This window comes from Pseudomonas imrae, from assembly GCF_046352735.2.
In the GTDB taxonomy this organism is placed as follows: domain Bacteria; phylum Pseudomonadota; class Gammaproteobacteria; order Pseudomonadales; family Pseudomonadaceae; genus Aquipseudomonas; species Aquipseudomonas imrae.
The window spans coordinates 287418-748790 of record NZ_CP110853.2 but is presented as its reverse complement, the minus strand read 5'-3'; the positions used below and the strand labels follow the sequence as shown (position 1 = coordinate 748790).

The window sequence follows — 461373 nt, the reverse complement described above, 5'->3', positions numbered from 1 at the left end:
CCTTCTCCGTCCCTCCATCGCAATAACCAGAAGTACAGGAATATTAACCTGTTTTCCATCGACTACGCTTTTCAGCCTCGCCTTAGGGACCGACTAACCCTGCGTCGATTAACGTTGCGCAGGAAACCTTGGTCTTTCGGCGTGGGTGTTTTTCACACCCATTGTCGTTACTCATGTCAGCATTCGCACTTCTGATACCTCCAGCAAGCTTCTCAACTCACCTTCACAGGCTTACAGAACGCTCCTCTACCGCATCATCCTAAGATGATACCCGTAGCTTCGGTGTATGGTTTGAGCCCCGTTACATCTTCCGCGCAGGCCGACTCGACTAGTGAGCTATTACGCTTTCTTTAAAGGGTGGCTGCTTCTAAGCCAACCTCCTAGCTGTCTAAGCCTTCCCACATCGTTTCCCACTTAACCATAACTTTGGGACCTTAGCTGACGGTCTGGGTTGTTTCCCTTTTCACGACGGACGTTAGCACCCGCCGTGTGTCTCCCATGCTCGGCACTTGTAGGTATTCGGAGTTTGCATCGGTTTGGTAAGTCGGGATGACCCCCTAGCCGAAACAGTGCTCTACCCCCTACAGTGATACATGAGGCGCTACCTAAATAGCTTTCGAGGAGAACCAGCTATCTCCGAGCTTGATTAGCCTTTCACTCCGATCCACAGGTCATCCGCTAACTTTTCAACGGTAGTCGGTTCGGTCCTCCAGTTAGTGTTACCCAACCTTCAACCTGCCCATGGATAGATCGCCCGGTTTCGGGTCTATTCCCAGCGACTAGACGCCCTATTAAGACTCGCTTTCGCTACGCCTCCCCTATTCGGTTAAGCTCGCCACTGAAAATAAGTCGCTGACCCATTATACAAAAGGTACGCAGTCACCCAACAAAGTGGGCTCCCACTGCTTGTACGCATACGGTTTCAGGATCTATTTCACTCCCCTCTCCGGGGTTCTTTTCGCCTTTCCCTCACGGTACTAGTTCACTATCGGTCAGTCAGTAGTATTTAGCCTTGGAGGATGGTCCCCCCATATTCAGACAAAGTTTCTCGTGCTCCGTCCTACTCGATTTCATGACTAAGAGATTTTCGCGTACAGGGCTATCACCCACTATGGCCGCACTTTCCAGAGCGTTCCGCTAATCTCAAAACCACTTAAGGGCTAGTCCCCGTTCGCTCGCCACTACTAAGGGAATCTCGGTTGATTTCTTTTCCTCAGGGTACTTAGATGTTTCAGTTCCCCTGGTTCGCCTCTTGCACCTATGTATTCAGTACAAGATAACCATCTTATGATGGCTGGGTTCCCCCATTCAGACATCTCCGGATCAAAGTCTGTTTGCCGACTCCCCGAAGCTTTTCGCAGGCTACCACGTCTTTCATCGCCTCTGACTGCCAAGGCATCCACCGTATGCGCTTCTTCACTTGACCATATAACCCCAAGCAATCTGGTTATACTGTGAAGACAACATTCGCCGAAAATTCGCAATTACTCACAAATTTTACCTTAGCCTGATCCGTTACCAGTGAAAGTAACGTCCAGTCTATCTTTCTATCACATACCCAAATTTTTAAAGAACGAACTAGTCAAAGACTAGAAATCAACATTCACCATCATCACAATGGAATGCTCATTTCTAAGCTTTATACCGACAGAAGCAGTAGTGGTGGAGCCAAACGGGATCGAACCGTTGACCTCCTGCGTGCAAGGCAGGCGCTCTCCCAGCTGAGCTATGGCCCCGTATTTCTACAGGCGTTTCCCACACAAAATTGGTGGGTCTGGGCAGATTCGAACTGCCGACCTCACCCTTATCAGGGGTGCGCTCTAACCAACTGAGCTACAGACCCAATTTCGGGCTGCTTCTTTCGTCTTCTTCAATGAATCAAGCAATTCGTGTGGGAACTTATGGAGCAGCTGATGTCGTCGATTAAGGAGGTGATCCAGCCGCAGGTTCCCCTACGGCTACCTTGTTACGACTTCACCCCAGTCATGAATCACACCGTGGTAACCGTCCTCCCGAAGGTTAGACTAGCTACTTCTGGTGCAACCCACTCCCATGGTGTGACGGGCGGTGTGTACAAGGCCCGGGAACGTATTCACCGCGACATTCTGATTCGCGATTACTAGCGATTCCGACTTCACGCAGTCGAGTTGCAGACTGCGATCCGGACTACGATCGGTTTTATGGGATTAGCTCCACCTCGCGGCTTGGCAACCCTCTGTACCGACCATTGTAGCACGTGTGTAGCCCAGGCCGTAAGGGCCATGATGACTTGACGTCATCCCCACCTTCCTCCGGTTTGTCACCGGCAGTCTCCTTAGAGTGCCCACCATTACGTGCTGGTAACTAAGGACAAGGGTTGCGCTCGTTACGGGACTTAACCCAACATCTCACGACACGAGCTGACGACAGCCATGCAGCACCTGTCTCAATGTTCCCGAAGGCACCAATCTATCTCTAGAAAGTTCATTGGATGTCAAGGCCTGGTAAGGTTCTTCGCGTTGCTTCGAATTAAACCACATGCTCCACCGCTTGTGCGGGCCCCCGTCAATTCATTTGAGTTTTAACCTTGCGGCCGTACTCCCCAGGCGGTCAACTTAATGCGTTAGCTGCGCCACTAAGAGCTCAAGGCTCCCAACGGCTAGTTGACATCGTTTACGGCGTGGACTACCAGGGTATCTAATCCTGTTTGCTCCCCACGCTTTCGCACCTCAGTGTCAGTATCAGTCCAGGTGGTCGCCTTCGCCACTGGTGTTCCTTCCTATATCTACGCATTTCACCGCTACACAGGAAATTCCACCACCCTCTACCATACTCTAGTCAGTCAGTTTTGAATGCAGTTCCCAGGTTGAGCCCGGGGATTTCACATCCAACTTAACAAACCACCTACGCGCGCTTTACGCCCAGTAATTCCGATTAACGCTTGCACCCTCTGTATTACCGCGGCTGCTGGCACAGAGTTAGCCGGTGCTTATTCTGTCGGTAACGTCAAAATTGCAGAGTATTAATCTACAACCCTTCCTCCCAACTTAAAGTGCTTTACAATCCGAAGACCTTCTTCACACACGCGGCATGGCTGGATCAGGCTTTCGCCCATTGTCCAATATTCCCCACTGCTGCCTCCCGTAGGAGTCTGGACCGTGTCTCAGTTCCAGTGTGACTGATCATCCTCTCAGACCAGTTACGGATCGTCGCCTTGGTGAGCCATTACCCCACCAACTAGCTAATCCGACCTAGGCTCATCTGATAGCGCAAGGCCCGAAGGTCCCCTGCTTTCTCCCGTAGGACGTATGCGGTATTAGCGTCCGTTTCCGAACGTTATCCCCCACTACCAGGCAGATTCCTAGGCATTACTCACCCGTCCGCCGCTCTCAAGAGAAGCAAGCTTCTCTCTACCGCTCGACTTGCATGTGTTAGGCCTGCCGCCAGCGTTCAATCTGAGCCATGATCAAACTCTTCAGTTCAAACATCTTTGGGTTTTTAAGAAACCCTAAACTTGGCTCAGCAATCGTTGGTTACATCTTTGATTTCTCGCGGAGTAACTTGTGATGCTGATAATCTTGTTGACTATCAGTCTGACTCCACAAGCACCCACACGAATTGCTTGATTCAGTTGTTAAAGAGCGGTTGGTTAAGATCTTTCGTCTCAACCGAGGCGCGCATTCTACAGCAGCCTCTGTTGCTGTCAAGCGGTTATTTTAAGAAGTTTTCAAAGTTTCCTCTGCAACTTCAACCACTTGCGCTTCCGATCTCTCGTTAGCGGGAGGCGAATTCTACAGCGTTACACGCTGCTGTCAACACCTCTTTTTCTCCGCTTTCGACCGAGAAGATCGAGCCGTTAATAGAGCCAAACAACCTTGCTCTACCAACTCCTTCCAGACTTCGATGATCTGAAGCAGGTCGCTGTCGAATTCCGCATAACTCTTTGTTTACCAAGGAGTTTTCCGTTTCGACTGCGCCGGAAGTGGGGCGAATTATAGACTTCCAGAATCTGCCGTCAACCCCTATTTTCACAAAACTGTCATAACAGTCGAAAAAGCCCCGAAAAGCAAAGGCCGGCCCAAAAGGACCGGCCCTTCTACTTTCTACTTACAAGCTTGGAAAGGCGAATTGCGACGCTTCATGGCTGGCCCGTTGCGGCCAACGCTGGGTAATCGCCTTGCGACGGGTGTAGAAGCGCACCCCGTCCGGACCATAGGCATGCAGATCACCAAACAGCGAACGCTTCCAACCGCCAAAGCTGTGATAGGCCACCGGTACCGGCAATGGAACGTTGACGCCAACCATGCCCACTTCAATCTCGTCACAGAACAGACGCGCCGCTTCACCGTCACGGGTAAAGATGCAAGTGCCGTTGCCGTACTCGTGATCATTGATCAGTTGCATCGCAGCTTCCAGGCTACTCACACGAACCACACACAATACCGGTCCGAAAATTTCTTCTTTATAGATACGCATCTCGGGAGTCACACGGTCAAACAGGCTCCCCCCCAGGAAGAACCCATCTTCATGGCCGGCCACACTCAGGCCGCGACCATCAACCACCAACTCAGCACCGCTGGAAACACCGTCTTCTATATAGCCACTGACTTTATCCCGAGCCTGCCCCGTCACCAGCGGCCCCATGTCCAACCCACAGGTTGTCCCGGCACCAATCTTCAGCGCCTTGATCTGCGGTACCAATTTGGCAACCAGCGCATCGGCAACCTGATCGCCGACACACACCGCCACGGAGATGGCCATGCAACGCTCGCCGCACGAACCATAGGCAGCCCCCATCAAGGCACTGACCGCATTGTCCAGATCCGCATCCGGCATCAGCACGGCATGATTCTTCGCCCCACCCAATGCCTGGACGCGTTTGCCTCGCTTGGTGGCTTCGGAGTAGATGTACTCGGCAATCGGCGTCGAGCCTACAAAACTCAATGCCTTGACTTCCGGCGCCTCGATCAGCGCATCCACTGCACCTTTGTCGCCGTGCACTACGCTCAGCACGCCTTTAGGCAGACCCGCTTCCTGCAACAGCTGCGCGATCAGCAGTGTAGAACTTGGATCGCGTTCCGATGGCTTGAGAATGAAACAGTTGCCGCAGACAATCGCCAGCGGGTACATCCACAGCGGGACCATGGCTGGAAAGTTGAACGGCGTAATCCCGGCCACCACGCCCAACGGCTGGAAATCCGACCAGGCATCAATGTTCGGGCCGACGTTACGGCTGTATTCACCCTTGAGGATCTCCGGTGCCGAGCATGCGTACTCCACGTTCTCGATCCCGCGCTTGAGCTCACCGGCAGCATCTTCCAATGTCTTGCCGTGCTCTTCGCTGATCAATTGCGAGATACGTGCCTCATTCTGTTCGAGCAATTGCTTGAAACGAAACATGACCTGGGCACGCTTGGCCGGCGGTGTATTGCGCCAGGCCGGGAACGCGGCCTTGGCCGAGTCGATTGCGACCTGAATGGTTTCACGGCTGGCCAGAGGGACCTGGTGAATGACTTTGCCGGTAGACGGGTTGTAGACGTCGGCGCTACGACCGCTGTCGGTTACCAGTTCACCGTTGATCAAATGCTGGATGAGGCTCATGCAGGGCTCCTGAAAAGTTTTCCACAGGCGCGATACTCGCCGCGCCTGCTGTGTGTTCTATATAGAAGGAGAAATCAGTCGATCTTGTTCAACACTTCGCCGACCGCATCGAACAAACGGTCCAGGTCCTGCGGCTTACTGTTGAAGGTTGGTCCGAACTGCAGGGTGTCACCGCCAAAGCGCACGTAGAAACCGGCTTTCCACAGCGCCATCCCCGCCTCGAAAGGACGCACGATGGCGTCTCCATCACGCGGTGCGATCTGGATTGCACCGGCCAAGCCATAGTTGCGGATATCGATAATGTTCTTGCCGCCCTTCAGACCGTGCAGCGCATTCTCGAAGTGCGGTGCGACTTCAGCCACGCTCTGCACCAGGCTTTCCTTCTGCAGCAGATCCAATGCTGCCAGGCCAGCGGCGCAAGCCACCGGGTGTGCCGAGTAGGTATAACCGTGGGGGAACTCCACCGCATATTCAGGCGTGGCCTGGTTCATGAAGGTCTGATAGATCTCGCTGCTGGCAATCACCGCGCCCATAGGAATCGCACCATTGGTGACTTGCTTGGCGATGCACATCAAGTCCGGCGTCACACCGAAGCTATCGGCGCCAAACATCGAGCCGGTACGACCGAAGCCGGTGATCACTTCATCGAACACCAACAGAATGTTGTGTTGATCACAAATCTCGCGCAGACGCTTGAGGTAGCCCTGTGGCGGTACCAACACGCCCGCGGAACCGGCCAGCGGTTCGACAAACACCGCCGCGATATTGGAAGCGTCATGCAGTTCGATCAACTTGAGCAACTCATCGGCCAAGGCAATCCCGCCCTGCTCCGGCATCCCGCGGGAGAACGCATTGCTCGCCAGCAGAGTGTGCGGCAGGTGGTCGACATCCATCATCGCCTGGCCAAACATCTTGCGGTTACCGTTGACGCCACCCAGGCTCGTGCCGGCGATATTCACACCGTGGTAACCACGGGCGCGACCAATCATCTTGGTCTTGGTCGCCTGGCCTTTAAGACGCCAGTAGGCACGCACCATCTTCACTGCCGTATCGGCGCACTCGGAGCCGGAGTCAGTGAAAAACACATGATTGAGGTTGCCAGGCGTCAGGTCGGTGATTTTTTCCGCCAACTGAAATGACAACGGATGGCCGTACTGAAAACCTGGCGAATAATCCAGGGTGCCAAGCTGCTTGGCCACCGCCTCCTGGATTTCCTTGCGCGTATGCCCGGCGCCGCAGGTCCAGAGGCCCGACAACGAATCGTAAACCCGACGCCCCTTGTCATCGATCAACCAACTGCCTTCGGCGCCCACAATCAGACGCGGGTCACGCTGGAAGTTGCGGTTAGCGGTGTAGGGCATCCAATGGGCATCCAGCTTCAATTGGCTGGCCAGGGAGGACGGGGCGTTTTCAGGCATGTTCATCAGCAAAACCTCGCAGGACATACGGCAGCGTCGGGATTGAAAAGCGTTCTTGCAGCTAAATTGCCACGAGGATAAAGTCGGTGAAATCCAACTCTTCTAACCTTCAGTCAGGGCTTTACTAAACTATGAGCAGCCGTCGCCCCGATCCCCTGGCACAAGTCAGCGACTTCGATATCCGCCTGTTGCGTATCTTTCGCAGCGTGGTGGAATGCGGTGGCTTCTCGGCGGCGGAGGCGGTATTGGGTATCGGGCGTTCGGCCATCAGCCAGCAGATGAGCGACCTTGAACAACGCCTGGGCTTGCGTTTATGCCAGCGCGGGCGCGCCGGGTTTTCGCTGACGGAGGAAGGTCGCGAGGTTTATCAGTCCGTGCTGCAGCTGTTAAGTGCGCTGGAAAGTTTCCGCACTGAAGTCAATGGCCTGCATCAACACCTGCGCGGGGAGCTGATCATCGGCCTGACCGATAACCTCGTGACCCTTCCTCACATGCGCATTACACATGCCCTGGCACAACTGAAAGAGCGCGGCCCGGACGTGCAAATCCAGATACGCATGATTGCGCCCAATGAGGTCGAGCAAGGCGTGCTCGACGGTCGCTTGCACGTCGGCGTGGTTCCTCAAGCCAGCGCCCTCTCGGGCCTGGAATATCAACCGCTGTACAGCGAACGCTCGCTGCTCTATTGCGCCGTCGGCCACCCTTTGTTCTACGCCGACGACAGGCAATTGGATGAGGAGCGCATCAATAGCCAAGATGCCATCGCACCAACTTTTCGCTTGCCGGCCGAAATTCAGGCCCATTATCAAGCCCTCAATTGCACCGCCAGCGCGTCCGACCGCGAAGGCATGGCCTTCCTGATCCTGACCGGTCGCTACATTGGTTATCTGCCTGATCACTACGCCAGCCTTTGGGTGCAACAAGGCCGGCTACGTGCCCTGAAACCTGCAGCGCGCTTCTATGACCTGAGCCTCGCTTCGGTCACACGCAAGGGACGTCGCCCCCATCTGGTCCTGGAAAGCTTTCTCGAAAGCCTTGCTGCGACCCGATAATACGGGACGTATGAATGAACAGCTTTTTGCAAGACCTGCGGGCCAGGCCCTTCAGCCTTGACGCTTTTATCGTATCGGGACTTGTCTGAGACTTGTGGGTGGGTTATCTGTGCATCAGTCGCATTCATCGATCTGCACGGAAACCTCCATGAGCCTCGAAGTTCCTGCCCACAACAACCACGCCGAAAAACCTGCAAGCCGCATTCGGCAAAAGAACGAACAAGCGATCATCCAGGCCGCCGAAGACCAATTCGCCCGTCATGGCTACAAAGGCACCAGCATGAACACCATCGCGACAAGCGCTGGGCTGCCGAAGGCCAACCTGCACTATTACTTCACCAATAAGCTGGGGCTTTACGTTGCGGTACTCAGCAATATCCTCGAACTGTGGGACAGCGCGTTCAACACGCTGACCGCCGATGACGATCCGGCTGAAGCACTGACCCGTTATATCCGGGCCAAAATGGAGTTTTCCCGGCGCCAGCCGCAAGCTTCGCGGATTTTCGCCATGGAGATCATCAGTGGCGGCGAATGCCTGACGGAGTATTTCAGCCAGGATTACCGCGCTTGGTTCAGTGGCCGGGCGGCAGTGTTCCAGGCCTGGATCGATGCGGGCAAAATGGACCCCATCGACCCGGTCCACTTGATCTTCCTGCTCTGGGGCAGCACCCAGCACTATGCCGACTTTGCCACTCAGATCTGTCGTGTTACCGGCCGCACCAAGCTGACCAAAAACGATATGGAAGACGCCGGCACCAACCTTATCCACATCATTCTCAAAGGCTGTGGCATCAAGCCACCCTTCTAAACGAAGCCATCCATGTCTTTTACGCTTACCGGCTTGTGCGAGTTGCGCGAAGAGATTCGCAAAAGCCGCTTTATCACCCTCGCCGCCCCCATTACCTGCCCCCAGGACGCTCAGGCGTTTATCGAGCAGCACAGCGACCTGAACGCCACGCATAATTGCTGGGCATGGAAGCTGGGCGGGCAATACCGCAGCAACGATGACGGAGAGCCCGGTGGCACGGCCGGGCGTCCGATCCTGGCAGCCATCGAGGCCCAAGACTTCGATCAGGTGGTGGTTCTGGTGATCCGCTGGTACGGCGGCATTCAACTGGGCACCGGCGGCCTGGCCCGGGCCTACGGCGGTGGCGCCAATAAGTGCCTGCAGAACGCCGAGCGCATCGAGCTGATCAGCCGCGTGCCGCTGACCTGCGCGTGCGGTTTTGCTGAACTGCCCTTGGTAAAACTACGTGTTGCCGAACTGGGCGGCTTGATGGTTGAGGAAACCTTCACCGCCAACGGCGTGGAGCTTCAACTGGCGCTGGGTGAAGCCCAGATCGACACATTGCAAACGCACCTGGCAGATTTAAGCCGCGGGCGAATCCGTCTGGAACGTTGAAATTGCCCACATCTACTGTGCACCTGCCTGTGGATAACCTGAGCACATCCGCCTGTAACCCTTCTGTCATAAGGCATTCAAAGCGTTGGTCATTTTTTATCCAGCTTGAGCCCAGCTGGAATTGCAGCAAAGACTCAGGCACCGTTGTTCACCGAACCCATGAACCTGCACCGCGAAGGAAGCTACTCATGTCTACGCCAAAAACTGCACTGGTCATCGGCGCCTCCCGAGGCCTTGGCCTTGGCTTGGTCAAACAACTGCTGGCGGATGGCTGGCAAGTCACCGCCACTGTGCGTGATCCGCAGAAGGCCGATGCCTTGAAAGCCCTCGGCCCGGCATCCATCGAACAGCTGGACATGGACGATCAACAAGCCGTGATTGCCTTGAGCCAACGCCTGAAGGCGCAGACTTTCGACCTGCTGTTCGTCAACGCCGGCATCAAGGGCCCGGCCAACCAGACACCGGGCCATGCGACCCAGGCCGAAGTCGGCCAACTGTTTTTCACCAACGCCGTAGCGCCGATCAACCTGGCACAGCGCTTTGCCCCGCACATTCGCAAAGACAGTGGCGTACTGGCATTTATGAGTTCGGTGCTGGGCAGCGTGACCATGCCCGACGCGCCGGACCTTGCGCTGTACAAAGCCAGCAAGGCCGCGCTGAACTCCATGACCAACAGCTTTGTCACGCAATTGGGCGAGCAGAAGTTGACGGTGCTGTCGCTGCATCCGGGCTGGGTCAAAACCGATATGGGCGGCGAAGGTGCCGACCTGGACGTGCAGACCAGCGTACAAGGCTTGATCACCCAAGTGAATGCCTATGCAGGCAAGGGTGGCCATCACTTTGTAAATTACCGAGGCGAAACCATACCTTGGTAATTCTCCTACGGGTCTATCACCGATTACCGGTGATAGACCCGGCTTTGGACTACACGTAGACTGCCCATCTCGCCCTCACCGGCGACCCTGGATCAGCAGACAGGGCAACACTGAGCTGGCAAACCTGAACCCATCATTCAGAGGAGCCGGCCAATGCCTGCGACCCGTATCTGGTTAAAAAACCCTCTTGCGATTTTCACCGCCAACACCCTCGACGCCCGTGGTGGCCTGGTGCTGCAGGACGGTGTAATCGTCGAAGTCCTCGCCCTCGGGCAACAACCTGCCACAGCCTGTGGACAAGTCTTCGACGCCCGCGAGCACGTGGTGCTTCCCGGTCTGATCAACACCCACCACCACTTCTATCAAACCCTGACCCGCGCCTGGGCGCCCGTGGTCAACCAGCCGTTGTTCCCGTGGTTGAAAACCTTGTATCCGGTATGGGCTCGCCTGACGCCCGACAAACTCGCGCTTGCCAGCAAGGTGGCGTTGGCCGAGTTGCTGCTTTCGGGTTGCACCACGGCAGCGGATCATCACTATCTGTTTCCCGAGGGCCTGGAAAACGCCATCGACGTACAGGTCGAAAGTGTCCGCGAACTGGGCATGCGCGCCATGCTGACCCGCGGCTCCATGAGCCTGGGCGAAGCGGACGGCGGGCTTCCGCCGCAACAGACGGTGCAGCAGGGCGAAGTTATCCTGGAAGACAGTCAGCGCCTGATCGCCCAGTACCATGAGCGTGGCGATGGCGCGCAAATCCAGATTGCCCTGGCACCTTGCTCACCGTTTTCGGTGACACCACAAATCATGGCCGCCAGCGCCGAGTTGGCCAACAACCTCGACGTACGCCTGCACACGCACCTGGCGGAAACCCTCGACGAAGAAGACTTCTGCCTGCAACGGTTTGGCCTGCGCACCGTGGACTATCTGGACAGCGTCGGCTGGCTGGGGCCTCGCACCTGGCTGGCCCACGGCATTCATTTCAATCCTGAAGAAATTACTCGCCTGGGGGCGGCCGGTACCGGTATCTGTCATTGCCCAAGCTCCAATATGCGCCTGGCCTCGGGCATTTGTCCGACCCTGGACCTGATCGCCGCCGGTGCCCCCGTCGGGCTGGGAGTGGACGGTTCGGCCTCCAACGACGCTTCCAATATGATCCTGGAAACCCGCCAAGCCCTGTATATCCAACGCTTGCGCTACGGAGCCGAGAAAATCACACCTGAAGGGGTACTCGGCTGGGCCACCCAAGGCTCGGCAAAACTGCTCGGCCGCACTGACATTGGCGAATTGGCCGTAGGAAAACAGGCCGACCTGGCGCTGTTCAAACTTGATGAACTGCGTTTCTCCGGCAGCCACGACCCGCTATCGGCACTGCTGCTGTGCGGTGCCGACCGTGCGGATCGCGTGATGGTGGGGGGCAAGTGGCGGGTGATCGACGGACAGGTCGAAGGTCTGGACCTTAAAGGCCTGATTGCCGATCACAGCCAGGCGGCGCGGGAGCTGATCGCAGGCTAAGACTAGAGCCCCAGCAGCGACAGCATGATAAAGGTCGCAAACAACACAAAATGGGTCATCCCTTCGATGGCGTTGGTTTCGCCATCGTTGAGGTTGATCGCACAGACAATCAGCGTGATAAACACCATCACCGTCTGCACTGGCGTCATTGCCATCTGAAACGGTTGGCCGGTGTACAGCGCCATTGCTTCCATTACCGGCACGGTCAGGATCACCGTCGACAGCGATGCACCCAACGCGATGTTGACCACCGACTGCATGCGATTGGCCAAGGCTGCGCGCAACGCAGTCAAGATCTCCGGCGCTGCCGATATTGCCGCCACTAGGATTGCCGTAATCACCGGAGGCGCACCCGTTCCCTCAAGGCCGAGGTCCAGGGTCTTGGACATCACCTCGGCCAATGCGCCAATCACCACCACCCCAAAGACCAGCGTCGCGATGGAGAATGTCAGATTGACCGACGAGGCTTCTCCCTGCGGCAACTGCTTGCGACGTTTTTCCGGGTAGCTGTAACTGAAGAAGTAACTGTGAGGTCCGACCTGCATCCGCAGGAACAAGGTGTACAACACCACCATCGCACCGATGGTGAAGGCCGAGTAAATCTTCCAGTCCGCCTCGGGAATAAATTCCGGCACCACCATCGACACACCCATGGCGGTGAGAATCATCACGCTGTAGGTTCGCGCCGAATCATCGTTGTAGGACTGTTCGCCATGCTTGATGCCGCCCATCAGCGCGGCCAGGCCGAGGATACCGTTGATGTCCAGCATCATGATTTTCTAGACACTCATCATGATCGCCAGGATCACCACTTCCACCAGCACGGCGGCGAGGGTAAGGATCATGGTGCCATAGGGATCGCCGACTTTTTCTGCCAACACCTCCGCATGGTGGGCCACGCGCATCGACGCCATGACGATAAAGCCGATCAGCACCAGGCCACCCAACAGCGCCACCATCTGCCCGCTATGCAGCAACCAGTGTTCCAGCGGATAGGCCACGATGGCGGCAACCAGCGCCAGCAACATGAATTTTTCTTGCTTGAGTGATGTGAGCATTGCAGGCCTTTTAGCGCAGCGAATCAGTCGTAGTTGGGGTACAGACTGCGCTGCGTCGCTAACGTTTCGTTACACCTTAGTTCAATCGGTGATTACTGCAGGCATGAAGAATGCTTACCGCTCGGTCAGGTTTTGCCGATTATTTCGGCCTTGGCCTGTAGAATGGCGCCATTGCACCTGATGAGAATTTGAAAATGTACGATTGGCTCAACGCCCTGCCCAAGGCTGAACTGCACCTGCACCTGGAAGGCTCACTGGAGCCGGAGCTACTGTTTGCCCTGGCCGAACGCAACAAGATCGCGCTGCCGTGGAATGACGTTGAAGCCCTGCGCAAGGCCTATGCCTTCAACAATCTGCAGGAGTTTCTGGACCTCTACTACAAGGGGGCCGACGTATTGCGCACCTCCCAGGACTTCTACGACCTGACGTGGGCCTACCTGCTGCGCTGCAAGGCCCAGAACGTGATTCACACCGAACCCTTCTTCGACCCGCAAACCCACACCGACCGAGGCATTCCCTTCGAAGTCGTGCTCAACGGTATCGCGGCGGCACTCAAGGATGGCGAACAGCAACTGGGAATCAGCAGCGGTCTGATCCTCAGCTTCCTGCGCCACCTGAGCGAAGAAGAGGCCGAGAAAACCCTCGACCAGGCGCTGCCGTTCCGGGACGCGTTTGTGGCCGTCGGCCTGGACAGCTCGGAAATGGGCCACCCGCCAAGCAAGTTCCAGCGCGTGTTCGATCGTGCCCGTGGTGAAGGTTTCCTGACCGTGGCACACGCCGGTGAAGAAGGCCCACCAGAATACATCTGGGAAGCTATCGATCTGCTGAAGATCCAGCGTATCGACCATGGGGTGCGCGCCATCGAAGACGAACGCCTGATGCAGCGAATCATCGACGAGCAGATCCCGCTGACCGTATGCCCGCTGTCCAACACCAAACTCTGCGTGTTCGATGATATGTCCCAGCACAACATCCTCGACATGCTCGAACGCGGGGTAAAGGTGACGGTGAACTCGGATGACCCGGCGTATTTCGGTGGTTATGTCACCGAGAATTTCCATGCGTTGCATACTTCGCTGGGCATGACCCAGGACCAGGCCAAACGCCTGGCGCAGAACAGCCTGGATGCGCGATTGGTCAAGCCATAACCAACGACCGCTGACCTCGCACTCCAACATGGGAACCGGGAATGCCCGGTTCCCACAGGGGCGGCGCGTCGCCCTTCAGACCTCGCTCAACTCCTCCAGCGTCTTGCCCTTCGTCTCCATCCCGAACAGCCACACCACCACAGCCGCCACAGCAAAACACAGCGCTCCCAGGGCAAACACCCCACCCTGCCCGGTAATTGGAAAAATCAACCCTGTTACCAATGGCCCAAACAAAGACCCCACACGCCCCACCGCTGAAGCGAACCCAGAACCGGTCGCCCGCGCCGACGTCGGATACAGCTCCGGTGTATAGGTGTAAAGCACCGCCCACATGCCAAACAGAAAGAACTGCATCAGTAGCCCGGTGCCAATCAGCAGGCCGACATTGCCACCAAACACCGCACTCTGCCCATATAAAAACGCCATCACCCCACCGCCCAGCAGGGTCACGATGCACACGGGTTTACGTCCCCAGCGCTCCACCAACCACGCTGCCATCAGAAAGCCCGGAATCCCGCCCAGGGAAATGATCACCGTGTAATACACCGACTGGGTCACGGCAAAACCAGATTGCTGCAACAGGGCACTCAGCCAGGACGTGAGGCCGTAAAAACCGAGCAAGGCAAAGAACCACACGCTCCAGATCATCATTGTGCGCTGGCGATACTGCGTAGACCACAATTGCTGGAACGCCGAGAAAAACGTCCCCGGCACAATCTCCAGCCGCGGCAAGCGCAGCGGTTCCGGCAACGGGCCGCCGCCCAGGGAATCACGCACACGCTGTTCGATACCCAGCAATACCTTATCCGCCGCGTCCGCGTGCCCGGCCTGCTCCAACCAACGTGGCGACTCCGGAATAAAGAAGCGAATCGCCAAAACAAACACCGCCGGCACGGCCAACACCAGGAAAATGTCACGCCAGCCAATCACCGGCAGCAGGAAATACGACAATACGCCCGCCGCGACAAACCCGAGCGGCCAGAAGCCATCCATCAAAGCGATATAGCGTCCGCGGCGCTTGGCCGGTATCAGCTCCGAGAGCATCGACTGGGCAATCGGGAACTCCATGCCCATGCCGATCCCCAACAGGATGCGAAACAACGTCAGCATCTCCACCGTCTGCGCCGTGGAGCACAGGTAACTGGCGATGCCCCACAGAACGATACTCCACTGAAACACCGGCTTGCGCCCGAAGCGGTCAGCCAACATTCCCGATAACGATGCCCCCACCACCATGCCGAAAAAGCTCGAACTGACCAATAGCCCGGCCTGCGCCGTACTTAAACCAAACTCGGCTTTGATTGATCCCAGCAGGAACGTCATCATCGCCAGGTCCATGGAGTCGAAGAAAAACGCCAGGGCAATGATGATGAAAATAAGTCGGTGGTAACCACTGATGGGTAACCGTTCCAGTCGTTCTGCCGCGCTATAGCCCTGAATGCCCATGCCCTGCCCCTCGTGTGGAAAATTCCCTGATCGAGTGTGCGGCATCGCCAAGCGCAGCATTCGCTGGATGCGACCTGATTAAAACCCTGAGCGACGCTAGCCCGCCGAGGCCACAGGCAACGGCGCCAGCCGGGCTATTTCCTGCCGGCCTGTTTCGGTGATCTGCAATGCAGCAGACTCATTGATGACTTTCAACCAGCCCGACTGCATGAACAATTGCAGCAACCCTGCGCCCAATGCCCCGCCCAGATGGGGCTGCTGCTCGCTCCAGTCAAAGCAGTCACAGGTGATGGGCGCTTTGCAGTTCTGGGCCAGCGCCTGGGTAAAGATGCCAAGACGCGCCAGATGGCGCGCGCCCAAGGGAGTGACGTCGATCCGTTGCTCGTGGCGTTCGATCCATCTGGCGACCCGCATTCGTTGGTAGAGCGCGACGGCCAGTTCGCCAGCCAAGTGGCCCTGGCAAAGTCGCGCCTGGCGCATCGAGGCCGGCGCAGCCAATACCGCCACCGGCCTGGAAGGTAGGCTACGGGCCACGCTCGCCACCGTGGTGCTGGCAAGGGCTTCGACCGCGGCACTCACATCGGGGGCGGCCACCCGAAAGAACCGCTTACGCCCACGGGCTTCCACCTGCAGCAAGCCGCCCGCTGCCAACCGGGCCAAGTGGGCATTGGCCGAAGGCGTCGATAAACCGGCCAGTGCCGCCAGTTCTTCGGAAGGTTTGGCCGAGCCGTCCATCAATGCCCATATCATCGCAGTGCGCTTGGGGTCGGCCAGTAATGTGGCGATCTGGCTGATACAAAGTGCGTGTTCCATTATTCACTCCCTGTTGAATCATTCGTCTGCTGCTCGTGGCTCGAAAGTATAGGTGCGAAAACTCCGTATTCCGTAGGGCCCGACAGGCAAACCGTAGACAGAGGCTGAGTGAAATTTCCCCGTATCCCCGGGTTATTGCCGTGTGTCCCACCGATGCGCCAACTGCTCGGTTAATTTCGCACAGCGAGCTACCAGCATTTCACGCAGGAGATTGATCGGCTTGCTCAATTGCGCACGATGGGCACACAGCAGGTTCAGAGGCGTTCGCTCGCCCCGCAGTTCCGGCAGGATCACCTGCAAACGGCCCGCCAGCACATCCTCACTGACATCCAGCCAAGACTTGTAAGCGATGCCAACGCCGGCCACCGCCCAACGGCGAACCACATCGGCATCATCACTGAAGCGATCGCCCGTCACCGTCAGGCTGATTTGCCGTCGACCATCGTCAAAGCTCCAGTGGTCGTGGACCCGACTGCCCAGCATGTAAAGCAGGCAATTATGTTGAGCCAACTGTTCCAACTGTCGCGGCTCGCCATGCCGGGCCAGGTAGCTGGGGGCTGCACACAACACCCGATAATTGTGCGGCGCAACAGGCAGGGCAACCAGGTTGGAGTCCTCGGGTTCGCCGTAGCGCAAGGCGATATCCACCGGCTGACGGAACAGATCGGCGATGCGGTCGCCCAGCAGCAAGCGCACACTTAATCGAGGATGCTCGCGCTGAAACTCATCCAGCCATGGCAACAGCACATTGCGTCCAAAATCCGAAGGCGCCGACAATTGCAACACGCCGCTGACGTGATCCTGACTGCTGGCCAGCAACCGCCGTCCTTCATCCAGTTGACTCAGCGCCGCACGAGCATATTGCAAAAACCCTTCACCTTCGGCCGTCAGGCGCAGACTACGGGTAGACCGTGCCAGCAGGCGTGCGCCCAATTGCTGTTCGATGCGCTTGAGCGCGGCACTCGCAACCGCCGCCGACATGTCCATGCCCCGTGCCGCCGCCGACAGGCTGCCTAAATCCGCCGCACGCACAAACAACTGCAAATCATCAAAACGCAGCATGGGTAGCATTCCGGCCAATTATCAAAAAAATATTGAAAGAGACTGTTCTTTTATCGGGTTTTATCTTCATGGGAAATAGCCAATGATCTTCTTAACCCGTTCAACTCATTTTTGGACTCACCATGAAAGCCATCGCTTACTACGCTGCCCTACCGATCAACGACCCCAAATCCCTGCAAGACATCGAATTGCCACAGCCCATCGCAGGCCCCCGCGACCTGGTGGTGGAGGTCAAGGCCATTTCAGTCAACCCGGTGGATACCAAGGTCCGCCAGAATGTATCCCCGCAGAACGGCGAGGCCAAAGTACTGGGCTGGGATGTGGCCGGTGTGGTCAAGTCTGTCGGCAAGGACGTGACGCTGTTCAAGGCCGGCGACAAGGTGTTCTACGCCGGCTCACTGGTACGTCCGGGCGCCAACAGCGAACTGCACGCAGTGGATGAGCGGATTGTCGGCCATATGCCCAAGAGCCTGGGCTTTGCCGAAGCCGCCGCGCTGCCACTGACCGCCATCACCGCCTGGGAACTGTTGTTCGAACGCTTGCAGGTGCGCGAAGGCAAGACCAACGAAGGGCAAAGCCTGCTGATCGTCGGTGCCGCCGGCGGCGTGGGTTCGATCCTCACACAACTGGCCAGCCAACTCACCGCCCTGAACGTCATCGGTACCGCTTCACGCCCCGAGACCCAGGCCTGGGCCAGGGATCTTGGCGCCCATCTGGTGATTGATCACAACCAACCGCTGAGCGAAGAGTTGAAGCACGCAGGCGTCCCGCAGGTGACCCACGTCGCCAGCCTGACCCAGACCGATCAGCATTTGGACCAACTGGTGGAGGCCCTTGTGCCTCAAGGCAAATTGGCGCTGATCGATGATCCCAAGGCGCTGGATGTCAGCAAGCTCAAGCGCAAGAGCCTGTCGCTGCACTGGGAGTTCATGTACACCCGTTCAATGTTTGAAACCACCGACATGATCGAGCAACACAATCTGCTCAACCGCGTGGCCGAACTGATTGACGCCGGTACCTTGAAAACCACCCTGGGCGAACACTTCGGCGTGATCAATGCGCAAAACCTGCGCCGGGCGCATGAGCTGCTCGAAAGCGGCAAGGCCAAGGGCAAGATTGTGTTGGAAGGTTTCTAGATAAACAGCTCTGTAGGCGCTGTCCGTTAGCTATGTGAGTAACGGACCGCACCGTTAGTCAGACACTTGATCCTTGTCATATTTAAGAGCGCATTCAGGTTTATATTGGCCGCCTTTGCCACGCAATCTTTTACGTGAGGAAGTCAGCAATGAAGATCCTGATAAAAGCGCTAGCAAAATCCCAAGGCAGTAAATGGCAGGTTATCCTCGACCAGAATACCGTTACCTTCCGCAGCGAGGCCGAGGCTCGCGCCTTCGCCAGCACCCTGCAAGGCCGCATCCAGGCCCCCCACCAGTTCCCCGAAAGCCAGCAACGCGCTGCTGGCTGAACCTTTAGTGATCAGACCTGCGCTTGCAAGGCTCTATCGCGCTGCAAGCGCCGGGTCCACATGGCCACAGTCACCGCCAAAACCCCGCACAAGCTGATGACCATCGCCATCGGCATGGCCGTGCCATTGTGCAGCACCCCGACCAACGACGCCGCGCCAGCCGCGATGCCAAACTGAATGCAGCCCAGCAACGCCGAGGCACTGCCCGCCCGCGTGCCCTGCCCGTTCATGGCGCAGGCCGAAGTGTTGGGCATGATGCAGCCCAAACTGGCGATACAAAGAAACAGCGGCACCAACAACGGCCACAACGCCTCGGTGTGCAATGCCGTCACTGCCAGCAACGCCAGCGCTGCCGCCAGATACACCCACACCGTGCGGGTCAGCAAAAATGCCGGACCCCGCTTGGATAACAACCGTGCGTTTACCTGGGCAACAAGGATGAAGCCCGCCGCATTGGTGCCAAACAGCCAACCGTAGTGTTCGGCCGGTACGCCATAAAGCTTGATGAATACAAAAGGCGAGCCGGCGATGTAGGCGAACATCCCGCCAATCGCTACACCACCCGTCAAGGCGTAACCGAAAAATACCCGATCTCCCAACAGTCGACCGTACTGGCGCAACGCCCCGGACAAAGGTTGCCGAGGCTGATTGGCCGGCAAACTCTCTGGCAAGCCGACCGCCACCGCCACGCCAGCGCCAACACTGAACACCGTCAATGCCAGGAAAATCGATTGCCAGCCATACAGGTTAACCATGACCCCGCCCAGCATCGGCGCAAGTATTGGCGCAAGCCCCACCACTAGCATCAGTTGCGAGAAAACCTTGGCCGAGCCCACCGCATCACATTTATCGCTGACCACTGCGCGGGAGATCACCATGCCCGCACAGCCGCCCAAAGCCTGCACGAAGCGCGCGCCAATCAACCACTCCAGCGACGGCGCATAGGCACAGGCAAAGGACGCCAGGGTGAACAAGGTCACACCACTCAACAGTGGGCCGCGCCGTCCGAAGCGGTCCGCCAGCGGCCCATAAATCAATTGACCAAGCGCCAGCCCGACGAAATACACCGCCAAGGTCAACTGGATATGTTTTTCATCGGTGCCGAATGCCACGGCCATCGCCGGGAACCCCGGCAGGTAGAAGTCGATTGCCAGGGGCGCAAATGCGCTCAAGGCCCCCAGGATCAAAATAATGCGAAGTTTCATCAGGCACCCAGGAAAGTCGGCAGCTCAACAGTCTAGCTGCGCTTGGGCACCTTGAACATTACGTTAGCTCGCTAACTATTGAAACATCAGGCGAGTTTGGCTTCATAGCCCTCTTCAGTGATCAGATTGATTACTTCCTGCGGCGACAGGCGACTTTCCACGCCGACCTCCTTGGCTGCCAGGTCGACTCTCACACTGGCGGCCGGATCCTGGCTCTGTACCGCTTGTGTCACGGCTCGCACGCAATGGCCGCAGGTCATTCCTTCAACGTTGAATACTTGCATGACATGACTCCTTTAATAACGATGCAAGTAGTGTCGACCTTGCCCCAATGGCAAGGTCAAGCTCTCATAGCAGCAAGCCGGGCTGGTATTCGCAGGCGCTGTCGGCCAAGCTGCGAGCATCCACGATTGGAAACTCGGAGAATTCACCATGCGCTGGTCGATTTTTGGCCTTGCCGGCCTGATGAGTCTGCTCGCCACCGCCCCAATGGCCCGTGCCGCCGAAGACTATGCGGTGCTGATCATTTCCAGGGAGCGCCTGGAAGTCCCCACCAACTGCGAAATTGGCTTGTACGTAAATGACCAATTGGCCGGGCGACTGTTTCAGGAGCAGGCCACCTCGTTCAACTTCCCCGAAGGCCGGGTCTCGCTGCGTCTCAAGCTGTTGCCGGGCCAAGCGCCAGGATGCCTGCCCGGCATGCTGGCGCCCAAGGCGCAAGAGATCGATTTGAAACCCGGGGATGTGCGCAAGTTGCGCATTGCCCAAGGCACCGACGGGATGTACCTCAAGCCGACGAAGCTGGGTTACTGAAACATTGAACTGAGTCCTTGACCTTACCCCAAGGTCAAGGTTGATCCTAGGGGCAACGTCTCCGGGAGTACTGCCCATGAATATCGGTCAAGCAGCCCTTCAAAGCGGCTTGAGCGCCAAGATGATTCGCTACTACGAATCCATCAACCTGCTCAAACCGGCCCTTCGCAGCGACAGCGGTTATCGCCTGTACGGTGCCGACGACTTGCACACCCTGGCATTTATCAAGCGCTCGCGGGACCTGGGATTTTCACTGGAGGAAGTCGGGAAATTGCTGCAATTGTGGCAAGACCGACAGAGGGCCAGTGCCGACGTCAAGGCGCTGGCTCGCCAGCATGTTGATGAGCTGAATCAGAAGATCCGCGAATTGGGGCAACTGCGCGATACCCTGCAGGAGCTGGTAGAGGATTGTCAGGGCGATCACCGGCCAGACTGCCCGATTCTCAAGGAATTGGCATCTGGCGGGTGTTGCCGTTGATGAGTCTTGCCGGGCTAACTTATGCGTTCGCCCGGCAACCTGAGGCCGATCATTGCATCCAGGGTGGCGGCGGTTCTTCTGCCGTTTTGCCCGGTGGTGCATCGTCCGCCGCGCGTATGGCCTGGCGACGCTCTTCGTCCAACCGCGCCGCTTCGATCTCACGCATGACGCTGCCGACATCCGCCGACTCTTCCGGCTCGTCAAACTCACCGGTCAGGGCACTGCCCGGGTGCAGGGTGCCCGCTTCGTAAAGCGCCCACATTTCCTTGGCGTACTTGGTGGTCTTCAATTCCGGAGCGAAACGCCCGAAATAAGCAGCCATGTTGCCCACATCCCGCTCCAACATGGTGAAGGCGTGGTTGTTACCCGCTGCATCCACCGCTTGAGGCAAGTCGATGATGACCGGGCCGGTCGGAGTCAACAGCACGTTGAACTCGGAAAGGTCACCGTGCACCAGGCCGGTACACAACATCAGCACGATCTGGGAGATCAGGAAAGCGTGATACTCACGGGCCTGATCCGGCTCCAGGACCACGTCGTTGAGCCGGGGTGCCGCGTCGCCGTATTCATCAGCCACCAGTTCCATCAGCAACACGCCTTCAAGGAAGTCGTAAGGCTGGGGAACCCGCACACCTGCACCGGCCAGGCGAAACAGCGCTGCCACTTCGGCGTTCTGCCAGGCATCTTCGGTTTCTTTCTTGCCGAACTTGGAGCCCTTGGCCATGGCCCGGGCCTGCCGGCTATTGCGGACCTTGCGTCCTTCCTGGTATTCGGACGCCTGACGAAAACTTCGTTTATTCGCCTCCTTGTAGACCTTGGCGCAACGTAGCTCGTTGCCGCAGCGCACCACATAAACAGCTGCTTCTTTACCACTCATAAGTGGGCGCAGCACTTCGTCGACCAGACCGTCCTCGATCAGGGGTTCAATGCGTTTAGGAGTCTTCATCAGCTTTTATTGTGGGTCCTTTATTACCAAACACGCGTATGGCACTCGTTATACGGCAATCCTCTCGCCGCGGGGAGAGGATACCGACCTTTGACCAACCTGGAAGGCATCCAATATGCCAGATTTATCTGACAAGACTGCTTTTGCCAACAGTTGTCCTGCAAGAGCGGGGCAATAATAGCCGAGATCAGCGCTCAACAATCGCCGTCACACCCTGACCACCCGCGGCGCAGATCGAAATCAGCCCGCGCCCCCGCCCCGCAGCGTCCAGCAGCTTGGCCATATTGGCGATAATGCGCCCTCCGGTAGCCGCGAATGGATGCCCGGCCGCCAGGGAGCTGCCCTTGACGTTCAAACGACTGCGATCAATCGCGCCCAAGGGCGCATCCAGCCCCAGGCGAGTCTTGCAATAGTCGGCATCTTCCCACGCCTTGAGCGTACACAGCACCTGGGCGGCGAAAGCTTCGTGAATTTCGTAGTAATCGAAGTCTTGCAGTGTCAGGCCATTCCTCGCCAGCAAGCGCGGAACGGCATACACCGGTGCCATCAACAACCCTTCGGCGCCATTGACGAAGTCCACCGCGGCCGCTTCCCCATCCCGCAGATAAGCCAATATCGGCAGGCCCCGCTCCTTGGCCCATGCCTCGCTACCCAACAGCACCAGCGAAGCGCCATCGGTGAGCGGCGTGGAGTTGCCGGCGGTCAGGGTGCCCTTCTCGCCGCGTTCAAACACAGGTTTAAGGCTGGAGAGTTTTTCCAGGGTAAGGTCGGGACGCAGGTTGTTGTCGCGGGTCAAACCGAGAAACGGCGTGAGCAAGTCGTTGTGCCAACCCTCGGCGTAGGCTGCGGCCATTTTCTGGTGGCTCTCCAGGGCCAGCTGGTCCTGTTCGGCGCGAGGGATCTGCCAAGTCTGTGCCATCAGTTCGCAATGCTGGCCCATGGATAAACCGGTACGGGGTTCGCCATTGCGTGGCAGCTCGGGCTTGAGGTGATGGGGGCGAAGTTGTAACAAGACTTTTAGTTTGTCGGCCATGGATTTGCTGCGATTGGCTTGCAGCAAAATATTGCGCAGCCCCTCGTTCACCCCGATAGGTGCATCGGAGGTGGTGTCCACCCCGCCGGCAATCGCGCATTCAATTTGCCCCAGGGCAATCTTGTTGGCCACCAGCAGCGCCGCTTCCAGGCCCGTGCCGCATGCCTGTTGAACATCGTAGGCGGGGGTTTGCGGCGATAACCGCGAGCCCAGGACACATTCGCGGGTCAGGTTGAAATCCCGCGAATGCTTGAGTACCGCACCGGCGGCCACTTCCCCCAGACGCAGGCCATGCAGGTTGTAGCGTTCGATCAACCCTTCCAGGGCTGCGGTCAGCATCGCCTGGTTGCTGGCCGTAGCGTACGGACCATTGGAGCGGGCGAAGGGGATGCGATTACCGCCAATGATCGCGACACGGCGCAACTGAGTCATGGAAAGCTCCCTGAAAGTGGTAGGTGGAATCTTGAGCCTAGCCTAGGCTCAATCGAACGACTTTCATCTATTGATGGTCCACCCTTTGAACCCCAGCAGCCGGAGAGCGTTCCATGTCTGACCGTTATATAGACTTCGCCAACTCAAGCCTCGGCCATCGACTGGTTACCGCCATTGGCCTGCCGGCGCCAGGTCGACTGGAGCGCTGGCAAGCCGGCCGCCTGCGCCCGGTGGACGGCGCCCTGTTGCTGGGCGGCGGCCCATTGGCGGCCAAGGTATTGCCATTTGCCAACAAACTCACCGAAGCGATATTCAGCTACGGTGCCGCCCCCCTGGAGGCCACTGCGTGGATTCCCGGTCATGGTCCCAAACTCAAGGCCGTTGTGTTCGACGCCAGCCATCTTCAGCACACCGACCAACTCAAGCAACTGCGTGAATTCTTCCAGCCGCTGCTGAAAAATCTCGATCACAGCGCCCACGTGGTAATGCTCGGACGAGCGCCGGAATCCATCGGCGACCCGTTCGCCGCCAGCGCCCAGCGTGCCCTCGAAGGCTTCAGCCGTTCGCTGGCCAAAGAACTGCGCAACGGCGGCACCTTGCAGCTGCTGTATGTCGGTGACGGCGCCGAAGACCAGTTGGAAGGTGCGCTGCGATTTTTCCTTTCGCCCAAAAGCGCCTACATCTCGGGCCAGGTGATTCGCCTGAGCGCCTGCGCGACTCAAGTGCATGACTGGACGCGCCCCCTGGCCGGGCTCAAGGCGTTGGTGACCGGTGCCGCCCGTGGCATTGGCGCCTCGATTGCCGAAACCCTGGCCCGCGATGGCGCCGAGATCGTGTTGCTGGACGTGCCACCAGCCAAGGCCGACCTCGATGCATTGGCTGCGCGTCTGGGCGGGCGCAGCATCGCCCTGGATATCTGCGCCGAAGATGCTGCTGCGCAACTGATCGAGCAGTTGCCGGGCGGTATCGACATCGTGGTACACAACGCCGGTATCACCCGGGACAAGACCCTGGCCAACATGACCCCGGAATACTGGGACGCCGTATTGGCGGTCAATCTCAATGCGCCGCAGGTGCTGACCAAAGCCCTGCTCGATAGCGCTACGTTGCACGACAATGGACGCGTGGTGTTGCTGGCATCCATCAGCGGCATTGCCGGCAATCGTGGGCAAACCAACTATGCCGCGAGCAAGGCCGGCTTGATCGGCCTGGCCCAGGCCTGGGCACCGCTGTTGGCCGAACGCGGTATCAGCATCAACGCCGTGGCCCCTGGTTTTATCGAGACCCAAATGACCGCGCACATCCCCTTCGCCCTGCGCGAGGCCGGGCGCCGCATGAGTTCATTGGGCCAGGGCGGCCTGCCCCAGGATGTTGCCGAAGCCGTGGCCTGGCTCGGCCAGCCGGGTTCCGGCGCTGTCAGCGGCCAGGCGCTGCGCGTATGCGGACAAAGTCTGCTGGGGGCCTGAACATGCAATGGCACACGTTGCACCACAGTCCGTCGCTGCCGCCGTTGTATCTGCGCGCAGCCCTCAAGCGCAAAATCACCGGCACCACGCTGCCCGACTCCGGGCTGCGCTGTCCGGTAAACGTAAACCCCAGGGATGTAGCGGCCTATCGTGAAGTCTGCGGCTTTATCGACAGCCCGATGTTGCCGGCCACCTACCCGCACATCCTGGCGTTCGGCCTGCAATTGCAGTTACTGACGGCCAAGGCTTTTCCCTTTCCGCTGCTGGGCCTGGTGCATCTGAGCAACCGCATTCGCATTCTTCGCCCGCTGGGGGCCGTGGGTGAAGTGCAAGTCGGCGTCTACGCACAAAACCTGCAACCCCACGCCAAGGGCGCGACCTTTGACCTGATCACCACAATGGAGGATTCGCTGGGCGCGCTATGGGAAGGCGAGAGCCGCATGCTGTGTCGCGGGGTCAAGCTTGCGGGAGAGCAGGTGGATCAATCCCTGCCAACAATCGACTCGCTCAACGAACTGGCGCGCTGGCAGGCGCCCGCCGATATCGGCCGGCGTTATGCGCGCGTGTCCGGCGATTACAACCCGATTCATTTAAGTGCATTGACCGCCAGGCTGTTCGGTTTCCCCCAGGCCATCGCCCATGGGCTGTGGAGCAAGGCACGCACACTGGCAGCCCTCGACGGGCATTTGCCCAGCGCCAACATCGAGATCGAGGTCGACTTCAGGAAACCCGTGCGTTTGCCCAGCGAGGTGATCCTGGCATGCAGCCCGGCTGGCTCCAGTGGCGAATGGCGGTTGGAAGGGGCAGGCGATATCGAGCATATGGTGGGACGGTGGAGGCCACTCTAGAAACAGCTCGGGGCTAAACGGCTTTGACCTTGCGCACCGGAAAGAGATTGTTCAGCGTATCGATCAAACGCACCAGGTAGATCGGCTTGCGAAACAGGTCCAGTACCTGCAGCCGAAGCATGTCGCTGACGTCATCCATTTCGGCATGACCGGACATGACAATCACCGGCAAGTGCTGGCGCGAGGTGTGTTCGCGCAAGCGCTTGATCAGGGAGATTCCACTTTCCTCGGGCATGCACAGGTCGGTGATGACCAGGGCGATGTCGGGGTGAAGGGTCAGTTCTTGCAACGCGCAGGTGACGCTGGTGGCGGTGAAGCAGACAAATCCCTCATGTTCGAGGGACTCGGCCAATTCCCTAAGTGCGTCCTCTTCGTCGTCCACCAAAAGGATTTGCTGGCGTGGGGACGAAGAGGTCGGCATGCGGCTTACCTGAAATTAGTGGGTTATCCAGTGTGCTTTACGTTCATTCCGCAATGTCAGCTGCCAACGCTGATTCCCGTGACGATTCTACCGAAGAAGCTTGTGATCGCATTACCGAGCGTATTCCCGTAGGTAAGAAGAACCAGAGCAACGATCGATACGATAACGACATACTCAATCGCCGACGCCCCATCCTTGCGCCGAAAAAATTGCTGAGTCTGAATGCAAATTTTAAGTATCAACTCAAGGAACATAAGACTTCTCCCTATGCGCGACTGGCGCCGTATCACGACACGACGCAGTAATTGCGGTGTGCCATCACAGCATTGTCAACAAACCCCGTCTCAACAACTGTAAGAAATCATTAATCACAAAGTACTAGTCGCGGATTTTCTCTCAAAGGCCCGCATCTAGGAGGTTTCCTACATTTGCCAGATAAAAATTCCGATCAGTAATGGCATTTTGTCCTAACTGAACTACCTTCCAATAGCGAAATAGTTAGATGTTCATAGCTGCCTGGTTGCGTAAACCGCCTCGTTGGATACACGGGGCATGTGGTGCAACAGGATAGGGAGAGCCGTCATGAACAGCCGTGTAAGTATGATTCTAGCCGGGTTACTGCTGGTTGCTGCGTTGCTCGCAGGCTATTGGGGTCTGGTCCTGAGTCGACCACCTGAAACAACAGTCGCGCCATTCCAGGCGCCAGCTCCTGTGGAAAATACCGTCGCCGCCGTCGAAGACCAGACCCGCCAAACGGTGGTCGTCCTGGTCCACGATGTCCCCGCCAATATCCCACTCACCGCCGCCGACGTGAGCCTGGAAAAACTGCGCACGGCACCCGCCGGGAGTTATACCAACCTGGACCAGGTCGTCGGTCGCATTCCGTGGCGTGCCTTGCCTGCCGGCACCTGGCTGGACGACACCAGCTTCACCGCCGGCGGGCCGCTGGCACGCATGATCCGCCCAGGTGAGCGAGCCTTGGCCGTAGCTGTCGACGAGGTCATCGGCGCCGGTGGGCAGCTCAGTCCAGGAGACTACGTGGATGTGCTGCTGTTCCTGCGCCAAGAGGCCGGCAACGAGGTGCCTTCGGCACAGATCGTCATCCCCGCCATACGCCTGCTCAGTGTCGGCGATCAATTGGGCCTGACCAACGATGGCAAGGCCGCTGTGCCGCCGCCCGTCACCGCCGAAGAAAAAGCCCAGCAGGCGCAACGCCGCGCCGCGGCACGCACGGTGGTACTGGCGGTGCCGGAGCAACTGCTGAGCCGGTTGATGCTCGCGACCAGCGCCGGCGCCCTGCGCCTGGCTGTACGCAGCGCCGATGAGCAGTTGCTAAGCCGCTACTGGGCCGGCGAAGAAGATGTGCCTGCCAAACTGCAAAGCGCCAATCGCGAACTTTACCAATTTACCCAATTGGCCCTGGGTGGGGCGCCGAAAAAAGTAAGTCAGCCAGGATTCATTGCCAATCCCCAACGCTCCGGCATCGAAGTCATTCGCGGCAACCAAGCGACCCGACAAACACCCTGATTGAGCAAGGATCCGTTGTATGCGCCATCGTTTCGCACCCGTGTTCACTCATATGGCCTGGGCCCTGATGCTGTCCAGCCTGCCCGTCTGCCAGGCATTCGCCGCCTCGGACACTTGCCCTAACCTGGAACCGCTGCCTGCCGCGTTGTCGGTGGGCGAAGGTCTGCAGCACGCACTGCAATCGCCCGTGGCCATTACCCGGTTGGCCATCGGCGACCCGAAGATCGCCGACGTCCACCTCAACGGTGAGCGTGGTTTCTTGTTGACCGGCATCAGCCCCGGAACCACGAGCCTGATGGTCTGGACCCGCTGCGCCACCACGCCCCGCCAGAGCATGGTGTTCGTCAAGGGCAAGGCCACCTCGGCGTTGACCAGCATGGCCCTCTCACCGTCGGACGATCCCACCCTGCCCAGCCAGGTACAGACTGATATTCGCTTTGTCGAAGTCAGCCGAACCAAGCTCAAGGAGGCCAGCACTTCGATCTTTGGTGGTACGCGCAACTTTTTGTTCGGCAGCCCCGGCACCGGCGGCATGAGCCTGCCTCTGGACAACGGCAGCTTTAATATCGGCTTCGGCGGTGGGCGTTTCTCGGCGTTGATCAATGCGCTGGAGCGCAGCGGTTTTGCCTACACCCTGGCACGTCCAAGCCTGGTGGCCATGAGTGGTCAAACCGCGAGCTTTCTCGCCGGGGGTGAAGTCCCGGTGCCGGTCCCCAGCAGTGGCAGCGACACCATCGCCATCGAATACAAGGAGTTCGGTATTCGCCTGACTCTGACCCCCACGGTTATCGACCGTAACCGCATCTCGCTCAAGGTGGCACCGGAAGTCAGCGAGCTGGACTACACCAACGCTGTACGGATCGAAGGGATCGACGTGCCCGCCCTGACTGTGCGCCGCACCGATACCAGCGTGTCCCTGGCCGACGGTGAGAGTTTTGTCATCAGTGGCCTGATCAGCACCAATAACCGTTCGACCATCAGCAAGTTTCCAGGCCTGGGCGACATTCCGATCCTTGGCGCGTTCTTTCGCGAATCCAATATCAGCCGCGAGGAAAAAGAGCTGCTGATGATCGTCACGCCACACTTGGTCCAACCCTTGGCCGCCAATGCGCAACTGCCGTCGTTGCCGGGGGAAAAACTGCGCAATTACGACCCGAACTGGTATCGCCTGTACTTCCTGGAAAACGGCAATTTCGACAGGCGCACGGGGCTTTCGCAATGAGTGACAACCTGAGCCAGACCTTCCTGGCAATTACCCGCAACACCACCGATCTGGAATGGCTTCAGGGCGCACTTGCGCCCTTGGGCCAGGTGGTAAGCGCAGGCGGCGGCAGCCTGGACGAATTGCTGGCGCTGGTGGACGTGACCTTCGCCAGCCTGGTATTCATTGGCCTGGATCGCGAGCATGTAGTGGCCCAGAGCGCGTTGATCGAAGGTGCCCTCGAAGCCAAGCCCATGCTGGCCATCGTCGCCCTCGGCGATGGCATGGACAATCAATTGGTATTGAACGCGATGCGCGCCGGTGCGCGAGACTTCGTCGCCTATGGTTCGCGCTCCAGCGAGGTGGCGGGCCTGGTGCGGCGCCTGGGCAAGCGCTTGCCACCGGTCGCCCAGAACACCCACCTGGGCGGTCTCACCGTGCTGTATGGCACCCAAGGCAATGCCGACGGCGCCTTGCTGGCCAGCCATCTGGCATTGGTCGTGCAAAAAAGCGGGCAACACACTTTGTTGCTGGACCTGGGCTTGCCCCGTGGCGACAGCCTGGCGCTATTGGGGCTGGAAAGTTCGTTCTACTTTGGTGATGCATTGCGCCACTTGCGGCGCCTGGACACTACGCTGATCAACAGTGCGTTCACCGCGACTGCAGAAGGCCTGCGGATCCTTGCCTATTCCAGCGGCGACGATCCCCTGGAGACGACCAGCGCAGCCGAGCTTTTCATGTTGCTCAGCGCTTTGCGCCAACATTTCCAGCATATCGTGGTGAACCTGACCGGGCAGGCGGACAGCGACGCCCTGCGCACCTTCGTCAGCCACTGCGACAAACTGCTGTGGTGTACCGACCAAAATGTGCTGGATTGCCGGCGCAACCTGGTGGTATTGAACACCTGGCGGGAAAAAGGCATGAAGCTCGAGCACGCCCGGCTGCTGGTGGACCGTTACCTCAAAGGCGCGGCGCCGGATGTCGAGGCGCTGGAAAAGAGCTTCGGCCTGCAAGCCATCGCCGTATTGCCGTTCAGCCCCGAGGTACGCCTGAACGCAAAGAACCAGGGGCAAACCCTGTTCGCCCTTTCCCCCCGGGAGAATCTGACCCAAGCCCTGAGAACCCTGGGCGAGCGCCTGGCAAAGCGTTCCGAAGGCCAGGAAAAACCTTCCGCCCGCTGGTTTGAGCGGTTGATGGGGGCCAACAAATGAACAACGAAAGACTCTTCGGCAGCTCCACCCGAGGCGCTACGGACAACGCCAACCACGACGGCCTGAAACTGGTGCTGCATCGCTACATCATCGATGCCATCGAGGAGTCGGGTAAAAACCTGCTGGAAGGCTCTCGCCAGTCCCTGGCGCAATTTATCATCGACAAGGTGGCCGAATACATCACCCGCATGCACCTGGCGATTTCGCGCTATGAAATGGAGCGCCTGGCCGAAGAAATCGTCGACGAACTCACCGGTTTCGGCCCCTTGGAAGTGTTGCTGCGCGACCCCACCGTGACCGAGATCCTGGTCAATGGCCCGCACCGGGTGTTCATCGAACGGGACGGTCTGTTGCATCAAAGTGACCTGCGCTTTATCGATGCCCACCACGTAGAGCGGGTCATGCAGCGGATCCTCGCGCCACTGGGCCGACGCCTGGATGAATCGTCGCCGATGGTCGATGCGCGGCTGCCCGATGGCAGCCGGGTCAACGCGATCATTCCGCCGATTGCCTTGGATGGGCCATGCCTGTCGATTCGAAAGTTTCGCAAGGACATGCTCAAGAGTAGCGACCTGGTGGCGATGCAGACCATCGACCAGGGCATCTTCGATTTTTTCCAGGAGGCGGTGGGCAAGCGCTGCAATATCTTGATCAGCGGCGGCACCGGGACCGGGAAAACCACGTTGCTGAATATCCTCAGCCAGTTGATCAATCCCCATGAACGCCTGGTAACCATTGAAGACGTTGCCGAGCTGCAACTGGGCCACCCGCACGTGGTGCGCCTGGAGACACGCCCGCCCAATGCCGAAGGCCACGGTGAGGTCAAGGCCAGCGACCTGATCCGCAACGCCCTGCGGATGCGCCCGGACCGCATCATTCTCGGCGAGATTCGCGGCGTAGAAGTACTCGACGTGCTGACGGCCATGAATACCGGTCACGACGGCTCCATGAGTACCGTGCATGCCAACAACGCCCAGGATGCCCTGTTGCGCCTGGAAACCCTGGTCGGCCTGACCGGTCGCGTGGTGGCCGAGAAAACCCTGCGGCAGATGATCTGTGCGGCGCTGGATGTGGTGATCCAGCTGACCCGCCTACCCGATGGGCGACGCTGCGTCAGTGAAGTGGTGGAAGTGGTAGGGGTGCGCGATGACGTCTACGTCACCAATACCCTGTTCCGTCTCGACCGGCGCACGGGCTTCGGCTTCGTGCGCGAGGCGATCAACCCCGCAGGTGACAAGCTGCGTCGCGAACCGACGTTGTCTTCTCTTTAGGGACGTGACCATGACCGGCGCCCTCTTGCTGTTCAGCTGTGTGATTCTGATAGGCGTGTCGCTACGACTGTTCCTCAACGGCGTGCGTCAGGCCGAGACCGATCGGGTGCTGGAGCGACTCGCCGAAGGGCAACCCTTGCTGGCGGAGGAGCATGACCATTGGATGGGCCTTGAACGCATGTTTCAGCGCGCCGGGCTGGGAAAACCCACTGACAACCTTGGGTTGTGGCTGACTTTCTGGGCCCTGGCGGCTCTGGTCGGCCTCGTCGTCGGCAGTTGGCCGGGATTGCTGGCGATGATTGTATTGCCGCCTCTGGTCCTGCGCCTTTACATCGCCTGGCGCTATCAACGGCGTTTGCAAAGAATGATCGAGCAGTTGCCACAATTACTCGACCACACCGTGCGCAGCCTCAAGTCCGGTCGGACGTTGGCGGACGCGGTGCTGGGCGCCATCGACACCACTGAAGACCCGCTCAAAAGTGCAATGAGCCGGATCCAGCGCAACGTGCAGATGGGGATCAGCCTGCCGGACTCGGCCAATGACTTTGCCGAATTTTATGAGCGCGACGAGTTTCGCCTGTTCGCCCTGGGTTTAAAGGTCAACCACCGCTACGGTGGCAACGCCAGTGAGTTGCTGGAGAATCTGATCAAGATGATTCGCGAACGGGAACAGGGCGCCCGTCAGCTCAAGGCCATGACCGGTGAAACCCGCATCACCGGCTACGTACTGGCAGGCCTGCCGGTTGCCATGGTGGGCTACTTCATGGCGGCCAATCCCGGTTACTTGATGACCATGTGGAACGATGATTCGGGACGCATCCTGCTGTTCGTGGCCTTGGCCATGGAAGTCACGGGCAGCCTGTGCATGTGGCGCATGTTGCGGAGTATTTGAGATGGTCCTATTGGTCAGCGCTTTATTGTTGCTCGCCGCACTGGTGCTGATCGTCGGCCAATTGCTGGATCGACGCCAGCGCCAGCGCGTGGTTAACCAACGCCTGCAGGGGCACTTGGCCCGGGAAGATAAACTGGGGGCGTTCATGCACCAGTTGGGCAACAGTACGCTGGCCCAGCGCTCGGTCAAACTGGACAACGAAACACAGATACTGCTCAACCGCATCGGCTGGAGAAAAGCCAGCCAGCGCTCGATGTTTGCCGCCTTTCAGATCGGTGTGCCAATCCTGGCTTCCGGGGTGACCGTACTGGTTCAAGAGGCGCTGTTTCCCAAGGTCGAATCCCCCTGGCTGGCGCCGCTGGTAGCACTCGGTATCGGCTATCTGGTACCCAAGCGCATTCTGGTGGCCACCGCTGCCCATCGCCAGCAACGTATCGCCCGGGAAATTTCCACATTCATACCCTTACTGCGCATCCTGTTCGAATCCGGCATGGCCGTCGAACAATCACTACGGGTACTGAGCGTTGAAGCGCAACGCTTGTTGCCTGCCTTGACCCACGAACTGCACCTGATCCTGTCTCGTGTCGACTCCGGCCTGGAGCTGAGCGAGGAACTGGGCAAGACCGCGCGACTGTTGTCCGTGGATGAATTCACCGACACCTGCATCATTCTCCAACAACTGATCCAGCAAGGCGGCGGCGCGATGAAATCCTTGCTGGCGCTCAAACAGCTATTCGATGACCGACGCCTGACCCGCCTGCAGGAGTACATCTCGAAAATGTCCGCCAAGATGTCAGTGGTGATGATGATTTTCCTGTTTCCGGCGTTGATGATTGTCCTTGGGGGGCCGGCGTTCATCGCCATTTCCCGAGCCCTGAGTAATATGTGAGGAGCTGCAGATGAAAAGACTGATCGTCGGCCTGAGCCTGTTGATGCTCGGCGGTTGCGCCACGAACGGCCAGGCTCCGTGGTCATCACTGATGTCCCCCGCCAGTTGTGCCAAACCAGGTTCGGATCAGGAACTGGCACTGAACCTGGCCAATGACATGGCCAACGACGGCAAGCTGCACGCCAGCCTGGCCAATCTGCAAAGCCTGCCTGACACCCTGCCCCAGGTGCGCCAACGCAAAGCCAAGGTTTACCGTTTGCTCGGACGCCCCCAGGCCGAACCGCTGTACCGCAGCCTGCTGGGCACCTGTATGGCCGCCGAAGGCGAGCATGGGCTGGGGCAACTGGCGGTGGCCAAGGGTGACAACGCCCAGGCCCTGATTTATTTGCAACGGGCAGCGCAACTGGCGCCGACCGACGAAAAAATCCGTAATGACCTGGGCGTGGTGTACCTCAACCAACTGCGCCTGGAGGACGCACGCTTTGAATTCCTCACCGCCATGGAGCTCAAGTCCAGCGACACCCTGGCCGCTATCAACCTGGTGACCTTGCTGATCTACCAGGACAACTGGACGCAGGCAGTGCAGGTAGTCGGCCAGGTCAACCTGAGCCCCGAGCAGGTTACCGAGGCCCAGGCCAGGGCCGAGGCACTCAAGGGAATCCGCGCACCAGCAGGCACGGAAAAAGCTCAGGTTGCAGCGGTCACAGACACAGCAACCCCGACAATCAAGTAAGCGGTTCAAGGAGTCGATGATGAAACTTCACTACCTCGCCAGCCTGACGCTGCTGGCCCTGCCCCTGTCGACCCAGGCAATCGAACCCGGGCCCTCCTCGCCCTATCAAGGGCAAACCGAGCGCTGGCTGACATTACAGGCCAGCGGGCAGATGACTTCGCCAACGCCGCAAAAGGCCAGCGCCGCCGAACGCGAACAAGCCATGCGGCGCTTGCTGGAAAGCACCTACCCGATTCCGGAGTTCTTCAAGGCGCAGAGTGCTGGAGGCAAATCAGAAGGCGGCAAGTGATCCGCCCTATTGATCGCTCCCCCTTGCGGGAGCGATCAATGCACCAGTCAGTGCGCCGTTACCCGCTGGCGCAAAGCCGAGCTGTTGGGTGAAAGCGCGAGGGCCAGCTGGGTGCGGTTGTGCATATGGGTCAGGCGCAAGACCTGGGAGACGTAGAGCTTGACCGTGTTTTCGGTAATGCCCAATTCACAGGCGATCTGGTAGTTGGTCTGGCCCTTGCCCACCAGCCGGGCGACGTCCAGTTGCCGTGGTGACAAGGGGTTGAAGATCGCCGGGATCTCCACCCGCGCAGCTTCCTCGGCAGCCTCCTCGTCATCGGTCTGTGAGGGCGCGCTGCGGCGGACTTTATCGATATCCTGATACAAGTCATTGATGGATTCGGAAAGATATTGCAGCTTCTGGTTCAACTGCCCCAGATCCATGTTTTTTTTACGCTCGGCCAGCACCGCTTCCTGACGCTGCAAACCTTCAAGCAACTCGTCGAGGTTGATCGGTTTCTGGTAGTAATCCGAAACTCCCGCACGCAACGCCTTGATCACATCCTGCTTGTCTGCGCGCCCGGTCAGCATGATGGCTTCAAACACCCGCTGTTTGCCGGCGACCTTTTGCATCGCCTGGACCAGTTCAATCCCATCCATGCCCGGCATATACAGGTCACACAGCACCAGGCCTATCTGCCCATCGTCAGTGAAGCATTGCAGGGCCTGCTGGCTGGACTCACAAGGGACACAACTGTAACCACTGCCTTCGAGAAACTCGCAGAGCTCCTCTACGATCAATGGCTGGTCGTCAACCACGAGGACTTTTACCTGAGACTTAAGCTTATTCACGCGCTACTCCATGCCTGGCAAGCCAAAGATTGACCCATCCATTCCAAATAACTTTCCTACAAGCCTTCGTCATTAAACGTAGACGTACTTTCCGACTATGTACATAGCGATATAGGCAGGACCTGGCTAATGGATCCAAAACCATGCAAGGGAAAATCCAACCCACAGAAAAGGGGCGAAAGGCAGTTTTTTTGACGGATCGAACACAAGATAACCAAGGCGTTTTCTAACGTCATGATTCACATGCCGTAATAGCCAGGGCGAAGCCAACAGCCAGAGGATACTGGCCCCTCCTGCGCCAACCAGAGACCACAGCACGTAGGTCGAATTGGAGCCGAGCGCCAACGCCCCCAGCATCTTCACATCCCCCGCCCCCAGGCGGCCGAGAGCATAGCCTGGCAATGTGAGCAACAGCGCCAACCCCAAGGCCCATAAACCTTCGCCCCCGGATGCGCCCAACCATGTCGTGCCGCTCCACAACAGGTAGATCAGGGCCAGCAGGGCCGCACCCAACGTCAGGCGATTGGCAATCTGGCGCTGTCGAGCATCCTGCAACGCACATAACGCCAACCAGAAAAACACCACGAGGCCTTGAATCACGTAAAAACCGTCCCTTTTTCCGATTGATTCTATACTGACATCAGGTAGTAGCTGTCAGAGTAGACGCGGTCATGAAAACAAATCTCCCCAACAATCAAAAAGGCGCCGTGGCCATTGAGTTCGCGGCGGTGTTCGTGATTTTTTTCGCGGTGTTCTACGGGATGATCAGCTACAGCCTGCCCTTATTGCTGATGCAGTCGTTCAACCACGCCACGGCAGAAGCAGTACGGCGCAGCGTGGCGCTGGACCCGAACTCGCCCAACTACGCACAAAATGTCGCGCCGCTGGCCAAGCAGATCGTACGAGAACAGTTAGAGTGGATTCCCTCTACCTTCCAGTTTCTGCCCGCACACATCGACGCGACATTCACGGCTGGCGTGCTGAAGGTCGAGATCAAGTATCCGTCGAGCAATATCGCCGCCGTGATGCCATTTATTGTGCTGCCGGGCATCGGCAGCGTGCCAAAACTGCCGACAACGCTGCATGCTAAATCGAGCCTGCAGTTTTGACCTCGGGCGACAAACTCTTCGGGCGTCTGCTCGGTCGCAGCAGCGTCCAAGCTCTCAATCCACCCGCAAGAATTCCCGACGCTGGCTTGCACCTGCATTTGGATCATCAGGGCCATGTAGTGCAGGTCAGCAATGCCTTGCGCCAACAATTGGCCCAACACCCCACGGGCGATACCCGGCCACTCTTGCGTGACATGCTCCACGCCGGCAGCGCGCTGAGTATCGAAGGCATTCCCGCCGACTGGCAGCGGCACAGCCTGGACCTGGACTTTCACGGCGCCGACGGCAACGTCCTGCATTCCCGCGGCTGGGTCGAACCGGAGGGTGAAGGCTGGCTGCTGCGACTGCTGGATATCAGCGACCTGCTGACCGGCCGCGAATCGGCCCGGCAGCGTGAACAGAGCCATCAGCTTGCCTGCCAGATGAGCGAACAACTGCGGGTGTGCAGCTTGACCCGCCTGCCGCAGGTATTCAACGAACACCTGAACAGTCTGGCCCAGCGCTGGCGTATCCCGTGCGTTGCCTTGGCGCTACTCGATCAACAGGATCAGGGCTGGGTGGTCTACAGCCAATACAACGCCCACGACGCGCCCCAATTGTGGCAACCCGGCCAACGCCTGGGCACCAGCCTCGACAGCCTCAATGGCAATACACCGCTGGGCCTGAATGTGATTCAAGGCCTGCGCGAACATCCTCGCTTGCACGGGCTCTTCGCCGATGTCGATGGTTTTCTGGTGCCCTACCGCGACAGTCAGGGCGTCGCAGCCTGGCTGCTCTGCGGGCTGTACCAAGGTCAACCCGGCGTCAGTGATCGCGACTGGCTGAACCTCACGGCAGCCCTCGCTGCACCGTTGCTCGATCGCCTGCGCGAGCAACGCCACCATCAACAACTGGAGCGCCTGGAAGCCCTGCAAGGTTTGCTCGGCACGGGCTGGTGGGAGCTGCTGCCAGGCTGCGACGAAATCCACCTTGCCCCCCAACTCATGCGCAGCTTGAGCATGGAGGATGCACCGAACAAACAACTGCTGGGCGACTGGCTGGAGCTGATTCACCCCTCGGATCGCCAGGAGTTGAACAGCCGCTTTCAAGACTTGCAAAACCTGGGCAAACCCTTGTTGAGCAACGTGCGCCTGCAACGCCAAGACACTCACCAGAACCCGATCTGGTACCGCGTCCAGGGCCAAGTGCTGGGCGCGGGCGACAATCGTCGCTGGATCGGTTTTATGCTCGACGTCAGTGACGTCAAGAACCAGCAACTGCAAGCCGCCGCGGCCCATGCCCGCCTGGACAACCTGATTGCCAGTTCCCCGGCGGTGATCTATGTCCAGCGTTACGTCAACGGCGCATTGCATCCGACGTTTTTCAGCGACAGCCTGTTGCCTTTGCTGGGCTGGACCCTGGCCGAATGCATTCATGTCACCGCTGTGGAATGGATCCACCCGCAAGACCGCGACACCTATTTTGAACGCACTCGCACATTACTTCGCGAAGGCAGTGTGCGCAGCCGCTACCGGATGCGGGACAAACAGGGGCATTACCACTGGCTGCTGGACGAAGCCAAACTGCTGCGCGACGACCTCGGCTTGCCGGTGGAAGCGGTCGGCCTGTGGCTGGATGTCACCGAGGCGACTCTGGCGGCCCAGCACGTCAAGGAAAGCGAGGAGCGTTATCGAATTCTCGTGGAGGATTCACCAGCGATGATCTGCCGCTATCGCCCGGACCTGACGCTGACCTTCGGCAATACGCCATTGGCCAACTACCTGGAATGCACACCCGAGCAACTGGCGGGGGTCAACCTGGGCCAATGGTTATCGGATGAGCAACGCAGCGCCTTTGTAAAACGCATCAGCCAGTTGAGCCCGGAGTTTCCCGTCAGCACCGCCGAAATAAACTTGCAACTGCCGGGCCGCGAGCACGCCTGGTGGGTCTGGTCCGACCGTGGCGTATTCGACGAGCAAGGTCAGTTGCAGGAAATACAGGCCGTGGGCCGCGACAACACCGAAGTGCGCCGCTCCCAGCAACAACTGACACAAAGCGCAAAAATGGCCACCCTCGGCGAAATGGCCACCGGCCTGGCCCATGAGATCAATCAGCCGCTGAACGTGATGCGCATGGCCATCGCCAATGTGCTCAAACGCTTGAGCAATGGCGATGTGCAGGAGGACTACCTGACGGACAAACTCCAGCGCATCGACGCCCAGGTCCAGCGCGCGGCCCGGGTGGTGGACCACATGCGCGTGTTCGGCCGCCGTTCGGAAGTCGAGCAACAGCCCTTCGACCCCGCCCAGGCGGTGGAAGGTACCGTGTCACTGCTCGGCGAAGGCCTGCGCGGCAAAGGCGTGGACTTGCGCATCACTGCGGCGGACTTCAGCGTGCAGGTCAAGGGGCATGCCGACCAGTTGGAGCAGGTACTGATCAACCTGGTGGTCAACGCCCGTGACGCGCTATTGGGCAAGCGCGAAAAAAACCGCGACTTCCAGCCGTGGATCGCCCTGCATTGCGAGCATGACAGCCGTCACATGCGGATTTGGGTAGAAGACAACGCGGGCGGAATCGATGCCCGGTTGCTGGAGCGGATTTTCGAGCCGTTTTTTACCACCAAGCCGATTGGCGTGGGCACCGGGCTGGGGCTGTCGGTGAGCTATGGGATTGTGCAAAACATGGGCGGATGGTTGAGCGTCGCCAATGGGGAACAAGGGGCGAGGTTTTGTGTGGAGCTGCCGGTGGTGGGTGAAGGTTAGATCACCAAAACAGCAGTGCCACGGGGCTTGCAACTCAGGTTGGCGCCCACTTCAACCAGGTTCAGGTTGATTCCCAATGTATTTAATAGGCCGTCCACGATCGGGTCTAGAAGCGGGCTGAGCACATTGCCAATGACTTCACCCAAGGTGCCATTGATGCCGTTGAGCAATGTGCCCGTGGTATGCAGCAAGCCTCCCAGAAGGTTGAAACCCGTGGGCTTGTAAACCTGGAGCTCGACCCCCTGCAAAGTCTCCCTGAGAGAGTCCACCAGACTTGTCGTGGGAAAATCATGAAATAGGGGCGGTTGCTTTATTTCCGGCGGTTGATTGTAGGTATAAGGGCCGAGGGAACTTGTCGTCCCGCCTACGTCGCTCTTTATACTCAACCCCAGCCCGCCCCCATAAAAAGGTTTGCGACTGCCGGCATCACAAGTCGTTGGCCCGAGCCCCAGCAGAGGTTTAAAGCAGGTAATCGCGCCGATATCGACCACGGGAAGCGGAGGAATCGGGTCTAGAGGAGGGCTGGAGCCGAAGGAGTTATATAGATCCGGGCTGCGGCCTATTTTCACCGTGACAACCGAGGCGTTGGTTTGCGTAGTCAGCGTTTTGGTCGCCTCGCTGAGGCAGGTGTAGCCGGTTACATAGCTCTCGGCGCGGCTCAGTTCAAGGATCACATCGATACTGGGCACTGATGGAGTGGTCGATGAGGAGAGCAGTTTCAGATCCGTGCGCTCGCAATAACCCCCCAGTGCACACAGCAACGAGGTCACGGTCCCGGCCAGATTAAGGCTCAATAAGTTATTCAGTGTGTCGGTAAGCGGGGCCACCAACCCGTTCAAGGCAGCATCTACCACAGGTGAGCCCAGCACTGGCAAGCTCAACGTCAGGCCAAGCCTAAGCTGAGCCGTGCGCACATAGATCCGGCTCGCCTGTTCTTTATCCTTGGCAAAAGTGGGATCACCGATAGCCGACAGTTGTGGAGGCTCGATGACCTTGAGCTTCACACCCGCGTTGAGCAGCCCAGGAATGTTGACCGGAATCTCTGCCATCACGGCGTTGTTCTTGTTGGCCAGTTGAATGAACGCTTCAGCCAGTTGAAACACATTCAGATTGGTATTGAGCCCTGCGGACACCGCCCCTGTTTGCAACTGCAAAATACTGCCCAGGGTGACATCCAGATCACTGACCAGCGCGTTTATCTTTGCAAGCCCATCGACAGCTACCGTTGCCGTGCTGCCTCCGTTTTGGAGCACAGTGATTGCCGTTTCTATAAGTTTGTCGAGCTTGACGGTCTTGTTGAGCAGCTCATTGTAGCTACCTGCCTGTACGCCCACGGCCAATGCCAATTGGTCCAGGTAGCTCAGCAAATTGATATCGGTATCAACCAACCCCTGCCAACCGGCAACATCCAGATTCAGGTTCCCACCCAGCAGCTTGCCGAACACCAGGTTCAACACATCGGATTCGGTGGAGTCGACCTCAATCAACGTGGTCTTGATGGTCAATTGGGCCTGAGGGGGCAATACTTTCGAGGCGGCGACGGCTTTGGTTGTCAACTGGGTGGTTGTGCTGATACTGGTGCCGTTGAACAGTGACCAGACTCCGCCTGCGATACTGGTCAGGACCGGGCGTGAGGCCGTTACTTGAATGGCCTCCACCTGGGCCGGGTTTTCCGAAAAGACACGCAGATTGTTTGCGCCGGTCGACAACACACCACAACGCACCTCCAACGAATTGCCCTGAGGGACGCTAAAGCCATTACGCGACGCGTTCGCCGTGGCAAACTCAGTGGCCGTGTTGCTACCGACCGCCAGGCAGTCGCCCTTGCGGCTGATAGCTTCCAGGGCGGCTGTATCGGCAATCGCCTGCAACTTGCGCTTTTCCAGATATAAACGTCCGCTGTCTACCACCAGCAACATGCATACCAGTGCCAACGCCAGGTTACCGGCGAAGACCAGGCCAATCGCACCACGCTGCCCTGAATAGCCCGCCAAACGGCCAGAGCGAAGTCGGGGAGACATCGAGCACTCCTTTGCCGGCGAACTGCCGAGCGCTTACTCTCCTATGTTGAGCAGCAGTGTAGTCAAGGGTTGGTGTACGCGCTGGCATCTTGCCACTTTTGCGACTGGTGGAAGCCCGGTTGCCGTTGTTCAGCGCGGTGGATAGTTGGAAAGCACCTTGGTCACCGTCGTGCGGATGGCCGCGCTGCGGTCCTGCGGGCTAGGCGTGCTGCTCATCATCTGCTCGTCACTGCCGCGCCACACCAACTTGCCGTCCTTGCCGTCCAGCAAATCGATCTGCAGGGTAGCAACCTTGTAGGTGACGTTACGGATCTCGTTGTACATCGGCGCCCCCCAATAGCCATTCCATGGCCCGCCCCAAGCGCCGCCGTAGTTGGTGGTGACTTGTTGCTGGCGGTCTTCGACGATCAGATAGGCCTGCACGTTCAGGTCAGCCTTGGCCCCGGACGGCGCTGCACGCAGGCCTCGCTGGTCGAGTTGATCGGCCACCGCCTGGCGGATGCGTTGTTCGGTGAGGTCGCTCTTGATCCGCGGATCATCGGGGCGGTATTGCAGTGCAGGCTCTTTCCAGCTCCAACTGCGGTAGGCGCCAAAATCGCGGCTGGCATCAAAATCGTGGTTGACCTGGCTGGTCTGGCAACCGCCCAGCAGCACGGCAAAAACAATTAAAGCGATACGACTCAACATAATGGTTCTCCAAGGCATTATCCGCCTGAGATGAGAATAGTTGTCAGCTTGGAGGATACGCCGTCATTGCCTTTTGCACAGCCTGGCGCAACGCATCACCGCGCTCGCTCAAACTGCCCTGGCTACCGGTTTCGGCACTGGCACTCCACACCGGCTGGCCACTGCGGGCGTCGAACAGGTTGACCCGCACCACCACGACCTGCACTTCATAGGTGCGCACAATCGGCACCGAGTTGTACATGCCATACCCGTTGCCGTAACGGTTGTAACCGCCGTAGCCGTAACCATAGTCATCCCGGACCTGACGCAGGCGCTTCTCAAGGCGCACATCAGCGCTGACCAGCAGGTCCGGCGCCCGGTTGTCATGCAGCGGGCGCAAGCCACGCTGGTCCAGGGCGCCGCTGACCGCTTCGGCAATCTGCGCCGAATCGGCCCAGGCTGTGCCCGCCGGCAGTTGGCCGTTGCGCCAGGCCCAATTGCGATAGGCGCCGTAATCGCGCACCGGCGCCGGGTAGGCGCTGGCATCAAAGGTCTTGGCGGCCTGGGCAGGCGCCGGCGGCATGGGCCTTGAGGCCGCCACATAAGGGTTGTTGCTCTGACAGGCGCCAAGCCCCAGGCAGAGCAGGATAAATCCGACACGCCGCTTCATTTCAACCTCCGCAGACTGGACCGCTTAAACCGGACGGCAGATCCAGTGCAAATACCGTCCAAGCCCCGCAAAGCCTGGATGACGACGGTGAGCAAGCTCCATCTCCAACAAGTCCTGCAAACTGGCGCGAGCCTGGAATTCCGGCGGCATATAGTCGTGGAACACCCGCACGCCACTCTGGCTTTCGACCTGCCACAGCCCCTCTAGTTGCGTGGCCAACTCCCGTGGGTCAAGGGGCTGTTGCGGGGTCAGGCTCTGCTTTTCGCCGGCCATGTCATTCTTGCGCATCTTGCGGAAGTGGCCTTTGAGCAGGTTGCGATAAATCAACGCATCGCGGTTGTAGAAAGCCAGGGACAACCAGCCGCCGGGCACGGTCAACTGGTGCAACACCGGCAGGATCGCGTGGGGTTCGGCCAACCATTCCAGTACGGCATGGCACAACACCAGATCGTAAGGCTCGGTGAGTTGGCCCAACAAGTCTTGCCAGGGAGCCTGGATAAACGTGGCCTGTTGGCCGGCTTCGGCAAAGCGCTGACGGGCGCCTTCAAGCATCGGTTCGGCGGGTTCTGCCAAGGTCACCTGATGACCGCGTTCGGCCAGCCACAACGACATATGGCCCAGGCCAGCACCGATATCCAATACCCGTAACGGCCGGTCCGGCAAAGCTTCGATCAAATCGGCCTGCAACACCGCGAGGCGAATCGCGCCCTTGGCCCCACCATAGATCTTCTCGGCAAATCGCGTCGCAAGCTGGTCGAAATGACGATCACTCATGGGCAAACCGCCGCTCGCTGTCAGCCAGTTTGGCGCGTACCACTTGATCCATGTCCAGCCCCAGTTCGCTGCACAGCAGCAAGAGATACAGCACGATGTCACCCACCTCCTGGCCGGCATGGGCGAGTTTGTCCGCAGGTAACTGGCGGGACTGGTCTTCGGTCAGCCATTGAAAAATTTCGACCAGTTCGGCCATTTCGACGCTGGCGGCCATCGCCAGGTTTTTTGGACTGTGGAATTGTTTCCAGTTGTTGTTATCGCGGATGCGATGCAGGCGTTCGGTAAGGTGTTCGAGATTCATGGGGGGCTCCTGAAGCGCTATAGCTTCGGGCGGATAGGCGACGATAGCAAGTGAATCCGTGGCGGACCTCTGGACTGGATATGCCGCCAAGAATCCCCCAGCAATAACCACTCAATCCACCACGTTAAACTCAACTCTGGCCGTCTGCCCCGCCTCATCCAGCACACTCAGTTGATAGCGCCCCAACTGCTCGAAACCGGCACTGATGCTGTCCTGGTTGGCACTGTCCCCCAACGGAGCACCATTGAGGAACCACCAGCGCCGCCCGCTGCCCCCCAGCGCCGAGATCTTCAGACGCAACGCCTGCAAGCTCGTCGCAGGCAAGCGCAGTTGATCCCCCTCACGCACGCCCACGATCGACAGCGGCGATGACGCCGCCAACGTCGGTGGCGGACAAGCAGGATCAGGGGCCGGAATCCGCGCCTCGCGCCGCTCTATCCTGGGCAACCAGGGCTCCAGCGGTGCCGGCCACAAGGCGATGTCCCGAGACACCGCCCCGGGGCAGTTGGCTGCGACACGCATCCCCCTGGCGTTTACCCAGACTTTCTCCACCAGGCCCACGCTCAACGGCTGGTCCAGCGCCTGCAGGGTCGGAGGTGTGGTCTTGTCCAGCGTCCAGGCAAAACGCTGGCGGCGGCAATTGGAGTCACTACGGCTCATTGGCTGGCCCAACGGCCAGCAGATCGCGGCCACGCCGACATTCATCGGCACCGGTTTGACCGGCGCCGTGATCCCGCGCTGACTGTCGCGATTGGTCAGCACATCGTGAACCTGCAACATCAACGGCGCCGCCGACGCCAAGCCAAACTGGCCCGGCACCGGCGTGCCATCTGGACGGCCGATCCACACGCCAATCAGATAACGCGGCCCGACACCAATGGCCCAGGCATCACGAAAGCCATAACTGGTGCCGGTCTTCCAGGCCAGCACCGGGCGTTGCACCAACTCGGCCCGAGGATCGCGATCCGGCCGCGCCTGGCCACTGAGGATGCGCCGCACAATCCAGGCCGAGCCCGGCGACAGCAGTGGCCGCTCTTTGAGCTCATCCTGCGGCTGCATGCGAATCGTGGAGCTCTTGCCATCCCTGGCAAAGGCGCTGTAGCCACTGACCAAATCCTCCAGTCGGCTACCGGCGCCACCGAGGATCAGCGCCAGGTTCGGCTCCGCCAGTGTCGGCAGCGCGAGGGGCATGCCGCCGATGCGCATTTCGCCGGCAAACCGTTTTGGCCCGTAGGCTTCCAGCAATTGCACCGCCGGAAGATTCAATGAACTGGACAACGCGGTACTGGCCGGCACCGCCCCCGTGAACCCCATGGAAAAGTTGCCCGGTCGATAGTCGCCGTATCGCCGTGGCACGTCCTGCAGCAGCGACTCCGAATGGATCAGCCCGGCATCCAGCGCCATGCCATACAGGAACGGTTTCAACGTCGATCCTGGCGAACGCAGGGCGCTGATCATGTCGACGTGACCAAAGCGCCGGGCGTCGTTGATATCCACCGAGCCCAGATAAGCCCGCACCGCCATGCTTTGTTCTTCCACCACAAGGATCGCCGCCGAGGTGTGCTCCGGCAGGCGTGCGCGCCAGCCCAGCAGCAGGTCCTCGAGACGGCGTTGCAGGCTGGCATCGACGGTGGTGCGAATCAGCGGCGGGCTGTCCGGACGATTGAGGCGGCGAGCAAGCAATGGCGCAAGACTTGGCTCCTGGCGCGGCGCCAGCAACAGCGGCTCTTCAAGCGCTTCGTCGACAGCGGCTTGCGGCCATACCTGAAATTCGGCCAGGCGACGCAGCACCTTGTCCCGCGCCTCCTGGGCACGCTGCGGATGACGATCCGGGCGCAAACGGCTGGGTGCCTGGGGCAACACCGCGAGCATCGCGGCCTCGGCGTGGGTCAGTTGTTGCGGCGACTTGCCCAGGTACGCCCAACTGGCCGCCGCGACGCCCTGCAGCGTACCGCCGAACGGCGCACGATTGAGGTACAGGTTGAGGATCTGCGCCTTGGACAAATGCCACTCCAGCTGCGCCGTGCGCCAGAGTTGGCGCAACTTGCCATGGAGGGTTCGCGAGTGAGGATCCAGCAGGCGCGCCACTTGCATCGACAAGGTGCTGCCACCGGAGACCACCCGCGCGCCCGTCAGGTTCTGCCAGGTGGCGCGCATCAGAGACAGCGGATTGACGCCGGGATGCCGGTAGAACCAACGGTCTTCATAGGTCAGCAAGGCATCGAGGTAATACGGCGAGACCTCGCGGTTTTGTACCGGGTAACGCCATACACCATCGGCATCGGCGAAACGCCACAATGGCGTGCCGTCTTCGGCCAGCACCACACGGGCCAGGTCGTCCTTGGGCAGGGGCAAGGGCCAGAGGCGATCGGCCAGCCATAGCAAGGCTATCGCCAGCAACAGGCTCCCCAGGGTCCAGCGTGCAACTAATCGCAAATTCAACCGGGCAAACCTCTATGCTTCAAGGGAACTCGCCCGCGGGATTGACGACCAAAGGCTCAGGTCCGGCAGATACGCCCACCATTTCATCAGGACACTCATATGCAGGTAGAAAGCTTTTTTGACTGGCTGGGCCAGGCACTCGGTTCGGTCATTCGTTTTATCGTCGACGGGCTCAGTGGCTTGTTCGGGGCCCTGACAAATGCCGGCGGCAATTTCATCGATGGATTGTCCCGCACCTTGGGCATGGATACCTCGATCATCAGCATCATCACCCTGATCGTCGGCTTGATGTTGCTGTATTCGGCAGTCCGCGCCTTTATGCGGGCCTCGATCATCATGGGGATTATCTGGTTGTTGCTTGGGTTGTGGCTGCTCAGTTGGGTCGTGCATTAAACAAAGACCCTGTGGCGGGCTTGCTTATGTGGGAGCGGGCTTGCTCGCTCCCACACAATCCCGCGCCTACATAAAGATAAGGCCGATGTTGCGTTTAACGCCCCTTGATCACCATATCCTCCGGAGTCTGCCCCACTGCCTGCCAGTTCGGTCGGTACATCGACTCCACTTGTGGCGGCGGCACCCGGTAAGTTCCCGGGGTTACGGCACGAGCCAGGTACAGCAGGTGCGTGGTGCCATAACCGTCCAGGTTCAACGCCGCCACATAGCGGTCATCGCGAAACTCCTGATGCTTGATCGACGCGTTCTGCATTGACTCGCGCCACTCTTTGACCTGGCTGCTGGCGTTTTCCAGGCTGGCGGCGCTTTGCGCCAGGTTCTGGTTTTCCAGCTCCAGGCCTGCCGGCAACAGGTCCACCACCAACGCATCCGGCACCCGCTGCTTGTTGGCGCTGACAGCCAGATGCACCAGCACCAAATCCCCGCTGTTGAGGTTACGCAGGTTCAACGGCTGGCCATCCATCCCCAGGTATTCACGACGAATGCTCAGGTTTTCACCACCCGCGGCAGGCGGCTGCTGCGGGTAGCCGGAGATGCTCAGTTGCTGGTAAACCGGCTCGCTGCCTTGATTGCGCAAGGTCAGCGGTGAAGCGAGCAATGCACCTTCCAGCTTCAAGCCGGACTGGCCGTTGTTCAGCTCGCGGGTTTCGCCGCCACTGCTCAATTGCGCGGTCCAATTGGCTTCCGGCTTGCCCAGCAAGCCACGACCAGCAAGGAACAGCGAATTGCGCTCCTGGGTCGACAACCACTGGCTGGCCGCCATCTGGTCGGACAGCTCGAACAAGCGCTCTTCACGCGTGCCCTTGGCCAGATCATTTTCCTCCAGCAACGCCAGGATCATCGCCTGGTCGCGCAGCGGGCTGCCATAGTCGGCCAGCCAATCTTCGCCTTTGCGCTTGGCTGCCAGCCCGGCAATCAAGGCCTGATCGGCGCGTGGCTGATCGCCCATCTTCTGCAAGGCAATTGCCAACTGCACCAGCGGCAGACCGGAACGGGCCTCGGTACGCCGCTCGAACAAGCTGCGCAACGCCCCCAGCGGTGCCTGCTGGCTGCCAGCCAGCACCATGCCGGCGTAGGCCTGCACGGCGAAGCGGGTGTGGTCGGCATTCTCGCTGTAGTCAACTTCGATCAGGTTGCGCTCCTGCACATAACGCAGCAGGCGCTCGCTGGCTTTTTTCAGGGCTTGCGGCGGCACGGCGAAGCCCTGGTCACGGGCACGCAGCAGGAAGTCCGTGACATACGCCGTCAGCCAATATTCTTCCGCGCCATCGGCGCCCCACAAACCGAAGCTACCGTTATAGCGCTGCATACCCAGCAGGCGCTCGATACCCAGCTCGATCTTGCGCTTGCGCTCGGCATCCGGCTCGCCCTTGAGGCCCAGACGCGTCAGCACCTGGGCGTCAGCATAAAGCGAGGGGTACAGGCCGCTGGCGGTTTGCTCCAGACAACCATACGGATAGGCCTTGAGTGCGCGTATCTGCTCGCCGAGGTTCAACGGCGGACGGCTCGACAAACTCAACAGGGCCTCGCGGCCAGCCGGTTCGAACAGCGCCAGTTCGGCTTCCGGCAGGCTCCAGGTTTCATCCTTGAGTACCGCACGGTACTGCTTGAGCAGCGCCGGGTAGGCCGGGCGTACACCCAGCGTCCATTCACGGCTGAACGGCGGCAGATTCTCGCCCGGCAGATCCAGTCCGGTGACGCTGACCTTGACCTTGCCCTGGCCAAACCCACCCAGTGCGCGCACCGGGATGTGCAAGGTGGTGCGCTGGCCCTGGGCCAATTGCACGCTGTGAGATGGTTCGCCGAGCAAGGCCAGTTGACCTTCGGCAGTCAATTGCACGTCGAGTTTCTGGGGTTTGCCCGACAGGTTGGACAAGTCCAGCGCCAACCCGGTCTGATCGCCACCGGCCAGGAACCGCGGTGCCGACAGCTCGGCAACCAGCGGCGCAGCGATCACCGTCCTGGCTTCGGCCATGCCGTAGCGATCGTCGCTCCAGGCCTGGGCCATCAAGCGCAGCTCGCCGTTGAAATCAGGAATATTGACGCTGACTTCGCCCTCGCCTTGCTCGTTCAGCGCTACCGGCGCGCTCTGCAAGGCGACGATGGTGACACTGGTATCCGGGCGTTTGCCGCCCTTGGCCAGCGCCGCATCACCACCAAATGCCAGGCTGGCAAGGCGACCCTGGCCGGCTTCGATCAATTGGCCGTAAATGTCGAACTGGTCCACGCCGTAGGCCTTGCGGCCAAACAGGCTGGAGTACGGATCAGGTGTCGGGTATTCGGTGATATTGAGGATGCCAACGTCCACCGCCGCCACCAGCACATGTACCTGCTTGGGCACGCTGCCGTCGGCGTTTTTCGCGGCGACCTTCACCGTCAGCGGCTGCTTGGGACGCATCTTTTCCGGCGCGCTCAGGGTCAGGCCCAGTTTGCGCTGGGTGCGATCCAGCGGCAGATGCAGCAAGCCAACCGCACGCTTGGGGGTAACGTTGGCCTTGCGCTCACCCGGACGGATCACCAGGGCACTGACATATAGATCGTGCCGCGACCATTTCGGATCAAGCTTCACCGCAAAGCTCTTGCCTTCGGCCGGCACCTCGATCTCTTGCCACCACAATGGCCCTTCGCTGGACTCCACCAACAAATAACCGCTGCCGGCGGCCGGAGGAGTGACGGTAACATTGGCGGTGTCACCATCGGCATACGCAGGTTTGTCCAGTGCCAGCTTGACCTGGTCCGGACGCACTGCGCCGCCTTCGGTATTGTCCTGAGCCTGATAGCCCGCCCAGAAACGCACGCTGCTGATCAGACCTGTTTGCGGGTCTTCGACCTCGACGCGATAGGGGCCCCACTCCACCTGGAAGCTGACCTTGGCGGTATCGCCAGCCTTGATATTGACGGTCTGCTCGTCGAGGTTGAGAAATTTTTCGTTGTAGTGATAGCTCCAGCCATCGTTGTCCGAGTAGTTCCAGTAGTAATCGCGACGCTCACGAACCAGGCGCACTTTGACGTTCTCGGCTGCGAGCTTCTCGCCAGCCGGATTGGCCACCAGCACTTCAAACTCCGCCGGGCCATCGCCATTGGTTTGCGTGCCGTCGAACAGCCCGCGCAGGCCCGGCAATTGCTCGGCCGGCCATATCGGTTGTACCAGTCGCCGAGTAATCGGCCGGCCACCGGACTCTTGCAGGCTCGCCTGGACGATCAGTTGCAACGGCGATTTGGCTTCGGCCCATTTGCTTTCCAGGGTCAGCCGCTCTTCGCCCTTGGCGTCGAGCACGCTTTCATCGAGTTCAAAATCCTGGCTCAGCTCTTCCTCGGTGACGGAGCCGAACTGATAGCCCGGCAATGACTTGACCGCTTCACGCAACGGTCGCACATACACCTGGCCACTGACCCGATTACCGGCAGCCGGCGCGCCGTAGAGGTAGCGACCATTGACCTCAATGGTGGCGTTATCCGCAGGTTTGAGCGGGGTGTCGCTGCCCTTGAGCTCCAGGGCCAGACGCTCCGGCAAAAAGTCTTCGACGAGGAACTCGTAAAGCTGCGGCTTGCCGTCACCCAGGTCAAACACCAACTGCCAGCGCCCGGTCGGTGCTTCGCCGGCCAGTTGCAATTGATACTGATACAGGCCTGAGGCATCGGCATCCCACACAAATTTGCGGCTGACCTGTTCATCCGGGCGGCGCACCTCGACGCTTACCGGCTGCGGCTTGACAGCATTGCCATCGTTGTCGCGCAGCAAGGCATTGAGCAGCACGGTTTCACCGGGGCGATACAGGTCACGCGGGCCGAATACAAAAAACTGCAGCGGGTGAGCGGGCTGCCCACCGATATCAAACTCGGCCAGGTCCAGCGCTGCGCTGTCCAGGCGCAACAGGCTGGTTTGCTCGCCTTGCCTGGCCAGCAATACCTGGGCTTTTTTCGGCAGCGGCAACTCGGCATGCCCGCCTTTCTCGGTCTTGCCCTGGCCGAGTATGCGGCCTTCGGCGTCGAGGATTTCCAGGTCAACGCCGTCCAGGGCCTTGCCGCCTTCGAGCGCCTGGGTAAATACGTCCAGGCGATTGGCATAGCGGTGTACCGACAGGCCTATATCGCTGAGGGTGAACAGCGTGGCCGGTTGCGAGTAGTTGTAAGTGCCCGAGGCACGCATCACTGCCAGATAAACCCCAGGCTGCTGCAATTGCTTGAGGCCGGCGATGGGCAGCAACAGGGTTTCCCGGGTGTTGCGCGCCGGGTTCAGGTCAAAGCGCCCGCCATACACCAGGTCGGCCATGGGTAACAATTCGCGGGATTCGTAGCTTTGCAGGCTGGTACTGCGCCCCCACTGAGCGAGGAACGCCGGCAGGGACTCAGGCTTGACGCGGAAAAATTCGACGTCGATCTTGTCGACGTTCAGCGCGATCACCGGCAAACCTTCGGCCAAACGCGTCGGCAACAATGTGCCGCGACTGGCGAAGCCCACGGTGGCTTGCAGGTCGCGGGTTTCCAGGCGGCTGATGTATTCGGCGGCGAGCTTGGCGTCGTTGACGGCGCGCAGGCCGGCGTCCACTGTCAGCACCAACTTGCGTTGCGGCTCCAGGTGGCGCAGGCGCAACTCCATCAGGTTGTCGGAAAGCTCCCAGGCACCGTCGACCTTGCCGGACTTGCTGTCCACCAGGTGTAACTTGTCGGCGAACTTCTGCTCCGGATCCAACGGGATCGAAAAACTCACCGACAACGTACTGGCGCCATCCAGCTGGACTTCAGACACGTCCACCACACTTAACTCACGGCCGGCGTAACGCTGCTTGAGCGTCGCCACATCCACCGCGGGCTTGATCTGTTGCGCCGTGGTTACCGCCGCAGGTGCGGCAGGCGCAGCCGGTTTATCGGATGAATCACAGGCGCTCAGCAGAGCCAGGGCGCAGGCCAGGAACAATCCTTTGTCAAGCATGGGGCACTCGTTGTCAGGGGAGGCAAGGCATGAACTATATATCAGCTCAGGCAAAACCGTATTGCCAAGACGACGGTTGAACTGTCGACTGCGTGCCTGAGTCCGGGGCGGACTTGAGGGGTGGTTCTCAGCATCACCGCAGTTACAATACCGCTCCCCAAGGAGCCCCAATGACTGCCCTGCTCACCGACTGGCGCCACCGCCCCACCCATCGCCGTGTCTGGGCGCTTGCCGCGCCGATGATTCTGTCGAACATCTCCGTCCCCCTGGTGGCGTTGGTGGACAGCATGGTCATCGGCCACCTGCCCCACGCTCATCAGTTGGGTGCCGTGGCCGTGGGCGCCAGCCTGTATACCTTCCTCGCCTGGGCCATGGGTTTCCTGCGCATGGGCTCCACCGGGTTTGCCGCCCAGGCTGCCGGGCGCAATGATGGCGCGGCGCTGCGGCAAATCCTGCTGCAAGGCTTGTTACTGGCGCTGGGCCTGGCGATGCTGCTGGGTACGGTGGGCATCCCCTTCAGCCACCTCGCGCTGGAATGGATGCAACCTTCCCCTGAACTCAATCAACTGACCCGCGACTTCTTCCACACCCGCTTGTTCGGCCTGCCCGCCACGCTCGCCACGTATGCGCTGGTGGGCTGGTTCCTCGGTACACAAAACGCCCGTGCACCACTGGCGATTCTGTTGACCACCAACCTGATGAATATCGCCCTCAACCTGTGGTTTGTACTCGGGCTGGACTGGGGCGTAGTCGGCTCCGCTCGCGCCTCGGTCATCGCCGAATGGACCGGCGCCATCCTCGGCCTGGCCTTGACGCAAAAAGCCCTGCGCGCCTACCCCGGCCACATCGCCTGGGCGGCGCTCAAGGTCTGGCAAAGCTGGCGCGCGCTATTGGCGGTAAACCGCGATATTTTCATCCGCAGCCTGGCATTGCAGTCCGTGTTTTTCATGATCACCGTGCAAGGTGCGCGGCTGGGGGATGCCACGGTCGCGGCCAATGCGCTGCTACTCAACGGGCTGTTGCTCACGGCCCATGCCCTGGACGGTCTGGCCCACGCGGTAGAAGCCTTGTGCGGCCACGCCATCGGCGCCCATGACCGGCAATCCCTGCGGCGTTCACTGGTGGTGGCTGGCGGTTGGTCGCTGATTGCCAGTGTCGGGTTTGCGTTGCTGTTCACGCTGGCAGGTCATCTGTTTATCGCCATGCAGACGGATATTCCCAGCGTGCGCGCAACTGCCGATATCTACCTGCCGTACCTTGCGGTATTGCCGCTGATTGCGGTGTGGAGTTATTTGTTGGACGGCCTGTTTATCGGTGCAACGCGTGCGCGGGAAATGCGCAATGGAATGCTGTTGACGGTACTGATTGTGCTGCCGTTTGCATGGGTGTTGCAGGGGCTGGGTAACCACGGACTGTGGATAGCTTTCCTGCTGTTCATGGCGGTTCGCAGTCTGACGCTGTGGGCAATTGCTTGGCGACTGAATCGGCAGGGGCTTTGGTTAGGCGCAAGCTGAAGGAGCGCAGTCCAAAAATGTGGGAGCGGCGGTGCGACGATTCGACTTGCCCGCTCCCACACAAGCCCGATCTGTGCCTGCCTTATGAGGACAGGTAAGACGAACGGGTCAGCCCCAACCGCAACGCATCGAGGAACTGCGTCCGCTCACTGGCACTGATCTTGGCGCTGGCGCACTTGTCGCGGTAGTGCGTCATCAATTCCTCCGGCGACAAGTGCACGTAACGCAGCATGTCTTCGATGGTGTCGTGGGTCTCGATGCCGGCGCTGTACACCGAGCCATCTTCACGCTGGTAGATGTTCACCGAATCAGTGTCACCGAACAGGTTGTGCATGTCGCCCAGGATTTCCTGGTAAGCGCCCACCAGGAAAATCCCCAGCAGGTAATCCTCGCCATCCTTCAAGCCATGAACCGGCAGGCTGGTCTCGATGCTCTGTTCGTCGACGTATTGCTTGATCTTGCCGTCAGAGTCACAGGTCAGGTCTTGCAGCACGGCACGACGCAGCGGCTCTTCGTCAAGACGATGCAGCGGCAGGATCGGCAGTACCTGGCCGATGGCCCAGGTGTCCGGCAGGCTCTGGAATACCGAGAAGTTGCAGATGTACTTGTCGGCCAGCTTGTCATTGAGCTCGTCCAGCACCTGGCGGTGGGAGCGCTGGCGGGCTTTCAACGAGTTATGCAGGCGGCGGCACACGGCGAAATAGCACTGCTCAGCCAGGGCTTTTTCCGCCAGGGTCAGCTTGCCGTCGGCGTACTGGGTGGCCACATCGCTCATGTAGTGAGTGGCGCGCCAGTAGGTTTCGGTGACCATTTCGATGTCGGTCGGGCCCAGCAGGTCCACCAGCCATTGCACGGTTTCGGGCAGGGCTTCCTTGTTCTCGATCAGCGGTACGTCGTCGTTGTGTTTCTCGACGTCGGTGACTTGCACCACCAGCATGGCGTGGTGGGCGGTCAGGGAACGGCCGCTCTCGGAGAAGATATGCGGGTGCGGCAGGCTCTGCGCGTCGCAGAACTCCTTGAGCATGCCCACCACGACACCTGCGTAATCGTCCATGTCGTAGTTGATCGAGCTGGCGTTACGCGAGTGAGTACCATCGTAGTCCACGCCCAGGCCACCGCCGACGTCGATGTGATCCACCGGCAGGCCGAGGTTGCGCAGCTCGCCGTAGTAACGAATGGCTTCCTTGAAGCCGTGCTGGTAATCCGCCAGGTTGGCGATCTGCGAACCCATGTGGAAGTGCAGCAAGCGGATGCCCTGGTCCAGGCCAGCGCCGCGGAAACGCTCGACCACCGACAGCAGTTGCGCCGCCGACAGGCCGAATTTGGATTTTTCGCCACCGGTGTCGGCCCACTTGCTCGACGCCAGGGACGACAGGCGGACCCGCAAGCCAACCTGGGGCTTGACCTTGAGATTGGCCGCTTCTTCGATCACCAGCGCAACTTCAGACTCTTTCTCGATCACAATAAAGACGTTGTGACCCAGCTTCTGGCCCATCAGCGCCAGGCGGATGAACTCACGGTCTTTATAACCGTTGCACACAATGGTGCCGCCCTTCGGCGCCAGCGCCAGTACGGCCAGCAGCTCTGGCTTGGAGCCGGCTTCCAGGCCAATGGAAACGTTTTGCGTGGCGATGATGTTTTCGATCACCGCCTCCTGCTGGTTGACCTTGATCGGGTACAGCGCGGTGTATTTGCTCTGGTACTCCAGCCGCTCGATATTGGCATCGAATGCACCGGTCAATTGGCGCACGCGGTCTTGCAGGATGTCCGGGAAGCGCACCAGCAACGGCAGCGACAAGCCGCTCTTGCGCAACTGATCCACTTGCTCGTACAAATCGACAGGCGTGCTGTTCGGGCCGTTCGGACGGACTTCAACGCGACCGGCATCATTGATCGCGAAATATCCGGCCCCCCAATGGCGAATCCCGTAAACACTGCGGCTGTCCGCAACTGTCCATTGGCTGCCATCGTCTTTGCGTGTGCGTCGTACGGACATCGAAGTCCCCTATATAAAGTCGAAGAGCGCCACCCCAAGTCAGAGGCTGGCGCAGTCTAAAGTGTGAAAATGACGATTTGCCTGCAAGGGACGTAGACCTCACTTGCAGGACAGAGTTTAGACACAGGTCGGGAAGAGGCTTCAGCCGCCGGACTTCTTGGCCTTGTAACCGAGCTTGATCAGCTCGCCCAACAGCAACTCGACATGATCGCCCTGGATTTCGATGACCCCGTCCTTAACGGCGCCTCCGGTGCCACAGCGCTTTTTCAGCGTGGTGGCCAGCTCCTTGAGCGGCTCGGCAGCCAGGGGCACCCCGGTAATGGTAGTTACCGTCTTGCCGCCACGGCCTTTGCTTTCGCGACGTACGCGGGCAATGCCATCGCCTTCGGGAATCAGCGTCTGTTTGCAGGTGCAGGCGTCCACGGGCTGGCGACAGTCCGGGCAGTGTCGACCTGCGTCGGTGGAGAATACCAAGCCACCAAGGGCGGCGAAGGATGCGGCTTTTTTGGCCACCGGCAATCCTCTTGGGAGGACAAAGACTGATCAGGACCAGCAACCGGTCACTGACCGCGAAGCCCCACTCAGGCAGGGGCAGCGCTACCGAACCGCACCCATTAAGGGATATCGGCGCTTCGGCTTGAAAAGTCGCGCAGTGTAACCACAAAGAGCGCCCTTGCTAAGAGCCAAATGGCGCCAATTTATACAAGTTTAGCGACGTGAGGCCAGATAGCGGTGCAAGCCTTCCTGGGCATCCGGGCAATAGGGCTTGTGCCTGGCCTCCTCCAGGACCGTTTCGATGGGCAGAAAGCGCGCTTCCATCACCTCTTCCGGCTGCAAACGCAAGGGGCCGTCCCACACGGCGGAGAAGGAGCGGCACCACAGCCGGCTATCGCCTTCCTCGAAGTAGAAGTGGTCATGTTCGATCAACTCCACCCCGCCAACTCCCAACTCTTCCTCCAGCTCCCGGGCGGCAGACTCGGCATAGCTCTCACCCTCTGCCACCATGCCTCCAGCCGCCGTGTCCCAGAAACCGGGATACAAAGCTTTGCTCAAGGTGCGCCGATGTACACACAGTTCACCGGCAGAGTTGAACAGGAAGATAAAGGTACAGCGGCCGATCAGGCCGCGTCGGCGCAGCTCGGAGCGCACCAGGGAACCGAGCAGGTTGTCCTGCTCGTCGACCCAGGCGATCATTTCAGCATCGGAAGCCGAGCGATGCGCAGCTTCCTTGGCGGCCGCGTCCATTTTCAGCCCTGGTTAAGCAGTTGGCGCAAATCGATCACCGCCGCATTGGCCCGGGAAATGTAGTTGGCCATGACCAGCGAATGGTTGGCCAGCACGCCATAGCCGCTGCCGTTGAGGATCATCGGGCTCCACAGGGTTTCTTGCGATGCTTCCAGCTCACGAATGATTTGGCGCACGCTGACGGTGGCGTTCTTCTTGGCCAGCACATCGGCGAAATCAACTTCGATGGCGCGCAACAGATGAGACAAGGCCCACGCCTGGCCACGCGCTTCGTAGAACACGTTGTCGATTTGCATCCACGGTGTTTCCACCACTTCCTCGTCAACCTGCGGTACTTCGCCTGGCGCCAGGGTCTCGGTCTTCAAGGCGGTGTTGAGCTTGACCCGGCCAACACTGGCCGAAAGCCGTTGCGACAACGAACCCAGGCGCGTGGCGACATCCCCCAGCCAGTTGTTCAGGTTGTCGGCACGCGCATAAAACAGCGCGCCTTTCTGATTGGGATCGGACAGGCGCACTGAATAGCGGCTCAGGGAGTTGATGCCTTCCTGGTATTCCGATTCGCTGGACGGCAACACCCAGCTCTTGTTATCGAAGTTGAAACGCGGCTCGGCCTTGGCCAGGTCGGCGTCTTCCGCCGATTGCGACTGGGAGCGGGCGAAATCCTTGCGCAGGGCACGGGTCAGGTCACGCACCTGGACCAGCACGCCGTATTCCCAGCTTGGCATGTTGTCCATCCACAGGCCTGGCGGAAAACGGTCGTTGGAAATATAACCGCCTGGCTTGTTGAGCAAGGTTCCCACGACCGTCTTGAGGGTTTCGACGGTGGTGAAACCCAGCACCATTTGCTTGCCTTCTTTCTCCGCCGCCACTTGTGCGTTCTGCTGGACCGGGAACAAAGCAGGCTCGGCGCTCCAGTACCAACCCATCGCACCGGCGACCAACAGATACAAGACAACCAGGGTCAGCAGGGCCCGGCTCATCAGCAGATTGCGAAAATAACTGCGGGGGGCTGACTTGGGCGCAGGGCTTGGGCCCGGAGCGCTGCCTGCGCGGTTTTTCCAGTCCAGCATGGCGGATATCCTTCCAGTCACTTGAGTTCAATAGCTACGACCACAACCCTAACCCATCGTGCCCATGTGTGCGGGGCTTTTAATCGAGGCGGTGCAAAGGTGGCGCTCAACTATAAAGGATGGACGCTTTTGCGCCTATGCGACCGAACGGTCAGGAAATGAATCTTCAGGGTGCCGCATTAATTGACGTATGACATACGTGCAAATGTAAAGAGGTGCTAGCATAGAGCCATCAGTCGACCTCAGCATGCACCCTCACCTAGTAGTCAGGATATGACCGAGTCAGAAGACCCCAGCCGCGAGCGTCTCAAGCACCACTTTGCCCAGCGGGTAATTCATCAGGCCCGTCAAATTCTTGAGATCTGGCAGCGCTTGCAACGCAGCGAATGGTCAAGCACCGATTTGGCCGAGCTCAGCGAAGCCAACCTGCGTTTGTTGCGTTTTGCCGAACGCTTCGAACAGCCCGAGCACGGCCAACTGGCCCGGCACATCATCGATTCCCTGAAGGCGGTGGACGATAACCGCGGCCGCCTGAGCAGCCACTTGATCAGCGAACTCAATCGTTTGATGCAGCGTTTGTCGCGCACCGGTTTGCGCCAGGGCGACCAGCTCGACCAAACCCTCCTGCCACCGATGCGCAAGCCGATCTACGTGATGCTGGCCGATCACGACCGCGCCGAGCGCCTGGCCAAGCAGCTGGAGTTTTTTGGCCTGAGTGCGCAGTCCCTCGACAGCGTCGCAGCCTTCCGCTCATCCATGGCCGAGCGCCTGCCGGCCGCGATTGTGATGGACGTGGATTTCTGCGGCTGCGGCCTGGGCCTGGAGTTGGCCGCCGAAGCCCAGGCGGGCCTGGAGCAGAAACTGCCGCTGCTGTTTTTCAGCCTGCACGAAACCGACACCCCGACCCGCCTGGCCGCCGTGCGCGCCGGTGGCCAGGAGTTTTTGACCGGCACCCTGGAGGCCTCAAGCCTGCTGGAAAAAATCGAAGTCCTGACCTGCGTCGCGCAGTACGAACCTTACAAGGTGCTGATCATCGACGACTCCCGCGCCCAGGCGATGCACACCGAGCGCCTGCTCAACAGCGCCGGGATCATTACCCGTACGCTGATCGAACCGATCCAGGCGATGGCCGAACTGGCGGATTTCCAGCCCGACCTGATCATCCTCGACATGTACATGCCGGCCTGCACCGGCACCGAACTGGCCAAAGTGATTCGCCACAATGACCGCTATGTCAGCGTGCCGATCATTTACCTGTCGGCCGAAGATGACCTGGACAAACAACTGGACGCCATGAGCGAAGGCGGCGACGACTTCCTCACCAAGCCCATCAAGCCCCGGCACCTGATTACCACGGTACGCAATCGCGCAGCACGTGCCCGTCATCTCAAGGCGCGAATGGTGCGCGACAGCCTGACCGGGCTGTATAACCACACCCACATCCTGCAATTGCTGGAAGACTGTAGCTTCCGTGCACGTCGCGAGAACAAGCCGCTGAGTTTCGCAATGCTTGATATCGACCACTTCAAGCGGGTCAATGACAGCCACGGCCACCCCATGGGCGACCGTGTGATCAAAAGCCTGGCGCTGTTTCTCAAGCAGCGCCTGCGCAAGACCGATTTCATTGGCCGTTATGGCGGCGAAGAGTTCGCCATTGTCATGCCCGATACCGATCTGGATGCGGCCTGCAAAGTGCTGGACGAAATCCGCAGGCGCTTTGCCGAAATCCACTACCCGGCCCAGCCGCAGGATTTGTGGTGTACGTTCAGCGCCGGCGTCGTAGAACTACGCGACGGCTGCGACAGCCTGATGATGGCCGCCCAGGCCGACGAGGCGCTGTATCGCGCCAAGGATGCCGGCCGCAATCGGGTATTGGCTTCGGACCCGTCAAGGCAAAGTGCCATCTTTTCATCGAACTCCGCCCAATCCGTCATAACGCTGTAATGAAAACGCAATAACTTCAGGCACTTATCCTTCTGCCGTTGGTTGAAACCACGCATGCGCCTGAAGCTGCTGACGAATCTGAACACTCTCCTGCTGGTCGCCGTTTGCCTGGCCCTGGGCGCTACGCTCTGGTGGTCACAACGGGCGCTGGAGCGACCTTATCTATTGATGGAGCGCTATTTGGGGTTGTCCCAGACGTTCCAGAACCAGGTCGCGCGCAGCATTGACGACTACCTGGCCAGTGGCGATGCCCTGCGTTTGAGCCACGCCAGCCAGAGCCTGGAAGAACTGGCGCGGCAACTGGACTCGCTGCCACCGCAATTGGCGCAGGAGCTGCGCCCCAGCCTCGCCGACCTGGAAAACTTCAGCAAAACCGACCTGCTGGCCGCCGGCAAACTGGCCGGCGACCCGCAGGCACTGCTGCTGCAGGCCGAACGTGAACTGGGGGCCAATCTGGAACAACTGAGCCTGTACGCCACCGGCGTCAACTCACCGCAAGCGGCACGTTATCTGCCGCCGTTGCTGGCGGCTTCCCAGCATCTGGCCAAGCTTTCACTGGCCCGTGACAAATTGGTCAGCAGTGGGCGCAGCGAGTTGACCGTCGATGTCGAGCGCGAACTGACCAACATCCGCAGCCAGGCCGACCTCCTTGAACAATTGCCGCTGCTGGGCGTCACCGCCAGTAACGCGTCCAACAGCGACGATTTCTCGGCGCTGATGGGCCTGGAGAACAGCGAAAAAACCGTTGCAGTGGATACCGGCGTCGAGCTCAAACGCGAGCTCAACAGTTTGTTGAACCGCTACCCGGCCGAGCTTGCGCGCACCCGCGAACAAATCCAAACGCGCGCGGAACTGGCTGGCGCCACCCACCTGAAAATCGACACCGTGCAGCAAGCCATCGCCGCACTGGAGCCGCAGGTACGCGCCCAACACGGACAAATCCAGGGCGAAGTACGCTTGATGCAAGGCGTGATGATCGGTCTGATCCTATTGATCGCCTTACTGATCGACACCTTGCAACGGCGCCTGTCACGGGTCTTGACCAACCTGGCGCCCGCTCTGTCCACTTGGGCCGACGGCGATTTCAGCCAGAGTATCGCCCTGGGCAGGACCAACCGCGAACTGCATGACATTGAAGAGTCCCTCAATCGCCTGCGCGCTTATCTGGTGGACCTGGTCGGTACCATCCGCATGAATGCCGAGCAAGTGGCCGGTAGCAGTAGTGCCCTGGCCGAACTGAGCAGCGGCATGCATGAAGGTGCCGAACGACAGGCCGGTGACACTGCGCAAATCCGTGACTCCCTGGGCGAGCTGGAGGCCACTATCCAGCAAGTTGCTGGTGATGCCAGCCAGGCGGCGAGTGCCAGCCGCAGCGCCGGCGAGGCCGTTGAGCAAGGCCAGCGCGTTATTGGCCTGAGCCTGACCGGCTTGCATGCGCTGGTGGGCGAGGTGCAAGGCAATGCGCAGATGATTGAACAACTGGCCGAAGAGTCCGCCACCATCGGCAGCGTGCTGACGGTGATTCGATCGATTGCCGACCAGACCAACCTGCTGGCGCTGAACGCCGCCATCGAAGCGGCCCGCGCCGGTGAAGCCGGCCGTGGATTCGCGGTGGTCGCCGATGAAGTGCGCTCCCTGGCCCAGCGCACCGCAGGCGCCACCGCACAGATCCAGACCCTGATTGCCGGCCTGCAAACCGCCGCCCGGCAATCGGTGGAAGGCATGCGCGCCCAGGTCGAACATGCCGAAGCCACCGCCCAGCAAGCCCAGGCCGCAGATGGCGCACTGGATGAAATCGTCGGCGCGATACAGACCATTTCCGATACCGCCGTGCGGATTGCCGATGTGACCGCCCAGCAAAGCGGCGCGGTCAGTGAAATCCGTGATAACAGTGAGCGGATTCATCAATTGGGCGAGGATAATCTGCTGCGTATTGGCCAGGGCCGCAGCCAGGGCGAACACCTGTTGGTGCTGGGCGGGCAGCTCAACACCGCCGTGCAGGCCTTCCGCGTCTGACCCATCCCAAGTCATCTGAAAATCAACGTGTGGGAGGGGGCTTGCTCCCGATAGCGGTGTCTCAGCCAAGTAATTTGCAGCCGATACACTGCAATCGGGAGCAAGCCCCCTCCCACACGTTGATCTTCAATGGCTTCAAGACTGTGTTTCCAGTGACTGCTTCCAGTCTCGCGGTCACAAATTTTGCGCAATCCTCGCTAATCGTGCTGGCTATTGCAGAGAACTGGACAGTCACAAAGTCTTTGCGGCATAGTCGCCGGGTTCTGCCGCCCCCACATCAATAACAAGGAACAGCCGATGGCGACCTTACTGGTTCTGCACGGACCCAACCTGAACCTGCTCGGCACCCGCGAACCGGGCGTCTATGGGGCAGTGACCCTCGAACAGATCAACCTTGATCTGGAGCGACGGGCCCGTGAAGCCGGCCACCATTTGCTCTACCTGCAAAGCAATGCCGAGTATGAATTGATTGATCGCATTCACGCCGCCCGTAGCGAAGGCGTGGACTTCATCCTGATCAATCCCGCCGCTTTTACGCACACAAGCGTTGCATTACGTGACGCGCTGCTGGCGGTGAGCATCCCATTCATCGAAGTGCATTTATCCAACGTGTACAAACGCGAAGCTTTCCGCCATCACTCTTACTTCTCCGACGTAGCGGTAGGAGTGATCTGCGGCCTTGGCGCCAGCGGTTATCGACTGGCCCTGGAGGCCGCCCTGGAACAACTTGAAGAACAGGCTAAACGCCCCTGACCAACCCTTGGGAGTTGATGATTCATGGATATCCGTAAAGTTAAGAAATTGATCGAACTGCTGGAAGAGTCCGGTATCGACGAGCTGGAAATCAAGGAAGGCGAAGAGTCCGTACGGATCAGTCGCCACAGCAAGACCCCGGCCCAGCAGTTCTACGCGCCTCAGATGCAAGCACCGGCACCTGCCGCTGCCGCACCGGCCACCGCACCTGTTGCCGCGGCCCCTGCTGCGCCTGCCGCGCCAGTGCTGAACGGCTTCGTGGTCAAGTCGCCAATGGTCGGTACTTTCTACCGCACCCCGGCACCGACCTCGCCAGCGTTCGTTGAAGTGGGCCAGACCGTGAAAGTGGGCGACACCATTTGCATCGTTGAAGCGATGAAAATGATGAACCACATCACTGCTGAAAAAGCCGGCGTCATCGAATCCATCCTGGTAGAAAACGGTCAGCCGGTTGAGTACGACCAGCCGCTGTTCACCATCGTTTGAACCGCGGAGCGCCTTCGATGTTGAAACCTGCGAAGAAACTGCAAAAAGTCCTGATCGCCAACCGCGGCGAGATCGCGCTGCGTATCCTGCGCGCCTGTAAGGAAGAGGGCATCAAGACCGTCGCTGTTTACTCGACGGCCGATACCGAACTGATGCACGTGAAACTGGCGGACGAAAGCATCTGCATCGGCCCGCCACTGGCCGCGAACTCGTACCTGAAGGTCTCGAACATCATCGCTGCCGCTGAAGTGACCGGCGCTGATGGCATCCACCCTGGCTACGGCTTCCTTGCGGAAAACGCTGATTTCGCCGAACAGGTGGAAAAATCCGGGTTTGCCTTCATCGGCCCGAAAGCCGAAACCATTCGCCTGATGGGCGACAAGGTATCGGCCAAGGACGCCATGATCGCAGCCGGTGTGCCAACCGTTCCTGGCTCCGACGGCCCGCTGCCTGAAGACGAGGCAACCGCCCTGCGCATTGGCCGTGAAGTCGGCTACCCGGTGATCATCAAGGCCGCTGGTGGCGGTGGCGGTCGCGGCATGCGCGTGGTGCACAAGGAAGAAGACCTGATCGAAGCGGCCAAGCAGACCCGTTCCGAAGCGGGTGCCTGGTTCGGCAACCCGATGGTCTACCTGGAGAAGTACCTGACCAACCCACGTCACGTGGAAGTCCAGGTGCTGTCCGACGGCCAGGGCCAAGCCATCCACCTGGGCGACCGCGATTGCTCGCTGCAACGTCGTCACCAGAAGGTATTGGAAGAAGCGCCGGCACCGGGCCTGGATGAGACTGCACGCCAAGAAGTCCTGGCGCGTTGCGTCAAGGCCTGCATCGACATCAACTACCGTGGTGCCGGTACTTTCGAGTTCCTGTACGAGAACGGCCGTTTCTACTTCATCGAGATGAACACTCGCGTGCAGGTAGAGCACCCGGTTTCGGAGATGGTCACCGGTATCGACATCGTCAAGGAGATGCTGAGCATCGCCGCTGGCAACAAGCTGTCGTTTACCCAGGCTGACGTGAAGATGCACGGCCACTCCCTGGAGTGCCGGATCAACGCCGAAGACCCGAAAACCTTTATCCCGAGTCCAGGCCTGGTCAAGCATTTCCATGCGCCAGGCGGCAACGGCGTTCGCGTCGATTCGCACCTGTACAGCGGCTACAAGGTTCCGTCCAACTACGACTCGCTGATCGGCAAGCTGATCACCTGGGGTGCAACCCGCGACGAGGCCATGGCCCGTATGCGCAACGCCCTGGACGAAATCGTGGTCGACGGCATCAAGACCAACATCCCGTTGCACCGGGATCTGGTTCGCGATGAAGGCTTCTGCGAAGGTGGTGTGAACATCCACTACCTGGAACACAAACTGGCCAACCAGTAAGTGCGCCACCCAACAAAGCCGCCTTCGGGCGGCTTTGTTGCTTGTGGAGACACACAATCCAAATGCGCGAGCCCGCTCCCACATTTTGTCGCGCCTACATCCCCAGGACCGCATATCGTCGGCGCTGTCGTCTTCTGGCCTGCTCTCGCGTAAACTTGCGCCCTTTCGCAGCCCACGCCGCTGCACACTCATTTTTTCAAAGGTGCCCGCCATGCCTTGGCTGCAAGTCCGTCTCGCCATCAGCCCAGAACAAGCCGAAACCTACGAAGACGCTTTCCTCGAAGTGGGCGCTGTCTCGGTGACTTTCATGGACGCCGAAGACCAACCGATCTTCGAGCCGGAACTCAACACCACGCCATTGTGGTCCCACACTCACCTGCTGGCCCTGTTCGAAGACGGCACTGATGCCGCCAGCGTCCTCGCCCACCTGGAGCTACTCACCGGCGGCCCGTTGCCTGAGCATCACAGCGAAGTGATTGAAGACCAGGACTGGGAGCGCAGTTGGATGGACAACTTCCAGCCGATGCGTTTCGGCCAGCGCCTGTGGATTGTACCGAGCTGGCACGCCGCCCCCGAGCCGGACGCGGTAAACCTGCTGCTGGACCCGGGCCTGGCGTTTGGCACCGGCACCCACCCGACCACCGCGCTGTGCCTGGAATGGCTCGACGGCCAGGACTTGAAAGACTGTAACGTGCTGGACTTCGGCTGCGGCTCAGGGATCCTGGCCATCGCTGCCCTGTTGCTGGGCGCCAGGCAAGCCGTTGGCACCGATATCGATGTACAGGCCCTGGAAGCGTCCCGCGACAATGCCGGACGCAATAACATTGCCGAAGACAAGTTCCCGCTTTATCTGCCGGAACAATTACCGCATGTCCAGGCCGACGTGCTGGTCGCCAATATCCTTGCCGGCCCGCTGGTCGCCCTGGCGCCGCAACTATCCAGCCTGGTCAAGCCAGGTGGGCGCCTGGCGCTGTCGGGGATCCTCGCCGAACAGGGTGAAGAAGTGGCCGCGGCCTACGCTCAGGACTTCGACCTGGACCCGATCGCCAACCGTGATGGCTGGGTACGCATCAGCGGTCGCCGACGCTAGAATGAATGCTTGCATGAATCGGATGGCCGCATGACCGACAGTTTCGTCACCCAGTGCCCGCATTGCCAGACACGCTTTCGCGTCAACCATGCTCAATTGAGCGTGGCCCGCGGCGTGGTTCGTTGTGGCTCTTGCCTGCAAGTGTTCAGTGCTGCCCGGCAACTGCTGGAGCAGCACGCCCGTGCGTCCGAGCCGCAAGCGCTCCCGGCCGTAGAAACGCCACCGCGAGCCATCAGCCAAAAGCAATGGAGTGCCGAAGAGCTGGACCTCGACAACCTGGATCTGGACGAGGAACTGGCCAGGCTGGAACGCCGGGAAATCCAACACACTCAATCTTCAGGCGCCGACCGTCGACCGAACGACGAGGCCCTCAGCGCCAGCCGCGACACGGCCAAGGCAGAAGAGGAGCAGTGGGCCGCCAGCCTGTTCAGCGACCGACCTGACGAACGGGCCGAGTCATTTGACGCAGCAGGCGAAATACCTGAGCGAACCCCAGGAAAACCAACGCGCACCGAACCGTCAATGTCATTTTCCAGCATCGAGCCGGACGACGGGCCATCGTTGCATGCCCACCCCCTTGATGACGACCTCGATCCGCCAGTGCCGACCATCGGCGCCGAAGCAGCCCCCTCGCAGGACGAGCCGGAGGCGCAAACCCGCCGCAAACGCCCGCGCCCCACGACCAGCGCCCATGACGAAATGCTGCAAGGCCTGGAAGACGACCCGCTGCACCTCTACACCGGCAAGCGGCCTGCCGGCCTGGGACGCCGCTTGCTCTGGCTGACGCTGGTACTGCTGGCCGCGGCGGGCTTGGCCGGCCAATACATTGCGTATCAGTTCGACGAACTGGCGCGCCAGGACAAATACCGCCCCTGGTTCCAGGAGTTGTGCCCGAAACTGGGCTGTACGGTGCCTTCGCGGGTTGATGTCGCCCATATCAAGAGCAGCAACCTGGTAGTGCGCAGCCATCCGGAATTTGCCGGTGCCCTGGTGGTGGATGCGATCATTTACAATCGCGCGACCTTTTCCCAGCCGTTCCCGCTGCTGGAGCTGCGCTTCGCGGACCTCAATGGCCGGATGATCGCCAGTCGGCGCTTCAAACCCTCCGAATACCTCAGCGGAGAGTTGGCAGGACAGACCGAGATGCCATCCCAGACGCCGATCCACATCGCGCTGGATATCCTCGACCCAGGCAACAAAGCAGTCAACTACAGCCTGAGCTTCCACTCTCCCGAGTGAATCGGTGCAGGCTTGAGCGTTTGACGGCGGTTTTCTGACTACACTGGCGATGACCTAACCGGTGGCGATAAGAAAGCAGCTGTTCAGATTTTATCCAATTCAGCCTTTATCCAGTCATCGAGAGCGGGTATCATGCCAACCCTTTTTCGAACTCTAATGATCCGGCCCCACAACAGGGAAGTCCTATGTCGGCGGTACGCATCGGCCCATACACATTACAGAACGGCTTGATTCTCGCCCCGATGGCGGGCATCACCGACCAGCCCTTTCGTCAGTTGTGCAAACGTTTGGGTGCGGGGCTTGTAGTCTCGGAAATGGTCACCAGCGACATGAGTTTGTGGAACACCCGCAAGTCCAGGATGCGCATGATCCACGAAGGTGATCCCGAGCCCCGCTCGGTACAGATCGCCGGTGGGGACGCGCAGATGCTGGCGGACGCAGCCAGGGCCAACGTCGAGTTGGGGGCGCAGATTATTGATATCAACATGGGTTGCCCGGCAAAGAAGGTCTGCAACAAGGCCGCCGGTTCCGCGCTGTTGAAGGATGAGCAGTTGGTGAGCGAGATCCTGCATGCCGTTGTCGCTGCAGTCGATGTGCCGGTCACGCTGAAGATCCGCACCGGTTGGGACCGGGAGCACAAGAATGGCCTGACGGTGGCGAAGATCGCCGAACAGGCGGGTATTACAGCGCTGGCGGTACATGGCCGCACCCGCGCCGACCTTTATACCGGTGAAGCCGAGTACGACACCATTGCCGCGATCAAGCAGGCGGTGTCCATGCCCGTGTTTGCCAATGGCGATATCGACTCAGCCGAAAAAGCCCGACGCGTGCTGCATGCGACCGGTGTCGATGGCCTGTTGATTGGCCGGGCGGCCCAGGGGCGGCCGTGGATTTTTCGTGAGATCGAGCATTTTCTGCGTACCGGCGACACCCTGCCGGCACCGGAGCTGATCGAGGTGGAACGTATTCTGCTAGAGCATCTGGCCGCCCTGCATGCCTTCTATGGAGACGTGATGGGAGTGCGCATTGCGCGCAAGCATGTCGGCTGGTATCTCGCAACCTTGCCGGGCGCCAGGGAGTTTCGCGCCCACTTCAATCGTTTGGATGATACGGAAGCACAGTGCGCCTACGTTCGTGAGTTCTTCGCCGAACGTTACAAGAGCCAGGGGGTGGCCGCATGACGATGATGACCGAGACTTTAGTGAGTGGAACAGCACCCGTGAGCGACAACGTCAATTTGAAACAGCACCTCAACACGCCAAGCGAAGAAGGCCAGACCCTTCGCGGGAGTGTCGAGAAGGCGCTGCACAATTATTTCGCCCACCTTGAGGGCGCGTCCGTCACGGATGTGTACAACCTGGTGCTCTCCGAAGTCGAGGCCCCCTTGCTCGAAAGCGTGATGAACTACGTCAAGGGCAACCAGACCAAGGCCAGTGAGCTGCTCGGGCTCAACCGTGGCACGCTGCGCAAGAAACTCAAGCAGTACGATTTGCTGTAAGCATTCAATCAAACCAGAAAGGCGCCCGCGTAAAAACGGTCGCCTTTTTTGCTGACTCCTTTGCTTTTGATGGAAATTGAGATGACCGACCAGACTACCCGCCTGCCGATCCACCGCGCCTTGATCAGTGTTTCCGACAAGACCGGGATCCTCGAATTTGCCAGGGAGCTCGAAGCCCTGGGGGTGGAGATTCTTTCCACCGGCGGGACCTTCAAACTGCTGCAGGACAATGGCGTGGCCGCAGTAGAAGTCGCGGACTACACCGGTTTCGCAGAAATGATGGACGGTCGGGTCAAAACCCTGCACCCGAAAATCCATGGCGGGATCCTCGGCCGTCGCGGTATCGACGACGCCATCATGAACGAGCACGGCATCAAGCCGATCGACCTGGTGGCCGTTAACCTGTATCCGTTCGAAGCCACCATCAACAAACCAGGTTGCGACCTGCCAACCGCCATCGAAAACATCGATATCGGCGGCCCGACCATGGTCCGCTCGGCGGCCAAGAACCACAAAGACGTGGCCATCGTGGTCAACGCCAGCGACTACGCCCAGGTACTCGAAAACCTCAAAGCCGGCGGCCTGACCTACGCCCAGCGTTTCGACCTGATGCTCAAGGCCTTCGAACACACCGCCGCCTACGACGGCATGATCGCCAACTACATGGGCACCGTGAACCAGGCAGCTGAAACGCTCTGCACCGAAGGCCGCAGCCAGTTTCCGCGCACCTTCAACAGCCAGTTCGTCAAGGCCCAGGAAATGCGCTACGGCGAGAACCCGCACCAGAGCGCGGCATTCTACGTGGAAGCGACGCCTGCCGAAGTCGGTATCGCCACCGCGACCCAACTGCAAGGCAAGGAGCTGTCGTACAACAATGTGGCCGATACCGACGCCGCGCTGGAATGCGTGAAGAGCTTCGTCAAACCGGCCTGCGTAATCGTCAAGCACGCCAACCCGTGCGGCGTGGCCGTAAGCCCGGACGCCGAAGGCGGTATCCGCCAGGCCTACGAACTGGCCTATGCCACCGACACTGAATCGGCTTTCGGCGGCATCATCGCCTTCAACCGCGAACTGGACGCTGAAACGGCCAAGGCCATCGTCGAGCGTCAGTTCGTTGAAGTGATCATTGCGCCATCCGTCAGTGAAGAGGCCCGCGCCATCGTTGCCGCCAAGGCCAATGTACGCCTGCTGGCCTGTGGCGAATGGTCGGCTGACCGCGCCGCTGCCTGGGACTACAAGCGTGTCAATGGCGGCCTGCTGGTACAGAGCCGCGACATTGGCATGATCGGTAGCAGCGACCTGAAAGTCGTCACCCAGCGCGCTCCGACCGAGCAGGAAATCAACGACCTGATCTTCGCCTGGAAAGTGGCCAAGTACGTCAAGTCCAACGCCATCGTCTACGCCAAGAATCGCCAGACCATCGGTGTCGGCGCCGGCCAGATGAGCCGCGTGAACTCGGCGCGCATCGCCGCGATCAAGGCTGAGCATGCAGGCTTGCAGGTGGCGGGTTCAGTCATGGCTTCCGATGCGTTCTTCCCGTTCCGTGATGGCTTGGATAACGCCGCGAAAGCTGGCGTCACCGCCGTGATCCAACCGGGTGGCTCGATGCGTGATGCTGAAGTGATTGCGGCGGCTGATGAAGCCGGCATCGCCATGGTCTTCACCGGCATGCGCCATTTCCGCCACTAAAGTGGAGCGGCAAGGCTCAAGCTGCAAGCGGCAAGTAAAAGCAGGACGGTGTTGCTTTTACTACTGTTTGCAGCATCTCTAATTCACAGCTGGATGCTGCACTTTCGAGCGCTGAGAATCGCTTCTAACTTGCAGCTTGCAGCTTGTAACTTCCTCCGAAGGAGTCTGACTTGAACGTCCTTATCATTGGCAGCGGTGGCCGTGAACACGCCCTGGCCTGGAAAGTTGCCCAGGACCCACGCGTCCAGAAAGTATTCGTCGCCCCAGGCAACGCTGGTACCGCCATTGAAGCCAAATGCGAGAACGTCGCAATCGACGTCCTGGCCCTGGAACAACTGGCCGACTTCGCCGAGAAAAACGTTTCCCTGACTATCGTCGGCCCCGAAGTGCCGCTGGTGGCCGGCGTCGTGGACCTGTTCCGCAGCCGTGGCCTGGATTGCTTTGGCCCGACGGCCGGCGCCGCCCAGTTGGAAGGATCAAAAGCCTTCACCAAGGATTTCCTGGCTCGCCACAAGATCCCGACCGCCGACTATCAGAACTTCACCGAGATCGAGCCTGCATTGGCTTACCTGCGTGAAAAAGGCGCTCCGATCGTAATCAAGGCCGACGGCCTGGCTGCCGGCAAAGGCGTGATCGTCGCCATGACCCTGGGCGAAGCCGAAGACGCCGTGCGCGATATGCTCGCCGGCAACGCGTTCGGTGACGCAGGTTCTCGTGTGGTGATCGAAGAATTCCTCGACGGCGAAGAAGCCAGCTTCATTGTGATGGTCGACGGCAAGAACGTCTTGCCGATGGCCACCAGCCAAGACCACAAACGCGTTGGCGACGGTGACACCGGCCCGAACACCGGCGGCATGGGTGCCTACTCACCAGCTCCGGTGGTCACGGCGCAAGTCCATCAGCGCGTCATGGACCTGGTGATCTGGCCAACCGTGCGCGGCATGGCCGACGAAGGCAACGTCTACACCGGCTTCCTGTACGCAGGCCTGATGATCGACAAGGCCGGCAACCCGAAAGTCATCGAGTTCAACTGCCGCTTTGGCGATCCGGAAACCCAACCAGTGATGCTGCGCCTGCAATCAAGCCTGGTGCTGCTGGTAGAAGCTGCGCTGGCCCAGGCCCTGGACAAGGTTGAAGCACAATGGGATCCACGCCCGAGCGTCGGTATCGTACTGGCAGCCGGTGGTTACCCTGCCGACTACGCCAAGGGCGACGTAATCGAAGGCCTGGACGCGGCAGCCCTGCTTGAGGGCAAAGTGTTCCACGCTGGCACCGCGCTCAAGGATGGCAAGGTCGTCACTGCCGGTGGTCGCGTTTTGTGCGCAACGGCCATGGGCGCCAGTGTCGATGCCGCCCAGCAACAGGCTTACGCATTGGCCGCGAAGATTGACTGGCAAGGCTGTTTCTACCGCAAGGACATCGGCTACCGCGCCATTGCCCGCGAACGTGGCGAGAATCAGTAAGCACCTATCCGTTCGGTCAGGCAGGGGCCTTCGGCCCTTGCCCTACTGTTACTGTCCCGCGCATAGTTAACCCCGTGCATCAACCTACGAAGGGATTTCGCCGTGCGCTGGCTCAGGATCGCCATAGGTTTTACCGTCAGCCTGCTGACCCTGCTCTGCTTGCTTCCGGCCCAGGCCGCCTCGCAAGGCAGCGGTTGGGCGGTATTGCTTGATGAACAGGCCGATCTACAGCTGAGCGATATCCGCTCCCCTCGCTACATCAATCAATTCAGCCCCATCGAACTGGACCGGATCACGGCATCCGCGGCCAACGGTGCGTTGTGGTTACGCTTCAAGCTTCAACCCGGCAAGCACGAACAAGTGCTGCGGATCTTCGCCCCTGACCTGGCGCATTTGAACCTGTATGTGCTCGATGGCGACACCCTGCTGGAACAGTTGAACACCGGCACCCGCCAACCCCAGGCCGAACGCCCGCTGCCCAGCAGCGATTTCATGTTGCCCATGCCACAAAGCCAGAAGCCCCTGGATGTATATGTGCGCCTGGTGTCAGAGCATGAACTGCGCCCATATATCACCCTGGAGCCGGCCGTCCTCGCCGCCGCCAATCAGAGCCAGACACTGGTGTATGGGCTGCTGTTCGGCTGTCTGCTGATGTTGATCCTGCATAACATCGCACGTTACGCCTACCACCGTTCCCGCAGCAGCTTGTGGCTGGCAGCCTGTGAAGCGCTGTTGCTGCTTAGCCTGCTGCTGTTGCTCAACCTGCTCGGCCCGTGGCTGCCCAACTGGCATGCCATTCAGACACCAGGGGCTTACCTGGCCTTGCTGCTGACCGCACCGTGCGGGCTGATGTTTACCTATCGCTTCTTCGCCCCGCTGGGCCCACACCCGCTGAACAAGCTGCTGATGGCAGACGTCCTGCTGATTATCCTGTGCGGCTTGTTGCTGCTGTTCGTCAACACCCTGCCCTTGAATATCATCACCTACGCCTTGGTGGCGCTGGCCGGCTTGAGCATGCTGTTTGTCTCCGCCTATCACTGGCAGAAGGGCTATCGCCCGGCACGGCTGTTCATGCTCGCCATGGTGGTTTTCAACATCGGCATACTGATTATCTTGCCGGCCTTGCTGGGGTTGACCCTGGCCGCCCCCCACGATTTGATCCTCACCCTACTCGGCGTCATCTGCATCAGCGGCCTGTTGATGAGCCAGGCCCTGGGCGAGCGCCAGCGCAGCATCGTCGAGGACCGCTTCAGCCTCAGTCGCGACCTGGCCGCCAGCAATGCCGAAATCGCCGCCAAAGCCGAGTTCCTGGCGAAGATAAGCCATGAAATCCGCACCCCCATGAACGGCGTACTGGGCATGACCGAGCTGCTGCTGGGCACCCCTTTATCGGTCAAGCAACGTGACTACGTGCAAACCATCCACAGCGCCGGCAACGAGCTGCTGACCCTGATCAACGAAATCCTCGACATCTCCAAGCTCGAATCCGGGCAGATCGAGCTTGATGACGTGCAGTTCGACCTCAACGCCTTGATCGAGGACTGCCTGAGCATCTTCCGCGCCAAGGCCGAGCAGCAAAATGTAGAGCTGATCAGCTTTATCCAGCCGCAGGTACCACGCGTCATCAGCGGCGACCCGACGCGCCTGCGCCAGGCGTTGCTGAGCCTGCTGGAAAACGCCCTGCAAAAGACCGATGAAGGCGAAGTGCTGATCGTCGTGGCCCTGGATGAACGTAGCAGCAAACCGCGCCTGCGCATTGCCGTGCAGGACAGCGGCGTGCCGATGGAGGCCGCCGAACGCGATGCCTTGCTGCACAGCGAATTGCACAGCAAGAATTTCCTCTCCGCCACCCGCCTGAGCGGTCATCTGGGGTTGGTGATCGCTCGCCAGTTGATCCTGTTGATGAACGGTGAATTCGGTATCAAGAGCGGTAGCCAGCAAGGCAGCACCTTGTGGCTGACCCTGCCGCTGGATCCCGAACGCCTGGAGCATCCGACCAGCGACCTCGACGGCCCGTTGCGCGATGCGCGGGTGCTGGTGGTGGACGACAACGACACCTGCCGCAAAGTACTGGTGCAACAATGTACCGCCTGGGGCTTGAATGTCAGCGCCGTGCCGTCGGGCAAGGAAGCACTGGCCCTGCTGCGCACCAAGGCGCACCTGCGCGACTATTTCGATGTGGTCCTGCTGGACCAGAACATGCCCGGCATGACAGGCATGCAACTGGCGGCGAAGATCAAGGAAGACCCGAGCCTGAACCACGACATCCTGCTGATCATGCTCACCGGAATCAGCAATGCGCCAAGCAAGATCATTGCGCGCAACTGCGGGATCAAGCGCATCCTGGCCAAGCCGGTAGCGGGATATACCCTCAAGACCACCCTGGCCGACGAGTTGACCCAGCGCAGCAAGGGTATCGTGCTGCCACGCCAGCCGCTCTCAAGCGCACCTGTCAGCGTGACAGTACCCAGCGACTTCCGCATTCTGGTGGCCGAAGACAACAGCATCTCCACCAAAGTCATCCGCGGCATGCTCGGAAAACTCAACCTGCAGCCGGACACGGCCAGCAATGGTGAGGAAGCGTTGCAGGCAATGAAAGCCCAGCGTTACGACCTGGTACTGATGGATTGCGAGATGCCTGTTCTCGATGGTTTCTCGGCGACCCAACAATTACGGGTCTGGGAAGTCAGCAACCAGCGCGTGCGTACGCCAGTGGTGGCACTGACCGCGCATATCCTCTCGGAGCACAAGGAACGTGCACGCCACGCCGGGATGGACGGGCACATGGCCAAACCCGTGGAGTTGTCGCAACTGCGCGAGTTGGTGGAGTATTGGGTAGCTCGCCGTTGCAAGAACGAGCTTGCTCGCGAAGAACCCTGACGATAATGCGCAACGCCTGACTCATTGCACCACCCTCGGTTTTTTCGCGGGCAAGCCCGCTCCTACAGGAATCGGTACCGTTCAATTGCCCCAGTCCTGATAAACTCCTCCTCGCCTTCCTTCGCTGTGAGCTCCTGCCATGCTCCACGTGTTGTTCAGCGTTTATTTGAAGATGCTGGTGCTGTATAGCCCCTTCTTCGTCCTGTCCTGCTTCATCAGCCTGACCCGCGGCTATTCCAGCAAGGAGCGGCGGCGCCTGGCCTGGAAAGTGGCCTTGGCCACCCTGGTGTCGAGCGTTTTGCTCTATTTGTTCGGGCGTACGATTTTCAGCGTATTCGGCATCACCGTGGATGCCTTTCGCATCGGCGCAGGCAGTGTGCTGTTCATCTCTGCATTGGGCATGGCCCAGGGCAAGTCCGCGGTACAGACCGACAATGTGCAGCAGGATGTCACTATTGTCCCCCTGACCATCCCCCTGACAGTCGGCCCCGGCACCATTGGTGCATTGCTGGTGATGGGTGTCAGCCAACCCCACTGGGACGACAAGTTCATGGCTATTGTGAGTATTGCCTTGGCCAGCCTGACGGTGGGCGTGGTGCTGTACCTGTCCAACCGTATTGAACGCATTCTCGGTGACCAAGGCCTGCAGATTGTCAGCCGCTTGATGGGCTTGTTTGTATGCGCATTGGCGGCGCAGATCATCTTTACCGGGGTCAGGGGTTACCTGGTGCACTGAATGATCAGATCCGGTATTGCGCGATGGCCAGCGACACTTTATCTCCTGCGCTCTCACGCAACTGTTTGATTGTCGCTTCGTTGACAACGGCAGGGTTCAACACCAGGCAAGTCCGGCCGCTGAAGGCTTGCACCGATGAACTGTCCCATTCGATAAAGGGTATCCCGACTTTCTTGCTGACGCCGTGGACACTGTAGATCACCAGCACCATCAGCACCTCGCCGTCGACCTCTGAACAGGACGCCAGGCCGAAGTCCCCGCCCTCATGGGTAGTGGTGTTTCGCGTGAACAAATCAAAAGACTGCGGGTGCTGTTTCAAAGCCTCGAAAGCATCCGCCGCAAGCTTGGGTAGCGTCATCGCCAGTGATCCCGTCAGGGACGTCGAGGCGACCGTACTGCCAATGATGTTCAACGCAGCCATTTGCACACTCAGCCCTTTCTTCGAATTCGCGACTCGTTCGAAGCTGCTGCGAACAGGCAGCCAACCCAGGCTGGTCATGACCCTGATGAACTCGTCATACCAGGCTTGCGTGCCCCGCTCCAGTTTCAACACATCGCTCACATAACTGCTGGCCAACAAATAGCTTTTGCGGGTGTACTCCCTGTTGAGGCGGCTCATGCCGGCTACAAATGAAAAGACGCTGTTGTTGACTACCGCACCATTGAAATCTTCATCGGCTCCAGCTTCGGCAGACAAGGGTGAAGCGTGCTGCGCCGCCGCGGTGGACGGCAATTTGTAAGTCGCAATGAGCTTGTTCCTTTTGGCAACATTGATCCGTTTATGTTTTCGCTCCATTCCTGTTTCTCCAAAAAAACCCACACGGGTCTACTGGAAACACTAGCCGGCCCGTTCGTGCTTTTGAGGGTTAGGAAAAGGATGATTCCGGCACAAGAAAAAACCGGCCGGACAGCCAGCCTGCCTAAACACTGGGTATTGCACGGAGGCGGATAGCGGCACGCTTCCATTCTTCGGCAAGAGCAGAAAATTCCATGCCGATACGTCGTCCTAACCGCCAGGAAAGCGGAGCCGTCGTGCGCCAGGCGTTGCTCTTTTCAGACTTCAGCGACCCCCTTGCGAGGCCGCTGGCATGTCACGAAACGGGCTTTTCACCGTACCAACGCGGGGTGTACACCCAATCACCGCCACCGTTCCGGGGAAACACACAGGTGGTGGACGAGCCAATCAGCACCATGGTGCGCATATCCACCTGATCCGTGGTCAATTCGCCCAAGGTGGTGGTACGCAGCGTCTGGCCCGGACGCCCGATATCCCGCCCCAGCACCACTGGTGTTGCCTGGGTACGATGTTGCGCCACGATTTCCAGGGCACGCCCCAATTGCCATGGACGCGAACGGGAGATCGGATTGTAGAACGCCAGCGCAAGGTCGGCCTGGGACGCCAGGTCCAGGCGCTTCTCGATGATCGACCAGGGCTTGAGATTGTCAGACAGTGACATCACGCAGAAGTCATGTCCCAGTGGAGCCCCCGCCTGGGCGGCCGTAGCCAGGGACGCCGAGACGCCCGGCAGGATCTCCAGGTCGACTCGATGCCAGGCCGGATCACTGGACTCGTGCAATGCCTCCAGCACCGCAGCGGCCATCGCGAACACACCCGGATCACCGGAAGACACCACCACGACAGAACGTCCCTGGGCTGCCAGCTCAAAGGCATGTCGGGCACGCTGCATTTCTTCGCGGTTGTCGGTGCAATGCTGGACCTGATCAGCGCGAAAGGGTCCGGCCATGCGCACGTAGGTTTCGTAGCCCAGCACATCGTTGCAACGGGCCAGTTCGGCCTTGACCGCCGGCACCATCAGTTCGGCAGCGCCAGGACCCAGGCCGATGACGGCGAGGCGACCACGGCAGCGGCCGATCTGTGACAGTTGCACGGGCTCGGGCGATGAGTTGATCACGATGTCGGCAGCCTGTTCGCCCGCCAGCGCCGCAAAACGCAGAGGCACGCCCAACGCCTGCGCAGCGGCATGCAACTGCGGGTCGGCCATATCGGCGTCGTCTGCAAGCAGGCACGCCAGGCATTGCATGGCGATCCCATCCTGTTGCAAGGCATCCTTGACCCGTGCCGCCAATTGCGCGCCGGGGCGGCACGTCACCCACACGTTTTGCGGATAGATCAGCAACTCATTGGCCGCCGGAGCGCGCTCGGCGTTGCCTACATGAATCGTCAGGCGAGCCTGCTGATCCTGCGGCAGATTGGCCTGGTCCAGCCAGGGCGCCGCGCCTTCGATACGCACGCTTTCACCGGCCAGCAGGTCTGAGACAAAACGCTTGCCCAGCTCAAGGTCGGCCAACTGATAGCCACTGGGCGGGTTGAGCAGGCAGGTGCCGAAGCGCAGTTCACCGCTGGTGGTAACGGCGGCGGCAGTGCCCAGGGCTGCGGCAATCTCCCGCGCCATCACGTTCACCCCACCCAGCCCGCCGAGCAACGGCACCACCGCGCTGCCGTCTTCGGCGACGGCCAGCACTGCAGGTTCCGCCCCTTTTTCCAGCAGCAATGGCGCCAACGTGCGGATCACGATACCGGCGGCGCACAAGGCAATGATCGGCGAGCCCTGCTGATACAACTCGCGCAGGGTGGCGCCAAATTCGCTATAGCCCCGATCAGCACCGGCAACCCGACCGACCAGGCCGTGAATCAGTGCGTGGGGGTAGACCTGCTGAATCGTTCGGGCAGTGGCGAGGCTGCCCTGGCCCAGAATGACAATCGCGGGAGTCATCAACCTTGCCACCTTTCACCGGGAACGATGATCAACGAGAAATACGGCGAGGACATCGGTTCGACCTGCGCCAGCGGCACGATCTTCTGATTGGCCATGGTGGCGCGCTCGACATACAACGCGCGCCCCGCCAGCCCCAGTTCCTCCAACACCTGGCGCACCTTGGGAAAGTTGCGCCCCAGCTTCATGATCACCGCCGCATCGGCATCCGCCAGGCGGCGCTTGAGCTCCTCATGGGGCAGCACCCCGGACAGCACCGACAGGCTCTGATTGCGATACACCAGCGGAGCGCCCAGCACCGAGGCGCCACCAAGCATCGAGCACACCCCGGGGATGACCTGAGCGTCGTAGCGCTCGGCCAGACGGTCATGCAGGTACATATAGGAGCCGTAGAAGAACGGATCGCCCTCACAGATCACCGCCACGTCACGCCCGGCGTCCAGATGCGCCGCCACGTCGACACTGGCGCCGTCGTAGAAATCACTGATCACCTGTTCGTAAGACAACGGCGCTGGCAATGCTTCGGTGGTTACCGGGTAGACCAGCGGCATCAACGTCTGCTCGGACACCAAGTGCTCTTCGATAATGCCGAATGCGTTGCCCTTCTTGCCCTTGGCCACGAAATACGCCACTACCGGCGATTCGCGCAACAGGCGCAGCGCCTTGAGGGTGATCAACTCCGGGTCGCCGGGGCCTACGCCCAGGCCAATCAACCGTCCACGAGCCTGCATCATTCGATCTCCGTGGCCAGGGCGTTGACAGCTGCGGCCGCCATGGCGCTGCCGCCCAGGCGACCTTGCATGATCACAAACGGTACGCCACGGCTATCGGCAGCAAGCATCGCCTTGGATTCGGCGGCACCGACAAACCCCACCGGAAATCCAAGGATCAGCGCTGGCTTTGGTGCACCGGCATCAAGCATTTCGAGCAAATAGAACAGCGCCGTGGGCGCGTTGCCGATCACCACCACGCTACCTTCCAGATACGGGAGCCACAATTGCAGGGCGGCTGCGGAACGGGTATTGCCCAGCTCCTGGGCCAGCGCTGGCACGCTGTCGTCGCGCAAGGTGCAGATCACCGGGTTGTTGGCCGGCAGACGGGCACGTGTCACGCCTTCGGAGACCATCCGCGCATCGCACAGGATCGGCGCACCTGCAGCCAGAGCCTCACGGCCCGCCTTGCCGGCACCTTCGGAAAACTGCAGGCCGTCGATGGCCTCGACCATCCCGCAGGCATGAATCACCCGCACGGCGAGTTTTTCCAGGTCGGCCGGGATACGATCGAGCTTGGCCTCTGCGCGAATGATCGCAAAGGAGTTGCGATAGATCTCCTGACCGTCGCGGATGTAATCAATCATCGGTGTTGCTCCGTGGATGGGCACGTAACAGGGCGCCCACCGCTTCAATAGAAAGAGTACGCGCATGCAGGCGACCGAAACCCGGCTCGGCTGCATCGCGAAAATAGACGTCGTAGTAACCGGGGCTCACCGCCAGCAAGGTGACCGCAGCGGTGTGGGCCGCAGCGCAAGTGCGTGGGCAGCCGGACAGATGGACATCATGTCCCTCGCCCTCGCCCTGCAGCAGCGCGGCCAGGTGCCGGGCGTCGGCCTTGGTGTCGGCGTGGGCCTTGGCACAACCACTGGAACCGGTGCAGGCGATCATCCGTGTCAGCGCCTGGTCGGCAGAACAGAGAAAGCCCAAACGGGCCAGGCCCTCAGTGACGCGGACGGCGTCGTCCACCGTCAGGTTGGGCAGCAGCAGGCCTTGCCACGGGGTAAAGCGCAACGTGCCATCGCCATGGTCAACGGCCAATTGCGCGGCACCTTCAAGCATCGTCGAGCTCAAGCGGCCCAGGGGAGCGAGCGCGGCCACGTAGAGCTGATTTTCCTGGCGCTGGGGATAAGTTCCCAGGCGCAATGCTGCCGGATTATCGCGCCGGCAATAGGCGTCGACGGGCCGCAGCGGCAAGGTCAGCCGCGCAATAAAGTTATCCACAGGTGTTTCAGCCAGCAGGTCGCGCATGCGGTTCTGCTCGGGGCTGGCCAGGTCGAGAAACAACTCCAGCACCGCGACCACCAACTCATAGCCTTGATCCAGGGTTACCGCCGCCACGGGTTTGTCACGCCCGGGGCAACCCGCCAGACCGAACGCCAGCAGGGTTTCGCCGTTCGCCTCATAGGCTGACAGCCACAGGTCATGATGATGTTCGAGCATCGCCAACGCTTCTGCGCCATCCAGTTGCACGGCGAACTTGGCCGACAATTGATGCAAGCGCGAACGGGTTTGCAAGGTGGCGAGAATCTGGTCGGCGAGCGGGCGGGTGTCGAACAACAGGTCGCGATCGATACCGGCGCTGGGACTGAGCATCAGGTTGCGCACATCATCACCACCGGCGGTGGTCGGCCCCAGGCCTGCGGCCAGCAGCTGCGCGACCAGGCCGTCGTGCTCCGGGCCGATACCACGAATCTGCAGGTTGGCGCGATTAGTCGCCTCGATCACCCCGCCAGCGTGGCGGCGGGCCGCGTTTGCCACCGCCAGCGCCTGTTCCGCGCGGATTGCGCCGCCGGCCAGTTTGATCCGGCAAATCCCGCCGTCCAGCGCCTGGACAATACGCAGCAACCCCGGACAACCCGAGGGACGCAATGTATTGGACAGTGGCAGTGGTTTCACGGGGCTACCGGTTCACGGGTAAAGGCGCGGTATTATGCCTGCTTTGTCCGACGGCATGAAAAGCCTGCCCGTCGGATGTCGCTCAAGGAATCAATATGTCGCCCTGGCTCACGGTTGTAGGCATCGGTGAAGACGGCTTCAAGGGGCTGGGTAGAAATGCCCGGCACGCATTGTTGCGCGCTTCGCGGATCGTTGGCAGCCAGCGCCAGCTGGATTTGCTGCCGGCGTGCATTCGCGGCGAGCGCGAACTCTGGCCCAGCCCGTTTTCCCTGGAGCCGCTGCTGGCACGGCGTTTGGAACCGGTGTGCGTGCTGGCCAGCGGCGACCCGATGTTCTATGGAGTTGGCGCCAGCCTGGCGCGGCAAGTCGCGGCCGACGAGTTGCTGATCCTGCCGGCGCCTTCATCGGTGTCGCTGGCAGCAGCGCGCCTCGGCTGGCCGTTGCAGGACGTGGTGACGCTCTCTGTCGTGGCGCGTCCGTTGGCGGCCCTTAATGCCCATCTGGCCAGCGGCGTGCGGTTGCTGGTGCTGAGCAACGACGGCCAAAGCCCGGCCGCGATCGCTGCGCTGTTGCACGCAAGAGGTTTTGGCCCGAGTCGCGTGAGCGTGTTTGAACACTTGGGCGGCGCATCTGAGCGGCGTCTCGATGGTATTGCCGAAAACTGGCAAGACCCGCCCATTGCCGCCTTGAACCTGATGGCCATCGATTGCATCGCGCACCCCGACACGGTGCGCCTGTCACGCCTGGCCGGCCTTGCGGATTGCGCCTTCAAGCATGACGGTCAACTGACCAAGCGCGATGTACGCGCCATGACCCTCGCGCGTCTCGCCCCGACACCTGGCGAACTGCTGTGGGACGTCGGCGCCGGCAGCGGCTCGATCGGCATCGAGTGGATGCGCGCGCACCCCAGTTGCCGTGCCCTGGCGATTGAAGCAGACGAAGGACGCCAGCAGTTGATCGAACATAACCGCGACGCCCTCGGCGTACCCGGCCTGCAGTTGATTCGCGGTAGCGCGCCCCAGGCCCTCGAAGGGCTTGAAGCGCCTGATGCGATCTTTATCGGCGGCGGCGTGACCCGCGCCGGCGTGCTCGATACGTGCTGGCAACACCTGCGCCCGGGCGGGCGGCTGGTGGCCAATGCCGTAACCCTGCAAAGCGAGATGACCCTGATGGACTGGCGCACCCGCCACGGCGGCGAGTTGACCCGCATCCATGTCGCCCAGGCCCAGCCGCTGGGCGAGTTCGACACCTGGCGCCAGGCGCTGCCCATTACCCTGCTTGAAGTGACCAAGCCCCAATGAAACGCATCCTGTTACTGGGCGGCGTCACCGAGGCCCTGGCTATCGCCCGCACCCTGGGCCCGCAACACATCTACAGCCTGGCCGGCATCGGCCGCGTGCCCACGGACCTGACCTGTCAGGTCCGGGTTGGTGGCTACGGGGGGGCCGAGGGCCTGGCGCAGTTTATCCGTGACGAAGGCATCGACCTGGTGCTGGACGCCACTCACCCCTACGCCGCACAAATCAGCGCCAACGCCGCCCGTGCGGCGCAACTGTGCGCCATCCCCTGCTGGGCGCTGCGGCGCCCGGCGTGGCAGCCACAGGCCGGGGATGACTGGCACGAAGTCAGCGATTGGACTGGGTTGATGCAAGCGCTCCAGCCTTTCAAGCGCCCGCTGTTCACCCTGGGCCGCGAACCGCTGCAACACCTCGACGAAATCCCCGCCGGCCAGTTCTGGACCTTGCGCGCCCTGGACCTGTATCCGGGCAACGCCCGCTGTGAAGTGATCGGCGCCCGTGGGCCGTTTCTGATTGAGGAGGAACGCACCCTGTTCGAGCGCCGCCAGATTGACGTTCTGATCAGCAAGAACAGCGGCAGCAGCGCCACGGAGCCCAAGCTTGAAGTGGCACGCGAGCGAGGGGTACCGGTGCTGATTTTACGGCGGCCGGGCCTGGCGGAAGTGGATCGGGAGTTTTTGACGCAAGAAGAAATGTTCGTTGCCTTGGCAAGTTTCACTCAATAAGTCGGGATCGTTGCCCGCAGGAAAAGTAACCTATCTATTACCTTCAGGCCGACCGATGATTGAGGTAGAAAAGGTCTAAGCTAATAGCACTGCGACACCAAACCACACCGGCACTTTTTACTTATCCCACCCGATCAGGCTAAATACCCACCTAATCGTTTAACCCTACGGATAGTCCGCCATGGCCCGTCAACGCTTTGCATTTGCCTGGATTGCCTGCCTTGCAGTGCTGTTCAACGCGTTTGCCATGCCGCTGGCCGGGGCGATGCAGCAAGGCAACGACCCTGCGCAGCAATGGATGTGGGGCAGTTTCTGTTCATCCAATGGCAGTGCGCTGGCGGTGTCCCTGGCCAAACTGGATCTGCCAGAACCGCAACCGGACGAACATTCCAACATGCAGCATTGCTGGTGCTGTTCGGGCTCGGCGCCGTCGGTGGCGCTGCCGGGGCACGTGCCGCAACTGTATATCACGCGTTTTGACACGGTGCCGAGCCTGCCGCCGCCGTCGTTGCAATCCCCTACGCCGCGCCAGCAATGGCCAAGCCTTAATCCCCGTGCCTCTCCAACGGCTTGATCACTTCGCAATCGACCTGCGTCTGAATCGTTCTGGAGAACTGCCATGCTTAAATCTTCCCTGCTTCTGGCGGCCTTGCTGCTGCCGATTTTCAATGCCGCCAATGCCGACGACTACAAGGCCGGCGACCTGTTGGTCAGCGATCCCTGGTCACAGGAGTTGCCGCCCAATGCGCCGACGGTTGCTGCCTACTTTGTGATTCACAACCAGGGCGAGACACCAGACCGGCTGCTCAGCGTCGATACGCCAGTGGCAAAGAAAGCCGAACTGCATGAGCACGTGATGCAGGGCGACCTGATGAAAATGCAACAAGTGCCCAGCGTTGCCGTGCCGGCCAAGGGTAATCTGACGTTCGCGCCCATGGCCTACCACGTCATGCTGCTGGGCCTCAATGACCGCAGCCAGTTGCGCGATGGCCAGCAGTTCCCACTGACCCTGAACTTCGAAAAGGCAGGCCCTGTCGAGGTGAAGGTATCGGTACAGAAAGCGCCACCAACGGCCAGTCACGAGCATAAACACGCCCAGTAGCAATCCCGGGCCAGCCCTCTTGTGAGTGCTCCAGCCAACAGGTCAACCAGACGCCGCCGCACGCCCTTGAGGCTTGCCCGCGGCAGTTGGATCAGCCTGTTCGCCATGCTGATGATCTTTATCGGACCGCTGATTTCCCAAGCGATGCCGATGGACCATCACGCCGGCATGTCCATGCAAATGAACATGGACGAGGTCTGCCATGGCGCGCCCCAGCACCCTGCCGAACACCAAAAGGCCCCCGCCGCCGACCACGTACTGTGGGAAAAATGCGGCTATTGCAGCCTGCTGTTCAGTTGCCCGACCTTGCCTGGCAGCGTCTCGTTCATCACCCTTGGCACCCCGCCGCCGGCCACTGGCCTGATCCCTGCACCGCGCCTGGGCCATGCCCGGCAGAGTATCTTCCCCGGCGCCCGCAGCCGTGCTCCACCCGTCATCTCGTAGGCAACGGATCAAAACAACTTCGCACGGCCGACTTTAAACAGACAGCCGCAAGCTGCTGGCCGTGTTGTTTACGACTGATTGATGGAATTTTTCATGTCCAGGTTTCCTGCTGACACCCGTATGGGATCAACCCCTGTACTCGTCGTTCTGTGTGGCGCGCTGTTGGTGCCACACGCCGACGCCGACGAGCACGCCGAGCACAGCAATGAGCTGCGCCCGACGGTCATCACCGCCGTAGCCCCCAGTTCCCCGCTCACGGTTGTCACCAACCCCAAGGACCCGCGCCAACCGGTGCCGGCCAGTGACGGTGGCGACTACCTCAAGACCATTCCCGGCTTCGCCCTGGTGCGTAACGGCGGAACCAACGGCGACCCGGTGCTGCGCGGCATGTTCGGCTCGCGACTGAATATCCTCACCAATGGCAGCATGATGCTCGGCGCTTGCCCGGGCCGAATGGACGCGCCTACTTCCTATATCTCCCCGCAGACCTACGACAAACTGACCGTAATCAAAGGCCCCCAGACCGTACTCTGGGGCCCGGGAGCGTCGGCCGGCACCGTGCTGTTCGACCGCGAACCGGAGCAGTTCGGCGAGTTGGGCACACGGGTCAATGCCAGCATCCTGGCGGGCTCCAACGGGCGCTTCGACAAAGTGCTGGACGCCGCAGCCGGCGGCTCGTTGGGGTACATCCGGGTGATCGGCAACCAGGCTCACGCCGATGACTACAAGGATGGCAACAACGACACCGTCGGCTCGCGCTACGACAAATGGAACGGTGATATCGCCCTCGGCTGGACGCCCGACGCCGACACCCTGCTCGAACTCACAGCCGGGCGGGGCGATGGTCAAGCGCGCTACGCCGGGCGGGGCATGGATGGTTCGCAGTTCTTGCGCGAAAGCCTGGGCCTGCGCTTCGAAAAATCCAACATCGGCGAGGTCCTGGACAAGGTCGAGGCCCAGGTCTACTACAACTACGCCGATCACGTGATGGATAACTACAGCCTGCGCACGCCCTCGGGCACCGGGATGATGGCTGGCCCCATGGCCTCCAACGTCGACCGCCGCACCCTCGGTGCACGAATCAAGGCGACCTGGCGCTGGGCCGATCTGCAACTGATCGGCGGCATCGACGCGCAGGCCAATGAGCATCGCCAGCGCAACAGCGCGGGCGTGGACACCTACAAAAACCTGCCGCGCAACAAGGACGCCGACTTTCACAACTACGGCGTGTTTGGCGAGCTGACCTGGTACGCCGCCGACAATGATCGCCTGATCAGCGGCGCGCGCCTGGATCGTGCTTCGGCCAAGGATTTTCGCCAGAGCACCGGCTCGGGAATGATGGCCCGCCCCAATCCTACCGCCGGCAACACCCGCGCCGACACCTTGCCGTCCGGCTTCGTGCGCTATGAGCACGACCTGGCCGACAGCCCCACCACCCTCTACGCAGGGATCGGCCACGCACAACGCTTCCCGGACTACTGGGAACTGTTTTCGCCGAAAAATGGCCCTTCGGGATCTGTAAATGCCTTCGATTCGATAAAGCCGGAAAAAACCACCCAACTGGACTTCGGCCTGCAATACAAGACCGCCGGGTTGGAAGCCTGGGCCTCGGGTTATGTGGGCCAGGTACGCGACTATATTTTGTTCAACTACACCCCCGGCATGATGGGCATGACCTCCCATGCGCAGAACATTGACGCGCGGATCATGGGTGGTGAACTGGGCGCCGCCTACAAACTGACATCCAACTGGAAGGCCGACGCCACCCTGGCGTATGCCTGGGGCAAGAACAGTAGCGACGGCAAGGCCCTGCCACAGATGCCGCCACTGGATGCGCGATTCGGCCTGACCTACAGCGAAGACGAGTGGAGCACCGGCGCCTTGTGGCGTGTGGTCGCGGCACAAAACCGCATCGACCAGAACAAGGGCAACGTGGTCGGCAAGGACTTCGACAAGAGCGGCGGCTTTGGCGTGTTCTCCCTGAACGCGGCGTACCGCATCAACAAGAATTTCAAAGTCAGCACCGGTGTCGACAACTTGTTCGGCAAGGCTTACGCCGAGCATCTGAACCTGGCCGGCAACGCTGGCTTCGGCTACCCGGCTGATGACCCACAAGCGATCAACGAACCGGGGCGCACGCTCTGGACCAGAGTCGACATGAGCTTCTAAAAGCATCGGGAGCAAGCCCTCTCTCACATTTTGAGTTGTGAGCACACTCAAATGTGGAAGGAGGCTTGCTCCCGATGGCGGCCTGACTAACACAAAAAACTAAAGCCTTGCGGACCACCTAATGAGCACTCAAAAGATTTCCTTCTACAACCTGGCCTGGCGCTGGCATTTCTACGCCGGGCTGTTCGTAGCGCCCTTCATGGTGTTGCTGGCGCTGACTGGCATCATCTACCTGTTCAAGCCCCAGCTCGACCCATTGATGTACGGCGACCTGCTCGACGTGCAGCCGGCCGAGCAAACGCTGAGCGCCGACCAATTGCTGCAACGAGCCAAGTCCGCCTACCCACAGGGCACGATCAGCAAATATCTGCCACCGGTCGACGCCAGCAGCAGCGCACAATTTGTCATGCACAGCGCAGGCAACGAGGTGACGGTATTCGTCGACCCGTATCGCGGCACCGTGCTCGGAGAACAGGATGCGAAATATAACCTGCAAGCCATCGCCCGCGCGTTGCACGGCGAGCTGATGATCGGCACCGTTGGCGATCGCCTGGTGGAGTTGGCTGCCGGCTGGGGCGTGATGCTGGTGGTGTCGGGCCTGTACCTGTGGTGGCCACGCGGCAAGTCACCGGCCGGGGTGTTGTGGCCACGCCTGAACAGTCGCGGTCGGCTGTTCTGGCGGGACTTGCATGTGGTGGCTGGTTTCTGGGGCGCGGCCTTCCTGCTGGTGATGCTGCTCAGCGGCATGACTTGGACCGGATTCTGGGGCAAGCAATACGCAGACCTGTGGAACACCTTTCCGGCGGCGATGTGGAATAACGTGCCGCAGTCCGATCAGCAGGCGCGGGTGCTTAATACGGCAAGCCAGCAGACCGTACCCTGGGCGCTGGAAAACACACCCATGCCGATGTCCGGCGACCATGCCGGACACATGAACCACGGCGCCATGCACTCGGCTCCTGCCGCGCCGACCGTGCGCCTGCAACAGCTGGTGGAGCTGGCGACCGCCCGCAAGGTCGAACCCGGCTACAGCATCACCTTCCCTACCACCGCCGAAGGCGTGTTCACCATCGCGGTGTTCGCCAATGACCCGCGCAACGACGCCACCCTGCATGTGGATCAGTACACCGGCAAGGTTCTGGCCGACGTGCGCTGGGAGCACTACAACATGGTCGCGCGTGCCACCGAGACCGGCGTGATGCTGCATGAAGGCAAGATGTTCGGTTGGGTAAACCAGCTGATCGTGCTGCTGATCTGCCTGATGATCCTGCTCAGCGCCGTCAGTGGCGTGGTGATCTGGTGGAAGCGCAGGCCTCAAGGCGGGCTGGGCGTACCGCCGTTGCGTCATGATCTGCCGAAGTGGAAAACCGCGATGCTGGTCATGCTTGGCCTGGCCATCGTTTTCCCGTTGGTGGGCTTGTCGCTGGTGCTGGTGTGGGTGCTGGACCGCCTGGTGCTTTCACGGCTGTTTGGCCAACGTGAATCCGCCTCACTTTCCTCATGAGAGGGTCGAGATGCCCAACTTAGAGGCACTGTGTAGTCTTGCGCGGGCTTTCAACCTCAGTGCAATAAGTGTTAACTTATAACACTTCTTGCACTTCCTGCTCGTCGCCCCTGCGGCGAGTAACGCCTCGAATAAGCGATTGAACGTCCGATGAACAACTACCTTGCGTCTGGCCTGTGCCTGCTCGCGCTGCACAGCAGCGCCCAGGCGTTGACCTTGCCCGCCAGCCCCGTTACGGCTCCGGAGGTCGACACCTCTATCGACCTGAAGACCCCGACCACCGCCGGCTCGCGCCTGAATCTCACGGCCCTGCAAACCCCGGGCAGCGTCCAAAGCCAGACCGGCGCGCAGATCCGCGAGCGCGGCGACGCCAGCGTACAGGACGCTGTTTCCCGCGCCACCGGCATCAGTCGCACCGGCACCCCAGGCGATGGAGGCACCTCGCTGCAAGCGCGGGGGTTTACCGGCCAGGGTTCGGTAATGCAGTTGTACGACGGCAATCGCATGTACACCGGCATGGGCACCTCGACGTTTCCGGTCGACACCTGGGCGGTCGAGCGCGTGGACGTGCTGCGCGGTCCGGCCTCGGTGCTGTACGGCGAAGGCGCCACCGGCGCGGTCATCAACACCCTCGCGAAAAAACCTTTCGCAGGCGAGATCGAAAACCACATCCGCCTCGGCTACGGTTCCCATGATCGCCAGCAACAGGCCCTGGACAGCGGCGGTTCGCTGACCGATACCGTGAGTTATCGCCTCAACCTCAACCGCCTGCGCAGCAACGGCTTTATCGACCGCGGCGACTCGGCCAGCGATTTCGTCAGCGCCGCCCTGCGCTGGGAGGCAGCCGATAACCTGAGCTTCACCCTGGCCCACGATTATGGCGACCAGCGTCCGCAAAACTACTTCGGCACCCCGCTGATCAACGGCCAGTTGCACAAAGGCCTGCGGGACAAAAACTACAACGTCAGCAACGATACCCAACACTACAACGACCAGTGGACGCGCCTGACCAGCCAATGGCAGATCAACGACAACACAAGCGCCACCAACGAGCTGTACTACCTCAAGGCCCAGCGCCGCTGGCAGAACGCCGAGAACTACAACTTCAGCGCAGGGCAACTGACCCGCAGCGGTTTCTACGGCATCAAGCACAACCAGGAACAGGTCGGCGACCGCCAGACCTTTACCTTCCAGCACAGCCTGTTCGGCCTCGACAGCCAGACCGTGACCGGGGTGGAATACAACCGCATTCGCTTCCAGCTCAACAGCAACTCGCCATTTAACGATGTGCTCAAGGACGGCCAACCGCTCGACGTACATCATCCGGCACCCGCCCCTTTTGAAAGCAAAGACGTTCACCAGCCACAGTTCCAGACCACCAGCAAACAGTTCTCGGCCTTTGCCGAAAACCGTCTGCAACTGACCGAGCAACTGTCCCTGGTCACCGGCATCCGCCGCGACTATGTGCATGTAGACCGCGATGACCTGACCAAAGCAGGCCAAAGCGACAAGACCCTGACCGGCAACAACTGGAAAGCCGGCCTGGTGTTCGCCGTGACCCCGGACACCTCGCTCTACGGCCAGTACGCTACCAGCACCGACGGCGTCGGCGGCTTGATCTCCCTGAGCCCGAGCCAACAGCAGTTCGACCTGGCGAGCGCCAGGCAAACCGAGATCGGCATCAAGCAGACGTTCTGGGATCAGCGCGGCGAGTGGACGCTGGCGGCCTACCACATCGTCAAGAAGAAGCTGTTGATCGACGTGCCGGGCGCCGTGCAACTCAAGGAGCAGGTCGGCCAACAATCCTCCAACGGCCTGGAAGCCAGCCTTGACCTGCAACTGCCGAACGCCTGGCAACTGCAAGCCAACGCGGCGATTGTGCGGGCGCGGTACGATGATTTCTCGCAAGTGGTCAATAACCAGCAGGTGTCCCGCGACGGCAACCGCCCGGCCGATGTGCCACGGCGCACCGCCAATCTGTGGCTGAGCAAAGCCGTGAGCGATGACATCCGCGCCGGCGGCGGCGTGCGTTATGTCGATGCGCGTTACGCCGACACCGCCAACCAGAACGAATTACCCAGCTACACCGTGGTCGACGCCACCCTGTCGTGGAAAGCCATGCGCAACACGACATTGGGCCTGCAATTGAATAACCTGTTCGACCGAACCTACGCCGTCAGCCAATACAATGACGGCCAACAATGGATCCTGGGCGAGCCGCGCTCGTTGTTTGTCACCGCCGACTACACCTTTTGATGAGCCCTGCATGACCTCACTCAACCTCACCCGCCTCGCGTGGACCCCTTTGGGTCACGGTCATTGCCATCACCAGTTCCAACTGCGTGATGCCAGCCTGCACGTGGGGATGGGTGAGTTCGTGGGCTTGATCGGCCCCAACGGCAGCGGCAAGACCAGCCTGTTGCGCTGCGCCTATCGGTTCAGCAAACCGGAGCACGGTGAGGTATTGCTCGAACATCAGAACGTGTGGAAGCAGTCCTCACGCTGGTGCGCCCAGCGCATCGCCGTGGTTCTGCAGGAGTTTCCCGACGCCTTCGGCCTGCGGGTCGATGAAGTGGTTGCCATGGGACGCACGCCCCACAAGGGGTTGTTCGATGGCGACACCCGACAAGACCAACAACTGATTCGGCAGGCACTGGACTCGGTCGGCCTGCTGGGCTTTGAGGACCACGCCTTTGCCACCCTCTCGGGTGGTGAAAAGCAACGCGTGATCCTCGCCCGCGCCCTGGCGCAGCAACCGCAACTGCTGATCCTGGATGAGCCGACCAACCACCTTGATCCGCGTTACCAACTGGAACTCCTGAAACTGGTCAAGCGTTTGAAAATCGGCACCCTGGCCAGCATCCATGACCTGAATCTGGCCGCCGCCTTCTGTGATCGCCTGTATGTGATCAACCACGGGCGCATCGTCGCCAGCGGCACGCCCCACGAAGTGTTGACCGCTGATCTGCTGCGCGAGGTGTTTGGCGTCCAGGCATTGATCGACACCCATCCCCTGTCCGGCTACCCCCGAATCACCTGGATAACCCAACCATGACCTTGCGTACCCTGCTGTGCCTGTTCCTGTTGTGCGGTGCAACCCAGGCATTCGCCGAAGCCACGCATTACCCTTTGAAGATCCGCAGCTGCAATCGCGAGGTGACGTTCAATCAAGCGCCTGAACATGCAGTCAGCCACGACATCAACATGACCCAGATGATGCTCGCCCTGGGCCTCAAGTCGCGCATGGTCGGCTACAGCGGTGTAACGGGCTGGAAAGCGGTCACTGCGCACATGGCACAGATCCTCGACGGTTTGCCGGAGCTGGCCAGCAAGTACCCGTCGGTGGAGACCCTGCTCAACGCCAATGTCGATTTCTTCTTCGCCGGCTGGGACTACGGCATGCGTGTCGGCGGCGACCTGACGCCGCAAACCTTGCAGCCGCTGGGTATCAATGTCTACGAGTTGACCGAGTCGTGCGCCTTTGTGATGAAGCGCCCGGCAGCCACGCTGGAAGACACCTATAACGACCTGCGCAACCTGGGCAGGATTTTTGATGTGCAAGAGCGCGCCAATGCGCTGATCGCGCAGATGCAGGAACAGGTCGCCGAGGTTCGCAAAACCTTGCCCGCTGAAAAACCCCGGGTATTCCTCTACGACAGCGGCGAAGACCGCGCCATGACTTCCGGCCGCCTGGGGATGCCACAGGCGCTGATCGATGCCGCCGGCGGGCGCAATATTCTCGATGACGTGGACGCCAGCTGGACTCGCGTCAACTGGGAGACCGTGGTGGAGCGCAATCCGCAGGTGATCGTGATCGTCGACTACAGCGAAATCACCGCCGAGCAGAAACAACAGTTCCTGCTCGATAACCCGGCGCTGCAATCGGTGGACGCCATCAAGCATCAACGCTTTATCGTCATCCCCTATGTGCAAGCCACACCGGGCATCGATAACGTGCTGGCCGTCGAAACCCTGGCCAAGGGGTTCCACGGCCAATGATCAACCGTCGCTACGCCTTGTTGCTGGTTGCCCTTGGTGCCGTGTTGCTGGTTTCTTGCGTGGTCTCGCTGGGTTTCGGCTCGGCACGGGTGCCGGTGGATGTGGTGTGGCGGATTCTGTTGCACAAGACGCTGGGCATCGGCGAAGTGAACTGGCCCGTCGGCCAGGAACATATCGTCTGGCTGATCCGGGTCCCGCGGATGCTCCTCGGTGCATTGGTCGGTGCCGGCCTGGCGCTGATCGGCGCGGTGTTGCAGGCAGTGACCCGCAACCCGCTGGCCGATCCGCACCTGCTGGGCGTCACCTCCGGCGCCACCTTGGGTGCAGTGATCGTGGTACTGCATATCGGTGAAATCATCGGCCTGCTGACCTTGCCCATTGCCGCCTTTATCGGCGCCATGCTCAGCATGCTGGTAGTGCTGGCGGTGGCCAGTCGCAACGGTCGCCTGGAGAGTGATCGCCTGTTGCTGTGCGGCGTGGCGGTGTCCTTCGTGATGATGGCGGTGGCCAATCTGCTGCTGTTCATGGGTGATCACCGGGCAGCGTCGGCGGTGATGTTCTGGATGCTCGGCGGCCTGGGGCTGGCGCGCTGGGAACTGCTGGCGATTCCCACCGCCACGGTATTGCTCGGGCTCGCACTGCTGCTGGGCATGGCGCGGCCGCTGAATGCCCTGATGGCCGGCGAACAGACCGCTGTGACCCTGGGCCTGAACGCGCGCAATGTGCGCCTGAAAGTATTCCTGATCGCCTCGTTGATGACCGGCGTGCTGGTTTCCATCAGCGGCTCCATCGGCTTTGTCGGCTTGATGGTGCCGCACATTGCGCGGCGCCTGGTGGGCGCCGAGCATCGGCGTTTGCTGCCGGTGTGTGTGCTGCTCGGTAGCCTGTTCCTGGTGTGGGTCGATGTTGCCGCACGCACGCTGATCGCCCCCGAAGACCTGCCGATTGGCGTGGCCACCGCAGCCATCGGAGGGTTGTTCTTTATCGGCTTGATGCGCAAGCGCTGAGCCGCCCCGTTGTGGCGCACACAGTTGCACCCCTGGCCCTGACCTGCCATTTGATGGTGCATCGACAAGGCCCGATCACCAGCGAAACGACCATTTCATGCCATTTGCCGACTAGGCACAGCGCTTGCAATCACCTCCTCGACTTATCCCCCTCATAACAATGTTGAGTTCGCGGAGATTGCACCATGAAGCGTCGTAGCTTGATCAAGGCTTTCACTTTGTCGGCGTCCATTGCCGCCATGGGCCTGACCTGGACCGTCCAGGCCGCCGAGACCATCAAGGTCGGCATCCTGCACTCGCTGTCCGGGACCATGGCCATCTCCGAAACGTCCCTCAAGGACATGGCGCTGATGACCATCGACGAGATCAACGCCAAGGGCGGTGTGAACGGCAAGATGCTCGAAGCCGTGGTAGTCGATCCTGCTTCCAACTGGCCGCTGTTTGCCGAGAAAGGCCGGCAGTTGCTGACCCAGGACAAGGTTGCCGTAGTGTTCGGCTGCTGGACCTCGGTGTCGCGCAAATCGGTATTGCCGGTGTTCGAAGAACTCAACGGCCTGCTGTTCTACCCGGTGCAATACGAAGGCGAAGAGATGTCGCCCAACGTGTTCTACACCGGCGCCGCGCCGAACCAGCAGGCGATCCCGGCGGTGGAATACCTGATGAGCGAAGAAGGCGGCAACGCCAAGCGTTTCTTCCTGCTCGGCACCGACTATGTATACCCGCGCACCACCAACAAGATCCTGCGCTCGTTCCTGCATTCCAAAGGCGTGGCGGATAAAGATATCGAAGAGGTCTACACCCCGTTCGGCCACGCCGATTACCAGACCATCGTTGCCAACATCAAGAAGTTCTCCGCCGGTGGCAAGACGGCAGTGGTCTCCACCGTCAATGGCGACTCCAACGTGCCGTTCTACAAGGAGTTGGCCAACCAGGGCTTGAAGGCCACCGACGTACCGGTGGTGGCGTTCTCCGTGGGTGAAGAAGAACTGCGCGGCATCGACACCAAACCGCTGGTGGGCAACCTGGCGGCCTGGAACTACTTCCAGTCGGTGGAGAACCCGGTGAACCAGAAGTTCGTCGCGGACTGGAAAGCCTACGCCAGGAAACACAACCTGCCGGGCGCGGACAAAGCCGTGACCAACGACCCGATGGAAGCCACCTACGTGGGCATCCACATGTGGGCGCAGGCGGCAGAAAAGGCCAAGTCCACCGATGTCGACAAAGTGCGTGAAGCCCTCGGCGGCCAGACCTTCGCCGCGCCGTCGGGCTTTACCCTGACCATGGACAAGACCAACCACCACCTGCACAAGCCGGTGATGATTGGCGAGATCCAGGCCGATGGGCAGTTCTCGGTGGTATGGCAGACCGAGGAACCGATCCGCGCGCAGCCGTGGAGCCCGTACATTCCTGGCAATGACAAGAAGCCGGACCATGCGGTGAAGAGCAACTAAACCGCATCACCGACCACATGTGGGAGCGGGCTTGCTCGCTCCCACAGAAACCTAGTCCGCGCACGACCAGGACATTTGTTTATGACCACTGCCCTCCACCGTTTCATCCTGGCTTGCCTGCTGTTGCTGCCCCTGGCCGCATACGCAGGCGATGCAGAAGACTTTCTGGCGGCCAACCCGATGCAACAGGCCAAACTGTTGCAGGACTGGGCCGCACAGCCTGACCCAGCGCGCATCGAGCTGGTCAACGGCCTGCAGCAAGGCCAGATCAGCGTCAACGGTGAAACCAAAACCGTACGCCTGAACAACCGTTTGCGCGGCTTGATCAACAACGTTCAAGCCAGCCAGCAACTGCTCGCCGCCGATCCCGAGGTGCGCCTCGCAGGCGCTCAACAACTGCAAAAAAGCGCCACCTCGGCGCAGCTGCAATTTCTCGACCGACAACTGGCCAGCGAAGCCGACGAAGACGTCCATACCGCCCTGAGCCTGGCCCTGGCCAACCTGCAACTGGTCGATCCCGATCCCGCGGTGCGTTTGGCGGCCGTACGTTTACTCGGCGACACCGGCGACCCCTTGGCCCGCACCCGACTGCAGGCCTTGCTCGCACCGGGCGTAGAAACCGACACAGCCGTACATACTGCCGCCGAGACCAGCCTGGCCCAGGTCAAGCGCAAGCTGATGATCGGCGAACTGCTCGGCCAAGCCTTCAGCGGTATGTCCCTGGGTTCGATCCTGCTGCTGGCCGCCCTCGGGCTGGCGATCACCTTCGGCCTGCTCGGCGTGATCAATATGGCCCACGGCGAGATGCTGATGCTCGGTGCCTATTCCACCTATGTGGTGCAGTTGATGATGCAGCGCTACGTGCCCCAGGCCATTGAGTTCTACCCGTTGATCGCGCTGCCGGTGGCGTTTTGCGTCACCGCCGCCATCGGCATGGCGCTGGAGCGCAGCGTAATTCGTCACCTGTATGGCCGGCCGCTGGAAACCTTGCTCGCCACGTGGGGCATCAGCCTGATGCTGATCCAACTGGTACGCCTGGTGTTCGGCGCGCAGAACGTTGAAGTGTCCAACCCCCAGTGGCTGTCCGGCGGGATCCAGGTGCTGCCCAACCTGGTGCTGCCGTACAACCGCATCGTAATCATCGGCTTCGCCTTGTTCGTGGTAGTGCTGACCTGGCTGTTGCTGAACAAGACGCGCCTGGGCCTGAACGTGCGCGCAGTTACCCAGAACCGCAACATGGCGGCCTGCTGCGGCGTGCCCACCGGGCGCGTCGACATGCTCGCCTTTGGCCTTGGTTCCGGCATTGCAGGCCTGGGCGGCGTAGCGTTGAGCCAGGTCGGCAACGTTGGCCCGGACCTGGGCCAGAGCTACATCATCGACTCGTTCCTGGTGGTGGTACTCGGCGGTGTCGGCCAGTTGGCCGGCAGCGTGACTGCGGCCTTCGGCCTGGGGATCGCCAACAAGATCCTGGAACCTGCAATCGGTGCCGTGCTCGGCAAGATTCTGATCCTCGCGCTGATCATTCTGTTTATCCAGAAACGCCCGCAGGGACTCTTCGCACTGAAAGGACGGGTGATCGACTGATGAACCAGCCATTGATGCTCACGGCCACCCAAAAGGCCGGCCCCAAAGTCACAATCGCCGTGGGCGTGGCGGTCCTCGCCGTGCTGTTGGCATTGCCGCTTTTGTCACTGTTGCCGCCAGACCATGTCTTGCACATTTCGGCCTACACCCTGACGTTGGTGGGCAAGATCCTCTGCTACGCCATCGTCGCCCTGGCCCTGGACCTGGTCTGGGGCTACGCCGGGATGCTGTCGCTGGGCCACGGTCTGTTCTTCGCGCTCGGCGGCTATGCGATGGGCATGTACCTGATGCGCCAGGCGGCAGGCAGCGAGTTGCCGGCGTTCATGACCTTTTTGTCGTGGACCGAACTGCCGTGGTATTGGGCCGGCACCGATCACTTCCTCTGGGCGCTGTGCCTGGTGGTGCTGGCGCCGGGCCTGCTCGCCTTGGTGTTCGGTTTCTTCGCCTTTCGCTCGCGGATCAAGGGCGTGTATTTCTCGATCATGACCCAGGCCCTGACGTTTGCCGGAATGCTGCTGTTCTTTCGCAACGAGACCGGATTTGGTGGCAATAACGGCTTTACCAATTTCCGCAGCATCCTGGGCTTTGGCATTACCGAGCCAGGCACGCGCGCGGTGCTGTTCGTGGCCACCGTGCTGTTGCTGGTGACGAGCCTGTACATCGGCTGGCGCCTGGCCCGCAGTAAGTTCGGCCGGGTGCTGACCGCCTTGCGTGATGCCGAGAACCGCCTGATGTTCTGCGGCTACGACCCGCGCGGCTTCAAGCTGTTCGTGTGGGTACTGAGCGCGGTGCTGTGCGGTTTGGCGGGGGCGTTGTACGTCCCGCAGGTGGGCATCATCAACCCCAGCGAAATGTCGCCGACCAACTCCATCGAAGCCGCCGTCTGGGTGGCCCTGGGCGGGCGCGGTACGCTGATCGGCCCACTGCTTGGCGCCGGGGTGGTCAATGGCATGAAGAGCTGGTTCACCGTGGCGTTCCCGGAGTACTGGCTGTTTTTCCTCGGGGCGTTGTTCATCATCGTCACCTTATACCTGCCCAAGGGCGTGATCGGGCTGCTGAAGAAGTGAGGCATATGATGCTTGAACCCGTTTTCGATGCAGGCAGCGGCCGCGATGCTATCGGCATTGGCCAAGCGGCAGGCAAAGGCCTGAACACCCGTCACGGTACCCTCCTGACCCTGGAAGACATCAGCGTCAGCTTCGACGGCTTCAAAGCCCTGAACGACCTGAACCTGTACATCGGCGTTGGCGAACTGCGCTGCATCATCGGCCCCAACGGCGCGGGCAAGACCACGCTGATGGACGTGATCACCGGCAAGACCCGACCCAGCCACGGCACGGCCTGGTTCGGCGAAACCCTGGATCTCACCAGCATGAGCGAAGTCCAGATCGCCCAGGCCGGTATCGGCCGCAAGTTCCAGAAACCCACAGTATTCGAAGCCCTGAGCGTGTTCGAAAACCTGGAACTGGCGCAGAAGACCGACAAGTCGGTGTGGGCCAGCCTGCGGGCGCGCCTGAGCGGCGAGCAAAAGGACCGTATTGATGAAGTGCTCGACACCATCCGCCTGGCCGCCTCGGCACAGCGCCCGGCCGGGTTACTGTCCCACGGCCAGAAGCAGTTTCTGGAAATCGGCATGCTGCTGATGCAAGACCCGCAACTGTTGCTGCTGGACGAACCGGTGGCGGGCATGACCGACGCCGAAACCGAATTCACCGCCGAGCTGTTCAAGCGCCTGGCGGGCAAGCATTCGTTGATGGTGGTGGAACATGACATGGGCTTTGTCGGCTCGATCGCCGATCACGTGACGGTGTTGCACCAGGGCAGCGTACTGGCTGAAGGGTCGCTGGCGCAGGTGCAGGAAAACGAGCGCGTCATCGAGGTGTATCTCGGGCGCTGAAGCTGACACAGACTGCTTTATGTGGCGCTGGCTTGCCTGCTCCCACAGTTGATCCGGTTCCCACAGGGGAATTGAGGAGAGTTGAACATGCTGCAAGTCAACACGCTGCACCAGTACTACGGCGGTAGCCACATCCTGCGCGGTCTCTCGTTCGAGGTGAAGATCGGCGAAGTCACCTGCCTGCTCGGCCGTAACGGCGTGGGCAAGACGACCCTGCTCAAGTGCCTGATGGGCCTGCTGCCGGCCAAGGAAGGCGCGGTCAACTGGGAAGGCAAGGCCATCACCGGTTTCAAGCCGCACCAGCGCGTGCACGCCGGCATTGCCTACGTGCCCCAGGGCCGGGAGATTTTTGCGCGGCTGACGGTAGAGGAAAACCTGCTTATGGGCCTGTCGCGCTTTCCCGGCTCCGAAGCCAGGGAAGTGCCCGTCTTCATCTACGAACTGTTCCCGGTGCTGCTGCAGATGAAACATCGGCGCGGCGGCGACTTGTCCGGCGGCCAGCAACAACAGTTGGCGATCGGCCGCGCCCTGGCCAGCCGTCCACGCTTGTTGATCCTCGATGAACCTACCGAAGGCATCCAGCCGTCGGTGATAAAGGAGATCGGCGCGGTGATCAAGCAACTCGCAGCGCGGGGTGATATGGCGATTCTGCTGGTAGAACAGTTCTACGATTTTGCCGCCGAGTTGGCCGACCACTACCTGGTGATGTCCCGCGGTGAAATCGTCCAGCAGGGCCGTGGTGAACACATGGAAAGCGAAGGTGTACGCGGCCTCGTAACGATCTAATCTGTGGCGTCCTGGCGATAAGCACTGAACATGAACCTGCCCGTTTCCCCTGCCCTCTTCACCCCCAGCTGGCATGCCGAACTTGCGCTCGGCTATGCACGTTTCGGCGCCTCCACGCGCCCGGTGATGCGCCGTCACATCGGCCCGCTGCGCGTACAAAAGCACCTGTACGCTGAAGGTCCCCAGGTGTGCCAGCACATCATCGTGCATCCGCCCGGAGGAATCGCCGGCGGTGATCGCCTGGACATCCGCGCCCACGTGGCCGAAGGCGCATGGGCGCAATTGACCAGCCCCGGCGCAGCCAAGTGGTATCGCGCCAATGGCCCGGCATTCCAGCAGTTGGACCTCACGGTGCAAACCGGCGCGACGCTGGAGTGGCTGCCCCAGGAAACCATCGTGTTCAGCGCCGCCCAGGCCGAACTCACTACACGCATAGCGCTGCACGGCGATGCCCGGTTGTTCTACTGGGATGTGGTCGCCCTTGGTCGCCCGGCCAGCGGCGAACGTTTCGACCTCGGCCATTTTCAATCGCACCTGGATATTCGCCGCGACGGCCAGTTGCTCTGGCATGAACGCCAGCGCATTGTGGGTGCCGATGGCCTGCTCGACTCGCCCATCGGGCTGGACGGGCAGCCGGTGTTCGCCACGTTGTTGGTGACCGGCGACATCGCACCAGAACTACTCGAAACCTGCCGCGCCCTGCCCCACGCCGTGCGCGGCGACCTGACCCAGTTACCCGGCTTGCTGGTGGCCCGCTGCCTGGCCAGTGAAGCGCTGTTGGCACGGGGCTGGTTGATTGAACTATGGAAACTGCTACGCCCGGCGGTGCTGGGCCGGGACGCCGTTCCCCCCCGAATCTGGAGCACATGAAGATCAAAATGTGGGAGCGGGCTTGCTCGCTCCCACATGGGATCTGCGGTGTTTTTATGAATGATGTTTGAAGGACCTTGAACCATGGACCTGACCCCACGGGAAAAAGACAAACTGCTGATCTTCACCGCAGGCCTGGTGGCCGAGCGTCGCCTGGCGCGCGGTGTGAAGCTCAACTACCCGGAAACCATCGCCTTTATTTCCGCCGCGCTGATGGAAGGCGCCCGCGATGGCCGCACCGTGGCCGACCTGATGCACTACGGCACCACCCTGCTCAGTCGCGAGCAAGTGATGGAAGGCATCCCGGAAATGATCCCGGATATCCAGGTAGAAGCCACCTTCCCCGACGGCACCAAGCTGGTGACCGTCCACCAACCCATCGCCTGAGGCTCAGCCATGATCCGTGATGCGACCGAAAAGGACCTCCCCGCCATTCGCGATATCTACAACGACGCGGTGCGCAACACCACGGCGATCTGGAACGAGCAACCGGTGGACCTGGCGAACCGCCAGGCCTGGTTCAATGCACGCCAGGCCCAGGGCTATCCGATTCTGGTAGCCGTCGAGAATGAAGAGGTGACCGGCTATGCGTCGTTCGGCGACTGGCGGCCCTTTGAAGGTTTTCGCTACAGCGTCGAACACTCGGTGTACGTACGCAATGACCAACGCGGCAAAGGCCTTGGCCCGCAGCTGATGCAAGCGCTGATCGAACGCGCCCGCCGCTGCGGCAAATACGTGATGGTGGCCGCCATCGAAAGCGGCAACCAGGCCTCGATCCGCCTGCATGAGCGCCTTGGGTTTGTCACTACCGGGCAGATGCCGCAAGTGGGCATCAAGTTCGGCCGCTGGCTCGACCTGACCTTTATGCAACTGGCCCTGAACCCAGGCGCCGAACCGCCCAAGGAGTGAGAGCGATGAGCGCTACGCAACTGCGTCGAGTCAACACCGAGAGCTTTGCCCATTACCGCCAGGGCCTGATCGAGCTGTTGCTTGACGCCGTCAGCCACGGTGCCTCGGTCGGTTTCATGGCTGACTTCGATGAGGCCCAGGCCCAGGCTTATCTAAAGGACGTACACGCCAGCCTCGCAGACGCCAGCCTGCTGCTGTGGGTGGTGGTGCGCGATGAACAGTTGATCGCCAGCGTACAGTTGGCGCTGAGCCAGAAAACCAACGGTCTGAACCGCGCCGAAGTGCAGAAGCTGCTGGTCCACAGCAGCATGCGGCGCCACGGCCTGGGCCAGCAATTGATGAGCGCCCTGGAACTCGAAGCGCGCCAGCACCAGCGCGGCCTGCTGCACCTGGACACCGAAGCCGGCTCGCCTGCCGAAACCTTTTACCAATCGCTGGGCTACACCCGCGTCGGTGAACTGCCCGATTACTGCCAAAGCCCGGACGGACGCTACAGCCCGACCGCCATCTACTTCAAGACCCTGGGGCAACCTGCATGATTCCTGGTGAGTACCGCATCCAGCCTGGCGATATCGAACTCAACGTCGGCCGCCGCACCGTTACCCTGAGCGTGGCCAACAGCGGCGATCGGCCGATCCAGGTGGGTTCGCATTATCATTTTTTCGAGACCAATGATGCGCTGGCGTTCGACCGTAGGTTGGCCCGGGGCATGCGCCTGAATATTCCGGCGGGGACGGCGGTGCGCTTCGAACCGGGTCAGAGTCGTGAGGTCGAGTTGGTGGACTTGGGCGGCGGGCGGCGGGTGTTCGGGTTTGCCGGGCGGATCATGGGCGACCTTTAGGGCCTCATCGAGGGCAAGCCCCCGATAGCGGATTCACATTCAACACATACTTTTCAGGGCACACACATGAAAATCAGCCGCCAAGCCTATGTCGACATGTACGGCCCCACCGTCGGTGACAAGGTCCGCCTGGCCGACACCGAGCTGTTTGTCGAAGTGGAACAGGACTTCACCATCTACGGCGAAGAAGTCAAATTCGGTGGCGGCAAAGTGATCCGTGACGGCCAGGGCCAGAGCCAGTTACTGGCCCATGAAGTGGTCGACACGCTGATCACCAACGCCCTGATCATCGACCACTGGGGCATCGTCAAGGCCGATGTCGGCTTGAAGAACGGCCGTATCCACGCGATCGGCAAGGCCGGCAACCCGGATATCCAGCCGGGCGTGACCATGGCCATTGGCGCCAGCACCGAGGTGATCGCCGGGGAAGGCATGATCCTCACCGCCGGCGGTATCGACAGCCACGTGCATTTCATCTGCCCGCAGCAGATTGAAGAAGCGCTGACCAGCGGCGTCACCACGATGATCGGCGGCGGCACGGGGCCGGCCACCGGCACCAACGCCACCACCTGCACCTCAGGCCCGTGGCACCTGGCGCGCATGCTGCAAGCCAGCGATTCGTTCCCGATGAACATCGGTTTTACCGGCAAGGGCAACGCCAGTTTGCCGCAGCCGTTGATCGAGCAGGTCAAGGCCGGCGCCATCGGTTTGAAGCTGCACGAGGATTGGGGCACCACGCCTGCCAGCATCGATAACTGCCTGAGCGTTGCCGATCAATATGACGTGCAGGTGGCGATTCACAGCGACACCCTCAACGAATCCGGCTTCGTCGAAACCACCCTCGCCGCGCTCAAGGGCCGCACCATCCACACCTACCACACCGAAGGTGCCGGTGGCGGTCATGCGCCAGACATCATCAAGGCCTGTGGCTTGCCCAACGTGCTGCCCAGCTCCACCAACCCGACGCGGCCATTCACCCGCAACACCATCGACGAGCACCTGGACATGTTGATGGTCTGCCATCACCTGGACCCGAGCATCGCCGAAGACGTGGCCTTCGCCGAAAGCCGCATCCGCCGCGAGACCATCGCCGCCGAGGACATCCTGCACGACCTCGGCGCGTTCTCGATGATCAGCTCCGACAGCCAGGCCATGGGCCGCGTGGGTGAAGTGATCACGCGCACCTGGCAGACCGCCGACAAGATGAAAAAACAACGCGGCGCCCTGCCCGGCGACGGCCCCGGCAACGACAACTTGCGCATCAAGCGCTACATCGCCAAGTACACCATCAACCCGGCGATCACCCATGGCGTCAGCCATATCGTCGGTTCTGTCGAAGTGGGCAAGTGGGCCGACCTGGTACTGTGGCGTCCGGCATTTTTTGGGGTCAAACCGACCCTGATCCTCAAGGGTGGTGCGATTGCCTCAAGCTTGATGGGCGATGCCAATGCGTCAATCCCCACACCGCAACCGGTGCACTACCGCCCCATGTTCGCCAGCTTCGGCAGCTCACTGCATGCCACCAGCCTGACCTTCATCAGCCAGGCCGCGCAAGACGCCGGATTGCCCGAGGCCCTGGGGTTGAAAAAGCAGATCGCCGTGGTCAAGGGTTGCCGCAACGTGCAGAAAACCGACCTGATCCACAATGATTACCTGCCGGATATCGAGGTGGACCCACAGACCTACCAGGTCAAGGCCGACGGTGTGTTGCTCTGGTGCGAGCCGGCCGACACACTGCCGATGGCCCAGCGTTATTTTCTGTTCTAGGCCAATGCCGCCGCCCTCTCGGGCGGTGGTTTGTCTCCATCGCAAGCTGCCGCGTACCACGATGGAACGGCAGGCCTGGTGCGTTTGAGCGTCAGCCGGCGCTCTGCCGAAGATTTGGTCAGGCATTCGGGAATGGCTGCCTTGATCAAATCGTAGTGAGCGCCCTGCTCAATGCTGGGCAGGGCGGAGGGTGTTGAAAGCTGCGCAGTTGTCATGGATCGAACCTTGATAAGTATGAAGGTTCGATCCTATTTAGTGCGACGCGGGCGTAGTGGTAACTATGTCAGGTCCCTGGAGGAGCCGGGCTGGGCTGGATCACGTACAGCGGTGGATAGTTGCGCAACCTCTTGCCGGGACCACTCAAGAAGTTTGCGATTGCGCGCGATCTCAAGCTCAATTCCCAAGGCTTGTTGAGCCTGCGTATAGGCCTGGTCGAAGTCTGGATAAGCGTCTTCGAGCTGTTCCTGCTGTTGCAATTGGTCTTGTTCAAGAGCGGTAAACCGCTCGGGGGATTTCTGCTTGAGATAGTCCACCCAGTAATCACGAGTAATCAGGTCCTCATAGAATGCGTCGCTTGCTTCTGCGTCATTCACGGCCTGGATGGCACGAGCCAACGGCTCTCCAATAAGAGGCCTGGCAAACGACATGGCCCCCGGTTGCCCAGGCAAGTCCAGCGGCTCCCTGAGACTCACCCGATATTGCAGTCGCACCTCCGCAGGGTCGGCCTGATGCCCATGAATACTAATACTTTGGTCGGCCAGTTTTTCAGCCTCGCCCAGACGGAACAGCTGTCGGGACAATTTCAACAAGGCGGATCCTTTCAGGTCCAGACGGACCGGGTCGATGGTGCGCAAGGTGTTGTATTCAAAGACTTTGACCTCCAACCCGCTGAACGTCAGGATGCGGCCGTCGACGCAGGTGCCGTGGGTATCGGACATACGAAACAGCACCTGTCTCAGTTCGCTATCACTGCCGGCCGCATTCACCACCTCCCAGACCCTTCGGGTAAGGTCCGAGCGGGAAACCCTGAACTCCGCGGTGTCCTGCAAGCGCAACAGCAAATGAAAAAACGCCTCATGACCCGGTTCGTCCTGTAATCCCTCCCACAGCGCTCGGTTGCCAGACTGCACCTCAGGATCAAGGGTTGCCAGCCATGCCACCAGTTGTTCATCCCCGACCGGCTCGTCGGGAATCTCTTCATCGAATTGTTCGCTTTCGCCTCCACTCTCGGACTCTTCACTGTCGCCATGGGAGGAAACACCATCGATCAGGTTATCCAACTCCGCGTGTGTGTAACCTGCGACGGGCTCCAGATGCCTTTGATTGGCGTAGTCTCTGAGCCGCTCAAGATCCCCCAGCAACATTTCGCCGTTGTCGGACAGATCAGTATTCATCAACAATTGATCGTGGGTACCGTCCAATGCCTGCGAGGGAATCGAGGAGATGTCGTTGTTCGCCAGGTTAAGGCGAGTAACCGATTCGGCCTGCCAGATGCCCTCAGGCCATTGCGTCAGTCGATTGTTCCGCAGGTCCAGCGCTTGAAGGCTCCTGAAGCCATCAAGCCGCAAACGTTCCAGATTGTTACTCGCCAGATTCAGCTCTTGCAGATGTTCCAGGCCCGACAACGCGCCATGCAAAGCCTCGGCGTCTATCAAGCCGGTGTAAGACAGGTCGAGCCGCCGCAGATGGGCCATGTCGGCAATAGCCTCGGGCAATGCCTGGAAGAGCGGGTTCCCACTAAGGTCCAAGGTGTGAACGTTGGGAAAAGCGCGCAGGAATGCGTTGGAGCCCTGCTCGGAAAGCCGCACGCCTCTGAGCTGCAGGGTCCCTACATGAGCCAGGGAGACTGGTAGCTCAGGCAGATCCCCGAGTCGTGAGCCACCCAGATCAAGTTCGGCACTGGCTTCGCTGCCCGACTTCAGCACGCCGCCGCGCCAACACTCAATGATGGCCTGCGCCGCCGTTTGCCGACTGCGCGACGATATCAAGCCGCCGCCACCCGTGGTCTCACGAATGAACAACCAACCATTCAAACGACGCGTCAAGGCATCAAGGGTCTGGGTCCAGCCATTGATTCGTTCGTGCAATTGCAGATCAGTGAAGCCCTCTTCGTGCATTTTATCGACCCATTGGAGCGCCTGCGGCTCATTGAGCGCGGGGAACAAGCGACGCACGCGGCTCTGCAGGGATAGCAAGCCTTGCGCAGGCTCGGCTGGCGGTAACGGTAATAAGCGATGGACGTTCAGTGCATCGCCGGCCGTCGGCACAAAGGTGTCTGCCTGCGCCTCAAGGGCCAACCTGGTCAGCGAACCGGCAGGCAAGCCCCAGGCCTGTTCGAACTGCTGACGGAACTCGACCAGGCTGGCTTTAGCTTGCTCGCTCAAGCGCGCATCACTCAGGTAGGTGTTGATCAGCAGTTGCTCGTGGGCAGACGACAGCGCCAAGCTGGCGACTGGAGTTTCTCGCATATCAAGCCAGGCCAGACTCTGCAGATATTCCACGCCAAACGGCAATGCCTGCAGTTGTGTCCCACGTACGCTCAGAGAGTGCAGCCGGCTCAATGCGCCGACATTCAATGTGTTCAACGGGTTGTTGCTCAGGTTCAGATGTTCAAGCTCGGGCAGGTAACTCAAATTGAAAGACATCGCTGTCAGCCCGGTGTTGTTTATGATCAGTGTTTGAGTGCCGTGGAAGCCAAGGGCAAACCTCTGCAAATGCAGGTCCAGCATGCGCATGTCTGTCAGTTTCAGGGTTCTTACATGGTTGAAGGCCCCAGCAGGCACTTCGGGCAGCGAGCTCAGTTGCAAGCCTGACAAATCAAACGCTGAAGGCTGGGGAATATACGCAGGAAAACCAGGGGCAGGCTGTGGGGGGGTTATAAGGTCGCCGGAGAAAATGTGCTGGCGGGCCAAGTTGCTGCGCCAGTTCAGCTTCAAGGTGGAAACCACAGAGTTCATCGCTTCGCGGTCAGCCGTCTGCTGCGTCGTGCTGTCAAGCCACAATTGCAGCTGCCGGTCAAGTTCACCACCCTGTACGCTCAATGCTTCAATGGCATCGAGCCGGGCCTGAGGTTCTGGCCATAACATGGCAAGATTGCTGCGTAATGTAGGGGAGTCGATGTTCACCGCTGCCAGACGGAAAAGCTCACCCTGGGTGTAATCCCTCACCATTTCATCTGAATCGATCAAGTGGCTGGGCTGGCTGCGCACATAGTCATAAATGGGCTTGAAGGACTCGCGCGTTATTTTCGACCAATCCAGCGACAGGCCTCTCAATAGCTGGTCATGCCCGGGATAAAGGTTCGACGCCAGCGTGTCGATACCGGTCTCTCGCAGGTCCAGACGTTCAAGCAGTGGTAGCTCAAGCACACCGATGGGCCACTGCTTCATCTGAAGGTTGGTGACCTTCAGCTTTCGCAAACGGGTAAAGCCATGAACATCCAGGGCGGGGCTATCAGCTGCCGCGCCGGTACAATGAAGGCTAAGGTCTTCAAGACCGGACAGGGTCGTCAGGCTGGGGATCACCTGCAACGGTGCCTGCGTACGCAGGGTCAGCCGAGTCAAGTGTCGAAGGCTTCTCAATGCCTCGAAGACACGCTCCGTATCGCTTTGCGGCATCGTGACGTCAAGTGCCTCCAGCGAAGGACAAAGAGCCAGAAATGAGCCATCGTGATCTGGCACGCTCAGCGTCAGTTCGCGAACATGGGGAAAACTTGCCGTAAGGGCAGGCAAAGGGTCCGAGGCGTATATTGCCAACTGCCTGAAACCGGGGTGCTCGTCTGCCAGAGGCGCATTTCGCCACGACGCCTTGATCCTCTGCGCCGCCGCCCAACGCCCGAGACCGATGTCTTCCCTTGACATGCTCGCCAAGAGCTCGCCCATCGTCGGGGAGTGGGTGGTTACCCACGCATCCAGCGTTGATTCAAGGGTTTGCCACTCGCGCAACTGCGCTTGTAAGTAACCATAGATTTGGGCATCAGTGCGGCCTGCACGCTGCTGGTTCAGGAGATAACCGCTGGCTTGTTGATCGGTCAAGCCTGGGTAGACATCCTGAACACGCGTCACCAGGGACGCATCCATAGCAGCGCCGCGACCACTGGCGTAATACCCCACCCGTTTATCTCTCAACCTGGCAGGCGGCTTATTCATGCCTTTGCGTACAGTGTCCTGTTCAAGCACGAGCGCCATTTCATCGGGATGACCACTGGCGTATTCGATAATGGCCAGCCGCAACTCAATATGCTGCCACAAGTGGTTGAACCCCACTCCTCGGCGTACCTCATCGGGCAAGGCATGTATCAGGGAGGGGAAAAAATTGTCGCCCCATTTCGCAAGTCCGTTGAGCGCGTCGCCCCGCTCATCGAACGCCTGGTACATCGGCCCTTTTTTGACCAAATACTTGCGTACCGGTGCTGCCTCATTGCCAATACCGTCGAGCAGTAAGCCCGTGATGCTGGTGTCGCGGATTTCCAGGCGCACGTTATCCGACCAGCCAGGCATTTTCTGCAAAGCATGCAGCGCCAGACGCTTACTATCGACCGACCCCATGTTATCCATGTAGAGCCCAGCATACGCGTTGCTCAGGCGTCCTTGCCGGGCATACCAACGCGCATCTTCCAGCATCCTCAACGGCACGCGCGTGGTACGGCTTGCCAGGCGTTCCAGTTCCTCGCTATCGGCCTGGGCCAGCACAGCGCGTGCGCCAGCCTCGCTGAGCCCTGGAGTGACTTGTTGCAACCGCATGACGGCCCAGGCTTTGGGCTGCGTACCTTGGTAAAGACTGTCGAATACGTCCGATTGGCGAGTATTGAGGAAATCGGCAATTTGCTTATTGAGCACTTGAGCCCTGGTTGTGCCGGCCTGCACCGGCTCTGCACCGAGCAGATGGGTAATCTGCGGCTCGTCGAGCGCCTGCAGGATACGCGTGGACAATTCACCACTCATCACATCGGCCCGGCTGAGCTTGATGGATGCTCTGACCTCACCAGGTAGCACCTGATACTCGGAACCGTATCTGATCGAGGGTCCCGTAAGTTCAGGCCCCTCGAACACCTCCAGCACAAGGCCCTGTGGCCAGCGCGGTAACTGGGTCACTATCGGCAGAACGTACAAATAGCGGTCATTGAGCGGTCGCGCCTCTTGCACTTGCTCAATCACCTGGGCCACCCCCTCCTCCGCCTCGAACAAGCGCAGGGTGTTGGTCACTTCGGCAGGCGCAGGCAGATTATCCAAGTGCATCTTGCGCAACACATTGTCGCTGGCGCCGCTGATGTCGCCGATTCTCAGCAACTCCTCATCGGTAAAGGCTTCGGTCACATGTCCCATGCGCCGCAATAACTTCAATCGCTCCCACGTAAGTGGACGCTCCAGGGTATGGCGCCAGGCTCCTGCACCGTTGTGGGTCAAAATAGGCTGGTAAGCCTGCGTATCGCTCGGGTGCGCGATACGCCAGCACTGGAGGGATTCGTCATAGATCTGCTGGTAAACCTTACCGTCCTGGCGGAAATACGTTTTACCATCCAGTTCATACTGGCCCAGGGCATTGGGGCTGCTGGTATTCAGGCTGACGGTGTTTTCATAGCCGCCAAGGTCTGGTTTCCACAGGCGGGTCTGGCCATTGGGCAAGGTGACCTGCTCCAAGCTCTCGATCACCGGCTCAGCCTTGACCGCGGTCAGTTTGGCCAGCCCTCTGGCACCACCGGCCATCGCGGCCATAAACACCAGGTTCTGGGCCACATCAATCAAATGGGCCTTGGCGGCCTGACGGTCACCTTCACTCCACTCATGCGCGGCTTCACAGGTCTCTGTCAGCAGCTGAGCCACCATCGTACCGGTCATGAGTTCACCCAATACAGGTACAAACATCGAGACACCGGTCAACACCAGCATTCCTATATCCAGCAAGCGGGCGAGCTTTTCCGAACGAACCCGGGCATCGACATCCACCGTGGGCACTGCATGAGCCCGAGCGTCGGCGATGAGCTTGTCACGATGCTGGTCAGACAGGTAATCCCATAGATCATGGGTCCAGACACCAGGCCCCTTGCGCAACATGGCACCGGGCGCAAGGTAGGGGTCAGGGTTAGGCGCCAGAGGGGCCGGAGGGACAAACGGCAAGTCCTGGAGTTGATAGGTAGCCCCGAAGGGAGCAAGACCGAACAGCTTATTGGCCATTGGGGCATACGGCGCCAGCTTTTGCCCGACTGTCGCCGTCGGCGCATCCTCGGTGAACTGGGAGAAGTAATATGGGCGGTCGGCATAAGCCACGAACTGGCTGAAAAACTGCTGGTAAGCCGTCGGGCTGCCATCACTCGGCGAAGCAGCATCACGGGTGGTGAAGCGCTGCTTGAAAAGCCTGGTCATCTCAGCCTCGGTGTAGCGTTTGAGGGGATACTCCGGGTCATTGGGAATATAGAGAAGCCGCTCATCGGAGCGCCCATACAAGTCGCCGATCGAGAACATCACGCACCCGGTCATTTGACGTCCCATCAGAGCAAAATCACAGATTCCTACGCGCTTGCCATCCATCCATGGCTGAGAATCTCCATCGATGACAGACAGCACCAACGTGTAATCCCGGGGTTCGATGTCGTGTTTGAACAGGGCTATTTCGGCCGCCGCACGCATGGCCGCTTTCTGGGCGGTTTTGACGGTGTTTCGAAGTTGCTCGGCAGCAACAGGGTTGGGTTGCAAGTAGTTTTTCAGGTAAGCCTGATATTTTGCGCCGATGTCCAACGAGCGGCACAGCCTGGTGAACTGGGCCACGGTCAGTGCCGGGGTTATGGCCTGGAAAGTGTTGGTTGCGCCGTTTTTTTGCAAAAAACCAGAAGACGCGTGGAAAGCGTGGGTCTCGCATTCGGACTCTTCGAAATTATGCAGGGCGGCTTGTAGCAGCGGCAGCCGCAAGACTTCAAAGCTGCTGACTTCAATGGAAAAAATCCCGACTTCCAGCGGTTTTTTCAGAACCAGGTAGGTCTCGTCTACATTCAGCTCAAGCTTGAAATGCTCCTTCAACGCGCTGACCAACAATGGCCTGGCATAGGCGTCGATCTCCTGGAGCCCCGCCATTGCCTTGTCCAAGGCAATCTGCGCGGTGAAGCTGGCAACACAACTGGCTTGCAGTGCCTTTCGTTGTTCAGGTGAGGCGCGCAAATACCCGTCGGGAAGTAGCGTGCCGGCTGCTTTCAGTTCTGCACGCCGCTGTGGGGATGCATTGAGCAGCCAATCGGGAATGGCTTTTTCGAGGAACGGGGCGTGGATGCCCAGGGATGCTGAGGCTGCTGGAGGCTCTGCAGCAGCGACGGGGGCGTGGGTATCGGACATGGTTTCTTTCCTTGGAGATGAAGCGCTAGCACATCATGACCAAGGGGCGCTGCCGCGTTAGATAGTTGCTATCTGCCGGACCGGCGCCTGATAACAACCAATGCTCTCGCGACCGCATGCAATAACCGTTCATCGGCAGACTTTCGCCTCATCAGTGAAGGATTGCATGCGTGAGGCTAAGATGCGCCACATTCCCCTTGTCGCCCCTGTAAGGTAGCCCCGGCCATGCGCCTATCCGAGTTCATCACTGCAAACGCCCAGCGAGTCGTCGATGAATGGGAGCACTTCGCCGCAACCTTGACTCCGGCGGCCGCCACCTTGAACCGTACGCAACTGCGTGACCATGCCCATGCGATCCTGATCGCCGCCGCGCGGGACATGAACACCCGTCAGGAGGCCAGCGAACAAGCAGCCAAGGCCCGGGGCGACGGGCCTGAGAAAACCCCCAGCCTGGATCAGGCCGCTGCCAGTCATGGAGAGCTACGCCATACGGTGGGCTTTGACCCGGTGCAAATGACCGCTGAGTTCCGGCATTTGCGTGCCTGCGTGATTCGCCTGTGGGTCGAGAGCATGCAAACACCGCAGCTGACTCACTTCCAGGACATGATTCGCTTCAACGAGGCCATTGACGAAGCCCTGGCCGAGTCCACGGCAGCCTACGCCGAGCAGGTGGCGCGCTCACGGGATATTTTCCTCGCGATTCTCGGCCACGACCTGCGCGCACCGCTGCAGGCGGTGAACATGTCCACCGAGATACTGTTGCGCAAGGCTCAACTGGACAGCCAGGGCTTGAGCCTGCTGGGCAATATCAAGAACGGCGCCCGGCACATGGGGGCGATGGTCAACGACCTGCTGGAGTTCGTGCGCAGCCGCCTGGGCAGCAGCCTGCCCATCGACCCCAAGCCGATGGACCTTGCCGATGCGGCACAAGAGGCGATTGATGAAGCCTGTGCCGGTCGCCCGGACTGCAACCCTACCTTGAATATCCAGGGTGATACCCGAGGCGAATGGGACCGCGGGCGAATCGACCAGTTGCTGCAGAACCTGGTGGGCAACGCCCTGCAACATGGCACCCTTAGTCGGGCAGTCACCCTGACGCTCACGGGCACGGTCGACAGCGTGATACTGGTCACGCATAACTACGGCCCGCCGATTCCCGAAAACGCCTTGGGCACGGTGTTCGATCCTCTGGTGCGTAACACCAGCGAAGAACCGGGCACCTCCACCAGCCTCGGCCTGGGCTTGTTTATCGTCAAGGAAGTAGCACTAGCCCATCGGGGCAGCATCGAGGTGACGTCCAGCGAAGCTGACGGCACCACGTTCACCGTGGTGCTGCCGCGCAGGTTCCAATAGCCCCGAAGTCCGCGATCAGAAATGCTCGCGTGGGTTGAAGTGGGCTTTTTTCGCCAACTCTTGCCACAGCGCGATGGTCTCGTCGTCGGCCTGCCTGGGCATGACCGCCTTGAGCTGCACAAACAAGTTGCCGCGCTGCCCGGCCTTGTTCAGCAAGCCGTGGCCCTTGGCGCGCATGCGCTGGCCGTTCTGGCTGCCGGCCGGCACCTTGAGGTTGATCCTGCCGGTCAGGGTCGGCACCGCCACTTCCGTACCCAGCGCCAATTCCCATGGTGCCAGGGGCAGGTTGATGATCAGGTCTTCGCCATCCACTTCGAACTTGGGGTGCGGCGCAAACTTGATGATCAGGTATAGGTCGCCGTTGGCACCACCGCCAAGACCCGGCGCGCCCTGCCCCTTGAGGCGGATGCGCTCGCCATCGGCAACACCGGCCGGGATCTTCACGTTCAGGCTTTTGGTCGTGTTGCTGACATGCCGGCCCGAGGCGTCATATTGCGGCACCTGGAAACTGATCTGCTTGGACTCGGTAGACAGCGTCTCTTCCAGGAACACCGACAGTTGCATCTCTACGTCCTGGCCCTTGCGCCCGGTACTGCGGCGTTGGCGGCCACCGGAGGCATCACCACGACCGCCAAAGATCGAACTGAAGAAATCGGAGAAATCCTCGGTACCTGCACCGCCACCGTACCCGCCACGATTCTGCCAGCCCGGCGGGCCCTGGAACGGCTGACCATGCTGGCCGTACTTGCGCAGCTCGTCATATTCGGCGCGCTTGTCGGCGCTCTTGAGTGCCTCATAGGCTTCCGACGCGTCCTTGAACTTGGCCTCGGCGTCTTTTTCCTTGCTGACATCCGGGTGATATTTACGCGCAAGCTTGCGATAGGCAGCCTTGATCTCCTTGTCATCCGCTGTCGGTTCGACACCCAGAATCTTGTAGTAGTCTTTGAAATCCATCGGCGATTCACCATCCTTCATCGAGATCGCACAGCCCGAGGCACAACGTGCGCTGCCTTGCACCGGTTGAGTATTGGGCCTGGGGGTGCGTCAAAGTGTTATCGGCACTAGCCGTATGCACCAGATGTGGGGGCAAATCCTCCACTTTCAAGCAAGATTTAACGGATGGTCGGCCTACGCATCCGCCTTCGACTGGCATACACTGCGCGGCCGTTTTTCAACCGGAACCCGATAGACATGAAAAACCCATCCCCAGCCCGTGCCTGCGGTATCGACTTCGGCACGTCCAACTCCACTGTCGGCTGGATCCGTCCCGGCATGGAAACGCTTATCGCGCTGGAGGACGACAAGATCACGCTGCCGTCGGTGGTGTTCTTCAACTTCGAGGAGCGCCGCCCGGTCTATGGTCGCCTGGCACTGCACGAGTACCTGGAAAACTACGAAGGCCGGCTGATGCGCTCGCTCAAGAGCCTGCTGGGCTCCAAGCTGATCAAGCACGACACCAGCGTGCTGGGCACGGCCATGCCGTTCACCGACTTGCTGGCGCTGTTTATCGGCCAGCTCAAGAGCCGCGCCGAGGCCAATGCCGGTCGCGAGTTCGAAGAAGTGGTGCTGGGTCGCCCGGTATTTTTCGTCGACGATGACCCGATGGCTGACCAGGAAGCGGAAAATACGCTGGTGGACGTGGCGCGCAAGATCGGCTTCAAGGACATCTCGTTCCAGTACGAGCCGATTGCCGCAGCTTTCGACTACGAATCCACCATCGAGAAAGAAGAGTTGGTACTGATTGTCGACATCGGCGGCGGTACCTCTGACTTTTCCCTGGTGCGTCTGTCGCCGGATCGCCGCCACAACGACAACCGCCACGACGACATCCTCGCCACCGGCGGCGTGCACATCGGCGGCACCGACTTCGACAAGCAGCTCAGCCTGCAGGGCATGATGCCGCTGTTTGGCTATGGCAGCCGCATGAAAAGCGGCGCCTACATGCCTACCAGCCACCACATGAACCTCGCCACCTGGCACACCATCAACTCGGTGTACTCGCAAAAGTCCCAACTGGCCCTGGGCAGCATGCGCTATGACATCGAAGACACCGGTGGCATCGACCGCCTGTTCAAGCTGATCGAGCAGCGCGCCGGGCACTGGCTGGCGATGGAGGTCGAGGAGACCAAGATCCAGCTGACCCACGAAGACAGCCGCCATGTGCTGCTGGACCGGGTTGAACCGGGCTTGAGTGTGGAGTTGAGCCGGGTGCTATTCGAGTCGGCCATCGATAACTTGCTGGAGCGGGTGCGCAACAGCGTGACGCAACTGCTCAACGATGCTTCGGTGGACGTAGCCCAGGTGGACACGGTGTTTTTCACCGGTGGTTCCAGCGGTATCCCAGCGCTGCGCCACAGCGTTTCGGCGATGTTGCCGAATGCGCGGCATGTGGAAGGCAACATCTTCGGCAGCATCGGCAGCGGCCTGGCGATCGAGGCCAGCAAGCGCTACGGCTACTGAGTTTTATCTGACAGACCGAGGGGGCGCCCTTCGCGAGCAAGCCCGCTCCCACATTCGACCGTGTTTCTTCAGGATGTACGCGGTTAAATATGGGAGCGGGCTTGCTCGCGAAGGGCGCCGGTCCAGGCAACACCAACCTCTAAACCATCCCGCCGAGCTTCAGCTCGCTCTTCAGATACGCGTAATAAATCGGTCCCGCCACCACGCCCGGCAGACCGAATGCGGCTTCAAACACCAACATCGCCAGCAGCAATTCCCACGACTTGGCACTGATCTGCCCGCCCACAATGCGCGCGTTGAGGAAGTACTCGATCTTGTGAATCACGATCAGATAACCCAACGCCGCCACCGCCACCCAGATCGACAGCGACAAGGCCACGATAGTGATCAAGGTATTGGAGATCAGGTTGCCGATCACTGGCAACAGGCCCAGCAGGAAGGTCAGGACAATCAAGGTCTTGGTCAGTGGCAGGTGAATCCCGCACAGCGGCAACACTACGGCGAGGAACACCGCAGTGAACAGGGTGTTGAGGGCGGCGATCTTGATTTGTGCGAAGACGATGTTGCGAAAGGCCTGGACCAGCAGGTGCAGTCGATCGAACAGCACGGCCGCCAAGGGCTTGCGCTGGGTAAGATCAGGCACTCGCTGCAGGGCCATGATGGCGCCCAGGACCATGCCGATCAGCAAGGTCACAAACATGTGCGCCGCGTCCTTGCCCACCAGTTGCAACTCGCTCAAGTGCTTGCTCAGCCACTCGCCGATAGCCACGCGAAACTCGGCGGCGCTGGCCGGCAGGTAAGCATCGAGGAACGGCGGTAACTGGCCGCGCGCGCGATCCACCACGCCCATGAACTTATCCAGAGAGGCCCCGGGGTTTTCCACCTCATGCAGCAGGAAGCTGATGGCTCCGGCGAAAATCAGGGTCAATGCGCTGACAATCAACGTCCCCAACAAGGCTACCGCCAGCCAGCGCGCGCGCCGACCTTCGATCAACCGCTGCAATTGAGGGGTAAGCATGTTGACCAGTTCGAATACCAACAGGCCGGCCAGCAGGCTGGGTAACAGTTTTAACGGCAGTACCAGCAACAATCCGCCGAAAATGATGATGTAACTGGCCAGCAGCAACACATGACGCTGAGAAAACGTTGGCATACAGCCTCTAAACGGACAGCGTTAAAGGACGTGCAGATGCGGGCTTGCCGGCGAAGAACCTGAACGATAACGCATGCATCCTGATTAAGACGCAGTGTCCTCGCGCTCTTCGCGAGCAAGCTCACGCCTGCAAAAGGAGCGGTGTGCGAGTGTCGCAGCCTTCTGTAGTCCGGGGCTATTACTTCTTCAGGCAGGTGCTCATAAAGGTTTTACGCGCATCGCCGGTCAACGCCTGGGTCTTGGCCGAGGCGTTGCAGTCTTTCATTTTTTGCTGCTGCGGGGTCAGGGCCTTGGCATCGTTGGCTGCAGGGGCCGAGAGGCAGGTCTTCATGAACGCTTTGCGCTCGTCGCCCTTGAGGGTCTTGGTAGAGGCTTCGGCGTTGCAGGTAGTCATTTTGTTTTGCTGGGCAGTGGCCGCAAACCCTTGGGAACAGAGCAGCAGGCCGATCATCAACAACGGAACACGCAACATCTTCATGGAGTTTTCTCCCAGTTACCGCGTCGACAGGCGCGGCCTCCCGTGCAGTGTAGACAAAGCCTGTTACACCTTCACCTACTGCGTATATTCGCCCGTCGATACTGCTCGGGCGTACAACCGGCCTGACGCTGAAACATCACAATAAACGCCGACGCGGTGCTGTAACCCAGGTCAAACGCCACCTCCTGGACGCTGCGGGCACCTTCCAGGGCTTCGATGGCCGCCAGGAAGCGCAGGCGCTGGCGCCACTCGCCAAAGCTCATGCCCAGCTCACGGGTGAACTGCCGGGCCAGCGTGCGCTCGCTGACATGCACCTGTTGCGCCCACTGCACCAATGGGCGGTTATCACCCGGATCGGCCTGCATCGCCTCCAGCACGCTCAGCAACCCTGGGTGACTGGCATACGGCAGATAACAGTCATGCACCGTTGCCTGTCTGAGCTGGTCCACCAGTACCTGGGCCAGGCGCACATCGGCTGCCTCTTTGGGGATATTTACGTCACGCTCGGCGAAATCACTGAGGATGGCCTTGAGAATTTCGCTGATGGTCAAGGTGCAGGGCTGCTTGGGCAACTGCTCGCAAAGCTCGGGCGCCAGGTACACCGAGCGGTAGACAATCGCCTGGGCGTTGTAGGAACTGTGCTGGGTATTAGGTGGAATCCACACGGCGTATTGCGGCGGCGACATGAAACGACTGCCCGCCACTTCAAAGCGCATGACACCACGGGCCGAATAATCCAGCGATCCCCAGGCGTGTTGGTGCGCGCTGGCGTGAGTGTCGGCCTCGAATTCCGAATAGCGGAAATACACCGGGGCCGGCAGCGTGGCGAAATCAGGCAGATTGATGTACTTCTTGCGCATATTGTCTGGATACAACAGTTGGATGACCGGATCGAAGTATAGGCTTCGATCCAGACAAAGGATAATCAGCCCTCACTTACGCTTCCGGTTCCTTTCGATGCAATACGCTTATCCACTGCTGGCCATTTTTATCTGGGCAGGCAATACCGTGATCAACAAGCTCGCGGTGGGCGCGATCTTCCCCGCCGAGATCGGCTTTTATCGCTGGCTACTGGCGGCCATCTTTTTTACCCCTTTCATGCTCAAGCCGGTGATTGCCAACTGGCCGCTGATCCGCCCGAACCTGGGCCGGATTTTCATCCTGGGCGTGCTGGGCATGGCGATTTACCAAAGCCTGGCCTATTACGCCGCGACGCTGACCAGCGCAACCAACATGGGCATCATCTTGTCGTTGATGCCGCTGATGGCCCTGGCGGCTGCCATCATCAGCCTGGGCCAGCGCCTGACCTTTGGCGCACTGAGCGGTGCAGTCCTGTCGTTTGCCGGGGTGCTGGTGGTGGTGTCTTCCGGCAGCCTTGGCGCCCTGTTGCAACACGGGGTGAACCTGGGCGACGGCATGATGTTGGTCGCAACCCTGGCCTACGCGGTCTACAGCACCCTGCTGAAAAAGTGGCAACTGCGCCTGCCGCCGCTGGTGCTTCTGTATTTGCAGGTACTGGTTGCAGTGGTGGTGCTGTTCCCGTTGTTCCTGGCTTCGCCAAAGGTCGGCCTCGACGGCTCGAATATCGCGCTGGTGCTGTATGCCTGCGTCCTAGCGTCGATGCTCGCCCCCCTGGCCTGGATGCATTCGGTCAAGCACCTGGGACCGAGTCGGACCACCTTGTTTTTCAATCTGCTGCCGTTGATCACTGCGCTGATTGCGGCAGTGGTGCTCAAGGAGCAGTTGGCCCTATATCACCTGATCGGCGGGCTATTGACCTTAGGCGGAGTGATCCTGTCGGAACGCTGGACGACGCCGATCGGCACAAAAGCCAGCGTCGCCTGAGGCGGACAGACGCCGGTGGCCTGGAGTCTTGGCGTATGTTCGACAAGCTCGTCGCATGACTCCCTGACGACGCACGCCGTCAAAACGCAGGAGCCAACTCGCGCAACAGTCGCTCGGCCTCATCACTGGAGCGCCGGAACGCTTCGGGGACCGACTCCTCACCTTCGGCTGCAATTACCCGGATATCGTCAATGCCGATAAAACCCAGCGCCGTGCGCAGATGTGGGTCCGCATGGTTCATCGCCTCGAACTCGCCCCCCGGGCCAAAACCACTGCCGCCACGGCTGGTGACAATCAGCGCCTTTTTGCCCTGCAGCAAGCGCTGGTATTGGGCAATGCCCTGATTGTCCTGGGTGACATCGAAAGTCAGCCCCATGCGTACGATATGGTCAATCCAGGCCTTCAGGCCGCTTGGCAGACCGAAGTTGTACATCGGCGTGGAAATCACCAGCAAGTCATGGCCCATCAACTCGCCGACCAGTTCATCGCTCAACTGCAGGTCAGCCTGCATGGCCAGGGGCCGTGCCTGGGGTTCTGGGTAAAAGTTGGCGGCGACAAACGCTTCGCTGACATGAGGAATGGAGGCCCGGCCAACTTCCCGACGAGTCAACAACGCATCGGGGTTGGCGGTTTGCCAAACATCGAGAAAGACTTCTGCCAAACGCCGCGAATGAGAGCGTTCGCCACGTGGACTGGCATGGATAGCAAGCATTTTATTCATCTGTAGGACCTTCACGGGCTAGACTCAAGCAACCTGAATGGTCGGCTTTGTTTGACAAAACTAATGCCTTCGACGCCGCCCGACAAATGAGCAAAAGTTACTCTGGATGATATTAATTCATCTATGGAGCCCTGAATGTTTGCCTCACTACCCCTCACCGCCTTGCGTGCCTTTGAATCGGCGTCGCGCCTGCTCAGCTTCAAGGCGGCCGCCCAGGAGTTGTCGGTGACGCCGACGGCGATCTCCCACCAGATTCGCTCATTGGAAACCTGGCTGGGCGTGCCACTGTTCGAGCGCCTGCCGCGCCAGGTGCGCCTTACCGACTGCGGCGAGCGCCTGTTCCACAGCCTGCACGGGGCGTTACTGGATGTAGCCCACAGCATCGACACCCTGCGCCCGCAGCACAGCGCCGGCCATCTCACGGTTTCCACCACGCCAGCCTTTGCCGCCTTGTGGCTAGTGCCTCGGCTTGGACGCTTCTATGCCGCACACCCCGACATCAACCTGCGTCTTGATACCCAATGCGAGGTGGTCGATCTACAGCAGGACGCCAGCATTGACCTGGTGATTCGCTACAGCCTGGACGACTATCTGAACATGCACAGCCTGTGCCTGTTCGACGAGTGCTTTGCCGTCTACGGCTCCCCCGAACAGGTGGCCCTGGCGAGCACACAAGTGCCAACCCTGATCAGCGTGCGCTGGCACAACTCCAGGCTCTACGCCCTTGGATGGCAAGCCTGGTGCGAACACGCCGGCGAACAATGGCTGCTGCCATCACGGCCCATGCGCGAATACGACGAAGAACACTACGCACTGCAAGCGGCAATCGCCGGCCAAGGCTTGGTGCTGGCCAGCAATATCCTGGTTTCGGAAAGCGTAGCCAGTGGTTTGCTGGTGCCGTACAGGCCTCAAGTCAACGTCGACGGTGCCGGTTACAGTGCGCTGTGTGTGCCGGGCCGGGAGCGTCACCCTCCCGTCAGGGCATTTTTCCAGTGGTTGCAGGAAGAGGCACGCCTGTCCGGCCACGGTTGCAAAATCCGATAAAACTTTTTGTGTGCGCCAGGACTCACAACCTGAAGCGATCACGCCGAAAGAAGCGTGGGGCAAAACCGGATTAGCACCAGGAGATTGAGATGACCGAAGCAAATTTGACTGACGTTGCGACCCTGCGCACCCGCGCCCGCCAGAACGTCGAAAACGGTGCCGTGACCGAAGGCTACGAGGCTGACCGCGAAGAAATCATCCGCTTGCTCAACGCCTCCCTGGCCACTGAGCTGGTGTGCGTACTGCGCTACAAGCGCCACTATTTCATGGCCAGTGGCATCAAGGCGGCAGTTGCTGCCCAAGAATTCCTCGAGCATGCCACCCAGGAAGCCGAGCATGCCGACAAACTCGCAGAGCGTATCGTGCAGTTGGGCGGCGAACCGGAGTTCAACCCGGACCTGCTGTCGAAAAACTCCCACGCCCAATACGTGGCGGGTAACAACCTGAAGGAAATGGTCTACGAAGACCTGGTGGCCGAGCGGATTGCAGTCGACAGCTACCGCGAGATCATTCAGTACATCGGCGACAAAGACCCGACCACCCGACGGATCTTTGAAGAAATCCTCGCCCAGGAAGAAGAGCACGCTGACGACATGGCCGACATCCTCGAAAGCCTGTAATCAGCGGCGCAAAAAGGGGAGCAGCTTTAACGAAAATCAAATGTAGGAGCTGTCTAGCTTTAGCGAGGCTGCGATGGCGGTGGTTCAGGCAACCTGTACCGCCGCCATCGCAACCTCACCAGGGCTCGACAGCTCCCACAAGGGTTCTGCGTCACCAGGAAATCTGCACAGACAGCCAAGATCAAATGTGGGAGCTGCGCCTGTGGGATCTCCATTTTTTTGCGGTTGCGGGCGCTAGCCTTTGACGGTTTTCGGTGCCTTGCCTGCTTTCATTTGCTGCAACAGCGGCACGCATTGGTTGGGTACATCCCCACTCGGTGCCACCAGGGCCAGCAGCCCCGCGGCAGGCCCGACAATCACACCCAGGGCGACCATGCCCGCACCGCGCAACAGCAATGGCACCGCCTTGACCCCGGCGTTCGGCTTGATGAACGGCCCGTTGACGTACAACGGTGAGCGCAGCGAGAACAGACGAAAGCCCTTGGATTCAGGGGTAATCGTCAGGTCCAGTTGCTCACTGGCCATATTGGCCGTGCCATCGACGTAGATAATCGCGTTCTCGGTGTCGAAGACAAACAACCGGGTAGTCGCAAGGCCGGTCTTGATACCAAAGTCTGCCGCAGCACAGTTGATCTTCACTTCCTTGTCGCCAAACATTTTGCCGACCACATAGTTGCCCACGTTCAACCCGGCGATCTCCATCAGTCCACGGCTGATGGCGCCGTCATTGATCAACATTTTCAGATCACCATTGGCCGTGCCCAGCAACGCCGCCACCGAATTACCGCGCCCGGCGATATCGGCGTCGCCGTTGAGCTCACCGAAGCTGGTCTTCATCGGCTCAAAGGTGGGGAACAGCTGCTTGAGCTTGAAGTTGCGCGCGGTCAGCTTCGCCCTGCCTTCCAGCGGAGTGATGCGGCCATTGAGGCGAATCTGCGCATCGAGCTTGCCGCCCGCTACGCCAAAGCGCAGGGGTTCAAGGTTCAACTGGCCATCGTTGAGCACCAGGTGCGTGTAGAGATCGGTGAATGGCAGGTCCGCGCTGTGGACAATACGTTTGCCCGTGAACTCGACATCGGCGTCCATATCGCGCCAACGCTCTGTACGGAACTCTTCCACCGGTAGCACTTTGGTCGCCGGCTGCTTGCTCTCACCGCCACGCGCCTTTTGCTTGGCATTGGAGTCCGCGCCGATCAGCGGTGCAAGGTCGGCCAGCAACAGTTGATTGGAGACCAGCGCGCCACTGAGCTTTGGTCGAGGCTGACTGGCGACATAGCCCAGGCTGCCATGGATATCACTGTTGCCAATCTTGCCGTTGAAGTTCTCATAACGGAATGACGCTCCGCCCGGCTCATGGAGCTTGGCGATCAGGCGGCCATCGGTGGAATAGGCTGGCGAATCCGGCAGGGTGACGCCGGTCAACGGGTACAGGTTGCCCAGGCTGTTGCCGGAAAGCTTGAGGCGCAAATCCAGCGCGCCCAGGTTCAGCGGGTCGGTCAAGGTGCCAGCCACTGCAATGCGGGTGTCGGCGATCTTGACCTGGGCTTGCACCGGGAACGGCTTGGCAGCGTCTTGCAGGGCCAGCAACCCGCCGATTTTGCCGCTGCCCGCGAGCTTCTGCCCATGATACTGACCAGCGACCTTGAGGCCGAATGCATAGTCTTGGGGCGCAGAGCCTTTCTCCAAGGCTTTTTTCGCCTCGTTTTCGCCGACGATTTCGCTGAAGGGAATCGGCTTGCCCAACAGATCGATCACTATGTCGAGGCGAGTCTTGAGGGTTTGGTCATCAAGGCTCACGAGGCCCTTGTCGAAGCCGATGGCGCCGATATCCACCACCCAACTGGATGGCTCTGCGTTCGGGTCCTTCGGATCGAACTGGAAGGTCCAGTTGGCGCGACCATCGGCCAGACGCTGCAACTCGGCGCTAGGTTCGGTGAGGTCGATACGCGGGATCACTACACGCCGGGCCAGCAACGCCAAGGGCGAAACCCGCAGTTCGACACGCTTGAGCGTGACCATCTGCGGCTTTTTCGACCACTCGGGGTTGCCCAGGCTCAGGTCCTCGGCCACCACGTGAGGCCAGGGAATCCAGGCGCGCCAACCGCCTTCGTCAGGCTCGCGCTGCCAGACCACCGAGAGATTGCCATTGATGGCAAACGGGCGATGCAATTCTTCGGAGACTTTGGCATTGAGTGGCGGCTTGATCCGATTCCAATCGAAAAACACCAGCACCAGCACTATTACGGCGATGAGCAACACGAAGCCAGTGCAGCTCCAGGCGAAGATTTTACGGGTGCGCGTCATTGCACAAGACTCCTGATTACGACTGCGCGCGCCAATGGCCACGCCTCTGAGAACTAAAGCTTATAGGGCTACGACTGGCAAACGCTGCAGGGGTTTAACCGCAGCAGCGAATTAGCCGGAAAAAGCCGATTTCCTGACCGATCGGACCACTTCGCCCATCAATGGCGCACCGTTGTTACCCACGACTGTGACGAAAATACCCACACCAGTGCAAAAGCGCGGGCTTGAGAGGCTCGTGCTAGAGCCTTCAGGGTGAACAATCAATTCTGTTGATTATTACCATTGTGTTTATGAACTTTTATATCGAGTTATCGAGAGTAGCATTAGCACTGTACCCACTTTATCGCCCTCCCAAGGAGCAAACATCATGAAACGCCAATTCCTTCTCAGTGTTGCACTCTCGGTCCTGGCCACTAGCGCATTTGCCCTGCCGGCTTCTGATCAGGCCACTCCGCAAATCAAGTCTGACGCCACGCACACCAGCCAGACCGTCGCCGAAGGTGGTCGCGATCGCCTGGAACAGAAAGGCCTGGTTGAAGGCGGTGCTGATCGCCTGCTCGAACGCAACGCCTTAGCCGAAGGTGGTCGTGATCGCCTGGAACAGAAAGGCTTGGTTGAAGGCGGTGCTGATCGTCTGCTCGAACGCAACGCCGTAGCCGAAGGTGGCCGTGATCGCCTGGAGCAGAAAGGCCTGGTTGAAGGCGGTGCTGACCGTCTGCTGGAACGCAACGCCGTAGCCGAAGGTGGCTCCGACCGTCTGAATGAAATGCATCAAGCAGCGAGCTAAGCCTGTGCCGGCCTGGAAAAAAGCCCGATCCCCAGAGATCGGGCTTTGACTTTGTGTGATCCGCAACACCTTTGCCCCGCTACAAGTTCGACGCCAGCAAAGCTGATTTGCTAGAGTGCGTCGCTGTCCTTGTCCACAAAGCCCACCCGCCAATGCTGCCCCGCGCCGAACAGAAACAACAGACCCGCCTCGCCTTGATGGATGCAGCCCGCCATCTGATGGAGTGTGGTAGGGGGTTCGGCAGCCTGAGCCTGCGCGAAGTGGCCAAGACCGCGGGCATTGTACCGACTGGGTTCTATCGGCACTTTGCCGATATGGATCAACTGGGCCTGGTGCTGGTCAGTGAAGTTGGCCAGACCTTCCGCGCCACTATTCGCCTGGTGCGCCACAATGAGTTCGTGATGGGCGGCATCATTGATGCCTCAGTGCGGATCTTCCTTGATGTAGTGGCTGCCAACCGTTCGCAATTCCTGTTCCTGGCCCGCGAGCAATACGGTGGTTGCCTGGCAGTACGTCAAGCCATCGGCGCCTTGCGTGAAGGCATCACCGCGGACCTTGCTGCCGACCTGACCTTGATGCCCAAGCTTCAGCATCTGGACGCCAATGGCTTGCATGTCATGGCTGACCTGATCGTCAAGAGCGTATTCGCCACCCTGCCCGACATCATCGATCCGCCCGCCGAGGCATTGCCGGCTCATCTCACGCCCCAGGCCAAGATCACCCAGCAACTGCGGTTTATCTTTATTGGCCTCAAGCATTGGCAAGGCCTGGGCAGCACCGAGTAGCCACTCAACGCACCGCGTGAAAGCGCTTGGCCGTGGTGAAGTTTTTCTTCCAGTAATTGTTGGCCAGGGAGTCGATGCGAATGTTCTTGCCCGCCCGCGGCGAGTGAATGAATTTGCCTTCGCCGATATACAGGCCCACGTGATTGATCCGGCCACGCCCGTTACCCCTGAAGAACACCGCATCGCCCGGTTTCAGCGCATCACGCTTGACCGTCGCGGCGGTTGAGCGGTGCATCGCCGCGGTGGTACGCGGTATCAGGATATTGGCTTCGGTCTTGAACAGATACACCAGCAAACCGCTGCAATCAAAACCCTGCTCGACCGACGCCCCGCCCCAGCGATACGGAGTGCCGAGCAACTCGTGGGCACGGTCGATAACATTGTCGATGGTGGGCTGGGGAACCGACTGCAGCGACGAACTGAACGGTGCCAGTGAAGAGTGGCGCTGGCTGACGTTGGCCCAGGTGGATGAGGTGGTCACCGACAGACTGACAACAAATAAACAAAAAAATGACTTAAACATGATGGATATCGCAAGAGGTTAAATACGGAGCGAAATCCTAAAGAAACGGCATGTAACGAGATGAACGCCAAATCTTGAATACATGTAGGGAAAATCCTCGAATAACAAACAAGCAAAATACCGCCATACATTTCCCACAAGTCCTTGGCGGCATTTGGCGAAATCGCCCCATTCGGGTGCCGCCTCCCCGCCAAGCGCACCAACTTGACTCACGCACCCCGCCAAGGCACGCCCCACTTAGTGACATAGCGCGAGTGCCTACGGGTTTTTCCTACGTCATGCAGGATTGGCAAGCCCCTTGCTCTAGCTTGTTTATCGTTTATAGCTGGAAGCTCTCTGATGCTGGTGATCCACCGCCGAATCGCCCCTCAAACCCTCTGGGATGCGCAACTGCTGTTGAACTTCGAGGCCCGCAGCAAAAGCCGCCTGCGCTGTTTCAGTGCCGCCGGTGAAGACGTCGGCCTGTTTCTGGAGCGCGGCCAGCCACCGCTGCACGATGGTGAATTCCTGCAGGCTGAAGACGGACGTGTCGTACGCGTCTGTGCTCGCCCTGAACAACTGCTGCACGTCACTTGCAGCAATGCCTTCGAACTGACCCGCGCCGCCTATCACCTGGGCAACCGGCATGTCGCCCTGCAAGTAGGCGACGGCTGGCTGCGCCTGCTCGATGACTACGTGCTCAAGGCCATGCTGGAGCAACTGGGAGCCCACACCGAAACCATCGAGGCCCCTTTCCAGCCAGAGCACGGTGCCTATGGTGGCGGTCATCATCACTCGCGCCATGGCGACGAAGACTTCAACTACCCGCCCAAGCTGCACCAGTTCGGCGTACGCCTGTGAACCCGGCCTGGGCGCTGTTGCGCCTGGCCAGTCCACAATTGCCGATTGGCGGCTACAGCTATTCCCAGGGCCTGGAGCTGGCCGTGGAACATGCCCGCGTGCATGACCCGGCCAGCGCACACCGCTGGATCAGTGATCAACTGCTGCTCAATCTGGCGCGCTTCGAAGCGCCGCTCTTGCTCGCCCATTGCCAGGCCGCTGCCGATCAGGATTGGCCGCGACTGTGCCAACTTTGCGACGAACACCGCGCCAGCCGCGAGACTCGCGAGCTGTTTCAGGAGAGCCGGCAAATGGGCTATTCCCTGCACCAACTGCTCAACGGCTTGCCGGAACTGGATGCGCCGGCCCGCAGCTTTCTCCAACAGGTAAGCGAGCCCCACCTGGCCCTGGGCTGGGCCCTCGCCGCCCGCGCCTGGAATATCAGCCCCGACGATGCGCTGGCCGCCTGGCTCTGGAGCTGGCTGGAAAACCAGTTGGCGGTGCTGATGAAAACCCTGCCCCTGGGCCAACAAGCCGCCCAGCGCCTGACCAGTGAGTTGCTGCCGTTGCTGCAACAAGCCCAACAGCACGCGGGCCAATGCGTGCCTCATCACTATGGCAGCGCCGCGTTCGGCCTGTCCCTGGCCAGCATGGCCCATGAGCGCCAATACAGCCGTCTTTTTCGTTCCTAGGAGAACCGCATGAATACACAACCCTTGCGCGTCGGCATCGGCGGCCCGGTGGGCTCCGGCAAGACCGCCCTGACCCTGGCCTTGTGCCTGGCCCTGCGTGATCGCTACAACCTGGCAGTGGTCACCAACGACATCTATACCCGCGAAGACGCCGACTTTCTGGTGCGCAACCAGGCCCTCGCGCCCGAGCGGATCATCGGCGTGGAAACCGGCGGCTGCCCGCACACGGCGATTCGCGAGGACGCGTCCATCAACCTTGAGGCAGTCGATCAGTTGAACCGGCGCTTTCCCGGCCTGGATCTGATTCTGGTGGAGTCCGGTGGCGACAATCTTTCCGCCACCTTCAGCCCAGAGCTGTCGGACCTGACCATTTATGTGATCGATGTGTCGGCCGGCGACAAGCTGCCGCGCAAAGGTGGGCCGGGGATCTGCAAATCCGACTTGCTGGTGATCAACAAGATCGACCTCGCGCCGCTGGTTGGTGCCTCGCTGGAACTGATGAACAGCGACACCCAACGCATGCGCGGCGGCAAGCCTTTTGTCTTCAGCAACCAGAAAACCGGTGTCGGCCTGGATGACATCGTCGCCTTCATCGAACGCCAAGGCCTGCTGAGCGCAGCCTGATCAACCATCAAGGAGCTTGTCCATGAGCCTCAACAAACTGTTTGCCGCCCTCGCCTTGCTACTCACCCCCGCCATCGCCCTTGCCCATCCGGGCCATGGCGACAACGGCCTGATGGCCGGTATCGGTCATCCGCTCGGCGGTCTCGACCACTTGCTGGCGATGCTTGCCGTCGGCCTGTGGGCTGCCCAGCAACACGGCGCCGCACGCTGGGCCCTGCCCTGCACATTTGTCGGCACCATGCTGGTCGGAGGCCTGTTGGGCTTTGACGGTCTGGCATTGCCAGCGCTGGAAAGCGGGATTGCTGCGTCGGTGCTGGCCCTGGGCCTGGCAGTGGCGTTGGCGATTCGTCCACCGGTGGCCGTTGCGGTGGCCGCAACCGCACTGTTTGCCCTGTTCCACGGTGTGGCACATGGTCTTGAGCTGCCGCACATGTCCAGCCCCTGGACGTATGCCTTAGGCTTTGTCGGCGCCACCGCAGCCTTGCATGCGGCAGGTTATGCCGTGGTGCGTTTCCTGCCGGCTGCTGCGGCGCCATTGGTGCGTATCGCCGGCGCGGCCTCGGCGGCCACCGGAGCATGGTTGCTTGCAAGCTAAGAGCAGCGGCAAGCCGCAAGCCGCAAGCCGCAAGTTGGAGCACAACCGGTCTTGCTTGTCGCTTGCAGCTTGCAACTTGTGGCTGCCCCTCATCTGCTACCATGCGCGGCAAACACCTGCCGTGACGACGCCAGCCGATGCCCATCGCTCCAAGCTCTGCCAAGAAGCCTCAATTGAACGCTGTGCTCACGCACTTCAACGACCTGATCGTGCCGCTCTGGCAAGGTCCGGGTTGGAATGCCGAGTTGGCGTTACCCTATGAAGCACTGGACGCCAATCACCAGCCACTGGCGCCGCAACGTTACCGCGCCATGGCCTGCGCCCGGCAGCTGTACCTGTTTGCCAGCCTGATCGGCAAGCCCGGCCAGGCCTTCGCCGAAGCACGCGCGGCCGCGCTGTTTCGCTCGCTGCAACAGCATTTCCACGATGCCGAGCACGGTGGCTGGTTCTACAGCATCGACCCTCACGGCAAGCCGCTGGATAAACGCAAAGACCTCTATACCCACGCCTTCATCATCTTCGCCTGCGCCCATTACTGGGCCAAGGTCCGCGAGCCGCTGGTGGAATCAGTGTTGAATGCCGCCCTGGAGGTGGTCGCCAAGCGTTTTGCCACAGATGACGGTTTGTATGAAGCGGTGCTGGAGCGCGACTGGTCATCCCTCAAGTCAGGCCCGCTGCAAAACCCGTTGATGCACCTGGCCGAAGGTTTCCTTGCCACCCTGGCGGTGCGCGAAGACACCGCCGTGCAACAGGCGTTGCTAACACTGGCGACGGCCATGCAGCAACGCTTCATCGACCGCCAGCATGGCGTGATGATGGAGAAACCCGTGGGCGCTGTGGATAACTGGTTTGAACCTGGGCATCAATTCGAATGGTTCTTTTTGCTGGAATCGTCGCCAGTGCTGCGCGGTACGCCGCTGCATGCCTCATTGAGCCGCGCATTTGCCTATGCAGAGCAAATGGGTGTGGATAATGCCAGCGGCGCGGTCAACGGTATGTTGGCGCTGGACGGCACCGTGCGTGACGGCACCCAGCGGATCTGGGCCCAGGCCGAATACTTGCGGGCGCTGACCTTGCGACCGGACAGTGAAGCGGTGCTGCAACGCCAATTGCTGGTGCTGCAACAACGATTCCTGCATGCCAAAGGCTGGAACGAGTGCCTGGACGCCAGCGGCCAGGTCAGCCGCTGGGACATGCCTTCGACCACGCCGTATCACCTGGCGACGTGCTATCGGGGTTTGCTCGATTGTTTCGGCTGACCTCGCGATAGCCTCACCTCGGCCCAACTGCCTTCACGCAATCCACTTGCGATCCCCGGTAAAGCTGATGGTCAGCCACCGCGCGGCATCCGCCTTGCCCAGCCCTGTGGATATCTCTTCGCGCAGCCCGTCGAGACGCGCAACGTTATCCACCGGGTAATCGGCGGGCAATACCACATGAATCTCGATAAACCGCGCCCGTCCATGCTTCTGCACATAGGACACGTAATCGTCGAAGCCATGTTTGGCCTGGGCAGCGTCCATCACTTCGCGGACCTTTTCAGCCAACTGATCCGGGGCAATCCCCAACACATCACGCAAGGCCGGACGCAGGATCTTGAACGCCGGCGCCAGCATGCTCAGGGCCAGCAAGATCAGGATCAACGGATCGACATACACCGCCCACTCGCCATAGCCCTGGGACTTGAGCAGCAGCGCAGCCAGAAAGCTGATCAGCAAGCCAACCGAGAGCATCGCATCCACCAGCCAACTGATGTTGTCGAACTGGATCAGCGATGACTTGAGCGTACGGTTGCGGTAGCGCACATAGAAGAAATAGGCGAACTCGACGACGGTAAATACCGCCGCGTAGATAATCACCAGGCCCAGTTCAATCTCGCGGCCGCCATTGATGATGCCGAACACACCGTTGAGAAACGCATAGATCGCAATCAACAGCAGGAAACTGCCCTCGATCAACAACACCATCGGCTCCAGGTGCCAGTAACCGAACTGGAAACGCTCGTTGCTTTTCTTGGCAATCAGCTTGGCCGTGATCAGCATCAACACTTTGATAAAGGTTGCGATCAGCGAGAAAAAACCATCGAACAAAATGGATTGGGCGCCAGACACCACACCCGTGACAATCCCGGCGATCGCGACCGCGAACATCAGGATGGTCGATTGTTTGAGCAGCGACTGCTCACCTCGGTTACTCACATATCCTCCTGTCAAAACCTTGAAACCGCAAAGCGCGGCGGGGTTTTCAGGGGTGGAGTGTACCTTATGCCGCCTTTTGGCCGATTTGCCGCCATCGGGAGCAAGCCCCCGATGGCGGCGACGGGTCCTTAAGCCTTACTTGGCCCCACGCTCAATCGCAAAACCCGCCCACGTCTGGCTCACCGGCATCAGTTCCAGGCGGTTGATGTTCACGTGCGCCGGTGTGTTCATCACCCAGAGAATCGTGTCAGCGATGTCCTGCGGCTGGATCGGTTCGGCGCCCGCGTAAGTGGCGTCGTAACGCGCCTGGTCACCGCCGAAGCGCACCAGCGAGAATTCGCTCTCACACAGCCCCGGCTCGATGTTCGTCACGCGCACGCCTGTACCTTGCAGGTCGCAACGCAGGTTCAGCGAGAACTGTTTGACGAAGGCCTTGGAACCGCCATAAACGTGGCTGCCCGGGTACGGATAGTTGCCGGCGATAGAGCCCAGGTTGATGATCCCGGCACCACGGCCATGAGCGATCAGGCGCGGCAACAGCAGGCTGGTGGTGGTGAGCAGCCCCTTGATGTTGGTGTCGACCATGGTTTCCCAATCGTCGAGGTTGCACTTGGGCGCCGGATCGGTGCCCACCGCCAGGCCCGCATTGTTGATCAGCCCGCGCAACTTGCTGAATGAGGGTGGCAGGCTGGCAATGGCATCTTCCATGCCTTTGCGATCACGCACATCCACCACCAGGCCATGCACTTCGGTCTGCCTGGAAAGCTCTTCGACCAGGGCATTCAAGCGCTCGGCCCGCCGACCGGTGAGCACCAGCTTCCAGCCGGCTTCGGCAAAACGACGGGCACAGGCTTCGCCGAAACCTGAGGTTGCTCCAGTAATAAACAGCGTGTCGGACATGGTGTTCTCCTTGCAGGCATCGGAAAAATCAGCCAGCAGAATGCCCTTACACCGCCGTCGCGGCAACCGCTACGCACACCACTCCACGCCCGCCTGATCACTTTTTAACCTATCCACGTAAAGCCTTATGAACCGTGGCTTGTAGCCATGTGCGCGCAGGTTATCCACAGCTGCACCCACAGTCTCTGGGGGCAAGTAAAAAACCGCCAGGCCGCGGTGTACAAGGCTTTCAGGACTATTCAAAAAGTTTTTTGCTTGACCTTGGTCGGGCCATATGTAGGGTCACACAAGCGGACGAGTCGAGAAGCATGGCTCCAGACCAGCAAATCCGGCCTCTGCGAGGGTCTTTCCAGAGTTTAACCACAGACTTATCCACAGGCCATGAGGTCATGGATCGTTCATATACCTGTGTCTATGAACAGGTTGACAAACCCTCGCACAGGTCACGAAAAAAGCCTTGATCAAATAATAGCCACCCGACTGCAACCCCCGTATTCATTGGGCTGCAGCCAGATACTCCCACGTTACCCACAGCCGGTTCCACAGCCGATGGGGACAAGTCATTTGTGTGACAAAACAGGGATTTGCGGCGGCTATATGTCGCGCTTTGGCAGGTGTGTGAATTTGTTTTCCACAATTTGCCGAGGTAGGTGTAGACACCACAAATAATGTGGGAGCGGGCTTGCCCGCGATAGCGGTGGATCAGTCAATTAAGATGTCGACTGACGCACCGCTATCGCGAGCAAGCTCGCTCCCACATGGCTCCAGCGTGCAGCTTGGGATTGGTTTTCAGTGCCCGCCGAGATAAGCGTTGCGCACTTCCTCGTTCACCAGCAGCTCCTTGCCGCTGCCGGTCAGGCGAATCTCCCCGTTGACCATCACATACGCCCGGTCAGACAGGCGCAACGCATGGTTGGCATTCTGTTCCACCAGAAAGATGGTCATCCCGGTGGCGGCCAGTTCGCGCAACGTGGCAAAGATCTGTTTCACCACAATCGGCGCCAGTCCCAGGCTGGGTTCGTCCAGCAGCAACAACTTGGGCCGGCTCATCAGCGCACGAGCGATAGCGAGCATTTGCTGCTCACCGCCGGACATGGTCATGGCCCGCTGGTTACGCCGCTCCTTGAGCCTGGGAAAGAGCTCGAACATGCGCTGCATATCTTCGCTCGCGTGCTTGTCGCCAATGGGGATGGTGCCCATCAGCAGGTTTTCCTCGACGGTCATGTCGGGGAACACTCGCCGCCCTTCGGGGGATTGGGCGATGCCGTTGGAGGCGATGTAGTGGGATGACTTGTGGGTGATGTCGACGCCGTTATAGATGATCTGCCCGGACTCGGCACGTGGTTGGCCGAAGATCGACATCAGCAATGTGGATTTGCCCGCACCGTTGGAGCCGATCAGGCTGACCGTCTCGCCTTCGTCGATGTGCAGCGAGACCTTTTTCAAGGCCTGGATCGGGCCATAGAACACGTCCAGATCCATGACTTGGAGGATAGGCGTACTCATACCAGTTCCTCTTCATCAGCACCCAGGTACGCCGCGATCACTTTCGGATCGTTGCGAATGGCTTCCGGGCCGCCCTCGGCGATGACGTTGCCGTGGTCGAGCACCACGATGTGGTCGGAAATACTCATCACCATCCCCATGTCATGTTCGATCAGGACCACTGTCAGGTCGTGCTCATCACGCAGCAGGCGAATCATCGCGCTGAGAGCTTCGGTTTCCTGGGGGTTGAGGCCCGCGGCCGGTTCGTCGAGGCAGATGATCTGCGGCCGGGTACACATGGCGCGGGCAATTTCCAGGCGCCGCTGCTGGCCATAGGACAACTCGCCGGCCAGGCGGTTGGCACAGTCCACCAGGTCCACCACTTCCAACCAATAGAAGGCGTGGTCGAGGGCGTCACTTTCAGCCTTGCGGTAACCCTTGGTATTGAGGATGCCCGCCAGCATGTTGCGGTTGACCCACATATGCTGGGCCACTAGCAGGTTCTCCACCACCGACATTTCCTTGAACAGGCGAATGTTCTGGAACGTGCGCGCCAGGCCGGCACGGTTCACCAGATGGGTGCCGCCAAACATCTTGTAGAACACCCGGCTGAAAAAGCTTTTTGGCGACACGAAGTCGGTGGCCTCGAAGCGCTCGCCGAGCAATTGGATCACGTTGGTCTGCTTGCCGCGTACATTGAGCTCGATCTTGCCGCCACTGGCCTTGTAGAAGCCGGTCAGGCAGTTGAACACCGTGGTCTTGCCTGCGCCATTGGGGCCGATCAGGGCGAAGATCGAGTTGCGTTCGACCTTGAGGCTCACATCGCTCAAGGCCTTGATGCCACCGAAGTGCATCATCAGATGTTCCACGTTCAGGACAACTTCCTTGCTCATGGCGCTACCCCCTTGCGTGGTGTCACACCGCTACGGCTGATTCGAATCAACCCGCGAGGGCGCCAGATCATCATGACCACCATCAACACACCAAACAGCAACACTCGGTACTCGGAGAAGCTGCGCAGCAGTTCCGGCGCCACGGTCAAGACGAACGCCGCGATCACCACGCCGACGGTCGACCCCATGCCACCCAATACCACGATGGCGAGGATCAACGCCGACTCGAAGAAGGTGAACGACGATGGGTTGACGAACCCTTGGTAGCTGGCGAAGAACACCCCGGCCAGGCCCGCGGTGGAAGCACCGATGGTAAATGCCGAGAGTTTGACCAGCACGTGATTGAGGCCCATCGAACGGCAGGCGATTTCATCTTCGCGCAAGGCTTCCCACGCGCGGCCTACCGGCATGCGGGTCAGGCGATGCTTGATGTACAGCACCAGCAACACCACCAAAAACAGCACGATATAGATAAACAGGAACTTCACATTGGGGTTGTAGGCAATCCCGAAAAACTCATGGAACGGCACCCCGCCTTCCCTGGCTCGCCGGCCAAACTCAAGGCCAAGGAACGTTGGCGATGGAACCGGCATGCCGTTCGGACCACCGGTAAACGACAGCCAGTTATTGAGCACCAGGCGGATGATTTCACCGAAGCCCAGGGTCACGATCGCCAGGTAGTCACCGTGCATTCGCAACACCGGAAACCCGAGTATGCATCCAGCCAACGCAGCCGCGATGGCCGCCAGCGGCAACACCGTCCAGAACCCCAGCCCCAGGTATTGATAACCCAACGCCAGGCCGTAGGCGCCGATGGCATAAAACGCCACGTAACCCAGGTCGAGCAACCCGGCCAGGCCCACCACGATGTTCAGGCCCAGGCCCAGCAACACATAGATCAGGCCAAGGATCACCACGGTCAGCAGGTATTTGTTGGCAAAGAACGGGAACACGATGGCGATCACGATCAACGCCGGAATGATCCAGCGCAACCGCGATTTGTAGTCCGGCTCACGCACATGCACACCGGAACCGGAGCTTTCAAAACCCTGGAGAATCCGCAGGCCCTTGGGGGTTTGCAGGAACAGGCTCATGGCGAAGCGCCCGGCCATCACAATGGCCACCAGCAAGCCTACGCGGGCCGGCTCCAGGTTGAAGCTGTAGCCATCGAGCACCACGCCGACAATCGGGCCGAACACGATCAACGAGATCAGCCCGGCAAGGACCGCATCGACCACACTTTTCTTGATTTCGATAGGTTTGGCAGCAGACATGTTTACACCTTCGCCACGAGAGGACGACCAAGCAGGCCCTGGGGACGGAAAATCAGAATCACCACCAGCAGGGAGAAACTGAACACGTCTTTGTAGTCAGAGTTGATCAGCCCCGAGAACAGCGACTCGGAAATCCCCAGGATGATCCCGCCCAGCATCGCCCCAGGCAGGGAACCAATGCCGCCGAGTACCGCAGCAGTAAAGGCCTTGATGCCGATGATGAAACCGGCATAGAAGTCGAACGTGCCGTAGTTCAGGGTGATCAGCACTCCGGCCAGGGCCGCCATGGCCGCACCGATGACAAACACGTAGGAGATCACCCGGTCGGTATTGATCCCCAGGATCGAGGCCATCTTGCGGTCTTGCTGGGTAGCACGGCACATGCGGCCCAGCTTGGTGTACTTGATGATGTAGGTCAGCAGCGCCATACCGGCAAAGGCTGCGACCAGGATAAACACCTTGGTGTAGGTCAACTGCACGAACCCGGTGCCGATGTCGACGCGCCAGGCGCCGGCCAGCAGCGTCGGGATACCCTGTTGCTTGGCCCCCTGGGCAATCTGCGCGTAGTTCTGCAGGATCAGCGAGATGCCGATGGCACTGATCAGCGGTGCCAGCCGGGTGGAGTTGCGCAGCGGTTTGTAGGCGACACGTTCAATGACCCAACCGTAGACGCCAGTGACGACCACGGTGAATACCAGGGTGCCGAGAATGAGCAGCGGGAAGGATTCGAGGCCGAAATAAGCCAGCAGTGCCAGACTGATCGCCGCGAGGTAAGCGGAAATCATATAAACCTCGCCGTGGGCGAAGTTGATCATGCCAATGATGCCATAGACCATTGTGTAGCCGATGGCGATCAGGCCATAGACCGACCCGAGGGTCAGCCCGTTGACCAGTTGCTGCAGGAAAATACCATCCATAACGCAATCTCACGCGGTGAGAGCCTGCACGCCTGACGGCGCACGGCTCTTCTGGGAGGAAAAAACAGATATCAATCACAACACCATCCCCTGTGGGAGCGGGCTCGCTCGCGATGGCAGTGTGTCAGCCAATACATGCGTTGACTGATGTACCGCCATCGCGGGCAAGCCCGCTCCCACATTGGGGCTGTGGCGCTCAGCCTTATTTCTGTTTTTCCAACTGATGGTATTTGCCGTCCTTGTCCCACTGGTAAACCACGTAGTCGGAGACTTTCAGGTCACCCTTGGTGTCCCAGGCCTTCTCACCCATCACGGTTTTCACCGGGTTGGCTTTCAGCCATTTGGCAGCGTCTTCACCCTTGTTGGATTTAGCCCCATTGAAGCCCGCGGCCAGGGCCTGGATCGAGGCGTAGGCGTACAGGGTGTAGCCTTCCGGCTCGGTGCCGTTCTTGCGGAACTCCTCCACTACCGCCTTGCTGTCTGGCAACAGGCGCGGATCGGCGCCGAAGGTCATGTACACGCCGTCCACGTACTGCGGGCCGCCAGCAGTGGCCACAAGTTCGTCGGTGACCACACCGTCGTCGGACATGAACTTGACGTCCTTCAAGCCCGCTTCACGAATCTGGCGAACCAGGGGACCGGCTTCCGGGTGCAGGCCGCCGAAGTACACAACATCGGCGCCCTGGGCGCGGATCTTGGTGACCAGGGCGCTGAAGTCTTTTTCGCCACGGGTCAGGCCTTCTTCCAGCACCGGCTTGACGCCGCGCTTGGTCAACTGCGCCGCGGTGGCGTCGGCCAGGCCTTTGCCGTAGGTGTCCTTATCGTTGATGACTGCGACTTTCTTGCCCTTGAGCACGTCGACGATGTAGTCGCCGGCAACAATGCCCTGCTGGTCGTCACGCCCGCACATACGGAACATGGCGCTCAGGCCGCGCTCGGTGACTTGCGGGTTGGTGGAGCCCGGGGTGATCGCGATAATGCCGGCCTCGTCATACACCTCGGACGCCGGGATGGTGTTGGAGGAGCAGAAGTGCCCGACCACGCCGATCACTTTGTCCTGGTCAGCCAGGCGGTTGGCCACAGCCACGGCCTGCTTGGGCTCGCACGCATCGTCGCCGGCCACCAGCTTGATCTGTTCGCCGTTGATCCCGCCGGCCTTGTTGATCACATCCGCCGCCGCCTGGGCACCTTTCATGTACTGCTCACCGAATGCCGCGTTGGCGCCGGTCATCGGCCCCGCTACGCCAATCTTCACATCAGCTTGAACAAACGTAGAAACACCCAATGCAGCTGCCACTGCGAGGGCCAGAAAACCTTTCTTGTAAAACGTCTGGGACATGAGGTGGTGCTCCGAGTTTTTTGATTATGGGCACTGCAATATCACTTCAAACTTTCACGTAGAAGCTCAGAGCAAGGCGCGTGCCATTGCGTTTTTATTATTTAAAAAGACACGGTGTCATTGTTATTACAGGTGTTTCGCCGCCTTTTCGCAGGAGGTGCAACCGTCTACCCCATAAAGGCGCAACCTCAAGATGAAAAAAGTAGCACCCGTCCGATTAACTGATGTCAGGCGGCCATCAACCAACGACTCCGATTTATGTAACAACGCGCGTAACGGAATTGCACATTTACAGTGCGTCGTTGCTACGACTCGCACCAATACAGATGAGTAGCCTGCTAAGAAAATGCACGATTCCTGCAGCTATTTCGCTGATCAGATGACAATTCGCAGGCATTGGCCCGCGTGATACAACGAAAAACCCGCCTCGTACAAACAACTGCGAATGCCCGCGCCCGCTAATGGTTGCATCGGCGTAAACGGAATCGGCAAAGCCTGGAGGTCCTGGTGACACAGGTAATCGGCAAAGGCTTTACCCACCACGCTACCGGTGGTCACACCGCGCCCGTTATAGCCGGTGACGGCCACCAGGCCGGGCGCGGGTTCGAACAGCCGCATCAAATGGTCGGGAGTGAACGCAATACAGCCCGTCCAGGTGCATTCCCAGTCCACGGGTTTCAAATACGGAAAATAATGCTGCTGCACCCGGTCGGCCCAGGCCTTGAGGAACCAGGCCGGTTTCTGGTTGCCGTTGCCCAGGCTGCCGAGCAGCAGGCGGCCATCGGCATCGCGGCGGATACTGCTGAGTACCTGGCGCGTATCCCATGAGCCCTGCCCGCCCGGCAGAATCTGTAGCGCGGCATCATCGGCGAGCGGCGCCGAGGCCACCTGATAGTAATAACCGGGGAAAAAGTTGCGCCGCAGCGTTGTCCACTCGCCTTCGGTGTAGGCATTGGAGGCAATCACCACTTGTTCGGCACGCACTGCACCCTGGGCCGTTTGCACAGACCAGTGCGAACCCTGGCGCTCCAACTGCGTGACCGGGCAATGGTCGAACAACTGCCCGCCAAGACCCACCGCGGCACTCGCCAGGCCACTGGTATAGGCCATCGGGTTGAGTGTACCGGCGCGCCGATCCAGCAGGGCGGCGGCGATCTTTTTAGTGCCGGTGGCCTGCTCGCAGGCTGAACCGGTCAACAGCTCGACTGGTGCGCCACGGCGCTTCCATTGTTCTTCACGGCTGCGCAGATCGGCTTCGCCACGGGCGTTGTGCGCCATGTGCAAAGTGCCCTCGCGACGCAGTTGGCAATCAATGCGATATTTGTCGATCAGGCTGAACACCAGCGAGGGCGCCGCGCCAAGCATCCGGTTAAGCTGACTGCCTACCGCTTCGCCGAAACCGGCCTCGATTTCATCCGGCGGGATCCACATGCCGGCATTCACCAACCCGACGTTGCGCCCCGAACCGCCGTGGCCGGTGCGATGGGCCTCCAGCACGGCGACGCTTTTACCCTGCTCCAGCAAATGAATGGCCGCCGACAAACCGGTGATACCGGCGCCGATCACGCACACATCCGCCTTGATCTCGCCCCTGAGCGCGGCGTGATCCGGCCGGCCAGGGGTCAGTTGTTCCCACAAACACGCTTCGTGCAGTGCCATTGCCAGACTCCGATGAGACCTAACAAACAACCATTCCAGTGCAAATACAACTAACTGTGTGCGGGCTTGCTCGCTCCCACATTTTTGGCCAGGTATTCAGTCGAAAGTAATACCCTGCGCCAGCGGCAGCTCCAGCGAATAGTTCACTGTATTGGTCTGCCGGCGCATATAGCCGCGCCATGCATCAGACCCTGACTCACGGCCGCCACCGGTTTCTTTCTCGCCTCCAAACGCGCCGCCGATTTCGGCACCGCTCGGGCCGATGTTGACGTTGGCGATCCCGCAATCACTGCCCACTGCCGACATGAACTGCTCGGCTTCACGTACGTCGGTGGTAAAGATGCAGGACGACAGGCCCTGGGGCACCTCGTTGTTCAGGCGCAGGGCTTCGGCAAAATCGCGGTAGCCGATCACATACAGGATCGGCGCGAAGGTTTCGCTGCGCATCACATCGCTCTGCTCCGGCAGTTCCACAATCGCCGGTGATACGTAGTAGGCACCGGGGTATTTGTCCTGCAACTGACGCGTGCCGCCAAACACCTTGCCGCCTTCGCTCAAGGCTTGCTCCAGCGCGTCCTGCATATTGTCGAAGCTGTGTTTGTCGATCAGCGGGCCGACCAGGTTGCCTTCCAGCGGATGACCGATACGCACCTTCGAATATGCAGCCTTGAGACGGGCGACGATCTCTTCCTTGACTGACTCGTGGGCGATCAGGCGGCGCAAGGTAGTGCAGCGCTGGCCGGCAGTTCCGACGGCACTGAACAGAATGGCACGCACGGCCATGTCCAGGTCGGCGCTTGGCCCCAGGATCATCGCGTTGTTGCCACCCAGCTCAAGAATGCTGCGGGCAAAACGCGCGGCGACTTTTGGCGCCACTTCGCGCCCCATGCGGGTGCTGCCGGTGGCGCTGATCAGCGCCACACGCGGGTCATCCACCAGGGCGGCGCCGGCATCGCGACCGCCGATGATCACTTGGCTCAAGTACTGCGGCGCATCACTGAAGCTTTTCAACGCCCGCTCGAACAGCGCCTGGCAGGCCAGGGCGGTCAGCGGGGTCTTTTCGGAGGGCTTCCAGATGACCGAATTGCCACACACCAGCGCCAGCGCGGTGTTCCACGCCCACACGGCCACCGGGAAGTTGAACGCACTGATGACACCGACCACGCCCAGCGGGTGCCAGGTTTCACGCATGTGATGGCCCGGCCGTTCGGAAGCGATGGTCAAACCGTACAGCTGGCGCGACAGGCCTACGGCGAAGTCGCAGATGTCGATCATTTCCTGGACTTCACCCAGGCCTTCCTGGGTGATCTTGCCGGCTTCCCAGGAAACCAGTTCGCCCAGGTCCGCCTTGTACTCACGCAACAGGTCACCGAACTGACGCACCAGCTCGCCGCGACGAGGTGCCGGCACCTTGCGCCAGGCCTCGAATGCATGCTCGGCGCGACTGACCTGCTGCTCTACCTCGGCGGCACCTTCCCAGTGCACACTGGCAATCCGGCTGCCATCGATGGGCGAATGCACGGGTTGTTTACCCGACTGATACAGCGCCGGTTCTACGCCAAGACGCTCAAGCAATGCGGCAACCATGGGTCACTCCTTCAATCTGCAACAAATAATCGCGCCGCCAACCACCACGGCGATCCAGAACCTATTTGTAGCTGGCCCAAGACTTGCCAACAAACGACGATTAGGCGAGATATCATTCCGTTTATTCATGCTAAGAACAAAAAGAGGCGTGCCGTGCTGAATAAAAGACATTTGCCCTCGATCACCGCCCTGCAATGCTTTGAGGCCGTGACCCGCCACCTGAGTTTTACCCGGGCCGCCGAGGAGTTGAACCTCACCCAAAGTGCGGTCAGCAAACAGGTGGCGCAACTCGAAGAGCTGTTGCAACACCTGCTGTTTCGCCGGATACGTCGCCGCCTGCAGATGACGCCGGCGGGCGATCTGTATTTGGTGGAAGTACGCAAGATCCTCACGCAGGTGGAAATGTCGACGCATTACCTGCGCTCCTACGGTGGCGAGACCGAAGTCTTGCGGGTGTCCACGCCTTACACTTTCGGCGCACGCTGGCTGGTGCCCCGCCTCAAGGGTTGGCGATTGCGTCACCCACAGATTCATCTGGACTTGTGCAACGAACAAGCGCCGGACGAACTGCTGCAAGGCAAGGCCGACCTGGCGTTTTACTTCGGCGCCGGCGCACGGCCCGGCACCGAAAGCCTCAAGTTGTTCAACGAAGAACTGGTGCCGGTATGCGCCCCCGACAGCCTGCCGGCCATACCTTTGCGCGATCCCAGGCAGTTGAGCGACCTGGTGCTGCTACAAAACGCCTCGCGCCCCCAGGGCTGGCACGACTGGTTCGCCAGCCAGGGCTACCAGACTGAGCACAGTTACCACGGGCCGCGTTTTGACACCTTTTACATGTGCATCCGTGCCGCACAGGTGGGGTGTGGCGTGGCGCTGTTGCCGCGTTTTCTGGTGGAAGAAGAACTGGCGGATGGCAAGTTGGTGATTGCCTGGCCACACGCGATGCCGAGCCAGGATGCGTATTACCTGGCTTACCCCGAGCATTCCGCCGAGGTGCCCAAAGTGCGGGAATTCGTGCGGTGGATGATGGAGCAGGTGCAACCGGGTTGACTCACCCTGCGAACGCAGGCGCCCCCTGCATGGGCGTGCCGGTCGCCGGGTCGAGGACCATGGCCTTGGCCAATTGATGGATCAAAGCCTCGCTGGGCTTTTGCGGCAGGACACTGGCCAGGCGGGCAATCCAAAAGACTCGTTATCGCAGATGAATGTCAGAGCATTCGTCTTTTGCAGAAGGGCATTTCTCGATTTTTGTTTCTCACCTCAAGCACCGAGCATCGCCAGCGAGTGCTGAGCTTTCCTCCCTGGCCCGGTGGCCATAACAAAAAAACTACTGGCAAAACGGCTTGGGTTTATGCGCCACTAGCGCCAGATTTTAATCGCGCGTAAAGGCCGTCGCCCTTCGCCGTCCCGCCTGGAGATTGCCGCTATGAGCGAGAGTGCGTTTGCCGATCGTATCGTGCAGAACCTGCTCGACACCGACTTCTACAAGTTGACCATGATGCAGGCGGTGCTGCACAACTACCCCAACGTGGAAGTCGAATGGGAATTCCGTTGCCGTAACAGCGAAGACCTGCGGCCTTATCTGGCAGAGATTCGCTATCAGATCGAACGCCTCGCCGAGTTGAGCCTAAGCCCCGATCAATTGGGTTTCCTGGAGCACATCAGCTTCTTGAAGCCGGATTTCCTGCGCTTCCTCGGCCTGTTTCGCTTCAACCTGCGCTACGTGCAGACCGGCATCGAGAACGGCGAGTTGTTTATCCGCCTGCGCGGCCCGTGGTTGCATGTGATTTTATTTGAAGTGCCAATGCTGGCTATCGTCAGCGAAGTACGAAACCGCTATCGCTACCAGACCATCGTCCTTGAGCAGGCTCGCGAACAGCTTTACCGCAAGTTCGACTGGCTGAGCGCCAACGCCAGCGATGATGAGCTATCGGAGTTGCAAGTGGCGGACTTCGGCACCCGGCGGCGTTTTTCTTTTCGCGTGCAGGAGGAAGTGGTGAATGTACTCAAGCACGATTTCCCCGGGCGTTTTGTCGGCACCAGCAACGTACACCTGGCCCGCCAGATTGACATGAAGCCCCTGGGCACCATGGCTCACGAATGGATCATGGCGCACCAGCAACTGGGCCCACGGTTGATTGACAGCCAGATTGCCGCCCTCGACTGCTGGGTCCGCGAATACCGTGGCCTTTTGGGTATCGCCTTGACCGACTGCATCACCACCGACGCATTCCTCGGCGATTTCGATCTGTTTTTTGCCAAGCTGTTCGACGGCCTGCGCCACGACTCCGGCGACCCGATTCAGTGGGCCGAAAAGGCTATCGCCCACTATCACAAGCTGGGAATCGAGCCGATGAGCAAAACCCTGGTGTTTTCCGACAGCCTGACGCTGCCCAAGGCACTGGAAATTTTCCGGGCGCTGCGGGGTAGAATCAATGTCAGCTTTGGTATCGGCACCAACCTGACCTGCGATATTCCAGGTGTGGAACCGATGAGCATCGTGCTTAAAATGACCGCCTGCAATGGCCAGCCCGTGGCGAAGATTTCCGATGAAGCGGGCAAGACCCATTGCACGGATCCGAACTTCGTCGCCTATTTGCGTCACGTTTTCAAAGTACCTGCCATCTCCAGCGAGGAATGAATCATGCAAGCCGTACAGCGCCAGATTGCTGAACAGCTCAAGGTCCAAGCGCCGTTCCAGGACCAGGCCGCCCTTGAGGCGGAGGTTGCGCGGCGAATCAGCTTTATCCAGCAATGCCTGCGCAATTCAGGGCTCAAGACATTGGTGCTGGGCATCAGTGGCGGCGTGGACTCCCTTACGGCCGGCCTGTTGGCCCAGCGCGCAATGAAAGAACTGCGCGCGCAAACCGGCGACGACACGTACCGTTTCATTGCTGCGCGCCTGCCTTACGACACCCAGTTCGACGAGCATGACGCCCAGGCTTCAGTGGACTTTATCGTCCCCGATGAGTGCCATACGGTGAATATCGGCCCGTCGGTCAAGGCCCTGGCCAATGAAGTGGCTGCATTCGAAGGCAAGCACGCCGCCACCCGGGATTTCGTGTTGGGCAACACCAAGGCGCGCATGCGCATGGTGGCGCAGTACACCATCGCCGGTGCAACCGGCGGCCTGGTGATCGGTACCGACCATGCGGCGGAAGCGGTGATGGGCTTTTTCACCAAATTCGGTGATGGTGCGTGTGACCTGGCACCGCTGAGCGGGCTGGTGAAGCATCAGGTCCGGGCGATCGCGCGACACTTTGGCGCGCCGGAGTCGCTGGTGGAGAAGGTCCCGACGGCCGATCTGGAAGACCTGTCGCCCGGCAAGCCGGATGAAGCGTCCCATGGCGTGACCTATGCCGAGATCGATGCGTTCCTGCACGGCGAGCCGGTGCGCGAAGAGGCGTTCAGGATCATTTGCGATACCTACCGCAAGACGGAGCACAAGCGGGTCATGCCGTTCGCGCCGTGAGGTGAGACGGATAGCTTTGTGTTGATTGCCAAACCGCTTTCGCGAGCAAGCCCGCTCCCACATTCGACCGCATTCTCATGTTGGAACTCGGTCAAGTGTGGGAGCGGGCTTGCTCGCGATGAACGGTAACGCGCTCTTACTTGAGGGTCACAGTGCCTTTCATCATCGAGATGTGGCCTGGGAAGGAGCAGAAGAAGCTGTATTTTTCGGTAGCCGATAGTTTCGATACGTCGAAGGTGACGGAATCGGTTTCCTTGGCACCGATGAGTTTGGTGTGGGCGATGATGCGAGTGTCGCCTTCTTTCAGGTAGTCCTTGTCGACACCGGCGGCCATGCCATCGGTCGCGATCGCCTGCATATCCGCCTCTTTGCTCAGCACCCAGTTATGGCCCATGACATTCTTGGGCAGGTTGCCGGAGTGAGTCAGCTCAACGGTGAACGTCTTGCAGCTCTTGTCGATTTCAATGGCCTTGGTGTTGAAGGACATCTGATCAGTGGAGTCGACGGTGACCTTGCACTCTGCAGCAAACAATTGGCTGCTAGCCAGCGTCAGCAGGGAAACAGCAACGATTTTGGCAAACATGTGAATCTCCAAGGCAGGGTTTAGAAAACGCATAGGCGACAAGGGTGCCTGAGTCAGGTGGGTGTTCCCATGATCTGTGTCAACAGATTGTATACAACTTTAGGCTATCAGACTGATCGACAGAATCAACCATCCAAAGTGCCATCCCCCGTCTATGATCGGCTCATTCCATCCTTGCGAAGTCCCAACCATGCACCTCAATAGCCTGTTGCGCAGCATGCTTGCCGCTTACGCCTGTGGCGCGAGCGGTACTTACGAAACGGTCAATGTCGACTAACGTTTAATCCATGGGGCGAAGCCGTGAAAACCCGATTAACCCTTCGGGCGCGTTTAAAGGCAGAATACCCACCGCTCAACCTCACCTTCGACCCCAGAGGATCGCCCATGGCAAAACCCAATTACTCCTTCGCCAAACGTCAGAGAGACTTGGCCAAGGAACAGAAGAAAGAGGAAAAGCTGCAACGCAAAAAAGCGGCTGCAGATGAAGAAGCAGGTGCATTGAACCCGGATGCGGAAGGTGAAGTGGCAACTGACGACACCGAAACACCGAAAGACCCGGCTGAATAATTTCTGATGTGGCGAGCGGGCTTGTTGTGGCAAACCCGCTCGCTACAGGGCGTTCGGCACCCTTTAAGCATTTACTCCAGCGGCATCACCGTCACCCGCACTTCCGGATCGTGGTTTCCTCCCCCCAGAATCACCCCACGCAGCGGCGACACGTCGGAAAAGTCCCGGCCCCAGGCCAGGGTGATGTGTTCCAGCGCCGGCTGCACATTGTTAGTCGGATCAAAATCCACCCAACCCAACACCGGGCAAAACACCGACACCCAGGCATGCGACGCATCGGCGCCAATCAGCCGGGGTTGACCGGGCGGTGGCTGGGTCAGCAGATAACCGCTGATATAACGCGCCGCCAGGCCACGAGAGCGCAGGCATGCGAGCATCAGGTGGGCGAAGTCCTGGCATACGCCACGCCGGCGCTCCAACACTTGCACCAACGGCGTGGCGACCTGGGTAGCTTCGGCATCGAAGGTGAACTCGCTGAAAATCTTCTCCATCAGCGCCTGCACGCCCTGCAACAGCGGCCGCCCCGGTGTAAAACAACTTTCGGAAAACTCGACGAAGTTTTTTTTCAGATGCACGTAGGGCGATTCAAACCGATAACGGCATGCTTCGATCATCTGCGGTGACAACGCCTGACTACTGTAGGTCAGGCTGGCACGAGTCTGGTCCCAGGGCGGCGACCGGCCAAAATCCAGCACAGGTCGCGCCAGCACCTCCACAGTCAGCCCGGCATTGACCAGCAGTTCGTCATGGGGCCGCTCGAACGCCAGCCGGGTAATCGGGTTGCCGAACACATCCAACTCATCCCGACGCACCGTCGGCTCGGGGCTGATCTGCAGTTGCCGGGAGCTGCAACATTGCCAGGCACACTCTCGCGGCCACAAATGCGCCAACTGCTGGGCCAGGGACACCGGGCTGTCGTAATGGTAGTGAGTATCGTGAAAAACCTGATAGCGGGCACTCATCACACCGACACCGTTTGCTGGCTGACATCATCTACATGGGCAAAATGGCGCAAGGCCAGGCGATCCGAGACTTGCCCGCTCTCCTCGGCGACAGCCTGCAACAGATCCGCCAGCCCATCGAGAGCCGCCCGTACGCTGCTTTCACCGAACAGCGGGTTTTCCAGGCAACTGAGGTCAAAGCGCACCAAACGCTCGACCAACGGTGCGAGCCCGGTCTCCCGTGGGACGCCGAAATCATCATTGAGACGGCGCAAGGTGCGGCTCACCAGTTTCAACTGGAACAACACGGCGTGGGGGTTCTGTTCGTCCAGCAGCAACAAATCCAGTACCGGAATCAATTGCGGTACCGCGAGGTAGCGGGAGCGGTAGGTGATACTGCTGTTGCCCAACTCCAGCAACCATTCCAACCCGGCCTGATCAAATACCGTCGCGCCACCACGCAGGAAGGCCGCAAGGCTGCTGCTGAGAAACTGCAGCCGCTCGATACGTCGGCCCATCATCAAAAAACGCCAGCCTTCATCACGAGTCATATCATCCAGGGCGAAACCGGACAGTGCCGCCAGCGACATCACCAGGCGGTTGAGGAAGTCCAGCAGTTCGCCAAAACCCGGCGCTTCGCTTTCCAGCTCCATGGCTTCATGCTGAAGCTCCACCAGGGCCTGCCAGTTCTCCCGGGACAATTTGCCACGCACCTGGGACGCTGCCCATTGCAAACGCTGCAAATCGGCCCGCAGGCTCGACGGCCAGTCATCACCGAGCAACGCCGCCTGCAGGCGCTCAGGCAACTCGCCCTCTTCCGGCAGCAGGCGCAGGCTTTCACCCAGCGCCACTGCCGCTTGCAACGCTTGTGGGTCGTCACCGTCGACATAACGGGCGAGAACAATCCGCAGCCAGCGCGCGCTGTCGTCACAGCGTTCGCAATAACGGCCAAACCAGAACAGGTTTTCCACCACCCGCGACGGCAGGTAAGGGTCGCGCCGCACCAGGTCATGGCTACCAATTGTGCGCTGGGCGCGCCACTGTTCGCCGCCAGCAACGCGCTCGCCAAGCACCCAGGTATCTTTGCTCGCCCCACCGCGCTGCATCGCCACTACTTCGGCATCGGCCTCGGCTGCCACGCGAGTCAGGCCGCCAGGCAGCACACGGTAACCGTCGGCGCTGGCGACCGCATACATGCGCACACCAATGGCGCGGTGTTGCAGGTGGGCTTCGCCGGTATGCCAGACCGGTGCCTGGGACAACTGCGCCAGTTCCTGGGCGACGTAGGCATAGGGCCGCGCGCGCATGCGTTCGGCCAGGGCCTCACGCTGTGCATCGTTCAAGTCGCGACCAAACACAGGGTTGAAGCTTTGCGAGGGAAACGCGGGTTTGATCACCAGTTGTGGCAGTTTCTCCAGGGCTTGGGCAAGCACCGGCGCTTCGCCGCACCACCAGGTGGCGATGGACGGCAGAATCAGCTCTTCACCAAACAGGAATTCATTGATCTTCGGCAAAAAGCCCAGCAGGCCGGGGGACTCAAGCACGCCACTGCCCAAGGCGTTAGCCACCAGCACATTGCCCTGCCGCACGGCGTCCAGCAGGCCCGGCACGCCAAGCGCCGAATCGGTGCGCAGCTCCAGAGGGTCACAGAAGTCATCGTCCAGGCGACGCATGATCGCGTGTACCCGGCGCAGACCGCTGAGGGTCTTCAGGTACACCGTGGCATCGCGCACGGTGAGGTCGCCACCTTCTACCAACGGGTAGCCCAGTTGGCGGGCAAGGTATAGATGCTCGAAGTAGCTTTCGTTGAAACGACCCGGAGTCAACAGCACGATCAGCGGTGGCTGGTCGGCGCTGGGGGCCTGGCGCGCCAGGGTTTCGTGGAGTGTGCGGAAGAACCCGGTGAGGTGCTGAACCTGCAAGTCGCGGTACAGGTCCGGAAACGCGCGGGATACGATCGTGCGGTTTTCCAGGGCATAACCAGCGCCGGACGGGGCCTGGGTGCGATCCGCCGTGACCCACCAGCGGCCATCCGGTGTGCGGGCCAGGTCCACTGCGTACAGATGCAAAAACATACCATCAGGCGGCGCAATACCCTGGCAGGGCCACAGGAAATTGTTATGCCCGAACACCAGTTCTGCCGGCAGCAAGCCTTCGGCAATCAAGCGTTGCGGGCCATACAGGTCGGCCAGTACCGCATTGAGCAGGCGCGCACGCTGGGCGATGCCCGCCGAAAGGTGCTTCCATTCATCAGCGGCCAGTACGTGGGGCAGCAGGTCCAACTCCCACGGACGGTCAGCGCCCTTGGGATCGGCATAGACGTTGTAAGTCACGCCGTTTTCCTGGATTTGCCGGGTCAACAGCGCCTGGCGCTGGGCCAACTGCGCAGGCGTGCTGCGCTGCAGATAGTCGAGCAAGCGCTGCCAATGGGCACGGACCGCGCCGCTGTCGTCCAGCAGTTCGTGATAAGTGCCCGCGGTCTGCGGGTAACGGTCGAGCAAGTCGGACATGGAACGCTCGGCAGGGGCAAAGGGGCTCAGATTAACTCAAATTTACTGCAATCTAATGTGGAAGCTGGCTTGCCTGCGATGGCAGCGTCAGTCAGTACATGTGCTGATCGATACACCGTCATGGCAGGTAAGCCAGCTCCTACAGTTAAATTGGGTTTAGTCATTTTTATTGGGGTGGCGCCGTAGATCCAGAGTCATCGGAAACTCGTCATTGATTACCCCATTGGGTACCAGCAATCTTCCAGAGCCATGCCCCAAGCGGAAGAACCGCGCCATACGCCGGCTTTCAGCCTCGTTGGCATTCACCGGCAGGCTCTCATAATTGCGCCCGCCGGGATGGGCGACGTGATATTGGCAACCGCCCAACGAGCGCTGCATCCAGGTATCCAGCAAGTCAAATACCAGCGGCGCATGCACCGCAATGGTTGGCTGCAGGCAGTTGGCCGGCTGCCAGGCGCGATAGCGCACACCGGCGACAAATTCACCCACCCGGCCCGTCGCGTGCAGTGGCACCGGGATGCCGTTGCACGTCAGCCGGTAACGCTCGGGCGCCAAGCCGGTCAACTTCACCTGCAGGCGCTCCAGGGATGAGTCCACATAACGCACCGTGCCGCCCGCAGCGCCCTCCTCTCCCAATACATGCCAGGGCTCCAGGGCCTGGCGCAGCTCCAGCTCGACGCCGCCGACGGCATGATCGCCGATCCTCGGAAAGCGGAACTCCAGATGCGCGGCGAACCATTCGACCCGCAGCGGATAACCTGCGGCGTTCAGTTCGGCGATCACGTCAGCGAAGTCCTGCTCGATAAAGTGCGGCAGCAGGAAACGGTCGTGCAACTCGGTTCCCCAGCGCGCCAGTTTCGGCGGCGCATAGGGTTCACGCCAGAAGCGCGCCACCAGTGCCCGCAACAACAACTGCTGGGTCAGGCTCATTCGCGCGTGGGGCGGCATCTCAAAGGCACGCAGTTCCAGCAGGCCCAGGCGACCGGTGGCGCCGTCCGGCGAGTAGAGCTTGTCGATGCAGAATTCTGCGCGATGGGTGTTGCCGGTCACGTCAATCAACAGGTTGCGCAACAGCCGATCCACCAACCAGGGCGGGCACTCTTCGCCCGGCGCCGGCATTTGGGCAAACGCGATCTCCAACTCATACAGCGCGTCATTACGGGCTTCGTCGACCCGTGGCGCCTGGGAAGTGGGGCCGATGAACAGGCCGGAAAACAGGTAGGACAATGACGGGTGGTTATGCCAGTAGCTGATCAAACTGCGCAGCAGATCAGGACGGCGCAGAAACGGCGAATCCTTGGGCGTCGCGCCACCCAACACAAAGTGGTTGCCGCCGCCGGTTCCGGTGTGGCGACCGTCGATCATGAATTTTTCAGTAGTCAGGCGGGTTTGCCGGGCCTGCTCGTAAAGAAACTCGGTGCGCTCTACCAACTCGTCCCAGGTCGCGGACGGCTGCACGTTGACCTCGATCACACCGGGGTCAGGCGTCACCCGGAAGCTGCAAAGACGCGCATCGGCCGGCGGCTCGTAGCCCTCCAGCAACACCGGGCAACGCAGCTCCTCGGCGCAGGCTTCGATGGCGGCTACCAACTCCAGGTAATCTTCGACGCGCTCCAACGGCGGCATAAACAGATACAGGCGCCCTTCTCGTGCTTCGGCGCAAAGCGCGGTACGCGTCAGCCAATCGGCGGACTCGTCGACTTTCGGCACGCGGTCTTCGCTCGGCGCAGGTTCACCATGGCTTTGCAGTTGCGCGGTGGACGGCAACGGCGGCTGATCCTGGTTCGGGTCCGCGGGGTGGACAAAGGGATATTCCGCCGCAGTGACCCACGGTTGCGAGGCCAGCGGCAAGCGATAACCCAGCGGCGAGTCGCCCGGCACCAGCCGGCAGTGATTGTCCCGCAAGTACCAGCGCCCACTTTGCCAGCGGTCGTTGGCAGCCGTGCGCGCCAACGGCAACACCTGACCAATGACTTTATCCAGGCCCTGGCTGAACACCTTGCGCAGGCGTTCGCGCTCCAGTTCATCACTCAAGCGCGCGTCCTGGGCGCTGACATTGAGCGCCAGCGCGCCCTCGCGCCACAGATAGTAGAAGTTGTCCTCGAAAGCCGGGAACACAAAGCGCGTCGGTAGCTTCAAGCGCTCGGCCACGCAGGCAAGGAAACGCCCGGCCATTACGTCGTCGGCAGCGTAGTCCTGTTGCTCATCAGCGATCAGCGCGCTGTTGTGCCAGATCGGTACACCATCACGTCGCCAGTAACTGTTGAGGGACCAACGCGGCAGTTGTTCGCCGGGGTACCACTTGCCCTGGCCGAAATGCACCAGGCCCTTCGGCGCGTAGTGTTTGCGCATGCGCTGGAACAGCTCGGCGGACAGCCGCCGCTTGTCCGCCCCCAGGGCTGCGGTGTTCCACTCGGCGCCATCGGGGTCGTCGATCGAGACAAAGGTCGGTTCGCCGCCCATGGTCAAGCGCACATCATGCTTGAGCAGGTCGCCATCAATCTGCCGCCCCAGCGCCTGGATCGCCAGCCATTGCTCCTCGGTATAGGGCTTGGTGACGCGCGGCGCTTCCCAGATCCGCTCCACCGACATCTCGTGGACGAATTCACACTCGCATGGCTCGACCAAGCCGCTGATAGGTGCCGCAGAGGAAGGATCGGGACTACAGGCCAACGGAATATGTCCTTCACCGGCGAACAACCCAGAGGTGGCATCCAGGCCGATCCAGCCGGCACCGGGCAGATACACCTCACACCAGGCATGCAGATCGGTGAAATCCACTTCAGTGCCGCTAGGGCCGTCGAGTGCTTTGACGTCGGCGGTCAGTTGGATCAGGTAGCCAGAGACAAACCGCGCCGCCAGCCCCAGATTGCGCAACAGTTGCACCAGCAGCCAGGCCGAGTCACGGCAAGAACCGCAGGCGTGCTCCAGGGTGAATTCCGGGGTCTGTACGCCCGGCTCCATCCGGATCAGGTAACCGATGTCCGCGGCCAGGCGCTGATTGAGGCCAACCAGGAAATCCACTGCCGGCAATGGCGTGCGGTCAATACCGGCCAGGTAGGCGGCGAACGCTGGCGTCAATGGCAAGGTTTCCAGGTACGGCGCCAGCTCGCGCTGTTCATCGGCGGCGTAATTGAAGGGGATTGTTTCGGCGTAAGGCTCAAGGAAAAAGTCGAACGGGTTGAACACCGCCATCTCGGCGACCAGATCGACTTCGATACGCAGCTCGTCGGTCTTTTCCGGGAACACCAGCCGCGCCAGGTAATTGCCCTGCGGGTCCTGCTGCCAGTTGATGAAATGCTGCCGGGGCAGCACTTTCAGCGCATAGGACAGGATCCGCGTGCGGCTATGGGCCGCCGGGCGCAAACGCACAATCTGCGGACCGAGTTCGACCTCACGGTCGTAGCGGTAATGCGTAACGTGGTGCAACGCGACATGAATCGACACGGCGGCCTCCTGCGAGCCAGGGCATGCAGACTAAGCGCGCAAGACTTATGCCAGAGCCGCTACGGCTGTGCTTTATCGCCAACACCTGTGCCAGTCAGCACCAAAACAGCGCGACGACGAGCCTGGCGGTGCAAGGGTTGCACTTCTTTGTGGCGCCCGTATGAGGGCAGGCACCACCTGAGTCCTGCGGTTAACCCTTCAGCGCAAAGCAAAACGCCAGCCCGAAGGCTGGCGTTTTGTGGTTTCAGGCAGCGATCAGCGCGGCACTACCGGCTTGCGGGTTGGCTTCTTGCCTTTGCCCTTGGCCGCGTCGGTGCGTTCCTTGGCGGCCTGCTTGTTACGGGCCATCGCCGCAGCCTTGGCTTGCTCGCGCTTGTCCCACGGGTTGCTGCCGTCGCTGCCGCGAGGTGGCAGGCCAGTGTGCTGGGTGAGGATCTTGGTGGTGGTTTCCTTGGCGACCTTGTGGCTGCCGGCCGGCGTCGAATTCTTGCGACGAGCGCTCTGGTAGCTGTCGGTGGCAGGCTGGTGCAGCGGGATCAACTGGTCCTTGCCTGGCCCGATCAGGTCGGCACGGCCCATGCGAGTCAAGGCTTCACGCAGCATCGGCCAGCCTTTCGGGTCGTGGTAGCGCAAGAAAGCCTTGTGCAGACGGCGCTGCTCTTCGCTCTTGACGATCGTCACGCCGTCGCTCTTGTAGGTCACCTTACGCAACGGGTTCTTGCCGGAGTGATACATCGCAGTAGCGGTGGCCATCGGCGACGGGTAGAACGCCTGCACCTGGTCAGCGCGGAAGCCGTTGCCCTTGAGCCACAGCGCCAGGTTCATCATGTCTTCATCGGTGGTGCCCGGGTGGGCGGCGATGAAGTAAGGAATCAGGTACTGCTCCTTGCCCGCTTCCTTGGTGTACTTCTCGAACATGCGCTTGAACTTGTCATAGCTGCCGATGCCCGGTTTCATCATCTGGTTGAGCGGACCTTCCTCGGTGTGTTCCGGGGCGATCTTGAGGTAGCCACCGACGTGGTGGGTGACCAGCTCCTTCACGTATTCCGGCGACTCCACGGCGAGGTCGTAACGCAGGCCGGAGGCGATCAGGATTTTCTTCACACCCGGCAACGCACGTGCGCTGCGGTACAACTGGATCAGCGACGAGTGGTCGGTGTTCAGGTTCGGGCAGATACCAGGGAACACGCATGACGGCTTACGGCACGCGGATTCGATTTCCGGGCTCTTGCACGCAATGCGATACATGTTAGCGGTCGGGCCGCCGAGGTCGGAGATCACGCCAGTGAAGCCCGGGACCTTGTCGCGGATCTCTTCGATTTCGCGAATGATCGACTCTTCGGAACGGTTCTGGATGATGCGACCTTCGTGCTCGGTGATCGAGCAGAAGGTACAACCGCCAAAGCAGCCACGCATGATGTTCACCGAGAAGCGGATCATGTCGTAGGCCGGGATCTTTTCCTTGCCGTATACCGGGTGCGGAACACGTGCGTAAGGCATGCCGAACACGTAGTCCATTTCTTCGGTGGTCATTGGAATGGGCGGCGGGTTGAACCACACGTCCACTTCGCCGTGCTTCTGCACCAGGGCGCGGGCATTACCTGGGTTGGTTTCCAAGTGCAACACACGGTTGGCGTGAGCATAGAGCACCGCGTCGCCACGAACCTTTTCCACCGAAGGCAGGCGGATCACGGTCTTGTCGCGGGTCATGCGCGGGCTGGCCAGGATCTGTACGACCTTGGCTTCTTGCGGGTCATCCACCGGGCCTTTTTCCTGCTCGATGGCGCAGGCCTGGGTGTCCTGGGTGTTGACGTATGGGTTGATGATCTTGTCGACCTTGCCCGGACGGTCGATGCGGGTGGAGTCCACCTCGTACCAACCCGCCGGCGTGTCACGGCGAATGAACGCGGTGCCGCGCACATCGGTGATGTCTTCGATCTTGTGGCCCCACGACAGGCGCTGGGCAACTTCGACAATGGCGCGCTCGGCGTTGCCGTACAACAGGATATCGGCGGTGGCGTCGATCAGGATCGAGTTGCGCACGCGGTCCTGCCAGTAGTCGTAGTGGGCGATGCGGCGCAGGGAGGCTTCAATACCGCCAAGTACGATCGGCACGTTCTTGTAGGCTTCCTTGCACCGCTGGCTGTACACCAGGCTCGCACGGTCCGGGCGTTTGCCGGCCATACCGCCAGGGGTGTAGGCGTCGTCGGAGCGGATTTTCTTGTCGGCGGTGTAGCGGTTGATCATCGAGTCCATGTTGCCGGCCGCGACGCCGAAAAACAGGTTCGGCTCGCCGAGCTTCATGAAATCGTCTTTGGACTGCCAGTTCGGCTGGGCAATGATCCCTACGCGAAAGCCCTGGGACTCCAGCAGCCGGCCGATGATCGCCATGCCGAACGACGGATGGTCAACGTAGGCATCACCGGTGACGATGATGATGTCGCATGAATCCCAGCCAAGCTGATCCATCTCCTCCCTGCTCATCGGCAGGAATGGCGCTGGACCGAAACATTCGGCCCAGTACTTGGGATAGTCAAATAACGGCTTGGCTGTTTGCATGACGATGACCGGTGTTGAGATGAAAAATCGCGGGCGCGGAATATAGCACAAAATTTGACCAATTCCGACGGTAACGGTCGGAATTATGGCGAGCCCTGAATAGTGAAGGCTTTCGAAGGTGGCAGCGGGCTTGCTCGCGGAAGCGGTGTGTCAGCCAACACATCTACTGGCTAATCCGACGCCTTCGCGAGCAAGCCCGCTCCCACACTGCTTGTCGCTATTCGTCTTCGAAGTTGTAACTACCTGGCGCAAGGTTTTCGAAACGGGTGTATTTGCCGATGAACGCCAGGCGCGTGGTGCCGATAGGACCGTTACGCTGTTTGCCGATGATGATTTCGGCAATGCCTTTATGCTCGGTTTCCGGGTGATATACCTCGTCCCGGTACACGAACATGATGACGTCGGCGTCCTGCTCGATCGCTCCGGATTCGCGCAAGTCGGAGTTGATCGGGCGTTTGTTCGGACGCTGCTCCAGGGAGCGGTTGAGCTGGGACAGCGCCACCACCGGGCAGTTGAATTCCTTGGCCAGGGCTTTCAGCGAGCGGGAAATCTCGGAAATCTCGTTGGTCCGGTTATCGCCACCGGAGCCCGGGATCTGCATCAATTGCAGGTAGTCGATCATGATCAGGCCGACATCACCATGCTCACGCACCAGGCGTCGGGTGCGCGCACGCATTTCCGAGGGGCTGATACCGGCGGTGTCATCGATAAACAGCTTACGGTCGTTGAGCAGGTTCACCGCCGAGGTCAGGCGCGGCCAGTCGTCATCTTCCAGGCGGCCGGCACGGACTTTTGTCTGGTCGATACGCCCCAGGGACGAGAGCATCCGCATGATCAGCGATTCACCTGGCATCTCGAGGGAGTAAACCAATACAGCTTTTTCGCTGCGCAATACCGCGTTTTCCACCAGGTTCATCGCAAACGTGGTTTTACCCATGGATGGACGGCCGGCAACAATGATCAGGTCGGCCGGCTGCAAGCCACTGGTCATGCCATCGAGGTCGGTATAGCCAGTAGACAGGCCAGTGATGGCATTGTCGGTGTTAAACAGGGTATCGATACGGTCGATGGCCTTGGTCAACAGGTCATTGACGCTGACCGGGCCACCGGTTTTTGGCCGGGCTTCGGCGATCTGAAAGATCTGGCGCTCGGCTTCGTCAAGGATTTCTTCAGCCGTACGCCCTTCCGGGTTGAAGGCGCTGTCGGCGATTTCAGTGGCGATGCCGATCAGTTGGCGCAAGGTGGCCCGCGCGCGGACGATCTGCGCATAGGCCTTGATGTTGGCGACTGACGGGGTGTTTTTCGCCAACTCGCCCAGGTAACCGAGGCCACCCACCTGCGAAGTCTGACCTTCCTTGTCCAATTGCTCGGCAAGGGTCACTACGTCGATGGGGGAGTTCAGGTCGGCCAGCTTGGCGATGGCGCGGAAGATCAGGCGGTGGTCATGCCGATAGAAGTCACCGTCCGAGACTTGATCCAGCACGCGCTCCCAGGCGTTGTTGTCCAGCATCAAACCACCGAGCACGGCCTGTTCGGCCTCGATGGAGTGCGGCGGCACCTTCAGGGCAGCGGTTTGCAGATCGTATTGCTCGGGAGCTGAAATATCGTTCATGGCCACTTGGAATTAGGGGTGTGTAGAAAAACAAAAGGCACGACCTGTAAACAGGATCGTGCCCGATGTTAACTGGCTGACACGCGAGGTGCCAGTCAGTTAGGCGCTTCTTAAGCTGCTACCACGACAACGCGTACGGTGGCTTCAACTTCAGCGTGCAGGTGCACGGCTACGTCGAATTCGCCTACGTTGCGGATGGTGCCGTTCGGCAGACGAACTTCGCTCTTCTGCACTTCAACGCCAGAGGCGGTCAGTGCATCAGCGATGTCGTGAGTACCGATCGAGCCGAACAGCTTGCCTTCGTCACCGGCGGTGGCAGTGATAGTCACTTCCAGCTCAGCCAGTTGGGCAGCGCGAGTTTCGGCCGAAGCTTTTTTGTCTGCTGCGGCTTTTTCCAGCTCAGCACGACGCTCTTCAAACGCGGCCAGGTTGGCAGCGGTTGCAGCGGTGGCTTTGCCGTATGGCAGCAGGTAGTTACGACCGTAGCCGGCCTTAACGTTTACTTTGTCGCCCAGGTTGCCCAGGTTGGCGACTTTTTCCAGAAGGATCAGTTGCATGTGAAAATCCTCTAACTTTTAACCTTCACCGTTCGCGTTGTCGGCATCCTTGGACGCCAGACGACCGCGAAAATCAATCAGGCCGTCGACAATGGCCAAAACCACGAGTAACGGATAGATCAGTTGCATAAACAGCAACAGCGTCACGTACAACCCCACCAGCCAGAACTTGGCCAGGCGCTTTTGCGCCACCAGCCCGTGCATCAGGGCCAGCCCGGCAATCACCAGCGGTACGCTGCACAACGGCGTCAACATGGCCATTTGCGGACCGAAGTTCGGCCCTACAAGCATGCACGCCAGCAGCAACATCGCTGGTCCTGCGGGGATTCTGATACTGCGAAACTCGCGACCAAAACCACCCGGGTTATACAACAACGCCTGCCAGTAACGCCCAAGAATCAGGCTCAGCACACTGACGACTTGCAACAGTGCCGCTATCAGGCCGGTCAGGACCGGTGCAATCAGTGTGGCCATGCGCGCTCGCTCTTCTACCGACAATTGCTGGTAGAGATCCCCGAGGGCCAGTGGCAGGATTTTAACCAACTCCTGCGACAGCGCCTCGATTTGCGGGCGGAAAGCCGCGCCAAGCACCACTGAATACACCAACCCCAATGCCACGCTGACCAGCAGCGTGCGAGTCCAGGACTCACTTGCGCGCAAAACCAACGCAAGGCTCGATGACCCCAGCAGTACCAGAAGTACCCGCGGATCATCAAATTGCAACCACCAGATCAAGGCTGGCAACAACCCCAGGGCAAGGACACCAAGGGCGTCCTTCAAACCGCGCCGCAGGAGCACAAGGCAACCTGCGGCAGCACCCAACCAATACAACAACGGCAATGCTGCACATCCAGCCACTACCAGAGTGGCCTGCACACGACCGCGCATGATGAACTCAGCTAAGGCGCGCATGCATTCAATCCCTTACCACTTGTCGACTGCCCGGTCTCAGCGGCCGTGGCTGTCGGTGTAGGCCAGCAGGGCCAGGAAGCGGGCGCGCTTGATAGCGGTGGCCAGCTGACGCTGATAACGAGCTTTGGTACCGGTGATGCGGCTTGGAACAATTTTGCCGGTCTCGGATACGTAGGCTTTCAGAGTGTTGAGATCTTTGTAGTCGATCTCCTTCACTTCTTCAGCGGTGAAGCGGCAAAACTTACGACGACGGAAGAAACGTGCCATTTGATAGGCTCCTTAAAAGGTCCGTGGATTACTCGTCAGCGTTATCGCTGTTGTCGCTGTCATCACTGTCAGCGCTTTCAGCGCCTTCGTGCTCAGGACGGTCGCGACGCTCACGGCGCTCACTGCGGTTTTCTTCAGCCTTGAGCATCTCGGATTGGCCGGTAACGGCTTCTTCGCGACGGATGACCAGGTTACGGATCACTGCATCGTTGTAGCGGAAGTTGTCTTCCAGCTCGGCCAGGGCCTTGCCAGTGCACTCAACGTTCAGCATCACGTAGTGAGCCTTGTGAACATTGTTGATTGCGTAGGCCAGTTGACGACGGCCCCAATCTTCCAGACGGTGGATTTTGCCGCCGTCTTCTTCGATCAGCTTGGTGTAACGCTCAACCATGCCGCCGACTTGCTCGCTTTGATCCGGGTGGACCAAAAAGATGATTTCGTAATGACGCATGAATGCTCCTTACGGGTTGTAGCCTGCCGCTCAAAAACGGTCAGACAAGGAGTGAATGACACTTATGGATCTTGCCGCAGGGAGGCACATCTGTGCCCGCCAGGAAGGCAAGGGGCGCAATAGTAGAGGAGCCGGGGGGAAGCTGCAAGCGACAAGCTACAAGTGGCAAATCCACCTCGCGCCTAAACTTGCAGCTTGAAGCTTATGGCTTCCGAGGAGCGGCTGCTTTTTTGGCCTTGGCACCGCGCTGGCGCTGAGCCTCGAACAGGCACACGCCGGTCGCAACGGAGACGTTGAGGCTGCTGACGCTACCGGCCATCGGCAGATGCACCAGGTAATCGCAATGCTCGCGAGTGAGGCGACGCATGCCTTTGCCTTCGGCCCCCATGATCAGAATGGTCGGGCCGGTGAGGTCCTGGTCATAAATGCTGACCTCGGCCTCGCCCGCCGTGCCGACAACCCACAAGCCGCGCTGCTGGAGTTTCTCCAGGGTGCGCGCCAGGTTGGTCACGGCCACCAGCGGAATCACTTCCGCCGCACCACAGGCCACCTTGCGCACCACCGGCGTAAGGGTTGCCGATTTGTCTTTAGGCACGATGACTGCCAGCGCACCGGCAGCATCCGCCGAACGCAGGCAAGCACCCAGGTTGTGCGGATCGGTCACGCCGTCGAGCACCAACAACAGCGGAGCGCCTTCTGTACGGTCGAGCAACTCGTCGAGCATCGCCTCACCCCAGACCTGGCTTGGGCTGACATCAGCCACCACGCCCTGGTGTACGCCTTCGACCCACACGTCCATTTCGCGACGCTCGGCCTGGCCGATCGCCACGCGATTTTCATTCGCCAGCTCGACCAGCGCCTGGACGCGCGGTTCGCTGCGCCCCTCTGCCAACCACACCTGCTTGACGCGTTTCGGGTGGTGACGCAGCAATGCTTCTACGGCGTGGACGCCGTAGATTTTTTCCAGACTCATGACTTGGCCTTAGGTTTGCGCGACCCGCCACTTTTGGCTGGGGCCGAACCCGCCTTGGGCGGGCCTTTACGGTGTTTACTCGGTTTGCCCGATGGCTTGTCGGCGCCTTGGGACTTTCCCCCAGACGTCGCCTTACCACCGCCTTTGGCCTCGTTGAGCAACTGTTGCTTCAACTCGCGACTTTTGCGCAACTCGGCGTTTTTCGCCGCAGCATCGCCAGGACGGTACGCGTCGCTGGCTTTCTCTTTGCTCGACGAACGGCGCGCAGGCTTGGCTGCCGCAGGTTCGGCGGCGGAGGCTTTAGCCGGGGCGCCTTTTTTTGCCGGCGCCGAAGTCTCAGCACCACGCTTCTTGCGGCCAATCGGCGCTTCGAGGGTCTTTTCTGCCATTTCGAAGTCGATCTTGCGCTCGTCGAGATCGACGCGCATGACTCGCACTTCAACCGTGTCACCCAGGCGAAAGCTGCGACCGGTGCGCTCGCCCGCCAAGCGGTGATGCACAGGATCGAAGTGGTAATAGTCCCCCGGCAAGGCCGTGACGTGGACCAGCCCTTCAACGTAGATATCGGTCAATTCTACGAACAGCCCAAAGCCGGTCACCGCAGTGATCACACCCGGGAACGACTCACCCACACGGTCTTTCATGAACTCGCACTTGAGCCAGTTCACCACGTCACGGGTGGCTTCATCGGCGCGACGCTCGTTCATGGAGCACTGCTCGCCCAATTGCTCAAGGATCGCTTCGTCGTACGGATAGATCCGCGCCTTCGGAATGCTCATGGCGCCTGCACGCTTGACGTGCGGGGTATTCATCTTGGAATGGATCACGCTGCGGATCGCCCGGTGCGTGAGCAAGTCTGGGTAACGGCGAATCGGCGAGGTGAAGTGGGTGTACGCCTCGTAATTCAGGCCAAAGTGGCCCTGGTTGTCGGCGCTGTACACCGCCTGGCTCAGGGACCGCAGCATCACGGTCTGGATCAGGTGGAAGTCCGGACGATCCTTGATGCTGGCCAGCAAGGCCTGGTAATCCTTGGGCGATGGACCGTCCTTGCCTTTGTGCAGGGACAGGCCAAGCTCGCCGAGAAACGCGCGCAGTTTTTCCAGGCGCTCCGGCGGCGGACCGTCGTGGACCCGGTACAGCGCAGGAATTTCGTGCTTTTTCAGGAATTCAGCAGTGGCCACGTTGGCCGCCAGCATGCATTCCTCAATCAGTTTGTGGGCGTCGTTACGCGTCGTCGGGGTGATTTCGGCGATTTTGCGCTCGGAGCCAAAGATGATCCGGGTTTCCTGGGTTTCAAAATCGATCGCACCACGGATATGACGTGCGCCCAACAGCACCTTGTACAAGGCATACAACTGCTTCAGATGCGGCACAACATGACCGTACTCACCACGCAGCGCCTTGGCTTCGCTGGTTTTCGGCTGTTCCAGGATGGTACTGACCTTGTTGTAGGTCAGGCGCGCCTGGGAGTGGATCACCGCTTCGTAGAACTGGTAATCGGTCATTTCGCCGGTTTTCGAGATAGTCATCTCGCACACCATGGCCAAACGGTCGACTTTCGGGTTCAGGGAGCACAGGCCGTTGGACAACTGCTCAGGCAGCATCGGGATCACGCGCTCGGGGAAGTACACCGAGTTGCCACGCACCTGGGCTTCGTTGTCCAGGGCCGAACCGATCTTCACGTAACTGGAAACATCGGCGATCGCGACGTAGAGCTTCCAGCCTCCGGAGAACAGGCGCAGCTTGCCGGGCTTGGCTTCGCAGTAGACCGCATCGTCGAAGTCACGGGCATCTTCACCATCAATGGTGACAAACGGCAGATGACGCAGGTCGATGCGCTTCTCTTTGTCTTTCTCTTCGACTTCCGGCTTGAGCTTGGCGGCCTCTTTGAGCACCGCCTCCGGCCAGACGTGAGGAATATCGTAGGTGCGCAACGCAACATCGATTTCCATGCCCGGCGCCATGTAGTTGCCGACCACTTCGACGATATCGCCCTGTGGCTGGAAGCGCGGGGTTGGCCAGTGGGTGATTTTAACCTCGACGAACTGACCGACCTTGGCGGCGCCATTACGGCCCGGAGTCACCAGCACTTCCTGCTGGACCTTCGGGTTATCCGGAATAACAAAGCCGATGCCGCCTTCTTCGAAGTAACGGCCGACGATGGACTCGTGGGCACGGGACACCACTTCGACGATCACACCTTCACGACGGCCACGACGATCCAGGCCGGACACCCGGGCCAGGGCACGGTCGCCATCGAACACCAGGCGCATTTGTGCCGGGCTCATGAACAGGTCGTCACTGCCGTCATCGGGAATCAGGAAGCCGAAACCATCACGGTGACCCGCAATGCGACCAAGGATAAGGTCGAGTTTGTCCACCGGCGCGTAAGTGCCTCGGCGGGTATAGATCAACTGCGCGTCGCGCTCCATGGCTCGCAGGCGGCGGCGCAGGGCCTCGAGCTGGTCTTCGGTAGTCAGACCGAACTCTTCAACCAACTGCTCGCGGCTAGCAGGCGAACCCCGATCGGCGAGGTGCGCCAGGATCAGTTCGCGGCTAGGAATAGGGTTTTCATATTTTTCCGCTTCACGAGCGGCCTCGGGATCGAGGGACTGCCAATCGGCCATTAGAGAGTTTTCACCTTGTCTATATGCGGGTTAGTTTGGCATACGCGTATTGAAACGGGAAATTTCAGGTGTCAACAAGCTCGTAAAAGCACTTTAGCGCCACCAAAACCCAATTTGCGCGACCGCCCGCGAAATTTTCCAGGCTTTTTTAATGACGGGGGTTTACAGCACAAAAGTCACTCCGTATAGTGCGCGCCATCGACGACGGCAACGTTGTTGATACTGCCCAGGTGGTGAAATTGGTAGACACGCCAGCTTCAGGTGCTGGTGATCGCAAGGTCGTGGAAGTTCGAGTCTTCTCCTGGGCACCAATTTCAAACTCAAGGTTCAACCTCGAGTCTAACAAGAACCCGCGAAAGCGGGTTTTTGCGTTATAGGCCTTTGATTTTTAACGAAAAACCCGATTTATATTTTCGAATCAGGGGTTTACAGATCAAAAAGCCCGCCGTATAGTTCGCCCATCAACAGCGGCAACGTTGTTGATGCTGCCCAGGTGGTGAAATTGGTAGACACGCCAGCTTCAGGTGCTGGTGATCGCAAGGTCGTGGAAGTTCGAGTCTTCTCCTGGGCACCAAATTCAAACTCAAGGTTTTGACCTTGAGCATCACAAAAACCCGCGAAAGCGGGTTTTTGCGTTTCCGAGCCTGGAAAATTGCCAGCGATTCCAGCCCTCGGCCGCACTTGAGAAGGTTTATCGTTTATCCTGCCGCAACAAATCGGTAATGATTTGTTGCATTTCAAAGCGAGGAAAACTCCGGATGATGATCAGCAATATCCGTCTCAAGACATCTCTTCTTCTGCGTGGCCTGGCCATCGCCCTGCTCGGCCTGACCCTGCTATCGCCCGCCGCATATTCCGCCGACAAGGTCGAGCTGACCTTGTACAACGGCCAACACAAAGAAGTCGGCGACGAACTCGCCAAGGCCTTTGAGGCCAAGACCGGCATCCATGTCAATGTCCGCAAGGGCAGCAGCAATCAGTTGGCCAGCCAGGTTGTCGAGGAAGGCGACCGCTCCCCCGCCGATGTGATCTACACCGAAGAATCACCACCCCTGAACAAACTCGGCGAACAGGGCCTGCTAGCCACCATTGACGCCAGCACCTTGGAAGTACTGCCAAAGGAATACGTGGCCAGCAACGGCGCCTGGATGGGCGTAACCGCACGCACCCGCGTAGTAGCTTTCAACCCGAAACTGATTGCCGAGAAAGACCTGCCCTCGTCGGTGCTGGATTTCGCCGGCCCCGAGTGGCAAGGCAAGGTTGGCTTCGTCCCGACGAGCGGCGCGTTCCAGGAGCAGGCCGTGGCCATCATCAAGCTACACGGCCGCGAAGCCGCTGAAGAATGGCTCACCGGCCTGCGCGCCTTCGGCAAGGTCTACAGCAACAACATGGTTGCCCTCAAAGCCGTGGAAAATGGCGAAGTCGCGACCGTACTGGTGAATAACTACTACTGGTTTGCCCTGAAAAAGGAAAAGACCAACCTGGATTCCCAACTGCATTACTTCACCGACGGCGATGCTGGCGGCCTGATCACGGTATCGGCCGCTGCGGCACTGAAATCCAGCAAACACCCCGAGCAGGCCCAGCAACTGCTGGCATTCATGGCCAGCGAAGAGGGTCAGCGGGTAATCACCAACACCTCCGCCGAATATCCGCTGCGCAAAGGCATGGTATCCAATCGCGGCCTCAAGCCATTCAATGAGCTGCAACCACCGAAAGTCACCCCCGCCGACCTGGGCAACGCCGAAGAAGCCCTGGAGCTGGAACGTGAAGTTGGCCTGAACTGATGAACCCATCGCTCGCCTCCACCGCCTTGAGCGGGGGATTCAACCCCAGGCGCAAGCGTCCCTCGATCTGGTTGCTGCTACCAGTCCTGTTACTGGTAGGCATGAGCCTGCTGCCCCTGGTGTATGTGGGCCTCAAGGCCTGGCAGGCAGGCTGGGCCGAGGCCGTACACTTGTTGTGGCGACCATATGTATTTGGATTACTGCTCAACACTTTGGCATTGATGGTCGGCGTAACCCTCGCCTGCGGGGTGATCGGCCTGTCCCTGGCCTGGCTGCTGGAGCGCAGTAATCTGCCGGGAAGGCGCCTGTGGGGCGTGATCCTGTGCCTGCCCTTTGCCGTTCCGGCGTTCGTTAGCAGCTTTACCTGGGTTTCGCTGAGCGCCGGCTTCGAAGGGCTGGGCGGCGCCATCCTGGTGATGAGCTTGTCCAAATACCCACTGGTGTTTCTGCCGGTGGCGGCCACCCTGCGCAATCTGGACCCCTCCCTGGAAGAGTCGGCCCGCACCCTGGGGATGAATCGCTGGGGCGTATTCTGGCGCATCACCCTCCCCTTGCTGTGGCCTTCGCTGCTGGCCGGGGCGTTGCTGATTGCGCTGCATATGCTGGTTGAGTTCGGAGCCTTGTCAATCATCGGGCTGCAAACCTTTACCACCGCGATCTACCAACAGTTCGAACTGGAATTCAGCAACGCCAATGCGGCAATGCTTTCAGCGGTGCTGCTGGCGATGTGCCTGACCCTGCTGTGGCTAGAGCTGCGGGTTCGCGGCAAGGGCCGGCATGTACGCACCGGCCAAGGCGCAGCGCGACGGGCCGAGCAGGTACGCCTGGGCCGATGGACACCGCTGGCACAGGTGTACTGCCTGGCACTGGCGATCGTTGGTAGTGGCATTCCATTGGCAATGCTCGGCTATTGGCTGGCGGTGGGCTCGTCGGCCGCCTTTCCGATGGCTGAAATCGGCGAGGCGCTCCTGTCATCGCTGGCGCTGTCTCTGGGCGGCGCTGCATTGTGTCTGGCGCTGGCCGTACCAGTAGGCCTGCTAGTGGTGCGCTACAAGGGGCAGCTCGCATTGTGGGCAGAACGCCTGCCATACCTGTTGCACGCCCTGCCCGGCCTGGTGATTGCGCTGACGCTGGTGTATTTCGCCCTGCATTACGTGCCGGCCCTGTATCAGACGTCGGGGCTCCTGCTGATCGCTTATGCGCTCCTGTTTCTGCCACTGGCCCAGGCGCCGATCCGTACCGCGCTGAACAAGGCCGCACCACAACTGGAAGAGGCTGCGCGCACATTGGGCGCATCGTCGTTCAGTGCGTTTTGTCGGGTGACCTTGCCGATTATCTTTCCGGCGCTGGGGGCTGCCTTTGCGCTGGTGTTCCTGGATGCGATGAAAGAACTGACGGCGACCTTACTGCTCAGTCCAACCGGGCTTAACACCCTGGCGACCGCCGTGTGGGCGCATACCTCGAATGTGGAGTTCGCGGCAGCGGCACCCTATGCGGCCTTGTTGATTCTGGTATCGGGGTTACCGGTGTACTTGCTGACGACGCGGATGTATCTGAGCCGCTGAAATAGCTATCGCGGGCTTGCTCGCGAAAGCGCCAGATCAGACAACGCTAGGCCCTGAACTGCCCCAGGCTCGCCTTCAATTGCGCTGCCAAACCATCCAACACCTTACCGCTTGCCGTCGTTTCCACGACAGCCTGCGCCGCACGTTCGGCCTGGGCATGAATCACCTCTACCCGACCGCGCACAGCATGCGCTCCTTGCGCCTGATGCTCGGCCGCGCGGGTGGCCAGGCCAATCGCAGCATGCACCTGTTCCACCGAGGCCTGCACCGATTGCTGCAACCGCACGCTGTCACGCAGCACCAACAAACCTTCGTTGGCCTGGCGTCCGGCCTTGCTGATGGTTTCCACCGCCTCACGCGCACCTTGCTGCAACGCCACGATATGCGCCTGGATATCGCCGGTAGAACTCTGGGTCTTGCTGGCAAGCGCGCGCACCTCGTCCGCCACCACTGCGAAGCCGCGCCCGGTCTCACCGGCGCGAGCCGCCTCGATGGCCGCATTGAGTGCCAACAGGTTGGTCTGCTCGGCAATCCCGTGGATCACCGTCAACACTACCTCGATCTGCTCGCTCTGCTGCGCAAGTCGCTCAATAACCCTGGAACCGGCCTGCACCTGTCCCGCGAGCGCCTCGATCAAACCGCCCACCTCAGCCGAGGTGCGCGAGTTTTCATCCGTAGCCTGGCGAATCTCCACCACCTGCTGCAACGCCGCCTGCATGGCATGGCTTTCCGCCTGGGCCTCATCAGCCATTTGCGACAACGCCCGCAGACTCTCGGCCACTTCATCGCGCTGCAAGCCCGCCGCAGCGTCGGCACCGGCATTGCGCAGGGTCATCGCACCAATCTCCACACCGGTGCGCTGAGCTACATCCCCCGCTTCACGCACGATCGGCTGCAACTTATCTACAAAGCGATTGACCGCCGAGGCCATGGCACCGATTTCATCCCGGCTGTTGATTTGTACACGCTTGGTCAGGTCGCCTTCACCGGCTGCCAGATCATCCATCGCGGCAATCAGAAGTTTCAGGCGATTGACCACGCGTCGACCAAGCACCACGGCAACCAGCAACAACACTGCAAAACCGACTACCGCCAGCCCCATACCGATACGCCAGCGCAACGCCCCTGCAGCCTCTTGCACCGCCCCAGCGGTATTAGCCGCCATTTGTGTCGCCGTGGCCTGGGCCGACTGCAAACGCGCCCCCATGACGGCAGCGCTATCGGCCGCGGCGCCTTTGAGGCTATCGCCGACTAATTGGTCGCTGCTGGCGATCAACGCAGCGAAACGCTGGTCCAGGGCCGCCAGGTCAGCCTCCACCAATGCGGTAGACACTCCCATGAGGACCTTGCCGATTTCCACGCCATTGGGGCTGATGGACGCTTCCAGGTAATACACCGAAGGATCGCTTTTTGCCGCATTCAAGACTTTATCCAGGGCACGATCACCTTGCCCCTTCTCCAGCAGCGCCTTGTTGATCGGGTTTTCCCGGTTCAGGTAGCGCGTGAGATGCTGACCAGTGGCATCGTCATACACCACAAACAATACGTTGGGATTGCGCTGTGCACGTCGAGCGAACTCCGACAGGGCCGGAACATCACTGTCCCACATCGCTCGGGGCGCGACCGAGGCCAGCAATTGAGCCATGTCATTGGCAGAATCCTTCAGGTCTTTTTCCAGAGTCGCGCGCAGTTGCTGCTGCTCTTGCTTCAAGCGCGCAGAAAGACCTGCAGTCAGGCGGTCCCGTGTACTCGCCGAAAGGCTGTCCAGACTGGACGTTACTGCCTCACCTGCCCGGGCCAACTCCCCAGCCAACTTCTGGCTATCTGCCCCCAGACGGCTATCCAGATCTGCTTCCAGAGCGGTCACTGTGGTACGCGTCAGGGCGACGGCCACCAGCACTTGCACCAAAAGAGCGATACCGAGCGTAACGAACACCGGGCGCAACAGTCGACTTTGTAACAATGAGAGAACGGCAGACACTGGTTACCCCTCCACCTTGCGCGCCATTAAAATGATGGCACCGCGAAAGACAGAAACACAGCAAGGGTCGTGCCGTGTACAGGGCAGAAACAACAAAGGGCCCTCGAAGGGGCCCTTTGCTTTTTACATCAACGGTTTATTAAGCGAACGGGTGACGCAGAACGATGGTCTCGTTGCGGTCCGGCCCCGTCGAAATAATGTCGATCGGCGCGCCGATCAGCTCTTCAACTCGCTTGATGTAGGCACGGGCATTGGCTGGCAGCTCTTCCAGGGTTTTGGCACCCACGGTCGACTCGGTCCAGCCTGGCACTTCTTCGTACACAGGCTGCAGGCCCACGTAGCTATCAGCATCAGTCGGGGCAACATCCTTGCCTTCTGCATCTTTGTAGCCAACGCAGATGTTGATGGTTTCCAGACCATCGAGCACGTCCAGCTTGGTCAGGCAGATGCCCGAGATGCTATTCACGTCGATAGCGCGACGCAGGATAACAGCGTCAAACCAACCACAACGACGAGCACGGCCGGTCGTCGCGCCGAATTCGTGACCTTGCTTGGCCAGGTGCGCACCGACGTCGTCGAACAGCTCAGTCGGGAACGGACCCGAACCGACACGAGTGGTGTAGGCCTTGGTGATACCCAGGATGTAGTCCAGGAACATCGGGCCAACACCCGAACCGGTAGCAACGCCGCCAGCGGTAGTGTTGGAGCTGGTCACGTACGGGTAGGTGCCGTGATCGATGTCCAGCAACGAACCCTGGGCACCTTCGAACATGATGTCCTTGCCAGCGCGACGCAGGTCGTGCAGTTCGGCCGTCACGTCCAGCATCAGCGGCTTGAGCAGCTCAGCGTATTGCTTGCACTCGGCCAGGGTCTTTTCAAACTCGATGGCTGGCTCTTTGTAGTAACCCACCAGCATGAAGTTGTGGTATTCCACCAGCTCACGCAGCTTGTCTTCAAAGCGCGGCATGTTGAGCAGATCGCCCACACGCAGGCCACGACGTGCAACCTTGTCTTCGTAGGCCGGGCCGATGCCGCGACCGGTCGTACCGATCTTCAGCTCGCCACGGGCCTTTTCACGGGCCTGGTCCAGCGCGACGTGGAAGGACAGGATCAGCGGGCAGGACGGACTGATACGCAGGCGCTCGCGCACCGGTACGCCTTTCTCTTCCAGCTTGGTGATCTCGCGCAGCAGGGCGTCTGGAGCAACCACCACGCCGTTGCCGATCAGGCATTGCACGCCTTCGCGCAGTACGCCCGACGGAATCAGGTGCAAGACGGTTTTTTCGCCATCGATGACCAGCGTGTGGCCAGCGTTGTGGCCACCTTGGTAGCGCACTACGGCGGCAGCATGTTCGGTCAGCAGATCAACGATCTTGCCTTTGCCCTCATCACCCCATTGGGTGCCCAGGACTACGACATTCTTACCCATAACACTTGTCCTCATTCGCGCAAACTTGGTGCCGGCAGCGGCCGGCAGGAAAACTCAAGAAGCCAGTGGCGATACTTGCCAAAGCCCGTTTTGCAAAATCAATTGCCGGTCGCAGTCCGCTTCACGGGCGGCGGCCAATGGCTGCCCAGGCAGCGCCTGAACGACACGCTGACCCTCGCTGCGCAACTGGCATACCTGCTGCCAGAGTGCTGCGTCCGTACTGTCAGGCATCCAGATACCGCCAGACGGTAACTCGACCTCAGCACGCCCCAGGGTCACCAGGGTTTTCAAATCGGTAGAAAAGCCAGTCGCCGGACGGGCACGACCGAAGTCGGCGCCGATATCGTCATAACGACCGCCCTGGGCGATGGCTTGGCCAACACCCGGCACAAACACGGCGAACACCACACCGGTATGGTAGTGGTAGCCGCGCAACTCACCCAGGTCGAAATACAGCGGCAACTGTGGAAAGCGGGCCGACAGCTGTTCGGCAATTGCCAGCACGTCATTGAGTGCCGCCAACACCGGTGCAGGTGCATGCGCCAGGCGTTCACGAGCCGCAGCCAGGACTTCACGGCCACCACACAGGCCTACCAGAGCACGCAGCATTCCCGCCAGATCCGCAGGCACACCCTCGGTCAGGGCAATCACTTCATCGATAGCCTTGCGTTGCAAGGCATCGAACAATTGTTGCTCCACCTCACCGGACAAGCCGGCCGCACGGGCCAGGCCACGGTAGATACCAACGTGACCCAGGTCCATATGGACATCCGGCACATCGGCCAGTTGCAACATGGCCAGCATCAGGCTGATGACCTCCACATCGCTGCTCGGGCTCGCATCGCCGTACAACTCGGCGCCCAACTGGATCGGGCTCCGGGAAGACGACAAGGCACGTGGCTGAGCATGCAATACGCTGCCGGCGTAACACAGGCGGCTCGGCCCTTCACGGCGCAAAGTATGCGCATCGATGCGCGCCACTTGCGGCGTGATATCGGCACGAAAGCCCATTTGCCGGCCCGACTGCGGGTCGATGACCTTGAAAGTGCGCAGATCCAGGTCCTGGCCCGCGCCGGTCAGCAGGGATTCCAGGTACTCGATATGGGGGGTCACGACAAACTCGTAACCCCAGCTCTGGAACAGATCCAACACCTGGCGGCGCGCGATTTCAATACGCGCAGCCTCTGGTGGCAGTACTTCTTCGATGCCATCTGGCAGCAGCCAGCGGTCTACCGTTGCCATTACGCCAATCCCCTATGACCCGGCCAGCCCTTGGGCGAGCCTTGAGTGAAGCAGAAAACCCCCGGCTCCTGCATAAACCACGCGCAAGAGCGACGTGACGAACGGCCTGCAATCGGCCTCGTCGGGCACTTTCCTCGAAAAACCTGTCACGCCTGCCAAACACATCAACAATCAAACATGCAGACGCAAAAAAGCCGGGAATTTCCCGGCTGCCGCATCATACACCCGTTTTCCCAAAGGATCACCCCGCCGAGCATTTTAGCCGCCCGACGGAGTGGACTCAGGTAAAAACCGGGTTACTTGGACTTTTCCAGGTAGCGGAAGAAGTCGCTACTTGGGTCCAATACCATGACATCGGTTTTGTTCGCAAAGCTTTCACGGTAAGCACGCAGGCTACGGTAGAACGAGTAGAACTCCTGGTCCTGGCCGTAGGCCTTGGCGTAGATCGATGCCGCTTGAGCATCACCGTCACCACGCGCCTCTTCAGACTCGCGATAAGCTTCTGCCAACAGTACACGACGCTGACGGTCGGCATCCGCACGGATACCTTCAGCCAACTCGTTACCCTTGGCGCGGTGCTCGCGGGCTTCACGTTCACGCTCGGTGCTCATGCGCTCGAACACGCTGCGGTTCACTTCCTTCGGCAGATCAATAGCCTTGACCCGAACATCGATCACTTCGATGCCCAGCTCTTTTTCGGCCATTTTGTTCAGCGAAGCCGTGATATCCGACATCAACGCATCACGCTCGCCAGACACTACCTCGTGCAGGGTGCGCTTACCAAACTGGTCACGCAGGCCCGATTCCAGACGACGCGACAAACGCTCGTCGGCGATCTGCTTGAGGCCGGAGGTCGCAGTGTAGAAGCGCTCGGCATCCTTGACGCGCCACTTGGCGTAGGCGTCAACCATCACAGCTTTCTTTTCCAGGGTCAGGAAGCGCTGTGTCGGTGCATCCAGCGTCATCAGGCGGCCGTCGAACTTGCGCACCTTGTTGACGTAGGGGATCTTCACATGCAAGCCCGGCTGGACATCTGCCTGGACCACGCGGCCGAATTGCAGCAACACCGCGCGCTCGGTCTGAGACACGATGTAGAAGCAGTTCCAGGCAGCGATGACCACGACGACGCCCACAATCAGGGCGGTCAGCGATTTATTGCTCATCAACGACTCTCCCTGGAACGTGTTTGCTGTTGCTGCAGGTCGGCGGCCGCACGGGCGCTCGCTTCGTTGGCAGCGGCAGTCGAACTGGCGGAAGGAGAAGCACTGCTACCACTACGACCACTGTCGATCATCTTGTCCAGCGGCAGGTAAAGCAGGTTGCTCTGCCCATCCTTGTTGCCGGTCACGAGGACCTTGCTGGTGTTGCTGAAGACTTCCTGCATGGTGTCCAGGTACAGACGCTCACGCGTGACTTCCGGTGCCTTGCGGTACTCGGCCACCAGCTTGGTGAAGCGATCTGCCTCACCCTTGGCACGGGAGACCACTTCATCGCGGTAACCGTTGGCATCCTCAAGGATACGCTGGGCCTGACCACGAGCTTCCGGCACCACGCCATTAGCGTAGGTTTCAGCCTGGTTGCGCGAACGCTGCTCGTCTTCACGGGCACGGATCACGTCATCGAAGGCTTCCTGCACTTCACGCGGTGCCGCTGCGCTTTGTACGTTGACCTGGGTGACGGTGATACCGGTGCGATAGGTATCGAGGAACCGTTGCAGGCGCTCCTTGATTTCGCTGGCCATCAACTCACGACCTTCGGTCAGCACCTGGTCCATCGCGGTGGAACCCACTACGTGGCGCAGGGCGCTTTCGGTCGCATGTTGCAAGCTGATTTCCGGCTGGTCGACGTTCAGCACGAAGTCCTGCAGGTTGCTGATCTTGTACTGCACGGTCAGCGGCACTTCGACGATATTCTCGTCTTCGGTCAGCATCTGGCCTTGCTTGGTGTAGGCACGCTCACGCGTGACGTTTTCCATGTACTTCTGGTCGATCGGCGGGAAATAGATATTCAGGCCCGGGCCGACGGTCTCGTAGTACTTGCCGAAGCGCAGCACCACGGCCTGCTCCTGCTCGTCCACGACGTAAACCGCGCTGTACAGCCAGACAGCCGCAAGCGCGACGAGGGCGAGGCCAAGCAGGCCGTAACCACCACCCTTGCTCGTGCGACCACCATCATCACCACCACGTTTTTTTCCACCACCGAACAACCCATTCAGGCTTTCCTGCAGCTTTCGGAAGGCCTCGTCGAGATCCGGCGGCCCCTTGCGGTCGCCATTATTGCGGCGTTTACCACCCCAAGGATCCTGATTGTTCGAGTTGCCACCCGGCTCATTCCAAGCCATAGCGCTCTCCATCTGATAAAGCAAAGACGCACCCACGGCGCGCCGACCAATGCTACAGAATGCCTGCCACAGCGGCACAACCGCTTTCTCAGGCTTTTATTGCAAAGTGTGTTGTTCGAGGAACTCCGTCGGGACCACACCTTCACGGCTGACCAGCCGATTCAGCTCCGACCGAGGCAATCGAACCGCCAGCAAGCAGACACCTTCTTCGTCGTGCTCTTCTTTCTGTACCGCGCCCAGCTCGAAAAACTGAGCACGCAGTCGAGCAAAACGTTGCGGCAAGCGCAAGGTACCGACAAACAAATCACTGCCAAGCAATTCGGCAATGGCTTGCTCAAGCAACTCCAGGCCACTGCCATCTCGCGCCGACAGCCAGACCCTCTGGGGCTTGCCGTTTTCATCGCGCTGGATCTGTGGTTCCACACCCTCAAGTAAATCGAGTTTGTTATAGACCTCCAGGATCGGCAAGTCCTGGGCACCAATCTCGCCCAGTACCAGCATCACCTGTTCAATCTGCAACATCCGGTCAGGCTCGGCAGCATCGATCACATGCAACAACAGGTCTGAGTTGCTCGACTCTTCGAGCGTAGACCGAAATGCCTCGACCAGCTTGTGCGGCAAATGACGAATGAAACCCACGGTATCGGCCAGAACAATCGGCCCCAGGTCGTCCAAATCCAGGCGGCGCAAGGTCGGATCAAGGGTGGCGAACAGCTGGTCGGCCGCATACACGTCCGATTTCGTCACGTTGTTGAATAACGTGGATTTGCCGGCGTTGGTGTAGCCAACCAGGGAAACGGTAGGAATATCCGCACGCATACGGCCACGACGCGACTGCTCGCGCTGGCTGCGTACTTTTTCCAGGCGGCCCTTGATCTGGCGCAGGCGAACCCGCAGCAGGCGCCGGTCGGTTTCCAGCTGGGTTTCACCCGGACCACGCATGCCGATACCGCCACCCTGGCGCTCAAGGTGAGTCCAGCCACGCACCAGCCGTGTGCTCATGTGATCAAGCTGGGCCAGTTCTACCTGGAGCTTGCCTTCATGGGTACGGGCGCGCTGGGCGAAAATATCGAGAATCAGACCGGTGCGGTCGATCACGCGACACTCGAAGACACGCTCGAGGTTGCGCTCCTGACTGGGCGTGAGGGTGTGATTGAAGATCACCAGATCGGCTTCTTCGGCATGGACCAGATCGCGTAGTTCCTCGACCTTGCCGCTGCCTATCAGGAATTTGGCGGTTGGCCGATGACGCGGCACGTTAAAAAACGCGACGGTCTCGGCGCCGGCCGAATTTGCCAGCTCCTGAAACTCCTGCGGATCTTCGCGCGCCTCAGGGTCCTGTCCATCCAAGTGAACGAGGATCACTCGCTCACCACCACCGTGGCGCTCAAAGAACAAAGGAGACTCCTATCAGGCGTTACCTGGCTCAGCGTCGCCCTGTTCGGTTTCGGTTGCGCTAGGCAGACGAATTGGACGAACCGGCACTACTGTCGAGATAGCGTGTTTGTAAACCATTTGGCTGACGGTGTTTTTCAGCAGGATAACGAACTGGTCGAAAGACTCGATCGTACCTTGCAGTTTGATACCGTTGACCAGATAGATGGAAACCCCAACTTTCTCTTTACGTAAAGTATTCAAGTAAGGGTCTTGTAGCGAATGCCCTTTTGACATGTGCCGCACTCCTTTAAGGATCAATAATAATAAAGTCGGAAAAATAGATAGCTTGTGGCCGTCACACCCCCAAGGATAGACGGCAATTGCAAGGACTCAGCTCAATATGGAGACCGTTCCCAAGTATTTCAAGGCGCGTGACAGATTGTCGCAATCCAGACTGTCCAGCCAGTGCAAGTCAGTCCAACTGCGTAGCCATGTGAACTGGCGCTTTGCCAGCTGGCGCGTGGCAATGATGCCGCGCTCCTGCATTTCGGCTGACGTCAGCTTGCCATCCAGATGATCCCAGACTTGGCGATAGCCTACAGCACGTATCGAAGGCAACCCGGGATGCAGGTCACCTCTTGAACGCAGTGCTACGACCTCGTCTACGAACCCCTGTTCCAACATAATTGTGAATCTTTGTGCAATTCGCTCATGCAGAACCTGACGATTCGCCGGAGCGATGGCCAGATTGGCGACAGTATAGGGCAATTGTCCGTGACTGGAGGTGCCTGCATCAGTACTTTGCGCAGATTGTTTGAGTCTGTGTGCAGTCATGGTCTGCCCACTCACTCGCCAGACTTCCAGGGCCCGCGTCAGTCGCTGGGGGTCGTTGGGATGAATGCGCGCGGCGGACACCGGATCGACTGCAGCCAGTTGGTCATGCAGCGCCTGCCAACCAAGGCGCAACGCTTCGTCTTCCAGCTCGGCACGCACTAGGGGATCGGCCGGCGGCATATCTGCCAGGCCTTCCTGCAAGGCCTTGTAGTAGAGCATCGTGCCTCCCACTAACAGCGGGATATTGCCCCGCGCAGTGATTTCGGCCATGGCGGCAAGGGCATCGGTGCGAAAGTCCGCCGCCGAATAGCTCTGCGAAGGATCAATGATATCGATCAAACGATGTGGGTGCGCCGCCAGCAGTTCCTTCGAAGGCTTGGCGGTACCGATGTCCATGTCCCGGTAAACCAGTGCAGAGTCAACGCTGATCAACTCGCAAGGCAGGACCTTGGTCAGCTCGATGGCCAGGTCGGTCTTGCCGGCGGCGGTCGGGCCCATCAGGAAAATGGCGGGGGGCAGGACACTCATCAACGACCGCGCAAGAACAGTTTGTCCAGGTCATCCAGGCCCATCTGGGTCCAGGTCGGCCGGCCATGGTTGCATTGGCCACTACGCTCGGTATTTTCCATGTCGCGCAGCAAGCCGTTCATTTCCGGCAGGGCCAGGCGCCGGTTGGCGCGTATCGCGCCGTGACAGGCCATGGTGCCGAGCAGCTCGTTGATATGCGCCTGGATCCGGTCACTGGTGCCGTACTCCATCAGGTCGGCCAACACATCGGCCACCAGTCGGTTTGCTTCAGCCTGTTTAAGCAAGGCTGGGATCTGCCGGATAGCCAGGGTTTCCGGGCCAAGGCGTTGAAGTTCGAAACCCAGTTTCTGGAACACGGCGTGGTGCTCTTCGGCGCAATCAGCTTCACGCTGGCTGACAGCCAAGGATTCAGGCACCAGCAGCGGCTGGCCGCTCAAGCCTTCGCTGGCCATGGCAATCTTCAGACGCTCATACATGATCCGCTCATGAGCTGCGTGCATATCCACCAGCACCAGGCCTTGGGCGTTCTCCGCGAGGATATAAATGCCCTTGAGTTGCGCCAGCGCATAGCCCAGCGGCGGGACATCGCCCTGGCCTTCCGGCAAGGCGGCGCCGCTGGACCCTGCGCCCGGCAAGGGAGCAAAAAACTCCCGATAAGCCGCCTGGGCTTCAGCCACGGGCACAGCCGACTGCGGGCGCGGGGTGTATTGATACTGATAACCTGCGCCAGCACCCGAACCCGGCGCAGGATAGCTCGGCTGAGCCTGGGGCGATTGCAACAAGTTGGCTGCCAGGCTCATCTCACCTTGAGGGCCGAACTCGCCGGCCTCCGGCCCTGACGGGCGGACAATAGCGGTGGCAATCGGCGCCGACAGTTGATCGTCCGGCCTCACGTCGCCCAGAGCACGGTGCAGGGTGCCATACAGAAAATCGTGAACCATGCGCCCGTCGCGAAAGCGCACTTCGTGCTTGGTCGGGTGGACATTAACGTCCACCACCGATGGGTCGACTTCAAAGAACAGCACAAAGGTTGGGTGCCGGCCGTTGAACAGCACGTCTCGATACGCCTGGCGCACCGCATGGGCTACCAGCTTGTCGCGCACCGCTCGGCCATTGACGTAGAAATACTGCAAGTCCGCCTGACTGCGGGAAAACGTTGGCAAACCGACCCAACCCCAAAGGTGCAAGCCATTGCGCTCGACCTCGATGGGCAGCGCCTGTTCGAGGAACCCCGCGCCACAGACCGCCGCGACACGCCGGGCACGGGCTGCATCGTCATTGGCTTCGTGCAGGCCGAGGATGGTCTTGCCGTTGTGGCGCAAATGGAAGGCCACATCGAAACGAGCCAAGGCCAGGCGCTTGATGACTTCCTGCAGGTGATCGAATTCGGTTTTCTCGGCCTTGAGGAACTTGCGCCGCGCCGGGGTATTGAAAAACAGATCGCGCACTTCGACCGAGGTGCCCACCGGGTGCGCGGCTGGCTGCACCCGCGGAGCCATGTCGCGGCCTTCGGTTTCCACTTGCCAGGCCTGTTCCGCGCCTTGGGTGCGAGAGGTCAGGGTCAGACGCGCCACGGAGCTGATGGAAGCCAGGGCTTCACCGCGAAAACCCAGACTCATCACCCGTTCAAGGTCTTCCAGATCGCGAATCTTGCTAGTGGCGTGACGGGCCAGGGCCAGCGGCAGGTCATCGGAGGAAATGCCGCTACCGTCGTCACGCACCCGCAACAACTTGACACCACCTTGCTCGACATCGACGTCGATGCGCTTGGCGCCGGAATCAAGGCTGTTTTCCAACAATTCCTTGATCACCGAAGCCGGCCGTTCCACTACCTCGCCTGCGGCAATCTGGTTGGCCAGGCGCGGGCTGAGCAGTTCGATCCGCGAAGTGTTGCTCAACACTGACTCACTCATTACTGCGCCGCCAGTTCAGTGCTGGGGATGGTCAATACCTGGCCGACTTTCAGTTCGTCGCTCTTCAGGTCGTTGGCACTGCGCAAGCTCGCGGCAGAAACCTGGAAGCGCACGGCCAGCATTGCCAGGGTGTCGCCTGGCTGAACCCTGTGGTCACGAGGTCCCTGGGCGATTTTCCCGGAGTCTCGTAGCCAGGCGATATAGGTGCCGGGCGGAGGATTTTGCTGGAAGAACTGGCTCACGCCTGCGCTGATGGATCGCGCCAGGGCCTGCTGATGGCTGCGGGTCGCGAGCTTCGAGGCTTCGTTGGCATTGGAGATAAATCCGGTTTCCACCAGGATAGACGGGATGTCCGGCGACTTGAGCACCATGAACCCGGCTTGCTCCACCCGCCTCTTGTGCAGCGGCGTGACCCGGCCAATGTTGCTGAGAACCTTCTGGCCGACATTCAGGCTGGACGTCAGCGAAGCGGTCATCGACAGATCGAGCAACACGCCGGCGAGCATGCGATCCTTGTCATCGAGCGATACGTTGCCGGCGCCGCCGATCAAGTCGGAACGGTTTTCACTGTCCGCCAGCCAGCGTGCCGTTTCGGACGTAGCGCCGCGGTCAGACAAGGCAAACACCGAGGCACCGAAGGCCGCCTTTGAGGGCGCGGCGTCGGCGTGAATCGAGACGAACAGGTCGGCCCCCTTCTTGCGCGCGATTTCGGTACGCCCGCGCAACGGGATGAAGTAGTCGCCAGTACGCGTCAATTCGGCACGAAAGCCCTTCGTCGCGTTGATCTGGCGCTGCAATTCACGAGCAATGGCCAGCACCACGTCTTTCTCATGCTGGCCACGGGAACCCGAGGCACCCGGGTCTTCACCGCCGTGACCGGCATCGATCACCACGATAATGTTGCGCTTGCCGGCTGGTGCCGGAGGTGGTGGCGGCAGTTTGACCTGGGGCTGTGACGGGTTGACCGGCACCGCTGGCACGGTGGCGACGCTCGGCGTCGGTGCAGGCGCTGGTGCGGCGTCGGCCGGATTGTCGAACAGATCGACGACCAGCCGGTTGCCATACTGGGCATTCGGCGCCAGGGAGAAACTCTTGGGCGTGACGTTCTTTTTCAGGTCTATCACCACACGCAGATCCGTCGGCGTACGCTGGGCCGAGCGCATGGCGATAATCGGCGTGTTGGCGGTAGACACTTTCAGCGGCGAGGCCAGGGTCGCACCATTGATGTCGATCACCAGGCGATCAGGCGCCGTCAGGGTAAAGACACTGTGCTGGACCGGGCCGGACAGGTCGAAAACCAGTCGCGTGTTATCCGGCGCTCGCCACAGACGCACACTGCGTACCTGCGAAGCCGCCAGAGCATTGACGGTCATTGCCGCAAGCAACACCCCTACGACAGCAACCAACGCGCGAAAGCGCATACCTAACCCCACCAATTATTAGAATTCCAAAACCAAAGCACTGCACCACGACTCGCCGCGCGCGCTCTGGGGCAACAATTTCAACTGACGTCCATTGTTATCCGGGGTAATGGTAATGGTCAGGTCAGGCTTTGGCAAAAAGCCTGTGCCTTTATCTGGCCATTCGATCAGGCACAGGGCGTCCTCATCGAAATAATCACGGATGCCCATGTACTCCAGTTCCTCGGGATCCACCAGACGGTAAAGGTCAAAGTGGAAGGCGCGTACCTCACCAATTTCGTAGGGCTCGACCAAGGTAAACGTAGGGCTTTTTACCGCGCCCACGTGACCCAGGCCACGAATAATCCCTCGGGACAACGTGGTCTTGCCCGCCCCCAGATTGCCTTCAAGAAAGATCAAGCCTGCCCCGGCCGTGACCTGGGCGACACGATGACCGAATGCGACCATGGCCTCTTCATCAGGCAGAAACACTGTTACTTCAGACACGCAGACTGCTCCTCGAGCAATTGACGAATGGTGGGAATCAGATCACTGGCCGCCAGGCCGCGACCAAATGTACCCTGGCGATCACCTGCCGTCGCGTGCAACCACACCGCCAGGCAGCTCGCCTCGAATGCAGTCAGTCCCTGGGCCAGCATAGCTCCCACCAGGCCCGCCAACACATCACCCAGGCCGGCCGTCGCCATCGCCGGATGCCCCTGGTTACAGCAAGATACTCGACCATCCGGGCTGGCAATCAAGCTACCAGCGCCCTTGAGGATCGTTACCGCATTGAATTTCTGGCTCAACGCGCGCGCTACTTTAAGACGGTCAGCCTGAACCTCGGCTGTCGAGATGCCCATCAGGCGCGCCGCTTCACCGGGGTGCGGCGTGATCACACAGTTGGCCGGCAAGCTCACATCGCGTGCCGCCAGCAGATTCAGGGCATCGGCATCCCAGACTTGCGACTGCTGGGCATTGGCGGCAACCGAGAGCAGGCTTTTACCCCAGGACCCGGCACCAAGTCCCGGGCCAATGACGATCACCGAGGCTTTTTCCAGCAAAGCCATCAGTTGATTACCCGAATATATACCCCGCGCCATCACCTCCGGCAAACGTGCCAAAGCGGCCGGGACATGCTCACTGCGGGTGGCGACCGACACCATGCCCGCCCCGCTGCGCAGCGCACTTTCAGCACTGAGTAACGCCGCGCCGCCCAAACCATGGTCGCCGCCGATCACCAGCACATGGCCAAACTGGCCTTTGTGGGCCTCGGGGGAACGGGCAGCCAGTTGCGGCAATTGGCCGGGCAACAACTGCTGAACGTCGGTTATTTCGTGTTTTGTCTGCGCCATACGCCCTCAAGCTCCGATGTCTGGCAGAATTATACGCATCTAACCTGCGGTTTCTCTTGTCTCATGCCTGCTATCACCACCGATCTGCCCGCCCTCGCCCAATCGATCAAAGACTGGGGCCGCGAGCTGGGCTTTCAACAAGTCGGCATCAGCGGCCTGGACCTGGCCGAGCATCAACAGCATCTGCAACGCTGGCTCGACGCCGGGTACCACGGCGAGATGGACTACATGGGTGCCCATGGCAGCAAACGTTCCCATCCCGAAGAACTGGTACCTGGCACCGTGCGTGTGGTGTCCCTGCGCATGGATTACCTGCCCGGCGACACTCACATGGCGCAACTGCTGGCCCAACCCGAAAAAGCCTACATATCCCGTTACGCATTGGGCCGCGATTACCACAAGCTGATCCGCAAACGCGTACAACAACTGGCCGACCGCATTCAGGCACAAATCGGCCCGTTCGGCTTTCGCGCCTTTGTCGACAGCGCCCCAGTCCTGGAAAAAGCCATTGCCGAGCAGGCCGGTCTTGGCTGGATCGGCAAAAACACCCTGGTGCTCAACCGCAAGGCCGGCAGCTATTTTTTCCTCAGCGAGCTATTTGTCGATCTGCCTCTGCCTGTCGACCCACCCCACGTTACCGAACACTGCGGGCGCTGCACCGCTTGTCTGGATATCTGCCCGACCAACGCCTTCGTCGGCCCTTACGTACTGGACGCCAGGCGCTGTATTTCCTACCTGACCATCGAACTGAAAAGTGCTATTCCCGAGGACCTTCGTCCGTTGATCGGCAACCGTGTCTTTGGCTGCGATGACTGTCAGATCGTTTGCCCGTGGAATCGTTTCGCCCGGCCTTCGGGCGAAAGTGATTTCAAGCCGCGACACAACCTCGATAACGCCGGGCTGGCCGAGCTGTTTATGTGGGATGAAGAAAAATTCCTCAGCAGCACCGAAGGTTCACCGCTGCGCCGCGCCGGCTATGAACGCTGGCTGCGCAACCTGGCAGTCGGCCTGGGCAACGCGCCTTCAAGCATCCCGGTACTAGAAGCCCTGAAAGCGCGTCGGGACTACCCTTCCGAGCTGGTTCGCGAGCACGTGGAATGGGCGTTGAAACAGCACGCCGAGCGTCAATGTTCGTCGTTGTAGACAAACTTGGGCATTTCCCAGTGAAAGCGGATAGCCAGCAATCGCAGCAGAAAACCGCTGAACAGCGTGAGCAGGATCGCCTGCTCGCCGGGTAGTTGCAGATAAATGCACAGCATGTAGAACCAGGCGGCCAGGAACGACACGCTGGCGTAAAGTTCGCGGCGAAAGATCAGCGGAATGTCGTTGCAGAAAATGTCCCGCAAGATACCGCCGAACACCCCGGTGATCACCCCGCTGACCGAGGCCACCAGCATGCCATGCCCCATCTCCAGGGCCGTCATGCAGCCGATCAGGGTGAAAGCCACCAACCCCACGGCGTCCAATGCAAGAAACAGCGAGCGCAGATGACGCATCAGCGGCGCGATAAAGATCGTCACCAGCGCAGCAACCGACGTCAACACCAGGTATTCCGGGTGTTTGACCCAGGTCAGCGGGTAATGGCCAAGCAGCACATCGCGCACCGAACCACCACCAAGGGCCGTCACGCAGGCGATCAACACCACGCCAAACCAGTCCATCCCCCGGCGACCGGCGGACAACGCTCCGGTCATGGCTTCGGCGGTGATGGCAATGAGGTAGAGCATCAGCAGCATGATGGCGATCCTTGCAATGAGGCGCGCAGTCTAATCATTTGCTGATGGCACCAAAAGGGGGCGCTGGCGAAAGGCCGAGTCGCCTTCAATCGCCGGCAAGCCCACATGTGAACCGAGCCAGTAATGACAACTCGGTCGAATGTGTGCGGGCTTGCCCGCGATGGAGTCAGTGCAAGCACCGTAAAATCAGGCCTTGATGAAATGCTTGCGGTAATGCTGCAGCTCGGCGATCGATTCGCGGATATCGTCCAGGGCCAGGTGAGTGCTGCCCTTGTGGAAGCTGTCTTTGACTTCCGGCGCCCAGCGCGCGGCCAGCTCCTTGAGGGTCGATACATCCAGGTTGCGATAGTGGAAGTAACTTTCCAGCGCCTTCATGTGCGTATAAAGGAAGCGACGGTCTTGGCAAATGCTGTTGCCGCAGATCGGCGACTTGCCCCTGGGCACCCACTTTTCCAGGAAGGCGATCGTTTCAGCCTCGGCCTCAGCCATGCTGATGCGACTGTCGCGCACGCGCTGGGTCAGGCCCGAGTTGCCATGGGTGCGGGTATTCCACTCGTCCATGGTGGCGAGCACTGCGTCGCTATGGTGGATGGCAATCACCGGACCTTCGGCCAAGGTGTTGAGATTGCTGTCGGTGACGATGGTCGCCATCTCGATGATGACGTCGGTGTCAGGGTTCAGACCGGTCATCTCCAGATCGATCCAAATCAGGTTCTGTGGGTTTTGCATGTCGTGGTTCCTTGGCACCTTGGCGTAGCTGCGCAGTTTAGCAGGCACGGCGTGCTAGACTCGCGACCGTTTCATCTATCCTTTGCATTATCGACACGGAACACCAATGGCCAAACGCCAGCTCAACCGCCGCCAAAACTGGCGCATCGAAAAGATTCAAGGCGAGCGCGCCGCCCGCGCCGCCAAACGCGAGTCCTCCGCCGTGGAGGCGCTGGAAGGCGGCGACCTGGGCCCCGAGCAAACAGGCCTGGTGATCGCGCACTTTGGCGTGCAGGTCGAGGTTGAAGCCCTCGAAGGCGAACTGGCTGGGCAGGTTTTTCGCTGCCACTTGCGCGCCAACCTGCCGGCGTTGGTCACCGGCGACCAGGTGGTCTGGCGTGCCGGAAACCAGGGCATCGGCGTCATCGTTGCGCAATTGCCGCGCAACACCGAACTGCGTCGTCCGGACAGCCGCGGCCAGCTCAAGCCGGTAGCGGCCAACGTCGACATGATCGTCATCGTCTTCGCCCCCTTGCCCGAGCCTCACGCCAACCTGATCGACCGCTATCTGGTAGCTGCCGAACACGCAGGCATTCGTCCGCTGTTGTTGCTGAACAAATTCGACCTGATCGATGAGCAGAACGCTCCGGCGCTCAATGCATTGCTGGCGGTTTATCGGCAACTTGGCTATCCGGTGCTGGAGGTGTCGGCCCATCACGGCAACGGCATGGAACTGCTCCAGCAACAACTGGACGGGCACATCAGTGTGTTCGTCGGCCAGTCGGGTGTGGGTAAGTCATCGCTGGTCAACAGCCTGCTGCCGGAAGTCGAGACCCGCGTGGGTCCGCTGTCGGAGCTGTCCGGCCAGGGCACGCACACCACCACCACAGCACGGTTGTTTCACTTCCCTGGCGGCGGCGAACTGATCGACTCTCCGGGCATCCGTGAGTTTGGCCTGGGCCACGTCAGCCGCAGTGATGTCGAAGCGGGCTTCATCGAGTTCAATGACTTGATCGGCACCTGCCGCTTTCGCGATTGCAAACATGACCGCGAGCCGGGCTGCGCCTTGCTCATGGCCCTGGAAGACGGCCGCGTGCAGCAGCAACGCATGAACAGCTACCGCTCGATCATCGCCAGCCTGCCGGAAAGCAGCTATTAAACTGTGTGGGAGCGGGCTTGCTCGCGATAGCATCACCTCGGTGCATCAGTTGCACCGAGTTGTCTGTATCGCGAGCAAGCCCGCTCCCACACAAGATGCGTCAGCTACCGGCCGGGGCTTCTCCGGGAGCCTTCAACCCTCCGTCATCGAACAGATTGAGCTTCTGGCGCAGCTCATGGGCCGGTAACGGTTCTTGCTCCGGCGGCAGGGCATCTGGATCCACTGGGACTTCGCCCGGCGCACCATCACCTTGAGTCGGTACCGGCTGCACCGCACCCGGCTCGCCCTCAATCGCGCGTTGAGCTTTTTTGGTCAGCACGACGATATCGATACGCCGGTTGACCGGGTTGAATGGGTCTTGAGTGTCGAACAACTGCGAAGAGGCAAAGCCCACGACCCGCGCCACTTGCTCCTGCGGGTAGCTGCCGGCCACCAATACACGGCGGGCGGCGTTGGCGCGGTTGGCGGACAACTCCCAGTTACCGAAATCACCCAACCCCGAATACGGCTTGGCATCGGTATGGCCACTGACACTGATCTTGTTCGGCACCGCCTTGATGGTGTCGGCCATGGCCAGCAGGATATCCTCGAAGTACGGTTTCAACCGCGCACTGCCGGAGTCGAACATCGGCCGGTTGGCGGCATCCATGATCTGAATGCGCAAGCCATCAGGCGTAATCTGAAACCGGATCTGATCCTTGAAGTTCTGCAGTTGTGGGTTCTCGTCGACCTTGCTCTGCAACTCCTGCAGCAGCAACTCCAATCGCTCGTGCTCGACCTGCTCGGCCAGGCTTTCGACGGTTTCGCGCTCGATGGGAATATTTTGCTGAGGTGACTCGGTATTGATCTCGGGATTGATAGTGCGCTCGGGCGCCAGTTCCGGTGAGCCACCCAAGTCAATCACAAAGGGCGTACCACTTTCGGAAAACCCGATAGGATCCTTGAAGTAACCGGCAATGGCGATCTTTTGCTCCGGCGTCGCCGTGGACATCAGCCACAGCACCAGGAAGAACGCCATCATCGCCGTCGCAAAGTCGGCAAAGGCAATTTTCCAGGCGCCGCCGTGGTGCCCGGCAGCGAAGCGCTTGACGCGCTTGATGATGATCGGCTGGTTGTTTTCCATGACTCAGCGACCGCGAACCGCTTGTTCCAGCTCGGAAAAACTCGGCCGGTGTCGCGGATACAGAACTTTGCGTCCGAACTCCACGGCCAGGGACGGCGGCATGCCGGACGCCGAAGCCACCAGGGAAGCCTTGATCGCTTCGTAGATATTCAACTCTTCCTTGGCGTCATGAGCCAGGCAGGTCGCCAGCGGACCAAAAAAGCCGTAGGCGGCAAGAATACCGAAGAAGGTCCCCACCAGTGCTGCGCCAACGTGCATGCCGATGGCAGCCTGATCACCCTCGCCCAGGGAGGCCATGGTCACCACGATCCCCAGGACCGCGGCGACAATACCAAACCCGGGCATGCCGTCTGCGATACCGTTTACAGCATGGGACGGATGCTCAAGCTCTTCCTTCAAGCTGAACAGCTCCATGTCGAACAACCCTTCCAGCTCATGGGGCGCCATGTTGCCGGAGGACATGATGCGCAGGTAGTCACAGACGTAGGCCGTCATGCGCTCGTCCTTGAGCACGGCCGGGTACTTGGCGAAAATCGGGCTCGCCGCAGCGTCCTCGATATCACCTTCAATCGCCATCATGCCTTCACGGCGGCTCTTGTTGAGAATCTCATAGATCAGGCCCAGCACTTCCAGGTAGAAGGTGTGGGAAAAGCGCGAGCCGAACATACCCAGCGACTTCTTGACCACGTGCATGGTCATGTAGCCAGGGTTGGCCTGGAGGAATGCACCGAATGCCGCACCGCCAATGATCAGCACTTCGAAAGGTTGGATCAGCGCGGCAATTTTACCGTGCGACAGAACGTACCCGCCGAGCACGCTTGCGATGACGACGATGATGCCGATAATTTTAGCCATAGGGGATGAGTACTTGCGCCGTCGGGTTCATGGACATATTCGGAAGATCTGAAAACTCTTCTTCTACTTATCGGCAAAACTGCGCCAGACTATAGCCCGTTAAGGCGAAAAGCCAGTTCGGCCCACTCCGGGCGTGTTGACCGCAAGTGATGATCGCGCCCCAATCATGGCAAACGAAACGACAGTCCAAACTCCACCTCCTACAACCCTGGCCGGCTGGATAAAACGCCTGGACGACGTTCGGTTGCCTGTCCCGCAATCGAGCCACGACGCGGTAAGCAAGGCCATTGGAGATAGCCGTCGATCGTTGCGTGATATTGCAGAACTGATGCAGGACAGCCCGGCACTGGTGCTCTGTGTGATGCGCGCGGCCAACCACCACGCCAATGGCAGCCTGGCGGAACCTGCGGAAAACCTCGAAGTGGCGCTCAACCGCCTCGGCTTGAAACGCACCGCAGAACTGCTGGGCCATCTGCCCTCAGTCCCGCTCAATGAAATTCCCGTGGCGCTGCGCCAATTGCAGTTGGTCAGCCAGCATGCATCGCAGCAAGCCAGCGGCCTGTTTGCCAGCCGCCTGGCGCGCCTGTGGCAAGACATACACTGGGGTAGCCTGCTGTTTCTTTCACCGCTGTGGCCCATGGCGGTGGTCTACCCCAAGTTGCTCGAGGAATGGGAGCTTCGGGTGATCCACAAAGGCCAATCGGCGTGCAAAGTCGAACAACAACTATTTGGCGTGCGCTTGCTGGAACTGTGCCTGGGGTTGACCGAAGCCTGGCGCCTGCCGATCTGGGTTTCCCAGGGCTATCAATTGCTGCTCGGCGAACAACGCCTATTGGTCAAGGCACTGCGCATTGCCCGAGAAGAAGCGACACTGAGCCAACAACATAAACTGGATGACGACCCGCAACTGCGACGCTGGCTGAACCAGCCGGCCAACACCGTGCTGCTGGCCAACGGCATGGCGCTGGCGGCGCAGGAATCCTGGACATGCCCGCATACCCTGCGCTGGCAATACCTGACTGCACTGTACTTGCAACAGCCCCTGGGCGAGGTCCAGCAGCAGGTTCACCAACAGGCAGCGATCAGTGCCCGCCATACCTTGAACGCCGATCTATGGCATCCGGCGCTGGCGCTGATCTGGCCATGGCATGGACAACAGGCCCATCGCGGCCTGCTGCCGGCCCCGCCGCCAACCGCTGAAGCCCTGGCGGTATGGCGCAAACGCTGCAGCGAACTGCTGACCGAGCCCAGTCGCTTTGCCAACGCCATGCATTTGACCACCTGCGTCAAGGAAGCCCTGGCCGCCAGTGGCATGCGGCGGGTCATGTTGTTGATGGCTGACCGAAGCCTGAGCACCTTGCGAGTACATCAGGTTGACGGCCTGCCGAAGGAAGCCGCCCACCTGAGCCTGGAGGTAGCAGACAGCACGCTGTTGCAACGCCTGCTGGAGAAGTCCGCCCAAGTGCGCCTGACACCCGATAATCACGCCCAATTCGCCGCGCTGTTGCCGGCCTCGCTGCGCCGCCTGTTCGCCGGTGAGCATCTGTTGCTGCGCTCGCTGAGCTGCAATGGTCGCGTGGTCATGCTGATGATTGCCGACCAGGGCGGCGGGCCGTTCTCGGAAACCAGCGTACAAGCCTTCGGCAAAACCGCCCAATGTACCGAGAAAGCCCTGCACAGCTTTACCAACCGCACGGCTTGATGCTTGCGCTACAATCGCCCTCCTTTATCACCCATTTTGTGCCCAGGAGACCTCACATGCCTGACTTCTCTGGCTTGCCGCTGGTAATCGAGCCCAGCGACCTGCTCGGTCGTCTTGATGCCGAACAGTTGATCCTGGTGGACCTGACCAGCGCCGCCCGTTATGCCGAAGGGCATATCCCGGGCGCACACTTTGTCGATCCCAAGCGCACCCAACTGGGTCAGCCACCGGCTCCAGGCCTGTTGCCGGCCAAGGCCGACCTCGAGAAACTGTTCGGCGAGCTGGGCCACACGCCGGATGCCACCTACGTGGTATATGACGACGAAGGCGGTGGCTGGGCTGGCCGTTTTATCTGGATGCTCGACGTGATCGGCCACCAGAAATATCACTACCTCGACGGAGGCCTGCTGGCGTGGCTGGATGAACAACATCCGCTGTCGACCAACGTGCCGGCCAACGTCGGTGGCCCGGTCAGCCTGACCCTGCACGACGAGCCCACCGCCACCCGCGAATACCTGCAAAGCCGCCTCGGCGCGACTGACCTGGGGATTTGGGATGCACGTGGACCGCTGGAATATTCCGGGGAGAAAGTCCTCACCGCCAAAGGCGGGCACATTCCCGGCGCCGTGAACTTCGAATGGACCGCCGGCATGGACAAGGCACGCAACCTGCGCATCCGCCGCGACATGCCACAGATCCTCGAAGACCTGGGGCTGACCAAAGACAAAGAGATCATCACCCACTGCCAGACTCACCACCGTTCTGGCTTTACCTACCTGGTGGCCAAGGCGCTCGGTTATCCGCGAGTCAAAGGCTATGCCGGTTCCTGGGGCGAATGGGGCAACCACCCCGACACCCCCGTCGAGACTTAAGGTTTAAGGACACTTAATGAAAAAGCAGTTGTTTATCCTCAGCCAGTACTTGCTGCCACACCATTTGCTGTCGCGCCTGGCTGGCTGCATTGCCGAGTGCCGTGTGCGCTGGTTCAAGAATGCCTTCACTACGTGGTTCGCCAAGCGCTACCAAGTGGACATGACCCAGGCCTTGGTGGAAGACGTGACCGCCTACGAGCACTTCAACGCCTTCTTCACTCGCGCCCTGAAAGACGGCGCCCGCCCGCTGGACCCAACCCCAGGTGCAGTGCTGAGCCCGGCCGACGGTGCCGTCAGCCAACTCGGCCCGATCGAGCATGGCCGCGTGTTCCAGGCCAAGGGCCACAGTTACAGCGTGCTGGAGCTGCTCGGCGGCGATGCAGCCGTTGCCGCACCGTTCATGGGCGGCGACTTTGCGACTATTTACCTGTCGCCGAAGGACTATCATCGGGTTCACATGCCGCTGGCCGGCACCTTGCGGGAAATGGTCTACGTGCCGGGACGAATTTTCTCGGTCAACCAGACCACGGCGGAAAACGTCCCGGAACTGTTTGCCCGTAACGAGCGGGTTGTCTGCCTGTTCGACACCGAACGCGGGCCAATGGCCGTGGTGCTGGTCGGCGCGATGATTGTCGCGTCGATTGAAACCGTGTGGGCCGGACTTGTGACACCGCCCAAGCGCGAACTGAAAACCTTCCGTTACGACGAAGCCGCCCGTGCGCCGATTCACCTGGAAAAAGGTGCGGAACTGGGGCGCTTCAAGTTGGGTTCGACCGCCATCGTGCTATTTGGGCCGGATCAAGTGAAGTGGGCTGAAGAGCTGGTGGCGGGCTCGCCAGTACAGATGGGCCAAGGCATCGCACTGCCAAAAGCCTGACTCCCAGCAGATTTGAAGCTGGAACCCAATCAATGTGGGAGCTGGCTTGCCTGCGATAGCGGTGGTGAATTCAACATCGCTATCACAGGCAAGCCAGCTCCCACATTTTTGATCCCATTCCTACCGTCGGGTCGGGGGTTTATAGCTGACCGTCGCGGTCGCGCAGGCCCAGCAGATACAGCACTCCATCGAGCCCCAGGGTCGAAATCGCCTGTTTGGCCGATTGCTTGACCAGTGGCTTGGCACGGAATGCCACGCCCAAGCCGGCAATCGCCAGCATCGGCAGATCGTTGGCGCCGTCACCGACCGCAATGGTCTGCTCCAGACGCAACCCTTCCTTATGTGCCAGCTCGCGCAGCAAATCGGCTTTACGCTGGGCGTCGACAATCGGCTCGACCGCCACGCCTGTTACCTTGCCGTCCAGCACTTCCAGCTCGTTGGCAAATACGTAGTCAATGCCCAGCCTGGCCTGTAGCTGCTTGGCAAAGTAGGTAAAACCGCCCGACAAAATCGCAGTTTTGTAGCCCAGCCGCTTGAGTTCGGCAAACAAAGTCTCTGCGCCTTCGGTCAGGCGCAACGAGGCGCCGATGGAGTCCAGCACGCTGACATCCAGGCCCTTGAGCAGCGCCAGGCGCTCCTTGAAGCTGGCGCGAAAATCCAACTCGCCGGCCATTGCCCGCTCGGTGATCGCCGAAACCTGCTCGCCAACCCCCGCGGCCTTGGCCAGTTCGTCGATGACCTCGGCCTCGATCAGCGTCGAGTCCATATCAAACACCGCCAGGCGGCGGTTACGGCGAAACAGCGAATCTTCCTGGAAGGCGATATCGACATTCAGCTCTTGAGCGACACTGAGAAACTCAGCGCGCAAGGCCTGGGGATCGGCTGGCTCACCGCGCACGGAGAACTCGATACAACCCTTGCCCTGGTCGGCGGGCGTGTCCAATGGCATACGACCCGACAGACGGTCGATATGGTCGATATTCAGTCCGTATTGCGCAGTGATCGAACTGACACGCTGCAATTGTTCGGCCGTCACCTTGCGCGTCAGCAGCGTCACGATGTGACGTTTTTTGCCCTGGCCGCCGACCCAATGCTGGTAATCCTCTTCGGAGACCGGGGTGAAACGAACCTGCTGATCCAGCTTATACGCCGTAAACAGGATGTCCTTGAGTACGGACGAGGCCTGCTCGGTGCCCGGAATCTCGACCAGGATGCCGAACGACAAGGTGTCGTGAATCACGGCCTGGCCGATGTCGAGAATGTTTACACCACCCTGGGCCAGAACACCGGTAATGGCTGCGGTGAGACCCGGCCGGTCCTCACCTGTGATGTTAATCAGGACAATTTCGCGCAAAGCGCACCCCCGAGCTGGAAAAAAACCGCATTCTACGCACTTTCAGTGACCATCGGGCACAGCGAGCGCTTTGCCGGTCATGGGCCTGTCGCTATACTGCGCGTCAACTTCACGGACTAAAGAGCCGAGCTCAAGTGAACCGGCCCACGCCAGTAAAAACCGATAACTTCTTCCTGCTGATCTTCCGGGCACTGCGCCATCGCCGTGTACCGATTGCATTGCGCATCGCCAGCCATAACGTGATCCTGGTCGCCCTGGCCCTGGTGATCTACGCGTGCGTGATGGGTTTGCAGTTCAAACAGGCCATGCACGAGCAGGCTGACGCGCTGGGCGAGAGCTTGACCACCCAGACCGCCACGTCGGCGACCGAGCTGTTGGTGTCCAACGACATTCTCAGCCTCAACGTGCTGCTCAACAACCTGACCAAGAACCCGCTGGTGGCTCATGCTGCCATCTACAGCGTGGACAACCGGATCATGGCCGAAGCCGGGCAGCGCCCGAAGAACGGCCTGCTGGGCGAAGCCGAAGGTTTGTACCAGAGCAATATCACGTTCCAGGATGTAAAGGCAGGCCAACTGCGTATCAGCCTGGACATGCAACAGTTCCAGCAACCGATGACCATCAGCCTGCAAAGCATGGGCATCTTGAGCGCGATCCTGTTGGCCCTGGCCCTGGCCTTGAGCCTGCGCCTGGGGCGGCATATCTCCACGCCCTTGATGCAACTGCGGATCTGGCTGCGGGACATTGACGAACACACCCCGGCCACCGACCGCCAGGACGAAATCGGCGACCTCGCCCGCCAATTGCACGCAAGCTTTGCACCGGAGCCGGCGGCGCCTGAATTTGAACCCGAACCCGAGCTCGATGACACCGATTACGACGACGATGACAAGCCCGGGTTTGAAGTGCGCAACCTGCGCGACCCGGGCTTCGACGAGTCGGCAGCGGTGGCCGGCCTCAAGCCGGCTTCGCGCACCGCAATCAAGGCCGACGAAGACGATCTGGATGATGAAGATCCATTTGCCGACCTGCGCGACGACTCGGCACCCAGCCCGGTGGTTGCGCCAAAACCTGCGGCCGTACACAGCGGCCAGCCACAGCACAGCGCGGTATTGGCCGTGCAGCTGGGAGCCCAGGAACAATTGCGCCGCCTGCCACGGGCACGCCTGACCGAATTGCTGGAACGCTACCGCGACTGCCTGGACCAGGCCGCCTCGCTGTACCAAAGTGAACTGCACACCCTGAACGATGGCAGCACGTTGATGCTGTTCCATAGCGAAGACAGTGGCGAAGACTACCTGACCAATGCCATCTGCTGCGGTGAGCTGCTGCGGGCACTGGGCCATGCGTTGCAAATCGAAGTCGCCGACAGCGGCATCACCCTGCAACTGCAACTGGGCCTGACCTTGGGCGATGACCTGTATGGCATGAGCCAGATTGATCTGCTGCTGACCGAAAATGCCCAGGACGCCCTGGCATTGTCGCAACACAGCCGCAACCTGCTGCTGGTAGAGCGCAAGATCAGCGACGACACCTTGATCCGCCAACGCGCACGCATCCGCCCGATTGCCAGCCCTGAAGGTGCCTGCTGTGTGGAGCGATTGATGGAGCCTTATCCGTCAATGCTGGAGCGCCAGCTGGCGCGGATGCATGAGACACGGAACAAGCCCTAGGAACACTGCAGGCCCGCTCCCACAATTGACTTGCGCCAAGAGTTAGATTTCAACAAAAAGGCCCGCTTACTCAGCGGGCCTTTTTGTTGGTCAGCGTCTTCAGATCAGAACCTGAACACTTCCAGATCCGTACGAATGGGCGACGCCATCGGGATCTTCGGCTTTTGCGGTGCTGCAGGCTTGGCCGGCGCCGGGGCCGGCTTGCGGGGAACTTCGGCAATCGGTGACTGGTTGGCCAACGGCTTTAGCGCCACTGACAACTGTTCCGCCAGACGCTGCAACAACACACCCTGGGCCTGAACCTGGGAGGCCGTACTGCCGCCATGCTCTTCCTGTAAATGCACGATACGGTTGTCCCGCACCTGGCCACGACGATCGATCAGGCGCCACTGCGCATCAAGGATCGCCGGTTGCGTAGAGCCGGAGTCCAGGCGAGTGATGGTCAGCAACACCTGTACATCTGCTGCAAAGCTGCTCGGCGCCGGCGACAACACCACGCGCTGGCTATCCAGATGCCCTGCCACTTGACGCAACATCAACTGATTGATGTCCGAGGACAAGCTGCCGGCCCAACGGCCATCGGTCGAACCCTGCAGGCTGCCGTCGTTCTGACGCTGCAGCAGGGTCTCGCGCTGCAGGTAGTCAGCCACCACAACCGGGCCGAGCAATACAGCCATGCCGGCACTCTGCGCCGGCTGCGCTGGACTTCCGCTGTCCAGCTGATACAACGACACCGGTTGGTGCGTGCTGCAACCCGCCAACCCCAAAAGGCCAGCGAGCATCAAAAATAAAGGAAGGCGTGGAGCAGTCATCATCCCATCCAAGTAGCCGCCACAAGGCAAACCACAATGTAATACTTAAAAACAACCTATACGCGCTCAGCCACGCCGGCGCTGGAAAGGCCATATCATCCGTGAATATGCGCCATGACTCCAGCGCGAAAGCGTCGATCTACGGGTTAAATCGTAGATCGGGTGCTCTATATCGCCTTAAGCGGGCGTTTCCACCAGCAAAGCATCCACTCGCTGGAAGCCACGGGGCAATTTGTTCCCGCGCCGACCACGTTCACCCTTGTAGTGCTCAAGGTCGTCAGGACGCAGCGAGAGCGTGCGTTTGCCGGCCTGCAGCACCAGGGTCGAACCCTCTGGGATCACCGCGATGTCGGTTACATACTCTTCGCGACTGGCCACTCGCTCACCTGGAATACCAATGATCTTGTTGCCTTTACCTTTGCCCAACTGCGGCAGATCGCTGATCTTGAAGACCAGCAAGCGCCCCTCAGTGGTCACCGACGCTAGCCAGTTACCTTCACGATCCTCCACCGCACGCGGCAGGATCACCTTGGCGTCGTTCGGCAAACTCAGCAAGGCCTTGCCCGCCTTATTCTTGGCCTGCAAGTCCTCGCCCTTGACCACGAACCCGTAGCCGGCGTCGGAAGCAATGATGTACAGCGAGTCATCGTCCGGCAACAGCACACACTCGAAATTCGCACCAGGTGGCGGTGTCAGGCGCCCGGTCAACGGTTCACCCTGTCCTCGCGCGGATGGCAGGGTATGGGCCGGCACCGAATAACTGCGCCCGGTGGAATCGATAAACACTGCAAACTGGTTGGATCTCCCGGCAGCGGCGGTCTTGAATCCGTCGCCAGCCTTGTAAGACAACCCAGTGGCATCGATATCATGCCCTTTGGCCGAGCGAACCCAACCCTTTTCCGACAGAACGACGGTAATTTTCTCGTTGGGTAGCAGCTCGGTTTCTGTCAGCGCCTTGGCTTCAGCACGCTCGACAATCGGCGAGCGACGGTCGTCGCCATAGGTTTCGGCGTCTTTGATCAACTCACTGCGCACCAGCTTCTTGAGCTTGCTTTCGCTGCCCAGCAACGCTTGCAGCTTGGCTTGCTCCTTGAGCAGTGCATCCTGCTCGTCGCGCAGCTTCATCTCTTCCAGGCGCGCCAACTGACGCAAGCGAGTGTCGAGGATGTAATCGGCCTGAATCTCGCTCAGTTCGAAACGCGCGATCAATTCGGCTTTCGGGTGTTCGGCGGTACGGATGATATGTATGACTTCATCCAGGTTGAGGTAGGCGATCAGCAAACCGTCCAACAGGTGCAGGCGACGCTCCACCTTGTCCAGACGGAATTGAAGCCGGCGACGCACGGTCTGCACCCGGAATTCCAGCCACTCGACCAACAGCGCCCGCAAGTTCTTGAGCTGCGGCTTGCCATCCAGGCCGATGATATTGACGTTGACCCGGTAGCTGGATTCCAGATCGGTACTGGCAAACAGATGCTGCATCAGCACTTCATGATCGACCCGGCTATTGGTCGGAATAATCACGATGCGGCAGGGGTTCTCGTGGTCGGACTCATCACGCAGGTCGGCCACTTGCGGCAACTTCGAAGGCTTGGCCTGCATCAATGCGGCAATCTGCTCGAGCACCTTGGCCCCGGAGACCTGGTGCGGCAAGGCGGTGACGATGATGTCACCGTCTTCGACGTGGTACACGGCACGCATGCGTACCGAGCCCTTGCCGGTTTCGTACATTTTCAACAGGTCGGCGCGCGGCGTGATGATTTCCGCTTCGGTCGGATAGTCCGGCCCCTGAATGTGCTCGCACAGTTGCTCGACAGTAGCCTTCGGCTCGTCCAGCAAGCGCACGCACGCGGTGGCGACTTCCCGCAGGTTGTGCGGCGGCACGTCAGTGGCCATGCCAACCGCAATACCGGTGGTGCCATTGAGCAGGATGTTCGGCAAACGTGCTGGCAATACCAGGGGTTCTTCCAGGGTGCCGTCAAAGTTCGGCCCCCAGTTTGCAGTGCCCTGGCCCAGCTCACTGAGCAATACCTCTGAATAACGCGACAGCCGCGCCTCGGTATAACGCATGGCCGCAAAGGACTTGGGATCGTCCGGCGCACCCCAGTTGCCCTGGCCGTCTACCAAGGTGTAGCGGTAACTGAACGGCTGCGCCATCAGCACCATGGCTTCATAGCAGGCCGAGTCGCCATGGGGGTGAAACTTGCCGAGCACGTCACCGACGGTACGCGCCGACTTCTTGTGCTTGGAATCAGCGTCCAGGCCCAACTCACTCATGGCGTAGATAATGCGCCGCTGTACCGGCTTCAGGCCGTCGCCGATGTGCGGCAAGGCCCGGTCCATGATCACGTACATGGAGTAGTTGAGGTAGGCACTTTCGGTGAAGTCAGCCAGCGACCGGCGTTCTACGCCATCTAAGCTGTCTGCAAGGATGTCACTCATGCGGGCCTCATCATTGTCTGGTCTGGCGCAGCAGCAAAGTGCCGCCACGCTGGGTAAATTCAAGTTGTTTCAATGCGCTCATGCCCAACAACACTTGCTCGCCACCCAATCCTGGCGCTACCAAAGCACGGACGTCCTGCAGGACGATATCGCCCAACTGCAGGCGCGCAAGCTGCGTGCGATAGCCTTGGCTGCGGCCATTGGCAGTGCTCAGTGTCACCGGCAAACCGCGCTTGAGCCCCAGGCGTTCGGCCAGCTCGGTCGGCACCGCGACATCGGTGGCGCCGGTATCGAGCATGAAATCAACCGGCTGGCCGTTGATCTGGCCGCTGGCAACGAAATGCCCCTGGCCGTTGCCGACCAGCTTCACTTCGATATACCCCTCGTGTCGTTGCGAGGTGACCACAGCATTCGGGTTTTCCTGACGCGCTTCCCAATCGCCGAAGAATCGTGTGGCCAAAAACAGCCCGGCACCCCAGGCCACAAACATCAATATACGGCCGGCACGCCTGCCGGGCGGCTGATTGCTCATGGCTTGGCGCTCCAGCCATCGGCAGGGGCGGCAAAGCGATAGATCATCGGCCGTTTTTCACCATCGACGCGCGCGCCGAAGTTATTGTCGATGCCGATCCAGGCACCGTCCTTATCGATCAGCAAGGCTTCGGTCAAGCCGTAGCTCTGGGGATAGCGCCGACTCGGGGCCAGGGTTTGATCGGCAAACGACCAGCACAACTCGACCCTGGCCGTCACGCTGTCGCGCCGGCAGATCTGGAAGGCGTTGCGCTCAAGGGTAAACAGCTTGCCATCGAACAGGGCCAGGTCGGCAAAATCCCTTGAGACCGCCTTGGCCCCCGGAAACTGGGCCGGCTGCATTTCCTGGCCCGCCTCGCTGACCAGTACACAAGGCCCCTCGCAATCCCAAAGGCTTTGCGCCCGCTTGATGGAAATCAACCCGCGCCGCTCGCGCTCGGCCGCCAGCCAGATCTGATTACCCTCGGGGTTCACCGCCAGACCTTCAAACAAGGCATTGAAGTGCAGCAACATGCCGCTGGCCCGCGCCTCGCGTACCATGCTGGGGGCGATTTTCAGCCATTCGGGCTGGCCCTGCACCGGCACCTGCAGCACTGCCGCATGGGCTTCGCTGACGATGTAACGGTTACCGGCGGCATCACAGCTGATGCCCTCGAAGTCCAGATCGCCACCACGAATCACCGAAGCAGCCGTCGTGCGGGCACGCAGGCCCCAAGGCAGCCCGGACTCGGGCACCGGCGGCACTGTAATAGCGATGGCTTGTGCTTGCCAGGTCTGGCCTGCGGTATCGAGCCGGTAAATCTGCTCGTCATCGCGATCGGAAACCGTCCAAAGTTGCGTACCACACAAGGCAAGGCCCGACAGATTGCCGCCGCGCATGCCTTCGACCGGGTGTTCGGCTATCAACTTGAGCTCGGCAACCGGCCCGGCAACCGCCGCAGTGGCCGCCAACCCGCTCAACAACAGTATCGCCAGGGCGAAACCGCTGCGCATCAGCCCAGTACCTCAGCCAGGTTGCCTTTGGATTCCAGCCAGGACTTACGATCGCCTGCGCGCTTCTTCGCCAGCAACATGTCCATCATCTCTGACGTGGCGTCGAAGTCTTCCAGGGTCAATTGCACCAGGCGCCGAGTGTTCGGGTCCATGGTGGTTTCCCGCAATTGCGGCGGGTTCATCTCGCCCAGGCCCTTGAATCGGGTGACCTGAGGCTTGCCGCGCTTCTTCTCGGCCACCAGGCGATCGAGGATACCGTCACGCTCGGCTTCATCCAGGGCGTAATAGATCTCTTTGCCCAGGTCGATACGGTACAGCGGCGGCATCGCCACATAGACGTGCCCGGCGTCCACCAGCGGACGGAAGTGCTGCACGAACAGCGCGCAAAGCAGGGTCGCGATGTGCAGGCCGTCGGAGTCGGCGTCAGCCAGGATGCAGATCTTGCCGTAGCGCAGTTGGCTCATGTCCGCAGCGCCCGGATCGACGCCGATGGCCACGGCGATGTTATGCACTTCCTGGCTGGCCAGTACTTCGCTGCCATCGACTTCCCAGGTATTGAGGATCTTGCCGCGCAACGGCAGGATCGCCTGGAATTCTTTGTCCCGCGCTTGCTTGGCCGAACCACCGGCGGAATCACCTTCCACCAAAAACAGTTCGGAGCGCATCGGGTCCTGCCCGGCGCAGTCGGCCAGCTTGCCCGGCAGTGCAGGGCCCTGGGTGATCCGTTTGCGCTCGACCTTCTTGCTGGCCTTGAGGCGACGGCCAGCGTTGTTGATCGCCAGCTCTGCCAAGGCCAGGCCCAGCTCAGGGTGCTCGTTGAGCCACAGGCTGAAAGCGTCCTTGACCACCCCGGAGACAAACGCGGCGGCCTCACGGGAGGACAGGCGCTCCTTGGTCTGCCCGGAGAATTGCGGCTCCTGCATCTTCATCGACAGGACAAAGGCAATCCGCTCCCAGACATCTTCCGGCGCCAGCTTCACGCCACGCGGCAACAGGCTGCGGTATTCGCAGAATTCACGCATGGCATCCAGCAGGCCCTGGCGCAAACCGTTGACATGGGTACCGCCCTGGGCGGTCGGGATCAGGTTGACGTAGCTTTCCTGGACACTGTCGCCGCCTTCTGGCAACCACAGCAAGGCCCAGTCCACGGCTTCCTTGTTACCGGCCAGGCTGCCGCAGAACGGTTCGTTGGGCAGGCGTTCAAAATCGCTGACGGAATCTTCCAGATAGGAGCGCAAGCCGTCTTCGTAGTGCCACTCGACCTTTTCGCCGGTGCCTTTGTCTTCGAAGCTGACCAGCAAACCGGGGCACAACACGGCCTTGGCCTTGAGTACGTGCTTGAGGCGGCTGATGGAAAATTTTGGTGAATCGAAGTATTTCGGGTCCGGCGCGAAGTACACGCTGGTACCGGTGTTGCGCTTGCCAACGCTGCCGATCACTTCCAGGTCGGTCGCTTTGTAGCCATCGGCAAAGCTCATCTGGTATTCGTTGCCGTCACGCTTGACCTTGACCCGCACCAGGGTGGACAAGGCGTTGACCACCGAAATGCCCACACCGTGCAAACCGCCGGAAAACTGGTAGTTCTTGTTGGAGAACTTGCCGCCGGCGTGCAGCTTGGTAAGGATCAGCTCGACACCCGACACACCTTCTTCCGGGTGAATGTCCACCGGCATGCCGCGACCATCGTCGGACACTTCCAGGGAGTGGTCGGCGTGGAGAATGACTTGCACCGACTTGGCATGCCCGGCCAAGGCTTCATCGACGCTGTTGTCGATGACTTCCTGGGCAAGGTGATTCGGCCGGCTGGTGTCGGTGTACATGCCGGGGCGTTTGCGCACCGGGTCGAGGCCCGAGAGGACTTCGATGGCGTCGGCGTTATAAGAGCTAGCGCTGGGAGTGGCCATGGGGTCTCGTCGTGAGTCGTTCGATTAAAAAATGACCTGCGGTTTCCAGCCTGTCTTCTACAGCACTGTGAAATCGAAGGATTGATACTGATCTGCGCCTATGCCGGCAAAACTCAGCAACGCCGGCAATTGTCGGCCAAAACCCTGGTAACCATGGTCGCCACCGGCCTGGATGCGCAAGGCACAGGCCCGGTAATACTGTTCGGCGAGGCGATAATCCAGTGTTTCGTCACCGGTCTGCAACCATACCTGATACCGCTGGGCATCCTGGGGCGCCGCAACCTCAAGCTCCGCCAGGGCCGCGACGTGGTCATGGGTCAGCTCCCAGGTCTCATCGGTGTACAAATTCTTCTGGGTGCCCAGGTAACCGTCGAACATCCGATGCGGGCTGACGGCCGGGTTGACCAGCAAAGCCTTGAGGCTATGGCGTTCGGCAAGATGGGTTGCATAGTAGCCGCCGAGTGAGCTGCCGACCAGCAGTGGCCGGCCCAGTTCGCTGATGGCCTGTTCTAACTGGGCAATCGCCTGGCGCGGGTGATGATGCAGCGCCGGAACCTGCAACCGATCAGCCAGGCCCAGGCTACCCATCACACCGGCCAACAGGCTTGCCTTGGTGGAAGCCGGCGCACTGTTGAAACCGTGGATATACAAGATCGAAGCAGACATGCCGGGCTCTCCGTGCTTCAGCCAAAGAGGCGCAGTTTACAGGGAACTGGAGGTTGTGGGAGCAGGCAGTCATTTCTGGCCCTGCCATCGATGGCATACCCAGCAGGCGACATGCACTCCTACGTGGTACGTGCAGCACACCTGACCATCGCCAAGACCACCATCAAAAGACAGCCCTGGTCGACTATGAACAGACGGACCGCGCCGTCGGCTTTGTCATGGGCCACAACATGCTCGACGAGTACCGGGACACTGACAGGCACTCCGCTTTATACCGCCCTGAGGGCAGTAAACCGGAACCCAACAGAGACCCGCGCAAACCTCAGTAACCGTTGCTACCGTAATCCACCTGGAACGCGAAGCCTGCGACACGCTCCACTCCGGTATCCAGCCGCCCATCGGGGTAGAGCCGCAGCCAGCGATAGCCTGGCGCCTCCTCGCTGACCTTGAAATCGTCACTGCCGGGGGCGAACTGGATGCAGGTAGACGGTGATGCCAACAGGCGCACGCCATTGCGTTGCCGGTCGATTTCCTGATGAACATGCCCCCAGAGCACTGCCTTTACCTGGGGGAAGCGGTCCAGCACGGCAAACAGCGCCTCGGGGTTGCGCAGGCCAATGGGTTTCATCCAGGCGCAGTCGATGGATACCGGATGGTGATGAAAGCACACCAGATGATGACGAGCCGGTGCTTCGCTCAAGGATCGCGCCAGCAACTGCAATTGCGCATCTGCCAGATATCCAGGCACCGAGCCCGGCACGGCCGAATCCAGCAAGGTAACGCGCCAGTTGCCGACATCGACTGTCGATTCCAGCAACGCGCTGCCCATCGTGGCCTGGGCCATGACGCCTGGTTCATCGTGGTTTCCCGGAATCCAGCGTGCCGGCGCGGGGATTTTCGCCGTTTGGCTGCGGAACGCTTGATAAGACTCCAGCGTGCCATCCTGGGACAGATCCCCCGTCGCCAGCAGCAGATCAATCTGCGGCTGTTGGGCCTGCACAAGGTCAATCACCCGTTGCAGACTGTTGTGCGTATTCATGCCCAACAGCGTCGCATCAGGGTCGGCAAACAGATGGCTGTCGGACAGTTGCACCAGCAACGCCACAGCGTCAGGGTTCAAGGTGGATACGCTCGGCAAGGCGTTCTCCCAGGGCGTGATCACAGGAATAAACAATCGGTTCAATTATGCTGAGGCAGGACACAAAGGGGAATCCGGGCGCAGTTCAAATCTACCGAACGACTTCAAACTCATGGCCCAAGGCCAGGCAATGGCTCAGCCATTCGCCGAGGAACACATTGAGTTGTGCTTTCTCATCGGGCTGGTGCATGAACACATTCGGATAAGGATAGATGCTGCGAAAGCGCCGTGCATGTTCGGCGCTGATCACTTCGGCCATCCGCGCGTCGTGATAGACCTGGACTTCCAGTTGCGGTACCGGCAGCCATGGCAGGCTGTGCTCCTGGCGCACCCGCAAGGTGCTGGTGTAGGGGCAGGTCAGGATGACCTCCAGGGTCAGCACGCCGAGCATCTGGTCACCGTGGGTCACGGCAATACGCCGAGCCTCGGGCGTATGGCGCATGTCGGGCAACAGGCGCATCAGCCTTGCATAGTTGGCCTCGCAGGCCGCTTGCAGCCCGACCAGGTCGACCCGGTAACGTTCCCGTGCCTTTACTGCCATAACCCCCTCACTTCCGCGCGATTAAGCGCAAGCCACTGCAGGGCGATAATGCTGGCTGCGTTGGAAATTTTCCCGTCACGTACCGCTTGCAGGGCATCTTCAAAGGCCCAGACGGTGACGCGAATGTCTTCTGCTTCTTCTTCCAGCCCATGAATGCCGCCAGCACCGGCACTGTCACAACGCCCCAGGAACAAGTGGACGAATTCGGTGCTGCCCCCCGGCGACGGGAAATACTTGGTGATCGGCCATAACGCAGAGAAGGTCAGCCCAGCTTCCTCTTCGGCTTCACGGTGTGCAACCTCCTCCGGCTGCTCATCCTTATCGATCAGGCCGGCGACCATCTCTACCAGCCAGGGGTTATCCGTGCGCCCCATGGCACCGACGCGAAACTGTTCGATCAGCACCACTTCATCGCGCTGCGGATCGTAAGGCAAGACACATACGGCATCATGGCGCACGAAGACTTCACGGCTGATTTCCCGGCTCATGCCGCCGTCGAACTTCTCGTGACGCAGTTGCACGCGATCAAGCTTGTAAAAGCCCTGGTAGGCAGTGTCGCGCCGAACGATCTCGACCTGGCTTGGCGTCGACTTGGCAATGTCGGTCATATCCACCCTCGTGTCCTGCAAATTGATTCGAGGCGCCCCTCGACATCGCGCCATCCTACAGCGCTCTCACCCCTCGATGCAGCCCCTTTCCGGTTGCCGGGATAGACGGCTGGCGTCAAACTCACTGTAATCAGCTTAGTGGCGAACTGACTGCGATGCCGGTAGTCGAAGCCGCATAACTTTTGCTCTTCTCCGTTTTATGAAGGACGCACATGTCGCTCTTAAAAGTTGCCTCCGTGGCCTGTATCGCCTTGACGCTCGGCGCTTGCCAGAGCCTGTTCCAACCCAGCTACCACTCCCCGCTGCAAGCTACTCGTGACGCGTCGGAGCAAACCCAGCCGGGTTGCGCCGCAGCGGATTGCCCGCTGGTGAACATCGACACCGTGCACTTTGCCCAAGAGCCCAAGCTCGATGCATTGATCGAACAACGGCTGCTGGAAATGACCCGCACCACACCGGGCGCCCCGCTGCCAGCGACTCTCAGTGCCTACCGGGAAAAATTCCTGCGCGAGTCCGGCCCGCGCAACAGCATGTACTTGCAGGCCAAGGTACGCGAGCAGCATGACGGCTTGGTGATCATCGAATTGTCCAGCTACCTGGACCAAGGCGGCGCCCACGGCGAACCCGGTCGCGGCTTTATCAACTACTCGCGCCAGCAACAAAAGGCCTTGTCACTGGCCGACATGTTGTTGCCGGGCAAGGAAGAGGCCTTCTGGAAAGCTGGCCAGGTGGCGCACAACAGCTGGCTGATCAGCACCCGCCTGAGCCTGGAGCCGGACTACGTGAAAGCCTGGCCATTCCAGAAGACTCCAAATGTGGCCCTGACTTCGGGTGGTGTGGTCCTGAAGTACCCGACCACCACCATCGCCCCGTATGCGCTGGGCCATGTGGAACTGCAGATTCCCTATTCGCGACTTGAAGGCATCATCAAGCCTGAGCTGGTGCCCGCCAGCAGCTGAAGCGGCAAGCGGCAAGCCTCAAGTAAAAGCGCAATGCGCTTTTGCCTTCAACTTGCCGCTTACAGCTTGCACCTTGCAGCTAAACCTTCTTATACAGCTGGCTACCCTCCTGCTTGAACCGCTCAGCCTGCTCCGCCAATCCCTTGGCAACATCCACATCCACCGCCTCGATCCGCTGGTTGGCCGCATATTCACGGACTTCCTGGGTAATCTTCATCGAACAGAACTTCGGCCCGCACATCGAGCAGAAATGCGCGACCTTGGCCGAATCCTTAGGCAGCGTCTCATCGTGATAGGAGCGCGCGGTGTCCGGGTCCAGGCCGAGGTTGAACTGGTCTTCCCAGCGGAACTCGAAACGCGCCTTGCTCAACGCATTGTCACGGATCTGCGCCCCCGGATGCCCCTTGGCCAAGTCAGCCGCATGCGCGGCGATCTTGTAGGTGATGATCCCGGTCTTCACGTCATCCTTGTTCGGCAAACCCAGGTGTTCCTTGGGCGTGACGTAGCACAGCATGGCGCAACCGAACCAGCCGATCATCGCCGCGCCGATCCCTGAGGTGATGTGGTCGTAGCCCGGTGCGATGTCGGTCGTCAGCGGGCCGAGGGTGTAGAACGGCGCTTCGTCGCAGCACTCCAGCTGTTTGTCCATGTTCTCCTTGATCAACTGCATCGGCACGTGGCCGGGGCCTTCGATCATGGTTTGTACGTCATGCTTCCAGGCGATCCTGGTCAATTCGCCAAGGGTTTCCAGCTCACCGAATTGCGCGGCGTCGTTGGCATCGGCAATCGAGCCGGGGCGCAGGCCATCGCCCAGGGAGAAGCTGACGTCATAGGCCTTCATGATTTCGCAGATTTCGTCGAAATGCGTGTAGGTGAAGTTCTCTTTGTGGTGCGCCAGGCACCACTTGGCCATGATCGAACCACCACGGGACACGATGCCGGTCACCCGCTTGGCGGTCAGCGGTACGTAGCGCAGCAGAACGCCGGCGTGGATGGTGAAGTAATCGACACCCTGCTCGGCCTGTTCGATCAGCGTGTCGCGAAACAGCTCCCAGGTCAGGTCTTCGGCCGCGCCGCCGACTTTCTCCAATGCCTGGTAGATCGGCACGGTACCGATCGGCACCGGCGAGTTGCGGATGATCCACTCGCGGGTTTCATGAATATGCTTGCCGGTGGACAGGTCCATCACCGTGTCCGAGCCCCAGCGAATGCCCCAGGTCAGTTTCGCCACTTCTTCTTCGATGGACGAACCCAAGGCGCTGTTACCGATGTTGCCGTTGATCTTCACCAGGAAGTTACGGCCAATGATCATCGGTTCCAGTTCGGTGTGGTTGATGTTGGCCGGGATGATCGCGCGGCCACGGGCAATTTCCTCGCGCACGAACTCAGGGGTAATGATTTTCGGCACGCTGGCGCCAAAGCTGTGGCCAGCGTGCTGCTGGTCCAGCAAGCCGGCTGAACGGGCCTCTTCCAGCTTCATGTTTTCGCGGATGGCCACGTATTCCATCTCGGCGGTGATGATGCCTTTGCGTGCATAGTGCATTTGCGTGACGTTGGCCCCGGCCTTGGCGCGGCGCGGGTTCTTCACATGGGCGAAACGCAAGGCCGTCAGCTCTGCATCACTGAGGCGCTGTTGACCGAAGTGCGAGCTGAGGCCTGAAAGACGTTCGGTGTCGCCACGGGATTCGATCCAGGGCGAACGTACATCGGCCAGGCCCTGGCGCACATCGATGATGACGTTCGGGTCGGTGTAAGGGCCGGACGTGTCATACACCACCACCGGCGCATTGATCTCCCCGCCGAAATCCGTGGGCGTGACATCCAGGCCGATTTCGCGCATCGGCACGCGGATGTCCGGGCGCGTGCCCTGGACGTAGATTTTTTGCGAGCGGGTAAACGGTTGCACGGATTGCTCATCGACCTTGGCCGACTCGCTCAAATGCACGGTGTTTTTTAGTTTTGTACTCATCACGGGCTCTCCAGACACATCCAGGCAGTGGATTTTTGTCGGAGCGAACCTGTGACGGACGGACGCACTGTGGATAAGTGCTGTGCTTGGCGCACGAGGGCTGTTCGATTGTCGAACAACATCCCGGACGAAGCACAAGAGGACTCGCCGGGTGACGAGAAATCTTGTTCCCTACGCAGGCGCTAACCTGATCAGGTTCAACGGGATCCGGTATTTACCGATCTCAGCCTCATAGCAAGGCACCCCGACAAGAACGGCGCCAGTCTAGACCATGGAGCAGGCAAATTGCCAATGGCGGAGCATTCAGCTTGATGAATGGCATAAATGTACGATTGTTGTGCCGCGATACGGCCACTACACTCGGCTACTGCTTCAACGCCTTGACGCTGCGCAATGTGCGTCGTAGCCTTGAGCGCAAATTATAGCCGTAATATTACCTAGGGATCGCCTCATGCTGCGCAAACTCTCACTGGCCCTTGCCGTGTCTTGTGCGACCAATGGAATGGTCTGGGCAGCTGAAGCGCCCTTATCGACCAAGACCGACCTGGTCAGCGTCTATCAGGAAGCGGTGGATAACAACGCCGATCTGGCAGCCGCCCGCGCTCAATACGGCGCACAGAAAGAAGTGGTCCCCCAGGCCCGCGCCGGCTTGCTGCCCAACCTCTCGGCGGGTGCCGACATCAACAACGTGCGTACCCAGATCGACCAGCCGGCGGCCACTGCAAACCGCGATGCCCACACCTGGCGCGCGACCCTGAGCCAACCGCTGTTCCGCGCCGACCGCTGGTTCCAGTTGCAAGCCGCTGAAGCCGTCAACGAACAAGCCGCACTACAACTTTCGGCCACCGAACAAGAGCTGATCCTGCAGAGCGCCGAAAGCTATTTCGCCGTGCTGCGGGCACAGGACAACCTGGCGTCCACCAAAGCCGAAGAAGCAGCCTTCAAACGCCAATTGGATCAATCCAACGAGCGTTTCGATGTGGGCCTCTCGGACAAGACTGATGTGCTGCAATCACAGGCCAGCTACGACACCGCAAGAGCCAACCGGATTCTGGCCCAGCGCCAGGTCGACGACGCTTTTGAGGCCCTGATCACCTTGACCAACCGTCAGTACAATTCGATCCAGGGCATCGTCCATACCCTGCCGGTATTGCCTCCTGCACCGAATGACGCCAAGGCCTGGGTCGAAACGGCTGGCCGACAGAACCTGAACCTGCTGGCCAGCAATTACGCAGTCACTGCCGCCGAAGAAACCCTCAAGCAGCGCAAGGCCGGCCACGCGCCGACCCTGGATGCGGTGGCGCAGTACGAGAAAGGCGATAACGACGCCCTGGGTTTCAGCAATCCGAACGCCTTTGGCCAGCCTTATCGTGGCGATGTCGAGCAACGCACCATCGGCCTGCGCCTGAATATCCCGCTGTACAGCGGCGGGCTCACCAGCTCGCAAGTGCGCGAATCCTATTCGCGCCTGGGCCAGACCGAACAACAACGCGAAGGCCTGCGCCGCCAGGTAGTGGAAAACACCCGCAACCTGCACCGTGCGGTAAATACGGATGTGGAGCAGGTACAGGCACGCCGCCAGTCGATCATCTCCAACCAGAGTGCGGTGGAGGCTACCGAGATCGGCTATCAGGTGGGGACGCGCAATATCGTCGATGTGCTCGACTCCCAGCGTCAGCTCTACTCATCTGTACGCAACTACAACAACAGCCGCTACGACTACATCCTCGACAACCTGCGCTTGAAGCAGGCAGCAGGAACGTTGAATCCTGGAGACTTGCAGGACCTGTCGCGGTACCTCAAGGCCGACTACAACGCCGATAAGGACTTCCTGCCACCGGACCTGGCCAAGGCCGCAGCCGAACAGCTCAAGGCTCGCCCGAGTTATTAAGCCCACCGCGCCCACATTTGATTTGTATTGCTCAGTGGTTAAGTAGTTTGTCCAGGCCATCCAGCAAGCGCTTCAACGCGCCCTGGTTGGCCTGCATCACGTTGAGGCCCGCCTGCGCCATTCTCCGTGCATCCTGTGGCAACTCGAACAACTGACGCACGGCCTCAGCCAGGCCCTCGGCGTCGTCCACTTCTCGCAACGCCCCGGCTTCGCGCATCATCGCGGCGATTTCGAGGAAGTTGAACAGGTGCGGACCACTGATTACCGGCTTGGCCAGCGCCGCCGGCTCCAGCAAGTTATGCCCGCCATTGGGGACCAGGCTGCCTCCGACAAACGCACTATCGGCCAAGGCATACAGAAACAGCAACTCACCCATGGTGTCGCCCAACAGCACCGTAGTGCCGGCCGTGACTGGTTCAACGCTGGAACGACGCACCGTGGCAAAGCCTTGTTGCCGGCACAATTCAAATACGCTGTTGAAACGCTCTGGATGACGCGGTACCAGAATCAGCAGGGCGTCGGGGTAGCTGCCGAGCAACTGGCGGTGAGCGGCGAGTACCACTTCATCTTCGCCTTCGTGAGTACTGGCGGCGATCCAGACCGGGCGTTCGCAGGCTTGCCACTGTTGGCGCAAGGCGCCAGCGCACTCCAGTAGTTGCGGGTCGACGCTCAGGTCAAACTTGATAGAACCGGTTACCTCGACCGTTTCCGGACGGGCACCCAGGTTACGAAAACGTTCGGCTTCGGTTTCGGTCTGTACCGCAAACAGGCTCATTTCTGCGAGCATCGGCGCAGTCAGCCTGGCAAAACGTGCGTAGCCCTTGGCTGACCGCGCCGACAGCCGCGCATTAGCCAGTGCCACGGGAATCCCGCGCTTGGCGCATTGATGAATATGGTTGGGCCACAGCTCGGTTTCCATGATCACCGCCAACGTGGGCCGGACCTGATCCAGAAAACGTTTTGCCGCGCAAGGCAAGTCATACGGCAGGTAACAGTGCTGGATGCGCGGCTCGTCGGCAAACAACGCCTGGATCCGCTCGGAACCGGTGGGCGTCATGCAGGTGACGGTTATCGGCACCTGTGGATAACGTTGCAGCAGGCCACGAATCATCGGCGCGGCGGCGATGCTTTCGCCCACCGACACCGCATGCACCCAGATCCCGCCCGGTTGCATCGCCGGCAAGCCATAGGAAAAGCGCTCGCTAACGCGCCTGGCATACGCCGGCGCCTTGCGCGCCCGCAGCCAGAGACGTAAAGCCACCAACGGCAGCGCCAGGTAAAACAGACAGCTGTAGAGAGTTCTATTCATGGCGGCGGAGTTTATCGGCTTTTTCGGTCGATCGCCTGCAAGCACTCGGTAAAACGTTCAGCAAGAAAGCGCGCAGCCGGGCGCAATGGTTCGTCACGCCGCCAGACCAACTCCACCACCAATGCCGGCGGGGTCCATTCGCTTTTCAGTTCGACCATCTGCCCTTGATAGGTCGGGTACTGCACCACGTGCCGTGGCAACCACGCCCAACCCAGGCCCCGGGCCAGCCACTCGGCCAGCACGTAGAAACTGTCGGCGCGCCACACCTGCGGGCTGGCGGCCTCACTGCCGGGGTAGACGCTACTCTGGGTCGACATCAATAACTGGCGAAACTGCGCCAGACGCTGACAGTCGACGAATGCCTGCTTGGCCATTGGATGCCCGACACCGCACACCGTGACCATTTCCACGCTCCCCACCACGCGCCGCTCCAGCGCCTCGGGAATCTGGTCATGGTAGAACAACAGACCCAGGTCGGCCTTGCGCTCCACCAGCTTGCGCGCGACATCACCCTGGGCCGTACTGGACAGTTGCACCTCCAGATTCGGGAATTTCCCGGCCAACGCCTCCAAGCTGTCGAGCACTGGCTGATACAGCATCGCTTCGTCCTGAGCCAGGCGCAGGCACGCTTCTTCGCCGCGCATCAATGACGTGGCCCGCCCATTGAGGCGCTCGCACTGACGCAGCACCTCCCGGGCCTCTTCCAGCAGCACAGCGCCTGCTTCGGTCAGGCGGGGCTGACGCCCACTGCTACGCTCGAAAAGGCTGATGCCCAGATCCGCCTCCAACAACGCAATGCCATTGCTGACCGCCGATTGCGCCTTGCGCTGGTCCCGGGCTACCGCGGAAAACGAACGCTGCTCGGCGACGCTGACAAACAAGCGCATCTGATCCAGGTTCCACTGCACGCTCATGGCTCAACCCATCTTTAATTATGATAGGTAATGACTTTACCGCATCTGCAAAGCCACTAGAATGCCGAGCTCATCTGTACGACACACCGAGGATTTACCCATGAATGCCGCCTACTATTACCTGGCCATTGCCATCTGCTCGGAAGTGATCGCTACCGTTTCCATGAAGGCGATCAAGGGCTGGAGCACGCCCATTCCATTGCTGCTGGTCATTGTCGGCTATGGCGTGGCCTTCTGGATGCTGACCCTGGTAGTGCGCACCGTACCGGTGGGCGTGGCTTATGCGGTATGGGCCGGGATGGGTATCGTCATGGTCAGCATCGCCGCGCTGTTTATCTATGGGCAAAAGCTCGATGTACCAGCCATGCTGGGGATGGGATTGATTGTGCTCGGGGTGGTGGTGATTCAGGTGTTTTCGAAAACCGCCGGGCACTGATCACCACACGGTTGTTTTACTTGACGATCGGCGAACGAGCACGTATCGCGTCCGCCAAACGACTAAATGAATCGGGGTGGATCGGAAGACGTGCGTTGTACACACCCTCGATACTTCCCCCTTTGCGCCAGGATTCTGCTGTCATAGCATCAAGAAAACTCAATGCATGCGCAGCACTCAGTCCATTGGTTTTTCCCTCTGCCGCAGCGACTAATGCCGAGAATGCGTCATCACCGTGCGCCTTGATAGCATTGGCAAAATCTATGAACTCATGCGCCAAGAGCCGTCGATCAACTGCATGACCTATAGAGGGTTCCATCGCAAACTGCTTGGCATCGACGGCCTGAGCATGAGTTAGTTTATTTACACTCAGTTGTTTCAAAGAAGCAGAGGGCGAAAGTATTTCCGGACTTGCTCGTTTCAACACTATGTTTGCAAACGCATGAACTGAGGCATTAACCTTTTCGAGTACTTGCGAGTCTTTCTCGATGATCACTTTCCCAATGCTGTCTCTTCCACTTCCCATCGCAGAGTAGTCTGCGTGCACAAGGGTCTTGGGATACTTCTCCAGGGTCATCTTTACAGAACGTGCAGCACTGCTCAGTACATGTTTGTCATACAACCTTGGCTGATGATCCAGCAAGAAAGCCACGCCCTTCCTGAGAACTGCAGAATGACTATTGGAGGCCTGCAAAAGGTACAGACCAACTTTTGAGGTCGGAGCTTGAGGCTCAAAACACCCAGAAGTCTGTGCATGGTTTATTTTATCTGCTGTTGTTACACGCTCCATTTCCTTCTCCTGTTTTCTATATGGCGTATTCAGAATATCTACTTTGAGGTCTCCCTCCTGGCCAATAAAAAAAACAGATACCTCCTACACCAGCGATATAACTTACTCAACCGCAACACACCTTTTTTGCTTTCCAGGCAGTAGGACCGGACTTATCTCGTTACCGATTGAAGCCTGTATACTGCGTTCCTGTTCAAAACACTGAGGTCGCCCCATGCCATCCGTTATTTCCACCGACGTCCTGATTGTCGGCGCCGGGGTTGCCGGCCTCTGGCTCAATGCGCGCCTGCGCAGCCAGGGGTTTTCCACGATTGTGGTGGAAAATGCCACCCTCGGCGGCGGGCAAAGCGTGAAATCCCAGGGGATCATTCACGGCGGTGCGAAATATGCCTTGCACGGCGCGCTGACCGGCGCCTCCGAAGCCATAGCCGACATGCCACGCCGCTGGCGCGAAGCCCTGGCAGGTAATGGCGAGCTGGATCTGTCGGGCGTGCGCCTGCTGTCCCAGGCCCACTATCTTTGGTCGCCGGGCACCCTGGCCGGCAATCTCACCAGTTTCTTCGCCAGCAAGGCAGTGCGCGGCCGGGTCGACCAGGTCAAGGGCGATGAGTTACCTGAGGCCCTGCAGGATCGCCGCTTCAAGGGCAAAGTCTATCGCCTGGCCGAGCTGGTGGTCGACGTGCCAAGCGTGATCGCACGCCTGGCGCAACTGGCCGGCGACGGGCTGCTTGCCGGGCAACAGATAGAACCCTTGCTGGAAGGTGACGATCTGGTGGGCCTGAAGGTCGATGGTCGCCAGATCCGCGCCCAGCGCATCGTACTGAGCGCTGGCGGCGGTACCGCTGATGTGCTGACGACCCTGGGCCTGAGCCAGCCGGCCATGCAAAAGCGCCCGCTGCACATGATCATTGCCAAGGGTCCCGGCCTGAAACCCTTGTACGCTCACTGCCTGGGTGGCGGCACCAAACCGCGGATCACTGTTACCACTCACCCGGCCGCCGACGGCAATTGGGTCTGGTACATGGGAGGAGATATCGCCGAGGCCGAAGGCGTCGCCCGTATGCCGGACGAACAGATTGCCACCGCGAAAAAGGAAATCGCCCAGTTACTACCCTGGATCGACATGAGCCAGACCCAATGGGCCACCTTGCGCGTGGAACGTGCCGAACCCCTGCAATCGGGGCTGACCCGCCCGGACAATGCCTTTATCGCCGAGCACGGCCGGCTGCTGGTAGGTTGGCCGACCAAACTGGCATTGGCACCGGATTTTGCTGACCGGGTGATTGCCAGCCTGGAGCGTGACGGCATCAAGCCCGAGAGCACCGAGCCGCTACCGGAACTGCCGCGACCGACAATCGCCCAACCTGCATGGGACCAATTGCTGCCATGAGCCTGCCAACCCTGCATGACCTTCACCGCCCGCTGGGCAGCACCGGCCTGCTGGTTTCACCGCTGGGCCTGGGCACCGTCAAACTGGGACGCGACCAGGGCGTGAAATACCCCAGCGGCTTCCAGATACCGGATGACGACGAAGCGCGGATGTTGCTGCGCCAGGCGCGTCAGTTGGGCATCAACCTGATCGATACAGCTCCGGCCTATGGCCGCAGCGAAGAGCGCCTCGGGCCGCTGCTGCGCGGCCAGCGCAAGGACTGGGTAATCGTGAGCAAAGTCGGTGAGGAATTCGTCGACGGCGTGTCCCGGCATGATTTCAGCGCCGCTCATACCCGGATGTCGATTGAACGCAGCCTGAAACGGCTGGAAACGGACTTTATTGATCTGGTACTGGTGCATTCCGACGGCAATGACCTGCACATCCTCAATGACTGCGAGGTCTACCAGACCCTGGCAGAGCTCAAGCGCGAGGGCAAGATTCGCGGCTATGGCTTCTCCGGCAAGACTGTCGAGGGCGGAGTGAAGGCCCTGGAACAGGGCGATTGTGCGATGGTCACTTATAATCTGAACGAACAGGCAGAGAGAATCGTCATTGATTATGCCGCGACTCATGGCAAAGGCATCCTGGTGAAAAAAGCCTTGGCCAGCGGCCACGTTTGCCTGGACCCCGGAGTGGATCCAATTCACGCCAGTTTCATGCTGTTGTTTGCGCAAACCGGCGTCGCCAGTGCTATTGTCGGGACCATCAATCCGCTGCACCTGGCCCATAACGTGGCCACCGCTGCCAAGGTCATTCGCCAATCCTGATGCCGCCGACGCGGCCGACCCCGACGCAAGAAGGAGCCGACATGCCGCGAACGCTTATCAGAAAAAACCCCAGCAACTTCAAGACACTGCCGCTGTACGTCGAAGCCACCCCCGAGGGCCTGAGCTACCAAAGCGTGGGCATGCCGCTCAATTTCGTCCAGACCCTGCAACGACGCAAGCCGGTCGAGGTGGCGGACCCAGAGCGTTTCTCCCTGGAGCTGGCCAACCTGGGGGTGTCAGTGCGCCTTACCCTGCATTGGCAGAATCGCGACTATTGGGTGCTGGTGCGTCAGCGCCGGCAGGATCGCGGCGATGTGGTCCTCAAGCTGATTTCCGGGTACGTGCCGGCCCATGAGTTGAACCTGCCACTGCACACCGCTATCCAGGAAATCGCCGAGGAATGCCTGCTGGAAACCCCGGAAGGCTGGCTTGGCGGCCGCTTCAACGACACCTGGCTACCTGCGCCCTACTCCGCCGCCCTGCATTACCGCGAGGCCTTGCCGTTTCGCCTCTCGCCCCTGTCCGGCGCGGCGCGCCCGGTACGCTGCGCCAATATGCAGCTGATCGAACGCCCACAGGCCTACGTGCACCTGCCAACGGCATCGCTGCAGTTGATTTATGACCTGCGTCTTGAAGTGCCGAAAGAAGCCAAGTCCCTGAGCCTGTTTCATGTCGATGAACGCCTGGAAGGCGATCAACTGGTGGCGCGCCTGGACCGTCAGCGCCCGGACCTGTACCTGATGCCGCTCAAAGACGGCCAGCCTTGTGCCGAGCTGTATACGCTGAAGAAAGACCAACTGGTGGCGGCCAGCATGCGAGGACTTTACCTGGCCGAGAGTTTCGCCCAGCAGGAAGGCTGGCTAGTGCGTGATGAGCGGATCAGGTGGAAGGACTGGCTCAGGCAGCAGGGCTTGAGTACGCCGGAAAAAGAATCGAAGCTGAAACGACTGACCGGCAAGGCGCAGCAGATCTTGCGCAAGATGGTGCCGAAGAAGAAAGCAAAGCGTCAGTAAATGCAGCAACCCAATGTGGGAGCGAGCAAGCCCGCCCCCCACACAGGCATCAGCGGTTGCGGATTTTTTCCACAATGGCCGTGGTTGAGCTGTTTTCCACCAGCCCCAGCACTTTGACCGTGCCGCCATAGGCGCTGACGATGTCACCGCCGACGACCTGGTCGACCGAGTAATCTCCGCCCTTGACCAGCACGTCCGGCCTGACCTGGGCCAGCAGGTTTTCGGGGGTCGCTTCAGAGAAGCTGATTACCCAGTCCACTGCACCCAGACCTGCCAGCACCGCCATGCGCCGGTCGACACTGTTGATCGGGCGACCCGGCCCCTTCAAACGGCTGACCGAAGCATCATCGTTGACGGCAACGATCAAGCGATCGCCTTGGGCCCGTGCCTGCTCGAGATAGGTCACGTGACCTGCATGAAGGATATCGAAGCAGCCATTGGTGAAGACAATGCTCTCGTTATGCGCACGGGCATCATCAATTGCCAGCAGCAGCTGCTCAAGACTCAACACGCCACGTTCCGATCCCTCTTCGCGCTGGATCGCCCGGCGCAGTTCAGGCGCACTGATGGCGGCCGTACCCAGCTTGCCAACCACGATGCCCGCGGCCAGATTGGCCAGGGCCACAGCGTGGGGCAACTCCTCGCCAGCCGCAATGGCAGCCGCAAGAGTGGAAATCACCGTATCGCCGGCACCGGTGACGTCGAACACTTCACGCGCCCGAGCCGGCAAGTGCATGGCCGGATGATCAGGACGCAACAGGGTCATCCCGTGTTCGCCACGGGTCACCAGCAAAGCACCCAGATCAAGGTCTGCCATGAGGCTCGCGCCCTTGGTCACCAGGTCATGCTCATCGGTACAGCCGCCGACAATGGCTTCGAACTCACTGAGATTGGGTGTGATCAGGCTTGCGCCTCGATAAATCGAGAAGTCCTTGCCCTTGGGGTCGGCCAGCACCGGAATGCCACGGGCCCTGGCGGCCTGGATCAGCATTTGGTGATTCTTCAGTGCGCCTTTGCCGTAGTCGGACAGAACCAGCACCTTGATACCTTCCAGCAACTCATCGACCTGAGCGCCGAGGGCCAGGGCGTCCGTGGCAAAGGGTTCTTCAAAGTCGATACGCAGCAATTGCTGGTGACGACTCATGACCCGCAGCTTGACGATGGTCGGCTGATGGGCAATGCGCTGGAACACAGCACGCACCCCAGCACCCTGCAGGCTGTTGGACAGACTGTCGGCGGCTTCATCGTCACCGGTCACCCCGATCAGGGAGGCCGGGGCGCCGAGGGCGGCAATATTGAGCGCAACGTTGGCAGCGCCGCCTGGGCGGTCTTCGATTTGCTCGACCTTGACTACCGGTACCGGTGCCTCAGGGGAAATCCGTGAGGTACCGCCATGCCAGTAACGGTCGAGCATGACATCGCCGACCACCAAGACAGGGGCTTGATCGAATCGCGGCATGGACAACTTCATGGAGCAACCCACATACAAAATGAACAGGGGCGCGATATTAGCACAGGGTTGTCAAAGGCTTGTCGGGGTGTAGCAGAAGATGTTTCAGAGCGAACGACAGAGGTGGGACCGGGCAAGCCCGGCCCACCAGGAGGGTCAGGTGATATCTGCCGAGACCGGCGCATCCAGGCCCATGGCATGCAGGCGGGCGTAGTAGCCGTTCTGGGCCAGCAGTTCACCGTGGGTGCCGCGCTCGACAATCCGGCCATCGTCCATCACCAGGATCAGGTCGGCCTTTTCAATGGTCGATAGGCGGTGGGCAATTACCAGGGTCGTGCGCCCTTGCATGACCTTGTCCAGGGCGGCCTGGATATGGCGCTCGGACTCGGTGTCGAGAGCCGAAGTGGCCTCGTCCAGAATCAGCAACGGTGCATTCTTGAGCAAGGCCCGGGCAATCGCCAGGCGCTGGCGCTGACCACCGGAGAGCAGCACGCCGTTTTCGCCCACCGGAGTATCAAAGCCCTTGGGCAACTGTTCGATGAAGTCCTTGGCATAAGCGTCAGCCGCAGCTGCTTCGACCGCTTCACGCGGCGCACCGGCCAGGTCGCCGTAGGCAATGTTGTTGGTCACGGTGTCGCTGAACAGCGTCACGTGCTGAGTTACCTGGGCAATGTGCTTGCGCAGGTTCAGCAGGCGGTAGTCTTCAATCTCGACACCATCGAGCAGGATCTCGCCACTTTCATGGTGGTAGAACCGCGGGATCAGCCCCGCCAGGGTCGACTTGCCGCTGCCCGAGCGCCCGACCAGGGCCACCATCTGCCCAGGCTCGGCGACAAAGCTGATGTCCTTGAGGACATGGCGCTCGGTGCCCGGATACGTGAAGTTCAGGTTGCGTACTTCAAGACGGCCGCTGACTGCGTCACGCTCGATGGTGCCGCGATCGACTTCGACCTCTTCATCCAACTGCTCAAAAATGCTCTCGGCACCGGCCACGCCCTTCTGGATGGTCGAGCTGACTTCCGACAACTGGCGGATCGGCTTGGGCAACAGGCCTGCCAACGTGATGTAGGCCACCATGTCACCGGCAGAAGCGTCGCCGCGCAGATAAAGTACGAGGAACATCAGCACGGCCATGGCGCTGTAGATCACCAATTGCAGGGCCGGCGTATAGATTGCCCCGGTGCGGGTCATGCGCAATTGCTTGTTGGTGTTGCTCAGGCTGGCCTTGAGGAAGCGCTTCTGTTCGTAGACCTCGCCACCAAAGCTGCGCACCACGCGGTAGCCCTGGATGGTTTCCGAAGCTACGTGGGTGACATCGCCCATGGCTACCTGGATTTTCTTGCTCTGCTTGCGAAATTTCTTGCTCGCCGTGCTGACCATCACCGCAATCAGCGGCAGGATTGCAATCATCACCAACGTCAGGCGCCAGTTCATGTACAGCAGCGAGGCAAACAGGAAGATCACGGTCATGCCTTCGCGAATCACTACCTTGATTGCATCGGTCGCCGCCCCCGTGACCATGGTCACGTTGAAGGTAATGCGCGAGATCAGGTGCCCGGAGTTGTGATTGTCGAAATAACGGTTGGGCAAGGTCAGCAGGTTGTTGAACAACTGCACCCGCAGGTCGTGAACCAGACCCAGGGAAACCTTGGCCAGCAGGTAATTACCGAGGAAAGAGCCCAGTCCCTGCCAAGCTGCGATCAGAATGATCAGCAGCGGCACGGCCTGCAGCAGTTGCAGGTCACGCAGCACCGGCACGGTAGGAAACAATACCGCCTCAGGATTGGACAGGCCGTCGACAAAGTACTTGAGGATGTACCCCAGCATCGGCTGGGTCGAGGCAAAAATCAGAAAGCCGAGGATACTCAGTGCGAACAAGCCGGCATAAGGCTTAACGTAGCTGAGCAGACGGAAGTATATTTTCAAGCTCGAAGGGCTTGCGCTCGGACTGGAGTCGGTCATATCACGCGGCGGTTTTGAAAAAGGAGGCTGACTTTAGCACAGCTTCTCTGTTGTACTTGCACCCGGCATCCGCTGCGGCCCGTGTGGCCCCGACGAACGACACTACTTAGCCACTACTTTAAGATGGTCGGCTTTCTCTTATTCTGGAATGGCTTTTCTGTATGCACTCCAAGCGCCTCACCTATGGATCGAATCGAGTATTTGACTTCCTGTGCCTGTGGATTTTGCCTATCGGCTTGTTGCTCCTTTTGAGCGCCCTGTTCTTTGTCAGCAATCGTAATATCCTGCACAAGTTCTATTATGGGCTGTTCAGCGCCCCCACCCTGATCCTGCTGTGCCTGCGTCCGACCGAGCTCAAGCAGATTCTGCGTGAGCCCCTGGCAATCGCCTTCGCTGTTTTTTCCGCGTGGGCACTGATCAGCCTGCTCTGGAGCCCGGAACACCATCCGGACACCGACCTGTTCAAACGCCCATTGCACACATTCATGCTGTTTGCCGGATGCGGCTTGCTGTTGCATTACCGCAATGAGCTGTTCAAGCCGATTTTCTTCAGTGCAGCGGTGATCGCACTGGTCATCAGCACCATCAACCTGGTGGCGTTCGTGCAGGGCTTCAAGCCTGGCATGCGCATGATCGGTGGTCACGGCGCTTTGGATAACCCGCTGCTCAGCTCCCACCTGTTTGGCTTTTTCTGTGTCTACTGGCTGTACATATGTGCCACCAGCAAACGCTTGCAGGTGCTCTGGTTCGCCGCACCGGCCCTGGCAATCATGCTTGCCGCAGTGCTGGCCACCGGTTCCAGGACACCTCTGGTAGCACTGGTGCTGGCCATACTCTGGCTCAGTTTCACCGCGCGCAATCATCGCTCGGCCCTGATGATCGCAGGGCTGGTGTTGGGTGCCGTGGGCATCGCGCTGCTCTTCCCCGAACAAATCACCCAGCGCGGCTCGTCTTTCCGTTTCGAGTTATGGGGCATGTCACTGCAACGGATCGCCGACCACCCATGGATTGGCCACAGCTATGACTCCAAGCTGTACCTGACCCTCGAGGGTGGCAAACAACTGCGCGAACCTCACAGTTTCGCGCTTGGCGTGCTCTATTACGTCGGCATCATCGGCTTTATCCCATGGATCTTCATGCTCGGCTGGGCCCTGTATAAAAGCTTCACCCTGCGCGCCCAGCCGCTGTTCATCCTCGCATCGAGCCTGCTGGTCTACGGCATCGGCGCCGGCCTGACCGAGGGCGGCGGCATTCTTTCGCGGCCCAAGGAACACTGGTTCCTGCTATGGATTCCCCTGGCGCTGATCGCCGGCCTGAGCTTCGCCCTGCGCCGTCGCAGCCTGTTGCGCATGCCGGTGCAATCGATCAAGCCCCAGGCCTTTGAGCAGTTGTGCCGCAACGCCCATGTGATTGAAGCCGATGGCCTGGGGCCCAAGGTCCTGCGCCTGGAAGACGGCAGCTTCCTGAAGATTTTCCGCACACGGCGCTGGTATACCTCCGGCAGCTTCAACCCGTACTCCGAACGTTTCGCCAGCAATAGCGAGCGCTTGCGCACGCTGGGGGTCCCCTCCCCCGAGATCCTCAACCTCTATCGTCTGAAGGACGGCAGCAGCGCGGTCACTTACCAGCCTCTGCCCGGACTGACCTTGCGTCAGGCCCTGCAAAGCCTGGACAGCAGCCTGCGCGAAGCGCTGATCGAACGTTTCGGGCGCTTCATGGCACAGTTGCATGAGCGGGGCGTGTACTTCCGTTCCCTGCACCTGGGCAACGTGTTGTTGATGGACGATGGTGAGTTCGGCCTGATTGACCTGGCCGACATGCGCATCCTGCCGTCAGCCCTGAGCAATACCCTGCGCCAGCGCAACCTGCGGCACATGCAACGCTATCCGCAGGACCGCAATTGGTTGTTCGAATCCCACTTCGAACACCTGGCAAAGGGCTACGCGTCTGTAGCCAGCCCACGCGCCACAGCGAAGATCCGTGAGCAGGTGCTGACCTTCTCACGGCCGACGGCCTGATAAAAAAGGCGACTGTCACCACGTGACAGTCGCCTTTTTTAATACATCTTCAGCCTGTAGGCTCAGCTTCGCAGCGGCATCAGGTACAAGCGAAGCAACCCGCGCAAGGTCTTGCGCCCCCAGAACTTCAATGGAATCTGCTTGAGGATCTCCCGCGCCAGCGGTCGGTCACGATCGGCAGTCTTGAGAAACATCGAGTTCAGGAAGTTGTAGCGCACCGCGTCATAGGACGGATGATCACTGAACAGCCCATAACTCTTGAGGATGTTCTGGATCATGTAGCGATGGTTCTTGTACGTATTAGTTGCATGCTGGCGATAGCGGGCCATCACCACATTCAGCACGTCGATGGTGTAGCCGGCGTGGGTGATCTTCAGCTCGATCAGCAGGTCTTCGAGGGGAATCAGCGGGTCGAAACCACCGACCTCTTCCAGCGCCTCACGGCGAATCATCAGGGTCGGTGCCGGCGGAAACGGTTTGCGGTCGAGGAACAGATCATCGAAATCCAGACTGCGGAACGGAAGGTCGCGCCGCTGTTTCTTTTCCGGATAAGGCTGGCCATCACCATCGATCAGCTCGATGTTACCGGCGCAGATGCCGACCTTGGGCTTGCCTTCCATGTAGGCAACCTGGGTGGCAATGCGCTCTGGCAGCATGATGTCGTCAGAACCGAAGGGCGCGATCAAACTGCCTTTGGCCCGGGCGATAGCGCCGTTCAGGGTATTGGTCAGGCCCTGGTTCTGTTGCACCCGGAAATCAAAACCGTGCTCGGCCTGCAGACGCTGGATGCGCTCGACGCTGTCGTCTTTGGAGCCGTCATCGACCACCAGCAGCTCAATATTCGGATACGTCTGTTCAAGCACACTGAGGATGCTCTGCTCGATATACGCACCGTGGTTATAGGACGCGATAATCACCGTGACCAAAGGTTGTGGCTGGTTCATGCTCTACCTACTTCACGCAGACCGGTTTCGATCAGGTCCAGATACTTTTTCCGGAACTCGTCCAGGGTGTGGTTTTCTTCCAGATAGCGGAACACTTGCTCGCCCTTGGCCCGCAATTGCTCGTCACTCATCGCCAGGTAGGTGTCCAGGGCTGCTGCCAGTTGTTCGACATTGCCAGGATCATGGGACAGGCCACCCGCGCCCTCCACCAATGGCAACATGGCCGGGCCGTTGGACGCGATCACCGGCAAATGCCCACTCATGCCTTCCAGCAATGCCAGGCCCAGGCCTTCGAATAGCGATGGCATGGTCCAGATATCGAAGCCACGCACGTACTTCATGCCGTCTTCACGAAAACCCAGCAAATGCGCGCGACCAGTCAGGCCCAGGCGCTCGATATCGGCACGCAGATCGGCCTCGGCACGGCCGGAGCCGATGATGCCCACCTGAGCTTCGGGGTATTTGTCTTTGAGGGTCGCGAATGCTTGCAGTAGATGCGTATGGCCCTTGATCGGCACCAGGCGGCCCAGCGCCCCAATCATCCGCACATCCAGCGGCAGGCCCAGGGCCTCGCGCGCTTCATCACGTGGCAACTGCAAGGCTTCGGCCTGCGGGATGTCGATCGCGTTGGTGACATAGCTGGTGTTCTCACGGGTGAACCCGCAGTTGAGATCCACCAGGTAGTCCTTGACCGCCTCCGACACGCCGACAAAACGCCACGCAGGGCTGACCCAGCGCCGGGTCTGGCGTCGGCGATAGCCACGGGCGTACTCGCCAAAACCATGGGAGATTCCCACGCACAGCGGGATCTTCAACCAGCGGTTGAGGGACAGCATCATGTTCACCGACTTGAAGCGGTTACAGATGACCACATCGAATTTCTGCTCGCGGCAGTACTTGTAGATCTGCCACATCGCGCCAAAACGGATGCCTTTGAGGGACTTTTCCGGCAGCTCGAAATAGTGCGAATGCTCGGCCACGCTCAAGGGCTGGCCAGGCAGCGGGCGCCCGCTGAGGAACCCGGATGTCACCTCGAAACGTTCAACCGGCAACGCCTTGACGATCTGCTCGCCCAGGTCGGCGAAATCGTGTTTCTTGACGTTGTAGTCCGGCTGTAACTGCAAAACCTTGAAACGAGGCTTCATAATTCTCCATGCTGCAATCGGGCTGCGGGCACGCAGCCCGGCGAAAAAGGTTCGGCAAGCACCTCGGCACTTACCCTGGATAAGGTCTCAGTCCTGCTTCAGGACCCATAGCAATTCATGACGACGCACGGCCTTGCGGAAGAATTCATTTTCTCCATAAGGCGATGGACCGCGACCGGCCAGCAGTTGCTGCAGCAGGCGGCGCACCCGGCGCTTGAACGGCGCTCGTGGCTGCAGGTCATGCATCATGCCCAGGGCCATGGCCTTGTCCTGCTGCTGGCTCAAGGAAAGCTGCAAGCTGCAGGGCACCAGTTCAGGGCTCGCATCAAAACGTGGCGGCAGCGCCACGCCATTGCCTGAATCGCCCATGGGCCAGCGGTCGTTATCATGCAGGTGATTGGCGTAGCCGAGCAATGTGGTCGGCTGCCACTCCAGGTCCTGCAAAGCCTCGAGGAGCGCCGCGTGGGCGCAGATGTGATCCAGGTGCGGATCGAGCAGCGGCGTCGGCAAAACGACTACTTGCGGGCGTGCCTTGAGCAACAAGGCTCTTAGATCGGCAATCAGGTTGCTCCAGGTTGGCGCACCGTTGGCATCGCCCGGCAGCACCAGTGAATTGAACTGGCGGAACAGCCGCGTATCGTCCAGTTGCGCTTCGCGGGAGGCGATGGGCTGGTGCGGTGCGGCCTGCATCGCTGACAGTTGCATGCAAAAGTAGCCCAACTGCACGCACCGTGACTCGGGCACACCGGCCCAACGGGGCACGACCACACTGTCCCAGGCTCGCAGACGCCCCTTGAGACGTGCGGCCTCGCCCCTGGACAGACCCATCTGTTGATAGTGCTCGGCCTCGATCTCTCCGGCAGTCAGGGTAACCACCCAACTTTCAGCAGCCTGGCTGTACAGGCTGAAGGCAGCCAGCTCGGCATCGTCAGCGTGGGGCGCAATCACCATGACCCGCTGCTGACGGTAATCCGGCTGGCGGAACAACCACAACGTCGGCTGCCCTTTGATTCGGCAAAAACGCCCGCGCAGCAGCAGCTTGCCAGCGGCCAGCGCTTGGGCCGTCCCCGTCAGGTTGAGAAAGCGCCGGCCCGCCACACCCCGCTCGAAGACTTGCCAGTCCGGCGTCCCACAGCCCAGCACTTGCACCGCAGGATCGAGGAAACGCCCGAGCCACGAACTTTTGAGTTCAATGCCAAGAATCAATGTTTCATCGCCCGCCAACGTCAACGGCGTATCCAGCAATACTCGCCCCGCGTCCAGGCGTACGCCCGGCTGCTCGTTATCGGCGGGGAAGGCATATTGATAGTCGTCACCGGGAGAGTAAAACAGATGGTCGGCAAACCAGGCCTCGTGAGCGACCCACAGCACCACCGCCAGAATCAGCGGCAACCACCAGACCACCAGCACACCCGCCGCGACCAGCACCAGCAGCCCGATCAGCAGCGCAACGCGCTTGTTGCGCCGATGGCGCTTGAGCAACTGCTGCTTGCTGCTCACGTGCAGAACACCTGCACCGGGTTGCACCAGCGTTCCTTGTATTCGCGGTCGGCGCGACCGAAGGAGAAACGCAACGGCTTAGCGCTGGCTCGCGCCTGCTCCCAGGCGCTTTGGGTATTGAGAAAGCTCAGTACGCTGCCAGGGCTGAACGCTCGGGTTTCAGGGTCTACGCCACCGTTGACGTATTCGGCGCTGAACCACTGTGCAGCCTGCACCTGATACACCAGTTGCACGGCAATCGGGGCGTCATTGAGAAACAGCACCGAACCGAAAAGGAATTCCTTGAGCAGCTCCAACACTTCGGCCAGACGCTCGGCGCCCGCCGCCGCGAACCCCCAGCGACGCTGGAACAAGTCGCAATAGATCGCAGCCAGCTCGACACTGGTGAACTCACTCACCGCCCGCACCACGCCGCCCGCCTCTTCCAGCAGGCGTAATTCACGACGCTGGTTGTAGCGAAACTTCTTCGACAGTTCTTCAGGCGTACGGGCCATGGCCAATTGTTCGGCCTGGGGTTTGAGAGTGGCGACGCGCCCCTCATTCAAGGCTGAAAGGTAACGAGCGCGATGGCGCAACGGCACCTGCGCATCGGCCGCAATCGGCAAAATGATCTCGGCATTGCCGAGGTCAAACAGGCCTTTCTTGCCTTTGCGCTTGAGCACGTCCTTGGACAGGGCCAGGTCACGCCCCCATGTGGCAATTGCGCCTTTGAGCTCGCCATCCTGCTCCCAGCCCAGGTAGCGCACCGGAATCTGCGCCAGATGCGCCAGCCGCTCGACGATCTGCGGATGCGTCGCTACGCTGCCGCCAAAACGCTGCCAGGCCTGGGCGTAAACCTGGGGCTCGACCACCGTCCAGCCCCGTTCACGCCAGCCCTGAAAGTGATTCAGCATTTAAACCACGGCGTCATAAGGGTCCACGCCATCCTTGACTACGAGGATGTCTTCCATGATCAGGTACTGCAGGTCGGAACCGAAGAACATATTCAACGCGTCGGTAGGCGAGCAGATCATCGCTTCGCCACGACGGTTGAGCGAAGTGTTCAACGACACGCCATTGCCGGTCAGTACTTCCAGCTCTTTCATCATGTCGTAGTAGCGCGGGTTGTATTCGCGCTTGAGTACCTGGGCACGAGAGGTGCCATCTTCATGGACCACTTCCGGTACGCGGGTCTTCCATTCTTCTGCCACTTCAAACGTGAAGGTCATGAACGGCGCCGGGTGATCGACCTTGATCATCTGTGGGGCCACGGTGTCGAGCATCGACGGGCAGAAAGGCCTCCAGCGCTCGCGGAACTTGATCTGGTGGTTGATGCGGTCAGCCACGCCGGTAGCGCTCGGGCAACCGATGATCGAACGGCCGCCCAACGCACGCGGGCCAAACTCCATGCGGCCCTGGAACCATGCCACAGGGTTACCGTCGACCATGATCCTGGCGATGCGCTGGGGCATGTTCTCGATCTTGCGCCAGTTCGGCTTGCTCTCGTGCCTGGCGCAGGCGGCAATCACATCTTCGTTGCTGTAGGACGGGCCGAGATAGACGTGTTCCATCTTCTCTACCGGTACGCCTCGGGCGTGAGACACGTAGGCCGCGGCACCGACAGCCGTACCGGCATCGCCAGAGGCCGGCTGCACGAACAGCTCCTTGACGTCGTCACGGGCAATGATCTTCTGGTTCAGCTTGACGTTCAGCGCACAGCCGCCAGCGAAGGCCAGTTTGCCGGTGTCCTTGAGGATGTCGCCCAGGTAATGGTCGATCATCTGCAGGGCCAGCTTCTCGAACAGCGCTTGCATGCTGGCCGCGTAGTGGATGTACGGCTCGTCGGCGATATCGCCTTCGCGTTTCGGGCCCAGCCATTCGATCAGTTTTGGCGAGAAGTAGAAACCCTTGCCCTTCTCTTTATAGCGGCGCAGGCCGATGACGTTGGCGTAGTCGGTGTTGATCACCAACTCGCCGTTTTCAAACGAGGCCAGGCGCGAGAAATCGTACTTGCTGGCATCGCCATACGGTGCCATGCCCATGACCTTGAACTCGCCGTCGAGCATCTCGAAACCGAGGAACTCGGTGATCGCGCCATACAGTCCGCCGAGGGAATCCGGGTCGTAGAATTCCTTGATCTTGTGGATCTTGCCGTTTTCACCGTAGCCGAAAAAGGTGGTGGCGTACTCACCCTTGCCGTCGATCCCCAGGATCGCGGTTTTCTCCTGGAAGCCGGAGCAGTGATAGGCGCTGGAAGCGTGGGCCAGGTGGTGTTCAACCGGCTCGATCTTGATTTTCTTCGGGTCGAAGCCCAGTTGCTCCAGGCACCAGACGATCTTGTTGCGATAGCGCTTGTAGCGGCGGTTGCCCATCAGGATCGCGTCAAGGGCACGGTCCGGGGCGTACCAGTAACGCTTGGCATAGTGCCAGCGCGCTTCGCCGAACAAGCTGATCGGAGCGAACGGGATCGCCACCACATCAACGTCGGAAGGCTTGATACCGGCTTGTTCCAGGCAGAACTTCGCCGATTCATAAGGCATGCGGTTCTTTGCATGTTTGTCGCGTACGAAGCGCTCTTCTTCGGCGGCCGCGATCAGCTTGCCGTCGATATACAGGGCTGCGGAAGGATCATGGCTAAGGGCGCCGGACAGGCCAAGAATCGTCAATGCCACTGGGGTCTAGCCTCTTTTAGTCTGCATGCAGGCGCATCACGCCTGAAAAAAGTGTGCCTCTCGCCTGGGCGAGAAACAGCTAAAGGGCGGGATTATAGCGTAAAAGCGCCGGCAAGCCTCTAGCGGCAAGCAGCAAGTGAAGCTGGGTCGAAAGGACAATAGCGCCAGCCAGAGAAACCTTTGTAGGATTAATGGGGTAAGACCGGCAGCCGGTAACTTGTGGGAAGAGTGTTCGGCAAACCCTGGCTGAATCGTTAAACTCGCGCCTTTTTTCCGCGCCCGCGCTGCGCGCCATGGATATTGGTCTACTCATGAAAGACGTTGTACCCAACCGTTTCGCGCTGTTGATCCCAGGCTTGCTGGGCTTGTGCAGCGCCGTCCAGGCCGAAGATGCCACGCTGCTCCTCGAACCCAGCGTCGTCACCGGCTCGCGCAGCGCCAGCCCAAGTTTCGACCTGCCCTACTCGGTGGACAGCATCAGCCGCGAGCAAATCAGCGACGGCCAGTTGGGGATCAACGCGTCGGAGGCCCTGTCCCGCGTGCCGGGGCTGGTGGTGCAAAACCGCCAGAATTACGCCCAGGACTTGCAGATATCGTCCCGCGGCTTCGGTGCGCGCTCGGCGTTCGGGGTGCGCGGCATCAAGTTGATTGCCGACGGCATTCCCGCCAGCACCCCGGACGGCCAGGGCCAGGCGGCGACCTTCAACCTCGACACCGCCGATCGGATCGAAGTGCTGCGCGGTCCCGCCGCCACGCTGTATGGCAGTAATGCCGGCGGCGTGATCCAGATGTTCTCCCGCGAAGGCGAAGGCCCTCCACGCATTGGCGCCGAGACGCTGTTTGGCAGTGACGGCCTGAACAAAAACCACCTCAGCGCTGAAGGCGCGGTGGACGGCGCAGGGTTTGTCCTCGACGCCTCGCGCATGGATACCAATGGCTATCGCGACCACAGCAGTGCCCGCCGCGACCAGACGTTTGCCAAGCTCAACTTCACCCCCGATGACGACAGCAAGTTGGCGCTGATCTACAGCAGCCTGGAGCAGAACGGTACCCAGGACCCGCTTGGGCAAACCTGGGAAGCCTACAAGGCAGACCCGCGTTCGGTCAGCAGCAATGCGTTGACCTACAACACCCGCAAGAGCATTGATCACCAGCAGTTGGGAATGAACTACGAACGCTATTTCGGCGATGCCACATTGCAAGTCAACGCCTATACCGGGCGGCGAAGTGTGATCCAGTACCTGTCGATCCCAAAAGGCGTCGCCAGTAACGAACGCGGCGGCGGCGTGGTGCAATTCGACCGCAAGTTCTATGGCGGCGGCGTGCGCTGGATGCAACCGGTCGATAGCGTGCCCGGCGAACTGATGATCATCACCGGAGTGGATTTGGACCAGAGCGAAGACAGCCGCCACGGTTACCAGAACTACAACGGAAATACCCTGGGGGTAAAAGGCCAACTGCGCCGGGACGAAATCGATACGGCGCGCAGCCTGGATCCTTACATCCAGGCCAACTGGGCCATCGACCGCTGGACCCTGCAAGCCGGCCTGCGCCACAGCACCATGGAGCTGGATGTCGATGATCAGTTCTTGAGCAACGGCGACTCCAGCGGCAACAAGACCTATCAGAAGAACACCCCGTCGATGAGCGTGATGTACGCTTTCACCTCCGACCTGCACGGTTACGTCAGCGCCGGCAAAGGTTTCGAGACGCCGACACAAGCCGAACTGGCCTACACGCCCGGCAATGCGGAAGGTTTCAACTTTGGTCTGAAACCTTCGCAAAGCACCCAATATGAAGTAGGGCTCAAGGCGCGAGTGAACAGCAGCACGCGGGTCAACGCAGCCGTGTTCCAGATCACCACCGAGGACGAGCTGGTGGTGGCGCAATCCATCGGCGGGCGCACCAGCTATCAGAACGCTGGCCGCACCCTGCGCCGGGGTTTTGAGCTGGGCGTAGAAAGCCAATTAAGCGAACAGTGGAGCGCCAACCTCGCCTACACTCGGTTGCAGGCTACCTATGACAGTGATTTCAGCAACAACGGCAAGACCGTGGAGAAGGGCAACTATTTGCCTGGCGTGCCGCAAACCACGCTATTTGCCGAGTTGAACTGGAAGCCCCGGGATTGGGTGAGCACGGCCATCGAAGGCCTGTACCGCAGCAAGGTTTATGTCGAAGACACCAATCAGCAGCGCGCGGCGCCGGCTTACAGCGTATTCAACTGGCGTGCGCGGTTTGAACAGAAGGTTGAGCACTGGACCTTTCACCAGACCCTGCGCCTGGATAACCTGCTGGATCGCCAGTATGTCGGCTCGGTGATTGTCGGGGATGGTAACAGCCGCTACTACGAAGCTGCGCCGGGCAGGTCGTGGTATGCGGGGGCGGGGGCTCAATACCGGTTCTGATCTACCCTTGCCCCTACAGGCGCCCCGTTAAACGTCGTTGGCCGAAACCTCCTTGGGCAAGCGCTGATCAATTACCTGATACAACGCACTGCCCTGCGGCCAATTGCGCATAAATCGCGCACGATCCTTGGCATAAGCCGGTGCAAAGCTACTGCGCGAACCATGCTGACACATCGAGTCCAGATCAATCAGCGCCCAACGGTCGTGATGCCAGAACAGGTTGTGCCCCTTGAAATCCCCATGACTGATGCGCTCGCGAATCAGCTCGTCGAACAGATAATCCAGCGCACGCAGTTCAGCCTCGGGCGCCTCGCCGCTTTCAACATACGGCGCAAAGCGCTCGATGATATCCGGCCCGGGCAAGTATTCAGTGATCAGGTAGGCGCGGCCACGCAACCCGAAAAACCGCGTCTCCAGTAGCGCCAGTGGTTTGGGTGTCGCGATCCCCAGGAATGCCAGGCGATTGCCTTCGCGCCAGGAATGCCAGGCCCGGCTCGGTCGCCAGAAACGCTTGAGCCAATGGGCAAAACCCTTGATGTTGTAGCGTTTGATCACCAGTGGCCGACCGCCGACCTCGACCCTGGCGACGCTGGCCGCACCGCCGGTCTTGTACAGGTGGCCCTGATCGAGCAGCGCATCGGCCTGGGCCAGTACCGGCAGCATCGCCGGTTCCTCCTCGCGGCGGATCGCGCGCAGGGCAAAAGCGCCGCGCACCACGCTGAACAACGTGCACTCACGCCCGACCTTGCCCATGAAGTCTTTCATGCGCCAGGCGCTGACTTTGTGCACCTGTTTTTGCAGCGCTTCGAGCGGCAACGCATGCTCACCATTGCTCAACAGGTAGTACACCAACAGTTCTTCGGTGAATGGCTCGAGGCTCTTGGGCAACTGGGCGAAAAATACCCCCAAATTTTCCAATACATGATTACGCGACAACGGCTTGCCGGTCTGTTCGACGCGAATTCCGGCGCCATCGATCAAATACAACTTGCCGTCCTTGCGCAGCAAGTTGTCCAGGTGCAAATCCTCCTGCCACAAGCCCTTGGCGTGCATCTGCGCGATCGCACCCAAGGCTTCGGCCAATACTGCCTGCTGTGCGTCGGCCAGCGGCGGCAAACCTTCAACGGTATGCCAGGCGTCTGCCAGGCTTTGCGCACCTTCCAAAAACTCAAACAACAGCCAGCCGCCCTCGCCGTCCTTGAGCCCGTCGGCCAGCAGAAGTGGGGTGCTCAGGCCTTGCTCTGCCAGCAGCCGCACGCCAGACAATTCACGCTGAAAATGCCGCGCCGCCTTGCTGCCTACCAGTAACTTGGCCAACACCGGGCGCCCGCGCCAAATGGCCGCGCCCACGTAACGCTGGCCTGGCAATACCCGCAGCAGGCTGAGCAATTGCAACTGCCCGGGGCCAGCCGCGTCCGCCAGCTCAATGCTAAGCGGCAGGCTGGGGGTACGACCGGCATTCCTGAGCTCGGACAAACGCATCAACGCGTCTCCTTGTGATTGCGGCGGGCCGTCAGGCGCTGGACCCAGTTGTCGACCAGCGAGCTGTCTGCAGATTGGTCAAGATAAGCCGCCAACAAGCAGCGAACCTGATCCTGCGACCATTGCGGCGCGCGGCGCAACAGCGGCTCAAGGTCCTTGACCCGATCGCGCCAGCCAAACAGCAATGGCCGGGTTTTCTCCAGATCAATCAACTGCGCGGCATAACCGTCGCCGGTGGCCTGCAGGAAAATATGCTTGGGATAAAAGCAGCCATGCACTTGGCCGGCGCTATGCAGTTGCCGCGCCAATTGACCGCAGGCACGCAGGATTGCCTGGTGCTGGGCGCCACTCAGCGTGCTCCATTGCTCAAGCAACGAGTCCAGGTCGTTCCAGCCGTCCAACGCCCGGGTCAGCAGCATCGCGCGATGCTCACCGTCAACTTTGCGCTCACCGAAGAACGCCGCCTGCAGCGCCGGGACGCCCATCTTGCGATAACGGCTGATGTTGCGGAATTCGCGGGCAAAACTCGGCTCGCCCAACGGCCGGTACAGGGTGCGCGTCAGGTAGTTGCTCTGGCGCTTGAGGTAATAGCCGTGGCCTTCCAGCTCCAGGCGGAACACGCTGCTCCAGCCTCCACGACTGGTATTGGGCTCGTCTACCGCGTCCAACTGCTTGGCCCACAGCGCATCGAACGTTGCCAGGTCGTTGCGCTCCAGCAGGGCGCGATCCTCGGCCGCCAGGAAATCACTCATTCGCGCCCCTCGAAAAACTTCACCACGTGGCGAATTCGCTGTTTATCCGACGCACTCAAGTGTTTGCGCTGGCAATACTGCATGTAGAAACGCAAACGCTGGGTGGTCGACAGGTGATACTTGGCGACCTTGTCCAGGCACGCCAGATCCTTGGTAATCCGGTACTTGAGCCAGAACCCACGCCAGAAATCACCATTGGGACAGTCGATCAGGTACAAGGTTTGCTGGTCGTCGATCAGCAGGTTGCGCCACTTCAGGTCGTTGTGGGTGAAGCGGTTGTCGTGCATGGTCCGGGTGTACTCGGCGAGCTGGCGGCTGACCTTGTCGACCCACACTGGGTCCGACAATTGCGGATCTTTGCGCTCGGCCAGTGCCGACAGATCCTCAGTCCTGGGCAACTCACGCGTGATCATTGCACCGCGGTCATAGGCCAGCCCCTTGCGCTCCAGCCCCCAAGCGACCACTTCGGCCGTCGGGATACCCCATTTGGCAAAACGCTTGAGGTTCTGCCACTCGGACTTGACCCGGGGTCGCCCCAGATAGCGGCGCAAGCCCTTGCCCGCACCGACGTAGCGCTTGACGTAATAGTTGACCCCGCCACGTTCCACGCGGATGACCTCTGACAACGGATCTCGGGTCAGCCGCTCACCTTGCAGGGCGAACACCGCCTCCAGGCTACCAAAGTCATGCGCGAGAGCGGCGTAGGCGGGCTCCAGGTTCCAACCCGCCATCAGAGCGCATCCCCGTAACGTTGTTTACGCTCATAGAGCTTGGCCGCCTTGCGCTCCAGCAGGGCCAGCAGCGCCGCTTCTTCAACCAGAACCTGGCGCAGCGGCTGCTGGAAGTAGCCTTTGAGAAACCGTAACTTGTCGCGCCGAGTGAGGCCTATGTCCAGCGCAGAGAAATACAGCCCTGCCAGATCCTTGTTGCGCCAGCGCAACGGGATGTTCGCACGGACCTGGGCACGGTGCAGGTCAATCACAGAGAGCTTGAAATCGTCCGCTACCAACGGTTTGTCGGTGTGCAGCAGGAAGTGGCAGATGTAGCAGTCGCGATGATTGACCCCGGCGCGATGCATCATGCCGGTCATGCGCGCCACTTCGGCAATCAGCGCGCGCTTGATCACAGGGTTCGGTGGCTGCTTGACCCAGTCCATGCTCAAGTCTTCGAGGCTGACAGTCGGAGCCAGCTCCTGGGTGACGATAAACGAATGCTGGTCGGCCGGATTGCTGCCCTTCTCGCCGTACGCCACGGCGGTCATGGTGGGCACCCCTGCGGCCTGCAGGCGCTGGATCGCCAGCCACTCCTGGCCCGCGCCCAACACCGGCAACTTGGCGGTGATCAGGTTCTTGAGGATCTCGGCCCAGCCGATCCCACGATGGATTTTCACGAAAAAGCCGTGGCCGTCCACTTCCGTACGCAAGGTACGGCGGGCATCCAGTTCACGGTACACCTGGCCGTCCAGCTTCTCGACCTCGGCAAACGCATCGCGTCCGGCCCATAAGGTCTTGAACGGTTCGGCAAGAATCAACTTCATCGGTTTGGCTCCGCCAGAATCAGGTCCGCAGCGTACTGCGGCATGCTATAGAGGTCAGCCGTCTCAGCGAAGGCCAGACCATTGCGGCTCCAGGCCGCACGTGCTTGTGGATCGTCGAGCATATCCACCAAATACTGGTTGAGCTGGTCCTGCTCGAAAGGCTCGTCCAACACCCGGCCGCCTTGGGCCTGGTCGATGTAGAACGCATAGCCGCAGACCTTACTCACCAGTACCGGCAGGCCGGCGACCAGCGCTTCGATCAGCACCATGCCGGCCGCCTCGTTATACGCCGGGTGGATCAACAGATCCGCCCCCAGCAGGAAACGCGGAATATCGCTGCGCCCCTTGAAGAACTGCACCTGTTCGCCCAGCCCCAGCGCGGCACTCTGTAATTGGAATACTTTGGGGTCGTCCTGCCCGATTACAAACAGCCGGGTGCGCTTCTTCAGCGCCGATGGCAGTGCGGCCACGGCCTTGAGACTGCGATCGACGCCCTTGGTCTTGAAGCCCGAGCCGATTTGCACCAGCAGCAGATCGTCCTCTGCCAGGCCGAACTCGCGGCGAAATTCGGCGCGAATCCGAGCCGCATCGGGCGGCGCGCGACGGTCACGACTGATGCCGGGCGGCAGGAAGTGGAAGCGGCTGGCCGGCGTGCCGTAGTACTTGCTGAACAATGCCTGCTGACGCTCGGAAAGCACCATGATCTGGGTGTTGGCGTCCTTGTCGAATACCGCTCGCTCATACTCGGCAAAGTGCTTATAGCGACCGAACCAGCGATACATCGGGTTGCGCAGGGTTTGCGCCTTGTCTTCAAACACTCCGTCGGCGGCGAAATACACGTCCAGCCCGGGCATTTTGTTGAAGCCTACCACCCGGTCTACCGGACGCCTGGCCAGGTCAGCCTGGATCCAGGCGTAGAGTTTTTCGTTGCGCCGATGATTGAACAACGCCTTGACCGGCGCCACCAGCACTTCAAAACCGGGCGGCACATCGCCTTCCCAGATCAAGGTGTAGACACGAATCTTGTGGCCGCGCTGCTGGCATTCCAGGGCAATGCGCATGAAATCACGCTGCAGGCCGCCAAACGGGAAGTATTTGTACAGTACAAAGGCCAGTTGCATCAGTGCTGCTCCTCAGCCAGTAACAGCGTGCTCAGTCGACTTGCCACACGCTCGGGATTCACGCGAGTGAAACACAGTGGCCATTCACGCTTGAGATCAAACCGGCGCTGATCTTCGGCAGTCGGTTGATAAGTACATTTCTTCTGCAGGCAGGGCGCGCACGGAAAATCGCTGCCCAGATGAATCTGCGCCTTGCCATAGGCCCCCGTCAGGCCCGGATTGGTCGGGCCGAACAGGGAAATCGTCGGCACGTCCAACGCAGCCGCCAGGTGACCGAGACCGGTATCCACCGCGACACATGCCCTGGCACCCGCCAGCACCTGCGCCACTCCGGCCAGGTTCAGCCTGGGCAACACCTCAGCGTTGCTCAGGCCCTGGGCCAGGCGCTCGGCGCGTGCCTTCTCGGCTGGGTTGCCCCACGGCAATTTCACATCAATACCCAGGCTACCCATGCGTTCAGCCAGATCACGCCAGTAGACTTCGGGCCAATGCTTGGTGTCCCAGGTGGTGCCGTGCAGCAGCAATACAAAGGGCTTTTTCGGCGGCAAGCCCAGCAGTTTATCGACGCTCAAGCCGTAATCGCCCAGACCTTTGGGCAAGTCATAACCCAGGGCTAGCGCAAACAACTGGCGCAAGCGCTCTACCGCATGCTGCCCACGCGCCACGGCCAGGCGTCGGGAATAGAAACGCGCAGCAATCGGTTCGCGCGCCGACTGCTTGTCGAAACCCGCCACCGGCGCACGTACGTAGCGCGTCAGCCAGGCGCTTTTCAGCAGGCCCTGGGCGTCGATCACCAGATCGTATTTAGTCGATTGGATCTGTTGCTTGAAACGACGCCATTCGCCATTCCTGGTGGTTTGCCAGAGGTTCTTGCGCCAGCGGCGAATCGCCACCGGGATCACCTTGTCAACCGCCGGATGCCAGGTCGGGATTTCGGCAAAGCCTTCTTCCACCACCCAGTCGAAACGAATCCCCGGAATCGCCCGGGCCGCGTCCGTCAACGCTGGCAGGGCATGAATCACATCGCCCAGGGATGAGGTCTTGATTACCAGTACCCGCAACTCAGCGAACCTCGACCACAGAGCCCTGCAACCGCTGCAAGGCGTCTGTCACAGGCTGTGGCAACAACTGCCGCAGGCAGTTGTAATGGCCAAAGCGACAGGTGCGATCAAAGCATGGGCTGCAATCCAGGCCCAGGCGCACTACTTCAACCTTGTCGGCCAACGGCGGGGTGAAGCCGGGTGACGTCGAGCCGTACACCGCCACCAGCGGGCGATTCAGCGCCGCCGCAACGTGCATCAGGCCAGAGTCGTTGGATACCACCGAATCAGCGCAGGACAACAGGTCGATCGCCTCGGCCAGCGACGTGTCGCCACTGAGGTTGACGGCCTCTTCACGCAAACCGGGGATCAAACGCTGTCGAATGTCTTCACCCACTGAATGATCGTTTTTCGAACCGAACAGCCAGACTTGCCAGCCCTCGCGGATCTTCAACTCGGCGACCTTGGCGTAATGCTCCGACGGCCAGCGCTTGGACTCGCCGAACTCGGCGCCCGGGCATAGCGCCAATACCGGCCGATCGAGGGTCAAGCCGAACTTGGCCAGCGCTGCATCACGGGTGAGCGCGTCGATTTGCAGGCTTGGACGCGGGTACGGTGTCGGCAACTCGGCGCTCGGCGCGTAAGCCAGGGCCATGAAGCGTTCAATCATCAGTGGGTAACGCGCCTTGTCGAGCTTGCGCACGTCGTTGAGCAGGCCATAGCGAAACTCGCCGCGCCAGCCGGTACGTTTGGGGATGCCGGCAAAAAACGGCACCAGCGCCGATTTCATCGAGTTGGGTAGCAGGATCGCTTGGTCGTACTGGCCCGCCAGGGACTTGCCGATGCGTCGACGGGTCGCCAGTTCCAGGGCGCCATGGCCGAGCGGAAAGCTCAAGGCCTGGCGCACTTGGGGCATGCGCTCCAGGATCGGCCGGCTCCACTCGGGGGCGAGCACGTCGATCTGGCAGTCGGGATGACGTTGTTTCAGGCACTGAAACAGTGTCTGCGCCATCACCATGTCACCGACCCAACTGGGCCCAACGATCAGAATATTCATGTAGTTTCCACAAACGATGCGGGGAGGCTCATGCCTCCCCGCATCGATAATTACGGTGGATCGCGCCTTTTGTGGGAGCGGGCTTGCTCGCGATGGCATCACCCCGGTCTGGAGAGACCGCAGCACCTGCATCGCGAGCAAGCCCGCTGCTACATAAAGCCGATTTCCACATTAGATTGGCGTCGCTCAATTAATCGAACTTCAGCTTAACCCCAGCTCATGCCAGATTCGCTTCACTTGGCGCCGTTCGTCCGCGAACTGGTCACCGGTAACCACCCCAGCCTCGTTTTGCAAGGCCTGACGATGGGCCGCCGAGCGGTAGGCCTTATACACTTCACGCAACAGGTGGGCATCGGCGGCGGGCATCAGCCCGACCTGCTCCAGACCTTCCAGGATGCGGATATTGTCGGTGTAGCGCAGCAACGTCGGATGTTGTGCAGACCACGCCAAAGCCGCGTATTGCACCATAAATTCAATATCGACGATACCTCCGGCGTCCTGCTTGAGGTCGAACGAAGCGGTGGGCTCGAAGGCATTCGCCGCCGTACCGGCCGCTGTGGCCTTGGTCCCCAGGTTGTCACGCATCTTGGTGCGCATCTCGCTGACTTCCTGGCGCAGCTTCGCCAGGTCTTGCGCACGCCCCAGCACCCGCGCTCGTACTTCTTCAAATGCGCGGCCGACATCCTGGCTGCCCACCAGCACCCGCGCCCGTACGAGGGCCTGATGTTCCCAGGTCCAGGCCTCATTCTCCTGATAACGCGCAAACGCCCCCAGGGAACTGACCAAAAGCCCCGACGCGCCAGAGGGTCGCAGGCGCATGTCTACTTCATACAACTGCCCGGAGTTGGTCTGGGTGGTCAGCAGATGGATGATCCGCTGCCCCAGCCGGGTGAAAAATTGTGCCCCGTCAATGGGCTTGGCGCCGTCGGTTTCCGCGTGCGGATCACCGTCATGGATAAACACCAGGTCCAGATCCGAACCATGCCCCAATTCAATGCCGCCGACTTTCCCATAACCGACAATGATGAACCCGGGATCGCACAAGGTACCGTCCATGCGCAACGGCGAGCCATGGCGGGCCACAGTGTGGCGCCAGGCCAGGGCCAGCACTTGCTCGAGAATGGCTTCGGCAAGCCAGGTCAGGTAGTCACTGACCTTCATCAGCGGCAGGCTGCCGGCAATTTCCGAGGCAGCTACGCGCAAGCGATGAGCCAGCTTGAAGTGGCGCAGGGCTTCCATCTGCTGCTCAAGATCGTCTTCGGGAATCCGCGTCAGGCGCTCACGCAACTCGGCCGCCAGTTCCGGTGCAAGGGGCGGCTTGAATAGACGACCTTCGTTGAGCAACTCGTCCAGCAGCAGCGGAAAGCGGGTGATCTGTTCAGCAATCCATGGACTGGCAGCGCACAGGGTCAACAGTCGACGCAAGGCGTCGGGGTTTTCCGTCAACAGCACCAGATACGCGGAACGTCGGGCAACTGCCTCCACCAACGGCAGCACCCGCTCCAGCACCAGATCCGGGTTGGCGTGTTCGACCGCCTGGGCCAGCAAACGCGGGATAAAGGCATCCAGACGCTCACGACCAAGGCGCTGCATCGCCCGCAATTGCGGGCTGCCACGCAGGCTGGCCAAGGCTTTCAAGGCTTTGGGCGCATCAGCGAAACCACCGTCCTGCAGTTGCCGGCAAGCCGCTTCCTCGTCCTGGGATTCTTCCCATAACGGCAACCATTCACCACCCACCACCAACTCGCTTTCCTCACCCTCCTCTTCATCAGGATCGGCAATCACCTGGCGGAAGTGCCAGTCGACCCGCCCGCGCCAGTACATCAACTGTTCGTGGAACGCGGTCCAGCCCGTAAAGCCCATCATGAAGGCGATCCGCGCCTGATCCTCGGCACCGTCGGGGAGCATTTGGGTCTGGCGGTCGGCGATGGCCTGGATTGCGTGTTCCGTGTACCGCAAGAATTCGTAGCCACTGCGTAACTCGGTAACCACCGCCGGCGGCAGGTAGCCCTGGCCTTCCAGTGTCCCGAGCACTTTTAACAGCGGACGCTGCTGCAAACTGAGGTCGCGCCCGCCGTGGATCAGTTGAAACGCCTGGGCGATAAACTCGACCTCGCGAATGCCACCAGAACCGAGCTTGATGTTGTCGGCCATCCCCTTGCGGCGCACTTCCTGCTGGATCAACTGCTTCATGGTACGCAGCGCTTCAATCGCAGAAAAATCCAGGTAGCGCCGGTAGACAAAAGGTCGCAGCAGGTCGAGCAGTTGCGCGCCGGCCACTTGATCGCCGGCCACGACCCGGGCCTTGATCATGGCGTAGCGCTCCCAATCGCGCCCCTGATCCTGATAGTACTGCTCCAGTGCATTGAAGCTGAGCACCAGCGCCCCCGCCGAACCGTATGGCCGCAGGCGCATGTCGACACGGAACACGAAACCGTCGACGGTCATCGGATCCAGGGCCTTGATCAGCCGCTGGCCCAGGCGGATGAAAAATTCCTGGTTATCCAGGGCACGCTTGACGCCCACGGTCTCACCGCCTTCGGGATAGGCGAAGATCAAGTCGATATCAGACGACAGGTTCAGTTCCACCGCACCCAGCTTGCCCATGCCCAGGATGACCATGTGTTGCGGCTCGCCGCTGCGGCGCCCGGTGGGCGTGCCAAATTGCACACAATGGCGCTGGTACAGCCATTGATAGGCCTGATCGATACTGGCATCGGCCATGTCCGACAAATCACGGCAGGTCTGCACCAGGTCTGCCTGTCGGGTCAGGTCGCGCCAGATGATGCGTACCTGCTGACGGGTACGCTGGCGACGCAGATTGCGTCCCAGCTCATCTTCTGTGTCAGCCTGCTGCACTGCTGCGGCAATCTGCCCGCACAGCTCACCGGGCGCAAAACCTCGATCCAACTCACCACCGGCCACCAGCTCAAGCAACATCAAAGGGTCACGAAGGCTCTGTTCAATGACAAAGTCACTGGCCGCGCATACCCGGGCAAAGTCGGCCCAGCGTTGCGGCGTCCAGGTGGGCAGGCCGTGATCGTCAGCCAATTGCGCGACAGCATCGCGAAACGAATCCTCGGCCCGACTGGCAAAGGGTTGCAGAATGACCGGCAGTTCAACCAACATTGGAAGGGTCATGGTCTATCCTTAATCGGCGCGTAAATGGCCTGCGGTTGTGAACGCCAGAACCACGCACGGTGAAGGACTGTCGAACAAAAGTTAGAAATAGCTGAAAATAGATGAAATTTGGCAGGCGACATTAAACTTCTACCTTTTCTTGTTCGCAAAAGATCAACAATAACGATTATGCTCACCAGCCGGACCGGGCAACCACCTCGGTCTTGTGTAGTTTTACTACTCGTATATACATTCGAAAGGCTGAAATGGTCGACGATTTGTAGTAAAACTACAGGACGCCGGAGCAACCTCCGGTCATCCAAGAATTTATGTCGTCTGCCCACAAGGCCAGTCGCAAACTTCAGGCAACCGATTCTGGTAGCCTTTCCGCCCTGGAGCAAGCCATGCAAGACCTCGATCCCGTCGAAACCCAGGAATGGCTGGACGCCCTGGAATCGGTTCTCGACAAAGAAGGCGAAGACCGTGCTCACTACCTGATGACCCGTATGGGCGAACTCGCGACCCGCAGCGGCTCGCAACTGCCCTACGCCATCACCACGCCATACCGCAACACCATCCCAGTTACCCACGAAGCACGCATGCCTGGCGACCTGTTCATGGAACGCCGCATTCGCTCGCTGGTACGCTGGAACGCGATGGCAATGGTAATGCGCACGAACTTGAAAGATTCTGACCTGGGCGGTCACATCTCCAGCTTCGCTTCCAGCGCAACCCTGTATGACATCGGCTTCAACTACTTCTTCCAGGCACCGACCGATGAACACGGCGGCGACCTGATCTACTTCCAGGGCCACACCTCCCCAGGCGTTTACGCCCGTGCGTTCATGGAAGGCCGCATCTCTGAAGACCAGATGAACAACTTCCGCCAGGAAGTCGACGGTGGCGGCCTGTCGTCGTACCCGCACCCTTGGCTGATGCCTGACTTCTGGCAGTTCCCGACCGTATCCATGGGTCTGGGCCCGATCCAGGCGATCTACCAGGCACGTTTCATGAAGTACCTGGAAGCCCGTGGCTTCATCCCCGAAGGCAAGCAGAAGGTCTGGTGTTTCCTGGGCGACGGCGAGTGCGACGAGCCGGAATCCCTGGGCGCCATCTCCCTGGCCGGCCGCGAGAAGCTGGACAACCTGATCTTCGTCATCAACTGCAACCTGCAGCGCCTCGACGGCCCGGTTCGCGGCAACGGCAAGATCATCCAGGAACTCGAAGGCGTGTTCCGCGGTGCCCAGTGGAACGTAACCAAAGTCATCTGGGGCCGTTTCTGGGACCCACTGCTGGCCAAGGACGTCGACGGTATCCTGCAACGCCGCATGGACGAAGTCATCGACGGCGAGTACCAGAACTACAAGGCCAAAGACGGCGCGTTCGTGCGTGAACACTTCTTCAACACGCCTGAACTCAAGGCGATGGTTGCCGACCTGTCCGACGACGAGATCTGGAAACTCAACCGTGGCGGCCACGACCCGTACAAGGTCTACGCGGCGTACCACGAAGCGGTCAACCACAAAGAACAACCAACCGTCATCCTGGCCAAGACCATCAAGGGTTATGGCACCGGTGCCGGCGAAGCGAAAAACACTGCGCACAACACCAAGAAAGTCGATGTCGACAGCCTGAAGTTGTTCCGTGATCGCTTCGACATCCCGGTCAAGGATGAAGAGCTGGAAAACCTGCCATTCTTCAAGCCTGAGCCAAACAGCGCCGAAGCCCGCTACCTCAGCGAGCGTCGCACTGCACTGGGCGGCTTCGTGCCACAGCGCCGCGCCAAAAGCTTCAACATCCCGACGCCGCCACTCGATACCCTCAAGGCAATCCTGGACGGCTCCGGCGACCGTGAAATCTCCACCACCATGGCCTTCGTGCGGATCCTCGCGCAGTTGGTCAAGGACAAGGAAATCGGCCCGCGCATCGTCCCGATCATCCCGGACGAAGCCCGTACCTTCGGTATGGAAGGCATGTTCCGCCAGTTGGGCATCTACTCCTCCGTCGGCCAGCTCTACGAGCCAGTCGATAAAGACCAGGTGATGTTCTACAAGGAAGACAAGAAGGGCCAGATCCTCGAAGAAGGCATCAACGAAGCGGGCGCCATGAGCTCCTTCATCGCTGCCGGTACTTCGTACTCCAGCCACAACCAGCCGATGCTGCCGTTCTACATCTTCTACTCGATGTTCGGCTTCCAGCGTATCGGCGACCTGGCCTGGGCTGCCGGTGACAGCCGTACCCGTGGCTTCCTGATCGGCGGCACCGCCGGTCGTACCACGCTGAACGGCGAAGGCCTGCAACACGAAGACGGTCACAGCCACATCCTGGCTGCCACCATCCCGAACTGCCGCACCTTTGATCCAACCTACGGCTACGAGCTGGCGGTGATCATCCAGGACGGCATGAAGAAGATGACCGAAGAGCAACAGGACGTTTTCTACTACATCACCGTGATGAACGAGTCCTACCAGCAGCCAGCCATGCCGGCCGGCGTGGAAGAGGGCATCATCAAGGGCATGTACCTGCTCGAGGAAGACACCAAGGAAGCGGCGCACCACGTGCAACTGATGGGCTCCGGCACCATCCTGCGTGAAGTACGTGAGGCGGCGAAGATCCTGCGTGAAGAGTTCAACGTCGGCGCTGACGTGTGGAGCGTTACCAGCTTCAACGAACTGCGTCGCGATGGCCTGGCGGTAGAGCGCAACAACCGCCTGCACCCAGGTCAGAAGCCTGCACTGAGCTACGTCGAGGAGTGCCTGACTGGCCGTAAAGGTCCGGTCATCGCATCCACTGACTACATGAAACTGTTTGCTGAACAAATTCGCCAGTGGGTCCCGTCCAAGGAATTCAAAGTCCTGGGCACCGACGGTTTCGGCCGCAGTGACAGCCGCAAGAAGCTGCGTCACTTCTTCGAAGTCGACCGTCACTTTGTGGTGTTGGCAGCCCTGGAAGCCTTGGCTGACCGTGGTGAGATCGAACCCAAGGTGGTGGCTGACGCTATCGTCAAGTTCGGGATCAACCCGGAAAAACGCAACCCACTGGACTGCTGAGGAGATTTTTTGTGAGCGAACTCATTCGCGTACCTGACATCGGCAGCGGTGAAGGTGAAGTAATCGAACTGTTTGTGAAGGTCGGCGACAAAGTCGAAGCCGACCAGAGCATCCTGACCCTGGAGTCGGACAAGGCGAGCATGGAAATTCCTGCTCCCAAGGCCGGCGTGGTCAAGAGCCTGAAAGTGAAGCTGGGCGATCGCCTGAAAGAAGGCGACGAACTGCTGGAGCTGGAAATCGAAGGTGCCGCTGACGCGGCCCCTGCGCCAGCCGCTGCTGCTCCTGCGGCTGCCCCGGCTACCGCTGAAAAGCCTGCCGCTGCTGCCGAGGCCCCAGCGGCCCCGGCTACAGCTCCGGCCGCAGCCACTGTCCAGGACATTCACGTTCCGGACATCGGCTCGTCGGGCAAGGCCAAGATCATCGAGCTGCTGGTCAAGGTCGGCGACACCGTCGAAGCCGACCAGTCGCTGATCACCCTGGAGTCCGACAAGGCCTCCATGGAGATTCCATCGCCGGCTGCCGGCGTGGTTGAAAGCATCGCGGTCAAGCTCGAAGACGAAGTCGGCACTGGCGACTTTATCCTCAAGCTGAAAGTCCAAGGCGCTGCGCCTGCTGCTGCACCGGCTCCAGCCGCTGCTGCCCCGGCCGCCAAGGCTGAAGCCGCTCCTGCCGCCGCCCCTGCGCCTGCTGCCAAAGCCGAGGCCGCTCCGGCACCGGCTGCCGCACCTGCGCCAAGCGGTGCCAAGGTGCATGCCGGCCCTGCGGTGCGCCAATTGGCCCGTGAGTTTGGCGTTGAGCTGAACGCAGTATCGGCCAGCGGTCCTCACGGTCGCGTGCTCAAGGAAGACGTACAGGCTTACGTCAAATCCATGATGCAGAAAGCCAAGGAAGCTCCGGCTGCCGGCGCTGCCACCGGTGGTGCTGGCATTCCGCCGATCCCGGTCGTGGACTTCAGCCGCTTCGGCGAAACCGAAGAAGTGCCGATGACCCGCCTGATGCAAATCGGCGCGTCGAGCCTGCACCGCAGCTGGCTGAACATCCCGCACGTGACCCAGTTCGACCAGGCCGATATTACTGACCTGGAAGCATTCCGCGTTGCGCAGAAAGCCGTCGCCGAGAAAGCCGGTGTCAAGCTGACCGTTCTGCCACTGCTGCTCAAGGCGTGCGCGCACCTGCTCAAGGAGCTGCCGGACTTCAACAGTTCGCTGGCGCCAAGCGGCAAGGCGATCATTCGCAAGAAATACGTGCACATCGGCTTCGCCGTCGATACGCCGGACGGCCTGCTGGTGCCGGTGATCAAGAACGTTGATCAGAAGAGCCTGCTGCAGCTGGCGGCCGAGGCGGCTGCGCTGGCTGCCAAGGCCCGTGACAAGAAGCTGACCGCGGACGACATGCAAGGTGCCTGCTTCACCATCTCCAGCCTCGGGCACATTGGCGGCACTGGCTTCACGCCAATCGTCAACGCGCCGGAAGTGGCGATCCTTGGTGTTTCCAAGGCCACTATCCAGCCTGTGTGGGACGGTAAAGCGTTCCAACCCAAGCTGATGCTGCCGCTGTCATTGTCCTACGATCACCGTGTGATCAACGGCGCTGCTGCCGCGCGCTTCACCCAGCGTCTGAGCAGCCTGCTGAACGACATCCGCACTATCTTGCTGTAACACTTCGAGAGGCCTCCTTTTCACCGAGGAGGCCTGCTCGTAGCGATTTTCGAGCGCCACGCTCGTACCTCAACCCCGTCAATTTGGCGGGGCTTTTTTTTGCCTGTTTCTCAAGCGCCCATCCTGAATAGCCTGCTCCTGCAACCATCTGCCAAACCGATTGCAGAAAACCACTTCGCGGCCGATATAGCACCTATAGCACTTAGCCTTTATCCTCACTTGTCAGTCTGGGCTGCATGATGCAACCTTGCCGCAGACAGCAATAAAGAGGGCGAAAGCCCAGCGCAGTGCGCATTTTCCAAGCGAGTTCCCCATGAAAAGCCAACCCGATGTCGCCCGAACGGCGTCCGAGGTCGTGACGCAGCTACCGGTGCCTTCGCGCCTCGGTATGCTGCGTTTCGAGCGGCTGAATGAGGCAAGCTGGGCACTGCTGTATCTTGATCCCAACTGTGAGCGCCAGTTCGGCTTGCCTGCGGTAGAGCTGTGCTCACTGCTCGGCTCGCCGTATGCAAGTTTGATGGAGCCCCAGGCCCGCTACCAATTGCACGACACCATCCAACAGCAATTGAGCGCCAGCCCTCATTACCAAGTGCGCTATACCCTGCACACCCATGACGGCCCGCTTAACGTGCTGGAACTGGGGGAAGCCTACAGACAGCACAATCGCCACCTGTTGCGCGGCTATCTGATGGTGGTGGACGGCCTGTCGAGCAGCTCGGCGCAGATGCCTGCAATAGACCTCGAAGACCAGAACAGTCGCCTGCAAATTGCCCTGGAGCTGAACCAGCGCGCCCAGAAAGAGCAGTTGCAACACTTGGAGCGGGTGCGCGCCCAACAGGAACTGATCCTGCTCTTGGCCCGGCAACGCTACAGCAGCGGTAACTCCCTGCAGGAAGCCGCCGAACTGATCACCCGCAGCGCCTGCGACATCTACCAGATCGACTGCGCCAGCATCTGGAACCTGGAAGGCCAGCGCCTGATTCCCATCTCGGCCTACCAGCGCGCCAAGCAACGCCACCACCTGCCCCAGCCTATCGATGCCAGCGGCTTTCCCGATTACCTGGAAGCCCTGCACACCAGCCGGGCCATCGACGCCACCAACGCAATGCGTGATCCGCGCACCCGTGAGATGGTCGAAAGCCTGCGTCCCATGGATATTCACGCCATGCTCGACGCGAGCATCCGCATCGATGGCCAAGTGGTTGGCGTGCTGTGCCTGGAACAAAGTGCAGGCACCCGGGAATGGCTGTCGGATGAGATTGCCTTTGCCGGTGAGCTGGCGGACCAGTTTGCCCAGGTCATCAACAACCACAACCGCCGCGCCGCCACCAGCGCCCTGCACCTGTTCCAACGGGCAGTGGAGCAAAGTGCCAACGCCTTTCTACTGGTCAATTGCGACGGCGTGGTGGAATACGTCAACCCCAGCTTCACGGCCATCACCCAGTACAGCACCGAAGAGGTTCACGGCCACCGACTGGCGCAACTGCCAGCCCTGGAGAACCTCAGCGAGCTGCTGTTCGACGCACCGTCAAGCCTGGCCAAGAGCAACAGCTGGCAAGGTGAATTCAAGAGCCGGCGCAAAAACCTCGAACCTTACTGGGGCCAATTGTCGATATCCAAAGTGTATGGCGACAACCGCGAGCTCACGCATTACATCGGTATCTACGAAGACATCACCCAGACCAAGCTGGCCCAGCAGCGTATCGAACGTCTGGCCTACACCGACAACTTGACCAACCTGGGCAACCGCCCGGCATTTATCCGCAACCTCGACGAGCGCTTTGCCCGGGACAGCGATACCCCTATCAGCCTGCTGTTGGTGGATATCGACAATTTCAAACGGATCAATGACAGCCTTGGTCATCAGACCGGCGACAAACTGTTGATCAGCCTGGCGCGTCGCTTGCGCAACAGTCTCAGCGCCGGAGGCAGCCTGGCACGATTTGCCAGCAATGAATTCGCGGTATTGCTGGACGACACAGACCTTGAGGCCGGGCAGCAAATGGCCATCCAATTGCTGACGACCCTCGACAAGCCCATGTTCGTCGATAACCAGTTGATCAGCGTCACCGGCTCCGTGGGCCTGGCCTGCGCACCGCTGCACGGACGCGACCCCCAGACCCTGATGCGCAACGCCGGCCTGGCGCTGCACAAGGCCAAGGCCAACGGTAAACATCAGGTACAAATATTTACCGAGGCCCTGAATGCAGAGGCCAGCTACAAGCTGTTCGTCGAAAACAACCTGCGCCGCGCCCTCACCCAGAACGAGCTGGACGTGTTCTACCAGCCCAAGCTGTGCCTGCGCAGCGGACGCTTGCTGGGCATGGAAGCGCTGTTGCGCTGGAACCACCCGGAAAAGGGCATGATCCGCCCGGACCAGTTCATCAGCGTCGCAGAAGAAACTGGCCTGATCATCCCCATCGGCAAATGGGTCGCACGGCAGGCCTGTCGCATGAGCAAACAGTTGAGCGCCGCCGGCCTGGGCGATCTTCAGGTGGCGATCAATCTGTCGCCCAAGCAGTTTTCCGACCCTGATCTGGTCGCGTCCATCGGCACCATCCTAAGGGAAGAACAGTTGCCGGCCAGCCTGTTGGAACTGGAACTGACCGAGGGCCTGTTGCTGGAAGCCACCGAAGACACGCGGCTACAGCTGGACCAACTGAAAAGTCTCGGCCTGACCCTGGCCATGGATGATTTCGGCACCGGTTACTCATCCTTGAGTTACCTGAAGAAATTCCCCATCGACATCATCAAGATCGATCGAAGTTTTATCCATGAAATCCCGGACAACCAGGACGACATGGAAATCACCTCGGCAGTGATCGCCATGGCCCATAACCTCAAGCTCAAGGTCGTCGCCGAAGGCATCGAGACCGCCGCACAACTGGCGTTCCTGCGCCGCCATCGCTGTGACGTCGGCCAGGGTTACCTGTTCGACCGCCCGATCCCCGGCGCCGAACTGCTGAACAAGCTCAAACGCTATCCGCGCGGGCCAATCGCCTGACATAGCTGTAACACTCGGGCACACTGGCGGTCTGACTACTTACCTTACTCAATCTGACTGAGAGGACTGATCATGGTCTTGCGCTCGGAAATTCTGGTGAACAAAAACGTGCTTCCTACTCAAGAACAAGCTTTGCCTGGCCGCGAAACTCCGATGACGCTGCCCGAAACGCACTTCGTCAATGGCAACCCGCTGCTCGGCCCTTTCACCGACGACGTCGGCTTTGCGATCTTCGGCCTGGGCTGCTTTTGGGGCGCGGAACGCAAATTCTGGCAGCGCGACGGCGTGGTCAGCACCGTGGTCGGTTACGCCGGCGGCTACACGCCGAACCCGACCTATGAAGAAGTCTGCTCGGGCCTGACCGGCCATAGCGAAGTGGTGCTGGTGGTGTATGACCAGGCCAAAATCAAGTATGAAGACCTGCTGAAGATGTTTTGGGAACTGCACAACCCGACCCAAGGCATGCGCCAGGGCAACGACATCGGCAGCCAGTATCGCTCGGTGATCTATGCCACCACGCCTGAGCAATTGGCGGCGGCCAACGCCAGTGCCGAGGCTTATCAGCAAGAGCTGACCAAGGCCGGCCTGGGCGAGATCACCACGCAGATCGATGAAGCACCGACCGTTTACTTCGCCGAGGCGTATCACCAGCAGTACCTGGCGAAGAACCCGCAAGGCTACTGCGGTATCGGCGGCACTGGCGTGACCTGCCCGATCTAAAGGCCAGCGCAATTCAAAATGTGGGAGCGGGCTTGCTCGCCCCCACATTTGTTCTGTAACCGCTTGAGATCTGGTTATTCAGCAATCAGCCAATCCATCTGCCACCCGCCCTGGGTCTGGCCAAGTTGCTTGGACAGCCACGGCAGCAGCTCACGCAACTCCTCTTCCAGACCCCACGGCGGATTGGCAATCGCCAGGCCTGAGCCGTTCAGGCTATTGGGGGTGTCCAGCGGGTGCACCAGCAACTCCACGCGCAACAACTTCGGCGCCCCGGTGCCGGCCAGGTCCTGGTAGAAGCGGCGCAACATGCGCTGGTCCTTGACCGGGTACCAGATCGCCGCAACGGTCTGGCGCATACGACCCACGGCTTCCTTGAGCGACGCGGCGCAGCGCTGCATTTCGTCGAGTTTCTCGAAAGGTGGATCAATCAGCATCAAGGCACGCTTTTCCGGCACCGGCAGCAGCGCCCGTGGTACGTGCCAACCCTCGCCCAAGTGAACCTTGACCCTTCGGTCGCCCTTCATGTTGTCCTTGAGCAACACGCCGTCTTCCGGGTGTTTTTCATTGAGCAAAACACGGTCCTGCGGACGAGTCAGGCGCCGTGCCAGCTCTGGCGAGCCAGGGTAATAGCGCAACTGGCCATCGGGGTTCATCTCGTGCAGCACCCGCATGTAATCAGCGGTCAGCGCCGGCAGGTCGGCCTCGCCCCACAAACGGGCGATCCCCTCCAGGTATTCGCCGGTACGGTTGGCCTGGTCACCCTGCAGGTCATACAGGCCAATCCCGGCATGGGTGTCGAGGTAGGCGAACGGCTGTTCCTTACGCGACATCAGGGCGATGAGGCGGGTCAAGACCAGGTGTTTGAAGACATCGGCGTGGTTGCCGGCGTGAAAGGCGTGACGATAATTCATGGTTGCTCCTGCGCAGGAGGCGAAGTTTACCTTTTACACGGGTAAAGGTGCAGGGCTGGATGCCCGGCGGTGTTTATCCGGTAAACACCTCAGCGCCCTACATCCCAGCGTCTGAATCTTCTTCGAGTGGTCGCTAATCACACGCAAAAAAAAAGGCCCGCCATCCTTAGGACGCGGGCCTCTTTTTCAATTCGACAGGCGCTCAGCGCCCAGCGAATTACTTGTTGAGATTGTAGTCTTTTTCCGCTGCGTCAAAACGCTCGACCATACCGGCAGTCGGCGCGCCCAGCTTGCTCACGAAGTAGATCGCAAGGCTGGCGAACAGGAAGCCTGGAATAATCTCGTACAGGCCCAGCAGCTCGAACTGCTTCCATACGATCACGGTGATCGCGCCGACCAGGATACCGGCCAGTGCGCCGTTACGGGTCATGCCTTTCCACAGTACCGAGATCAGCACCACTGGACCGAAGGCCGCACCGAAACCAGCCCATGCATAACTCACCAGGCCCAGTACGCGGTTTTCCGGGTTCGCAGCCATGGCGATGGCGATCAACGCAACCACCAGCACCATGATCCGGCCGACCCATACCAACTCAAGCTGGGAAGCACCCTTGCGCAGGAAAGCCTTGTAGAAGTCTTCGGTCAGGGCGCTGGAGCACACCAGCAACTGGCAGCTCAAGGTACTCATCACTGCAGCCAGGATGGCCGACAACAACACACCGGCAACCCATGGATTGAAGAGGATCTTAGCCAGCTCGATGAACACCCGCTCTGGGTTTTCGGTCACGGGGCCTGCCACTTCCGGGTGCGCCGAGAAGTAGGCGATACCAAAGAAGCCGACGGCTACGGTACCGGCCAGGCACAGGATCATCCAGGCCATGGAAATGCGGCGAGCCTTGGCAATCGACTTCACCGAATCCGCCGCCATGAAACGCGCGAGGATATGCGGCTGGCCGAAGTAACCCAGACCCCAGCCCATCAGCGAGATAATGCCGATGAAAGTGGTGTTTTTCAGCATATCGAAACTGGTCGGGTCCTTTGCCTCAATGGCCAGGAACGTAGTGTCGACACCGCCGGTAGCCAGCAGCACGATGATTGGCGTCAGGATCAGCGCGAAGATCATCAGTGTGGCCTGTACAGTATCTGTCCAGCTTACCGCCAGGAAACCACCGATAAAGGTGTAGGCGATCGTAGCGGCAGCGCCGGCCCACAAGGCCGTCTCGTAGGACATGCCGAATGTGCTTTCAAACAGTCGGGCGCCGGCAACGATGCCGGAAGCGCAGTAAATGGTGAAGAACACCAGGATCACCACCGCCGAGATAATCCGCAACAAGCCGCTCTTATCCTCGAAACGGCTGGAGAAGTAATCCGGCAGCGTCAGGGCGTCGCCGTTGTGTTCGGTCTGCACTCGCAGGCGACCGGCAACGAACAGCCAGTTCAGGTACGCACCGACGATCAGGCCGATGGCGATCCAGCTCTCCGAGAGACCCGACATGTAGATGGCACCCGGCAGGCCCATCAACAACCAGCCGCTCATATCCGAGGCGCCAGCCGATAGTGCGGTGACGACGCTGCCGAGGCTGCGACCACCGAGAATGTAATCGGAAAGGTTATTGGTGGAGCGATAGGCCATGAGACCGATCAGCACCATTGCCGCGATGTAGATCACAAATGTGATCAGGGTTGGATTACTTACGCTCATTGAGTTACGCCCTGGCTTTGTTTTTATGTAGCGGCGGTCTGTCAGCCCGCCTACAAGAGAGTAGCTTGTAGACGAAGCCGCGTGCCGCGCATTTATGACTGACGTTTCCCCAGGAAAGCCATCAGCCGATGAACCCTACCTTGCAGGTGGTTGCACCTTAGGCGCGAATGCTATTCAACAAAGCAAATAAGGTGCAACCAGTTTCGAGAGAATTAGTTGCACCCAGGTGTGTTTTTCGGCAAACGGCCTGTTTTTGCTCCTTTTCGGAGCAAAAACCACCGAACTCAGAAGTAAATGCACCGATCGGCAGCCGTTTCTGTCGAGCGAAATAGTTTTCCTGACGAACTGCGCGCATTTCCAGAAGAAAATGGGTTGCACCCGGTTGCACCTCTTCCGACGCGAAGCTAATCTTGCCGCCAGCTGATGCCACGCAGTAGTGGCACCCATGAGGATAAAAATATGGCTACGACCACCCTTGGGGTCAAACTCGATGACCCGACCCGCGAACGCCTCAAGGCGGCCGCGACCTCCATTGATCGCACGCCGCACTGGCTGATCAAGCAGGCGATTTTCAATTACCTGGAGAAACTCGAGGGTGGCGCAACCTTGACCGAGCTCAATGGCTCGGGCAGCAAGGATGCCGATGACGCTGGCGAGGCGCAGGCCGACCACGCCCACCAGTGCTTCCTGGAATTCGCCGAAAGCATTCTGCCGCAATCGGTACTGCGAGCTTCGATCACCGCCGCTTACCGCCGTCCCGAGCCGGAAGTGGTGCCGATGCTGATCGAACAGGCACGCTTGCCGGCACAAATGGCCGAAGCCACCAACAAGCTGGCCGCCTCGATTGCCGAGAAACTGCGCAATCAGAAGAGCGCCGGCGGCCGTGCAGGTATTGTTCAAGGCCTGCTGCAGGAATTTTCCCTATCGTCCCAGGAAGGCGTGGCGCTGATGTGCCTGGCCGAAGCACTGCTGCGTATCCCGGACAAAGGCACCCGTGACGCATTGATCCGCGACAAGATCAGCACCGGCAACTGGCACCCGCACTTGGGCAACAGCCCGTCGCTGTTCGTCAACGCCGCCACCTGGGGCCTGTTGCTGACCGGCAAGCTGGTGTCGACCCATAACGAAGCCGGCCTGACCTCGTCCCTGAGCCGCATTATCGGCAAGAGCGGCGAACCGATGATCCGCAAGGGCGTCGACATGGCCATGCGCCTGATGGGTGAACAGTTCGTCACTGGCGAAACCATCGCCGAAGCCCTGGCCAACGCCAGCAAGTTTGAAGCCAAGGGTTTCCGTTACTCCTACGACATGCTCGGTGAGGCAGCCCTTACCGAACACGACGCCCAGAAATATCTCGCGTCCTACGAGCAAGCCATCCACTCCATCGGCAAGGCTTCCCACGGTCGCGGCATTTATGAAGGCCCGGGCATCTCCATCAAGCTCTCCGCCCTGCACCCGCGCTACAGCCGCGCCCAGTACGAGCGCGTGATGGACGAGCTGTATCCGCGCCTGCTGTCTCTGACCCTGTTGGCCAAGCAATACGACATCGGCCTGAATATCGATGCCGAAGAAGCCGACCGCCTGGAGCTGTCCCTGGACCTGCTGGAACGCCTGTGCTTCGAGCCGCAACTGACCGGCTGGAACGGCATCGGTTTCGTGATTCAGGCGTACCAGAAGCGCTGCCCGTATGTGATCGACTACGTGATCGACCTGGCACGCCGCAGCCGTCATCGCCTGATGATCCGCCTGGTAAAAGGCGCCTACTGGGACAGCGAAATCAAACGCGCCCAGGTCGAAGGCCTGGAAGGCTACCCGGTGTACACCCGCAAGGTGTACACCGACGTTTCCTACATTGCCTGCGCACGCAAGTTACTGTCGGTTCCGGAAGTTATCTACCCGCAGTTCGCTACGCACAACGCCCATACCCTGTCGGCCATTTATCACATTGCAGGCCAGAACTATTACCCAGGCCAGTACGAGTTCCAATGCCTGCACGGCATGGGTGAACCTTTGTATGAACAGGTCGTGGGCAAGGTTTCCGAAGGCAAGCTGAACCGTCCGTGCCGCGTGTACGCTCCGGTTGGCACCCACGAAACACTGTTGGCCTACCTGGTGCGTCGCCTGCTGGAAAACGGCGCCAACACCTCGTTCGTCAACCGCATCGCCGACCAATCCATCTCGATCCAGGAATTGGTGGCCGATCCAGTGGCCAGCATCGAGCAGATGGCCACGCTGGAAGGTGGCTTCGGCCTGCCACACCCGCGTATCCCGCTGCCGCGCGACCTGTATGGCAACGAACGCGCCAACTCGGCCGGCATCGACATGGCCAACGAACACCGCCTGGCGTCGCTGTCCTGCGCCCTGCTGGCAACAGCCCACAACAACTGGAAAGCCGCACCGATGCTCGGCTGCGAATCCAGCGATGAAGTGGCATCGCCAGTGCTGAACCCCTCGGACCACCGTGATGTGGTGGGCCACGTCCAGGAAGCGACCGTTGTCGATGTCGACAATGCGATCCAGTGCGCGCTCAACGCCGCACCGATCTGGCAGGCCACCCCGCCCGCCGAGCGCGCCGCGATCCTGGAACGTGCCGCCGACCTGATGGAAGGCGAGATCCAGCCGCTGATGGGCCTGTTGGCCCGCGAAGCCGGCAAGACCTTTGCCAACGCCATCGCAGAAGTGCGCGAAGCCGTGGATTTCCTGCGTTATTACGCAGTGCAGGCCCGTAACGACTTCACTAACGATGCCCACCGCCCTCTGGGGCCGGTCGTCTGCATCAGCCCGTGGAACTTCCCGCTGGCAATTTTCAGCGGCCAAGTGGCTGCAGCGTTGGCTGCGGGTAACCCGGTGCTGGCCAAGCCTGCCGAACAAACTCCACTGGTGGCCGCGCAAGCTGTGCGTCTGCTGCTCGAAGCCGGCATTCCGCAAGGCGTGCTGCAACTGCTGCCGGGCCAGGGCGAAAGCGTCGGTGCTCGCCTGGTGGGGGATGAGCGCGTCAAGGGCGTGATGTTCACCGGTTCCACCGAAGTCGCGCGCCTGCTGCAACGCAACATTGCAGGCCGCCTGGATGCACACGGTCGCCCGATCCCGCTGATCGCTGAAACCGGCGGCCAGAACGCAATGATCGTCGATTCGTCGGCGCTCACCGAACAAGTGGTGATCGACGTCGTTTCTTCGGCCTTCGACAGCGCCGGTCAACGTTGCTCGGCCCTGCGCGTACTGTGTCTGCAGGAAGATTCTGCTGATCGCGTCATCGAAATGCTCAAGGGTGCGATGGCTGAGTGCCGCCTCGGCAACCCGGAACGCTTGTCCGTAGATATCGGCCCGGTGATCGACGCCGAAGCCAAGGCAGGTATCGAGAAACACATCCAGGGCATGCGCGACAAAGGCCGCAGCGTGTACCAGGTGGCGATTGCCGACAGCGAAGAAATCAAGCGCGGCACCTTCGTGATGCCAACCCTGATCGAGCTGGAAAGCTTCGACGAGCTGCAACGCGAGATCTTCGGTCCGGTACTGCACGTCGTGCGCTACAAGCGCAAGGAAATCGACCAGTTGATCGGCCAGATCAACGCTTCCGGCTATGGCCTGACCCTGGGCGTACACACTCGTATCGACGAAACCATCGCCAAGGTGATCGACAACGTCAATGCCGGCAACGTCTACGTCAACCGCAACATCGTCGGGGCAGTGGTCGGCGTGCAGCCATTCGGCGGCGAAGGCTTGTCGGGCACTGGCCCGAAAGCCGGCGGCCCGCTGTACCTGTATCGCCTGCTGTCGACACGTCCTACCGATGCGATCGAGCAATCCTTCGTGCGTGGCGACGCCCTGGCTACGCCGGATGTGCGCCTGCGGGACGCGATGAGCCAGCCGCTGACCGCCCTGAAAACCTGGGCAGACAGCAACCAGTTCAGCGACCTGAGCGCCCTGTGCGTGCAGTTCGCCGCGCAATCGCAAAGCGGCATCACCCGCCAGCTGGCCGGCCCGACCGGTGAGCGCAACAGCTACGCCATTCTGCCTCGCGAGCATGTGCTGTGCCTGGCGGAGGTCGAAGGCGACCTGCTGACGCAACTGGCGGCGGTATTGGCTGTCGGTGGTTCGGCGGTATGGCCGGAAACCGAGCAGACCAAGGCTTTGTTCCCACGCCTGCCGAAGGAAATCCAGGCGAAGATCAAGCGTGTGGCCGACTGGAGCAAGGACGAGGTAGTGTTCGACGCCGTCCTGCACCACGGTGACTCCGACCAACTGCGTGCGGTGTGCCAGCAAGTAGCCCAGCGTGGCGGGGCGATTGTTGGGGTTCACGGTTTGTCTTCCGGCGAAACCGGCATTGCCCTGGAACGCTTGGTGATCGAGCGTGCATTGAGCGTGAACACCGCTGCAGCGGGCGGTAACGCCAGCCTGATGACGATCGGTTAACTGCAGCGACAAGCTGCAAGCTGCAAGTGGAAGCGGACCGCTCTTACTTACGGCTTGTAGCTTGCAGCTTGTGCCGCCCCATCACCCCCATCTATCTTCCTTTCCCATTTTTATTAGCCCTCCTAGACTGCGGCACACTCCTTTACAGGTAAGCCGCCATGTCCGAGACGCTGCTCAGTTCCCGCAATCTGGCTTTCGAGCTGTATGAAGTCCTCGATGCCGAAGGCCTGACCCAGCGCGAGCGGTTTGCCGAGCACAACCGCGAAACCTTCGATGCTGCCATCAGCACTGCCCGCAGCATTGCCGAGAAGTACTTCGCCCCGCACAACCGCAAGGGTGACGAGAACGAACCGCGCTTCGAGAATGGTCAGGCTGTTCTGATTCCCGAAGTGAAACCGGCCGTCGATGCCTTCCTGGAAGCTGGTTTCCTGAATGCCGCTCGCAGCTTCGAAGCCGGTGGCATGCAATTGCCGACCCTGCTGTCCCAAGCCTGTTTCGCACACTTCCAGGCAGCCAATGCCGCCTCGACGTCCTACCCGTTCCTGACGATGGGCGCCGCCAACCTGATCGAAAGCTTCGGCAGCGAAGAGCAAAAACTACGTTTCCTGCAACCGATGATCGAGGGCCGATTCTTCGGCACCATGGCCTTGACCGAACCCCATGCCGGCTCGTCGCTGTCGGATATTCGCACCCGCGCGGAACCCGCGGCCGACGGGACCTATCGTCTCAAGGGCAACAAGATTTTCATTTCCGGCGGCGATCATCCATTGTCGGAAAACATTGTGCATATGGTGCTGGCCAAGCTGCCGGACGCACCCGCCGGGGTGAAGGGTATTTCGCTGTTTATCGTGCCCAAATTCCTGGTCAACGACGATGGCAGCCTCGGCAAGCGCAACGATGTGCTGCTGGCCGGGCTATTCCACAAGATGGGCTGGCGCGGCACTACTTCAACCGCGCTGAATTTCGGCGATAACGGTGAATGCGTCGGCTACCTGGTGGGAAAACCCCATCAGGGCCTGGCCTGCATGTTCCAAATGATGAACGAAGCGCGGATTGGCGTCGGCATGGGTGCGGTGATGCTCGGCTATGCCGGTTACCTCTACTCCCTGGCATACGCCCGGGAACGCCCGCAAGGCCGTCTGCCGGACAGCAAAGACCCGAATACCGCGCCGGTGTCGATCATCCAGCACGCAGACATCAAGCGCATGCTACTGACGCAGAAAGCCTATGTAGAAGGCGCCTTCGACCTGGGCCTGTACGCCGCGCGACTGTTCGACGACACCACCACCCTCGACACCGAAACGGAACGCAAACAGGCCCACGAGCTTCTGGACCTGCTGACGCCGATCGTCAAATCCTGGCCCTCGCAGTTTTGCCTGAAAGCCAACGAGCTGGCGATCCAGATCCTCGGCGGCCACGGTTATACCCGCGAATACCCGGTGGAGCAGTACTACCGCGACAACCGTTTGAACCCGATCCATGAAGGCACCCATGGCATTCAGTCCCTGGATTTGCTGGGGCGCAAGCTCGCACAGAACGGCGGCGCGGGCCTCAAGCAACTGATTCGCCTGATCGCCGAGACCGGCGCGCAAGCACAGGAATATCCATCGCTCAGCGCGTTACGCGAACCATTGGAGCAGCTAGTGGCACGCTTGCAAAGCGTCACTCTCGGGCTCTTGAGCGACCTGGCACAAGGCAAGGTCAACAGCAGCCTGGCCAACTCGGCGCTGTACCTGAAAGTGTTTGGGCATACGGTGATCGGCTGGCGCTGGCTGGAGCAGGCCATTCGCGCCGAAGAAGGGCTGGCCAGGGGCAAAGCTGGCGATATCCCTTTCTATAAGGGCAAGCTCCAGGCCGCCCGGTACTTCCTGACCTGGGAAATACCGGGCTGCCATCATGAACTGATGATTCTCGAGACACGGGATGATACGTGCCTGGGGATGCAGGATGAGTGGTTCTAATCGGTTAAATCGCGTGAGCTAATGAACTAATGTTCTAAGCACCTGTGATTTCTAACAGTTACCAAAGAGATTTCTCACTGGGTAGGCTGCAGGTGATGACAGCGAGCTCGACGCTGACTTCCACACCACTGACCTACTGCTACCCAATTAGAGGAATCGTGATGAAAACGCCGAAAATTGTTCTCGTCGATAAGAATGGTGGCCCTTCCATCGCACAGGATATAACGCTAGATGAGTACCTAATCTATGCCAATCCCGGCGATCAGCTCGACATTTTGGGAGATATTGCGACGATCTTGTACAAGGTCTTCAGTTATGAAGCCAACAACCAATACTCGATCAAAATCGTGTACGAGAAAAAAGCCTGACGCGCGCGCTGACAACGCTGCGCACCAGAGTACTTTTGATTATGGGTGCCCAATCGCCTTGGCAATCACCTCGACCGTGGCGCTGACTTGCTCTTGGTAACGGTCGAGTTCCTGCTGGTGTCGCTGCTGCATTTCAATCTGTTCGGCGCATAGGTTCAGTGCCGCCAGCACCAGTAGTTTGTCGCCGATCAATGTCGGATACTTTTTCTTGGTGATGGCCAGAGACGCCTTGAGCATCGTCACGGCACTCATCAGGGTGTTGTCTTCCCCTTGCGGCGCCTTGATCGAGTAATCCTCACCGAGAATCGAAACGACCTTTATCCCCTCGGTGCCTTGATTCATGCGCTGACAGGACCTGCGCTCACGCGCTCAACCAACGCCTGAATACGCGCCGCAGTGGCGCCCTGCTTTTCTTCGTGCTCCATGAGGCTCAGTTGCAAGCTGTCGTTCTCATCCTTGGCAAGGGCCAGTTCCGACTTGAGGGACTCATTTGCGCCCAGCAATTGCTGATTCTGCTGTACCAGGTCATTGACCAGTTGTTCCAGTTGACTGAGGGATGTTTCTAACATTTTGATTTCTCTGGGGTTTTCAAAGGGCGGTGACGATAAAGAAAATTCACCTTGGAAGCCAGGGATATCCTGGCGCGCAGCCTTGATTTTAAGGGTCGGGCTACGCTCTTGAGCCTTAGTGACTGCATTTATGCAATCTGGTTCCTGAATCCCCAAAGATCTATGTGGTTCAGGCCCTGATTTCTGAATGGGCCCCGCCCGCAAGCCGGACACCCTTGCCAGCCACTACCCAAAAAACCTTTTTGACAGCACCGCAATTCAACAGGTTAGAATCGCTGGCACGCAGACTGCATGGTCAGCCTGCGCCTCGCCTTTCTTTCTGGAGTATTGCCTTTGAATGCAACGACCATCAACAGCCTGTTCTTGATCGGCGCGTTGCTGGTGGGTGCGAGCATTCTGGTGAGTTCCCTTTCGTCCCGCCTGGGCATCCCGATCCTGGTGATCATCCTGGCCGTGGGCATGCTCGCCGGCGTCGACGGCGGCGGCATTATCTTTGACAACTACCCCACCGCGTACCTTGTCGGCAACCTGGCCCTGGCGGTGATCCTGCTCGATGGCGGCTTGCGCACCCGGGTCTCGAGTTTCCGCGTGGCGCTGTGGCCGGCATTGTCGCTGGCGACGATCGGAGTGCTGATCACCACCGGCCTGACGGGCATGGCCGCCGCATGGCTGTTTGATCTCAACCTCATTCAAGGCCTGCTGATCGGCGCCATCGTCGGCTCTACGGACGCTGCGGCGGTGTTCTCACTGCTGGGCGGCAAGGGCCTCAACGAGCGGGTAAGTGCCAGCCTGGAAATCGAATCCGGCAGCAACGACCCAATGGCGGTGTTTCTCACCGTCACCCTGATCGACATGCTCGCCAGCGGCCAGACGGGCTTGCACTGGAACCTGCTGACCCACTTGATACGCGAATTCGGCATCGGAGGCATCATCGGCCTGGGCGGCGGCTGGCTGATGTTGCAGATGGTCAACCGCATCAACCTGGCTAACGGCCTGTATCCGATTCTGGTAATAGCCGGCGGCCTGTTCGTTTTCGCCCTGACCAACGCGCTGCACGGCAGCGGGTTCCTTGCGGTCTACCTGTGCGGCCTGGTAATCGGCAACCGCCCCGTGCGCAGCCGCCACGGCATCCTGCATATGCTCGACGGCATGGCCTGGCTCGCGCAGATCGGCATGTTCCTGGTGCTGGGGCTGCTGGTAACCCCCCATGATCTGCTGCCCATTGCGCTACCGGCCCTGGGCCTGGCGTTGTGGATGATCCTGTTTGCCCGGCCGCTGTCGGTCATGGTGGGCCTGCTGCCGTTCAAGGCGTTCCACGGACGGGAAAAAGCCTTTATCGCCTGGGTCGGCCTGCGTGGCGCGGTGCCGATCATTCTCGCGGTGTTCCCGCTGATGGCCGGGCTGCCCAATGCCCAACTGTATTTCAACCTGGCGTTCTTTATCGTGCTGGTGTCGCTGCTCGTTCAGGGCACCAGCCTGCCCTGGGTCGCCAAATGGCTGAAAGTAACGGTGCCACCAGAGCCTGCGCCAATCTCCCGGGCAGCCCTGGAAGTACACATCACCAGCGAGTGGGAACTCTTCGTTTATCGCCTGGGCGCAGAAAAATGGTGTATCGGCGCAGCTCTTCGCGAGCTGAAAATGCCCGAAGGCACACGGATCGCTGCACTGTTTCGTGGCCAGCAACTGCTCCATCCGTCGGGTAGTACCGTGCTGGAAGTCGGCGATCTGCTTTGTGTAATCGGCCATGAACACAACCTGGGCGCCCTGGGCAAACTGTTCAGCCAGGCACCTCAACGGGGCCTTGACCTGCGCTTTTTCGGCGACTTCGTTCTGGAAGGCGAAGCCCAACTGGGCGCAGTTTCGGCACTCTACGGGCTAAAGCTTGAAGGTATTGATCCAAACATGCCGCTGAGCCAGTTCATCACCCAGAAAGTCGGTGGTGCACCAATCGTGGGCGACCAGGTCGAGTGGAACAACACCATTTGGACTGTCGCTGTGATGGACGGGAACAAGATCGGCAAAGTCGGCGTCAGATTCCCCGAAGGAAGTCGCCCGGGGCCCGGGCTCTTCCTCTAGACTGCGCAGCGATGGCGCGCTTTTGGGCGTCACGCTCCCTATTTTTCATCTCGTTCGACCGGTCTCTATGACAATCCTGCGCACTTTTTTAGCCACTGCCCTACTGGGTTTGAGTCTCTGCGTCAGTCCGGCGTATGCCGCCGACCCGCCGAGTGTCGATTCCGTCCAACAGACTCTGGACAAGCTGCCTGACCGCAAACTGCCTGATGCGGACATGAAGGCGCTGCAAAGTATCCTGCAGCAAACACTGACCTTCCTGGGCAACAGGCAGGATTACGAGCAGCGCTTGAGCGACCTCAAGCGCCAGTTGCAAGACGCTCCACGCCTGACCACGGAAAACCAGCGTGAACTGGCCCGACTCAAGGCAACCAACGTCATTGCGGCCACCCAACGCTACGCCAGCTTGCCAGTGCCGCAACTTGAGCAACTGCTGGTGCAGCGCAGTACCCAGCAAGGCGACCTGCAAAAAGAGCTGGCCGATGCCAATAGCTTGAGCATCGCCGCCCAGACACGTCCCGAGCGCGCCCAGACCGAAATCAGCAGCAGCCAGACCCGCATTCAACAGATCAACAACATCCTCAAGGCGGGCAAGGACAATGGCAAGCCCCTCAACGGCGACCAGCGCAACCAACTGAATGCCGAATTGGCGGCTCTCAACGCCTTGATCCCCTTGCGTCGCCAGGAACTGGCGGGCAACAGCCAACTGCAAGACCTGGGCAATAGCCAACATGATCTGGCGGTGGAAAAAACCGCCCGGCTGGAGCAGGAAATCCAGGACCTGCAAACACTGATCAACCAGAAACGCCTGGCCCAATCCCAGGAGACGGTAACCCAGCAGTCCATCGAAGCGCAGAAAGCCGGTGGCAGCAGCCTGCTGGCCACGGAAAGCGCCGCCAACCTTAAACTCTCCGATTACCTGCTCAAAGGCACCGACCGACTCAACGAACTGACCCAGCAGAACCTGCAAACCAAGCAGATGCTGGATAACGTGACCCAAAGTGATGCCGCCCTGGACGAGCAGATCAACGTACTCCAGGGCAGCCTGTTGCTATCGAAGATTCTCTATAAGCAAAAGCAGGCCCTGCCCAAACTCAAGGTAGACCGTGACCTAGCGGACGACATCGCCAACATCCGGCTGTACCAGTTCGAGGTCAACCAGCAGCGGGAATTGATCAATCCACCCAGCCGCTACGTCGAGACGCTGTTGGCGGACCAGCCAGAGGATCAGGTCACCCCGCAACTGCGTCGCACCCTGTTGGAACTGGCAGTGACTCGCAGCGACCTGCTGGAGCGCCTGAGCCGGGAGTTGAGCTCGCTGCTCAATGAATCCATCACCTTGCAGTTGAACCAGAAACAGCTGCTCAGCACTGCCGCCAGCCTGCGGGCAACCCTTGACGAACAGATGTTCTGGATCCCCAGCAACAAGCCGTTGGACACCGAATGGCTAGAAACCATCCCATCACGCCTGACCAAGCAGATCGACACACTGCCCTGGGCTTCCAGTGTCAGCGAACTGTATGACGGCCTGACCCAGCGCCCGTTGCTGTTCCTGCCGTTGCTGCTGCTGATCGGCGCCTTGTTGTGGCGGCGCAGCAGCCTTTACGAGCGGCTGAGAAAAATCCACCTGGATATCGGCCATTTCAAACGTGACAGCCAGTGGCACACACCGACCGCCATCCTGGTAAATATCTTGCTGGCCATGCCCGTGGCGCTCGGCCTGGCGCTGTGCGGCTATGCCCTGCAAATTGACGCCCGTGGACAGAACGCCAACCTCGGCGCAGCCTTGTTGCAGATCGCGCAGGCGTGGCTGGTGTTCTATACCGCTTACCGGATCCTCGCGCCGGGCGGCGTGGCAGAGCTGCATTTCCGCTGGGAAAAACCCCAGGTCGAATTCCTCCAGGGCTGGATCCGCAAGCTCGGGCTGGTGGTATTGGCGCTGGTGGCCGTGGTGGCCATCGCCGAGCATCAACCGGCGGCGTTGGCCGATGACGTTTTGGGCATTGCCGTGGTACTGACCTGCTACGCCCTGATGGCCTGGCTACTCAGTCGCCTGCTGCTCAACAGCCCGACCCATGAAAAAGCCTCGCTATTTCGCAAGGCCGTGGGTGTGCTGTTTACCGCATTGCCCATCGCGTTGTTTATCGCTGTGTGCTTTGGCTATTACTACACCGCCCTCAAGCTCAGCGACCGCTTGATCAATACCCTGTACCTGCTGATGTTCTGGCTGGTGATCGAAGCCACTTTCGTCCGCGGCCTGGGTGTCGCCGCACGGCGCCTGGCCTACTCACGCGCCCTGGCAAAACGCCAGGCCGCCAAGGAAGCCGGCGATGGTGAGGTGGTGGTCGAAGAGCCGACCCTGGACATCGAACAGGTCAATGAACAGTCGATGCGCCTGATTCGCCTGGCCTTGCTCGGCGGATTCATCGCTGCGCTGTACTGGGTCTGGTCGGACCTGATCTCGGTATTCTCCTACCTCGACAACGTGACCCTCTACGAATACACCAGCGGCACCGCGCCCAATATCAGTATGGTGCCCATCAGCATGGGCGACTTGATCGGCGCACTGGTCATCATCGGCATTACTTTCGCCCTGGCGCGCAACCTCCCGGGCCTGCTGGAAGTGCTGGTGCTATCCAAGCTCGATCTGGCCCAAGGCAGCGCCTACGCCGCCACCACCCTGCTGTCTTACGTGATTGCCGGTATCGGTTTCGTCACCACGCTGTCGACCCTCGGCGTGAGCTGGGACAAGTTGCAATGGCTGGTGGCCGCGCTGTCGGTCGGCCTGGGCTTCGGCATGCAGGAGATCTTCGCCAACTTCATCTCCGGCATCATGATCCTGTTCGAACGTCCGGTACGCATTGGCGACACCATCACCATCGGCAATCTGTCGGGCACGGTGAGCAAGATCCGTATCCGTGCGACCACCATCACCGATTTCGACCGCAAGGACATCATCGTCCCGAACAAAACCTTCATCACCGGCCAACTGATCAACTGGTCGCTGACCGATACCGTCACCCGGGTCACCTTGAAACTCGGGGTGGACTACGGCTCCGACCTGGACCTGGTGAAAGAGTTACTGCTCAAGGCCGCCCGTGATAACCCACGGGTACTGAAAGAGCCGGAACCCTTGGTTTACTTCCTCAACTTCGGCGAAAGCACCCTGGACCACGAACTGCGCATGCACGTGCGGGACCTGGGTGACCGCAACCCGGTACTTGATGAGGTCAACCGTTTCATCAACCGCGAATTCAAGAAGCACCACATCAATATCTCGTTCCGGCAGATGGAGATCTACCTGAAAAACCTCAACGGCCAGGAGTACAAGCTGGTGCCGGCAGAGGAAGGCCAAAAGGCTATCCCGAATCCAACCAACGACCAGGACGTACCACAACCGCCGGCCGGCGATGTTGCCGACGCACCGCCGCCTCCGCCAAGCAAACTCGACTAACGCCGCTATCCCCAGCAGAATGCTCGGACATTCTGCTGGAGATGGCCGGTGAAAGCCCTCGACGAACTGACCTTCGACAATCGCTTCGCCCGACTGGGTGACGATTTCTCGACCCATGTGCTACCCGAGCCTATCGACGAACCGCGGCTGGTCGTCGCGAGCCAGGCAGCCATGGCCTTGCTCGATCTTGACCCTGGCGTCGCTGAAACACCGGTGTTCGCCGAACTGTTCGGCGGGCACAAACTGTGGGCCGAGGCCGAACCGCGGGCGATGATTTATTCCGGGCATCAGTTCGGCTCCTATAACCCGCAATTGGGGGATGGCCGCGGCCTGTTACTTGGCGAAGTGTATAACCGGGCCGGCGAACACTGGGATCTGCACCTCAAGGGCGCCGGGCAAACACCTTACTCGCGCATGGGTGATGGCCGTGCGGTACTGCGCTCTTCGATTCGTGAGTTTCTTGCCAGCGAAGCGTTGCACGCCCTGAACATTCCCAGCAGCCGCGCCTTGTGCGTGATCGGCTCCAGCACACCGGTGTGGCGCGAGAAACAGGAGCGGGCAGCCATGGTCTTGCGCCTGGCCCATAGCCATATCCGCTTCGGCCACTTCGAATACTTCTACTACACCAAGAAACCCGAACAGCAGAAACAACTGGCCGAGCATGTCTTGAAGCTGCACTTTGCAAAGTGCCAGGAACAACCTGAGCCGTACCTGGCGATGTTCCGCGAGATCGTCGAACGCAACGCCGAGCTGATCGCCAAATGGCAGGCCTACGGTTTCTGCCACGGGGTGATGAACACCGACAACATGTCGATCCTGGGCATCACCTTTGACTTTGGCCCGTTTGCCTTCCTCGATGACTTCGATGCGCAGTTCATCTGCAACCATTCCGATGATCAAGGGCGTTATTCATTCAGCAATCAGGTGCCGATCGGCCAATGGAACCTCAGCGCGCTGGCCCAGGCCTTGACGCCATTCATCAGCGTCCAAGCGCTGCGCGAAACCCTGGGCCTGTATCTGCCGCTGTATCAGGCGCATTACCTGGACCTGATGCGCCGCCGGCTGGGTTTCACCACCGCCGAAGAAGACGACCAGAAGTTGGTCGAGCGCTTGCTGCAATTGATGCAAGGCAGCAGCGTCGACTACACGCTGTTCTTCCGCCGCCTGGGGGACGAGCCCGCTACATTGGCCGTGGCACGATTGCGCGATGATTTCGTCGACCTCGCAGGCTTTGATGCCTGGGCGGACATGTACAAGGCCCGGCTCTTGCGGGAAGACAATGACAACGAAGCGCAGCGCCGTGAACGGATGCACGCAGTGAACCCGCTGTACATCCTGCGCAATTACCTGGCACAGAACGCCATCACTGCTGCGCAATCGGGCGACTACAGCGAAGTGCGACGTTTACATGAAGTGCTGAGCAGGCCGTTCGAGGAACAGGTGGGGATGGAACAATACGCGCAACGACCGCCGGACTGGGGCAAGCACCTGGAGATCAGCTGTTCGTCTTAATGTTTTTTCAGCGAGTTGAGTTCATTGGCTATTTCAACGGAGCCCGTCATGCCCGATCCACTTGTGATTCCCTGCCCGCATTGCAACGGCCTTAACCGCATTCCCGGCGAACGCCTGGGTGATATGCCCAAGTGCGGACGATGCAAACAACCGGTTTTACTGACCAAACCGTTTGAACTGAAACAGGGCGACTACGCCAGCCAGATCAAGGGCGACTTGCCATTGCTGGTGGATGTCTGGGCGCAATGGTGCGGGCCCTGCACCTCGTTTGCGCCGGTATTTGAGCAGGCAGCCGGGCAGTTAGTCGGCCAGTGCCGGCTGGCCAAACTGGACAGCGAGGCAAACCAGCAGCTTTCAGGGCAATTGGGGATTCGCTCGATTCCCAGTTTGATTCTGTTCAAGAACGGCCGGGAGGTGGCGCGTCAGAGCGGAGCGTTTCCCTTGCCGCAGTTGATGAACTGGTTGCGTAGCCAGGGGGTGTAGATCAAGTTTGGAACCAACACCGGCCAATGTGGGAGCGAGCAAGCCCGCTCTCACAAAAGGCCATCACGTGTTTTCCAGCAAGTTATGCAACTCCACAAACTGCTGCGTAAGCTTGTGTCGCGGGTCCAGGTGAATCAGCGGTTTGCTCTGCTGGTGAGACTCACGCATACGCACTGAGCTTGCAAGATACACCGGCAGCACCGGCAAACCTTCGGCAATCAACTCGTCAAGCATCTGTTGCGGCAGGCTCGCACGAGCCTGGAACTGGTTGACCACAATGCCTTCCACTTCCAGGCCTTCGTTATGGTCGTCCTTCAGTTCTTCGATTTCACGCAAAAGGCCATACAATGCCTGGCGCGAGAAACTGTCGCAGTCGAAGGGGATCAGCACGCGATCAGCAGCGATCAATGCCGAAACCGCATAAAAATTCAGGGCCGGCGGAGTATCCAGGTAAATCCGGTCATAATCCTCGGCCAAATCATCCAATAGCTTTCTCAGCTTGTTGATCTTGTGCTTGGCCTCGAGCTTGGGCTGCAAATCCGCCAGCTCTGCAGTAGCGGTTATGACGTGCAGGTTGTCGAATGGGGTTTCGTAGATATCCACCTGGTTTTTCTTCGCCCCGGAAGACAGGGTCTGCTTGAAGAAGTCGGCGATGCCCATGGGAATATCGTCACCGGTCAGCCCGGTGAGGTACTGGGTCGAGTTGGCTTGTGCATCGAGGTCTACCAACAGGGTTCGATAGCCTTCGCTGGCGCTGACCGCTGCCAGGTTGCAGGCGATGCTGGATTTACCAACGCCGCCTTTTTGATTGAACACCACGCGCCGCATGGAAAAACCTCCGTGTATCAATGAATGCCCGAGTGTAGAGGGCAAAAGCGCCCGCTCGCTACCTTGATCACTTAAGTACTACAGCATTGTCGGCTTTATCCCGCACCACAACTTCGCACCAACCCGACAAAGCAGGAAATACCTGACACCTGCACCCCCGCCCCGATGACGCACAATCAGCGTTTCCTTTTAGTTAATTTGTAATATCCCGTGAACATTTTTTTACCAAAATTTGCTAGAACCCAACTGCACCGCGATAATGTGCGCCACCTGGCCATTGCGCCACGTCCCGGTTTCGCGGGCCGATTGCTGCACAAGGAAGCCCGCAGGGGCGGGATATCTTCTCCGTGATCAACTTCAACATCGCTCAATGGCGCGCGTGGGCCCCTGGGCTCGACAGCGTGGACGGCTGGCGCGACTGGTGCCAGACGCCGGTATTGCTGGACCACAGCAATGCCGCACCCGATGTGTCGTTCCTGCCGGCCATGCAACGCCGACGCCTGAGCCGCCTGGCCCGAATGGCTTTCAGTGTCGGCTGGCCCTTGGCTGAAGGCCTGCACGATCTGCCGTTGGTATTTGTTTCGCGCCACGGCGAAACCCCGCGTACCCTCGACATTCTCAGTGACCTGGCTAAGAACCAGCCGCTGTCGCCTACCCAGTTCAGCCTGTCGGTGCATAACGCCGTGATTGGCTTGTGGTCGATCCTGCGTAACGAAACCAGCGAAATGACGGCCCTCGCCGCCGCCGGTGATGGCCTGGAGCACGGCGTACTGGAAGCCGTCGCCCTGCTCGACGAAGGTGCGCCGGCCGTACTGCTGATGATCACCGAAGAGCAACCGCCCGAGGCTTACACAAGGTGGATCGACGATGTGCCCTTCCCCTATGCCCTCGGCCTGTTGCTGACGCCAGGCGACGAATGGCAACTGGCGCTGCACACCGCGACTGTCCAACCCACCAAGACCCAGTGGCCCCACGCCCTGAACCTGCTGCGCACCCTGCTCAACGAACAGGGCGCCTGCCAACATGCCTGGAAGAACCGAGTATGGAACTGGCAACGCAACCACTGACTGACAAGCCCCGTGACGCCTACTACTGGCGTCTGTTCGCCACGGCGGCCAGCTTCTCCCTGTTCGGTATTGGCAGCCTGTGCCTGCGCCTGTTGGTGTTTCCGCTGCTCAGTTGCCTGCCGGGAGACGCCCGCCTGCATCGCCAGCGTGCCCGCCATACCATCAGCCGGTTGTTCTGGTGTTTTATCCGGATGATGCAGCGCGCAGGCATTCTCACCTACAGCGTCGAAGGCGCCGAAAAGCTCGGGCGCCCTGGCCAGATGATCATCGCCAACCATCCGTCGCTGATCGACGTAGTATTTCTGATTGGCCTGGTGCGCCAGACCAATTGCGTGGTCAAGCAAAGCCTGTGGCAAAACCCCTTCACCCGGGGTCCGGTGCGTGATGCCGGCTACATCAGCAATGACGGCAGCATCGACATGCTCGATGCCGCTGCCGGTGCCCTGCGCGATGGCCAGACCCTGATCATCTTTCCCGAGGGCACCCGCACCGTGCCGGGCCAGGCGCCGGTCTTTCATCGTGGCGCAGCGGCCATCGCCCTGCGGGGCGCAACCGTCATTACCCCGGTGGTACTCAAGGTCAGCCCGACCACCCTGACCAAGGCCGAGCCCTGGTACCGCATCCCGCACTGCCGCTTTCATTTCAGCTTGCAGGTAGGTGCCGATATAGACCCACGCTTGTTTGCCACACAAGGACAGCCTCCCCAGGCTTCCCGCAAGCTCAACGATTACCTGCATCACTATTTCATTAAGGAGCTCGCCGAAGATGAGCAACCCAAATAGCCTTGAGTACGACATAAAAACACTGATCATCGAGGCCCTGGGCCTGGAAGACATCAACGTGGACGACATCGGTAACGAGCAAACCCTGTTCGGCGAAGGCCTGGGCCTGGACTCGGTAGACGCCCTGGAATTGGGCCTGGCAATCCAGAAAAAGTACGGTATCAAGATCGATGCCGACGCCAAGGACACCCGCAATCACTTCACCAACGTGGCCAGCCTCGCGGCGTTCGTCACGGCCAGACAGGCAGCTTGAGACCTAACCATGCAAACTCGTGACGATATCTTCAACACCCTGCGCGATGCCTTGGTGGAACTGTTTGAATTGCCCCCTGAGCGCGTCACCCTCGACGCCAACCTGTACCAGGACCTGGAAATCGACAGCATTGATGCGGTGGATCTGATCGATCACATCAAGCGCCAGACTGGTAAAAAAATCGCTGCCGAAGAATTCAAGACCGTGCGCACAGTCAATGACGTAGTCGAGGCGGTCTACCGTCTGGTTCAACCGACCGCATGAGCCGGCTGATCGGCCTTGGTCTGTTGCTGGCAGGGCTGCTGTACCCTTTCGCCGTGTATTTTGGCACCGAGCATTTTGCGCCGTGGCAATTTGGCCTGCTGCTGGCCTGCCTTTGGTTGCTGAGGGCGCTGACCGGCGCCCGCAACCCAGGCGCTCGCTGGATGGCGGTGATCGCCATTGTGTTTTGCCTGCTGCTGGCATGGTTCGACAACCCGCAATTGTTGCGTTGGTACCCAAGCCTGGTCAGCGGTTTCATGTTGGCGCTGTTCGGCCTGAGCCTGATATACGGTCCGCCGATGGTCGAGCGCCTGGCGCGCATGAGCGACCCGCAACTGCCTGCGAACGCCATTGCGTATACCCGCAAGGTCACCGTGGCGTGGAGTGTGTTTTTCTTGTGTAACGGCCTGCTCGCCGCAGCACTCACCTTGTGGGCGCCATTGAGTTGGTGGACGTTGTACAACGGCCTGATCGCCTACGGGTTGATGGGGTTGCTGTTTGCCGTGGAATGGCTGATACGACAGAAGGTTCGAGGCCGCGTATGAATTGGGTGAATCTTGAGCATTTGCTGCTTGAGCCTGTAGCACAGCGTCCGGTCACCACCGAGCCTGCCATGCATCATGCACAATTGTGCGGCTACGCCCTGAGCCTGGCTGCCGGGCTGCAGGCGCGCGGTGTCCGGCGCCTGGCCGTACACCTGAGCGACGCCGGCCTGCTGGCCGTTGCCCTGCTGGGAGCCTGGCGTGCCGGCGCCAGCGTGTTGCTTCCGGCCGACCTGCAACCCCAGACGCGCCAACGCTGGGCGGGCGAAGTCGATGCCTGGCTGACCGAGGCAAGCGATCTCGACGCGCTGTACCAGCCACCGCTCTGCGCTGCCTCCCTGGATCTGCACAGTTGCCAACTGAGCCTGTGTACCTCCGGTTCCAGCGGAGAACCCAAACGCATCGACAAAACCCTGGGCCAACTGGCCAATGAGGTCCTGGCCCTGGAGACCTTATGGGGCGCGGACCTGGGCGACGCGTGCATCATCGGCAGCGTCGCCACCCAACACATCTACGGTTTGTTGTTCCGTGTGCTGTGGCCGCTGTGCGCCGGTCGCCCTTTCGTGCGCCAGCAACTGCCTTTCCCGGAAGATTTGCAGCGCATCAGCCGTCAGCACCCACACTTTGCCTGGGTCGCCAGCCCGGCATTGCTCAAGCGCATGGGCGATAACCTCGACTGGCCGGCCTTGAGTGCAGTCAAGCGGGTATTTTCCTCGGGCGGCGCGCTGCCAGACGACGCAGCCAACAGCCTGCAACAACGCCTGCAGCAATGGCCAACGGAAATCCTCGGCAGCTCGGAAACCGGCGGCATTGCCTGGCGCCAGGGCCAGGCGCTATGGCAGCCATTTGCCGGGGTGCAACTGAGCCAGGACGCTGATGGCGCCTTGCGCATTGCCTCGCCGTACCTGCCAGCAGGTCACATCGAGCAAACCGCCGATGCCGCGGCCCTGCACCCTGACGGCCGCTTTGAATTGCTGGGGCGCCTGGACCGGATCGTCAAGCTGGAAGAAAAACGCATCGCCCTGCCGATGTTGGAGCAAGCGTTGATGGATCACCCATGGGTCAAAGAAACCCGCCTGGGTGTGGTGACAGAAAACCGTGCCTCCCTCGGTGCACTGGTGGTACTCAGCAGCGACGGCCTGCACGCCTTGCGCAACCAGGGCCGTCGTTGCGTGACCCAGGCCTTGCGCCAGCATCTGAGCCAGCACTGCGAAGCCCTGGCGCTGCCCCGTCGCTGGCGCCTGTTGCGGCAATTGCCGTTCAACGCCCAAGGCAAGCTGCCCCAGGCTGACGTAGAAGCCTTGCTGCTGGCTCCCCGGCCGAAAGCCCCGGAAATCCTGGAACAGGTCGAAACCGACGGCGAGTGGACCTTGCAATTGGCGATTCCACCCGACCTGGCCTATTTCAGCGGTCACTTCCCCCAGACCCCGGTGCTGCCGGGAGTGGTGCAGGTGGAGTGGGCCCTGAGCCAGGGTCAACGATTGCTCGACCTGCCAGGTAAATTTGCAGGCATGGAGGTGCTCAAGTTCCAGCAACTGGTGCGCCCCACCGATCGGATCGAGTTGCATCTGCGCTTCGACCGAGAGCGCAGCAAGCTTTACTTTGCCTACCGCAATGACACCGCCGCCTGCTCCAGCGGACGGATTCTGCTGGAGGCCGAACATGCATAACGCCTGCGCCCTGATCCCGGTCTACAACCATGAGACGGCCGTCCCCGCGGTGGTCAGCCGCCTGCTGGACAGCGGCCTGCCCTGCCTGCTGGTGGACGACGGCAGCAGCCCGGCCTGTGCCGCCGTGCTGGAGCGACTGTCGAGTCTGCCCAATGTGTCGCTGCTGACCCTGCCCACCAACCAAGGCAAGGGGGCGGCCGTGATGGCGGGCTTTCGCCAAGCGGCACGACTGGGCTTTACCCACGCCTTGCAGGTGGACGCCGACGGCCAGCACGACCTGCGAGAAGTCACCTCCTTCCTCGACGCCTCGCGCACCCACCCCGATGCACTGATCTGCGGCTACCCCGAATACGACGATAGCGTGCCCAAGGGCCGTTTATATGCGCGTTACCTGACCCATGTCTGGGTATGGATCAACAGCCTGTCGCTGCAGATTCGCGATTCGATGTGCGGTTTTCGTATCTACCCGCTGGCGCCGGTGCTGGAGTTGATGGATTCGGCCAACATCGGCAAACGCATGGACTTCGACTCCGATATCCTGGTGCGCCTGTCGTGGCGCAACCAGCCGATGCGCTGGCTGCCGACCCGCGTACGTTACCCGACCGATGGCCTGTCGCACTTTCGCATGGTCCACGACAACCTGCTGATTTCTTCCATGCATACCCGGCTGTTCTTCGGCATGTTGGTACGTGCGCCGATGATCCTGTGGCGCCGGTGGCAGGCATGAACGACAACGCCAGGCACTGGGCCGACCGCCAAGAGCGCGGCAGTCTGTGGCTGATGCGGCTCACTGCATTTGCCGCCAAAGTCCTCGGGCGCCGGCTGTTGAGCCCGCTGCTGTATGGCATCGTCCTGTACTTTTTCGTGTTTGGTCGCGCCGCTCGCCACAGCGCCTGGCAATACCAGCAGCGGCTGGCAGACTGGAGCGCCCGTGACGACTTGCGCCCCAGCCATCGCCGGGTGTTCGGCCAGTTCATGGCCTTTGCCGACGCGCTGCTGGACAAGCTCGACGTGTGGAACGGCAAGCTGCGCCTGGAACAAATCGAGATCCTCGACCCGGCACAGCTACGCGGCCAACTGCGCAGCGAACGCGGGCAGATGCTGGTGGGCGCGCACCTGGGCAACCTGGAAGTGTGCCGCGCCCTCGCCGAACTGGGCGAGAAAGTCACCATGAATGTGCTGGTGCATACCAAGCACGCCGAACGTTTCAACCGCCTGCTGGGCGAGGCCGGGGCAACCAACCTGCGGCTGATCCAGGTCAGCGAGCTGGACCCGGCAGTAATGCTGTTGCTCAGCCAGCGCCTGGACGACGGCGAATGGCTGGCGATTGCCGGTGACCGCGTACCACTGCACGGCGGCCGCACTGTACGGGTGGATTTTCTCGGGCATGACGCGGCCTTCCCTCAAGGCCCGTGGCTGTTGGCCGGACTGCTCAAGTGCCCGGTCAACCTGCTGATGTGCCTCAAACACCAGGGCCGCTATCGCTTGATCATCGAACCCTTCGCGCAGTTGATCGAATGGAAGCGCAGCGACCGTCAGCAGGTGATCGCCACCTGGACCGCCCGCTATGCCGAACGCCTGGGCCATTTCTGCCTGGAAGCGCCCCTACAATGGTTCAATTTTTACCCTTTCTGGAAGACCGATGACGACGCATCTGCATGAGCCGGTAACCTTCGGCGAACTCCCTTTGCGCATCGAAGACGTGCTGGCCCTGGCCAACCGTCAGGCGCCGCCCCGGCTGCAGGCCGATACCGAGTATCGCCAACGTATCGCCAAGGGCGCGCAGTTCCTTGATTCGCTGCTGGACAAGGAAGGCGTGATCTACGGCGTGACCACCGGTTACGGCGACTCATGCGTGGTGGCGGTGCCGTTGGAGCATGTCGAAGCCTTGCCGCGTCACCTGTACACCTTCCACGGCTGTGGCCTGGGCAAGCTGCTGGATGCGCAAGCCACCCGCGCCGTGCTGGCCGCGCGCTTGCAGTCGCTGTGCCACGGTGTGTCCGGGGTACGCGTGCAATTGCTGGAACGCCTGCAGGCGTTTCTCGAATTCGATGTACTGCCGCTAATCCCGGAAGAAGGCTCGGTCGGCGCCAGCGGCGATCTGACGCCGCTGTCATACGTGGCCGCCACCTTGTCCGGTGAACGCGAAGTGATGTTCCGTGGCGAACGTCGCGCTGCTGCTGACGTACACCGGGAATTGGGCTGGGACCCCCTGGTGCTGCGCCCCAAGGAAGCCTTGGCGCTGATGAACGGCACCGCCGTGATGACCGGCCTGGCCTGCCTGGCTTTCGCCCGCGCCGATTATCTGCTGCAACTGGCCACCCGCATCACCGCGCTGAACGTGGTAGCGCTGCAAGGCAACCCGGAACACTTCGACGAACGCCTGTTCGCCGCCAAGCCGCACCCCGGCCAGATGCAAGTCGCCGCCTGGTTGCGCAAAGACCTGGCTATCGACGCGCCGACCGCACCTTTGCATCGCTTGCAGGATCGCTACTCCCTGCGCTGCGCGCCGCATGTGCTTGGCGTGCTGGCTGACAGCCTGAACTGGCTGCGCTCGTTTATCGAGATCGAACTCAACAGCGCCAACGACAACCCGATCATCGACGCCGAGGCCGAACGCGTGCTGCACGGCGGGCACTTCTACGGCGGTCATATCGCCTTCGCCATGGACAGTCTCAAGACCCTGGTGGCCAACGTTGCCGACCTGCTGGACCGGCAGCTCGCGCTGCTGGTAGACGTGCGCTACAACCACGGCTTGCCGAGCAACCTGTCAGGCGCGCCGGCTGATCGCGCCATGATCAACCACGGTTTCAAGGCCGTGCAGATCGGCACCAGCGCCTGGACTGCCGAAGCCTTGAAAAACACCATGCCTGCCAGCGTGTTCTCGCGCTCCACCGAGTGCCACAACCAAGACAAAGTGAGCATGGGCACCATCGCCGCCCGCGATGCGATCCGGGTGCTGGAGCTGACCGAACAGGTCGCCGCCGCCACCTTGCTCGCAGCCAACCAGGGCGTGTGGCTGCGCGCCCAGGCCGCCGACGCCCGCCCGCTGCCACCGGCCCTGGCCGCCATGCATGAGGCACTGGCCAAGGACTTTGCGCCCGTCATCGAAGACCGTGCCCTGGAAGGCGAATTGCGCCTGTGCCTGCAACGCATTGCCGAACAACACTGGAGGCTGCATGCGTAGCCAGGGCGTATTGCACAGCGACACAGAAATCCTGGTGCCGTTCTTCGATATCGACACCATGAACGTGGTCTGGCACGGCCACTACGTCAAATACCTGGAAGTCGCGCGTTGCGCGCTGCTGGACAAGATCGGCCACAACTACACGGCGATGCTGGAGTCCGGCTTTGCCTGGCCGGTAATCGACATGCAACTGCGCTATGTGCGCGGCGCCACCTTCGGTCAAACGATCAATGTGCGCGCCAGCCTGGTGGAGTGGGAGAACCGCTTGAAGGTCAATTACCTGATCAGCGACCTGGCCACCGGTGAACGCCTGACCCGCGCCAGCACCGTGCAAGTGGCAGTCGAGATCGCCAGCCGCGAGATGCAGTTGGCCTCCCCCAAGGTATTCGTCGATGCCGTAGAGAGGGCCCTGCCATGAAGCTCTTCGCGCTCGTCTGCGCCCTGTTGCTGTCTTGCCAGGTTCACGCCTTTGACTTGCAACAACTCAGCGATCAGTTGGCCAGGCCCAGCGTGATCCACGGCAGTTTCATCCAGGAAAAACACCTGCGCGCCCTGGAGCAACCGCTCACCAGCAAGGGCACGTTCGTGCTGGCCAAGGATCACGGCCTGCTGTGGCTGCTTGAAACGCCGTTGCAGCAGGACTATCGCATCACCGCCCAAGGCATTGCCCGGCGCGACGCCAGCGGCTGGCAACCGCTGCCGAACAAAAGCGCCGGCGCGCAGCAGAACCGTTTATTCCTCGCCGTACTGCAAGGCGACAGCAGCGGCTTGCAGCGGGACTTCGAGCTGCAACTGCAAGGCGTGGCCACGGCGTGGAAACTGACGCTGATTCCGCGCTCACTACTGCTCAAACAAGTCTTCACGCAAATCAATATCGACGGCGGCAAGCTGGTGCAAAAAATCGAGCTGCTGGAAACCCAGGGCGACAGCACCGTGTTGCGCCTGCAAGACAGCACGGCGGGTAAACCGTTGAGCGAGACGGAGCAACACGATTTTGCCCCGTGAACGCTGGTTGCCCCGCGCATTCCTGATCCTGCTGGTGGCTGTGCTGGCCCTGGCCGGCTGGCAATGGCGCAACGGCGCCCCGCTGTCGGCCAACCTGATGGAACTGGTGCCCGGCAGCACGTCCGACGCCCTGGAGCTTCAGGCCGAACAGCGTATGCAAGAACCGCTGAACCGCGAAATGCTGGTGCTGGTGGGCCACACCGAACGCCAACAGGCACTGGCCATGGCTCGGCAACTGGCCGAGCGCTGGCAGGCCAGTGGCCTGTTTGAAAAGATCACCTGGAATGTGCAGGCCGATCTGCCGGCGCTGCGTAAACAATTGCTGCAAGGGCGCCTGGCCATGCTCTCGACCAGGGACCGCGAGCAGTTGATCAAGCAGCCCGAGGCGTTTATTGCGCAACGGGTGCAGGCGCTGTTCGACCCCTTCACCGGCTTCAGCCTGGTGCCGAGCCAGGACGACTGGCTTGGCCTGACCGGACGCATTCAGGACAGCCAGCCACAGCATGGCGCGGTGCAATTGGACATTGGCAGCGGCGCGCTGATTGCCGATGCCGAAGGCAAAAACTGGGTGCTGCTGCGGGCGCGTACCACCGGTAATGCGTTCGATATGAGACTGCCGCTGCAAGTCGCCGAGCTACTGCAGTCGAGCCGCGAACAGGCCAGCGAGCAAGACGTGCAATTGCTCGCTGCCAGCGGCCTGCTATACGCCGCCAGCGGTCAACAGCAGGCCTCCCGCGAAATCACCTGGATCGGCGGCGGCGCAACGCTCGGTATTGTGTTGCTGCTGTTGCTGGCGTTTCGTCGCTGGCGGGCGCTGCTGGCTTTCATTCCGGTACTGGTGGGCATGTTGTTTGGTGCAGTGGCCTGCGTTGCGCTGTTTGGCCATATGCACGTGATGACCCTGGTGCTGGGCGCCAGCCTGATCGGCGTCGCCATCGACTACCCGTTGCACTACCTGTCCAAGAGCTGGAACCTGCAACCCTGGCGCAGTTGGCCGGCCTTGCGCCTGACGTTGCCGGGGTTGAGCCTGAGCCTGGCCACCAGTTGCATCGGCTACCTGGCCCTGGCCTGGACGCCGTTCCCGGCGCTGACCCAGATCGCGGTGTTTTCCGCCGCCGGCCTGGTGGGCGCGTACTTGTCGGCGGTGTGCCTGTTACCGGCGTTGCTCAGCGGCATGGAGCTGCGCCCGGCGCAATGGCCATTGCAAATTGCCGAGTTCCTGCTGGGCGTGCGCGAATCGCTGCTCAGGCGCCTGCCCAGCCAAGCATTGCTGGTACTGGCGCTGCTGTTCTGTGCCGGTGGCCTGTGGCAACTGAACAGCAAAAACGACATCCGCCAATGGGTCGGCGCACCAGCACAGTTGCTACAGGAGGCGCAAGCCATTGCAAGGATTACCGGCTATCAACCCACCAGCCAGTTTTTCCTGGTGCGAGCAGACAATCAACCGCAGTTACTGGAGCGCCAGGCCGCGCTGAGCCAGCGCCTGGATCAACTGGTCAACATGGACAAGCTGCAAGGCTACCTGGCACTCACGCAACTGGTCAGCCCACCTGCCGAGCAACAACAGGTGCGCCAAGCCCTGAACAAACTGCCACCACTCTGGCAGCCGTTGCTGGACCTCGGCGTTCCTGCCAGCGCCTTGCACACTGAACTGGCGCAGTTGCAGGCGTTGCCCACAGAAGATATAGACGCCGCATTGGTCGGCCCGTTGGCCGAGCCCTGGCGTGTGTTGTGGCTGGGCAATGTCGACGGCGGCGTGGCGGCGATGGTCAGCCTGCAGGGCCTGAACGACCCGGCACTGCTACGGGTCCAGGCCCTGGATTTGCCCGGTGTGCAGTTGGTGGATCGCCTCGGGGATTTGAACCGGGTATTTGCCGCCACCCAAATCAGTGCAGCCCAATTGAAATTAATCTCCTGTGTACTGATTGTATTGCTGCTGATCCTGCCATTCGGATTTGGCGGGGCCCTGCGCATTGTCGCGCTGCCTCTGCTGGCGGCCGTGTGCAGCCTGGCCAGCCTCGGTTGGCTGGGGCAGCCGTTGACGCTGTTCAGCCTGTTCGGCCTGTTACTGGTGACGGCTATCAGTGTCGACTACGCGATCCTGATGCGCGAGCAGATCGGCGGCGCCGCCGTCAGTCTGCTGGGTACACTGCTGGCGGCCATCACCACATGGCTATCCTTTGGTTTGCTGGCGGTTTCCAGTACACCGGCTGTGAGCAACTTCGGCCTCTCGGTGAGCCTGGGCCTAGCGTTCAGTTTCATGCTGGCGCCATGGGCGAGCCACCGGGAGCACCTCAACTGATGAATACGGACTTTCCTGACTTGAATTTGATGATCGCCAACCCGGCAAGGAGCCACAGTGCCCACAGTTGAAATCGAACGTCGCCAGGTGGTGGTGATTGGCGCCGGTCCCTCCGGCGCCATCGCGGCCGCGCTGCTCAAGCGCAACGGGCATGATGTGTTGATCATTGAACGCCAGCACTTCCCGCGTTTTTCCATCGGTGAAAGCCTGCTGTCCCATTGCATCGACTTCATCGAAGAAGCCGGCATGCTCGAGGCGGTCAACGCTGCCGGTTTTCAGTTGAAAACCGGTGCCGCGTTTGCCTGGGGCGATCGCTACAGTGCCTTTGAATTCGATGACACCTTCAGCAATGGCAAGCCCAGCACCTTCCAAGTGCAGCGCGCCGACTTCGACAAGTTGCTGGCCGATCAGGCAGCGTTGCAAGGGGTGGAAATCCGCTACGGCCAGACCTTGATCGGCGTTGATTTCGCAGCCGGCCATCGCTACCTGCATGTGCGCCAGGAGAATGGCCGCGAATACCACATCAAGACGAGCTTCGTCCTCGACGCCAGCGGTTACGGACGTGTGTTACCGCGCCTGCTGAATTTGGAAGCACCGTCGAATTTCCCGCTGCGCCAGGCGGTGTTCACTCACATCGAGGACCGTATCGAACATCCGGGCTTTGACCGCACCAAGATTCTCATCACCACTCACCCGACCCAACGCGACATCTGGTTCTGGACCATCCCGTTCAGCGATGGTCGCTGCTCGGTCGGTGTGGTGGCAGCCAAGACACATTTCGAGGGGCGCGATGCCGATCTGGACGCTTGCCTGCGTAGCTTTATCGACGAAACTCCGAGCCTGTCCACCGTACTGAAAGATGCCGTGTGGGACACCCCGGCACGGGCCATCGGCGGCTACTCGGCCAATGTCACTACCTTGCATGGCCCTGGTTTCGCACTGCTGGGCAACGCGGCGGAATTCCTCGACCCGGTATTTTCTTCCGGCGTGACCATCGCCATGCGTTCGGCGAGCATGGCCGCCGGCCTGCTGAACCGCCAGCTCAAGGGCGAAAGCGTCGACTGGCAAACCGAATTTGCCGAGCCGCTCAAGCGCGGCGTGGATACGTTCCGTTGCTATGTCGAAGGCTGGTATGCCGGAACCTTCCAGGATGTGATTTTCCACCCCGACAGCTCCCCGCACATTCGCCGGATGATCAGCTCGATCCTTGCCGGTTATGCCTGGGATCAGCGCAATCCGTTCGTCAGCGAACCCAAGCGCCGCCTGCGCATGCTTTCGCAGATCTGCGCGGAGGATCACGTATGAGCAGTCCTCCAGCTCACAAGGAGTACTTGAGCCAGACCTACGTCGAAGAAACCAGGTTCGGCTTCTGGTTCCTGCGCAGCCACACCTGGCAGCATCATGTGCTGCGCGTGGCGATCAACGATTTGCGCAAGCTGTTCAGCGAGCCTTTACCCCTGGCGCCGGTGGTGCTGGATGCCGGTTGTGGCCAAGGCAAATCGTTCCGCCTTCTGCAGCAAATGTTCGCCCCCCAACGCCTGATCGGCCTCGACGCTGACCCTCACAGCCTGGAGTTGAGCCGCGCTGAAGCTGCGCGCCAGAACATTACCATCGAACTGATCGGCAGCGACTGCGCTACCCTCGAGGTGGCCGACGCCAGTGTCGATATCCTGTTCTGCCACCAGACCTTTCATCATCTGGTGGAACAACAACGTGCGCTGGCCGAGTTCTATCGAGTGCTCAAGCCGGGCGGTTACCTGCTGTTTGCCGAGTCCACCGAAGCCTATATCGATACCTGGGTGATTCGCTGGTTGTTCCGGCATCCGATGCACGTGCAAAAAAGCGCCGAGGAGTACTTGGAGATGATTGCCGGACAGGGTTTCGAATTTGCTCCACAGAACGTCTCGTACCCGTATTTGTGGTGGAGCCGCTCGCAGGATTTCGGCTTGCTGGAACGTTGGGGGCTGCGCCGGCCCAAGCCGTTTGGCCAGCGTGAGGAAACCCTGGTCAATGTGGTCGCCCGCAAACCCCTTGCAGGCTTAGCACAGTGATCCGCACTCTGCTGATCGGCTGCGTCTTGTTGCTGAGCGCCTGCGCCAGTCAGTTACCGCTGCCCGTACGCACGCCAAGCCTGGATCTGCCCATGCAATTACATGTGCAGCGCGAACAGGACGGCCAACATCAGGACTGGCTGTTGGTGATCCAGCGTGAAGGCGCTGCTGTGCGCTGGTCGCTGATGGACCCGCTGGGGATCCCCCAGGCCCGGCAAAAACTGGTCGACGGCGACTGGCAGGCAGATGGCTTGCTGCCGCCCAACCCCCAGGCCCGGGAATTGTTTGCGGCGTTGCTGTTTGCCCTGACGCCAACTGATGAGGTCCCAGGCAATTACCCCGACGCCCGCGAGGTAGCTGATGTGCGGGTGCTCAAGCCTCATTGGCAAATCATCTATCAGGCGCCTCAGGTATTCACCGTATACCTGAGGGGTCAACCGTTGAATTACCATGTAACGCCGCTCGAGAACGCCCCATGACGGCCTACCTCAATGCCCTCGGAGTGATCTGCGCCCTGGGCCGTGACAAGCATGAAGTCAGCCGCAACCTGTTTGCCGGGGATTGCTCAGGGATGCATGCCGAAAGCGGCTGGGTGCCCGAACGCGTATTGCCGGTCGGCAGCGTATTGGGTGAGTTGGCACCAATCCCACCGCAGATGGTGCAGCAGAGCAGCCGCAACAACCAATTGCTGCTCGAAGCGGCTTTGCAGATCGACCGCCAAATCCAGCAGGCAATCCAGACCTTCGGCCCGTCGCGCATCGGCATCGTGCTCGGCACCAGCACGTCGGGTATCGATGAGGCGAGTCGCGGCATCGCCCATTATCTGCAGGAAAACCACTTCCCGGGTGACTACGACTATCAGCAACAGGAACTCGGCGCTCCGGCCAACTTCCTTGCCGACTGGCTGCAATTGAGTGGCCCGGCCTATGTGATCTCCACTGCCTGCACCTCCAGCGCCCGCGCGCTGATGAGTGCCCGGCGCTTGCTGGACATGGGAATCTGCGACGCGGTGCTGTGTGGCGGGGTCGATAGCCTGTGCAAGCTGACCCTCAATGGTTTTACCGCGCTGGAAGCCGTATCGGCACAGCGTTGCAACCCGTTTTCGGTGAACCGCAATGGCATCAATATCGGCGAAGCGGCCGTGCTGTTCCTGATGAGCAAGACGCCGGCACCTATCGCATTGCTGGGCAGTGGCGCCAGTTGCGACGCGCACCATATTTCCGCCCCCGAGCCCAGCGGCAAGGGTGCATGGCAGGCAATGAGCAAGGCGCTGGCCAGTGCGAAACTCGCACCTGCGCAGATCGGCTACTTGAACTTGCACGGCACCGCGACCCAACACAACGACGCCATGGAAAGCCAGGCGGTCGCCAGGCTGTTCCCCGACGGCGTGAGCTGTTCCTCCACCAAACCCATGACCGGCCACACCCTCGGCGCTGCCGGGGCGCTAGAGGCTGCGTTCTGCTGGTTGAGCCTGGACCAGGGCCTGATGCCACCACATATCTGGGATGGCCAGCCAGACCCGGCGCTACCGGCCCTGCAATGGGCAAAGACCGGCACTGCCCTGGAAAAACGCTGCCTGATGAGTAACTCGTTTGCCTTTGGCGGCAACAATGTCAGCCTGATTATCGGAGATGCCCCATGATCGATTGGCCACTCGCCGAGCTACTGCCTCACGCTGGCGACATGATCCTCATCGACCAGGTCCTGGCGTTCGACGAGGATCAGATCCAAACCCGCCTCACCGTCAAGCCCGGCGGTCTTTTCAACTGCCAAGACGGCAGCCTGCCGGCCTGGGTTGCGATCGAGCTGATGGCCCAGAGCGTCGCTGCCTACGCAGGCTGTCACGCGCGCCAGAAGGGCGAGCCGGTGGTGCTGGGCTTTTTACTGGGCACACGCAAGTTCGAGTGCAACGTCGAGCACTTCCCCCCGGGCGCCGAGCTGCACATCCATGGGCTGCGCTCCCTGGAAGACGATAACGGCATGGGTGTGTTCGAATGCCATCTCACTGGCGACGGCATCCAGGCCAGCGCGCGCCTGAACGTATTTCGACCGCCCCAGGCGGCCAATTATTTAGCTGAATCGAAGGACACGCGTCATGACTGAATCCGTACTGGTCACCGGCTCCAGCCGGGGCATCGGCCGCGCCATCGCCTTGCGCCTGGCCCAGGCCGGCCATGACATCGTGCTGCATTGCCGCACGGGCCGCACCGAAGCGGATGCCGTACAGGCGCAAATCCAGGCCATTGGACGCAAGGCTCGAGTGCTGCAGTTCGACGTCTCGGATCGCGACAGTTGCAAGACAACCCTGGAAGCGGACGTCGAAGAACATGGCGCCTACTACGGCGTCGTGCTGAATGCAGGGTTGACCCGTGACGGCGCATTCCCGGCGCTTTCGCAAGAGGACTGGGACGTGGTGATGCGCACCAACCTCGACGGTTTCTATAACGTGCTGCACCCAGTGATGATGCCGATGATCCGTCGTCGCGCCGCCGGGCGTATTGTGTGCATTACCTCTGTTTCCGGGCTGATCGGCAATCGCGGCCAGGTCAACTACAGCGCTTCCAAGGCCGGCCTGATCGGTGCGGCCAAAGCCCTGGCCATCGAGTTGGGCAAGCGCAAGATCACGGTCAACTGCGTGGCGCCCGGCCTGATTGACACCGCTATGCTCGATGAAAATGTGCCGGTGGAAGAATTGATGAAAATGATCCCTGCCCAACGCATGGGCACTCCGGAAGAAGTGGCCGGCGCAGTGAATTTCCTGATGTCTGCCGAGGCCGGCTACATCACCCGCCAGGTGTTGGCGGTCAACGGAGGCCTGTGTTGATGAAACGGGTGGTCGTCACCGGCATGGCCGGCGTCACGTCTCTTGGCAGTGACTGGGAGACCATCGCCGCCAACTTTCGCGCCCCGCGCAGCGGCATTCGACGCATGGATGAGTGGAATCGGTTCAGCGAGCTGAATACGCGACTGGCCGGGCCTATCGATGATTTCGTGGTGCCGGCCCACTGGACCCGCAAGCAACTGCGCAGCATGGGCCGGGTCTCGCGCCTGGCAGTCTGGGCGGCGGAACAGGCATTGCAGGACGCGGGGTTGTTGGGGGATGAATCGATCAAGGATGGGCGCATGGGCGTCGCATGCGGCTCTTCTACCGGCAGCACCGATGAGATCAAGGCGTTCGGCAACATGCTGCTCAACTCCGTGGCCGAGGGGCTGAACGCCAACTCCTATGTGCGGATGATGCCCCACACCACAGCGGCCAACATCAGCATCTTCTTTGGCCTCACCGGACGCCTGATTCCCACCTCCAGCGCCTGCACCAGCGGCAGCCAGGGCATCGGCTACGCCTACGAAGCCATCAAGTTCGGCCGCCTGCCCCTGATGCTCGCCGGCGGCGCGGAAGAACTGTGCCCCACAGAAGCCATGGTCTTCGATGCGCTCTACGCCACCAGCCTGAAAAACGACGCTCCGCAAACCAGTCCGCGTCCCTACGACAGCGGCCGCGATGGGCTGGTGATCGGCGAAGGCGGCGGCATGCTGGTACTTGAAGAACTGGACCACGCACTGGCGCGCGGTGCGCATATTCATGCCGAGATCGTTGGTTTCGGCAGCAACGCCGACGGCCAGCACACCACTCGCCCCGAACAGGCCACCATGCGCCGGGCAATGGAGCTGGCCCTGGAAGACGCCAGCCTGCAGCCGGCCGCCATCGGCTATGTGAACGGCCACGGCACCGCTACCGAACAAGGCGATATCGCCGAAACCCTGGCCACCAGCAGCCTGTTCGGCAGCCGCATGCCCATCAGTTCGCAGAAGAGCTTCCTGGGCCACACCCTCGGCGCTTGCGGTGCGCTGGAGTCCTGGTTCAGCATCGAAATGATGAACCGCGATCAGTACGTCCCGACCTTCAACCTCGACCAGGTGGACCCGCGCTGCGGTGAATTGGACTACCTGCAAGGCGAGTTTCGCCAGATGCACAATGACTACGTGATGAACAACAACTTTGCCTTTGGTGGGGTCAATACGTCGCTGATCTTTCGCCGCTGGCCCTGACTTTTCAATCGACTGGAGAAAACGGAATGTCTTCCCTGCTACGCGCCACCCTGATCACCCTGGCCCTGCTGACCACCGCCGGCTGCACCAGCAAGCCAGTGCTCAACACCCAGCACGAGCTGCCGGTCACGACCCAGGTCAGCGAAGAAAAAATCAAACAGGTGATCGTCGCCGCCCTGCAAAAACGCGGGTGGACAGTACAACGCCTGAGCCCGCAACTGGTGCAGGCCGAAATCACCGTGCGCAGCCAGTTCTACGCGGCAATCGACATCCGCTACACCCGCAACAGCTACGCCATCACCTACCGCGACAGCCGCGACCTGGGCTACAAGGACGGCAAGATTCATCGCAACTACAACCGCTGGGTGAGCATGCTGGACCGCGATATTTTGGCGGGGTTGCGTTCGGCAGGTATTCAATAACCCAGAAACGACAAAGGGCGCCTTTCGGCGCCCTCTTCACAGGCAGGCTGGCTTGTCATCGCCGCTACCACATCGATTTGTTCCGTCACAGAGAAGCCTTGCGCGTCAACAACTCCACAAACGCCATGGCCATCGGCGACTGTGCCCCCTTGCGCTGCACCAGCCACACTGCCGTCACTGCCTCCTGATCAAGCAACGTTCGGTAGACTACTCCGTCGATGCGGATACGCTGGTACGATGCCGGCAGCACCGACACCCCCAACCCAGCCGCCACCAGGCCGATGATGGTCATCGCCTCGCCCGCCTCCTGGGCAAAATGCGGACTGAAACCCGCGTCGCGCGCCAGGTTGAGCAACTGCGCATACAGACCGCTGCCATAGCTGCGCGGGAAAAACACAAACGGTTCCTGAGCCAATTGCGCCAGATGCAAGCCGCGTTCGCTGCCTTCCGCCAAGGGATGACCAGCGCTCAAGACGGCCACCAACGGTTCGCGCATCAACTCGACAACACTCAAGGAGTCCGGCAATGGTAGCGGCCGCATCAGCCCGACCTGGATTGACTCGTCCATCAAGGATTCGGCCACTTCAGTACTGCTCATTTCCTGCAGGTTCAAATGCACCGCCGGGAACGCCTGACGAAAAGCGAAAATCGCTTGTGGGATGCTGGAGTTGAACGGCGCGGAAGAGGTGAAACCGATCTTCAACTCACCCAGCTCTCCCAACTGCGCCCGACGGGCCACGTCCGCTGCTTTGTCGACCTGCGCCAATACCAGGCGCGCTTCATGCAGGAACAATCGTCCTGCCTCGCTGAGTTCGACCCGACGATTGGTACGCTCAAACAGACGCGCGCCCACCTGCAGCTCCAGCGCCTGGATCTGCTGGCTCAACGGCGGCTGCGAGATGCCCAGCACCTGGGCGGCGCGGCCAAAGTGCAACTCTTCGGCCACGGCGATGAAGTAGCGCAGGTGGCGCAATTCCATGGAAACCTCATTAGGTCGCAGAAGATATCAAACAGGTCGAACAATATATTGGAAAGAATCATTAGCCAGCTATATTCTTTTTGACATTGCCAGTCCTGGCTGCTTTTCCTCCCCGAGGTCCCGCGTGAAAGCTGCTGCCGCTCCACTCGCCCAAGAACGTCCGCCTACTGCCCTGGATGAGGCAGGGGCGCTGTTCGAGGATGCATACATCGAAAAAGGCACGCCGCTGTTCATGCGCACGGTACTGGCGCTGTTCGCCGGTGGCTTTGCCACGTTTGCCCTGCTCTATTGCGTACAGCCGATGATGCCGGCGCTGTCCCACGAATTTTCCATCAACGCTGCGCAGAGCAGTCTGATTCTTTCGGTGTCCACCGCGATGCTCGCCTTTGGCCTGCTGATTACCGGACCGGTTTCCGATCGTCTCGGACGCAAGCCGGTAATGGTGGCGGCGCTGTTCTGCGCGGCCGCGTGTACCATCGCCAGCGGCCTGATGCCGACATGGGAAGGCATTCTGTTGATGCGTGCGTTGTTAGGGCTATCGCTGAGTGGCCTGGCCGCCGTCGCAATGACCTACCTGAGCGAAGAGATCCATCCGCAGCACCTTGGCCTGGCCATGGGTCTGTATATCGCAGGCAACGCAATCGGCGGCATGAGCGGGCGCCTGATCATTGGCGTACTGATCGACTTCGTCAGTTGGCACATCGCAATGCTGATCATCGGCGCACTGGCGCTGATCGCAGCGACGGTATTCTGGAAAATCCTCCCCGAGTCGCGCAACTTCCGCGCCAGCAGCCTAAAGCCGCGCAGCCTGATGAATGGCTTTGTCATGCACTTCAAGGATGCGGGCCTGCCTTGGTTGTTTCTCGAAGCCTTCCTGCTGATGGGCGCGTTCGTGACACTGTTCAACTACATTGGCTATCGCCTGCTCGCCGCGCCCTATGAACTGAGCCAGGCCGCAGTAGGCCTGCTTTCTGTGGTTTACCTCTCGGGCATCTACAGCTCGGCGAAAGTCGGCTCCCTGGCCGACCGCCTGGGACGGCGCCGCATGTTGTGGGCCACGATCGTGCTGATGCTAGCCGGGATGGCCCTGACCCTGTTTACCTCGCTGGCCCTGGTGATTCTCGGCATGCTGTTGTTCACGTTCGGCTTCTTCGGTGCTCACTCGGTGGCCAGCAGTTGGATAGGACGCAGGGCGCGCCAAGCCAGGGGCCAGGCTTCGTCGCTGTACCTGTTCAGCTACTACGCAGGCTCCAGCATTGCCGGGACGGCGGGCGGGGTTTTCTGGCATTACGCGGGATGGAACGGAATTGGTGGGTTTATCGTGACGCTGCTGATCGTCGCGTTGCTGGTGGCGTTGAAGCTGGCGAAGTTGCCGCCGCTGGGGCAAGTCAAGGGCTGACGCGATCCAGCTTTATGTGGGAGCAAGCCCGCTCCCACATTTGTTTTGCGCTTTATTCGTGATACTGCGCCGACAGCTCATGCACCGCGCGCAGGAAGGCGCCGGCATGTTCTGGATCGACTTCCGGCGTGATGCCGTGGCCGAGGTTGAATACGTGCCCCGTACCCTTGCCGTAGCTGGCGAGGATGCGGCCGACCTCAGTACGGATCGCTTCCGGCTTGGCGTACAGCACGGTTGGATCCATGTTGCCTTGCAGGGCGACCTGGTTGCCGACGCGTCGACGGGCTTGGCCGATATCGCAGGTCCAGTCCAGGCCCAATGCATCGGCGCCGGCATCGGCGATGCTTTCCAGCCACAGGCCGCCACCCTTGGTGAACATGATCACCGGAACCTTGCGGCCTTCGTGTTCGCGGATCAAGCCGCTGACAATCTTGCGCATGTAGGCCAGGGAAAACTCCTGGTATGCCGCCGCCGACAGGTTGCCGCCCCAGGTGTCAAAGATCTGCACCGCCTGCGCGCCGGCCATGATCTGGCCGTTGAGGTAGGAAATGACCGACTGGGCCAGCTTGTCCAGCAACAGGTGCATGGCTTGCGGGTTGTCGTAGAGCATGGCCTTGGTCTTGCGGAAGTCTTTCGACGAGCCGCCTTCGACCATATAGGTGGCCAGCGTCCACGGGCTGCCGGAGAAGCCAATCAGCGGCACACGGCCATTGAGCTCGCGGCGGATGGTACTGACGGCATCCATCACATAGCCCAGGTCCTTGTGGGGATCGGGGATCGGCAAGGCTTCGATGTCTGCCAGGGTACTGACGACTTTCTTGAAACGCGGACCTTCGCCGGTTTCAAAGTACAAGCCTTGGCCCATGGCATCAGGGATGGTCAAAATATCGGAGAAGAGGATGGCAGCGTCCAGTTGTGGATAGCGATCCAGCGGCTGCATCGTGACTTCGCAAGCAAACTCCGGATTCATGCACAGGCTCATGAAATCACCGGCGTGAGCGCGGCTGGCACGGTATTCCGGCAGGTAGCGACCGGCTTGACGCATCATCCATACAGGCGTGACGTCTACGGGTTGCTTGAGCAGGGCACGAAGGAAACGGTCGTTCTTGAGGGCAGTCATGTCGGCATCCGCAAAAAAAGTGCGGGCATTTTCTCAGAGCCGGACGCAAAAGGCACGGTTGCAGGTCAGCCTTTTGTCTATCGGGTCAATTTGTCGCGGCCAGTGACCGCCACAAAATAACTGTGGGAGCGGGCTTGCTCGCGATAGCGGTGGATCAGTCGACATAGTTTAGTGACTGATACACCGCTATCGCGAGCAAGCCCGCTCACACATTCTGATCCCATTCCAACTCGGGATCAGGGTCAGACTTGCAGGTAGTCCAGGATCCCTTCGGCAGCATTACGGCCTTCGAAGATCGCCGTCACTACCAGGTCAGACCCGCGCACCATATCGCCACCGGCGAAGATCTTCGGGTTGCTGGTCTGGTGCTTGTACTGGCCTTGTTCCGGAGCCACCACGCGGCCCTGGCTGTCGGTCTGGATCTCGAACTGCTCGAACCATGGCGCCGGGCTTGGACGGAAGCCGAAAGCGATAACCACGGCGTCGGCCGGTATGATCTCTTCGGAACCCGGAATCGGCTCGGGACTGCGACGGCCACGGGCGTCCGGTTCGCCAAGACGGGTCTCGACCACCTTCACGCCTTCAACGCGATCCTCGCCAACGATGGCAATCGGTTGGCGGTTGTAGAGGAATTTCACACCCTCTTCCTTGGCGTTCTTCACCTCTTTGCGCGAACCGGGCATGTTGGCTTCGTCACGACGATAAGCGCAGGTCACCGACTTGGCGCCCTGGCGGATCGAAGTGCGGTTGCAGTCCATCGCGGTATCACCACCGCCGAGCACCACGACTTTCTTGCCTTTCATGTCGACGAAATCTTCCGGCGACTTTTCAAAGCCCAGGTTGCGGTTGACGTTGGCGATCAGGAAATCCAAAGCGTCGTACACACCCGGCAGGTCCTCACCGGCAAAACCGCCTTTCATGTAGGTGTAGGTGCCCATGCCCATGAACACGGCGTCGTATTCGGCGAGCAGTTGCTCCATGGTCACGTCTTTGCCGATCTCGGTGTTCAGGCGGAACTCGATGCCCATACCGGTAAAGACTTCGCGACGATGGCTCAGTACGGTTTTTTCCAGCTTGAACTCGGGGATGCCGAAGGTCAGCAGACCACCGATTTCCGGGTTCTTGTCGAACACCACTGGGGTCACACCACCACGCACCAGCACATCGGCGCAGCCCAGGCCCGCAGGCCCGGCACCGATGATTGCCACGCGCTTGCCGGTCGGCTTGACCTTGGACATGTCCGGGCGCCAGCCCATGGCGAACGCGGTATCGGTGATGTATTTCTCAACCGAACCAATGGTCACCGCACCAAAACCGTCGTTAAGGGTGCAGGCACCCTCGCACAGACGGTCCTGGGGACAAACCCTGCCGCAGACTTCCGGCAGAGTGTTGGTCTGGTGCGACAGCTCGGCAGCGGCGAGGATGTTGCCCTCGGCTACCAGTTTGAGCCAGTTGGGAATGAAGTTGTGCACCGGGCACTTCCATTCGCAATATGGGTTACCGCAACCCAGGCAGCGGTGGGCCTGGTCGGCCGAGTGCTGGGGTTTGAAGGGTTCGTAGATTTCCACGAACTCTTTCTTGCGTTGACGCAACAGTTTCTTCTTCGGATCTTTGCGCCCGACATCGATGAACTGGAAGTCGTTATTCAGACGTTCAGCCATGTTAAAACCTCATCAAACTCTTCAGGCGCATATCACTGCGGGTTGGCACGGATGCTGGAAAGCAGCGATTTCAGGTTGGCAGCCTTGGGCTTGACCAGCCAGAAACGACGCAGGTAATCATCGAGGTTTTCGGCGAGGTTACGACCCCATTCGCTGCCGGTTTCCTCGACGTACTCGTCCAGCACATGCTGCAAGTGGTTACGGTATGACTCCATCGCTTCGCCGCTGATCCGCTGGATCTCGACCAACTCGTGGTTGACCTTGTCGACGAAGGTGTTGTCCTGGTCCAGCACGTAGGCGAAACCGCCCGTCATACCCGAACCGAAGTTGTAGCCGGTCTTGCCCAGGACGGCGACAAAGCCGCCGGTCATGTATTCGCAGCAATGATCGCCAGTGCCTTCCACCACGGTGTGGGCGCCGGAGTTACGCACGGCGAAACGCTCACCGGCGGTACCGGCGGCGAACAGCTTGCCACCGGTGGCGCCATACAAGCAGGTATTGCCGATGATGGCACTGTCCTGGGTCTTGTAGACGCTGCCGTTAGGCGGAACGATCACCAGCTTGCCGCCGGTCATGCCCTTGCCCACGTAGTCGTTGGCGTCGCCTTCCAGGTACATGTGCAGGCCGCCGGCGTTCCACACGCCAAAGCTCTGGCCCGCAGTGCCCTTGAAACGGAAGGTGATTGGCGCCTTGGCCATGCCTTGGTTGCCGTGTTTGCGTGCAATTTCGCCGGAGATACGTGCGCCGATAGAACGGTCGCAGTTGCAGATATCCAGGGCGAACTCACCACCACTGGCGTCGTTGATCGAGGAGCCGGCCATTTCGACCATCTTCTCAGCCAACAGGCCTTTGTCGAACGGCGGGTTGCGGTCCACCTGGCAGAATTGTGGTTTGTCTGCCGGGATGTGGTCGCTGCCCAACAGTGGCGTCAGGTCCAGGTGGTGCTGCTTGGCGCTCTGGCCTTCGAGGATTTCCAGGAGGTCGGTGCGGCCGATCAGCTCTTCGAGGGAACGCACGCCCAGCTTGGCCAGCCACTCACGGGTCTCTTCGGCGACGTAGGTGAAGAAATTCACCACCATGTCGACGGTGCCGATGTAGTGATCCTTGCGCAGCTTTTCGTTCTGAGTGGCGACGCCGGTGGCGCAGTTGTTCAGGTGGCAGATGCGCAGGTATTTGCAGCCCAGGGCGATCATTGGCGCGGTACCGAAGCCGAAGCTCTCGGCGCCGAGGATTGCGGCCTTGATCACGTCGAGTCCGGTTTTCAGGCCGCCGTCGGTCTGCACCCGGACCTTGCCGCGCAGGTCGTTGCCGCGCAGGGTCTGGTGGGTTTCCGCCAGACCCAGTTCCCATGGCGCGCCTGCGTACTTGATCGAAGTCAGTGGCGATGCGCCGGTGCCACCGTCGTAGCCGGAAATGGTGATCAGGTCGGCATAGGCCTTGGCCACACCGGCGGCGATGGTGCCCACGCCCGCTTCTGCCACCAGTTTCACCGAGACCAGAGCCTGCGGGTTGACTTGTTTCAGATCGAAAATCAGCTGCGACAAATCTTCAATCGAGTAGATGTCGTGGTGCGGCGGCGGCGAGATCAGGGTTACGCCCGGCACTGCGTAGCGCAGCTTGGCGATCAAACCGTTGACCTTGCCACCGGGCAGTTGGCCGCCCTCGCCGGGCTTGGCGCCCTGGGCAACTTTGATCTGCAGCACTTCGGCGTTGACCAGGTATTCCGGGGTCACGCCAAAACGGCCAGTGGCGACCTGCTTGATTTTCGAGCTTTTGATGGTGCCGTAGCGCGCCGGGTCTTCGCCGCCTTCGCCGGAGTTGGAACGCGCACCCAGGCGATTCATGGCTTCGGCCAGGGCTTCGTGCGCCTCAGGCGACAAGGCACCGAGGGAAATACCGGCGGAATCGAAACGCTTGAGGATTGATTCCAGCGGCTCGATTTCGCTGATGGCCAGCGGCGTGTCCAGGGTTTTCACCTTGAACAGGTCGCGGATCATCGACACCGGGCGGTTATCCACCAGCGCGGTGTATTCCTTGAACTTGGCGTAATCGCCCTGCTGCACGGCGGCTTGCAAGGTGTTGACCACATCCGGGTTGTAGGCGTGGTATTCGCCACCGTGGACGAACTTGAGCAGGCCACCTTGCTGGATCGGCTTGCGCGCGCTCCAGGCTTCGGCAGCCAGGGCTTTCTGTTCGGCTTCGATGTCGACGAAACGCGCGCCCTTGATGCGGCTCGGCACGCCACGGAAGCTCATATTGCAGACTTCTTCCGAGAGACCGATGGCTTCGAACAACTGGGCACCGCGATAAGACGTGACCGTAGAGATGCCCATCTTCGACAGGATCTTCAGCAGGCCCTTGGTGATGCCCTTGCGGTAGTTCTTGAACACCTCATAGAGGTCGCCCAGCACTTCGCCGGTCCGGATCAGGTCGCCCAGCACTTCGTATGCCAGGAACGGATAGACCGCCGAAGCGCCAAAACCGATCAGCACGGCAAAGTGATGCGGGTCGCGGGCGGTCGCCGTTTCCACAAGGATGTTGGAGTCGCAGCGCAGGCCTTTTTCGGTCAGGCGGTGGTGTACCGCACCGGTGGCCAGGGAGGCATGGATCGGCAGCTTGCCGGGGGCGATATGGCGGTCGGTCAACACGATCTGCGTACGACCGGCGCGCACGGCTTCTTCGGCCTGGTCGGCGACGTTGCGCACAGCGGCTTCAAGGCCCAGGCTTTCGTCGTAGTTCAGGTCGATGATCTGGCGGTCGAAGCCTGGACGCTCCAGGGTCATCAACGAACGCCACTTGGCCGGGGAAATGACCGGCGAGCTGAGGATCACGCGCGAAGCGTGCTCTGGCGACTCCTGGAAGATATTGCGCTCGGCACCGAGACACACTTCCAGGGACATCACGATGGCTTCACGCAGCGGGTCAATCGGTGGGTTGGTCACCTGGGCGAACTGCTGGCGGAAGTAGTCGTACGGCGTGCGCACACGCTGGGACAGCACAGCCATTGGCGTGTCGTCACCCATGGAGCCGACGGCCTCGTAGCCTTGCTCGCCGAGTGGACGCAGCACCTGGTCACGCTCCTCGAACGTGACCTGGTACATCTTCATGTACTGCTTGAGCTGGTCCACGTCATAGAAAGCCGAGCCGTGGTCGTTGTCTTCCATGGTTGCCTGGATGCGCAGGGCGTTCTTGCGCAGCCATTGCTTGTAAGGGTGACGGGACTTCAAGCGGTTATCGATGGCGTCGGTGTCGAGGATCTGTCCGGTTTCGGTGTCAACCGCCAGGATCTGGCCCGGGCCGACGCGACCTTTGGCGATGACATCTTCAGGCTGGTAGTTCCACACGCCGACTTCCGAGGCCAGGGTGATGAAACCGTTGGTGGTGGTGACCCAACGCGCCGGGCGCAGACCGTTACGGTCCAGCAGGCACACCGCGTAGCGGCCATCGGTCATTACCACGCCCGCAGGGCCATCCCACGGCTCCATGTGCATCGAGTTGTACTCATAGAACGCCCGCAGATCGGGGTCCATGGTCTCGACGTTCTGCCACGCAGGCGGAATGATCATGCGCACGCCACGGAACAGGTCGATGCCGCCGGTGACCATCAGCTCCAGCATGTTGTCCATGCTGGAAGAGTCGGAACCCACGCGGTTGACCAGCGGGCCGAGCTCTTCCAGGTCCATCAGGTCGTTGGCAAACTTGGTGCGACGGGCCACGGCCCAGTTGCGGTTGCCGGTGATAGTGTTGATCTCGCCGTTGTGGGCAAGAAAGCGGAATGGCTGGGCCAGCGGCCATTTCGGCAGAGTGTTGGTGGAGAAGCGCTGGTGGAACACGCAGATTGCGGTTTGCAGGCGCTCATCGCTCAGGTCTGGATAGAAGGCGGTGAGATCCGCCGGCATCATCAGGCCTTTATAAATGATGGTCTTGTGGGAAAAGCTGCAGATGTAGTGGTCGGTATCGGCAGCGTTGGCCACCGACGAACGACGACGGGAGGTGAACAGCTTGATCGCCATGTCCTGGTCGCTCAGGCCGTCGCCTGCGATGAACACTTGCTCGATCTGCGGTAGACGCTCAAGGGCCAGGCGGCCGAGGACGCTGGTGTCGATCGGCACTTTGCGCCAGCCGACAAGTTGCAGGCCGGCAGCCAGGATCTCGCGGTTCATGTTCTCGCGAGCGGCTTGGGCTTTCACCGGGTCCTGATTGAAGAACACCATCCCCACGGCGTACTGCTTGGGTAAATCGGCACCGAAGGTTTCCTTGGCGATGGCGCGCAGGAACTGGTCGGGCTTTTGGATCAGCAAGCCGCAACCGTCACCGGTCTTGCCATCGGCGTTGATCCCACCGCGGTGGGTCATGCAGGTCAGGGCCTCGATGGCCGTTTGCAGAAGGGTATGACTGGGTTCGCCCTGCATATGGGCAATCAGGCCGAAACCACAGTTATCCTTGAATTCATCGGGTTGGTACAGACCTGCTTTCATAGACACTTTCTCACCAGGCTGCCTCTTGTTTCGAGGCAAATTTCTTTTTAATTCAACCGGTTACCTTCCACGCCGAACGTACGCCGGCTTAGCGGGGGCAAAAGGGAGGTCATTGTACACACCGACACAGACGCCCACAAATTTAGCGACGAAATGTCGCAAATCTATGTCGCATTTATGAAAGGTTTAAAGCTATACGCTGTGCTAGTCAAAACTTTTTTGGTTCCGACCGCTACGACTCAAAAGCGACGTGCGCAGACACCACAAAGCGCGCGGCCTTTAGGGCAGCACGCACTTGCGGTTTTTTTGAGGTGCCGGGAGGGCGGCCTGGGTAAGACCGCCGAATCTTCAGCGAGTTGCTGACAGTTCCTGTTGGACGCTGGCAACAGTGCGAGGCCAAGGTTTACCAGCCTGAACCTTCGCTGGCAAGGCCTTGATGGCGTTTACGGCTGCATCACGGCTGGCAAAGTTGCCGTAGGTGATCACATAGAGAGGCTTGCCGTTGAGGTCTTTCTTGAAATAACGGTACTCGCCGCCCTGCTCCTTGACGAAGTTCTGAGCGCTGGCTTCGGAGCTGGTGCCAAGGATCTGCAGCACATAGTTCTTGGCCGGCTGGCTACCGTACCAGCCGCTGCCGGCCGCAGTCTTGGCCTTGGCCACTGTCACCGGTTTTTCGGCAGGCTTGGCCACGGGCGCCGGCTTGGCAGCAGGGGCCGGAGCAGGTTTGGCTACCGGCGCCGGGGTCGGCTTGGCGGTCGCGACCTGAGTCGGCGCAGGTGTCGGATTGGCGGCAGGGGCCGGGCTTGCGACTTCGCCAGCCGGCGGGGCAACGGTGGTGACCGTCGGCGGAGTGGCGCTGGAGCCTTCCACCGGCACGCCGTCGTCACCTTCCGAGATGGTGCCCGCTTCTTCCGCGAGCGGGCCACGCATGACCGGCTGGCCGACCATCGGCAGATTGGTAGGCTGGCCAGAACCGGCAAACTCAACGGCTGGCGCGCCGTTGGCGGTGGGCTTGTCCAGTGGCAACTGCGCTTGCTCGGTAGATACACCCGGCGCTGTCGGTGCTTTGCTGCGGCCAGGAATCAGCCAGGCGGCTGCGACGGCAACTACCACAACAGCGGAAATTGCCAATACGTGTTTCTTCGGCATGGTGAACCCCATCTTTGGACGCTTCACCGCTGAGCGGCTGGCAATCATGGCTTCGATCATCGCATCCCGGGCCACCTGGTTGATGGTGCCAGGCCAACCGTCGGAGCTTTCGTGAATATCAGAGATCTGCTGAGCGGAGAAAAGTTCGATGCCCTGCCCGGCGCCTTCGAGACGCTGGGCCAGATATTCGCGGGTTTCCTCTTCCTCGTAGGGCTGCAATTCGATGACATGGAAGCGCTCTTCCTCGCCGCTCAATTGCTCCAGATCGGCAATCAGCGACGACTCACCGAACAGGAAGACATGGGGACGACCTTCAGGCGTACCGGCCGCGAGGGCCAGCAACGCCTCAAGCGCCGACTCGTCGAGCTGCTCGGCATCATCCACCAGCAAGTAGACTTCCTGGCCCGTCAGGCCCAATTGCACTACTTGCTTGAGGATCGCCGTCGGCTCGGCATTGGATACGTCCAGGGCCTGGGCCACCTGGCGCAAAACACCCGCCGCATCACCCGCACCGCGGGCGGATACGACCACACTCTGCACCGACTGCTTGTTGGTGCTGGCCACCAGTGCCTGACGCAACAAGGTCTTACCGCTGCCCAAGGGGCCGGTTACCACCAGCAACAACTGGCTGTAGCGCGCCAGGTGGTGCAGTTGCCCCAATACCGGCTTACGCTGCGCAGGGAAGAATTTGAAACCAGGCACCCGGGGAGCAAAAGGGTCGTGGTTCAACTGGAAATGGCCGAGGAACGCCTCGTCGGCATGCAAACTAGTCATCGGAATCTGGTTAACCTTTAAGCTGGGCCAGGGTGCGGTAATCCGCTCCCAGCGTGGCCTGTAGAATCTCTTTCGGATAATCGTCGGTCACCACCGCTTCGCCCATTCGGCGCAACAGCACCAGACGCAAACGACCGTCGATCACTTTTTTGTCTATCGCCATATGTTCGAGAAAATCGACCTCGGTCATCTCCTCCGGGGGAATGACTGGCAACCCGGCACGCTGGAACAAGCGAATACCGCGGTCACGCTCCTGGACACTGATCCAGCCCAGGCGTTGCGACATTTCCATGGCCATTACCGTACCGGCCGCCACAGCCTCTCCATGTAGCCACACACCATAGCCCATGTGGGTTTCGATCGCGTGGCCAAAGGTATGCCCCAGGTTCAAGGTCGCGCGCACACCGGACTCACGTTCGTCGGCGTTGACTACCAATGCCTTGGCCGCGCAGGAACGGGAAATCGCCTCGGTCAGCGCCGCCTGATCCAGGTTGCGCAACGCGTCGACGTGCTCTTCAAGCCAGGCAAGGAACGGCTCGTCACAGATCAAGCCGTACTTGATCACTTCGGCCAGGCCCGCCGACAGTTCGCGCGGCGCCAAGGTGTTGAGGGTCGCCGTGTCGATCAGCACCACATTGGGCTGATAGAACGCGCCAACCATGTTCTTGCCCATCGGATGATTGATCCCGGTCTTGCCGCCCACCGAGGAATCGACCTGGGACAACAGCGTCGTGGGTACCTGAATGAAATCCACGCCACGCTGATAACAGGCCGCCGCAAAGCCGGCCATATCACCGATGACACCGCCACCGAGGGCGATAACCGTGGTGCGGCGGTCGTGACGAGCAGCGAGCAGCCCGTCGAAGATCAACTGCAGGGTCTCCCAGTTCTTGAAGGCCTCTCCGTCCGGCAGAATCACCGAGATCACCGAATACGCCTCAAGACTGCGGCTCAGACGCTCAAGATAGAGCGGCGCCACCGTCTCATTGGAGATAATCGCCACTTGCCGCCCGGCAATATGCGGTACAAGCAACTCCGGCTGGTCCAACAAACCTTCGCCAATGTGGATCGGGTAGCTACGCTCGCCAAGATCGACCTTAAGTGTCTGCATGTGTCCCCGCGTTGAAGATGGAAGCAGGCTTCCCGCCCTGCATTAACATTGTCGACAACCTCGAGATCCGACGCTGCCTGATTGCTCTACGCCATAAACCGGACGGTGATGTCGCGTTGCCGAGAATAGCGCATTTCGGTCCTGGCTTTAACGGGGTGGCAGTTGCTGGAGACGCTCAAGAATATCCAGGACTACCATTCGTGGTGGCCGCTCATCGGTTTGCACCACCAGATCGGCGATTTCCCGATAAAGCGGATCGCGTAGCGTCAGCAAGTCCCTCAGGGTTTTCTCGGGATTGGCTGTGCGCAACAACGGGCGATTGCGATCGCGAGCGGTGCGACCCACTTGCTGCTCGACAGACGCATGCAAATACACCACCCGACCACCAGCATGCAGCGCCCGACGGTTCTCTTCGCGCATCACCGCGCCACCGCCGGTGGCCAGGACCACTCCATCGCAGCCGCACAGTTCGGCAATCATCGCTTGCTCGCGGTCGCGAAAGCCCAGTTCACCTTCTTTATCGAAGATCCACGGGATATTGGCACCCGTGCGCAATTCAATTTCCTTATCGGAGTCTTTGAATGGCAGGCGCAGCTCTTTGGCCAGCAAACGGCCGATGGTGCTTTTTCCAGCCCCCATCGGTCCAACAAGAATCAAATTTCGCACAGAATCAACGACTCACAGCAATCGCCTGGTTATTCATAATACGCGGAGTCAGGAATACCAGCAGCTCGGATTTTTTGTCCGAGACAACATCGCGCCTGAAAAGGCGGCCAAGATACGGCAGATCGCCCAGAAATGGCACTTTATCTACGACCTTGCTTTGGGTATTGGAGAAAACTCCGCCAATGACGATGGTCTCGCCATCCTTGACCAACACCTTGGCTTTCACCTCGTTTTTCTTGATCGGCGGTACGTCGTTGAGCTTGTTCAGGTAGTCGGGCTCATCCTTGGTGACCTTGACCTCCATGATTACCCGGTCGTCAGGAGTGATCTGCGGTGTCACTTCCAGGGACAACGAGGCTTCCTTGAAGGACACTGAGGTCGCACCACTGGAACTGGACTCCTGATAGGGAATCTCGGTGCCTTTAAGGATTCGGGCAGTTTCCTTGTCGGATGTGACCACTTTGGGCTGCGAGACAATTTCCCCGTTGCCGGTTTTTTCCATCGCCGTCAGTTCCAGGTCCAGCAACACATTGTCGGTGATAAATGCGATACCCAGGCCAGACGAACCATTGACCGCCCCAAGATCCACAAACGGCGAACTGGGCGGGCTCTCTGGCTGCTCGCCATCCCCCGCAGCGCCTTTATTGATGCCGCTACCGCGCCAATTGCCTTTGTTCTGAATCAGCCCACCCCAACGCACCCCCATACTCTTGTCGTAATCGACGTTGGCTTCGACGATCCGCGCTTCGATCATCACCTGGCGAACCGGGACATCCAGCTGCGCAACGATATGCCGCAACTCGTCCAGGCGTTCCTGGGTCTGGTAGACAATGATGTTATTGGTGCGGTCATCCACCGCCACCGAACCACGCTCCTCCCGCGCGCCCTCAAGATCGGTCACCGACTGGAACAACTTGGCCAATTGCGCCGCATTGGCGTAATTGACTTGCAGCAACTCGCGACGCAGCGGTGCCAGCTCAGTCATTTGCTTGCGCGACTCCAGCGCCAGCAATTCACGTGCAGCCAGCTCCTTCGCCGATGCCACCAGCAACACGTTGGCTCTCACCCGTTTGTCCAGCCCCTTGGCCTGCAGCACTAGGTCCAAGGCCTGATCCCAGGGGACATCCTTGAGGCGCAAGGTTATCGAACCGCCCACATCGTCAGCGGCCACCAGGTTGAGGCCGGCAACATCGGCAATCTGCTGCAAGACGGCACGGACTTCGATGTTCTGGAAGTTGAGGGATAATTTATCGCCGGTAAACGAACTGCGCCCCGCATTCATTGGCGCACCACCGGGCGGTGGAAGTTGAATCAGATCGACCCGATTGGGCACGGCCTTGGCCATCGGTGCTGCGAACGCTATCCATAGCGCCACACCGAAGGACGAAAAAGTCCTTTTCATTTTTTTGATTCCGTTATGAGTTCACGTTCAAGACCAACGTTCGCGAGCGCTCCAGCCACTCGCCCTGGCCATTGGAAAAGAGTTCGACGATATCGACTTGCCCCTCATGGATAGCAACCACTTGCCCATGATCCCGCCCCAGATAATCACCCACCTCCAGGCGATGAACACCCGCTGTCCCCCGCAACAAGGCAAAAACCTGTACCCCAAGAGCCAACGTACCAACCATCTGGAAGTCATCGATGGCAAAACCCTCGAGGAACTGCGGGGGACGATCGGGATTCGGTGCTGGTCCGGCCCGCCCGGATGGGCGCACGACGGGTTGGCTTGGCGCCTGGAAAGGATCACGCATCGAAGCCGGATCGAAGACAGAATGCCGGCTCCGGGTTGCCACCGCTGGCACCTCGACGGGCGGCACTGGTACCTGCTGACGAACCACCTGCAACTGCCCCTTCAGCGCTTGCAGATCAGAACCCTTGTCACAACCGGCCAGCAATACCAAGCCCACTACCAGACATGCCATATCGAAGCCGTTCATGGCAAAGGCTCCGGCTCGCTGTAGCGGTAGGTCTTGGCCAGCATTTTCAGGCGCAGCAACCCATTGCCTGGCGAAGCAACCGGGCGGATGACAAAGTCATGCAACGTCACGATACGCGGCAACTCGGCCACACCACTGACGAATGTCGCCAAGTCGTGGTAGGTCCCGACCAGCATGATCTGAATCGGCAGCTCGATGTAGAAGGGCTGGACATGCTCGTCCAGAAGCCTGAACTCTTCCAGCGTCAAACCGCTGGCCAGCCCCAGGCGTGTAATGTCTTCAAGCAGACTGGGTACTTCGGACGCAGTCGGCAAGCGATGCAACTGTTCGACAAAAGTGCTGCGCATCGCCTCAAGTTGGCGAATACGGGCTTCGAGATCGGCGGACTGAACAGCCTTTTCGGAAAATTGCTCGCGTAACGCTACCTCCCGCGCCTCCTGACGATGCAAGTGTTCCCGCGCGTCGCCTAGGTAAAAGGCATCCCCTATTGCCCATAACAGACCAGCGAGCACTGCTCCAAGCAATGCTTTACCAGGCCAGGGCCATTGGCCGGCACGGCGGCACAACATGGAAAAGTCCGTATTCACCAGCCTCTGTGGGCTGGATGAAGGACTCATTGTTCATCCTCGCCTGAGTCCCTCTGGCGAACTGTCAACTGAAAGGCATTGCCTGTTCCAGCCTCGTCTGCCCGCACATGCCGCAGGCCAGGGTTCTGCAATCCCGGGGAATCTTCCAGGCTGCGCATCAGGCGGGCAACGTCGTGACTGGAGGCCGCCGTTCCACTGACTTCGATCGAGGAGCCAGTGACGCTGACTTCACGCAACTGCACACCGTCGGGTACCGCACGGGCCAACTGGTCAAACAACCGTTCGCCCGACGAGCGATCATCCTGCAAGTCCTCGACAACCTTCATCCGCGCCATCAATTGCCGGCGTTGTTCGCTCAGCTCATCAATGGTCTTGATCCGCGAGTCGAGCACTGTGACTTGTTTGTTCAAGTGGTTGTTGCGAGCCACCTGGCGATCAATCGCCCGGTCGATGACACGGTCTGCCAGCCATATGGCAGCCAGTGCAGCAAGCGCGATAGCCAACAAAAACAACAGAAAGTACTTGCGCCGGCGCTCCGCCCGTTCTTCACGCCAGGGTAAAAGGTTGATTCTTGCCATCAATCGAAACTCCTGAGGGCCAAACCGCAGGCGACACGTAACCCCTGGGCATCGGCAGCCCATTGTGCACTATTGATCCCACGCCCCGGTGTGATACAGCCGACCACCTCATCGGTCATCCGCGCCAGGGCAAACGCCTCTATATCCACTATTCGCGTCGCCAGCCCAGCCAGGGCCAGTACAGCTTCACGTGCTTCTACCTGCTCCTTGAGGCAAGCGGCAAGCATCACATCGACATAACCAGGATCACGTCTCGACGGACCCTGAACCTGAAAGTCGATCGCCACCTCATCCAAAGGGTAAGGAATGTACTGATCGGCTTCATTTCGCAGTCGCTGCTCCATCTCGCCAGCCTTGAGCCCGGCCTCCATCTCGACAATCCGAGTAATCACCGACGGCCCGGCCACGGCGACCGCCGCATTCCTGATCGACGTCTGCGCTCCAGACAATGCCTTGGAAACAGCCTGCGCCACAACCTCCAGATCAACGATATTACGATCGACCACGACACGCCCCGTAAAAGACTGGGCTGCATAGGTGCGCACCGTATACCCATCGCCCCCACGAACCAGCTCCAGCACCTTTACCCCCACGTCACTGATGTCGACGCCCAGAACCGTTTCGGCCTTTCGCCTGAAAAATCCCCTTACCATAAAACTCCCTAAAGCTTTCCCTGTCTGAGGGGTAGTCGATGTCTGGATTCATGCATTCGGTCGGTTTGGTTGAGCGGCGCCCATGACGCCCCAAGTCGAAAAATGCTTTAATGCCCAGCGTTTTTTTCCGCTTTTTACCTGCAGGTCGGGTCGTTCCATTGCTTGTCGTGCATTGCCCCGACGTCTAACTCATTCTTTTCTCTGGAAATCCAAAAGCCTTGATTCGTCTGCTGAAGTTTTTCGGGTACTCCGTTGTCGCTATCGTCTGCGGGCTGCTGCTCGCTCTGAGCGGCGCCTATCTCTATCTTAGTCCGGGGTTGCCCTCGGTAGAGGCCCTGAGAAGTATCCAGTTGCAGATTCCTTTGCGGGTCTACAGCAGCGATGAAAAGTTGATCGCAGAGTTCGGCGAAATGCGCCGCACCCCGATCCGCTTCGCCGATATCCCACCCAATTTCATCAATGCACTGCTTTCGGCCGAAGACGATAACTTCGCCAATCACCATGGCGTAGACCCCAGCAGCCTGATTCGGGCAGCCACACAACTGGTAAAAAGCGGGCATATCCAGTCGGGCGGCAGCACGATCACCATGCAGGTGGCGAAGAACTTCTTCCTCACCAGCGAGCGCAGTTTCTCGCGCAAGGCCACGGAAATCCTCCTTGCGCTGCAGATCGAACGCCAACTGACCAAGGACGAGATCCTTGAGCTGTACGTCAACAAGATCTATCTGGGAAACCGTGCCTACGGCATCGAGGCGGCATCCCAGGTGTACTACGGCAAGTCGATCCGGGACGCCAGCCTGGCACAGATGGCAATGATCGCAGGCCTGCCCAAGGCCCCTTCGCGCTTTAACCCACTGGCCAACCCGGCCCGCAGCAAGGAGCGTCGCGACTGGATCCTGGGGCGCATGTACAAGCTGGGCAAGATTGACCAGAACGCCTATGAGACGGCGGTGGCCGAGCCGCTGAACGCCAGCTATCACGTGCCGACGCCGGAAGTGAGCGCGCCGTACATCGCTGAAATGGCCCGCGCCGAGATGGTCGGTCGCTATGGCAGCGCGGCCTACACCGAAGGTTTCCGCGTCACCACGACCATTCCGAGCAACTTGCAGGAAATCGCCAACCACTCAGTCCATGAAGGCCTGATTACCTACGATCAGCGTCATGGCTACCGCGGTCCCGAATCACGCCTGCCGGGCAAGACCCTGAGTGCCTGGACACTGGAGCTGGGCAAGCAGCGTTCGATCAGTGGCTTGGAGCCAGCCATCGTCACCCAGGTGAATAAAGACGGCATACAGGTGCTAACCCGCAGCGGCGAAGCAAACGTGGCCTGGGACACCATGAAATGGGCCCGCCCGTTCTTGAACACCAACAGTATGGGGCCGATGCCCAAGCAGGCCTCGGATGTGGCCGAGGTCGGCGACCTGATTCGCGTGCAACGCCAGAAGGACGACAGCCTGAAGTTCAGCCAGGTCCCAGTCGCCCAAGGCGCACTGGTTTCACTAGACCCGCAGAACGGCGCCATCCGCGCCCTGGTAGGTGGTTTCGCCTTCGAGCAAAGCAACTATAACCGCGCGATACAGGCCAAACGCCAGCCGGGATCGAGCTTCAAGCCATTCGTCTACAGCGCTGCCCTGGACAATGGCTACACGGCCGCCAGCCTGGTCAACGATGCGCCTATCGTGTTTGTCGATGAGTATCTGGACAAGGTCTGGCGACCGAAAAACGACACCAATACCTTCCTCGGCCCGATACGCGTCCGTGAGGCGCTGTACAAATCGCGCAACCTGGTATCGATTCGTCTGTTACAAGCGATGGGCATAGACCGCACTATCGACTACATCAGCAAGTTCGGCTTCAACAAGCAGGACCTGCCGCGCAACCTGTCCCTGGCCCTCGGCACGGCAACCCTGACACCGATGGAAATCGCCACCGGCTGGAGCGTGTTTGCCAATGGCGGCTACAAGGTCACACCCTACCTGATCGACAAGATCGAAAGCCGCAATGGCGAGACACTGTTCGTCGCCAACCCGCCCAGCGTACCCAACGCCGCCCCCGCCAGTGATGGCCTGGCTGCGCCGACCGGCGAAGGCATCAGCATCGAGCCTGCCCCCGTCGCGGCGCCCACAGACACTGCCCTGCCCACGCAGACGCCAGTAGTGGCAGAGCAGGTTGTCGATGGTCGTACCGTCTATATCCTCAACAGCATTCTGCAGGACGTGATCAAGCGCGGCACCGGGCGTCGCGCACTGGCTTTGGGCCGCACAGACCTGGCGGGCAAGACCGGCACCACCAACGAATCCAAGGATGCATGGTTCTCCGGTTACAACGCCGATTACATCACCACCGTCTGGACCGGTTACGACCAGCCGGAAAGCCTGGGTCGCAGGGAATACGGTGGAACCGTCGCCCTGCCGATCTGGATGAGCTACATGGGTGCAGCCCTCAAGGACAAGCCGAACCATACCCTGGCGGAACCGGAAGGCATCCTGAGCTTGCGGATTGACCCGATCAGTGGTCGCACAGCCGCACCAGGCACGCCGAATGCGTACTTTGAAATGTTCAAGAGCGAAGACACACCACCGTCGGTCAGTGAGCTGGGCAATGGCATTGCGCCGGGAAGCCCACTGCCGGCAGATGAGACGGCGCCAATCGATCTGTTCTGATAACCCGGATCCGTGGCCTGGCATAGATCCAATGTGGGAGCGGACTTGCTCGCGAATACGGTGAACATTGGCTGGCACACCGCCTTCGCGGCCCGCCCCCACATTTGGCTCTGCACCAGACGTCAGTAATCACAGGCAACAAAAAAGCCCCGACTCTTACGAGCCGGGGCTTTTTGTTGGTGCGCTACAACGACTTAGCCGTTGAACACATCATCCACGCTTTGCAGCGGGTAGTGCTTCGGATACGGCAGGGTCGCCACGCCGGTCTCGATCGCGGCCTTGGCCACAGCATCGGAGATCAGGGTGATCAGGCGCTTATCCATTGGTTTCGGGATGATGTACTCACGACCGAACTCCAGCTTGGCGCCGCCATAGGCATCGCACACGTCCTGAGGCACGGGCAACTTGGCCAGTTCACGCAAGGCGTTGGCTGCCGCCACTTTCATTTCTTCGTTGATGCGCTTGGCGCGAACGTCCAGGGCACCACGGAAGATGAAGGGGAAGCCCAGTACGTTGTTGACCTGGTTCGGGTAGTCCGAACGACCGGTGGCCATGATCACATCGCTACGGGTGGCGTGAGCCAGTTCCGGCGAGATTTCAGGGTCCGGGTTGGAGCAGGCGAACACGATCGGGTTCGGCGCCATGGACTTCAAGCCTTCAGCGCTCAGCAGGTTCGGGCCGGACAGGCCGACGAACACGTCAGCACCATCCAAGGCATCAGCCAGGCTGCGCTTGGAAGACGGATGGGCAAACATCGCCTTGTACTGGTTCAGGTCGGTACGCTCGGACTGGATCACGCCCTTGCTGTCGACCATGTAGATATTCTCCAGCTTGGCACCCATGCTGATGATCAACTTCATGCAGGAGATAGCTGCTGCGCCAGCGCCCAGGCAGACGATCTTCGCGTCGGCCAGGGTTTTGCCGGCGATTTCCAGGGCGTTGATCATGCCGGCCGCGGTGACGATCGCGGTGCCGTGCTGGTCATCGTGGAATACCGGGATGTCACACTGCTCGATCAGGGCCTTTTCGATCTCGAAGCACTCGGGTGCCTTGATGTCTTCCAGGTTGATGCCACCGAAGGTGATGGAAATGCGCTTTACGGTGTCGATGAAAGCTTGCGGGCTTTCGGAGTCGACTTCGATGTCGAATACGTCGATGCCGGCGAAGCGCTTGAACAGTACGCCCTTGCCCTCCATGACTGGCTTGGAAGCCAGTGGGCCCAAGTTACCCAGGCCGAGAATCGCGGTGCCATCAGAAATGACTGCAACCAGATTGCCTTTGCCGGTGTATTTGTAGGCCAGTTCAGGGTCGCGGGCGATTTCGCGAACGGGCTCGGCTACACCGGGGCTGTACGCCAGCGACAAGTCGCGCGCGGTAGCGGTGGCTTTGGTGAGCTCGACACTCAGCTTTCCTGGACGAGGATGGGCGTGATATTCGAGAGCGGCAGTTTTCAAATCAGACATATCGGCATTCCGCTTTTTACTGTTGGACGACGGACCGCCGAGGATACGCGTGTCGCAAAGTCCCTACAAGACTGGGCAGTCACAGGTGTCAAGGGCCCTGCCCTACGACTTTTGGCCAAGAGCCACGGCCCGCAAGGGCTCAACTGTTCACAATCAATCGAAAAAATGTCTACAATTTTTTCTCAGGGCACCGACTGCAACATGCCCGGATCGGTCAACGGAAGCAGCCAGCGCGCCTGACCACGTTTCAACCCGCCACGCCGGGAACGATCCAGCACCCAGCCCCGGGCCTCGATATGACGACCCTGCAGACGGGTGAGCATGGCGCTGTCGAACTGATCCACCAGATTGGGTGCAACTTTCAATACCAGGGAACCCTGCAGTTCGATCCAGATTCCGCCACGATTGCGTTCGACCTTGCTCACTTGGCCGCTGACCACGGCGAAGCCGGAACGCTTGATCTGCGTGACTTTTTGTATCGGCGACTGACGCCACAACCCCAATCGGGCCTGTCGGGCGCTGCGCTCGGCAGCCTGTTGGCAGGCAACCAGATCGACGTTAGGCGCGACCGCCACCAGAAAACCCAGGCCTTCAGCGAGTATCTGGGCCTCCAGATTTGCACCGTTGGCGTCATAAAGGTGCGCCAGGGTTCGCCCGTAACGGTCTTTGCTCTCACGACCAAGGACCATGCCCACCCGGCCGTCGCTGGCGTCAACCAGAGCCTGCAAGCGTTGGCGAGCGGCCACGGCGAAAGGTTCGTCGGAACGACCTTTCTTGCCGGTTTCCGGCGCATTGACGCCAATCATCCGCACACTGCGGCCGTCTTGGAGGCGCAGCGTATCGCCATCCACCACCCGCTGGACCTCAACCGTACTGACGGCGGTCAGCGCCGGGCAAAACACCTCGGCCTGGGCGGGCGCCAGCCAAATCGCGGACACAAAAAAGGCGCCCGCAAGGGACGCCTTTTTTACCAACGAAGAAAAGCCGTGCAGGCTTCCCACGCCGTTTACCTTACTCAGCTGCAGCAGGAGCTTTAGCTTTACCGAAGGCACCGAAACGATCAGCGAAGCGCTGTACACGGCCGCCAGTATCCAGAGTCTTCTGCTTACCGGTGTAGAACGGGTGGCACTCGTTGCATACGTCAGTACCCAGTGGCTTGCACAGGTTCGAACGGGTTTCGAACTTGTTACCGCAGCTGCAGGTTACTTCGATGGTTTCGTACGCTGGATGGATATCGGCTTTCATGGTGTATTCCTCGAGGCTAGCGTGCCGCCACTCAACACTATTGTCGAATACCGCACGTAATTAGGCCGCGGATTCTACCAGACCTTTTTAAACGCGCAAGCAGCGCAACCGCCCCTTTCATCAGAAAACAGGGCGTTATTGCGGGCACACAGTGCCTCCCAAGGTACTCTGGCCCGCCATCGGGAGCACGACACCTTCACCGCCGGTCTGCTAGGCTCGCGACCTTCTTCACCTCCAACCGATGAGAACCCCACGCGTGCCCGACGCCATTTTGCGCCTCGCCCTGCCTTCGCCCCTGCGCCGCCTGTTCGATTATCGGGCGCCTGCAGGCGTGCTGCGGTCGCAGTTGCAACCGGGGATGCGGGTGCGGGTGCCGTTTGGTCGGAGGGAGATGATCGGCATTCTGGTGGAAGTCGCCGATCACAGCGAAGTCCCCGCCGAGAAGCTCAAGCCGGCCTTGGCCATGCTCGATGCCACGCCACCCTTGCCGCCGTCACTGTTCAAGCTGTGCCTGTGGACCTCACAGTATTACCAGCACAGCCTGGGCGACACCCTGAGCTGGGCACTGCCGGTGCTGTTGCGCCAGGGGGAACTGGCCGAGACCCGCCAGGAACGCTTCTGGTCAATGACGCCCGGCGCACGCCTGGATGACCCGCGCATCGCTCGCGCGCCCCGCCAACGCGAGGCCCTGGCGACCCTGGCGCAACACCCCCACGGCGTGGCCCACCAGCTCTTGAGCAAGTTGATGCTGAGCAAGGACAGCCTCGACCTGTTACTGGCCAAGGATCTGGTGCAAGTGGAAGTGCGCCGACATGCCCCCAGCGAACGCCATCAGCACTGGCTGGCGCAGCCGGAACTGCCGCTCAATCCGGAGCAGCGCGCAGCCTTCGAGGCCATCAGCGCGGGCGCCGACAGTTTCCATGCGTTCCTGCTCGCCGGTGTTACCGGCAGCGGCAAGACTGAAGTCTATCTGCAACTGATCCGCGAAACCCTGGAAGCCGGCAAACAAGCATTGGTACTAATCCCAGAGATCAATCTCGGCCCGCAAACCCTGGCGCGCTTCGAGCAACGCTTCAACGCGCGGATCGCCCTGGTGCATTCGGCAGTCAACGACCGTGAGCGCCTGGAGTCGTGGCTGGCGGCACGGGATGGCGAGGCCGACATTATTATCGGCACCCGTTCGGCGCTGTTCACCCCGATGAAAAACCCGGGACTGATCATCATCGATGAAGAACACGACGGGTCCTATAAACAGCAGGAAGGCTTGCGCTATCACGCCCGCGACCTGGCACTGGTACGGGCACGCCAGGAAAACATCCCGATCGTGCTAGGCTCGGCAACACCCTCACTTGAGAGCCTGCACAACGCCTACACCGGGCGTTACGGCCTGTTGCGCCTCAACGAACGCGCCGGCGGCGCCAAACAACCACGCTTCCTGCGCCTGGACGTAAAAAGCCGCCCACTGGACAGCGGCATCAGCGGCCCGATGCAACAAGCCATCGGCCAAACGCTCGCCGCCGACCAGCAAGTGCTGGTGTTCCTCAACCGCCGTGGATTTGCGCCGACGTTGTTGTGCCACGATTGTGGCTGGATGTCCGAATGCAACCGCTGCGACGCGCGAATGACCGTGCATCAACGCTCTGGCGAGTTGCGCTGCCACCACTGCGGCCACGTCGAACGGGTGCCCCGCCATTGCCCGCAGTGCGGCAAGGTAGACCTGCGGCCCGTTGGCGCAGGCACCGAGCGCGCCGAAGAACGGCTGGGGATCCTGTTCCCCGACTACCCGGTCTTGCGGGTGGACCGCGACAGCACGTCGCGCAAGGACGCGATGAACCAGCTGTTCGCAACGATCCAGAAAGGTCAGCCGTGCATTCTGGTAGGTACGCAAATGCTTGCCAAAGGGCATCACTTCCCAAGGGTAACCCTGGTGTCGATCCTGGATGCCGACGGCGGGCTGTTTTCCGGGGACTTTCGCGCCAGCGAACGCATGGCACAGTTGATCGTCCAGGTCGCTGGCCGCGCCGGGCGCGCTGAAGAGCCCGGCAAAGTGATCATCCAGACTCACCTGGCGGACCACCCACTGTTGATCCAGTTGACCGAGCAAGGCTACTTCGCCTTCGCCGAACAGGCCCTGAGCGAACGCCGCTCTGCCGGCCTGCCGCCATTTTCGCACCTGGCCCTGTTGCGTGCCGAAGCCCACAAGCCGGGACAGGCCGAGGGGTTTCTGGATCAAGCGTGTAGTGAGGCTGAACGCTTGCTCGGTGAGTTGGGCCTGACCGGCATCGAGTTGCTCGGTCCGGTGCCCGCGCCGATGGAGCGCCGCGCCGGGCGTTATCGCGCCCAGCTACTCTTGCAAGCTACATCCCGCGCGCCGCTGCACCGGCTATTAAGTAGTTGGTTGCTTGCCCTGGAACAAATGCCCAGCGGCCGGCAAGTGCGATGGTCGCTGGATGTGGACCCGGTGGATTTGTACTGACCGTTAAATTGCCATCGCAGGCAAGCCAGCTCCCACATTTTGAAATGTAAACAGCCTTAAATGTGGGAGCGGGCGTGCCCGCGATGAGGCCCGCAGGTCCGCCAACCCGTCTGAATGGTTGGCAAGCCCGCCCTCGCCACGGATAATGCCCAGTTTTTCCACCTGCGCATCGCGCGCCGCCGCTTGCGGTCGAAAGAGAACACCATGAAAGACACCATTCGCCAGTTGATCCAACAAGCCCTCACCCAACTCGTCAACGAAGGTGTGTTGCCTGAAGGCCTGACGCCGGCGATCCAGGTGGAAAATACCCGCGACAAGACCCACGGCGACTTCGCCAGCAACATCGCCATGATGCTGGCCAAGCCTGCGGGCATGAAACCGCGCGACCTGGCGGAAAAAATCATTGCCGCCTTGCCTGCCGACCCGCAAGTCAGCAAAGCCGAAATCGCCGGCCCGGGCTTTATCAACATCTTCCAGAACACCCAGGCCCTGGCCTCGCGCCTGGACGCCGCCCTGGCCGATACCACCATCGGCGCACGCAAGGCCGGCAATGCCCAGCGCGTGGTCATCGACCTGTCGGCCCCCAACCTGGCCAAGGAAATGCACGTCGGCCACCTGCGCTCGACCATCATCGGTGACGGCGTGGCGCGGGTCCTGGAGTTTCTCGGCGACACCGTGATCCGCCAGAACCACGTGGGCGACTGGGGCACCCAGTTCGGCATGCTGATGGCCTACCTGCAGGAAAACCCGATCACCAGCAATGAGCTGTCGGACCTGGAGAATTTCTACCGCGCCGCCAAAAAACGCTTCGACGAATCCGAAGAGTTCGCCGAGCGCGCACGCGGCCTGGTGGTCAAGTTGCAGGCCGGCGACAAGGAATGCCTGGAGCTGTGGGGTCGCTTCCGCGATATTTCCCTGTCCCACTGCCAGGACATCTACGAGCTGCTGAACGTCAAGCTGACCATGGCTGACGTGATGGGCGAAAGTGCCTACAACGACGACCTGATCAACGTGGTCAACGACCTCAAGGCCAAGGGCCTGCTGGTCGAGAGCAATGGCGCCCAGTGCGTGTTTCTAGAAGAGTTCAAGACCGCCGACGGCGAACCGCTGCCGGTAATCATCGTCAAGGCCGATGGCGGCTACTTGTACGCCACTACCGACCTGGCGGCCGTGCGCTATCGCAGTGGCATACTGAAAGCCGACCGCGCCCTGTATTTCGTCGACCAGCGCCAGGCCCTGCACTTTCAGCAAGTGTTCGAAGTGGCGCGGCGCGCCGGCTTCGTCACCCACCCGATGCACATGGAGCACATGGGCTTCGGCACCATGAACGGCGCAGACGGCCGGCCGTTCAAGACCCGCGATGGCGGCACCGTAAAGCTGATCGACCTGCTGAACGAAGCTCAGGAGCGCGCCTACAACCTGGTGAAGGAAAAGAACCCCGAGCTGGCCGAGGCCGACTTGCGCAACATCGCCCGCGTGGTGGGTATTGGCGCGGTCAAGTACGCCGACCTGTCCAAGCACCGCACCAGCGACTACAGCTTCAACTTCGAACTGATGCTCAACTTCGAAGGCAACACCGCACCTTACCTGCTATACGCCTACACCCGTGTCGCTGGCGTGTTCCGCAAGCTGGGCAAGGACTTCAGCGAAGTTCAGGGCCAGATCGTTCTTCAAGCCCCTCAAGAGCAGGAACTGGCAGCCAAGCTGGCGCAGTTCGGTGAAGTGCTCAACAGTGTGGGCGAGAAAGGTACGCCACATATTCTCTGCACCTATCTGTACGAAGTCGCGGGACTGTTCTCCAGCTTCTACGAAAACTGCCCGATCCTGAGCGCTGCAGACGAAGCACAAAAGCAAAGTCGCCTGCGCCTCGCGGCCCTGGCTGGACGGACCCTCAAGCAAGGCCTGGAATTGTTAGGCCTGGAAACCCTGGAGCGCATGTAAGTTGGCAGCCAAGAAAAAACCTGCACCCAAGCGCGGCGCCAGCCGCTACCAGGCACCGGCGAAAAAAACAGTCCCGGGCTGGATGTGGCTGGTCATAGGCCTGACGGTCGGTGCGTTCATCGTGTTCCTGATGAAGCTGGAGCCTGGCCAGGGCGATGACGTCAAGCGGGTCAAACAGGAGCAGCAGAAGGCCAGCAAGATCGCCGAAGCGAACAAGACCCCGCCAAGCCCGACAGCGCCGACGAAGCCCAAGTACGACTTCTACACGCTGCTGCCGGAATCGGAAGTCATCGTGCCGCAGGATGCTGTGCCGGAAAAAACCCTGCCCACGCCGCAAGTGCCTGTAGTGCCGACGACACCAGTCACCCCGGCAGAAGCCGCGAAGATCGACACTGCGCGGGCCCAGGCCGCTCTGGCCGGGATCACTCCGCCGCCGGCACCGCCCGTCGCCACGACCAAGGCGGCTCCGGTGACCAAGTTCTTCCTGCAAGCGGGTTCATTCCCCAAACAGGCGGACGCGGACCGGGTACGGGCGCAGATCATCCTGCTGGGGCAGTCGGTGACGGTGGAGTCCGGGACAGTGAAGGAGGCGACCTGGTATCGCGTGCTGGTCGGTCCGTTCAGCAACCGCGAACAACTGACAGTGGCCCAGAAGCAATTGGCTGGCGCAGGCTTTAGCAATCTACTGTTACAACAACGCCAGAGCCGCTGACCCCCAGCCAAGGCGGGAAAAAAATTTGGGAGCGGGCTTGCCCGCTCCCACATTGGATTTTCATCGATCTCAAGACCCGCCACTCGCCTACACTGCCGTCCTACGCTTGAAATCATCGTCATTACCCCCATATCAGTTTCCATCAGGGCATTTTCGCCCCGCAGCGTGGAGACTCTCCCCTTGACCACCATCGTTTCAGTTCGTCGCCACGGCAAAGTCGTCATGGGCGGCGACGGCCAGGTTTCCCTTGGCAATACCGTGATGAAAGGCAACGCAAAGAAAGTGCGCCGCCTGTACCACGGCCAGGTCCTCGCCGGCTTTGCAGGTGCCACCGCTGACGCCTTCACCCTCTTCGAGCGCTTCGAAGGCCAGTTGGAGAAGCATCAGGGCCATCTGGTCCGCGCTGCCGTCGAACTCGCCAAAGAGTGGCGCACCGACCGCTCCCTCAGTCGTCTTGAAGCCATGCTCGCAGTCGCCAACAAAGACGCTTCATTGATCATTACCGGTAACGGCGATGTCGTCGAACCCGAACACGGCCTGATAGCCATGGGCTCCGGCGGCGGCTACGCTCAAGCTGCAGCCAGTGCATTGCTGAAGAAAACCGATCTGTCGGCGCGGGAAATCGTCGAGACAGCCCTGGGCATTGCCGGCGACATCTGCGTCTTCACCAACCATAACCTGACCATTGAGGAGCAGGACCTCGCGGAATAAGCCATCGGCTTTTCCTGCTTGAGGACCCACACATATATGTCCATGACTCCCCGTGAAATCGTCCACGAACTCGACCGCCATATCATCGGCCAGGACGATGCCAAGCGCGCCGTCGCCATCGCCCTGCGTAACCGCTGGCGCCGGATGCAATTGCCTGAAGAGCTACGCGTTGAAGTCACTCCCAAGAACATCCTGATGATCGGTCCTACGGGCGTCGGTAAAACCGAGATTGCCCGTCGCCTGGCCAAACTGGCCAATGCGCCGTTCATCAAGGTCGAAGCGACCAAGTTCACCGAGGTGGGCTATGTAGGCCGTGACGTCGAATCGATCATCCGTGACCTTGCCGACGCCGCGCTGAAACTGCTGCGCGAGCAGGAAATGACCAAGGTCAGCCATCGCGCCGAAGACGCCGCCGAAGAACGCATCCTTGATGCCCTGCTGCCACCGGCACGCATGGGCTTCAACGAAGACTCGGCACCGAGCCAGGACTCCAACACGCGCCAACTGTTCCGCAAGCGCCTGCGTGAAGGTCAGTTGGACGACAAGGAAATCGATATCGAAGTTGCCGAAGTTTCTGGCGTCGATATTTCCGCGCCGCCTGGCATGGAAGAAATGACCAGCCAACTGCAAAACCTGTTCGCCAATATGGGTAAGGGCAAGAAGAAAAGCCGCAAGCTCAAGGTCAAGGAAGCACTGAAGCTGGTACGTGACGAAGAAGCCGGACGCCTGGTCAATGAAGAAGAGCTCAAGGCCAAGGCGCTGGAAGCAGTCGAGCAGCACGGCATTGTGTTTATCGATGAGATCGACAAGGTCGCCAAGCGTGGTAATTCCGGCGGTGTCGACGTCTCCCGCGAAGGCGTGCAGCGCGATCTGCTGCCGCTGATCGAAGGCTGCACCGTCAACACCAAGCTGGGTATGGTCAAGACCGACCACATCCTGTTTATAGCCTCGGGCGCTTTCCACCTGAGCAAGCCAAGCGACCTGGTGCCAGAGCTGCAAGGCCGCCTGCCGATTCGTGTGGAACTCAAGGCGCTGACCCCGGGCGACTTCGAACGCATCCTCAGCGAGCCGCACGCCTCGCTGACCGAGCAATACCGCGAACTGCTGGGAACCGAAGGCCTGGGCATCGAGTTCCAGCCGGACGGTATCAAGCGCCTGGCGGAGATCGCCTGGCAGGTCAACGAAAAAACCGAGAACATCGGCGCCCGTCGCCTGCACACCTTGCTTGAACGCCTGCTGGAAGAAGTTTCCTTCAGCGCCGGCGACATGGCCGGCGCGCAGAACGGCGAAGCGATCAAGATCGACGCCGAATACGTCAACAGTCATCTGGGCGAACTGGCACAGAACGAAGACCTGTCTCGCTATATCCTGTAGGTCTTTACGCAGCACCGCTTTGCTTTAATGTGGGAGCGGGTTTGCTCGCGTTAGCGGTGTATCAGTCATATATGTATCGACTGGCACACCGCTAACGCGAGCAAACCCGCTCCCACTTTTTTGAGCCAGTTCCTTAAGGATCATCTCTGGGCGGTTACTCCAATGTCTAAGCTTCCTACCGCTATAAACCTGCACAAAACCTCCAACACCCTCGGCCTGACCTACGGGCCTGACGAGTCCTATAAGTTGTCCGCTGAATTCCTGCGCGTACACTCCCCTTCCGCCGAGGTCCAGGGCCACGGCAAACCGATCCTGCAATTCGGCAAACTCAATGTGCGCTTGAGCAAGATTGAGCCGGCGGGACAATACGCATTGAAGTTGACCTTCGACGACGGCCATGACAGCGGACTGTTCACCTGGGATTACCTCTATCAGCTCGCCGTGCGCCAAGACGATCTGTGGGCCGATTATCTGGCCGAACTCAAGGCTGCCGGGAAAACCCGCGACCCGAGCGAGTCGGTTGTAAGGCTGATGCTCTGACTCAAGCCTTGCTCTTGGTGGGCATTTTTCTGATTTCACCTGCTCGATGCCCTCGTAGAGCATCGATAAAAAAACGCCCGACCTTCAAAGGCCGGGCGTTTTTTATGCCCTGTAAAATCAGGACTGACTGGGCGTCGAGGTTGCTGGCGTTGCAGTTGGGGTTGCGGCCGATGTCGGCGCGGAGGCCGAGTTGGTCACGGGGGCAGGGGTTGCGGTCTTGGCGGTTGCAGTAGGTTTTGCAGCAGTTGGCTTCCTGGCAGCGGCAGGCTTCTTCGCCACGGCAGGTTTGGTGGTGGCAGGTTTTGCAGCAGGCTTGGCTACGGCCGGTTTTGCAGTGGCCGGCTTGGCAGCGGGTTTGGCTGCAACTGGCTTGGCTGCGGCGGTTTTCGCGACGGGCTTGGCTGCAGGTTTTGCTGCGGGCTTGGCTGCGGCTTTGGCGGCCACTGGTTTTTTCGCGACAGGCTTGGCAACAGGTTTTGCCGCTGCGGTTTTCGCCGCAGGCTTGGCTGCGGACTTGGTTGCAGGTTTTGCAGCCGGCTTAGCCGCAGCCTTGACCAAAGGCTTGGCCGCGGTTTTGGCCGCTGGTTTTGCAGCCGCCGCTTTCGCTGCAGGCTTGGCGGCTGGCTTGGCAGCGGCGACCTTGGCAGGAGCCGCCTTGGCACCGGTAAGCTTTTCGATTTGCTTGGTCAGGGTATCGACCTTGCTGTGCAGCGCTTTCACTTCAGTCCGGCTAGGTACGCCCAGGCGCGAAATGGCACTGTTGAGACGTTTGTCCAGAGCCCCTTCGAGTTCACCCCAGGTGCCAAGCACCTGTTTCTTCGCATCACTGATACGCGAACCGGCAGTTGCTTTGGCAGTTCCTGCTTGTTTACCCGACGCGCTCTTGGTCAACTTCTCGGCCTTTTCGCCGTCTTTAACCAAAGTCTCAAAGAGTTTGCTGCCGTCACTGTCGATCTTCGAGTACACGCCTAAACCAGCCAGCCAGATTTTGCGGGAATATTCTTCAACTTTCCCGACCCACGAGCTGCTTTCTTTCTGAGTAGTCTTTTTAACAGCCATCCCGATGTCTCCTAAGTGTTTACGCACGACACCTTCGAGCAATGCCGTCAGCTCTTCGAGCTTAGCAGAGAGTGTCTCCACGTCATGTTTAGACGCAATGCCGATTCGATTCAAGGCACTTGCAGCACATGTATCAAAAGCTTTTTCAACAGTATCGAGCTGAACTTCTACCAGACCTTTGACAGCGTGAGCACTACTCTTTACTTGGTCAATCTGACTGTTGGCAATGACAAGTTGTTCAATGAAAACTTTTTTACCTTTACTTTCAATAAGTTGATCGTTTTCAACCAACACTTTCAAGACGAGTACGGTCCGGTTAGCCCAGCGTTTTATCCAGGGCTTTCTCGATTTCGGACTTGATGGTACCGCTCATAGTCGACATCAACAGGCCCAAGTCCACATCAATGCGCAGCGAATCATCTGCAACCAATACCGTGCCTTTGACGCCCGAACGCTTGAGGTTCAACGTATCGCCGGACCATGACGGCTCCAGGCCGTATTGCTCCTGGAGTTTGTGCGCCAACTCGCCGGCCTTTGCCCGTGCCCCTTCTTTACCCAGGGAATGTGCACGTTCAACGGTTATACGGGCCATTGCAATGACTCCTCTTTATAGGGGCTTGGATACCTTCGATGCGGCAAAAGGTCTCGGTGACCGCCTATCTTACCTGCAGCCTTGCCAAGACAAAGCAGGCCTTGGGGATTATCATGTCCCGCATTCTCTTTTGGTGACAGCGATATGACTGATCAGCGCAAAGGCAGCGATGCCGAACCCACCACTCACTTCGGCTTCAAGAACGTCCCGCAAAGCCAGAAAGCGGAAAAAGTCGCTGAGGTGTTCCACTCCGTCGCCGCCAAGTATGACCTGATGAACGACGTGCTCTCCGGCGGCATGCATCGCCTGTGGAAGCGCTTTACCATCGAGTTGTCGGGTGTACGCACCGGCAACCGCGTACTGGATATCGCCGGCGGCACGGGCGACTTGGCGGCCAAGTTTTCGCATCTGGTAGGCCCGACCGGCCAAGTCGTGCTGGCCGACATCAACGGCTCGATGCTCAAGGTCGGGCGTGATCGGCTTCTGGACAAGGGCGTGGCAGGCAACATCGAGTTCGTGCAGGCCGACGCAGAAAAACTGCCGTTCCCGGACAACCATTTCGACTGCGTGACCATCGCTTTCGGCCTGCGCAACGTGACCAACAAGGAAGACGCGCTGCGCTCGATGCTGCGCGTACTCAAGCCCGGCGGTCGCCTGCTGGTGCTGGAGTTCTCCAAGCCGACCAACGCGCTGATGTCCAAGGTCTACGACACCTACTCGTTCGCCTTCATGCCCCTGATGGGCAAACTGATCACCAACGATGCCGAGAGCTATCGCTACCTGGCCGAGTCGATCCGCATGCACCCTGACCAGGAAACCCTGAAGTCGATGATGGTAGAGGCCGGCTTCGACCGCGTGACCTACCACAACATGACCTCCGGCATCGTTGCCCTGCATCGCGGTATCAAGCCCTGATGCTGCTCCAGGGCCTTCTCGCAAGCGTCGAGCACGGCATCAACCGTGTCCTGCGCCTGGACAGCACCGCCCTGGCGCGGCTGGCGCACTTGAACGGCAAGATCATTGCCGTCGACTGCACCAATCCTGCCTTGCAGCTGTACATCCTGCCTAGCGATGAAGGCCTGTTGCTGGCGACCCACTGGGCCGCCGATGCCGACTGCATCCTGCGCGCGCCGGCTGCAAGCCTGCTACGCCTGGCGCTGAGCCGGGACAAGACGGCCATCCTGCACGGCCCGGACGTCGCCCTGGAAGGCGACAGCGCAGTGCTGATGGATCTGGCTGCAGTGCTGCAAGACCTGGAACTGGACTGGGAGTACGAGCTTTCTCGCTGGCTCGGCCCGGTGGCCACGCAACTGATCAGCGGGCATCTGCGCAGTCGCTCGCGTTGGTACCAGCAGGGTTTCGCCAGCCTGAACCAGAACCTCGCCGAATACCTGAGCGAAGAATCGCGAACCCTCGTCGGACAGCGGGAAGCCGAAGCGCGCTTTCGTGAACTCGACCAGGCCAAACTCGACCTGGAACGGCTTGAGGCACGCTTAGAGCGCCTGAGCCGCTCCCTTGATCCAAGCGATAACGCATGAAGCTGCTCGCCGTCCGCCGTTTGTTTCGTATCCAGCGCGTTGTCATCCGCTACCGCCTCGATGATCTGCTGTTCTCCCTGCCCCTGCCCTGGTTCCTGCTGGCGGTGCGCTATGCCTTGCCGTGGCGCTGGTTTCCGCGCAAGGCCCTGGAGCTGAGCCGCGGCGCACGCCTGCGCCTGGCCTTGCAGGATCTGGGACCGATCTTCATCAAGTTTGGACAAATCCTGTCCACCCGCCGCGACTTGCTGCCCGAAGACATCGCCGATGAATTGATGCTGTTGCAGGACCGTGTACCGCCGTTCGACTCGCAGCAGTCCATGAAGCTGATCGAGGAACAGTTGGGCAAGAAGATCAGCGAAGTGTTCAAGCGCTTTGATATCGAACCACTGGCCTCGGCTTCGGTAGCCCAGGTTCACGCCGCGCAGCTCAAGACCGGCGAAGAAGTAGTGGTCAAGGTGATCCGCCCCGGGCTCAAGCCGATCATCGGCCAGGACCTGGCGTGGCTGTTCATCCTCGCGCGCGCCGCCGAACGTTTCTCTGCCGATGCGCGCCTGCTGCACCCGGTAGACGTGGTTGCCGACTACGAAAAAACCATTTACGACGAACTCGACCTGTTGCGCGAAGCAGCGAACGCCAGCCAGCTCAAACGCAACTTCGAAGGTTCCCCGCTGCTTTATGTGCCGCAAGTCTATTGGGACTGGTGCCGGCCAAAAGTGCTGGTGATGGAACGTATCTATGGCGTCCAGGTCACCGACCTCGCGACCCTGGCCGACCAACGCACTGACATGAAAATGCTCGCCGAACGCGGTGTCGAGATTTTCTTTACCCAAGTATTCCGTGACAGCTTCTTCCACGCCGACATGCACCCCGGCAACATCTTCGTCAGCACGGTGAACCCGTGGAGCCCGCAGTACATTGCCATCGACTGCGGCATCGTCGGCAGCCTCACGCCAGAGGACCAGGATTACCTGGCGCGCAACCTGTTTGCCTTCTTCAAGCGGGACTACCGCCGCGTGGCGCAGCTGCACATCGACTCAGGCTGGGTGCCGGCAGAAACCAAGCTCAATGAATTCGAGGCGGCGATCCGCACGGTCTGCGAACCGATCTTCGAAAAACCGTTAAAAGATATTTCATTCGGCCAGGTGCTGATGCGCCTGTTCCAGACCGCCCGGCGCTTCAACATGGAAGTCCAGCCGCAACTGGTGCTGTTGCAGAAAACCCTGCTCAACATCGAAGGCCTGGGCCGCCAGCTGTATCCGGATCTGGACCTGTGGAACACCGCCCAGCCGTTCCTCGAACGCTGGATGCGCGAACGGCTCAGTCCGAAAACCATGCTGGGCAACCTGCAAAGCCAGGTCGAGCAACTGCCGCACCTGGCCAGCATGACCCGTGATTTGCTCGAGCGCATGTCCCAGCCCCACGCCGAAGATCCGCCGCCGCCGTGGCACAAACGCAAGGACGACTGGTTCCTGCGCCTGCTGGGTGCAGCACATTTGGGTGGCGGTGCGGTGCTCGCGGTCGATGGACCGTTGCAGCAGTTGGGCCATTGGCCGGCAGGGATCATGGTCGCGGTCGGCCTGTATCTGGTCGTGCGCCGATAGGCTATCCGGTTATACACTGTGTTCATTGCCGATGCGGGTAACGTACGGCTGTCGGAGTCGAAAATGAAAGACTGGCTGGACGAGATCAAATGGGACAGTGACGGCCTGGTGCCGGCCATTGCCCAGGACCACAAGACCGGGCGCGTGTTAATGATGGCGTGGATGAATCGTGAGGCCTTGAGCCTGACCGCCGCCGAGCAGCGCGCCATCTATTGGTCACGTTCGCGTGGCAAACTGTGGCGCAAGGGTGAAGAGTCCGGGCACGTGCAACAACTGCATGAGATGCGCCTGGACTGCGACGCCGACGTGATTATCCTCATGGTCGAGCAGATCGGCGACATTGCCTGCCACACTGGCCGTCACAGCTGCTTCTACCGGGTATTCGAGAACGGCGAGTGGAAAACCGTCGAGCCCGTCCTCAAAGACCCGCATGCTATCTATTCGCCAGGACATTGAACATGAGCGACACACTCGACCGCCTGGCCCAAGTGCTGGAAGACCGTAAAGGCGCAGCCGCCGACAGCTCGTATGTCGCCAGCCTGTACCACAAGGGCCTGAACAAGATTCTCGAAAAGCTCGGCGAAGAATCCGTCGAGACCATCATTGCAGCCAAGGACGCGCAAATCAGCGGCGACTGCAGCGATGTGATCTACGAAACCGCCGATTTGTGGTTCCACAGCCTGGTCATGCTCGCCCAACTGGGGCAGCATCCGCAGGCCGTGCTTGATGAACTGGACCGTCGCTTCGGCTTGTCCGGGCATGCCGAAAAGGCCTCGCGCCCGTCCGCTTGAATAACTTTTTGACAGAGGAATTGCAGCATGGGCATTTTTGACTGGAAACACTGGGTCGTTATTCTCATCGTGGTTGTCCTGGTGTTCGGTACCAAGAAACTGAAAAACCTGGGTACCGATGTCGGCGAGTCCATCAAGGGCTTTCGCAAGGCCATGAACGACGACGAAAAGCCGACCGACAACGGCGCCAACCCGGTGCCTCCGGCGCAGCCTGTGCATCCGCAGGCCGCCCAGCCGATCACTGAACGTCGTACCTTCGACGTGCAGGCCGAGAAAGTCGAAGAGCCGACCCGCAAAGACTCGTGAGCACTGACTAATGTTTGGTATCAGCTTCACTGAACTGCTGCTCGTCGGCCTCGTTGCGCTGTTGGTGCTGGGCCCCGAACGCCTGCCTGGCGCGGCGCGTACGGCAGGCCTGTGGATCGGGCGCCTGAAACGCAGTTTCAACACCATCAAACAGGAAGTTGAACGGGAAATAGGCGCAGACGAGATTCGTCGGCAACTGCACAACGAACATATTCTGTCCCTGGAGCAGGAAGCGCGCAAAATCCTCTCGCCCCAGCAGCAAGTGCCTGCGCCGGTCGAACCGCTGGCCGAGCAGAGCATTGCGCCCGTGGCTGAAGTCGCGCCAGCTGCAACGCCCGCGCCTGTCACAGCGCCGACAGAACCCGCGCCGACGCCTGCTGCGTCGCCCGCTCCCCACGACCCTACATTGCCGCCGCGAGCCCCATGAGCGCTGATAAACCGGAAAACGACCAGCACATGCCGCTGGTCTCGCACCTCACCGAGTTGCGCACCCGCCTGCTGAGGTGTGTCGCGGCGATCTTCGTGATCTTTGCCGGGCTGTTTGCCTTTACCCAGCAGATCTACACCTTCGTCTCGACGCCGCTGCGCGAATACTTGCCGGTAGGCGCGACGATGATCGCCACCGACGTGTCCTCGCCGTTCCTCACCCCGCTGAAGCTGACGATGATGGTTTCGCTGTTCCTGGCGATCCCGGTGATCCTGCACCAGATCTGGGGCTTTATCGCGCCAGGCCTGTACAAGCATGAAAAACGCATCGCGGTGCCGCTGTTGGTGTCGAGCATCATGCTGTTCTACACCGGCATGGCCTTCGCCTATTTCCTGGTGTTCCCGCTGATCTTCAAATTCTTCGCCGCCGCAACTCCGGCCGGCGTGGAAATGATGACTGACATCACCAGCTACCTCGATTTTGTGATGACGCTGTTCTTCGCCTTTGGCGTAGCCTTCGAGATTCCGGTGGCCGTAGTACTGCTGGTGTGGATCGGCGTGGTCGACGTCAAATACCTACGCAAGATCCGTCCATACGTGATCATCGGCTGCTTTGTAGTCGGCATGGTCCTGACCCCACCGGACATCTTCTCGCAAACCTTGCTGGCCGTGCCGATGTGGATGCTGTTCGAGATCGGCATCCTGTTCGGCAGCCTGGTGAGCAAGCGGGGCGAACGCCCGGATGAACAGCCCGCCGACGACGACCAGCCGCCAGCGACGCAACCGTGAACCTGCTGTTGCTGGAGGACGCCGATTTTATCGCGGCTGACCGGGTGATCCTGCGTGATCGGCGCCTGGTCCACATGCAGGAAGTCCACCGTGCCGCAGTCGGCGATAGTCTGCGGGTCGGGAGGATTGGCGGGCAGATGGGCAATGCCGAACTGCTGCGCCTGGAACCTGGCGAAGCGGAACTGCAAATCACCCTCGACCAAGCGCCTCCGGCCAAGCTGCCGGTGACCCTGCTGCTGGCCCTGCCTCGCCCGAAAATGCTACGCCGGGTCTTGCAGACCGTGGCGTCCATGGGTGTGCCACGGGTGGTATTGATCAATAGTTACCGGGTGGAAAAGAGCTTCTGGCAGACACCGTTCCTGGAACCCGAAGCAATTCGTGAGCAACTGATCCTCGGCCTGGAACAGTCCAGGGATACCGTGCTGCCCGAGATCATCATCGAAAAACGCTTCAAACCCTTTGTCGAAGACCGTTTACCGGCCCTCACCTACGGCACTCTCGGGCTGATCGGTCATCCCGGCAACTACCCGCCATGCCCACGCGGCCTGGATGAATCCGTAACCCTGGCCATCGGCCCGGAGGGCGGCTGGATCCCCTACGAGGTCGACCTGCTGGCCAAGGCCGGCTTGCAACCGGTGCAATTGGGCGCGCGGATCCTGCGGGTTGAAACCGCCGTTACCGCATTGCTCGCCCGGCTGTTCTAGCGTCTACAGATTCTCAACCGCCTGCCGATAGCCTGTGAATAAGTCCAAGCCTTGTTCAGGGGAGTTCACTGCATGTACCGTTGGCCAGCTGAAAAATTAGGAAATGTGAGCGTCAACCGCAAACTGGGCATGGGGTTTGGCCTGGTATTGATTCTGACTCTCTTGATCACATTCACCGGCTGGACAGGCCTCAGTGGCGTGATCAGTCGTGGCGACAAGCTGGGGTTTATTTCCAGCCTCAATGAGCTGAGCAAAGACCTGCGCCTGGCACGCCTGGACTATGAAATGCGCCGCGGCGAACAAGGCCCGGGAGCGGTCAATGAGCTGCTGATCGCACTCGAAGGCGGGCTTGAAACCGCACGCGGATTGATCGAGCAACCAAAAGACGTGGCCATGGTCGACGACCAATTGGCCGCCGTCGCCGCGTACCGACAGGCGTTCAGCGCCATGATTGAGGCCGGCACCCAGCGCGAAGACGCCCGCAGCAAACTTGGGGCTACGGCTGACAACGCCGTGGCACGGGTGGCCGAGATCGAAAGCAGCCTGCTGCAGGGCTACAGCGTCGCTCAGTTCAACAGCGTGGTCGAGTTGAGCAAACTGATCCAGCAGGCTCGCTTCCAGGTTCGCGGCTACACCTACAGCGCCAAGGCCGAGGCCGAAAAACCGGCACTCGACGCCATCAACAACGCCTTGCAGAACCTCGACAGCCTGCGCAGCAACCTACCAGAGCAGTACGCCCCTAACCTGCAGGTAGCCAGCGACGCCCTGAAAGCCTATCAAGCGGCCGTCAGCCAGTTCCGCGACTCTCAGGTGGCCAACGCCGCAGCCCTCAAGTCTATGGCCGCACAAGGCGATATCCTGCTTGATCGCAGCAAGAAACTGACGGCCTCACAGACCGTAGTGCGCGACACCGATGCCGCACAAGCCAAGCAATTGCTGATGCTCGCAACGGTATTGGCACTGTTCTTCGGCGTGGCGGCGGCCTGGATCATTACCCGGCAAATCGTGGTCCCGCTGAACCAGACACTCAAGGTGGCCGAACGTGTCGCTGCAGGAGACCTGAGCCATGATCTGATCTCCCAGCGCCGTGACGAACTGGGCCAGTTGCAACGCGCCATGCAAAGCATGACCACAGGCCTGCGTGAATTGATCGGTGGTATCAGCGACGGTGTGACGCAAATCGCCAGCGCCGCCGAGCAACTGTCTGCCGTCACCGAACAGACCAGCGCCGGGGTCAACAACCAGAAGATTGAAACCGATCAAGTGGCCACCGCCATGAACGAAATGGCCGCCACTGTGCAGGAAGTAGCACGCAATGCCGAAGAAGCATCCGAAGCCGCCGTTGCTGCCGACCAACAAGCCCGCGAAGGCGACAAGGTGGTAGGTGAGGCCATCGCGCAGATCGAACGCCTGGCTGGCGAAGTCGTCAACTCCACCGAAGCCATGGGCCATCTCAAGCGTGAAAGCGACAAGATCGGCAGCGTGTTGGATGTGATCAAGTCCGTCGCCCAGCAAACCAACCTGCTGGCCCTCAACGCCGCTATCGAAGCCGCCCGGGCCGGAGAAGCCGGACGTGGTTTTGCGGTCGTTGCCGATGAAGTGCGCAGCCTGGCCCAACGTACGCAGCAATCCACCGAGGAAATCGAGGAACTGATTGTAGGCCTGCAAAGCGGCACCCAACACGTCGCGACCATTATGGATAACAGCCGTGACCTTACCGACAGCAGTGTCGAACTGACCCGCCGGGCCGGCAGCGCATTGGCAAACATCACGCGCACTGTCTCGGCGATCCAGGCAATGAATCAGCAGATCGCCACGGCGGCCGAACAACAGAGCGCCGTGGCCGAGGAAATCAACCGCAGCGTGCTGAACGTACGCGATGTCTCTGAACAGACCTCGGCGGCCAGCGAAGAAACCGCCGCATCCAGTGCAGAACTGGCGCGCCTGGGCATCTACCTGCAGACACTGGTGGGCCGCTTCCGCATCTGACCTGCCGTTCGCGGCGGCCAATCGAGGCCGTCGCGGCTCGCATCTTACGAAACTTCCCACGTTGTTATCAGCCCGCTACTACCCCGAATCGATCTAGCGTTTGCTGTGTTGCGCAGCGCTTCTTCAGATTTGGAGGTTCACCATGTTTAGTCGGCTGACTCGTCTGCTGGATAACACCAGCGTGCGCCTCAAGCTCGCCCTGGGCTTTGGCCAGGTGCTGGTCCTCAGTTTCATCATCGCCGTGACGGGCTGGCAAGCTCTCAACGGCACGCTGCAGCGTTCAACCAAACTGACGATATTGGGACAGCTGGCTGCTGACGCCGAAGCCACGCGTGCCGATCGGATTGTGTACCGAATCCTCGCGGACACCGCCAGCCTGGGCAAAGTGCGTACGTACATAGAAAAAATCGAACAACACTTGGTCAACCTCTCCAGCCGCATGAAAGACCCCGCCGACGCCAAGCGTCTTAAGGAAGCGAAACTGCGGGTGTCGGGTCTCAAGGCTGCACTCGTCGAGCTGCCGCCCCTGATCCAAGCACGTGAAAACGCCCGTATCCCCCTCAAGCAAATCGCCCTGCAGGCCGGAGACACTCTCGCCCAACTCGCCAGTGATCTGCCCGACCAGGAAGACCAGAAAGCCCTTGATGCCATCGAAGACCTACGCCAGGCGATGGCGTTTGCCGATGACGCGGCCCAGAACCCCGCGTGGGCCGCCGACTCGTTGCAAGCCTATGCCGAAGCAGTCAGCAAATCGCTCGACACGCTGCAGCTCGCACAAGCGGCCGTCATGGCCCTTGCGGTGGACTCGACCCTGCTCCAAACCGAATTGGCCAAATACCACGAGCAGTTGATAATGCTCAAGGAGGCCCAACTCAACATCGAGAACGTGCAGAACCGGTTCGAACAACAGCTGGATCAACTGCTGGAGCAAAACGAGCAGTTAAGTGAGGCCCAAACCTTCAAACTTGAGCGGGAGACCAGCCAGGCCCGCACCCTACTGGTCAGCGTCACTCTTGTCGCACTGCTGATCGCAGCCCTGACCGCCTTGTGGATCGCCCGACAGATCTGCACACCGTTGCGCCAAGTCCTGGCATCTGCCGAGCGCATCGCCGATGGCGACCTGAGCCACGTCCTTCTGGTGGAACGCCGCGATGAGATGGGCCAGCTGCAGCAAAGTATTGGGAAAATGACCCACAGCCTGCGCGGCTTGATTGGCGGCATCAGCGACAGTGCGCAGCAGATCGCCAGTGCCGCCGAGCAACTGTCCGCCGTAACCGAGCAGACCCGCGTCGGGGTCAACCAGCAGAAAGAGCAGACAGAACAAATCGCCACGGCAATGACGCAAATGCTTGCGACCTCCCAGGAGGTCGCACGACACGCCGAGCACGCATCCACCGCCGCGACCGAAGCTGAGCGTCATACAGGGCTGGGCGATCAAGTCGTGACACAAGCTATCACCCAGATCGAACATCTGGCGCAGGAAATGACGCGCTCCAGCCAGGCCATGCAAGGCCTGCAGCAAGAAAGCCAGAAAATCGGCAGCGTATTGGAGGTGATCAAGTCAGTATCGGAGCAAACCAACTTGCTCGCCCTCAACGCGGCCATTGAAGCCGCACGGGCCGGAGAAGCAGGACGGGGATTCGCGGTGGTCGCCGATGAAGTGCGCGGTCTGGCCCAGCGCACTCAACAGTCAGCCGAGGAAATCGAGGCCTTGATCGATGATCTGCGTAACGGCACACAAGAAGTGGCCGACATCATGGACAGCAGCAGCGCACTCACTGACAACAGCGTCGGCCTGACCCGCAATGTCGGTCAAGCCTTGGTAACCATCAGCCAATCCGTGGCGGTGATCCAGGAGATGAATCCGCAGATCGCCGCAGCCGCCGAGCAACAAAGCGCCGTTGCCGGGGAAATAAATCGCAGTATGGTGAAAGTACACGATGGCTCGGAACAGGCCGCCGCTGCCAGCGAGCAGACAGCGGCGGCGAGTGTCCAACTCGCCCGCCTGGGAGCAGACCTGCAGGTGTGGGTGGGCAAGTTCAAGCTATGAGATTGCGCGGGGCTTACAGTACCTGGCGCAGGAAGGCCTGGGCACGAGGGTCCCTGGGCGCATCGAAGAACTCGGCCGGTGCTGCGTCTTCCAGCAACTTGCCGTGGTCGAAGAACAGCACCCGATCCGCCACTTCCCGGGCAAAGCCCATTTCATGAGTTACACAGACCATGGTCATGCCCTCCAGGGCCAGGGTCTTCATGACGTCCAGCACCTCGCCGACCATTTCCGGGTCCAGCGCCGAGGTGGGTTCGTCAAACAGCATGACCTTGGGTTCCATCGCCAACGCCCGGGCAATTGCCACGCGCTGTTGTTGCCCACCGGAAAGCCGCGACGGAAACTCGTTGGCCTTCTGGGCAATGCCCACCTTCTCCAGTAACGCCAGGGCCTTGGCCTCGCGCTCTTTCTTGCCGCGTTTGCGCACGACCTTCTGCGCCAGGCACAAGTTCTCCAACACCGTCATGTGGGGGAAAAGGTTGAAGTGCTGGAACACCATGCCCACCTCGCGGCGATAAGCGTTCACATCGGTTTTCGGATCAGCCAGTTGCAAGCCGTCAATGCTCACCGAACCGGAGTCGAACTCCTCAAGGCCGTTGAGGCAGCGCAGGAAGGTGGACTTGCCAGAGCCAGACGGGCCAATCACCACCAGCACCTCACCCTTGGCCACCTGGGTGCTGACGTTATCCACCGCGCGGACCACTTGCCCACGGGTGTCGAAGACTTTTACCAGATCGCGGACTTCAATCACTTTGCGCGAGCCTCCGCTCAAGCCGGCTGGCCATTTTCGACAGCGGCAGGTTGATCAACAGGTAGAGGCCTGCCACACAGAACAGGATCTCAAAGGGCGAGAACGAGGTAGTGATGACTTCACGACCGCTCTTGAGCAGCTCGGTAATTGCGATCACCGACACCAGCGAAGTGTCCTTGACCAGGCTGATAAATTGCCCGGCCAATGGTGGCAGCACCCGCTTGAAGGCCTGCGGCAACACCACATGACGCATCGACTGGCCGGCACTCAAGCCCAGGGAGCGCGCTGCCTCACCCTGGCCGCGGGCAATCGATTGCACACCCGCACGCACGATTTCTGCCACATACGCACCGGTAAACAACGATAACGCTGCGATACCGGCAAACTCGCGAGACAGGTTCAGCACCGTGCCGATGAAAAAATAGAAGATGAAAATCTGTACCAGCAGCGGCGTACCGCGCACCAGTTCAACGTAGATCGTCGACAGGTCACGCAGGGTCGGGTTATTCGACAACCGACACAGGCCCGTCGCCAGGCCAATCATCAAGCCCAGGATGCCTGACACCAACGACAGCCACAGCGTGGTCCACAACCCCCACATCAACGGGCCGAGCGCCCAGTGCCGGGTCACGCCGACCACATCGCCTTCTGCAACGTCGTCACCGCGTGCCACTTGCAGGCTGTTCTCGGCGACAGTCAGGTGCTGCTCGTCGCCGGCATCGCTGCGCAGAGTCACTTGGGCAGAATCGCCGTTGCGCACCAGTTCAACGACTGTGGAAATATCCGCGGCTCGCTGGGGCTCTTCGGCTTGATAGGCAAAGTACTGCGGCACGCGGTTCCAGCGCCACTCGTAGGACATCAGCGAGGTGGCGTAGTACAACGCACCCGCGAGACCGACCAGCACCAGCAAGGTCAGCAGGTGCCAGGGCCATTGGGCTTTTTTATGTTTCATTGCGGGTTCCGGGATTGATGTCGCCTGTCAGGCCGCCCATCGCGGGCAAGCCCGCGATGGGCGCGACTCGGTATTCGGACAGCTTTATTCCATGTCCTTGAGCCACTCGGAGCTCTTGAACCACTTGTCATGGATGCGATCGTAGGTACCGTCGTGCTTGATCTGATGCAGAAAGTTGTTGATGAAGTTAACGCTATCGTAGTCGCCCTTCTTCAAGCCAAAAGCCAGAGGTTCATAGGTAAACGGGGCGTCGAGGTGCACCAGCTTGCCGTTGCCGACTTTCTTCTCTGCCACAACGTTGTAGGGCGCGTCATAGACAAACGCGTCGGCCTTGCCGTTGACCACGTCGAGCACACCTTCCTGCTCGTTGTCGTAGCCGTGGTATTTGGCCTTGGAGATCAACTTCTTGGCCTGCATCTCGCCAGTGGTGCCGAGCTTGGAGGTCAGTCGATACTTCTCGTCGTTGAGATCTTTGTAGGACTTGATGGTACCTTCCAGCTCCTTGCGAATCAGCAGGGTCTGGCCAACCACGATAAAGGGCTCGCTGAAATTCAGGCGCAGGTTGCGTTCCTGGGTCAAGGTCATGCCGCTGCCGATCATGTCGAACTTACCGGTCAGGAATGCCGGGATGATGCCGTCATAAGCCGTGGAAACCAGCTCCAGCTTGACCCCCATGGACTTGGTCATCGCCTTGAGCAGGTCGACCTCAAAGCCAATGATCTCACCGCGCTTGTTGGTCATCTCGAACGGCATGTAGGTCGGATCCATGCCGACCTTCAGCGTCCCGCGCTTGACCGCGTCCTCGATCGCACCCGCCTGGGCCGCACTGACGGCCAGCAACGACGTGACGCCGAGCAACAGCATCGAAAGATACTTTTTCATCACCAAGTCCCCTGAACTCATTTTATTGTGAGGTCAACCCCAGTAGGGCTGCACTATTCTTAGCGCAGCGATGCTAACCCACTCGTCCACCACTACAAAGGTCTAGCCGGGTTTTGTTGGCGGATATGACAGAAATAACCTGCCAAGCCCCACAGAAAATCACCGCTGGCCAATCCACTGCAGGAACCGGGCCGTTGCCTGTGTGCAAGCATCAATCGATTTGCGGCAGCCAATCCGTGTCCCTGAACCACTTGTCATGCAGGCGATCGTAGGTGCCATCCTGGGCTATCTGATTGAGGAAGTGATTGATCCAGTTGAGGCTGTCGTAGTCGCCTTTTTTCAAGCCAAACGCCAGGGGTTCGTAGGTAAAGGGTTGCTCCAGCGCCAGCAGTTCGCGGTTTTGCGGCTTGGCCATGGCGATCAGGTTGTAGGGAGCATCATGGATAAACGCATCGACCGCACCGATCACCAACTGCTGCACACCTTCCTCCGGTGTTGGAAAACTGCGCAACTGCGCCGTGCCCAAAAACCGCTGCACCGCAGCTTCTCCCGTAGTGCCGTCCGTTGCCGCAACCCGATAGCCGGCCTCGTTCAAATCCTCGACGCTGCTGACCTGGCCCGCGAGCCGGGGATGCAGAAGGACCGTCTGCCCGACAATGATGAACGAGTCGCTGAAGTTGAGCTTCAGGTTGCGTTCCTGGGTCACGGTCATCCCACTGCCGATCATGTCGAACCGATTGGCCAACAGTTCCGGGATCAGATCGGTATAGGCCACCTCGACCAACTGCAGTTCCACGTCCAGCGCCTTGCTCATTTCCCGCAGCAGATCGACCTCGAAGCCTACGATATGCCCACGTTTGTCGGTCATTTCAAAGGGGATGTAGTTGGGGTTGATGCCAACCTTCAGCACGCCGCGCCGTACGGCATCATCGATAGCGCCCGCCTGGACCAGGCCCGGGGGAAAAAACGTGACGATGCCAAACAAAAGAACCGACAAATACCTTGTGATCATGGAACACCCCTTTTTCATTAAACAGCCGCGCCCACGGCCCTGCGGTTAGCGCAAACCAGTAGCGGTCGAGTCAGATTTGGGGGGCGATCCTAACGCAGTCGCAGGCACGACAATACGCCTCGGACAAGGGTCTTTTGTTTCGAAATAACAAGGGTTTACACGAATATCGCAGAAACGAAAAGCGCTGTAGGAAGGACCATCCAAACGCCCCCGAGGCAAGCCTCGGGGGCGTGGGAATCAGGCTGACTGAACCTGGGACGACAGCGGTTTGAGCGGCAGTAACGGCGCATGCGGATCGGATTTGACCGACTCACGCCAGGCACCCAGCCACTCGGTGTGCCCTTCGCTCCAGACTTGCTCATGCAAGCGAGCCAGGGTGACCGGGTCGCTGAGCAAGGCCAGGCGCTCGCCGTTATCGAGACCGGCCGGGCCGACTTTCAACGCATGGCGGACACGTTCGGCACGCAGCCATTCGATCGGCTCCGCCTGATTATGACGAGAAGTCGCCAGGGCGCAGGCCAGTGCGTTCTGTTGCGGATCGACCACGGCCCGTATAAAACCGTCGTTCAGCGCGTGCCAGCGGTTTTCATGAGTGTATCGATCAGTCGACAGCAGCGCCTGGGGCGGGTTGTATTCCTCAGGGATCAGGAACAGGCTCTCGTCACGGGACTTGAGACCCAACTTGACCCGGCTGGAAATGACCGAGACCGGTATCGACAGCATCAGCGAACCGACGATCGGCACCAGCCACCACAGGAAGCTGGGGTTCAACCACACCACCAGCAGTGCCCAGAAGAAGCCGAGCAGGGTCTGCGGGCCATGGCGCTTGACCGCCTCGCTCCATGGGGTGGAGTCGTCGTCACGTTGCGGTGAATTCCAGGTCGCGGCCCAGCCCAGGAACGCGGCGAGCACAAAGCGGGTGTGGAAAATCATCCTTACCGGCGCCAGCAACATGGAGAACAGCATCTCCAGCAGCATCGACAAGGTGACCTTGAACTTGCCACCAAACTCTTTTGCACCTTTGGCCCAGATCAGGATGATGCTCAACAACTTGGGCAGGAACAGCAGCACGATAGTGGTGGAGAACAGCGCTACCGCCTTCTCGGGATGCCATTGCGGCCACAACGGATACAACTGCCGAGGTGCCATGAAGTACTGCGGCTCCATCAGCGTGTTGACTGCCAACAGGGCCGTCGACAGCACCAGGAAGAAGAACCACAACGGTGCCGACAAGTACGACATCACGCCAGTAAGAAACACCGCACGGTGTACAGGGTGCATGCCCTTGACCAGGAACAAGCGGAAGTTCATCAGGTTACCGTGGCACCAACGACGGTCACGCTTGAGCTCATCCAGCAGGTTGGGCGGCAATTCTTCATAGCTGCCCGGCAAATCGTAGGCAATCCACACGCCCCAGCCGGCACGGCGCATCAGCGCAGCTTCAACAAAGTCGTGGGAAAGGATTGCACCGGCAAACGCACCTTTGCCGGGCAACGGTGCCAGGGCGCAATGCTCGATAAACGGCTTCATACGGATGATAGCGTTGTGACCCCAATAATGGGATTCACCCAACTGCCAGAAGTGCAGGCCAGCGGTAAACAACGGGCCATAGACGCGGGTAGCGAACTGCTGCATGCGCGCATACAGCGTGTCCATGCCCGACGCACGTGGCGCAGTCTGGATGATCCCGGCGTCCGGCGTGGCTTCCATCAAGCGCACCAGGCTGGTCAGGCATTCGCCGCTCATCACGCTGTCGGCGTCGAGCACCACCATGTACTTGTAGTCACCGCCCCAGCGACGGCAAAAGTCATCAAGGTTGCCGCTTTTGCGTTTGACGCGACGGCGACGGCGGCGATAGAAAATTTTGCCAAAGCCACCGGCCTCGCGGCACACATCAAGCCAGGCCTGTTGTTCTGCAATGCAGATATCGGCGTCGTTGCTGTCACTGAGGACAAAGAAGTCGAAACGATCCAGGTCGCCAGTGGCGGCCACCGACTCGAAAGTCGCCCGCAGCCCGGCAAACACCCGGGGAACGTCTTCGTTGCAGATCGGCATTACCAGTGCAGTGCGGGCATCCTTGGGAATCGGCTCGTCACCGGCACTTTTACCGGAAATACGGTATTTGTCGTGCCCGGTGAGCAGCTCGAGAAAGCCCATCAATGCCGTCCAGAAACCTGCTGACACCCAGCAAAACAGAATCCCGAACATGATCAGAATGCTGGTCTGCAGGGCATACGGCAGTACCTGGGTAGCCGTTTGCAGCAGCGTCTGGTTGCGGATCTCTTCCATGTCGACGAAAGACCAGCCCTGGTAAGGCATGATGCCTTTCATGTACCAGCCGGCGACGATCGTCTGGCCGAGCATCAGCACCAACAGGATGTAGCGGCGAATCGAACCGACGGTGCGCCAGCGCGCAGCCGGCAGCACGCGCTCGTCTTTCGGCGGCGCGGGCGGGTTGGTGCGACCGGTCAGGCGACGCCAGCCACGCACCAGGATATTGGTGCGCCAAGGTTCTGGCACCACTTTGGTGCGACGGATCGGCGGCGTAGCCTTGAGGCAAACCCGACCGCTGGCGTCGAGCACCAGCATTTCGGCCTCTTCCAGTTCCTCAGCGCTGTTGAGTGTCAGCCGACGCCCAACCGATGCCTGGGCGGCATCAACCGGGGCGTCGAACGTCGAGGAAGAAAGCCGCTCATGCAATTCGGAGAAAGATCTGCAGCCCGCCAGTTCGGCGCGCTGCTCATCGGTCATCGGCAGATGCGCCAGATACTCGGCAAGCGTCTCGGGCTGTACTTGAGAGTTAATCATCGGCAGGCAACTGGTTGCTCCAGGTTTCGGTCAGGACTTGCTCGGTCTTGATCGGTTCCGGAGTGGCTGGGGCAGCTTCTGGCTGTTTGTCCTTGGCGTCTTTCTTGGCCTGCTTCTCATGCTGCTTGGCCGAGGCCTTGTCAGCCTTGGAAGTCGAAGCCTTCTCCGGCTCCGGCGCAACGATGTCCTGGACCAGCGCGGCACGCATTTCCGTCGGCTTGCCTGCGTCCTTGATCTTCAAGCGCAGGGTCAGGCGCCAGCCTTGGGTATGCGGGTTGTAGCGCACGCTGTTTTCGACGATCTCGCCGTTCTCGCCGACGCTGACCTGGCTGCGTACCGGCGCATCTTCCTTCAAGGCCTTCAGGGACGGGCCTTCGAAGTCCACCAGATAGGCCACGCTGCCGTCTGGCTGGCGAATCAGGTTCGATTGCTTCACATCACCGGTGGAACGCAGGGTCTGCTTGACCCAGGCGCTGTCAGGCGAATGGAACGGTGCATCATTGAGCGTCCAGTGCAGGCGGTAGCTGATGTCCAGCGGCTCGCCTGGCGCGGGCAATGTTGCCGGGCTCCAGAAGGCCACGATATTGTCGTTGGTCTCATCGGCGGTCGGAATCTCCACCAGGTCGACGGAACCCTTGCCCCAGTCGCCCCGAGGCTCGATCCAGGCGCTTGGACGCTTGTCATAGTTGTCGTCGAGGTCTTCGTACTGGCTGAAATTGCGACCGCGCTGCAACAGGCCGAACCCACGCGGGTTTTCCACCGAGAAGTTGCTCACCGACAGGTGCTTGGGGTTGTTCAGTGGGCGCCAGATCCACTCGCCGTTGCCGGCATGGATCGACAGGCCGCTGGAGTCGTGCAGTTCACGACGATAGTTGAGGACCTTGGACGGCTGGTTGGCGCCGAACAGGAACATGCTGGTCAACGGTGCCACGCCCAGCTTGCTGACGTTTTCGCGCAAAAACATCTGCGACTTGACGTCCACAACGGTGTCGGTGCCCGGGCGCAGGATCAGGCGATAGGCGCCTGTAGCCCGTGGCGAGTCCAGCAGTGCAAAGATCACCAGGTGCTTGTCACCCGGTTTTGGACGCTCGATCCAGAATTCGGTAAACCGCGGAAACTCTTCGCCAGACGGCAGCGCGGTGTCAATCGCCAGGCCACGGGCGGACAAGCCGTACACCTGGCCTTTGCCCACAACGCGGAAGTAACTGGCGCCGAGCATGGTCATGATTTCGTCTTGCTTGTCATCCTTGTTGATCGGATACAGCACGCGAAAGCCGGCATAACCCAACTGTTCGGTAACCTTGGGATCAAACTTCACGTCGCCAAAATCGAAACGAGTCGGGTCGTACTTGATTTCGTGGACGTCAGCGGCAGTGACTTCGTTGATCTTCACCGGTGTATCGAAGTGCATGCCCTGGTGATAGAAGGACAGCTTGAAAGGGGTTTTCTGCTCGGCCCACTCGGCTTTTTCGTTGCGGAAACGAATTTTCTGGTAGTCCGCGAATTTCATTTCGCGAAATTCGTTCGGCAGATTGCTGCGCGGGGCTTCGTACTTCTGCCCGGCCAGCTCTTTTGCCTTGGCCGACACGTCATCCAGACTGAATGCCCACAGTTGACCGGCACCGAACAGGCAAAACAGGGCAGAGCCCGTCACCAATGCGTTTCGTAACCGTTTGGCAGACAATTTTGGTGCATTACAGGGACTAACAATCACGAGCAACCCTCGCCGAAAACAGATCATGAAACCAACGGCCAGCTATCTATATGCCAGGTTGGCGAGCATTGTTCCGACTCCTGAGGGGCAAAATGATTCCCCGCAGGCCATCGGACAAGACTCTACCTAAGTCAAAAATGGACCAATTAACGCTGATCCCCGTAGCGCGCGATTATCTAGTAGCCCGTGAGATAACGCAGCAGGGGCAGCGAAGTATTTGTAGCGAAAACTTGCGTTTTGGGGCATTACAAGGCGTTTTTCATACATTCAGGTCTGTAAGAGGAAGGTGACAGGCCCGTCATTGACCAAATGGACCTGCATATCCGCACCAAAACGTCCCGACGCCACCGTGCCATGCAATTGTTGCGCTTGTAACAGCACGTGTTCAAAAAGTGCCTTTCCTAGCGCTGGAGGAGCCGCGGTAGAGAAACTTGGCCGCAGGCCGCTCTTGGTATCAGCTGCCAGGGTGAACTGCGAAACCAGCAGCAAACCACCGGCGATGTCCTTCAGCGACAGGTTCATCTTGCCCTCCTCGTCACTGAACACCCGATAGTTAAGCAGTCTGTGCAGAAGCTTATCGGCGCTTGCGGGCGTATCTGAAGGCTCGACAGCCACCAGCACCAGCAATCCCTGGTCTATCGCGCCGACCACCTCCCCCGCCACCTCGACCCGGGCGCCACGCACCCGCTGCAAAAGCGCCTTCATGCTTCTTCAGGAGGCAAATCAAGCAGGCTGCGCGCCATCTCGCTCGCCGCACGCACCAACGCATCGGTGATACCCGGCTCGGAAGCTGCATGGCCCGCCTCGCGGATTACCTGCAGTTCGCTGTTCGGCCAGGCCTGATGCAGCTCCCAGGCGTTGTCGAGCGGGCAGATCATATCGTAGCGACCATGAATGATGACGCCCGGCAGATGGGCGATCTTGTGCATGTCGCGGATCAGTTGATTGGGTTCAAGGAACGAATTATTGGTGAAGTAGTGACATTCAATACGCGCAATCGACAAAGCGCGTTGAGGTTCTGAGAATCGTTCGATCAGCTGCGGATTGGGGCACAGGCCCAACATGCGGCCTTCCCAGGTGGACCAGGCCTTGGCCGCATGCATTTGCGCAATCTGGTCGTTACCGGTCAGGCGCTTGTGGTAGGCGCTCAGCAGGTCATGGCGCTCATCCTGGGGAATGGGTGCGAGGTAGTCCTGCCAGTAATCTGGAAACAGGCGGCTGGCGCCAGCTTGGTAGAACCATTGGATGTCCTGGGGACGTGCCAGGAAAATGCCCCGCACAATCAGGCCATGCACGCGCTCGGGGTGGGTTTGCGCGTAGGCCAGGGCCAGGGTGGACCCCCATGAGCCGCCGAACAGTACCCACTTTTCGATCCCCAGGTGCTCACGAATCCGCTCAAGATCGGCCACCAGGTCCCATGTGGTGTTGTTCTCCAGGCTGGCCCTTGGCGTGGAACGACCGCAACCGCGCTGATCGAACGTGACAATGCGGTACAGGTTCGGATCGAAATAGCAGCGGCTATTGGCGTCGCAGCCCGCGCCAGGGCCACCATGAATGAACACGACCGGCAAGCCTTGCGGGGAACCACTTTCGTCGACATACAGCGTGTGGGTTTGATCGACGGCCAGATCGTGCCGGGCGTAGGGTTTGATCTGCGGGTACAAAGTCTGCATTGCGCGCTCCGTAAGGGGTCGGGTCCATCCCTGGGGGGGACGTCTGATTTTTTGCCGTCTGGCATCATAAACCCGAATTGTGCAATGAGCATGCCCTTGAGGACCTGGACCTGTGTCAGCGATCGCAGAACCAAATGTGGGAGCGGGCTTGCTCGCGATGGCGGTGTGTTAGTCAACAAATATGTCGACTGATACACCGCTATCGCGAGCAAGCCCGCTCCCACACTTTTGGACACGCGCCGGCTCAGGTATAGCGCTTCTGGCCCCAGGCCAGGAACCCTTCCAGCAGCTCCTTGAGTACCACCCGTGTCGGGTCGGCCAAATCCTGCCTGAAATCGAATGGCTCGAATTCGTCCATATACGTGCACTGCCCCAGCTCCAGTTGCACCGCATGGATATTCTGCGCCGGGTCGCCGTAGTGCCGGGTGATATGGCCCCCCTTGAAGCGCCCGTTCAGTACATGGGTGTATTTCGAGTGCCTGGCGCAAATGCCTTCAAGCTGGCTGGCCAGTTGCGGGTCACAGGCAGCGTTGTTGAACGTGCCAAGATTGAAATCCGGCAACTTGCCTTCGAACAAGTGTGGGATTACCGAACGGATCGAATGGGCATCAAACAGCAAGGCGTAGCCAAACTCAGCCTTGAGCCGCGCCAGTTCGCCTTGCAGGGCCTGGTGATAAGGCATCCAGATTTGTTCGAGGTAAGTCAATCGCTCGGCTTTCGACGGTTCCAACCCCTCACGAAACAACGGCACACCGTCAAACAGGGTGGCCGGGTACAGACCAGTGGTGGCGCTGGCGTACAGCGGCTTATCGTCGGACGGTCGGTTGAGGTCGATGACGAAGCGCGAGTACTCGGCGGCCAAGGTGCTGGCGCCCAGCTCCCGGGCAAAGTCGTACAGCTTGGGGATATGCCAGTCGGTGTCCGGCAGGCTCTGTGCCTGCGAGATCAGGCCAGCTTTCACCGCTGGCGTCAGGCGCAGGCCGGCATGGGGCATGCTGATCAGCAGCGGCACACGGCCTTGGGTGAAGTTCAGAACCTTTTCCACAACGATGCTCCTTATACAGTGACGTCGACGCCATGGCGTACGACGCGTTTATCCAGCTCACCGCCCAGCCAATAGGCCAGGTCGGCGGGACGATCGATCTGCCAGGCAACGAAGTCGGCGACCTTGCCGACTTCCAGCGAGCCGTGGGTGTCGCCCATGCCCAGTGCCGTGGCGGCGTGCTGCGTGGCGCCGGCCAGGGCTTCTTCCGGGGTCATGCGAAACAGGGTACAGGCCATGTTCAACATCAAGCGCACGGACAACGCCGGCGAGGTGCCGGGGTTGAGGTCGCTGGCGATCGCGATTTTCACCCCGTGCTTGCGCAACGCCTCCATGGGCGGCAACTGGGTCTCGCGCAGGAAGTAGAACGCGCCTGGCAGCAGCACGGCCACGGTGCCCGACGCGGCCATGGCGATGGCGTCTTCTTCTGTCATGAACTCCAGGTGATCGGCCGACAACGCCTGATAACGCGCAGCCAGGCTGGACCCATGCAGGGACGATAGCTGCTCGGCGTGCAGCTTCACCGGCAGGCCAAGTTGCCGCGCGACCACAAACACGCGCTCTACCTGCTCGGGAGAGAACGCCAGGTATTCACAGAAGGCATCCACCGCATTCACCAGTCCTTCGGCCGCCAGCGCAGGCAGCATCTGCTCGCAGATATGGGTGATGTAGTCATCGGCACGATCGGCGTATTCCGGCGGCAACGCGTGAGCAGCCAGGCACGTGCTGCGTACGCTGACCGGCAGTTCCTGCCCCAGGCGCCGGGCCACGCGCAACATCTTGCGTTCGTTGGCCAGGTCCAGGCCGTAACCGGACTTGATCTCTACCGTGGTCACACCGTCGCGCAACAAACTGCGCAGGCGTTTGTGGGCACTGGCAAACAACTCATCTTCCGTCGCCGCACGGGTAGCGCGTACGGTGCTGGCAATCCCGCCGCCCCTGGCCGCGATCTCTGCGTAACTCACGCCTTGCAGGCGCTGTTCGAACTCACCGCTGCGATTACCCCCGAACACCGTGTGGGTGTGGCAATCAATCAGCCCCGGAGTGACCCAGGCGCCCTGCAGGTCGTGAACCTGGGCGTAATCGCCAGCGGGCAGTTCGGTGCGCGGGCCGATCCATTCGATCAGCGGGCCGGCCGTGATCATCGCGGCGTCCTCGATGATCGAGTACCTGCCTTGGGCCATGGTTGCGATGTGGCAGTGTTGCCAAAGCGTTTTCATCAACGCCTCCATCCGTTATCGGTGAGAGAAAGCCGGGTCGTGGTGGACCGTGGCCGCTTGTCCGGCGGCAGGTTTGACCCACAGTAGGTAGGCCACGATCAGCAATACGATCCACACGGCGCCAACCATCAAGGCGGCCTGGGTGTCCGGGAAGTAACCCAGCACCCCGAAAATAAACAGCATGAACACAATCGCCGCAGCCGGTGCATAGGGCCAGAACGGTACCGGGAATTTAAGCTCGGCGACCTGTTCCTTGCTCATCGAGCGGCGCATGGCCACCTGAGTAAACAGGATCATCAGCCATACCCAGACGGTGGCGAAGGTGGCAATCGAAGCAATCACCAGGAACACGTTTTCCGGGATCAGGTAGTTCAACACCACGCCACCCAAAAGCGCTGCCCCCATGACCAGCACAGTCATCCACGGCACGCCGTGCCGCGACAGTTGCGCAAAACCCTTTGGCGCCTGCCCTTGCTGGGCCAGACCATACATCATTCGACCGGCGCCGAAGATGTCGCTGTTGATCGCCGAGACGGCCGCCGAAATCACCACAATGTTGAGGATGGTCGCCGCCGAGCCGATCCCAAGATTGCTGAAGATCTGCACGAACGGGCTGCCCTGGCTGCCGATCTGCGGCCATGGGTAGATGGCCATCAATACAAACAGCGTCAGCACGTAGAACAGCAGGATGCGCAGCGGTACGGCGTTGATCGCCTTGGGAATCACGCGTTGCGGGTCTTTGGCCTCGCCGGCGGTGATGCCGATGATCTCGATACCGCCAAAGGCAAACATCACTACCGCAAAGGATGCGATCAAGCCACCGATACCATTGGGCATGAAGCCCCCATGGGCCCATAGGTTACTCAGCCCGCTGGCCGGTGCGTCAGTTGCCGAATGCACGCCGAACAACATGATGCCGAAGCCGCCGAGAATCATCGCCACAATGGCGCCGACCTTGAGCAGCGAGAGCCAGAACTCCATTTCGCCAAATACTTTGACGTTGCACAGGTTCAGCCCGCCGATCAGCAGGACGATACCCAGCACCCAGACCCAGCGCGCGACCTCTGGAAACCAGAAGCCCATATAGATACCAAATGCGGTGACGTCCGCCAGGCAGACAATGATCATTTCAAATGCATAGGTCCAGCCCAGGATAAACCCGGCCATCGGCCCCAGGTAGGTGCTGGCGTATTGGCCGAAGGAGCCCGCGACCGGGTTGTGTACGGCCATTTCGCCGAGGGCGCGCATCACCATGAACACCGCGGCACCGCCGATCAGATAGGCAAGGAGCACTGCCGGGCCGGCCATCTGGATGGCGGAGGCGGAACCGTAGAACAACCCGGTGCCAATCGCGGATCCCAGGGCCATGAAGCGAATGTGACGGGCGGTCAGGCCGCGTTTTAAACCTTGTTCTTGCGGGTGCATTTCTCGTCCCTAATTATTGTTATCCAGAGAGAATCCAAACCTGTGGACGCCCCAATGCGGGAGCTGCCGAGCCTGGCGAGGCTGCTCCCACAAGGGTCGGTGTGGTGCTTAGAGGCTAGGCAGCAACTTGGCGGGCACCAGCTCATTCAGGCAGCGGCTGGCCAACAACTCGCTGGCGGCGTTGATGTCGGGTGCAAAGAAGCGGTCCTTGTCGTAGAACGCCACTTTGCCGCGCAGGATCCCACGGGCCTTTTCCAGCTTCGGCGAGGTTTTCAAGCCATCACGCAGGTCCAGGCCCTGGCATGCCGCCAGCCATTCCACGGCCAGAATCCCACGGGTGTTTTCGGCCATTTCCCACAGGCGTTTGCCCGCTGCCGGGGCCATGGAAACGTGGTCTTCCTGGTTCGCCGAGGTCGGCAGGCTGTCGACGCTATGGGGATGAGCCAATGCCTTGTTTTCACTGGCCAGGGCCGCTGCGGTCACTTGGGCGATCATAAACCCGGAGTTCACCCCGCCATTGCCCACCAAAAACGGCGGCAGTTGCGACATGTGCTTGTCCATCATCAACGAGATACGGCGCTCGCTCAGGGAGCCGATTTCGGCAATGGCCAGCGCCATATTGTCGGCGGCCATGGCCACCGGTTCGGCGTGGAAGTTGCCACCGGAAATCACGTCACCTTCAGCGGCGAACACCAGCGGGTTGTCCGATACCGCATTGGCTTCGATCACCAGCACTTCAGCGGCCTGACGGAACTGGGTCAGGCAAGCGCCCATGACTTGTGGCTGGCAGCGCAGGGAGTATGGGTCTTGCACCTTGTCGCAGTTCTGGTGGGACTGGGAAACCTGGCTGCTCTCGCCCAACAGATCGCGGTAGGCCGCAGCCGAGTCGATCTGGCCGCGCTGACCGCGGGCGGCATGAATGCGGGCGTCGAATGGCGAGCGCGAACCCAGTACAGCTTCCACCGTCAGGCCGCCACAGGCCAGGGCAGCCGCGAACAGGTCTTCACCTTCAAACAGGCCGCGCAGCGCGAAAGCCGTGGACACCTGGGTGCCATTGAGCAACGCCAGGCCTTCTTTTGCGGCGAGGGTCAGCGGCGTGAGACCGGCCACTTTCAGCGCTTCGGTAGCCTCCAGCCATTCGCCTTTGTAACGGGCCTTGCCTTCGCCCAGCAGGACCAGGGACATGTGGGCCAGAGGTGCGAGGTCGCCGGACGCACCGACCGAACCCTTCAATGGAATGTGCGGATAGACCTCCGCGTTGATCAGCGCGATCAACGCGTCGATCACCTGCCGGCGAATCCCCGAGAAACCCCGGCTCAGGCTGTTGACCTTGAGCACCATCACCAGTCGCACCAGCTCATCGCTGATCGGCACGCCGACGCCGGCTGCGTGGGACAGCACCAGTGAACGCTGGAGGTTTTCCAGGTCTTCGCTGGCGATGCGGGTCGAGGCCAGCAGGCCGAAACCGGTGTTGATGCCATAGGCGGTGCGGTTCTCGGCGAGAATCTGCTCCACGCAGGCGACGCTGGCTTCGATCTGCGCCGCGGCGCTGTCATCCAGGCTGAGGGTTACCGGCTGCTGGTAGATGGCTCGCAGTTGGGCAAGGCTCAATTGGCCTGGAATCAGATTTAGCGCAGTCACATTCATGCTCCTTTTTTGAATTAGGTTTCAGTGCAAATTCGGTAAGACGTGGTTCAGCAAATCAGTGTTCTTGAGCAGGGTTGCCGTGGTTTCGATATCCGGGGCCAGCCAGCGGTCCTGCTCATAGGCCGGCACATGCTTGCGCAGCAAGCGCCAGGCGATATCGGTTCCGACGCCAAAGCCCTGCTCCTGGAGAAATTCAAAGGCCTGGGCTGCCAGCAGGTACTCGATAGCCAGAATCCGGGTGACGTTTTCCAGCACCGCGTGCAGCTTCAGTGCGGCGTTGGTGCCCATGCTCAGGTGATCTTCCTGCAAGCCCGAGGTAACAAAGTTGTCGAGTACTGCCGGCTGTGCCAACTGACGGTTTTGCCCGCACAGGGAAGCGGCGACGTACTGCACGATCATCATTCCCGAGTTGACCCCGGGATTGCTCACCAGGAACGCCGGCAGGCCGCTGACATGCGGGTTGATCAGACGATCCAGGCGGCGCTCGGCAATAGAGCCGATTTCCGCCATGGCAATCGCCAGCATATCCGCCGCCAAGGCCACGGACTGCCCATGAGGATTGGCCTGGGACACCACGCGGTAGCTGTCCGGCGTGCCCAGCAGCAACGGGTTGTCAGTGGCGCCATTGAGTTCGGTTTCGATCTGCCGGGTAGCGTGCTCCAGTTGGTCGCGAGCGGCGCCGTGGACCTGGGGGATCGAACGGATGCTCAAGGCATCCTGGGTGCGAATGCCCTTGCTTGCGGCAATCACCTCACTGCCCTCTAGCAATGCCCGCAAGTTGCCACCCACCTGTTGCATGCCGGGGTGCGGCTTGAGGGCAATGATCTGTTGGTCGAACGCGTCGATCTGCCCGCGCTGCGCTTCAAAACTCATGGCCCCGATCACGTCGGCCCATTGCAATAAGTGGTGGGCATCGGCCAGCGCCAGGCAGCTCAAACCCGACATGCACGGCGTGCCATTGACCAGGCACAAGCCATCCTTGGCCCCCAGCACCACCGGTTGCAACCCTTCGGCGGCCAGCGCGTGAGCGGCGGTGACGATCTGGCCGCGATAGCTGACATTGCCGACGCCAAGCAACGTAATGCCGATATGCGCCATGTGCGTCAGGTAGCCGACAGAGCCCTGGGAAGGCACCTGCGGGGTGATGCCGTGGTTGAGCAGCGCCAGCAACGAATGCACCACTTGTGGATGCAGGCCGGATTTACCCTGGCTGTAGTTGACGATAGCGGCGCAGATGATCGCCCGCGTCTGTTCGTCACTGAGCGGCGCGCCGACGCCACAGGCGTGGCTGAGCAAGGTATTGCGCGACAATTGGCTCAGTTGCTCGCCCTTGAGCGAGACGTTGCACAAGGCTCCCAGGCCGGTGTTGACACCGTAAGCACGCTCGCCGCTGGCGACGATGCGTTGCACGATAGCCTGGGCATTATCAATACGCGCCCAGACTGGACCCGAAAGTTCGAGCTGCGCCCCGTGGCGCGCCACCGCGACCACGGCCTGCCAACGCAGCGGGGTGTCGGTGATGATGATTTTTGCTGCCTGGGACATCTTTATACCTTCTTCAATTCTTGTGCAGACTTGCCGGCCTCTTCGCGAGCAAGCCCGCTCCTACAGGGAAATGCATTGCAAGTTTGGGAGCGGGCTTGCCCGCGAAAGGGCCAGCCGCCGCACCACGGCTTCGGATCAGACCACCGCCGCCCGGCGCTGAACAAAACGGTCTACGTACTCATCCGCCGGTGAATGCAGAATCTCGCGCGGCGTGCCGACCTGAATCAATTTGCCGTCCTTGAGGATCGCAATGCGGTTGCCGATACGCACCGCCTCGTCGAGGTCGTGAGTGATGAAAACGATGGTCTTGTGCAAGGTCTGCTGCAGTTCCAGCAACTGGTCCTGCATCTCGGCGCGGATCAGCGGGTCGAGGGCGCTGAACGCCTCGTCCATCAAGATGATGTCGGTATCAGCCGCCAACGCGCGGGCCAGGCCCACACGCTGGCGCATGCCACCAGACAGCTGGTGCGGGTACTTGTTCTCGTAACCTTTGAGGCCCACGGTTTCGATCCAGTGCAGCGCGCGTTCGGCGCAGACCTGTTTGCTTTCGCCGCGAATTTTCAGACCGTAGGCAACGTTATCCAACACACTCTTGTGGGGCAGCAGGCCAAAGCTCTGGAACACCATGCTGATCTTGTGCCGACGGAATTGGCGCAGGGCTTCCATGTCCAGTTGCAGGATATCTTCACCGTCCACCAGGATCGCGCCGCTGGTGGGGTCGATCAAGCGGTTGAAGTGGCGCACCAAGGTCGACTTTCCGGAACCGGACAGACCCATGATCACGAAGATCTCGCCGGTGCCGATGCTCAGGGACAAATCATTCACACCCACTACGCAACCGGTCTCGGCCAACACCTGATCCTTGGTCTTGCCCTGGCCGATAAGCGCCAGCGCCTCCCTGGAACGGGAACCGAAAATCTTGAATACGTTTTTCACTTCGATTTTGCTGACAGTAGTCATTTGCTCGCCTCATGCCGTGGACGACCATAGGCCTGGGTAATGCGGTCGATGACCACTGCAAGAATCACAATCGCCAGGCCCGCTTCGAGGCCACGGCCGACGTTGAGGGTCTGGATCCCGACCAGCACGTCCTCCCCCAGGCCACGCGCACCGATCATCGAGGCGATCACTACCATCGACAGGGCCATCATGGTGGTCTGGTTGATCCCGGCCATGATGCTCGGCAGGGCCAGCGGCAGTTGCACGCCGAACAGTTGCTGCCAACGATTGGCACCGAACGCGTTGATCGCCTCCATGACTTCGCCGTCAACCTGGCGAATGCCCAGGTCAGTCAGGCGGATCAGCGGCGGCGCAGCGTAGATCACCGTGGCGAAAATCGCCGGCACCTTGCCCAGGCCGAACAACATCAGTACCGGGATCAGATAGACGAAGCTGGGCATGGTTTGCATGATGTCCAGCAGCGGCATCAACACCGAGCGCAGGCGATTGCTGCGGGCCGAGAGGATGCCCAACGGAATGCCGATCAGCACCGAGATCACGGTCGCCACGAGCATCAGCGCCAGGGTCTGCATCAGCTTGTCCCACAGCCCTACCGCACCCACCAGGAACAGCAGGCCGACGATCACCGCGGTGGTGACGACTTTGCGCGTGGCGTGCCAGGCAACGCCGCCGACAATCGCCAGCATCAGCCACCAGGGCGCCATGCGCAGCAAACCTTCAAGGTTGACAATGGCCCACAGCAGGGTGTCGGAGATGTGGCGGAACACATCCCCATAATTGGTCACCAATGCATCGACCCAACCGTTGACCCAGTCGGCGATGGAAAATGTAAAACTCTCAGGAAACATAGCGTGCTCTCGATCCAGTGGAGTGTGGCCGGGTCCCGGCCACCATTGAGGGTAGCCGGAGCACTGCCCTACAAGGCCGCGTCGATTTTCCTGGCCGCGTCTTCACTTACCCACGCGTGCCAGACTTCAGGGTGTTGCTTGAGGAAAATCTTCGCCAGTTTGGGCGACTCGATACGCTCCTTGCTCATGCGTGCCAGGTTCTGGTTCAACAGGTCGATCGGCAAGTTGACTTTCTCCAGCACAGCCACCAGTTCAGGGGCCTGGTCGTGGAAGGTCTTGGACAGGCCGACCTTGATGGTCACGCTTTTATCCACACCGGGTTTTTCTTCCAGCTTCACCAGGTCGACCTGGCCCATCAGCGGCGTCGGCGACCAGTAGTAGAAGAGGATCGGCTCGCCACGTTTGTAACTCGACAGCACCGCGGCATCCAACGCCGGACCTGTGCCAGGGCGGAAGTTGGTGTAGGAGCCTTCCAGGCCATAGCTCTTGAGCATTTCGCTGTTGTCCAGCTCGCAGGTCCAACCGGCCGGGCAGTTGTAGAAACGGCCTTTGGACGGTTCCTCCTGGTCCTTGAACACCGCCGAATACCTGGCCAGGTCCGCGATGGTTTTCAGGTCTGGAGCCTTGGCTTCAAGGCTGCGCTTGGCGTCGCCTTCGATCACGTAGCGCGGCACGTACCAGCCCTCGATCGCACCCACCACAGGAGCACCGACGCCGACCACCTTGCCGGCCTTCTCGGCCTTGTTCCAGACTGCGCTGCGACCTACCCATTCTTCGGCGAAGATCTGGATATCATTGCTGCCCAGGGCATTTTCCATGGTGATGGAGTTGCCCGGCAGGGTATCGGTCTTGCAGTCATAGCCTTTTTCCAGGACCACTTGCAGAACGTCGGTCAGCAACATGCCGCTTTCCCAGTTCAGGCCGGCAAACTTCACCGGTTTACCCGACTCGCACCAGCCGGCCGCCTGGGTGACGCTCGTGCCAGCCAGCAAACCTGCGGTGAGCAACGTGGCCAGCAGGGTCTTATGCATTTTCATTGTGTGACGCTCCCAATCATGAAATGGATTACGGCAGTCAAAAGGCATCCTGCCTCGTCCACGTCCCATCAGGCTTGTGCAATCAGCCCGTTCTTTTTAGGGGTAACTTGGGGTGTAGCGCCCTGCTCTACCGGCAGGATCAGTCGTTCAGGAATTGCGCCGTGCCATTTTTTCGCACACACGTAGTAGAGGGCTGCGGGCAGCACCAGGCCGATGATCCAGGAAATATCCACCCCACCCAGGGCGGCCACCAGCGGACCGGTGTAGAACTTGGTGGAGATGAACGGCAATTGCACCAGTACACCGAATACATAGACGCTGATACCGAGCAGATTCCAACGGCCATAGCGACCGTTCGGATCGGCCAGCGCCGGTACGTCATAGCGATCACGGGTGATGCAGTAGTAGTCCACCAGGTTGATCGCACTCCAGGGCGTAAAGAATGCCAGCAGAAACAAGATGAAGGACTTAAACGCACTGAGGAACGAGTGCTGGCCGAGCAACGCGATCAGGGTCGCAGCGCCGACGATGAGCAACACAAAAACCAGGCGCTGCAAGCGTGTGACCTCCAGGCGCCCACGGAAGCCGCTGACGATGGTCGCAATGCACATGAAGCTGCCGTAGGAGTTCAGCGTGGAGATGGTGACCTTGCCGAACGCAATGCTGAAGTACAGCAGCGCAGCAGTGGCACCCGCGCCGCCCAGACCCACGATGTAGGCCACTTCATTACCGGCAAATTGCCCGTTGGACATGGCGGCGGCAAACACACCGAGGATCATCGCCACCTGCGCGCCAATGACCGAACCTGCGCCAGCGGCCAGAAAGGTTTTCACCGAGGACGTGTTGCGCGGCAAGTAACGTGAGTAGTCCGCCACATACGGGCCGAAGGCGATTTGCCAGGATGCCGCGAGCGACACCGCCAGCAGAAAGCTGCTCCAACTGAAGTGGCGGATTTGCAGGAGTGCGCCAATGTCGGTCTGGCTCATCAAGCGACTGAACAGATAGACAAAGGCAATCACGCCGATGACGCTGGCGACACGGCCGATGAAATGGATCACCCGGTAACCAAGCACCGTGACCAGCACGATGACACTGGCGAAAATAAGGATGCCGACACTGTCGCTGACCCCAAACAACTGGCCCAGCGCCTGGCCGGAAAGCACGGTTCCGGTTGCGGTGAAGCCCAGGTACATCAAGCAGACCAGCACGATCGGGATGGCCGCGCCATAAACACCGAACTGCACCCGGCTGGAGATCATTTGCGGCAGGCCAAGCCTTGGCCCTTGTGCCGCATGCAAGGCCATGACGCCGCCGCCCAGCAGTTGACCGATCAGCAGACCGATCAACGACCAGAACACATCGCCACCCAGCACCACGGCCAAGGCCCCGGTGACAATTGCGGTGATCTGCAGGTTGGCCCCCATCCACAGGGTGAACTGGCTAAATAGACGACCGTGTCTTTCCGCTTCCGGGATGTAGTCGATCGAACGCCTTTCGATCAACGGGGTGGAGCTTGCACGTGCGTCTTTTGCAGCCATTTATGTTCAACCTCTGATGGATTGTTTTCTGCTTCACGGCAGATCAACGGTGGCAGCGAGCAAGCCCGCTCCCACATCAGTTATTTGATCATCGGAAGATTGAGGCCCTGCTCCTTGGCGCAATCAATGGCAATCTGGTAGCCCGCATCGGCGTGACGCATCACACCTGTGGCCGGGTCGTTGTGCAGCACACGTGCAATGCGTTCGGCTGCTTCGTCGGTACCATCGCAGACGATTACCATCCCCGAATGCTGGGAAAAACCCATGCCGACGCCACCACCGTGGTGCAACGAAACCCAGGTCGCGCCGCTGGCGGTATTGAGCAAGGCATTGAGCAATGGCCAGTCGGACACGGCGTCGGAACCGTCCTGCATGGATTCGGTTTCACGGTTAGGGCTGGACACCGAGCCGGAGTCCAGGTGGTCACGACCGATCACCACCGGTGCCGACAGTTCGCCGCTGCGCACCATTTCGTTGAACGCCAGGCCGAGCTTGGCGCGCTGGCCCAGGCCAACCCAGCAAATCCGCGCCGGCAGGCCCTGGAAGCTGATGCGCTCGCGGGCCATGTCCAGCCAATTGTGCAGGTGGGCGTCGTCAGGGATCAGTTCCTTGACCTTGGCGTCGGTCTTGTAGATATCTTGCGGGTCGCCCGAGAGTGCGGCCCAGCGGAACGGACCAATGCCACGGCAGAACAGCGGGCGGATGTAGGCCGGTACAAAGCCTGGGAAGTCGAATGCGTTTTCGACGCCTTCTTCCTGGGCCATCTGCCGGATGTTGTTGCCGTAGTCGAAGGTCGGGATACCTTGCTTCTGGAACTCAAGCATCGCTTTGACGTGCACAGCCATCGATTGCTTGGCGGCTTTTATCACGGCAGCCGGTTCGGTCTTGGCGCGGGCACGGTACTCGTCCCAGGTCCAACCGGCCGGCAGATAGCCGTTGAGCGGGTCGTGGGCGCTGGTCTGGTCGGTGACCATGTCCGGGCGCACGCCGCGCTTGACCAGTTCCGGCAGAATTTCAGCGGCGTTACCCAGCAGCGCGATGGAAATCGCCTTGCCTTGCTTGGTGTATTTTTCGATGCGCGCCAGTGCGTCGTCGAGGTCGCTGGCTTGCTCATCGACATAACGGCTGTTCAAGCGAAAATCGATACTGACTTGCTGGCATTCGATGTTCAGCGAGCAGGCACCGGCCAGGGTTGCGGCCAAAGGTTGAGCGCCGCCCATGCCGCCAAGACCTGCGGTCAGGACCCAACGACCTGTCAGGTCGCTGTTGTAATGCTGGCGGCCGGCTTCGACGAAGGTTTCGTAAGTGCCCTGGACGATGCCCTGGCTGCCGATGTAGATCCAGCTGCCGGCGGTCATCTGGCCGTACATGGCCAGGCCCTTGGCATCCAGTTCGTTGAAATGCTCCCAACTGGCCCAGTGCGGTACCAGGTTGGAGTTGGCGATCAGTACGCGTGGCGCGTTGCTGTGGGTCTTGAATACGCCTACCGGCTTGCCGGATTGCACCAGCAGGGTTTCGTCGTCGTTGAGGTTGGTGAGGCTTTCGACGATCTGGTCGTAGCACTCCCAATTGCGTGCGGCGCGACCAATGCCACCGTATACCACCAGCTCCTTGGGATTCTCGGCCACTTGCGGATCGAGGTTGTTCATCAACATGCGCAGCGGCGCTTCGGTCAGCCAGCTTTTGGCCGTGAGCTTGTTACCACGGGCGGCGCGGATTTCGACGTCACGGTATTTTGTAGGCTTGGCTTTGAAAGAATCAGTCACAACAAGAACTCCTCAGCGATCGATGCGCGAACATGATTGGTGCGAAGAGGACTCTTACGCACACATCTCTACTTGTACATACAAGCATATGCAATCAAGCGGCCAACTTGAGCAGTGCGTGGCCAAGATTTTCTTTGGAGGCGTTGGCAAGCCTTGGAAATCAAGGCGTCGAGGCTTTATGAAATTTCTTACAGAGATGATTTACACAGCTGGAGGATTGTTACAACGGCAGGGCATTGCGCCATGATGGGGCATTCGGTAACAACTCGGTGCGGGGCTGGAAACAGATTCTGCGGCCTATGCATAACGAATGTGGGAGCTGGCTTGCCTGCGATAGCGATGTGTCAGACACATTGCTATCGCAGGCAAGCCAGCTCCCACATTTTTTAGCCGCGCGCAGTCAGTTCGATGAGGCAGCAGCGGCCTGACACGCTGAGTTCCAGCAATCCAGTGTTACCGTCCACCTGCAAACAATCATGATGCCCCAGCACTTCGCCAAGCACCTTCACCTCATCGACCACACTGAACACCAGCACGGTGTGCGCGGTACTGAAAAACTGCTGCACCCCATCCACCCACTGCAAACGCGCGTGGTAACGCTCTGGCGAATAAATCAGGTTGAAGTCGCGAATCGGCCCGGTGACCAGGCGGCACGAGACTTGGCTCTCACCCTTGAATGCAAAGGGTTGCAGCGGTAACAACCCGCGCTGCTCTTGGCCATCAACCGTCAGTACCATGCCTGCGCCTTTGATCACAGTGATCACACGCTGGTAACCGGCAAAAGTGGAAAATCCGCCCGACTCTGCGATATCGGCAATCGATAGCCGCCAGCCGAAACCGTCCAGGCCATCGCCTGCATCACGGCTGATTTCTTCGGTGCTGCCGCCGCCGTTTTTCCACGGCATGCGTACGTACTCCGACGCACGCCAGACTTTCACTGCACTCATTTACTGAAACGTCCTTCCAGGCTGTGGCGGGAACCGGGGTGGATCAAACGCGCGGCGGTTACCGGTTGGCGACCGGACCAGGTGCGGCGGCGTATTAGCAGGCACGGCTCGCTAGGCTCGATCTGCAACAGCTTGCATTCCTGGGTATCGGCCAGGATCGCTTCCACCACATGTTCACCTTCGGTCAGCGGCGCCACTTGATTGAGATAGGCGTAAGGGGTTTGCTGGGTGAAATCCTGCTGCAGGTACTCCGGCGCCACCAGGGCGTTGACGAAGCGGTCTTCGATCTGCACCGGGATGTCGTTTTCGTAATGCACGATCAGCGAGTGGAACACCCGCCCGCCTTCGCGCATTTCCAGGGCCACCGCGCGCTCGGAACCTGCGGCTTCTTCGCCCAGGGTAATGACTTTGCAGGTATGTCGATGGCCCCGGGAGGCGATCTCATCGGCAATGTTGTGCACTTCGAACAGTGCCGACTGGCTCTTGGGCTCGGCGACGAAAGTGCCCACACCTTGCATGCGTACCAGCAGGCCTTCAGCGGTCAACTCGCGCAGGGCGCGATTGATGGTCATGCGGCTGAAACCCAGTTGGCTGACCAGTTCGCTTTCCGACGGAACGCGATAATGAGGGGGCCAGTTGCCGTTGAGAATCTGCTGGCTGATCATCTGTTTGACGCGGGCATACAAGGGCGCCGGACTTTCGTCCATGTGGGCAGCCAGCGGGGACTTGGCAGGCGGAGTCGGCACGGGGAATCCTTGTAGGTGAAAAAGGAGCATAGCTTGCCGGAGTTTACCGAGCAGGCAAACGTCTGTATATGTATATACAAATAAACACACGACCGGAGTGCTCTGATCATGTCCGCTTTCTTTGCCGAACGCGCGCTGTTGCCTGATGGCTGGGCCAATGATGTACGTCTTGAAATCAGTGCCGATGGCCTGTTGGCAAAAGTTGAAGCCAATGGCCACGCAGAGGGTGCCGAACGGCTCAGGGGCCCGCTGTTACCAGGCATGCCAAACCTGCACTCCCATGCGTTCCAGCGTGCGATGGCGGGGCTGGCGGAAGTGGCAGGCAACCCGAATGACAGTTTCTGGACCTGGCGCGACTTGATGTATCGGATGGTCGGCAAGATCAGCCCCGAACAACTGCAGATTATCGCCCGTCAGCTGTATATCGAAATGCTCAAGGCCGGCTACACCTGCGTGGCCGAGTTTCATTACGTCCATCACGACATCACTGGCCAGCCCTACGCCGACCCGACGGAACTGTCGCGCCAGATCAGCCAGGCCGCCGCCAGCAGCGGTATCGGCCTGACCTTGCTGCCCGTGCTGTACAGTCACTCGGGCTTTGGCGGCCAGGCGCCGAATGAAGGCCAGCGCCGCTTTATCAACAGCACCGGAAACTACCTGGACCTGCAAGCACGCCTGCAACCGATCCTGGCGGCGCAACCGGCGCAGCAACTGGGCCTGTGTTTTCACTCTTTACGTGCAGTCACGCCACAGCAGATCAGCGAGGTACTGGCGGCCAGTGACCAGGCCTGTCCGGTGCATATCCACATCGCCGAGCAGCAGAAGGAAGTCGACGATTGCCTGGCCTGGAGCGGCAAACGCCCGCTGCAATGGCTATACGACAACGTCGACATCGATCAACGCTGGTGCCTGGTTCACGCCACTCACGCCAACGCCGATGAAGTCACGCGGATGGCCAAGAGCCGGGCAATTGCCGGCCTGTGCCTGACCACCGAAGCCAACCTGGGTGACGGGATTTTCCCGGCGGTGGACTTCCTGGCCCAGGGTGGACGCATGGGGATTGGTTCTGACAGTCACGTCTCATTAAGCGTGGTAGAAGAGCTGCGTTGGCTGGAATACGGCCAGCGCCTGCGGGACCAGCGGCGTAACCGGCTGTATCGCAGTGATCAGCCCATGATTGGCCGTACGCTGTTTGACGCAGCACTGGACGGTGGCGCCCAGGCAATGGGCCAACCGATCGGGCGACTGGAAGTGGGCAAGCGCGCCGACTGGCTGGTGCTGGACGGTAACGATCCGTACCTGGCAACCGCCAGTGAAGACGGGATTCTCAATCGCTGGCTGTTTGCCGGCGGTGATCGGCAGGTGCGGGACGTGCTGGTCAATGGACAATGGGTGATTCGTGACGGGCGGCATGCCGGCGAAGAAGAAAGCAGCCAGGCGTTTACGCAGGTCTTGAGGAGTTTGCTGGGCTAAACATGTGGGAGTGGCGGTGTGTCCCTCCCCACAGATTTACCGCAGTACCCAATAGTTGAACTCATCAGCACAGCCATCAAAACCACCGCTCCCACATTGGGCAGGTGGTGTTCGTCATGGCTTGTAAAGGGCCAGCAAGCTGCGTCGCTTTAAATTGCAGGACGTTTCCGAGACAATCCCTGCCGCCTTGTGCCTGTTGGAACCGGTGGCTAGTCTGCGGTCCGTCACTGCTCATCAGTGATCGGGTTTAGTCGCTCGCACTCCCAATAGGCGCATGGTCTCATGAGGTTTTATGGTGGCTGTGCGCAGGGCACCCTCGGGTGCGCCGGACTTTTCCTATTGGGCCGGTCGACTAACCTGCGTGCAGCCGCCACCCATTCGTTTAGTCGCGACAGGGGCGGTTCCTTAATCCAATAGGAGCTGAACCATGAGTAAATCCGTCCCCGATCCCCCCTCGATCCCGCCAAAGACCGCGCAGCCTTCAACCGGGCCATCGACCACTACCTGCCCTCTACGAGTTTTCACAGCGTCAACGAAGACTTGGGCTTCGAAGATGCACTGCTCTATACCGCCAGTTTGCTGGACAGCGCTTCGGCGACTGCGTTGGATTGTGGGGAATTGCTACAGAGTCCCGAACGGGCGAAGATTTTGGCGGTATGGCATTTACTTGAGATCGCCAAGACGACCATAGATCGATCGATTGAATGCCTGCACCCCGCCAGGGCAAAAACCTGAACGCAAAAAAAGGGCGGGCTTGCATGGCAAGTCCGCCCCTGGTTTTCATTGGCAATGTTTCGCGTCAATGCGAAGTCTTCGCCATCTGCTTGTCCGACGTGCGCCAGATCAAGCGGGTCGTGTCATAGCCCTGTTGCCGCGCCCTGCTCAACAGGTCTTCGCGGGTATCGGTACTGACCGTCGGCGTGCGCGACAACAGCCACATGTAGCGCCGGCTCGGGCTGCCGACAATGGCAGTCTTGTAGTCATCGCTGACGTACAGCACCCAGTAATCACCCTTGGCGATGCCAGGCAACAAAGCGGTGAACCAGTTATTGAATTCGACCCAGAGCTTGTCAGTCTTGCCGGGGACTTGCGGCGTGGCCGTGCCCTTGGCTTCTTCCCACTGCCACTCAGTGGTCAGGCAGCGGTTGAACACCGACATATCGCCGTCAGGCAACAAGGAATACCGGGCTTCAGACTGCGCGCAATGGCGCTGGAAATACATCGGCAAACGGGCCAGCTCATACCAGGTGCCCTGGTAACGCTTGAGATCAACGTGGCTGACCGTCTTGGGTTGCAGATCATCGCCAGAATGGCTGGCACAGCCCGCCAAAAACAGGCTGGCACAAAGGTATAAAACAAAACGCATCATGTTCTTCTTCTCCCGCAGGCTTTCGCCCCGGTTTACTTCAGGCCTTGCCCGGAAAACATCAGAACTTTGTCACCGGCGTACTGCACGCTGATAAAGCTGGTTTTATCGCCCCACGTACAGCTGGACATACCCAGCGCACCGGAACAATCGGTCGGCTTACCCAACAGCGACTCAACCTCGGTCTTGGCCATGCCAGCCGAAAGTTTTTGATAATTTTCCTGTGTAACTTTGCTGCATGCGGCAAGCAAGACGCAAAAGCACAAGAGAGCGAGACGGCGTAACGACATGAAATAGCTCCTGAGGGACACGCAGCAGTGGGGATCTGCCAGAAGCTTAGAAGGGAAAAGGGGGGTCTGGTTCCCGGAGAGGGCTGGTATTTCTTTTTTCCAAGATATCGCCATTTTGAACATTTTTTTGAACGGTCATACCGGCACCTTTCGTCGGGCCGCTCAAGCACACAAACCATACAGGACTGAATAAAGACTAAAATCGGACCTACCTTCTGCCAGGACCCGCCCATGAAATTCTCATCCCAGATAAAACCGATCAGCTACCTGAAAAGCCATACCGCAGAAATCGTCAAGACCCTGACAGAAAGCCGCGAGCCGTTGGTTATTACTCAAAACGGCGAGGCAAAATTGGTCGTAATGGATGTGAAGAGCTTTGAAGAGCAAGCCGAAACCATGGCTTTATTGAAACTATTGGCGTTGGGTAACCGGCAGATCGAGTTGGGTCAGTTTCAGGATATGGAGGACGTGTTCGCCGAAATGGACAAGGATGAAGCTCAATGAGCTTTCGGGTGGTGATTCTTCAATCCGCAAAAAACGATCTTAAAGACATCAAGTCCTACATTACCCGGCGGTTTTCAGCAGCGACCTGGCAACAAACCTATGAGTATCTGAAACAGGCTATACGCCATCTTGAAACCCACCCTTATGCAGGTGCGATGCCGGAAGAAGTCGAGAAGCTGAACCTGAACCAATACCGACAAATCGTCAGCGGAATGAATCGGGTTATCTACGAAATCCGAGGGCAGATTATCTACATCCATATCATTGCCGACACACGTAAAAGCCTGCAGGCGCTGCTGCTCAAAAATCTTATCCAATAAAAAGCCCCGAAATGCCGAGTGCGCTTCGGGGCTTTTTACTGCGAGGTCTTAAGCCTGGTGATAACCCGTCACACGCTCGACTTCTTCCTTAGAGCCCAGGAACACCGCCACGCGCTGGTGCAGGCCATCAGGCTGGATGTCGAGGATACGCTGGTGGCCATCGGTGGATGCTCCGCCTGCTTGTTCCACCAGAAACGACATCGGGTTGGCTTCGTACATCAGGCGCAGTTTGCCCGGTTTGGAAGGCTCGCGGCTGTCACGTGGGTACATGAACAGGCCGCCACGGGTCAGAATGCGGTGTACGTCGGCAACCATCGCGGCCACCCAGCGCATGTTGAAGTTTTTCTTCAACGGGCCTTCCTCGCCTGCCATCAACTCGCCTACGTAGCGGGTGACGGGTTCTTCCCAGTGACGCTGGTTGGACATGTTGATCGCGAATTCCTGGGTCGATGCAGGAATGGAGATGTCTTCGTGGGTGAGCACGAAGCTGCCCATTTCACGGTCCAGGGTGAAGCCTTTGACACCGTCACCCAAGGTCAGCACGAGCATGGTCTGTGGACCGTAGATCGCGTAACCGGCGGCGACCTGCTTGGTGCCTGGCTGCAAAAAGGCCTTTTCGTCCAGGGCTTCGTTCTGGCTCAGGTATTCGTTCGGGCAACGCAACACCGAGAAGATGGTACCTACCGGCGCGTTGATGTCGATGTTCGACGAACCGTCCAGCGGGTCGAATACCAGCAGGTAGGCGCCTTTCGGATACTTGCCCGGGATCTGGTAGGCATTGTCCATTTCTTCGGACGCCATGCCAGCCAAATGACCGCCCCATTCGTTGGCTTCGAGCAGGATTTCGTTGGAAATCACGTCCAACTTCTTCTGCACTTCGCCTTGGACGTTTTCTGTGCCCATGCTGCCCAGGACACCACCCAGCGCGCCTTTGGACACGGCGTGGCTGATTTCCTTGCAAGCACGCGCCACCACTTCGATCAAAAAGCGCAGATCGGCAGGGGTGTTGTTGCTGCGGGTCTGCTCAATCAAATAGCGACTCAGGGTAACGCGGGACATGGACGGCTCCGGAGAATGGGGGGGCTGAAAACCCGCGCAGTTTAGCGCGAGTCGGGGCGCATTTCCTCCTATCAGATGAGATAACCCTGACAGAGTTCATGCAGGGCACTGTCTCAAAGGTTGGCGGGCGGTTTTCGCAACAAGCTGTAGGCCATCGCCGCGAGTGCAGCCACCCCCAGCAGCAACACGGCCCACAAGCCGATCCGTTTCCAGTCCGGCCCCTGTGCCGCAGGCGCCGGGAGCGACTCGGGCACCCACTCGCCGTCCACCCTGGCCTGCCCCAAATCCTCGAGGCGCTTGGTGTCGTAACCGGGAATCAGGGTTGCCAACGGCAGGTTCGCCGCCTTGACGGACGCGTTACCCACCGCCAGGGTAAATGGTGGTTCGCCCCGCGCCAGGAATACCAATTGCGTGGCACGTACCGCAAAACCCAGCGTCGGCACATCAGGCCCCAGCCCGCCACCGCGCTCGTCTACGTCCAGCTTGAGTTGCTGCACGGACTGCCCCGGCAACTGCAGCTCATCGCGTATCACTTCGTGTCCATCCTGGGTCAACCGATAGAGCAAACCACTGCTCAGCGGCTGCCAGGGCTGATTGCTTTCTCGACGCCCGTAGAGTGTCACAGGCGCCAGGCTATTGGGCTGGCGCAACTCGACACGCAGCCTTTGCACGTTCAGCGCTGCGGGCAACTGCCAGCTGTATTCCCCGGTCTTGAGCCGGCTACCGGCAAGGCGCTGCGACCACACCAGTGGCAATGGCAAGTCGCTTGCGCTTTGCACATGGGCGGCAGTCAGCATCGGTGCGGGCTGCCCTTTCCATATCAGGCGCAGATAGCGGGCCGATTGCCCCGGCAAGGTGACCTCCTGCTGCTCGACACGCGCGCCTGCAAAGGCCAGTCGTGCCACCTGCCCTTCGCCCCAGGAGCGCCAATGGCGCAAATCGTCACTGGCCTCGATACTGAACAACTGGAAGCCATCGCGCTCGCTGGCCCAATCAAGGACCAATTGCTGTAACGGCGCCTTGATCCCACTGGCGTCCAGCAACCAGCCACGGCGAATATTCTGGCCGGCCTCCAACGCAGTGGTTGGCTGCACCTGCACCAGGGTGCCATTGGCGCTCGACTCTATTCGCACGCCAGGCGTCGGCTCGCTGCCGTGGTCATCGGCGTACAACGGGAACCACTTCACCGCCGCGAGCCTGTGGCTTTCGCTGCGGGATACCGACTCCTGTGCCAGCGCGTAAGCCTGGGGTTCGCCACCAGCATTGAATACACGCATATCGCCAAGGTTCGCCTGACGGGCGCTCAACTGCACGGCCAACGGCAACTCCAGGCGATACCACGGGCCTTTGCCGCTGACTGTCAGCGGCACTTGGACAGCGAAATCGGTGGGCGCTTGCTGGGCCCATGTCGATAACGCCACACACAGGCCCACCACTGCCACGCTGAACTGACCGATCATGAGGACACTCCTTGGCTTTGAGTCACAGGTTCGCCGCGCTTGGGCGGCAGCGGTGCGAAATACCCCACTACCAGCAACAATCCGCCCACCCCGATAAACGAGACGATCTGCGCCAGCCCGCCACGATTGCTCAGTTCGACAAAGAACAATTTGGCGACCACCACGACAATCAACACCGCGCCGATCAGCCAGACTTCCCGCCGGTGACGTAGATGCCCACCGATCATCAAGCTCAGGGCAATCAGGGTCCAGACTATCGACAGTCCCGCCTGGACCAGCATCGACTCCAGCAATTCACCCAACTGGAACGGCACGCCGCCCCAATGATGCGCGGTACGCATCACCAGCGCCGTAAAGAAGGCGAACAACGAGACGCCTGCAACACCCAGGGCAACCTGTTCAGCGCGAGGTCCTTTTTGCGGCGCAACACTGCGGGACCACAGATACACGCCCAGCAGCGCAAGCAGCAGCCCAAGGTCCAGCGGGCTGAGCAACGGCACATACGGCAATGGCGCGGCCGTCCCGTCACTGAAGATGTTGGCCAGCCAGAACCAGACCAGCATCAGCACCGCCAAAGGCAGCGCCGCCAGCACCCGGTACTCGCGCGGATAAGCCGACACCGGCCATGGCCAACTGCGCGGCAAGGCAGCCAGCACCAGATACAGGCTCGGCAAAACTGCCCAACCCAGCCAGCGCCAGGCGTTGTATTGCACCGACAGCAATAACAGGCCGTAGCGCAACTCCAGCGCCAGCACGCCGACCAGCATCCAGCAGCCCAGCACATGGACCACGCCCAGGGCTTCTTGCGGCACCCGTGCAGACAGGCACCGCAACGAGATGAAATGCACGACGAAGACCGCCACCCAGGCCTGCCAACCGAAGTGTGCTGCCGGGTGGTAGTAACTGTGCAGGGACACCAGCAACACTATTGCCGCTGCCGGCATCAGCAACAGGCATAGCATACCCAGGGAGGTCCAGTGCAGACGCCACGCCAGCACCGTCCATAGAGCAGCTGTCGCAGCGGCGACGACCAGCAGGCAAGCTGCCTGCAGTTCCGGCGGCATGTAACGCAGCACTTCAATGTTGAGCGCCAACGCCCACCACACCCCGCCCCACACCAGCAGCAGGTCGGCTATACGTTGCAGCTTGAGCCCGGCAAACACGGGCGATGGCACCCCGTGCTGCAAACGCCACGCGCCCACCATTGCCGTCACTCCAACGATCATCGGCGCCCAAAAACCTGTGTGAGCAAAGGCTGGCAACGCTTCGCCGCCCCAGGGCGCCCACCACACCAACGCGCCACCCAGCAGTTGCACGGCAAGCGCAGTGAACAGGAACGTACGCGAAGCGATACGCAGGCCAGCAAACAGCGTGACTACACCCGCCAATGCCCAACTGATAGCGGTGCCATGGCTCGACAACAGCAACGGCGCCAGTAGATACAAGAAGCTCAGCCCGATGCAGGCCAGTACCGGCAAGGCGTAGCGCTCCCAATCCGCAACCGGCTCGCTGGAAGCCTTGCGCAATTGCTGGAAACTGAACAACAACGCCACACCGAGCAACAATGCACCCAACGGAGCGCCATCCAACAGCGTGTGCTCTCCAGCATCCAACTCGCTGAGGAAAGCCACTGCCGAACCGAACTGCAGCAATAAACCAAACGCCCGGGCCATCAACCGTTGCTGACGCAAGCCGAGCCAGAAGATGCCCGCCCCCTCCACCGCCCAGGCCGCAGCTGTCCAGCGTGCATCAAGCCCCAACGGAATCGCCAGGCTGGCGAAGATCACACCCAGCGCCAGGCAGGTTTCTGCCAGCAGCACGGTGCGTCCGCCTCGCAGCACATAGGCCAGCCCCATGTAAATCATGCCCAGGCCCAATGCACTGAAAGCAGCCGCAAACTCCAGGTGCTGCACCAGGGTGAACTGCAAACCAAACGCGACAATCGGCGGGCCGAACACCAGGCTGCCATCGACATAGTCGCCCTTGGCCGCCGACCAGCGCAGCAACGCACTACGGCTGGGGTCTTGCGGGGCATCGCTCATCTGCTGCAACTTGCGACGCGCGAACAACAGACCGATGGCCAGGTACATCAGGAAAAACAGGATCAGGAACGGCTCGGTACTCCAGAGCAACTCCGGCGTGTAGGAACGAATACCCCAGGCGAAGCCAATGCCGAAAGTGCCGGCAAAACCGATCACATTCAGCAGGCGCCAGGCCTTGAACCATGCAATGCAGAAGATGCCGGCGTTGAGCAAGGCGAAGTAGCTGAACAACGCCACGTGGCTGCCATCACCGGTAGACGCCAGGATCGGCGCGGCGAACCCACCCAGCGCCGCAGCGCAGGCCAGGCCGATGGCGTCCTGGGTAATCGCCAGGATTGCCGAGAACACCGTCACTGCAACCAGCAGGCCGAATGCTGCACTCGGGTCGATCAGCGGGTGCAGGCGCATGGCGGCGAATACTGTCAGGTACAACACGGCAATGCCGGTGCCTTGCAGGATCAGGGCGTAGTTGCTGTTGCGCAAACGCAACCACCACCCCAGGCCCAGCAAGCCCAGGGCGCAAGCCGCGACCCCGATGTAACGCAGCTCTATGGGAATGACCATGCCTTCGGTGGCGTAGCGCAGTAAAAAGGCCAGGCCAAGGAACAGCAACACCACGCCGACGCGCAATACGGTATTGCCGCCCAGCAGCCAGTTGCGCGCACTCTGGATGGCGCGCTCGACCAGGTTGGGGCGACTAGGAGTTTCGAGTTCCACGGTGGGAGCAGCAACGGCAGGTTTCCAAAGGTCGTCCGGTAACGGTTGACTTGGTTCGCAGGAAGAGGTCGGTTGCAGTTCGGCGGGTAGTTCCCAGATCAACTCAGGAGCAGTCACGGGCCCAGCTATGGGCGGTTCGACCTGAGGCTGCTTTTCCAGCACATCGAGGCGTTGCTCCAGGGCCTTCAAGGCGCCGCCTAGGTTCGACAGACGAACTGCCTGGCCAATCACCAACCCCAGTAGCGCACCGAAGCCTGCGTCACTGAACGATTCATCCAGCGCCCAGCCGAGCACCAGGCCAATCAGCATGAACATCCATTGCATGGTCGAGATCCCTGAGAAAACCGAGGCCTAGTATATCGACGTGCAACCAATGTGGGAGCGGCGGTGCGAGCAAGTCGAATCGTCGCACCGCCGCTCCCACATTTTTTATCTGCAGCTTTTAGTCCAGGGCCTTCCAGATCTGCGTCGCGTATTCGCGAATGGTCCGGTCCGAAGAGAACCATCCGGTGCGCGCGGTGTTGAGTACTGCCGAGCGCCACCACTGCTTGGAGTCATGCCAATGGGCCTCGACCTTTACCTGAGCGTCCCAGTAAGCATCGAAGTCTGCGCATACCAGAAAGCGGTCGTATTCGATCAACGAGTCGATCAACCCGACGTACCGGCCCGGATCATCCGGGGAAAAAACCCCGCCTCGAATGGCTTGCAGCACGTCATTCAAACGGTGCGATGCGGCGATATCAGGGTCTGCATGAAACTCGCCCGCGTGTTTGCGTGCCTCCACCTGCTGGGCGCTGAGGCCAAAGATGAACATGTGATCGCCACCAATACGCTCGTGCATCTCGACATTGGCGCCATCCATGGTGCCGATGGTCAGCGCACCGTTGAGGCCAAACTTCATATTGCTGGTGCCCGACGCCTCGAAACCGGCGGTGGATATCTGCTCCGACAGGTCGGCTGCCGGAATGATGTGCTCCGCCAGGCTGACGTTGTAGTTGGGCAGGAACACGACTTTGAGCAGACCGCGTACGGTGGGGTCGTTGTTCACCGTGCGGGCAATGTCGTTGGTCAGCTTGATGATCAGCTTGGCCTGGTGATAGCTGGCCGCCGCCTTGCCGGCAAAAATCTTCACCCGCGGCACCCAATCGACTTCCGGCTCGGCACGAATCGCCTGATACAGCGCGACGGTGTGCAGCAGGTTGAGCAACTGGCGCTTGTACTCATGGATTCGCTTGACCTGTACATCAAACATCGCCGCCGGGTTGACCGAAATCCCCAGGCGTTCGTGAATAATGTCTGCCAAGACCCGCTTACTGTGCAGGCGCTGCTCGGCGAAGGCCGTGCGAAAGGCCTGTTTCTCGGCAAAGGTTTCCAGTTCCGCCAGGCGCTGTTCCATATTGTCGAGAATGTCCGGACCCAGCGCATCAACCAGCATCGCGGTGAGCTTGGGGTTGGCCTGGAACAACCAGCGGCGGAAGGTGATGCCATTGGTCTTGTTGTTGATCCGCTGCGGATAGAGCTTGTGCAGCTCAGAGAACACCGTGCTGCGCATCAACTGCGTGTGCAGAGCAGACACCCCGTTGACGCTGTGGGACCCCAGGAACGCCAGGTTGCCCATGCGTACACGGCGACCATGGTCTTCTTCGATCAGCGACACCGCGCGCAGCACGTCGAAATCATGAATGCCTTTGGCGCGCAACGAGTCGATATGCTGTGCGTTGATCAGGTAGATGATCTGCATGTGCCGCGGCAACATGCGCTCCATCAGGCCTACCGGCCAGGTTTCCAGGGCTTCGGGGAGCAAGGTGTGGTTGGTGTAGGACAGCGTTTCGACAGTCACCTGCCAGGCTGCATCCCAGGCGATGTCATGCAGGTCCACCAACTGCCGCATCAGCTCGGCCACCGCGATGGACGGGTGCGTGTCGTTGAGCTGGATCGCTGCGTGTTCACCCAGGCTCAGCACCGAGCCATGCATGTTCTTGTGGCGACGCAGCAAGTCTTGCAAGGAAGCCGCGACGAAGAAGTATTCCTGGCGCAGGCGCAGTTCCTGCCCCGCTTCGGTGCTGTCGGCCGGGTAAAGCACCCGGGAGATGCTTTCGGCACGCGCCACTTCGGCGACCGCGCCCAAGTGATCACCGGCATTGAAGCGTTCCAGGTGCAGGTCTTCCACCGCCCGCGCCCGCCATAACCGCAGGGTGTTGACGCTGGCGCCACGCCAGCCGACCACCGGCGTGTCGTAAGCCACCGCCCGCACGGTTTCACTGGGCGACCAGACCTGGATCGACTTGCCGCTGGCGTCCAACACGGTTTCGACGCTGCCACCAAAGCCGATCGGGTAAATCACTTCGGGCCGTTCGAACTCCCAAGGGTTGCCGAAATCCAGCCAGCGCTCGGTCTGCTCCTGCTGCCAGCCATCGACAATCGCCTGGCGAAACAGGCCGTGTTCGTAACGAATGCCATAGCCATGACCAGCGATGCCCAGAGTGGACATGCTTTCCATGAAGCACGCCGCCAGGCGACCCAGGCCACCATTGCCAAGCGCCGCATCGGGCTCCAGCAGGCGAATGCGCTCCAGGTCCACACCCAGCTCACTCAGCGCCTCGCGCGCCACTTCCAGCAGGCCGAGGTTGCTCAGGCTGTCAAACAGCAGGCGGCCGATCAGGAATTCCAGGGAGAGGTAATAGACCCGCTTCTGGCCCCGACGATAAATATGCCGGGTATGGTCCATCCAGTGATCGACCATGTGATCGCGCGCAGCCAGGGCAATGGCTTCGAACCAGTCGTGATCGAAAGCGTGATCAGGGTCCTTGCCCACCGCGTAAGTGAGCTTGGTCAAGACGGCATCGCGAAACGCTGCCACCTCTGCTTCTCGTACAAGCGGTTCCTGAGTCATCGGTGCGACCTCGAGCGAGATAGAAGAAGGGTAATCCTGGAGCCTAGTCGGTCTGACAAACCTCACGGCTGCCGGTTCGGTAGTTTTTTCACTCATTCACCAAAGATGAAATTAGATGCAGGGGCCGTGCCTGATCATCCTTTGAGCTGAAATCTGCAAAATATTGTTCAAAAAACCACCAATCCCGGTATGATCCCGCGCCCGGACAATGCCCCACCTTGGAAACCTGATGAAGCCTCAACTGATCGCCGCCGCGGAACTCGACCGTCTCGAAACGTGGCAGAAATACTCCAGCCACATGTGCGGCGGCTGCGTGTCCAGCTGCTGCACCCTGCCGGTTGAGGTGAAGATCAAGGATCTGATCCGCATCGGCATCGTCGATGAGTTCGAGCGCGGCGATCCGCCGAAGAACATCGCCAAGCGCTTGCAGAAAGAAGGCATCGTCGAGCGCTACAACACCAAATCCGAGATTTTTACCTTGCAGCGCATGAGCAATAACGACTGCCTGTACCTGGATCGTAAGAGTCGTTTCTGCACTATTTATGACAAGCGCCCGGACACCTGCCGCAATCACCCCAAGATCGGGCCACGGCCTGGGTATTGCGCGTACAAGCCCAAGGAAGTGGTGCGCGAGACCAAGTTCAAGACCCTCGACAAGTTCTGATCCAAAGTTTTTTATCACTTGGACTATCCCCGTCGCGAGCTAGCTCGCGACGGGGACGGCACAATCACTGCACATTCTGCAGGCATAAAAAAACGCCCCCGACCGAAAGGCCGGGGGCGTTTTCATTCAGCCTGAGTTAACTCAGTTCTTGGCTTTCTTGGCAGCGCGGGTACGCTCGCCTTCGTCCAGGATCTTCTTACGCAGGCGGATTGACTTAGGCGTAACTTCGCACAGTTCGTCGTCCTGGATGAATTCCAGGGCCTGTTCCAGGGTGAAGCGAACAGGTGGAACCAGGGCGATGGTTTCGTCTTTACCCGAAGCACGCATGTTGTCGAGCTTCTTGCCTTTGGTTGGGTTGACGCCCATGTCGGTGTCACGGCTGTTCAGACCAACGATCTGACCGTTGTAGATCTCTTGACCGTGTTCAACGAACAGCTTGCCACGCGCCTGGAGGGTTTCCAGGGAGTAGGTCAGCGCCTTGCCGGTTTCTACCGAGACCAGAACACCGTTCTGACGACCGGACATTTGGCCGGACTTCATGACGTCGTAGCGATCGAAGATCGAGGTCAGGATGCCAGCACCGTTGGTCAGGGTCAGGAACTGGTTACGGAAACCGATCAGACCACGAGCAGGGATGTTGTATTCCAGACGTACACGGCCTTTGCCATCCGGCACCATGTTGGTCAGGTCGCCCTTACGCAGGCCCATCTCTTCCATGACCTTGCCCTGGGATTCTTCAGGGGTGTCGATGGTCACGTTTTCGAACGGTTCGTGCTTGTTACCGTCAACAACGCGGATGATCACTTCTGGACGGCCAACGCCCATTTCGAAGCCTTCGCGACGCATGGTTTCGATCAGTACCGAGAGGTGCAGCTCACCACGGCCGGAAACCTTGAACTTGTCAGCCGAGTCGCCTTCTTCAACGCGCAGTGCAACGTTGTACAGCAGCTCTTTGTCCAGACGTTCCTTGATGTTACGGGAAGTCACGAACTTGCCTTCTTTACCGCAGAATGGCGAGTCGTTTACCTGGAAGGTCATGGAAACGGTTGGCTCGTCAACGGTCAACGGCTTCATCGCTTCAACGTTCATCGGGTCGCACAGGGTGTCGGAGATGAACAACGAGTCCATACCGCTGATGCACACGATGTCGCCTGCCGAAGCTTCTTCAACGTCTACACGGTGCAGACCGTGGTGACCCATCAGCTTCAGGATACGACCGTTACGGCGCTTGCCGTCAGCGTCGATGGCAACAACCGGGGTGTTCGGCTTGACGCGACCACGGGCGATACGGCCAACGCCGATAATGCCCAGGAAGCTGTTGTAGTCCAGTGCCGAGATTTGCATCTGGAACGGACCATCACGGTCAACTTGTGGCGCTGGTACGTTGTCGACGATCGACTGGTACAGCGGAGTCATGTCTTCGGCCATGGCGGTGTGTTCCAGACCGGCAATGCCGTTCAGGGCCGAGGCGTAGACGACTTTGAAGTCCAGCTGTTCTTCGGTGGCACCCAGGTTGTCGAACAGGTCGAAGATCTGGTCCAGAACCCAGTCTGGACGCGCGCCCGGACGGTCAACCTTGTTGATCACCACGATTGGACGCAGGCCGGCTTCGAAAGCCTTCTTGGTCACGAAGCGGGTTTGTGGCATAGGGCCGTCTTGAGCGTCAACCAGCAGCAGAACGGAGTCGACCATCGACATTACGCGTTCAACTTCGCCGCCGAAGTCGGCGTGGCCCGGGGTGTCCACGATGTTGATGTGGTAGCCGTTCCAGTTGATGGCGGTGTTTTTCGCCAGGATGGTAATACCGCGCTCTTTTTCCTGGTCGTTGGAGTCCATCACGCGCTCGTCGTTGAGCTCGTTGCGCTCCAGAGTGCCGGATTGACGCAAGAGTTTGTCTACCAGGGTGGTTTTACCGTGGTCAACGTGGGCAATGATGGCGATGTTACGTAGATTTTCGATCACTTGTGTATCTCGATCAGAGGATTCGGTGTGCTGACAGGTCGTGGCAGCGATTAACAGTAGAGTCAGGCCTTGCCGTTACAGCTTGACGGCAGAGTCGGGGGGCCGGTGACGCAGGCCACAGGCAAACAGCCCCGGGCTCTTAGCTCGGTCGATAAACGCGCACATTGGCATGCCCCTCACTGAGCAAATGGTGGGCATGCAGGCGACTCATCACGCCTTTGTCGCAATACAGCAGGTACTGACGGCTGTTATCCAGTTCCTTAAAACGCGCGTTCAATGCATAGAACGGCAGCGTTTGTACGTCGATGCCGGCGATTTCCAGCGGCTCGTCGCAAGCCACATCCGGGTGACGGATGTCGATGACGATCTGACCCGCCAGGGCTTCGCCGACTTCTTCGATCTGTACATCCTGGCCCAGTTCATCGATCACCCGATCGATCGGCACCAGCTTGGCGTTCTCGAGCGCTCGCTCCAGAACCGCCATGTCGAATTCTTTCTCTTCATGCTCCACGCGATGGCGCTTGGCATGGGTCTTGGGGTTCACCGAGATGACCCCGCAGTACTCAGGCATGTGCTTGGCGAAATCAGCGGTGCCGATTTCGTTGGCCAGGTCGATGATGTCCTGCTTGTGACTGGCAATCAGCGGGCGCAACACCAGCTTCTCGGTCACGCAGTCGATCACCGACAGGTTCGGCAGCGTCTGGCTGGAAACCTGGGAGATCGCCTCACCCGTCACCAGCGCGTCGATCTGCAACCGGTCGGCAATTCTCGACGCAGCGCGCAACATCATACGCTTCAATACTACGCCCATATGACCGTTATCGACTTTTCCGAGAATTTCTCCCAGAACTTCCTCAAACGGTACGCTGACAAACAGCACGCGCTGGGAGCTACCGTACTTTTTCCAGATGTAATGCGCGACTTCCATCACGCCCAATTCGTGTGCACGCCCGCCCAGGTTAAAGAAGCAGAAGTGGCTCATCAGCCCGCGACGCATGATCTGGTAGGCCGCCACCGTGGAATCGAAACCGCCGGACATGAGTACCAGGGTCTGTTCCAGGGCGCCCAGCGGGTAGCCGCCGATGCTGTTGTGCTGGCTGTGAATGACAAACAACCGTTGGTCGCGAATTTCCATGCGCACTTCAATTTGCGGCGCTTTCAGGGAAATTCCGGCGGCCCCGCACTCGCGACGCAGCTTGCTGCCGACGTATTTTTCGACATCCATGGAGCTGAACGGATGCTTGCCGGCGCGCTTGCAACGCACAGAAAAAATCTTCCCGGCAAGCTCGCTGCCAAAGTGCAGCCGGCACTTTTCGGTGATGTCGTCGAAGTCGCCCAGCGGGTACTCATCGACCTGCAGAAAGTGCGCGATGCCCGGCATGCAGCTCAGGCGCTCGGTCAACTCCTTCAAGGCCTTGGGGTCGGTCACGCGGGTTTCCAGCTCGAGGTTGTCCCACACGCCATTCACCACCACAGCCGGGTCCAGATCGCGAAGCACGGCACGGATGTTCTTGGCCAATTGACGGATGAAACGCATCCGTACCGGTCGGCTCTTGATGGTGATCTCGGGGAAGACTTTAACGATTAATTTCATGGAAACAGCGCGCGCAGAGCCTGCCGAAAAAGGGGGGCGCGGATTATAGCGGAAATCGCTCAAGGTTTGACCAGTTAATATACAAACGGTACCAGTCGCACTAAAACGGTGCGTTAACATGCTTTTGCGCCACATTGCAGTGCGCGCTTTGCTTCGTTTTAACGGTTTGCACCTTTATAGGGGCGATTTTGAGGCAAAAAGGCCATGTTGGCGCACTGGCATGCAATTTGCTCTCTTGTGAGGCAGGTTGCCATGGCGGACTATCCGCGCCGGCATCACCCACATTCCAAGGGCTACTCCACTACCCAAGCCCGAAGCCACCCGGAGGACACTATGTCGAAGTCGGTTCAACTCATCAAAGATCATGACGTTAAATGGATTGATCTGCGCTTCACGGACACCAAAGGCACTCAGCACCACGTGACCATGCCGGCTCGCGACGCGCTGGATGACGCCTTCTTCGAAGAAGGCAAAATGTTCGACGGTTCCTCCATTGCTGGCTGGAAAGGCATCGAAGCTTCCGACATGATCCTGCTGCCGGACGACACCACCGCCGTACTCGATCCATTCACCGAAGAGCCGACCCTGATTTTGGTCTGCGACGTGATCGAACCTTCGACCATGCAAGGCTACGATCGCGATCCACGTGCAATCGCCAAGCGTGCCGAGGAATACCTGAAGTCCACCGGGATCGGCGATACCGTGTTCGTAGGCCCGGAGCCCGAGTTCTTCATCTTCGACCAAGTGAAATTCAAGTCCGATATCTCTGGCTCGATGTTCAAAATCTTCTCCGACCAGGGTTCGTGGATGTCCGACCAGGACGTGGAAGGTGGCAACCATGGCCACCGTCCAGGCGTCAAAGGCGGTTACTTCCCGGTTCCGCCGTTCGACCACGACCACGAAATCCGTACCTCCATGTGCAACGCCATGGAAGAAATGGGCCTGGTCATCGAAGTTCACCACCACGAAGTGGCAACTGCCGGCCAGAACGAAATCGGTGTGAAATTCAACACTCTGGTAGCCAAGGCTGACGAAGTCCAGACACTGAAGTACTGCGTCCACAACGTGGCTGTAGCCTATGGCCGCACCGCGACCTTCATGCCGAAGCCACTGTACGGCGATAACGGTTCGGGTATGCACGTTCACCTGTCCATCGCCAAAGATGGCAAGAACACCTTCGCTGGCGAAGGTTATGCCGGCCTGTCCGACACCGCCCTGTACTTCATCGGCGGCATCATCAAGCACGGCAAGGCCCTGAACGGTTTCACCAACCCGTCGACCAACTCCTACAAGCGTCTGGTCCCAGGTTTCGAAGCTCCAGTGATGCTGGCCTACTCGGCTCGCAACCGTTCGGCCTCGATCCGTATTCCTTACGTGTCCAGCCCGCGCGCTCGCCGTATCGAAGCTCGCTTCCCGGATCCGGCAGCCAACCCGTACCTGGGCTTCGCTGCCCTGCTGATGGCTGGCCTGGACGGCATCCAGAACAAGATCCACCCAGGCGACGCCGCCGACAAGAACTTGTACGACCTGCCGCCTGAAGAGGCCAAGGAAATCCCACAAGTGTGCGGCAGCCTGAAAGAAGCCCTGGAAGAACTCGACAAGGGCCGTGCGTTCCTGACCAAAGGCGGCGTGTTCAGCGACGACTTTATCGATGCCTACATCGCCCTGAAAAGCGAAGAAGAGATCAAGGTCCGCACCTTCGTACACCCACTGGAATACGAGCTGTACTACAGCTGCTGATCCGGTAACGCTGCGGATGTAGCGTGATGAAAAAGACCTCCTTCGGAGGTCTTTTTTTTTGCGCCAAGTTTAGTCCACTGGTAATGACGCCACTCCAGACCTGCAAACCCCACAAGGAGATCTCCATTGAAATATAGATTTGCATTCGCCCTGCTGCTTGTCAGCGCCAGTGCCAGCGCCGCGCCGCCTGCCCTTGAGCCGCTGCTCAACAGCATCGCAGAACGCCTGGCCATTGCCGATCAGGTGGCCCTGAGCAAATGGGACAGTCACAAACCCGTGGAAGACAAGAAACGCGAGCAAGAGGTAATCGCCAACGTCATCGCCCAGGCATCAAGTTACAAACTCGACCCTGCCGCCGCCGAGCAGTTTTTCTCGGCACAAATCGAGGCGAACAAACTGGTGCAGTACACCCACCTCTCCGACTGGCAGTTCCAGGGCAAAGCGCCCGACGACCCGCGCCCCGACCTAGTGAAGAAGATTCGCCCGCAACTGGACCTGCTGCAAAAACGCCTGCTGCAGCAATTGGCCGACTTTTCCCCCCAGCGCACCAACCCAGACTGCCCACGATGGCTGGCCCAGGCGGTGCATTCGCAGCTCAATGATCCATTGCGCCAACTTGCGATGATCCGCGCCACCGCCGAATTGTGTACGCGGCCTACTTGATTTGAAGTCTCGTCCTGCATCCTCCCCATATCGGTAGACATAGCCTGACAAGTCATTTACCGATCAGGATGGAACCATGGACACCCTCAAATGCATGATTGCAACAGCTCTGGGCTTGTCGTTGCTTGGCTGCGGCACCCAGCCTAAGAATGCGGCACCCATCGAGAAGGAGGTCTTGCTTGAACGCAGCGAGTCATGGGATGGCGCGCCCTACAAAGCCTACCCCGCCGGTCCGCCGCAGCTCACGCTGATACGCCTCAAGATCCCTGCGCATACTCAGTTGCCATGGCACACCCACCCGATGCCGAACGCCGCTTACATCGTATCGGGAGAGTTGACCGTTGAAACCCGCAAGAGCGGGGCGACTCGCACCTTGAGACAAGGGCAGACCCTGGCCGAGATGGTGGGCACCGAACATCGCGGCATCACCGCAGAGACACCGGTTGAGCTCCTGGTATTTTACGCGGGCAGTACGGGCATGCCGCTGTCCGAGCAACGCTGATAAAGCGTCTATCGCGGATCGTTTCCACCACGCATTGAAAACGATCCGCTCACCACTTCTTGAACGCCCCTCACAAAATCGCACTATATTGGTGCGATAGACTGCACCCTGTTTAACGATCAACCCATTTTGGTTCGAGATATCCCGAAAAAGCTGGCTTTACGCCATAGTTTCGCGCCGTTCCCGCTTATTTCAGGGCTTTTACGCTTCTTTTCGGAGCCTTGGTTTGGTTTTTGCATTTTCCTTGTATCAGCGTGCGCCTCAAGCCCGCGCCTTGCTCCAAAAGAGGTCCTAATGACCATCAACGACGCACTGCACCGCTTGCTACTCGACAACCTGACCACCGCGACCATTCTGCTCAATGACCAATTACGCCTTGAGTACATGAACCCAGCGGCGGAAATGCTGCTGGCCATTAGTGGTCAGCGCAGTCATGGACAATTCATCAGCGAACTGTTCACCGAGTCCGCCGAAGCCTTGAGTTCGTTGCGCCAGGCCGTGGAGCAGGCCCATCCGTTCACCAAGCGCGAAGCGATGCTTACTGCGCTTACCGGCCAGACCCTGACCGTCGACTACGCTGTCACGCCGATCCTGAGCAACGGCGCCACCCTGCTGCTGCTGGAGGTACACCCCCGCGACCGCCTGCTGCGCATCACCAAGGAAGAGGCGCAATTGTCCAAGCAGGAAACCAGCAAGATGCTGGTGCGCGGCCTCGCCCACGAAATCAAAAACCCGCTGGGCGGGATTCGCGGTGCGGCCCAGTTGCTGGCGCGCGAGCTGCCCGACGAAAACCTCAAGGACTACACCAACGTCATCATTGAAGAGGCCGACCGCCTACGCAATCTCGTAGACCGCATGCTCGGTTCCAACAAGCTGCCATCCCTGGCAATGACCAATGTGCATGAAGTGCTGGAGCGTGTTTGCCAACTGGTGGAGGCCGAAAGCCAAGGCTGCATCACTTTGGTGCGCGACTACGACCCGAGCATCCCCGACGTATTGATCGACCGTGAACAGATGATTCAGGCGGTACTCAATATTGTGCGCAACGCCATGCAAGCCATCAGCAGCCAGAACGAGTTGCGCCTGGGCCGTATCAGCCTGCGCACCCGCGCCCTGCGCCAGTTCACCATCGGCCATGTGCGCCATCGTCTGGTGACCAAGGTCGAGATCATCGACAACGGCCCGGGCATCCCGGCCGAGCTGCAGGAAACCATCTTCTTTCCCATGGTCAGCGGTCGCCCGGACGGTACCGGGCTGGGCCTTTCCATTACCCAGAACATCATCAGCCAGCATCAGGGCCTGATCGAATGTGAAAGCCATCCCGGCCACACGACCTTTTCGATCTTTCTGCCACTGGAACAAGGAGCCCCATCGACATGAGCCGTAGTGAAACCGTCTGGATCGTCGATGACGACCGTTCTATCCGCTGGGTCCTGGAGAAAGCCTTGCAACAGGAAGGCATGACCACCCAAAGCTTCGACAGCGCCGATGGCGTGATGAGCCGCCTGGCGCGCCAGCAGCCGGACGTGATTATCTCCGACATCCGCATGCCCGGCGCCAGCGGCCTGGACTTGCTGGCGCGAATTCGCGAACAACACCCGCGCTTGCCGGTGATCATCATGACCGCGCACTCAGACCTGGATAGCGCTGTGGCGTCCTATCAAGGCGGTGCATTTGAGTACTTGCCCAAGCCATTCGACGTCGATGAAGCGGTCGCGCTGGTCAAGCGCGCCAACCAGCACGCCCAGGAGCAGCAAGGCCAGGACGTCGTACCGACGCTGACCCGTACGCCGGAAATCATCGGCGAAGCCCCAGCGATGCAGGAAGTGTTTCGCGCCATCGGACGCTTGAGCCACTCCAATATCACCGTGCTGATCAACGGTGAGTCCGGCACCGGCAAAGAACTGGTGGCCCATGCCCTGCACCGTCACAGCCCACGGGCGGCCTCGCCGTTCATTGCCTTGAACATGGCGGCCATTCCCAAGGACTTGATGGAATCCGAATTGTTCGGGCATGAGAAAGGCGCATTCACCGGCGCCGCCAACTTGCGCCGCGGCCGCTTTGAACAAGCGGACGGCGGCACACTGTTTCTCGATGAAATCGGTGATATGCCGGCCGATACCCAGACCCGGCTGTTGCGGGTACTGGCCGATGGCGAATTCTATCGGGTGGGCGGCCACACTCCGGTCAAAGTCGATGTGCGGATCATCGCCGCGACTCACCAGAACCTCGAAACCCTGGTCCACGCCGGAAAATTCCGGGAGGACTTGTTCCACCGCCTCAATGTGATCCGCATCCACATCCCGCGGATGTCGGATCGTCGCGAGGACATCCCGACCTTGGCCCGTCACTTCCTGAGCCGCGCCGCCCAGGAACTGGCGGTCGAGCCAAAGCTGCTGAAGACCGAGACCGAGGAGTACCTGAAGAACCTGCCGTGGCCAGGCAATGTGCGCCAGTTGGAGAACACTTGCCGCTGGATCACGGTGATGGCATCCGGGCGCGAAGTGCATATTGGCGACCTGCCACCCGAACTGCTGAGCCTGCCGCAGGATTCTGCCCCCGTGACCAACTGGGAGCAGGCGTTGCGCCAATGGGCTGATCAGGCTCTCGCACGCGGCCAATCGAACCTGTTGGACAGCGCAGTGCCGGCCTTCGAGCGGATCATGATTGAAACCGCCCTCAAGCACACAGCAGGCCGCCGCCGCGACGCCGCAGTACTGCTGGGCTGGGGCCGCAATACCTTGACGCGCAAGATCAAGGAGCTGGGAATGAAAGTGGATGGCAGTGACGACGACGAGGGTGAAGAGGGCTGACACAGCTTTCAAACTCACTGGCCCCCTAAAACTGTGGCCTTGTGTGGGAGCGGGCTTGCTCGCTCCCACATTTGGCTCCCAGCAATTCCAGGGGTCGTGCACCGTTTCAATGCACCCTGAACCGGCATCGCGCACAAACCCTAGGCCACTTTCAGAAAAATCCGCCCCCTGAAAACACAAAAGCCCCGTAATCCGGGGCTTTTGTGTTTATGAAGAATTTTCTGACACGATCTCGCAATTCTGGCACGTGCCCTGCAACAACCCCGCTACTACCCAGTTTCGGGGACCTTGGTACAGGCAGGCCGAGAATCCCCTCTTTAATTCGAGCTTCACACTGTTTTGGGAGCCCTGGTACAGGCAGGCCGGGAACTCCCTCTTTTATTGCTCCTGGAGATGGATCTCCAACCGCCAGCGGTCATCGACCTCGGCTCCCGACCACTGCCCACGCAGCGGCCGCGCCGCCACCACGCTCAGCAACAAGCCCGCATCGGTCTTGCGCAGCCGCCAGTTCACATTCTTGTCGTTGACCTTTACTTGCCCCGCCTGAGCCCGGCCCTGCGCGTCGAACAGCAGCGCCACGGTGCCATCGATATGTTCACCGTGCAGCTTGGGTTCGCTGTTGAACCACACCACCAGGCCACCCACTGCGGGCTCCACATGTTGCAGTTCAATCGGGTCCGGGGTGGTCAGCCGGCCGATCATCAAGCCCACCATCAGGCCAACAATCGCCAACGACCCCAAAACCCTCGGCAATAGCTTCGGCCTGGGATCGTCTTCAGGGGTAGAATGCAGCGCATCTTTACCTTCGGAGCCGTGCATGTTTCACGTCATCCTTTTTCAACCAGAAATTCCGCCGAACACCGGCAACGTTATCAGGCTGTGCGCCAACAGCGGCTGCCACCTGCATTTGATCGAGCCGCTGGGCTTCGACATGGACGACAAGCGCTTGCGCCGGGCCGGGCTGGACTATCACGAGTACGCCACCCTGCAACGTCACGCCGACCTGGCCAGTTGCCTGGAAAGCCTGGGCCACCCGCGCCTGTTTGCGTTCACCACCAAAGGTTCGCGACCGTTTCATGATGCCAGCTTTGCCGAAGGTGATGCCTTTCTGTTCGGCCCGGAGAGCCGTGGCCTGCCGGCCGATGTGCTCGACGCCCTGCCCGATGGTCATCGCCTGCGCCTGCCGATGCGCGAGGGTTGCCGTAGCCTGAACCTGTCCAACACCGTGGCAGTTGCGGTCTACGAAGGCTGGCGCCAGCTCGGTTTCAAATAACATACAAAACAAATGTGGGAGCGGGCTTGCTCGCGATAGCGGTCTGTCAGCCACATATTTGTTAACTGACAGACCGCTATCGCGAGCAAGCCCGCTCCCACACAAGCCCACCCACATTTGGAATCGCGTCGGCTTATTGAACCGTTGGCGCAGCTTCCTGTTGCATGCGCTGCAGCTCTTGCGCGTACAGGGCATCGAAGTTCACCGGAGCCAGCATCAGCGCCGGGAACGAGCCACGGGTGACCAGGCTGTCCAGGGTTTCGCGAGCATATGGGAACAGGATATTCGGGCAGAACGCACCCAGCGTGTGGCTCATCGAGGCGTCGTCCAGACCCTGGATCAGGAAGATGCCGGCCTGTTGCACTTCAGCGATGAACGCAACTTCTTCACCGTTCTTCACGGTGACCGACAGGGTCAGCACCACTTCGTGGAAGTCGCCTTCCAACTGCTTTTGACGGGTGTTCAGATCCAGGCCAACGCTTGGCGTCCACTCCTGACGGAAGATGGCCGGGCTTTTCGGCGCTTCGAACGACAGGTCGCGTACGTAGATACGCTGCAGGGAAAACTGCGGGCCTTGGGCTTCTGCTGCTTCGGTGTTCTGTTGGTCAGTCATCGCAGATCCTTTCTCTATCTTGGGTCTTAAGGGGTTGAGAATCAGGCTTGAAGCAGCGCATCCAGCTTGCCGGCGCGCTCCAGGGCAAACAGGTCATCGCATCCACCGATGTGCTTGCTGCCGATCCAGATCTGCGGGACCGACGTGCGGCCAGCCTTCTGGACCATCTCGGCACGCACCTGTGGCTTGCCATCGACCTTGATCTCTTCGAAGGCAACCTTCTTGCTCTGGAGCAATTGCTTGGCTCGCATGCAATAAGGGCAATAATCGCTGGAATACACGACAACCTGGCTCATATCACTTCACCAATGGCAGGTTATCGGCGCGCCAGCTGGAAATACCACCAGAGAGCTTGGCTGCCGTGAACCCGCTTTTCATCATTTCGCGGGCGTGGCCGCCTGAGTGCTGGCCCTGGGAGTCGACCAGGATAATGGTCTTGGCCTTGTGTTTTTCCAGCTCGGCGATGCGCGCGATCAGCTTGTCCTGAGGAATATTGAGTGCGCCGACAATATGACCGGCGGCAAAATCCTTGACGGGACGGATATCGACGACAACGGCCTGGTCCTTGTTGACCAGCGCGGTCAGCTCGCCGGTACTGAGGCTGCGGCCGCCACGGCTCATTTCATGAGCGATCAGCAGCGCCAGCAGTACGACAAAGGCACCGACCAGCAGATAGTGAGAGGTAGCGAATGCAATCAGGTGATCAACCATCTAGGAGGTTCCAGGGCGTTAAAATGGCGGTAAGTATACACAGCCGTCATGGCCGGCCAACCCCCGTAAGGCGGTGACGGCATCGGAACTTCGCTTTAAACTGCCACTCCCTTTTCAATCGCCTTCCTTTAATACCGCCGCGAGAGGATCTATGACTACTACGCCTAAACCTTTGGTCCTGATGATTCTCGATGGCTTCGGTCACAGTGAAAGCCACGAATCCAACGCCGTGTACTCGGCCAACAAGCCCGTACTGGACCGCCTCACCGCTACCGTGCCTAACGGCCTGATCTCGGGGTCGGGCATGGACGTGGGCCTGCCGGACGGCCAAATGGGCAATTCGGAAGTCGGCCACATGAACCTGGGCGCCGGACGAGTGGTGTATCAGGACTTCACCCGCGTGACCAAATCCATTCGCGATGGCGAGTTTTTCGAGAACCCGACCCTCTGCGCAGCGGTAGATAAAGCTGTCGCCGCCGGCAAAGCCGTGCATTTCATGGGCCTGCTGTCCGACGGTGGTGTCCACAGCCATCAGGATCATCTGATAGCCATGGCCGAACTGGCTTATAAGCGCGGCGCCGAAAAAATCTACCTGCACGCCTTCCTCGATGGCCGCGATACCCCACCGAAAAGCGCGCAGTCATCCATTGAACTGTTGGACGCAACCTTCGCGGCCCTGGGCAAGGGCCGCATCGCCAGCCTGGTGGGTCGCTACTTCGCCATGGACCGCGACAACCGCTGGGACCGTGTGGCCCAGGCCTACAACCTGATTGTCGACGGCAACGCCGAATTCAACGCTGCCACCGCCCAGCAAGGCCTGGAAGCTGCCTACGCCCGTGGCGAGAGCGATGAGTTCGTCAAGGCCACTACCATCGGTGAACCGGTCAAGGTCGAAGACGGCGATGCCATGGTGTTCATGAACTTCCGCGCCGACCGTGCCCGCGAACTGAGCCGGGTGTTCGTTGAAGACCATTTCAACGATTTCGAGCGCGCGCGCCAGCCAAAACTGGCCGGCTTTGTGATGCTGACCCAATATGCGGCCAGCATTCCGGCACCGTCGGCCTTCGCCCCCGGCAGCCTGGAAAACGTGCTGGGGGATTACCTGGCGAAAAACGGCAAGACCCAACTGCGCATTGCCGAAACCGAGAAATATGCCCATGTGACCTTCTTTTTCTCGGGCGGTCGCGAAGAGCCGTTCCCTGGCGAAGAACGCATCCTCATCCCTTCGCCAAAAGTCGCCACCTACGACCTGCAACCAGAGATGAGCGCGCCGGAAGTCACCGACAGGATCGTCGATGCCATCGAAAACCTGCGCTATGACGTGATCGTGGTCAACTACGCCAACGGCGATATGGTTGGCCATAGCGGCAACCTGGAAGCAGCGATCAAGGCCGTCGAATGTCTGGACCTGTGCGTAGGCCGCATCGTCGAGGCGCTGGAGAAAGTCGGCGGCGAAGCGCTGATCACCGCCGACCACGGCAACTGCGAACAGATGTCCGACGCATCCACCGGCCAAGCGCACACCGCGCACACCACTGAGCCGGTACCGTTCATTTATGTAGGCAAGCGCGACTTCAAGGTGCGCGACGGCGGCGTACTGGCTGACGTGGCACCGACCATGCTCAAACTGATGGGTCTGGAGAAACCCGCCGAGATGACGGGTACTTCGATTCTGGTCTGACTTCGGCCCCACCACAAAGCCTGGATGGGAGGGGGCTTGCTCCCCGATAGCGGAGTGTCAGTCGACATCTATTTGACTGATACACCGCCATCGGGAGCAAGCCCCCTCCCACATTTAATCTTCAGTGTTTGGCAGATGTCTTTCTGCCACACCCCCGCCACTCGGCACCTAACTTGCCTGCCAGCCCCAATTGGGCGTTTTTTTTGCGGCGCTTGGCGGGCATACTAGGCCGTCCCTTTCCCTGGTGTCGCCCGCCTCTATGCTTCGCGCCTTGATTACCCTTGCTCTAGTCTGCCTGCTCCAACCGGCCTTTGCCGACGAGCGTGCGCAAACCCAACAACAGTTGGACGCTACGCGTCAGGATATTACCGAGCTGAAAAAACTCCTCGGCAAGCTCCAGGAAGAAAAATCCGGGGTGCAGAAAGACCTGCGCGGTACGGAAACCGAAATGGGCAAGCTGGAGAAGCAGGTCCAGGAGCTGCAAAAAGAACTAAAGAAGAGCGAGTCGGAACTGGAGCGGCTCGACGCTGAGAAAAAAAAACTCCAGAGCGCACGCGTTGAACAGCAACGCCTGATCGCGATCCAGGCGCGAGCCGCTTACCAGAACGGCCGCCAGGAATATCTCAAGCTGCTGCTCAACCAGCAGAACCCGGAAAAATTCGCCCGCACCCTGACGTATTACGACTACCTGAGCACCGCTCGCCTGGAACAACTTAAAAGCTTCAACGAGACGCTGCGCCAGTTGGCCAACGTCGAGCAGGAAATCGCCGACCAGCAGAACCAACTGCTGGCGCAAAAAACCAGCCTTGATGCCCAGCGCGATGAATTGGACAAGGTCCGTAAGGAGCGCCAGCAGGCGTTGGCCAAGCTCAATAGTGACGTGAAGGCCCGTGACGCCAAGCTCAAGAGTCGTCAACAGGACCAGGCCGATTTGGCCAAGGTGCTGAAAACCATCGAAGAAACCCTGGCACGCCAGGCTCGCGAGGCCGAACAAGCGCGACAAAAAGCGCTGATTGCCCAGCAGGAAGCTGAAAAAAAGCGCCAGCGTGAAACCCAAGCGGTCACCAGCGACGCTCCGCGCAAGCCGGTGCGCTCCGCTCCCGGACCACTGGTTTCCAGCGCCGGCGAATCCTTCGGCGGTCCTTTTGCTTCAGCCCGGGGCAAACTTCCATGGCCAGTTGATGGTCGATTGCTTGCACGCTTTGGCCAGACCCGTGGCGACGACACCCGCACCAAATGGGACGGTGTGATGATCAGTGCGTCCGCCGGCAGCCAGGTGCATGCTGTCCACGGCGGGCGGGTAGTGTTTGCCGACTGGCTGCGCGGTGCGGGCTTGCTGGTGATTCTTGACCACGGCAATGGCTATTTGAGCCTTTACGGCCACAATCAGACATTGCTCAAGGCAGCAGGTGACGTTGTAAAAGCCGGCGATTCCATCTCCACTGTCGGTAACAGTGGTGGCCAGGACACTCCGGCGTTGTACTTCGCTATTCGTCAGCAGGGTCGCCCCAGCGATCCTGCACAATGGTGCAGAACCCAAGGATAAGGGTCGCATCTACATTAGGAGTTCGTTCGACATGCTGCATTTGTCCCGCCTCACTTCGCTGGCCCTGACGATCGCCCTGGTGATCGGCGCGCCTCTGGCATTCGCCGACCAGACCGTCCAGCCAGCGACAGCCGCGACCACCAAGGCGCCGTTGCCGTTGGACGAGCTGCGCACGTTTGCCGAGGTCATGGACCGGATCAAGGCAGCCTATGTCGAGCCTGTGGACGACAAGACCCTGCTGGAAAATGCCATCAAGGGCATGCTCAGCAACCTCGACCCACACTCCGCCTACCTGGGCCCGGAAGACTTTGCCGAGCTGCAGGAAAGCACCAGCGGTGAGTTCGGCGGCCTGGGCATCGAGGTTGGCGCCGAGGACGGCATCATCAAAGTGGTCTCGCCCATCGATGATACCCCGGCGTCCAAGGCCGGCATTCAGGCCGGCGACCTGATCGTCAAGATCAACGGCCAGCCGACCCGTGGCCAGACCATGACCGAAGCCGTCGACAAGATGCGCGGCAAGGTTGGCCAGAAAATCACCCTGACCCTGGTGCGTGACGGCGCCAGCCCGTTCGATGTGACCCTGACCCGGGCCACCATCACGGTCAAGAGCGTGAAAAGCCAGTTGCTGGAGTCCGGCTACGGCTATATCCGCATCACCCAGTTCCAGGTCAAGACCGGCGATGAAGTGGCCAAGGCCCTGGCGAAGATGCGCAAGGACAACGGCAAGAAACTCAACGGCATTGTCCTGGACTTGCGCAACAACCCTGGCGGCGTGCTGCAATCGGCCGTGGAAGTGGTCGACCACTTCGTTACCAAAGGCCTGATCGTCTACACCAAGGGCCGGATTGCCAATTCCGAATTGCGCTTCTCGGCCACCGGCAACGACCTCAGCGAAAACGTTCCACTGGCCGTGCTGATCAACGGCGGCAGCGCCTCGGCCTCGGAGATCGTCGCCGGCGCCCTGCAAGACCAGAAACGCGGGGTGCTGATGGGCACCACCAGCTTTGGCAAGGGCTCGGTACAAACCGTGTTGCCGCTCAACAACGAGCGCGCCTTGAAGATCACCACGGCGCTGTATTACACGCCTAACGGTCGTTCGATCCAGGCCCAGGGCATCGTGCCTGACATCGAGGTACGCCAGGCCAAGATCACCAACGAACAGGACAACGAATATTTCAAGGAAGCCGACCTGCAAGGTCATCTGGGCAATGGCAACGGTGGCGCCGACCGGCCGACCGGCAGCAGCCCGAAAGCCAAGCCGATGCCCCAGGACGATGACTACCAGTTGGCCCAGGCCTTGAGTCTGCTCAAGGGCCTGAGCATCACCCGCAACCGCTGATATGCACTGTGGATTGATCATCACGCTGCTGTGCTGCCTGGCAGGAGTTGCACACGCGACCCCTGCCGACAAGTCCCATAAAGCCTACCTCACGCTTATCATCGACGACCTGGGCCAGAATCTGGCCCGGGATCGTCGCGTGCTGGCCCTGCCCGGCCCGGTGACCGCGGCAATCATTCCCGACACCCCCCACGCTGGCGAAGTCGCTCGCGAAGCGCACCGTGCCGGCAAGATCGTGATCCTGCACATGCCCATGGACCCAGCCACCGGACCGTTCGCCTGGCACCCCGAACTGCCCATCGACGAACTGGGCAAGCGCCTGGATGCAGCGTTCGAGGCGGTTCCCTACACCGCCGGCATCAACAACCACATGGGCAGCCGCATGACGGCCGAGCCTTTGGCCATGACGTGGTTGATGGGCCAACTGCAGCGTCGGCACAAGTTCTTTGTCGACAGCCGCACCAGCGCCAAGACCGTGGCGGCCGCCGAGGCGCAAAAAATCGGCCTGGCTCATGTCTCGCGGGATGTGTTCCTCGATGACGAACGCACCGAAGCGGCGATCACCACTCAACTGCAGACAGCTATCAAGCTGGCCCATAAACAGGGCTCGGTGGTGCTGATCGGCCATCCTTATCCACAGACCCTGGCAGTGCTGGAGCGCGAACTGCCCAAACTCAAGGCTCAGGGCGTCGAGTGGATCGATATCAAGCTGATGATCAGCGTGCGCAGCAACCAAGCCATGGCCGGGCACGGCAAGAATGGCGTTTACCGTTAGATAAGACGGCGAAGGTCCGTTGTAGGAACAGGTTTTATCGCGGTCTTCCAGCTGGCATTGCGGTGCTTGGTACTCAGCTATCGCGAGCAAGCCCGCTCCCACAGGGACCGCATTTCTATGTGGATCCTGCCAGTTATAGGTACTTCGCCATGATCTCGTCGACAACGCCGTCCTTGCGCAGTTGATCAAGCGCGGCCTGCAGCCTGGCCACCACGTCATCCGGCACGTCCTTGTTCAATGCCAGATAAAGCTCGGCACTGTTGAACCGCAGCACCGTCTTGAGCCCGGAAACCCCTACCTGCCGCGCCAGATAGCGTCCGGCAGGGTCGCCGGTTGCCCAGAGGTCAATCTGACCTTCCATGAGCTTGTGCGCATTGTCCTGGTCGCGCAGTACGATGACCGGGTCAAAACCTTGTTTCTCCAGGGTCTGGGCAATGGCATCGCCCTTGTAAGCGCCGATTTTGTAGGGACGCGCCTGCGCCAGGTCGTCGAGCTGGATCTTGCTGTCAGCCTTGGCCAGCAGTACCCAATCATCCGGGCCAATGGGGCCGACCCATTTGAACAGCCCTTCGCGGTCTGGCAGGCGTGCCATCACAAATACGCCATAACCTGGTTTTTCCAGCGCGAGTCTGTAGATGCGCTCCCAGGGAAAACGCAGGGTGAGATTGTAGGAAATACCAGCGCGCTTGAAGGTTTCGCGCACGATGTCCGCAGCAATGCCCTCGATGTTCTCGTCCCTGGCGAAGTTCTTGCCGTTTTTCGCCATGTTGTAGGGCGGGAAATTTTCCGTCAGCAACACCAGCGGGGTGTCATCAGGATCAGCGGCATCAACCGGAGTCGCCAGCAAAATGGAAGCGCTGGCAAGGACAAGCAGCAGGTCTTTGAACATGAAGGGTTACCGGAATCCATGGCAGGCCCAAGAGTGCCGCGAGCCTGCCATGCTGTCCAGCACGTTCAGCGAACGACGATTCCCCGTGCAGCCATATAGGCCTTGGCCTCGGGCACGGTGTATTCGCCGAAGTGGAAAATGCTCGCGGCCAGTACCGCGCTGGCGTGGCCTTCGATGACGCCGTCGGCCAGGTGCTGCAAATTGCCGACACCGCCCGAAGCAATCACCGGAATGCCCAGCGCATCGCTGATGGCGCGGGTAACGCCCAGGTCGAAGCCGTTTTTCATGCCGTCCTGGTCCATGCTGGTCAGCAGGATTTCACCGGCGCCCAGGCCTTCCATCTTCATCGCCCACTCCACCGCATCCAGCCCGGTGGGCTTGCGGCCGCCGTGGGTGAAAATCTCCCAGCGCGGGGTTTCACCGGGGCCGGAAACCTTCTTGGCATCGATGGCGACAACGATGCACTGCGAGCCGAAGTGCTGCGCAGCTTCACCGACAAACTCCGGATTGAAAACCGCCGCGGTGTTGATCGAGACCTTGTCCGCGCCGGCATTGAGCAGGTTGCGGATGTCTTGCACAGTGCGCACACCACCGCCGACGGTCAGCGGGATAAATACCTGGCTTGCCATGCGCTCGACGGTATGCAACGTGGTATCGCGGCCATCGACGCTGGCGGTGATGTCGAGAAAGGTAATCTCGTCGGCACCCTGTTCGTCGTAGCGACGAGCGATTTCCACCGGGTCGCCGGCGTCACGGATGTTCTCGAACTTGACGCCCTTGACCACGCGACCGTTGTCGACGTCCAGGCAAGGGATGATGCGTTTGGCCAGCGCCATGGGCTTATCTCCGATATAGAGTTGCAAGCTACAAGCTATAAGCTGCGAGTAGAAGCCGATCGGCTTTAACTCGCAGCTTGCGGCTTACGACTTGGAACTGGCCGCGTAGCCATCACACAAAGCCTGGGCCTCGGACACATCCAGCGTGCCCTCATAGATCGCGCGGCCGGTGATGGCGCCGATGATGCCGGGGGCCTTGGCGTCCAGCAGCGACTTGATATCGCCCAGGTTGTGGATACCGCCGGAAGCAATCACCGGGATCTTCGTCGCCGCAGCCAGCGCAGCGGTGAAGGGGACGTTGCAGCCCTGCATCATGCCGTCTTTGGCGATGTCGGTATAAACGATGGCCGACACGCCGTCAGCCTCGAACTGCCTGGCCAGGTCGATCACTTGCACGGTGCTGATTTCTGCCCAGCCGTCGGTCGCGACAAAACCATCCTTGGCGTCCAGGCCAACGATGACCTTGCCAGGGAACGCGCGGCACGCCTCAGCCACGAAAGCCGGATCTTTCACAGCCTTGGTGCCGATGATCACGTAGCTCACGCCCGCCTTCACATAGTGCTCGATGGTTTCCAGGGACCGGATACCGCCGCCGATCTGGATCGGCAGGTTCGGGTAGCGCCTGGCAATGGCAGTCACCACCTCGCCGTTGACTGGCTGGCCTTCGAAGGCGCCGTTCAAGTCCACCAGATGCAAACGGCGGCAGCCACCTTCCACCCACTTGGCGGCCATGCTCACCGGGTCATCGGAGAACACCGTGGAATCTTCCATGCGGCCTTGGCGCAGACGCACGCAAGCGCCGTCCTTGAGATCGATAGCGGGGATAATTAGCATGCTTTTCCTTCGTCAAAGAGCTGCAAGCTGCAAGCCATGAGCTGCAAGCAAGCACGCGTTTCAATTCTTGCAGCTTGAGGCTTGAGGCTTAAAGCTGCCTCAATGCTTCTCAAGCGCCCACAAGTCGCTTTCGATGCTTTCGAACCTTTCTTTAAGGTGCGTTTGTGCATCGAAAATCGCCCTGTTGTAATAGTGCGGAGCAATTTCGGTGGTAAACAGCTCAAGGATTTCAGCCACCTCGAACGAGCCCAGCTTGAGCTCGAAGCGCTCTTTCATGAAGCGCTTGATCTTGTCGGTTGCCTCGCTCTCCTGCTGGGGAGTGAGATTCAGGATCGGCAGCTTGACCTTCTTGACCATTACCGACGCCCATCCCAGGTCGCGAAGTTCTGCAGCAATTGCAGGCCATGGGTATGGCTCTTTTCCGGGTGGAACTGCACGGCAAAGCGCGAACCGTCGCCCAGGGCTGCAGCGAAGTCGACGCCATAATGCCCGCCACCCACCACTTGGCCAGGATTCCCGGCGGCAATGTAGTAGCTGTGGACAAAGTAGAACCGCGCCAGGTCCGGGACGTCGTGCCACAACGGGTGATCCACGGTCTGGCGCACCTCGTTCCAGCCCATGTGCGGGACCTTCAGGTGTTCACCGTCTTCATGCAGGTCTTTGCCGAAGAACTTCACCTGGCCCGGGAACAGACCGATGCAGTCGACACCGTCGTTCTCTTCGCTGCTGTCGAGCAAGGCTTGCATGCCCACGCAGATGCCAAGGAACGGCCGATCCTGGCTGACTTCGCGCACCAGGCTGTCGAAGCCCAGGCGACGAATCTCGGCCATGCAGTCACGAATCGCACCCACGCCGGGAAAAACTACCCGGTCGGCTTCGCGAATCACGTCGGCGTCACTTGTGATCAGGACCTTGCCGGCACCTACGTGCTCAAGGGCCTTGGCCACCGAGTGCAGGTTACCCATGCCGTAGTCGATAACCGCGACCGTCTGCATTACAGGACGCCCTTGGTCGACGGCATTTGCCCGGCCATGCGCTCGTCCAGCTCCACAGCCATGCGCAGGGCGCGGCCGAAAGCCTTGAACACGGTTTCGATCTGGTGGTGCGTGTTGGTGCCGCGCAGGTTGTCGATATGCAGGCTGACGAGCGCGTGGTTGACGAAACCCTGGAAGAACTCCTGGAACAGGTCAACGTCGAAGCCGCCCACGGTGGCGCGGGTGTAGGGCACATGCATCTGCAGGCCCGGACGGCCGGAGAAGTCGATGACCACCCGCGACAGCGCCTCATCCAGCGGAACATAGGCGTGGCCGTAGCGACGGATACCTTTTTTGTCACCGATGGCCTTGGCAAACGCCTGGCCGAGAGTGATACCGACATCCTCCACGGTGTGGTGGTCATCGATATGCAGGTCGCCCTTGCTGACGATATCCAGGTCAATCAGCCCATGGCGGGCGATTTGGTCCAGCATGTGCTCAAGAAAAGGAACACCGATATCAAATCGGGCCTTTCCGGTGCCATCCAGGTTGATCGAGGCTTTGATCTGGGTTTCCAGAGTGTCGCGCTCGACGGACGCCTTACGTTCGGCCATCACCAACTCCGCAAAATCATTGGGCGAAAAAGGCAGCCATTATAGGGGCGCGGGCGCTAAACAGAAACATCGAAGGGGATAAGACTGATGGGCTGTCGGGGATAGACATGTGCATACATGTGGGAGCTGGCTTGCTCGCGATGCAGGCAACTCGGTCAGTCTGGATACCGAGGTGATGCCATCGCGAGCAAGCCAGCTCCCACATGGGGTCAAGCAGTGTTAGTTAAACAGTACCGCGGTCTTCTGCAGGGTTACCCACACACCCCACGCCAACGGAATGCCCACAACCAGCCAGGCGGCAACAGCCAACGGCACGCTGCCAGGAGCCGCTTTCCATTCCAGCACGGTACTGGCATCGGCGCCCTTGTCATGCCCCAGCGCTTGCTCTGCAGCCAGTTCGGCGTCGGTCATGAAGTATTTGTCGGCCACCGGGCGAACCAGCAAGTTGCAGATAAAGCCCAGCGCCAGCAGGCCGGCGAGAATATACAAGGTGATGTCATAAGCAGCAGCGCGTTCCACGCCGATGCTCAATTGATATTCACGCAAGTAATTGACCAATACCGGACCCAATACACCTGCCGCCGCCCATGCCGTCAGCAGACGACCATGGATCGCGCCGACCATTTGCGTACCGAACAGGTCCGCCAGGTAAGCCGGGACCGTGGCGAAACCACCGCCGTACATCGACAAAATGATGCAGAACGCACCGACAAACAGTGCCACGTTGCCCAAGTGCCCCATGTTCGGAATCAGCGCATACAGGGCAAAGCCCAGGGCGAAGAACACGAAGTACGTATTTTTGCGCCCGAGGTAGTCGGAGAACGATGCCCAGAAGAACCGGCCACCAATGTTGAACAGACTCAACAGACCGGTGAAGCCGGCGGCGATGGCCGCAATCGAGGCCAATTGACCCGCATCCAGTTGACCGAAAGGCACATCAATGCCCAGCAACTTGCCACCGAATACTTCCTGCAGCAGCGGCGAAGCCATGCCGATGATGCCGATACCGGCGGACACGTTCAGGCACAGCACCAGCCATACCAGGCGAAATTGCGGGGTTTTCCAGGCCACGTTCACATGCACATGACGATGGGTAATCATCGCGTTGTTGGCTTTTTTCGCCGGCGCGGTCCAGCCCTCAGGCTTCCAGCCGGTTGGCGGTACGCGGTAGGACAAGGCACCGCCAATCATGAACACGAAGTAGATCGCGGCCATTACCAGAAAGCTCTGCCATACGCCAACGCTGTCAGGCGTAGCAAAGTGCCCCATCAGCGCAGCTGCCAGGGGGGCGCCTACCATCGCGCCGCCACCGAAGCCCATGATTGCCATGCCGGTAGCCATGCCACGCTTGTCCGGGAACCACTTGATCAGGGTCGAAACCGGCGAAATGTAGCCAAGGCCCAGGCCGATACCGCCAATGACCCCCGAGCCGATCCACATCAGCCAGATCTGGTGGGTATAAATCCCCAGCGCCGAAATCAGCAAGCCACCACACCAGCACAAGGCCGAGACAACGCCCGCCTTGCGTGGCCCGGCATGTTCCAGCCAGCCACCCCAGATGGCTGCCGAGCAACCCAGGAAGATGAAGAACAGGGTGTAGATCCAGCCCAACATCGAGATCGGCCAGTCACACTGCGACGAGAAGACTTGCGCAATAAAGCTCATGTCCGGCGAACAGGCGAGCGGCGCGGTAACGCCCAGCGCCTTGGACAACGGCAGCCAGAACACCGAGAAGCCATAGGCCATACCGATGCACAAGTGAATGGCCAGAGCGGCCGGTGGAACCAGCCAACGGTTGAACCCCGGCTTGGCGATAATGCGCTCCTTGGACAGGAACGCAGGCTGCGCGGCAGTAATTCCTGCCGCTGTGCTTGTGCTCATTGGTGTTTCCCCCAGTTATTGGTCTGTGTTCGCCGGGCGCGCTCCTCCTCGGCCTTTGCACGCAATGCATGACCGTTTTTTGAGTAAAGCTCCCTGTGGGCGCGACGTTTAGTCGCAGAAGGCGGGCGAACGCGCAGAGATTAGCATTTGCAGGTGACAGAAAAACCAAATTGACACTACCTTTTTCGGGTCATCTGTTTTGTTTGACACAATGTAACAATACGTAAACAGCCGCGGACCTGCCGGCGTTATACTCTTCGGCTAAATTTTGAAATTGACCTACAAGGACTCGCCCATGAAAGCGTTCGGCAAAATCCTGGGCCTGGTACTTCTCGGGTTGTTGCTGATCATTGTGGCTCTGGGTTTTGCCCTGACCCATCTGTTCGATCCCAACGACTATAAAGAGGAGATTCGCCAGATTGCCCGTGACAAGGCCCACATCGAGCTGACGCTCAATGGCGATATCGGCTGGAGCCTCTTCCCCTGGCTAGGCCTGGAACTACATGAAGCCAGCGTGGCAACCCTGGCCAACCCTGCCCAGCCGTTCGCCGACCTGCAGATGCTTGGCCTGTCAGTGCGCGTGCTGCCGCTGCTGCGCCGCGAAGTCCAAATGAGCGATGTGCGTGTCGAAGGCCTGAACCTGCGCCTCAACCGCGACAAACATGGCCACGGCAACTGGGAAGACATCGGCAAGGCAGCGCCTGTTGCCACCGGCACCGCCCAAGCACCCGCCGCGCCTGCGCCCACCACTGCGCCAGCCGCGGAAAAACCGGCCCAGCCGATCCGCCTGGACATTGACAGCCTGACGGTCAATAACGCACGCATCGAGTACAACGACGAGCAAACCGGCAAGCAGTTCAGCGCCGAAAGCATCCAGTTGAGCACCGGCGCCGTGCATGAAGGCTCGAGCATTCCGGTCAAGCTCACTGCATTCTTTGGTAGCAACCTGCCGCTGATGCGAGTCAAGAGCGAGCTTGGTGGTCAATTGCGTTTTGACCGTGCCCTCCAGCGCTACCAGTTCGAAGACATGAAAGTCACAGGCGAAGCCACCGGTGAGCCGCTGCAAGGCAAGACCGTGTCCTTCACCGGCCAGGGTCAGTTGCTGGTGGACCTGTCGGCCAACATTGCCGAGTGGACCAACCTCAAGCTCTCGGCCAACCAACTGCGCGCCCTGGGTGATCTGAAGGTCAACGACCTGGATAAAACTCCGAATATCAGTGGTGCCGTATCGGTTGCCCAGTTCGACCTGGCCAAGTTTCTCGAAAGCATCGGCCATCCCCTGCCGGCCATGGCTGCGGGTAGCCTGAGCAAGGTCGAGTTGGTCAGCCGCCTGCAAGGCACGCCCGCCCGCATGGCCCTGGAAGACCTGAACCTGAAGATCGACGACAGCACCTTCACCGGGCGCCTGGCCGTGGAAGATTTCGCCAGGCAAGCCCTGCGGGTGCAGCTCAAGGCCGATACCTTCAACGCCGACAACTACTTGCCGGCCAAGTCCGAAGCCGCCAATAGCGCAGCCGTTGCTCGCCAGGCTGAAGTGCAGAGCAGCGAAGCCGGGGCCATGGCCAGCGGCGGTAGCACGCCGCTGCCCAATGCCCCGACCAGAGAGGCCTGGAGCACCGACAAGCTGCTGCCATTGACCCGCCTGCGCACGCTGGACCTTGTGGCCGACCTGTCATTCGGCCAACTGACCCTGAGCAAGTTGCCCATCGAAAACGCCACCCTCAAGGCCTCCGGCCTGGGGGGCCAACTCAAGCTCGACACTTTGAGCGGCGGTCTCTACAACGGCACGTTCCAGGCCAGCGGCGACCTTGATGTACGTCAGGACCTACCGCTGCTGGCGCTGCAAACCCATATCAAGCAGGTTCCGGCGGAGCAGATCCTGCAAGCCCTGGGGAAAAACCCGCCGATCAAGGGCCAGATCACCCTGAACAGCAACCTGAGCGGTCGTGGCAACAGCCAGAAAGCCTTGGTCGACAGCCTGAACGGCACCGCCAGCTTCGTGGTCACCAACGGCGTGCTGCTCAACGCCAATATCGAACAACAGCTGTGCACCGGAATTGCCCTGCTCAACCGCAAGACCCTTGCCAGTGAGCCTCGGGGCAAGGACACGCCGTTCCAGGAACTCAAGGGCAACCTGACCTTGCGTAACGGCGTGGCCAGCAACCCGGACCTGAAGGTGCGCATTCCCGGCCTGGCCCTCAACGGCAACGGCGACATCGACTTGCGTGTGCTGGGCATGGACTACCGCGTTGGCGTCATTGTCGAAGGCGACAAGCGCGATATGCCGGACCCGGCCTGCCAGGTGGGCTCCAACTTCCGCGGTATCGAAGTCCCGCTGCGCTGCCGCGGCCCGCTTGAACTCGGCGCCAAGGCGTGCCGACTGGACAAGGACGGCCTCGGCCAGGTTGCTGCCAAAATGGCGGGCAACAAGATCAGCGAAAAGCTGGAAGAGAAACTCGACAAGGTGAACCCCAAGCTCAAGGACGCCCTCAAAGGCCTGTTCAACCGATGAGAAACGAGCAATTTTCCACGGCGGTGCTCGATTGGTACGACCGCCACGGTCGTCATGACCTGCCCTGGCAACAGGGCATCACCCCTTACCGGGTGTGGGTCTCGGAAATCATGCTGCAACAGACCCAGGTCAGTACCGTGCTCAATTACTTCGACCGTTTCATGGCGTCACTGCCAACGGTCGAAGCCCTGGCCACCGCGCCGGAAGACGAAGTGCTGCACCTGTGGACCGGGCTGGGTTACTACACGCGGGCCCGCAACCTGCAGAAAACCGCAAAAATCGTCGTCGCCGAGTACGGCGGCCAATTCCCCCGTGATGTCGAGAAGCTTACCGAGTTGCCCGGTATCGGCCTGTCCACCGCCGGGGCCATCGCCAGCCTGAGCATGGGTTTGCGGGCACCGATCCTCGACGGCAACGTCAAGCGCGTGCTCGCGCGCTTTACGGCCCAGGAAGGCTACCCAGGAGAGCCCAAGGTTGCCAAACAGCTGTGGGCTACCGCCGAGCGCTTCACCCCGCATGCCCGCGTCAACGCCTACACCCAGGCGATGATGGACATGGGCGCGACCCTGTGCACCCGCAGCAAGCCCAGTTGCCTGCTGTGCCCCCTGGAAAAAGGGTGCGAGGCGCACATGCTGGGCCTCGAAACGCGCTATCCGATCCCCAAGCCGCGCAAGAGCGTCCCACAAAAGCGCACTTTGATGCCGCTGCTGGCCAACGCCGAAGGCGCGATTCTGCTTTACCGCCGCCCTTCCACGGGCTTGTGGGGCGGATTGTGGAGCCTGCCGGAGCTGGATGACCTGGACGACCTGGAGCATCTGGCGCTGCAACACTCCCTCGAGCTGGGCAAGCAACAGCCGCTGCCCAGCCTGATCCACACCTTCAGCCACTTCCAACTGGCCATCGAACCCTGGCTGGTCCAGGTCGAGGAATCCGCCCATCACGTGGCCGAGGCTGACTGGCTCTGGTATAACCTCGCCACCCCGCCGCGCCTGGGCCTCGCCGCCCCGGTGAAAAAACTGCTGAAGCGCGCGGCCGACGTCTTGAACGCAGGAGTTTCGCCATGACCCGCACCGTAATGTGCCGCAAGTACAAAGAAGAACTGCCAGGCCTTGAGCGCCCTCCATATCCAGGCGCCAAGGGCCAGGACATCTTCGAGCATGTCTCTGCCCAGGCCTGGAGTGACTGGCAAAAGCACCAGACCCTGCTGATCAACGAAAAACGCCTGAACATGATGAACGCCGAAGATCGCAAATACCTTCAGGGCGAGATGGACAAGTTCTTTTCCGGCGAGGATTACGCCAAGGCCGAAGGCTACGTACCGCCTGCTCAATAACTGATCAAAATCCGGGGTCGGAACGTAAGCGACGGTAATAATTAAATATTTTTTGAAAACTTGCTTGACGACCCCCTGAAAAACCCGTTTAATGCGCCCCGTTGCCCAGATAGCTCAGTCGGTAGAGCAGGGGATTGAAAATCCCCGTGTCGGCGGTTCGATTCCGTCTCTGGGCACCATGAATTCTTTTCAGGTGCTCCCAAAAACACCTGAAACCCTTAGAAAACCGGCCTTAGCGCCGGTTTTTTATTGCCTACGATTCCCCACACCTACCTTGCCAGCCCAGAGTTTTGGGGGCAGAGTTGGGGGCATGACCGGTTCGGTCATCTCGCATGCCCCCAAAATGGTGCACCATGGCCCTGAAAGTCGCGCCCCTGACCGATTCCGCCCTCAAGGCTGCCAAGCCCAGGGAGAAGCCATACAAGCTCGCTGACGGCGAAGGCTTGTATCTCGAAGTGATGCCAACCGGCTCCAAGCTCTGGCGCCTCAAGTACCGGCACCTCGGCAAAGAGAACCGCCTGGCGTTCGGCTCCTACCCGGAAGTGACATTGCTGCAGGCCCGCCGCAAGCGATCTGAGGCGCGCCAGTTGATTTCCGAGGGCAAAGACCCGGCCCAGGAGCGCAAATCCACCAGGCAGGCGCAGAAGGTCGAAGGGCTGACGTTCGAGACGCTGGCGCGAGAGTGGTTCGCCTACAACGCACCGCGCTGGGCAGAGAGCACCACCTACAAGGCCAAGCTGTACCTGGAGAATGATTTGATCCCAGGCATTGGCTCGCGCACGCTCAAAGACATCACCCGGCCCGACCTGGTGGAGCTGGTGCGCAAGGTAGAGGCGCGCGGCACGCTCAACGCCGCCGGCAAGATCCGCCAATGGCTGCACCAGATATTCCGCTATGGCCTGGCCAAGGGTGTCGTAGAGACGAACCCAGCCACTGATCTGGATGTGGTGGCCGCGCCCGCTCGAGCGCCCCGCCATCACCCTCACGTCGCGCTATCAGAGCTTCCTGAGCTGCTGACCAAGTGCGACAGCGCCAACATCAACGCACTGACCCGTTACGCCATCCGGCTGCTGGTGCTGACAGCCGTGCGTCCTGGGGAACTGCGCGCCGCGCCCTGGTGTGAGTTCGATCTGGACGCTGCCACCTGGACAATCCCGAAAGAGCGGATGAAGGCTCGCCGGCCGCACGTCGTGCCATTGCCAAGTCAGGCCGTGGAGATCCTGCGCCAGATCAAGCCGATCACCGGGGAATACCCGCTCGTATTCGCTGGCCAGCAGAACCCAGATCGTCCAATGAGCGAGAACACCGTGAATAAGGCGCTGCGCATCATGGGCTACGAGAACCGCCAGACCGGCCACGGGTTCCGGCACCTGCTCTCCACCGAGCTGAACGGGCGTGGCTACAACAAGGATTGGATCGAGCGACAGCTCGCGCACGGCGACAGCGACGGCATCCGCGACACCTACAACCACGCCAACTATCTGGAGCAGCGCCGCAGCATGATGCAGGCCTGGGCTGACTCAATCGACGCGCTGTGTTCTGGCGCGAATGTGGTTTCTATTCGGAGTGCAGCACAGTGAGCAAGCTCAGCAAATTCATGCACTCCCTCAATCCGGAAGAGGCAGCAAAGCTTCTATCCAGATTGATAGGTGAAGACGTATCAACTAAAGACCTTGAGCGCCTGCACTCAAACGATTGGCTGAATACACGGGCGAACTGTTTTGCCACCATAGTCAGGCTCAAGCCGGCACTCGATGATGAGGCGCACGCACTTCAAGTTGACCATGGCCGATATATCTTGGAAGAAGACGAAGATTGTGGGCTTTGCCTCGCCATCAACTTACCCATGGACATGGTTGACCTCATGGGTTTTGGAAGAGCATTTGTTCTCAGAGATACCAGCGGTGGTTTTTACGCGCTGCGAGACAATGAAACCGGCCTATACCTTAATGACACATCGGATAGCCTGCCATATTTTGATGAGTGCCTAATAGAGCCTAGCGACATATTCAAAATTGCAGAAAAGGCAAACAATGATGATGAGCTTTCGCCCACGAGAAATAGAGTAAAGAAGAACGAAAACACCGTCTCAGACGTAGATCTTTATAACTTTTCACCAGGTGAAGATCACCAAGTAAAACCGAGAGCGGCGATAAGCACACTTGAAATACAAGAGTCTCCATCTTTTGTTATGGCAGTAGCAGCGCTAGTTGAAATCTCTACGAACGGCGATAAGAAAAATAGAAATCAATCATCACTTATTGATGATATTTTGGATAACTATAAGTTCCGTGGATTGAGCAAAAGCAACTTAGAAAAAATGTTCTCGCAGGCTAATCGAGCCTTGACCGCAGCCAGGGCTACGAAAGACTGACTGCAATTGCAATTGCAAAACTGTTTTTTGCAGTTGCAATGACTCTTCCTCAGCCTCCCCCCAGCATTGCCATCGTCAGTTACCCATAACGCCCCAGGAGGCGCAGACGATGGCAAACGCTACCAACACCACCGCACCAGTCCGCCGGTTTATCAAGCGCCAGGAAGTAGAGTCGATCACTGGCCTCTCCTGCACTGAGATTTACCGCCGTGTGGCAGCAGGCAAATTCCCCAAGCAGGTCACCCTCGGTCCTAAGAGCGTCGTTTGGGTCGAATCCGAGGTTCTTACCTGGTGCGACGAGCGCATTGCCGAAAGCCGCTCTGAGGTTGCGTGATGAGCGCCATAAATTCTTACTCGTGCCCTTTTTCGTCACTCGTGCCCACACATAAGGATGGGCACGAGTGGGAAAACAGGGCACGAGTAGAAAAACTCACACTAAAGAACGGCGACGGACGGTCGATGTATTCTGTTGCAAGCAATCATGGTCATCGGTATGGTTCGCCTGTCGCTGCAAATTCAGCGACCGGGCTTGGCCGCTCGAGGAACGTTAGGCGCAACAGCGCCCCCATTACGATTGCAGGCGCTTTTTTTGTGCCCGCAGTCCTGTGTTATGGCGGGTTGCGTGGGGACACCTTCGGGTGTGCCGGGTTCCTAACGTCCCGGTCGGCCAACCCCGCGCAACCTGCCACCCTTACTCGCTTGGCCGCGAAAGGTGGCAGTTCCTCAACGTTAGGAGCTGAACCGATGAATACCCCTATTGCGTCAAAAATCCGCGCACTTGCTCATCGCCGCATGGCACTGAGTGCCCTCCGCGCGAACTCGTCCCTATCCGTCCGCTTGAAACGCTACAACCACCACATGGCTCAGGCCCGCACTCTGGAAAGCTCAGGGGGTGCGCAATGAATACTCCCACCCGCACCATCCATGAGATCGCCCACGACGCGCTTGAGGATCTGGGCAACGCACAGGTCGTTCTGGGCAAGCTTGAATCCCTGCTGTATGCCGCACTTGCAGACAATGGCACGAGCCAGCATGTCCGCAACCTGGTGGACATTGCGTGGAACCTGGCCGCTGACGGCGCCAACACCGCCAGCGGAGACCTCGAGGTGATCAGCAAGGCTCTCAGCGAATCCGCGCCACAAAACGCGCAATCCGAAGTCGTCGCGCAGGATTCGAGGGTGTCGCCATGAATAAGCTCCCTGCTGCTTTGGTCATCGAGGGAGAGTTGCTGCATGACGTTGTTGTCACAGCCGAGCAAATGGCGCGCATGAATGAGGACCGTGCGACCTTCAACGAGTTGCGCTCGATCCTTTTGGCTCACGTTGTCCCGCAGCTCGACGGCGGATGGAATAACCCCCTTGCCACCGAGATAGAAAGCCGCCTGGAGTCGATCACATTCGCAACCCGTAACTTTTTCTGGAAGGGACGGCACGCTGGCGCTGCTCACGATGCGGTTCACGTCAGGAGCTGCCAATGACCATCCCGAAATCCAAACGCCCGCTGCCACGCCAACCGGCTAAACCTGGTCTTGAGCCAGCAAGGCTGTACGGGTCATTCAATCCTGGGATCAACAAAAAAACCGCATCCGAAGTAGTTGCTGATTTCTTGCGTCGTGCCGAACTGACTAGCGATCCAGATCAAAGGCTCGTGCAAGCCCAGCGCGCAATCGGGGCGGTGATGGCGCTTCTGGCGTTCGGGGCTCCCGGTGCTGGCGTGCGTGACCTTCATCTGGATCTTTTCGCACGTCTATCGGTGCTGACCGGTGAAACCCCCGACACCCTCGTCACAATGGCAGGAGTAGCAAAATGACCATCGCCAAATTCAAAGACGACGGTGCCGTCATGTCGGAGCAAGGGATCGTCCACCTTGATATTGATGAGCCCGAAACGACGGCTGAGTCACCCAAGCAGCGTAACGACGCCCTGATCTAAGAGGTTAACCATGAAAACTCAAAACGGCGCACTTGCGCTGGCGGGATCGGCTTGCCTGGATAAAGTGCTTAGTTGCCTCGACAAAGTTAAACCTGCTGGCACTAACAAGTGGAAGGCCTGCTGCCCTGCGCATGATGACAAGAACCCGAGCATGGCGATTAGTGAAGCTTTGGATGGGACTATTTTGCTCAAGTGTTGGGCGGGGTGTAGTGCTCAAAACATTGTTTCGGCTATTGGCCTGGAGTTGCGCGACTTGTTCCCCGGTAAAAAGCAGCCACGGCGCGGACCAAGTAAGCCCGCTATTGAACATGAACGCATGGTTTACCGGATCGGCAAGTCATTACTTGAGCGGGGAAAGCTGGAAGGTGATGACCTGCAGCGCTTCAACCTCGCCAAGCAGCGCCTGGGGGTCAAATGAATAAGGATATATTTGCAGATCAGTGGACTGATGCTACGGACCCGTTCCGGGCGCCTGGGCTGAAAGCCGTGCCCAATACACCGGCGGTTTGGAAGGTGAACGCAGTAAGCGCCGCGGACATCAAGCCGCTGGCGATTCGTTGGCTCTGGCCTGGCTGGCTGGCGAAAGGGAAGCTGCACATTCTTGCTGGCGCGGGTGGCACCGGGAAAACCACACTACTTCTCAGCCTCATCGCAACTATCACGACCGGCGGGCGGTGGCCAGACGGCGAACTCTGCCAAGAGCGCGGTAACGCACTCATCTGGTCGAGCGAGGACGACCCGGCTGACACCCTTGTGCCGCGCCTCATCGCCGCCGGCGCAGATCTGTCCCGCGTCCACATCATCCAAGGCCGGATCAATGCCCAGGGCGAGGCCGATCCCTTCGACCCTTCAAACGACATTGGGTTACTGCGCGACACGGTGCGCGAACTGGGCAGTGTGTCGTTGCTGATGCTCGACCCGGTGGTCAGCGCTGTGAAGGGCGATATGCACAAGGCTAATGACGTTCGGCGCGGCCTGCAGGGCGTGGTGGACTTTGCTGAGGCCAATCTCTGCGCCGTGGTCGGCATCAGCCACTTTGCCAAAGGCGGCGCCGGTTCATCGCCGGCAGATCGGGTGATCGGCTCGCAAGCGTTCTCAGCGCTGGCCCGGACGGTACTGGTTGCGGCCAAACAGCAAGATTCTGATGCAAGAGTGCTGGCGCGGGCCAAGTCCAACATCGGCACCGACGAAGGCGGTGTCTCGTACACGATCGAACCCTGCACCATTGCCGGCGAAATTGAGACGACTCATGTGGTCTGGGGTGAAGCCATTGCAGGTAGCGCCCGCGAGATTCTTGGTGACGTGGAGGCAACTGGTGATGAGGAACAGACGGATGCGGATGACCCGAGCGACTGCCTATATCGGATCCTGAAAGACAACCCGCTCGAAAGTAACGAAGCCAAAGCGCTCATGAAGCGGAACGGTTACACCGAAAAACAGATACGGCGGGCTCGCGAAAAATTGACAGTAGTTGCGATCAGGACGGGCAACAAGAAGGACGTGAAATCGTTCTGGTCGCTACCTCAGGCCGATGGACCTTACGCAGCGTTTCCTCCACTCGTGCCCTCTGAAACCCACTCGTGCCCATCCTTGGGCGTGGGCACGAGTCAGGAAAAAGGGCACGAGTGCGATAAATCGCCCGATGACGCCCCAATGCCAAGCTTTGCAGAAGACGACGCGGAGGAGCTCTGATGGCTGCTCTTGCCTATCTGCTCGACTTGGGGTTTGTGGCGAAACTGAGCGGAAAGCGTGTGCGGGTATCGCCGGCCAGCAAGCTCAATGACCAGGTGCGGGCCTACATCAAAAACCACCGCCTCGAACTGCTGGCGGAGCTGGCATCGAATGACGGCATTGAGCGGCGCTGCCACTGGCAGGTGATGCTCGACAGCAAGCCTCTCTGCACGATGATCGGGGAGCCGATGACCCGTGCAGAGGCTCTGGAGGTGGTGCGATGGCGATGGCCTGATGCTGATCTTGTATAGGCAGCCTGGAAAGGCGATGGCGCCGATCGGCTCCATCAGAGGGGACAAATCGATGCATCCAAAACTGGACGTATCTCGAATCCATGTCTGTAGGCGCGAGCGCACTGGGTTGAGTAACGCTCACACCGTTACTCAATCGTTAGCGACTGCGCGAAGCCATAAATATCAAAAAGTGCGCTCAGATGTGAGCACATCTGCTCACATCTTTATGGCTCAGATATGAGCCAGCAGCACCGAGGAATTTTGAGTATGAGCACCTTGTACATCGCATTTACCGATAGCGAAATTCGCAAGCAGGCCGCGGGGTCCGCTCGTCAGCTACGCGATCATCGTTATCCCGAGTTGCGCTTTCGCTACTCCACCGCGGACCGCGCCAAGGGGGCATGGCATGTCGTGGTGCGCGGTAAGTGGGGCAAGGCCGGTAACTATCCGGGCATCAACGCCAAACTGATGCAATCGACGCTGCCCGCCATCCTGGCACGCCGCGCCGTGGATCCGCAGGCGGTATCGACCACCAACACCTGGGCCTCAACCGGCGAGCTGCTGACCTGGTATCAGGACCGCATGCTGAGGGATCGCGGCCTGTCGGTTAAACGCAAGGCCGGGGCCAAGTCAGCGCTCAAATGCCACCTCCTGCCGAGGTTGGCCAGCCTTCCCCTCGGCGACCTGAACAAGGCGTCACTTGACGCTCTGCTGATGTGGCCTCTGCAAGAGCGTTGCGAGTTGTCATTCGTGCGCCTGGTCTACAACGTGCTGGCGGTTGGCGTTCGACAGGCACACCGGCTGGGCCTGATCGCCCACAACCCCATGGCGGGATTGAAGTTCAGCGACTTTGTATCGACCAGGATCAAGCCCAAACCATCGAAACTGCGCGCCGACGATCTGCCCGGGTTGCTAGCCAAGCTCTTCGCAGACTTCGATACGCACACAGGCGAGGCCATGTTGGCGCTGATGATGCTGTGTCACGGCACCCGGATCGGCGAGACCCGGCTGGCCCTGTGGCGGAACATCAACCTGGATAACCGCCAGTGGTTTATCCCGGCTGCCGACACCAAGACCAAGGCCGAGCACACCCTGCCACTGACCGAGACGGTGTGCGAGTTGCTGCGTCTCCACCAAGCCAGACAAGAGGCGTGCGGCTATCGGGGTGGCTATGTGTTCCCCAGCACCGGACGCGGCCCAATGAGCGCAACCACGGCCACCCTGGTGTTCGCTTCCCTCAGTGATCGCCAGTGGACAAGCCATGACCTGCGCAAGGTGGCCCGTACTGCCTGGATGGATCTGGGTATCGATTACCTGGTGGGCGAGATGCTGGTTAACCACGCACTCCGAAACATGGACGCCACCTACATCCACACCACCGCCGAGACGTTGAAACGCCAAGCGCTGGAGAAGTGGCACGCCTGTCTAGATGGGTATGGGTTGAGCCTCTTTACGGGCGAGACAAGTGCAGGACAGTGAATTATCAAGAAATAGCTATAGCCCACGTAATGCAAGGGCTACAGACAAAACAGAATTCCACTACAGGGGAGTACCTACGAACCATGAACGAGATAGAAAAGGAGATCGCGGACCGGCTCGCAGCTGCTGGAATTACCCCGCTCATTGGCGGATTGGTGCCGGAGCCGGCCACCGCCGATCTGATCGGGTACGCCCCCAGCTACCTTCGGCGCCTAGCTGCTGACGGCCTGGCCCCGCTGCCGTTCGTTCGCCGGGGAAATCGCAGGTTCTACAAAATCGTCGACATTGTGAGCTTTGCGACCAATACCGCCGCATAACGGAGGACTTCACCGAAGACTTGGGATTGTGTGCGCGCATAACGTGGTTGCCATGAACTCACGCCATGCGCTGGGGGATTGAAACGCCTCTTCACGCCCTGCGCTGTCGAGGCGCCCATAGAACTCCAATGGGATCGCCCCATGACAACCACACATCAAAAACGCTGGGACAAGCTCAAGGCCACCCTGGCAGCGAATCAGCAACCGACAGACAGTCGGCAAGTGCTGGGCACAATCACCCAAGAGATTACCGAAATGGATCACGACATCGATCAGGTCGTTACTGCACTCAAAGCACACAAGGAAACGATTGAGGGCCAGGGCGAGAAACAGGGCGAATTCAACGCCCGTCTGCAGGAGCTAGAACAGCGCGCCGTTGCCGGCGGACTGAAGCAAGTCAGCGACCCGACCGCGAAACAGCCCAACGTCATCAGCGCTGCAGTTACCGAGGCTGAAGGACTCAGCAGCATCCAGGCGGGCCAGAAGTCCACCGGGCGCATCACAGTCACGGCTGGCGTTCGTGCCGCAGTAACAAACCCAGACAAGGGGGCCGCTGGTTCTACCAGCTATCCCACGGCGCCTGCTCGGGCTCCTGGTATCCAAGGGATTCCACAACCTCGACTCAGCCTCTTGGATGTACTGCCGATCGTTCCCGTCGAAGGGTCTACTTACGAGTATGTCCAGCTCGACGGCTATTTGAGCGGGGCTGCTTACCAGGCGAAGGAAGGGGACGAGAAGTCAGAGGGCCAATTGCCTACCAAGCTTTCTCGGGCGGAGATTGCAACCATCGCCACCTGGATCCCGGCGAGCCTGCAAGTTCTCAACGACAACAGCCAGCTCGAGCAACAGGTCGGCCTGCTGATGAGCGTCGGTGTACGGCAAAAGCTCGAGCAAGAATTGCTGGCTGGCGCAGGCGGTGATGGGGAGATATTGGGCTTCATCGCTCAGGCCACAGCCGCTGGCATTACCACCGGCAAGCCAGTCGATCGCATTGGGCTGGCCCTCACTGACCTGAAAGCTCTTGGCTGGAATCCCAACGTGATAGTGATGAATCCGCGCGATTGGTTCGCCATCGAGAGTGAGCGGGCCGATACCACTGATGGTGGCGATGGACAGTACGTGATCGGTACTCCTCGGGACCCGGCGCCGCCGAGCTTGTGGGGCACCCCCGTAGTGGTGACGATGGGGATGCCGGAGCTAGGTGCGCTGGTCTTGGACACTTCGACCACTGCCCTACTCGATCGACAGGAGGTCACAGTCGAAGCCAGCCGACACGATGGCAATAACTTCCGGCGGAACCTGGTCACGATCTTGGCCGAGATGCGTGCAGGTCTGGCGGTGTATGCCCCGACATCGATGCGCCTGGTCAGCCTGACCCCAACCCCTTAACCAATCATTCAGAGCGGTGGAGCAGATCTGCTCCACCGCCGAGGGCTAGCCATGTACCAGCAACCTGAACCCCTTCCCAAGTCAATCCAGCAAGCGCTCAATCAGATCGCACACAGTCGCGCTTTGCTCTATCAAGCTGCGTGCCGCGACAAGATCCGCAAGGAGATTGACGAGCTGCTGGCCAGAGGCATAAGCCACCAGGAGGCAATCGAAGCGCTTAGGACCAATCCTCCTACGATCGATCCGGCCTACTGATCACGCTCGACTGTAGGGGGTGGGTCAAAACCGTGGAAGCTTTCGCATAGGACACCGCCCCCGACCTCATTCAGAGATTTTTTCCCCTCACAGAGATTTTGTTAATTATTTGTTAAAGGCCGCATGAGCGTTAACAAGCGCCAATCCCTTGTACTGCCTGCTCCGTAGAGGTTATGAGGGCGTGAATGATTTGTTAACGCTGTTAATGCAGGTTAACAAGTTGTTAACGCCGGAGAACGGCTTATGGCAGGTACAGACGTACAAGGGATGCTTGTTCGCATTGAGGCGACGACACAGCAGCTACGCATGGAACTGAACCGCGCAGATAACGCTGTCGGCAACGCAAGCAAGAAGATTGACGGCAACCTGGGTGTGGTGGATCGCGCCTTTAACAGAATGGGCATGTCGGCAGAGCAGGCCGGCAAGATCGCGGGTACAGCGGCCGCCAGCCTAGTCACTGGTGCCGTCGCTGCCGGTGCCGCCTCCCTGGCAATGCTCAAGCAGACAGCAGAAGCCACAGCGGAGACGCAGCGCTGGGCCAAGTCGCTGGGCATGAACACCCGTTCACTCCAGGAATGGCAGTACGCCGCCGAGCGTGCGGGCCTGTCCGGCGACAACATGGCCGATATCTTTAAGGACATCGGTGACAAGATCGGTGACGTGCTGATCACCAACGGCGGTGAGGCGGTAGACGCGCTCAACAAGTTGGGGCTGTCGGCCAAGGCCCTCGCCACACTCTCGCCAGACCAGCAACTGTTGGCGATAGCCAAGGGCCTGGAGAGCGTCGGCACCCATGCGGAAAAGATCAACATCCTGGAGAGCCTCGGCAATGATCTGTCGCGGATGCTGCCGCTGTTGGACAACAACGCCGAAGGGTTCCGCAAGCTGGCCAAGCAGGCCGGCGACTACGGCATTGCGATGGATCAGAAGCAGATCGACGCCCTGACCAAGACCTACGATCTGTTGAAGGACATGGAAGACCAAGCCAGGGGCCTTAAAAACGAGTTCGCCGCGGGCCTGGCCAGCGTTGATATCAGCCCCTTGCAAGACTCAATGGACTCGCTACACGCCATCGTCACCGACCCCGAGTTTCAGCAGGGCATGACCGACCTAGCGGCTATGGTGCTCAAGATAACGGGCGCTGCCGCCCAGGGCATAGCCCGCCTGCCGGCGGATGTACAGAGCCTGATCAACCAGTACCAGGTGCTCAAGGCTTCGGCTTTCGGCTCCGACAAGGACCGCCACCTGGCCGGCGTCGCCAAGCAACAGGAGTTGGTCGACAACCTGGCAGCGTACAACAACGCCTCCGGACCAATGGGCAAGTTCGCGACTGATCCGTCGCTGTACGTTGGTGACGCGCTGCTGAACAAGGACTGGAAGGCCGCTCAACGTGACGCCGAGGCGAAGCTGGATCAGTACAAACGCTACACCAAGCAAATGGGGTGGGATGACGGTAAGTCGGACACTCCAGAGACGCCGGCGACCACACTGCCTACCACCAGCATCACCGGGCTACTCGGCAAAAACGGGCCAGATAAGGCTACCGAGGCCGCACAGAAGACGCTGGACAACGCATTCAAGACGACTGAGGAAGGCTACAAGCGTCAGATTGCACTGATCAACACCACGGGCGACAAGCAGAAAGACGCCACCGAAGTCATGAAGCTGTCGTTTGAGCTGCAGGAGGGGAAGCTCGGCAACCTGAGCGAAGCACGCAAGAAAGAGCTGGTGGGGATGGCCGCTGAGCTGGACAAGCTCAAAGAGATTCAGAAAGCCAATGAGGACGCCCTCAAGCTTTCAGCTTTCAAGAGTGCCCAGGACGTTGGCACCCAGACGATCAAGGACGGTTTCAACCAAGAGCTGTCTGGCATTGGTATGGGCGACAAGGCCCGCGACCGGATGCGCGCCGACTTGTCGTTGCAACAGAAATACGCCGCTGACGTGGCCAACCTCAACGAACAGCTCCAGGCCAAGAACATCAGCCCCGAGATGGCCCAGAAAGAGACGGCGATTCTCAAGGCCGCCCTCGATGAGCGCATTGGCTACCAGCACCAGTATTACGCGATGGTCGATGAGGCCCAGGTTAACTGGATGAACGGGGTCAACGAAGCGTGGGCGAACTACGCCGACGCCGCCCGCGACTACTCGACCCAGGCCGCAGACCTCACCAACACGGCTCTGGGAAGCGCTACCAGCGGCCTTGGCACGTTCTTCTCTGACGTGGCCAGCGGTGCAGAGGACGCGGGAGACGCCTTTGGTGACATGGTGGGCAACTTCGCCAAATCGATGTTGAACGCGCTGAGTGATATGGCCGCCCAGTGGCTGATCTATCAGGGTGTGCAAATGCTGGTGGGTAAGACCACCCAGGCCAGCGCCGCCGGTACCCTCGGCGCGAACGCTCAGGCCATGTCCCTGACAGCGGGCCTCAACGCCTACGCCGCAACCGCAGGCATTCCCATCATTGGCCCAGCAGCAGCGCCGGCGGCAATGGCGACTGCAATGGCTGTCACCGGCCCGCTTGCCTCGGCGGTGGGTATGACAGCGCTGGCGGGTATGGCGCACGATGGTATCGACTCGGTACCCAAGGACGGCACCTGGTTCCTGCAAGAAGGCGAGCGTGTGACGACTGCCCAGACCAGCGCCAAGCTCGACGCCATGCTGTCCAGGATCGACAACGGACTGAACAACGCCCAGCCCTATGCGCCGATCGGTGCCGGCCTCTTGAAGGCCAACAGCAACGGCAGGCCGGCAATGATTGGCGCGGGCGAAGGATCGAGCGGATCGGCGCCGGTTCAGCCGCTATTCAATATGCAGGTGACAGTCCAGGCGCAGCCGGGCGCATCAGAGGCTGACACCAAGCGCACAAGCGAATCAGCCAGCGCCGCCATGGAGCAGATGGTGGTGCGTGTGATTGACCGGGAGACCCGCCAAGGCGGCGTTCTGTGGAGGCGATAATGGACGTTCAAACAAGAGGTGTGATTGCTGATCAATTGGCGGCGCTGATCAGAAAGACGCTCGCACCCCAGCTCTGTACGGGCACCGCAAAGCAAATGCGGGAACGAAGCGCGGAGATGTTGTGCCTCATGGCACGTGTGACTGCCGCGACGCTGCATGAAGGCCCGGCAGATACCGAACTGCTATTTCGAATACGCAGGTATGAGGCAGTGATGGGGCAATGGGCGGAAGATTCGTCGGCGGCGCTGCTAGTAGTGAAGTAGCGGTGCCATGTAAGCGGCCTATCGAGATGGTATATCCAGCCGCCGATCACCAAAAAAACTATGATCTGAGGGGGGTATTTCACCACCCCACGGCCAACACCGCGACCTCTCGGCGATGTAGGATGCATAGTGGTGCCGATTCATGGGCACATGAAAAATCAATAAGCAGGGAGCAAGTACATGATTTGGCTGGAAATTGAAAATCCTGACGGTAAAAAAATACCTAAATGGATGAGGACTCTTGGCATATCTGCCGAACGGGCGATTTTCGTGCCCGCCGCCATTGGCGGAAACGAGCTGAACGTTTCACTTTGTACTGCGTATGACGGCACCGCTATGGTCACGTATCGCAATCACGTTTTCGTCCCCTCGGCCTGGCTCTCGAAAGAGTTCCCAGACGCCCGTGAGCTCTGCGAAGTTATGGAGAATTGGGCGGCGGCTCAGATTGCCGCAGGTCTTTTGGATGATCTGGACGCCACCCCACCAAATCGCTAATAGGAGATATGGAATGTCGAACATCACGGTATCTGCACCGCTTGTGAATGGCGATCTATGGGACCCATATGATGATGGGGTACCGTGTGATGCACTCGTGGAATTGTTCTGTGGTGACGATCTGCGTCCGCCGCCCACCAGTGTGGTGATCAAAGTCACTACCGACTCGGGCAACGTGGTGGAGGTATGGATTCCAAACTCAGGCAGTGGCAAGGCCAGCGTGCGGATCGACGGAAAGGCAGTGTAATTTCGCCTGTTGGAGCCTCCATGACCAAGATCGTCACGCAAGTAACTGTTCGACTGCCCCGATTAATGGAGGTTGGTGAGTATCGAAAACTGAGGTACGCGGGGACAAAGCCGAGCCTGCAACTGCTCAAGAAGTGGATCGAGGAAGGTGAGATCATTGGAGAGATCACCGGCGGGATGTACTTCGTGGATCTGCAGGCCGCAGTGATGGGCTCAAACGACCCTCTCTTAGCCAAAATGCTCTCGCTTGACTGACTATCGCGGGGTGAGATTATTTTTTGGGGGCATATTTGGGGGCATCCCTGACAATCAAACCGAGCGTATTCAGCTGAATCAAGCTCAATTAGGCCTGGTTCGATTCCGTCTCTGGCACCACTAATACCGAGAAACCCCAAGGAACATGTGTCCTTGGGGTTTTTTATTGCCTGCGATTTGATGCTCGCCGGAGCATGCCTGAACCAAGGTGCCTGGGCAGTGGAGTTTCGTTTTCGCCTGATTTTGGACTGAGGGTCTCTTTCTGCCCCAATGGAAACCCAACCCGCGTTGCGCCATTGCACTTGCAAATCCAGCACGACCTTTAGGGTACGAACGGTTCAGACCACAAAGCCCCCATGGCTCCCGCCCTGTATGAGAGAAAATACTCTGATCTGTAACTATCGCGGCATCGGCAGCGCACGGCATGCTTTGGCGAGCATGCCCAAGGAGAAGTGTGATGCCCATCGAGTTTCATCAAGTCGACGCGTTCAGCGACAAGCCTTTTGGCGGTAACCCGGCGATTGTCTACCGGCTCGATTCCTGGCTACCCGATACGCTGATGCAAAGCATCGCCGCCGAGCACAATCTGGCAGAGACGGCGTTTTTGGTCCGCGAGGACCAGGGCTGGCATATCCGCTGGTTCACCCCGACCACCGAAGTCCCTTTGTGCGGCCATGCAACGCTGGCCAGCGCCTATGTGCTGTTTGATATCTACAAGGAAACGGCTTCGCGCATCGATTTCATCAGCCGCTCAGGCCCTCTGAGCGTCAGCCGTGAGGACGGCCTGTTATGGCTGGACTTCCCGACCGACACGCCCTCGCCCATTGATGACAGTGCGCAGATCACCCAAGCGCTTGGCGTCGAAGCATTGCAAGTTCTGGGGACCGATAAATTACTGGTGGTGCTGGAGTCCGAGCAGGCGGTGCGCGCCTGTCGGCCCGATATGGCGGCGCTGGCAAAATTGCCTTGGCTGGGCGCTATCGTCACCGCCCGAGGTACTCGGCATGATTTTGTTTCCCGATACTTCGCACCCGCCATCGGAATTGATGAAGACCCGGTAACCGGCGCGGCGCATTGCTGTTTGATACCGTATTGGGCGCAAGGTCTGGAAAAGACGCACTTGACGGCTTATCAATGCTCGCAACGCGGTGGGGAACTGTTGTGCCGACTGGAAGGTGATCGCGTGAAAATCGGGGGCCATGCAACGTTGGTAGCCAGCGGCCAATTGCGCCTGGCGTGAGCCGTGGCGATGATTAATCGTTGAGCCTGTCAGGCTGCCCCCCCCGCCTGACAACGCCTGAACCAGAGCCTGCATTCGCTTTATCGACGATGTGCGGGCCAGATCAGCGTCGGTATCAAGCGAATGTAGATCAGTTCCCCCACCAGTTCGACCAGGGTCTGGGTGATAACGGCAGCCGCCGCCAGGCCCCGGATATCTTCGGGTAGCGCCAGCGCCAACGGCAAGACCACCAGCGAGTTACGGGTCGACGCACTGAACGTAACCGCTCGCGCGGCAGTGGTTGGCAACTTGAACAACCGCGCGGCCAGCGCGCCCACCAGCGGCGCCAGCAGCAGGAAGCCGACATACACCACAATCGCCGGCGCCAGCAGGTTGATGTCACCCATCACCGAAGTGATTTGCGAGCCAATCACCACCAGCAATACCAACGCCATGGCCGGAACGGGCAACCAGGCCCAGGCGTCATTCCATCGACTGAGGACGGTTGACCGGCGCGAGAGGGTTGTTGTCAGCACCGCCAGGATCATCGGAGCGACAATCAGCCACATAAAGGCCTCGACAAAAGGCCCGACCGAAACCACCACGCCCGAGGGCGCCCCCAGCATCAACCCCAGGTAGACCGGCAACAGCACCAATTGCAGCAATAACAGAACCGGCGTCGCCGCCAGCATCAACCGCGAATCGCCCTTGCCGATGTGGGTGAACACCACGACGTAGTCGATACAGGGCGTCAGCAACACCAGTAAGGCGCCCACCAGAATGGCCGGGTGGTCCACCAGCCCGCGCGTCAGCGCCCATACCAACAGCGGAATCAGAACGAAATTGGCCAGCAGCAACGCCGCCATGAAACGCCGGTTGCGCAAGCCCTGGCGCAACGCCAGAAACGGGATTTGCAGGAACATCGCGTACATCAGCACCGCGATGGCCGGCGTGACCAGCAGTTGCAGGCCTTGAGATACCGATGGCGCCAGCAGACCAAGGGCAACAGCCAGCACAACGGTGGCGAAATACACCGGGATCTGGTTTTGTTCGAGGGCATCGCGGGTCATGGGGCGTCTCGGCAAGAGCGGAAGACGCCAAGCCTAAGCACCTCTGACGCCCCGGTCGAGTATCGAAAAATCCCTGCGCCTTCAGGCGCCGAATTTGTTAGCGTCAACCTCCAATAAAACTGCGCATGGGCCACCCCAACCCCAATGAAAGCGCAAGGACGAGGCCAGTCATGAACCTGCCCACCCGATCTCACCCCGAGACATTCAGCGAGCTCGCCGCCGACGGCTACCTCATCGGCGGTTTCAGCTGGCGTCATATCCGCACCGACATCGAGCGCCCAGTAGTGATCATCAACGCCGCGACCTCGGTACGCTGCCGCCACTATTCGCGCTTTGCCGACTATCTGTTTGCCAATGGCCTGGACGTCATCACTTACGATTACCGCGGCATCGGCGAATCACGCCGTGGCTCGCTGCGGGGCTTCAAGGCTTCATGGTCGGATTGGGGCGTGCTGGACTTCGAGGCGATGCTGCAGCGGGTACAGCGGGAATTCCCCGGACAACCGATTGACGTGGTCGGCCACAGCTATGGCGGTTGCGCGGCCGGGCTCGGGGCTTCGGGCGCGGCCATCCGGCGCCTGGTGACAGTGGGCGCGCAGTTTGCTTACTGGCGCGACTATGAAGCAAGCGAGCGCTGGCGGATGTTTGGCAAGTGGCACGTGGTGATGCCCCTGATAACAGCAGCTTTGGGCTACTTCCCGGGCAAGCGCCTTGGCTGGCTGGAAGATACGCCGGCTGGCGTGGTGCGAGACTGGTCTACGCCGACGCCAAAATACGAAACACGCCCCAGTGGACGAAACCTGGGCCAACAGCCCTTCGCTCATGTGAAGGCACAACTGTTGGCAATCAGCATCACCGATGACCCGTTTGGCACGGTAGCCGCTATTGAGCGCCTGCTGAACTATTTCGCGGCCAGCGAACGCACGCATCTACGGATCGCGCCTGCGGATATCGGCGAAACTGCGGTCGGGCATTTCGCGTTCTTTCGCAGCCAGTATCAGGATAGATTGTGGCCGATTGCACTGAAGTGGTTGCAGCATGGCGAATTGGCACAACAGACGCCGGGCCACCGTGTAGCCGGATACACCTAGAAACCCTTGGGATTTTCCCGGACCTGCGTTTCAATACGCCACCCAGATCCTGAACCAAGGACGTGAGCCCATGGCCTCGCCGAACAAACAGCAAAAACGTGCCCACAGGGCAAAGGCCAAGGCCAAGCAGAACCGCACCCAGCGAGCCGTTGCACCCAAGCAGGATGCATTTTCCGGCGACGACAATCGCATTGATCTTGAGTCGGTGGACTTGACCGAACTGTTTGTAGAAATGCGCACCGCTGGCGAAACCAGCCAACAGGCGCTGTGCGCAGCGTTCCTGGCCCACCCGCTGCTGGCGTTGGTGCTGGAACAGGAAGGCGAAGAAGAGGCGACCGACTTTATCCTCGCGGCGCTGATCGAATATCGCCAATGGTCCACGGACTCCGACGACGAAGCGGCGGCGCTGGCGTGGGTCGAGTCGCCGCAGTTCCAGGCAGACTACCTGGCGGCCTCCCGGATGCTGACCAACGCCGGGCAATAACACAAAACACATGTGGGGGCTTGCTCGCGATTGCGGCGCAACAGTGTCAGGTTTGTTGGCTGACACACCGCTATCGCGATTGCGAACAAGCCCGGCCACAGGGCACAGAGCCTTTCAGCACATCAGGTGAATACCGCAGCACCCAGCTTGCGGGCCTTGCGTCGTCTCGCCACCAGCAACCCCGCCACAACCACCAGCAAACTCAGGGCACCGGTGGATAGGATCTCCACCCGGTGTGCTTGCTGGAACGCCATGATGGTCAGCGTACCGACAATAAATACGATGACCGCGTAGGTCAGTCCCGGGAACAGCCACATCCTGAAGGCAATCTTTTCACCCGCCGCCATGCGCTTCTGGCGCATCCGCAATTGTGAAACCGCGATCACCAGATACACCAGCAACGCAATGGCACCAGAGCTGGCCAGCAGGAACTCGAACACCGCCGCGGGCGCCACGTAGTTGGCGAACACCGCCAGGAATGCCGCTCCCGTCGACAAAATCACCGCCCAGTAAGGCGTACCGCTCTTGTTGGTGCGCTTGGACACCGCTGGCGCATCGCCGCGGCGACCCAGGGAGAACAACATGCGCGACGCGGTGTACAGCGCCGAGTTGAGGCAACTGGTCACGGCCACCAGTACCACCAAGTCGACGATCAACTTGGCATTCGGGATACCCATGCGTTCCAGTACGGTCTGGTAGGAACCTACCGCAGCCAGCATCGGATCATTCCACGGCACCAGCGCGACAACGATGAAGATCGACACCAGGTAGAACAAGCCGATCCGCCAGATCACCGAGTTGGTGGCCTTGGTGATTTGCTGGCCAGGGTTCTTCGATTCTGCGGCGGCGATGGTCACGATCTCGGTCCCCATGAACGAGAACATGGTGGTCAGGATCGCCGCCAGTACCGCGCCCATGCCGTTGGGCAAAAAGCCCTGGGTGTCGAACAGGTGCGATACGCCGCTGACCTGGCTGTTTGGCAAGAAGCCGAAAATAGCCAGGAGGCCGAGGATCACGAAGCCAATGATTGCCACGACCTTGATCAGGGCGAACCAGAACTCGAACTCACCATAGTTCTTGACGCTGAACAGGTTGGTCGCAGTCAGCAGCAAGGTAATGATCAAGGTAAATGCCCAGATCGCCACATCGGGAAACCAGGCATGGAGGATCGTCGCGGCGGCGTTGGCCTCCAGCGGAATCACCAAAACCCAGAACCACCAGTACAGCCAGCCAATGGTGAAGCCGGCCCAATGACCGATCGCCCGGTCAGCGTAAGTGGAGAAGGATCCGGTGTCCGGCGAGGCCACGGCCATCTCTGCCAGCATGCGCATCACCAACACCACCAGCGTCCCGGCAGCGGCATACGCCAACAGTACCGCCGGGCCTGCTGCTGCAATGGCGTGACCAGAGCCGACAAACAGACCGGCGCCGATTACACCGGCAATCGAAAGCATCGTGACATGCCGCGGCTTGAGCCCCTGTTCGAGGTCATTGGAGCTTTGCGTACTACTCATTGACACACCTTTGCGAGGATTTGCGAATACGGTCCACCCACCCCGGAGTCTCTATCGTGAAAAGAAACCAACGGGGTGTTCTTTATTTTTTACGCAATAATTACGCCAAAATGTAACAAACTCAAGGTTGACGCGGGCTGCAGCCAAGCTCAGCAGCCAATGCAAGTCATTGAGATTAATGGCGAATCGCCAGAACGTTACCTGCCTACTCATTTCCATAACGAACAGACGCACCAAAAACACACACAAAAAGTGCGTGCCGCTCCATCTGGTGACTGATAAGGACCGTTTACCTGTTTAACCCTTCCAACACCCGGCCAAAGCTGGCAACATCGCGCCTTTTTTTACGCGACTGCCACGGGTTCAACGGTTAAAACGGCTGTTCGGTTGTTGATGGCGCGACACGCTACTGTGCCGATGCGACAACCTGCCACATACCGTCTGTTTAACGTCCGCGGCGCTGTTGGCTGTCATCCGGACGCTATGCTAGCTTGGCGCCTCGCCAGGAAGGCAGCCCAACAGCAGGAACGCACTGAACACAATGAGGACCGCACATGGCCGAGGCCACGCCCGCGCTTGAAATCCGCAACTTGCATAAACGCTATGGTGAGCTGGAGGTGCTTAAAGGTATCTCGCTGACCGCTCGCGACGGCGATGTGATCTCGATCCTGGGTTCCTCCGGTTCCGGCAAGTCCACGTTCCTGCGCTGCATCAACCTGCTGGAGAACCCTCATCAGGGCCAGATCCTGGTGGCCGGCGAAGAACTCAAGCTCAAAGCCGCGAAAAACGGCGAACTGATGGCCGCCGACGGCAAGCAGATCAACCGCCTGCGCAGCGAAATCGGTTTTGTGTTCCAAAACTTCAACCTGTGGCCGCACATGAGCATCCTCGACAACATCATCGAGGCTCCACGCCGCGTGCTCGGCCAAAGCAAGGCTGAAGCCATCGAAGTGGCCGAAGCACTGCTGGCCAAGGTCGGCATCGGTGACAAGCGCCACGCCTACCCTGCGCAACTGTCCGGTGGCCAGCAGCAACGCGCCGCAATCGCCCGCACCCTGGCGATGCAGCCAAAAGTCATTTTGTTCGATGAGCCCACCTCGGCGCTTGACCCGGAAATGGTTCAGGAAGTACTTAATGTAATCCGCGCGCTGGCCGAAGAAGGCCGCACCATGCTGTTGGTCACCCACGAGATGGGCTTTGCCCGCCAAGTGTCCAGCGAAGTGGTGTTCCTCCACCAGGGGCTGGTCGAAGAGCAAGGATCGCCACAGCAGGTATTTGAAAACCCGCTTTCGGCGCGCTGCAAACAATTCATGTCCAGCAACCGCTAACGGAGCAACATGCATGCAGAACTATAAAAAATTCCTCCTGGCCGCCGCCGTGAGCATGGCTTTCAGCGCCACGGCCATGGCCGAAACCTTGAAGATGGGGATCGAGGCGGCTTACCCGCCCTTCAACAATAAAGACGCCAGCGGCAACGTTGTCGGCTTCGACAAAGACATCGGCGACGCCTTGTGCGCCAAGATGAAAGTCGAGAAGTGCGAAGTGTATGTCTCGGACTGGGACGGCATCATCCCGGCCCTGAACGCCAAGAAGTTCGACTTCCTGGTGTCGTCGCTGTCGATCACTGACGAGCGCAAGCAGGCCGTCGACTTCACCGACCCGTACTACTCCAACAAGCTGCAGTTCATCGCGCCCAAAGCCACCAAGGACTTCAAGACCGACGCCGACTACCTCAAAGGCAAGACTATCGGTGCACAACGCGCGACATTGGCCGGTACCTATCTGGAAGACAACCTGCCAGAGACCACCTCCACGCTCTACGACACCCAGGAAAACGCCTACCTCGACCTGACTTCCGGCCGCCTGGACGGGATCCTCGCCGATAAGTATGTGCAGTACGAATGGCTCAAGAGCAAAGACGGTTCCGCCTATGAATTCAAGGGCGATCCGGTTGTAGAAAGCGACAAGATCGGCATCGCCGTGCGCAAGGGCGACCCGCTGCGCGAGCGCCTGAACAAGGCACTGGCTGAAATCAAGGCCGATGGCACCTACAAGAAAATCAACGACAAGTACTTCCCTTTCAGCATCGAATGATCCTGACTGGCCTGCCCGGCGCGCTCGCTTGAGCGCGCCGGCTCTTCGCAAGCCTTGCGCGATATGACTAAACCATGAATTTCGATCTCTACGGATTCGGCCCCGCACTCGCTGCCGGCGCGCTGATGACCGTCAAACTCGCTCTCGCGGCACTGTGCCTGGGACTGGTGCTCGGCCTTGCCGGCGCCTTGGCCAAGACGTCCCCATACAAGCTGCTGCAGTGGCTTGGCGGCACCTATTCGACCCTGGTTCGCGGAATTCCGGAACTGCTGTGGGTCCTGCTGATCTACTTCGGCACGGTCAACATGATGCGGGCCCTCGGTGAGTGGTTCGGCAACCCCGACCTGTCTCTGAGCGCCTTCGCCGCCGGGGTTATCGCCCTGGGTCTGTGCTTTGGCGCCTACGCCACCGAAGTGTTCCGTGGCGCGATCCTGGCGATCCCCAAGGGCCACCGCGAAGCGGGCATCGCGCTGGGCCTGTCGAAGGTTCGTATCTTCACGCGCCTGATCATGCCGCAGATGTGGCGAATCGCCCTGCCGGGCCTGGGCAACCTGTTCATGATCCTGATGAAGGACACTGCCCTGGTCTCGGTGATCGGCCTGGAAGAGATCATGCGCCACGCCCAGATCGGCGTGACCGTGACCAAGCAGCCGTTCACCTTCTTCATGGTCGCGGCCTTCATGTACCTGGGCCTTACCGTCCTGGCCATGACCGGCATGTACTTCCTGGAAAAACGTGCCGCTCGCGGCTTTGCGAGGAGCACCCAATGAACGGCGACTACAGCTGGCTGGCGCATTTCGACCTGGGCCTGAACTGGGCCGTGATCATCAAGTGGCTGCCGAAACTGGCCCAGGGCGCCACCCTGACCCTGGAACTGGTAGCCATCGCGGTGATCGCCGGTCTGCTGCTGGCAATTCCCCTGGGCATCGCTCGCTCTTCGCGCCTGTGGTACGTACGCACGCTGCCCTACTGCTACATCTTCTTCTTTCGCGGTACACCGCTGCTGGTGCAGCTGTTTCTGGTCTATTACGGCCTGGCGCAGTTCGATGCCGTGCGCCAAAGCGCCCTGTGGCCGTACCTGCGGGACCCGTTCTGGTGCGCCACCGCCACCATGACCCTGCACACCGCCGCCTACATCGCCGAGATCCTGCGCGGCGCGATCCAGGCCATCCCGCCCGGTGAAATCGAAGCTGCACGGGCCCTGGGCATGTCCAAGCCCAAAACCATGTTCTACATCACCCTGCCCCGCGCCGCACGCATCGGCCTGCCGGCCTACAGCAACGAAGTGATCCTGATGCTCAAGGCCAGCGCCCTGGCCAGTACCGTGACCTTGCTTGAACTGACCGGCATGGCCCGCACCATCATTGCCCGTACCTACTTGCCAGTGGAGATCTTCTTCGCCGCCGGCATGTTCTATTTGCTGATGGCCTACTTGCTGGTACGCGGCTTCAAGCTGCTGGAGCGCTGGTTACGGGTCGATGCCTGCCAGGGACGCTGACCCCCGGTTGACGGGCGCGCAACTGCTCGCCCGCTTCCAGGCGCTGGATGCGTTTCTCATCAAGCACGAGGGGTTGTGGCGACCACGGCCCTTCACCCAGCGGCACTTGCCCTGGGAATCCCTGCATCCCGAGCTGGCCCAGTGGCTGCGCCAGCGTTCGCTGATGGATGCCGAAAACAGCCACAACCGCCCTCACGAACTCCAGGCACCGGCACCGTTTGCACAGTGGGCCGCCCAGTCCGTGGCGCTCAGTGCTGTGGATAAGTTACCGAGCGTTGCGCTTCATCCGGCACCTGCGCGACTGAATGTCGATGTACCCGGCCGCAAATGGCAACAGATCGAAGCGTTCGGCGCGGCCCTGCCGTTTACCGACAGCACCCGTCACTGGCTCGACTGGTGCGCCGGAAAAGGCCACCTCGGGCGCCGGCTGCTGCAACCCGGACAACGACTGACCTGCCTGGAATACGATCCCGCGCTGGTCAAGGCCGGCCGGACCCTCAGCGAGCATCATCGGCTACCGGCCGACCACTGCCAGCAAGACGTGATGGCCGATGATGCGGGGCAGCGACTCACCAGCGAACACACACCCGTCGCCCTTCACGCTTGTGGCGACCTGCATGTCCGCCTGTTGCAACTGGCCAGCGCTGCAGGCTGCCAACAGCTGGCCGTCGCACCTTGTTGCTATAACCGCATCAGCGCCAAGCAGTACCAACCTCTGTCAGCCGCCGCCAGTAGCTCGAGGCTACGCCTGTCGGTGGAGGACCTTGGTCTGCCATTGAGCGAAACCGTCACCGCCGGCGCCCGCGTACGCCAGCAGCGCGACACCTCGATGGCCCGACGCCTGGGGTTTGATCTACTGCAACGGCAACTGCGCCAGAGTGATGACTACCTGCCAACGCCTTCACTGCCCAGCGATTGGCTGAACAAACCGTTCGCCGAGTACTGTCGGGAATTGGCGGCGCTAAAAGGGTTGATCACAGGCGAACACGATTGGGCGGCCCTGGAGCAGCAAGGTTGGCAACGCCTGGCACAAGTACGAAACCTGGAATTGGTCCGCGGCCTGTTCCGGCGTCCGCTGGAACTGTGGCTGGTACTGGACCGGGCATTGTTTCTTGAGCAAAACGGCTACACCGTACAAGTCGGCCGCTTCTGTGAAACTGCGCTCACGCCACGTAACCTGATGATGGTCGCAAAGCGCGATTAAGGGGCAAAACCGTCGGCCCGCGCCCTGTGGATAACTCTGTTGATGAAATTCTATCGGAGCCTGTAGAACCAAGCGCTACAGCCGGAATTGCCGACTGGTCATTTTTTGTTCACAAAATAAAATGCACGCAAAACAGGCAGTTGCAGCGCGTTGAGAACAGCTTCACAAAATAGCGGTTACGGCTTATGTCTAACTGCTCAATTGTGCATAAGCCTTCGCGCATAACAATATATGCGTGCCGCACACAGCCAATTATCACGCGCTTTACCCCCAGCCGCTGATCAACTCGCATGAAGGAACAGGAGAAATGATCGAGACCCGCCTGTTACGTCAATTCATCGCCGTAGCTGAAGAGTTGCACTTTCACAAAGCGGCGCTTCGCCTGCATATGGCCCAGCCGCCGTTGAGCCAGGCAATCCACCGCCTGGAAGACAAATTGGGGTTCAGCCTGTTTGACCGCACCACGCGCGGGGTCAAACTGACGCCTGCCGGCGAAGCGTTCCTGAATACTGCCTATGGCACCCTCAAGACGCTGGAAACCGGAATCGAACAAGCCAGGCAGGTGTCCGCAGGCATCGCCGGCAAACTGACCGTCACGGCCGTGTCGATTGCCTATTACGAGTCGCTGCTCAACATCTTTCGCCGGTTCCGCGAGCGATTCCCCAACGTCCAGTTGATCATCAAGCAAATGCCTTCTTCCAGTCAGGCCAAGGCCATTCTGTCGGGCGAAGCGGATATCGCATTCCTGCGCAAACTGCCGATCTCGGCGGACAATGTCCAATCGCGCCTGCTACTGAGTGAGGCCATCGTGATGGCCCTGCCGGCCGGGCATCCCAAGGCCGGGGACGAGCAGATCGACCTGCGGGACTTTGCCGGCGAAGACTTCGTATTTACCCCGCAAAACCTGGGCGCTGGCTATCACAGCCAGCTCATCGCCTTGTGCGAAGCCGCAGGTTTCTACCCGAAGGTGGTTCAAGAGGCCGCGCAGATCCATACCCTGATCGGCCTGGTGGCATGCGGTTTCGGCGTGGCCCTGGTTCCGGAGTCGATCGCCCACTCGATCATGCGCGACAAGGTGTTGTTCCGGCGGATCAGCCCGGTGAGCACGTCTTGCGACCCAACCATCGGCCTATACATGAGCTGGAACAGCGACAATGCATCGCCGTTGATAAACAGCTTTATCTCAATGCTCGATGTTGGCGTCGAACCGCAGGTTGAAGCGAGCTGAGCCAGCGGCCCATTTCCCGAGCCTCTGGTCAAAAGTATCAAACCGAGATTTTTATAGTATTTCCCCTCCCTCGCCTGCCCCCGCACTATCACCGACAGCTGAATAACACCTGCCAGAAGAAAGGTCGCGCCTCGCCGAGGTGAACGTTCTTCTCTCAACCACAGAGTGCCTATGCCTGCCGTCATCTACATATTTTCCCTCTGTACCTTCACCTTCGGCTTGTCCGAATTCGTCGTCGCAGGCCTGGTGTCATCGATAGCCACCGACCTGCACGAATCCATCGCCCAGGTAGGTTCAGCCATCGCCGCCTATGCATTGGGCGCCGCCATCGGCGCTCCGGTGATCACCGCGCTGCTGACGGCCTGGCGCGACAAGACCGTGCTACTGCTGACCCTGGCGGTACTCGCCATTGGCAGCGTGGTCATCAGCCTCGCGCCCGACATCCTGACCCTGCACGGAGTACGCTTGATCATCGGCCTGGGCCACGGCGTGTTCATGGCCGTCGCCTCCAATGCCGCGATCAAACTGGTGGAGCCGGAACGCGCCGGGCGAGCGCTGGCCCTGGTGTGGCTGGGCCTGACCCTGTCCGTTGCGTTTGGCGTCCCCATCGGCACGTTTCTGGGCAGTTATTGGTCCTGGCGCGTGGTCTTCCTGATCATCGGCGGCCTCGGCCTGCTCAGCACCCTCGGCCTGGTATTGCTGATGCGCCGCCAGCCGGCCCCGCAACCCCACGAACGCCCCGGCATCCGGCAAAGCCTTAGCGCGATCCTCCACCGCGAGCTGCTGATGGCCGCCACCATCGCCTTGCTGGTGAGCGTGTCCACCTTTTCTTTTTTCACCTACGTCTCGCCTTTCCTGCTGGATGTCACCCACCTCCAGGTCCGGACCCTGAGCATCGCCATGCTGCTGTTCGGCGTCTGCTCCATCTTCGGCAACATCCTCGGCGGCTACCTGGCCGACCGCTTCGACACCGAACGCTGCCTGCTGGGCGCACTGGCAACGCTGATGTTGAACCTGCTGGGCCTATACCTGTGGAGCGACTCGAAGCTCATCACCTTGAGCCTGATCGGCCTGCTGGGCGTGGTCTTCTTCGCCATCGTCACCCTATCCACCCTGCGCCTGCTCCGCCTGGCGAACCACTACATACCGCAATCCAGCGCAGTGGCCTCAGGGCTCAACATCGCCTCCTTCAACCTGGGCACCGCACTCGGCGGAATCGGCGCCGGATGGGTAATCATCCACATCGGCCTGCCCTACATCCCCCTCGCCGGCGCCACTGCGGCACTGCTTGCAATGGGCGTACTGGCGCTGCAAATGCGGGTCGCAATGCCGACGGCAATACTGAAAGAAAGCCGCTGAACCGGGATGCCGAGCGAGGGAGTTACCGCGAAAAAGCAGGGGCCTGAAAAATAGTCAGAATTCAGGGGTTTACAGAAGCTTTCCAATCGCTATAATCGTCGCCCTAACACGCCGGTATAGCTCAGTTGGTAGAGCAACTGACTTGTAATCAGTAGGTCCCGGGTTCGACTCCTGGTGCCGGCACCATATCTCAAAGCCCCGCAATGCGGGGCTTTGTGGTTTCTGGGGTTTGGAAAATCACCCCTTATACCCCTCCCCTAAAAACCCCTCCGCCCAAGATTCGGCCAATTTCTTTTTTGGATGCCCTCCTTCTGCAAATTAGGACGTGACCAAGTCCTTCAACACCGCCCCCCCACAACCAAGTGACGCCGTGCAACAACCTGCTGACCATCACAGTACTGTCTGCCCACCTGGACGCACTGCCCCCATAAGTATCGCTAAAGCCTCATGCGCGTTTCAGCTGGGGCGGTTCTTGCAAACGACTCCAACCCGGACAGGCCAGGTACAGTGTGTCGGCGCCGATTTGAATGTCCAGCTCCGGCCATTCCACAGTCCAGCCGTCGTCACTCAAAGTCGCACCTTTGAGCAACTTGGTCGCTTGCAAGGGTTTGAGCCCTGGGTAGTTGGTTACGTCGCTGCTCATATCCAGCAAAAACTGTTGATCGTCTATAAATTTCAGCTCCAGTACATAGCCGGGACGCGCCTGGCATCCGCGTAGAGAGGAAATATTGATATGGATACCTCAACCACACAGGGCATCAAGCTCGCCATTGTGTCGGCAACCGGGCTGTCAAAAGACGCGCTGCACATCTATGTGGGCATGGCGGTCTATTTGATACTGATCGCCATCGCCCGACGATTCAGGCCGTACTTTGCCTGGCTGGCTGTTCTTCTCATTGCATGTGCTGGCGAGTGGGTAGATAGACGAGACGATATTGGAAGCCTTGGATACTGGCGCTGGCAAGCAAGCGCTCATGACGTTCTCAATACGTTGTTTTGGCCGACGGCGCTAACACTGCTTTGGCTTTTAAAATGCCACAATAAGGCAAGCGTACACCCGTAAAGCTCACCTGTTCTGGAGGTTCAGCTATGCTACGCCGAACCATGCTTATTGGCCCGAGGCCCAAGCCACAGCGAATATAGGCCGCAACATGAAAACAAAGTCCTTCATTCTGGTATTCATTTACACCCTACTCAGCTTTTCCTTGATCGGCTGCAATAATAAAATCCCCGCAGACAACTATAGCTGGACCGGCACGGTATCTGCGCCGCAAGAATACCCCATGGAGGTCTACAGCGGCGCCATAGTTGCTGAAGGCTCTGCCTACAGTTTTGATTCGATCTGGGGCACGCAGAATACCGGATGGGGTAATCATGGCGGGGCGATGAATACGGGGAGCGAAAGGAAAGGAGTTCCGTACCAACTGGAATTTACGTGGTATTCGCTTGTTGAAAGAAAGTTCTATACCGGAAAATGGAGTTTGGACAAAGCGAAAATAAAGAAACTTTTTGATGAGGGTTTTATAGATCAAGACACTCATAAAAAGGGCACTTATCATACTTTTATAGTGGGATTGGCACCCAAGGGTAGAGTGGTGCTGTGGATGAGCGGCGCGGGAAATCAGAAGGAAGTCGGGGCGTTCAAGGCCGACGTGACAGTTATCGCCAAGGAAAGCGCCTATGACAATGCTAAGTACATGTTCAAAGACGGCTACGCCGACCGCATGCTGAATGACCCCTCCTACAAAACATTTAGTCCACAAATCCGGGATAAAATAAAAGCGCAAGGCTTTCCTGCAGAGGATGTCTATGACACGTATAGAGAGAAGTATAATTGGCGGCCTATGGTTGTTTTACAGGACGGTGGGCAATGGATAGATTTTGGTTTCAGCACCTACAATGGTGAACAAGAAAACATCTTTGCCGAGAATCTACTGCATAACGAATACAAAAAAAGAGCAGTCCCGAAATTCTGCGGTTTCTATTGGCGAAACAAGGACAGTCGATACGGTGTATGGATAGACACTTTCGATGAAAAGGAAATACTTGATCTCTTCCAGCTGCTTGGCAAAGAAGCGAATATAGATCTGGTTGTGAAGATTGATGCCACCAACACGACCGCTTCTTTGCTATTAAGATCGAACGTACAGGAATTCCCCATCAAAAAAGCAAAGATCAGACTATCGCGCAAAATAGAATAATCCACTCAAGCCTAGACCTGGAAAACCTGATAAAGCAGCATCAACGCAAAGCCGATCAAAAGCATCGCCGAAGCATAATCAATACCTCGCAACCAACGCGGGGATAGCCGCTTCAACATCAACGAACATGTGCCTGCCAGCAGCATCCACCACAGGGAAGATCCAAGGAATACGCCCAGCACCAACCACACCCCCGTGTTCGACTGACTGACGCCCAACCCGGCGAACAGCGTTACAAAACCCAGGATGGTCATTGGGTTGGACAAGGTCAGCAGGCATGTCGTGAGGTACATGCCCCACAGATGCCGCGCGGTGGAAGGTGCGGCGATGATCTCGGCGTTTTTTCGCAGCGTTTGCCATGCCAGGTAGAGAAAGAAAATCGCTCCGACTACTTGCAGGTAACGTGTATCGCCAATCCACGTCAGGATACCCGCCAACCCGAACAAGGCGGCGGTTGCGTAGGCTGCGTCCGCTGTTGCAGCGCCCATGCCGGTCATGAATCCGGCCTTGAAACCGCCCTTGAGCGTGTTTTGAATACTCAGAAGCCCGATGGGGCCGACCGGTGCCGCGATGGCCAGGCCGAGTAGCATTCCTTTGAGTAGCATGGCTGGGGTGCTCGTTTTGTGGGATAAGCTATTTTGGCGGGCTTGCCACAGCGGGCTCCATTGCGATGTGTAGCTTTGCAGGGCTCTTTACTTAACGATTTATCGTTTCAAGGCACCGATGACCAACAGACCTCTCGATCGTTTGGACAAACGCTTGTTGGCGCAGCTTCAGGTGGACGCTCGGTTGAGTTTTGCCGAGCTCGGTCGGCGTGTCGGGCTGTCGACGCCTGCGACAGCCGAGCGCATTCGCAAGCTTGAAGAGCACGGCGTGTTGCGCGGGTATCGCGCCGAACTCGATAGTCATTCCATCGGTTACCCGGTGACCGCGTTTATCCGGCTGTATGTTCCGGCAGAAAGTTATCCCAGGGTGCTGGCGGTGATTGAGGGAATGCCCGAGATACGCGAAGCGCATCATGTGACGGGCGAGGCGTCTTTTGTGCTCAAGGCGGTTGCCCCCTCGCTGATTGCCCTGGAAACACTGATTTCTTCTTTTGATTCATTCGGCAAAACAGAGACATCCATTGTGCTTTCAACTCGCCTGGCTGCTCGCGGCTTACCGATAAACCCATAGGCAATCGCAAGGCACACCTCACGGGTCGCAGGAAACCGCAACTTTACAGGGCTTCAAATTCAACCCCAGGACGCTCGTCAGCACGATAACCGTACCGACTATCACCATGCCCGGAGGTCCCTCGGCCAGCACCACCGAGGCCATCAGCATGGCTGTGGGCGGTATCAGGTACAGCGAAATGGAGGCCCGGCTTACGTTGCTGTGCGCCAATACGTACGCCCAGGCGAGGTACGCCAGGGCGCTGGGGAAGATGCCAAGGATGAGTACGGCCAGGTTGACCGATGCCGGGGCATCTTGCGCAGCACCCCACAGGCCCGGCGTATACACCAGCAGCAGCACCGTGCCCGACCACACGGTGTAACAGACCATGGTCAGGCCGTCATAGCGTTGGGAATAGTGTTTCTGTAAGGCGAAATACACACTCCACGACAGCGCGGCCAGCAGGATCAACAGCCCGCCGGGATCCATCTCGCCCACGCCTCGATCTGCGGTAACGACCACGGCGGCGCCAATCAGGCCGCCGAGTACACAGATCCATTGCCAGCCATTGACCCGATCCTTGAGTACGAAGTGCGCTATCAGCGTGCTGAACAATGGTGTGGATTGTGCCAACACACTGGCGGCTCCGGCGCTGACGCCGCGTTGACCGTAGTTGAGGGCGATGTGGTGCAGGCTCACGGCAAAAAAACCCAACAGGGCCAATAAAGGCAGGTCTTTGAGCCGTGGCAGGGAAATACGCATCACCGAGGCAACCCCGGCCATGAACGTCGAGGCAATCAGAAAGCGCATCAACGCCAAATGCCCAGGCTCGTAGGCCTGAAGCCCGATGTGAATGCCAATTGGCGAATAAGCCCAGCACAGGATCACGAACACCGCGGCGAAGGTGATTTTCGCGTTGGGTCTAGTGATCATCGAGAATCAACATAAGCAAATACCTGCTATCGGAGGATATGTGCGGCCGACTGTTTCAACGGCTGCGCACGTGCAATGAAGTATCAAAAACCGATCTCCTCACTACAAGTGACTTAAACTCGTCTCAGTATTCACTTTGGGTGACGTATGGAATTGTCCCAACTGCGCATGTTCAAGACTGTTTCCGATATCGGCAGCATCGCGCGCGCCGCCGAACGGCTGCACTGCGTACCGTCCAATGTCACTGCTCGCATCAAGTCCCTTGAGCAAGAACTGGGCACGCCGCTGTTTTTCCGTGATGGCAGGGGCTTGCGGATTACCCCTGCTGGCGAGGTGTTTCTGGATTACGCCGCGAGAATCCTCAACCTGGCGGATGAAGCCAAGCGCGCCTTGGCACCTGACCGCGTGCCGGGCGGGCGCCTGCGCATCGGCGCCATCGAGTCGAGTGCAACCGCCCGCCTGCCTCGGTTGCTGGCCAAATACCACGCGCTGTATCCGCAGGTCACGCTGGAGCTGAGCACCGGCACCTGGGCCCAACTGCTGGACGATATCCAGCAGCACCGGCTGGATGGCGCGATTGTCGCGGTGGATGTCGATCGTCCCGGGCTCAAGCGCACCGTGATGTACCGCGAGGATCTGGTGCTGATTGCTTCCGAGTCCCACGGCCCCTTGCACGCGGCGGCGGATCTGCGAGGCAAGGAGATCTTCATGTGGCCGGTGGGCTGTCCTTATCGTTTGGCGCTTGAACAGTGGCTGTTACGGCATGAGCAGACGCAGAAGATCATCAGCATCGCCAGCTACGGCACCATCGTCGGCTGTGTCAGTGCCGGCGCCGGAGTCTCGCTGGTACCCCGGGGCATCTATGAACAATACCGCCATGGCGCTGGCTGGCGCGGCTATGAATTCGCGGACCTGGCGAGTATCGACAACCTGTTCTACTGGCATGAACACTCAGGCCAGCACCCTGCCCGTGACGCATTTGTGACGCTGCTGCAAGCTGAGTTCGAAAAACCGACACCGTGAAACACCACGCAAGATTATGCTTTTGCCGTCCAATCCGGCGCGAATATGGCATTTAGCCATATTCCTGATTGACACCCCCTGGCTGGTCCTTTAAAACCCCACGCACTCTGCAGCAATGGCTGCTCTTGGCGCCCGGCGCAAATACCACGCTCACCCATGAGCACCAGCAAGCCGCCCCGCGCTTTTTATCGAGACATGGATGTCGAACAATCCCCCGCTTTTTAAATTCCGCCGCTATTGGCTGGCCGCCTTGATCGTGTTGCTGGCAGTGCTCGACCCTTTCGGCCTGGCCAGTTCCAGTGACAAAGCGTCGGCGCAGTGGCTCAACCGCATGTTCGCCAGCGGGTATGACCACGACGGCCAACAACGTATTGCGGTAGTGCTGGTCGACGATGCGTATCTGATGCGCAACAACACTTCCTGGCCAATGCCGTATGGCGAACAGAGCAAATTGTTCAAGCGGCTACTGGCCTACAAGCCCAAGGCTGTGTTTGTGGATTTGCTGTACAGCCACGACCACTCGTTCGGCGACCCCGCGCGCGGCAGTCAGTTGCTGGCGAATGTGTTCGAGCGGTATCAGCGCCAGGGCATCCCCCTGTGGCTGGCCAATACCGGCCTCGCCCGAGGCGAGAATGGTCAGGCCAATACCCTGGCGCACTTCAGTGAGGTGAGCCAGCCAGCACTGGTGGTGTGGGAGGGTGTGGACGACAAGTATCCGCTGGCGAGGCCGACGGCATTGGGCGCGATGCAGACACCGGCGCTGGCGTTGTACCGGCGGTTTTGCCAGGACTCAGCCTGCGCAGGCTTGCCCAAGGATGCCGAGGCCGCTGCGCTGTTGCAGCCGATGGCGGTGCAGTGGGGCTTGAAACTGGCGCCGGAACAGGCGCGGATTTCAGATATCCGCGGCTGCGCCCCGCCGCGCAATTTCCTCCTGGATGGCGCGGCGCAGTTGTTACAGGCGCTGTTCTGGAAGCTGGACAGCTCGGCCCAGGCCCGCTGCCCCTACACCTTGACCTTGTCGGCCAGCGACCTGGAGGTCAGTTCACCTGAGGACCAGGCGCTGATTGGCGAGTTGCTGCGCAACCGGCTGGTGCTGGTGGGAGCGAATATCACCTCCACCGGCGATGTCGTGCAGTCGCCGGTGCATGGGCTGATTCCTGGGGTTTATCTGCACGCCATGGCCCTCGACAACCTGATCAACAAGGGCATGGATTACGAACGCGAGCCGGCCAACTTCGCGGGTTTGAATCTCAACTGGGTGGACCTGCTGGAACTGGGTCTGCTGGCGTTGATCATCGTGCTCAAGGCCCTGCATGCCCGGCGCCTGGCCGGCGTGCAGCCGTGGAGCCGCTGGCGCAAACGGGAGATCTGGTTTTTCACTTCACCCTACCCATCGTGGTGGCTGGTGATGGCGGTGTTGGCGACGGTGTGCGGGGTGCTGCTGCTCAACCACATCACCCTGGTCAACATCCTGGGAATTGTTTTGCTGTCGATGGTGCTGTTCAGCGAGCGGATCGAAGCGTTCTTCGACCGTGGCAACTGAGGGTGCCGCCATCTCGTCTTACTCAAGGAAAACAAGGATGAACAGAACACTCATCGTATTGCTCGGCGCACTCTTCAGCCAGTGCGTGCAGGCTGAAACCCACATCATCAAGCAATTCCTCGCCGATCCGGTGGTGATATTGGATGAGCAGGGCAAACTGCAACGGGAAATCGCGCAAAAGGATGCGCCGACGCAACCGGTGCCGGTGTTGCAGTACAACCAGGCGCTGGACCTGGTGCAGGTGGAATTGACCGGCCAGAAGGTATGGCTGGACCCTATGGACTTGCGCATCGAGCCGCCCTTCAACATCACCACGCTGCCCTGCCAGCAGGTACCCAAGAGCTTGGCCAGCGACAGCAACAATAAGTCCACTCTCGGCTACGGTGCCGGCTGCAATCAATAAAGGAGCATCGCGGTGAAGGGATATCTATTGCTGTCCAGTGTAGTGCTCAGTGGCTGTGCGACGCTCAAGGGCGCAGACCAGGCGTTCTTGAACCTGGTCGGACCGTCGACCCAGTCACGGGTTCAGGGCCACTATGTCGACAACAGCGACGTGCGCCAGTACTACAAGCTCGACCTGCAACGCTCCGGCCAGCAGCGTTTGAGCTACGACGGGCGCAACGTCCCCGCGGCCGAGGCGCGCCAGCAGAACCTGGTGGATATCCCGATGTTGCAGGTGTACCTGCAGGGCATCGTCACGCGCCTGTCCAAGGGTTGGCCAGGGCAGTTGCCGCCGCTACAGGTGAAGATCACCGACAGCTACGGCTTCGGGCCGTCAGCCGACCCATACGGGAATATTTTCGTACCGTTGGGCATGTTGGATAACGTGGGCAGCGAAGACGAAATCGCGGCAATGCTCGGCCATGAGATGAGTCATGTGTTACTGCATCACCACGAACGCGCGGCGGCGTTCCAGCAGCAAAAGGAAATGTTCACCTCCGTCGCCTCCACTGTGGCCTTGGCAACGATAGCCGCCGACACTCGAGTGGATCGCAGCTCGGGAACCATGAAGCTATTGAGCAAGGACCCGGCGGGCACACAAAAAACCATCGGTAATACGGTGCTGTATACCGGATTGGCCAACATCTTTTCCGACAACGTCTGGAGCACCGCCTGGGGCCGCAGCCAGGAAGACCAGGCAGACCTGCTCGGCACCGACCTGATGATCCGGGCCGGCTATGCGCCTCGTGCGGCCACCCATAGCCTGGAACGCCTGAATGACTTCCAGGGCAAGCAGAAACCATTGCTGACCGGCTTTCTCAACGCGCGCAAAGAGGCGATGCAGGATTCGTTGCAGCAGTTCAATCTCAATCGGTTTACCAAGGAGCTGGACGTGCTGGTCAAGGACGGCCTGACCACCAGCATCGCCGCCACCAGCCAGTATTTCAACCGCTCCCACATGTCGACCATCGACCGCGACACCGAGCTGCGCCAATACCTGCAACGCGAATACCGCCAGGAGCGACGCGCCCGGGTCAACACCCAGAGCTGGCCGAAAGTGCGCGACGCCGCCCCGGTAGCGACGGCCATGCAGGGTTACAAAGATGCCTACGCCGCCATGGCAGCCCTGGAAAAGAACGAAGTACCGCAGGCCGACGCGTTTATCCGGCGCGCCTTGAACTCACCGGTCAAGGACCAGCCGACTATTCGTCGCACCGCTTATACCGTACGGCTTGCCCAAGGCAAAAACGCCGAGGCGCTCAAGCAATTGCAGGCGATCAAGGATTGGTCGCTGGCCGGGCCGTCGACCTTTGACTTGATGATCAGCTATCACCTCAAGCGTGGCGACGGCCGGGCCGCCCTGGCGATGATCGACAAGGCCGAGCGCAACCTGGGTTCGCAGGAGTTGTTCATTACCGAGAAGCTGTTGGCCAGCCAGCAACTCAAAGACACCCAGCAGTTGCAAAGTGTCCTGCGCAAGTGCGAACAGTACCCGGCGCGCAAAGTCAGCTGCCAGAAGCTGGCGCCGATAAAAACCTAGGCGCACGGCATAAAAACCCGACACGTCGTAACGCTGTTCACTCAAGCAAACGCGACGTTCAAGATGGCGGAAACCAAATGTGGGAGCTGTCGAGCTCCCACACTGGTTTTACTGCATTTGTAGGATTTGCGTTCCCTGACTGACCGGCATTGCCGGCCAGTCAGGGTTTTTCATCGCCTTGCATCAGGCGTGACGCGCGATCTTAGAACACGTTGATCGGGTAGTCGGCGAACAGGCGCACTTCGTTACCGCCAACGTTGTAGTTGCTGGCATTGTCGGAGACACGCAACCAGGAGGCACGAGCACGCAGGCTAAGGTCTTTGGCTGGACCCGACTGTACAACGTACTTGAACTGGTTCCAGATCTCACGCTCGGTGCCATCGCCACGGCCAGTGCCGTCGTCGATGTTGGTGCCGCGTACGTAAGCGATGTTGTAGGTCAGGCCAGGAACGCCGAAGGCGCTGAAGTCGATGCCGTAGCCTGCCTGCCAGGAGCGCTCGTCCTTGCCGTTGAAGTCAGACCAGAACGAGTTGGCCAGCAGGATGGTGTTGCCACCGTCGCCGACGCCACCGTTACTGCGGTAGCCGCCATACATATAACCGGTGTCACCGGTGCTGCGCTGGTGAGCCAGGGTCAGGCTGTGCGGACCAAAGGCCCACGTGGCGCCCAGGCTCCAGATTTTGTTGTCGCGGGCGTCAGCGTCACCTTGGGTTTGCAGGGCGAAGCTCTTGTCCAGCTTGGTCTTGTAGCCGTTGAAGTCAAAGGTCAACGATTGTTTCTCTGGCAGGGCCAGCACGTAGTTGACGTTGACGTATTGCTTCTTCAGCACGTCTTCCATGTCGGAAGCGTACAGGGCTGCCGACAGGCTTTCGGTGAACTTGTAGCTACCGCCCAGGTAAGAGATGTTTTTCAGCTTGCCGCTGTCGGTGCCTTCGGCGCCTTTTTGGGCTTCCTTGGTGAAGCGACCGCCTTGCAGTTCCAGGCCTTCGATTTCTTTGGAGATGATCGAAGTACCGGTGTAGGTTTCCGACAACAGACGGGAGTTGTCGTATTGCAGGACCGGCACGGCTGGCATCTGCTCACCGTACTTGAGCACAGTGTTGGAGATACGGGCCTTGACGGCTGCGCCGCCCTTGGCCAGGTCGTGCGCCGCTTCGCCGCTGTCGCCCTGCTTGAAGAAGTTGATACCGCCGGCGCCGCTGCGACCTTTACCGCCGTCCAGACGAACAGCGTACTGACCGATCACATCCACACCCACGCCCACGGTGCCTTGGGTGAAACCGGATTCGAACTTGCCGATGACGCCTTGGCCCCATTCGGCTTTGTCTTGCTGGCCATTTTTGTAGTCGCGGCTGATGTACGCATTACGCAGTGCGATGTTCAGGTGGCTGTCTTCAACAAAACCCTTGGATTGCTCCTGGTCGTTGGCCATTGCCTGAGTAGCGCTCAAAATCCCCAGAGCGATCAGACCCATCCGTTTGTTCAACATTTTGTTATTCCTATTCGCTGGTTGAGTACGCGCTGTGACACCTGGCTCCGTTTGGCTTTTTTGGTATCGACTTGGTCCGAATAAAAAAAGGCCCGCGGACGACTGAAATGTGCCGCGGGCCTTTTTATTATCGAGAAGTCATGGCGGTTAGCCACAGGCGTTGGGCGAATCCTAGCCGCGCCTTTGACTGTGTGTCAATTTCGTGAATCATCTGAATTTAGGTCAAAAAATTCTAACCGATGTTATTTGGCCATCATCTAGAAGATTTAGATCGACTTTGCCGTCATCCCTTGATTAAGCGCCGGGTGGGTAGCGGCATATCGAGTCCGCCGACTAAAACACACTTTGTAACACTTCACCCGAGAAACGGATTAGGAATCTATAACGCTAGCAAATAGTAAGCATTACCATTCGCACGTTATTTTTCCTCTACTTTCCGGATATTTTCCCTCATGCCTGCCCCTCGCCTGACGCCCATCACTCTAGGGCTCTCTGTACTGCTGTCCGGCGGATTTGCCTGTGCCGCAACCACCTTGCCCGCAACGTCCATCAGCGCTGAAGTTGACGAGGACGATCCACGCGTCAAGGACACCAATACGGCTACCCGTACCGCCACGCCGGTGCGCTACGTACCCCAGGCGATTGACTCGGTAAAGACCGAGAACCTGCGCGCCTATGGCACCAACGACCTGGGCCAGGCCTTGAGCGGCATCCCCAACGTCAGCAGCGGCGCCGATACCCGATTCGACAGCTTGCGCATCCGTGGTTTTGACGTCAGCAATGACTTCTACCTGGACGGCATCCGTGACGACAGCCAATACGTGCGCGACCTGCACAACATCGAGCGCATCGACGTCCTCAAGGGGCCGGCGGCAGTGCTGTACGGGCGTGGCGGCCAGGGTGGGATCGTCAACCGGGTAAGCAAGCTGCCGCAAGCCGGGCGGGCGTCGAGCATCGAAGCCCAGGGCGGTACAAATGGCTTGCGTAGCCTGTACACCGACTTGAGCACCGACCCCAGCGACAACATCAGCCTGCGCCTGAACATGGGCAACGAGGACACCGACAGCTTTCGCGATGGCATCAGCGGCAATCGTAAATTGTTCGCCCCGTCGATGAGCTGGCAGTTGGCCCCGCAGCTGAACTGGTTGGTGCAATACGAATACAGTCGCTACGACCGCACACCGGATCGCGGTATTCCCGGCGTCAACGGCCGTCCCGCCGATGTAGGACGCGACACCACTTACGGCGACTCCCGCGACTATATCGACGATACCTCCCAGTCACTGCGCTCCAAGCTCGCCTATGAACTCAATGACAGCTGGCAACTGCGCCACACCTTGGGCGTGTTCAAGCTCGACAGCGATTTCGATAACACGTACCTGAGCGGCTACAACGCGGCGACCAACCAGGTCGCGCGCCAGCGCTGGCAGCAGGACCTGACTACCCGTAACGTGTTCAACAATGTCGAGCTGGAAGGCGGCTTCAGCACGTTTGGCCTGGAACACCGCTTGCTGACCGGCGTGGAGCTGGGCAGCCAGCGGCGCGATCCGAAACTGTATACCGCGACGCCCGTCAAAGACGGTGGCCAGGCCGTACCCGACCTGGACCTGAACCAACCCAATCGTCACCTCAGCCATACCGGCGCCATGAAGATTTCCAGCGACAACCACACCGAAGTCGAAAGCCGCGGCCTCTATGTACAAGATCAACTGCGCCTGAACGATCAGTGGCAAGTGCTCGCTGGCCTGCGCTACGACCGGTTTGAAGTGGACACCACCAGCAAAGTCGCCAACAGCCACCAAAAGGTCGACAGCCACCACACCAGTCCGCGCCTGGGCGTGGTCTGGACGCCGCTGGACAACCACTCGTTCTACGCGTCCTGGAGCAAGACGTTCTCCCCTACCGGCGGCGGCCTGATCGGTATCACCCCCAACGCCCCCGGCAACGCCAACGACCTGAGCCCGGAGTTGACCAGGCAGAAGGAAATCGGGGTCAAGAGCGATTGGTTCGACGATCGCCTGAGCACCACTCTCGCGGTATATGAACTGGAACTGTACAACCGCCGCACCCGCGCCCCGGAAAACCCGCTCATCACCCTGCTCAGCGGCGAGCAACGCTCCCGTGGGATCGAGCTGACCGCCACCGGAAAAATCGTGGACAACTGGTACGTACGTGGCGGTATCGGCGTGCAAGATGCCAAGGTCGTGAAAGACAAGAACGGCTTTGAAGGCAAACGCATCACCGACGTGGCCAAGCGTAACGCCAGCCTGTTCATTACCTGGAAACCGGAGATGGGTTGGTACGCCGAAACCGGCTTGACCCTGGTGGGCGATCGCTACGCCGACAATCTCAACACCGTGGTACTGCCAGGTTACGGGCGCTGGGACGCCTTGGCCGGGTTCCGACATAAAGACTGGGACTTACGGGCTGCGCTGAACAACATCAGCGACAAGACGTACTACGCGTCGGCAACCAGCGCCAACCAGATCCAGTTCGGCGACCCTCGTAGCCTGGTGATGACCGGGACCTACAACTTCTAGACACATCTGGATCGTTCCCACTGCGTGTGGGAACGATCATCCCGGCGCTGGTTAGTTTTTGATCAACTCACACAAAGCCCGCACTTCATCCTCGCAGAACAAACCCGCCGGATAACGTTCCCTCATCACCCGTTGCGCGTCAGGCTTGCTGATCTGATGCGAACCGTTTGTCTTCAACCAGAGTGCCAGCGCGTGAATCGCGTCGCCGCTCATCCTCAAGGGATGGGACGTGCGCTTGTAGACATGGTTGATATCGGCATTCATTTCGGCGCTCTCTCCTACTGCTTGAGCGGCTAACTTACTCAAGGTTTATGACAGAACTGCACAGTCACCCCCCGAGCCCTGGCGCAAAGCTGATACAAGAGCTATGCCAATGTGTCTGTTTTATAAGACTGCACACATTAAAAAGCCCATGACCCTCACGGGCCATGGGCTTGCTGCATATGCCAGGATCACTTCCCGGCGGCCAGCCGCTTTACGCAGAAGCCGATTGTTACAACTGCACTCAGTTTCTGTGGGGCGCGGGCTGTTGTTGGGTCAGGCAATGGATATTGCCACCGCCCAGTAACAACTCACGGCCAGGCACCATCACCACTTCATGTTGCGGAAACAAGCCCTGGAGAATCTCACGCGCACGGCTGTCCAGAGGGTCGTCAAAACTCGGCGCAATGATGCCGCCATTGACGATCAGGAAGTTGACGTAGGAGCCGGCCAACCGGACCGTAGGATTGCGCTCCTGAGTACCGTCCACTGGATCGACACCGGCGCACTCTTCTTCGGTGGCATACAGCGGGCCGGGGATCGGCATTTTATGCACCGTGAACGCACGCCCCTTGGCGTCAGTGCTGTTTTGCAGCACGTCCATTGCCGCGTGGCAGCGTGCGTAGTTCGGGTCTTGCGGATCATCGGTCCAGGCCAGCAATACCTCGCCTGGGCGCACGTAGCAGCAGAAGTTATCCACATGGCCGTCGGTTTCGTCGTTGAACAGACCGTCCGGCAACCAGATGATCTTATCCACAGCCAGATTGGCACTGAGCACCGCTTCGATTTGCCCGCGGTCCAGGTGCGGGTTGCGATTGCGGTTGAGCAGGCATTCTTCGGTGGTGATCAGCGTGCCTTCGCCGTCGACATGAATCGAACCGCCTTCGAGTACAAAGCCTTCGGTGCGATAACGCGGGCTGCGCTCGATCTCGAGGATCTTGCCACCCACCTGGGAATCACGGTTCCACGGCGAATACAGACCACCGTCAAAACCACCCCAGGCGTTGAAATCCCAATTCACACCACGCACTTCGCCGCTGTCGTTGATCACGAACGTCGGGCCGGTATCGCGCACCCACGCATCGTCACTGGACATCTCCACCACACGAATATTCGGCACATCCAGGCGGGCCCGGGCGTTCTCGTATTGCGCGGCCGATACCGCCACCGTCACCGGTTCAAAGCGCGCGATCGCCTTGGCCACCGCCACATGGGCAGCCTGCGCGGGCTTGCCGCCCAGGCGCCAGTTATCCGGGCGCTCGGGCCAGATCATCCAGGCCTGGGTCTGGGTCGCCCACTCGGCTGGCATATAGAAACCGTCTGCGCGTGGCGTGCTGTGCAAGGTGGTCATGGCGATCAGGACTCCAGCGAACCGTCGAGGGTCTTGAGCGCGCCGTACAAGTTTGGCCGGCGATCACGGAACGAGCCCCACGCGCTGCGAATGTGTTCCAGCTCGTCGAGGTCGAAGCTGTGGACCAGAATGCCTTCTTCGGTTTCGTTGAGTTCCTGGACTTTCTCGCCGAACTGGTTGGCAATGAACGACGAACCGTAGAAGTCGATGTCGTAGCCGTCCTGCTCCTCGTTGCCGATACGGTTGCTGGCGATCAACGGCATCAGGTTGGCGCCGGCATGGCCTTGTTGCACGCGCTGCCAGTGATCACGGGACGAAATGGTCTTGTCGTGTGGCTCGCTGCCGATGGCGGTCGGGTAGAACAGGATTTCCGCACCTTGCAGGGCCATGCTGCGGGCGCACTCCGGGAACCACTGGTCCCAGCAGATGCCCACACCGATTTTCGCGTAGCGGGTGTTCCACACCTTGAAGCCGGTATCGCCCGGGTTGAAGTAGTACTTTTCGTGGTAGCCAGGGCCGTCCGGGATGTGGCTCTTACGATAAATCCCGAGGTTGGAGCCGTCGGCGTCGATGATCGCGATGCTGTTGAAACGCGCACGGCCTGCCAGCTCGAAAAAGCTGATGGGCAGCACCACTTGCAGTTCCTTGGCGACTTTCTGGAAGTGCTTGATGGCCACGTTATCTTCAACGCTGGTGGCCAATTGCAGGTAGTCCGGGTTCGGCTTCTGGCAAAAGTATGGGCTCTCGAACAACTCCTGGATCAGGATAATCTGCGCACCTTTGGCGGCGGCCTCACGGACCAGCTTTTCAGCGGTCTCGATGTTGGCTTCAAGGTCCCAGGAACAGGCCATCTGGGTAGCGGCGACGGTAACGATACGGCTCATGAATCATCTCCTGGGCGGTGGTCAGCGGCCAGAATAACCAAGGCCGATGACAGAAAGGGGAATGCTGGGCGACTTTATAACGGATAAAAATCGGCTTTTGAAGCGTACCGACCTCCACCCATCGAAAAAAACCCAAAATATTCCAGATAACAATCGAGTTAAAGATTGAAATCCAACCAAAATGTGGGAGCGGGCTTGCTCGCGATGGCGGTGTGTCTGCCAACAAATCTGGCACTGTTGCGCCGCCATCGCGAGCAAGCCCCCATAGTTGATCGGGTTTCAGGGCCATTACAGCCCTTCATTCAACACCTTCGACAGCATGTCGACAAAGAAATCCACACTGCGTCTTGAGGTGACCATCGGCGGCTTGATCTTGAGGATGTTCAGATAGTCCCCGGTCGGCTGCATGAAAATGCCCAATTCCCGCAAGCGATCGCACAACAGCGCGGTTTCCGCGGTGGCCGGTTCCAGGGTCTGTCGATCACGCACCAGCTCCAGCCCCAGGTAAAACCCGGAACCATGCACCGCGCCCACCAAGGGATGTTCGTCGACCAGCGCCTGCAAGCGTGCCTTGAAATGCCCACCGACCAACTGGGCGTTTTCCATGAGTTTTTCTTCTTCCATGACATCCAGCACCGCCATGCCAATCCGGCAACTCACCGGACTGCCGCCCGAGGACGAAAAGAAATAACCTTCGGCCTCCAGCGCTTCAGCAATTTCCCGACGGGTAATCACCGCACCCAATGGCTGACCGTTACCCATGCCCTTGGCCATGGTGATAATATCCGGCACCACGCCCTGCTCTTCAAAGCCCCAGAAAAAATGCCCCATGCGCCCGTAGCCGACCTGCACTTCATCGGCGATGCACACCCCGCCTTGTGCGCGCACCAAGGCATATACCTGCTGCAAGTAACCCGGCGGTAAAGAAATCCCGCCAGCATTGCCATATACCGGCTCGCAGATAAAACCGGCCAACTGGCGATGCTGCGCGGCGATTTTTGCAAGGTTGTGTTCGACGCTGCGCACGTACTGCGGCGCGCTGTCCGGGCCACGGAATTCACCGCGATAAGTGTTGGGCGCAATCACCGGGTGTACCCAGTCCGGTCGGCTGCTCAGTGCCTTGGGGTTATCGGCAATCGAGGTGGACACGGCATCGGCGGCCACCGACCAGCCGTGGTAGGCCTCCAGCACGCTGAGCATGTCGCGCCCGCCGCTATAGGCCCAGGCCAGGCGAATGGCCAGGTCATTGGCTTCGGTGCCACTGTTGACCAGGAAGACCCGGTCCATCGAGTCCGGCGCCAGCGCCAGCAGACGCTCGGAGAACTCGGCAACCGCCGCATAGTGAAAACGCGAATTGGTGTTGAGCAGCGACCATTGCCGCGCCGCCACTGCGGCCATGCGCGGGTGACCGTGGCCCAGCACTGCGACATTGTTGAGCATGTCCAGGTAGGAACGGCCCTGCATGTCGATCAGGTGATTGCGCCAACCGCGCTCGATACGCGGTGGATCGAGGTAATAATGCTTCTGGGAGCGGGCAAAGCTGGCATCGCGTCGCGCCAACAGAGCGTCGGGGTCCAGCTCCGGCTCAGCGTCACAGGCCAGCCCCAGCAACGCAGCCGGAGAAGGGCATAGTGCCTGCCAGGCCTGGGCCCGGGACGGTGTACAGAACAAGGGCGGTTCAAGATCGGCGCGACACAGTTGCACCCTCAACGCACCGTCGACTTCGCCCAGCAACTGCCCCTCGCGTACCGTTGCGTCCATCTGCGGCAAGGCTTTGACGCCCCATAGGCGAACCGTCAATCGCGCCCCGTGCAAGGACAACAGGCCCTCATCCCCGCAGCGCAATGTACCGGCGAATGGCGCTTGTACAACGCTGGCCGGCGGGACACACAGCTCGACGTGAAGCGCGCAAGTGTCGGGCTCCATCGCGCTGTCGGGCCGGGTACGGGACAAGCGATATTGCCCATAGCGACTGGCCGCCAAGCCATGAACCGCTTGAGCTTCCTGCAACAAACGCTGATCGATACCCGCAAGCTCCCAGTTGCCCGCCTCGAAATGCGCGCTGAGTACACCCAGGTCGATAAGGGCGAACTCGCGCCCTACCAGGTTCGGCAACAATGGCGCGAAGCTTTCGCTGGCGAGCGCAGGCAGCGCGCCACCGACACAGGTGAGGATGGCAGCCTCCATCAGCTCGAACGGTACGCAGGTGGCGACACGGAAAATTTCCCACTCGTGCTCGGCATTCTTCAGCAGGTAGGCGTTATCCGGATCCAGTTGCTGTTGCTGCTCGCTGCTAAGCACCAATACCGCTGCGCGAGCGACGATCAGCGGCCACAGCACCTGCAACTCTTCCGGCTCCAGCGCCGTTACGGCATGAAAGGCCCGGATCGCCGGCAGGATCACAAACGGATCGCCTTCGGCATGGTGCAGCAGGGCCGCACAGGTCACTGACAGGTCGGCGATACGCCAGGTATGCACCAAGTCGCCGAAATCAATCACGCCCTGGATTTGCCAATGGCGCTGCTCGTCACGCTGCCAGACGACGTTGTCGTCGGTAATGTCCATATGCACCGCCTGCCAGGGCAAGCGATTCGCCAATGGCCGTACACGCTGCTGGACCTGCTCGGCCACTCGCTCCAGCGCCGCCCGATGCGGCAGGTTGGCGAGGGTCGACAGAAGATAGGCCATCAGTTCATGGGCATGGCGCGGGTCCCATTGCAGCGTACGCTCCAGGCCGTCGTGCTCGAACGTGGCCAATGCCTGGCTCATTTGCCCGCATAGCCGGCCAAACCCGGCGATCACTTCACGGCGCAGGTGTGGCAGGTGGGTCAGCGGTTGGCCTTCGATGTAATCCAGCAGACGCAGGTGCAGGGTTTGCCCGTCCAGCGTGTGGGTCAGCAATTGTTCACCATTCAGGGCGCTGATGACCCTGGGCACTCGTACCTGCGAGTGCTGCTGCAGATGCTCGAGGCTCGCGTGCTGGGCCTGCAACTCAACGGCGGCGTAGTCGCCCCGACAGATTTTCAGGACAAACCGACCGCGTTCACTATCGACCCGGTAATTAAGGTCTTGCTGGCTGCCCAGGGCCTGCAGCGTGCCACTGAGGCCATAATGCTGCTCGAGCAACTGCAACGCTTGCTCCTGGCTAACCTGCGGGCACGGTAAACTGGCGCGGTGAATCAATGTGGCGAGCAGCATGTGACGACCCTTGGTGTTTTTGTCAGGCGCCTATATCGCCATTGTTCATGACTTTGGCGCAACCCCCGAACCAAGCTGAAATAAATTGATCCAACCCAGCTGTTCGGGCAGGCAACTTCTGCGGGCAAAGGAGGCGCTGGTCAATCTGACCACCGCCCCTTGCACCATGCCCCGCAAGCCCGCAAGCTATGCCCCATTCGCTCAATGCCCGTCCAAGGAAAAGGCCTCTCGACATGCGCATTCTCGTCACCGGCGGCGCTGGTTTCATTGGCTCCGCACTGATCCGCCATTTGCTGCAAAACACTGAGCATGAAGTTCTCAACCTCGACAAACTGACCTACGCAGGCAATCTTGAGTCGCTGGCCAGCATCGCGACCAATACGCGCTACGAGTTCGTCCAGGCCGACATCATTGATCAGCCGACCGTCAGCGCTGTCCTGGCACGTTTCCAGCCCCAGGCTGTGATGCACCTGGCGGCTGAATCCCATGTCGACCGCTCCATCGACGGCCCGTCAGATTTCATCCAGACCAATATTGTCGGCACCTACAGCCTGTTGGAAGCTGCGCGCGCCTATTGGCAGGCACTGGAAGAACCGGCCAGGAGCGCCTTTCGCTTCCATCACATCTCCACCGACGAGGTGTATGGCGACCTGCACGGGGTCGATGACCTGTTTACCGAAACCACGCCTTACGCGCCAAGCTCGCCATACTCCGCCAGCAAAGCGGCGTCCGACCACCTGGTACGCGCCTGGCAGCGTACCTATGGCCTGCCGGTGCTGCTGACCAACTGTTCGAACAACTACGGGCCGTTCCACTTTCCGGAGAAGTTGATCCCGCTGGTGATTCTCAACGCCCTGGCGGGAAAACCATTGCCGGTATATGGCGATGGCCTGCAAGTGCGCGACTGGCTATTCGTCGAGGACCACGCCCGTGCGCTGCTCAAGGTGGTCACCGAAGGTGTGGTGGGCGAGACCTACAACATTGGCGGCCACAACGAACAGAAGAACATCGACGTGGTCCGCAGCATCTGCGGCCTGCTGGAAGAACTGGCACCCCAGCGCCCGACAGGCGTCGCGCAGTTCGCTGACTTGATCACGTTCGTCAAGGATCGCCCCGGCCACGATCAACGCTACGCTATCGACGCCAGCAAGATCGAGCGCGAACTGGGCTGGGTTCCGGAAGAAACTTTTGAAACCGGCCTGCGCAAAACCGTGCAGTGGTACCTCGATAACCTGCAATGGTGCCGCAGGGTCCAAAACGGTAGTTATCAGGGCGAACGGCTCGGCAACACTGACACGAAGGATTTGATTGCATGATGAAGGGCATTGTATTGGCCGGTGGCTCCGGCACCCGTTTGCATCCCATTACACTGGGGGTTTCCAAGCAGTTGTTGCCGGTGTACGACAAGCCAATGATCTATTACCCGATCTCGGTGCTGATGCTGGCCGGAATCAAGGACATCCTGGTGATTTCCACCCCGGTGGATTTGCCGCAGTACCGTAATTTGCTGGGCGATGGCAGCCAGTTCGGCGTGCGTTTCAGCTATGCGGAGCAACCTTCGCCGGATGGTTTGGCGCAAGCCTTCCTGATTGGCGAAGAGTTCATCGGCAACGATCCGGTATGCCTGATCCTGGGCGACAATATTTTCCACGGCCAATATTTCGGCGAACAACTGCGCAAGGCCGCCGAACGCTCCTCTGGCGCCACGGTCTTCGGCTACTGGGTCAAGGATCCGGAGCGCTTCGGTGTAATCGACTTCGACAAGGATGGCCGCGCCCTTTCCATCGAAGAAAAGCCGGCCAGGCCCAAGTCGTCGTATGCCGTGACAGGCCTGTATTTCTACGATAACGATGTGATCCAGATCGCCAAGGCGGTCAAGCCTTCGCCCCGGGGCGAACTTGAGATTACCGACGTCAACAACGCCTACCTCAAGCGCGGTGACCTGCATGTAGAACGTTTCGGCCGTGGCTTCGCCTGGCTCGACACGGGCACCCATGACAGCCTGTTGGAAGCCTCGACCTATGTGCAGACCATCGAGCACCGTCAGGGTCTGAAAGTGGCCTGCCTGGAAGAAATCGCCTACGAGAACGAGTGGATCGACCGTGATCATCTGCTGGAGCGCGCCAAGTACTTCGGCAAGACCGGCTACGGCCAATATCTCTACTCGCTGGCCGGTGAGAGCAAATGAAGGTAGTTGAAACCTCTTTGCCGGACGTGCTGGTCATCGAACCCAAGGTGTTCGGTGATGAGCGTGGCTTCTTCTACGAAAGCTTCAACGCCCGCACCTTCGAACAGGCCACCGGGCTCAAGCGCGACTTCGTACAGGACAACCACTCACGCTCGCAGAAAAACGTGTTGCGGGGTCTGCATTATCAGCTCGAGCACACCCAGGGCAAACTGGTGCGCGTCACAGCTGGCGAAGTGCTGGACGTGGCCGTCGACATCCGCCGCAGCTCGCCGAACTTCGGTCGGTGGGTAGGCGTGCGGCTGTCTGCGCAAAATTGCCGCCAGATGTGGGTACCGGAAGGCTTCGCCCACGGTTTCGTGGTATTGAGCGATTACGCCGAGTTCCTCTACAAGACCACCGACTACTACCAGCCGAGCGCCGAGCGCTGCATTCTCTGGAATGATCCGACGCTGGCCATCGACTGGGAGCTGAGCGGGCCGCCACAGCTGTCCGCCAAGGACCAGATCGGTACCCCCCTGAAGGAAGCCGATCTGTTCCCATGAAAATCCTGATCACCGGCCAACACGGCCAAGTCTCCCGGGAACTGCAGCAGCAGTTGTCGGGTCTGGGCGAATTGATCGTGCTGGGTCGCGACCAGCTTGACCTGGCAAACATCGAGCAGATCCGCCAGCAAGTGCGTGCCCATCGACCTGACCTGATCATCAACGCTGCGGCCCACACCGCCGTCGATCAGGCCGAAAGCGAGCCGGAGGCGGCCTTCGCGGTCAACGCCATCGCACCGGGCGTCCTCGCTGAAGAAGCCAAGGCCCTGGGTATTGCGCTGATTCATTACTCCACAGACTACGTGTTCGACGGCAGTAAAACGGCGCCCTACACCGAAGCCGACAAGCCCAACCCGCTGGGTGTCTATGGCCAGAGCAAACTGGCTGGTGAACAGGCGATTGCGGCTGTGGGCGGCCAGTACCTGATCCTGCGTACCAGTTGGGTGTATTCCTCCCACGGCAAGAACTTCCTGCTGACCATGCAGCGCCTGCTGCAGGAAAAACCGCAGATGCGCATCGTCGCCGACCAGATCGGAGCACCGACCTGGGCGGGGACCATTGCCCACAGTACTCGCGCGCTGATCGAGCGTTGGCAGGCGGGCCAGGCCGGGGATTGGGGTGTCTATCATCTGACGGCCCAGGGCGAGACCTCGTGGTTCGGTTTTGCCCAAGCCATTGGCGAGCAGCTGTTGGCCGAAGGTAAGGCCTGCGCCCAACTGGAGCCGATCCCTTCCAGCGCCTATCCAACACCCGCCCAGCGTCCGCTGAACTCGCGACTCGATTGCAGCCGCCTGCAACAGCAGTGGCAAATAGCTCAACCGCAGTGGCAAGAAGCATTGCGCGAGTGTCTTGCACAGCAGCACTAGGCATAATGCGCCTGTACCCACAGGCGCATGACCTCCATGACTCCACCCCTTCCGCGCAGACCCCGCTGGCGCAGCCTGGCCTTGCTGGCATTGTGCCTGGCGCCGCTGCTGTGGCCGCTGGAGCATTTGGCCGAGCGCTACTACCGCAGTGAGCTGGCCGGACAGAACCGCCAGACCCTGGACCTGTACGTCGCCAACCTGCTGGGCACTTTGCACCGCTACGAAGTGCTGCCACAGATCCTCGGCGACTTGCCCGCCTTGCGGACCGCTCTCGAAGCACCGCAGGTCAGCACCAATCTGGTCAACGCCAACCAGTTACTCAAACAGATCGCGGCCCAGGCCGGCGCGGAAGTGATGTACCTGATGGACACCAGCGGCAAGACCCTGGCTGCCTCGAACTGGGACAAACAGGACAGCTTTATCGGCCGCAACTTTTCCTTCCGCCCTTACTTCATGGAAGCCATGGCCGGGCGCCTGGGACGGTTTTTCGGCCAAGGGACCACTTCGTCCAAGCGCGGTTACTTCTTCGCTGCCGCCGTGCGTGAAGACGAACATGTGATTGGCGTGCTGGTGGTCAAGGTCGACCTGGACCACACCGAGAGCCTCTGGGGCCAGACCCCGGAGCAACTGTTGGTGACCGACCATAACGGCGTGGTGATCCTGACCTCACGCCCGCAATGGCGTTTTCACGCCACGCGCCCGCTGACCGATGCCGAACGCCAGGCCATCGTCGCCATCCAGCCCTACCCGACCCGCGATCCGCAGCCGCTGGCCTTCAGCACCCACGCCTGGCTGCGCCAATCCACCGAAATTGCCGAAACCGGCTGGAACGTCGCGATCCTTGCCCCGCGCACTCTGGTTGACCGTCCAGTGCGCACAGTGGTCGCCGTCGGTGGCGCCACACTACTGGTGTTGATGCTGTTGCTGGGCCTGCTGATGCAGCGCCGACGCCATTACCTTGAGCACATTGCCTTCGAGGCCAAGGCCCGGCGCGAACTGGAGATGCGCGTGATCGAGCGTACCAGCGACCTGGAAGGCCTTAACCGGCGCCTTAAACAGGAAGTACTGGAGCGAGAGAACGCCCAGCAGGAACTGGTGCGGGCCCAGGATGATCTGGTGCAAGCCGGCAAACTGTCAGCCCTGGGCACCATGTCCGCGAGTATCAGCCACGAACTCAACCAGCCATTGGCGGCCATTCGCAGTTACGCCGAGAATGCCGAAATTCTTCTCGATCACCAGCGCAACGACGATGCACGGGGCAATCTCAAGCTGATCAGCGAGCTGACCGGACGCATGGCCTCGATCATTGCGCACTTGCGCGCCTTCGCCCGTCGCGACCGGCATGCGCCGGAAAGCGTGGCGCTGCAACCGGCCCTGGACGATGCCCTGGCATTGCTGGCCAAGCGTCGACGGGCAATGGAAGTGGAGCTGATTCGCGACTTGCCCGAGGCGCCCCTGTGGGTTGAGGCCGGCGAAACCCGGCTGCGCCAAGTGCTGGGCAACCTGCTGGCCAATGCCCTCGACGCGCTGACCGAAAAAGGCCCGCCCCGCAAACTGTGGCTGAGTGCCGAATCCACCGAACAGGGCGTCAATCTGTACATCCGTGACAACGGGCCGGGGTTCTGCATGGAGGCTCTGGGCCGTGCCAGCGAACCTTTCTACACCACCAAGACCCGCACTCAGGGCCTGGGACTGGGCCTGGCGATTTGTGACACGCTGATGCGTGCCTTTGGCGGTGAACTGCTGTTCGCCAACCACAAGGAAGGCGGCGCACTGTTAACCTTGAAACTACGCGCCGGAGCACCGGGCGTCAGTCTGCAACCGTCCGAGGACCGCAGCGTATGAGTATCGATAACCAGACTCAGGTGGTGTTGATCGATGACGATCCACACTTGCGTCAGGCCCTGTCCCAGACGCTGGACCTGGCCGGGTTGAAAGTCCTGCCCCTTGGCGAAGCAAAAGGCCTGACGGCGCGCCTGTCCCGGGACTGGCCAGGTGTGGTGGTCAGTGATATCCGCATGCCGGGAATGGATGGCCTGGAGCTGCTGACCGAACTTCACAGCCAGGACGCAGAGTTGCCGGTACTGCTGATCACCGGCCACGGCGACGTACCGCTGGCGGTGCAGGCCATGCGCGCCGGGGCCTATGACTTCCTGGAAAAACCTTTCGCCAGCGATGCCTTGCTCGACAGCGTGCGACGCGCCCTTTCGCTGCGCCAGTTGGTGCTGGAAAACCGTAGCCTGCGCCTGGCCCTGAGTGACCGCCAGCAACTGAGTTCGCGCCTGGTGGGACAATCTGCATCGATGCTGCGCCTGCGCGAGCAAATCGGGGCTTTGGCGGCAACCAAGGCCGATGTGCTGATCCTTGGCGAAACCGGCGCCGGCAAGGAAGTCGTGGCGCGCGCGCTGCACGACCTGTCAAACCGCCGCAACGGTCCATTTGTGGCCATCAACGCCGGCGCCCTGGCCGAATCGGTGGTGGAAAGCGAGCTGTTCGGCCACGAGCCTGGGGCCTTTACCGGGGCGCAGAAGCGCCGTATTGGCAAGTTCGAATTCGCCAACGGCGGCACGCTATTCCTCGACGAAATAGAAAGCATGAGCCTGGACGTGCAGGTCAAATTGCTGCGTTTGCTGCAAGAGCGGGTGGTTGAACGCCTGGGGGGCAATCAACTGATTGCCCTGGACATCCGCATCATTGCCGCGACCAAGGAAGACCTGCGCCAATCCGCCGACCAGGGACGCTTTCGCGCCGACTTGTACTACCGCCTCAATGTCGCGCCGCTACGCATCCCGCCCCTGCGCGAACGTGGCGAAGATGCTCTGATGCTGTTCCAGCACTTTGCCGACGAGGCCAGCAGTCGCCACGGCCTGCCGCTCAATGAGTTACAGCCGGGCCAGCGGGCGATGCTCTTGCGCCATGACTGGCCAGGCAACGTGCGTGAACTGCAAAACGTCGCTGAACGCTTCGCCCTGGGCCTGGAGCTGGCGCTGGACAACACGCCGGGCAGCCTCGCAGCAGGAGCGCCAATCACGGCGGGCGGGCTGAGCGAGCAAGTCGAGCACTTTGAAAAAACCCTGATCTCCGCCGAACTGGCCCGCCCCCACAGCTCCGTGCGCAGCCTTGCCGAAGCCCTTGGGGTACCGCGCAAGACCTTGCACGACAAACTGCGCAAGCACGGGTTGAGCTTTGCCGACAGCGGCAATCAAAACGCAGACGACGAATAACCTTTCCACCTGCCAAGAGGCGACCATGAGCCGCGATAGCCGTTACCTGGAATCCATCCTCCATCACGATATCCCACTGACCCGGGAGATGGGCCTCAAGGTGCTCGGCTGGCAGGATCGGCAGCTCCAGTTGCATTTGCCGCTGCAAGCCAACATCAATCACAAAAGCACCATGTTTGGCGGCAGCCTGTATTGCGGCGCGGTCTTGGCGGGCTGGGGTTGGCTGCATTTGCAATTGCGCGAGGAAGGAATCGAAGACGGGCACATCGTGATCCAGGAAGGGCAAATCAGCTACCCGCTGCCCGTCACCCACGATGCCACGGTGATTTGCCAGGCACCGCAGGACAAGGTATGGAAACGGTTTTTGACGACATATACGCGCTATGGCCGGGCACGCTTGACGCTGGACACGTGGATTGTGAATCAGGGCAGTGAAGAGCGGGCGGTGGCCTTTACCGGCCAGTACGTTCTGCACCGCTAAAAACCACGACACCTAACCAATGTGTGGGAGCGAGCAAGCCCACTCCCACACAAGCCCGCCACCCATTTTGGATTGCAGTGCCGTCAAGGGCGAGCCAAGGCCAGCAAACGCTCGCGCCAGGCGGCCTTGGCCGGCAAGGCCAGAAAAAACGGGTTCAATAAAGATGCCCGCGGCGGATAGCTGAACGGCTGGCCATTCAACTCCAATACTTCTCCACCTGCTCCTTCCAGCACGCCTTGGGCCGCTGCAGTGTCCCACTGCGAAGTCGGCGCCAGGCGCGGGTAGCAATCGGCACTGCCTTCGGCCAATAGGCAGAACTTCAATGAGCTGCCGATATTCGCCAGCTTCAATTCACCAAGGCCCTCGCTCAGTCCGTCCAGCAAACGCTCCTGCTCGGGACTGCTATGGCGGCGGCTGGCAACTACCGTAAAGGGCTCGCCCGCTGCCAGCGTCTGGCGTACCTGGATCTGCCGGGGGGATTGATTCAAATCGGAACGCCACGCACCAAGGCCTACGCCGCCGTAGTAGCAGCGCCCACTGGTGGGCATCGATACCACGCCAAACACCACCCGCCCCTGTTCGATCAAGGCGATGTTGACGGTGAATTCTTCACTGCCGCTGATAAATTCCTTGGTGCCATCCAACGGATCCACCAGCCACCAGCGTTGCCAACCGGCCCGCACGCTCTGGTCGATATCGGCGTCCTCTTCCGACAGCACGGGAATGCTCGGGTCCAGGGCAGTGAGCCCTTTGAGGATCAGGTGATGAGCAGCCAGGTCGGCTGCGGTAACGGGAGAATCATCCGCTTTGGACGTTACGGTCACATTGGCGCGCCAGTAAGGCAGGATAACTTCACCCGCTTGCCGCGCCAGTTCAATGACCTGAGCAATCAACGGATGCCCGAGAAACAATTCGCTCATGGCTGGAACGCCCCACGCTGGGCCAACAGGTCACGCACCAGGTACAACGCAGCCAGGGCGCGCCCTTCGCTGAACTGCTCGTTTTGCGCCAGCTGCGAGAGTTCACGCAAATTGACCCGATCTACACGCATCGGCTCAGGCTCATCGCCCTCAAGACGCTCCTCGTAGAGCTCGGTAGCCAGCACCACCTGGATTTTCTGGCTCATGTAACCGGGGGAAAGCGAAAGCTCGGTCAGATGCTCCAACTGCCGCGCGCCGTAACCAGCTTCTTCCTTGAGCTCTCGGTCTGCAGCCGCCAGCACATCCTCACCCGGCTCGATCAGACCCTTGGGCAACGACAGTTCATATTCATCGGTTCCGCCGCAGTACTCTTCCACCAGCAGCGCGTGGTCGGCGTCGATCATTGCCACGATCATCACCGCGCCATAGCCCGCACCTCGACCCACCAAGCGTTCGTAGGTCCGTTCAACTCCGTTGGAAAAACGCAATTGCACTTCCTCGACACGGAACAAACGACTACTGGCGACGATTTCGCGGGCGAGAACAGTGGGTTTCTGGCGCATAAACGGCTCCTTGGCATGAACGGGTTACTATACCGTGGCTTTTCCGATTGTCTGTGTCGGATATCTTTACTTATTTGCCTGAGAACCCATCATGCCGTCATTGCCCTGGTCCGATATCGACACCGTCCTGCTGGACATGGACGGCACCTTGCTCGACCTGCACTACGACAACCATTTCTGGATGGAGCACTTGCCGCAGCGCTATGCCGAGTTGCATGGCGTGAGCCGGGCCATGGCCGAGATGGAGTTGCAGCCTCTGTTCGAGCGTAACGCCGGACAGTTGCAATGGTATTGCCTGGATTTCTGGAGCGCAGAATTGAAGATTCCGGTGCGTGAGCTCAAATTGGAGACCGCCCACCTGATCGCCCTGCGCCCGGACGCCGATACCTTTCTGGCAGCAATCAAGCAAGCCGGCAAACGGGTCATCCTGATTACCAATGCCCACCGCGACTCGCTGTCGCTGAAGTTGGAACGGATTGAGCTGGCAGCGTATTTCGAGCGGCTCATCAGCTCCCATGACTACGGCTTCGCCAAGGAAAACCCGCAGTTCTGGGACGCCCTGCAAGCAGACATCGACTTCGACCCGGCCCGCAGCCTGTTTATCGACGACACGTTGCCGATCCTGCGCAGTGCACGAGATTTTGGCGTGGGGCATTTATTGGCAGTGAAAGAGCCAGACAGCCGCAAGGGGCCGAAGGATACGGCAGAGTTTGCCGCGGTCGGGGATTACCGGGAATTGATCAGCGGACTCTAACGCTATGTGTGACACCCTGTGGGAGCGGGCTTGCTCGCGATGGCGGTGTGTCAGGCAACATATGTATTGCCTGACACACCGCTCCCACATTATCTGCCCCGCGTGTTACTCGGGAATACGCAGTGTCTGGCCTGGGTAGATTTTGTCCGGGTGGGACAACATTGGCTTGTTGGCCTCGAAAATTTTGTTGTACTTGTTGGCATCGCCGTAGACGGTCTTGGAGATTGCACTCAAGGTGTCGCCGCTTTTCACCACGACAAAACGAGCGGCGGTAACCGCTGGACCCGATACAGTAATCTGGTCGTCAACAGTCGCCACACCGGCAATATTGCCCAGCGCCAACAGAATCTTCTCTTTTTCTTCCTGGGTGGAAACTTCACCGGTAACCGTGACCTTGTCGCCATCCACCGTGGTCTGCACGTTCGGATTCCCCAGACCCACCTTGGCGACGTGATCCTTCAACTGCTCACTCGCGTTTGCATTACCTGGCGTCAACAGATCAACGATCTTCTCGCCTGCTTCTTTGATAAAGCTAAAAAGACTCATGGTGCGCTCTCCTTGGGATTTGATTTCCAGATGCCAAAGACTAGACCAATCTTGCAGATCTTGGTTCCAGACCGACCAATGACTCAAACACGCTAGAATCCCCCAGCCGTTGGAATAAGCCCTGGAGCGAAGATGGACATCAAACAACTGAAATTCCTCATCGCCCTCGACGAAACCCGTCACTTCGGCCAGGCAGCGGCGCGCTGCCATATTACGCAGCCGACCTTGTCGATGCGCCTGCGCAGCCTGGAAGAAGAACTGCAATTGCCCCTGGTCAATCGCGGCCAGCGTTTCGAGGGTTTTACCGCGCCCGGCGAGCGCGTGTTGGCCTGGGCTCGCACAGTGCTGGCAGCTTATGACGGCTTGCAGGCCGAAGCTGCGGCCTGTCGCGGCAACCTGGTGGGTACGTTGCGCCTGGGCGTGGTGCCGTTATCGAGTTTCGACCCGCTGGCATTGATGCAACAACTGCACAAACAACACCCCAGCCTGCGCTTTGAGCTGTCGGCGTTGAGTTCCGAACAGATCCTCGAACAGCTGGCGAGCAATCGCCTGGACCTCGGTGTGTCCTACCTCGAACGCCTGGACACCGAGCGTTTCGACTCCCTGGCCCTGGACGAAACCCGTATGGGCCTGCTGTATGACCAGCGTTTTTTCAGTTTCGGCGATAAACCCCTGAGTTGGGAGGCACTGATTGAACTGCCCCTGGGCATGCTCACCAGCGGCATGCACTTTCGCCAGTCCATCGACCACAACTTCCATAGCCGAGGCTTGAGCCCGCAACCGCTGCTGCAGACCGACGCCGTCCATCAGCTATTACAAGCCGTACACGGCGGCCTGTGCTGCGCAGTCATGCCACTGGACGGCGGCCTCGACGCCCTGACCGAACACCTGCGCCTGCAACCTATCGAAAACGCCCGGACCCTGGCTCCATTGGGGCTGATCATGCGTCGTAGCGCGCCGCGTTCGGCATTGGCCGAAGCCTGTTTTACGCTGTATCAGAAATCATCGTCAAAGCCTTGATCGATATCATCTATCGGCAGATCAGTATTGACGATTAGACGCGACTCTTTGTCGCGCCTAGTCTTAACACTGACCACGTTGCCGGTGACCCAGTCCCATGAAAGCCCAGCGCCCAGCCTGCGCGGCGCCCGCCCTGACAACGCCCGCGCCCGCCGCCAGCCAGCAATACCAGTACTGCAACCTTGAGCACTCGGAATCGGCCAGCACCGCGCTGGCCGAGGAAGTGGCGTTGGCGATTGCTTATAACGACATCAGCCAGGCCGTCATGCTGGTAACCCCCACTGATCTGGAAGATTTTATCGTCGGTTTCAGCCTGGGCAGCGGCATTATCGACGACATCAGCGATATCTATGATCTGCAACTCACCGGCTCGGGCTCGGCCCAGCATGCTCAAGTGCAGATATCCAGCCGTGCCTTCTGGAACCTCAAGCAACAACGGCGACAACTGACCGGCACCAGCGGTTGCGGCCTGTGCGGCGTGGAAGCGCTGGAGCAGGCGCTGCCGGACCTGAATGTGCTGCCCGGCGCGCCGCTGCCGCCTGCTGCCTGGCTCGAAGGCCTGCGCCAACGCATCAGCGCGTTTCAGCCACTGGGCCAGTACAGCGGCGCCGTACATGCCGCGGTATTTATGAATAACCAGGGCGAGTTGCTGCTGGGTCGCGAAGACATCGGCCGGCATAACGCCCTCGACAAGCTGATCGGTGCGCTGGCCCGACAATGCATTCCCACCGACGGCGGCGCGGCCATCGTCACCAGCCGTTGCAGCCTCGAATTGATCCAGAAAGCCCTGCGCGCCGGCATCCAGACCCTGGTCAGCCTGTCGTCACCCACCGGCCTGGCCTTGCAATGGGCCCGCCGGCACAACCTCAATCTCATCCACCTGCCGCAGAAAAGTGCGCCGCGGGTCTATAGCCCAGCGATGGAGAATCAAGCGTGAGCACTCATCATCAAGCCGACCAAACCCCCACTCCACGCTATAAGCCCTACAAGGGCCCCGCCGGTGGCTGGGGCGCGCTGATCAGTGTGGCGCAGGCGTGGTTGACCAGTGACAACGCGCTGAAGAACCTGCGCATGATGCTCAAGACCAACCAGAACGGCGGCTTCGACTGCCCGGGCTGCGCCTGGGGCGACTCGCCGGAAAGCGGCATGGTCAAGTTCTGCGAAAACGGCGCCAAGGCGGTCAACTGGGAAGCTACCAAGCGTCGGGTCGATGCTGCGTTCTTCGCTAAACACAGCGTCAGTTCACTGCTCGAGCAGAGCGACTACTGGCTGGAATACCAGGGCCGCCTTACGGAGCCGATGAGCTATGACGCCGAGACCGACCGCTACAAGCCCATCAGTTGGGAGTCGGCCTTTGACCTGATCGGCAAGCATTTGCAAGCACTGCCAAGCCCGGATATGGCCGAGTTCTACACCTCGGGCCGGGCCAGTAACGAAGCGGCGTACCTGTATCAGCTATTCGTGCGTGCCTATGGCACCAACAACTTCCCGGACTGTTCGAACATGTGTCACGAAGCCAGTGGCGTGGCCCTGGCGCAGAGCGTGGGCGTCGGTAAAGGCACCGTCACCTTTGATGACTTCGAACATGCCGACGCCATTTTCGTCTGGGGCCAGAACCCCGGCACCAACCATCCCCGGATGCTCGAGCCCTTGCGCGAAGCGGTGAAGCGCGGTGCCCAGGTGGTGTGCATCAACCCGCTCAAAGAGCGTGGCCTGGAGCGCTTCCAGAATCCGCAACACCCCCTGGAAATGCTCACCAATGGCGACAAGCCGACCAACACGGCGTATTTCCGCCCGGCGCTGGGTGGCGACATGGCAATCCTGCGGGGCATGGCCAAGTTTCTGCTGCTGTGGGAACGCCAGGCGCAGGCCGAGGGTAAAGAAGCGGTATTCGATCACGACTTCCTCAACGAACACACGGTCAATATCCTGGACTACCTGGGCCGTATCGATGACACCTCCTGGGATGAGATCGTCGAGCAATCCGGCCTGCCGCTGGTTGAAATCGAACAAGCCGCGCGGATGTATGCCAAGGGCAAGAACGTGATCATGTGCTGGGCCATGGGCATCACCCAGCACCGGCACTCGGTGCCGACGATCCAGGAAATCGCCAACCTGATGCTGCTGCGCGGCAACATTGGTCGCCCAGGCGCAGGGCTGTGCCCGGTGCGCGGCCATAGTAACGTGCAGGGCGACCGCACCATGGGCATCAACGAACGACCGCCCGTGGCTTTTCTCGACTCCCTCGAGCGGCGCTTCCAGTTCAAGGTGCCCCGTGACAACGGCCATAACGTTGTGGAAGCGATCCACGCCATGCTGGAAGGCCGCGCCAAGGTCTTTATCGGCCTGGGCGGTAACTTCGCCCAAGCTACGCCAGACAGCCCGCGCACATTCCAGGCCTTGAGCAACTGCGACCTGACCGTACAGATCAGTACCAAGCTCAACCGCAGCCATCTGGCCCACGGCAAGCAGGCGTTGATCCTGCCATGCCTGGGTCGCACCGACATTGATATCCAGGCCGACGGCCCGCAAGCGGTGACGGTGGAAGACTCGTTCAGCATGGTCCATAGCTCCAACGGCCAACTGCAGCCATTGTCGAAGCTGATGAAGTCAGAGCCCGCCATTCTCGCAGGCATTGCCACAGCGACCCTGGGCAGCAAACCGGTGGACTGGAACTGGCTGGTGGCCGATTACAGCCGCATCCGCAACCTGATCGCCGACACCATCCCAGGCTTCAAGGACTTCAATGAGCGGCTGCAAAACCCCGGCGGCTTTTATCTGGGCAACAGCGCTGGCGCACGCCGCTGGAATACGCCGTCAGGTCGTGCCAACTTCCGCGCAAATGCCCTGCCCAAGGATCTGGTCCACGAACGCACCCGCGCCACTGGCCAGTTGCCGGATCTGATCATGCAATCAATGCGCTCCCACGATCAGTACAACACCACGATTTACGGCCTGGACGATCGCTATCGAGGAGTAAAGGGCCAGCGAGACGTCTTGTTTGTGAATGAAGCCGACATCATCCGCCTGGGCTTCAAGCCAGGACAGAAGGCCGATATCGTGTCGATCTGGGATGATGGCATTGAACGTCGGGTCAAGGGTTTTACCTTGCTCGCGTTTGATATTCCGGCGGGACAGGCTGCAGCCTATTACCCGGAAGTAAACCCACTGGTGCCGCTGGAAAGCACCGGGGATGGCAGCCATACACCTACATCCAAGTTCGTGGCGATTCGCCTGGAGGCGGCCAGCGAGAACGGTTTGATCATGGCGCGCTCGGCTTGAAATCGCCTGCACGCTCTGCGGCGGCCTTCAGCAGCTGAAATGCAGGCATGAAAAAGGCCGCTTTTTGGATAAAAGCGGCCTGCCACAAGTAACTACAGACCGACAAAAATGACTTAAGTTCCCTTGTTAAATCAGTAACTTAGATAACTGTATACAACCTGCACCACTGGTCGGATTTCAATTGTCAACGCTCCCGTACAACCTCAGGATCGCGCCGTCATCCTCTTGAGGTTCCCCTATGAAGTTCTCCTCGATTCTCTTGTTGTCCCTTGGCCTGGTCAGTGGCGCAGCCATGGCCGGTGGCACCACCGAAGCCGGTGTAGGCGGCGCATTGGGCGGGGTTCTAGGTTCGGTTGTTGGCCAGCAGCTGGGCGGTAATACCGGTTCGGCAATTGGCGCAGCCCTCGGCGGCGCCGGCGGCAGCGCGGTAGGCGCGGACAAACGCAGCCGTGGTGAAGCAGCCATTGGCGGCGCGCTGGGCGCAGCGGGCGGCAACGTAGTGGGCCGCAGTGTCGGCGGCAGCACCGGCAGCCTGATCGGTGCGGCTGCCGGTGGCGGTGCCGGCGGCGCGCTGGGCAACTACATGGGCAACAAGAGCGACGACGACGACCGTCGTTATCGCGGGCGCGATGACCGTCGCTACTACCGTGACGGCCACCCGGGTCGCGGCCACGCCTATGGTCACCGCAAGCACAAACGTCATTATCGTCACGACTAAGCCCATGTAGACCCGGCCCCAGCCCTTGGATCGCGCTTGCGCGCCGAGGGCCAGGGACGGCTCACATAACCAGTTGCTGCAGCGCCTCTCGCAACAATCCCGCAATCGCCACCGGCCGATTCGTTGCCCGCTCCACAAACACATGCACGAACCGCCCGGCCGCGCAGGCCTCGTCCTCGTCTGCCTTGAACACCGCCAATTCATACTGCACTGAGCTACTGCCCAGCTTGCCGACCCGCAGGCCGATTTCGATCCGGTCGGGAAAGGCAATCGAGGCAAAATAGTCGCACGCCGAACTCACCACAAATCCCACCACCTCACCGTCATGAATATCCAGGCCACCCTTTTCTATCAGGTAGGTATTCACCGCGGTGTCGAAGAAACTGTAATAGGTGACGTTATTCACATGGCCATACACATCGTTGTCGTGCCAGCGGGTGATGATCGGCTGGAAATGACGGTAATCGGCACGCTGGGGCATTGATTCGGGCATGGACAGCTCTCGTGATGGTGGATTTACAGGCGGTGCAAATGAGCCTCGACCCATTTGCGCACTTCGGCGTAGGGGTACTGATCCAAGGCCGAAAATGCAGGGATTGCCCTGGCCTTGAGCCTGGTAAACAACGGCACGCTGATCCCGCATAAAAATCGGGTCAGGCGTTCAGCACCCGGCAAGTTGCCCGTATGCTGATGATGCCTGTGGATAAAATCCCCGCACAGCCTTTGAAAGTCTTTATCCACAAGTGGCGATAAGTCGGGCGGGGCTGGCAAATGGGCGACCTGGCCATCGCAGACTGAACAGTGCCCGCATCGCTGTGGCACGTTTTCATCCCCGAAATATTCGGCCAGGCGATAGCCCAGGCAACGCTCGGTGGCAAAAAGATCAAGCATGGCGTGTATCCGCGCCACCTCTGTCGCCTCGTGCTGCTTGAAGCCTGTGTATAACTCGGCACTCAAGGCCTGTGGATCAAAATCGACATTCAGCAAACTGTAGACCTCGGTCATCTGCTTGCTTTCCAGCTCGATCAGGCCCTGCTCCTGAAAGTAATCCAGGGCTTTTACCACACGACTGCGCTCGGCCTGATGCTGTTGATAAAGCGTATCGAAATCTACCGTGGCCCAGGTTTTCGCACGCTTACTGGCCTGGATGATGGCCGAGACAAACTGCTGCCGCTCACCCGTAAACCGCGCCAGCAGCGCATCGGGTTCAATCAGGTACTTGAAACGATACTCGGCGTAATAGGCGTAGCGAGGAGCGATCACACCCTTGAGTTCCAACTGTACCAACAAGGTCTTGAGCGGCAGCTCACGGATATTGCTCAGCTCTGCCAACGGCCTCAAAAGGAATTCCCATTGCGCCTCTGCACGGGCCGCCAGCAGTTCCTCCAGCACGCAGCGGATGCCTTCCTGCTCCGGCGTATCACCGTAGACGAAGTTCTCCAGCACATTGAGGCTGTCGCGGTTAGCCAGTACCAGACAGTCAGCGTACTGGCCGTCACGACCGGCGCGACCAATTTCCTGACTGTAATTCTCGATGGACTTGGGCAGGTCGAAATGCACAACGTTGCGAATATCGCTCTTGTCGATACCCATGCCGAAGGCGATGGTGGCAACAATGCAATTGGACTGGCCGCTCATGAAGCGCTGTTGGATGCCCTCGCGCTTCTCGTGAGGCAGACCAGCATGATAAGCCTCGGCCTGGATGCCATTGCGGTTCAAATGCTCGGCAATCTGCTCGGCGGTCTTCTGCAAGGTGACGTAGACGATGCTCGGCTGACCTGCGCGTTCGCGCATCCACTGCGCCAGTCGGCGGCGCTTGTCCGGGCCGCTGACGGGCTCCACCAGCAGGTTGAGGTTGGAGCGATAGAAACCGGTGGTGATCACGTCATCTGCGGCAATCGCGAACTTGGCCTGCATATCGGCGATTACCTTGGGCGTGGCCGTGGCGGTCAGCAGCAATGCCTGGGGAATGCGGAACTGACGCTGGTAGTCAGGCAGTTTCAGGTAATCCGGGCGAAAGTTATGACCCCATTCCGAGATGCAATGCGCCTCGTCCACCACCAACAACGAGATCGGCACGGTTTGCAGGAAGTTGCGAAAGCGCTCGTTTTTCAGGCGCTCCACGGAAATCATCAGGATCTTCAGCTCGCCGGAACGTGCCCGGGCCATCACATCATTACCGTCCTCGCGACTCTGGGCCGAATCGATGCTGCCGGCCGAAATACCGTGACGCTGCAGAAACCCCAGCTGGTCCTGCATCAATGCCAACAGCGGCGACACCACCAGCGTCAGGTGCGGAAGCAGCACGGCAGACAACTGGTAACACAAGGACTTGCCCGAGCCGGTGGGAAAGATCGCCGCAGCCGAGCGACCGGCCAGCACGGCACTCACAGCCGCTTCCTGGCCCGGACGAAACTGTGGATAACCAAAGACCTGTTGGAGGATGTTGTACATAAGCTGTCACTCCATTGACCGCTGAACAGGCTCAAACATAACCCGGTATTTTCAGCGCATCGAGAAAGGTCACAAGGAAAAAGAGACAGGATGATACACAGGACACGGGATAGCATCGGGCCAAACCGGCAGGATCCAATGCCGTGACGCGCCCCCCTCTACCTGCCGACGCATTGCGCTACACTCAAAACCTGCACTCACGAGTACGTCGCCACTTGGCCAGCTTGCGTCTGACAGGGTTCGACACCCAACCTGCCGATGCCGACAAACCCTCGCCGACCCGCGAAGCCGTCCTTGCCAAGTACCGCACCACCCCACGCTGATGGCGACAACCGGGCGCAACGGATATGGATTCGCCCTCCAGACATAACAATAAGGACTTGCATGGACGTATTGATGGGCCTGCTGGCCGCCCTGCTCTGGGGCGGCACGGACTTTCTCGTGGGCCTCAACGCCCGGGCCGTGGGTGTCAAGCGCGCGGTGTACTTTGGCCAGGCCTTGGGCTTTGTGATCATGAGCCTGCTGCTGGTGATCTTCCCGGCCTTGCTTCTGAAGTCCCTCGCCGCACCTATGAGCGTCTGGCTATTGGGCATCACTGCTGCCTTACTCACCGTCTCCGGGGCCCTGGCGCTGTCCAAAGCCTTCTCCCTGGGCAAAGCCGCCATTGTCGCCCCGCTGGTGACGTCCTACGGCGTCGTCACGACCTTGCTGTCCTGGGCCAGCGGTGAGCATATAAGCTTGCTCCAACTTGGCTGCATCGCCTTGTGCGTTGTCGGCGTGATCCTTTCCAGCCTGTATAAGGACGACGGTATTCCCCACCACAACCCCAACCACGCTATCGCCTACGCCATGCTTGCCGCCTTGCTGTACGGCACCAGTTTTTGGGTGCAAGGCCGCTACACGCTGCCAGCGCTCGGCCCGGTCAGCATGCTCTGGCTCGGCTATCTGGTGGGCTTGTGTGTACTGGTGTTGATGGTCTTGAAAGTCAAGGACGGCCTGAAGATCCCGCCGCTGAAGAACTGTACGGCACTGACCGGCGCAAGCCTGATGAACCTGGGCGGGTTCTCGGCCTTTTCGTGGGGCGCGATGGTGGGGTCGGTTTCAGTGGTGACTGTAATCAGCACCCTGTCCGGCGGGATTGCAGCGATCCTGGGCTATGTGTTTTTCAAGGAGCGGCTGCGGGCGGTGCAGGTGCTGGGCGTTGTGCTGGTATTGATGGGGGCGGTGGTTCTGCACGTCGTGGGCTGACTCATCGCACACAAAAAAACCGCCCGCGAGGGGTAATGCCGGTCAGTTAAGCAAAACCCCTGTGAGAGCGGGCTTGCTCGCGATTGCGGAGAGTCAGTCGAAATCTTGATTGACTGATCCGCCGCTATCGCGAGCAAGCCCCCACAGGTTCTGCTTCTTAACTGACTGGCATTACTCCCCCCGGGGCGGCTTTCAACAGCTACCGATCCTTACAACTTCGGACCCGCGGCCTTGATCGCGTCGCTCACTTCGAACTTCTTGAAGTTCTCCACGAACAGACCCGCCAGGGCCTTCGCCGCTTCGTCGTAAGCAGCCTTGTCAGCCCAGGTATTGCGTGGGTTCAACAGCACGGTCTCAACGCCAGGTACGGCCAATGGCACGTCCAGGTTGATGGTGTCCAGATGCTCGGTGTCGGCACCGATCAACGCGCCGCTCTGGATCGCTGCAATCACCGCACGTGTGGTCGGGATATTGAAGCGCTTGCCAACGCCGTAACCACCGCCGGTCCAGCCGGTGTTGACCAGGTAGACCTTGGAGCCGAAACCACGGATGCGCTTGATCAGCAGCTCTGCGTATTCGCCAGCCGGACGCGGGAAAAACGGTGCGCCGAAGCAGGTGGAGAAGGTCGACTTGATGCCACTGCCCGAACCCATTTCAGTCGAGCCCACCAGTGCGGTGTAGCCGGACAGGAAGTGGTAGGCCGCTTGCTCTTCGTTGAGGATCGACACAGGCGGCAAAACGCCAGTCAGGTCGCAGGTCAGGAAGATAACCGCGTTCGGCTCACCACCCAGGTTGTGTTCGGAACGCTTGGCAACGTGCTCCAGCGGGTAAGCGGCACGGCTGTTCTGGGTCAGGCTGACATCGGCGTAGTCGGCGTGCTTGGCGTCGTCGATCACGACGTTTTCCAGAACGGCACCGTGCTTGATGGCTTTCCAGATAACCGGCTCGTTCTTCTCGGACAGGTCGATGCACTTGGCATAGCAACCGCCTTCGATGTTGAACACCACACCTTCGCCCCAGCCGTGTTCGTCGTCACCGATCAGGTAACGGCTTTCATCGGCCGACAGGGTGGTCTTGCCGGTACCCGACAAGCCGAAGAACAGAGTTACATCGCCCGCTTCGCCGATGTTGGCAGCACAGTGCATCGGCAGCACGTCGGCAGCCGGCAGCAGAAAGTTCTGCACCGAGAACATGGCTTTCTTCATCTCGCCGGCGTAACGCATGCCAGCGATCAGCACTTTCTTCTGTGCGAAGTTGAGGATCACGCAACCGTCGGAGTTGGTGCCGTCGCGTTCTGGCACGCACTCGAAGTTGGCCACGTTCAACACCTGCCACTCTTCACGACCGGCCGGGTTGTACTGGGCCGGGTTAATGAACAGGCAACGGCCAAACAGATTCTGCCAGGCAGTCTGAGTGGTCATTTTCACGGCCAGGTAGTGGTCTTGGGCAGCACCTACGTGAACATGGGAAACAAAATGCTCTTGCGCGCTGTTGAATGCCTCGACGCGAGCCCACAGCGCATCGAACTTGTCGGCCGGGAATTTGCGATTGATCGGGCCCCAGGCAATGGCGTCCTGGGTGGAAGGCTCTTCAACGATGAAACGGTCGACCGGCGAACGGCCGGTGCGGTGACCGGTACGTACGACCAGCGCGCCAGTATCGGCAAGCTCGCCTTCACCGCGCTGCAGGGCTTCTTTGACCAGATCGTCAACACTCAGATCGGTGTATACGGCGTTATTGGCTTGCGTCATGAGGTTCCCCGTCGGCCTATGGCCGAGTGCTCCAAACGTTTTGTAGTAGAAAGTTGCGCACTACTACCGCGAAAAAAGTGGGCCGGATTATGCCAGAAAAGCCCAAAAAGAGTAGGGCCCTCCGGTCAGAACGCCTCTAATCCGGCATTTGACAGGTGATTTACCTGTGCTTAAACGTTTTAGTGGCGGGTGTCCGAGGGGGTGTCGACACCCGCTCCGGCGAACAATTGAGCGATATCGGCAGCATCGAACAGGTAGCGCTGGTTACAGAATTGGCAATCGATCTCGATGTTGCCGCCGTGCTCCAGCACAAGATTCTGCGCATCTTCCAGGCCCAGGCTGACCAAAGCGTTTGCTGAGCGCTCGCGCGAGCAGCTGCAATTGAAACGCAGCGATTGTGCATCGAACAAACGCACGACTTCTTCGTGGTAAAGGCGATGGAGGATGGTTTCGTTGTCCAGGCCCAGCAGTTCTTCTGCGGTAAGGGTACCGGCCAGGGCGGTCAGCTTGCGCCAGCTATCGGTGCGCTCGTCCTCATCCTTGATGCGATCGGCCGGCAGTTGCTGCAACAGCAGCCCGCGGGCGCGCTTGCCGTCGGCATTGAGCCAGAACTTGGTACCGACTTGCTGGGACATCACGAAATAGTTGGTGAAGCAGTCTGACAAGGTTTCGCCGTCAAGGTCGACGATACCCTGGTAGCGCTGGCCTTCGGTCGGGTCGACAGTGATCGCCAGCACGCCGTTGGTCATCAGCTCGCCCAGCGTGGCGTTCGGGGCAATCAAGTCGGCGTCGTAACGGGCCAGACCGCGGATTTCACGCTCACTGGAACATTCGATCATCAGCATGGGAACCGGGCCTTCGGAGCGGGCCTGGAGGATCAGCAAACCATCGAACTTCATCGTGCCAACCAACAGCGAAGCCGCCGCCATCAACTCACCGAGCAGTTGCGCGACCGGCTCCGGATAGGGGTGTTTGGCGAGGACTTCGGCATAGCTGCGCTCCAGGACAACGAACTCGCCGCGGGCGTCGTTTTCGTCAAAAAGGAAACGTTGGGTGAAGTCGGTATCCGGTAAATCAGTCATAGGTCTGGGTATCTGAATTGATGACAAAGTGATGACAAAGTTTCTAGAATTACAGGTTTCTGCACCATTTTAGTGCGGACATCTTTGAGAATGCGAAGAGCTTTAGGGCCAAGAGGAAACAGTTTATGAACAATCCGGGTTTGTTCCAAGCCAAGTGGAACCTCGGGCGATTGACCTTGTGCAATTTACTTGCGCTGGGACTGTTGTGTTTTTGGCTGTGGCCCGCGGGCCAGATGCTCTGTGTGGTTTTCGACGAGTGGCTGTTCCACCTGCTCAACGATCCCCTGGCAACCCATCCGGCCTGGCTGCATGTGTGGGCAGTGGCCAGTCTGCGCCCCTTTGATGCAGTTGTCGGAGTGATCTTGCTGGCACTGTTGATTCGTGGGGATTGGGTGTTCAAAGCCGTCGAGGTGCGCCGGGCGTTCCTTGGATTCCTCTCGATCCTGTTGCTGTTGCTGCTTATCCGCATGTTGTTTTCCAAACTCGCGGCACAGCTGGGCTGGCAGCACAGCAGCCCTTCAATGGTGATCGGTGGGGCCATTCATATGAGTGACTATTTCCCCGGGCTGGAAAAAACCTGGGAGTTGAAGGATCGCTCCAGCCAGAGCTTCCCCGGTGACCACGCCTCGGTGCTGTTGATCTGGGTAATGTTCTTGAGCGTGTTCGCCAAGCGAATCGGGCAATTGGTGTTGATCTGGGGCCTGGCGTTGCTGTTCATGATGCCGCGCCTGGTAGCCGGAGCTCATTGGGGCCAGGACGATTATATCGGCGCAGTACTGCTGGCATTACTGGCACTCGGGTGGGGGTATTACACACCGTTTGCGGCGAAGGCCTCGGGCGCTCTGGAACGGGCGACGCGCCCAGTGTTTCGCGGGCTTGCGCGGCTACCCTTGATCGGCCGCCTGAGCATCGTACGCAACCCATGATGCAGTTTTACAGGAGCCGATCCGGCTCCTGTTGCTTGCCCGTCATTCGTCATTACCGCTGCCGCGAAACTTGAACAAGTCCCGGCGCTGCTTCTTGCTCGGCTTGCCATCGGTACTCATGCCCAACGCTCCTGCCTTGCGCATTGCCGCAGCGTTTTCGCGCTTGGCGATGCTGGCTTCGGTTTCTGCATACAGCGCTTGTGCTTCAGGCGCGCCACGACGGACGATGGAGAGCGCCTGGACCACGACCGTCTTCTCATCAAAACCGACACGGATCTGCAGTTCGTCGCCCACGTGCGGTTCCTTGCCCGGCTTGCAGCGCTCCCCTCGACAATGCACCTTGCCGCTCTCGATAGCCGCTTTGGCCAGGGCCCGGGTCTTATAGAACCGTGCGGCCCATAGCCACTTGTCCAAGCGGACTTTTTCGTCCTGTTCCTGCTTTTGAGCCACTTGAATTCCTCGCTCTGAAAAATGCTGCAACTGAACAGTCGCCTGCTTTGATACACAAACCTGAAGACCCACCTAAGATACGCCAGGTAACCAGCAGTTTGCCTCGTACGGCCTGTTTTTTGCGGCGTGAAGATATGTGTCGCCATTTACCGAATATTCTGCGTGAATACCGCGAATTCGACTCGATGCGCCAACAACTGTTCAAGGATTGTCACAATCCATGAGCAGTTGGGCGTTAGTGTCGTCTGACTTGGAAATATTCTGATTGCCGGTTATCCATATTGAAGACATTTGATCATTTGACCGTTGTCGGTCTGCGCGAGTGGGTGGCGCTTCCCGATCTGGGAGTTGCCGGCCTGCGCGCGAAGATTGACACCGGTGCCAGCACCTCGAGCCTGCATGCCACCGACATCGAGCCTTTTGAGCGCGACGGTGAGAAATGGCTGCGTTTCACTGCACACCTGGGTAGCGTGGTGCAATTGCGTCATCGGCGTTGCGAAGCTCCGCTGGTGGCGATGAAAACCATCAAGAGCTCCAACGGTCAGGCACAGGTGCGCTATGTCATCAGCACAACGTTGGCCCTGGGCGATCGAGTGTGGCGGGTGCAGTTCACCCTGGCCTGCCGCAAAACCATGCGGTACCGCCTGCTGTTAGGTTCAAAAGCCCTGATCGACGGCCAATTGGTCGTCAATCCGGGACTCAAATACGTTCAAGACAAGCCGGTGTTCCCGGTCTCTACTATTGCTGCCACAGGTGTTGCATGAAGATCGCTGTGCTGTCGCGTAACCCGCGTCTGTATTCCACCCGCCGCCTGGTCCAGGCCGGCACCGAGCGTGGCCATGAAATGGTGGTGATCGATACGTTGCGCGCCTATATGAACATTGCCAGTCATAAGCCGCAGATCCACTACCGGGGCAAGCCACTCGAAGGCTTCGATGCGGTGATTCCGCGCATCGGTGCTTCGGTGACGTTTTATGGCTGTGCGGTGTTGCGCCAGTTTGAAATGATGGGCGTCTTCCCTCTCAACGAATCGGTTGCCATCGCCCGCTCACGGGACAAATTGCGCTCCCTGCAATTGCTGTCGCGTCGCGGCATCGGCCTGCCGGTAACCGGGTTTGCGCACTCTCCCGACGATATTCCCGACCTGATCGAAATGGTCAACGGCGCGCCACTGGTGATCAAGGTACTGGAAGGTACACAAGGTATCGGTGTGGTGCTGTGCGAAACGGCCACCGCGGCGGAATCGGTGATCGAGGCATTCATGGGCCTCAAGCAGAACATCATGGTCCAGGAATACATCAAGGAAGCCGGCGGTGCCGACATCCGTTGCTTCGTGGTAGGTGACAAGGTGATCGCAGCCATGAAGCGCCAGGCCAGGCCTGGGGAGTTCCGCTCCAACCTGCATCGTGGCGGCAGCGCCAGCCTGATCAAGATCACTCCCGAAGAGCGTATGACAGCGTTGCGGGCGGCCAAGGTGATGGGGCTGAGTGTCGCAGGCGTGGATATCTTGCGTTCCAATCACGGGCCACTGGTGATGGAGGTGAACTCGTCACCGGGCCTGGAAGGGATTGAAACCACCACCAACAAGGATGTGGCGGGCATCATCATTCAGCATCTGGAGAAGAATGGCGGGCCTAACATGACGCGCACCAAGGGCAAGGGTTAGAGGAAGGCAGTTATTAGCTGCAAGCCATTAGCTGCAAGATAGAGCCAAAGCAGCTAGCTTTCTCTTGCAGCTTGCGACTGCCCCTACACCGCGTCTCTTGGCAACATCAGCCCCAACGGCAAGCGTACCCGTGCTTCCAGGCCGCCGTCACTGCGGTTGCGCAGTTCTACATTGCCGCCGTGCATCGAGGCAATCCGCCGCACAATGGCCAGCCCCAGGCCAGTGCCTTTGCCACCACGGGCACGGTCGCCGCGGGTGAAGGGGTTGAAGATGCCCTCCAGCTCCGCCGGATCAATCCCCGCGCCACGGTCCATCACACTCAGCACCACGTATGGTGCGCTGGTGTCGCCCGAGACATAGGCGGCGACTTCAACGTCAGAGCCTGCATGGTGCAAGGCGTTGCCGATCAGGTTGTTCAGCAGCCGCTTCATTGATACCCGCCGCAACGCGAACGGCTGGATCGGCTCCAGGCGCGTGCGCACCTGTTCGCCATTCTGGTTATACGGCGCCACGACTTCACGGACCAGGTCCGTCAAATTGACTTCTTCCACAACCTCGTCACGTCCATCGCGGATAAACGCCAGGAACTGGTCAAGAATCGCGTCCATATCTTCAATATCACGGACCATGTCATCGGTGAGGTCGGTGTGCTCGCCCATCAACTCCAGGGACAGCCTCAAGCGCGTCAGCGGTGTACGCAGATCGTGGGAAACGCCGGCAAGCATCAGCTCGCGCTCACGACCGGCCTGTTCGACATCTTCGGCCATCTGGTTGAACGCGCTGTATACCTCGGTCATTTCGCTGGGTGTGTCACTGACAGGAAGGCGCACGCTGCGCCCCTGCCCCAACTGCCTGGCCGCAAACACCAGCCGCTTGAGGGGCTGGTTGAGCTGGCGCACGAAAATCCACGCCGAAGCCGTCGAAAGCAAGCCGATGGCCAGGAACCAGCCCAGCACGTTCCAGATCTTCTGCCCGCGCAGCGGATGCGGATACAACGGCACCTTCAGCCAACCATCCCCCAGGCTTGGTGCCCGCACCCACAGTGCCGGCGAGACATGCATGCGCAACCGCACCTCGGTGTCCTCCCCCAGCTCGGCCTGCATCTGTCGTTGGTAGATTTCACTGTAGGGCCAATGCTGCTCGCCCTCCGGAACACCTGCACCAACCACACGGGTCAGGGTCGCCGCCTTGGCGATCTTCTCGCGATTCTCTGGGTCGGCAGCCCAATAGGCGCGCAACGTCAGGGCAACACCGTGGCTGTACTGACGGTCCACCAGCACGTCTTCGTTCATCAATAGATAAACCAGGGTCAGTGCCTTGGAGAACAGAACGACAATAAGCACCAGCCAAAGGGTGCGAGAGAAAAAGCTTTGCGGGAACCACAGCGGGGTTTTCATAGAAGACAGCTAGACACCTTGCAGGAACGAGCAACGCTCGCAGAATTGCAGACGCCGGGCATCCCGCCGACCTCATGGGGTCGAAAACCGGGGTGCCCGCCTGTGCAAATCATGGATTACTTGGTCGCAGCACCGTCCGGCACAAAGACGTAACCCACCCCCCACACCGTCTGGATATAACGCGGCTTGGAAGGATCAGGTTCGATCATCCGGCGCAGACGAGAAATCTGCACGTCAATGGAGCGTTCCAGGGCGTCCCATTCGCGGCCACGGGCCAGGTTCATCAATTTGTCCCGGGTGAGCGGCTGGCGGGCGTTCATTACTAGCGCCTTGAGCACCGCGAATTCGCCAGTCGTGAGCATGTGGACTTCTTCACCGCGCTTGAGCTCACGGGTCGCCAGTGACAGCTCGTAATCGCCAAAGCTCACGCTTTCATCTTCGCTGCCCGGAGCACCAGGCACCGGCGCTGCCTGGCGACGCAACACAGCCTTGACGCGAGCCATCAGCTCGTCAGGGTTGAACGGCTTGGCCAGGTAGTCGTCGGCGCCCAATTCGAGCCCCTTGATGCGGCTCAACTCGTCACCCTTGGCAGTCAGCATGATGATCGGAATCTGGTTGTTGCTGCTGCGCAGGCGTTTGCAGGCCGTCAGGCCGTCTTCGCCAGGCAACATCAGGTCAAGCACGACCAGGTTGAATACTTCGCGCCCCAGCAGGCGGTCCATTTGCTCAGTGTTCGGCACCGCGCGGGCACGGTAGCCCTTGGAGGTGAAGAACCGCTCCAGCAGGCTGCTCAGCCCCGGGTCGTCATCAACGATGAGAATTTTTTCGCCTTCAGCAGTTTGTGCAGTGCTGCTCATTAGATGCTCCTCTTATCTCGGCGCGCATTATGGCTTAGCTGCCGTTATACGCACGGTGCGCATTGTTAGCAGATTTTTCTCTTACCACCAGCGAGCCTGCGCCCTGCAACCATCGGCGCGATCCCCCCAAGGATAGAACGCTGGTTATAATGCGCCGCCCTTGTGCAGGGCAACGGCAGATCGTTGCCATTTGATGCCAGGTTGTTTTTTTCACCCGTTTGTCGTGACTTTTTCGATTTCGAGGGTCAATAGGCTGCCTCTTGACCCAGGCAGCGGCGCCAGTCGGGCCGCTCAACCAGCCTCGCAAAGCCTTGTTTTCCGGGCATGCGGGCCTGCTTTCAGAATTTCAGGTGGTTTTATGGACAGCATCAACAGCCGCATCGCCGAGGAACTCGGTGTACGCCCACAACAGGTCGAAGCGGCCGTCGCTCTACTGGATGAGGGCTCCACGGTGCCTTTCATCGCCCGTTACCGTAAAGAAGTGACCGGCAGCCTCGACGATATCCAGTTGCGTCATCTGGAAGAACGCCTGCGCTACCTGCGAGAACTCGACGAACGGCGTATCAGCATCCTTGCCAGCATCGAGGAACAGGGCAAGCTGACCCCACAACTTGAGCGCGACATCAAGCTCGCCGACACCAAGACCCGCCTTGAAGACCTGTACCTGCCGTACAAGCAGAAGCGCCGCACCAAGGGCCAGATTGCCCTGGAAGCCGGCCTCGGCGAGTTGGCCGATGGTCTGTTCAACGACCCATCCCTGGCCCCGGAAAACGAAGCGGCCCGGTTCGTTGATGCCGAAAAAGGCGTCGCCGACGTCAAGGCTGCCCTTGAAGGCGCCAAGTACATCCTCATGGAGCGCTTCGCCGAAAACGCCAACCTGCTGGAAAAACTGCGCAACTACTTGAAACAGGAAGCCATCCTCAGTGCTCGCGTCATCGCCGGCAAGGAAGAGGAAGGCGCGAAGTTCCGTGATTACTTCGAACACGACGAACCGCTCAAGAGCATGCCGTCCCACCGTGCCCTCGCGATTTTCCGTGGGCGCAACGAAGGCATTCTCAGCTCGGCGCTGAAAGTCGGTGACGAGTTGCCAGGCTCCATGCACCCGTGCGAAGGCATGATCGGTCAACAATTCGGTATCCAGAATCAGAATCGTCCTGCCGACAAGTGGCTCGGTGAAGTCGTGCGCTGGACCTGGAAGGTCAAGCTCTATACCCATCTGGAGACCGACCTGCTGGGCGAGTTGCGCGACGGTGCCGAAACCGAAGCAATCAACGTGTTCGCCCACAACCTGCACGACCTGCTGCTGGCCGCACCCGCCGGCCCGCGCGCGACCCTGGGCCTGGACCCGGGTTTGCGCACCGGCTGCAAGGTCGCCGTGGTGGATGCCACCGGCAAGCTGCTGGACCACGCAACGGTTTACCCTCATGTGCCGCACAACAAATGGGACCAGACCATCGCCATCCTTGCCGCCCTGTGCGCCAAGCATGCCGTAGACCTGATCGCCATCGGCAACGGCACTGCCAGCCGTGAAACCGACAAGCTGGCAATGGAGCTGATCAAAAAGTATCCAGGCATGAAGATGACCAAGGTCATGGTCTCCGAAGCGGGGGCTTCGGTGTACTCGGCGTCGGAACTGGCTTCCAAGGAGTTCCCGGATCTTGACGTCTCGATCCGTGGCGCTGTATCCATCGCCCGCCGCCTGCAGGACCCACTGGCGGAACTGGTGAAAATCGATCCCAAGTCCATCGGCGTCGGCCAGTACCAGCACGATGTGTCGCAGCTCAAACTGGCGCGCGGCCTGGATGCTGTAGTGGAAGACTGTGTGAACGCCGTCGGGGTCGATGTGAACACCGCATCAGTCGCGCTGCTGGCGCGTATCTCCGGCCTCAACACCACACTGGCGCAGAACATCGTTACCCATCGCGATGAAAACGGTGCCTTCAAGACCCGTGCCGCACTCAAAAAAGTCCCGCGCCTGGGCGAAAAGACCTTCGAGCAAGCCGCCGGCTTCCTGCGCGTAATGAATGGCGATAACCCGCTGGACACCTCCGCAGTCCACCCGGAAGCCTATCCGCTGGTGCAACGCATCGCCGCGCAGACCGATCGCGACATTCGCTCATTGATCGGCGACGCCGCCTTTCTCAAGCGCCTGGACCCGAAAAAATACACCGACGAAACCTTCGGCGTACCGACCATCACCGACATCCTGCAAGAGCTTGAAAAGCCTGGCCGCGACCCACGTCCGGAATTCAAGACTGCCGAGTTCCAGGAAGGTGTCGAGGAGCTCAAGGACCTGCAACCAGGCATGATCCTCGAAGGTGTAGTGACCAACGTGACCAACTTCGGCGCATTCGTCGATATCGGCGTGCATCAGGACGGCCTGGTGCATATCTCTGCGCTTTCGGAAAAGTTCATCAAGGACCCGCGCGAAGCGGTGAAGGCCGGTGACGTGGTCAAGGTCAAGGTCATGGAAGTCGACATCCCGCGCAAACGTGTCGGACTGTCGATGCGCATGAGCGACACCCCGGGCGAGAAAGTCGACGGCGCCCGCGGTTCGCGTCCAGGCTCGGCGCCACGGCCATCCCAGGGCAGCGCGCCACGCAAGGAAACCGCCGCACCGGCCCCGAGCAACAATGCGATGGCTTCGCTGTTCGCCAATGCCAAGCAGCTGAAGAAACGCTGATGGAGCTGCCGGCCGGCTTGACCCACAGCGCCTTCAGCGAGCTGCTCGGCTGCCGCCTGCAACGCCTCGACGAGGGCGTTGCCGAGGTGGCCCTGACCCTGGAGCCGCAGTTGCGCAACCGCGCAGGCAAGCTCCACGGCGGGGCGATCTTCAGCCTGGTGGACATTGCGATGGGGCTGGCTTGCTCCAGCAGCCATGGGTTCGACCAGCAGAGCGCGACCATCGAGTGCAAGATCAACTACATCCGTGCCGTCGCCGACGGCGACGTGTTGTGTACCGCCCGGATCATCCACCCGGGACGGCGCACGCTGGTGGTCGAGGCTGACGTGTACCAGGGCGAAAGACTCGTCGCAAAAGCACAAGGCACCTTCGCTGTCCTATAGCTCCCTGTCATCGATTTGAGTTAATTTCGGCGCTGCGAAAGTCGCGCCGAACTTTTCTTCGTGCGCGATAGCCAGATTCAAGGATGAAGCGGCACTTTGCGAGTGGGTCATTGCGGCTCGAAAACCAGGCGATAACGCCAGTTTCCACTTCACCCTTGTAGACCGTCCTGCCCACCCCCATATTGGGGCGACTGACGCGTGAAGGAATCCAACTTGAGCGAACTTCTCAACCGCCGCCTG

The 461373-nt window shown here is 59.9% G+C and carries 400 protein-coding genes, 6 tRNA genes, 2 rRNA genes, 10 pseudogenes and 1 riboswitch (2 of these 419 running past the window's edge); of the genes and pseudogenes, 223 read left to right on the top strand and 195 right to left on the bottom strand.

What is annotated here, in order from left to right; all coding sequences use genetic code 11:
• From OQ460_RS03320 to OQ460_RS03295, 6 genes are all read right to left on the bottom strand, one after another.
• Positions 1 to 1426 (bottom strand): 23S ribosomal RNA (locus OQ460_RS03320) (it extends 1468 nt beyond the left edge of the window).
• 234 nt (positions 1427 to 1660) lie between these two features.
• Positions 1661 to 1736 (bottom strand) — tRNA-Ala (locus OQ460_RS03315).
• 30 nt (positions 1737 to 1766) lie between these two features.
• A tRNA-Ile gene (locus tag OQ460_RS03310) sits at positions 1767 to 1843 on the bottom strand.
• An 81-nt stretch (positions 1844 to 1924) separates the two neighbouring features.
• A 16S ribosomal RNA gene (locus tag OQ460_RS03305) occupies positions 1925 to 3461 on the bottom strand.
• Together the 16S and 23S rRNA genes with 2 tRNA genes alongside form the textbook arrangement of a ribosomal RNA operon.
• Before the next feature lie 625 nt (positions 3462 to 4086).
• Positions 4087 to 5580, bottom strand: a complete 1494-nt coding sequence (locus OQ460_RS03300; protein ID WP_410020484.1) for a CoA-acylating methylmalonate-semialdehyde dehydrogenase — start codon at positions 5578 to 5580, stop codon at positions 4087 to 4089.
• 74 nt (positions 5581 to 5654) lie between these two features.
• Positions 5655 to 7004, bottom strand: a complete 1350-nt coding sequence (locus OQ460_RS03295) for an aspartate aminotransferase family protein (RefSeq protein WP_410020483.1) — start codon at positions 7002 to 7004, stop codon at positions 5655 to 5657.
• Positions 7005 to 7129: 125 nt separating this feature from the next.
• On the opposite strand from OQ460_RS03295, the gene OQ460_RS03290 reads away from it, so the two are divergent.
• The 5 genes from OQ460_RS03290 (at position 7130) to OQ460_RS03270 (ending at position 11836) form a co-directional block, all read left to right on the top strand.
• The gene (locus OQ460_RS03290; protein WP_410020482.1) at positions 7130 to 8050 is read left to right on the top strand and encodes a LysR family transcriptional regulator; all 921 of its coding nucleotides are present in this window, start codon (positions 7130 to 7132) and stop codon (positions 8048 to 8050) included.
• Between the two features lie 148 nt (positions 8051 to 8198).
• A complete protein-coding gene (locus tag OQ460_RS03285) occupies positions 8199 to 8858 on the top strand; it encodes a TetR/AcrR family transcriptional regulator (protein WP_410020481.1) in 660 nt (219 codons plus the stop codon).
• Positions 8859 to 8870: 12 nt separating this feature from the next.
• Positions 8871 to 9452 (top strand): IMPACT family protein, encoded by a 582-nt coding sequence (locus OQ460_RS03280; RefSeq protein WP_410020480.1) that lies wholly within the window; start codon positions 8871 to 8873, stop codon positions 9450 to 9452.
• 188 nt (positions 9453 to 9640) lie between these two features.
• Positions 9641 to 10327 (top strand): SDR family oxidoreductase, encoded by a 687-nt coding sequence (locus tag OQ460_RS03275; RefSeq protein ID WP_410020479.1) that lies wholly within the window; start codon positions 9641 to 9643, stop codon positions 10325 to 10327.
• A 153-nt stretch (positions 10328 to 10480) separates the two neighbouring features.
• On the top strand, positions 10481 to 11836 hold the full coding sequence (locus OQ460_RS03270; protein ID WP_410020478.1) for an 8-oxoguanine deaminase: 1356 nt from the start codon (positions 10481 to 10483) through the stop codon (positions 11834 to 11836).
• Between the two features lie 2 nt (positions 11837 to 11838).
• Here OQ460_RS03270 and OQ460_RS03265 read toward each other — a convergent pair.
• A pseudogene (locus OQ460_RS03265) lies at positions 11839 to 12894 on the bottom strand (calcium:proton antiporter).
• 194 nt (positions 12895 to 13088) lie between these two features.
• Between OQ460_RS03265 and OQ460_RS03260 the strand changes: the two are divergent.
• A complete protein-coding gene (locus tag OQ460_RS03260) occupies positions 13089 to 14042 on the top strand; it encodes an adenosine deaminase (RefSeq protein ID WP_410020477.1) in 954 nt (317 codons plus the stop codon).
• Between the two features lie 75 nt (positions 14043 to 14117).
• Here OQ460_RS03260 and OQ460_RS03255 read toward each other — a convergent pair whose 3' ends face one another.
• The 3 genes from OQ460_RS03255 to OQ460_RS03245 all read right to left on the bottom strand — a co-directional run bounded on the left by OQ460_RS03255 (position 14118) and on the right by OQ460_RS03245 (position 17363).
• The gene (locus OQ460_RS03255; protein ID WP_410020476.1) at positions 14118 to 15488 is read right to left on the bottom strand and encodes an MFS transporter; all 1371 of its coding nucleotides are present in this window, start codon (positions 15486 to 15488) and stop codon (positions 14118 to 14120) included.
• A 96-nt stretch (positions 15489 to 15584) separates the two neighbouring features.
• A complete protein-coding gene (locus tag OQ460_RS03250; protein ID WP_410020475.1) occupies positions 15585 to 16301 on the bottom strand; it encodes an ArsR/SmtB family transcription factor in 717 nt (238 codons plus the stop codon).
• A gap of 132 nt (positions 16302 to 16433) precedes the next feature.
• The gene (locus OQ460_RS03245; protein WP_410020474.1) at positions 16434 to 17363 is read right to left on the bottom strand and encodes a LysR family transcriptional regulator; all 930 of its coding nucleotides are present in this window, start codon (positions 17361 to 17363) and stop codon (positions 16434 to 16436) included.
• Positions 17364 to 17485: 122 nt separating this feature from the next.
• On the opposite strand from OQ460_RS03245, the gene OQ460_RS03240 reads away from it, so the two are divergent.
• Together OQ460_RS03240 and OQ460_RS03235 are read left to right on the top strand one after the other, a co-directional pair.
• On the top strand, positions 17486 to 18499 hold the full coding sequence (locus OQ460_RS03240; RefSeq protein ID WP_410020473.1) for a zinc-binding alcohol dehydrogenase family protein: 1014 nt from the start codon (positions 17486 to 17488) through the stop codon (positions 18497 to 18499).
• Between the two features lie 149 nt (positions 18500 to 18648).
• Entirely contained in the window at positions 18649 to 18828 is a 180-nt protein-coding gene (locus OQ460_RS03235) for a hypothetical protein (protein WP_410020472.1), read from the top strand.
• Positions 18829 to 18839: 11 nt separating this feature from the next.
• On the opposite strand, the gene OQ460_RS03230 is transcribed toward OQ460_RS03235, so the two are convergent.
• Positions 18840 to 20033: a multidrug effflux MFS transporter gene (locus OQ460_RS03230; RefSeq protein ID WP_410020471.1), complete on the bottom strand. Its 1194-nt coding sequence runs from the start codon at positions 20031 to 20033 to the stop codon at positions 18840 to 18842.
• Positions 20034 to 20119: 86 nt separating this feature from the next.
• Positions 20120 to 20317 (bottom strand): heavy-metal-associated domain-containing protein, encoded by a 198-nt coding sequence (locus OQ460_RS03225; RefSeq protein WP_410020470.1) that lies wholly within the window; start codon positions 20315 to 20317, stop codon positions 20120 to 20122.
• A 148-nt stretch (positions 20318 to 20465) separates the two neighbouring features.
• On the opposite strand from OQ460_RS03225, the gene OQ460_RS03220 reads away from it, so the two are divergent.
• Together OQ460_RS03220 and cueR are read left to right on the top strand one after the other, a co-directional pair.
• Complete coding sequence (locus tag OQ460_RS03220; RefSeq protein WP_410020469.1) at positions 20466 to 20846, top strand: hypothetical protein; 381 nt, start codon at positions 20466 to 20468, stop codon at positions 20844 to 20846.
• Between the two features lie 76 nt (positions 20847 to 20922).
• Positions 20923 to 21324 (top strand): Cu(I)-responsive transcriptional regulator, encoded by a 402-nt coding sequence (cueR, locus tag OQ460_RS03215; RefSeq protein WP_410020468.1) that lies wholly within the window; start codon positions 20923 to 20925, stop codon positions 21322 to 21324.
• 49 nt (positions 21325 to 21373) lie between these two features.
• Here the strand turns inward: cueR and OQ460_RS03210 are convergent, their stop codons facing one another.
• Positions 21374 to 22270: a PA4780 family RIO1-like protein kinase gene (locus OQ460_RS03210; RefSeq protein WP_410020467.1), complete on the bottom strand. Its 897-nt coding sequence runs from the start codon at positions 22268 to 22270 to the stop codon at positions 21374 to 21376.
• A 187-nt stretch (positions 22271 to 22457) separates the two neighbouring features.
• Positions 22458 to 23735: an acetyl-CoA C-acetyltransferase gene (locus OQ460_RS03205; protein WP_410020466.1), complete on the bottom strand. Its 1278-nt coding sequence runs from the start codon at positions 23733 to 23735 to the stop codon at positions 22458 to 22460.
• A 113-nt stretch (positions 23736 to 23848) separates the two neighbouring features.
• Here OQ460_RS03205 and OQ460_RS03200 point away from each other — a divergent pair, with 113 nt between their 5' ends.
• Together OQ460_RS03200 and OQ460_RS03195 are read left to right on the top strand one after the other, a co-directional pair.
• Positions 23849 to 25201, top strand: coding sequence for a 3-oxoacyl-ACP reductase (locus tag OQ460_RS03200; protein WP_410020465.1), 1353 nt, complete (start codon positions 23849 to 23851; stop codon positions 25199 to 25201).
• A 2-nt stretch (positions 25202 to 25203) separates the two neighbouring features.
• Complete coding sequence (locus OQ460_RS03195; protein WP_410020464.1) at positions 25204 to 26049, top strand: MaoC family dehydratase; 846 nt, start codon at positions 25204 to 25206, stop codon at positions 26047 to 26049.
• Between the two features lie 13 nt (positions 26050 to 26062).
• Here the strand turns inward: OQ460_RS03195 and OQ460_RS03190 are convergent, their stop codons facing one another.
• Both OQ460_RS03190 and OQ460_RS03185 read right to left on the bottom strand, forming a co-directional pair.
• The gene (locus OQ460_RS03190; RefSeq protein WP_410020463.1) at positions 26063 to 26470 is read right to left on the bottom strand and encodes a response regulator; all 408 of its coding nucleotides are present in this window, start codon (positions 26468 to 26470) and stop codon (positions 26063 to 26065) included.
• Positions 26471 to 26526: 56 nt separating this feature from the next.
• Positions 26527 to 26724, bottom strand: coding sequence for a Flp family type IVb pilin (locus tag OQ460_RS03185; RefSeq protein ID WP_410020462.1), 198 nt, complete (start codon positions 26722 to 26724; stop codon positions 26527 to 26529).
• Between the two features lie 328 nt (positions 26725 to 27052).
• Here OQ460_RS03185 and cpaB point away from each other — a divergent pair, with 328 nt between their 5' ends.
• Genes cpaB through OQ460_RS03145 form a run of 8 tightly spaced genes read left to right on the top strand, consistent with a single transcriptional unit; the run spans position 27053 to position 34483 of the window.
• Complete coding sequence (cpaB, locus tag OQ460_RS03180) at positions 27053 to 27997, top strand: Flp pilus assembly protein CpaB (protein WP_410020461.1); 945 nt, start codon at positions 27053 to 27055, stop codon at positions 27995 to 27997.
• Positions 27998 to 28016: 19 nt separating this feature from the next.
• The gene (locus OQ460_RS03175; protein ID WP_410020460.1) at positions 28017 to 29219 is read left to right on the top strand and encodes a type II and III secretion system protein family protein; all 1203 of its coding nucleotides are present in this window, start codon (positions 28017 to 28019) and stop codon (positions 29217 to 29219) included.
• Positions 29216 to 30409 carry an AAA family ATPase gene (locus tag OQ460_RS03170; protein ID WP_410020459.1) on the top strand — a complete coding sequence of 398 codons (1194 nt, stop codon included), beginning with the start codon at positions 29216 to 29218 and terminating at the stop codon, positions 30407 to 30409. Before OQ460_RS03175 ends, OQ460_RS03170 begins: the two co-directional genes overlap by 4 nt.
• Positions 30406 to 31680: a CpaF family protein gene (locus OQ460_RS03165; RefSeq protein ID WP_410020458.1), complete on the top strand. Its 1275-nt coding sequence runs from the start codon at positions 30406 to 30408 to the stop codon at positions 31678 to 31680. Before OQ460_RS03170 ends, OQ460_RS03165 begins: the two co-directional genes overlap by 4 nt.
• Before the next feature lie 10 nt (positions 31681 to 31690).
• Positions 31691 to 32572, top strand: a complete 882-nt coding sequence (locus OQ460_RS03160) for a type II secretion system F family protein (RefSeq protein WP_410020457.1) — start codon at positions 31691 to 31693, stop codon at positions 32570 to 32572.
• A 1-nt stretch (position 32573) separates the two neighbouring features.
• Positions 32574 to 33461 carry a type II secretion system F family protein gene (locus OQ460_RS03155; protein WP_410020456.1) on the top strand — a complete coding sequence of 296 codons (888 nt, stop codon included), beginning with the start codon at positions 32574 to 32576 and terminating at the stop codon, positions 33459 to 33461.
• A 10-nt stretch (positions 33462 to 33471) separates the two neighbouring features.
• On the top strand, positions 33472 to 34194 hold the full coding sequence (locus OQ460_RS03150; RefSeq protein WP_410020455.1) for a tetratricopeptide repeat protein: 723 nt from the start codon (positions 33472 to 33474) through the stop codon (positions 34192 to 34194).
• A 19-nt stretch (positions 34195 to 34213) separates the two neighbouring features.
• Positions 34214 to 34483, top strand: a complete 270-nt coding sequence (locus OQ460_RS03145) for a DUF3613 domain-containing protein (protein WP_410020454.1) — start codon at positions 34214 to 34216, stop codon at positions 34481 to 34483.
• A gap of 47 nt (positions 34484 to 34530) precedes the next feature.
• Here the strand turns inward: OQ460_RS03145 and OQ460_RS03140 are convergent, their stop codons facing one another.
• Both OQ460_RS03140 and OQ460_RS03135 read right to left on the bottom strand, forming a co-directional pair.
• Positions 34531 to 35313: a response regulator gene (locus tag OQ460_RS03140; RefSeq protein ID WP_410020453.1), complete on the bottom strand. Its 783-nt coding sequence runs from the start codon at positions 35311 to 35313 to the stop codon at positions 34531 to 34533.
• Between the two features lie 126 nt (positions 35314 to 35439).
• A complete protein-coding gene (locus tag OQ460_RS03135) occupies positions 35440 to 35913 on the bottom strand; it encodes a prepilin peptidase (protein WP_410020452.1) in 474 nt (157 codons plus the stop codon).
• 71 nt (positions 35914 to 35984) lie between these two features.
• Here OQ460_RS03135 and OQ460_RS03130 point away from each other — a divergent pair, with 71 nt between their 5' ends.
• Both OQ460_RS03130 and OQ460_RS03125 read left to right on the top strand, forming a co-directional pair.
• A complete protein-coding gene (locus OQ460_RS03130) occupies positions 35985 to 36422 on the top strand; it encodes a TadE/TadG family type IV pilus assembly protein (RefSeq protein WP_410020451.1) in 438 nt (145 codons plus the stop codon).
• Positions 36419 to 39163, top strand: coding sequence for a PAS domain-containing protein (locus OQ460_RS03125; RefSeq protein ID WP_410020450.1), 2745 nt, complete (start codon positions 36419 to 36421; stop codon positions 39161 to 39163). The genes OQ460_RS03130 and OQ460_RS03125 overlap by 4 nt, the downstream gene beginning before the upstream one ends.
• Here the strand turns inward: OQ460_RS03125 and OQ460_RS03120 are convergent.
• From OQ460_RS03120 to pbpC, 6 genes are all read right to left on the bottom strand, one after another.
• Entirely contained in the window at positions 39160 to 41184 is a 2025-nt protein-coding gene (locus OQ460_RS03120; RefSeq protein ID WP_410020449.1) for a pilus assembly protein TadG-related protein, read from the bottom strand. The two genes, OQ460_RS03125 and OQ460_RS03120, sit on opposite strands and share 4 nt — an antisense overlap.
• A 129-nt stretch (positions 41185 to 41313) precedes the next feature.
• Positions 41314 to 41871 carry a DUF4136 domain-containing protein gene (locus OQ460_RS03115; protein ID WP_410020448.1) on the bottom strand — a complete coding sequence of 186 codons (558 nt, stop codon included), beginning with the start codon at positions 41869 to 41871 and terminating at the stop codon, positions 41314 to 41316.
• Between the two features lie 43 nt (positions 41872 to 41914).
• Positions 41915 to 42520: a DUF4136 domain-containing protein gene (locus tag OQ460_RS03110; protein ID WP_410020447.1), complete on the bottom strand. Its 606-nt coding sequence runs from the start codon at positions 42518 to 42520 to the stop codon at positions 41915 to 41917.
• A 24-nt stretch (positions 42521 to 42544) separates the two neighbouring features.
• Complete coding sequence (locus OQ460_RS03105; RefSeq protein WP_410020446.1) at positions 42545 to 43294, bottom strand: methyltransferase; 750 nt, start codon at positions 43292 to 43294, stop codon at positions 42545 to 42547.
• Positions 43287 to 43595 carry a MazG-like family protein gene (locus OQ460_RS03100; protein WP_084381765.1) on the bottom strand — a complete coding sequence of 103 codons (309 nt, stop codon included), beginning with the start codon at positions 43593 to 43595 and terminating at the stop codon, positions 43287 to 43289. Before OQ460_RS03100 ends, OQ460_RS03105 begins: the two co-directional genes overlap by 8 nt.
• A 111-nt stretch (positions 43596 to 43706) precedes the next feature.
• Positions 43707 to 46037 (bottom strand): peptidoglycan glycosyltransferase PbpC, encoded by a 2331-nt coding sequence (pbpC, locus tag OQ460_RS03095; protein WP_410020445.1) that lies wholly within the window; start codon positions 46035 to 46037, stop codon positions 43707 to 43709.
• Between the two features lie 99 nt (positions 46038 to 46136).
• Between pbpC and OQ460_RS03090 the strand changes: the two genes are divergently transcribed.
• Entirely contained in the window at positions 46137 to 46430 is a 294-nt protein-coding gene (locus OQ460_RS03090; protein WP_410020444.1) for a hypothetical protein, read from the top strand.
• Between the two features lie 94 nt (positions 46431 to 46524).
• Here the strand turns inward: OQ460_RS03090 and OQ460_RS03085 are convergent, their stop codons facing one another.
• Positions 46525 to 51423, bottom strand: a complete 4899-nt coding sequence (locus tag OQ460_RS03085; protein ID WP_410020443.1) for an alpha-2-macroglobulin family protein — start codon at positions 51421 to 51423, stop codon at positions 46525 to 46527.
• Between the two features lie 170 nt (positions 51424 to 51593).
• Between OQ460_RS03085 and OQ460_RS03080 the strand changes: the two genes are divergently transcribed.
• Positions 51594 to 52937, top strand: a complete 1344-nt coding sequence (locus OQ460_RS03080; RefSeq protein ID WP_410020442.1) for an MATE family efflux transporter — start codon at positions 51594 to 51596, stop codon at positions 52935 to 52937.
• 82 nt (positions 52938 to 53019) lie between these two features.
• Here OQ460_RS03080 and speA read toward each other — a convergent pair whose 3' ends face one another.
• From speA to OQ460_RS03060, 4 genes are all read right to left on the bottom strand, one after another.
• A complete protein-coding gene (gene speA / locus OQ460_RS03075) occupies positions 53020 to 54933 on the bottom strand; it encodes an arginine decarboxylase (RefSeq protein WP_410020441.1) in 1914 nt (637 codons plus the stop codon).
• Between the two features lie 141 nt (positions 54934 to 55074).
• The gene (locus OQ460_RS03070) at positions 55075 to 55446 is read right to left on the bottom strand and encodes a translation initiation factor Sui1 (protein ID WP_410020440.1); all 372 of its coding nucleotides are present in this window, start codon (positions 55444 to 55446) and stop codon (positions 55075 to 55077) included.
• A 195-nt stretch (positions 55447 to 55641) separates the two neighbouring features.
• Positions 55642 to 56178 (bottom strand): NUDIX hydrolase, encoded by a 537-nt coding sequence (locus OQ460_RS03065; protein ID WP_410020439.1) that lies wholly within the window; start codon positions 56176 to 56178, stop codon positions 55642 to 55644.
• Positions 56179 to 56180: 2 nt separating this feature from the next.
• A complete protein-coding gene (locus OQ460_RS03060; RefSeq protein WP_410020438.1) occupies positions 56181 to 57248 on the bottom strand; it encodes a DUF2333 family protein in 1068 nt (355 codons plus the stop codon).
• 273 nt (positions 57249 to 57521) lie between these two features.
• On the opposite strand from OQ460_RS03060, the gene OQ460_RS03055 reads away from it, so the two are divergent.
• From OQ460_RS03055 to OQ460_RS02995, 13 genes and pseudogenes are all read left to right on the top strand, one after another.
• Entirely contained in the window at positions 57522 to 59192 is a 1671-nt protein-coding gene (locus OQ460_RS03055; RefSeq protein WP_410020437.1) for a diguanylate cyclase, read from the top strand.
• A gap of 1509 nt (positions 59193 to 60701) precedes the next feature.
• Positions 60702 to 61208: pseudogene (locus OQ460_RS03050) on the top strand (methyl-accepting chemotaxis protein); the annotation flags it as partial.
• 297 nt (positions 61209 to 61505) lie between these two features.
• On the top strand, positions 61506 to 61961 hold the full coding sequence (gene aroQ / locus OQ460_RS03045) for a type II 3-dehydroquinate dehydratase (protein ID WP_410020436.1): 456 nt from the start codon (positions 61506 to 61508) through the stop codon (positions 61959 to 61961).
• 24 nt (positions 61962 to 61985) lie between these two features.
• Positions 61986 to 62447: an acetyl-CoA carboxylase biotin carboxyl carrier protein gene (gene accB, locus OQ460_RS03040; protein WP_410020435.1), complete on the top strand. Its 462-nt coding sequence runs from the start codon at positions 61986 to 61988 to the stop codon at positions 62445 to 62447.
• Between the two features lie 17 nt (positions 62448 to 62464).
• The gene (gene accC, locus OQ460_RS03035; protein ID WP_410020434.1) at positions 62465 to 63826 is read left to right on the top strand and encodes an acetyl-CoA carboxylase biotin carboxylase subunit; all 1362 of its coding nucleotides are present in this window, start codon (positions 62465 to 62467) and stop codon (positions 63824 to 63826) included.
• A gap of 211 nt (positions 63827 to 64037) precedes the next feature.
• Positions 64038 to 64916, top strand: a complete 879-nt coding sequence (gene prmA / locus OQ460_RS03030) for a 50S ribosomal protein L11 methyltransferase (RefSeq protein WP_410020433.1) — start codon at positions 64038 to 64040, stop codon at positions 64914 to 64916.
• Positions 64917 to 64946: 30 nt separating this feature from the next.
• Positions 64947 to 66155 (top strand): DUF3426 domain-containing protein, encoded by a 1209-nt coding sequence (locus OQ460_RS03025; protein WP_410020432.1) that lies wholly within the window; start codon positions 64947 to 64949, stop codon positions 66153 to 66155.
• 185 nt (positions 66156 to 66340) lie between these two features.
• A complete protein-coding gene (dusB, locus tag OQ460_RS03020; protein ID WP_410020431.1) occupies positions 66341 to 67336 on the top strand; it encodes a tRNA dihydrouridine synthase DusB in 996 nt (331 codons plus the stop codon).
• A complete protein-coding gene (gene fis / locus OQ460_RS03015) occupies positions 67333 to 67653 on the top strand; it encodes a DNA-binding transcriptional regulator Fis (protein ID WP_003221275.1) in 321 nt (106 codons plus the stop codon). Before dusB ends, fis begins: the two co-directional genes overlap by 4 nt.
• Before the next feature lie 81 nt (positions 67654 to 67734).
• The gene (gene purH / locus OQ460_RS03010; RefSeq protein ID WP_410020430.1) at positions 67735 to 69342 is read left to right on the top strand and encodes a bifunctional phosphoribosylaminoimidazolecarboxamide formyltransferase/IMP cyclohydrolase; all 1608 of its coding nucleotides are present in this window, start codon (positions 67735 to 67737) and stop codon (positions 69340 to 69342) included.
• A gap of 170 nt (positions 69343 to 69512) precedes the next feature.
• On the top strand, positions 69513 to 70805 hold the full coding sequence (purD, locus tag OQ460_RS03005; protein WP_410020429.1) for a phosphoribosylamine--glycine ligase: 1293 nt from the start codon (positions 69513 to 69515) through the stop codon (positions 70803 to 70805).
• Positions 70806 to 70907: 102 nt separating this feature from the next.
• Positions 70908 to 73685, top strand: a complete 2778-nt coding sequence (locus tag OQ460_RS03000) for a hybrid sensor histidine kinase/response regulator (RefSeq protein WP_410020428.1) — start codon at positions 70908 to 70910, stop codon at positions 73683 to 73685.
• Positions 73686 to 73824: 139 nt separating this feature from the next.
• On the top strand, positions 73825 to 74421 hold the full coding sequence (locus OQ460_RS02995; RefSeq protein ID WP_410020427.1) for a MarC family protein: 597 nt from the start codon (positions 73825 to 73827) through the stop codon (positions 74419 to 74421).
• Between the two features lie 4 nt (positions 74422 to 74425).
• Here OQ460_RS02995 and OQ460_RS02990 read toward each other — a convergent pair whose 3' ends face one another.
• From OQ460_RS02990 to cobG, 5 genes are all read right to left on the bottom strand, one after another.
• Positions 74426 to 75217: a hypothetical protein gene (locus tag OQ460_RS02990; RefSeq protein ID WP_410021915.1), complete on the bottom strand. Its 792-nt coding sequence runs from the start codon at positions 75215 to 75217 to the stop codon at positions 74426 to 74428.
• A 295-nt stretch (positions 75218 to 75512) separates the two neighbouring features.
• On the bottom strand, positions 75513 to 77156 hold the full coding sequence (gene cobJ, locus OQ460_RS02985) for a precorrin-3B C(17)-methyltransferase (RefSeq protein ID WP_410020426.1): 1644 nt from the start codon (positions 77154 to 77156) through the stop codon (positions 75513 to 75515).
• The gene (locus OQ460_RS02980; protein ID WP_410020425.1) at positions 77156 to 77890 is read right to left on the bottom strand and encodes a precorrin-2 C(20)-methyltransferase; all 735 of its coding nucleotides are present in this window, start codon (positions 77888 to 77890) and stop codon (positions 77156 to 77158) included. Before OQ460_RS02980 ends, cobJ begins: the two co-directional genes overlap by 1 nt.
• Positions 77887 to 78513, bottom strand: a complete 627-nt coding sequence (locus tag OQ460_RS02975; RefSeq protein ID WP_410020424.1) for a precorrin-8X methylmutase — start codon at positions 78511 to 78513, stop codon at positions 77887 to 77889. The genes OQ460_RS02980 and OQ460_RS02975 overlap by 4 nt, the downstream gene beginning before the upstream one ends.
• On the bottom strand, positions 78506 to 79810 hold the full coding sequence (cobG, locus tag OQ460_RS02970) for a precorrin-3B synthase (protein ID WP_410021914.1): 1305 nt from the start codon (positions 79808 to 79810) through the stop codon (positions 78506 to 78508). Before cobG ends, OQ460_RS02975 begins: the two co-directional genes overlap by 8 nt.
• 110 nt (positions 79811 to 79920) lie before the next feature.
• Here cobG and cbiE point away from each other — a divergent pair, with 110 nt between their 5' ends.
• The 22 genes from cbiE to ureC all read left to right on the top strand — a co-directional run bounded on the left by cbiE (position 79921) and on the right by ureC (position 102178).
• A complete protein-coding gene (gene cbiE / locus OQ460_RS02965; RefSeq protein WP_410020423.1) occupies positions 79921 to 81126 on the top strand; it encodes a precorrin-6y C5,15-methyltransferase (decarboxylating) subunit CbiE in 1206 nt (401 codons plus the stop codon).
• Complete coding sequence (locus tag OQ460_RS02960; RefSeq protein ID WP_410020422.1) at positions 81123 to 81848, top strand: cobalt-precorrin-6A reductase; 726 nt, start codon at positions 81123 to 81125, stop codon at positions 81846 to 81848. Before cbiE ends, OQ460_RS02960 begins: the two co-directional genes overlap by 4 nt.
• A gap of 181 nt (positions 81849 to 82029) precedes the next feature.
• Positions 82030 to 82422, top strand: a complete 393-nt coding sequence (locus OQ460_RS02955; protein ID WP_410020421.1) for a DUF2946 domain-containing protein — start codon at positions 82030 to 82032, stop codon at positions 82420 to 82422.
• A gap of 45 nt (positions 82423 to 82467) precedes the next feature.
• Positions 82468 to 82950: a copper chaperone PCu(A)C gene (locus tag OQ460_RS02950; RefSeq protein ID WP_410020420.1), complete on the top strand. Its 483-nt coding sequence runs from the start codon at positions 82468 to 82470 to the stop codon at positions 82948 to 82950.
• Positions 82951 to 83016: 66 nt separating this feature from the next.
• Positions 83017 to 83394 (top strand): DUF2946 domain-containing protein, encoded by a 378-nt coding sequence (locus OQ460_RS02945; protein ID WP_410020419.1) that lies wholly within the window; start codon positions 83017 to 83019, stop codon positions 83392 to 83394.
• 93 nt (positions 83395 to 83487) lie between these two features.
• Positions 83488 to 85563 (top strand): TonB-dependent copper receptor, encoded by a 2076-nt coding sequence (locus tag OQ460_RS02940; RefSeq protein ID WP_410020418.1) that lies wholly within the window; start codon positions 83488 to 83490, stop codon positions 85561 to 85563.
• 121 nt (positions 85564 to 85684) lie between these two features.
• Positions 85685 to 87067, top strand: coding sequence for a PepSY-associated TM helix domain-containing protein (locus OQ460_RS02935; protein WP_410020417.1), 1383 nt, complete (start codon positions 85685 to 85687; stop codon positions 87065 to 87067).
• A gap of 150 nt (positions 87068 to 87217) precedes the next feature.
• A complete protein-coding gene (locus OQ460_RS02930; protein ID WP_410020416.1) occupies positions 87218 to 89323 on the top strand; it encodes a TonB-dependent receptor in 2106 nt (701 codons plus the stop codon).
• A 10-nt stretch (positions 89324 to 89333) separates the two neighbouring features.
• Positions 89334 to 90122: an ABC transporter ATP-binding protein gene (locus tag OQ460_RS02925; protein ID WP_410020415.1), complete on the top strand. Its 789-nt coding sequence runs from the start codon at positions 89334 to 89336 to the stop codon at positions 90120 to 90122.
• Positions 90119 to 91066, top strand: a complete 948-nt coding sequence (locus tag OQ460_RS02920; protein ID WP_410020414.1) for an ABC transporter substrate-binding protein — start codon at positions 90119 to 90121, stop codon at positions 91064 to 91066. The genes OQ460_RS02925 and OQ460_RS02920 overlap by 4 nt, the downstream gene beginning before the upstream one ends.
• Positions 91063 to 92073 carry a FecCD family ABC transporter permease gene (locus tag OQ460_RS02915; RefSeq protein WP_410020413.1) on the top strand — a complete coding sequence of 337 codons (1011 nt, stop codon included), beginning with the start codon at positions 91063 to 91065 and terminating at the stop codon, positions 92071 to 92073. Before OQ460_RS02920 ends, OQ460_RS02915 begins: the two co-directional genes overlap by 4 nt.
• A 185-nt stretch (positions 92074 to 92258) precedes the next feature.
• A complete protein-coding gene (gene urtA, locus OQ460_RS02910) occupies positions 92259 to 93524 on the top strand; it encodes an urea ABC transporter substrate-binding protein (protein WP_410020412.1) in 1266 nt (421 codons plus the stop codon).
• An 81-nt stretch (positions 93525 to 93605) separates the two neighbouring features.
• Complete coding sequence (gene urtB / locus OQ460_RS02905; protein WP_410020411.1) at positions 93606 to 95108, top strand: urea ABC transporter permease subunit UrtB; 1503 nt, start codon at positions 93606 to 93608, stop codon at positions 95106 to 95108.
• On the top strand, positions 95108 to 96175 hold the full coding sequence (gene urtC, locus OQ460_RS02900) for an urea ABC transporter permease subunit UrtC (protein ID WP_410020410.1): 1068 nt from the start codon (positions 95108 to 95110) through the stop codon (positions 96173 to 96175). The genes urtB and urtC overlap by 1 nt, the downstream gene beginning before the upstream one ends.
• Before the next feature lie 8 nt (positions 96176 to 96183).
• Positions 96184 to 97005, top strand: coding sequence for an urea ABC transporter ATP-binding protein UrtD (gene urtD, locus OQ460_RS02895; RefSeq protein WP_410021913.1), 822 nt, complete (start codon positions 96184 to 96186; stop codon positions 97003 to 97005).
• Between the two features lie 87 nt (positions 97006 to 97092).
• Positions 97093 to 97791, top strand: coding sequence for an urea ABC transporter ATP-binding subunit UrtE (gene urtE, locus OQ460_RS02890; protein ID WP_410020409.1), 699 nt, complete (start codon positions 97093 to 97095; stop codon positions 97789 to 97791).
• A gap of 30 nt (positions 97792 to 97821) precedes the next feature.
• Positions 97822 to 98661, top strand: coding sequence for an urease accessory protein UreD (locus OQ460_RS02885; RefSeq protein WP_410020408.1), 840 nt, complete (start codon positions 97822 to 97824; stop codon positions 98659 to 98661).
• Positions 98662 to 98745: 84 nt separating this feature from the next.
• Positions 98746 to 99048 carry an urease subunit gamma gene (ureA, locus tag OQ460_RS02880; RefSeq protein WP_314564126.1) on the top strand — a complete coding sequence of 101 codons (303 nt, stop codon included), beginning with the start codon at positions 98746 to 98748 and terminating at the stop codon, positions 99046 to 99048.
• Between the two features lie 9 nt (positions 99049 to 99057).
• The gene (locus OQ460_RS02875) at positions 99058 to 99570 is read left to right on the top strand and encodes a GNAT family N-acetyltransferase (protein WP_410020407.1); all 513 of its coding nucleotides are present in this window, start codon (positions 99058 to 99060) and stop codon (positions 99568 to 99570) included.
• Positions 99571 to 99575: 5 nt separating this feature from the next.
• Positions 99576 to 100109 (top strand): GNAT family N-acetyltransferase, encoded by a 534-nt coding sequence (locus tag OQ460_RS02870; RefSeq protein WP_410020406.1) that lies wholly within the window; start codon positions 99576 to 99578, stop codon positions 100107 to 100109.
• Positions 100106 to 100411 (top strand): urease subunit beta, encoded by a 306-nt coding sequence (locus OQ460_RS02865; protein WP_410020405.1) that lies wholly within the window; start codon positions 100106 to 100108, stop codon positions 100409 to 100411. Before OQ460_RS02870 ends, OQ460_RS02865 begins: the two co-directional genes overlap by 4 nt.
• A 66-nt stretch (positions 100412 to 100477) precedes the next feature.
• Complete coding sequence (gene ureC / locus OQ460_RS02860; protein ID WP_410020404.1) at positions 100478 to 102178, top strand: urease subunit alpha; 1701 nt, start codon at positions 100478 to 100480, stop codon at positions 102176 to 102178.
• On the opposite strand, the gene OQ460_RS02855 is transcribed toward ureC, so the two are convergent.
• Positions 102175 to 102393: a hypothetical protein gene (locus tag OQ460_RS02855; protein WP_410020403.1), complete on the bottom strand. Its 219-nt coding sequence runs from the start codon at positions 102391 to 102393 to the stop codon at positions 102175 to 102177. The two genes, ureC and OQ460_RS02855, sit on opposite strands and share 4 nt — an antisense overlap.
• Positions 102394 to 102456: 63 nt before the next feature.
• Entirely contained in the window at positions 102457 to 109500 is a 7044-nt protein-coding gene (locus OQ460_RS02850; protein WP_410020402.1) for an NEL-type E3 ubiquitin ligase domain-containing protein, read from the bottom strand.
• 225 nt (positions 109501 to 109725) lie between these two features.
• Between OQ460_RS02850 and OQ460_RS02845 the strand changes: the two genes are divergently transcribed.
• Positions 109726 to 110853, top strand: coding sequence for a sensor histidine kinase (locus tag OQ460_RS02845; RefSeq protein WP_410020401.1), 1128 nt, complete (start codon positions 109726 to 109728; stop codon positions 110851 to 110853).
• Positions 110854 to 110868: 15 nt separating this feature from the next.
• On the opposite strand, the gene OQ460_RS02840 is transcribed toward OQ460_RS02845, so the two are convergent.
• A complete protein-coding gene (locus OQ460_RS02840; RefSeq protein WP_410020400.1) occupies positions 110869 to 111807 on the bottom strand; it encodes a DnaJ C-terminal domain-containing protein in 939 nt (312 codons plus the stop codon).
• A 237-nt stretch (positions 111808 to 112044) separates the two neighbouring features.
• Here OQ460_RS02840 and OQ460_RS02835 point away from each other — a divergent pair, with 237 nt between their 5' ends.
• Positions 112045 to 113313, top strand: a complete 1269-nt coding sequence (locus OQ460_RS02835) for an Hsp70 family protein (protein WP_410020399.1) — start codon at positions 112045 to 112047, stop codon at positions 113311 to 113313.
• Positions 113314 to 113452: 139 nt separating this feature from the next.
• On the opposite strand, the gene OQ460_RS02830 is transcribed toward OQ460_RS02835, so the two are convergent.
• The 3 genes from OQ460_RS02830 to OQ460_RS02820 form a co-directional block, all read right to left on the bottom strand.
• Positions 113453 to 114466 (bottom strand): AI-2E family transporter, encoded by a 1014-nt coding sequence (locus OQ460_RS02830; RefSeq protein WP_410020398.1) that lies wholly within the window; start codon positions 114464 to 114466, stop codon positions 113453 to 113455.
• Between the two features lie 178 nt (positions 114467 to 114644).
• Positions 114645 to 114944 carry a PsiF family protein gene (locus tag OQ460_RS02825; RefSeq protein WP_410020397.1) on the bottom strand — a complete coding sequence of 100 codons (300 nt, stop codon included), beginning with the start codon at positions 114942 to 114944 and terminating at the stop codon, positions 114645 to 114647.
• Positions 114945 to 115015: 71 nt separating this feature from the next.
• Positions 115016 to 115804, bottom strand: coding sequence for an AraC family transcriptional regulator (locus OQ460_RS02820; RefSeq protein ID WP_410020396.1), 789 nt, complete (start codon positions 115802 to 115804; stop codon positions 115016 to 115018).
• A gap of 97 nt (positions 115805 to 115901) precedes the next feature.
• Here OQ460_RS02820 and OQ460_RS02815 point away from each other — a divergent pair, with 97 nt between their 5' ends.
• Positions 115902 to 116789, top strand: a complete 888-nt coding sequence (locus tag OQ460_RS02815) for a DMT family transporter (protein ID WP_410020395.1) — start codon at positions 115902 to 115904, stop codon at positions 116787 to 116789.
• Positions 116790 to 116868: 79 nt separating this feature from the next.
• Here the strand turns inward: OQ460_RS02815 and OQ460_RS02810 are convergent, their stop codons facing one another.
• Positions 116869 to 117510: an FMN-dependent NADH-azoreductase gene (locus tag OQ460_RS02810; protein WP_410020394.1), complete on the bottom strand. Its 642-nt coding sequence runs from the start codon at positions 117508 to 117510 to the stop codon at positions 116869 to 116871.
• A 135-nt stretch (positions 117511 to 117645) separates the two neighbouring features.
• Here OQ460_RS02810 and OQ460_RS02805 point away from each other — a divergent pair, with 135 nt between their 5' ends.
• Both OQ460_RS02805 and OQ460_RS02800 read left to right on the top strand, forming a co-directional pair.
• Positions 117646 to 118554, top strand: a complete 909-nt coding sequence (locus tag OQ460_RS02805) for a LysR substrate-binding domain-containing protein (RefSeq protein WP_410020393.1) — start codon at positions 117646 to 117648, stop codon at positions 118552 to 118554.
• 89 nt (positions 118555 to 118643) lie between these two features.
• A complete protein-coding gene (locus OQ460_RS02800; RefSeq protein WP_410020392.1) occupies positions 118644 to 119174 on the top strand; it encodes a ferritin-like domain-containing protein in 531 nt (176 codons plus the stop codon).
• Between the two features lie 234 nt (positions 119175 to 119408).
• Here the strand turns inward: OQ460_RS02800 and OQ460_RS02795 are convergent, their stop codons facing one another.
• The gene (locus tag OQ460_RS02795) at positions 119409 to 121478 is read right to left on the bottom strand and encodes an AsmA family protein (RefSeq protein ID WP_410020391.1); all 2070 of its coding nucleotides are present in this window, start codon (positions 121476 to 121478) and stop codon (positions 119409 to 119411) included.
• Between the two features lie 367 nt (positions 121479 to 121845).
• Here OQ460_RS02795 and OQ460_RS02790 point away from each other — a divergent pair, with 367 nt between their 5' ends.
• Both OQ460_RS02790 and OQ460_RS02785 read left to right on the top strand, forming a co-directional pair.
• The gene (locus OQ460_RS02790; protein WP_410020390.1) at positions 121846 to 122265 is read left to right on the top strand and encodes a hypothetical protein; all 420 of its coding nucleotides are present in this window, start codon (positions 121846 to 121848) and stop codon (positions 122263 to 122265) included.
• A 152-nt stretch (positions 122266 to 122417) separates the two neighbouring features.
• Complete coding sequence (locus OQ460_RS02785) at positions 122418 to 123050, top strand: TetR family transcriptional regulator (RefSeq protein WP_410020389.1); 633 nt, start codon at positions 122418 to 122420, stop codon at positions 123048 to 123050.
• 4 nt (positions 123051 to 123054) lie between these two features.
• On the opposite strand, the gene OQ460_RS02780 is transcribed toward OQ460_RS02785, so the two are convergent.
• Positions 123055 to 123573, bottom strand: a complete 519-nt coding sequence (locus OQ460_RS02780; RefSeq protein WP_410020388.1) for a C40 family peptidase — start codon at positions 123571 to 123573, stop codon at positions 123055 to 123057.
• 339 nt (positions 123574 to 123912) lie between these two features.
• Here OQ460_RS02780 and ureE point away from each other — a divergent pair, with 339 nt between their 5' ends.
• The 5 genes from ureE to OQ460_RS02755 all read left to right on the top strand — a co-directional run bounded on the left by ureE (position 123913) and on the right by OQ460_RS02755 (position 127562).
• Positions 123913 to 124413: an urease accessory protein UreE gene (gene ureE / locus OQ460_RS02775; RefSeq protein ID WP_410020387.1), complete on the top strand. Its 501-nt coding sequence runs from the start codon at positions 123913 to 123915 to the stop codon at positions 124411 to 124413.
• A complete protein-coding gene (locus OQ460_RS02770; protein ID WP_410020386.1) occupies positions 124410 to 125084 on the top strand; it encodes an urease accessory protein UreF in 675 nt (224 codons plus the stop codon). The genes ureE and OQ460_RS02770 overlap by 4 nt, the downstream gene beginning before the upstream one ends.
• Before the next feature lie 9 nt (positions 125085 to 125093).
• Positions 125094 to 125708, top strand: a complete 615-nt coding sequence (gene ureG, locus OQ460_RS02765) for an urease accessory protein UreG (protein WP_410020385.1) — start codon at positions 125094 to 125096, stop codon at positions 125706 to 125708.
• 22 nt (positions 125709 to 125730) lie between these two features.
• Positions 125731 to 126303: a HupE/UreJ family protein gene (locus OQ460_RS02760; protein ID WP_410020384.1), complete on the top strand. Its 573-nt coding sequence runs from the start codon at positions 125731 to 125733 to the stop codon at positions 126301 to 126303.
• Positions 126304 to 126440: 137 nt separating this feature from the next.
• Positions 126441 to 127562 carry an AGE family epimerase/isomerase gene (locus OQ460_RS02755; RefSeq protein WP_410020383.1) on the top strand — a complete coding sequence of 374 codons (1122 nt, stop codon included), beginning with the start codon at positions 126441 to 126443 and terminating at the stop codon, positions 127560 to 127562.
• A 33-nt stretch (positions 127563 to 127595) separates the two neighbouring features.
• Here the strand turns inward: OQ460_RS02755 and OQ460_RS02750 are convergent, their stop codons facing one another.
• From OQ460_RS02750 to OQ460_RS02710, 9 genes are all read right to left on the bottom strand, one after another.
• Positions 127596 to 128501, bottom strand: a complete 906-nt coding sequence (locus tag OQ460_RS02750; RefSeq protein WP_410020382.1) for a cation diffusion facilitator family transporter — start codon at positions 128499 to 128501, stop codon at positions 127596 to 127598.
• Positions 128502 to 128636: 135 nt separating this feature from the next.
• Positions 128637 to 129401 carry an SDR family oxidoreductase gene (locus OQ460_RS02745; protein ID WP_410020381.1) on the bottom strand — a complete coding sequence of 255 codons (765 nt, stop codon included), beginning with the start codon at positions 129399 to 129401 and terminating at the stop codon, positions 128637 to 128639.
• A gap of 789 nt (positions 129402 to 130190) precedes the next feature.
• Positions 130191 to 130907 (bottom strand): ABC transporter ATP-binding protein, encoded by a 717-nt coding sequence (locus OQ460_RS02740; protein ID WP_410020380.1) that lies wholly within the window; start codon positions 130905 to 130907, stop codon positions 130191 to 130193.
• Complete coding sequence (locus OQ460_RS02735; protein WP_410020379.1) at positions 130904 to 131779, bottom strand: ABC transporter ATP-binding protein; 876 nt, start codon at positions 131777 to 131779, stop codon at positions 130904 to 130906. The genes OQ460_RS02740 and OQ460_RS02735 overlap by 4 nt, the downstream gene beginning before the upstream one ends.
• A complete protein-coding gene (gene livM / locus OQ460_RS02730; RefSeq protein ID WP_410020378.1) occupies positions 131776 to 133053 on the bottom strand; it encodes a high-affinity branched-chain amino acid ABC transporter permease LivM in 1278 nt (425 codons plus the stop codon). The genes OQ460_RS02735 and livM overlap by 4 nt, the downstream gene beginning before the upstream one ends.
• 2 nt (positions 133054 to 133055) lie before the next feature.
• The gene (locus tag OQ460_RS02725; protein ID WP_057437447.1) at positions 133056 to 133970 is read right to left on the bottom strand and encodes an ABC transporter permease subunit; all 915 of its coding nucleotides are present in this window, start codon (positions 133968 to 133970) and stop codon (positions 133056 to 133058) included.
• Positions 133971 to 134172: 202 nt separating this feature from the next.
• Positions 134173 to 135309 (bottom strand): branched-chain amino acid ABC transporter substrate-binding protein, encoded by a 1137-nt coding sequence (locus OQ460_RS02720; protein ID WP_410020377.1) that lies wholly within the window; start codon positions 135307 to 135309, stop codon positions 134173 to 134175.
• A gap of 375 nt (positions 135310 to 135684) precedes the next feature.
• The gene (locus tag OQ460_RS02715; RefSeq protein ID WP_410020376.1) at positions 135685 to 136968 is read right to left on the bottom strand and encodes an NAD(P)/FAD-dependent oxidoreductase; all 1284 of its coding nucleotides are present in this window, start codon (positions 136966 to 136968) and stop codon (positions 135685 to 135687) included.
• A 96-nt stretch (positions 136969 to 137064) separates the two neighbouring features.
• Positions 137065 to 138555 (bottom strand): aldehyde dehydrogenase family protein, encoded by a 1491-nt coding sequence (locus tag OQ460_RS02710; protein WP_410020375.1) that lies wholly within the window; start codon positions 138553 to 138555, stop codon positions 137065 to 137067.
• A gap of 153 nt (positions 138556 to 138708) precedes the next feature.
• Here OQ460_RS02710 and OQ460_RS02705 point away from each other — a divergent pair, with 153 nt between their 5' ends.
• Entirely contained in the window at positions 138709 to 139605 is an 897-nt protein-coding gene (locus OQ460_RS02705; protein ID WP_410020374.1) for a LysR family transcriptional regulator, read from the top strand.
• 1 nt (position 139606) lies between these two features.
• Here OQ460_RS02705 and OQ460_RS02700 read toward each other — a convergent pair whose 3' ends face one another.
• On the bottom strand, positions 139607 to 139714 hold the full coding sequence (locus OQ460_RS02700) for a hypothetical protein (RefSeq protein ID WP_410021912.1): 108 nt from the start codon (positions 139712 to 139714) through the stop codon (positions 139607 to 139609).
• A 267-nt stretch (positions 139715 to 139981) separates the two neighbouring features.
• Here OQ460_RS02700 and pncB point away from each other — a divergent pair, with 267 nt between their 5' ends.
• The gene (gene pncB, locus OQ460_RS02695; protein WP_410020373.1) at positions 139982 to 141196 is read left to right on the top strand and encodes a nicotinate phosphoribosyltransferase; all 1215 of its coding nucleotides are present in this window, start codon (positions 139982 to 139984) and stop codon (positions 141194 to 141196) included.
• Positions 141197 to 141199: 3 nt separating this feature from the next.
• Entirely contained in the window at positions 141200 to 142027 is an 828-nt protein-coding gene (gene nadE / locus OQ460_RS02690) for an ammonia-dependent NAD(+) synthetase (RefSeq protein ID WP_410020372.1), read from the top strand.
• Positions 142028 to 142163: 136 nt separating this feature from the next.
• Here the strand turns inward: nadE and azu are convergent, their stop codons facing one another.
• Positions 142164 to 142610 carry an azurin gene (gene azu, locus OQ460_RS02685; RefSeq protein WP_410020371.1) on the bottom strand — a complete coding sequence of 149 codons (447 nt, stop codon included), beginning with the start codon at positions 142608 to 142610 and terminating at the stop codon, positions 142164 to 142166.
• A 384-nt stretch (positions 142611 to 142994) separates the two neighbouring features.
• Between azu and OQ460_RS02680 the strand changes: the two genes are divergently transcribed.
• Positions 142995 to 143177, top strand: a complete 183-nt coding sequence (locus tag OQ460_RS02680) for a hypothetical protein (protein WP_065900153.1) — start codon at positions 142995 to 142997, stop codon at positions 143175 to 143177.
• Between the two features lie 71 nt (positions 143178 to 143248).
• Here OQ460_RS02680 and OQ460_RS02675 read toward each other — a convergent pair whose 3' ends face one another.
• From OQ460_RS02675 to rnr, 11 genes are all read right to left on the bottom strand, one after another.
• Positions 143249 to 144139 carry a transglutaminase family protein gene (locus OQ460_RS02675; RefSeq protein ID WP_410020370.1) on the bottom strand — a complete coding sequence of 297 codons (891 nt, stop codon included), beginning with the start codon at positions 144137 to 144139 and terminating at the stop codon, positions 143249 to 143251.
• Positions 144139 to 146628, bottom strand: coding sequence for a circularly permuted type 2 ATP-grasp protein (locus OQ460_RS02670; RefSeq protein WP_410020369.1), 2490 nt, complete (start codon positions 146626 to 146628; stop codon positions 144139 to 144141). Before OQ460_RS02670 ends, OQ460_RS02675 begins: the two co-directional genes overlap by 1 nt.
• Positions 146629 to 146784: 156 nt before the next feature.
• Positions 146785 to 150075 carry a DUF2126 domain-containing protein gene (locus OQ460_RS02665; protein WP_410020368.1) on the bottom strand — a complete coding sequence of 1097 codons (3291 nt, stop codon included), beginning with the start codon at positions 150073 to 150075 and terminating at the stop codon, positions 146785 to 146787.
• 255 nt (positions 150076 to 150330) lie between these two features.
• The gene (locus OQ460_RS02660) at positions 150331 to 152634 is read right to left on the bottom strand and encodes a YgiQ family radical SAM protein (RefSeq protein WP_410020367.1); all 2304 of its coding nucleotides are present in this window, start codon (positions 152632 to 152634) and stop codon (positions 150331 to 150333) included.
• A gap of 217 nt (positions 152635 to 152851) precedes the next feature.
• Positions 152852 to 154246 (bottom strand): replicative DNA helicase, encoded by a 1395-nt coding sequence (dnaB, locus tag OQ460_RS02655; RefSeq protein WP_038445597.1) that lies wholly within the window; start codon positions 154244 to 154246, stop codon positions 152852 to 152854.
• Between the two features lie 110 nt (positions 154247 to 154356).
• Complete coding sequence (rplI, locus tag OQ460_RS02650) at positions 154357 to 154803, bottom strand: 50S ribosomal protein L9 (RefSeq protein ID WP_003171376.1); 447 nt, start codon at positions 154801 to 154803, stop codon at positions 154357 to 154359.
• An 18-nt stretch (positions 154804 to 154821) separates the two neighbouring features.
• Entirely contained in the window at positions 154822 to 155715 is an 894-nt protein-coding gene (locus OQ460_RS02645; protein WP_410020366.1) for a hypothetical protein, read from the bottom strand.
• 36 nt (positions 155716 to 155751) lie between these two features.
• Positions 155752 to 155982 (bottom strand): 30S ribosomal protein S18, encoded by a 231-nt coding sequence (gene rpsR, locus OQ460_RS02640; protein ID WP_003171373.1) that lies wholly within the window; start codon positions 155980 to 155982, stop codon positions 155752 to 155754.
• Positions 155983 to 156010: 28 nt separating this feature from the next.
• A complete protein-coding gene (gene rpsF, locus OQ460_RS02635) occupies positions 156011 to 156433 on the bottom strand; it encodes a 30S ribosomal protein S6 (RefSeq protein ID WP_003217491.1) in 423 nt (140 codons plus the stop codon).
• 202 nt (positions 156434 to 156635) lie between these two features.
• Positions 156636 to 157406 carry a 23S rRNA (guanosine(2251)-2'-O)-methyltransferase RlmB gene (rlmB, locus tag OQ460_RS02630; protein WP_410020365.1) on the bottom strand — a complete coding sequence of 257 codons (771 nt, stop codon included), beginning with the start codon at positions 157404 to 157406 and terminating at the stop codon, positions 156636 to 156638.
• Complete coding sequence (rnr, locus tag OQ460_RS02625; protein WP_410020364.1) at positions 157403 to 160033, bottom strand: ribonuclease R; 2631 nt, start codon at positions 160031 to 160033, stop codon at positions 157403 to 157405. The genes rlmB and rnr overlap by 4 nt, the downstream gene beginning before the upstream one ends.
• Positions 160034 to 160257: 224 nt before the next feature.
• Here rnr and OQ460_RS02620 point away from each other — a divergent pair.
• The 4 genes from OQ460_RS02620 to OQ460_RS02605 all read left to right on the top strand — a co-directional run bounded on the left by OQ460_RS02620 (position 160258) and on the right by OQ460_RS02605 (position 163385).
• Positions 160258 to 160344 (top strand) — tRNA-Leu (locus OQ460_RS02620).
• Positions 160345 to 160520: 176 nt separating this feature from the next.
• Positions 160521 to 160607, top strand: a tRNA-Leu gene (locus OQ460_RS02615).
• 184 nt (positions 160608 to 160791) lie between these two features.
• Positions 160792 to 161820 carry an extracellular solute-binding protein gene (locus OQ460_RS02610; protein ID WP_410020363.1) on the top strand — a complete coding sequence of 343 codons (1029 nt, stop codon included), beginning with the start codon at positions 160792 to 160794 and terminating at the stop codon, positions 161818 to 161820.
• Entirely contained in the window at positions 161820 to 163385 is a 1566-nt protein-coding gene (locus OQ460_RS02605; RefSeq protein ID WP_410020362.1) for an ABC transporter permease, read from the top strand. Before OQ460_RS02610 ends, OQ460_RS02605 begins: the two co-directional genes overlap by 1 nt.
• A gap of 46 nt (positions 163386 to 163431) precedes the next feature.
• Here the strand turns inward: OQ460_RS02605 and OQ460_RS02600 are convergent, their stop codons facing one another.
• The 13 genes and pseudogenes from OQ460_RS02600 to OQ460_RS02540 all read right to left on the bottom strand — a co-directional run bounded on the left by OQ460_RS02600 (position 163432) and on the right by OQ460_RS02540 (position 177785).
• Complete coding sequence (locus OQ460_RS02600; protein ID WP_410021911.1) at positions 163432 to 164136, bottom strand: methyl-accepting chemotaxis protein; 705 nt, start codon at positions 164134 to 164136, stop codon at positions 163432 to 163434.
• Between the two features lie 201 nt (positions 164137 to 164337).
• Positions 164338 to 164391: pseudogene (locus OQ460_RS02595) on the bottom strand (hypothetical protein); the annotation flags it as partial.
• Positions 164392 to 165505: 1114 nt separating this feature from the next.
• Positions 165506 to 166795, bottom strand: coding sequence for an adenylosuccinate synthase (locus OQ460_RS02590; protein ID WP_410020361.1), 1290 nt, complete (start codon positions 166793 to 166795; stop codon positions 165506 to 165508).
• A gap of 54 nt (positions 166796 to 166849) precedes the next feature.
• Positions 166850 to 168037, bottom strand: coding sequence for an ATP phosphoribosyltransferase regulatory subunit (locus OQ460_RS02585; RefSeq protein WP_410020360.1), 1188 nt, complete (start codon positions 168035 to 168037; stop codon positions 166850 to 166852).
• 296 nt (positions 168038 to 168333) lie between these two features.
• Positions 168334 to 169200: a protease modulator HflC gene (gene hflC / locus OQ460_RS02580; protein WP_410020359.1), complete on the bottom strand. Its 867-nt coding sequence runs from the start codon at positions 169198 to 169200 to the stop codon at positions 168334 to 168336.
• Entirely contained in the window at positions 169200 to 170378 is a 1179-nt protein-coding gene (gene hflK, locus OQ460_RS02575) for an FtsH protease activity modulator HflK (RefSeq protein WP_410020358.1), read from the bottom strand. Before hflK ends, hflC begins: the two co-directional genes overlap by 1 nt.
• 96 nt (positions 170379 to 170474) lie before the next feature.
• Positions 170475 to 171776 (bottom strand): ribosome rescue GTPase HflX, encoded by a 1302-nt coding sequence (gene hflX / locus OQ460_RS02570; RefSeq protein WP_410020357.1) that lies wholly within the window; start codon positions 171774 to 171776, stop codon positions 170475 to 170477.
• Positions 171777 to 171788: 12 nt separating this feature from the next.
• Complete coding sequence (gene hfq / locus OQ460_RS02565; RefSeq protein WP_040063849.1) at positions 171789 to 172049, bottom strand: RNA chaperone Hfq; 261 nt, start codon at positions 172047 to 172049, stop codon at positions 171789 to 171791.
• Positions 172050 to 172145: 96 nt separating this feature from the next.
• Positions 172146 to 173117 carry a tRNA (adenosine(37)-N6)-dimethylallyltransferase MiaA gene (miaA, locus tag OQ460_RS02560; protein ID WP_410020356.1) on the bottom strand — a complete coding sequence of 324 codons (972 nt, stop codon included), beginning with the start codon at positions 173115 to 173117 and terminating at the stop codon, positions 172146 to 172148.
• A complete protein-coding gene (mutL, locus tag OQ460_RS02555) occupies positions 173117 to 175015 on the bottom strand; it encodes a DNA mismatch repair endonuclease MutL (protein WP_410021910.1) in 1899 nt (632 codons plus the stop codon). The genes miaA and mutL overlap by 1 nt, the downstream gene beginning before the upstream one ends.
• Positions 175016 to 175029: 14 nt before the next feature.
• The gene (locus OQ460_RS02550) at positions 175030 to 176451 is read right to left on the bottom strand and encodes an N-acetylmuramoyl-L-alanine amidase (protein WP_410020355.1); all 1422 of its coding nucleotides are present in this window, start codon (positions 176449 to 176451) and stop codon (positions 175030 to 175032) included.
• 18 nt (positions 176452 to 176469) lie between these two features.
• Positions 176470 to 176937 (bottom strand): tRNA (adenosine(37)-N6)-threonylcarbamoyltransferase complex ATPase subunit type 1 TsaE, encoded by a 468-nt coding sequence (gene tsaE / locus OQ460_RS02545; RefSeq protein ID WP_410020354.1) that lies wholly within the window; start codon positions 176935 to 176937, stop codon positions 176470 to 176472.
• Positions 176925 to 177785, bottom strand: coding sequence for an NAD(P)H-hydrate dehydratase (locus OQ460_RS02540; protein WP_410020353.1), 861 nt, complete (start codon positions 177783 to 177785; stop codon positions 176925 to 176927). The genes tsaE and OQ460_RS02540 overlap by 13 nt, the downstream gene beginning before the upstream one ends.
• Positions 177786 to 177848: 63 nt before the next feature.
• Here OQ460_RS02540 and queG point away from each other — a divergent pair, with 63 nt between their 5' ends.
• Positions 177849 to 178928: a tRNA epoxyqueuosine(34) reductase QueG gene (gene queG, locus OQ460_RS02535; protein WP_410020352.1), complete on the top strand. Its 1080-nt coding sequence runs from the start codon at positions 177849 to 177851 to the stop codon at positions 178926 to 178928.
• On the opposite strand, the gene OQ460_RS02530 is transcribed toward queG, so the two are convergent.
• The gene (locus OQ460_RS02530; protein WP_410021909.1) at positions 178910 to 179524 is read right to left on the bottom strand and encodes a trimeric intracellular cation channel family protein; all 615 of its coding nucleotides are present in this window, start codon (positions 179522 to 179524) and stop codon (positions 178910 to 178912) included. The two genes, queG and OQ460_RS02530, sit on opposite strands and share 19 nt — an antisense overlap.
• 183 nt (positions 179525 to 179707) lie before the next feature.
• Entirely contained in the window at positions 179708 to 180250 is a 543-nt protein-coding gene (orn, locus tag OQ460_RS02525; RefSeq protein ID WP_071491683.1) for an oligoribonuclease, read from the bottom strand.
• Between the two features lie 106 nt (positions 180251 to 180356).
• On the opposite strand from orn, the gene rsgA reads away from it, so the two are divergent.
• Positions 180357 to 181388 (top strand): small ribosomal subunit biogenesis GTPase RsgA, encoded by a 1032-nt coding sequence (gene rsgA / locus OQ460_RS02520; RefSeq protein ID WP_410020351.1) that lies wholly within the window; start codon positions 180357 to 180359, stop codon positions 181386 to 181388.
• Positions 181389 to 181488: 100 nt separating this feature from the next.
• On the opposite strand, the gene motB is transcribed toward rsgA, so the two are convergent.
• Positions 181489 to 182511, bottom strand: coding sequence for a flagellar motor protein MotB (motB, locus tag OQ460_RS02515; RefSeq protein WP_410020350.1), 1023 nt, complete (start codon positions 182509 to 182511; stop codon positions 181489 to 181491).
• A gap of 3 nt (positions 182512 to 182514) precedes the next feature.
• Positions 182515 to 183366 (bottom strand): flagellar motor stator protein MotA, encoded by an 852-nt coding sequence (gene motA, locus OQ460_RS02510; protein WP_410020349.1) that lies wholly within the window; start codon positions 183364 to 183366, stop codon positions 182515 to 182517.
• Positions 183367 to 183532: 166 nt separating this feature from the next.
• On the opposite strand from motA, the gene OQ460_RS02505 reads away from it, so the two are divergent.
• Genes OQ460_RS02505 through asd form a run of 3 tightly spaced genes read left to right on the top strand, consistent with a single transcriptional unit; the run spans position 183533 to position 186817 of the window.
• Positions 183533 to 185068, top strand: coding sequence for an HDOD domain-containing protein (locus tag OQ460_RS02505; RefSeq protein ID WP_410020348.1), 1536 nt, complete (start codon positions 183533 to 183535; stop codon positions 185066 to 185068).
• 56 nt (positions 185069 to 185124) lie between these two features.
• Positions 185125 to 185940, top strand: coding sequence for a thiosulfate sulfurtransferase (gene rhdA / locus OQ460_RS02500; RefSeq protein WP_410020347.1), 816 nt, complete (start codon positions 185125 to 185127; stop codon positions 185938 to 185940).
• A gap of 16 nt (positions 185941 to 185956) precedes the next feature.
• Complete coding sequence (gene asd, locus OQ460_RS02495; RefSeq protein WP_410020346.1) at positions 185957 to 186817, top strand: archaetidylserine decarboxylase; 861 nt, start codon at positions 185957 to 185959, stop codon at positions 186815 to 186817.
• Positions 186818 to 186956: 139 nt separating this feature from the next.
• On the opposite strand, the gene serB is transcribed toward asd, so the two are convergent.
• Complete coding sequence (gene serB, locus OQ460_RS02490) at positions 186957 to 188171, bottom strand: phosphoserine phosphatase SerB (protein WP_410020345.1); 1215 nt, start codon at positions 188169 to 188171, stop codon at positions 186957 to 186959.
• A gap of 134 nt (positions 188172 to 188305) precedes the next feature.
• On the opposite strand from serB, the gene OQ460_RS02485 reads away from it, so the two are divergent.
• On the top strand, positions 188306 to 189844 hold the full coding sequence (locus tag OQ460_RS02485; RefSeq protein ID WP_410020344.1) for an AhpA/YtjB family protein: 1539 nt from the start codon (positions 188306 to 188308) through the stop codon (positions 189842 to 189844).
• Positions 189845 to 189948: 104 nt separating this feature from the next.
• Here the strand turns inward: OQ460_RS02485 and OQ460_RS02480 are convergent, their stop codons facing one another.
• From OQ460_RS02480 to OQ460_RS02455, 6 genes are all read right to left on the bottom strand, one after another.
• Complete coding sequence (locus OQ460_RS02480; protein ID WP_410020343.1) at positions 189949 to 190656, bottom strand: PqiC family protein; 708 nt, start codon at positions 190654 to 190656, stop codon at positions 189949 to 189951.
• Between the two features lie 177 nt (positions 190657 to 190833).
• Positions 190834 to 193098, bottom strand: coding sequence for a DNA topoisomerase IV subunit A (parC, locus tag OQ460_RS02475; RefSeq protein ID WP_410020342.1), 2265 nt, complete (start codon positions 193096 to 193098; stop codon positions 190834 to 190836).
• A gap of 10 nt (positions 193099 to 193108) precedes the next feature.
• Positions 193109 to 193630 carry a retropepsin-like aspartic protease family protein gene (locus OQ460_RS02470; RefSeq protein ID WP_410020341.1) on the bottom strand — a complete coding sequence of 174 codons (522 nt, stop codon included), beginning with the start codon at positions 193628 to 193630 and terminating at the stop codon, positions 193109 to 193111.
• Positions 193627 to 194622, bottom strand: coding sequence for an esterase-like activity of phytase family protein (locus OQ460_RS02465; RefSeq protein WP_410020340.1), 996 nt, complete (start codon positions 194620 to 194622; stop codon positions 193627 to 193629). Before OQ460_RS02465 ends, OQ460_RS02470 begins: the two co-directional genes overlap by 4 nt.
• Positions 194622 to 196526 carry a DNA topoisomerase IV subunit B gene (gene parE / locus OQ460_RS02460; protein WP_410020339.1) on the bottom strand — a complete coding sequence of 635 codons (1905 nt, stop codon included), beginning with the start codon at positions 196524 to 196526 and terminating at the stop codon, positions 194622 to 194624. Before parE ends, OQ460_RS02465 begins: the two co-directional genes overlap by 1 nt.
• 57 nt (positions 196527 to 196583) lie before the next feature.
• A complete protein-coding gene (locus OQ460_RS02455) occupies positions 196584 to 197192 on the bottom strand; it encodes a YqiA/YcfP family alpha/beta fold hydrolase (RefSeq protein ID WP_410020338.1) in 609 nt (202 codons plus the stop codon).
• Between the two features lie 158 nt (positions 197193 to 197350).
• Here OQ460_RS02455 and OQ460_RS02450 point away from each other — a divergent pair.
• A pseudogene (locus OQ460_RS02450) lies at positions 197351 to 197494 on the top strand (phospholipase); the annotation flags it as partial.
• A gap of 20 nt (positions 197495 to 197514) precedes the next feature.
• Here OQ460_RS02450 and cpdA read toward each other — a convergent pair.
• The 3 genes from cpdA to OQ460_RS02435 form a co-directional block, all read right to left on the bottom strand.
• Complete coding sequence (cpdA, locus tag OQ460_RS02445) at positions 197515 to 198330, bottom strand: 3',5'-cyclic-AMP phosphodiesterase (protein WP_410020337.1); 816 nt, start codon at positions 198328 to 198330, stop codon at positions 197515 to 197517.
• 91 nt (positions 198331 to 198421) lie between these two features.
• On the bottom strand, positions 198422 to 198871 hold the full coding sequence (locus OQ460_RS02440) for a DUF1249 domain-containing protein (RefSeq protein ID WP_090292824.1): 450 nt from the start codon (positions 198869 to 198871) through the stop codon (positions 198422 to 198424).
• Positions 198862 to 199479 carry an NUDIX domain-containing protein gene (locus OQ460_RS02435; RefSeq protein WP_410020336.1) on the bottom strand — a complete coding sequence of 206 codons (618 nt, stop codon included), beginning with the start codon at positions 199477 to 199479 and terminating at the stop codon, positions 198862 to 198864. The genes OQ460_RS02440 and OQ460_RS02435 overlap by 10 nt, the downstream gene beginning before the upstream one ends.
• Positions 199480 to 199691: 212 nt before the next feature.
• Between OQ460_RS02435 and OQ460_RS02430 the strand changes: the two genes are divergently transcribed.
• On the top strand, positions 199692 to 200438 hold the full coding sequence (locus OQ460_RS02430; protein WP_410020335.1) for an RsiV family protein: 747 nt from the start codon (positions 199692 to 199694) through the stop codon (positions 200436 to 200438).
• A gap of 79 nt (positions 200439 to 200517) precedes the next feature.
• Here OQ460_RS02430 and thiC read toward each other — a convergent pair whose 3' ends face one another.
• Positions 200518 to 202407, bottom strand: coding sequence for a phosphomethylpyrimidine synthase ThiC (thiC, locus tag OQ460_RS02425; protein ID WP_410020334.1), 1890 nt, complete (start codon positions 202405 to 202407; stop codon positions 200518 to 200520).
• A gap of 151 nt (positions 202408 to 202558) precedes the next feature.
• Positions 202559 to 202664: riboswitch (TPP riboswitch) on the bottom strand.
• Positions 202665 to 202858: 194 nt separating this feature from the next.
• Between thiC and OQ460_RS02420 the strand changes: the two genes are divergently transcribed.
• A complete protein-coding gene (locus OQ460_RS02420) occupies positions 202859 to 204298 on the top strand; it encodes a TolC family outer membrane protein (RefSeq protein WP_410020333.1) in 1440 nt (479 codons plus the stop codon).
• 31 nt (positions 204299 to 204329) lie between these two features.
• Here the strand turns inward: OQ460_RS02420 and waaA are convergent, their stop codons facing one another.
• On the bottom strand, positions 204330 to 205607 hold the full coding sequence (gene waaA / locus OQ460_RS02415) for a lipid IV(A) 3-deoxy-D-manno-octulosonic acid transferase (RefSeq protein WP_410020332.1): 1278 nt from the start codon (positions 205605 to 205607) through the stop codon (positions 204330 to 204332).
• 11 nt (positions 205608 to 205618) lie between these two features.
• The gene (locus OQ460_RS02410; RefSeq protein ID WP_410020331.1) at positions 205619 to 206521 is read right to left on the bottom strand and encodes a LysR family transcriptional regulator; all 903 of its coding nucleotides are present in this window, start codon (positions 206519 to 206521) and stop codon (positions 205619 to 205621) included.
• A 100-nt stretch (positions 206522 to 206621) separates the two neighbouring features.
• On the opposite strand from OQ460_RS02410, the gene OQ460_RS02405 reads away from it, so the two are divergent.
• On the top strand, positions 206622 to 206957 hold the full coding sequence (locus OQ460_RS02405) for a DMT family transporter (protein WP_410020330.1): 336 nt from the start codon (positions 206622 to 206624) through the stop codon (positions 206955 to 206957).
• Positions 206958 to 206973: 16 nt separating this feature from the next.
• Here OQ460_RS02405 and OQ460_RS02400 read toward each other — a convergent pair whose 3' ends face one another.
• Positions 206974 to 207747 (bottom strand): hypothetical protein, encoded by a 774-nt coding sequence (locus tag OQ460_RS02400; protein ID WP_410020329.1) that lies wholly within the window; start codon positions 207745 to 207747, stop codon positions 206974 to 206976.
• A gap of 214 nt (positions 207748 to 207961) precedes the next feature.
• Between OQ460_RS02400 and OQ460_RS02395 the strand changes: the two genes are divergently transcribed.
• From OQ460_RS02395 to OQ460_RS02385, 3 genes are read left to right on the top strand one after another with little or no spacing between them, the layout of a single operon-like run.
• Positions 207962 to 209137, top strand: coding sequence for an NAD(P)/FAD-dependent oxidoreductase (locus OQ460_RS02395; protein ID WP_410020328.1), 1176 nt, complete (start codon positions 207962 to 207964; stop codon positions 209135 to 209137).
• Positions 209134 to 209946, top strand: a complete 813-nt coding sequence (locus OQ460_RS02390; RefSeq protein ID WP_410020327.1) for an aldo/keto reductase — start codon at positions 209134 to 209136, stop codon at positions 209944 to 209946. Before OQ460_RS02395 ends, OQ460_RS02390 begins: the two co-directional genes overlap by 4 nt.
• 41 nt (positions 209947 to 209987) lie before the next feature.
• A complete protein-coding gene (locus OQ460_RS02385; RefSeq protein ID WP_410020326.1) occupies positions 209988 to 210959 on the top strand; it encodes a metal ABC transporter ATPase in 972 nt (323 codons plus the stop codon).
• Positions 210960 to 211008: 49 nt separating this feature from the next.
• Here OQ460_RS02385 and hldE read toward each other — a convergent pair whose 3' ends face one another.
• A complete protein-coding gene (hldE, locus tag OQ460_RS02380; RefSeq protein WP_410020325.1) occupies positions 211009 to 212430 on the bottom strand; it encodes a bifunctional D-glycero-beta-D-manno-heptose-7-phosphate kinase/D-glycero-beta-D-manno-heptose 1-phosphate adenylyltransferase HldE in 1422 nt (473 codons plus the stop codon).
• Between the two features lie 135 nt (positions 212431 to 212565).
• Complete coding sequence (msbA, locus tag OQ460_RS02375) at positions 212566 to 214371, bottom strand: lipid A export permease/ATP-binding protein MsbA (RefSeq protein WP_410020324.1); 1806 nt, start codon at positions 214369 to 214371, stop codon at positions 212566 to 212568.
• A 161-nt stretch (positions 214372 to 214532) separates the two neighbouring features.
• Between msbA and OQ460_RS02370 the strand changes: the two genes are divergently transcribed.
• Complete coding sequence (locus OQ460_RS02370; protein WP_410020323.1) at positions 214533 to 216389, top strand: O-antigen ligase family protein; 1857 nt, start codon at positions 214533 to 214535, stop codon at positions 216387 to 216389.
• 62 nt (positions 216390 to 216451) lie between these two features.
• Here OQ460_RS02370 and OQ460_RS02365 read toward each other — a convergent pair whose 3' ends face one another.
• The 5 genes from OQ460_RS02365 to OQ460_RS02345 all read right to left on the bottom strand — a co-directional run bounded on the left by OQ460_RS02365 (position 216452) and on the right by OQ460_RS02345 (position 222629).
• The gene (locus OQ460_RS02365) at positions 216452 to 217333 is read right to left on the bottom strand and encodes a glycosyltransferase (protein WP_410020322.1); all 882 of its coding nucleotides are present in this window, start codon (positions 217331 to 217333) and stop codon (positions 216452 to 216454) included.
• Positions 217330 to 218478: a glycosyltransferase family 4 protein gene (locus tag OQ460_RS02360; RefSeq protein ID WP_410020321.1), complete on the bottom strand. Its 1149-nt coding sequence runs from the start codon at positions 218476 to 218478 to the stop codon at positions 217330 to 217332. Before OQ460_RS02360 ends, OQ460_RS02365 begins: the two co-directional genes overlap by 4 nt.
• An 87-nt stretch (positions 218479 to 218565) precedes the next feature.
• Positions 218566 to 219978 carry a PIG-L deacetylase family protein gene (locus OQ460_RS02355; RefSeq protein WP_410020320.1) on the bottom strand — a complete coding sequence of 471 codons (1413 nt, stop codon included), beginning with the start codon at positions 219976 to 219978 and terminating at the stop codon, positions 218566 to 218568.
• Positions 219975 to 220871: a GNAT family N-acetyltransferase gene (locus OQ460_RS02350; protein WP_410020319.1), complete on the bottom strand. Its 897-nt coding sequence runs from the start codon at positions 220869 to 220871 to the stop codon at positions 219975 to 219977. The genes OQ460_RS02355 and OQ460_RS02350 overlap by 4 nt, the downstream gene beginning before the upstream one ends.
• The gene (locus OQ460_RS02345) at positions 220872 to 222629 is read right to left on the bottom strand and encodes a carbamoyltransferase (RefSeq protein ID WP_092246556.1); all 1758 of its coding nucleotides are present in this window, start codon (positions 222627 to 222629) and stop codon (positions 220872 to 220874) included.
• Positions 222630 to 222940: 311 nt separating this feature from the next.
• Between OQ460_RS02345 and OQ460_RS02340 the strand changes: the two genes are divergently transcribed.
• The gene (locus OQ460_RS02340) at positions 222941 to 225034 is read left to right on the top strand and encodes a TonB-dependent receptor family protein (protein ID WP_410020318.1); all 2094 of its coding nucleotides are present in this window, start codon (positions 222941 to 222943) and stop codon (positions 225032 to 225034) included.
• Positions 225035 to 225061: 27 nt separating this feature from the next.
• On the opposite strand, the gene OQ460_RS02335 is transcribed toward OQ460_RS02340, so the two are convergent.
• The 8 genes from OQ460_RS02335 to glnE form a co-directional block, all read right to left on the bottom strand.
• On the bottom strand, positions 225062 to 226516 hold the full coding sequence (locus OQ460_RS02335; protein ID WP_410020317.1) for a lipopolysaccharide kinase InaA family protein: 1455 nt from the start codon (positions 226514 to 226516) through the stop codon (positions 225062 to 225064).
• A complete protein-coding gene (locus OQ460_RS02330) occupies positions 226516 to 227268 on the bottom strand; it encodes a lipopolysaccharide kinase InaA family protein (RefSeq protein ID WP_410020316.1) in 753 nt (250 codons plus the stop codon). Before OQ460_RS02330 ends, OQ460_RS02335 begins: the two co-directional genes overlap by 1 nt.
• Entirely contained in the window at positions 227265 to 227999 is a 735-nt protein-coding gene (locus OQ460_RS02325) for a lipopolysaccharide kinase InaA family protein (protein ID WP_410020315.1), read from the bottom strand. The genes OQ460_RS02330 and OQ460_RS02325 overlap by 4 nt, the downstream gene beginning before the upstream one ends.
• Positions 227999 to 228805, bottom strand: coding sequence for a lipopolysaccharide core heptose(I) kinase RfaP (gene rfaP, locus OQ460_RS02320; RefSeq protein ID WP_410020314.1), 807 nt, complete (start codon positions 228803 to 228805; stop codon positions 227999 to 228001). Before rfaP ends, OQ460_RS02325 begins: the two co-directional genes overlap by 1 nt.
• On the bottom strand, positions 228802 to 229926 hold the full coding sequence (locus OQ460_RS02315; RefSeq protein ID WP_410020313.1) for a glycosyltransferase family 4 protein: 1125 nt from the start codon (positions 229924 to 229926) through the stop codon (positions 228802 to 228804). The genes rfaP and OQ460_RS02315 overlap by 4 nt, the downstream gene beginning before the upstream one ends.
• Positions 229926 to 230987 carry a lipopolysaccharide heptosyltransferase I gene (gene waaC, locus OQ460_RS02310; protein ID WP_410020312.1) on the bottom strand — a complete coding sequence of 354 codons (1062 nt, stop codon included), beginning with the start codon at positions 230985 to 230987 and terminating at the stop codon, positions 229926 to 229928. The genes OQ460_RS02315 and waaC overlap by 1 nt, the downstream gene beginning before the upstream one ends.
• A 1-nt stretch (position 230988) precedes the next feature.
• Positions 230989 to 232023: a lipopolysaccharide heptosyltransferase II gene (gene waaF, locus OQ460_RS02305; protein WP_410020311.1), complete on the bottom strand. Its 1035-nt coding sequence runs from the start codon at positions 232021 to 232023 to the stop codon at positions 230989 to 230991.
• A 201-nt stretch (positions 232024 to 232224) separates the two neighbouring features.
• Positions 232225 to 235164 (bottom strand): bifunctional [glutamate--ammonia ligase]-adenylyl-L-tyrosine phosphorylase/[glutamate--ammonia-ligase] adenylyltransferase, encoded by a 2940-nt coding sequence (gene glnE / locus OQ460_RS02300; protein ID WP_410020310.1) that lies wholly within the window; start codon positions 235162 to 235164, stop codon positions 232225 to 232227.
• Positions 235165 to 235547: 383 nt separating this feature from the next.
• Between glnE and aceE the strand changes: the two genes are divergently transcribed.
• From aceE to msrA, 4 genes are all read left to right on the top strand, one after another.
• Positions 235548 to 238193, top strand: a complete 2646-nt coding sequence (gene aceE, locus OQ460_RS02295; protein ID WP_410020309.1) for a pyruvate dehydrogenase (acetyl-transferring), homodimeric type — start codon at positions 235548 to 235550, stop codon at positions 238191 to 238193.
• Between the two features lie 11 nt (positions 238194 to 238204).
• On the top strand, positions 238205 to 239851 hold the full coding sequence (gene aceF, locus OQ460_RS02290) for a dihydrolipoyllysine-residue acetyltransferase (RefSeq protein WP_410020308.1): 1647 nt from the start codon (positions 238205 to 238207) through the stop codon (positions 239849 to 239851).
• A 313-nt stretch (positions 239852 to 240164) separates the two neighbouring features.
• Complete coding sequence (locus OQ460_RS02285) at positions 240165 to 242855, top strand: putative bifunctional diguanylate cyclase/phosphodiesterase (RefSeq protein WP_410020307.1); 2691 nt, start codon at positions 240165 to 240167, stop codon at positions 242853 to 242855.
• Between the two features lie 72 nt (positions 242856 to 242927).
• On the top strand, positions 242928 to 243575 hold the full coding sequence (gene msrA, locus OQ460_RS02280) for a peptide-methionine (S)-S-oxide reductase MsrA (protein WP_410020306.1): 648 nt from the start codon (positions 242928 to 242930) through the stop codon (positions 243573 to 243575).
• Between the two features lie 74 nt (positions 243576 to 243649).
• Here msrA and OQ460_RS02275 read toward each other — a convergent pair whose 3' ends face one another.
• The 3 genes from OQ460_RS02275 to OQ460_RS02265 form a co-directional block, all read right to left on the bottom strand.
• Positions 243650 to 244486 (bottom strand): 23S rRNA (adenine(2030)-N(6))-methyltransferase RlmJ, encoded by an 837-nt coding sequence (locus OQ460_RS02275; protein ID WP_410020305.1) that lies wholly within the window; start codon positions 244484 to 244486, stop codon positions 243650 to 243652.
• 217 nt (positions 244487 to 244703) lie between these two features.
• Positions 244704 to 246188, bottom strand: a complete 1485-nt coding sequence (gene putP / locus OQ460_RS02270) for a sodium/proline symporter PutP (protein ID WP_410020304.1) — start codon at positions 246186 to 246188, stop codon at positions 244704 to 244706.
• A 157-nt stretch (positions 246189 to 246345) separates the two neighbouring features.
• Positions 246346 to 246618 (bottom strand): hypothetical protein, encoded by a 273-nt coding sequence (locus tag OQ460_RS02265; RefSeq protein ID WP_410020303.1) that lies wholly within the window; start codon positions 246616 to 246618, stop codon positions 246346 to 246348.
• Between the two features lie 29 nt (positions 246619 to 246647).
• On the opposite strand from OQ460_RS02265, the gene putA reads away from it, so the two are divergent.
• The 3 genes from putA (at position 246648) to OQ460_RS02250 (ending at position 252930) form a co-directional block, all read left to right on the top strand.
• Complete coding sequence (gene putA / locus OQ460_RS02260; protein WP_410020302.1) at positions 246648 to 250601, top strand: trifunctional transcriptional regulator/proline dehydrogenase/L-glutamate gamma-semialdehyde dehydrogenase; 3954 nt, start codon at positions 246648 to 246650, stop codon at positions 250599 to 250601.
• A gap of 158 nt (positions 250602 to 250759) precedes the next feature.
• Entirely contained in the window at positions 250760 to 252562 is a 1803-nt protein-coding gene (locus tag OQ460_RS02255; protein ID WP_410020301.1) for an acyl-CoA dehydrogenase, read from the top strand.
• 161 nt (positions 252563 to 252723) lie between these two features.
• A complete protein-coding gene (locus tag OQ460_RS02250) occupies positions 252724 to 252930 on the top strand; it encodes a hypothetical protein (RefSeq protein WP_410020300.1) in 207 nt (68 codons plus the stop codon).
• 39 nt (positions 252931 to 252969) lie between these two features.
• Here OQ460_RS02250 and OQ460_RS02245 read toward each other — a convergent pair whose 3' ends face one another.
• A complete protein-coding gene (locus OQ460_RS02245) occupies positions 252970 to 253272 on the bottom strand; it encodes a cell division protein ZapA (protein WP_410020299.1) in 303 nt (100 codons plus the stop codon).
• The gene (locus OQ460_RS02240) at positions 253269 to 253499 is read right to left on the bottom strand and encodes a hypothetical protein (protein WP_339533303.1); all 231 of its coding nucleotides are present in this window, start codon (positions 253497 to 253499) and stop codon (positions 253269 to 253271) included. Before OQ460_RS02240 ends, OQ460_RS02245 begins: the two co-directional genes overlap by 4 nt.
• Positions 253500 to 253832: 333 nt before the next feature.
• On the opposite strand from OQ460_RS02240, the gene OQ460_RS02235 reads away from it, so the two are divergent.
• From OQ460_RS02235 to trxC, 4 genes are all read left to right on the top strand, one after another.
• The gene (locus OQ460_RS02235; protein WP_410020298.1) at positions 253833 to 255575 is read left to right on the top strand and encodes a potassium/proton antiporter; all 1743 of its coding nucleotides are present in this window, start codon (positions 253833 to 253835) and stop codon (positions 255573 to 255575) included.
• Positions 255576 to 255642: 67 nt separating this feature from the next.
• Positions 255643 to 259026 (top strand): mechanosensitive channel MscK, encoded by a 3384-nt coding sequence (gene mscK, locus OQ460_RS02230; protein WP_410020297.1) that lies wholly within the window; start codon positions 255643 to 255645, stop codon positions 259024 to 259026.
• A 48-nt stretch (positions 259027 to 259074) separates the two neighbouring features.
• Positions 259075 to 260538: a protein adenylyltransferase SelO gene (selO, locus tag OQ460_RS02225; protein ID WP_410020296.1), complete on the top strand. Its 1464-nt coding sequence runs from the start codon at positions 259075 to 259077 to the stop codon at positions 260536 to 260538.
• 48 nt (positions 260539 to 260586) lie between these two features.
• Complete coding sequence (gene trxC / locus OQ460_RS02220; RefSeq protein ID WP_410020295.1) at positions 260587 to 261021, top strand: thioredoxin TrxC; 435 nt, start codon at positions 260587 to 260589, stop codon at positions 261019 to 261021.
• A 63-nt stretch (positions 261022 to 261084) separates the two neighbouring features.
• Here trxC and OQ460_RS02215 read toward each other — a convergent pair whose 3' ends face one another.
• Entirely contained in the window at positions 261085 to 261849 is a 765-nt protein-coding gene (locus tag OQ460_RS02215) for a ParA family protein (RefSeq protein WP_410020294.1), read from the bottom strand.
• A gap of 347 nt (positions 261850 to 262196) precedes the next feature.
• Here OQ460_RS02215 and OQ460_RS02210 point away from each other — a divergent pair, with 347 nt between their 5' ends.
• Genes OQ460_RS02210 through OQ460_RS02115 form a run of 20 tightly spaced genes read left to right on the top strand, consistent with a single transcriptional unit; the run spans position 262197 to position 279441 of the window.
• Positions 262197 to 262916 carry a beta-ketoacyl synthase chain length factor gene (locus tag OQ460_RS02210; RefSeq protein WP_410020293.1) on the top strand — a complete coding sequence of 240 codons (720 nt, stop codon included), beginning with the start codon at positions 262197 to 262199 and terminating at the stop codon, positions 262914 to 262916.
• Positions 262892 to 263698, top strand: a complete 807-nt coding sequence (locus OQ460_RS02205; protein ID WP_410020292.1) for a lysophospholipid acyltransferase family protein — start codon at positions 262892 to 262894, stop codon at positions 263696 to 263698. The genes OQ460_RS02210 and OQ460_RS02205 overlap by 25 nt, the downstream gene beginning before the upstream one ends.
• Complete coding sequence (locus tag OQ460_RS02200; protein WP_410020291.1) at positions 263682 to 263951, top strand: phosphopantetheine-binding protein; 270 nt, start codon at positions 263682 to 263684, stop codon at positions 263949 to 263951. The genes OQ460_RS02205 and OQ460_RS02200 overlap by 17 nt, the downstream gene beginning before the upstream one ends.
• Positions 263952 to 263960: 9 nt before the next feature.
• Positions 263961 to 264215: an acyl carrier protein gene (locus OQ460_RS02195; protein WP_410020290.1), complete on the top strand. Its 255-nt coding sequence runs from the start codon at positions 263961 to 263963 to the stop codon at positions 264213 to 264215.
• Complete coding sequence (locus tag OQ460_RS02190) at positions 264212 to 264757, top strand: hypothetical protein (protein ID WP_410020289.1); 546 nt, start codon at positions 264212 to 264214, stop codon at positions 264755 to 264757. Before OQ460_RS02195 ends, OQ460_RS02190 begins: the two co-directional genes overlap by 4 nt.
• Complete coding sequence (locus tag OQ460_RS02185) at positions 264754 to 266424, top strand: AMP-binding protein (protein WP_410020288.1); 1671 nt, start codon at positions 264754 to 264756, stop codon at positions 266422 to 266424. The genes OQ460_RS02190 and OQ460_RS02185 overlap by 4 nt, the downstream gene beginning before the upstream one ends.
• Complete coding sequence (locus OQ460_RS02180; RefSeq protein ID WP_410020287.1) at positions 266417 to 267151, top strand: glycosyltransferase family 2 protein; 735 nt, start codon at positions 266417 to 266419, stop codon at positions 267149 to 267151. Before OQ460_RS02185 ends, OQ460_RS02180 begins: the two co-directional genes overlap by 8 nt.
• Positions 267148 to 268086, top strand: a complete 939-nt coding sequence (locus OQ460_RS02175) for a glycosyl transferase (RefSeq protein WP_410020286.1) — start codon at positions 267148 to 267150, stop codon at positions 268084 to 268086. Before OQ460_RS02180 ends, OQ460_RS02175 begins: the two co-directional genes overlap by 4 nt.
• Positions 268067 to 269611, top strand: coding sequence for an HAL/PAL/TAL family ammonia-lyase (locus tag OQ460_RS02170; protein ID WP_410020285.1), 1545 nt, complete (start codon positions 268067 to 268069; stop codon positions 269609 to 269611). Before OQ460_RS02175 ends, OQ460_RS02170 begins: the two co-directional genes overlap by 20 nt.
• The gene (locus OQ460_RS02165; protein WP_410020284.1) at positions 269604 to 270029 is read left to right on the top strand and encodes an acyl-CoA thioesterase; all 426 of its coding nucleotides are present in this window, start codon (positions 269604 to 269606) and stop codon (positions 270027 to 270029) included. The genes OQ460_RS02170 and OQ460_RS02165 overlap by 8 nt, the downstream gene beginning before the upstream one ends.
• Positions 270026 to 270616, top strand: a complete 591-nt coding sequence (locus OQ460_RS02160; protein ID WP_410020283.1) for an outer membrane lipoprotein carrier protein LolA — start codon at positions 270026 to 270028, stop codon at positions 270614 to 270616. Before OQ460_RS02165 ends, OQ460_RS02160 begins: the two co-directional genes overlap by 4 nt.
• The gene (locus tag OQ460_RS02155; RefSeq protein WP_410020282.1) at positions 270606 to 272918 is read left to right on the top strand and encodes an MMPL family transporter; all 2313 of its coding nucleotides are present in this window, start codon (positions 270606 to 270608) and stop codon (positions 272916 to 272918) included. The genes OQ460_RS02160 and OQ460_RS02155 overlap by 11 nt, the downstream gene beginning before the upstream one ends.
• 57 nt (positions 272919 to 272975) lie before the next feature.
• Positions 272976 to 274223: an NAD(P)/FAD-dependent oxidoreductase gene (locus OQ460_RS02150; RefSeq protein ID WP_410020281.1), complete on the top strand. Its 1248-nt coding sequence runs from the start codon at positions 272976 to 272978 to the stop codon at positions 274221 to 274223.
• Complete coding sequence (locus OQ460_RS02145) at positions 274220 to 274969, top strand: class I SAM-dependent methyltransferase (protein WP_410020280.1); 750 nt, start codon at positions 274220 to 274222, stop codon at positions 274967 to 274969. The genes OQ460_RS02150 and OQ460_RS02145 overlap by 4 nt, the downstream gene beginning before the upstream one ends.
• Entirely contained in the window at positions 274966 to 275448 is a 483-nt protein-coding gene (locus OQ460_RS02140; RefSeq protein WP_410020279.1) for a hypothetical protein, read from the top strand. The genes OQ460_RS02145 and OQ460_RS02140 overlap by 4 nt, the downstream gene beginning before the upstream one ends.
• The gene (locus tag OQ460_RS02135; protein ID WP_410020278.1) at positions 275445 to 276611 is read left to right on the top strand and encodes a beta-ketoacyl-[acyl-carrier-protein] synthase family protein; all 1167 of its coding nucleotides are present in this window, start codon (positions 275445 to 275447) and stop codon (positions 276609 to 276611) included. Before OQ460_RS02140 ends, OQ460_RS02135 begins: the two co-directional genes overlap by 4 nt.
• Positions 276608 to 277072, top strand: a complete 465-nt coding sequence (locus OQ460_RS02130; RefSeq protein WP_410020277.1) for a 3-hydroxylacyl-ACP dehydratase — start codon at positions 276608 to 276610, stop codon at positions 277070 to 277072. The genes OQ460_RS02135 and OQ460_RS02130 overlap by 4 nt, the downstream gene beginning before the upstream one ends.
• Positions 277065 to 277793 carry a 3-oxoacyl-ACP reductase FabG gene (gene fabG, locus OQ460_RS02125; protein ID WP_410020276.1) on the top strand — a complete coding sequence of 243 codons (729 nt, stop codon included), beginning with the start codon at positions 277065 to 277067 and terminating at the stop codon, positions 277791 to 277793. The genes OQ460_RS02130 and fabG overlap by 8 nt, the downstream gene beginning before the upstream one ends.
• Positions 277793 to 279019, top strand: a complete 1227-nt coding sequence (locus tag OQ460_RS02120; RefSeq protein WP_410020275.1) for a beta-ketoacyl-ACP synthase — start codon at positions 277793 to 277795, stop codon at positions 279017 to 279019. The genes fabG and OQ460_RS02120 overlap by 1 nt, the downstream gene beginning before the upstream one ends.
• Before the next feature lie 26 nt (positions 279020 to 279045).
• Entirely contained in the window at positions 279046 to 279441 is a 396-nt protein-coding gene (locus OQ460_RS02115) for a hypothetical protein (protein WP_410020274.1), read from the top strand.
• A gap of 85 nt (positions 279442 to 279526) precedes the next feature.
• Here OQ460_RS02115 and OQ460_RS02110 read toward each other — a convergent pair whose 3' ends face one another.
• On the bottom strand, positions 279527 to 280420 hold the full coding sequence (locus OQ460_RS02110) for a LysR family transcriptional regulator (RefSeq protein WP_410020273.1): 894 nt from the start codon (positions 280418 to 280420) through the stop codon (positions 279527 to 279529).
• Between the two features lie 124 nt (positions 280421 to 280544).
• On the opposite strand from OQ460_RS02110, the gene OQ460_RS02105 reads away from it, so the two are divergent.
• The gene (locus OQ460_RS02105; RefSeq protein WP_410020272.1) at positions 280545 to 281819 is read left to right on the top strand and encodes an MFS transporter; all 1275 of its coding nucleotides are present in this window, start codon (positions 280545 to 280547) and stop codon (positions 281817 to 281819) included.
• Positions 281820 to 281871: 52 nt separating this feature from the next.
• Here OQ460_RS02105 and hemE read toward each other — a convergent pair whose 3' ends face one another.
• The 11 genes from hemE to pilM form a co-directional block, all read right to left on the bottom strand.
• A complete protein-coding gene (hemE, locus tag OQ460_RS02100) occupies positions 281872 to 282939 on the bottom strand; it encodes a uroporphyrinogen decarboxylase (RefSeq protein ID WP_410020271.1) in 1068 nt (355 codons plus the stop codon).
• 242 nt (positions 282940 to 283181) lie between these two features.
• Positions 283182 to 284600: an FAD-dependent oxidoreductase gene (locus OQ460_RS02095; protein ID WP_410020270.1), complete on the bottom strand. Its 1419-nt coding sequence runs from the start codon at positions 284598 to 284600 to the stop codon at positions 283182 to 283184.
• 32 nt (positions 284601 to 284632) lie between these two features.
• On the bottom strand, positions 284633 to 289078 hold the full coding sequence (gene gltB / locus OQ460_RS02090) for a glutamate synthase large subunit (RefSeq protein WP_410020269.1): 4446 nt from the start codon (positions 289076 to 289078) through the stop codon (positions 284633 to 284635).
• A gap of 348 nt (positions 289079 to 289426) precedes the next feature.
• Positions 289427 to 291001, bottom strand: a complete 1575-nt coding sequence (locus OQ460_RS02085) for an SPOR domain-containing protein (protein ID WP_410020268.1) — start codon at positions 290999 to 291001, stop codon at positions 289427 to 289429.
• Positions 291002 to 291011: 10 nt separating this feature from the next.
• A complete protein-coding gene (aroB, locus tag OQ460_RS02080; protein WP_410020267.1) occupies positions 291012 to 292112 on the bottom strand; it encodes a 3-dehydroquinate synthase in 1101 nt (366 codons plus the stop codon).
• A gap of 147 nt (positions 292113 to 292259) precedes the next feature.
• A complete protein-coding gene (aroK, locus tag OQ460_RS02075; RefSeq protein ID WP_410020266.1) occupies positions 292260 to 292778 on the bottom strand; it encodes a shikimate kinase AroK in 519 nt (172 codons plus the stop codon).
• Between the two features lie 4 nt (positions 292779 to 292782).
• A complete protein-coding gene (locus OQ460_RS02070) occupies positions 292783 to 294123 on the bottom strand; it encodes a type IV pilus secretin PilQ (RefSeq protein WP_410021908.1) in 1341 nt (446 codons plus the stop codon).
• A 70-nt stretch (positions 294124 to 294193) separates the two neighbouring features.
• Positions 294194 to 294718 carry a pilus assembly protein PilP gene (locus OQ460_RS02065; RefSeq protein WP_410020265.1) on the bottom strand — a complete coding sequence of 175 codons (525 nt, stop codon included), beginning with the start codon at positions 294716 to 294718 and terminating at the stop codon, positions 294194 to 294196.
• Positions 294715 to 295335 (bottom strand): type 4a pilus biogenesis protein PilO, encoded by a 621-nt coding sequence (locus OQ460_RS02060; RefSeq protein ID WP_410020264.1) that lies wholly within the window; start codon positions 295333 to 295335, stop codon positions 294715 to 294717. The genes OQ460_RS02065 and OQ460_RS02060 overlap by 4 nt, the downstream gene beginning before the upstream one ends.
• Positions 295332 to 295883 (bottom strand): PilN domain-containing protein, encoded by a 552-nt coding sequence (locus tag OQ460_RS02055; protein ID WP_410020263.1) that lies wholly within the window; start codon positions 295881 to 295883, stop codon positions 295332 to 295334. The genes OQ460_RS02060 and OQ460_RS02055 overlap by 4 nt, the downstream gene beginning before the upstream one ends.
• Positions 295883 to 296536, bottom strand: a complete 654-nt coding sequence (gene pilM, locus OQ460_RS02050) for a type IV pilus biogenesis protein PilM (RefSeq protein ID WP_410020262.1) — start codon at positions 296534 to 296536, stop codon at positions 295883 to 295885. The genes OQ460_RS02055 and pilM overlap by 1 nt, the downstream gene beginning before the upstream one ends.
• A gap of 221 nt (positions 296537 to 296757) precedes the next feature.
• Between pilM and OQ460_RS02045 the strand changes: the two genes are divergently transcribed.
• Complete coding sequence (locus OQ460_RS02045) at positions 296758 to 299199, top strand: penicillin-binding protein 1A (RefSeq protein WP_410021907.1); 2442 nt, start codon at positions 296758 to 296760, stop codon at positions 299197 to 299199.
• Between the two features lie 194 nt (positions 299200 to 299393).
• On the opposite strand, the gene OQ460_RS02040 is transcribed toward OQ460_RS02045, so the two are convergent.
• From OQ460_RS02040 to rpmE, 3 genes are all read right to left on the bottom strand, one after another.
• Positions 299394 to 300662 carry a malic enzyme-like NAD(P)-binding protein gene (locus tag OQ460_RS02040; protein WP_410020261.1) on the bottom strand — a complete coding sequence of 423 codons (1269 nt, stop codon included), beginning with the start codon at positions 300660 to 300662 and terminating at the stop codon, positions 299394 to 299396.
• A 182-nt stretch (positions 300663 to 300844) separates the two neighbouring features.
• Entirely contained in the window at positions 300845 to 301600 is a 756-nt protein-coding gene (locus OQ460_RS02035; protein ID WP_410020260.1) for a thermonuclease family protein, read from the bottom strand.
• A gap of 73 nt (positions 301601 to 301673) precedes the next feature.
• Complete coding sequence (rpmE, locus tag OQ460_RS02030; protein ID WP_028621753.1) at positions 301674 to 301907, bottom strand: 50S ribosomal protein L31; 234 nt, start codon at positions 301905 to 301907, stop codon at positions 301674 to 301676.
• Positions 301908 to 302163: 256 nt separating this feature from the next.
• On the opposite strand from rpmE, the gene OQ460_RS02025 reads away from it, so the two are divergent.
• The 6 genes from OQ460_RS02025 (at position 302164) to OQ460_RS02000 (ending at position 309661) form a co-directional block, all read left to right on the top strand.
• Positions 302164 to 304383, top strand: coding sequence for a primosomal protein N' (locus OQ460_RS02025; RefSeq protein WP_410020259.1), 2220 nt, complete (start codon positions 302164 to 302166; stop codon positions 304381 to 304383).
• Positions 304384 to 304587: 204 nt separating this feature from the next.
• Positions 304588 to 306324: an arginine--tRNA ligase gene (gene argS / locus OQ460_RS02020; RefSeq protein WP_410020258.1), complete on the top strand. Its 1737-nt coding sequence runs from the start codon at positions 304588 to 304590 to the stop codon at positions 306322 to 306324.
• 1 nt (position 306325) lies between these two features.
• Positions 306326 to 307036, top strand: a complete 711-nt coding sequence (locus OQ460_RS02015; protein ID WP_410020257.1) for an SPOR domain-containing protein — start codon at positions 306326 to 306328, stop codon at positions 307034 to 307036.
• 180 nt (positions 307037 to 307216) lie between these two features.
• A complete protein-coding gene (gene hslV / locus OQ460_RS02010) occupies positions 307217 to 307747 on the top strand; it encodes an ATP-dependent protease subunit HslV (RefSeq protein WP_016972722.1) in 531 nt (176 codons plus the stop codon).
• A 36-nt stretch (positions 307748 to 307783) separates the two neighbouring features.
• Positions 307784 to 309121: an ATP-dependent protease ATPase subunit HslU gene (gene hslU / locus OQ460_RS02005; RefSeq protein WP_410020256.1), complete on the top strand. Its 1338-nt coding sequence runs from the start codon at positions 307784 to 307786 to the stop codon at positions 309119 to 309121.
• Between the two features lie 162 nt (positions 309122 to 309283).
• Positions 309284 to 309661, top strand: coding sequence for a gamma-butyrobetaine hydroxylase-like domain-containing protein (locus OQ460_RS02000; protein WP_410020255.1), 378 nt, complete (start codon positions 309284 to 309286; stop codon positions 309659 to 309661).
• Positions 309662 to 309778: 117 nt separating this feature from the next.
• On the opposite strand, the gene OQ460_RS01995 is transcribed toward OQ460_RS02000, so the two are convergent.
• The 3 genes and pseudogenes from OQ460_RS01995 to OQ460_RS01985 all read right to left on the bottom strand — a co-directional run bounded on the left by OQ460_RS01995 (position 309779) and on the right by OQ460_RS01985 (position 311312).
• On the bottom strand, positions 309779 to 310720 hold the full coding sequence (locus tag OQ460_RS01995) for a phasin family protein (protein ID WP_410021906.1): 942 nt from the start codon (positions 310718 to 310720) through the stop codon (positions 309779 to 309781).
• A 42-nt stretch (positions 310721 to 310762) separates the two neighbouring features.
• A pseudogene (locus tag OQ460_RS01990) lies at positions 310763 to 311014 on the bottom strand (phasin family protein); the annotation flags it as partial.
• Between the two features lie 22 nt (positions 311015 to 311036).
• Positions 311037 to 311312, bottom strand: a complete 276-nt coding sequence (locus OQ460_RS01985) for a polyhydroxyalkanoic acid system family protein (protein ID WP_410020254.1) — start codon at positions 311310 to 311312, stop codon at positions 311037 to 311039.
• 144 nt (positions 311313 to 311456) lie between these two features.
• Between OQ460_RS01985 and ubiE the strand changes: the two genes are divergently transcribed.
• The 13 genes and pseudogenes from ubiE (at position 311457) to OQ460_RS01920 (ending at position 321506) form a co-directional block, all read left to right on the top strand.
• Complete coding sequence (ubiE, locus tag OQ460_RS01980; protein ID WP_410020253.1) at positions 311457 to 312227, top strand: bifunctional demethylmenaquinone methyltransferase/2-methoxy-6-polyprenyl-1,4-benzoquinol methylase UbiE; 771 nt, start codon at positions 311457 to 311459, stop codon at positions 312225 to 312227.
• Entirely contained in the window at positions 312227 to 312850 is a 624-nt protein-coding gene (locus tag OQ460_RS01975) for a ubiquinone biosynthesis accessory factor UbiJ (RefSeq protein ID WP_410020252.1), read from the top strand. The genes ubiE and OQ460_RS01975 overlap by 1 nt, the downstream gene beginning before the upstream one ends.
• Positions 312847 to 314451, top strand: coding sequence for a ubiquinone biosynthesis regulatory protein kinase UbiB (gene ubiB / locus OQ460_RS01970; protein ID WP_410020251.1), 1605 nt, complete (start codon positions 312847 to 312849; stop codon positions 314449 to 314451). The genes OQ460_RS01975 and ubiB overlap by 4 nt, the downstream gene beginning before the upstream one ends.
• A 63-nt stretch (positions 314452 to 314514) precedes the next feature.
• Positions 314515 to 314907: a phosphoribosyl-AMP cyclohydrolase gene (gene hisI / locus OQ460_RS01965; RefSeq protein ID WP_410020250.1), complete on the top strand. Its 393-nt coding sequence runs from the start codon at positions 314515 to 314517 to the stop codon at positions 314905 to 314907.
• A 2-nt stretch (positions 314908 to 314909) separates the two neighbouring features.
• Positions 314910 to 315242, top strand: coding sequence for a phosphoribosyl-ATP diphosphatase (locus OQ460_RS01960; RefSeq protein WP_154742288.1), 333 nt, complete (start codon positions 314910 to 314912; stop codon positions 315240 to 315242).
• 27 nt (positions 315243 to 315269) lie between these two features.
• Complete coding sequence (locus OQ460_RS01955) at positions 315270 to 315548, top strand: twin-arginine translocase TatA/TatE family subunit (protein WP_410020249.1); 279 nt, start codon at positions 315270 to 315272, stop codon at positions 315546 to 315548.
• Positions 315549 to 315558: 10 nt separating this feature from the next.
• Positions 315559 to 315975, top strand: a complete 417-nt coding sequence (gene tatB, locus OQ460_RS01950; RefSeq protein ID WP_410020248.1) for a Sec-independent protein translocase protein TatB — start codon at positions 315559 to 315561, stop codon at positions 315973 to 315975.
• On the top strand, positions 315972 to 316763 hold the full coding sequence (gene tatC, locus OQ460_RS01945) for a twin-arginine translocase subunit TatC (protein ID WP_410020247.1): 792 nt from the start codon (positions 315972 to 315974) through the stop codon (positions 316761 to 316763). The genes tatB and tatC overlap by 4 nt, the downstream gene beginning before the upstream one ends.
• A complete protein-coding gene (locus OQ460_RS01940; RefSeq protein WP_410020246.1) occupies positions 316760 to 317467 on the top strand; it encodes a 16S rRNA (uracil(1498)-N(3))-methyltransferase in 708 nt (235 codons plus the stop codon). Before tatC ends, OQ460_RS01940 begins: the two co-directional genes overlap by 4 nt.
• Positions 317468 to 317539: 72 nt before the next feature.
• Positions 317540 to 318553 (top strand): annotated as a pseudogene (locus OQ460_RS01935) (methyl-accepting chemotaxis protein); the annotation flags it as partial.
• Positions 318554 to 318583: 30 nt separating this feature from the next.
• Positions 318584 to 319456: a methyl-accepting chemotaxis protein gene (locus OQ460_RS01930; RefSeq protein WP_410021905.1), complete on the top strand. Its 873-nt coding sequence runs from the start codon at positions 318584 to 318586 to the stop codon at positions 319454 to 319456.
• A gap of 142 nt (positions 319457 to 319598) precedes the next feature.
• Positions 319599 to 320648 (top strand): annotated as a pseudogene (locus tag OQ460_RS01925) (methyl-accepting chemotaxis protein); the annotation flags it as partial.
• Complete coding sequence (locus tag OQ460_RS01920) at positions 320643 to 321506, top strand: methyl-accepting chemotaxis protein (protein WP_410021904.1); 864 nt, start codon at positions 320643 to 320645, stop codon at positions 321504 to 321506. The pseudogene OQ460_RS01925 and the gene OQ460_RS01920, both read left to right, overlap by 6 nt.
• 13 nt (positions 321507 to 321519) lie before the next feature.
• Here the strand turns inward: OQ460_RS01920 and OQ460_RS01915 are convergent, their stop codons facing one another.
• From OQ460_RS01915 to hutC, 20 genes and pseudogenes are all read right to left on the bottom strand, one after another.
• Positions 321520 to 322254: an amino acid ABC transporter ATP-binding protein gene (locus OQ460_RS01915; protein ID WP_410020245.1), complete on the bottom strand. Its 735-nt coding sequence runs from the start codon at positions 322252 to 322254 to the stop codon at positions 321520 to 321522.
• Positions 322247 to 323206, bottom strand: coding sequence for an amino acid ABC transporter permease (locus OQ460_RS01910; RefSeq protein WP_410020244.1), 960 nt, complete (start codon positions 323204 to 323206; stop codon positions 322247 to 322249). Before OQ460_RS01910 ends, OQ460_RS01915 begins: the two co-directional genes overlap by 8 nt.
• An 84-nt stretch (positions 323207 to 323290) precedes the next feature.
• Entirely contained in the window at positions 323291 to 324088 is a 798-nt protein-coding gene (locus OQ460_RS01905) for a transporter substrate-binding domain-containing protein (protein ID WP_410020243.1), read from the bottom strand.
• A 211-nt stretch (positions 324089 to 324299) separates the two neighbouring features.
• Complete coding sequence (locus tag OQ460_RS01900; RefSeq protein ID WP_410020242.1) at positions 324300 to 325100, bottom strand: transporter substrate-binding domain-containing protein; 801 nt, start codon at positions 325098 to 325100, stop codon at positions 324300 to 324302.
• Positions 325101 to 325332: 232 nt separating this feature from the next.
• Positions 325333 to 327908: pseudogene (mdoH, locus tag OQ460_RS01895) on the bottom strand (glucans biosynthesis glucosyltransferase MdoH); the annotation flags it as partial.
• Complete coding sequence (locus tag OQ460_RS01890) at positions 327901 to 329622, bottom strand: glucan biosynthesis protein G (protein WP_410020241.1); 1722 nt, start codon at positions 329620 to 329622, stop codon at positions 327901 to 327903. The pseudogene mdoH and the gene OQ460_RS01890, both read right to left, overlap by 8 nt.
• Before the next feature lie 267 nt (positions 329623 to 329889).
• Entirely contained in the window at positions 329890 to 330327 is a 438-nt protein-coding gene (gene dtd / locus OQ460_RS01885) for a D-aminoacyl-tRNA deacylase (RefSeq protein WP_410020240.1), read from the bottom strand.
• Positions 330324 to 331295, bottom strand: a complete 972-nt coding sequence (gene pip, locus OQ460_RS01880; RefSeq protein ID WP_410020239.1) for a prolyl aminopeptidase — start codon at positions 331293 to 331295, stop codon at positions 330324 to 330326. Before pip ends, dtd begins: the two co-directional genes overlap by 4 nt.
• Before the next feature lie 244 nt (positions 331296 to 331539).
• Entirely contained in the window at positions 331540 to 332340 is an 801-nt protein-coding gene (hutG, locus tag OQ460_RS01875; RefSeq protein ID WP_410020238.1) for an N-formylglutamate deformylase, read from the bottom strand.
• 11 nt (positions 332341 to 332351) lie between these two features.
• Positions 332352 to 333557, bottom strand: coding sequence for an imidazolonepropionase (gene hutI, locus OQ460_RS01870; RefSeq protein WP_410020237.1), 1206 nt, complete (start codon positions 333555 to 333557; stop codon positions 332352 to 332354).
• A gap of 15 nt (positions 333558 to 333572) precedes the next feature.
• Positions 333573 to 334982: an amino acid permease gene (locus OQ460_RS01865; RefSeq protein WP_410020236.1), complete on the bottom strand. Its 1410-nt coding sequence runs from the start codon at positions 334980 to 334982 to the stop codon at positions 333573 to 333575.
• A 108-nt stretch (positions 334983 to 335090) separates the two neighbouring features.
• Positions 335091 to 336629 (bottom strand): histidine ammonia-lyase, encoded by a 1539-nt coding sequence (hutH, locus tag OQ460_RS01860; protein ID WP_410020235.1) that lies wholly within the window; start codon positions 336627 to 336629, stop codon positions 335091 to 335093.
• A 21-nt stretch (positions 336630 to 336650) separates the two neighbouring features.
• On the bottom strand, positions 336651 to 338174 hold the full coding sequence (locus OQ460_RS01855; protein WP_410020234.1) for an HAL/PAL/TAL family ammonia-lyase: 1524 nt from the start codon (positions 338172 to 338174) through the stop codon (positions 336651 to 336653).
• A 135-nt stretch (positions 338175 to 338309) separates the two neighbouring features.
• On the bottom strand, positions 338310 to 339134 hold the full coding sequence (locus OQ460_RS01850; protein ID WP_410020233.1) for a quaternary amine ABC transporter ATP-binding protein: 825 nt from the start codon (positions 339132 to 339134) through the stop codon (positions 338310 to 338312).
• The gene (locus OQ460_RS01845; protein WP_410020232.1) at positions 339131 to 339982 is read right to left on the bottom strand and encodes an ABC transporter permease; all 852 of its coding nucleotides are present in this window, start codon (positions 339980 to 339982) and stop codon (positions 339131 to 339133) included. The genes OQ460_RS01850 and OQ460_RS01845 overlap by 4 nt, the downstream gene beginning before the upstream one ends.
• A 68-nt stretch (positions 339983 to 340050) precedes the next feature.
• Positions 340051 to 341019, bottom strand: coding sequence for an ABC transporter substrate-binding protein (locus tag OQ460_RS01840; RefSeq protein WP_410020231.1), 969 nt, complete (start codon positions 341017 to 341019; stop codon positions 340051 to 340053).
• A 68-nt stretch (positions 341020 to 341087) separates the two neighbouring features.
• Entirely contained in the window at positions 341088 to 342557 is a 1470-nt protein-coding gene (locus OQ460_RS01835; RefSeq protein ID WP_410020230.1) for a purine-cytosine permease family protein, read from the bottom strand.
• A gap of 80 nt (positions 342558 to 342637) precedes the next feature.
• Entirely contained in the window at positions 342638 to 344323 is a 1686-nt protein-coding gene (hutU, locus tag OQ460_RS01830; RefSeq protein ID WP_410020229.1) for a urocanate hydratase, read from the bottom strand.
• 386 nt (positions 344324 to 344709) lie between these two features.
• Complete coding sequence (locus OQ460_RS01825; protein WP_410020228.1) at positions 344710 to 345270, bottom strand: HutD family protein; 561 nt, start codon at positions 345268 to 345270, stop codon at positions 344710 to 344712.
• A complete protein-coding gene (hutC, locus tag OQ460_RS01820; protein WP_410020227.1) occupies positions 345267 to 346046 on the bottom strand; it encodes a histidine utilization repressor in 780 nt (259 codons plus the stop codon). The genes OQ460_RS01825 and hutC overlap by 4 nt, the downstream gene beginning before the upstream one ends.
• 78 nt (positions 346047 to 346124) lie before the next feature.
• On the opposite strand from hutC, the gene OQ460_RS01815 reads away from it, so the two are divergent.
• Both OQ460_RS01815 and OQ460_RS01810 read left to right on the top strand, forming a co-directional pair.
• A complete protein-coding gene (locus OQ460_RS01815; RefSeq protein ID WP_410020226.1) occupies positions 346125 to 347489 on the top strand; it encodes a formimidoylglutamate deiminase in 1365 nt (454 codons plus the stop codon).
• 427 nt (positions 347490 to 347916) lie between these two features.
• Positions 347917 to 348224 (top strand): annotated as a pseudogene (locus OQ460_RS01810) (DUF6124 family protein).
• Positions 348225 to 348288: 64 nt separating this feature from the next.
• Here OQ460_RS01810 and OQ460_RS01805 read toward each other — a convergent pair.
• Positions 348289 to 348858 carry a lipocalin family protein gene (locus tag OQ460_RS01805; RefSeq protein WP_410020225.1) on the bottom strand — a complete coding sequence of 190 codons (570 nt, stop codon included), beginning with the start codon at positions 348856 to 348858 and terminating at the stop codon, positions 348289 to 348291.
• Positions 348859 to 348890: 32 nt separating this feature from the next.
• On the bottom strand, positions 348891 to 349145 hold the full coding sequence (locus OQ460_RS01800) for a hypothetical protein (protein WP_410020224.1): 255 nt from the start codon (positions 349143 to 349145) through the stop codon (positions 348891 to 348893).
• Between the two features lie 231 nt (positions 349146 to 349376).
• On the opposite strand from OQ460_RS01800, the gene OQ460_RS01795 reads away from it, so the two are divergent.
• Entirely contained in the window at positions 349377 to 349649 is a 273-nt protein-coding gene (locus OQ460_RS01795) for a type II toxin-antitoxin system Phd/YefM family antitoxin (protein ID WP_410020223.1), read from the top strand.
• On the top strand, positions 349646 to 349969 hold the full coding sequence (locus tag OQ460_RS01790; protein WP_410020222.1) for a type II toxin-antitoxin system RelE/ParE family toxin: 324 nt from the start codon (positions 349646 to 349648) through the stop codon (positions 349967 to 349969). The genes OQ460_RS01795 and OQ460_RS01790 overlap by 4 nt, the downstream gene beginning before the upstream one ends.
• 48 nt (positions 349970 to 350017) lie before the next feature.
• On the opposite strand, the gene OQ460_RS01785 is transcribed toward OQ460_RS01790, so the two are convergent.
• The 4 genes from OQ460_RS01785 to OQ460_RS01770 all read right to left on the bottom strand — a co-directional run bounded on the left by OQ460_RS01785 (position 350018) and on the right by OQ460_RS01770 (position 358140).
• Positions 350018 to 351028, bottom strand: coding sequence for a class 1 fructose-bisphosphatase (locus tag OQ460_RS01785; protein ID WP_410020221.1), 1011 nt, complete (start codon positions 351026 to 351028; stop codon positions 350018 to 350020).
• Between the two features lie 113 nt (positions 351029 to 351141).
• Positions 351142 to 352488 carry a DUF3999 domain-containing protein gene (locus tag OQ460_RS01780; protein ID WP_410020220.1) on the bottom strand — a complete coding sequence of 449 codons (1347 nt, stop codon included), beginning with the start codon at positions 352486 to 352488 and terminating at the stop codon, positions 351142 to 351144.
• Positions 352485 to 355571, bottom strand: a complete 3087-nt coding sequence (locus OQ460_RS01775) for a DUF2339 domain-containing protein (RefSeq protein WP_410020219.1) — start codon at positions 355569 to 355571, stop codon at positions 352485 to 352487. The genes OQ460_RS01780 and OQ460_RS01775 overlap by 4 nt, the downstream gene beginning before the upstream one ends.
• A gap of 118 nt (positions 355572 to 355689) precedes the next feature.
• The gene (locus OQ460_RS01770; protein ID WP_410020218.1) at positions 355690 to 358140 is read right to left on the bottom strand and encodes a glycogen/starch/alpha-glucan phosphorylase; all 2451 of its coding nucleotides are present in this window, start codon (positions 358138 to 358140) and stop codon (positions 355690 to 355692) included.
• Between the two features lie 229 nt (positions 358141 to 358369).
• Here OQ460_RS01770 and OQ460_RS01765 point away from each other — a divergent pair, with 229 nt between their 5' ends.
• Positions 358370 to 358804 (top strand): YkgJ family cysteine cluster protein, encoded by a 435-nt coding sequence (locus OQ460_RS01765; RefSeq protein WP_410020217.1) that lies wholly within the window; start codon positions 358370 to 358372, stop codon positions 358802 to 358804.
• Between the two features lie 141 nt (positions 358805 to 358945).
• Here OQ460_RS01765 and typA read toward each other — a convergent pair whose 3' ends face one another.
• Together typA and thiI are read right to left on the bottom strand one after the other, a co-directional pair.
• Positions 358946 to 360766 (bottom strand): translational GTPase TypA, encoded by a 1821-nt coding sequence (typA, locus tag OQ460_RS01760; RefSeq protein WP_410020216.1) that lies wholly within the window; start codon positions 360764 to 360766, stop codon positions 358946 to 358948.
• Between the two features lie 139 nt (positions 360767 to 360905).
• Complete coding sequence (gene thiI, locus OQ460_RS01755) at positions 360906 to 362360, bottom strand: tRNA uracil 4-sulfurtransferase ThiI (protein ID WP_410020215.1); 1455 nt, start codon at positions 362358 to 362360, stop codon at positions 360906 to 360908.
• 333 nt (positions 362361 to 362693) lie between these two features.
• Here thiI and glnA point away from each other — a divergent pair, with 333 nt between their 5' ends.
• From glnA to ntrC, 5 genes are all read left to right on the top strand, one after another.
• Positions 362694 to 364100, top strand: coding sequence for a type I glutamate--ammonia ligase (gene glnA / locus OQ460_RS01750; RefSeq protein WP_410020214.1), 1407 nt, complete (start codon positions 362694 to 362696; stop codon positions 364098 to 364100).
• Positions 364101 to 364226: 126 nt separating this feature from the next.
• Positions 364227 to 364763: a chorismate mutase gene (locus OQ460_RS01745; protein WP_410020213.1), complete on the top strand. Its 537-nt coding sequence runs from the start codon at positions 364227 to 364229 to the stop codon at positions 364761 to 364763.
• A gap of 76 nt (positions 364764 to 364839) precedes the next feature.
• The gene (locus OQ460_RS01740; RefSeq protein ID WP_410020212.1) at positions 364840 to 365265 is read left to right on the top strand and encodes a cupin domain-containing protein; all 426 of its coding nucleotides are present in this window, start codon (positions 364840 to 364842) and stop codon (positions 365263 to 365265) included.
• A 294-nt stretch (positions 365266 to 365559) separates the two neighbouring features.
• Entirely contained in the window at positions 365560 to 366645 is a 1086-nt protein-coding gene (gene glnL / locus OQ460_RS01735; RefSeq protein ID WP_410020211.1) for a nitrogen regulation protein NR(II), read from the top strand.
• Complete coding sequence (gene ntrC, locus OQ460_RS01730) at positions 366642 to 368078, top strand: nitrogen regulation protein NR(I) (protein WP_410020210.1); 1437 nt, start codon at positions 366642 to 366644, stop codon at positions 368076 to 368078. Before glnL ends, ntrC begins: the two co-directional genes overlap by 4 nt.
• Positions 368079 to 368456: 378 nt before the next feature.
• Here ntrC and OQ460_RS01725 read toward each other — a convergent pair whose 3' ends face one another.
• A complete protein-coding gene (locus OQ460_RS01725) occupies positions 368457 to 368897 on the bottom strand; it encodes a hypothetical protein (RefSeq protein WP_410020209.1) in 441 nt (146 codons plus the stop codon).
• On the opposite strand from OQ460_RS01725, the gene OQ460_RS01720 reads away from it, so the two are divergent.
• Positions 368896 to 369351 (top strand): tRNA (cytidine(34)-2'-O)-methyltransferase, encoded by a 456-nt coding sequence (locus tag OQ460_RS01720; RefSeq protein WP_046070509.1) that lies wholly within the window; start codon positions 368896 to 368898, stop codon positions 369349 to 369351. The two genes, OQ460_RS01725 and OQ460_RS01720, sit on opposite strands and share 2 nt — an antisense overlap.
• Before the next feature lie 133 nt (positions 369352 to 369484).
• Here the strand turns inward: OQ460_RS01720 and secB are convergent, their stop codons facing one another.
• Genes secB through OQ460_RS01705 form a run of 3 tightly spaced genes read right to left on the bottom strand, consistent with a single transcriptional unit; the run spans position 369485 to position 370675 of the window.
• Positions 369485 to 369964 (bottom strand): protein-export chaperone SecB, encoded by a 480-nt coding sequence (gene secB / locus OQ460_RS01715; RefSeq protein WP_410020208.1) that lies wholly within the window; start codon positions 369962 to 369964, stop codon positions 369485 to 369487.
• A 41-nt stretch (positions 369965 to 370005) separates the two neighbouring features.
• Positions 370006 to 370260, bottom strand: coding sequence for a glutaredoxin 3 (gene grxC / locus OQ460_RS01710; protein WP_410020207.1), 255 nt, complete (start codon positions 370258 to 370260; stop codon positions 370006 to 370008).
• Position 370261: 1 nt separating this feature from the next.
• Entirely contained in the window at positions 370262 to 370675 is a 414-nt protein-coding gene (locus OQ460_RS01705) for a rhodanese-like domain-containing protein (protein WP_410020206.1), read from the bottom strand.
• Positions 370676 to 370826: 151 nt separating this feature from the next.
• Between OQ460_RS01705 and gpmI the strand changes: the two genes are divergently transcribed.
• From gpmI to OQ460_RS01685, 4 genes are all read left to right on the top strand, one after another.
• Entirely contained in the window at positions 370827 to 372356 is a 1530-nt protein-coding gene (gene gpmI / locus OQ460_RS01700) for a 2,3-bisphosphoglycerate-independent phosphoglycerate mutase (protein WP_410020205.1), read from the top strand.
• Between the two features lie 259 nt (positions 372357 to 372615).
• Positions 372616 to 373902, top strand: a complete 1287-nt coding sequence (locus OQ460_RS01695) for a murein hydrolase activator EnvC family protein (RefSeq protein WP_410020204.1) — start codon at positions 372616 to 372618, stop codon at positions 373900 to 373902.
• Between the two features lie 31 nt (positions 373903 to 373933).
• Entirely contained in the window at positions 373934 to 375241 is a 1308-nt protein-coding gene (locus OQ460_RS01690) for a S41 family peptidase (RefSeq protein ID WP_410020203.1), read from the top strand.
• Between the two features lies 1 nt (position 375242).
• A complete protein-coding gene (locus OQ460_RS01685; protein ID WP_410020202.1) occupies positions 375243 to 376016 on the top strand; it encodes a divergent polysaccharide deacetylase family protein in 774 nt (257 codons plus the stop codon).
• A 133-nt stretch (positions 376017 to 376149) separates the two neighbouring features.
• Here the strand turns inward: OQ460_RS01685 and OQ460_RS01680 are convergent, their stop codons facing one another.
• The 7 genes from OQ460_RS01680 to OQ460_RS01650 all read right to left on the bottom strand — a co-directional run bounded on the left by OQ460_RS01680 (position 376150) and on the right by OQ460_RS01650 (position 382044).
• Positions 376150 to 376905, bottom strand: a complete 756-nt coding sequence (locus OQ460_RS01680) for a substrate-binding periplasmic protein (protein ID WP_410020201.1) — start codon at positions 376903 to 376905, stop codon at positions 376150 to 376152.
• Positions 376906 to 376970: 65 nt separating this feature from the next.
• Positions 376971 to 377741 (bottom strand): imidazole glycerol phosphate synthase subunit HisF, encoded by a 771-nt coding sequence (gene hisF, locus OQ460_RS01675; RefSeq protein ID WP_003171107.1) that lies wholly within the window; start codon positions 377739 to 377741, stop codon positions 376971 to 376973.
• An 84-nt stretch (positions 377742 to 377825) separates the two neighbouring features.
• Positions 377826 to 378575 carry a 1-(5-phosphoribosyl)-5-[(5-phosphoribosylamino)methylideneamino]imidazole-4-carboxamide isomerase gene (gene hisA / locus OQ460_RS01670; protein WP_410020200.1) on the bottom strand — a complete coding sequence of 250 codons (750 nt, stop codon included), beginning with the start codon at positions 378573 to 378575 and terminating at the stop codon, positions 377826 to 377828.
• Positions 378576 to 378674: 99 nt separating this feature from the next.
• Positions 378675 to 378932, bottom strand: a complete 258-nt coding sequence (locus OQ460_RS01665) for a DUF2164 domain-containing protein (RefSeq protein ID WP_410020199.1) — start codon at positions 378930 to 378932, stop codon at positions 378675 to 378677.
• Positions 378932 to 379570, bottom strand: coding sequence for an imidazole glycerol phosphate synthase subunit HisH (gene hisH / locus OQ460_RS01660; protein ID WP_410020198.1), 639 nt, complete (start codon positions 379568 to 379570; stop codon positions 378932 to 378934). The genes OQ460_RS01665 and hisH overlap by 1 nt, the downstream gene beginning before the upstream one ends.
• Positions 379570 to 380163 carry an imidazoleglycerol-phosphate dehydratase HisB gene (gene hisB / locus OQ460_RS01655; protein ID WP_017849940.1) on the bottom strand — a complete coding sequence of 198 codons (594 nt, stop codon included), beginning with the start codon at positions 380161 to 380163 and terminating at the stop codon, positions 379570 to 379572. Before hisB ends, hisH begins: the two co-directional genes overlap by 1 nt.
• A gap of 219 nt (positions 380164 to 380382) precedes the next feature.
• Positions 380383 to 382044, bottom strand: a complete 1662-nt coding sequence (locus OQ460_RS01650; RefSeq protein WP_410020197.1) for an OFA family MFS transporter — start codon at positions 382042 to 382044, stop codon at positions 380383 to 380385.
• 295 nt (positions 382045 to 382339) lie between these two features.
• Between OQ460_RS01650 and OQ460_RS01645 the strand changes: the two genes are divergently transcribed.
• The 24 genes from OQ460_RS01645 (at position 382340) to OQ460_RS01530 (ending at position 401052) form a co-directional block, all read left to right on the top strand.
• Positions 382340 to 384556: an AsmA family protein gene (locus OQ460_RS01645; protein WP_410020196.1), complete on the top strand. Its 2217-nt coding sequence runs from the start codon at positions 382340 to 382342 to the stop codon at positions 384554 to 384556.
• Entirely contained in the window at positions 384553 to 385620 is a 1068-nt protein-coding gene (gene mutY, locus OQ460_RS01640; protein ID WP_410020195.1) for an A/G-specific adenine glycosylase, read from the top strand. Before OQ460_RS01645 ends, mutY begins: the two co-directional genes overlap by 4 nt.
• Positions 385617 to 385889 (top strand): oxidative damage protection protein, encoded by a 273-nt coding sequence (locus OQ460_RS01635; protein WP_410020194.1) that lies wholly within the window; start codon positions 385617 to 385619, stop codon positions 385887 to 385889. The genes mutY and OQ460_RS01635 overlap by 4 nt, the downstream gene beginning before the upstream one ends.
• Before the next feature lie 103 nt (positions 385890 to 385992).
• Positions 385993 to 386068, top strand: a tRNA-Phe gene (locus OQ460_RS01630).
• A gap of 174 nt (positions 386069 to 386242) precedes the next feature.
• Positions 386243 to 387469: a tyrosine-type recombinase/integrase gene (locus OQ460_RS01625; protein ID WP_410020193.1), complete on the top strand. Its 1227-nt coding sequence runs from the start codon at positions 386243 to 386245 to the stop codon at positions 387467 to 387469.
• The gene (locus OQ460_RS01620; protein ID WP_410020192.1) at positions 387466 to 388263 is read left to right on the top strand and encodes a hypothetical protein; all 798 of its coding nucleotides are present in this window, start codon (positions 387466 to 387468) and stop codon (positions 388261 to 388263) included. Before OQ460_RS01625 ends, OQ460_RS01620 begins: the two co-directional genes overlap by 4 nt.
• Positions 388264 to 388372: 109 nt before the next feature.
• The gene (locus OQ460_RS01615) at positions 388373 to 388597 is read left to right on the top strand and encodes a helix-turn-helix transcriptional regulator (protein ID WP_410020191.1); all 225 of its coding nucleotides are present in this window, start codon (positions 388373 to 388375) and stop codon (positions 388595 to 388597) included.
• Positions 388598 to 389162: 565 nt separating this feature from the next.
• The gene (locus OQ460_RS01610; RefSeq protein ID WP_410020190.1) at positions 389163 to 389453 is read left to right on the top strand and encodes a hypothetical protein; all 291 of its coding nucleotides are present in this window, start codon (positions 389163 to 389165) and stop codon (positions 389451 to 389453) included.
• Positions 389450 to 389740 carry a hypothetical protein gene (locus tag OQ460_RS01605; RefSeq protein WP_410020189.1) on the top strand — a complete coding sequence of 97 codons (291 nt, stop codon included), beginning with the start codon at positions 389450 to 389452 and terminating at the stop codon, positions 389738 to 389740. Before OQ460_RS01610 ends, OQ460_RS01605 begins: the two co-directional genes overlap by 4 nt.
• Positions 389737 to 390072 carry a hypothetical protein gene (locus OQ460_RS01600; protein ID WP_410020188.1) on the top strand — a complete coding sequence of 112 codons (336 nt, stop codon included), beginning with the start codon at positions 389737 to 389739 and terminating at the stop codon, positions 390070 to 390072. Before OQ460_RS01605 ends, OQ460_RS01600 begins: the two co-directional genes overlap by 4 nt.
• Positions 390069 to 390194 (top strand): hypothetical protein, encoded by a 126-nt coding sequence (locus tag OQ460_RS01595; protein WP_410020187.1) that lies wholly within the window; start codon positions 390069 to 390071, stop codon positions 390192 to 390194. The genes OQ460_RS01600 and OQ460_RS01595 overlap by 4 nt, the downstream gene beginning before the upstream one ends.
• Before the next feature lie 10 nt (positions 390195 to 390204).
• Positions 390205 to 390612, top strand: coding sequence for a virulence-associated protein E (locus OQ460_RS01590; RefSeq protein ID WP_410020186.1), 408 nt, complete (start codon positions 390205 to 390207; stop codon positions 390610 to 390612).
• The gene (locus OQ460_RS01585; RefSeq protein WP_410020185.1) at positions 390609 to 391886 is read left to right on the top strand and encodes an AAA family ATPase; all 1278 of its coding nucleotides are present in this window, start codon (positions 390609 to 390611) and stop codon (positions 391884 to 391886) included. Before OQ460_RS01590 ends, OQ460_RS01585 begins: the two co-directional genes overlap by 4 nt.
• On the top strand, positions 391886 to 392176 hold the full coding sequence (locus tag OQ460_RS01580; RefSeq protein ID WP_410020184.1) for a hypothetical protein: 291 nt from the start codon (positions 391886 to 391888) through the stop codon (positions 392174 to 392176). Before OQ460_RS01585 ends, OQ460_RS01580 begins: the two co-directional genes overlap by 1 nt.
• Positions 392177 to 392425: 249 nt before the next feature.
• Complete coding sequence (locus OQ460_RS01575) at positions 392426 to 393637, top strand: tyrosine-type recombinase/integrase (RefSeq protein ID WP_410020183.1); 1212 nt, start codon at positions 392426 to 392428, stop codon at positions 393635 to 393637.
• A gap of 83 nt (positions 393638 to 393720) precedes the next feature.
• Positions 393721 to 393954 carry a DNA-binding protein gene (locus OQ460_RS01570; protein WP_410020182.1) on the top strand — a complete coding sequence of 78 codons (234 nt, stop codon included), beginning with the start codon at positions 393721 to 393723 and terminating at the stop codon, positions 393952 to 393954.
• 141 nt (positions 393955 to 394095) lie between these two features.
• Positions 394096 to 395343, top strand: coding sequence for a phage major capsid protein (locus tag OQ460_RS01565; protein ID WP_410020181.1), 1248 nt, complete (start codon positions 394096 to 394098; stop codon positions 395341 to 395343).
• A 51-nt stretch (positions 395344 to 395394) separates the two neighbouring features.
• A complete protein-coding gene (locus tag OQ460_RS01560; RefSeq protein WP_410020180.1) occupies positions 395395 to 395598 on the top strand; it encodes a hypothetical protein in 204 nt (67 codons plus the stop codon).
• A gap of 306 nt (positions 395599 to 395904) precedes the next feature.
• Complete coding sequence (locus OQ460_RS01555; protein ID WP_410020179.1) at positions 395905 to 398553, top strand: phage tail tape measure C-terminal domain-containing protein; 2649 nt, start codon at positions 395905 to 395907, stop codon at positions 398551 to 398553.
• On the top strand, positions 398553 to 398816 hold the full coding sequence (locus OQ460_RS01550) for a hypothetical protein (protein ID WP_410020178.1): 264 nt from the start codon (positions 398553 to 398555) through the stop codon (positions 398814 to 398816). Before OQ460_RS01555 ends, OQ460_RS01550 begins: the two co-directional genes overlap by 1 nt.
• 180 nt (positions 398817 to 398996) lie before the next feature.
• Positions 398997 to 399311 (top strand): hypothetical protein, encoded by a 315-nt coding sequence (locus tag OQ460_RS01545; RefSeq protein WP_410020177.1) that lies wholly within the window; start codon positions 398997 to 398999, stop codon positions 399309 to 399311.
• Between the two features lie 97 nt (positions 399312 to 399408).
• Positions 399409 to 399558 (top strand): hypothetical protein, encoded by a 150-nt coding sequence (locus tag OQ460_RS01540; RefSeq protein ID WP_410020176.1) that lies wholly within the window; start codon positions 399409 to 399411, stop codon positions 399556 to 399558.
• Positions 399559 to 399578: 20 nt separating this feature from the next.
• On the top strand, positions 399579 to 399812 hold the full coding sequence (locus OQ460_RS01535; RefSeq protein ID WP_212799335.1) for a hypothetical protein: 234 nt from the start codon (positions 399579 to 399581) through the stop codon (positions 399810 to 399812).
• 457 nt (positions 399813 to 400269) lie between these two features.
• Positions 400270 to 401052 carry a PhzF family phenazine biosynthesis protein gene (locus tag OQ460_RS01530; RefSeq protein WP_410020175.1) on the top strand — a complete coding sequence of 261 codons (783 nt, stop codon included), beginning with the start codon at positions 400270 to 400272 and terminating at the stop codon, positions 401050 to 401052.
• 80 nt (positions 401053 to 401132) lie between these two features.
• Here the strand turns inward: OQ460_RS01530 and OQ460_RS01525 are convergent, their stop codons facing one another.
• The gene (locus OQ460_RS01525) at positions 401133 to 402101 is read right to left on the bottom strand and encodes an arsenic resistance protein (RefSeq protein WP_410020174.1); all 969 of its coding nucleotides are present in this window, start codon (positions 402099 to 402101) and stop codon (positions 401133 to 401135) included.
• 170 nt (positions 402102 to 402271) lie between these two features.
• Here OQ460_RS01525 and OQ460_RS01520 point away from each other — a divergent pair, with 170 nt between their 5' ends.
• Both OQ460_RS01520 and OQ460_RS01515 read left to right on the top strand, forming a co-directional pair.
• Positions 402272 to 403192 carry an alpha/beta fold hydrolase gene (locus OQ460_RS01520; RefSeq protein WP_410020173.1) on the top strand — a complete coding sequence of 307 codons (921 nt, stop codon included), beginning with the start codon at positions 402272 to 402274 and terminating at the stop codon, positions 403190 to 403192.
• Between the two features lie 70 nt (positions 403193 to 403262).
• Positions 403263 to 403676, top strand: coding sequence for a hypothetical protein (locus OQ460_RS01515; RefSeq protein ID WP_410020172.1), 414 nt, complete (start codon positions 403263 to 403265; stop codon positions 403674 to 403676).
• A 122-nt stretch (positions 403677 to 403798) separates the two neighbouring features.
• Here the strand turns inward: OQ460_RS01515 and gabP are convergent, their stop codons facing one another.
• Positions 403799 to 405190: a GABA permease gene (gabP, locus tag OQ460_RS01510; protein WP_410020171.1), complete on the bottom strand. Its 1392-nt coding sequence runs from the start codon at positions 405188 to 405190 to the stop codon at positions 403799 to 403801.
• A gap of 554 nt (positions 405191 to 405744) precedes the next feature.
• Here gabP and OQ460_RS01505 point away from each other — a divergent pair.
• The 8 genes from OQ460_RS01505 (at position 405745) to OQ460_RS01470 (ending at position 412759) form a co-directional block, all read left to right on the top strand.
• Positions 405745 to 406518 (top strand): ABC transporter ATP-binding protein, encoded by a 774-nt coding sequence (locus OQ460_RS01505; RefSeq protein WP_025859203.1) that lies wholly within the window; start codon positions 405745 to 405747, stop codon positions 406516 to 406518.
• A 13-nt stretch (positions 406519 to 406531) separates the two neighbouring features.
• On the top strand, positions 406532 to 407284 hold the full coding sequence (locus tag OQ460_RS01500; protein WP_410020170.1) for an ABC transporter substrate-binding protein: 753 nt from the start codon (positions 406532 to 406534) through the stop codon (positions 407282 to 407284).
• Positions 407285 to 407358: 74 nt separating this feature from the next.
• Positions 407359 to 408054 carry an ABC transporter permease gene (locus tag OQ460_RS01495; RefSeq protein ID WP_410020169.1) on the top strand — a complete coding sequence of 232 codons (696 nt, stop codon included), beginning with the start codon at positions 407359 to 407361 and terminating at the stop codon, positions 408052 to 408054.
• Between the two features lie 38 nt (positions 408055 to 408092).
• Positions 408093 to 408782 carry an ABC transporter permease gene (locus tag OQ460_RS01490; RefSeq protein WP_410021903.1) on the top strand — a complete coding sequence of 230 codons (690 nt, stop codon included), beginning with the start codon at positions 408093 to 408095 and terminating at the stop codon, positions 408780 to 408782.
• On the top strand, positions 408763 to 409986 hold the full coding sequence (locus OQ460_RS01485; protein ID WP_410020168.1) for a methyltransferase: 1224 nt from the start codon (positions 408763 to 408765) through the stop codon (positions 409984 to 409986). Before OQ460_RS01490 ends, OQ460_RS01485 begins: the two co-directional genes overlap by 20 nt.
• Positions 409987 to 410293: 307 nt before the next feature.
• Positions 410294 to 411214 carry a LysR family transcriptional regulator gene (locus OQ460_RS01480; protein ID WP_410020167.1) on the top strand — a complete coding sequence of 307 codons (921 nt, stop codon included), beginning with the start codon at positions 410294 to 410296 and terminating at the stop codon, positions 411212 to 411214.
• Positions 411215 to 411385: 171 nt separating this feature from the next.
• Positions 411386 to 412573 (top strand): MFS transporter, encoded by a 1188-nt coding sequence (locus tag OQ460_RS01475; protein WP_410020166.1) that lies wholly within the window; start codon positions 411386 to 411388, stop codon positions 412571 to 412573.
• A gap of 110 nt (positions 412574 to 412683) precedes the next feature.
• Positions 412684 to 412759, top strand: a tRNA-Thr gene (locus tag OQ460_RS01470).
• Positions 412760 to 413072: 313 nt separating this feature from the next.
• Here the strand turns inward: OQ460_RS01470 and OQ460_RS01465 are convergent.
• Positions 413073 to 413306, bottom strand: a pseudogene (locus OQ460_RS01465) (DUF2442 domain-containing protein); the annotation flags it as partial.
• On the opposite strand from OQ460_RS01465, the gene OQ460_RS01460 reads away from it, so the two are divergent.
• Both OQ460_RS01460 and OQ460_RS01455 read left to right on the top strand, forming a co-directional pair.
• Positions 413307 to 413636 (top strand): hypothetical protein, encoded by a 330-nt coding sequence (locus OQ460_RS01460; RefSeq protein WP_410020165.1) that lies wholly within the window; start codon positions 413307 to 413309, stop codon positions 413634 to 413636.
• A gap of 88 nt (positions 413637 to 413724) precedes the next feature.
• A complete protein-coding gene (locus tag OQ460_RS01455) occupies positions 413725 to 414774 on the top strand; it encodes a DUF2931 family protein (RefSeq protein WP_410020164.1) in 1050 nt (349 codons plus the stop codon).
• 11 nt (positions 414775 to 414785) lie between these two features.
• Here the strand turns inward: OQ460_RS01455 and OQ460_RS01450 are convergent, their stop codons facing one another.
• Positions 414786 to 415379, bottom strand: coding sequence for a LysE family translocator (locus OQ460_RS01450; RefSeq protein WP_410020163.1), 594 nt, complete (start codon positions 415377 to 415379; stop codon positions 414786 to 414788).
• 142 nt (positions 415380 to 415521) lie between these two features.
• Between OQ460_RS01450 and OQ460_RS01445 the strand changes: the two genes are divergently transcribed.
• Complete coding sequence (locus OQ460_RS01445; RefSeq protein WP_421096171.1) at positions 415522 to 415950, top strand: Lrp/AsnC family transcriptional regulator; 429 nt, start codon at positions 415522 to 415524, stop codon at positions 415948 to 415950.
• Positions 415951 to 415968: 18 nt separating this feature from the next.
• On the opposite strand, the gene OQ460_RS01440 is transcribed toward OQ460_RS01445, so the two are convergent.
• Complete coding sequence (locus tag OQ460_RS01440; protein WP_410020161.1) at positions 415969 to 416862, bottom strand: DMT family transporter; 894 nt, start codon at positions 416860 to 416862, stop codon at positions 415969 to 415971.
• 147 nt (positions 416863 to 417009) lie between these two features.
• On the opposite strand from OQ460_RS01440, the gene OQ460_RS01435 reads away from it, so the two are divergent.
• The 4 genes from OQ460_RS01435 to OQ460_RS01420 all read left to right on the top strand — a co-directional run bounded on the left by OQ460_RS01435 (position 417010) and on the right by OQ460_RS01420 (position 421409).
• Entirely contained in the window at positions 417010 to 417885 is an 876-nt protein-coding gene (locus OQ460_RS01435; protein ID WP_410020160.1) for a LysR family transcriptional regulator, read from the top strand.
• Between the two features lie 199 nt (positions 417886 to 418084).
• A complete protein-coding gene (locus OQ460_RS01430; RefSeq protein ID WP_410020159.1) occupies positions 418085 to 419428 on the top strand; it encodes a CHASE2 domain-containing protein in 1344 nt (447 codons plus the stop codon).
• Positions 419429 to 419465: 37 nt separating this feature from the next.
• Positions 419466 to 419831 carry a hypothetical protein gene (locus tag OQ460_RS01425; RefSeq protein WP_410020158.1) on the top strand — a complete coding sequence of 122 codons (366 nt, stop codon included), beginning with the start codon at positions 419466 to 419468 and terminating at the stop codon, positions 419829 to 419831.
• A gap of 12 nt (positions 419832 to 419843) precedes the next feature.
• Positions 419844 to 421409 carry a M48 family metalloprotease gene (locus tag OQ460_RS01420; RefSeq protein ID WP_410020157.1) on the top strand — a complete coding sequence of 522 codons (1566 nt, stop codon included), beginning with the start codon at positions 419844 to 419846 and terminating at the stop codon, positions 421407 to 421409.
• Positions 421410 to 421611: 202 nt separating this feature from the next.
• On the opposite strand, the gene OQ460_RS01415 is transcribed toward OQ460_RS01420, so the two are convergent.
• Positions 421612 to 422898 carry an OprD family porin gene (locus OQ460_RS01415; RefSeq protein WP_410020156.1) on the bottom strand — a complete coding sequence of 429 codons (1287 nt, stop codon included), beginning with the start codon at positions 422896 to 422898 and terminating at the stop codon, positions 421612 to 421614.
• A 452-nt stretch (positions 422899 to 423350) separates the two neighbouring features.
• Between OQ460_RS01415 and OQ460_RS01410 the strand changes: the two genes are divergently transcribed.
• A complete protein-coding gene (locus OQ460_RS01410; RefSeq protein ID WP_410020155.1) occupies positions 423351 to 425438 on the top strand; it encodes a TonB-dependent receptor in 2088 nt (695 codons plus the stop codon).
• A 51-nt stretch (positions 425439 to 425489) separates the two neighbouring features.
• Here OQ460_RS01410 and OQ460_RS01405 read toward each other — a convergent pair whose 3' ends face one another.
• From OQ460_RS01405 to OQ460_RS01385, 5 genes are all read right to left on the bottom strand, one after another.
• Positions 425490 to 425702, bottom strand: coding sequence for a hypothetical protein (locus OQ460_RS01405; protein WP_410020154.1), 213 nt, complete (start codon positions 425700 to 425702; stop codon positions 425490 to 425492).
• Between the two features lie 241 nt (positions 425703 to 425943).
• Complete coding sequence (gene aguA / locus OQ460_RS01400; protein ID WP_410020153.1) at positions 425944 to 427050, bottom strand: agmatine deiminase; 1107 nt, start codon at positions 427048 to 427050, stop codon at positions 425944 to 425946.
• A 5-nt stretch (positions 427051 to 427055) separates the two neighbouring features.
• Positions 427056 to 427934 carry an N-carbamoylputrescine amidase gene (gene aguB, locus OQ460_RS01395; RefSeq protein ID WP_410020152.1) on the bottom strand — a complete coding sequence of 293 codons (879 nt, stop codon included), beginning with the start codon at positions 427932 to 427934 and terminating at the stop codon, positions 427056 to 427058.
• A complete protein-coding gene (locus tag OQ460_RS01390) occupies positions 427879 to 428223 on the bottom strand; it encodes a hypothetical protein (RefSeq protein WP_410020151.1) in 345 nt (114 codons plus the stop codon). The genes aguB and OQ460_RS01390 overlap by 56 nt, the downstream gene beginning before the upstream one ends.
• Entirely contained in the window at positions 428223 to 431132 is a 2910-nt protein-coding gene (locus OQ460_RS01385) for an aminotransferase (protein ID WP_410020150.1), read from the bottom strand. The genes OQ460_RS01390 and OQ460_RS01385 overlap by 1 nt, the downstream gene beginning before the upstream one ends.
• Before the next feature lie 233 nt (positions 431133 to 431365).
• On the opposite strand from OQ460_RS01385, the gene rfbB reads away from it, so the two are divergent.
• The 7 genes from rfbB to OQ460_RS01350 are packed head-to-tail and all read left to right on the top strand — an operon-like array spanning position 431366 to position 438433.
• Positions 431366 to 432448: a dTDP-glucose 4,6-dehydratase gene (rfbB, locus tag OQ460_RS01380; protein ID WP_410020149.1), complete on the top strand. Its 1083-nt coding sequence runs from the start codon at positions 431366 to 431368 to the stop codon at positions 432446 to 432448.
• Positions 432445 to 433320 (top strand): glucose-1-phosphate thymidylyltransferase RfbA, encoded by an 876-nt coding sequence (gene rfbA, locus OQ460_RS01375; RefSeq protein ID WP_410020148.1) that lies wholly within the window; start codon positions 432445 to 432447, stop codon positions 433318 to 433320. The genes rfbB and rfbA overlap by 4 nt, the downstream gene beginning before the upstream one ends.
• Positions 433317 to 433862, top strand: coding sequence for a dTDP-4-dehydrorhamnose 3,5-epimerase (rfbC, locus tag OQ460_RS01370; RefSeq protein ID WP_410020147.1), 546 nt, complete (start codon positions 433317 to 433319; stop codon positions 433860 to 433862). The genes rfbA and rfbC overlap by 4 nt, the downstream gene beginning before the upstream one ends.
• Entirely contained in the window at positions 433859 to 434728 is an 870-nt protein-coding gene (gene rfbD / locus OQ460_RS01365; RefSeq protein WP_410020146.1) for a dTDP-4-dehydrorhamnose reductase, read from the top strand. The genes rfbC and rfbD overlap by 4 nt, the downstream gene beginning before the upstream one ends.
• A gap of 36 nt (positions 434729 to 434764) precedes the next feature.
• The gene (locus tag OQ460_RS01360) at positions 434765 to 436573 is read left to right on the top strand and encodes a sensor histidine kinase (protein WP_410020145.1); all 1809 of its coding nucleotides are present in this window, start codon (positions 434765 to 434767) and stop codon (positions 436571 to 436573) included.
• Positions 436570 to 437952, top strand: a complete 1383-nt coding sequence (locus tag OQ460_RS01355) for a sigma-54-dependent transcriptional regulator (protein WP_410020144.1) — start codon at positions 436570 to 436572, stop codon at positions 437950 to 437952. Before OQ460_RS01360 ends, OQ460_RS01355 begins: the two co-directional genes overlap by 4 nt.
• A gap of 25 nt (positions 437953 to 437977) precedes the next feature.
• Positions 437978 to 438433, top strand: coding sequence for a YiiD C-terminal domain-containing protein (locus tag OQ460_RS01350; protein WP_410020143.1), 456 nt, complete (start codon positions 437978 to 437980; stop codon positions 438431 to 438433).
• An 83-nt stretch (positions 438434 to 438516) separates the two neighbouring features.
• On the opposite strand, the gene cysQ is transcribed toward OQ460_RS01350, so the two are convergent.
• Positions 438517 to 439353 carry a 3'(2'),5'-bisphosphate nucleotidase CysQ gene (gene cysQ, locus OQ460_RS01345; protein ID WP_410020142.1) on the bottom strand — a complete coding sequence of 279 codons (837 nt, stop codon included), beginning with the start codon at positions 439351 to 439353 and terminating at the stop codon, positions 438517 to 438519.
• A complete protein-coding gene (gene nudE, locus OQ460_RS01340) occupies positions 439350 to 439916 on the bottom strand; it encodes an ADP compounds hydrolase NudE (RefSeq protein ID WP_410020141.1) in 567 nt (188 codons plus the stop codon). The genes cysQ and nudE overlap by 4 nt, the downstream gene beginning before the upstream one ends.
• Before the next feature lie 91 nt (positions 439917 to 440007).
• Between nudE and yrfG the strand changes: the two genes are divergently transcribed.
• Complete coding sequence (gene yrfG / locus OQ460_RS01335) at positions 440008 to 440670, top strand: GMP/IMP nucleotidase (RefSeq protein WP_410020140.1); 663 nt, start codon at positions 440008 to 440010, stop codon at positions 440668 to 440670.
• 105 nt (positions 440671 to 440775) lie between these two features.
• Here yrfG and lysM read toward each other — a convergent pair whose 3' ends face one another.
• Complete coding sequence (lysM, locus tag OQ460_RS01330; protein WP_410020139.1) at positions 440776 to 441216, bottom strand: peptidoglycan-binding protein LysM; 441 nt, start codon at positions 441214 to 441216, stop codon at positions 440776 to 440778.
• Positions 441217 to 441348: 132 nt separating this feature from the next.
• On the opposite strand from lysM, the gene OQ460_RS01325 reads away from it, so the two are divergent.
• The 4 genes from OQ460_RS01325 (at position 441349) to OQ460_RS01310 (ending at position 446236) form a co-directional block, all read left to right on the top strand.
• Positions 441349 to 442236 carry a LysR family transcriptional regulator gene (locus OQ460_RS01325; RefSeq protein WP_410020138.1) on the top strand — a complete coding sequence of 296 codons (888 nt, stop codon included), beginning with the start codon at positions 441349 to 441351 and terminating at the stop codon, positions 442234 to 442236.
• A 97-nt stretch (positions 442237 to 442333) separates the two neighbouring features.
• The gene (fdhD, locus tag OQ460_RS01320) at positions 442334 to 443173 is read left to right on the top strand and encodes a formate dehydrogenase accessory sulfurtransferase FdhD (RefSeq protein WP_410020137.1); all 840 of its coding nucleotides are present in this window, start codon (positions 442334 to 442336) and stop codon (positions 443171 to 443173) included.
• Positions 443170 to 445518: an FdhF/YdeP family oxidoreductase gene (locus OQ460_RS01315; RefSeq protein WP_410020136.1), complete on the top strand. Its 2349-nt coding sequence runs from the start codon at positions 443170 to 443172 to the stop codon at positions 445516 to 445518. Before fdhD ends, OQ460_RS01315 begins: the two co-directional genes overlap by 4 nt.
• 238 nt (positions 445519 to 445756) lie before the next feature.
• Complete coding sequence (locus OQ460_RS01310; RefSeq protein ID WP_410020135.1) at positions 445757 to 446236, top strand: glycine zipper domain-containing protein; 480 nt, start codon at positions 445757 to 445759, stop codon at positions 446234 to 446236.
• A 61-nt stretch (positions 446237 to 446297) separates the two neighbouring features.
• On the opposite strand, the gene OQ460_RS01305 is transcribed toward OQ460_RS01310, so the two are convergent.
• Positions 446298 to 446729, bottom strand: a complete 432-nt coding sequence (locus OQ460_RS01305; protein ID WP_410020134.1) for an acyl-CoA thioesterase — start codon at positions 446727 to 446729, stop codon at positions 446298 to 446300.
• Positions 446730 to 446752: 23 nt separating this feature from the next.
• Positions 446753 to 448690 (bottom strand): RecQ family ATP-dependent DNA helicase, encoded by a 1938-nt coding sequence (locus OQ460_RS01300; protein ID WP_410020133.1) that lies wholly within the window; start codon positions 448688 to 448690, stop codon positions 446753 to 446755.
• A 173-nt stretch (positions 448691 to 448863) separates the two neighbouring features.
• Here OQ460_RS01300 and OQ460_RS01295 point away from each other — a divergent pair, with 173 nt between their 5' ends.
• A complete protein-coding gene (locus OQ460_RS01295) occupies positions 448864 to 449013 on the top strand; it encodes a YhfG family protein (RefSeq protein WP_410021902.1) in 150 nt (49 codons plus the stop codon).
• Positions 449014 to 449074: 61 nt separating this feature from the next.
• Positions 449075 to 449938 carry an EamA family transporter gene (locus OQ460_RS01290; RefSeq protein WP_410020132.1) on the top strand — a complete coding sequence of 288 codons (864 nt, stop codon included), beginning with the start codon at positions 449075 to 449077 and terminating at the stop codon, positions 449936 to 449938.
• 209 nt (positions 449939 to 450147) lie between these two features.
• Here the strand turns inward: OQ460_RS01290 and OQ460_RS01285 are convergent, their stop codons facing one another.
• Both OQ460_RS01285 and hslO read right to left on the bottom strand, forming a co-directional pair.
• Positions 450148 to 451689, bottom strand: a complete 1542-nt coding sequence (locus tag OQ460_RS01285; RefSeq protein ID WP_410020131.1) for a phosphoenolpyruvate carboxykinase — start codon at positions 451687 to 451689, stop codon at positions 450148 to 450150.
• A 179-nt stretch (positions 451690 to 451868) separates the two neighbouring features.
• The gene (hslO, locus tag OQ460_RS01280) at positions 451869 to 452771 is read right to left on the bottom strand and encodes an Hsp33 family molecular chaperone HslO (protein WP_410020130.1); all 903 of its coding nucleotides are present in this window, start codon (positions 452769 to 452771) and stop codon (positions 451869 to 451871) included.
• Between the two features lie 125 nt (positions 452772 to 452896).
• Here hslO and OQ460_RS01275 point away from each other — a divergent pair, with 125 nt between their 5' ends.
• Entirely contained in the window at positions 452897 to 453697 is an 801-nt protein-coding gene (locus OQ460_RS01275) for a phosphatase PAP2 family protein (RefSeq protein ID WP_410020129.1), read from the top strand.
• Positions 453698 to 453739: 42 nt separating this feature from the next.
• On the opposite strand, the gene OQ460_RS01270 is transcribed toward OQ460_RS01275, so the two are convergent.
• Positions 453740 to 454147 carry an RNA-binding S4 domain-containing protein gene (locus OQ460_RS01270; RefSeq protein ID WP_410020128.1) on the bottom strand — a complete coding sequence of 136 codons (408 nt, stop codon included), beginning with the start codon at positions 454145 to 454147 and terminating at the stop codon, positions 453740 to 453742.
• Positions 454148 to 454446: 299 nt separating this feature from the next.
• Between OQ460_RS01270 and OQ460_RS01265 the strand changes: the two genes are divergently transcribed.
• Positions 454447 to 454911: an ATP-dependent zinc protease gene (locus OQ460_RS01265; RefSeq protein WP_410021901.1), complete on the top strand. Its 465-nt coding sequence runs from the start codon at positions 454447 to 454449 to the stop codon at positions 454909 to 454911.
• Positions 454908 to 455813: a 30S ribosomal protein S6--L-glutamate ligase gene (rimK, locus tag OQ460_RS01260; RefSeq protein ID WP_410020127.1), complete on the top strand. Its 906-nt coding sequence runs from the start codon at positions 454908 to 454910 to the stop codon at positions 455811 to 455813. Before OQ460_RS01265 ends, rimK begins: the two co-directional genes overlap by 4 nt.
• Positions 455814 to 455896: 83 nt before the next feature.
• Here the strand turns inward: rimK and OQ460_RS01255 are convergent, their stop codons facing one another.
• A complete protein-coding gene (locus tag OQ460_RS01255) occupies positions 455897 to 457210 on the bottom strand; it encodes an ATP-binding protein (protein WP_410020126.1) in 1314 nt (437 codons plus the stop codon).
• A gap of 116 nt (positions 457211 to 457326) precedes the next feature.
• On the bottom strand, positions 457327 to 458067 hold the full coding sequence (ompR, locus tag OQ460_RS01250) for a two-component system response regulator OmpR (protein ID WP_339529307.1): 741 nt from the start codon (positions 458065 to 458067) through the stop codon (positions 457327 to 457329).
• 358 nt (positions 458068 to 458425) lie between these two features.
• Here ompR and OQ460_RS01245 point away from each other — a divergent pair, with 358 nt between their 5' ends.
• The 3 genes from OQ460_RS01245 to gshA all read left to right on the top strand — a co-directional run.
• Complete coding sequence (locus OQ460_RS01245; RefSeq protein ID WP_410020125.1) at positions 458426 to 460750, top strand: Tex family protein; 2325 nt, start codon at positions 458426 to 458428, stop codon at positions 460748 to 460750.
• On the top strand, positions 460750 to 461133 hold the full coding sequence (locus OQ460_RS01240) for a PaaI family thioesterase (RefSeq protein WP_410020124.1): 384 nt from the start codon (positions 460750 to 460752) through the stop codon (positions 461131 to 461133). The genes OQ460_RS01245 and OQ460_RS01240 overlap by 1 nt, the downstream gene beginning before the upstream one ends.
• A 213-nt stretch (positions 461134 to 461346) precedes the next feature.
• Positions 461347 to 461373, top strand: the start of a protein-coding gene (gene gshA, locus OQ460_RS01235; protein ID WP_410020123.1) for a glutamate--cysteine ligase. Its footprint extends 1557 nt past the window's final position; only the first 27 of its 1584 coding nucleotides appear in the window; its start codon is at positions 461347 to 461349; its stop codon lies beyond the right edge, outside the window.

Coding starts and splice junctions, on each gene's coding strand:
- OQ460_RS02195 (WP_410020290.1), top strand. CDS start 263,961: ATGCAAACTCGTGACGATATCTTCAACACCCTGCGCGATGCCTTGGTG.
- OQ460_RS03025 (WP_410020432.1), top strand. CDS start 64,947: ATGACCGACAGTTTCGTCACCCAGTGCCCGCATTGCCAGACACGCTTT.
- OQ460_RS01975 (WP_410020252.1), top strand. CDS start 312,227: ATGCTGCTCCAGGGCCTTCTCGCAAGCGTCGAGCACGGCATCAACCGT.
- OQ460_RS02470 (WP_410020341.1), bottom strand. CDS start 193,630: ATGAGCAATCAGCCGCCCGGCAGGCGTGCCGGCCGTATATTGATGTTT.
- OQ460_RS02815 (WP_410020395.1), top strand. CDS start 115,902: ATGCAATACGCTTATCCACTGCTGGCCATTTTTATCTGGGCAGGCAAT.
- OQ460_RS02550 (WP_410020355.1), bottom strand. CDS start 176,451: ATGCGCTTTCGCGCGTTGGTTGCTGTCGTAGGGGTGTTGCTTGCGGCA.
- OQ460_RS02720 (WP_410020377.1), bottom strand. CDS start 135,309: ATGTCCCAGACGTTTTACAAGAAAGGTTTTCTGGCCCTCGCAGTGGCA.
- rpmE (WP_028621753.1), bottom strand. CDS start 301,907: ATGAAAGCCGATATCCATCCAGCGTACGAAACCATCGAAGTAACCTGC.
- hisA (WP_410020200.1), bottom strand. CDS start 378,575: ATGCTAATTATCCCCGCTATCGATCTCAAGGACGGCGCTTGCGTGCGT.
- argS (WP_410020258.1), top strand. CDS start 304,588: ATGAAAGACACCATTCGCCAGTTGATCCAACAAGCCCTCACCCAACTC.
- OQ460_RS03110 (WP_410020447.1), bottom strand. CDS start 42,520: ATGAAGCGGCGTGTCGGATTTATCCTGCTCTGCCTGGGGCTTGGCGCC.
- glnL (WP_410020211.1), top strand. CDS start 365,560: ATGACCATCAACGACGCACTGCACCGCTTGCTACTCGACAACCTGACC.
- hutC (WP_410020227.1), bottom strand. CDS start 346,046: ATGCTCCTTTTTCACCTACAAGGATTCCCCGTGCCGACTCCGCCTGCC.
- OQ460_RS02145 (WP_410020280.1), top strand. CDS start 274,220: ATGAGCAGTCCTCCAGCTCACAAGGAGTACTTGAGCCAGACCTACGTC.
- OQ460_RS01705 (WP_410020206.1), bottom strand. CDS start 370,675: ATGGTTGATCACCTGATTGCATTCGCTACCTCTCACTATCTGCTGGTC.
- OQ460_RS01480 (WP_410020167.1), top strand. CDS start 410,294: ATGATCGAGACCCGCCTGTTACGTCAATTCATCGCCGTAGCTGAAGAG.
- putP (WP_410020304.1), bottom strand. CDS start 246,188: ATGAGCGTAAGTAATCCAACCCTGATCACATTTGTGATCTACATCGCG.
- OQ460_RS01995 (WP_410021906.1), bottom strand. CDS start 310,720: ATGGCTGTTAAAAAGACTACTCAGAAAGAAAGCAGCTCGTGGGTCGGG.
- fabG (WP_410020276.1), top strand. CDS start 277,065: ATGACTGAATCCGTACTGGTCACCGGCTCCAGCCGGGGCATCGGCCGC.
- OQ460_RS01360 (WP_410020145.1), top strand. CDS start 434,765: ATGACTCCACCCCTTCCGCGCAGACCCCGCTGGCGCAGCCTGGCCTTG.
- OQ460_RS02190 (WP_410020289.1), top strand. CDS start 264,212: ATGAGCCGGCTGATCGGCCTTGGTCTGTTGCTGGCAGGGCTGCTGTAC.
- OQ460_RS02610 (WP_410020363.1), top strand. CDS start 160,792: ATGATGATCAGCAATATCCGTCTCAAGACATCTCTTCTTCTGCGTGGC.
- OQ460_RS01560 (WP_410020180.1), top strand. CDS start 395,395: ATGTACCAGCAACCTGAACCCCTTCCCAAGTCAATCCAGCAAGCGCTC.
- OQ460_RS03080 (WP_410020442.1), top strand. CDS start 51,594: ATGACTGCCCTGCTCACCGACTGGCGCCACCGCCCCACCCATCGCCGT.
- OQ460_RS02600 (WP_410021911.1), bottom strand. CDS start 164,136: ATGGCTGATGAGGCCCAGGCGGAAAGCCATGCCATGCAGGCGGCGTTG.
- OQ460_RS02855 (WP_410020403.1), bottom strand. CDS start 102,393: ATGACAACTGCGCAGCTTTCAACACCCTCCGCCCTGCCCAGCATTGAG.
- msrA (WP_410020306.1), top strand. CDS start 242,928: ATGGTCTTGCGCTCGGAAATTCTGGTGAACAAAAACGTGCTTCCTACT.
- asd (WP_410020346.1), top strand. CDS start 185,957: ATGAAAAAGCAGTTGTTTATCCTCAGCCAGTACTTGCTGCCACACCAT.
- OQ460_RS01845 (WP_410020232.1), bottom strand. CDS start 339,982: ATGTTTCCTGAGAGTTTTACATTTTCCATCGCCGACTGGGTCAACGGT.
- OQ460_RS01765 (WP_410020217.1), top strand. CDS start 358,370: ATGAAGCCTCAACTGATCGCCGCCGCGGAACTCGACCGTCTCGAAACG.
- OQ460_RS03270 (WP_410020478.1), top strand. CDS start 10,481: ATGCCTGCGACCCGTATCTGGTTAAAAAACCCTCTTGCGATTTTCACC.
- OQ460_RS01625 (WP_410020193.1), top strand. CDS start 386,243: ATGGCCCTGAAAGTCGCGCCCCTGACCGATTCCGCCCTCAAGGCTGCC.
- OQ460_RS03165 (WP_410020458.1), top strand. CDS start 30,406: ATGAACAACGAAAGACTCTTCGGCAGCTCCACCCGAGGCGCTACGGAC.
- OQ460_RS02710 (WP_410020375.1), bottom strand. CDS start 138,555: ATGGTTGCCGCATTGCTTGAGCGTCTTGGCGTAGAACCGGCGCTGTAT.
- OQ460_RS03185 (WP_410020462.1), bottom strand. CDS start 26,724: ATGTTCCTTGAGTTGATACTTAAAATTTGCATTCAGACTCAGCAATTT.
- msbA (WP_410020324.1), bottom strand. CDS start 214,371: ATGACCGACTCCAGTCCGAGCGCAAGCCCTTCGAGCTTGAAAATATAC.
- OQ460_RS02870 (WP_410020406.1), top strand. CDS start 99,576: ATGAGCGCTACGCAACTGCGTCGAGTCAACACCGAGAGCTTTGCCCAT.
- rlmB (WP_410020365.1), bottom strand. CDS start 157,406: ATGAGTCTGGAAAAAATCTACGGCGTCCACGCCGTAGAAGCATTGCTG.
- OQ460_RS02390 (WP_410020327.1), top strand. CDS start 209,134: ATGAGCCTGCCAACCCTGCATGACCTTCACCGCCCGCTGGGCAGCACC.
- accB (WP_410020435.1), top strand. CDS start 61,986: ATGGATATCCGTAAAGTTAAGAAATTGATCGAACTGCTGGAAGAGTCC.
- aroB (WP_410020267.1), bottom strand. CDS start 292,112: ATGCAGACACTTAAGGTCGATCTTGGCGAGCGTAGCTACCCGATCCAC.
- OQ460_RS03130 (WP_410020451.1), top strand. CDS start 35,985: ATGAAAACAAATCTCCCCAACAATCAAAAAGGCGCCGTGGCCATTGAG.
- OQ460_RS02725 (WP_057437447.1), bottom strand. CDS start 133,970: ATGGATGGTATTTTCCTGCAGCAACTGGTCAACGGGCTGACCCTCGGG.
- OQ460_RS01985 (WP_410020254.1), bottom strand. CDS start 311,312: ATGGCCCGTATAACCGTTGAACGTGCACATTCCCTGGGTAAAGAAGGG.
- OQ460_RS02950 (WP_410020420.1), top strand. CDS start 82,468: ATGCTTAAATCTTCCCTGCTTCTGGCGGCCTTGCTGCTGCCGATTTTC.
- OQ460_RS01565 (WP_410020181.1), top strand. CDS start 394,096: ATGACAACCACACATCAAAAACGCTGGGACAAGCTCAAGGCCACCCTG.
- OQ460_RS02165 (WP_410020284.1), top strand. CDS start 269,604: ATGCGTAGCCAGGGCGTATTGCACAGCGACACAGAAATCCTGGTGCCG.
- OQ460_RS02645 (WP_410020366.1), bottom strand. CDS start 155,715: ATGCGCGCCTTAGCTGAGTTCATCATGCGCGGTCGTGTGCAGGCCACT.
- OQ460_RS02360 (WP_410020321.1), bottom strand. CDS start 218,478: ATGAAGCCTCGTTTCAAGGTTTTGCAGTTACAGCCGGACTACAACGTC.
- OQ460_RS01455 (WP_410020164.1), top strand. CDS start 413,725: ATGAAAACAAAGTCCTTCATTCTGGTATTCATTTACACCCTACTCAGC.
- orn (WP_071491683.1), bottom strand. CDS start 180,250: ATGCAAAACCCACAGAACCTGATTTGGATCGATCTGGAGATGACCGGT.
- OQ460_RS02465 (WP_410020340.1), bottom strand. CDS start 194,622: ATGCGCAGCGGTTTCGCCCTGGCGATACTGTTGTTGAGCGGGTTGGCG.
- parE (WP_410020339.1), bottom strand. CDS start 196,526: ATGGCCACTCCCAGCGCTAGCTCTTATAACGCCGACGCCATCGAAGTC.
- hslO (WP_410020130.1), bottom strand. CDS start 452,771: ATGACTGATTTACCGGATACCGACTTCACCCAACGTTTCCTTTTTGAC.
- ureA (WP_314564126.1), top strand. CDS start 98,746: ATGGACCTGACCCCACGGGAAAAAGACAAACTGCTGATCTTCACCGCA.
- OQ460_RS02120 (WP_410020275.1), top strand. CDS start 277,793: ATGAAACGGGTGGTCGTCACCGGCATGGCCGGCGTCACGTCTCTTGGC.
- hslU (WP_410020256.1), top strand. CDS start 307,784: ATGTCCATGACTCCCCGTGAAATCGTCCACGAACTCGACCGCCATATC.
- OQ460_RS03235 (WP_410020472.1), top strand. CDS start 18,649: ATGAAGATCCTGATAAAAGCGCTAGCAAAATCCCAAGGCAGTAAATGG.
- cbiE (WP_410020423.1), top strand. CDS start 79,921: ATGTCGCCCTGGCTCACGGTTGTAGGCATCGGTGAAGACGGCTTCAAG.
- OQ460_RS01410 (WP_410020155.1), top strand. CDS start 423,351: ATGCCTGCCCCTCGCCTGACGCCCATCACTCTAGGGCTCTCTGTACTG.
- lysM (WP_410020139.1), bottom strand. CDS start 441,216: ATGAGTCTTTTTAGCTTTATCAAAGAAGCAGGCGAGAAGATCGTTGAT.
- OQ460_RS01325 (WP_410020138.1), top strand. CDS start 441,349: ATGGACATCAAACAACTGAAATTCCTCATCGCCCTCGACGAAACCCGT.
- OQ460_RS02790 (WP_410020390.1), top strand. CDS start 121,846: ATGAAACGCCAATTCCTTCTCAGTGTTGCACTCTCGGTCCTGGCCACT.
- OQ460_RS02745 (WP_410020381.1), bottom strand. CDS start 129,401: ATGTCCGACACGCTGTTTATTACTGGAGCAACCTCAGGTTTCGGCGAA.
- OQ460_RS02785 (WP_410020389.1), top strand. CDS start 122,418: ATGCTGCCCCGCGCCGAACAGAAACAACAGACCCGCCTCGCCTTGATG.
- OQ460_RS01485 (WP_410020168.1), top strand. CDS start 408,763: ATGCCTGCCAGGGACGCTGACCCCCGGTTGACGGGCGCGCAACTGCTC.
- OQ460_RS03255 (WP_410020476.1), bottom strand. CDS start 15,488: ATGGGCATTCAGGGCTATAGCGCGGCAGAACGACTGGAACGGTTACCC.
- OQ460_RS01550 (WP_410020178.1), top strand. CDS start 398,553: ATGGACGTTCAAACAAGAGGTGTGATTGCTGATCAATTGGCGGCGCTG.
- OQ460_RS01285 (WP_410020131.1), bottom strand. CDS start 451,689: ATGACGCAAGCCAATAACGCCGTATACACCGATCTGAGTGTTGACGAT.
- glnA (WP_410020214.1), top strand. CDS start 362,694: ATGTCGAAGTCGGTTCAACTCATCAAAGATCATGACGTTAAATGGATT.
- waaA (WP_410020332.1), bottom strand. CDS start 205,607: ATGAATAGAACTCTCTACAGCTGTCTGTTTTACCTGGCGCTGCCGTTG.
- OQ460_RS03190 (WP_410020463.1), bottom strand. CDS start 26,470: ATGCCGACCTCTTCGTCCCCACGCCAGCAAATCCTTTTGGTGGACGAC.
- OQ460_RS01435 (WP_410020160.1), top strand. CDS start 417,010: ATGGAATTGTCCCAACTGCGCATGTTCAAGACTGTTTCCGATATCGGC.
- rhdA (WP_410020347.1), top strand. CDS start 185,125: ATGCCTGACTTCTCTGGCTTGCCGCTGGTAATCGAGCCCAGCGACCTG.
- gabP (WP_410020171.1), bottom strand. CDS start 405,190: ATGAGTAGTACGCAAAGCTCCAATGACCTCGAACAGGGGCTCAAGCCG.
- OQ460_RS02920 (WP_410020414.1), top strand. CDS start 90,119: ATGACCTTGCGTACCCTGCTGTGCCTGTTCCTGTTGTGCGGTGCAACC.
- OQ460_RS02820 (WP_410020396.1), bottom strand. CDS start 115,804: ATGCGCAAGAAGTACATCAATCTGCCTGATTTCGCCACGCTGCCGGCC.
- OQ460_RS02995 (WP_410020427.1), top strand. CDS start 73,825: ATGCTCCACGTGTTGTTCAGCGTTTATTTGAAGATGCTGGTGCTGTAT.
- hisB (WP_017849940.1), bottom strand. CDS start 380,163: ATGGCCGAACGTAAGGCGTCCGTCGAGCGCGACACTCTGGAAACCCAG.
- OQ460_RS02875 (WP_410020407.1), top strand. CDS start 99,058: ATGATCCGTGATGCGACCGAAAAGGACCTCCCCGCCATTCGCGATATC.
- rfbB (WP_410020149.1), top strand. CDS start 431,366: ATGCGCATTCTCGTCACCGGCGGCGCTGGTTTCATTGGCTCCGCACTG.
- OQ460_RS01645 (WP_410020196.1), top strand. CDS start 382,340: ATGAAAGCGTTCGGCAAAATCCTGGGCCTGGTACTTCTCGGGTTGTTG.
- OQ460_RS01240 (WP_410020124.1), top strand. CDS start 460,750: ATGGAGCTGCCGGCCGGCTTGACCCACAGCGCCTTCAGCGAGCTGCTC.
- OQ460_RS01955 (WP_410020249.1), top strand. CDS start 315,270: ATGGGCATTTTTGACTGGAAACACTGGGTCGTTATTCTCATCGTGGTT.
- OQ460_RS03060 (WP_410020438.1), bottom strand. CDS start 57,248: ATGCTGGACTGGAAAAACCGCGCAGGCAGCGCTCCGGGCCCAAGCCCT.
- OQ460_RS02660 (WP_410020367.1), bottom strand. CDS start 152,634: ATGCAAACAGCCAAGCCGTTATTTGACTATCCCAAGTACTGGGCCGAA.
- OQ460_RS01525 (WP_410020174.1), bottom strand. CDS start 402,101: ATGACCCGCGATGCCCTCGAACAAAACCAGATCCCGGTGTATTTCGCC.
- hfq (WP_040063849.1), bottom strand. CDS start 172,049: ATGTCAAAAGGGCATTCGCTACAAGACCCTTACTTGAATACTTTACGT.
- OQ460_RS02365 (WP_410020322.1), bottom strand. CDS start 217,333: ATGAACCAGCCACAACCTTTGGTCACGGTGATTATCGCGTCCTATAAC.
- rpsR (WP_003171373.1), bottom strand. CDS start 155,982: ATGGCACGTTTCTTCCGTCGTCGTAAGTTTTGCCGCTTCACCGCTGAA.
- urtD (WP_410021913.1), top strand. CDS start 96,184: ATGCTTGAACCCGTTTTCGATGCAGGCAGCGGCCGCGATGCTATCGGC.
- OQ460_RS01775 (WP_410020219.1), bottom strand. CDS start 355,571: ATGCAATGGATGTTCATGCTGATTGGCCTGGTGCTCGGCTGGGCGCTG.
- OQ460_RS01450 (WP_410020163.1), bottom strand. CDS start 415,379: ATGCTACTCAAAGGAATGCTACTCGGCCTGGCCATCGCGGCACCGGTC.
- OQ460_RS02215 (WP_410020294.1), bottom strand. CDS start 261,849: ATGCGGCGCGTGGTGTTCAATCAAAAAGGCGGCGTTGGTAAATCCAGC.
- urtA (WP_410020412.1), top strand. CDS start 92,259: ATGAAGCGTCGTAGCTTGATCAAGGCTTTCACTTTGTCGGCGTCCATT.
- aguA (WP_410020153.1), bottom strand. CDS start 427,050: ATGACCACCTTGCACAGCACGCCACGCGCAGACGGTTTCTATATGCCA.
- OQ460_RS01615 (WP_410020191.1), top strand. CDS start 388,373: ATGGCAAACGCTACCAACACCACCGCACCAGTCCGCCGGTTTATCAAG.
- OQ460_RS03105 (WP_410020446.1), bottom strand. CDS start 43,294: ATGAGTGATCGTCATTTCGACCAGCTTGCGACGCGATTTGCCGAGAAG.
- nudE (WP_410020141.1), bottom strand. CDS start 439,916: ATGCGCCAGAAACCCACTGTTCTCGCCCGCGAAATCGTCGCCAGTAGT.
- ureG (WP_410020385.1), top strand. CDS start 125,094: ATGAATACACAACCCTTGCGCGTCGGCATCGGCGGCCCGGTGGGCTCC.
- OQ460_RS02340 (WP_410020318.1), top strand. CDS start 222,941: ATGAAAGACGTTGTACCCAACCGTTTCGCGCTGTTGATCCCAGGCTTG.
- OQ460_RS02670 (WP_410020369.1), bottom strand. CDS start 146,628: ATGTCCGACTTGCTCGACCGTTACCCGCAGACCGCGGGCACTTATCAC.
- OQ460_RS03210 (WP_410020467.1), bottom strand. CDS start 22,270: ATGAAGACTCCTAAACGCATTGAACCCCTGATCGAGGACGGTCTGGTC.
- OQ460_RS02000 (WP_410020255.1), top strand. CDS start 309,284: ATGTCTAAGCTTCCTACCGCTATAAACCTGCACAAAACCTCCAACACC.
- hldE (WP_410020325.1), bottom strand. CDS start 212,430: ATGAAGTTGTCCATGCCGCGATTCGATCAAGCCCCTGTCTTGGTGGTC.
- OQ460_RS01835 (WP_410020230.1), bottom strand. CDS start 342,557: ATGGCTGCAAAAGACGCACGTGCAAGCTCCACCCCGTTGATCGAAAGG.
- OQ460_RS03055 (WP_410020437.1), top strand. CDS start 57,522: ATGACCGAGTCAGAAGACCCCAGCCGCGAGCGTCTCAAGCACCACTTT.
- OQ460_RS02940 (WP_410020418.1), top strand. CDS start 83,488: ATGTCCAGGTTTCCTGCTGACACCCGTATGGGATCAACCCCTGTACTC.
- OQ460_RS02275 (WP_410020305.1), bottom strand. CDS start 244,486: ATGAATTATCGTCACGCCTTTCACGCCGGCAACCACGCCGATGTCTTC.
- OQ460_RS01355 (WP_410020144.1), top strand. CDS start 436,570: ATGAGTATCGATAACCAGACTCAGGTGGTGTTGATCGATGACGATCCA.
- mutY (WP_410020195.1), top strand. CDS start 384,553: ATGAGAAACGAGCAATTTTCCACGGCGGTGCTCGATTGGTACGACCGC.
- accC (WP_410020434.1), top strand. CDS start 62,465: ATGTTGAAACCTGCGAAGAAACTGCAAAAAGTCCTGATCGCCAACCGC.
- OQ460_RS02335 (WP_410020317.1), bottom strand. CDS start 226,516: ATGCGTTTGTCCGAGCTCAGGAATGCCGGTCGTACCCCCAGCCTGCCG.
- OQ460_RS01300 (WP_410020133.1), bottom strand. CDS start 448,690: ATGTACAACATCCTCCAACAGGTCTTTGGTTATCCACAGTTTCGTCCG.
- OQ460_RS03205 (WP_410020466.1), bottom strand. CDS start 23,735: ATGACTCAGTTGCGCCGTGTCGCGATCATTGGCGGTAATCGCATCCCC.
- OQ460_RS01920 (WP_410021904.1), top strand. CDS start 320,643: ATGACCCACAGCCTGCGCGGCTTGATTGGCGGCATCAGCGACAGTGCG.
- OQ460_RS01585 (WP_410020185.1), top strand. CDS start 390,609: ATGAATAAGGATATATTTGCAGATCAGTGGACTGATGCTACGGACCCG.
- OQ460_RS03155 (WP_410020456.1), top strand. CDS start 32,574: ATGGTCCTATTGGTCAGCGCTTTATTGTTGCTCGCCGCACTGGTGCTG.
- motA (WP_410020349.1), bottom strand. CDS start 183,366: ATGGCTAAAATTATCGGCATCATCGTCGTCATCGCAAGCGTGCTCGGC.
- OQ460_RS03300 (WP_410020484.1), bottom strand. CDS start 5,580: ATGAGCCTCATCCAGCATTTGATCAACGGTGAACTGGTAACCGACAGC.
- OQ460_RS01440 (WP_410020161.1), bottom strand. CDS start 416,862: ATGATCACTAGACCCAACGCGAAAATCACCTTCGCCGCGGTGTTCGTG.
- gpmI (WP_410020205.1), top strand. CDS start 370,827: ATGACTACTACGCCTAAACCTTTGGTCCTGATGATTCTCGATGGCTTC.
- cysQ (WP_410020142.1), bottom strand. CDS start 439,353: ATGAGCGAATTGTTTCTCGGGCATCCGTTGATTGCTCAGGTCATTGAA.
- aceE (WP_410020309.1), top strand. CDS start 235,548: ATGCAAGACCTCGATCCCGTCGAAACCCAGGAATGGCTGGACGCCCTG.
- OQ460_RS01900 (WP_410020242.1), bottom strand. CDS start 325,100: ATGATCACAAGGTATTTGTCGGTTCTTTTGTTTGGCATCGTCACGTTT.
- OQ460_RS02865 (WP_410020405.1), top strand. CDS start 100,106: ATGATTCCTGGTGAGTACCGCATCCAGCCTGGCGATATCGAACTCAAC.
- OQ460_RS02440 (WP_090292824.1), bottom strand. CDS start 198,871: ATGGCAGTAAAGGCACGGGAACGTTACCGGGTCGACCTGGTCGGGCTG.
- OQ460_RS02780 (WP_410020388.1), bottom strand. CDS start 123,573: ATGTTTAAGTCATTTTTTTGTTTATTTGTTGTCAGTCTGTCGGTGACC.
- OQ460_RS02160 (WP_410020283.1), top strand. CDS start 270,026: ATGAAGCTCTTCGCGCTCGTCTGCGCCCTGTTGCTGTCTTGCCAGGTT.
- OQ460_RS02185 (WP_410020288.1), top strand. CDS start 264,754: ATGAATTGGGTGAATCTTGAGCATTTGCTGCTTGAGCCTGTAGCACAG.
- OQ460_RS01350 (WP_410020143.1), top strand. CDS start 437,978: ATGAGCCGCGATAGCCGTTACCTGGAATCCATCCTCCATCACGATATC.
- OQ460_RS02135 (WP_410020278.1), top strand. CDS start 275,445: ATGACGGCCTACCTCAATGCCCTCGGAGTGATCTGCGCCCTGGGCCGT.
- OQ460_RS02095 (WP_410020270.1), bottom strand. CDS start 284,600: ATGGCTGAACGTCTGAATAACGACTTCCAGTTCATCGATGTCGGGCGC.
- OQ460_RS02835 (WP_410020399.1), top strand. CDS start 112,045: ATGAAAAACCCATCCCCAGCCCGTGCCTGCGGTATCGACTTCGGCACG.
- OQ460_RS02400 (WP_410020329.1), bottom strand. CDS start 207,747: ATGGAGCGTGTAACAACAGCAGATAAAATAAACCATGCACAGACTTCT.
- azu (WP_410020371.1), bottom strand. CDS start 142,610: ATGTTTGCCAAAATCGTTGCTGTTTCCCTGCTGACGCTGGCTAGCAGC.
- OQ460_RS01430 (WP_410020159.1), top strand. CDS start 418,085: ATGTCGAACAATCCCCCGCTTTTTAAATTCCGCCGCTATTGGCTGGCC.
- OQ460_RS02040 (WP_410020261.1), bottom strand. CDS start 300,662: ATGTCTGATTTGAAAACTGCCGCTCTCGAATATCACGCCCATCCTCGT.
- rsgA (WP_410020351.1), top strand. CDS start 180,357: ATGGCCAAACGCCAGCTCAACCGCCGCCAAAACTGGCGCATCGAAAAG.
- dtd (WP_410020240.1), bottom strand. CDS start 330,327: ATGAAGGCGCTTTTGCAGCGGGTGCGTGGCGCCCGGGTCGAGGTGGCG.
- OQ460_RS02455 (WP_410020338.1), bottom strand. CDS start 197,192: ATGTCTGCTTCGATCTTGTATATCCACGGTTTCAACAGTGCGCCGGCT.
- OQ460_RS01495 (WP_410020169.1), top strand. CDS start 407,359: ATGAATTTCGATCTCTACGGATTCGGCCCCGCACTCGCTGCCGGCGCG.
- cpaB (WP_410020461.1), top strand. CDS start 27,053: ATGAACAGCCGTGTAAGTATGATTCTAGCCGGGTTACTGCTGGTTGCT.
- OQ460_RS01800 (WP_410020224.1), bottom strand. CDS start 349,145: ATGTCGTTACGCCGTCTCGCTCTCTTGTGCTTTTGCGTCTTGCTTGCC.
- OQ460_RS01650 (WP_410020197.1), bottom strand. CDS start 382,044: ATGAGCACAAGCACAGCGGCAGGAATTACTGCCGCGCAGCCTGCGTTC.
- OQ460_RS02430 (WP_410020335.1), top strand. CDS start 199,692: ATGTCGCTCTTAAAAGTTGCCTCCGTGGCCTGTATCGCCTTGACGCTC.
- OQ460_RS01695 (WP_410020204.1), top strand. CDS start 372,616: ATGCTTCGCGCCTTGATTACCCTTGCTCTAGTCTGCCTGCTCCAACCG.
- OQ460_RS02240 (WP_339533303.1), bottom strand. CDS start 253,499: ATGTTAGAAACATCCCTCAGTCAACTGGAACAACTGGTCAATGACCTG.
- OQ460_RS02410 (WP_410020331.1), bottom strand. CDS start 206,521: ATGAGCGTGCAGTGGAACCTGGATCAGATGCGCTTGTTTGTCAGCGTC.
- OQ460_RS02315 (WP_410020313.1), bottom strand. CDS start 229,926: ATGCAACTGGCCTTTGTACTGTACAAATACTTCCCGTTTGGCGGCCTG.
- OQ460_RS01780 (WP_410020220.1), bottom strand. CDS start 352,488: ATGATCGGTCAGTTCAGCGTGGCAGTGGTGGGCCTGTGTGTGGCGTTA.
- OQ460_RS02180 (WP_410020287.1), top strand. CDS start 266,417: ATGCATAACGCCTGCGCCCTGATCCCGGTCTACAACCATGAGACGGCC.
- OQ460_RS02435 (WP_410020336.1), bottom strand. CDS start 199,479: ATGACCGACATTGCCAAGTCGACGCCAAGCCAGGTCGAGATCGTTCGG.
- OQ460_RS02795 (WP_410020391.1), bottom strand. CDS start 121,478: ATGACGCGCACCCGTAAAATCTTCGCCTGGAGCTGCACTGGCTTCGTG.
- OQ460_RS01665 (WP_410020199.1), bottom strand. CDS start 378,932: ATGGTCAAGAAGGTCAAGCTGCCGATCCTGAATCTCACTCCCCAGCAG.
- thiC (WP_410020334.1), bottom strand. CDS start 202,407: ATGAGTACAAAACTAAAAAACACCGTGCATTTGAGCGAGTCGGCCAAG.
- hflC (WP_410020359.1), bottom strand. CDS start 169,200: ATGAGCAATAAATCGCTGACCGCCCTGATTGTGGGCGTCGTCGTGGTC.
- OQ460_RS01530 (WP_410020175.1), top strand. CDS start 400,270: ATGCCCATCGAGTTTCATCAAGTCGACGCGTTCAGCGACAAGCCTTTT.
- OQ460_RS02755 (WP_410020383.1), top strand. CDS start 126,441: ATGCCCATCGCTCCAAGCTCTGCCAAGAAGCCTCAATTGAACGCTGTG.
- OQ460_RS01850 (WP_410020233.1), bottom strand. CDS start 339,134: ATGACTACTGTCAGCAAAATCGAAGTGAAAAACGTATTCAAGATTTTC.
- trxC (WP_410020295.1), top strand. CDS start 260,587: ATGCCCGATCCACTTGTGATTCCCTGCCCGCATTGCAACGGCCTTAAC.
- rimK (WP_410020127.1), top strand. CDS start 454,908: ATGAAGATCGCTGTGCTGTCGCGTAACCCGCGTCTGTATTCCACCCGC.
- speA (WP_410020441.1), bottom strand. CDS start 54,933: ATGTCCGTACGACGCACACGCAAAGACGATGGCAGCCAATGGACAGTT.
- OQ460_RS02825 (WP_410020397.1), bottom strand. CDS start 114,944: ATGAAGATGTTGCGTGTTCCGTTGTTGATGATCGGCCTGCTGCTCTGT.
- thiI (WP_410020215.1), bottom strand. CDS start 362,360: ATGAAATTAATCGTTAAAGTCTTCCCCGAGATCACCATCAAGAGCCGA.
- OQ460_RS02810 (WP_410020394.1), bottom strand. CDS start 117,510: ATGAATAAAATGCTTGCTATCCATGCCAGTCCACGTGGCGAACGCTCT.
- OQ460_RS01930 (WP_410021905.1), top strand. CDS start 318,584: ATGCAAAGCATGACCACAGGCCTGCGTGAATTGATCGGTGGTATCAGC.
- aguB (WP_410020152.1), bottom strand. CDS start 427,934: ATGAGCCGTATCGTTACCGTCGCCGCTACCCAGATGGCCTGTTCCTGG.
- rplI (WP_003171376.1), bottom strand. CDS start 154,803: ATGCAACTGATCCTTCTGGAAAAAGTCGCCAACCTGGGCAACCTGGGC.
- OQ460_RS01545 (WP_410020177.1), top strand. CDS start 398,997: ATGATTTGGCTGGAAATTGAAAATCCTGACGGTAAAAAAATACCTAAA.
- OQ460_RS02715 (WP_410020376.1), bottom strand. CDS start 136,968: ATGGCACTGCACGAAGCGTGTTTGTGGGAACAACTGACCCCTGGCCGG.
- OQ460_RS01460 (WP_410020165.1), top strand. CDS start 413,307: ATGGATACCTCAACCACACAGGGCATCAAGCTCGCCATTGTGTCGGCA.
- OQ460_RS01535 (WP_212799335.1), top strand. CDS start 399,579: ATGACCAAGATCGTCACGCAAGTAACTGTTCGACTGCCCCGATTAATG.
- OQ460_RS02680 (WP_065900153.1), top strand. CDS start 142,995: ATGGCAAAACCCAATTACTCCTTCGCCAAACGTCAGAGAGACTTGGCC.
- yrfG (WP_410020140.1), top strand. CDS start 440,008: ATGCCGTCATTGCCCTGGTCCGATATCGACACCGTCCTGCTGGACATG.
- hisH (WP_410020198.1), bottom strand. CDS start 379,570: ATGCAGACGGTCGCGGTTATCGACTACGGCATGGGTAACCTGCACTCG.
- OQ460_RS03200 (WP_410020465.1), top strand. CDS start 23,849: ATGTCTGACCGTTATATAGACTTCGCCAACTCAAGCCTCGGCCATCGA.
- hemE (WP_410020271.1), bottom strand. CDS start 282,939: ATGACTGCCCTCAAGAACGACCGTTTCCTTCGTGCCCTGCTCAAGCAA.
- OQ460_RS01385 (WP_410020150.1), bottom strand. CDS start 431,132: ATGCTGCTCGCCACATTGATTCACCGCGCCAGTTTACCGTGCCCGCAG.
- ureE (WP_410020387.1), top strand. CDS start 123,913: ATGCTGGTGATCCACCGCCGAATCGCCCCTCAAACCCTCTGGGATGCG.
- OQ460_RS01720 (WP_046070509.1), top strand. CDS start 368,896: ATGTTTCACGTCATCCTTTTTCAACCAGAAATTCCGCCGAACACCGGC.
- OQ460_RS02085 (WP_410020268.1), bottom strand. CDS start 291,001: ATGACTAGTTTGCATGCCGACGAGGCGTTCCTCGGCCATTTCCAGTTG.
- OQ460_RS02255 (WP_410020301.1), top strand. CDS start 250,760: ATGTCCGAGACGCTGCTCAGTTCCCGCAATCTGGCTTTCGAGCTGTAT.
- ntrC (WP_410020210.1), top strand. CDS start 366,642: ATGAGCCGTAGTGAAACCGTCTGGATCGTCGATGACGACCGTTCTATC.
- OQ460_RS01690 (WP_410020203.1), top strand. CDS start 373,934: ATGCTGCATTTGTCCCGCCTCACTTCGCTGGCCCTGACGATCGCCCTG.
- OQ460_RS03280 (WP_410020480.1), top strand. CDS start 8,871: ATGTCTTTTACGCTTACCGGCTTGTGCGAGTTGCGCGAAGAGATTCGC.
- dusB (WP_410020431.1), top strand. CDS start 66,341: ATGTCGGCGGTACGCATCGGCCCATACACATTACAGAACGGCTTGATT.
- OQ460_RS02285 (WP_410020307.1), top strand. CDS start 240,165: ATGAAAAGCCAACCCGATGTCGCCCGAACGGCGTCCGAGGTCGTGACG.
- purH (WP_410020430.1), top strand. CDS start 67,735: ATGACCGACCAGACTACCCGCCTGCCGATCCACCGCGCCTTGATCAGT.
- OQ460_RS02505 (WP_410020348.1), top strand. CDS start 183,533: ATGGCAAACGAAACGACAGTCCAAACTCCACCTCCTACAACCCTGGCC.
- OQ460_RS02350 (WP_410020319.1), bottom strand. CDS start 220,871: ATGCTGAATCACTTTCAGGGCTGGCGTGAACGGGGCTGGACGGTGGTC.
- OQ460_RS03245 (WP_410020474.1), bottom strand. CDS start 17,363: ATGCTGCGTTTTGATGATTTGCAGTTGTTTGTGCGTGCGGCGGATTTA.
- OQ460_RS02405 (WP_410020330.1), top strand. CDS start 206,622: ATGAATGCCGCCTACTATTACCTGGCCATTGCCATCTGCTCGGAAGTG.
- OQ460_RS03250 (WP_410020475.1), bottom strand. CDS start 16,301: ATGGAACACGCACTTTGTATCAGCCAGATCGCCACATTACTGGCCGAC.
- OQ460_RS01600 (WP_410020188.1), top strand. CDS start 389,737: ATGACCATCCCGAAATCCAAACGCCCGCTGCCACGCCAACCGGCTAAA.
- cueR (WP_410020468.1), top strand. CDS start 20,923: ATGAATATCGGTCAAGCAGCCCTTCAAAGCGGCTTGAGCGCCAAGATG.
- OQ460_RS02330 (WP_410020316.1), bottom strand. CDS start 227,268: ATGAGTGATTTCCTGGCGGCCGAGGATCGCGCCCTGCTGGAGCGCAAC.
- OQ460_RS01825 (WP_410020228.1), bottom strand. CDS start 345,270: ATGAGTGCAGTGAAAGTCTGGCGTGCGTCGGAGTACGTACGCATGCCG.
- OQ460_RS02170 (WP_410020285.1), top strand. CDS start 268,067: ATGACGACGCATCTGCATGAGCCGGTAACCTTCGGCGAACTCCCTTTG.
- pilM (WP_410020262.1), bottom strand. CDS start 296,536: ATGGTAAGGGGATTTTTCAGGCGAAAGGCCGAAACGGTTCTGGGCGTC.
- OQ460_RS02205 (WP_410020292.1), top strand. CDS start 262,892: ATGGAACTGGCAACGCAACCACTGACTGACAAGCCCCGTGACGCCTAC.
- OQ460_RS02200 (WP_410020291.1), top strand. CDS start 263,682: ATGAGCAACCCAAATAGCCTTGAGTACGACATAAAAACACTGATCATC.
- OQ460_RS01795 (WP_410020223.1), top strand. CDS start 349,377: ATGAAATTCTCATCCCAGATAAAACCGATCAGCTACCTGAAAAGCCAT.
- OQ460_RS01805 (WP_410020225.1), bottom strand. CDS start 348,858: ATGATGCGTTTTGTTTTATACCTTTGTGCCAGCCTGTTTTTGGCGGGC.
- rfbC (WP_410020147.1), top strand. CDS start 433,317: ATGAAGGTAGTTGAAACCTCTTTGCCGGACGTGCTGGTCATCGAACCC.
- OQ460_RS03275 (WP_410020479.1), top strand. CDS start 9,641: ATGTCTACGCCAAAAACTGCACTGGTCATCGGCGCCTCCCGAGGCCTT.
- waaF (WP_410020311.1), bottom strand. CDS start 232,023: ATGAATATTCTGATCGTTGGGCCCAGTTGGGTCGGTGACATGGTGATG.
- OQ460_RS02885 (WP_410020408.1), top strand. CDS start 97,822: ATGAACCTGCCCGTTTCCCCTGCCCTCTTCACCCCCAGCTGGCATGCC.
- grxC (WP_410020207.1), bottom strand. CDS start 370,260: ATGAGCCAGGTTGTCGTGTATTCCAGCGATTATTGCCCTTATTGCATG.
- OQ460_RS01275 (WP_410020129.1), top strand. CDS start 452,897: ATGAACAATCCGGGTTTGTTCCAAGCCAAGTGGAACCTCGGGCGATTG.
- OQ460_RS01910 (WP_410020244.1), bottom strand. CDS start 323,206: ATGAAACATAAAAAAGCCCAATGGCCCTGGCACCTGCTGACCTTGCTG.
- hutH (WP_410020235.1), bottom strand. CDS start 336,629: ATGAATGTGACTGCGCTAAATCTGATTCCAGGCCAATTGAGCCTTGCC.
- OQ460_RS02960 (WP_410020422.1), top strand. CDS start 81,123: ATGAAACGCATCCTGTTACTGGGCGGCGTCACCGAGGCCCTGGCTATC.
- OQ460_RS01505 (WP_025859203.1), top strand. CDS start 405,745: ATGGCCGAGGCCACGCCCGCGCTTGAAATCCGCAACTTGCATAAACGC.
- cobJ (WP_410020426.1), bottom strand. CDS start 77,156: ATGACTCCCGCGATTGTCATTCTGGGCCAGGGCAGCCTCGCCACTGCC.
- OQ460_RS02935 (WP_410020417.1), top strand. CDS start 85,685: ATGAGCACTCAAAAGATTTCCTTCTACAACCTGGCCTGGCGCTGGCAT.
- OQ460_RS01855 (WP_410020234.1), bottom strand. CDS start 338,174: ATGTCCCAGGCAGCAAAAATCATCATCACCGACACCCCGCTGCGTTGG.
- OQ460_RS02590 (WP_410020361.1), bottom strand. CDS start 166,795: ATGGGTAAGAATGTCGTAGTCCTGGGCACCCAATGGGGTGATGAGGGC.
- OQ460_RS01415 (WP_410020156.1), bottom strand. CDS start 422,898: ATGTTGAACAAACGGATGGGTCTGATCGCTCTGGGGATTTTGAGCGCT.
- OQ460_RS01405 (WP_410020154.1), bottom strand. CDS start 425,702: ATGAATGCCGATATCAACCATGTCTACAAGCGCACGTCCCATCCCTTG.
- OQ460_RS01245 (WP_410020125.1), top strand. CDS start 458,426: ATGGACAGCATCAACAGCCGCATCGCCGAGGAACTCGGTGTACGCCCA.
- OQ460_RS02175 (WP_410020286.1), top strand. CDS start 267,148: ATGAACGACAACGCCAGGCACTGGGCCGACCGCCAAGAGCGCGGCAGT.
- OQ460_RS03145 (WP_410020454.1), top strand. CDS start 34,214: ATGAAACTTCACTACCTCGCCAGCCTGACGCTGCTGGCCCTGCCCCTG.
- OQ460_RS02115 (WP_410020274.1), top strand. CDS start 279,046: ATGTCTTCCCTGCTACGCGCCACCCTGATCACCCTGGCCCTGCTGACC.
- rfaP (WP_410020314.1), bottom strand. CDS start 228,805: ATGAAGTTGATTCTTGCCGAACCGTTCAAGACCTTATGGGCCGGACGC.
- OQ460_RS01305 (WP_410020134.1), bottom strand. CDS start 446,729: ATGCCCGAATCAATGCCCCAGCGTGCCGATTACCGTCATTTCCAGCCG.
- OQ460_RS01425 (WP_410020158.1), top strand. CDS start 419,466: ATGAACAGAACACTCATCGTATTGCTCGGCGCACTCTTCAGCCAGTGC.
- OQ460_RS01520 (WP_410020173.1), top strand. CDS start 402,272: ATGAACCTGCCCACCCGATCTCACCCCGAGACATTCAGCGAGCTCGCC.
- OQ460_RS02675 (WP_410020370.1), bottom strand. CDS start 144,139: ATGAGTGCCCGCTATCAGGTTTTTCACGATACTCACTACCATTACGAC.
- OQ460_RS03175 (WP_410020460.1), top strand. CDS start 28,017: ATGCGCCATCGTTTCGCACCCGTGTTCACTCATATGGCCTGGGCCCTG.
- OQ460_RS02760 (WP_410020384.1), top strand. CDS start 125,731: ATGAGCCTCAACAAACTGTTTGCCGCCCTCGCCTTGCTACTCACCCCC.
- pncB (WP_410020373.1), top strand. CDS start 139,982: ATGAGCGAGAGTGCGTTTGCCGATCGTATCGTGCAGAACCTGCTCGAC.
- OQ460_RS02840 (WP_410020400.1), bottom strand. CDS start 111,807: ATGGATTTCAAAGACTACTACAAGATTCTGGGTGTCGAACCGACAGCG.
- OQ460_RS02395 (WP_410020328.1), top strand. CDS start 207,962: ATGCCATCCGTTATTTCCACCGACGTCCTGATTGTCGGCGCCGGGGTT.
- OQ460_RS02055 (WP_410020263.1), bottom strand. CDS start 295,883: ATGGCAAGAATCAACCTTTTACCCTGGCGTGAAGAACGGGCGGAGCGC.
- ureC (WP_410020404.1), top strand. CDS start 100,478: ATGAAAATCAGCCGCCAAGCCTATGTCGACATGTACGGCCCCACCGTC.
- queG (WP_410020352.1), top strand. CDS start 177,849: ATGCCTGCTATCACCACCGATCTGCCCGCCCTCGCCCAATCGATCAAA.
- OQ460_RS03290 (WP_410020482.1), top strand. CDS start 7,130: ATGAGCAGCCGTCGCCCCGATCCCCTGGCACAAGTCAGCGACTTCGAT.
- aroQ (WP_410020436.1), top strand. CDS start 61,506: ATGGCGACCTTACTGGTTCTGCACGGACCCAACCTGAACCTGCTCGGC.
- OQ460_RS02540 (WP_410020353.1), bottom strand. CDS start 177,785: ATGGCGCAGACAAAACACGAAATAACCGACGTTCAGCAGTTGTTGCCC.
- OQ460_RS01515 (WP_410020172.1), top strand. CDS start 403,263: ATGGCCTCGCCGAACAAACAGCAAAAACGTGCCCACAGGGCAAAGGCC.
- rfbA (WP_410020148.1), top strand. CDS start 432,445: ATGATGAAGGGCATTGTATTGGCCGGTGGCTCCGGCACCCGTTTGCAT.
- OQ460_RS01680 (WP_410020201.1), bottom strand. CDS start 376,905: ATGTTCAAAGACCTGCTGCTTGTCCTTGCCAGCGCTTCCATTTTGCTG.
- OQ460_RS01475 (WP_410020166.1), top strand. CDS start 411,386: ATGCCTGCCGTCATCTACATATTTTCCCTCTGTACCTTCACCTTCGGC.
- OQ460_RS01390 (WP_410020151.1), bottom strand. CDS start 428,223: ATGGCCCTGAAACCCGATCAACTATGGGGGCTTGCTCGCGATGGCGGC.
- OQ460_RS02420 (WP_410020333.1), top strand. CDS start 202,859: ATGCTGCGCAAACTCTCACTGGCCCTTGCCGTGTCTTGTGCGACCAAT.
- urtC (WP_410020410.1), top strand. CDS start 95,108: ATGAACCAGCCATTGATGCTCACGGCCACCCAAAAGGCCGGCCCCAAA.
- OQ460_RS02480 (WP_410020343.1), bottom strand. CDS start 190,656: ATGACTGCTCCACGCCTTCCTTTATTTTTGATGCTCGCTGGCCTTTTG.
- OQ460_RS02925 (WP_410020415.1), top strand. CDS start 89,334: ATGACCTCACTCAACCTCACCCGCCTCGCGTGGACCCCTTTGGGTCAC.
- nadE (WP_410020372.1), top strand. CDS start 141,200: ATGCAAGCCGTACAGCGCCAGATTGCTGAACAGCTCAAGGTCCAAGCG.
- fdhD (WP_410020137.1), top strand. CDS start 442,334: ATGAAAGCCCAGCGCCCAGCCTGCGCGGCGCCCGCCCTGACAACGCCC.
- OQ460_RS03090 (WP_410020444.1), top strand. CDS start 46,137: ATGCAGGTAGAAAGCTTTTTTGACTGGCTGGGCCAGGCACTCGGTTCG.
- OQ460_RS03285 (WP_410020481.1), top strand. CDS start 8,199: ATGAGCCTCGAAGTTCCTGCCCACAACAACCACGCCGAAAAACCTGCA.
- OQ460_RS03195 (WP_410020464.1), top strand. CDS start 25,204: ATGCAATGGCACACGTTGCACCACAGTCCGTCGCTGCCGCCGTTGTAT.
- OQ460_RS02850 (WP_410020402.1), bottom strand. CDS start 109,500: ATGTCCGATACCCACGCCCCCGTCGCTGCTGCAGAGCCTCCAGCAGCC.
- OQ460_RS03230 (WP_410020471.1), bottom strand. CDS start 20,033: ATGAAACTTCGCATTATTTTGATCCTGGGGGCCTTGAGCGCATTTGCG.
- rpsF (WP_003217491.1), bottom strand. CDS start 156,433: ATGCGTCATTACGAAATCATCTTTTTGGTCCACCCGGATCAAAGCGAG.
- OQ460_RS01255 (WP_410020126.1), bottom strand. CDS start 457,210: ATGAAAACCCCGCTGTGGTTCCCGCAAAGCTTTTTCTCTCGCACCCTT.
- OQ460_RS01740 (WP_410020212.1), top strand. CDS start 364,840: ATGGACACCCTCAAATGCATGATTGCAACAGCTCTGGGCTTGTCGTTG.
- miaA (WP_410020356.1), bottom strand. CDS start 173,117: ATGAGTGTCCTGCCCCCCGCCATTTTCCTGATGGGCCCGACCGCCGCC.
- OQ460_RS03220 (WP_410020469.1), top strand. CDS start 20,466: ATGCGCTGGTCGATTTTTGGCCTTGCCGGCCTGATGAGTCTGCTCGCC.
- OQ460_RS01635 (WP_410020194.1), top strand. CDS start 385,617: ATGACCCGCACCGTAATGTGCCGCAAGTACAAAGAAGAACTGCCAGGC.
- OQ460_RS01555 (WP_410020179.1), top strand. CDS start 395,905: ATGGAACTGAACCGCGCAGATAACGCTGTCGGCAACGCAAGCAAGAAG.
- hflK (WP_410020358.1), bottom strand. CDS start 170,378: ATGGCTTGGAATGAGCCGGGTGGCAACTCGAACAATCAGGATCCTTGG.
- OQ460_RS01770 (WP_410020218.1), bottom strand. CDS start 358,140: ATGACTCAGGAACCGCTTGTACGAGAAGCAGAGGTGGCAGCGTTTCGC.
- OQ460_RS01610 (WP_410020190.1), top strand. CDS start 389,163: ATGAATACTCCCACCCGCACCATCCATGAGATCGCCCACGACGCGCTT.
- glnE (WP_410020310.1), bottom strand. CDS start 235,164: ATGACCCTTCCAATGTTGGTTGAACTGCCGGTCATTCTGCAACCCTTT.
- OQ460_RS02740 (WP_410020380.1), bottom strand. CDS start 130,907: ATGAGTACGCCTATCCTCCAAGTCATGGATCTGGACGTGTTCTATGGC.
- OQ460_RS02800 (WP_410020392.1), top strand. CDS start 118,644: ATGACCGAAGCAAATTTGACTGACGTTGCGACCCTGCGCACCCGCGCC.
- pip (WP_410020239.1), bottom strand. CDS start 331,295: ATGCAGACTTTGTACCCGCAGATCAAACCCTACGCCCGGCACGATCTG.
- OQ460_RS02250 (WP_410020300.1), top strand. CDS start 252,724: ATGAAAACGCCGAAAATTGTTCTCGTCGATAAGAATGGTGGCCCTTCC.
- OQ460_RS02980 (WP_410020425.1), bottom strand. CDS start 77,890: ATGATGCAGGCTCGTGGACGGTTGATTGGCCTGGGCGTAGGCCCCGGC.
- OQ460_RS02585 (WP_410020360.1), bottom strand. CDS start 168,037: ATGGCAACGGTAGACCGCTGGCTGCTGCCAGATGGCATCGAAGAAGTA.
- OQ460_RS02370 (WP_410020323.1), top strand. CDS start 214,533: ATGCACTCCAAGCGCCTCACCTATGGATCGAATCGAGTATTTGACTTC.
- livM (WP_410020378.1), bottom strand. CDS start 133,053: ATGTCTGCTGCCAAACCTATCGAAATCAAGAAAAGTGTGGTCGATGCG.
- OQ460_RS01785 (WP_410020221.1), bottom strand. CDS start 351,028: ATGTCCCGCGTTACCCTGAGTCGCTATTTGATTGAGCAGACCCGCAGC.
- OQ460_RS01580 (WP_410020184.1), top strand. CDS start 391,886: ATGGCTGCTCTTGCCTATCTGCTCGACTTGGGGTTTGTGGCGAAACTG.
- OQ460_RS02110 (WP_410020273.1), bottom strand. CDS start 280,420: ATGGAATTGCGCCACCTGCGCTACTTCATCGCCGTGGCCGAAGAGTTG.
- OQ460_RS01570 (WP_410020182.1), top strand. CDS start 393,721: ATGAACGAGATAGAAAAGGAGATCGCGGACCGGCTCGCAGCTGCTGGA.
- tatB (WP_410020248.1), top strand. CDS start 315,559: ATGTTTGGTATCAGCTTCACTGAACTGCTGCTCGTCGGCCTCGTTGCG.
- OQ460_RS01725 (WP_410020209.1), bottom strand. CDS start 368,897: ATGCACGGCTCCGAAGGTAAAGATGCGCTGCATTCTACCCCTGAAGAC.
- OQ460_RS02975 (WP_410020424.1), bottom strand. CDS start 78,513: ATGATTGATTACATCCGCGACGGTCAGGAGATCTATCGCAACTCCTTT.
- tatC (WP_410020247.1), top strand. CDS start 315,972: ATGAGCGCTGATAAACCGGAAAACGACCAGCACATGCCGCTGGTCTCG.
- OQ460_RS02385 (WP_410020326.1), top strand. CDS start 209,988: ATGCCGCGAACGCTTATCAGAAAAAACCCCAGCAACTTCAAGACACTG.
- OQ460_RS02915 (WP_410020413.1), top strand. CDS start 91,063: ATGATCAACCGTCGCTACGCCTTGTTGCTGGTTGCCCTTGGTGCCGTG.
- OQ460_RS02325 (WP_410020315.1), bottom strand. CDS start 227,999: ATGGCGGGTTGGAACCTGGAGCCCGCCTACGCCGCTCTCGCGCATGAC.
- OQ460_RS01500 (WP_410020170.1), top strand. CDS start 406,532: ATGCAGAACTATAAAAAATTCCTCCTGGCCGCCGCCGTGAGCATGGCT.
- parC (WP_410020342.1), bottom strand. CDS start 193,098: ATGAGTGACATCCTTGCAGACAGCTTAGATGGCGTAGAACGCCGGTCG.
- OQ460_RS01590 (WP_410020186.1), top strand. CDS start 390,205: ATGAAAACTCAAAACGGCGCACTTGCGCTGGCGGGATCGGCTTGCCTG.
- OQ460_RS01815 (WP_410020226.1), top strand. CDS start 346,125: ATGTCCGCTTTCTTTGCCGAACGCGCGCTGTTGCCTGATGGCTGGGCC.
- OQ460_RS03170 (WP_410020459.1), top strand. CDS start 29,216: ATGAGTGACAACCTGAGCCAGACCTTCCTGGCAATTACCCGCAACACC.
- OQ460_RS02735 (WP_410020379.1), bottom strand. CDS start 131,779: ATGAGCAAGGAAGTTGTCCTGAACGTGGAACATCTGATGATGCACTTC.
- OQ460_RS03240 (WP_410020473.1), top strand. CDS start 17,486: ATGAAAGCCATCGCTTACTACGCTGCCCTACCGATCAACGACCCCAAA.
- OQ460_RS03295 (WP_410020483.1), bottom strand. CDS start 7,004: ATGAACATGCCTGAAAACGCCCCGTCCTCCCTGGCCAGCCAATTGAAG.
- secB (WP_410020208.1), bottom strand. CDS start 369,964: ATGACTGACCAACAGAACACCGAAGCAGCAGAAGCCCAAGGCCCGCAG.
- OQ460_RS03085 (WP_410020443.1), bottom strand. CDS start 51,423: ATGCTTGACAAAGGATTGTTCCTGGCCTGCGCCCTGGCTCTGCTGAGC.
- OQ460_RS03100 (WP_084381765.1), bottom strand. CDS start 43,595: ATGAATCTCGAACACCTTACCGAACGCCTGCATCGCATCCGCGATAAC.
- OQ460_RS01840 (WP_410020231.1), bottom strand. CDS start 341,019: ATGAAAATGCATAAGACCCTGCTGGCCACGTTGCTCACCGCAGGTTTG.
- OQ460_RS02955 (WP_410020421.1), top strand. CDS start 82,030: ATGGCCCGTCAACGCTTTGCATTTGCCTGGATTGCCTGCCTTGCAGTG.
- OQ460_RS02845 (WP_410020401.1), top strand. CDS start 109,726: ATGCGCCTATCCGAGTTCATCACTGCAAACGCCCAGCGAGTCGTCGAT.
- ompR (WP_339529307.1), bottom strand. CDS start 458,067: ATGAGCAGCACTGCACAAACTGCTGAAGGCGAAAAAATTCTCATCGTT.
- OQ460_RS03260 (WP_410020477.1), top strand. CDS start 13,089: ATGTACGATTGGCTCAACGCCCTGCCCAAGGCTGAACTGCACCTGCAC.
- fis (WP_003221275.1), top strand. CDS start 67,333: ATGACGATGATGACCGAGACTTTAGTGAGTGGAACAGCACCCGTGAGC.
- motB (WP_410020350.1), bottom strand. CDS start 182,511: ATGGAAAACAACCAGCCGATCATCATCAAGCGCGTCAAGCGCTTCGCT.
- OQ460_RS02990 (WP_410021915.1), bottom strand. CDS start 75,217: ATGGAGCGAAAACATAAACGGATCAATGTTGCCAAAAGGAACAAGCTC.
- OQ460_RS02060 (WP_410020264.1), bottom strand. CDS start 295,335: ATGAGTCCTTCATCCAGCCCACAGAGGCTGGTGAATACGGACTTTTCC.
- OQ460_RS01310 (WP_410020135.1), top strand. CDS start 445,757: ATGAAGTTCTCCTCGATTCTCTTGTTGTCCCTTGGCCTGGTCAGTGGC.
- OQ460_RS02830 (WP_410020398.1), bottom strand. CDS start 114,466: ATGCCAACGTTTTCTCAGCGTCATGTGTTGCTGCTGGCCAGTTACATC.
- OQ460_RS02130 (WP_410020277.1), top strand. CDS start 276,608: ATGATCGATTGGCCACTCGCCGAGCTACTGCCTCACGCTGGCGACATG.
- urtE (WP_410020409.1), top strand. CDS start 97,093: ATGCTGCAAGTCAACACGCTGCACCAGTACTACGGCGGTAGCCACATC.
- dnaB (WP_038445597.1), bottom strand. CDS start 154,246: ATGAACGATATTTCAGCTCCCGAGCAATACGATCTGCAAACCGCTGCC.
- OQ460_RS03160 (WP_410020457.1), top strand. CDS start 31,691: ATGACCGGCGCCCTCTTGCTGTTCAGCTGTGTGATTCTGATAGGCGTG.
- OQ460_RS01685 (WP_410020202.1), top strand. CDS start 375,243: ATGCACTGTGGATTGATCATCACGCTGCTGTGCTGCCTGGCAGGAGTT.
- rfbD (WP_410020146.1), top strand. CDS start 433,859: ATGAAAATCCTGATCACCGGCCAACACGGCCAAGTCTCCCGGGAACTG.
- OQ460_RS02070 (WP_410021908.1), bottom strand. CDS start 294,123: ATGGCCAAGGCCGTGCCCAATCGGGTCGATCTGATTCAACTTCCACCG.
- prmA (WP_410020433.1), top strand. CDS start 64,038: ATGCCTTGGCTGCAAGTCCGTCTCGCCATCAGCCCAGAACAAGCCGAA.
- OQ460_RS01790 (WP_410020222.1), top strand. CDS start 349,646: ATGAGCTTTCGGGTGGTGATTCTTCAATCCGCAAAAAACGATCTTAAA.
- OQ460_RS01575 (WP_410020183.1), top strand. CDS start 392,426: ATGAGCACCTTGTACATCGCATTTACCGATAGCGAAATTCGCAAGCAG.
- OQ460_RS03120 (WP_410020449.1), bottom strand. CDS start 41,184: ATGTCTCCCCGACTTCGCTCTGGCCGTTTGGCGGGCTATTCAGGGCAG.
- OQ460_RS02065 (WP_410020265.1), bottom strand. CDS start 294,718: ATGAACGGCTTCGATATGGCATGTCTGGTAGTGGGCTTGGTATTGCTG.
- ubiE (WP_410020253.1), top strand. CDS start 311,457: ATGACTGATCAGCGCAAAGGCAGCGATGCCGAACCCACCACTCACTTC.
- OQ460_RS01595 (WP_410020187.1), top strand. CDS start 390,069: ATGACCATCGCCAAATTCAAAGACGACGGTGCCGTCATGTCGGAGCAA.
- OQ460_RS01905 (WP_410020243.1), bottom strand. CDS start 324,088: ATGAAAAAGTATCTTTCGATGCTGTTGCTCGGCGTCACGTCGTTGCTG.
- OQ460_RS01605 (WP_410020189.1), top strand. CDS start 389,450: ATGAATAAGCTCCCTGCTGCTTTGGTCATCGAGGGAGAGTTGCTGCAT.
- OQ460_RS01865 (WP_410020236.1), bottom strand. CDS start 334,982: ATGCACCCGCAAGAACAAGGTTTAAAACGCGGCCTGACCGCCCGTCAC.
- mscK (WP_410020297.1), top strand. CDS start 255,643: ATGACAATCCTGCGCACTTTTTTAGCCACTGCCCTACTGGGTTTGAGT.
- OQ460_RS03115 (WP_410020448.1), bottom strand. CDS start 41,871: ATGTTGAGTCGTATCGCTTTAATTGTTTTTGCCGTGCTGCTGGGCGGT.
- ubiB (WP_410020251.1), top strand. CDS start 312,847: ATGAAGCTGCTCGCCGTCCGCCGTTTGTTTCGTATCCAGCGCGTTGTC.
- urtB (WP_410020411.1), top strand. CDS start 93,606: ATGACCACTGCCCTCCACCGTTTCATCCTGGCTTGCCTGCTGTTGCTG.
- OQ460_RS02245 (WP_410020299.1), bottom strand. CDS start 253,272: ATGAATCAAGGCACCGAGGGGATAAAGGTCGTTTCGATTCTCGGTGAG.
- OQ460_RS02605 (WP_410020362.1), top strand. CDS start 161,820: ATGAACCCATCGCTCGCCTCCACCGCCTTGAGCGGGGGATTCAACCCC.
- gltB (WP_410020269.1), bottom strand. CDS start 289,078: ATGAAAGCAGGTCTGTACCAACCCGATGAATTCAAGGATAACTGTGGT.
- hisI (WP_410020250.1), top strand. CDS start 314,515: ATGAAAGACTGGCTGGACGAGATCAAATGGGACAGTGACGGCCTGGTG.
- OQ460_RS02805 (WP_410020393.1), top strand. CDS start 117,646: ATGTTTGCCTCACTACCCCTCACCGCCTTGCGTGCCTTTGAATCGGCG.
- hisF (WP_003171107.1), bottom strand. CDS start 377,741: ATGGCGCTGGCCAAACGCATCATCCCTTGCCTGGACGTCGACAACGGT.
- OQ460_RS01290 (WP_410020132.1), top strand. CDS start 449,075: ATGGACGTATTGATGGGCCTGCTGGCCGCCCTGCTCTGGGGCGGCACG.
- OQ460_RS03225 (WP_410020470.1), bottom strand. CDS start 20,317: ATGCAAGTATTCAACGTTGAAGGAATGACCTGCGGCCATTGCGTGCGA.
- putA (WP_410020302.1), top strand. CDS start 246,648: ATGGCTACGACCACCCTTGGGGTCAAACTCGATGACCCGACCCGCGAA.
- OQ460_RS01960 (WP_154742288.1), top strand. CDS start 314,910: ATGAGCGACACACTCGACCGCCTGGCCCAAGTGCTGGAAGACCGTAAA.
- hutI (WP_410020237.1), bottom strand. CDS start 333,557: ATGAAAACGCTTTGGCAACACTGCCACATCGCAACCATGGCCCAAGGC.
- OQ460_RS03150 (WP_410020455.1), top strand. CDS start 33,472: ATGAAAAGACTGATCGTCGGCCTGAGCCTGTTGATGCTCGGCGGTTGC.
- OQ460_RS02930 (WP_410020416.1), top strand. CDS start 87,218: ATGAACAACTACCTTGCGTCTGGCCTGTGCCTGCTCGCGCTGCACAGC.
- OQ460_RS03065 (WP_410020439.1), bottom strand. CDS start 56,178: ATGGACGCGGCCGCCAAGGAAGCTGCGCATCGCTCGGCTTCCGATGCT.
- rnr (WP_410020364.1), bottom strand. CDS start 160,033: ATGGCCGATTGGCAGTCCCTCGATCCCGAGGCCGCTCGTGAAGCGGAA.